Raw genomic sequence first — 461,373 nt, 5'->3', positions numbered from 1 at the left:
CGAAAAAAGCCATTGTATCTGTATTGAATAATAACGGCAGTCCTAATTTTTCCTGATAAAAGGCAGTCGCCCTTTCAATGTTTTTGACGGGTATTCCTATTTGGCCAACTTTTTGGATTGGATTTGAGTGCATGAATTGCCTCCTAGTAATGTTTTTTCAAAAAAATCTTGATATCGTGTTCGATTTTTTCAAGATGGGCAACAGATGGAAAATGTCCCATCTGGTACTTTATCAATTCCAGCCGGTCACCTAAAATTCCTTCTGCTTTTTGGGAAATTTTGTTTCCTGGGAAAAATACGTCCTCTGTTCCCGTTATGGCAAGAGTAGGTGCACTATAGCCTCTTAATTCTTCGACAGTCGTCAGCTTGGGCATGTCTTGTTCCAGGGTTGTGTGTTTAAATATATTGCCAATGATACTTTCATCCAGCTGCTTCATGCTTTTGGAGGACATCACATCAGTGATTTTCCGCAGGCTTCTGGAAGATCCGTTTATTTTATAAGAAATCATCGGAACAAGGATTTCCTTGATCATTTTCATCTTTGAGCCTAGGCTGATACCAGCAGGATTGACAAGGATAGCGCACTGTATCCTTTCTGGCATAAATGCAGCAATCCTAAGGATGATGCCTCCACCATACGAAGGGCCGATGAAGGCGCATTTTTCAATTTTGTAATGGTCCATCAAGTCGGCTGTCCATTGTGCAAAGCTTTTGTCAGAAGCGGAAATTCGCGTCTCGTCACTGTACCCAGGATGTCCAATCGTATCAGGTGCATAGACCGTATACTCCTCCAGCAAGCCTTTGAACCAGGAAAGGGTGACAGGATTGATGCAATTGCCACCCTGGAAAATAAACAGGGGCTTCCTGTCTTCCTTCCCCATTACCAGGACGTGTGTGCGGCCGAATCTTGTTTGGACATAATCCCTCGAGATCAGGGAATCAAACTGAGTGAGATACTCTTCATACTGATTAAGAATTTGCTCTTTTCCATCCAGACTTTTATAAATGGTTTTCATAGATTGATAACCTCATCTTTAATATGACTTAATTCATTAATCAGATGCTGTTCGATCAAGACTGTATCATCCGGATGAAAAAGATGTGCAGATTTCTCCATCCAAATGAATTTTTTCTCATGAGGCGTTTTCAATGTGTTGAGATAATCCTCTGCAAAATAGGAATGGACATGGACATCCTTACTGCCATGAATGAAGGTGACAGGGACATCAACTGATGGAACATCTCTTTGAACATTGATGTTTGGTATATTTCGGATGAATTCGTCAGAATAGATAAGCTTGAACCCGCTGTAAAAGGAGTGGAAAACATCTGCTACTCCATATGTACTTGAGTTGAACATTCCCAAGGACACCTTCATTAGGCCGGGATGCTTGACCTGGTGGTCGTTATACACCATCGTGCTGTATTTCATCTGCCATTTTCTTAAAATCCCCCATTGTTTATAACCTTCGACAAACGGCGGTTCACCAACTGCCTCCAGTTCATTCAATGCTTTATAATCTCCTCGCCTCTTCGCTTCCTCTTTAACCCAGGTGAGGGCTGCACGGTCATTTTCCGTCCAGCTGATGATCTGAGATAGGCCGACATAGGAATGGAATTTTTCAGAGTGCTTTTTCAGCAGGTACATGCCGATCAAGGTACCGAATGAGTGAGCGGCCAGAAAGATCTTTTCCTGATTGAACGTTTCTCTTAAAAAGTCCGTCAGCTCAGCTGCATCGGATACAAGCTGTTCAAAGGTCATGGTTGTGGGTGGAATATCTTTGTGATAGGACTTGCCTGTGCCGCGCTGGTCCCAAAATACAACGGTAAAGTGCTTGACCAGCTCTTTTGTGTTGGTGGCGACAGTATAGTTTTTTCCTCTGGAAGAGACACCAGGCAGGGGCATGGATGGACCGCCGTGCAAAAACAGCAGCACCGGGTTCCTTGGAGAGTAGGTCTGGATGAGAATGGTCTGTTGGATTCCGCCGATTGTGATTGTTACAACTCTATCAATTCCGTCTGCGGGAATTTGGAAATCAGGCTTACGAGAGAAAAAGCCCATTACATCACCTCGTTCGATATACTGTGTTTATACATATATAAATTCCATTTATTACTATATTACTTTAGTCCTAGAAAAATATCTCGAAAACGCTGAAACTTTTTTTGCCTGCATGTGCTCTAAAGAGTGAGAGGAGGTCAGGGAATGAAAGAAGCAAAGCTTGTGAAAAAGGCAGTGAAGGGGAATGCAAGAGCATTCGAAGAGCTGCTGATCATACATAGTGAACGATTATATCGGACCGCATTTTTATATGCCGGAAACAGGGAGGACGCGCTTGATATTGTCCAGGAAACCTCTTGCAAAGCATTCCTGGCGATTGGGCAGCTGAAGAATGAACCATACTTTTTAACCTGGCTGACAAGGATCCTGATCCATTGTGCGTACGATGTCTTGAAAAAAAGGAAAAAGGAAACACCTGTTGAGAAACTTCTCGACCTGTCCTCAAGCAGTGAACAGAAGGTCGCAGAGAACCTTGATTTAATGGAGGCGGTCACTCAATTAAAAGATCAGCACCGGACGGCAATTATCCTGTTTTATTATCAAGACCTGGCAATAGGTGAGATTGCCAGAATGATGGACAAACCGGAAAATACGATAAAAACCTATCTGCAGCGAGGGCGGAAGGAATTGAAAGCTAGATTGGGAGGCGAGAGTTATGGAAAAGAAAATATTTCTTGAATCGGTCGACCAGATTGAAGTTCCAAGAGAAGATGTAGTTAATGCGATAAAGGCTGGTGTAAGGAAGGGAAGCAGGATGAAGCCCAAACGAAGACCGCTTTTTAAAACTGCGGCAGTTTCAGCAGCTGCAGCAATTCTTTTAATAACATCAGGATTTTTGTTCCCTTCAATGGCGGGCGTCATGGCTGAGATTCCTTTCCTGGCAAAGCTTTATGAACATGACAAGGTTGCGGGTAATCTGTCCTCGCAAGAGCTCATCACTGAACTGAACGAAAAGGCCACTTTTGGCGGAATTGATGTGACAGTTACGGATGCTTATTATGATGGAGCAATGATTGGCGTTACTTTTGACATAAAGGGTGAGATAAAAGGTGACGAGGACGAAATTTACGCCTTCTATGAAATCTTCGACCGTGATTCAAACATCGAAGAAACGATGGAATTGGTGAAATTGGTGCCGGATGAAGATGGTTACAAAGGGCATGTCCAGTTAAGCTATCCGAGAGCGGAATTGCCAGCGGAAACCGCTTTGCCATTCAACATCATTGGTATCGGGGAAATCAGTGACAGCTGGAAGGATGAACAGGGTAAATGGAACTTTGACGTCCCGATCAGCCAGCTGCCGTTTGAAACAATTTCGCTTGACCAGGCAACTGAACTTGGTCAGCATAAAATCGCATTCGAAAAGCTAATTAAAGGTACATCATCGACGGCAATCGAGTATACACTGAGCTACCCGGAAGGCAGTCAGAGAGTAAGGTTTGATCTTTCTGATGGCAATGGGGAACAACTCATTGGCGGTACCTCGGATGCAAAGCTGGAAAAGAAAATCGAAAATGGGACAGTGACGGAGAAAAGGCGGATCACCATTCCGTTTATGCCGAGTTCTGAATTTATAGAAGTACGTCCAGAATTGGATTCAGGAGATGAATGGAAGGCTGTTAAAATCGACCTATAAATAGTGGCGCTGGAAATCATCCAGCGCCATTTCTTTTTGATCTGTATGTCAGGGAGGCAATCTGCCCATGGCGTCCGGTACTCGTCAATTCGAAATCTGCAGGCGGTGTACCATCCGGGAACAGCGGGATTCCTTCGCCAATCAATTTAGGTATAATATACAGCTCGAGTTCGTCGATTAGCCTTTTTTCAAGAAATTGCTTCACAAGCTGACCGCCGCCAACAAGCCACACATAACCATCGGAGTGTTCCTTCAGACGCGAAACAAGGGATTCCAGCTCCTCGTCTGTAAACGTGACATAAGGACTGTTTTTCGTAGTCTGGCGAGATATAACATAACAGGTTTTTCCAGCATAAGGGAATTCATCCGTCAGTTTTAAAACCTCTTCATATGTTTTCCGGCCCATAATGACGGATCCTACCTGGCTGTAGAATTCGCTGTACCCATTATCTCCATCGCCTTCCACATCATCCAGCCAATCTACGGCGCCATCCTGCCTCGCAATATAGCCGTCGAGACTCATTGCGATATAAAGTATGACATTGCTCTTTTTCATTTTACATCCTCCAAGCAGGTGTATAATAACGTTATTCTATCAAATATATGGGGGCGTATTCATGTTATCTTTAAACATCCCAGGAAGAGGTCCATTTACTATTCACCACCTTGTTCTGGATTTTAACGGCACGATCGCTTTTAACGGTGAATTGATTCCAGATGTTGCTGAAAGAATCACGCTGTTAAGCAAGAAAATGGGGGTTCATGTCATCACCGCAGATACAAACGGAAGCGTCGTCGGTGAATGCAGCGGGCTGCCGGCTAACGTGCACGTACTGCAATCCGATGACCACACTGCTGAAAAAGGGGAGTTTGTTAGTAACCTTGATGGGGTGATCTGTATGGGTAATGGGGCCAATGATGAAGCTATGTTTGAAGCTGCAGACATTGCGATTGCTATAACCGGAAGAGAAGGCTGCGCCACATCAACACTTTTAAAAAGTGATCTGATAATCGATGATATCAACGATGCCCTGGATCTGCTGCTGAATCCTAATCGATTGATCGCAACACTGCGGAAGTAGCCGGGACACCTGAACTGGAAAAAAACGCCCGGAATTTCCAGTTCGCCAATAAAATCTAATTTTCGCCAATAAGTAAGGTGAAATCGCCAATAAAAAATTTTTTTCGCCAATAAAATAAGAAAATCGCCAATAAAGTTGTGAAAGTCGCCAGAAAAAACTTTTCACTAAATGAAAAGGGCTTGAAAAGTATTGTCTTCGGTATGAAAATGGGTTTCTCTCCTCTAACCAGCTCAATCTTTCAGGAGATTGAGCATGTTTTACTGCAGCGAATCTCCAATTTTTTAAAAAATCCACTCCAAAATTACCTTTCCTCTCACCCTTCATAAAAATATATAATAGATTCACACACCACTTTTACCAATATTAAGAAAATCTTAAGATTTATGCTCAGTGAATATTAAGGTTCACTGTCTAAAATAATCATTATCAAAGCTTGCCTGTATGGGAAGGGGGTTTTCAAGCGTGGAACAATACAATGTGCTAGTCGTTGATGACGAGAAAGAGATACGTGATGCGATAGAGATTTATTTGAAGAACGAAGGGATCAAGGTCATCAAGGCGGCGGATGGAATCGAGGCAATCGAGAAACTGAATGAGCAGCCTGTTCATTTGATCCTGCTCGATGTGATGATGCCCCGCCAGGACGGAATTACGACGACCTTCCGGATTCGTGAAGACAAGAATATCCCAATTATCATTTTGAGCGCTAAAGCGGAGGATACGGATAAAATCCTTGGTCTTCAGGTCGGTGCGGATGACTATGTGACGAAGCCGTTCAATCCGCTCGAACTGATTGCACGGGTAAAATCCCAGCTGAGACGATATGTCACGCTCGGAACATATGAGGGGAAAGCGAAAGTGATCGACCTGAACGGACTGACACTCGACCAATCCTCGAAGAAAGTCACAGCACATGGCGAACCGGTAAAACTGACGCCAATCGAATACAAAATCCTCGAGCTGCTGATGACGAACGCCGGCAGGGTGTTTTCCATTAATGACATCTATGAGCGGGTTTGGAAAGAACCAAGCTACAATGCCGAAAACACGGTGGCGGTCCATATCCGTAAAATCCGCGAGAAGATAGAGATTGATCCGAAGAATCCAAGATATTTGAAGGTGGTGTGGGGGATTGGATATAAAATCGAAAAGTAAGTATCTGTTTGTCATATGGGTGATTCTCATCGCATACGGGCTTAGCGGGCTGTTTTCGGTACTGACTAATGGCAGCCGCTATATGCATGGTGACTATTTTGAATCAGAGGAATATAACTCGCAAATGGATCAGTTTGTTGCCATGCTGAATGTGTATGAACTGTATGGCATGCCCAAAGAAGAAATGAAAAAGCAGATCACCGTTACAGATGAAGAAATTGAAGAACACCGTACACGATACGGCAGTCTTGGTGATCAGATATCCAATATTGGCATGCAATATAATGATCAAATAAAGGCGGCAATCGATTCAGGGAACAAGGCCGCTGAAGACGTTCTGACGAAGGAAAGGGACGAAAAGATTGCGGATATCACTGAGAACTTCAATAGTGATGAATATGTACGCGGAAAAATTGTGAAAGAAAAAGAGAAGAAGATTGATGAATTCTATCGAACTCTCCAAGAATATCGCAGTGAATTCAATCATCTTGGGCAAGCGTACAAATATTACCTGAAGGACAACTCAACAGGGAAAGTCTATACGAACCTTAGTCTATCAAAAACTGAATCAGCCACTGATTATATGAATAAAAAAGATATGTTTTACGTCCAGGATTACGCCGTTTTGCAAAGAAATTATTTGTTCACTGGTTATAGTGAGAAATTCCTTCCTTTTAACGAGGTCGCTGAATCAATCCTGGAAAATCAGAAAGACCGAGATTTGTCCGGTCAAATAGGCTTATCCAAAAGTGCTTCAGGAAAACATATTGCAATCATGAATTATAACGACTATCAGACAGGGAAAAAGCTCTTTTTCGTTTATCTTTTGACAAGCTTTGCTGCATTAATCGCGAGCTACTTCCTGGCAAAACGAAAACCGGCAACAGTGTTCGGCTCGTTTGAACACATGAAGCCTCTCTATGGCAGAATTCCGCTGGATGTAAGAGCGGTGCTGCTATTATTGACCGGAGTCTTCTTACTACTTTCCATGACACTGATTAGTGAACAGTTTGTTTATTATCATTCTAATTTCTTCTCGTCACTTATCGAACTGATCATCAGTTTAATAGCTGCTGCTTCCCTGCTTGCATTTGGCTGGATCCAGCTGAAATTCCTTTTGGAATATCGGAATGACTGGCAGCAGCTGAAGGATGATGCCAGGAATAGCCTGTTGATAAAAAGTTATTACGCAGTACTCGATGCATTTATCGTCAAGAGCATTGGGTTCCAGCTGCTTGTCATCCTCGGTATTGCATTTGCAATGGGCATGTTGTTTGTTGGCGTCCTTGCAGCGGGTGGAGGAGATATTATCGTTATTGCCTTCGCAATTGGGGTAATCAGTCTCCCGATTTTCCTCATCATCATGAGGAAGGCAGGCTACTTGAATAAAGTATTGAAGCATACAGAAGAACTTGCTGCAGGCAATTTAGGTGCCGACATACCGGTAAAAGGAAAATCTGCGATCGCAAAACATGCGGCTAATATAAATGACCTGAGGAATACGGTGAAGGTCTCCCATAAGGAACAGGCAAAAAGTGAGCGTCTTAAAACGGAATTGATCACGAATGTAAGCCATGACCTCAGGACACCGCTGACATCAATCATTACGTATACTGAGCTCCTGAAAACACCAGATTTGGCCCCCGAGGACCGTGACTCGTATCTTGAAATCCTTGACCGAAAATCCAAGCGTCTGAAGGTGTTGATCGATGACCTGTTCGAGGCGACGAAAATGGCGAGCGGCAATATAGAACTGCACAAGGAAAAGGTCGATCTCAACCAGCTGCTGCAACAGGCATTGGCAGAGTATAATGATGCGCTGAGCCAATCGACGCTTCAGTTGCGGATCTCGCAGCCCGAGCATCCTGTTTATGCCTTTGTAGACGGACAAAAGCTCTGGAGGGTGTTCGATAATTTGATCGGCAATATCCTGAAGTATGCTTTGGAGAATACAAGAGTATATGTTTCGGTAAAAGAAGAGCAGGAGAGAGTTGTGCTTACTTTCAAAAACATCACGAAATACGAACTGGGTGAAGACCTGAACGAGCTGTTCGAGCGCTTCAAACGCGGCGACCAGTCACGGCATACAGAAGGATCAGGACTTGGCCTCGCGATCGCCAAATCGATTGTCGACCTGCATGAAGGATCGCTTGATATTGAAGTCGACGGAGACCTGTTCAAGGTGACAGTCATCCTCGAAAAGTTAAATTAAATTAGTATTTCCCCCTTTGCTTTGCAGAGGGGGATTCTACTTTTGTTGGCGTATTTTTATATATAAAGACCTTGAAATAAAAATCATGACTGTATGAAAAATGATATTCCAGTGCTTGCCCAATCGCAGTTTCAACAGGCCGGTCCGTTCAAGCAAGATATCCGCTACTAAGGAGCCTGCGAACATGGTGAGTCTTGGCAGCAGTCCAGGTTGTGAAGAACTTTTTACAAGGAAAAGAGAGCGAAGCAAACTATAGAGCGGAGCGATGATAAAATGCTCGCGCCAAGAGTGGTAGGCCCCTCTTCCAAATCGTACTTTTCTTCCGACGGCAGATATATACAGCAAGGTAACCCCGATCACTTCTGTTGACAGGTATTGTGCGATTACCAGGGCCCACTCTTTTTTTGCGTTCAGCTCTTTGTAAAACCAATCGCTGATATAAAAATAGATATTCATGAAAAAGACCGTGTAGTAAGGCTTCCACCAATACGCTTTATAGATTTTCAAACGCAGGAAATATCGTTCAATACCATAATAAATTAGCGTGCTGCCGAGTTTCCAATTCCGATTCTTTTGGTACAGTGTCAGGAGGGTTGCGGTAATGGGAACATATAATGCCTGGGAAAAAATTGCTCCAAGGATTTGGTCATGGGCTCTTTTCTTAAGGATATATGGTTTATACGAATACCCTTTGAACAGGTTAAGGACTGGATACTCGAATAAATAAGCCATACCAATATTAGAGAGCAAGAGAATCCAGATATTTTTCTGACGGCTTCGCTTGGAGAAAATAACAAAAAGCGATACATGAACGACTGCCAGCAGCAGAAAGGGAATGGAGTTCTTTTTAGCGAGCTTGTTTTTTCTCATGGCACACCCCACCTTTCAAGGTTGTAGTTATAATGTTCACTTATTCCTTGAAATTATTTATAGTGGAGCATCCTGTAAACTTTTATTATGACTAGTGTAAAGACACGTGGTAATATAGAAAAGCACACAATCATCATGTTAAAACTAACAATTTTAGGGAAACTACTTGTATCGTTGCAATGGTGTAGGAGGGTTTTATGAAAAAAATGGAGGAAATTTCAGAAAAGAAGCTGCTTGGGATTGCAGGTCTGGGCTGGATGTTCGATGCGATGGACGTGGGGATATTGTCCTTTATCATCGCCGCATTGCAGGTCGACTGGAATTTGACGGGCAAGGAAATGGGCTGGATCGGCAGCGTGAATTCAATCGGAATGGCTGTCGGTGCCTTTGTTTTTGGTTTGCTGGCTGATCGGATTGGCCGGAAAAATGTCTTTATTATTACATTATTGCTTTTCTCTGTCGGAAGCGGGATTTCCGCAATGGCAACCACTTTGTCCTTCTTTTTATTGCTTAGATTTTTCATTGGAATGGGTCTCGGCGGTGAGCTGCCTGTCGCATCTACACTTGTATCAGAGAGTGTGCCTGCTGAAAAACGGGGGCGTGTCGTTGTCCTGCTCGAAAGCTTCTGGGCTGCAGGCTGGCTTATCGCTGCATTGATCTCCTATTTCGTCATCCCGAAATTCGGCTGGCAAATGGCCCTGATCCTAAGTGCCCTTCCAGCACTATATGCCCTGTACCTTCGTGTGAATCTTCCTGACTCACCAAGGTATCTGGCAGTCGCCAAAAAGGATAGGCTGACAATGAAAGAGAGCATCGCGGAGGTATGGTCAAGAGAACACTTCAAGAGAACGGCGATGCTCTGGATCCTATGGTTCAGTGTGGTCTTCTCCTATTATGGAATGTTCCTCTGGCTGCCGAGTGTGATGGTCATGAAGGGATTCACATTGATCAAGAGCTTCCAGTACGTATTGATCATGACACTCGCCCAGCTTCCGGGGTATTTTACCGCCGCGTGGCTTATTGAAAGAGCCGGCAGGAAATTCGTGCTGGTTGTCTATTTGATCGGAACAGCACTCAGTGCCTATTTCTTTGGCACGGCAGACACGCTTGCACTGCTGATTACGGCAGGAATATTGCTGTCATTCTTCAACCTGGGTGCGTGGGGCGCACTATACGCTTATACGCCAGAACAATACCCAACGACGATCCGCGGCTCAGGAGCAGGGATGGCCGCATCCTTTGGCCGCATAGGCGGGATTATCGGACCACTGATGGTTCCGTATTTATCAGCACAGAATCTATCCATCACTGCCATATTCACGATTTTCTGTATCGCCATTTTGATCGGTGCAGCTGCTGTCTTCTTCTGGGGAACGGAAACGAAACAGAAGGAGCTTGTCTAATAAAAAAGGAAAATCGTCCGCCAGAGTTTTTGGTGGACGATTTTTTTATTACCAATACATGCCATATTACCTGGTAACTAAGTCCCTTTTCGCCGTTTAACGAGGAAAAGTATTTCAAAATATAGTAGTATATTCTCTTATTTCTGAAAATTTAGCATGTTAAGATTTTTATAGTTATTTCGTAGGACGAAAGGAGAAAGAGAATGAAATCGAAAATACTATCAATCTTAACAACAGGAGCTTTGGCCCTTTCTCTGGTTGCACCCGCAGTGGCTGTACCAGAAGCAGATGCTGCGACAACAGCAAAATGGGATATTGAAAGATATGGGGACAGGGTGGACATTGACAGCCGTCTTGACCAGCTTTCCAAGGATGAAGACTTCCTAAAGAAGGCGGAGCAATCCATTAAGGAACAGGCGAAGGGCATCCAGTTCGATGAAAATGCAGGGAGTGAAAGCGGCTCAGCAAATAGTACTTTTAGTTACGATGGGGGAACGAAGAAATTTTTGAACAGGAACTTGAAGTTCAAAGATTTCACGCTTCGCAGTGTCGGTGAAAACGTAGAAATCTGGGTTGCTAATGATTTAGGCTTCAAAGCAGGTGATCCAAGACCGGCACACGTCGTTACACAAGAGCAAGTGGACAAGCTTCGCGCTGAGTTTGACAGCAATATATATCCAAAGGCTACTGAGTTCTTTGGTACACCTGACGTTCACGATGGATCAAATTCTCCTCTTCCAGGCATGGTAGGCCTGCCTGATGGCTACTATGAAGGCAGTGATAAAATCATCATGCTGGTAGACAACATCCAGGATGATAACTATAATGATCCAAACTATCCATTCTTTGTTGCAGGCTTCTACTGGCAGACGCTAGAAAATTACATGGACCGCAATATCATTACAATTGATACAAACAGCTGGGAAACCCGCCTGGAAAGCACGTTCTTTGGTACAACAATCCATGAACTGCAGCACTTGATCCATGCGGATAATGACTCGGCTGAAGAAACATGGATCAATGAAGGAATGTCCACTTTCTCTGAATATCTTGGCGGATACGGACATGATGACCGTTCCATCAACTTCTATCTTGACCACCCGGAGAATTCCCTTGTGAACTGGGATGACCACCGTTCAGCAGCAACTGGGCCAGAAACGATTGCGGATTACGGGCAAGTTTATCTATTCACACTTTATATGAATGACAAATATGGCAAAGAGTTCATCCGTGACCTTGCTACGAGTGATGTTATCGGCATTGACGGCGTGAACAAGACGCTTGCGAAGCATGGTTATACAGAAGACTTCACACAGGTATACCAGAATTTCATTACAGCACTCGCACTAGACAGCAACCAGCCTGGCGAAGGTGTCTATAACTTTGACAGCATCGATCTACGTGACCTTGCTGTAGACAACGAAGGCACGAAGCGTGGCTATACAGTTGATTATGAAGGTGCCCTTCAATTTGAAAAAGACGGCGTTCCAGCTTGGGGCGGTGATTTCAAAGAACTCGAATTCCAGGATAAAATTGATGGCATTTCTTTCGATGGCATCGACTTCCTGCCAACATTTTGGAAATCAGTAGCCGATCCGACAGATGATACGAATAAGGTGCTTTGGGGCAACCAAGGTGATGAGGCGGACAATACATTGATCTTCGAAGCAGATCTATCCAATGTCGCTGACGCTACATTGAACTTTGATCATTACCTTGATATCGAAGAGCATTGGGATTTTGGTGTTGTCCAGGTGTCAACAGATGGAGGACAGACATGGGCAAGCCTTGAGAATGAAAATACTACATCGGATGTAGTCGAAGAGGGCTACCCTAAGATCAAGGAAAACGTACCAGGGTTTACTGGTAATGTAAAAGAATGGTCGAATGAAAGTTTCGATTTAAGCGAATATGCAGGACAAAAGGTACTTGTATCTTTCCGTTATCTGACTGACTGGGGCCATAATGACACTGGCTGGTTCATTGACAATGTTTCCATCCCCGAAATCGGCTTTAGCCAGGACGGTTCATCTACTGAGGCCTTCACTTCAATGAACGAGATTCTGGGCAAATACGTAGAGTATACTGTGACCTTCATCAATGAAAAGCAAGCTGCTGGCAAAAAGCCTGTTTACAAGGTTGTGACGGTTGATCCGTTCAATGTAACCGATGAGGATGCCCTTCAGCTAAGACAGCTGTTCAAGGACGGCAAGAATTACATGATCACAAGCTATGCGGCACCTGCAGATGATAAGAATCCAGTAGACTTCAGCTATGAAGTTCAATTAAGTGAGAAAAAAGGGAAGAAATAAGCTAAAAAGCTGCGGCCAAAATGATGGCCGCAGCTTTTTGTCTTTTTGCAGAAGTTATGCCTTAACATGCTTAAACACATTTACCATAAAGAGAATTCCTCCCAGGACAACAAGCAGTGAGGCAATGATGGCAAAGACGGTAAATATGACACCTCCTATCAAAATGGATAATGCTATGCCGCCCTGCATGACCGGAACCCCGATGTTATGCAGCCAGAAATGGGTGCTGGCAAGCTTGCTGTTCCCGGCTTCAGGATAAAAATGATAAATCATTCCGAAAAGAGCCATGGATACCCATCCAAGCAGGTTTAAGTGGGCATGTACCGAAGTCAGTGTGAAATCATGAGCGATTCCCATAATGATTCCTAAAATAATGGCAATGACAAAATAGACCGCAGCGATTCTGAAAAAACGTATGCTCAAATCTATCCCCTCCTTTCTTAATAGTCCTTTTAGATTATATTAGTTTTCTGAAAATTTATAACATATGTACTAACTAAATAGGTGAAAAAAATTTTTCAGTGAAAAATGATAGTAAAATAATAATTAGTTCAGCATGACACAAAATTATCACCATTGCTTTTGTCATTTTTGCGGAAATTCATGATATAATAGTGCAAACGTTTGTACAACCTCTAAAAGGAGCTAAAAGCTATGAAAAGATTATTTGGAATTGATAGCTGGAAGATCGTTGAAACGGACTTGCATAAAGAAGATTTCCGGCTTGCCGAAAGCATCATGAGCCTGGGAAATGGCCATATGGGCATGCGCGGAAACTTTGAAGAAACATATACTGGAGACTTTCATCGCGGTTCATATATTGCAGGAGTCTGGTTTCCGGACAAAACACGTGTAGGCTGGTGGAAGAATGGCTATCCACACTATTTTGGCAAGGTCATTAACTCGACGAATTTTATTGGCATTAAAGTATTTGTGGATGGAGAGGAACTGGATCTTCACAACGCAGAAGTAAGCGATTACTACCGTGAGCTTGATATGCAGCATGGTGTCTTGACACGCCGTTTTACAGTCAGCCAGGACGGCAAGGAAACAGAAGTGGAAGCTGTAAGATTCCTGTCTGTTGCTGACAAGGAACTGGCTGCGATCAAATATTCAGTGACTGCCAAGAACTATAATGGAAACGTTACCTTTGTTCCTTATCTTGATGGAGATGTTCGTAACGAAGACTCTAACTATGATGAGGACTTCTGGTATGAAGTGAGCAGGGAAGCCTCTGAATACAATGGCAGTCTTGTCATGAAGACGAAGGATAATCCATTTGGGACTCCGACTTTCCAGGTGGCGACAACTATGCAAACGGTTGTCGAAGGCAGTGTGGCTAAAGTTGAAGTCAATGAAAAAGAAGAATATGTAGAAAATGTCATTGAAGTGAAGGCTGAGCAGGGACAATCTGTCACTCTTTACAAGTATGTTGCTGTGACAACAGACCGTGACTATGAAGCTGGCGAGCTTGTTTCCAAAGGTCGCGAAGTGCTTGCGCGTTCGATTGTAAAAGGCTTTGATGAGCTATTGGAAGAACACAGAAACGGCTGGCTGAGCCGCTGGGATATCGCTGATGTTGAGATTGCAGGCGATGATGAAGCACAGCAGGGCATCCGTTTTAACTTGTTCCAGCTATTCTCGACCTATTATGGTGAAGACTCACGCTTGAACATCGGACCTAAAGGTTTTACAGGTGAAAAGTACGGCGGTGCGACATACTGGGATACAGAAGCTTATGCAATCCCGCTATACCTTTCTACTGCAGAATCAGAGGTTGCCCGCAACCTGCTGATCTACCGCCACAACCAGCTGGATGGCGCCTACCATAACGCAAAGCAGCAGGGACTGAAGGGTGCGCTTTACCCAATGGTTACTTTTACAGGCGTCGAGTGTCACAATGAGTGGGAAATCACGTTTGAGGAAATCCACCGAAATGGTGCGATTGCCTACGCGATCTATAACTATGTGAACTACACTGGAGATAAAGATTACCTCCATGAATATGGAATCGATGTGCTTGCCGGCATCTCCCGTTTCTGGGCAGACCGCGTCCACTACAGCAAGTCCAAGAACGTTTACATGATGCATGGCGTAACAGGACCGAATGAATATGAAAACAATGTCAACAACAATTGGTACACAAATCGTATCGCTGTCTGGACATTGCGATACACGCTTGAAGTCATCGAGTTCCTTAAGCAGAATGGCCATGAGAACCGCCTCGCAGGCCTTGAGTTCTCTGACGACGAGCTTGCGAAATGGCAGGATATCATCGAGAAAATGTACTTCCCTTACGATGAAGAAAAAGGTGTTTTCGTCCAGCATGATACATTCCTTGATAAAGACCTGATGACAGTGAATGAGCTTTCAGCTGAAGACCGCCCGATCAACCAGAACTGGTCATGGGATAAAATCCTGCGCAGCTGCTTCATCAAGCAGGCTGACGTCCTGCAGGGTCTATACTTCTTCAACCATGAATTCACAGAAGAAGAGAAGCGCCGCAACTTCGAATTCTATGAGCCAATGACTGTTCATGAGTCATCATTGTCTCCAAGTATCCACGCAGTTCTTGCGGCAGAGCTTGGCATGGAAGAGAAGGCGTACGAAATGTACAACCGCACGGCGCGCCTTGACCTTGATAACTACAATAACGATACAGAAGATGGCCTGCACATCACAAGCATGACAGGTGCATGGCTGGCAATCGTCCAGGGCTTCGCAGGCATGCGCACAGCGGAAGGAACACTGTCATTCGCGCCATTCATCCCGAAAGCATGGAACCAGTACAGCTTCAACATCATCTACCGTGACCACTATATCAAGGTAGAAGTGAATCAGGAAAACGTCATCCTCACGCAGCAAGGACCGGAACTTGCGATGAAGCTTTATGGTGAAGACGTAACAATCCCTGCTGAAGGCGAGCTTTCTGTAAAATTGAAATAATTCATGAAGGAGATCTTTGGGGAAGCCTGAAGGTCTCTCTCATTAGGGTAGACATCTTGGTGTATGAATTACGTAAATGTCCAATAAAGCTATTTAATGGACATTTTGCCGAGGGAAGGCGTTGAAATGTCCAAGAAAAGTGGTTTAATGGACATTTTAGAGAGTGGAAGGTGTTGAAGTGTCTAAGAAAAGTTCTTTAATAGACATTTTGAAGAGTGGAAGGCGTTGAAATGTCTAAGAAAAGTGGTTTAATGGACATTTTAGAGGGTGGAAGGTGTTGAAATGTCTAAGAAACGTTCTTTAATAGACATTTGCGTGTGTGAATGGCAATGAAATGTCCAATAATACTCAGAATCTGCTTCTGAGGCTGCATGATAGATTCAGGAAAGGAGTTTAATTATGACTAGACCACTAAAAGCATTCATTTTCGACCTTGATGGGGTCATTACAGATACAGCGGAATACCACTTTTTGGCGTGGAAAGCCCTGGCAGAGGATTTGGGCATTACTTTTACCCGCGAAGATAACGAGGAGCTGAAAGGTGTGTCCCGGATGGATTCTCTCGAGAAAATCCTTGAGCTTGGCGGCCGTACCGGGGATTTTTCAGCTGTAGAAAAAGAAGCATTGGCTGAGAAGAAGAATGAGCACTACCTGACATTGATCCAAGATATCACGCCTGCTGACTTGCTTCCGGCTATCAAGGAATTGATTGCAGATATTAAGGCAAAAGGTCTTAAGCTGGGCCTTGCGTCAGCTAGCAAAAACGCGTTTACCGTAATGGACTCGCTAGGAATGAAGTCCGAGTTTGATATCATCGTTGATGCAAAAACCGTCGTGAACGGCAAGCCGCATCCGGAAGTATTCCTGCGCGCAGCAGAAATGCTTGGTGTTGAGCCAGAAGCATGCATTGGTGTCGAGGATGCAGCTGCAGGCGTCCAGGCGATCAAATCAGCGGGAATGTTCGCTGTTGCTGTTGGCCCAAAGGAAAGCTTCGAGAATGCTGATCTCGTCTATGCTAGCACTGCTGAGCTTTCGTTTGATAAGATTTTAGAAGTGTATAATGGCTAAGAAATATGGGACCCAGTCGCTTTGGTGGCTGGGTTTTTACTTTTTTTGGATAAATGAGAGAATCTATTCCCTGAGTGAGAGATTACAGTGAGAGAATAATATGTTTCACTGAGAGAATATTGATTTTAACTGAGAGATTATTGCTCTTTTTTGAGAGAATTTCGCCTTCATCTGCAGATTAGTAGTATTGCTTGGGAAATGCAGCAATAAAAAAGCGATCACTCATGGAGTGACCGCTGCAATTCATGGTAAAAAACATCTGGTTCGTCGACGTTCAGGACAATCCGATTTACTTTTCGCTTCATGCCGTAGATTAAATGAACATCCTGGGGCTCATGAAGCAGGATTTCAAACATCGGCTTTTCCTGGATCAAATCAGGCACCCGGGCATCAAGAAGCCCTTTTTGCTCGTTTCTGCTGAATTTTTCAGGCCCTTCGTAATGGTTGATTTCCTTGATATTGCTTAAAGGCAGGTGCATCGAGCTTGAAAACCCTGTCTGCAATAACAGATGATCCTCTGTCAGCAGAAATGGGGTCAGGCGTGTCGCTTGAAGCTCTGCCAGCATGAACAGGATGCCATATATGTTCAAAAACAGAAGGATATAGGAAACAACCGCATTCCAGCTGTGCAGGAAGTAGTGCAGACCAATCGATTCAATCGCAATGGCATGGATGATCATGATGTAGACAGCATTCACGCTTGTTTTTTTATGATAGGTAAAAACCTTGCCGTGATCAATCTTCACTTTCTTTTTCCAGGAGAAGAGAGAGTAATGGAACATGGAAAATTCAGTGACAAGTACTTTGGCGGCAGTGCTGTCCGGTAAGCTTGTTTCAACAGCTTTTCGAATGTTGAAAAGGAAGAACGAATTTCGGCTGGCCAGATTTCTGTACTCTTTAAGCAATCTTGGAAGCCTTGTGATGACGGTGTAGGCTATATAAAGTTCAAACAACAGGAATGCGCCTTCCGATACGATTAAAAGATAGGGAAGGAAAGGGTAATCTGCTAGATGCTGCTGAGGGACGATGAAGTAGGAAGCAGCAAAACCGGCAAAAATGACAACTCCCATATATTTGAGTGAATACCTTTTGCGGATGATCATGAAGTATGTCAGGAGAGGCAATATGATCAACATGTCCAGCAGTGAACCGATGACAGCCCCCTCTGGTACCGGCCCGAACACCGGTGTACGGTAAAGAATGAAATTGGTTGCTAGAATCAGAGAGGCTAAAACTACATAAAGCAGTAATCTTGGTTTTTTCGCGACAGCATTTGTCATTATTATCCACCTCGCTTTCATTATAACTGATTTCATAGTGCTTAAGTAGTATTTTGAGTTGTTCGACAAAACTAGTGTTTATAGGAAAATTGAGAAAACTTCATGGGCATTTTCAATCAGTAATAAACCGGATTACACCACCTTCAAAAAGGGAAACATGCTATTATGACACTTTTAAAAGGCGGTGGATCGGTATGTATGATTGCCTTATAGTAGGAGGCGGAATTGCCGGGCTGCAGGCAGCGATTCAGCTCGGGCGGTATGATCATAATGTGATGGTTCTTGATGCAGGCGATGGACGGTCGGCGATTTGCCAGAGCTATCATAATATCCTTGGTTATCCAGATGGAGTAAGCGGGCCTTATTTAAGAGAAGTCGGCCGTAAGCAGGCTGCTCAATATGGTGTGGAATTCGTGATTGGCAAGGCTGAGAAAGCCCAGAGGATAGAGAATGGGTACGAAGTCCAGGCGGAGAGCGGCAGCACATACAAGGCGAAGACATTGCTGCTGGCCACTGGTGTTATGGATCGGATTCCTCCATTTCCCGAGTTGATGCCAACGCTTGGAATCAGCGTGTATATCTGTCCTGATTGCGATGGCCATGAAGTGAAAGATAAATCCACCATCGTGATGGGTTCGGGCAATCCTGGTGCGAACATGGCACTGACCCTTAATTATTTCACGAATGAACTCATCTATGTCAATCATGAGAACATAGAAGTGGATGAGGAAAAAATGACAGCTATGAAGGAAAAAGGCATTAAGTATGTTGAAGGGCCGATTGAAAAGGTTCTGGCAGACGGGCCTGACTTCAGGGGAGTTGTGCTAGCGAACGGTGAGGAGCTGACTTCGGAACGCGGCTTCATGGCCTTCGGCGGGAATGAAGTGAAATCACAGCTCGCACAACAGCTCGGCGTCGAGCTTCATAAAAATAAGCATGTACTAGTCGACCCGCGGACAAAAATGACAAATGTCGAGAACGTCTGGGCCGCAGGAGACATAGTCGCTCATTCAGAACAGACCACGATTGCCATGGGTGACGGCATGCAGGCCAGCATCTGGATTCATAAGACACTTTTGGCTGATCAAGGATAAAAAAACGAGGTTAGCAGCAAGTCGATGTTGGAACAGGTAATCCCGATTGGGAGAAAGATAATTTGGCCAGAAAAATTTTTGTAGGGGCGAGATAATCTTCGTTTAATGCAAGATAATCCTTGTTGGGGGCGAGATAATCCCCGTTTGGTTCAAGATAATCCCTGTTGGGAGCCAAATAATCCCCGTTGTAATCCCGGTTGAGGAATCCGTTTACCGCTGGACATAATAAAAGCCGCCACTCAGACATGAATGGCGGCTTCGTTTTATTCTAGATCAACTTTTTTCAGCGGCAGTTCGGCAGGGCCTTCAACGACATCTCCTTTGTAGGAGAAACGGGAGCCATGGCATGGGCAGTCCCATGTGCGTTCGCCGTTATTCCAGTTAAGCTCGCAGCCCATGTGGGTACAGGTGGTATCGACTACGTGCAGATGGCCGTTTTCATCTCGATATGCTCCAGCTCGTTTGCCGTTCACTGTTATGACAGCACCTTCTTCATTAACGAGGCTCTCTGGATTGGTCGAAGGCCGGTCCAGTTTCCCTTTGACCAATTCTTTCGCGACCAGCGCATTATCAGCAACGAATGTCGCCACATCTGGTTTTGCATGGAATCTTTGCGGCTCGAATAGGTCTACATACGGATTGTCTTTTCTGAGAACAAGATCGGACATCAGCAGAGCAGCATTGATGCCATTGCTCATCCCCCATTTTCTGTAGCCAGTTGCAACAAAGATGTTATCTGTGCTTGATGAGTATTTGCCGACAAAAGGAATTTTATCCAGGGTAGTCGGATCCTGCGCGCTCCAACGGAATGGAATTTCTTTTACGCCGAAGGTCTGAGCTGCAAATGCCTCGAGTGCCTCATAATACTGGTGCGTATTATCATCCTGTCCGGTGATATGGCTGTCTCCGCCAAACAGTACCAGTTTTTCGCCATTCCAGTCTGTATATCGCAGGGATCGTGACGGTGTCTCTGCATTGATGTACATGCCGCCAGGGAATTCCTTCTCTGTTTTTACGGCAAGCACATAAGAACGATTGACCTGCATCCTTGAAAAATAGAACCCTTTTAAATCGTAGAATGGGAAGTGCGTGCTAATGATGATCTGATTGCAGTGTACCTTGTGACCGTCTCTGGTCGTGACGACAGGCTCAGAGCCTTCTTCCATATCGACTGCGGTTGTATTTTCATATATCTGGCCGCCCATTTCGGTAAAACGCTCTACCAGATGTTTTAAAAATTTTAGCGGGTGGAACTGGGCCTGGTTCCTCATGACGACGGCTGCCAATGCCTCAACTGGAATCGGGACCTCTGATACATACTCACTTCCTGCGACGCCCAACTTCTCATAGGCCTTGAATTCCTTTAAAAGCTTTTCCATTTCCTTGTCTGAATTGGTGTATATATAAGCGTCTTCTTCGGTAAAATCGCAATCAATCTGCTGTTCTTTTACGAGATTTTTAACAAATTGCATCGCATCATAGTTGGCCTGATAGTATAGCCGTGCCTTTTCCTCACCAAAGTGGCTGATCAGCTCGTCATAAATGAGGCCGTGCTGTGCAGTCACCTTGGCTGTTGTATGTCCTGTTGTTCCATTCAATATGCTGCCTGCCTCAATTACGGCCACTTTCACTCCAGCCTTCGCCAATAGGTAGGCAGAAGTCAATCCAGTGATCCCGCCGCCAATGACAGCGACATCGACATTCATATTCTCCTGCAGCTTTGGAAATGAAGGCAACTCAGCGGTTTTTCGCCAGTAAGGTTCAGGAAACCGGGGCAGTTTTGAAGTATAATCGTTCATCAACAATCCTCCTTAAAAATCTTCATAATAACTAATTTTTCCTATATTAGTGAAAATCATGCTATTTTTCCTTTTACCCACTACAAATGTAGATAGACAAGTTTTTGCCAAATAGAGCGAATTTAAGAAGGAGAGAGCCACGACATGATAAAATGAGAGCATCAGAAATGGAGGGCCAATATGGAAATCACAATTTTTGGAACAGGCTATGTTGGCCTTGTTACCGGTGTTTGTTTCGCTGAAGCAGGCTATAATGTCACGTGTTTTGATATAGATGAACGTAAAATCACTGCTCTTTCCCAGGGGAGATGTCCAATTTATGAACCTGGTCTTGAAGAGATGCTCAAAAGGAATCTAGAGAACGGAAGGCTTCAGTTTACATACGATTCTAGATTGGCCAGTAAAAATGCAGATTATATTTTTATCGCTGTCGGGACACCCGAAAATGAGGACGGATCAGCGAACCTTGAATTCCTGGAGGATGCTGTCGATCAGATTGGAAAGTATCTGTCCAGGGATGCAGTCATCATTATAAAAAGTACAGTACCGGTAGGGACTAACCAGAGGATCTATCAGAAGCTTCAGGGAATTGTTCCCGATAATATCCAGGTGAAGGTCGTTTCGAACCCTGAGTTCCTGCGCGAGGGTTCGGGAATTCTTGATACCTTCCATGCAGATCGGATTGTCATCGGGGCAGATGACAATGAGGCGGGCCGTGCGGTGGCTGATTTATATAAACCTTTTGGACGTCCTATCCTGCAGACAGATGTCCGCAGCGCGGAGCTCATCAAGTATGCGTCAAATGCCTTCCTTGCGACGAAAATCAGCTTCATCAATGAAGTGGCCAACTTATGTGAGCACACAGGCGCAAATATTGAAGATGTGGCAAAGGGAATGGGCATGGACGTCCGGATTGGCAGCCAGTTTTTAAGAGCGGGAATTGGCTATGGCGGCTCCTGTTTTCCGAAGGATACGAAGGCACTGGAAAAACTGACGGAAGACTATGAGTATGACTTTAAGATCCTGCGCTCCGTCATCGAAGTGAACAGCAGGCAGAAACAGCAGTTGTTTGAGAAAGCCCGGGAATTGTTTGGAAATCTCCAGGGAAAAAGGGTGGCTGTGTTGGGGCTGGCATTCAAGCCGCACACGGATGACATTCGTGAGGCACCAGCTGTTGAGCTGATAGCCCGGCTGATTGAAGAACAAGCGGACATTTCCGTCTACGATCCGGCTGCTTCCGGCAATGCCGCAGACCTTTTTGGCAGCCGGCTCTATTACGCTGAGAATGTGGATGCTGCGATTAAAGGAGCAGACATCGTCTTCATCGTGACCGAGTGGCCGCAAATCACTCAATATGATTTGGAGCGTTTTTCGCTGCTTATGCGGGAGCCGGTTATTTTTGACGGAAGGAACTGCTATGACTTGGCCAATGCGGAATCAGCTGGCTTAACATATGTTTCTGTTGGCAGGAAAGCTGTTAATGTGAATCGGAATCTCGAGAACTCTAGACTTCGGGGATGAGCCTGTAGAGAACGTGATTGAATCGGCCACCTTCCCTAAGGTAAAATTATCCTAAATACCTTCAACTAAGGAGGAACCAGGATGGCTAAGGTTAAAACAAATGCAATGAGGATACTCGACACGCAGAAGGTGCCGTATGAGATCCTTACTTATGACTCGAAGGATGGCAAGATCGATGGCGTTGCTGTTGCAGGAAAAATTGGCCGCGATGCTTCACAGGTCTACAAGACTCTAGTGGCAGTAGGGGCAAGCAAGAGTTTATATGTGTTCATCATTCCGGTCGAAGCCGAGCTCGATCTGAAAAAGGGAGCGAAGGAAGCTGGCGAAAAGAAAGTGGAAATGCTCCCGGTAAAGGATATCCAGAAATTCACCGGCTATATCCGCGGCGGCTGTTCACCCATCGGCATGAAAAAGAACTATCCAACGTTTTTGGATGAAAGCGCCCAGGAGTTAGACACCATCATCGTCAGTGCAGGGAAGATCGGTTTCCAGGTCGAACTGGCACCAGACCAGTTGATCCAGGTGACCGAAGGGAAGTATGCCGACCTGGTTACGGGTAAAAGAGGGTAACTTTGCCCTGGTGGTTGGGACAGGTCTGAGAGGAAAAGTAGAAGGGCTGTCAAGAAAACCTCAGAATCGTGACAGGTTTGGGTAAGAAAGCGGAAAAGCTGTCAAGAAAACCTCAGAATCGTGACAGGTTTGGGTGTGAAAGCGGAAAAGCTGTCAAGAAAACCTCGTAATCATGACAGGTTTGGGTAAGAAAGCCGAAAAGCTGTCAAGAAAACGCAGTAATCGTGACAGGTTAGACTATAAAAACAGAAAAGCTGTCACGATAATTACTGAACCAGACAGGCCTATAAGGAAAAGCAGTCTAATTGTCCGAAAATCTATCCCTTTAAGAAATAAAACAGCCTCCGCGATAAGCGCAGGCTGTTTTCCTACAATCTATTCTCGCTCAGCTGCGTTGATTTTGATTTCGAGGCTGGCGATTTGTGATTGATACAGGTCTTCGTAGTTCTTGGCTGTGTCATAAGCGATCTCTTTTTCGGAAGCATTAGGCTTCTCTTTTACGACATCGGCCTTAAGGGTGTCGTAAATCTGCTGAGTGAGCAATCTTTCGGTGAAGTAGTTGTTCAGCCGGTTCTGGTATGCATCTGCTGGAAAGTCAGATACTAGCTGTGATGCCGCTTCATTCTGGGCGACTTTTACTTTGAACTCTTCGACCGTCTTGTTCACCTCGGCCGTCTCTACATCCAGTCCTTTTTCTCTGGCAAGCAGGTACATGGTGTGCTGTTCCATCATTTTTGATAGATTCACGTTGAAATTATCATGATACTTGAGCTGCTCATCCCAAAAGGAGAGCTTTTCCTTCAATTCTTCGCCTTCAAGGTTCTTTTCATCTGCAGCGCGATTGAGTTCGATATCGACCTTGTTCATCAACTGGTAAAATTGCAGATCCTCATAGCTGAGCACCTTGCCATTGATGGTGACGATTTTGTCATCGGCCTGAAATCCGTCCTTCGACATTGCCTTTGCGTTCTTCTCACTTGAACTGTCCCCAGCCACAGATTCTTGTTTCTGCTCACTTGAACTGCCATCAGCTTGTTTCTCCTGCTGGCACCCTCCTAGAATCAAAACGGCAGCCAGGAACATGAGCGTCAGTAGTGTTTTAAGTTTCATGCCTGATCATTCCTTTTCCACTTCGAATGTAATCACATGCTCAAAAGCAGATCCGTCTGATTCTCCTTCGATATTGACGATCCATTCTCCGCCCATCGGCAGTTCGACGCTGGATTCATAGATTCCATTTCCTTTATCCTCAAAATTGAGCTCAATGGTACCGTGGTCCATTTTGGCCATTTCAAGATAGGCAACGAAATCCAGTCCCGCAGCGGGCTTTCCATCCTGGAGAACCTCGATTACGACAGGATAAGTTTTGCCGGCCTTATACTTAGGGGCTTCCTTTAAATTGATCTCATAATCCGAACCTGAACTGCAGCCTGCTAAAAGAACCATCAGCAACATGAAGCCTGCGATTAATTTTTTCATTTGTAATCCGCTCCTTTTAAGTGTTCATTCAGGAATTCATCAACGGTATATTTTGTCATTTTGCCATCTTCCAGGAACACGACATGGCTGCAGATTTGCTTGATTTCATCCATATGGTGCGATGCCATCAAAATCGTCTTGCCGGACAGGGACTTCAAGATCTGCAATATTTCCTCACGGCCAAGGGGATCCAGTCCGCTAGTCGGTTCATCGAGGATCAGGACATCTGTATCGTAATAAAGCATGACGCAAAGCCCTAGTCGCTGGAGCATCCCCTTGGAATAGCCTTTCACCTGGTTATGGCGATCCTCCCATAATGAAACCATCTTCAGCTTTTCTTCAATTTTCTTCTCGTCGATCTCACCGGTTCCTAGTGATGCGAAGAAACGCATATTCTCTTCACCAGTCAGATGCGGGTAGAGGTGGAATTTTTCCGGGAGATAGGAAACGATTTTCTTCCAATCTCCTTTCGAATTTGGAAATCCTCCAAGAGTGATCGAGCCCTTTTTAACCGGCTGCAGACCGAGAATGGAACGGATCAGCGTCGACTTCCCGGCACCGTTCCGGCCGACAAGGGCGCAGTATTCATTTCTCTCAATCGTTAAACTAATATCCTTCAAGACTTGTTTGTTTTTATATGATTGTGAGAGATTCTTGATTTCAATCATGATTTTTCCCCCTTGCTGCGGAACAGGATCGAGAGCTCGAAGAACAGGATCATCCAGAAGGCCAGGTCAATCAAGAGAAACTTCCATGGTGCCATCCAGATCATTTTTTCCATCAGGCGTGACATATTGTTCAGCGAGAATAATCCAAGAGATGTCTCCAGGAAAAAGCGCAGAGTGTGCAGTGGGTCCAGGAAGTAGAGCCACGAGAACAGTTTGACATTTTCATAGGAAACAGATGGGACGTATTGTATAAAGGCCAGGTCGATCAGGAAAACGAACAGGAACCATGTAAAAATCGTTGCACCGATCAGCTGCATCTTCGTGTTCGTGATGTTTCCTAAAAACAATCCCAGTTGGTTGAAAATCAACAGCAGTACGACAACCGTCAAGAGAAAGTAAATGAAACTGGTTAATTGGAATTGCAGGAACCATTTCATCGCAATTGCGAGAACGAAGTACCAGCCGACAAAAACGCCGATGACGACGGTCTGGATGGCAATGGTTTTCTTCAGCATCAGGCTGCGGTTTGATTCTTTTTTCGTCAGCAGGATCATCGATGTCTTCAGTTCTTTTTCCTGGAAGATTGAAAAAGAAGAAATGAAGAGTGCAAAGATCGGTACCAGGTAAATATTCATGTCATAGAGCGAGAGAAGAAAGGCGTCAAATCCGAGTTCATCTGGATATGAGCGTGCTTCCATCAACAGGAAGATGGAAGTCAGCATGACCATGGCCAGGCCGAGCCAGAGGCCTTTCCCGCGTGACTGTTCAAGCCATTCCTTCCAAATGTAGTTCATGATAAACGACTCCTTCTCTTTTTGGTAAAAATCCATCCCGCAATTGCAATTGCCGGAATGAAAAGCAGCATCCACGGTGGGGATTCCTTCTCCTTTTCAATCAGCGGGAATTCATCCACGACCATCACTTTCTGGGTGCTTAAGGCTTCATTGATTTTTTCATAGATTTTGATGGCCGGGCTTTTTAAAAATAAATAGGCAAGCTCATTATCCTCTACCAGTTTGTAGAGGGAAGATCTATATTCAACAGGAGAGTCACCAATCTGGTTCTGGTCCAGGTCGAGTACAGAAAGTTCTGTGCCCCAGTAGTTGCCCATCCCGTTTTGATTCCATTGATTATAAGATTCCGCGCCAATCGTCAGGACATTGGCGATGTTTTGCTCAAAATGGTTTTTCGTGAATACCTGTGATGTCGACGTGGTCCATAACTCCACACCGATGTCATTGTGGAAAAACTTGTTTCCCTCAATCTTGTTCTGCGTGGACTGCTCCAGATAAATGCCGCGCTGGTTCAGGTAAAATTCATTGTCCAGTACGGTGTTGCTGGTGCTCGTCTGGATGATGAGCCCAAATGAACGGGACCCCTGGTTAAAGGAAAACTGGTTTTCCTTCAGCACGATGTTCTGGGAGTGCATGATTGCCGCACCGCCAGTGTTCTTATTGAAACGGTTTTTGTAAAAAGTATTATCGTTTGAGTACATATAGTGCAGGCCGTACCGTGTTTCACTTACATAATTGTTGCGAATTTCGTTTTTATCAGCGTATTCGACATAAATGCCGTCACGCGTCTTGGAAATCGTGCAATCTTCAATAAGGTTATTGGACGTGCGCACAAGCTGAATGCCATTTCCCTGGCTGCCCAGCTTTCCGGTGCCTTGCCCGGTGACTTTTACATTTTTTACGAGAGTGTGCTTTGAACTATTAATATAGAGACCATGGTAAACATCGTGGATAACTAGATTAATAAACTGGTTATGCTCTCCCATCGTGCGGATCCCCGAATATTCCTCGTCGGAGCTCCTGTTCAGGCTGCCGTTTTCGATGATTAAGTTCTTCAACGTGACATTGGAGGCTTTGACCAGGACAACATTCCCTTTGCCGTCGCCACGTATTGTTGTAGCTTTTTTGCCGATAATCGTAATCGGTTTCGTAATCTCAATATTGCCATCATATTGCTTGTTCTCTAAAATAAGCTCACCGTTCATTGGAGTTTCATCAATCAGCTGCTGCAGGGATACATCTGCCGAGACAGGCAGGGAGGATAAAATCCAGACGCCTATCCCAACAATTAAAATCAACAGCCTGTTCATTTGCGGCGCTCCAGCCAGAATGGCAGAAGTGTCAGCAGGAAGGCTGCGCCAAGCAGGAATGATCCTGTCGTGAAATAACTGTGTGTGACAAAGTTTGCAAGGATGTTCTCTCCAATAATCGGCGGTACGAATGGTTCTAACTCGATCGGTGCCTTAGGGTCAAGCTCGGTTCCGAATTTCGTAAGCCAGCGGTTCATGTCGTAAATGCCAAGAGCGCCTCCGACTACCAGCAGTCCGACCGGCACAAACAGAAGGCTTTTTCTTCTTAATAAAGCAATGATGATGAAGATGACCGCCAGCCCAATGATCAGGCCGGGAAGGTATTGGAGCTCCGGAAAGCTTTCATTGCTGAATTCAGCCATGCCGATGTAATGATTCAAGCCGTTGACGATATCGATATCGCCGTCAAGCGTGCTTGGATAGACGATGATATCAAGTCCTTCAGGGTATTGCGGTGCGAAAAATTTCATCCCCCACCAGGGGAATTTGATAGAGGCAAAAATCAATGCTGCAGCCCCGATTAGACTAGCCATAGAACCAGCAGATAATTTCTTTGCCATCTTGATCATCTCCTAAAAGAAATGCGCAAACGCCATTGCCAGAATGCAGGCGTTCAAGCTGTACCATTTCTAGATTTAACACTCAAAAAGGGAGAAAGGGTATCGGCTGAAAACTCAATACCCTTTTCCATATTCATTTTTTCAGGTTATTTCGGTTCAACTAACAGATAGCCGCTCATTTCCTGGTGAAGGGCAGAGCAGAAGTTTGTGCAGTAAATTGGGAATGTACCAGCTTTTTCAGCGGTAAATTCGATTGTGCTCGTCTGGCCAGGCTGGACTTCGTAGTTCAGGTCGTGGTCCATGATGCCGAAGCCGTGGGTGATATCCTGGTCAAGGTCGATGTTTGTCAGGTGGATGATGACCTTGTCGCCCTGGTTGACTTTGATTTCATCCGGGCGCTTCGCTTTTGCATCGAAGACGAACTTGGAACGCATGGCGATACCGTATACATGGACTTCATTGCCTTTCCGTTCGATGCGGGTGTCTTCCTGCTTCCAGACGGAGTGCTCACGTTTTTCATCTTTTTCGTAAATCTTGATTGTCTTGATCTTGTCGCGATGAATCGTCTGCGCATAGTGCGGTTCTGGATCAACCGGAGCCGTGTATGTCAGGGACATCTTGTCACCGGAGATATCGATCAATTCCATTGATTCAGGATGTGAAGGTCCAACAGATAAGAAATTGTCCTTCGCGATTTTATTTAAGGAAACAATCCATTTGCCATCTGGAGAAGCAGTGTCACCCTCAGTGGCAGTTGAGTGTCCTGGTGAATAGTGGACAGGTGTACGGTCTAAAATTTCGCCAGTATCGATTTTCCATTTGACAATTTCAGATGAAATGAACATTGTATTGTACGCATTGCCTCTGTCGTCAAATTGAGTGTGAAGCGGCCCTAATGCTCCTGGAGGATCGACTTCACGTTCTACAATCTTGTCATAAGGCAGGACCGGAATTCCGAATTTTTCTGTTTCGAAGTCGCCGGATTTGATTGCTTCAAATGCTTTTTCGAAAGAGAAGACAGTCATTAACGGTGCAAGCTTACCAGACGCGATGAAGCGTGTTCCGTCCGGAGTGACGTCAACGCCGTGCGGTGACTTCGCTACAGGTACTGCATAAATTGATCCCTTGTGTTTGCGAGGGTCAATCATTTTTGCGCCATTGACTTCCTCATATTCACCAGCTGCCACTTTCTTCTCAAGCTCTTTCCAGTTAAGAAGGACGATGTAGTCTCGGTCATTTTGTGATGCATTGATTTCGTTATTGGTCGTCGCGAATTCTGTGTTGTAAGTCGTCATGACAATCCAGTCGCCAGACACCTTTTTACCAGCGTCAGAAAGGTCATAGGACCATGGCGGAAGCATGATTTGGTAAGACATATCGAGCTTCTTTTTTTCCTGGTCGAATGTCACCATGGATACGACACCTTTGTATTTCTCCTCAAATTCATCGAGTGGAGCATACTCTTTTCCAATCGGCACCGAGAAGCGGGTAGGCATGACGATGTATTCCGTATTCTGAGTGACGAAAGTACCTGCGTGCGGTCCGCCCATGTTTGGCATTTCCATGATGTCTGCTGTATGGAAGTTGCTTAAGTCGACAACCCCGATCCGGTTGTTGGCAACGTCATTGGCAAACACGAATTTGCCATCATATTCACCATTTGTCTCAGAAATGGCCGGGTGGTGGAAATCACCCCATGTATAGCCGCCAAGCATTTCTTTCGTCTTCGTGTCAAAGCCATATCCTGTTGCAGGATCTGGAGAGAATACAGGCACAGTACGGATCTTCCTCATTGAAGGCAGTCCGTAAACAAATAGCTGGCCTGAGTGGCCGCCTGATGAAAGCATGTAATACTCGTCTAGCTCGCCATAAGGAACATACACTTTTTCAGCATTAGACTTGTTTGCGTTGTTGTCATTGCTTGCTGTCCCTTTAGGCCCTGTTGAAAAATCAGCAAAAAATACCGTCGCCGCCATGAAGCCGGCTAGCAGCCCGGAAGCTGCGGGAACCCATTTTTTCATTAACACTGCACCACCTTTGGTTTATTTTTCAGACGCTTCCTTCAAAATTTCTACAACTTGCTTTATTTCTTCCTCCGTCAGCGGGTTGCCGCCGATTACGCCGGACATGACTGCTGAGGTAGGTTCTTTAAGGAATTCTTCAACTGGTTTGCCGTGTTTGCCTTCCACATTGGTGAAGGCATCGGAAAGATCTGGACCTGTTGCTCCGCCTGTAAGATTCAAGGCTTCTACAGAGTGGCAGCCAAGGCAGCCTTTTGTTTGAAGGATATTCTCCTCACCAGCGGCAGCGGAAGTAGTATCAGCCGACTCTTTTTCTTCCTTGGCAGGAGCTTCACTACTCGAAGGCTCATTGACAGCTGTGACTTCTTTTTCCTGGCCGTCGCTTGCAGGAATGACATCGAAGGCTATATAACCAATTCCGAGTCCAAGAACAGCACTGATGATGAAATGGATAATAGGTTTATTCACTTTTTTCCCCCCTTGATTGTTTTCCAGGGTTCATTCCGCAAACGGTAAAAAATAAGCATTCTAAGTTCAACCGTATGACGAAGCGAACCTTTCACACTTACATCCTAACTTTTTGGTAAAAACAGAAGTGTGATGTACTGCACACATATTTGTGTTTATTGTGAATGATTTGTGAAAGCACTGTGATGGGATGTGAAGAACATCACTTGCCCGGGAAATAGTTTTCAAATTAGACAAAAATAGAGTGGGACCTGGGCAATCACCCAGAACAAATTCCCTGCATATAGTAGGGAGGAAGCGAAAACTTTCCGTTTTTACGAACGGTTGGAGGGAGTGCGAATCTATGTCAGGGAAAATCCTGAACTTTTTTGCCGGCGGCAACACGGCCCGCGGTTTTTACAGTTTATACGATTCCAGTTTGCAGGACTTGTCCCGGTTATTCATATTGAAGGGCGGACCAGGAACAGGGAAATCATCGCTCATGAAAAAAATCGGCAATGAATGGCGTGAAAAAGGCTATGATGTTCAATTCCTGCATTGTTCATCAGACAATAAATCAATCGATGGTGTGTTAATTCCTAAATTGAATGCCGGAATCGTTGACGGAACGGCTCCACATGTCATCGAACCGAAAGCACCTGGAGCGGTTGAGGAGTACGTTAATCTTGGAGAAGCGTGGAATTCCGCCAAACTCCAGGAGCATAAGGAAACCATCCTGCAGCTCAGTAAAAAAATCAGTGGAGCATTCAATTCTGCTTACAGCCTATTTGCGGAAGCGCTGAGAATTCATGACGAGTGGGAAAAAATCTACATCGAAAATATGGACTTCGATAAGGCGAATGAGCTGACAAACAGATTAATGGATCAGTTCTTCGGAGACAGTACATCTTCAGAAGGAAGCGGCCGGGTTTACGACCGATTCCTGGGTGCGGCCACTCCGGTTGGTGCAGTCGACTTTGTTCCCAACCTGACCGAGACAGTCGGCAAGAGGTACTTTATCAAAGGCCGGCCAGGGTCTGGAAAGTCGACGATGCTGAAAAAATTGGCTGCGGAAGCACAGTCACGCGGATATGATGTTGAAGTCTATCATTGCGGCTTCGATCCGCACAGCCTGGACATGGTCATCGTCCGCGAGCTCGACTTCGCGATTTTTGACAGCACGGCGCCACATGAATATTTCCCGGAAAGAGAATCGGATGAAATCATTGATATGTATACAGAGTTGATCACTCCTGGTACCGATGAAAAATACGAAGCAGAGATCAAGGATGTTGGCGGAAGGTATAAAGCGAAGATGAACGAAGCCATCGCCTCACTGGCCCACGCAAAAGAACTTCGCGACCAGTTGGAGGCCATCTACATCGAAGCCATGGATTTTGCGAAGGTAGACGAAATAACGAGCCAGCTTCAAAAAGAAATCGAAAGTCTGGGTGCCAACTAGCACCGAATTGGGCGTTTTGCATACATTACAGGGAAAACATCTAGAGAGGGGATATGAGTTTGTACTTTAATAACTTCAACCCATATGCACAAAATCAGCAATTTGATAATGATTATGACTTTTACCAGCAGGAAGATATGAGGACATTTGGATTCCCAGGGGGTCCCGGAAGTGCACCAGGCGGAGGCCAGGCAGGAGGGCCGCCAACCACACCGCCGCCGGCTTACGTGCCACAGGAACAGATGACAGCCTTTGCAGTCGATCCTGGCGGAATCAGGAGATGTATGTACCGCTTTACCTACATCTGGCTGATCGATGGCAGAAGCTTCTGGTTCTATCCAATCTTCCTCGGCCGCAACTCAATTGCCGGCTGGAGATGGAGCCGCCGCCGCGGATGGGTTTACTACGGCACGGACCTGAGACAAATCCGGTCATTCCAGTGCTAGAGAAAACAAATGGAGCCCCTTACAACAGGGGCTCCATTTTACGATTATCTTAAAAAATAATATGAGCAACCAAAACGATGATTGGCAATGTAACAAGCGTGCGCTGTAAGAAGATAATGAACAATTCCCCGAAGCTGACAGGGATTTTGGATCCTAGCAGCAAACCGCCAACCTCAGACATATAGATAAGCTGTGTGACGGATACGGACGCAATGATGAATCTTGTCATCGGGCTTGCGATATCCGCACCGATTACCGAAGGAAGGAACATGTCCGCAAAACCGACGATCAATGTCTCGGAAGCAGCCTTAGCCTCAGGTACCTGCATCAGCTCCAACAACGGAATGAAAGGCATACCAAGCCATTGGAAAACCGGTGTGTATTCAGCGACAATCAGCGCCAGTGTACCAAGCGCCATGACGATTGGCGCAACTCCCATCCACATATCAAGGATATTGCGGATTCCGGCAAGGAAGAAATCTTTCAAGCTTTTATTGCTGCTTGCCTTTTCGACAGCCTGTGCCATACCCCAGGAAAAAGGAGTATAGCCATCTGGGATATTTTCCTCATCATAGTCGTTGTTCTGCTCCACATAGTACGTATCCTGTTTCCTGGAAAGAGGCGGGATTCGCGGAAGGATGACGGCTGCAATCACACCAGCCAGTGTCACAGTCAAATAGAAAGGCACAAACATTTTAGCAAGGCCGACCTGTGAGATGACGACAAGGCTGAAAGTGATGGAAACAACAGAGAACGTCGTCCCGATGACAGCCGCTTCTCTCTTCGTGTAGTATCCTTCTTCATATTGCTTGCTTGTCAGGAGAACCCCAATCGTACCATCACCAAGCCATGAAGTGAGAGTATCAATTGAAGAACGGCCAGGCAATGTGAAAATAGGGCGCATGATCTTGGCCATCAAGGTTCCGAATAATTCAAGAAGGCCGAAGTTCAGCAATAATGGCAGGAATAATCCCGCAAACAGAAACACAGAGAAAAGGATTGGCAAAAGGTCATTGAGCAGCAGGCCGCCTGTGTTGGCTGACCAGACTGCTTCCGGTCCTAATTGAAATAAGGTCATTACTGCGAAAATAGCCCCTAAAATCCGGGCAATAAGCCAGATTGTCGGTACATCAAATAATGATTTCAAGAAATGATTGCGATTTAAGATTTCAGGTCTGACTGTTTTAATCAATAAAGTTCCAATTAAAGTAAGGACAATAATGACAGTCATGATTGCAGGAAGAGTGCCGCCAAGCAGCTCCTGGAGCCATCCAGAAAGAACAGCAATCGGTATCGTGATTTCTCCATCATAGGAGATTGGTAACATAAAGAAAAAGATTCCTATTAACGAGGGAATGATAAATGCTAAAAAGTCCCCCGTAGATCTAGTTTTACGCAATGGTTTTTCCAAAATGATTTCACCCTTAGAATACATATTTATAAGCCAAAAATTATTTTAATGCATAACCCCTGTTTTGCCAATACTTTTCTCGGTCCAATTCCTTCCTGAATTATATTCTCCTAAAGCAAGCAAGCTAAACTCCCATCCGTCACCTTAATATAAAATTCAACTTTTTTTGGCAGGATTCCTCCTGTTTAGCTTGAATTCTTAATAGGACTATTACCTCATTTAATCAGGGAGAATCAGAATGAAAGTAAATTTGGAAAAAATCAAACCAGATAAAAAGGAAGTACTTCGTAATCTATATTCACTCTACCTGCATGATTTATCTGCTTATACAGAAGGTTTGCAGATCAATGATTCCGGCAGTTATGAATTCGATTCATTTTCGTTAATTTGGGAAAAAGAAGGGATCACTCCATCCTTCATTAAAGTCGATGAAAAACTGGCAGGCTTTGTTTTGATCCTCGAAGCACCTTTTACGACAAAAGTAGATAAAGTGATCAATGACTTCTTCATCCTCAATCCATTCCGCGGAAAAGGAGTCGCAAAAGCAGCAGTAGCTGAAATATTTAGTCAGAACAAAGGAAGCTATTACATCTCCGAGCTTGTCCAGAACAAAACCGCAGTCCATTTTTGGAAAAAGATCTACCAGCAGCATGGAATCGGATTTGAAGAACACACAGAAGTGCAGGACGGGGAAGAGGTTGTTTATCAGACGTTTGTTGTTAGTTAGAAGAGAAAGAAAAGGGAGTGCCATCAACAGGCACTCCCTCAATATTTACTTCATATACACTCTTGTTTCATATGGCTTCAGGGTGAACAGTGATTCCTGTTCTTCGACCTTATAGTTGTTCAGCAGCAACTGGCTTGATTCAAGCGGGAATCCGTCGAATTCGAATGCTGCCGGTTCGTTCGTAAGGTTAGAGATGATCAGGGCTTGCTTGTCGTCCATTGTTCTTGTGTATGCATAGATTTGTTCATTGTCTTCGAGAACCAAATCATATGTGCCGTATGTGAAGATTTCATTGGCCTTTTTCATCTCGATCATTTTTTTATAAAAATGAAGGATGGAGTCAGGGTCTTGAAGTTGGGCTTCAACATTGACCTCTTTGTAGTTCGGGTTCGTCCCAATCCAAGGCTTGCCTGTTGAGAAACCGGCATTGTCAGCAGCTGACCATTGCATCGGCGTCCGGGAATTGTCACGGCTAGTTGCCCAGATGAAATCCATGATTTCTTCATGCGGCACACCGTTTTCACGGCGGATCTTATACAGGTTCTTGATGGCAACATCATCGTAATCGTCAATTGAAGGGAACTGGACATTGGTCATGCCGATTTCCTGCCCTTGATAGATGAAAGGCGTGCCCTGCATCAGGAAGTACATGGATGCAAGCGCTGTTGCACTTTCGCGCCAATATTTCTTGTCATCGCCCCATGTAGAAACGATACGGGCCTTATCATGGTTTTCAATGAATAAAGCATTCCAGCCGTGGCCTTCAAGGCCTTTTTGCCATCGGGTAAAAGTATTCTTCAATTTTGCCAGGTCGAGTGCTTTCTTTTCAGAGTCCCACAGGTCAAGGTGCTCAAATTGGAATACCATATTGAACTTTCCTTGTTCCTCGCCAACCCAAAGATCGGCTTCCTCGATGCTGACGCCATTAGCCTCGCCAACTGTCATGATGTCATATTTGGAGAAAGTCTCATTCTTCAATTCCTCTAGGAATGTCTGGATTCCATCGACATTCATATGCTTGTCAAAAGAAGAAACATACTGTACTCCTTCAGGGTTAGGCATGTCTTTCAGGCCTTCTTCTTTTTTGATGTGGCTGATCGCGTCGACGCGGAAACCGTCAATGCCCTTATCAAGCCACCAGTTGATCATATTGTATAAAGCAGTACGGACGTCTTTATTTTCCCAGTTCAAATCCGGCTGTTTGCGGGAGAAGATGTGGAGGAAGTACTGATCCGTTTTCTCGTCATACTCCCAGGCGGATCCTCCAAAAATGCTTTCCCAGTTATTCGGCTCAGCGCCGTCCTTGCCGTCGCGCCAGATATACCAGTCGCGTTTCGGGCTGTCTTTGAATTCGCGTGACTCAATGAACCATTGATGCTCATCGCTCGTATGGTTGATGACAAGGTCAATGATCAGCTTCATGCCGCGTTTATGCGTTTCAGCAAGCAGCTGATCGAAGTCTTCCATCGTCCCGAATTCATCCATGATATCCTGGTAATCACTGATATCATAGCCATTATCGTCATTAGGGGATTTGTACATCGGGCAAATCCAGATCACATCGATCCCTAAATCCTTCAAGTAATCAAGTTTTGAAATCATTCCTTGCAAATCGCCGATGCCATCGCCATTGGAATCCATGAAGCTCCTTGGATATACCTGATAGGCAACAGCCTCTTTCCACCATTTGTGTTTCATATGAACCCTCATTTCTTTGTATGATCCTGATGTGTTTCGTTATCTTAGTTTAGACTTTTTGCGCCGCACTTACTTATGAATGGGACTGCATGATTTCCGTTCAATCATCCTTGCAGGGATTGTGACCCTTTTTGGCAAGGCGTCCGGATTTTTGATGATTTCTATTAAACAGTTAGCCGCTTCGAATCCTAACTGGAAGATGTCGATGTTAACAGAAGTCAGCTGCGGCTTCATATGTTCCGCAAGTGGTACATCATTGAAGCTGACAATGGAGATTTCTTCTGGCACCTTGATATTCAATTCCTCCGAATAACTCATCAGCTCGATGGCGGTAAAATCATCTGCCACTACGAGCGCAGTAGGCGGCTCATGAGAGGAAAGGAACCTTGTGATGCCTTCTTTTCCTTCTGATTTTAAGCACTGCTCATGGATTACATACTTTTCGTCATATTGGATGTCAGCTTCATGGAGGGCTTGCTTATACCCCTCCAGCCGGTCAATTGTAAAAACGTGCTCGAGATTGAAACCGATAAAGGCTATTTTTTGATGGCCGAGCTTGATTAGATAATCAGTAACCTGTTTTGTGATGTAAATATTGTCATTGTCGACATAGGTAATCCGCTCAGCGTTCATATTTGGACGGCCGATGACCGTAAACGGAAACTTATGCTCCAGCAAGTAGTTCATGATCTTGTCATCCGTTTTCGAATACAGGAGGATGATGCCATCAACCCTGCCGCCCTGCACCATCGAGACAACCTGCTGGAAGATTTCCTCGTCCGTGATGCCCGTCGTTAAATAAACCCCGAATTGATGTTCATGGGCTTTCATGCTGATGCCCCTGATGACCTCGGGGAAAAACGGATTTTGCAATGCCTGGGTAGCCGAATTTGGCATAACGATACCGATTGTCTCAGTACTCCTTACCACCAGGCTTCGTGCTTGGAAGTTCGGGTGGTACCCGAGTTTCTCCATCACCTTCCGTACACGCTTCTTCGTTCCTTCATTGATATGAGGGTGATCCGCAATCACCCTGGAAACGGTAGATGGTGACACACCGGCTGCCTTCGCTACATCTTTGATTGTGACTGCCATTGGTCGTCTCTCCTATAGTATCGATTATTTTACCGAGCCTTCTGAAACTCCTTTGATGATTTGCTTTTGGAGGAAGAAGTAAATAATGATGACCGGAATGATCGCGATCGTCAGTCCTGCCAGTGCCAGATGCCATTGTTTAGTATATTCCCCAAAGAAGAAGAACATCTTAAGCGGAATTGTTTCCATTCCCGGCTTATTGATGACAAGGGAAGGGAGCAGGTAGTCATTCCAGATCCAGATGATGTTCAGGATGGCTACTGTGACGGACACCGGTTTTAGCATCGGGAAGATGATGTGCCAGAAAATCTGGAACCGGTTCGCACCATCGATCGTTGCTGCTTCATCAAGCGATTTCGGAATCCCGCTCAATGTACCATGGTAAAGGAAAATCGACAAGCTTGCGCCAAAACCAAGGTACATGAAAATCAGTCCGCCCCTGTTGAGCATTTCAAGCTTACCAAAAATGGAAACCAGTGGAATCATGACAGATTGGAATGGGATGAGCATTGCTGCGACAAACAGCATGAAGATAATCCCGCTGGTTTTCCCGCCGCGTCTTGAAAGGGCGTAGGCAGCCATCGATGAGAAAATGATGATGACAGCCACAGCCAGCACCGTAATCAATACAGAGTTGAAAAAGGTTTTTAGAAAATCCAAACGCTCAAAGGCGACTGTGTAATTCTCAAATGAAAGAACATCCGGAAGCTTTAAGGTATCCTCAAACATTTCTCGTTTTGTCTTGAACGAGTTGACGATCATCAGGTAAAACGGGGAAAGCCAGATCAGGGCAAGGATGATGCCGAGAATTTCAAGAATGATTCTGCTCTGCTTCTTCTTTTTCATTACATCTCGACCTCCCGTTTTTTATTGATATAAACCTGTGTTAGTGAAATAGCGGCAACAATCAAGAAGAAAATGACCGCTTTAGCCTGTGCGAATGCCATTGCATTTTCCACAAATGCCGTTTTGAAAATCTCCATCGCAACCATCTGTGTCGAATTGTATGGACCGCCGCCGGTTAAACTCAGGTTCTGGTCGTAAAGCTTGAATGAGTTGGAAAGTGTCAGGAACAAGCTGACGGTGAACGCAGGCATGACCAGCGGGAAGGTGACGTGATAAAAACGCTGGAAGCTGTTCGCTCCGTCAATTTCTGCTGCTTCAAGCAATTCCTGAGGCACACCTTCAAGGAATGAAATATAGATGACCATGATGTAACCAGCCATCTGCCAGCTCATCAAGATCGCCATTGCCCAAAAGCCGGTTGTCTCAGTGGACAGCCATCCTTCCAAAGCTTCAACGCCTATCAGTTCACCGACGCTCGCGAAAACCTTCGTGAAAATGAACTGCCAGATGAAGCCTAAAATCAAGCCGCCAATCAGGTTGGGCATGAAGAAAATCGTTCTCAGGATATTGTTCGTCCTGAATTTTTGTGTGACAAGCAATGCAAGCGAAAGGCCGAAGAAGTTGATCAGGAACACAGAAACAACTGTGAACTTCGTTGTGAACCATAACGCATCTCTGAATTCTTTCTCTGCAAAAAGCGCTTTATAATGTTCAAGGCCTACAAATGAAGGTGTCTTGATCCCGTTCCAGTCAGTAAATGAGTAGTACACACCGAATGCCAGCGGCAAAATGACCACAAGAGCAAGTGCGAGTAGAGCTGGAGCAAGGAAAAGCCAGTACCAGAGGTTCCGGTTACGCATCTGTAAATCCTCCTATCTTTGTGTTATCAGGGGAAGTGAATTTTTTTAGAAAAAGCTGCGTAAAACAGGCTCATGAAAAAAGATAGGAAACAAAACAGCCGCAGCCGTTCTGTTTCCTTCTTTAGTTAAACCTTATCACTTACGAGCTTCAGCCCAAGCTTTGGAAGACTCTTCTACTAATTCGTCCCAAGTCATTTCGCCGCTCACATATTTCTGGATGTTGATTCCAAGCTTTTCTTGTCCCCAACCAGTTGGGTAACCCATGAAAGTCCAAGCCAATGTTTTGCCAGCTGAAGAGTATTCATAGATTTCTTTTGCAAGTGGATCAGAAATCTTGCCAGCATCGTATCCTTCATAAGCAGGAATGAATTTGAAGTCTTCGATTACAGCTGTTTTACCTTCTTCAGAAGTATATAACCAGTCTAAGAATTCCTTAGCTGCTGCAACTTCTTTTTCGTCCTTGTTGCTGTTTACAGCCCAGTACATTGGCACGCCAACCGGGATTGAATCTTCTTTGTAGCCTTCAACCGGGATCGGAAGGATTCCTACGCCGCTGTTAGCAAGCTCTTCGTCGATGCCAGCGATAGAACCTGATACCCAGTTACCTTGTTGGATGATTGCCGCTTTGCCAGTGGAGAATAGCTCTTCAACTTGCTTCGCATAGTCAAGGCTTACAGTAGGCTGGTCAGAGTATTTGTTTTGCAGGTCAAGAATTTTCTTGAATGCATCACCGTGTTCAAAAGTAACTTCCTTTGATTCGAAAGCGTTGATCACGTTCTGGTCGAATTCAGGTGCAAGGAACACGTTTGAAAGGTGAAGTCCAGTTACCCAAGTTTCCTTTGCAGGAAGAGCAAATACAGATGTCAGGCCAAGGTCTTTCTTCTTGCTGTCAAGAGTCTTTACAGCTTCTTCTAATGCACTGTAGCTAGTGATGCTCTTCGGATCGATACCAGCTTTTTCAAAAATGCCTTTGTTATAAATGAAGCCATAGCCTTCCTGGTTGTAAGGAAGTCCAAGTACTTTGTCGTCTTTTGTTACGCCTTCAAGAGTTCCGCTAAGAGCAGCTTTTGCAGCATCTGTGTCAGAAAGATCTGCAAGCTTATCTTCCCAGTCTGCAACGTCCTGCGGTCCGCCTACATTGTAGATAGTAGGTTCATTGCCTGAAGCGAACTTGGATTTAAGTGCCGCGCCGTAATCTTCCCCGCCGCCCACAGTTGTGATGTTGATATCAACGTCTTTATTAGCTTCTTCATAAGCTTTTGCGATGTCTTCGAACTGGTCCTTGAACTCAACCTTGAATTGGAAAATGTCGACGGTTACTTTGTCTCCATCTTTTCCACCTTCGCCAGAAGTCTTGTCATCACTTGATGAACATCCTGCGAGACCTCCGCCGATCAGTAGTCCAAGAGAAAGAACTGCTGGAAATAGCTTTTTTGCTTTCATTTTTGAGATACCCCCAAATATTTATATTTTTTTGCATGCAACCACATGCGTTCCGAAAGCGTTTGCATATATTTGCACAAAACTCTAGCTGGAATTGATTTTATACAACACCTTTAGAACGCTTACATATAGTAGGTGGAAATGACGAAAACCTTGTCATGAAAGGGTTATTCGTATTTCGTCTTTGCTCTCACTTTTATATGCAAACGATTGCAGCTTCGGATTCATAATAGCATATGAATTTTGCGATGACAATATGAAAGTTTTTAAGATATTTAAATTTATAGATTATTATTACCAGGCTGGAGTTGAGGTTAAAAAATTAGTATATACACGTATTATTTGCTGTCGAGAGTTTGAAGGTCTATCATGATTGTTAATACTGAAAAATAATGACTGAAGGTGAAGAAATGATTAAGTGCATAGCAACAGATATGGATGGGACATTATTGACTGCTACCCAGCAGATTACTGCGGAGAACCGCGAAGCGATTTTAAAAGCCAAGGAAAAGGGAGTCGAAGTTGTGGTCGCAACAGGGCGTTCCTACCAGGAAGCAAGATTCGTTTTGGAGGAATCCGGACTTAAGCTGCCGATGATATGTGTGAATGGAGCAGAGGTTCGTTCAGGGGAAGGGGAAATCGTTGCCTCTAGTCCATTGGACAAGGCTTTAGCCCGGCAGGCAGCCCTAAGGCTAGTGGAAAGCGGAGTTTATTTTGAGGTTTACACGAACAAAGGTACATATACCGAAGATGAGGATAAGGCGATCTCCATCATTGTTGATATTTTTTCAACAGCCAACCCAGAAGTGCCGATTGAAAAAATCGCTGAAGCCGCAGAGGAAAGGATGCATAAAGGACTCGTCACGAAAATCGAACATTATGATGAGTTATTTGAGGACGATCAATATGAAATTTACAAGCTGCTCGCTTTTTCACTGGATGACGACAAGTTAGGTGCTGCCAGGAATGACCTGAAGGAAATCACGGGGCTTGCGATCAGTTCATCCGGCCGTGAGAATATCGAAATTACCAGCCTGGACGCTCAAAAAGGGGTTGCTTTGGAAAAATTCGTATCATCAAGAGGGATTACAATGGAGGAAACGATGGCACTCGGTGATAACTTCAATGATGTGTCGATGCTTGAAAGAGTTGGCAGACCGGTCGCGATGGGCAATGCAGCTCAGGAAATCAAAGCTTTATGCGGCGAAGTGACATTGACGAATGAAGAAAGCGGCGTAGGAAAAGCGATCATACAGGTGTTGGAAGCCTGAGTAAAAGAAAGCGGCGTAGGAAAAGCGATCATGCAGGTGTTGGAAAACTGAGAAAAGAAAACGGCATACATGGAAGGCTGAGTGAAAAAAGCGTCTTAAATTGAGGTGAGACAATGAAAGAAAGGACTGGTGTCATGAAAAGTGTCTTGTATGTGTTGCTGGCAATGCTTATGTTAATTGCGGGCTGTTCAGGCGGCGGAAATGAAACTAAGCCTGCAGAAGATGTGGAAGGGAAAGAGGCGGTTGCCCAGGCAGACCAGCTTGAGGTTATTGCTGAAAACCTGGAAGTTCCGTGGTCTATCAATAAAGTCGATGAGACGTTTTACTTGAGCGAACGCCCAGGTTCGATTTTAAAAGTGGAGGGCGGCAGCATAGAGCGACAGAGAGTTTCTTTTAAGAAGGAATTATCCCAGGCAGCTGAAGCTGGTTTTCTAGGCTTTGTGCTCGCTCCCGACTTCGAGCAGTCCAATAAGGCTTTCGCCTACTACACATACGAGAATGGCACCGGGCAGTTCAACCGGATCGTCGAACTGACGCTGAAAAATAATGAATGGGTGGAAGGCAAGCTGCTGCTCGATAACATCCCGAGCGGACGTTTCCATCATGGCGGCAGGCTGAAAATCGGCCCGGACGGAATGCTTTACGCTACAGCAGGCGATGCGGCGACCACACCTGAAATCGCCCAGGATCTTAGTTCGCTAGGAGGAAAAATCCTCCGGCTGAATCTGGATGGATCGGTTCCTGCTGATAATCCATTTGGAGGTTCCTATGTTTACAGCTATGGACACCGCAATCCGCAGGGACTGGCCTGGTCGGAGGATGGGACACTCTATGCCAGCGAGCACGGTCCATCCGCACAGGATGAGATTAACCTGATTGAGGCAGGAAATAACTATGGATGGCCAGAGATCACAGGTGATGACACAAAGCAGGGGATGAAGGCGCCGATTTTCCATTCCGGAAGCGATACATGGGCACCATCCGGGATGGCGGCACATAGCGGAAAGTTATATGTCGCTACACTGAGAGGCAACGCGCTGCGCGTATTCGACACTAAGGCGCAAACGACAAAAGAATTAGTCACTGGATTAGGCCGGATCCGCGATGTCATCATTGAAGGTGACGATTTGTATTTTATCAGCAACAATACCGACGGCCGCGGAACCCCAGCTGAAGGCGATGACAAGCTTTATCGTGTAAATCTGGAGGATATACGGTAAAAGTCGACAAGGAGTACTTGAAATGGTGCTCCTTTTCTTGTGCAAGATAAAGTTATTGGCGAAAATCTGATTTTATTGGCGGAGTTCACAATTTTATTGGCGAAAATCTGATTTTATTGGCGATTTTCATAAGTTTATTGGCGAATTGGAAATTATCCATAACTTTTTCCAATTTCCAAATAAAAAACCGAGCACTCAAGCTCGGTTTATTTTTTGCTGCTGTTTGGACCTGCCAATCCATGCATGATGAATTGTATGGTCCGCTCAGTTTCTGCTTCGTCATCCCAATCTGCTTCTGGCATGATCATATACCTCGCAATTAAATAGCCAAAGATGGAGGAGAAGATCATCCGGAACACACTGTAGGCAGGGATTTGTATGATTTGGTCCTTTTCCTGATAATGTTCAACAAGCTTTTCGAACAGTGCATAAACTTTAAGGGCGATATGTTCCTTGAATAGATCCTTCAATTCAGGGTGGAACGGAATTTCCTGCACCAAAATTTTGACTGTAGCGAGGTTTTTGATCAGGAATTCCCGGCGGTTTTCCAGCATCGCCCTTAGAAAATCTTCAACATTCTCGTAATCCTGGTCCAGGACCTTCTTTAAATCTTTTATGAAAAAAGGTGCCACAAACTTTGCCATCATTGGAGCGACAATTGCTAGCAGCAAATCCTTTTTTGTTTTATAGTGTCTGAAAATCGTACCTTCAGCGACGCCTGCCTTTTTGGCGATTTCGCTGGTTGAAGTGGCGGAAAACCCTTTTTCGGCAAAAGATTCAATCGCCGATATGATGATTTTCCTTTGCTTCTCAGTCAGGTCTTCTCCATCGATCAGTTCATCAATTTTTAAGTCATGATCACTCATGTGCTGCTCCTTTCGCCGCGGTCAAACTGCGCGGTGTTTCCGTAAAGCCAGGATATTAAGGAAGATGAACAGAGCTGAAAATCCAGCCAGCATCAACATATTCCCGTAGATGGCATCCCATCCGTATCCTCTTACCATAATATCACGCAATGCTTCGGCAGCATAATAGAGAGGTGTAATCGGCCCGAGCCAGCTCAGCCAATCGGAAATCGTATCGAGGTTGATCAGTCCTGAGAAAAAGAACTGCGGTACGATAATGATCGGGATGAACTGAATCATCTGAAACTCGTTGTTAGCGAATGCGGACAAAAGTGTACCGAGCGTCAGTGCCGTCATTGACAGCATCAAGGTAATCAATAATACATAGATGAAGGAACCTTCCATCAGCATGCCGAGGACATAGATGGCATACCAGGCAATCAGGGTCGCCTGAAGCATCGTGAAAATCCCAAATCCGATTACATAGCCAATGACAATTTCCCACTTCCTTAGCGGGCTTGAAAGTAGTTTTTCGAGTGTACCGCTTGTTCTTTCCCTTAAAAAAGAAATCCCGGAAATGATAAAGACGAAAAAGAAAGCAAAGAAGCCCAAGAGAACCGGCCCGAAATAATCAAATTGGCCCATATCCTCAGAGCCGTGGAGATAATCGACGGACAGATTTCCCTGTGATGGCGTCAATGGCTTAGTTGCTTGCTGAATCCATTTCATAACTGCACCATTAACTGATGGGTCGCTTCCTTCTAAAACGATTTTATCTATCATAAGGCCATTAAAGGTGATATACCCATCAATTTCTCGGACCAATGCATCCTCTTTTGCCATTTTTACAGAGTCATATTCTGTAACTTTAGCATCCTCGAGGTCCAGCTTCTCCATTACAACAACAGGAGCGTCTACAAAGCCGACCTTGGGAATATAGTTTTCTCCGTTAAAAACAAGATGGAGCATCGTCAGGATCAGGAGCGGGGCGACAAGCATCATTGCAAGGGTTCTTTTATCCCGAAGGAATTGCCTGATGATCCTGATTACTAAAGCACTAATTCTCATGCCGGACACCTCCATATGTTAAAAATGCTTCCTCAATGCTTGCAGAACCGGTCCGTTCCTTCAATTCTTCAGGAGTACCGACCGCAATCAGACGACCATCTCGTATCAGTCCCAATCTGTCGCATTTTTCCGCTTCGTCCATGACATGCGTCGTGACGATCAGTGTTTTCCCCTCTGCCTTCAAACCATAAAAGCCTGACCAAATACTCTGGCGCAGCACAGGGTCGATTCCGACAGTCGGTTCATCAAGGATCAACAGTTCCGGCTCATGCAGCAGTGCGGATGCGAGCGATAAACGGCGTTTCATGCCGCCAGAATAATTGGTTACCAATTTGTTAAGATGATCAGATAAATCGACAAGCTGCATCACTTCTAAAATACGTTTTTTCCGGTGCGTGCCTTTCAGGCCGAACAAGGAAGCAAAGAATTCAAGGTTTTCCTTCGCAGACAATTCAGTGTAAAGCGCGTCCGATTGAGCCATATAGCCGATTCTTTCAATCAGCTTCAGTGAAGGCATCTTTTCGCCGAATAGAAAATTTTCTCCTTCACTTGGCGTTTCTAGACCGACTAGCTGCCGGACTAGAGTCGTTTTTCCTGCTCCTGAGGGGCCAAGCAGTCCAAAGATTTCTCCACTCTTGATCTCTAGATTGATATTTTCTAAAACCTTATGCTTGCCATAGCTTTTACTTACGTTTTCGATTGATACAATCACGGCAATCTTCACCATCCTTTTATAAAAGTGAGTAATCACTCATTTAGAGCATAACTCATAAATTGTAATCTGTATAGTGAGTAATCACTCACAAATAAAGATAAAAACCGACATTGTCACGCAAATGCCTATTTCCTGGTTTATATGCTATCATATGAGGTAGAGATAACTGAAAATTTTTAAAATGGGGGAAGTGATCTCTTGTTTTTAAAAAAGAAGCGTTTGGTGCTGATTCTTTTTCCAGTCTTGTTAATAGCAGGCTTGTATTTCTATGACGCGAATTTGGATGTTTATCTGAATAAATCAGATGGAGTCCTTGTTTATAAAGATAAAGAGTTCCACCGAGGCTACGAAACATATCAGAAGTATTATAATAATGGCGAGAAAACCTTTGAAATCGACCGCTTGATAGGCAAGACCGATAACAGCAAATTCCTTGGATTCAAGGAGTCGGTGTGGAAGATCAAAGGTGAGCCGGAGGATAAGGTCGTGTTCGTGAAAGGCTTGATGATTGAGGGAGTCTATGAACGAAAATGAAAAATCCACCTTATCAGGGTGGATTTTATCATGAAAACTTATAGGTCCAGAAGCGTTCATTATTAAGCCAAGCCATCGTTTTTGGGTCTTTCTCTTTGAGCTTGTCAGCCATTTCTTCCAGCATCAGCTCCGTTTGGGAACGGTGGGCTCGGATTGCATCCAGCTTGATGTCGACGACAGCACTTATATCATGGACGATATCTGGTTCCCCAAGCTCTTCGACACAATTGCGTGAGAATGCGACGCAATGCAGCTTCGGTCTGTCTGCTTCAGGAATCTTTTCAACTGCACTCACCACTGCCGCACCTGTTGCCTCGTGGTCCGGGTGGACAGAGTAGCCAGGATAGAAGGTGATGACAAGTGAAGGATTCAATTCTGTAATCAATGAAGACATGAGGTTGGCCAGCATATTTTCATCCTCGAACTCAACCGTCTTGTCACGGAACCCGAGCATGCGCAAATCATTGATGCCCATCGCGCGTGCTGCATCCTTCAATTCTTTTTTCCGTATAGCAGGAAGGGTTTCCCTGTTCGCAAATGGCGGATTCCCCATATTCCGTCCCATCTGTCCTAGTGTCAGACAGGCATATGTGACAGGCGTACCCATGTTGATATGGGAAGCAATCGTTCCGGAAACACCGAATGCCTCATCATCAGGATGAGGGAAGACGACAAGTACATGCCTTTCTTTTTCCATCGTAAAATCTCTCCTTTCAGCCAGTCCTTACATCTTATTCGAATGGTGTTTCGCTTATTTCAAGGGCGACGGCAAGCTTTCCGTTAAAATCATGGCCAGCAAGCAGCAGCCTTCCTTTATCATCAATTTCGAAGTGGGTGATTCCTTCAGCATATACCCAGCCAAAAGGGATCTTCAATCCTGTCCGAAAAGGACCTTCCCCAGTGATCTTCGCGCGTTCATATATTACCTTCGCATTGCGGATGTACGCACCTGAGGAGAAGAATGACTCGTTGTTATGGGATGCGTAAGCTCCATTGGTTGTTTCTAAATGAATATAGACTTCTTTATCTTTAAAACGATCCAGGGCTTCCTGGACTTCGGATATAATCACCGGATCCATCTATTTTCCTCCTTCCCGGGCTTTGAAGTTTTTCAGTTTATAATAGCCGGATGAATGGCCTTCTATGTTAAAAATCAATAATATCTATATTACTAAAAAATCCTTCTAAAAGCGAAATGTACGCTTAAAAGATTATTTAGCAAACCCTTGGATTATTTAACAAAAGGGATAATTACCTATTTTTATTTGTAAATATACAATAACAGTGAGCATGTAAGCAGGTTTTACATAAAGTGTTTAATCAGGAAGGTTAATGGAAATAGTGAGGAAAAAGGAGGGAGCCTATGAATCACGCAAAGGCACTTTTGATAAAAGGCATCATGACATTTGCTGTTCTTCTTCTATTATTGGGGAGTTTTGCCAGTCTAGGGGATATTCTCGTCATCACTCTAGTACTTGGGGCGATCTCATATCTCGCCGGTGACTTGTTCATTCTCCCGAAAACAAGCAATCTTACGGCTTCTCTATCTGACCTGGCCCTGTCATTTTTCGTGATATGGGGTCTTGGGTTGATGTTATTTGAGCAAACCAACGGCATCGTTTTCGCAGCTCTTTTTGCGTCAGTATTGATCGCCTCTGGTGAATGGTTATTCCATAGTTATATGGCAGATCGCATTCTTCGTATTAATCGGAAGATATAATGTCTATCGGACAAATTCATGATGATGAATTTCCGGAAAAATGTCCGTTCGAAGGGCTCTAATGGACAAAAATATAAGGAACACGCAAAGAAGTGTCCATTAAAATGATTCTATCGGACAAATCATTCAGTAACAGAAAAAGAGGCTGTCGAAAGCTCAAGTGATGAGCTTTAAAGACAGCCTCTTTTTGCTTTATATTTATTCTCCGCGATTGCCGCCTGCGTACTTGTTGTAAGCGAGGTGTGCGGTTGGTCCTACATATTCATTCAGTCTGAAGCCGTGCTTGATTGCTTCGGTGATGAATCCTTTCGCGACTTCCAATGCTTCAGGTACTGTTTTGCCTTTTGCCAGCTGTGCAGTGATCGCGGAAGCGAATGTGCAGCCTGCGCCGTGAGTGAAGCTTGTTTCGACTTTTTCAGATTCGAAAAGGGTGAAGTCTTTTCCATCATAAAGCAGGTCAACTGCTTTTTCGTGGTTCAGCTTGTTTCCGCCCTTGATCATAACGTTCTTCGCGCCTAGATCATGGATTTTTGCCGCCGCTTCTTTCATGTCGTCGATCGTACGGATTGGACCGGTTTGGGCAAGCTGCCATGCTTCGAACAAGTTCGGAGTGACAACTGTTGCTCTTGGAAGGAGCAATTCTCTCATGGCATCTGTGTTTTCAGGCATGAGGACCTCGTCTTCCCCCTTACATACCATTACAGGATCGATGACCACCCTGTCCAATTTATGTTCATCAATTTTGCGTGCAGCAAGCTCGATGATCTCAACCGTTCCAAGCATTCCTGTCTTCATAGCATCTATTCCAACGGAAAGGATCGTTTCAAGCTGCTTTTCGACCAGTTCAACTGGCTGTGGGAAAACTTCATGGTGCCAGTGGTTTTTAGGGTCCATCGTCACAACCGTTGTAAGAGCGGTCATCCCATAAACGCCCAGTTCCTGAAAGGTCTTAAGGTCAGCCTGGATGCCAGCGCCGCCGCTTGTATCAGAACCTGCGATTGTTAACACCTTTTTCAAACTCATCTAAAATACCTCCAATTTAAGAATGGCGGATGCGCTTGTCAGGACAAGGCATTTCACCTTCATCACTTTCTTATGATTATACCAATTCTATAGATTTAGACAAAGGATTGATTTTGACAGCTGGCTATATGGTTAAAATTAACTTTTGACGATTTTGTGGCATTAGGGCATTGACGTGATGAAAGTTACTGAGGGAAAAAATAAATTGATTTACAGTTGACTATGTGAAAATTGACCCACTAAAGATTTTTCGTAAATGAAAAATCTCAATATGAAAGTTTGTTAAAAAATAGACAATTTTCATCTATATTATTGTAACAATTGCAACGGTTACAACCATCTAATTTCCAGTACATTAAAGGTATAGGGGTATTATTACTTTTAGCATAGTGGAATGTTTTTTTAATATAAGGTTCTTATTTTCAAATGAGAGCCGAATAATAGCTTGCAAGATTCATAACAGTCTTTCAAACCATCGCACCGGTGATGGGGAAAGAAGTCGATAGTTGCAGCAGAGCCCGGAGATGAAGTACCAGATAAGGGGTGAAGAACATGATCAAGAAAGGCTGTCCTGAAGAATATCCAATCAGCCTGAAGCTGAATGGATATGAAATTGCAGTATTCCAGCTGACAAATCAGGATTTGGAAGACTGGGTGTATGGCTACCTTTTTTCAGAAGGCTTGATTGATGGTCCTGAAGATGTTGTCAGTGTCCAATTCACTGAAAAGACCGGCACATTGAATGTCGCATTATGCAATTCTTTTGATCCTGAGCAGATGTTTTCGAAAAAGAAGCATTATACAGCCGGCTGCGGCCGGGGAGTGACCTTCTTTTCAATGACGGATGTCAAGAAGTTCAATAAAGTGAATTCCGATGAAACCTATTCGCTGACATATTTATTGAAAAAACGTGCGGAATTTGCGCAAAATTCGCCGCTGTACCTAGAAACAGGCGGCATGCACGGTGCCTGTATCATCCTTGAGGATGGCAGCATCGAGGTCAGGGAAGATATCGGCAGGCATAATGCCGTCGATAAGATTATTGGCCATGCAATTCGAAAGCGTTTGCAGCCTGACCGGCTTGTCCTTTTGACGACCGGCAGGGTTTCATATGAGATGCTCTCAAAAGCTGCAAAATTTGGTTTTGCCGTCATTGGCTCACGCACTGCGGCTACCAAGCAGGCCATCCAGCTAGCCCGCTTCCTCAACATCGAAGTCGTGGGCTATTTGCGGGGGAAAATGGCGACTGTTTATACATCCGCCAGGAGGATTAATGATGATCTGAATCCTCCGGCTGCCTCTGAGGATTTACTTGAAAGGGGGGAAGCCCAGCAAGTACTGAATTGACACCACCTGTGGGACTAGGGATGTTCTAAGCAACTATTGGGAAGGAGAGAGAGAAATGGTTGAAATCAACCTGAATCGCCGGCAGTTCTTGAAGCTGTCAGGTGCCACTGCGGCTACCCTGGCGGTTGTCGAGTTGGGCTTTAACGAAAAAGAGGTCCACGCGAAATCAAAAGAACTCAAGATTGCCAAAGCTACTGTTACACCAACCATTTGTGCATTCTGCGGCGTAGGATGCGGCATTTTGGTACACACAAAGGACAATACTGTGGTCTATACGGAAGGGGATCCGGATAGCCCAGTCAACGAAGGCACACTTTGCAGTAAAGGTACAACAATCAGACAAGTCTACACATCTGAAAAGCGCTTAACAAAGCCATTATACCGTGCTCCAGGCAGCAAGAAATGGGAAGAAAAAAGCTGGGACTGGATGTATGAAACAATTGCAAAACGCACAAAGGAAACACGCGACAAAACATTCATTGAAAAAGAAAATGGCATGTTTGTCAATAAAACCGAAGCCATTGCGAGCTTAGGCGGAGCAGCTCTTGATAATGAAGAGACCTATCTGCTTGCGAAAATGATGAGAGGGCTTGGCGTCGTCTATCTCGAACACCAGGCACGAATATGACACAGTTCTACGGTTGCCGGTCTGGCACCTACAGTAGGGCGTGGAGCAATGACAAACCATTGGAGCGATCTGCAAAATACTGATTGTGCATTGATCATGGGCGGAAATCCTGCCGAGAATCACCCGATCTCCTTCAGATGGTTGACAAAAGCGAAAGAAAAAGGCGGGAAAATCATCTCTGTCGACCCTCGTTTCACGAGGACATCGTCAAAGGCCGATGTCTACGCTTCCCTTCGTTCAGGAACCGATATTGCGTTCATGGGCGGAATGATCAACTATGCGATCGAGAAAAACATGATCCACAAAGAGTATGTTGCTGAATATACAAATGCATCCTTCATTGTAAAAGAAGATTATGATTTTAATGACGGTTTGTTCAGCGGGTACGATAAAGCAACCCGCAAGTATGACAAAACGAAATGGGCTTTTGAATTGGATGAAGAAGGCAATCCGAAAAAGGATAAAACTCTTACCCATCCGCGGTCCGTTTTCCAATTGCTGAAAAAGCATTACTCACGTTATGATGTCGATTCTGTCATCGCAGTAACCGGAACACCGAAGGAAAATTACCTGAAGGTTTGTGAAGAGTTCTGTTCAACTGGCAAACCAGGAAAATCAGGAACGATTATGTATGCAATGGGTACGACCCAACATACAGTTGGTACACAAAACGTCCGAGCTTTCGGTATCATCCAGCTTCTGCTTGGGAATATGGGTCTTCCAGGCGGCGGAATCAACGCGATGCGCGGTGAGTCCAACGTACAGGGATCCACTGACTTTGGCCTTCTTTATCACCTGCTTACAGGATATGTTGGAACACCAACTGCCATTCCTGAGCATGCGACATTGGAAGGCTACAATAAAAAGGAAACACCTGCGGGCGGATACTGGAGCAACAAGCCAAAATTCCTCGTCAGTTTGCTGAAGGCCTGGTATGGCCCGAATGCGACGAAAGAGAATGAATTTGGCTATCAGTTCCTTCCGAAAGGAAACAAGAACTACTCGCATATCAATTTGTTCAACGCTATGTATAAGGGCGAACTCGAAGGTGCGTTCTTATTCGGAACAAACCCAGTAGTCGGAGGACCGAATGCTGGCAAGGAGAAAGAAGCACTGTCCAATCTTAAATGGATGGTCGCGGTTGACCTTTGGGAAACGGAAACATCCGCTTTCTGGCAAGAAGAAGCGGGCAGCGACCCATCGAAGATTGATACAGAGGTATTCCTTCTTCCAGCAGCAGGATCTTACGAGAAAGAGGGCAGCGTGTCCAATTCTTCCCGCTGGATGCAATACCGCTGGAAGGCTATTGATCCTAAAGGAGAATCGCTGGCTGATCTGGAAATCATCCATATGCTGGTCAAGACCATCAAGGCCCTTTATAAAAACGAAGGTTCAGCAGCTGCTAAGCAAATCAATGCACTGGATTGGAATTATGGCGAAGGCCACCATCCGGATATCGACCTGGTTGCCAGGGAAATTAACGGGTATGACCTTAAGACTGGCCAGCTGTTGAAAACATTTGGCGATCTGAAGGATGATGGAACAACTAGCTGTGGTAACTGGATTTATTCCGGTTTTTATCCTGAAGAAGGCAAGAACCGCTCCAAGAACCGTGATAACAACGATACTGGCGGCGGAAACTTCCTGAACTGGGCATATGCATGGCCGGCAAACCGCCGTATTCTTTACAACCGTGCTTCTGCTGATCCAAGCGGAAAGCCATGGAGCAAGGATAAGGCTGTCATTTGGTGGGATGGAAGCCAGAAGAAATGGGTGGGTAATGACATTCCTGACTTCAAGCCGACTGTGGCGCCAACAGATGCAGGCGGAACAAGTCCTTTCATCATGATCAACGGCGGAGTTGGCGGAATTTTCGCTCCAACATTGAATGACGGACCGTTCCCTGAACACTATGAGCCATATGAAAGCCCGGTAAAGAATGCCTTCTCAAGCCAGGAAATAAACCCTGCCATTGCCATCATCGAAGGCGATTTCAACCTGAAGGGTGACAGCAAGAAGTATCCAATCGTCGGTACTACTTACAGGGTATCTGAGCACTGGCAGTCCGGTTCGATGACGCGTAACCAGGAATGGCTGTCCGAACTGGCAGGTCATATGTATATCGAGATGAGTGAAGAACTCGCAAAGGAAAAAGGCATCAAGAACAAAGATAAGATCATTGTCAGCTCGGCCCGTGGTGATGTCACAGCCTATGCAATGGTTACCAAGCGCTTCAAGCCTCACATGATGAACGGCAAGAAGGTGCACCAGGTCGGCATGCCTTGGCACTTTGGCTATAAAGGAATCGCAACAGGGGATACAGCAAACCGCTTGACACCTCATATCGGGGATGCGAATACAACCATTCCTGAATATAAGGCATTCCTCTGTGATATAAGGAGGGCTGACTAATGGCGGAATATATTAAATACGTCGATGTGACCAAGTGTGACGGCTGCCGTGCATGTATGGTCGCCTGCAAAAACTGGAACGACCTTCCGGCTGAACCAGAAGAGTTCCAGGGCAGCGTACAGTCTCATGCAAAGGTAACTGCAAACACATGGAACGTCCTGTCTTTCATTGAACACGAAGATTCAAAAGGCAATCTGGATTACCTTTTCCGCCATTCTTCATGCTTCCATTGCTCAGAAGCTGCTTGCGTCAAGGTTTGCCCGGAAGAAGCCATGCACTACACCGATTTCGGAACTGTCGATGTGAACAGTGATAAATGCGTAGGCTGCGGCTACTGCGTGCAGAACTGCCCATTCGATGTTGTCCAGCTGGCGACATATAAAGACAAGAACGGCAAGGAATACAAGAAGGCACAGAAATGCACAATGTGCGTCGATCGTCTTGAAGAAGGCATGCAGCCTGCTTGTGTGACTACTTGCCATACAGACGCAATGGAATTCGGCACAAAAGAAGAAATGCTCAAGAAGGCTGAAAAGCGCCTGAGCGAAATCAAGGATAAGTATCCAAACGCGATGATTTACAATCCAGAAGGAGTAGGCGGTACGCATACCGTTTATGTACTTGCTGAAAAACCTTCTGTCTATGGCCTGCCTGAAAAGCCAAAGGTTCCAACTTCAGCAGTTGTCTGGAAGGACTATGCACAGCCAATCGGCAAGATGATGCTTGGAGCGACAAGCATGGCGCTTGTAGGTGCTTTCGTGTCCAACAAGTTATTCAATAAAGAAGGCAAAGGCCATGAAGAGGATGGAGGTGGCAGCCATGAGTAATACGCAGTATTCAGGTGTGAAGGTAAAGCGCTTCTCGAAAGGTTTTGTAATCGCACATGCTGTGAACGCACTTTCATTCTTTGCTCTCTATATCACGGCACTGCCAATGTATACAGAGTGGTTTGACTGGCTTTATCCAGTACTGGGCGGTCCAGAAGGAGCACGCCTGCTCCACAGGATTTTCGCCATTGCCTTCATCACACCGACTTTCATATGGCTGATCATGGATCCTAAGGGCTTCCTGCGCTGGGGTAAAGAGCTTATAACATGGAAAAAGAGAGATTTGCAGTTTTTCACTGAGTTCGTCAAGGAACTATTTGGCTTCAAGTTCAAGCACGTTAAACAGACATTCTTTAACGCTGGTGAAAAAATCAACTCAATCATCCAGATCCTGACTGCCATCCTGATCATCGGTTCAGGCTTCCCAATGTGGTTCCCGGATTTATTCCCGAAAGCAGTCGTCCAATGGGCGTATGTAGCCCATAATGTCGGCTTCGGTCTGGCAATTGCAGTAGTAGTCGGCCATATCTATCTGAGTGTCATCCACAAAAACTCAAGACCAGGATACACTGGAGTCATTACAGGTGAGGTTCCTGCAGAGTGGGCGAAGGATCACTATACAGAATGGTATGAAGAAGAAGTCAAGAAGGGCAATTTCCCTGACCTTGATAAAAACAAGAACAAGAAAAAAGGCGCGTAAAACATCAATAGAGGGAATGGCTGCTCAGACAGGGCTCCATTCCCTTCAAAATTTAGAATAATAGAGCGAAAGAGGGGCTGCAACAATGAAAAAGTCCGTTGTTTCAAAAGAGTACCAGAAATTGCAGAAGGATATCATTCAATTGCAGGAGCAATGGAAGACTTCACTGGATCCTGACTGTGTCCGGCCAAACCTTGATAAAGCAGCAATGGAGGCAGGAGTGCCGGTCACTGCGTTAGCGGCTATTGACTTTGATATTTCCCTATTCTTACAGTGGATAGAGGATATAGGAGGACTTTTATCGAAGTATCAACCAGAGATAGAAACTTCAATGAAATCTATAAAAAGCTTATTGGATGAAGAGACAGCTAAAAGATGGATCGATGAAGCATTTGCTTTTAATTATATTTACTTCGCAAGTTTCGCTGAGGAACATGAACTGGATGGCTGGATTCCTCAATTCGTGGCAGAAACAGTGCTTCGTCCTTACCTGCAGCTGACTGCTGCCAAGGTTCAGGGTGAAATCCAGAGTGGTGTTCACGGTGCCGGCTGCCCAGTTTGCGGAGAACCTGTACGCCTCGCACAGCTTGAAGGCGAGGGAAAGAAGGTACTGCATTGCCCACGTTGTTCGGCTCACTGGAATGACCGCCGCGTCGCTTGTTCGCATTGCGGGAATAACGATCATGAAACAGTGAAAATCCTGACAATCGAAGGCGAGTCAGCTGCACAAATCCAGATTTGTGAAGAATGCAAAGGATATACTAAGATAATCGACACAAGGCAATATATCGTGAAGCCAACACCAGCAATGCTCGACCTGAACACCATCCATCTGGACTTTGTTGCCCAGGAGCATGGATACAAATCTGCTGGCGAAACAAAACAGACAAACTAAAAGAAGGTGCTGTGGGATGAAAGCCGGAGCGATTATTTTATCAGGCGGCAAATCTAGCAGGATGGGAAGTAATAAAGCTCTCCTGAAATTTCACGAAAAAACGAATATTGAGAGAATTAAGGATGAGTTACAGCACGTATTTGATGATATAATTCTAGTAACGAATGATCCTGAAACCTATCAATTTTTAAATATTAAAACAGTTCCAGACCAATATCCGGGTTCCGGACCGCTTGCAGGTATCCATGCAGGACTTGAGGCATCAGATTATGAGGAAAATTTCATCGTAGCCTGCGATATGCCATTTGTATCTGCTGAGCTTGCCTCAAGCCTTGTAAAAGCGCTTAAACACCATGATGCGGTCGTGCCGGTAAGTCATGGCAGACAGCATCCGCTCTTTGCAGCCTATCAAAAACGGGTCGCACGAGAGGCCAAGACTTGCATTGAAGACGGGAATCTGAGAATCAGGCAGATGCTTGAAAATCTGAATGTCCGCTTCCTCGATGAGACAGACCTCCAACTTTATTTCGAGGGCAGCCTTGAGCGTGTCTTTTTCAATATGAATCATCCAGAAGAGTATGATCATGCTAGGAAATGGGCGGAGTCCGGAGAATAGTTTTCAGGTGCTAGAAAGGAAGTAAGTCAGCATGCAATTTTTCAAAGTGAAAAGTGTTGAGGAGACCTTTGCTTTAATTGAGGAAAAAATCGGCAAGATTACGGAAACCGAAATCCGTCCGCTTGATGAGGCGCTTCATTACATCCTGGCAGAGGATGTTACTGCAGGAGAACATGTCCCTGGTTTTGACCGCTCGACCGTCGATGGCTATGCCGTCATCGCCCGTGACACTTACGGTTCATCTGAATCGATGCCAGGCTTCTTGAACGTGGCCGGCGAAGTCCATATGGGAGAGGAAGCGAAAAAGCCTGTAGGCAGGGGCGAGGCCATCTACGTACCGACAGGCGGAATGCTTCCTCCAGGCAGTGACAGCGTACTGATGATCGAGCACTGCGAGGAAATCGGCGGACTATTGAATACGTATAAGCAAATCGCCCCAGGTGAGAATGTCATCAGGAAGGGCGAGGACATCAAGGCAGGAGAAGTCCTCTTATCTGAAGGGACAAGAATGCGGCCGCAGGAGCTTGGAGCACTGGCGGCACTTGGTATTTCAGAGGTGAAAGTCTACCGAAAGCTGAAGGCTGCGTACCTTTCTTCAGGGGACGAAATCGTTCCTTTTGAAACAAAAACACTTGAAACTGGCCAAATCCGCGATATCAATTACTTGACCGTTAAGGGCCTGGTCAATGAATGGGGTATCGATCTCATATATGGCGGGATTACACGCGATGATTATGATGAGTTCGCCCGAAAAGCGCGCGAAATGTATGAACAGGCTGACTGCCTTATTTTATCCGGAGGAAGCTCTGTTGGAACCAAGGATTATACAACAGAGGTCATCCAGTCCCTTGGAGATCCGGGCGTTTTTGTCCATGGAATATCCATCAAGCCTGGGAAGCCAACAATTCTGGCTGTCGCCGACGGAAAACCAGTCATCGGACTGCCGGGCCATCCAGCATCCGCAATGATCATTTTTAAGCTTTTTGGCGAAAGGGTTTTCAGGAGGCTTAAGGGTGAAAAAATCGAGCATAAGCCTGAACGGATTTTTGCGCGGATTGTGAAAAATATTGCCTCTTCACCAGGAAGATCTGATTACATCAGGGTAAGATTGGAGGAGAAGGATGGCGAATGGTGGGCCGAGCCGATCATCGGCAAGTCAGGCCTGATTACGACATTGGTAAAGAGCGATGGAATCGTCGAAATTGTTTCCGAGAAAGAAGGAATTTCTCAAGGCGAATACGTTCCAGTCATTTTGACGAGATAGGGGGAGCCACATCATGGATAAAATACGCTATAACCGAAAAATTTATCTTGAAGACAAGCCGCGCGCACAAGCCAGGAATGAAGTGCTGGCCGCGTTCGACCTGCCTCAGGAAAAAGAGTGGATCCCGGCTGCCGCTGCTCTTGGACGAATTACTGCAGAACCTGTTTTCGCCAATGTCTCGATGCCTTTTTACCATGCATCCGCAATGGACGGCATAGCCGTGAATGCTGAGGATACTTACGAAGCGCATGAACAGCGCCCTCTGCATTTGAAAAAGGGCGGACAATTTGCATATGTTGATACCGGGAATGCGATACCGCCACAATATAATGCCGTAATCATGGTGGAGAACATCCAGGTCATCGATGATGAGACGATTGAAATCATCGAGCCGGCAACGCCATGGCAGCATATCCGCCCGATCGGCGAGGATATCGTCCAGGAGGAAATGCTCTTCACACAGGGACATCGACTGCGTCCTGCGGACCTCGGGGCACTCCTTGCGGCCCAGGTTACCGAGGTAGCTGTCGTCAAAAAGCCGCTGGTGACCATCATTCCGACCGGAAATGAGCTTGTCAGCGCAGATGCATCGCTGTCATCAGGCAGGATCATTGAATTCAATGGAACGGTTTTCAGCAACTATGTAGAAGATTGGGGCGGCAATCCCTACCTGCATCCAATCGTGAAGGATGAGCCGGAAAAAATCAGGGAAGCGCTCCTGAATGCGGTGGAGACTTCGGATATCGTCGTCATCAATGCAGGTTCATCCGCTGGTTCAAAGGATTATACAGTCCATATTCTTGAGGAACTTGGCACTGTTTTTACCCATGGTGTCGCAACACGGCCGGGTAAGCCTGTCATCCTCGGGAAAATTAAAGATAAGGTAGTAGTCGGTGTACCAGGCTACCCAGTTTCTGCCTACATGGCGCTAGAGTGGTTTGTAAGGCCGCTCGTTTGCAAATATTTAGGTATACCAGAACCTGAAAGGCCAAAGTTACAGGTAAAGCTTGGCCGCAGGATCGTCTCCACAATGGGGGCGGAGGACTTTGTCCGAATGAATATCGGCTATGTGGATGGACAATTTGTCGCCAATCCGCTGACACGCGCGGCGGGCGTCACGATGTCGCTAGTACGTGCGGACGGCTTGCTCGTCGTACCGCCGGAAGAACTGGGGTACGAACAAGGAGATTTTGTCGAGGTCGAGCTATACAGGCCTGTCGAAGAGATCAAGAATGCGATCGTCTTCAGCGGCAGCCATGACCTGACGATTGACCTGCTGTCCTCCCAGCTCAAAAAGCAGCGTACCGACATGAAAATTGTTTCTTCCCATGTTGGCAGCATGGCCGGTTTAATGGCAATCAGAAAAGGGGAAGCCCATGTAGCGGGCATTCATTTGCTAGACCCGGAGACAAAGGAATATAATGTTACCTACGTAAAGAAATTCCTTGCCGGACAAGACGCAGTCCTTTACCCATTTTTAAAAAGAACCCAGGGCTGGCTGCTTCCAAAAGGAAACCCGCTGGGAATACAGAACGTCAGCGACATTGCAGGTAAGGGCATAGATTATGCCAACAGGCAAAAGGGCGCCGGCACTCGCATATTGTTTGATTTATTATTAAAAGAAGCCGGCTTGTCTGCAGACGATGTGAACGGCTATGACCGCGAGATGTTCTCACACCTGAGCGTCGCCGCAGAGGTGAAGGGAAATGACAACGCAGCCGGACTCGGCATTTTCCCAGCCGCGCGGGCGATGGGCCTAGACTTCATTCCGGTCTCTGATGAAAACTACGATTTACTGATGACAAAGGCATTTTTCGAAAGCGAAAAGGGTATCTGGTTAAGGAACGTAATCCAATCTGAATCCTTCAAAGCCGATGTCGCCAAGATCGGCGGCTACGCAGTCGTTGAGAATCCAGAGCCGGTTTATTTTTAAATATTTGAGCTCGGCTCTAACGGACAAATCGAAGGCAGAATCCTAGAAAAGTGTCCGATAGAAGGGCACTATTGGACAAGTCGGAGGGAGAATTCGAGAAGAGTGTCCATAAAAATTAGGCCCTGTTAAAGCCAAATGTTGTTTTAGAACCCTGTTGATTGTAGTGGAAGGCGCGTAGACTCCTGCGGGATGAGAAAGTCATGGGGAGACCCCGCAGGCGCATAAAGCGCAGAGGAGGCTCCCCGACTTCCCGCGGAAAGCGAAGCGCCTGGAACGAAAATCAACAGCCTAGTTTAACAGGGCTGAAAATTAAAATCCTGACCCACCAAAGTTTATTGAGGTGATTTTGATGAATTATGAAATAGCGAAAGATCCAATTGACATTCAATCTGTCATTGATAAAGTGGTCCAGCGTGAAGCAGGGGCTATCACGACTTTCATTGGCACTGTCCGTGAATTGACAAAGGGCAAAAAAACCCTTTACCTTATATATGAAGCATACGAGCCGATGGCGGTGAAGAAGCTTGAGCAAATCGGCACTGAGATCCAGGAGCGCTGGAATGGTGCCCAGGTGGCGATTACGCACCGCGTCGGTAAGCTCGACATCACGGATATCGCCGTGGTGATTGCAGTATCAACGCCACACCGAAACGATGCCTATGAAGCGAATCGCTATGCAATCGAGCGCATCAAGGAAATCGTCCCTATCTGGAAAAAAGAGCATTGGGAAGACGGGGAAGAATGGATTGGCAACCAACTAGAAACTGTCCCATATCCGACAGGGAAACCGGAGGAGAAGGATCTCAATGAATAAAATATTATTCTTTGCCCACTTAAGAGACGAAGCAGGTCATGAATCAGTGGAAATCGAAGCAGCTGGCAAAACGGTTGCTCAGCTGAAAGAATTGGTAGCTGAAAAGTACGGCATCCAGAAGCTCGATACTTCAATGACAGCCATTAATGAAGAATTTTCATCCAATGATGAAGTGATTAAAGAAGGAGATACAATCGCCTTCATTCCGCCTGTATCTGGCGGTTGATCAGTCATAGCATATTACAGCGCCTCGTTCCGTTGACTTAATGGTCGATGGAATCAGGGCGTTTGCGCTTTTCTTATTTTATAAGTGAAGTTTTAAACTCTGAATAGTGTCTAGCTCCAGCGCCTAGCCCCTCGAGGAGCTTCGGTCCTGTCAATGAAGTCAAAGAACGACTTCACTGCCAGGCCCTCCAGCGCTTGTCGGGTCTGACCAAGGCGCTTGCGCTTTTCTCACAAGGAGGGTTACACCTATGTCAGAAAGATATTCACGCCAGACGCTGTTTCCTCCAATTGGCAAGGCCGGGCAGGAGAAAATCCGCAGCAAGCATGTTCTGATGATTGGTGCCGGCGCGCTTGGCTCAGGCAATGCTGAACTTTTGGTCAGGGCAGGTGTCGGCCGACTGACGATTGTGGACCGTGATTATGTAGAAGCGAGCAATTTGCAACGACAGCAGTTATATACAGAGGAAGATGTTGCCGAGAAGCTTCCAAAGGCTGCGGCTGCGGAAAAAAGGCTGAGAGCCATCAACTCTGACGTCAAAATCAATGCTTATATCGCCGATGCAACTCCTGAAAAATTGGCCGAGCTTGTACATGGAGTGGACCTCATCATCGATGCTACCGATAATTTTGAAACACGGATGGCGATTAACGATATTTCGCAAAAATACCAGATTCCATGGATCTATGGTGCCTGCGTTGGCAGCTTTGGCATGAGCTTTTCGATCATTCCAGGTAAAACGCCATGTCTTAACTGTCTGCTCAAAACCGTTCCGCTTCAGGGAATGACTTGTGATACAGGAGGCATTATCGGACCGGCCGTGCAAATGGTCATTGCCCATCAGGGAGCGGAAGCGCTGAAAATCCTCGTTGAAGAATGGGATGCAGTGCGAACTTCATTTGTCAGCTTTGACTTATGGAGGAACCAATACACAAGCATGAAAATGTCCAAAGCGAAGGATCCGGGATGCCTGAGTTGTGGCGAACATCCTGAGTATCCTTATTTGAACGTCGAGAATATGACTAAGACGACGGTGCTGTGCGGACGGGATACCGTTCAAATCAGGCCGCCGAAACAGCAGCAACTCAACCTGCAGCAAACGGCTGAAAAAATGAGGGATTTAGGTTATGAGGTCAAAGGGAATCCGTATTTAGTGTCCGTCGACATGGTTGACAACAGAATGGTTATTTTCCAGGATGGCCGCGCCCTGATTCATGGTACAAAGGATTTGGCCCAGGCAAGAAGCATCTACCAAAGATTTTTCGGATGATTCTTTCTCCACGCGCAACCCCCCTGCCAAATCGGCAGGGGGTTTCTATATAAACGACCTCTATGGGTCGGTTATGATATTGCGTTCATGGCTGCTTATTTTTCGTCAGAAGCAACTAGCACGAGACGGCCTTTATCCAGTTCCATTTCATACTGCTCAGCCTCTTGTTTTGAAAGGCCAAGAGATTCGAACTTATTGCGAAGCTCGTCTCCACGGGACTTGAACATATTTCCGATAGAATCAAAGAAACCTTGCTCCTTGAATCCCATGCCGCCCGTTTCAGTAGCCTTAGTCAAGTGCTCGCTGCGGTCTTCATCGTGTGCAAATATATAAATGTTTTCTTTACCAAATCCGGCAGCTTCAAAAGAGTTGATCTTTTCTGTAGCTTGGACTCCGTTTTCTACTACTTCTACTTTTAACATTGTATCTTCCTCCTTAAAGTTTTTTACCTATACTAGTTCTGGGAAGCTTTTTTAGTCTTCCGCGTCTACACTATATATATAACCGTTGTAGGCTTTACTAAACCTACTGGGAATTGTTCACATAATCATTTCGAAAACGGGTAGTTTGTTAGAAGTGAAAGGAGTGGGTTACGATCGTACTTTTGAATAAAAGCTGGGAGCCGCTGTTGGCGGAAGAGTTCGAAAAGGCATATTATCTGGATTTAAGAGAATTTTTACTAGAAGAATATCGAACAAGGACAGTCTATCCGGAAAAAGAGGATATTTTTAATGCATTGAGGTTCACCGATTATGATGATGTAAAAGTTGTGATTCTCGGACAGGACCCTTACCATGGACCAGGACAGGCGCATGGACTGAGCTTTTCGGTAAAGCCCGGTGTTAAGATCCCGCCTTCGCTTCGGAATATTTTTAAAGAACTGAATGACGACATTGGCTGTGAGATCCCGGAGCACGGTTACTTGAAAAAATGGGCAGACCAGGGTGTGCTTCTATTAAATACAGTCCTGACAGTAAGAGACGGGGAAGCCAATTCACACAGGGGAAAAGGCTGGGAATATTTTACCGATAAAGTAATCACCCTGGTGAATGAGCGCGAAAAACCAGTGATTTTCATTCTCTGGGGCAAGCCAGCTCAAAGTAAATTAAAATTGATTGACGAAGACAAACATAAAATCATCATGTCCGTCCACCCTAGCCCGCTGTCAGCAAGAAGAGGCTTCTTCGGCAGCAAACCATTTTCCAAAGTGAATGAACTGCTTAGGGAACAGGGGGAGCAGGAGATCGACTGGCAAATCGAAAAATTGAAAGGTTAGGGACTCTGGGGAACCAGAGTTCTTTGTTTTTACACTCTCGCTTTTCCTACATATCGACATGTTTCACGTGGAACTTTCAGGATTTTTAAAACTTGAGAATTAAAGCTTCATTCCTAAAGTCGAAAATACAGATGTTTTGTTGTAGAATGGAACGGTACAACCATTCAATGATGCAAAGGATTTACATATATAACACCCCGTGGAGGTGAGTCGGTGAACATTTCAATGCAAAAATTATTATTGAAAATGGAAGAGGAATTAAAGAGGGCAAAAGCTGCGGAATCAGAGGCCGTGCAGAGGGAAAGAATCCATTCAATCAAAACGCTTTGCGAGCTTGTCCTTGATGAGCCGCCGGAGCATAGCAGAGGGTTTACAGCCCCTGCTAAACAGGCTGTACAGCAATATGTACAACCACAACCAAGCATTCCCCAGCAGCAGATTACGGTGAATCAGCCTTCTCCCATGATTCCACAGCCAAAGAAGCTGAACATGGAAGATGATGCAAACGGAGACTCGCTCTTCGATTTCTAATTTTAAGAGGTGAATATGATGAAATTATTTATATTGATTGGAGCCATCAATGCTTTCCTGGCAGTCGCTCTTGGGGCATTTGGGGCACATGGATTAGAAGGAAAGGTCGAGCCGAAATATTTAGAAACATGGAAAACAGGTGTAACTTATCAGATGTTCCATGCAACCGGATTATTGATCATTGGAGTTCTTTTAGGGAAGCTTCCGGCCAGTGCACTTCTATCCTGGTCCGGCTGGCTGATGCTGATTGGGATCGTATTATTCTCCGGCAGCCTTTACGTTTTAAGCGTCACAAAAATCAGCATCCTTGGCGCAATCACCCCACTTGGAGGAGTATCCTTCCTCGTAGCATGGGTATTGCTGATGATCGCGGCTGTTAAGTACTTATAGTTAACAGTTTTTTGCAAGCAAAGAAAAGGAGCACGCCATCTGAACTGCTCCCCGTCAAGTAGACAGTGGAAATAATAAAAACAATCTAGGCGGCTTTAGCCCTGAATTCTAAGGGGCTAAGGCCGTTTAATCTTTTTTGGTAACGTTCATGATTATAAAAGTATATGTACTCATCAATCGCCGCAGAAAGCTCTTCAAAGGTCTTATATTTCTCCATGTAATATTTCTCGCTTTTCAGTGATCCCCAAAAGGATTCCATTGGACCATTGTCAATACATCTTCCGACTCGGGACATACTTTGAGTCATCTGTGCTTGATCTATTCTTTGTTTAAATCCAAAATGGGTATACTGAAAGCCCCTGTCGCTATGTATAAGTGGGCGGTCACCATTCAGTAGGGCCGTGGCCTGATCCAGCGTATCAAACACCAGTTTATTGTTGTTGGAATGTCCAAATACGTAACTAACGATGGCTCCATCATGTAAGTCTTTAATTGCACTCAAATAAGCCTTTTTTGCTTCTCCATACTTGAACTCAGTCACATCAGTTACCCATTTCTCATTAGGACTTTCGGCTTGGAAATTACGGTCTAACACGTTTTCTGCGACGTGTTGAGGGGTTGACTTTTTATATCGATTTTTCTTTTTCCGAATAACGCTTTGAATGCCGACAATCTTCATCAGCCTATAGATTCGCTTTTCATTGAAGCTCTTGCTCAACCTTCTATTCAAAGTCATCGTAATCCTGCGGTAGCCGTAGATTCCTTTAACCTCCTCATGGAGAGCCTTCATTTCTTCTACAAGTATCACATTCTGACATTCACGCTTGGAAGGTGTTCGCTTCAGCCATTTATAATATGCAGACCTGGCCAACCCCGCAATTTCACAAAGCATAACGAAAGAGAATCCTTCTTCTTCGTGAAGTTCCTTGATAGCGATATATTTCTCCTCAAGGCGTATCTGGCTTATCTTCGCCTCCTTTCGATCTCCTCTAACTTTTTTAGGAATAAGTTCTCTGCGCGTAATCGCTCATTTTCACTCGCAAGCCTCTTCATCTCCAATTTCATCTTCTGTTCTGGGGAGAGTTCAACTTCTTCCTTTTTCCTCCCTCGCTTATCCCGAAGGGCTTCTTCGCCGCCATCCTCATACTTTTTAACCCATTGATATACTTGTTGGTAAGAGACCTTAAAGGTCTCAGCTGCCTTCTGATAATCCTTGCCGTTCTCAAGGCAATAGAGCACAATCTCTTTTCGTTCATTTATGGTAGTGTTTCTTCTAGTCATAGTGTTTGTCCTTCCTTTGGAAGTGTCCTTTAATTCTCTATGACCATTATACTTGTTAATCCATTTCTGGAGGACTCGTCTACATGAGATTTCATACTTTCTGATAACATCATTTTGAGAGTAGTCCCCACTAAGATAGTCCTGTACAGCCGCCAGCTTAAGTTCCTTAGAATACCTCTTCCAGGTAGAAGACTTCTTTAATCCTTCTGCTCCGTATTTTTCATACCTGTAGACCCAATCATAAATTGCATGATCATTTACTTTGTATATAAACTTCAGCTCTGAAATAGAATGGCTACCCTTTTTTAACGCCTCTACGATCTTGATTTTATCTTGGAATGAATATGTCCTTTTTGACATAAAAAATACTCCCCTTTAAGTAAACAGATTTTTATTTTTTAATCTGTCTACCTAAAGGGGAGCATATCAATCGGTGTGCTCCTTTTAGTTTCTTTATCTCGGTGGATAAGCAGTCAAACCTGCTCCGCCGCCGAATGGGTAATCGTATTCGATTTCTTCATCGAAAGTGACATAATCAAGATATATCATCGGCATTAAGATTCGCTTTCCTGTTTGCGGATCACTGAGAATCAGATGATCCCTTCCGGCTGCTTCGATGATACCCTGGAAAATTTTCGCGTTCCATTCCTGGTTATTTTCAAAAGTCGCGTAGACGGTAGCAAGCTTGCCTTTATTCAGGCGAAGGATATTTTCAATATAAGATGCTTCTATTGGCAGCATTCCCGGGACTTGAGCACCTGCTACTGCCCCTGGCATTGCGCCGCCTGCCATACCTGGCATTGCGCCACCGGACTGGGCAGGGAAGCCAGTTGCCTGTGGGAATCCCGCTTGCCCCATCTGTCCCATTTGTCCCATTTGAGCCATCTGTCCCATCTGTCCCTGGGTGGTTTGCTTTTCATCAGTGCCACTATACGGCTGGTACATTTGCGGGTAGGTTCTGTAGTTATAATATGGATTATTGTATTGAGTCATTGTGTAGCCTCCTCAAAGGTATTTTTTCCTTTCCTTCAAATTCACCTTTATTTATGTAAAGGATGAAGTTGAGCGTTTCAGGATGAAGTACAAGTAAAATGAATCCTCACTATTCAATACATATGAAGGAAGCTTGATTTTATGACTCGAACATTTTCGAACGAAAACTCTTTTAATGGCCAATAAGAGATTCCAGAATAAAAAAATCCCCAGGCAGATGCCAGGGGATTGGTTTTTCCTAGTTTTACACGTGCAAGAATGATTGTACTCGGTCTTCTACAAGCAGGTTTCCTACGAAGAATGAACCGAATTCGCCATAGCGCGCGCTGACTTCGTCAAAACGCATTTCGTATACAAGCTTCTTGAATTGAAGGACATCGTCCGCGAACAAGGTCACGCCCCACTCATAGTCGTCGAAGCCTACGGAACCAGTGATGATCTGCTTTACTTTGCCAGCATACTGGCGGCCGATCATGCCGTGGCTGCGCATCATATTGCGGCGGTCTTCCATCGGAAGCATATACCAGTTGTCTTCGCCCTGGCGGCGCTTGTCCATTGGATAGAAGCAAACATGCTTCGCCTTAGGAAGCTCAGGGTAAAGGCGGGCAAGGATTTGGGGGTTCTGGTATGGATCTTCGCCTGCTGGCAGGTAGTTGCTCAGCTCGACAACAGATACATAAGAATGTGCAGGAATCGTGTATTCAGCAAGTCTGGACTTGTTGAATTCTGTCTCGATCTCATTCAATTCTTCCATTGTAGGACGCAGGATCATCATCATGAAATCTGCTTTTTGCCCAACGATCGTATAAAGGGCATGGCTTCCCTGTTTTTCAGCCTGCGTTTTATTCCATTTTTCCACTAGGCCGAGGAATTCCTGTATAATCTCCTGGCGCTCTTCTGCCGGAAGCATCTTCCAGGTTGTCCAATCAACGGTACGGAAGTCATGAAGGGAATACCAGCCATCCAAAGTCTGTGCTGCTTCAGTCATTTTATATCACTCCTATAAATCATCAATATACCAATATCATATCATAGTTTCTCCATTCGTCATGTTTATAAAACCCGTTTGTTTATACTGAGGGGAAAAAGGATATTTTGTTAAAGATTGCAAATAGTAAAAGGGGCAGGAAAACATGCTTGAAAATTTTCAATAAAAAGACTTCGGGGCTGTAAACGGTAACATTCTTGAATTTTAAGGTTGGTAAAGTATGCTATAAGTATAGTTTAAAGGAGGAGTCAGCATGAGTGATTTATTTGAAGGCTTAAAAGCCAAAGTGAGCGGACAGAATTTACGGATCGTGTTTCCGGAAGGACTGGACGAACGGATTCTGGCAGCGGCGGGAAGACTGGCTGCAGACGGAGTATTAACACCAATTTTAGTAGGGAATATTGAACAGATCCAGGCGAAAGCTGCTGACATGGATGTATCGCTGGATGCGGCAGAAATTTATGATCCTGCCAACTTTGCAATGATGGATGAGCTTGTCGCTGCATTTGTGGAAAGACGTAAAGGAAAAGCAACGGAAGAGCAAGCGCGCAAAATTCTGCTTGATGAAAACTACTTCGGCACAATGCTTGTGTATTCAAACAAAGCAGACGGCCTTGTAAGCGGCGCTGCACACTCCACTGCGGACACAGTAAGGCCTGCGTTGCAGATCATCAAGACAAAGGAAGGCGTGCGCAAGACTTCTGGTGTGTTCATCATGGTACGAGAAGATGAGAAGTATGTATTCGCTGATTGTGCGATCAATATCGCGCCTGACAGTCAGGACCTTGCTGAAATCGCAGTGGAAAGTGCGAAGACAGCAAGAATGTTCGACGTCGAGCCGCGCGTGGCCATGCTAAGCTTTTCTACAAAAGGCTCTGCTGTGTCTCCTGAGACAGAAAGAGTATCAAAAGCAGTCGAAGAAGCCAAGCTTCGTGACCCACTATTGATCGTTGATGGCGAGTTCCAGTTCGACGCGGCATTCGTTCCATCCGTTGCTGAAAAGAAAGCTCCGGATTCAGTCATCATGGGAAATGCGAATGTATTCGTATTCCCAAGCCTAGAAGCAGGCAATATCGGCTATAAAATCGCCCAGCGCCTAGGCGGATTCGAAGCAGTAGGACCGATTCTCCAGGGCTTGAACCGTCCCGTAAACGACCTGTCCCGCGGCTGCAGCGAAGAAGACGTGTACAAACTGGCATTGATCACAGCAGCACAGGCACTCAGCAAGTAAAATATAGAATTCAGGCCGGTCGGATTTTTCGATCGGCTTTTTTGCAGTGTTAGCTGTTTCACCTCTATGTGCTATAATATCAACGATAAAGCTACAGATAGAAAAGAGGAAATCACGATGGATGAGGCGCTCAATTTATTGCGTCAGGATAAGTGGAGATTGATCGACCAGTCAGTGCTGGGTGCTCACTTTCATGCCCTTCAGTCGTTCGGGACTGATGATACATTATGCGAATCGGTTGGCACAGGCCTGTCACCGGCTACGGCAAGAGCATGGGTGCACCATGACACAGTCGTCCTCGGAATCCAGGATACGCGTCTCCCACACCTCCAGGAAGGGCTGGATTATCTCAAAGAGCAGGGCTATCAATATATTGTCCGCAATTCAGGGGGACTTGCCGTCGTGCTCGATGAAGGGGTCCTGAATCTATCACTGATCTTGCCTGAGAAGGAAAAAGGGATCGATATCAATCGTGGCTATGATGCTATGTGGTTATTGGTCAGGGAAATGTTTGCTGATTTTAATAAAAATATAGAGGCAAAAGAAATTTCCGCTTCATACTGTCCGGGAAGCTATGATTTAAGCATTAATGGGAAAAAATTTGCCGGAATCTCGCAGCGCCGCCTGAAAAAAGGGGTCGCCGTGCAGATCTATCTTTGCGTGACGGGGAGCGGTAGCCAGAGAGCTGAACTGATTCGTGAATTTTATGCCCGCTCCAAAAAAGGGGAACAGACCAAATTCATCTATCCAGATGTCCAGCCAGAAGTCATGGCATCACTATCCGAATTATTTGGAGTTCCTATGACGATCCAGGATGTGATGATGCGGTTTTTGACATTCCTTAACGCAAACAGCAATGAGCTGGTATCAGGCTATCTGGACAGCCATGAGATTGAGCTTTTTGACCATTACTACAACCGGGTCATCGAGAGGAATGAGAAATTCCTTGGTTAGCTGTCTTAAAGTAAATAAATAAATGCACAAAAGCCGGAAACCAATGTTTTCCGGCTTTTTTAGGCTCCTTTATTTTTTAGAAAAAAGAGCATAAGAGGGGGCTGTTGCCAACTTCCTTCTCCATCTACCATCTATCTATTTAGTAACTAGAATTCTATTCGGCGACTTTTTCGAGATTGCCGTTGCGGTCCATCTTGAACTTCGTTGCTGGACGCTCTTCTTCTTCAAACAAAGCCAGCTTCCGGGCACGGTTCATGATTTTCATCAGAGTTTCGTAATCTTCTTGCATCGTGTTCGTATTTTCCTCAAGCCTATTAATTTTTTGCTGAAGCTCCTCATTATGCTTTCTTAAACTATTGATTTCACGCTTCAATCTTTCATTCTCGCTCTTATAGATATCTACCTGGAGCGATGACCCACTCAGGCTTTGCAGGTAGGCAATGACATGTCCCATTGTCAGGCCTGTTGGCGGAATAGTATGACGGGCAGATGCTGTATGGACTGTCTGGGTTACTCTTGGCTGTGGCTCCTGGACAGGCACTTCGGCCAATTCAGCTGCTGCTTCAGAAGAGAAATCCTTTGGTTCCTGATTCTTATTCACTAAATCTTGCATTTCAGCCATGAGCGCTGCGTCAATTTGCCTGTCATCCTGCTCAAGCATAGACAGGTCGAAGGTGGGTTGAACTTCAAGCTGTTCCGCTTCCGGCAGGGAACCTGTCAAACTTTCATCCAGCGTAGGCACCGGAGGATTGTATAGCAGTTTCTTTTTGCCGCCCTGATCTTTTCCTAGGATTCTCTGTCTCTGTTTTCGCTGCTTCTTCGCAAGCTGCAATGCTTTTTCATAGTTATGCCTGACGACCGCGTTCCAGCGGAATCCGCAGGCGGCTGAAGTGCGGTCGAGCTTGTCGCCCACCTCTTCAAATGCGTTCAATTGTGTGCTGCCTTCTCTCACATGTCTCAGTACGGTTTCAGCTAGCAATAAATCATTCTCTTCCGTCCAGGCATCCTGGCGTGTCTTCATATTCTTCAACTCCCTTTTACTTTGGTCAACTATTGGAACTTATATTTCAATCTTGTCCGGAAATTGGAAAGCTTATACATCGTAAAATGGAAGGATAGTAGATTTTTTGCGTAAAATACGTGTTTTTCAATTAAATAGATAAGCAATTGGACCTGTTCAACAGCTTGCATTCATTTTAAATAAGAGGTAAAATACCCTTTAGTCTAAAACGAAAAGCGGAGGCGCCATATTCAGAGACAGGATTTCCCGATTTTGCAGGGAGATCCAAAGGCTGGTGCTTGAGCTGGACAGTATTTATAGAAAGGGTTGTCCTAAATGGCAAACGAATTCCGTGTTTGCGACGATTGTCAGGCCGTAAACCTTAAAACATTGATTCCGAAGCTGAAACAGCTGGATCCTGAAGCGACTGTCGACATCGGCTGCCAGTCTTATTGCGGACCAGGCAGGAAAAAAACATTCGCATTCGTCAACAACCGGCCAGTTGCTGCATTAACTGAAGAAGAGCTCATGGAAAAAGTCCAAAAGAAACTTAAGTAGTTTTTTATATTTTTCATATAATGGCTTCCGAAAAAGCCTGAATACATCACCTTTAAACAAACGTTTAGAGGTGATTTTTTTTCCAGGGAAACTGGGAAACTACAATCTTGTTTATAAATCCATGAATGTTGGAATTAAAGGTAGTAGGACAGTTAGATATGCAATTTTTGTAAAAATTTGCAGAAAAACGAGATGAATTGACGAACGAAACAGGCTATAATAAAAACAAGCTAATCAGGAAGAAGGGGAACGATGGGATATTCGGAAGAAAAATTACTTGAAGAAAAAGTTTTCAAAGATCCAGTACACCGCTATGTCCATGTCCGTGACCGGGTGATCTGGGATCTGATCGGGACGAAGGAGTTCCAGCGCCTGAGGAGAATCAAGCAGCTCGGCACAACGTACCTGACCTTCCACGGAGCTGAACACAGCCGCTTCAACCATTCATTGGGCGTCTATGAAATCACGCGCCGGATCGTGGACAATGCATTTGCATCCCGTCCTGAATGGAATGAAGGAGAGAGACTGCTCTCACTATGTGCAGCTTTGCTCCATGACCTTGGCCATGGGCCGTTCTCGCATTCATTCGAGAAGGTATTCGACCTTGACCATGAGGATTTTACAAGAGAAATCATCCTTGGCGATACCGAAGTGAATCAGGTGCTGACGAGAGTCGCGCCGGACTTTCCGAAAAAGGTCGCTGAGGTTATTGAAAAAACATATGAAAACAAGCTTGTCATCAGCCTGATTTCGAGCCAGATTGACGCTGACCGGATGGACTACCTGCAAAGGGATGCCTATTTTACCGGTGTCAGCTACGGACATTTTGATATGGAACGGATTTTGCGCGTCATGCGCCCGCGTGAGGACCAGGTCGTCATCAAACAGAGCGGGATGCATGCTGTCGAGGACTACATAATGAGCCGCTACCAGATGTATTGGCAGGTTTATTTCCATCCAGTGACAAGAAGTGCTGAGGTCATCCTGACGAAAATCCTGCACCGTGCCAAACACCTTCATGAGCAAAACTACACTTTTAAACATAAACCGCACCACTTTTACTCAATATTTGAGGATCGTATGACACTGCAAGACTATTTAAAATTGGATGAAGCTGTGTTCCTCTATTATTTCCAGATATGGGAAGAAGAGGAGGACCAAATCCTGAGTGATTTGTGCACCCGCTTCAATAACCGCAATCTATTTAAATATGTCGAGTTTGATCCTGCCAAAGAATACAAGAAGCTGGCGAAGCTTTCGGTGCTATTCGAGCAGGCGGGACTTGATCCTGAATATTATCTGGTGGTCGATTCCTCATCGGACCTGCCGTACGATTTCTACCGTCCTGGCGAGGAGGAGGAACGCTTGCCGATCCACCTGCTGAAGAAGAATGGAGAAATACGTGAGCTGTCGCGCGAGTCTGAGATTGTCGACGCCATCTCCGGAAAAAGGCGGACAGACCATAAACTATATTATCCTTCTGATTTCCTGGAAAAAGGGAAAGCACGCCCTGAGATTGAACAGATTGCACAGATTCTTGAGTTGAACTTAGACAATGGGACCATTTGATACAGGAGTTGACGCGTTTTGTTAAAAGACCACGCTAAAATCATACATGCCATTTCAGTTTCCGGAGAGGTCATCGGCAGGAAGAAGCTGCAGAAAATGATCTATATCGCAAAAAAGATGGAATTCCCTTTCCAGGAACGATTCCAGTTCCATTTCTACGGACCATATTCCGAAGAGCTGACACTGAGGGTGGAAGAGCTTTGCAATATGGGATTCCTGGACGAAGTGAAGGAAAAGAAGGGCGGTTACTACCAGTACCGCTATACCCTGACAGAAGCAGGACAGGAATTCCTCGGCGAAAACAGCATCGAGATGCCATGCCTGGGTGACTGCCTGACCGATATCAACGACCAGAATGCAAGATTCCTTGAACTCGTTTCAACTGTTTTGTATTTTGATAATTTGCAAGAAGCTGAGGTCCGCGAAAAAATTCAGACCGTGAAAAAGAGCCAGAAATACACGGACGAAGAAATCGATGAAGCATACGCATATATCGCCAGTTTGAAAACTAAATCAAGGCAATTGGCGTAGGATAATTGTTTTATGAACCGAGTACTGATCCTTTTAGGGGTTTTGTGCTCGGTTTTTGTTTAGTTAAAGTAGGTTAATTAGGCAGTTTACAGTATGTGCCCGTGCAAAGAAGAAATCGAGGATCACGGTCACAAGAAAGGGAAACATGTGCCCGTGCGAAGGGGAAACCGATAATCACGGTAACACAAAGAAAAAAGCCCAGATTCCTCTGAGCTTCATGTCCATTCTATTCGTCACTCAATCGCTTGCCTGCGACCGCATAGTGGTTCTTTGACATTTCTTCGATGAATACGACGACTTTCTCTTTTGGTGCGCCGGTTGTTTCGCTGACAGCGTCTGTTACTTTTTCAACGAGTGCTTTCTTTTGGTCTTCTGTGCGGCCTTCAATCATTTTAACTGTTACGTATGGCATGTGCATTGCCTCCTTAAAATGTTGGATATGTATATCTAAATTGAGTTTTCCATAATTCGCGGAAATTCGCAAGTCCGGCGGGAGATTGTCTTTTTCACATTCGCATAAATATGAGTTATACTTTAAGGAAAGCGTAAGCGCCTTGGTCAGCCCCGACAAGCGCTGGAGGGCCGACCGGTGAAGTCGCTCTTTGACTTCATTGGGCGGATCGAAGCGACTCGAGGGGCTAGGCGCTGGAGCTGGACAAAGAAAAGACAAAAAAGGGGAATGGAATGTGAGCTTACCCTATTCGTTAGAGGAAATTCCGTTTGTAGCTGCGGCGTTGATGATCGCTTTCGCGATCCATGAGTTCGCGCATGCCTGGGTGGCGTATAAGTTTGGCGACCCGACTGCCCAGAGACAGGGGAGATTGACTCTCAATCCAATCAAGCATTTGGATCCGCTTGGGACCATCTTGATTTTCATCGCTGGGTTCGGCTGGGCAAGACCGGTTCCAGTCAATCGATTCATGTTCAAAAATCCAAGGCTTGCCGGAGTGCTCGTGTCGGTTGCCGGGCCAGTAAGCAATCTTATTCTCGTCTTCCTGGCATTCGCTATCTGGTACATATTTGTCATGCTTGGGCTGGCACCTGGGGTTCCTGAATTTTTCCTGAATTTCCTCAATATCTTTATCGGGCTGAATGCGATGCTGTTCGTCTTCAATTTATTGCCGTTCCCGCCGCTTGATGGCTACCGGATCATCGAGGATCTCGCACCGGCGGATATCCGGGCAAAAATGACCCAGTACGAAGCGTACGGATCGATCATTTTCTTGATCCTGGTCATCACACCCCTTGACCGATATACAATCCAGCCGCTATTCCAATACTTGATTCCGGCTGTGACTGATGGAATATACAATCTATTTTTCTGATTCAATTTAAGGAGGTTTCCAACATGGAAGAAAAAAAGGGCAAAAATATTGGCTTCAATATCATCAAAAATGACCCGATGGACGGCCATAAGGGTTTCGGAAAAGGTGTCCTCACTCTTGATAATGTATCCCCGGTGATCATTGACGTTGACGCCGGCGAGGCTGCCGTTGAAGTAGGGGCAATGCACGCGCGCAGTGCTGTCGAGAAAGGAATCAAATTCCTTCCTGACCGCAATGAGGTGCCTGATGCCAAGCCATACTGGGTTGTTTGGGTAACAATCGACAGGAAGGAAGAGGGACCTTATTACGCTGGTGTCACAGCCTGTGAAATGACCGTCAATCGCGAAATCCGCCGCGGCTATAAATCGCTGCCAGAGCATGTGAACCGACTCGATAAGTCGATTAAGCGTCATATCATCGTCGACCATATGGATGAAAAATCAAAGCATATCCTTGCTGATTTCCTGAAAAAACATGATTCCGGAATGTGGGAACGATCTGAAGAAAAGCTGAAATCCGACTTACTGGCCAATTAATATATTTGGATAATTCTCCTAAAAATTTGTCTAAATTGTGACATTTAACAGCCAATGACAATATCTGGCTTGCTCAAATGGAATAAAAAAAGTAAACTGATAACAGCGTAAAACACATTTTATGCTAGGACGAGAAAAACCCCGGAGGCTTGCTTCCGGGGTTTTTCTTTTTCCTTCTTATTATAGTGAGATAATGATTGTTGCTCTATAAACCAAAAATCCGCTTGTACCACGGTTTCTTTTCCTTTTCTTCCTTCGGTTTTTCTTCCTTATGTTCTTCATGGTCCATATGGTCTGTGCAGTATTCCGTAGGCTCCGTTCCCGCTGCGAATAAAGTCTGCCTTTTTACCGGACAGCCGTCCGAAGCGAGTTTGCCGCTGGCAGGGTCAACAAAGACGGAAACCGTCCCTTTCGCTGCCTTGAATTTTTTTACAGGCTCATCATCGAGTGCTTTTTCCATAAAATCGAGCCAAATATTTTTTGCATAGGATTTTTCGACTGTCAGTTCAATTGGTTTCCCTTTATCGTAACCTGTCCAAACAGCGGATACGAGCTGCGGGCTATAGCCAATCATCCAGCTGTCTGTTTCGGTCGTCCCTGACTTAGCCGCATATGGCCTGGTCATTTTTTTTATCAGCGTGCTTCCTGTGACAGAAGAATATCCATTGAGCTTTTTATCAAAAATGCCTGTCAGCATATGGGTCATTACCGAGGCCAATTCTGGCTTCAAAACCTCTTCCTTTTCTGCTTTATATTCGTATATCACTTCACCTTTATGGTTTTCAACCTTCTTAATCAGTACTGGATCGACTTTTTTGCCGCCATTCGCCAGAATACTATAGGCATTGGCCATATCAATCACCCTGACACCGGAAGTTCCGAGGGCAAGTGAGGGAACTTTGTCCATCTCCGATTTGATTCCAAAACGTTTCGCCGTTTCAATCAGTGTTTCCTCACCCAGGAAAAGATGGGTTTTAACGGCGTAAACATTATCCGACAACGCCAAAGCCTGCGCCATCGTAATGTCGTCTTCCGCGTATTTATTGTTGAAATTATGCGGCGTATACTCTGAACGCCCATCATCGAACATGAACGTCGTCAGCTGGCTTTTCATGGTGGAAGATGGAGTGAATCCATTTTCCAGCGCTGCGTAATACAGGATCGGCTTCATCGTCGACCCTGGCTGCCTGACAGCCTGTACAGCACGGTTGAATGGGCTCTCCTCATAATTCCTGCCGCCTACAAGTGCCACCACATGCCCATTCTTCGGATTCATCGCGACAAAGCCAGTCTGGATTTCTGAATCGGAAGCAATCATTTTATCAATCGACTTTTCCGCGATTTCCTGTTGTTCCAGATTAAGTGTCGTATAAACTCTCAACCCGCCGAGTGAAATGGTCCTGTCATCAAAATTCAGTGAATTCCTGAGCGCATTCTGGACAGCGTCCTGGAAGTACGGAGCCGAACCAATGTGCGAATGCTGATGCTCTCCAATAAGCTTCAATTTTTCAATGCTCGCTTTTTGCGAAGCAAGTTCGGTGATATATCCGTTTGTCTCCATCGTATTTAAAATAGTCCGCTGCCGCTGCTTTGCTTTTTCCATGGAAGCGAAAGGTGAATAAATGCTTGGGCCTTTCGGGATTCCTGCCAGCATGGAAGCTTCCGCCAGGGATAAATCCTTTGCGTCTTTGCCAAAATAATAACGGCTCGCTGCCTGGACACCGTATGCACCATTGCCATAATAAATCGTATTCAGATACCCTTCGAGAATATCATCCTTGGTATAGTTCATCTCAAGACGCAAGGTATAAAGTGCTTCAGTCGCCTTTCGTTTCCACGTCTTGTCATGTTCAAGGTAGAGATTCCTTGCGTACTGCTGTGTGATTGTACTCGCACCCTGAACCTTGGCCATCGCTTTCAAGTCAGCAAGTGCCGCGCCGGCGATTCGCTTATAATCAAACCCATTATGGGAAAAAAAGGTTCTGTCCTCTATAGAAATCGTCGCATTGATCAAATGAGGGGAAATATCTTTGAGCGCCACCCAATAACGCTTCTGGCCAGAGTGACTCTCGCCGATCACCGTTCCATCATCTGAAAAAAACAAGGTCGATTGCGGCACAGCCAGAGGAGGCGGTCCCTGCAGCTTCGCATAGCCAATCAGGGAAAAATAAAGTATTGTCGCCAGTGCAAGACCCGCAAGCCCGAAAAAGATCAAAGCACGCAAATATTTGATTGTCTTGCGAAACCGCTGGTCAGTCATCAGTTCCATACTGCTTTCCCCCTCAAAAAGATAGATAGTATCAGTATGAAAAAAAACAGCAGCTTTTAAACATAGAATGAAAGATAATTAAATTTTGCTTGCATTTTTGCTAGATTCAACTATACTTTTTCTGATGTTTGTATTCGTGATGTTGGGGAAACATAAGAAATAAATGTAAGCGCAATGCTTGGTTCATATAAAAGTTTGGACAGCCAGTAGAGCTGCTCGCCATGAAAATTCGCCGCAACATGACGGAAAATTTTTTTGCCGAAAGGAAGGAAGAAAAAATGGGTCTTTGGTTTACAGAAAAGCAGACAGAAAACTTTGGTATCACAATGAAAGTGAACAAGACGTTACATACAGAACAGACAGAATTCCAGAAGCTTGATATGGTGGAAACAGAAGAGTGGGGCAATATGCTTCTTCTTGACGACATGGTCATGACTTCTGTTAAAGATGAGTTCGTATACCACGAGATGGTTGCGCATATTCCATTGTTCACGCACCCAAACCCTGAGCATGTATTGGTTGTAGGTGGCGGAGACGGAGGCGTAATCCGTGAAGTGCTTAAGCACCCTAGCGTGAAAAAGGCGACGCTTGTGGATATCGATGGAAAGGTAATCGAGTATTCTAAGAAATACCTGCCTGAAATCGCAGGCAAGCTTGATGACCCACGAGTGGATGTCCAGGTTGGCGACGGCTTCATGCATATCGCGGAAAGCGACAACCAGTACGATGTCATCATGGTTGACTCTACTGAGCCAGTCGGTCCGGCAGTGAACCTGTTCACAAAAGGTTTCTACGCAGGAATCTCAAAAGCATTGAAGGAAGACGGAATCTTTGTTGCGCAGTCTGACAACCCATGGTTCAAGGCTGACCTCATTCGCAATGTGCAGAAGGATGTTAAGGAAATCTTCCCGATCACACGCCTTTACATTGCGAACATCCCAACATACCCAAGCGGAATGTGGGCATTCACACTAGGTTCAAAGAAGCATGATCCGCTTGAAGTGAGCGAGGACCGCTTCCATGACATCGAAACAAAGTACTACACGAAAGAGCTTCACAAGGCAGCTTTCGTATTGCCTAAATTCGTTGGCGACCTTGTAAAATAATAAAGATTACGAACCATATCTATACGGCTTCCCGGTCCGCCGGGGGCCATTTTACTGTGAAAAGGGCTTGAGCTAGAAGTGATATAACACTTTGTGATTTAAAAAAACAACTTGAAAGAGGTGCTTAATATGCGTTTTGATGAAGCTTATTCTGGCAATGTTTTTATCGGCAGCCATTCAAATTATAATGAAAGCAAGGCAGTCCTTTACGGTATGCCTATGGACTGGACTGTCAGCTACCGTCCTGGTTCACGTTTCGGCCCGACCCGCATCCGCGAGGTATCGATCGGCCTTGAGGAGTACAGCCCGTACCTTGACCGCGAAATGGCGGACCTGAACTACTTTGATGCAGGAGATATCCCGCTGCCATTCGGCAATGCCCAAAAGAGTCTTGATTTGATCGAGGAATATGTGGACAAGCTTTTGGCTGAAGACAAATTCCCGCTTGGCATGGGAGGAGAACACCTGGTGTCCTGGCCTGTCATGAAGGCTTTTGCAAAAAAATACGAAGACCTTGCCATCATCCACTTTGATGCGCATACGGACCTTCGTGAACATTATGAAGGTGAACCATTGTCGCACTCTACGCCAATCCGCAAGATTGCTGAACACATTGGCCCGAAAAATGTCTACTCATTCGGAATCCGTTCCGGCATGAAGGAAGAATTTCAGTGGGCAAAGGAAGTGGGCATGCATATCTCCAAGTTTGAAGTCCTTGAACCTTTAAAGGAAGTATTGCCGTCGCTTGCTGGCCGTCCGGTATATGTCACGATCGACATTGACGTTCTAGATCCTGCACATGCACCTGGAACAGGAACAGTCGACGCCGGCGGAATCACTTCCAAGGAGCTGCTTGCATCAATCCATGCCATCGCAAACTCTGGCGTGAACGTAGTCGGAGCAGACCTTGTCGAAGTCGCGCCAATCTATGATACATCCGAAATGACCGCAAACACAGCAAGCAAAATCATCCGTGAAATGCTGCTTGGATTTGTAAAATAAGCTTGGCCCCATTTTAATACACACGAAAAAGAGACGTATGAATTGGCATACGTCTTTTTGGTATTGGTTTTACTGACCCCAGGTCGGTTGGGCCCCGGGTTAAGAAACCTGAACGGATAGACGGAAAAGTTCCGCTTAACCTTAAATTTTTATAAAAAAAGGTCTAAATAGCCGGAGAGATTCCGTCTATGCACTTTAAAAAACCAATAATAGAAGGTTTTTCTTTACTTAATCGGAAAATCTCCCCTTATTTACCTCCGAAACGAGTCCCGGTAAGCAATTAAACGGAAAATCTCCGCTTATTGACATATTTTTAAAAGGAATGAAAGCAATCTAAGGTCTTTAAGTCCTGGTTTCTCAGGTCATATTCAGAATAAAATAATGACCAGTTACTAATAGTTGCTTTTATAGGGAGGAATATTCAGAATAATATAGAAAATATAATGATTATGTAAGTAATCACTAAAAGGGAGGTAACAAGGATGAAAACATTGGTTTCTTTTTTCAACCGCATTATGCAGCGGTATCTGCCTGATCCGTTTCTTTTTGTCATCATCTTAACATTTGTTGTATTTGGATTAAGCCTTATTTTTACCGACAGCGGTCCTTATCAGATGGCCCAGCATTGGGGTGGCGGCTTTTGGAGCTTGCTGACATTCTCGATGCAGATGGTGTTTGTGCTTGTGACAGGTCATGTCCTGGCGAGCAGCAATGTTTTTAAAAGGGGACTCGGAGCACTTGCCTCATTGGCGAAATCACCTGGCCAGGCAATTGTGATTGTCACAGTTGTCTCGATGATCGCAAGCTTGATAAACTGGGGATTCGGTCTGGTCATTGGGGCTCTTTTCGCGAAAGAGCTGGCGAAAAAGGTTCAAAATGTAGACTACAGGCTGTTAATTGCAAGCGCTTACGGAGGATTTATTGTCTGGCACGGCGGGATCTCGGGTTCGATTCCGCTGACAATTGCGACGGAAGGACATTTTTCTCAGGATCTGATTGGCATCATTCCGACTGATCAGACTATTTTTGCAGGGTTCAACCTGCTGATTATTTTAATCATGCTTCTCGTATTGCCACTGGTTAACCGCATGATGATGCCATCAAAGGATCAAACGGTGACTGTCGACCCTGCATTGCTTGAAGCGGACTTTCAGGCAGCCACGATCGAGCAGGGAGCGATGACACCTGCGGAGAAACTGGAAAACAGCAAAATCATTTCTTTGATGATTGGTATTTTAGGCCTGGTATTTTTATTTTACTATTTTGCTACAAACGGATTTAAGCTGAATCTGGATATCGTCAACTTCCTTTTCTTGTTCCTCGGAATCCTGTTCCATGGCACGCCGAAACGTTTCCTTGAAGCTGTCGTGAATGCGGTAAAAGGAGCGAGCGGAATCATCATCCAGTTCCCTTTTTACGCGGGAATCATGGGAATGATGACAGCATCCGGCCTTGCAGCGGTCATGTCGGAGGGCTTCGTAGCGATTTCCAATGAATTCACATTCCCGTTCTTCACATTCCTGAGCGCCGGTCTTGTCAACTTCTTTGTACCTTCAGGCGGGGGACAGTGGGCGGTCCAGGCGCCAGTCATGCTGGACGCAGCACAAACACTCGGAGTTTCCATCCCGAAAACGGCAATGGCCGTGGCCTGGGGCGATGCATGGACCAACCTGATCCAGCCATTCTGGGCACTGCCAGCACTGGCGATTGCCGGACTCAAGGCAAAAGACATCATGGGATACTGTGTCCTTATGCTAGTTGTTTCAGGGGTTATCATCTCGGTTGGAATGCTGTTTTTCTAGAGGTTTTTTTAAAGAAGAGGAGCAGATTGCTTCTCTTTTTTATTGAAAAAAACAAATAAAAAACTGGACAGCAGCGCCGTCCAGTTCTGTTTATTACATCTTTTCGAATGTATCACAAATAGTTTCACGTTCATTTACTGCTTGTTTTCCAGAGTTCGCTACTACAAGGATCGAATCAGCGACACATTGATCGCCCTCAGCCCAATATTTACAGTTTTCTACTTCGCACTTAACTTCGATTTTCATGTAGGCCACCTCCTTAAAAGGTTTTGATAATCAATACCCGCTTTGGTGTTGGGCTAATCCTAAAGAATGATTTTCCATGCTAAACCTACTTCCAAGACCCTGCTAACCTTGCACTTTCAAAGGAGAATATTTATACTTATAAAGTTATAATGAAGATAGAAAAGCGACAGCGATTTGGTCAGTACCGGCAAAGCGCTGAAGCTGGATAAGAGAAGGGCGTGTTAACGGTGTCTAGTAAACCCGCTGATCAGATTCCTGTCAAGGTGACGGTTAAAACGGCAATTTACAGTGGCAAAGAGAAGGAAACTTTTGAATTGACCACTTTTGGCCGATACTATAAAAAGGCGAACAGCTCTTACCTCCAATATGATGAAGTGATGGAGGAAGGGGATGTCCATACAACAGTAAAAATATCAGGGGACGAAGTGCTGATCATGCGCAGCGGCGCGATCAAGATGAGGCTTCATTTTCTGCTGAATAAAAAAACTCCGGGTAATTATAAGACCCAATATGGGCTGCTCGAGACCTCGGCGCTCACAAAGCGGCTCGACACGAATTTTAACGAGACAAAGCAGGAGGGCCATGTGGACTTGCTGTATGATATGGCAATCCAGGGCGCGAATGCAGGTACATACCATTTAACGATCAATTATAAGGAGGAAGGCAAATGAATATAGTTGAACAGGTCCAATTGAAGCTGAAGGAAGAAATTAAGCAGGCGATCATCAAAGCTGGTCTTGCTGAGGAAGCCCAAATTCCGGCCGTTATTTTAGAGACGCCTAAGGAAAAAGCACATGGGGATTACTCAACGAATATGGCGATGCAGCTTGCGCGTGTTGCGAAAAAGGCCCCTCGCCAGATTGCAGAGCAGTTGATCGAGAACTTTGATAAAAGCAAGGCATCCATCGAGAAAATCGAAATCGCAGGTCCAGGGTTCATCAATTTTTATATGGATAACAGCTATTTGACTGACTTGATTCCGGCAATCCTTGAAGCAGGAGACAAATATGGTGAATCAAAGGTAGGAAATGGACAGAAGATCCAGGTCGAGTTCGTTTCTGCCAACCCTACCGGTGACCTTCACCTGGGACATGCACGTGGAGCAGCTGTCGGCGATTCATTGTGCAATGTGCTTGCCAAGGCGGGTTATGACGTGTCACGCGAGTACTATATCAATGACGCTGGTAACCAGATCAATAATCTGGCGCTTTCTGTTGAGGCTCGCTACTTCCAGGCGCTTGGCATGGACAAGCCGATGCCTGAGGATGGCTACCATGGTGCAGATATCATCGGAATCGGAAAAACCCTCGCTGAGGAGTTCGGTGATAAGTATGTGAATGTTCCCGACCAGGAACGCTTTGATGCTTTCCGTGAGTACGGCCTGAAATATGAAATGGAAAAGCTTAAGCAGGATCTTGAGAACTTCCGTGTTAAGTTCGATGTTTGGTACTCAGAAACTTCTCTATATCAAAATGGAAAAATCGATGTGGCGCTTGATGCGCTGCGTTCAAATGGCCATATCTATGAAGAGGATGGAGCGACATGGTTCCGTTCGTCAGAGTTGGGCGATGACAAGGACCGGGTGCTGATCAAGCAGGATGGCTCATACACGTACCTCTTGCCGGATATTGCTTACCATAAGGACAAGCTTGAGCGCGGCTTTGAAAAGCTGATCAACATCTGGGGAGCGGACCACCATGGTTATATCCCTCGTATGAAGGCAGCGATCGAGGCGCTTGGCTATGATCGTGAGGCGCTTGAAGTTGAAATCATCCAGCTCGTCCATCTGTACAAGAATGGCGAGAAGATGAAGATGAGCAAGCGTACAGGCAAGGCTGTCACAATGCGCGACCTGATCGATGAAGTAGGTTTGGATGCAGTCCGTTACTTTTTTGCGATGAGAAGCGCTGACACTCATATGGACTTCGACCTTGACTTGGCCGTTTCCCAGTCCAATGAAAACCCAGTGTTCTACGCACAGTATGCACATGCCCGCATCAACAGCATCCTGCGTTCTGCTGCAGAGCAAGGTTTGATTTTTGACATTGAGGCAGACTTCAAGCACATTCAGTCAGAGAAGGAAATCGACCTGCTGAAAAAGCTAGGCGAATTCCCGCTGGCCGTTGCCGAAGCAGCACAGAAGCGCATGCCGCACCGAATCTCCAACTACATTTTCGAACTGGCATCCGTATTCCACAGCTTCTACAACGCAGAAAAAGTACTGGATCTGGAGAATAAAGAAAGAACAGTGGCCCGCCTGTCACTGATCAAGACAGCGCAGATCACATTGAAGAATGCACTTGAATTAATTGGGGTATCTGCTCCGGAGAAGATGTAATATGTAAAATGAAGAGACCCAGCCGCTGATGGCTGGGTCTCATTTTCAGTTGGAAAAAATACAGTGAGATTTCCAATTCGCTATATAAAATCGATTCTCGCTATAAAAACGATTTTTTCGCTATATAAATAAAATTTCCGCTTTAAGATTGATTTTTGTGCTATAAAAAATGGATTTATAGCAGCTATTTAAGTTTTCCACTCCAAAACAGCTCCGCCGATCCGCTTCACTCCGCGGATTTTGGCCAAATCTTCGACCAGCTTTAGCGCTGCTTTGTCTTTTTCCTTTGCTTCAATCATGAAATCAACGTCCTGGCCGATGCCCCGAAGTATTTCAATCAATGGCAGGATAAATTCTGGATCAACATAATCGGCGTGTGATCGATACGCTTTTTCGGATTTAGGGGAGGAGATATGGATCTTAGGCTTCATTCCCGTCCGTTCCCAGGTTGCAAAGCCGGCAGGTAGCAGGTTTTCCAGGGACTCTTCACAGAGATTCGCCATATGGTGATGATAATCGAACATGAAGGCTACATCTTCTTTTATGCAGGCTCCCAGTGTTTCTTCCGAATTATAGGTTTTATCATCATTTTCAAGCGTGGTGATTTTTTTGATATGGGCTGGCAGCTTTGCGAAGTTTTCATGAAAACGCAAAATCGTCTCTTCTTTGTTGCCATATGCCCCGCCAATATGGATGTTGATCAGTGCGTTATTTTCCAGTCCCATCGCTTTGAGCATTCCGTAGTGATATTCCATATCGATGATGGCATTTGCTGTCACTTCCTCTCTCGGTGAAGTGAACAGCGTGTATTGGTTTGGGTGAAAACTGGTGCGTATCCCATGTTTTTTTACCAATGCGCCGATTTCCAGCCATTTGTCGCGGAAGGGCGTGACATAGTCCCACTTGACCTCAGGGTGAGTCGCAAGCGGTGCGATCGAACTTGAGAATCGATACAGGGGAATATCATGGGCGATATTATAATGAATCATTCTTTCTGTGTTCACAAGGTTCTGATAGGTTACCGACAGCAGCTTTTCATGCCGTTCTTCCTTTGGCAGCTGCCCGTAACGAGCAAATGTAAGTGCCTTGGATGGAGATGCATCCCACAGGCTGATGGCGGTGGATACATAGCCCAACCGAATAATCATAGGTACACTCCTTTGTTGCCTTCTCTTTTATAAAAAGTAAGATATTGTACTCGCGGCTTTTTCCTTCAGCAGGGCACGGTTGAAGTCATCTAAGGCAGCCTTCCTTGAGTTCATGATGTCTTCTGTCATGATCCGCTTCACTTTTTTTATAAAATCACCATCATAAATCAGACAGTTCAATTCATAATTTAAGAACATGCTTCTTTTATCGAAATTGGCCGTGCCAATGTCACAAACCTCATCATCCACCATCAGGACCTTTGCATGGTAAAAGCCATTTAAATACTGGTAGACTTCTGCTCCATCTTTGATCAAAGTCCTCAGGTAAGGATATGATGCTTCTTTGACAAGGACATGGTCGGAAACGAGCGGGACGAGAACCGTAACTGAAACACCTCTTGTGATCGCATTTCTCAATAAATTGAATACTCTCTTACTCGGGATGAAGTAGGGTGTCCCGATAAAAATGGAGGCCTTTGCCTTGCTGATCAGATCAGACATCATTTCCTCCAGCAGGATGCCTTCAGTTGGAACGAGCTGTTGACGAATCTTCCCTTTTTCGAGAGCAGGGAAGTAGGCTTTGTTTTGCAGCAAATTGACTTTGGCAGCAGCATGCCAATCCTCGAGGAATTCTGATTGAAGGTCAGCGACCCCTTCTCCGGTCATTTTCAAATGGTAATCTCGCCATGGCGACAGCTTTGGATCCTGATTATTATATTCTTTCCCGATATTGAAGCCGCCGAGATAAGCGATTTGACCGTCAATCACAGTGATCTTCCTGTGGTTACGCACCTGCGAAGAATAAAAAAGGAAAGGCAGTTTGGGCATTTGCGAAAAGGCGAATTCAATTCCAGCAGACTTCAGGGAATTGATCGTTTTACGCTTCAATCCGCTCCCGACCCAGTCGATCAAGAGCCTGACCTCAACCCCGTCCTTAGCTTTTTCTTTTAAAATAGATAAGAATTCCTGGCTGATTTTATCATCCTGGACGATGTAAAACAAAATGTGAATGTGCTGTTTTGCTTTTTTCAATTCGGAAAAAAGGTCGTCGAACAATTTAGGACCTTCAGCAAAAATGGCAAGATTGCTTTCCCTGATTGGCAGCGTATTTGTTTTGGCATTTGCCAGATGCTTTTTCCTGCCAAGCAGGAAGTCCGTATAGATCCATAGGGCAAGCCCGGCTATTATTGCAAGCAAGATCCATCCAAAATTCATAGCAATTCGGCTCCCTTTAAAAGTATTTTCTTTATTTTTGCCGAAATTGCTTCATATATGTTAAGTTTCCTTTAAAAGAGGAAGTATAAACAATTTTCAGAAATGAAAGGAAATGAGTTGACTGAATGCTCATTCATTATATAATGTAGTTAAAGGTATATTCAGAAAATTTATTTGGTTAGAAATTTTCGTCCAAAAATAGCATCGAAAGGGGTAAATGATTTTATGAACGGTTTGCTATGGATTAATCTTATTGCGTTCTTACTTGTAACCGCTTACGCCATCAGCTTGTTTGTTTATGTCGTTAAGACGAGAATCGAGTACATCAAGCTCGGCAAGAAATCTGAGTTTGATGATGATATCAAGGATCGCTGGAGGAGAATTCTTGTCCATGTCTTTGGCCAAAAAAGGCTTTTGAAGGACAAGAAAAGCGGTGCGATTCACGTTATGTTTTTTTATGGCTTCCTTCTTGTCCAGTTTGGGGCAATAGACTTCATCTGGAAGGGGATTAAACCTGGCTCTCATTTGCCGCTAGGACCGCTATATCCAGGCTTCACATTTTTTCAGGAAATCGTTACGCTGACGATTCTTGTAGCAGTAGTTTGGGCTTTTTACCGTCGTTATGTAGAAAAGCTTGTCCGTCTGAAGCGCGGCTTTAAAAATGGGCTTGTCCTCCTGTTCATCGGCGGATTGATGCTTTCCGTATTGCTTGGAAACGGTATGAGCATGATCTGGCACGGCCATGAAGGAACATGGACTGAACCAGTGGCATCCCTCATCGCATCAGCTTTCAGCGGAATTCCAGAAGCAGCTGCCATCACGATTTTCTATATCGCATGGTGGATTCACTTGCTGTTCCTGCTTGCGTTCCTTGTGTACGTACCGCAATCCAAGCATGCTCACTTGATTGCCGGACCAGCCAATGTTTATTTGACAAGGGTTGATTCACCAGGAAAAATTACAAAGATTGACTTTGAAGATGAAACACAGGAAACATTCGGTGCTGGAAAGATTACCGACTTCAATTATGAACAAATGATCGACTTTTACGCATGTGTAGAATGTGGACGCTGTACGAATATGTGTCCGGCAACAGGCACTGGAAAAATGCTGTCGCCAATGGACCTGATCGTCAAGCTGCGTGACCATTTGACACTTACAGGTGCGGCTGTCACTTCCAAACAGCCTTGGGTGCCAACTTTCGCATTCTCTAATACAAAAGGCAACCAGATCGCATTATCAGCTGCCGGCCAGGGTGCAAATGAAGCTGCAGCTGGCCTTGCATACAGCCCAAGCATGATCGGCGATGTCATTACAGAAGAAGAAATCTGGGCATGTACAACTTGCCGTAACTGTGAAGATCAGTGTCCGGTAATGAACGAACACGTGGATAAAATCATCGACCTCCGTCGTTACCTTGTTTTGACTGAAGGGAAGTTGGACGCTGATGCACAGCGCGCGATGACGAATATCGAGCGCCAGGGCAACCCATGGGGCTTGAACCGTAAGGAAAAGGAAAACTGGCGCGAGCTGCGTGACGATGTTGTCATTCCTACGGTAAAAGAAATGAAAAAGGCAGACGAAGAATTCGAATACTTATTCTGGGTTGGCGCGATGGGTTCATTTGATAACCGCAGCCAGAAGATCGCTCTTTCGTTCGCTAAGCTATTGAACGAAGCAGGCATCAAGTTCGCCATCCTTGGAAACAAGGAAAAGAACTCCGGCGATACACCACGCCGCCTTGGCAACGAGTTCTTGTTCCAGGAGCTTGCGACAAAGAATATCGAAGAGTTCGAAAAAAATGAAGTGAAGAAGATCGTGACGATCGACCCTCACGCATACAATATCTTTAAGAACGAGTATCCTGATTTCGGCTTTGAAGGTGAGGTTTACCACCACACTGAGCTTCTAGCGCAACTAGTGAAAGAAGGAAGGCTGACTCCAAAGCATGCAGTGAACGAAACGATCACTTTCCACGATTCCTGCTACCTTGGACGCTATAACGAGGTATATGACGCACCGCGTGACATCCTCAAGGCGATTCCAGGTGTGGACCTGAAGGAAATGGAACGCAACCGCGATACAGCAATGTGCTGTGGTGCTGGCGGCGGCTTGATGTGGATGGAAGAAGAAACAGGACACAGAATCAATGTATCACGTACAGAACAAGCACTTGCAGTAAACCCATCCGTCATCAGTTCCGGATGTCCATACTGCCTGACAATGCTCTCTGACGGAACGAAAGCGAAAGAAGTGGAAGAAAACGTCGATACACTAGACGTAGCAGAACTTCTTGAAAAATCCGTTTTTGGTGAAATCAAACCGCTTGTTTCTTAATGCAAATTAATACTTAAAACATGAATAGTAGAAGTTGACTCACAGTGAAAATTCGACATAAGACAGAATTTTTAGCAAAGTGTTTCAATTTCTACTATTTTTAAAGTAAAATGAATAATATGATAAAGCGCTTACATTAACCTTCGGCAACAAATCACCTTAGAACCTCACCTAAACAAGCATACGCTAATTTTTTTGGACCAGTTTCGAGCGAGCGTTCAGTCACTCATGAAAGCTGGATTGAGTTTTATTTTTTTCATTATCAAAAATTAATAGATTGAAAGGGAGAGATGGCAATGGGCAGAGCAGTCATTTTAGCAGGGGCAAGAACACCAATCGGCAAGATGGGAGGAGCACTCAGCAGCTTTACAGCAAGCCAGCTTGGCGGCATCGCCATTAAAGAAGCCTTGTCCCGTGCGGAAGTAAAACCTGAGGAAGTCGGAGAAGTCATTCTCGGAACCGTCCTTCAGGGAGGCCAGGGACAGCTTCCTTCACGCCAGGCAGCAAAGGCAGCAGGCATTCCATGGGAAGTAAAGACAGAAACCATCAACAAAGTGTGTGCTTCCGGTATGCGCAGCTTGACACTTGGCGACCTGATGATCCGTGCAGGAGAAGAAGAAGTCATTGTAGCGGGCGGAATGGAGTCCATGAGCAATGCACCATATATTTTGCCAAAAGCACGCTGGGGATTGAGGATGGGCGATGGCCAGGTGAAGGACTTGATGGTCCATGACGGACTCACTTGCAGTTTTAAAGGAGTACACATGGGCACATACGGAAATGAAGTCGCGAAAGAATATGAAATCAGCCGCGAGGAACAGGATGAGTGGTCATACCGAAGCCACCAGAGAGCGATCGAAGCAATTGAATCTGGAAAGCTTGCTGAAGAGATCGTCCCGGTTGAAGTACCGCAGCGAAAGGGAGACCCGATCCTTGTACAGCATGATGAAGCGCCGAGGAAGGATACTTCCCTGGAAAAGCTGGCAAAACTCGGTCCTGTATTTAATTCCGATGGGACGATTACGGCCGGAAACGCACCAGGCGTCAATGATGGTGCGGCTGCCCTCGTGTTGATGAGCGAAGAACGTGCTCAGCGTGAAGGCAGGAATCCGCAGGCAGTCATCCTTGCACATGCAGCCATCGCTACTGAAGCAAAGGATTTCCCGAAAACTCCAGGGATTGTCATTAATGAATTGCTGAAGAAAACAGGAAAATCCCTAGAGGAAATCGATCTTTTCGAAATCAATGAAGCATTTGCTGCTGTCGCATTGACAAGCGGCCGTATCGCAAACCTCGATCCGGAAAAAATCAATGTGAACGGCGGTGCGGTCGCCCTTGGACACCCAATCGGAGCAAGCGGGGCGCGCATCATCCTGACTTTGATGCACGAACTGAAGCGCCGTGGCGGCGGGGTCGGCATTGCGGCCATCTGCTCAGGCGGAGGCCAGGGCGACGCAGTGATGATCGAGGTTCCTAAGCAATAAGAGTTTTGAAATAGACAGGAGGGCAGGAATGCTTGCCCTCCGTTGAAATGATCTTATAGGAGGAAAACCAATGAGTGTGAAAACAATTATGGTAATCGGTGCTGGACAAATGGGTTCAGGCATTGCACAAGTATGCGCGCAGGCAGGATATGATGTGTTCTTGAATGACCTTAAGCCAGAGTTTGTTGAACGAGGATTGGCTGGCATCAAGAAGAACCTTAACCGACAGGTGGACAAAGGCAGGATGACCACCGAGCAGCTTGATGAAGTTGTCAGCAGAATCACTTCTTCCACAGACCTTCAGGATGCAAAGAAAGTAGACCTTGTCATTGAAGCTGCTGTCGAGAACATGGATATCAAGGCGAAGATCTTTGCTCAGCTTGATGAAATTGCACCTGAACATGCGATCCTTGCTTCCAATACATCATCATTGCCAATCACTGAAATCGCGGCAGCGACAAAGCGTCCGGAAAAAGTAATCGGCATGCATTTCATGAATCCTGTGCCTGTCATGAAGCTAGTCGAAATCATCCGTGGTCTGGCGACGGCTGATGAAGTCTATCAAACAATCGAAGACATCACTAAGACATTGGAAAAAGTCCCTGTCGAGGTTAATGACTTCCCAGGCTTTGTTTCAAACCGAATCCTGATGCCGATGATCAATGAAGCAATTTACACACTGTATGAGGGTGTCGCCACGAAGGAAGCAATCGACGAAGTCATGAAACTTGGCATGAACCACCCGATGGGACCGCTTACCCTGGCCGATTTCATCGGTCTGGATACTTGCCTTTATATCATGGAAACACTCCACGAAGGCTTTGGCGATGACAAATACCGCCCTTGCCCACTGTTAAGGAAATATGTAAAAGCAGGCTGGTTAGGCAAAAAATCAGGCCGCGGCTTCTATACCTACGAGTAATGATCATTCGTGAATCCGTCCATACATAAATGATTGTCTGGACGTGGGGAGGGTTAAAAATGAATCTAAGATTTACAGAAGAGCAGGAAATGATGCGCAAAATGGTGCGGGACTTCGCGCAAACCGAGATCGCTCCATTTGTTGAAAAAATGGAAGAGGGCGAGTTTCCGAGGGAGATTTTAAGGAAGATGGGCGAGCTAGGCCTGATGGGAATCCCGGTTCCTGAAGAATATGGCGGGTCGGAGATGGATTTCATCTCCTATATCATCGCCATCCACGAAATTTCCAAAGTCAGCGCCACGGTTGGCGTCATCTTGTCCGTTCATACTTCCGTCGGCACGAATCCGATCTTGTATTTTGGCACAGAAGAGCAGAAGAAAAAATATGTGCCTAAGCTTGCTGCAGGCAAGTATCTTGGCGCATTCTGCCTGACAGAGCCAAGCGCCGGTTCGGATGCTGCCAGCCTGAAAACAAGGGCGGTCAAGAAGGATGGACACTATGTGTTGAACGGCTCCAAGGTGTTCATCACAAACGGCGGAGAAGCTGATGTGTATATTGTGTTCGCTTCTACTAATCCAGAAGCTGGACCTAAAGGTGTTTCCGCTTTTATCGTTGAAAAAGATACCCCGGGCTTCATCGTCGGCAAAGATGAGCACAAGATGGGACTTTACGGCTCACGTACTGTCCAATTGACATTCGAAGACATGAAGATACCGGAAGAAAACCTGCTTGGCCAGGAAGGCGAAGGATTCAAGATCGCGATGAGCAACCTTGACTCCGGACGAATCGGTATTGCGGCACAAGCTCTTGGAATTGCAGAGGCTGCACTTGAAGCGGCGACTGCCTATGCAAAAGAAAGAGTCCAGTTCGGCAAGCCAATAGCCGCCCAGCAAGGAGTCGGCTTCAAGCTTGCGGACATGGCAACATCGGTCGAAGCTGCAAAACTATTAATCTATCGCGCTGCGCAATTACGCTCAGAAGGACAAAAATGCGGAAACGAAGCCTCCATGGCAAAGCTGTTCACATCACGCACAGCAGTAGAAGTCACCACAGAAGCCATCCAGGTCTTCGGCGGCTACGGTTACACAAAAGACTACCCAGTCGAACGCTACTTCCGCGACGCCAAAGTAACCGAAATTTACGAAGGCACTAGTGAGATTCAGAAGATTGTTATTAGTAAGCAGTTATAAGTCCGGTATTATGACAGGTTTGGCGGTAAAAGCCGAAATGCTTTCAAGAAAAGCCTGGAATCGTGACAGGTTTGGAAGAGAAAGCCGAAAAGCTGTCAAGAAAAGCCTGGAATCGTGACAGGTTTGGCAGAGAAAGCCGAAAAGCTGTCAAGAAAAGCTCGGAATCGTGACAGGTTTGATAGTGAAATCTGAAAAGCTGTCAAGAAAAGCCTGGAATCGTGACAGGTTTGGCAGTGAAAGCAGAAAAGCTGTCAAGAAAAGCCCGGAATCGTGACAGGTTTGGCGGTAAAAGCCGAAATGCTGTCAAGAAAACTCTGTAATCAGCAAGTTAAATGTAACAGCTACCTATATAAACTAATCCAACAGTAACGGAGGAAACAAAAATGAATTTTCGATTATCCGAAGAACATGAAATGATCCGAAAAATGGTCCGTGATTTTGCGAGGAATGAAGTGGCTCCGACAGCTGCTGAGCGTGACGAAGAGGAACGTTTTGACCGCGAGATTTTTGACAAGATGGCGGAGCTGGGCTTGACTGGTATCCCTTGGCCTGAAGAGTATGGCGGAATTGGCTCTGATTATCTTGCATACTGCATCGCAGTTGAGGAACTTTCCCGTGTTTGTGCGTCCACAGGCGTTATGCTTTCAGCACACACATCTCTAGCTGGCTGGCCGATCTTCAAGTTCGGAAACGAAGAGCAGAAGCAAAAGTACCTGCGTCCAATGGCTGAAGGAAAGAGCATCGGCGCATACGGTTTGACTGAGCCGGGCAGCGGTTCAGATGCAGGTGCGATGAGAACGACGGCAAAAGAAGACGGCGACCACTATGTGCTTAACGGATCAAAAATCTTCATCACAAACGGTGGCGTAGCGGATATCTATGTTGTATTTGCATTGACTGATCCGTCCAGCAAGCATAAGGGAACGACAGCATTCATCGTGGAAAGCAATTTCCCTGGATTCTCTGTCGGCAAGAAGGAGAAAAAGCTCGGCATCCGTTCATCTCCTACAACGGAAATCATTTTTGAAGACTGCCGCGTGCCAAAGGAAAACATCCTTGGCGAAGTGGGCGAAGGCTTCAAAGTCGCGATGATGACACTTGATGGCGGCCGTAACGGTATTGCTGCCCAGGCGGTTGGTATCGCACAGGGAGCGCTTGATGCTGCAGTTGATTACGCGAAAGAGCGCCAGCAATTTGGCAAGCCAATCGCGGCGAACCAGGGAATCGGCTTCAAGTTAGCTGATATGGCTACATCTGTTGAAGCTTCGAGACTACTAACCTACCAGGCTGCATGGCTTGAGTCTGAAGGTCTTCCATACGGCAAGGAGTCCGCAATGTCCAAATTGTTTGCCGGCGACACAGCGATGAAGGTGACGACTGAAGCTGTCCAGGTATTCGGCGGCTACGGCTACACGAAGGATTATCCAGTCGAACGTTTCATGCGCGACGCGAAAATCACGCAAATCTATGAAGGAACACAGGAAATCCAGCGTCTCGTAATCTCAAGGATGCTGACGAAATAATAAGGCGGGTAGATGTTGATGAAAAAGCGAGAAGTGCAGGCGTCGGTAAAAGATGAGCGACTTGTGAAAAAAAGGCGCGACCAGATGATCAAAGGGGCCGTTACCCTTTTCAAGCAGAAGGGCTTCCACCGCACGACTACCAGAGAGATTGCCCGGGCTTCAGGCTTTAGCATCGGCACCCTTTATGAATATATCCGCACGAAGGAAGATGTGCTCTATCTTGTCTGTGACAGCATCTATGACGAGGTTCGCGACCGCCTTCAGGAAAACCTCGACACGAATCAGGGGACGCTCGAGAGCCTGAAGGTCGGGATTGCCAATTACTTCAAGGTCATGGACGATCTGCAGGATGAAGTACTCGTCATGTACCAGGAGGTAAAGTCGCTGACAAAAGATGCCCTTCCTTACGTGCTGAAAAAAGAAATCGAGATGGTGGGGATGTTCGAGGATGTGATCCAGCGCTGCGTCGAAAATGGCGAACTTGACCTGGATGAACAACACGTCAAAATCATCGCCCATGATATTTTCGTCCAGGGGCAGATGTGGGGATTCCGCCGCTGGGCACTGCAAAAGCTTTACACTCTCGAGGAGTATACAGAGCTTCAGACAGAACTGCTTTTCAAGGGAATCAAGGGGTCGGAAATGAAATTAGGAACAGGGGGAACAAAATGAGTATGCAGGAAATGTATCAACCAAAGAACCATATTCGCTTTGTGACAGCTTCAAGTTTGTTTGACGGCCATGATGCCTCAATCAATATTATGCGCAGGATCATCCAGTCAATGGGCGGCGAGGTCATCCATCTTGGCCACAATCGCTCTGTTGAGGAGGTCGTCAATGCCGCAATCCAGGAAGATGCACAGGGAATAGCGATTTCTTCCTATCAGGGCGGGCACGTCGAATATTTCAAGTATATGTATGACTTGCTGAAGGAAAAAGGCGCTTCCCATATCCGCATTTACGGCGGTGGAGGCGGCGTTATCATTCCTCGGGAAATAAAGGAGCTTCATGAATACGGTATCGCCCGGATTTTTTCACCGGAAGACGGCCGGAAGTATGGCCTTAACGGCATGATCCAGCAGATGATCAAGGAGTGTGATTTCCCGACAGTCACTCCAGAAGGCGTCGAGGAAATCGAGAAGCTTGAAACAGGTGACCCGAATGCGGTTGCCAAGCTGATCACACTTGCCGAGCAGCATGTCGGTTCGGAAAAAGAAACAGCCGCCGCTGTGGAAAGCTTGATGGAAAAAGTAAAGACGATGTCCAAAGCGGTTCCTGTCGTCGGTATCACGGGTACAGGCGGTGCCGGAAAAAGCTCTTTGACAGATGAACTGATCAGGAGGTTCATCAATGAAATCCCTGAAAAGCGGGTAGCGATTTTGTCAGTAGATCCGACAAAACAAAAAACAGGCGGCGCACTTCTAGGCGACCGCATCCGCATGAACGCAATTTTCTCTCCACGCGTTTATATGCGCAGCCTTGCGACAAGACAGTCCAGGTCCGAACTGTCGCTGGCAATTAAAGATGCGATTGATGTTGTCAAAGCAGCCGGCTTCGATCTGGTCATCGTCGAAACTAGCGGGATCGGACAGGGCAATGCGGGAATCACCGATGTTTGCGATGTTTCTATGTATGTGATGACAAGCGAATTCGGTGCACCGTCACAGCTTGAGAAAATAGACATGATCGATTATGCAGACCTGATCGTCATCAATAAATTCGAGCGAAAAGGCTCTGAGGACGCCAAGCGCCAGGTCCAGAAGCAGTACCAGCGCAGTCATCTCCTATGGGACAAAGACCTTGATGACATGCCTGTTTACGGCACAATTGCCAGCCAGTTCAATGACCCTGGCACGAATGCGCTGTTTGCTGCGCTTGTCAATACAATCAATGAAAAAGCAGGGACGAATTGGACGACATCTTTTTCTACCAATGCGGTAGTCGAAAAGCAGAATGTCATCATCCCGAACGACCGCCGTTACTACCTACGTGAGATTTCGGAAACGGTACGGAGCTACCATAAGCACGCGGCAGAGCAGGCAGACCTTGCCCGCAGATTATTCCAGATTGAAGGTACAATCGAAGCGGTAAAAGAAAGAGAAACAAACAGCGAAGTAATTTCCTCTCTTCAGGTATTGAAGGGAGAAGTAGAGAAGAAGCTGACTCCTGAATCCAAATATATTCTCGAAAATTGGCAATCCCTCAAGGAGAAGTACAGTGCTGACCAGTTCGTGACGAAGATCCGCGACAAGGAAATTGTCACCGAGCTAAGGACAAAGAGCCTTTCAGGTTTGAGTATCCCTAAAGTGGCATTGCCGAAGTACAAGGATTACGGTGAAATTTTGCGCTGGGTATACCTTGAGAACGTACCGGGAAGCTTCCCGTATACAGCGGGCGTATTCCCGTTCAAGCGTGAAGGTGAGGATCCAAAGCGCCAGTTTGCTGGTGAAGGGACACCTGAACGGACGAACCGCCGATTCCATTACTTGTCGAAGGACGACAATGCGAAGCGATTGAGCACAGCTTTTGACTCCGTTACTTTGTACGGAGAAGACCCTGATTACCGTCCAGATATTTACGGTAAAGTTGGCGAGAGCGGAGTCAGCGTTTGTTCGCTTGAAGATATGAAAAAGCTTTATGCAGGATTTGACCTTTGCCATCCATCAACATCTGTGTCGATGACGATCAACGGACCGGCACCGATCATCCTGGCCATGTTCATGAACACAGCGATTGAACAGCAGGTAGAAAAGAAAGAACAAGAGCTTGGCCGCAAGCTGAATGATGAAGAGTTTGCACAAGTGAGGGAAATGACGCTTCAGACAGTTCGCGGAACAGTGCAGGCAGATATTTTAAAAGAGGACCAGGGACAGAATACTTGTATCTTCTCTACTGAATTCGCTCTGAGAATGATGGGCGACATCCAGCAGTATTTTATCGATGAGAAGGTCCGGAACTACTATTCTGTTTCAATTTCCGGCTATCATATTGCCGAAGCAGGCGCGAACCCGATTTCCCAGCTGGCCTTCACGCTGTCAAATGGCTTCACATATGTTGAATACTATTTGAGCAGAGGCATGAAAATCGATGACTTTGCACCGAACCTGAGCTTCTTCTTCTCAAACGGCCTTGATCCTGAGTATTCCGTGATCGGCCGCGTTGCCCGCCGCATCTGGGCAACTGTCATGAAGAACAAATACGGCGCAAATGAGCGAAGCCAGAAGCTGAAGTATCATATCCAGACATCCGGCCGTTCACTTCACGCACAGGAAATTGACTTCAATGATATCCGTACGACGCTTCAGGCATTGATGGCTTTGCATGATAACTGCAACTCGCTTCATACAAATGCTTATGACGAAGCAATCACCACGCCGACGGAGGAATCAGTCCGACGCGCGATGGCGATCCAGATGATCATCACGAAGGAGCACGGATTGACGAAAAATGAGAATCCGCTGCAAGGTGCGTTCATCATTGAAGAGCTGACTGATCTGGTTGAGGAAGCAGTCCTTCAGGAATTCGAACGGATCAATGACCGTGGAGGCGTACTCGGCGCAATGGAAACACAGTATCAGCGCGGCAAAATCCAGGATGAATCGATGTACTATGAGATGAAGAAGCATTCAGGGGAACTGCCGATCATCGGTGTGAACACCTACCTGAATCCAAACCCTCCATCCGAGGAAGAAATCGACAAGATGGAACTTGCTCGTGCAACGAAAGAGGAAAAAGAAACGCAGATTCAGAACCTTGAAGCCTTCAAGGGTAAAAACAAGGATCAATCCGAAGAAGCGCTCAATCGCCTGAAGGAAACGGCAGTCAGCGGTGGCAATATTTTTGCAGAGCTGATGGAAACGGTGAAGTACGCGAGCCTTGGCCAAATTACCCGCGCACTATATGAAGTAGGCGGCCAGTTCCGCAGGAATATGTAAAGCAAGTTGCAGTATGCTGCTTGTTTAAAATTATAAAAGATGGTGTATAAAAGTAGGGCGTGGCATTAGCACTTTTTGCAATGGACCTGTATTGGGCAAGGTGGCTTATAGGAAAACTATGAGCCACCTTGCATTTTGTTCATTCTTTTTCGTAAACTAGCTTTACCTAGTAACAGGGTCCGGCTTTTCACAAGTGCTTCCGGATTTAAGGCGAATTTGGTTCGAATCATAACTTTTAGAGAATTTTTCATATCTTTTGCCAAATAATCTTATATAATCTAGGTATCAGCTAATACATACGACCTACTTCAGGATGTGAAATTTGTGAGATCAGTGTTGTTAACGGCCGGCGCAGCCATAGCAATTGCAGCCATGTATTATCTCTACCAGCGTCAGCTCGGTGCGGTATCATTTTTCATTCTTTCGATTGTCTTCTTTTTCATGGCCTATACCCAGCTGAAAAAGCGAAAAAGTACTGGCAGCAGGAAAGTGGGCAATGAAAGCGAAAAAAGGCAAGAAAACGACAGATAAAACTGGCATAAAGGTTTAGAATTTGTTTATAATGTAGAATATGCATTCTGGGATATTTTCCTTGTTTTCGGAAGCAGGGCCGGGTAAGGCCTGGAATAGAGAAAGGAAGTGCGGAGATTGAGTTTAAGTCAATACTCAAAAGAAGAGCTTCAAGAAATGTCATTGATTGAAGTTGCCTTCGAAATTTTAAAAGAAAAGAAGCAAGCGATCACGTTCCAAGAGATGATGGCTGAAATTAAGAGCATTCTCGAATTGGACGAGGCTGATGTAAATGAAAAAATGGTTCAGTTCTATACAGATATAAACATAGATGGACGTTTCATGTCCCAGGGAGAAGGACGCTGGGGACTTCGCGTCTGGTATCCTGTAGACCAGATTGAAGAAGATAATGTCACGACAGTCAAGCCTAAGAAGAAGAAGTCGAAGAAGGCAGTGGATGAGGATGATCTCGACCTTGACGAATTCGATGAAATCGATGAGGAAGATCTTGATTTTGATGACATCGACGAATTTGATGAAGACGACGATGATGCCCTGGATGATGACGATGAAGATGATGAAGACTTCGATGAGGATCTTGAAGACACTGACGACTTCGACGATGATGATGAGTTGTTAGAAGATGAAGACGAAGATGAAGATCTTCCACTTGAAGATGAAGAGGACGAGGACAAAGAACTGTAATTAACGGCTTGACTTTTAATAGGACCGGCTGTAGAATACTTTTTGGGCTCCTTAAAAAAGGACGATTATGTAAAACAGCTACAAAACGCTCCCCATACTATGTATGCGGGGCGTTTTTTTATTTTGTCCAGAACCCCCCAGACAAACAGGTTTGCATCTTAAACAGCAGGCCGATGAAATCGTTAAAAATTTTTTTAATAAATCAATTAAACAGGTACATATTGTACAAACTGTTTGATGAGGGGGATTATACAAATGGCAAAGTATATTTTTGTAACAGGCGGCGTAGTTTCGTCATTAGGTAAGGGGATTACGGCGGCATCTCTTGGAAGATTGCTGAAAAACAGGGGCATGAACGTAACAATCCAGAAGTTCGACCCATATATCAACGTGGATCCTGGGACAATGAGTCCTTACCAGCACGGTGAAGTTTTCGTTACGGATGATGGTGCGGAAACGGATTTGGACCTTGGCCACTACGAGCGCTTCATCGACATCAATCTTAATAAGTACTCGAACGTGACGACAGGAAAAATCTATTCGACTGTCTTGAAAAAAGAACGCCGCGGTGACTACCTGGGCGGAACTGTACAGGTTATCCCGCATATCACGAATGAAATCAAGGACAAGGTTTTCCGCGCTGGAAAGGAAACTGGTGCAGATGTAGTCATCACTGAAATCGGGGGAACAGTAGGAGATATCGAATCTCTTCCTTTCCTTGAAGCGATCCGCCAGATCAAGAATGATGTTGGCCGCGACAATGTGATGTATGTTCACTGTACACTAGTTCCTTACATTAAGGCAGCCGGAGAAATGAAGACGAAGCCAACCCAGCATAGCGTAAAAGAACTGCGCAGCCTGGGAATCCAGCCAAACATCATCGTTCTTCGTACCGAAATGCCGATCTCGCAGGACATGAAGGACAAGATTGCCCTATTCTGTGATATCGATAAAGATGCGGTAATCGAAGCTACAGATGCTGAAACACTATATTCAATCCCTCTTGCTCTGCAGGAGCAGAAGATGGACCAGCTGGTATGCGACCACTTCAAGCTGAATTGCGGCGAAGCAGACATGACCGAATGGAATGCACTAGTCGAGAAGGTAACGCATCTTTCTGAAAAAACGAAAATTGCCCTAGTTGGTAAATACGTGGAACTTCAGGATGCATACATCTCTGTGGTAGAGTCGCTGAAGCACGCTGGCTATGCATTTGATAGCGATATTGAAATCAAGTGGGTCAACTCTGAGGAAGTAACAGAAGAAAATGTGGTAGAACTGCTCAATGACGTGGATGGAATCCTTGTTCCAGGCGGATTTGGTGACCGCGGGATCGAAGGAAAGATCCTTGCTACCAAGTATGCGCGTGAAAACAAAGTGCCATTCTTCGGAATCTGCCTTGGCATGCAGCTGGCATCTGTAGAATTTGCCCGCCATGTTCTTGGCCTGAAGGATGCTCATTCTGCAGAAATCATGCCAAGCACGCCATACCCGATCATCGACCTTCTTCCAGAACAGAAGGATATCGAAGATCTGGGCGGAACACTTCGTCTTGGACTATATCCATGTAAGCTTGGTGAAGATACGAAAGCATTCGCAGCTTATGGCGATGATTTGATTTACGAACGTCACCGTCACCGCTACGAGTTCAACAATGAATATCGCCAGGCAATGGAAAAAGAAGGATTCATCTTCTCTGGGACAAGCCCGGATGGCCGACTGGTAGAAATCATTGAATTGAAAGACCATCCATGGTTCCTTGCATCCCAGTTCCATCCTGAATTCACATCAAGACCAACACGCCCGCAGCCATTATTCAGGGACTTCATCGAAGCATCAATCAAGTCACGTAAATAATATCGGGATATAAGCGAAAAGCCGGTGAAATCACCGGCTTTTTTAGCTTTTATTTGGATTGCGGATACGTTTTTCCGTGAAGCTTCGTTTTATACTGTTAAGCCAAATTTCCCTGATTAGTACTCCTCTAATATCTCTTCAATCGTGAATTTCAACCCGAAGTAAATGAATAAGGCAACAATTGACGTAGGGTAACCGACTCTGTTGCCCATTTCGTCAGGCAGGAGTCCTTTTTTTAATTTTAAATCAATGTGTACGTCAGCCAGTGAATCGAGACTTTCAGCTTCTTGATTGTCACGGACAGTGGAGATGGCGACAAATGGGATTCCTTTTTCCTGTAGTTCGCGCGCTGCCTCAACAGCCTCTTGATCGTCTGCGTAGCGGCTTACAATCAGGACGCGGTCAGCCGCCTCGAGTTCAATATTCTCTGTTAAAATTGCTGCGGATTGCAATGGTTCCTCTCCATAGACCGCCTCAAGGGCTACCGCCTGCATCTCTTTCGTACCGAAAATATAAACACTGCCCTCACCAGCTGCAGCTTGTGCCAGCAGTCTCGCTCCATCTTCGATTGAAAACTCTTCTTTTTCCTGAAGCCTGTTGAACAAGCCAGCAAGCTGTGTCGAAAACATTTTTAACATAACAGCACCTCCGTTTTTGCCAATACTGATTATAAAGTACTACAATGAGAATGAAAAAGCATCTGTCGAAAAATAAGTTTGAAAATATGGGAGGAATTTCAAGCTTTTTAACGAATTGTGTAAATGGGGATAAGACGAAATGTTTCCTGGACAAATACATTTAACAACATACTACATTTATTAGGGGGAAGAGGCGGCATGAAAGAAAAAATACTTATTGTAGACGACCAGTTTGGCATCAGAATTCTACTTAATGAAGTGCTGCAAAAAGAAGGTTATCAAACATATCAGGCTGCAAATGGCGTCCAGGCCCTGGATATCGTAAAAAAGCATCCACCTGATCTCGTTCTTTTGGACATGAAGATTCCTGGAATGGATGGAATTGAAATTCTAAAAAGAATGAAGGTAATCGATCCGGACATCCGCGTCATCATCATGACCGCTTACGGCGAGCTCGATATGATCCAGGAAGCAATGGATTTAGGGGCGCTGACCCACTTCGCAAAACCATTCGATATCGACGACATCCGGGCAGCAGTAAAGAAATACTCACAAACCGTATCTTAAGTTTTAATATTGATTACATAGAAAGGCCCTCTAGATTATATTTGGGGGCTTTTCTTTTTAAAAGGCAGAAAAAAACAGAGTTTCCAGACTAGTAAAACTATTGGTAGCGCTTGCTTTATAGCATTTTTATGACACTTGCAAAAACAAGGCTAGAACAATGGCATTTCTGATTTTCTTTTGGTATGATACTTATGAATTCCACAGGATCAATCGTTTTGATGAATGCCATCTCGGGTACATAAACAAAAGCAGAGAAGGAAATCCTTTTAAAGGGTAGCATAGTCAAATGACGATTGATCATAACGAAGGAGGAAATGATATGCCTTTAGTTTCAATGACAGAAATGCTTAAAAAAGCGAATGCAGAAGGCTACGCTGTTGGGCAGTTTAACTTAAATAACCTTGAGTTCACTCAAGCGATCCTTCAAGCTGCAGAAGCTGAGAAGTCACCAGTAATCCTTGGTGTTTCTGAAGGTGCTGCACGCTACATGGGCGGCTTCAAGACAGTTGTCAAAATGGTAGAAGGTTTGATGGAGGACTATAAAACTACAGTTCCTGTTGCAATTCACCTTGACCATGGTTCAAGCTTCGATAAGTGTAAAGAAGCAATCGACGCAGGTTTCACATCTGTTATGATCGATGCTTCACACGGTCCTTTCGAAGAGAACGTTGAAATCACTTCAAAAGTGGTAGAATACGCTCATTCAAAAGGTGTTTCTGTAGAAGCTGAATTGGGAGTAGTCGGCGGACAGGAAGATGATGTCGTTGCAGATGGCGTTATCTATGCTGATCCAAAAGAGTGTGAAGAACTAGTTCAACGCACTGGCATCGACTGCCTGGCTCCAGCACTTGGATCTGTTCACGGACCTTACAAAGGTGAACCGAACCTTGGCTTCAAAGAAATGGAAGAGATCAACAAGACTGCAGGAGTACCATTGGTATTGCACGGCGGAACTGGTATCCCTACAAAAGATATCCAGAAAGCTATCTCTTTCGGAACAGCTAAAGTCAACGTAAATACTGAAAACCAAATTGCTTCAGCTAAAGTTGTTCGTCAGGTATTGGCTGAAAAGCCTAACGAGTACGATCCACGTAAATACCTTGGACCAGCTCGCGACGCAATCAAAGAAACTGTAATCGGCAAAATGCGTGAATTCGGTTCTTCTAATAAAGCGTAATAGCAATAAAAATTTGTTATAATTAAACCGCCTTACAATAAGGCGGTTTTTGTCCATTTATATAAGTTTGAAAATTATGTCGACTGGAGGCGTTTACAAATGAAGTTTTTTATCGATACTGCGAATATGGAAGAAATCCGCGAGGCCTATACACTGGGAATTTTATCAGGGGTTACGACAAACCCGTCACTCGTGGCAAAAGAAAAGAATGTAAAATTTGAAGACCGTCTGAAGGAAATCACAGAGTTAGTCCCTGGTTCAGTCAGTGCAGAAGTTATCGCACTGGATGCTGAAGGCATGATCAGAGAAGGGAAAGAGCTTGCAGCAATCGCTCCAAACATCACAATCAAAGTTCCGATGACCCCAGAAGGTTTGAAAGCCGTTTCCGTATTCTCAAAAGAGGGAATCAAGACGAATGTAACATTGGTCTTCAGTGCAAACCAGGCATTGCTAGCAGCAAGAGCGGGAGCTACATACGTTTCACCATTCCTTGGCCGCCTTGATGACATCGGCCATAACGGACTCGACCTGATTTCAACGATTGCCGAAATCTTCACCATCCATGGAATCGACACAGAAATCATCGCCGCGTCCATCAGACACCCACAACACGTAACAGACGCAGCACTAAGAGGAGCACACATCGCAACCGTACCATACAAAGTCATCCAGCAAATGTTCAGCCACCCACTAACAGACAAAGGCATCGAAGCCTTCCTAAAAGACTGGGAATCACGCGGACAGTAAAATTCTATTTTTTAAAAGAATGGGAAAAGCAAAATAGTGTTTCCAAGTCTAGTTGATTGAAGTGGAAGGCGCGCAGACTCCTGCGGGATCAGCGGGACAGGTGAGACCCCGCAAGCGCTTTAGCGCTGAGGAGGCTCACCTCACGCCCCGCGGAAAGCGAAGCGCCTGGAACGGAAATCAACGACAGATTTCGGAGAGTCACTTTTTAAAATGAGGGGTTTAAGATCTCAGCCGCTCAGCGGATAGTGAAAATTAAAAGATTTATACACAGAGGTGGTTTCGGCCGACTGAAACCACCTCCTGTTAGGAAGTTTTACCCAATTTAAACTTTTTTGCATTTTATTACATGAATTTGGGAATATCGTGTAAACTAAAGAAATAGAAAACTCCCGGAATCTGCGTGTTTTTAATGGAAAAATATACCTTGTTGATTTCGGTAAACAAATCTTAGTAGAGCCTATATCGGTCTTAGCTGTAAAAAGTTTGCTTCTCCAGCTTGACCTTAATACATCACGGCTTAGAAGGGAGTCAAAAATGGAAAAGCTTAAGATTGCAGGCGGCTATCCTTTAAAAGGGACTGTACGGGTCAGCGGCGCGAAAAACAGCGCAGTGGCCTTGATCCCAGCAACGATTCTAGCAGAATCGCCTGTGACCATTGAAGGTTTGCCGGATATATCCGACGTTCATATGCTCAAGGACTTAATGGAGGAGATCGGCGGTTCTGTTGAATTCTCGAACAATGAAATGACGGTAGATCCGTCTTCCATGATTTCCATGCCTTTGCCGAATGGAAAAGTGAAAAAGCTGCGAGCTTCATACTATTTAATGGGTGCGATGCTGGGCCGTTTCAAAAAGGCTGTCATCGGACTGCCGGGCGGCTGCCATTTGGGTCCAAGGCCGATTGACCAGCATATAAAAGGATTCGAAGCGCTTGGTGCAAGCGTGACGAACGAACAGGGCGCAATTTACCTTCGTGCCGAGGAGCTTCGCGGTGCGAGGATTTATCTTGACGTTGTCAGCGTAGGGGCGACTATCAACATCATGCTTGCTGCTGTTAGGGCAAAAGGGCGTACCATCATTGAAAATGCGGCAAAAGAGCCGGAAATCATTGATGTAGCGACTTTGCTTACCAATATGGGAGCGAAAATCAAAGGCGCAGGAACGGATGTCATCCGGATTGATGGCGTAGACGAGCTTCACGGCTGCCGCCATACGATCATTCCTGATCGCATCGAGGCTGGCACATACCTGATCCTCGGCGCTGCCATTGGCGATGGTGTGACAATCGATAATGTCATTCCTCAGCATATTGAGTCACTTGTGGCCAAGCTGAAGGAAATGGGCGCTAAAATTGAAGCTAGTGATGAGCAAATTTATATTGCGCCATCTGATCAGTATAAAGCAGTCGATATCAAAACTCTGGTTTACCCTGGCTTCCCGACAGATCTGCAGCAGCCATTCACAGCGCTTTTAACCAGAGCGGAAGGCTCCAGTGTCGTGACAGATACGATTTACGGGGCACGTTTCAAACATATCGACGAACTAAGAAGAATGAATGCCAATATCAAAGTCGAAGGCAGATCGGCGATCATCAGCGGTCCTGTCAAGCTGCAGGGAGCTAAGGTGAAGGCGAGTGACCTCCGGGCCGGAGCAGCGCTTGTCATTGCCGGACTTATGGCAGAGGGCGTCACCGAAATCACCGGTGTCGACCATATCGATCGCGGCTACAGCCACATTGTTGAAAAGCTCAATGGGCTTGGTGCCACAATTTGGCGTGAAGATATGACATCTGAAGAGCAAGAAGAAGTAAAAAAATCATAAAAAGTATAGTACAATAGAAGTTGTACCATACAAATAGTGGTGCTAATGCTTATCTAAAACGTAAAGTAGTATAACCTATTTGATTTTCGGACCGCCAACTGCGGCTGCATCAAAATTTCGCTTCCTAAGCAGTTTCATAGCATGATCAGCCAACGAGGAGAATGCTGATTATGCCAGGGCTGAATACGAAGAGATTGAGAGGTATACCTTTTGGGTGGGCATTAGCGCCTTTCATGATTAGGGGATGATCATATGGAACGTAGCTTAACGATGGAGCTTGTCCGCGTGACAGAGGCGGCTGCGCTTGCTTCAGCACGCTGGATGGGACGAGGTAAAAAAGACGAGGCTGATGATGCTGCAACGTCAGCGATGAGAGATGTGTTTGACACCATCCCGATGAAAGGCACGGTCGTGATCGGTGAAGGTGAAATGGACGAAGCGCCGATGCTGTATATCGGTGAAAAGCTTGGGACAGGCTATGGCCCGCGTCTGGATGTCGCAGTCGATCCTTTGGAAGGAACGAATATCGTAGCGTCCGGCGGCTGGAATGCCCTTGCTGTCCTCGCGGTAGCAGATAACGGCAACCTGCTTCATGCACCTGACATGTACATGGATAAACTGGCGGTAGGTCCTGAAGCGGTAGGAATGGTCGATATCAATGCTTCTGTTCTTGATAACCTGAAGGCAGTGGCGAAAGCGAAGAACAAGGATATTGAAGATGTTGTAGCGACGGTTTTGAACCGCCCTCGCCATGAACATATCATTGCCCAGCTTCGCGATGCCGGAGCGAGGATTAAATTGATCAATGACGGCGATGTAGCAGGCGCCATAAACACGGCATTTGATTTTACGGGCGTGGATATCCTGTTTGGTTCAGGCGGAGCACCTGAGGGTGTCATCGCTGCAGTAGCGTTGAAAAGCCTAGGCGGTGAAATCCAGGGTAAACTGCTTCCGCAAAATGATGCAGAACTTGAGCGCTGCAAAAAAATGGGCATTGATGTCAATAAAGTCCTCCTTATGGAAGATTTCGTCCGCGGTGAAGATGCCATATTCGCAGCAACAGGCGTAACAGACGGCGAGCTGCTAAAAGGAGTTCAGTTCAAAGGCTCTTACGGCTCAACCCACTCAGTGGTCATGCGTGCAAAATCAGGAACAGTCCGCTTCATCGAAGGACAGCACAGCCTGAAGAAAAAGCCGCATCTAGTCATGAAATAATATTTTTTTATAATGAACCGAAAACCCTTACAAATCAGCTCCCTTTGCCGCATTATGTAGGTAAAGGGAGCTGATAAATAAAAAGATTGATTATTTTTCCTGTTTAAGGGTAAAATGAAAATTGTTTTGATACTAGAAAAACAAACCAGTTGTATACCTTCATTAATTCCTTCTTACAACCTTCAAAGGAACTCATTTCTTCTTTTTCCATCCATACGCTGATATTCTTAATACATTTTTTATGGGGGAAATCGAAATATTTTAAGGCGTGGTGACATAATGGAAGTAAATATTTCAAGCTTAGAAAATATGAAATTGAAAGAGCTTTATGAACTCGCAAAAGAATATAAAGTCTCTTACTACAGCAAATTAACGAAAAAAGAACTTATTTTTGCTATTTTAAAAGCGCGTGCAGAACAACAGGGTTACTTTTTCATGGAAGGTGTCCTGGAAATCATCCAGTCTGAAGGCTTTGGTTTCCTGCGCCCGATCAACTACTCGCCAAGCTCTGAGGATATCTATATTTCGGCTTCGCAGATTCGCCGTTTTGATTTAAGGAACGGGGATAAGGTATCGGGGAAAGTCCGTCCTCCTAAAGAGAATGAACGTTATTTCGGCTTGCTTCAGGTAGAGGCTGTCAATGGTGATGACCCTGAATCGGCGAAGGAAAGGGTCCACTTCCCGGGATTGACGCCGCTGTATCCGGATCGCCAGATGAAACTGGAAACGACGCATAACAAAGTTTCGACAAGGATCATGGATGTCCTCGCTCCAGTCGGTTTTGGACAGCGCGGCTTGATCGTTGCTCCGCCAAAGGCTGGTAAAACGATGCTGATCAAAGAAATTGCAAACAGCATTACGACCAACCATCCTGAAGCAGAACTGATTGTGCTATTGATCGATGAGCGTCCGGAAGAGGTAACCGATATCGAACGTTCCGTTGCCGGAGATGTGGTCAGCTCCACTTTTGACGAAGTGCCTGAAAATCACATCAAGGTGGCTGAACTTGTGCTTGAGCGTGCGATGCGCCTTGTTGAACACAAGCGTGACGTAATCATCCTGATGGATAGCATCACTCGTCTTGCCCGTGCCTATAACCTTGTCATCCCGCCAAGCGGACGTACTTTGTCCGGCGGTATCGATCCTGCGGCATTCCATCGTCCGAAGCGCTTTTTCGGTGCTGCCCGTAATATCGAGGAAGGAGGCAGCTTGACAATACTTGCGACTGCGCTTGTTGATACAGGATCACGCATGGATGATGTGATCTATGAGGAATTCAAGGGAACAGGTAACATGGAGCTTCACCTTGATCGTTCACTTGCTGAAAGAAGGATCTTCCCGGCAATCGATATCCGCAGATCTGGAACGCGTAAAGAAGAGCTTCTTATTCCAAAGGATCATCTGGACAAGCTTTGGGCTATCCGCAAATCAATGTCGGATTCACCGGATTTCGCGGAAAAGTTCCTGCGCAAGCTAAGATTGTCCAAGTCGAACGAAGATTTCTTCGCTGTCCTTGGCGAAGAAATGAAAGGCAATAACAAACGTTCTTAGTTCCAGATTCTGGATGTAAAAACTGACTTGAAATATATAGTTGAACTTGTTATAATGATTGCAGTGTGTTTTTCCAATAACGGTATAACCGTTGATTATAACTCTGTTTCGGATATGATTCAGGGCGGAAGGAGATGAAAAGAATGAAATCAGGAATTCATCCAAACTACAAAACAGTTAAGGTGACTTGCGCATGCGGTAACGAATTCGAAACTGGTTCTGTAAAGAACGAGATTCGCGTTGAAACTTGCTCTGAGTGCCACCCATTCTATACTGGACGTCAGAAGTTTGCTGAAGCTGGCGGACGTGTTGACCGCTTCAACAAGAAATACGGTCTTAAAAACAACCAGTAATAGTATTATTAAGAAACCAAACAGGCAAGAAGCTTTGCGACTTGCCTGTTTTTTATTTTGCCTTTTTTGAAGAAATCGGGTACATAAATTTATTTTTGTGAACTTTATTAATGTGTCTGGATTCAGCACTGATTTTTGTTATAATGGAAAAAGCTGAAAAAAGTGTCGAACTTTTAATCAGGCTTTTTTCGTACCTTTATGGCATGAAAAAGCCGTAATTCTACGAAAGCAGCTTTTTGTTTAAACAGCCCGCTCCAGCGCCAACAGCGCATGAGCGATTCATTTTTTCCACTGAGGAAGGAGAGGCAGACCATGTACGTTATGAAACAAAGCGGTTGGATCGAATTGATCTGCGGCAGCATGTTTTCGGGGAAATCCGAGGAACTAATCCGCCGCGTGCGCAGAACTCAATTCGCCAAGCAAAAGATTGCTGTATTCAAGCCTGCGATTGATAACCGCTACAGCGAAGAATCGGTTGTATCACACAACGGAACTGCAGTTACTGCAAAGCCTATTGCCAACTCTACTGATATTTTCAAGCATATCAACCCTGATATCGATGTCATTGCCATTGATGAAGTGCAATTTTTCGATAATGAAATTCTTCCGGTCGTCCAGCATCTTGCTGACAGCGGCTACCGCGTCATCGTTGCCGGCCTTGACCAGGATTTCCGCGGTGAGCCATTCGGGCTGATGCCTGCGCTGATGGCTGTTGCTGAAAATGTGACCAAGCTACAAGCTGTGTGTGCGGTCTGCGGATCGCCATCAAGCCGTACACAGCGTCTGATCAACGGCAAGCCAGCCTCATATGATGATCCAATCATTCTTGTTGGCGCGTCCGAATCATACGAACCACGATGCAGACACCATCATGAAGTGCCAAAATCACCGAACGAGCTGAAAATCGAGAAAACGACTGAAAGCTTAACATAAAATGTTTGATCCTCCCGGAAGCGGGGGGATTTTTTTATTGTTATTTCCCTGATATTGGATGAAAGTGCAATTACGTCACTTTGCGGTGCAATTATCTCAATTGAACGCGCAATTAATGGTTTTTTTCGTGCAATTAATACTCTTTAACGTGCAATTATAGTCGTTGAGTAAGAGAATAATTTTTCCAGCTGCTCATTTTTCAAAAATTTAGGGCATGCTTAATACCTCCACAGGGCAAGATAACCACGGGAGGTGCCATAATTTGAAAATATTACTCATGTTGCTAGTGTTTGTGGTGGTTATGGTTTCAGGATGTGGCCAGGATAATACCGAATCAGTTTATGACAAGGATCAAGACCAGGCTGGCATGGACCTGAACAGAGAGGGTGACGGTGTCCGCGAAGGTGATGGTCCTAATTTTTCGAGGGATCAGGATGACGGCATGACGATGACCGACCAGAATCCTAACTTATTGAACACCGACAACGAGAACCACCATAGTTTTTCCCAGGATGTCCAAAAGGCAAAGGATGTCATTTCTGACGCTGGATATGAGCCAGGCTCCATCTGGATCAACGGCGGAGAAATGAACGTAACTGCCCAGCTTGAAGGCCACGTGACCAGGAATGACCGTGAAAAAGCCCAAAAGACATTGCAGCAAAAGCTGGCGAAAGCTTTGCCGCGCTATGACATTAACGTTGATATCCAATAGAAATTTCTACTTCAGCAGCATGCTCATAAAAGGGCATGCTTTTTCCATTTTACAGATGACGGAGGTTGCGCTTTTCCAGTCATAATGGCTTTGACTGAGGGGGTCAGCTATACTATAATTAGAATGTTATGCAATGTTGAATTATCAGACCTGTTTCGGAAATACACAGGCAAGAATAAATTTATAATCCAATTTCAAGGCAATTAAAATAGAGGTGAATGTCCGTGTTTGATCGTCTTCAATCAGTTGAGGATCGTTATGAAAGATTGAATGAGCTATTGAGTGACCCGGAAGTTGTCAATGACTCCAAGAAGCTTCGTGAGTATTCAAAAGAGCAGTCCGACATCCAGGAAACCGTCATGGCTTATCGTGAATATAAGGAAGTAAAAGAACAGCTGACAGATGCGAAAGCGATGCTCGAGGAAAAGCTTGATGCAGAGATGCGCGAAATGGTAAAGGAAGAAATTTCAGAGCTTGAACCACGAATCGAGGAGCTTGAAGCTCGCATCAAAGTCCTTCTGATCCCTAAAGATCCTAATGATGACAAGAACGTTATCATGGAAATCCGCGGCGCTGCAGGTGGCGATGAAGCTGCTTTATTTGCCGGTGACCTTTACAGGATGTACAGCCGTTATGCTGAATCACAGGGCTGGAAGACTGAAGTCATCGATGCCAGCACGACTGGCGTAGGCGGTTTTAAAGAGATCATCTTCATGATCAACGGAAATGGCGCTTACTCTAAAATGAAGTTCGAAAATGGTGCGCACCGCGTCCAGCGTGTTCCGGAAACAGAATCTGGCGGCCGTATCCATACTTCAACCGCTACTGTTGCATGTCTTCCAGAAGCAGAAGAGGTGGAAATCGAGCTGCATGACAAAGATATCCGCTTTGATGCATTTGCTTCCAGCGGCGCCGGCGGACAGTCTGTTAACACAACAATGTCAGCTGTACGTCTGACGCATATCCCAACTGGAATCGTCGTATCGTGTCAGGATGAAAAATCACAGCATAAAAACAAAGACAAGGCGATGAAGGTTCTTCGTGCCCGCGTCTATGACAAGTTCCAGCAGGAAGCACAAGCGGAGTATGATCAGGTCCGTAAGTCAGCTGTAGGTACTGGTGACCGCTCTGAGCGAATCCGTACGTACAACTTCCCGCAAAACCGAGTGACTGACCACCGCATCGGACTGACAATCCAGAAGCTTGACCAGATTCTTCAGGGAAAGATGGATGAGATCATTGAAGCGTTAATTATGGAAGACCAGTCTCAAAGACTTGAGAGTGCGAACAATGAGTAATGTAAGAATATTTGAAGCCCTCAATTGGGCTTCTTCTTTTTTAAAAGAACATAATCGCGAGGAGTTCGCCGGTGAGCTTTTGCTGCGGCACTATTCGGGGCTGTCCCGTACATCCATGCTGATGAAGATGCGCGATGAACTGGATGGCGAAGTATGGTCCGAGTTCCAGGCTGTTGTAAAAAGGCATGCCGCTGGCGAGCCGATTCAATATATTATTGGCAGCGAGGAATTTTACGGCCGCCGTTTTGAAGTGAATGAGCATGTGCTGATTCCCCGTCCGGAGACGGAAGAACTAGTATATGGCACACTACAGCGGCTGGACAAGCTATTTCCGGAAAGAGATTCTATTGAACTTGTCGATGTCGGGACCGGCAGCGGGGCGATTTCGGTTACCTTGAAGCTGGAAAAACCAGAATTGAAGGTAACTGCAGTTGACCTTTCTAAAGACGCTATTGAGGTGGCGCGGAAAAATGCAAGCAAGCTTGGTGCGGAAATTGAGTTTTTGCACGGAGACCTCCTGCAGCCGCTCATTTTACAAGGGAAAAAAGTAGATGCTGTCATTTCGAATCCGCCTTATATCCCGGTCGCTGACCAGGAATGGATGTCGGATATCGTCACTGAGCATGAACCGCATATGGCGCTTTTTGCAGGCGAAGATGGCTTGGATCTGTATCGCCGGTTCATGGAGGAACTTCCGCTTGTTTTAAAAGAAAAAGCGCTCATTGGCTTCGAGATCGGTTCTGGACAGGGTGAAGCGGTACGTAGATTACTGGAAAATACCTTCCCGGACGCCAAGGTTGAGATTGTTTTTGATATTAACGGCAAGGACCGGATGGTTTTCGCTGAGTTGGACTCCTGATAAAAAGGGGTCCAATTTTTTTCAAAATTACTAGTTTAAGAATCTATCAAACTGTCCACACTGTTTACTAGTGAAGGGACGGTGCGAGAGATGATGATGAAAAAATCAGCAGCTATTCTATACATACTCTTATTATGTGCAGGTACTATTTTAAGTTTATATACACCAAAAAATGAAGTGACCGCGAAGGAAGCGATGGTCATCCCGAATGAGGCGATCCGCCTGAGGATCCTCGCTGACAGCGACCTGGAGAAAGACCAGAACATCAAACGCTTGATCCGCGACGAAGTGAACAAAGAAATCACGAAATGGGTCCAGGAGCTTACTTCAATCGAAGCAGCGCGAGAAGTTATCAAATCCAAGCTTCCGGAAATCCAGGCAATCGCGGAAGGTGTTGTTGCAGCTGAAGGCGCAAACCAATCTGTAAAAACAGAGTTTGACAAAGTCCAGTTTCCTACTAAATTATATGGGCAGTTTCTCTATCCAGCAGGTGAGTATGAAGCAATCCTGATCACTTTGGGCGAAGGCGAAGGAGCGAACTGGTGGTGCGTCCTCTATCCGCCACTATGCTTCCTTGATTTCTCAAACGGAGAAGCAACAAGCGAAGGCTTCGATGAAAACGACAGCAAGGGCGATGTAAAAGTAGAAACAGAAGACGAGTCCGTTGATGCTGAGCTTGATGATGAGAAAAACGAAGATAAAAAGGATAAGAAAAACGAAGATAAAAAAGACGAGAAAAAAGTATATGAAGGCGGCGAAGAAGAAGTAGAGGTATCATTCTTCCTCGTCGAGATTTGGAACAGGATTTTCGGATAAAATAAGCCCCTGCGCAGGCCGCAGGGGCTATTTTTAACTAATGAGATACCTTGCAGGCAAATATATTGGCGATTTTCCAAATATATCGACCACATTTTGAATTATATCAGCGGATTTTTAAATATATCGACCACATTTTAAATTATATCAGCGGATTTCCGATTTTATCGACCACATTTTCGACTATATCGACCAGGTGGGGATATAACGCTCTTTGTTTGGGCTTTTGCATACATCTTGCTGGCCCTTAAATATTCTGCGCAAATCTCTCATCCGGAATCTTATTGAGCATCACATAAAGCGTGACTGGCTCTGATCCTGTGTTTTTATAGGCGAGTTCTTCAGTCCCGCCCAGGTGGACGGTCTCGTTCGCAGCGGCCACGATCTCTTCGCCATCAACAAGGAATGTGCCTTCTCCCTGCATCGTTAAAATGAATACTTCAGTACCTGGATGCGTGTGTTTCGGCAGTTCTTGTCCTGGCATGAAGTTCAAAAGGAACACGGTGCTGTCGCCTTTTTTGAAAACAATTCTTTTCGTAAAACGTTCTTCGCTGAATTCCTGGTATTGTTTCAATGATTGTTTTTCCATGATTGAATTCCTCCTTAATGTTTGTTGATCATTATCGGTGCGATCTGGCTCAAACGCTCGAACAGCGCTTTGCCGCCCTCGGTGTCAATCAAGCCGGTTTCTGTCAGTGTTTCATGCATCAGCTTCAGCCATGCCTGGGCACGCACCGGTGTGATTTCGAATGGCATATGCCTCACTCTCATATTAGGCGGTCCAAATTCCTCGCTGTACAGTGCGCCGCCCCCGGTCAGCTGGGTGAGGAACATCCATTGCTTCCGCTTGATTTCACTCATATCGCCCTCGAACAACGGACTGAGCTCCTCATTTTCGTATACCTTTGGATAAAAAGTATCGACAATCTTGCGGATTGACTCATCTCCGCCGATCTTCTCGTATATTGTTTTGATTTCCATCCCGTGCCCCCTTGTGAGAAAGGTTTTCATTTGAATACATTTATTATAACCATACAAAATGGGTGACATAGTGACTTAAATCACTCACTTATGAATTTTTCACTATGAGAAGCTAGGAAACTTCAGCTAGCTTCTCTTAAGAAATACTTGGTAAATGAGGAAAAGTGACTGTCAGAATTACCAAAAATATTACATTCTTTAAACAAGCATATTACATTCCCTTGTTACTAGTTTCAGGGTGGGAGAATCCGGATATTCAGTGTAGTGTAACATCAAAACTTAGATTTCAAGGAGGATGAGTAATAATGGCTAAAAACAATAACAATGATAAGATGTCACGTGAAGAACGAGGACGCATGGGCGGCGAAGCTACAAGCCAGAACCATGGCAGCGACTTCTACCAGGAAATCGGCCGTAAAGGCGGCGAAGCAACTTCGAACAATCACGACAAAGATTTCTATCAGGAAATTGGCCGCAAAGGCGGAGAGGCTACTGCTGAAAGCCATGACAGCGAATTCTACCAGGAAATCGGGAAAAAAGGTGGCGAAGCAACCTCTGAAAGCCACGATAAGGACTTCTATCAGGAGATCGGCCGCAAAGGCGGGGAAGCGACTTCTGAAAACCATGACCGAAGCTTCTATGAAGAAATCGGTGAAAAAGGCGGCAATGCCCGCAACAACAATAACAACAATAACTAATCAGTTGGCTTAGAAAGCCAGAAACCAAAGGATACACGGCAGCTTTCATTATAAAAATGGAGGCTGCCGTGTTTCTTTTTATCCTTTTTTAAGTTCTACTTTCTACCTTCTCTCATATCTTTTTACTAGAATCTTATTTTTGAGGTGATAGAGATGACGTGGAAAATCAGAAGTGCGAATAAAGAGGATCTGCCAAAACTGGAGGCTTTTTTAACAGAAGCGGGAGTAAGCCCGGAAGGATTGAGTGACTCCATCGAAAACTTTTCATTGATGGAAAACCAGAGCGGAGAACTGAAGGCATGCCTTGGAGTAGAACCGGTAGATAAGGCAGGACTGCTTCGATCATTTGTTGTATCCCCGAAAATTGGCCAGCCGGATTTGATGCTGCTGTTTAAACGGGCATTCCTGACTGCGAAAAATCAGGAGCTTGGAGAATTATATCTGGTTACCAACAAGATGAGTGCGGTTTCCTTTTTCTCAAGTCTCGGATTTGAAATGGTTAATCAATCGGAGCTTCCTGAATCGCTTCTCGAAAAAAGCCATTTAAAACAAGTTCTAACTGTGGATAACTCCGCAATTATGAAAATAATTCTGTAAATTGTGGATTAATCCACAAAGTTATCCACGGATCCGTTAAAATTATACACAATTTGTGGATAAAAACTTGAGTTCTGCTTATTCTTCTTTTATACTTTCATAGAAATAGACTAGTATAGCGAGAAGTAAAAGGTGGATGTACATGCAAACTCAAATGTGGTCAGTGGATAAGAATGTGGATAATTTAAAAACATATCCACAAATAATAGAAGCTGCACAAAAACTGAAGCAAAATGAAGTAGTCGCTTTTCCGACAGAAACGGTTTACGGCCTCGGCGGCAACGCAAAAAGCGATGAAGCCGTCTTGAAAATATTCGAAGCAAAAGGAAGACCTGGGGATAACCCGTTGATTATCCATATTGCAAATACTGAGCAAATTCATTCCTTTGTAAAGGATATCCCCGATCAGGCAGCGGTGCTGATGGATGCTTTTTGGCCTGGTCCATTGACGATTATCCTGGAAAAAAAGGAAGGTGCGCTTTCTGAAAAAGCAACTGCCGGATTATCCACAGTTGCCGTCAGGATGCCCGACCATCCAGTAGCGCTCGCACTTATCGAAGCGTCAGGCTTGCCGCTTGCTGCCCCAAGCGCAAATCTGTCAGGCAAACCAAGTCCGACAACAGCGGGTCATGTTGCAGATGATTTGACTGGCAGGATTGCCGGGATCGTGAATGGAGGAGCGACCGGTGTCGGCCTCGAATCCACAGTTGTTGATTGTACCGGCGAGATTCCAGCGATTTTAAGGCCGGGCGGCGTAACGAAGGAACAGCTGGAAGAAGTAGTCGGTGAAGTAGCGGTAGACCCGGCTCTGAAGGATTCAGACCAGGCGCCAAAATCACCCGGGATGAAATATCGCCACTATGCCCCGAATGCACCATTCTATCTTGTTGACGGAACAAAAGAAGAAATCCAGCAGCTCGTGAATGAAAAGCGAAGAGATGGCCAGAAAGTCGGTGTGATGACAACAAAGGAAAATAAGGGTTTTTATGACTCCGACACAGTGATCGCCTGCGGTGAAAGAGCGAAACTGGAAACAGTCGCAGAAGCACTATATGACACACTCCGGGCCTTCAATCAAAAAGACCTCGATATCATTTTCGGCGAAATTTTTCCCGAACACGGTGTGGGCCAGGCCATCATGAACCGCCTGTCAAAGGCTTCAGGACTGCCAATCATTAAAAAATAAGTCACTAAGGGAAGCGCTTCGGTTATGGAGCGCTTTTTGTATTGCGAACGGCATAATATCATTTCGGAAACTGAAAATTCCCTGCTTCTAAATCATTTTGGACGTGCATATGCTGAATTAGCAAGTCCGAGGGGGCGAAGACATGGCAGCAATAGCCGGCGAATTATTCACACTGATATTGATGGCATTCGCGTTGGGGATGGATGCATTTTCCGTTGGTCTCGGAATGGGCATGTTCAGACTGACGAAAAGGCATATATTTAAAATTGGCGTCACGATTGGTTTATTCCATGTGTGGATGCCGCTGCTGGGAATGGTGGCAGGGAGATTTTTGTCCGAGCAATTCGGGGCGATCGCGGGGTATATTGGCGGCCTGCTCCTGATCGTGCTGGGTGTCCAGATGATCTGGGCCAGCTTCAAGGAAGATGAGACAAGCATGATCACCCCGGTAGGCAAGGGTTTATTTATTTTTGCCCTCAGCGTAAGCCTTGATAGTTTTTCGGTAGGTCTGACGCTTGGAATCTACGGAGCAAGGACGCTGCTTGTGCTGATCTGTTTTGGTGCAGCGGCAATGGTCCTTACATGGGCAGGCCTCCTGGTCGGAAAAAGAGTGCAAGGATGGCTTGGTACATACAGTGAAGCATTGGGTGGCAGCATTCTGCTCGCATTCGGGCTCAAATTGCTCCTCCCGCTATAAAAATTTTTGCACCTGCTCGTCAGGTGTATTTTTTTTGCCAAAAATGAAAATGCGCAATAATTTATATATAATGAAGAAAAGTTATTCACAGGAGGGACAAGCATGGCGCGCATTTTATTTGTCTGTACCGGAAATACATGCCGCAGCCCAATGGCAGAAGCGATTTTAAAAAGCAAGCAGCTGCCTGGAGTTGAGGTGAAATCGGCCGGAGTATATGCTCCGAATGGTGCGGAAGCTTCGGTCAACGCGAAGACCGTGCTCACGGAAAACAATATCAATCATGATCATCGCTCCTCGACACTGACAAGGGAACAGATTGACTGGGCAACCCTGGTTTTGACGATGACGCAAAGCCATAAGGGTTTGATCATGAACCAGTATCCATTCGCTGCAGATAAAACTTTTACCTTGAAAGAATTCGCGGAGGAAACGGGAAATCTGGATGTGGCAGATCCGTTTGGCGGAAATGAACAAATTTATCGCGAAGCTTTTAAAGAAATTCAAAAAAGTATCGAAAGAATCCTAGATAAAATCCGATAATACCTTTGAGAAATTCTTTTCGGTTCTGGCACGATCGATCCGAAAAGCGCAATGATGTTAAAGCGTCATTCTATTATTTTTTCAGGGGGATTATCAGTGGGGTCTAAACGCAGCTACAAAATGGGGTTAAGAAAGAAAATGGTCATGCTGACGACTGTGTTGGCGATCATCACGTATTCAACGAGCGCAATTTTCATTTATTTCCTGCAGCCTTATGTTCAAAATTTTATCCAAATCAATTCGGTCGTCTATACGTCTGCAATTCTAGCTATGGGAATTTTCTGGTCAGGTCTGCTTGCGTATATGGCTGCGGGGCTGATTGTCAAGCCGCTGCAAAAGCTTGAGCAGTCTGCTTTAAAAGCTGCACAAGGTGAAATTGGCGAGGATGCAGAAGTTTCAAAATCGGATGATGAGATCCGTTCTTTGGGACTGGCCTTCAATAATATGCTCGCAAACCTACGTGAAATGGTGAGCCAGATTGATAGTAACTTTAAAGAAACAAATGAAAAAGTCATCCGGATTTCCGGACAATCTGCTGCAGCCTCTGAGCAGGCGTCCGTCATCTCGACAACCATTAAAGAAATCGCTGCAGGAGCTGATTCTTCAGCATTGTCAACACAGACAACTGCTGAGTCTGTCGATGAAGTCATCCGCATCGCCGAGGATGTCCAGGAAAAAGCACGTGCATCTGAATCCATCTCTGTGGAAATGGTCAAAGACCTGCAGGAATCGAAAAATGCGATCCACTCACTGATTTCAGGCATTGAAACACTTGCAAATGATAACCGTGAATCTCTTGGTACGGTAAAAAGATTGGAAGAGAACGCGGCTAAGGTAGAGCAAATCATCCAGCTTGTTGGCGATATCGCAGCGCAAACGAATTTGCTTGCATTGAACGCTTCGATTGAAGCAGCGCGTGCTGGTGAGCATGGAAAAGGCTTTGCAGTGGTTGCCGAAGAGGTCAGGAAGCTTGCGGACCAGAGTGCGGACGCTGTCCAGGGAATATCAGAACTGATTCAGAACATCCAGTCTGAAGTCCGGAATGTGGTCGGCCAGATCAGCAGACAGGTTGAAACCGCGAATGGCGAAGCGAAAAAAGGTGAGAGAACGAACCAGGTGATCGACGAAATGACATCGACAATCCATGAAATGGCAGAGGTCATCCATGCGATCACAGCGCTTGTCGAGAACCAAATGGAAACTATCCAGCACACTTCAACACAATCGCAGGAAATGGCGGCAATCGCAGAGGAAACCTCAGCTGGAGCACTTAGTGTAGCATCAGCCGCAGAGCAGCAAGCAGAAGTCATCGCGAATGTCGAAGATTTGGCGGTAGACCTGAAGAATCAGGCGGAAAAATTAAAAGGGACGATTACGAAGTTTTCAGTATAATTTTTGGACCACAGCGGGGAATGCTGTGGTTTTTTTGTAAAACTGGAAAAAATCCTTTGGAATTTCCAATTTGCTATATAAATGAAATTCTCGCTATAAAATCGTAAAAGTCGCTATATAAAAACTCGCTATAAATGATAAAGTCGCTATAAAAAATGAAAACTCGCTATAAAACATAATAATTATGATCTACCAGCTAAAATTCGATCGCAAAAACCGGTTTTCTTTATAATTCAGAGCGAATATGAGAAAATAACGATAGATTTGATCGCCCCGCAAGCCGGGAATACATAGGAGGATTTTACAATGAAAGTTGCTATTGCTTCAGACCATGGCGGAGTGAATATCCGCGAAGAAATCAAGAATTTGATGGACGAAATGAATATTCAGTATGAAGATTTTGGCTGCGAATGCGGTACATCTGTTGACTATCCTGACTATGCGCTTCCGGTTGCCGAGAAAGTGGCGAACGGAGAGTTCGATAAAGGAATCCTGATTTGCGGAACAGGGATTGGCATGAGCATTGCCGCGAATAAGGTAAAAGGAATCCGCTGCGCACTTGTGCATGACGTATTCAGCGCAAAGGCAACGCGCCAGCACAATGACAGCAATGTCCTGGCGATGGGTGAACGCGTAATTGGACCTGGACTTGCGCGTGAAATCGCAGCAGTATGGCTTTCAGAAGAATACGAAGGCGGCCGCCACGAAAACCGCGTCGGTAAAATCAAGGAGTATGAAAATAAATAGTCCGGAGTACTCCGAAATTAAAATACCAATGTAATGGAGGTGTTACAACTGTCTATACAACAATGGAAAGCAGAATTGAACTCCATCCTTACTGAATTTAATGAGCAGGTGCAGTTGAAAAAGGGCCAGGTGCTGGTTGTCGGCTGCAGCACGAGCGAGATTATTGGCAAGCGGATTGGCACAGCCGGTACGGATGAGGTAGCGGAAATGGTGTTCGGCCAGCTTCGCGAACTGCAGGATAAAACGGGTATCGAGCTGGCATTCCAATGCTGCGAGCATTTGAACCGTGCGGTCGTCGTCGAGAGGGAAACGGCTGAGAAGAAGCAGCTGGAAGAAGTTACGGTAATTCCGGTGAGGAACGCGGGCGGCGCAATGGCAGCTTACGCCTATAAAAATCTCGAAGATGCTGTGGTTGTCGAGTTCATAAAAGCTGACGCCGGCATTGATATCGGCGATACGCTGATCGGCATGCAAATGAAGCATGTCGCTGTACCAGTGCGTGTTCAGCAGAAAAGCATCGGCCATGCGCATGTGACGCTGGCGAAGACGAGGCCGAAGCTGATCGGAGGCGCCAGGGCGGTTTATGAGCATACAAAAGAAAACGAGTCTTGCTGACAGAATTGGGGAACTAGGTTTTACTGACAGAGGAAAGGCGATGAAGGAAACTGCAGGCCTGATTTTCAGATCTACTTTTACCTTCTGCCTTTCCTTTCATTATAATATCGGCTAAAATAAGAATGAATTTTCTAATAACGGAATAAGGCAATACATAAAGAGGGGGAACTTAAGTGAAGCACTTGTCACAGCAGGACAGCCAGCTATACGCTGCAATGCAGGATGAATTGAAGCGTCAGCGTACGAAAATCGAATTGATTGCATCAGAGAACTTTGTCAGCGAAGCGGTAATGGAGGCGCAGGGCTCTGTACTTACGAATAAGTATGCAGAAGGTTATCCTGGCCGCCGCTATTATGGCGGATGCGAACATGTCGATGTTGTTGAAAATATTGCCCGCGACCGCGCGAAGGAAATTTTCGGCGCAGAGCATGTCAATGTCCAGCCGCACTCAGGCGCGCAGGCCAATATGGCTGTTTATTTCACGATTCTTGAGCAAGGGGACACTGTGCTTGGGATGAATCTTTCACACGGCGGCCACTTGACGCACGGTAGTCCGGTCAACTTCAGCGGCATCCAGTATAACTTCGTTGAGTACGGTGTCGACGAAGATACACATACAATCAACTATGATGTCGTTCTTGAAAAAGCTCGCGAGCACAAGCCGAAGCTGATTGTTGCCGGCGCAAGTGCATACCCGAGAGCGATTGACTTCAAGCGTTTCCGTGAAATCGCTGATGAAGTGGGCGCATACTTGATGGTCGATATGGCGCATATCGCTGGTCTTGTCGCAGCAGGCCTGCACCAGAATCCGGTGCCATATGCTGATTTTGTTACAACAACTACTCATAAAACACTTCGCGGCCCGCGCGGCGGCATGATTCTCTGCAAAGAAGAATTCGCGAAGAAAATCGATAAATCCATCTTCCCTGGCATCCAGGGCGGACCGCTTATGCATGTCATCGCTGCAAAAGCAGTAGCATTCGGCGAAGCGCTACAGGACTCTTTTAAAGAATACGCGCAAAATATCATTACCAATGCGAATCGCCTTGCTGAAGGTTTGAAGAAAGAAGGAATCGACCTTGTATCGGGCGGTACGGATAACCATTTGCTATTGGTTGATTTGCGCTCACTTGGCCTGACTGGGAAAGTGGCGGAAAAGGTGCTTGATGATATCGGCATCACCGTCAATAAGAATACAATTCCATTCGATCCGGAAAGTCCATTCGTCACAAGCGGAGTCCGTATCGGTACAGCTGCCGTCACAAGCCGCGGCTTCGGTCATGAGGAAATGGACGAAATCGCTTCAATCATCGCCTTCACATTGAAAAACCACGAAGACGAAGCGAAGCTGGCAGAAGCAAGCAGACGAGTTGAAGAATTAACAAGCAAGTTCGAACTATATCCTGAGAGATAAGATTTCACCCGGCGGCCCTTGATGTATGAGGGCCGTTTTTTCTGGTAAAAATCATTACGCTGTAGCGGTTGCTTGTACAGAGGTTTTTCTGTAAAATTATACGAAGTGTGATTCAACAGATCTTACATATAACAGACAGGTGTTCACAACTCATTTACCTTTAAAAGGAGCGATACACATGGCAAAAGTATACGTATTTGACCATCCATTGATCCAGCATAAACTTACTTATATCCGCGAAAAAAGCACAGGCACGAAGGAATTCCGCGAGCTTGTAGATGAAGTAGCAACGCTGATGGCGTTCGAAATCACGCGTGACATGCCGCTTGAGGAAATTGAAATTGAAACACCAGTCGAAAAGACAAAATCCAAAGTACTATCAGGCAAAAAGCTTGGCATCATCCCGATCCTTCGCGCAGGTATCGGAATGGTTGACGGCATCCTGAAATTGATCCCGGCAGCGAAGGTCGGCCATATCGGACTTTACCGCGATCCGGAAACATTGATGCCGGTTGAATATTATGTAAAGCTTCCAAGTGACGTAGAAGAGCGCGATTTCATTGTCGTTGATCCAATGCTTGCGACAGGCGGATCTGCAGTAGAAGCAATCAACTCCCTTAAAAAGCGCGGCGCGAAGCACATCAAGTTCATGTGTTTGATTGCAGCTCCTGAAGGGGTAGAAACGGTAAAAGAAGCGCACCCTGACGTTGACATCTACATCGCTGCACTCGATGAAAAACTGAATGACCATGGATATATCGTACCTGGACTAGGCGACGCAGGAGATCGTTTATTCGGGACTAAATAAGGAGTGTTTGCGATGAACAAGCCTATTAAAGTAATGACAATTTTCGGGACACGGCCAGAAGCAATTAAAATGGCACCGCTTGTCCTCGAATTACAGAAACACCCTGAACATTTTGAATCAATCGTAACGGTAACCGCCCAGCACCGCCAAATGCTGGATCAGGTTCTGAACATTTTCAATATCACACCACACCACGACCTCAACATCATGAAGGATCGCCAGACCTTGATCGATGTAACGACCAGAGGTTTAGAAGGCCTGGATAAAGTAATGAGGGAAGTCAAGCCGGATATCGTGCTTGTGCATGGAGATACGACAACTACGTTTGTGGCCAGTCTTGCGGCATACTACAACCAGATTGTTGTCGGACATGTCGAGGCAGGCTTGAGAACGTGGAATAAATATTCTCCGTTCCCTGAGGAAATGAACCGCCAGCTGACAGGAGTAATGGCAGATCTTCACTTCGCCCCTACTTCCAAATCAGCAGCTAACTTGCTGCAGGAAAACAAGCCTGAAGAAAATATCTTCGTAACCGGTAACACTGCCATCGATGCATTGAAGACGACGGTAAAAGAGACCTATCAGCATGAAGTTCTCGATAAGCTAGGCAATGACCGCCTGATCCTGATGACGGCACACCGCCGCGAAAACCTTGGCGAGCCAATGCGCAATATGTTCCGTGCCATCAAAAGAATCGTGGATGAACAGCGTGATGTACAAGTTGTTTACCCTGTTCACTTGAATCCTGTGGTCCGCGAACTGGCTGACGAAGTGCTGGGCAACGACCCGCGCATCCATCTGATCGAGCCTCTTGACGTCATTGATTTCCATAACTTCGCTTCACGCGCGCATCTCATCCTGACTGATTCAGGCGGCGTGCAGGAAGAAGCACCTTCTTTAGGTGTGCCTGTACTCGTTCTTCGTGATACAACCGAGCGTCCGGAAGGCATCGAGGCAGGAACGCTGAAGCTCGCCGGTAACGAAGAACAGCCAATTTACGAAATGGCAACAGAGTTGCTGACAGACCAGGAAGCATATGAAAAAATGGCCAAAGCCTCCAATCCGTATGGAGATGGACGCGCATCAGAACGAATTTGTGAAGCCATTCGTTTCTATTTCAAACGCACTGAAAATCGTCCTGAACAATATAAATAAGCACTTTTTAGACACCTCTTTTTTTAAAAAAAAGGGGTGTTTTTTATGTGTATTGTGGTTGGGGTGAAGGTGAAATACCATTTGGAAGAATTTTAAAATTACCAAAAAGCAATAATTGCACATATATCATTTATAATTGCAGACTCAACTCAAATAATTGTGCGAAAAACAACGACAATTGCACGGACATTCAGGTTAATTGCACAGTCACCCTATTTTTGGAAGTATAATAGCGCACCCCAATTGAAACGCTAAACGGAAAAAGGGGGATTCCGTCTTGATCAAGCGTTCTCTAATCTTTATTTTTCCAATATTGCTGATTCTTGCTGCATTCGAACCGCAAAAGCTGCAGCTTCCGCCGATTCCTCAAGAAGATCCCCAAACGGAAAAAATCGCGATTGTATTAACAAAGCAAAAACCCAATGAACAGGATATCAATAATCAGTTAAAACAACTCAAGAACACAAAGCTCCGCCGCATCTTTACACATGCGATCAATGGTTTCTCTGTTAAAGGGCCGGTGTCTGAGCTTGAGAAGTTAAAAAAATCAACCGACATCCAATTTTTATCCGAAGTAAATACCTACAAGGTGGAAAACTCCGCCCATCTTCCAAACCGTTACAAACCAAGCGATAGCTTTATTGATAACTTCGAATTGATTGGAACGGATGCGGTCCATGGGATTCTTGATGAAAAAGGCAATCGCCTTACAGGAAGGGGTGTAACAATCGGGGTAATTGATACGGGAATTGATTATGACCATCCTGACTTGCGGAGAAGTTTTGCCGGAGGGCATGATTTGGTGGATGGTGATGATGACCCGATGGAAACGAAGGGAGCCGGTTTCCGGAGCACCCTGCACGGCACGCATGTGGCTGGCGTCATCGCCGCAAACGGCAGGATGAGAGGGATCGCTCCCGATGCGAAACTGGTTGCTTACCGGGCGCTAGGGCCGGGAGGAAGCGGTACAACAGAGCAGGTGATCGCTGCTATTGATGAAGCGATAAAGGATAAGGTTGACATCCTGAATCTATCTCTCGGAAACGATGTCAATGGTCCAGACCTGCCCATCAGTCTCGCGCTTAACAAGGCGGTGGACGAAGGAATCGTCGCTGTAACTTCATCTGGGAACTCTGGCCCTAATCGCTGGACGGTTGGATCGCCAGGTACCGCTTCAAAGGCAATCTCGGTTGGTGCGTCAACACCTCCGATGCAAGTGCCTTACCTCGACGCTACAGGCCTATCGAACAAGATTAGGCTTGAACTTTTACAGGGTTCGGACAATTGGAATATTACCCAAAGTGAGAACCTGGTATTTGCAGGTCTCGGAACGAAAGAGGAAATGAAAGATGTTAGGGATAAGCTTGTATTGGTTGAACGGGGTAAGCTAACTTTTACCGAAAAAGCGAAGAACGCATATGAAGCTGGAGCGATCGGGGTAATCATCTATAACAACACGAAGGGAACATTCTTCGGGAACCTGGAAGAAAGCATGCCAATCCCGGTGGCTGCGATCAGCAAAGAAGCAGGATTGGCGCTGAAAAAACAACTCGATAAAAACTCGACGCTGATCCGAATTAATTTAATAGAAGAAAAAGATATTCTCGCCGACTTCAGCTCGCGCGGCCCGGTGACGGTCACATGGGAAATCAAGCCGGATATCGTTGCGCCAGGGGTGGCGATCAACAGTACGATCCCCGGAGGTTACCTCCCGCTTCAAGGCACGAGCATGGCTGCTCCCCATGTTGCAGGAGCAGCAGCATTGATCAAGCAGGCCCATCCAGACTGGACACCAGCTGAGATCAAGGCGGCAATCATGAATACGGCTAAGGATATTACCAATCGAAACGGCAAAAGATATCGGACATTCGAACAAGGAGCAGGAAGGATTCAGTTAGAGGCTGCAATCAATTCAGAAACCCTGGTCAGTCCTGGTTCCCTCCAATTCGGGAAATTTCAGCTTGCCGACAGCATGCATGAGCACAGTGCGAAACTGACAGTTAAAAATACAGGCACATCTACTAGGACCTATTCATTTTCCATTCCAAAAAAAGAACAGGGAATAGACTGGGAGCTTCCAATGAGTTTCACTTTGGAACCGAAAGAAACAAAAGACGTGGAGCTTGCAATGGTCGCCAGCCCTTCCCTGCTAAAGGAAAAGATCCACGATGGCGCATTGATTATAGATGATGGGAAAAATAAAATCAGCATCCCCTATCTATATGTTGTGGAAGAACCGGATTACCCACGGGTGATGGGCTTCGACTTCGCTCCTGCTGATAATGGGGAAGCGTACCGCTATGAAGTCTATTTGCCGGGTGGAGCAGAGGAATTTGGCATCGCACTTTTTGATCCGGACCAATATCGTTTCGTCGGATTCCTTGATTGGGGAAGGAAGCTGGAAAAAGGGATGGTTGGAAAAGAAATACCTCTCAAAAACTTGCCGGAAGAAGGGATGTACCTGGCGAAGGTTTTTGCGAGAAAGCAGGGTAAGGAGAGCACGATCGATACAATGATTTTTATTAGTAAAAATGTAAGGGGAGAAGAGCGCGATTGAAACATTGCTTTATAAAAGAATGCAAGGGAAAGCGAGTTGAACTGTACTTTATGTAAAAACGCTAGGGGCGGAAATCACGATTGATCATTCCTTATGTAAAACTGCTAGGGCCGGAGAAAGATGATTCCTTTCCGGGCCTTTTTTGTGCGCCCGGCATGGGTGCAGTCTATAGGGTGTAAGTCCCGAGCCATGAAGGCAGTAGTAGTGGTTAGCTTAACGCAAGGGTGTCCGCGGTGACGCGGAATCTGAAGGAAGCGAGCGGCAAACCTCCGGTCTGAGGAACACGAACTTCATATAAGGCTAGGTACCATTGGATGAGTTTGCAGAACAAAACAAAGTCCTTACTGCCGAAGGTGGTACAGAGTAAATGAAGCAGATAGATGGAGGGAAAGACTGTACTCTTACCCGGGGAGGTCTGATTGGAAAGCCAAGTACACTTGGTAACCTATCTAGCAATAGATAGCTGAACAATCAGAAGTCAGCAGAGGTCATAGTACTTTACCGGCTCGAGACGGTAAGGGAAGGACTGAACAATTAGGAAGAACGAGAACTAGGCATACAATTCCTGTGTAGAAGCAGACAATCCGAAAGGACTTACTTGAAGGAGGAAGTGGTGAATCCACAGGGGACTTCATGAGGGTGGAGCAGGAATAACATAATTAGATTTCTACGTTCACGTCGAAAGGAAATATCACATGTTAATGAATCTGATTCTATCACGGGAAAACTTAATAGAAGCACTTAAACGTGTGGAGAAGAACAAAGGGAGTCACGGCATAGATGGAATGTCCGTAAAATCCCTACGAAGACATCTCTATGAGAACTGGGACACCCTTTGTGATTCTTTAAGGAAAGGTACCTATCAACCTAACCCAGTACGTCGAGTCGAAATCCCGAAACCGAACGGTGGAGTAAGGTTACTTGGAATACCTACCGTGATAGATCGTTTCATCCAACAGGCAATCGCCCAAGTTTTAACTCCGCTTTTTGACCCAACCTTCTCGGAACATAGTTATGGGTTTAGGCCAAGCCGAAGAGGCCATGACGCTGTACGTAAAGCAAGGGGATATATAAGTGAAGGTTACAGATGGGTGATTGACATGGACTTGGAGAAGTTCTTTGACAAAGTGAATCATGACAAGCTGATGGGGATATTGGCAAGCAGAATCCAAGACCGATTGGTCTTGAAGCTAATTCGAAAATATCTCCAAGCAGGAATCATGATAAATGGTGTAGTCTACGATGCAGAAGAAGGAACACCACAAGGAGGTCCCCTGAGCCCTCTTCTTTCGAATATACTTTTGGATAAGCTTGATAAAGAACTAGAAAGGAGAGGTCACAAGTTTGTCCGATACGCCGATGATTGTAATATTTACATGAAATCGAAGAAAGCTGGAGAACGAGTAATGAACTCCATTACATGCTTCATTGAGCAGAAATTAAAGCTCAAAGTAAACAGAGGGAAATCAGCGGTTGACCGCCCGTGGAAACGAAAATTCCTTGGCTTTAGCTTTACGGTTAATAAGAAACCGAAGGTTCGAATAGCCAACGAAAGTGTTAAAAGGCTAAAAGCTAAAATACGAAAGTTAACATCCCGTTCTAAACCAATCCCCATGGAAGTTAGAATTGAGAAATTGAATCAATTTCTAACGGGATGGTGTGGATATTTTGCATTAGCTGATACACCAAGTAAATTCAAAGAATTTGATGAGTGGATTAGAAGAAGACTCCGTATGATTGAATGGAAACAATGGAAGAACCCGAAGACAAGAGTAAGAAAACTCAAAAGTCTTGGCGTTCCAGACCAAAAGGCATACGAATGGGGAAATTCCAGAAAGAAATTTTGGAGAATTGCCTCAAGTCCAATCTTACACAAAACCCTCGATAACTCTTATTGGAGTCATCGAGGGCTCAAAAGTCTATATCAAAGATATGAATTTCTACGTCACACTTAATTGAACCGCCGTATACCGAACGGTACGTACGGTGGTGTGAGAGGTCGGGGGTTAGTCACCCCCTCCTACTCGATTATTTTTGGCTCTGTTAAAGACCAATGTAGTTTTAAGCCTGTTGATTGTAGTGGAAGGCGCGTAGACTCCTGCGGGAAGAGCAAGTCCTGGGGAGACCCCGCAGGCGCTTGAAGCGCCGAGGAGACTCCCCGACTGCCCGCGGAAAGCGAAGCGCCTGGAACGAAAATCAACAGCCCAGTTTAACAGAGCCTTATTTTTATGAAATTATTTATGGTCTTCAGTGGCCCTAGCTAAGGGCATTTTGAAAGAAATCGAGATGAAAACGCAACCTAAAATTAGTTTTTATAATATAATACTTACATAGGGTTAATGGTATATATTCACAGTGAAAACTTTGTGAATTTTTTCACCCCAATGGATTGACATTGACATTTGCCTATTGTATGCTTACAAAGGGCATAAAATGATAAGGTTTTCAATGTTGATATGCAAGCTTTTTTTTGTGAAAATATTGTTTTTTCGGAAAATGATTTTTCACCCCCTGAAGCTCCCATTCTCAAAAGTGAGGATGCGTTTTTTATGCGCCGAAACAAACGCCACCCTTTTCAAGCGATGGCACTCATGTCCGCTATACTATCTCAATTGGTAGGCTCCATTTTAATTGGCATTTTCTCCGGAAGATGGCTTGACCGTACCCTTGGTACAGAGCCACTTTTCTTAATATTCGGATTGCTGATCGGATTGGCGGCAGGTGTTTATGCCATGCTCCGCCTCATCCAACACTTCTTTTCGGGAGACTAGCCATCTATGGAAATTAAGGACTTGTTTACTCGCCAGCGCAAATACATATTCACCTTGTTGTCTTTATACGTACTCGGGTACGGCTTTACAAGCTATCAATCTGTTTTTGCGGGATTGATCTTTGGTACAAGCCTGAGCCTTTTTAATTTATGGCTGCTTGCGAGGAAAATGAACAACTTCGGGGATTCGGTGGTACAGGGGAAGAAGGTGCGATCGCTCGGCTCGATGTCGAGGCTTGCTACCGGAGCACTTGCTGTAATCGTTGCAATGGAATACCCGGATCACATAAACCTTGTGTTTGCAATTTTGGGATTAATGACAGCTTACATTGTCATTATGATAGATTTTTTTGTCCAGTCTTTTCAATCACGTAAATAGCGGGGAAGAGAGGTGAATAATTGATGCATCATGAAGCTCCTTTAGTTCCATTTTTAGGACTTTATTTTAACCTGGCAAACATGCTGATGATTACAGTAGCTAGTGCTATCGTCTTCATCATTGCAGTACTTTCCACTCGTAAGCTTGCGATGAAACCGACAGGAATCCAGAATTTCATGGAATGGATCATGGATTTCGTAAAAGGAATCATCAACAGCACGATGGACTGGAAGGATGGGGGAAGGTTCCATGTCCTGGGAATCACATTGCTGATGTATGTGTTTGTTTCCAACATGCTGGGACTTCCGTTCTCTGTCGTAGTAGACAATCAACTCTGGTGGAAATCACCAACAGCTGACCCAGTCATCACACTGACTCTTGCAGTCATGGTGGTAGGTCTTTCCCATTATTATGGCGTCAAGCTTAAAGGTACAGCCGAATACGGCAAGGAATTCTTTAAGCCATTTTGGTTCATGTTCCCGATCAAGATCATTGAAGAGTTTGCGAACACGCTCACACTTGGTCTGCGTCTTTACGGTAACATTTACGCAGGTGAGATCCTGTTGGGTCTGCTTGCAGCCGGACTCGCAACAGATGCTGTAACCACATTGGCCGCAGCAGTACCGATGCTTGTATGGCAAGGTTTCTCCGTTTTCGTCGGAGCAATCCAGGCATTTATCTTCACAATGTTAACGATGGTTTATCTCTCCCATAAAGTGAGCCATGACCATTAATATATACCTGTTCATTTAATGGACAAAACTAAAAAAACATTTTTTCATACATTAAAGGAGGAACTTTATAATGGGTCTTTTAGCAGCAGCAATCGCAATCGGTTTAGCAGCACTTGGTGCAGGTATTGGTAACGGTTTGATCGTGTCACGTACAGTAGAAGGTATCGCTCGTCAGCCAGAAGCTCGCGGTATGCTTCAAACTACAATGTTCATCGGGGTTGCATTGGTTGAAGCGATTCCTATCATCGCTGTAGTTATCGCGTTCATGGTTATCGGCGGATAATTAATTAAGTATAAGAAATTAAAATGGCGAAGATCATTCCGCGCGAACCTTCGCCATTCTATTATGTAGGCTTCATGCCGTTTCAATACGGCGGGAGCAGACCTGAATTTGAATGTAAGCAATCGTTTGAAATAAAATCGGGCAAGCCCGGCATTTAGAACGGGCAGCCATAGCGTTGGCTTTTAACTCCTGGCTTATGGCCAGGTGGCGCATGTTGGACCTTTTTTAATCATGGTACAACTCTTGAAGGGAGTGAATCGAGGGTGTTAACAATGAATTTTGTATTGGGAGCGGCTTCCGGCCTTAACACTGGAGATATCTTGTTCCAGCTAGTTATGTTCCTCATCTTGTTAGCATTGCTTAAGAAGTTCGCTTGGGGTCCATTGATGGGCATCATGAAGGAACGTGAAGAGCATATTGCTGGCGAAATCGGAGCGGCTGAAAAGAGCCGTGCTGAAGCACAGAAACTTATGGAAGAACAGCGTGAAATGCTTAAGCAGGCACGCACAGAAGCACAGGGCCTAATTGAAAACGCAAAGAAACAGGGCGATGTACAGCGTGAAGAAATCATTGCACTGGCACGCACTGAATCTGACAGAATCAAAGAATCTGCGAAGCTTGAAATCGAGCAGCAGAAGGAGCAGGCTGTTGCGGCGATCCGCGAACAAGTTGCTTCACTTTCTGTATTGATTGCTTCTAAAGTAATCGAGAAGGAAATCTCTGCAGCTGACCAGGAAAAGCTCATCAATGAATACATTCAAGAGGCGGGTAATGCCCGATGAGCAACTCGACAGTAGCAAAGCGCTATGCCCTGGCACTTTTTCAACTCGCTTCTGAAAAGCAGGCTCTCCCACAGGTTGAGGAAGAGCTTCGCACAGTAAAAGAAGTTGTTGTGAACAATCCGGAATTGACTGCCTTTTTAAAGTCTCCGAAGCTTCCAAACGAGAAGAAGAAAGAGGTTTTGAAAACAGCTTTCGGATCTGTAAGCACGTATGTCCTTAATACACTGATGATCCTGGTTGACCGCCACCGCGAAGACCAGATCGCAGACGTTGCTGACCAGTTCATCGCCCTTGCTAATGACGCAAAAGGCGTGGCTGAAGCAAAGGTTTATAGTGTCCAGCCTTTGACGGCTGAGCAGGCTGAAGCACTTTCAGCTTCGTTCGCTCCGCAGGTTGGCAAACAGGCACTTCAAATTGAAAACATTGTAGATTCCAATTTACTTGGGGGCGTAAAGCTTCGCATTGGAAACCGCATTTTTGACGGAAGCTTGCGTGGCAAGCTAGACCGCTTAGAACGTAAATTGCTAGGCTAAGATTCGTAGATAGGGGTGAAACTCATGAGCATCAAAGCTGAAGAAATCAGTGCGCTGATAAAATCGCAAATCGAAAATTATCAGTCGGAAATTCAAGTGAGTGATGTGGGTACAGTTATCAGTGTTGGTGACGGTATCGCCCGTGCTCATGGCCTCGACAATGTCATGGCTGGAGAACTTGTTGAATTTTCAAACGGCGTTATGGGTATGGCACAAAACCTGGAAGAAAATAACGTCGGTATCATCATCCTTGGACCTTTCACGGACATCCGCGAAGGCGACGAGGTACGCCGTACGGGCCGCATCATGGAGGTTCCTGTTGGGGAACAGCTTATCGGCCGCGTCGTAAACCCTCTTGGACAGCCAGTGGATGGCATGGGTCCAATCAACACAACTAAAACTCGTCCAATCGAGTACGGTGCACCGGGCGTTATGGACCGTAAATCCGTTCATGAGCCATTGCAGACTGGTATCAAGGCGATCGACGCTCTTGTGCCAATCGGCCGCGGACAGCGTGAATTGATCATCGGTGACCGCCAGACTGGTAAAACATCTGTAGCGATCGATACAATCCTTAACCAAAAAGGCCAGGACATGATCTGTATCTACGTTGCAATCGGACAGAAGGAATCAACTGTACGTAACGCAGTTGAAACTCTCCGTAAGCACGGCGCGTTAGAATATTCTATCGTTGTTACAGCATCTGCTTCACAGCCGGCACCACTTTTATACCTAGCTCCTTACGCTGGTGTAACAATGGGTGAAGAATTCATGTACAATGGCAAGCACGTTCTTGTCGTATATGATGACCTTTCAAAACAAGCGGCAGCATACCGTGAACTTTCCTTGCTACTTCGCCGTCCTCCAGGCCGCGAAGCTTACCCAGGGGATGTATTCTACTTGCACTCACGCTTACTAGAGCGTGCTGCTAAGTTGAGCGACGCTAAAGGCGCAGGTTCAATCACAGCACTTCCGTTCATTGAAACACAGGCAGGCGACGTTTCTGCTTACATTCCAACGAACGTTATCTCAATCACAGACGGACAGATCTTCTTGCAGTCTGACCTATTCTTCTCTGGCGTACGTCCAGCGATCAACGCAGGTCTCTCTGTATCCCGTGTAGGTGGATCCGCTCAAATCAAAGCGATGAAGAAGGTATCTGGTACATTGCGTCTTGACCTTGCTTCATACCGTGAATTGGAAGCATTCGCACAGTTCGGTTCTGACCTTGATAAAGCGACTCAGGCTAAACTTAACCGCGGTGCCCGTACGGTAGAAGTACTTAAACAAGATCTTAACAAGCCGCTTGCTGTTGAAAAGCAAGTTGCGATCCTATATGCATTGACACGCGGCTTCCTTGACGATATTCCATTGCAGGATATCCGCCGCTTCGAAGGTGAATTCCTTTCATGGTTAGACCACAACCATACAGAGGTGTTAGATCATATCCGTTCAACGAAGGAACTTCCTTCAGACGACGATATGACTGCTGCAATCAACGCTTTCAAAAAGACGTTTGCAGTTTCTGAGTAATCATGAATAAGTAGCAGCGCCAGTATTCCTTTTTTAAAAGGGACCTGGCTCCTGCTTATACTTGGACTAACAATCTATGTAAAAGGGTGGTGAGAACCGAAATGGCATCTTTACGCGATATTAAAAACCGTATTACTTCGACTAAAAAGACGAGCCAGATTACCAAGGCAATGGAGATGGTATCCGCAGCTAAATGGAACCGTGGAGTAATGAACGCGAAAGCATTCGTTCCTTACATGGAGAAAATCCAGGAAGTGACTGCCTCAATCGCAATGGGCAGTAAGGATTCCAACCACCCAATGCTCAACAGCCGTCCAGTCAAGAAGACGGGATATCTAGTAATCACATCTGACCGTGGACTTGCAGGGGCATATAACAGTAACGTCCTTCGCCAGGTTTACCAGACGATCCAGCAACGCCATAAATCAAATGATGAGTTTGTGATTATCGCGATCGGGCGTGTCGGCCGTGACTTTTTCCAAAGCCGTGGCATGAACGTTGTCCTTGACATCGTCGGCATTGCAGACCAGCCGTCCTTCGCAGAAATCCAGGATATCGCCAGCAACACAGTTGGCATGTTCTCAGATGGATCATTTGATGAATTATATATTTACTACAGTCATTACGTCAGCGCGATCGCTCAAGAAGTAACTGAGAAGAAGCTGCTTCCGTTAACGGACATTGGCGCAGCTTCAACAAAGCTTACTTCTTATGAATTTGAGCCGAACGCTGAGGAGATCCTGGAAGTTCTCTTGCCTCAATACGCAGAAAGCTTGATCTACGGAGCACTGCTTGACAGTAAAGCAAGTGAACACGCTGCTCGTATGACAGCCATGAGAAACGCAACGGATAACGCGAAAGAGCTGATCAATTCCCTCAGCTTGAGCTACAACCGTGCGCGTCAGGCTGCTATTACCCAGGAAATCACCGAAATCGTCGGTGGAGCTGCAGCGCTCGAATAGATTTTTCATTTGAAAATCGGGGATGTGGCTTGATGCCGCATCCCATCATGATGTATATATTTCAACTAGTACGATAGGAGGGAACAAGATGAACAAAGGACGCGTTCTCCAGGTTATGGGTCCGGTTGTTGACGTTAAGTTTGAAAGCGGCAATCTTCCAGAGATCTATAACGCTTTGAAAATTGTAACCAGCGATGCGGATGTGAACATCGAACTAACTCTTGAAGTAGCCCTTCACTTAGGCGATGACACAGTTCGTACAATCGCGATGTCTTCCACAGACGGCCTTAAGCGTGGCGTGGAAGTATTAGATACAGGTGCTCCAATCTCCGTTCCGGTTGGGGACGTAACACTAGGACGTGTATTCAACGTATTGGGTGAGTCAATCGACCTTGACGCTCCAGTTGCTGCTGATGCACGCCGCGATTCAATCCACAGGGAAGCTCCAACATTCGAACAGCTTTCAACTGAGGTTGAAATCCTTGAAACAGGTATCAAGGTAGTTGACCTTCTTGCTCCATATATCAAGGGTGGTAAGATCGGATTGTTCGGTGGTGCCGGTGTAGGTAAAACCGTTCTTATCCAGGAATTGATCAACAACATCGCTCAAGAGCACAGCGGTATCTCCGTATTTGCAGGTGTTGGTGAGCGTACACGTGAAGGAAATGACCTTTACCACGAAATGACTGACTCCGGCGTTATCAAGCAAACAGCGATGGTATTCGGACAGATGAACGAGCCGCCAGGAGCACGTATGCGTGTTGCCCTGACTGGTTTGACAATGGCTGAATATTTCCGTGATGAGCAAGGACAGGACGTTCTTTTCTTCATGGATAACATCTTCCGTTTCACGCAAGCAGGTTCTGAGGTTTCTGCCCTACTTGGCCGTATGCCATCAGCGGTAGGTTACCAGCCGACTCTTGCAACTGAAATGGGTAAATTGCAGGAACGTATCACATCTACTAACGTAGGTTCTGTTACTTCCATCCAGGCGATCTATGTACCTGCCGATGACTACACTGACCCGGCTCCGGCTACAACTTTCGCTCACTTGGATGCAACAACGAACCTTGAGCGTAAGCTTTCTGAAATGGGTATCTACCCTGCGGTGGATCCACTTGCTTCGACTTCACGTGCATTGACACCTGAAATCGTTGGCGAAGACCACTATTCAGTAGCTCGTCGCGTACAGCAAACATTGCAGCGTTACAGAGAACTTCAGGATATCATCGCGATCCTTGGTATGGATGAGCTTTCTGACGAAGATAAGCTGACTGTACACCGCGCTCGCCGTATCCAGTTCTACTTGTCACAAAACTTCCACGTAGCAGAACAGTTCACAGGACAGAAAGGTTCTTACGTGCCAGTTAAAGAAACAGTTAAAGGATTCGCTGAAATCCTTGACGGCAAATATGACCACCTTCCAGAAGATGCATTCCGCCTAGTTGGCCGAATCGAAGAAGTTATCGAGAATGCAAAACGTATGGGTGTAGAGGTCTAATAACGGACCAGGAGGGTAAAAAATGAAGACGATTAAAGTCAGTGTTGTTACTCCCGATGGGCCGGTGTATGAATCAGATGTTGAAATGGTAAGCACAAAAGCTAGCACAGGCGAGCTTGGAATCTTGCCAGGCCACATTCCTATGGTTGCACCGCTACAAATTGGCGCTGTCCGTTTAAAAAATGGCAGCAAAAACGAGTTCATTGCAGTCAGCGGCGGCTTCCTCGAGGTCCGTCCTGAGCAGGTAACCATCCTTGCTCAATCTGCAGAACAATCATCTGAAATCGATCTTGAACGTGCACTTAAAGCAAAAGAACGCGCTGAACAGCGCCTGCGTGAAAGACAGCAGGAGAACGTCGACTTCAAGCGTGCAGAGCTTGCCCTGCAGCGTGCGATCAACCGTATTTCAGTTGCAGAACGCAGAATCTAAGATACTACAACACCCTCCGGCGATGCTGGGGGGTGTTTTTGATGTGCGTGGCATTGCGAATCTGCTGCCAGTAACCTTATAAATCTGGGTGCAGATTCCGTTTCGCCAATAAAGTAGTGAAAATCGCCAATAAAATCAAATTATCGCCAATAAAAAATTTTTTTCGCCAATAAAACGAAATTATCGCCAATAAAATTGTGAAAACCGCCAATAAAACTAAACACCAGCCAATTTACTCTCCAATTTTCAGTAGAATTTCTTAATTCACCCACAAATTTTCGCCAAATCAGAAGATTTCCTCCTTCCAATCAACCAGTTTGGAAGCAGAATTAGCAGAACTCTGCATTCGTTCCTCCTTCAGCCGCAAAAATCACCAAACAAATCGCCAAAAAAACAATTCAAAATCACTCTACCTAACAGATTCCCCAATGTTGACAAACGTCACTGACAACTTAAACCAAATTGGATTAAATATAGAATGTAACCGATTGTCTGCTACGTTTTACCTTTAAAAGCGCATGATCAGGAGGCTGCACCCTCCAAACCGGCAGGCGCCCGAAAAAGCCTGGGCAAAAGAGTAAGAATATATTGCCTTCCAAGCAACTAAGTATGAAAGGGGAGCCGTCTTTTTTCCAGTCCAAATCACCTCAATTCAGAAACTATTTCTCTATTGAAAAGGGCATGGAAGAAGGTTGCCAGATTGTTCAAAGGCTTGTCGACACACTATTGTAACAATGGTATAATTGTTATCGGTTACAAGATTAAAAAGTATGAAAATTTCACAACATTGGAGGGATGGGCATGGAGCAGTTGAATCTATATCAAAATAACTATTTGATAGTCTTTGTGTTCCTATGTCTCGGGGTATTGCTTCCAATCGTAGCTTTGTTTGCGGCTAAGCTTCTGCGGCCGAAATACAAGCAGGACGAGCGGAAATATACCACCTACGAGAGCGGGATGGTACCGTTCAGTGATGCGCGGGTCCAGTTTAATGTCCGTTATTATGTTTTTGCTCTTATGTTCGTTATTTTTGATGTAGAAACAGCGTTTTTGTATCCATGGGCTGTCGCCTATGAGAAGCTGGGAATCTTCGCATTGATCGAGATGCTGATTTTCGTGGTGATGCTTCTGATTGGACTCATCTACGCATGGAAAAAGAAGGTGCTAAAATGGATTTAAAGTTGGATGATTTCTCACCTGAAGAAGTAGCAGAACTCCAAAGAAACGTATTCGTGACAACTCTTGAACAGGTTAAAGGCTGGGCAAGGAGCAACTCCATGTGGCCAATGACTTTCGGCCTTGCGTGCTGTGCAATCGAAATGATGGCATCGAGTTCGGCTCACTATGACCTGGACCGTTTCGGGACATTCTACCGAAACTCGCCTCGTCAGTCCGATGTCATGATTGTTTCAGGCACTGTTACGAAAAAAATGGCTCCGACTGTCCGCAGACTGTATGACCAATTGGCAGAACCTAAATGGGTTATCGCGATGGGATCATGCGCGACAGCAGGCGGTCCATATGTAAAATCATACTCAGTTGTAAAAGGTGTCGATCAGATTGTGCCGGTCGATGTTTACATACCGGGTTGCCCGCCGAATCCTGCAGCATTGATTTACGGGATTAATAAATTGAAAGAGAAAATCCGTTATGAGGCGAAAACCGGGAAGAAGGTGATCTAACCGATGAGCGGGGAAAAGGATTTAGAGCAGATAAAGAGAGAAGCAGCCCAAAAGGCGAAAGAGCTTGCGAAGCAGCGCCAGGCTGCTAAACAGGCAGGGGAAGGAAACGACCCGAAAGAGGTTGCCGACAAAGTCGCAGAACCTGAAGTGAAAGAAACAGACGCTAATGTTGAAGCATCAGCAGGTGACGATGCCGAGCTTGCGAAAAGGAAAGCCGCCGCAGCAGCGAAGGCGAAAGCAGCTGCACTGGCAAAAATGAAAGCAAGTGGCCAGGCTGAAGAAGCATCGGAAGCGAAAGAGGAAGTGTCAGCTCCGGTAGAGGGCCAAGACGCTGAATTAGCCAAGAAAAAAGCAGCCGCAGCGGCAAAAGCGAAAGCAGCCGCTCTTGCTAAAATGAAGGCATCTGGCCAGGCAGAGGAAAGCACTGACGAATCTGCAGCGCCTGAAGCTTCAGCCGGAGACGACGATGACCTCGCGAAAAAGAAAGCCGCAGCCGTAGCGAAAGCAAAGGCAGCAGCGGCAGCAAAAAGAAAAGCCCAAGAGGCAGCTGGAGGGGCAGATGCTCCAGCAGGCGATGATGATGATGATCTTGAGAAAAAGAAAGCCGCAGCCGTAGCGAAGGCAAAGGCAGCAGCGGCAGCAAAAAGGAAAGCTCAAGAGGCAGCTGGAGGAGCAGACGCTTCAGCCGGAGACGATGATGATCTTGCGAAAAAGAAAGCCGCAGCTGTAGCGAAAGCGAAGGCGGCCGCAGCAGCAAAAGCGAAAGCCGCAGCAGCCGGCGGTGGATCAGCTGACGACGAGAAAGCGAAAGCGATTGCCGCAGCCAAAGCAAAAGCCGCAGCTGCAGCAAAGGCTAAGTCAGCAGCTGGTGCAAAAACAGGAGCAGAAGAGCCTGTCGAAGAGAAAAAGCCATCTCCAAACCAGCCTTACTTAGATAAATACGTTAAAGCGATCACCGACAATCTAGGCGATGATATTTTGGAAGATTCGTATATTAATCCTCTTTCAAAAGATGTCCCGACGCTTGTCGCTAAGAGAGAATCATATTACCGATTGGCTGAATTCCTGAAGTACAACGAACTATTAGGGTTTGATTACCTATCAGAGATTCACGGAACAGACTTCCAGACACATATGGAAGTGTATGTTCACTTGTACTCATACAAAAACAGGCAGTCCGTTGCATTAAAGGTCAAGCTTGACCGCGACCAGCCGGTTATTGAGTCACTGGCGAACCTGTGGGCAGGTGCGAACTGGCCGGAATGTGAAGCGTATGACCTGCTTGGCATCAAATTTGAAGGCCATCCAAACCTCCATCGCATCATGCTTGGTGAAGACTGGGTAGGCCACCCATTAAGAAAAGACTATGAACCGTATGATGTGGAGGTGTAGCCCGTGATACGCACAGAAGAAATGCTCTTGAACGTGGGCCCGCAGCACCCTAGTACACACGGTGTATTCCGCCTCGTTCTGAAAATTGATGGTGAGATTATCGTTGAAGCGAAGCCGGTCATCGGTTATTTGCACCGCGGTACTGAAAAACTAGCCGAAGACCTGCAATACACACAGATCATTCCGTATACAGACCGGATGGACTACGTATCGGCAATGACGAATAACTATGTAATCGTCCATGCAGTCGAAACGATGATGGGCTTACAGGTACCTGAACGCGCCGAGTATCTAAGGGTACTGGCGATGGAATTGAACAGGGTTGCCAGCCACCTGCTGTGGTGGGGCACATTCATCCTCGACTTCGGTGCGACAAGCCCATTGCTTTACGCATTCCGTGACCGTGAGATGATCCTCAACCTGCTGAATGAATTGTCTGGTGCTCGTCTGACGTTCAACTACATGCGTGTAGGCGGCGTCAAATGGGATGCTCCGGAAGGCTGGATTGAAAAGGTCGCTGAATTCGTCCCTTATCTAAGAGGACAGTTAAAAGGCTACCACCAGCTGGTATCAGGAAACGAGATCTTCCTCAACCGTACAAAGAACATCGGTACATATACAAAGGAAGATGCAATCAATTACTCATTAAGCGGACCGAACCTGCGCTCAACAGGCGTCAAATGGGATCTGCGCAAGGATGAGCCGTATTCAATCTATGACCGCTTCGATTTTGACGTTGTCACTCGCGATGAAGGCGACGCGCTTGCCCGTTACCATGTAAGGATGGGTGAAATCGAAGAGTCACTGAAAATCATCGAACAGGCTGTGCAGCAATTCCCGAAAGACGGAGAAATCATAGCCAAGGTTCCAAAAATCATCAAGGCTCCAAAAGGGGAAGCGTTTGTCCGGATCGAGGGCTCACGTGGCGAAATCGGCTGCTATATTTCCAGCGATGGCAAAAAAGAGCCGTACCGTCTCAAGTTCAGACGACCGAGCTTCTATAATCTGCAAATCCTCCCTAAACTGCTCGAAGGTGAAAGCATCTCAAATCTGATTGCAATTTTAGGAGCGGTTGATATCGTTCTTGGGGAGGTAGACGGATAATGGTTCAGGAGCTACTCGAATCAAGCGCAGGCCTTATGAATTTCAGCATCTTCTTCGTCCTGGCCGTCGTCCTGTTGTTCGTAATCCTTGGATTCGTAACGATGGCGATTCTGGCAGAGCGGAAAGTGCTTGGTTTCATGCAGGGCCGTTATGGTCCATCCCATGTCGGCGGTAAATGGGGGCTGTTGCAATCCGTTGCCGACGTTGTAAAGCTACTAGTAAAGGAAGACTTAATACCAAAAGCAGCAGATAAGCCGCTGTTCATTATCGCACCGGTCATCGCGTTCGCGCCGTCCTTCATGGTCATGGCGACGATTCCTTTGACTGACGAACTGCAGTTTGCTGACTTGAATGTTGGTTTCCTGTATTATATCGCTATTTCAGGTCTGACAATTGTCGGTATGCTGATGGCAGGATGGGCTTCCAACAATAAGTACTCATTGCTTGGCGGTATGCGTGCCGCGGCCCAGATGATTTCCTACGAAATCCCGCTGGTCATGAGCGTACTTGGAATCGTCCTGCTGACAGGCAGCCTCAATCTTAATGAAATTGTTGCAGCACAAGGTGACAATGGCTGGTTCATTCTGTGGCAGCCAATCGCGTTCATCGTGTTCTTCATCGCAGCTACTGCTGAGTTGAACAGGGTTCCGTTTGACCTTGCTGAAGCGGAAAACGAGCTTGTAGCCGGTTTCCACACAGAGTACTCAGGCTTCCGCTGGGCGATGTTCATGCTTGCTGAATATGTGTATATGTTCGCAATGTCTGCGTTGATCACTGTATTATTCCTTGGAGGCTGGCTTCCGCTGCCGTTCCTTGGCTTCATCCCAGGAGCTGTATGGTTCGCGCTCAAGTTCAGCTTGGTGGTCTATATCCTCATCTGGTTCCGTGCTACGTTCCCGCGTATCCGCGCCGACCAATTGATGGAGTTCGCATGGAAAGTGCTTCTGCCGGTAGCGCTTGCAAACATCTTCCTTACTGCTTTGATTAAAGAATTTTTTCTAAAATAAGAACGGAAGCACCATTGCTTCCTGCATTAAAGGGGTGAATTACGTGCTAGGATGGACTAAAGGATTAGCTTATACCCTTAAACAATTGACTCGCGAAAAGCTGACTTACGATTATCCAAACGAACCGATTCCGCTTCCTGACAGATTCCGCGGAATCCAGAAGTTTTATCCTGAAAAATGCATCGTCTGCAACCAGTGTGCCAATATTTGTCCGACAGATTGCATTAATTTGACTGGTAAAAAGCATCCTGATCCAACGAAAAAAGGCAAAATCATTGATACGTATGATATCAACTTCGAACTTTGCATCCTCTGTGACCTGTGCACAGAAGTTTGCCCGACTGAAGCGATCATCATGACGAACAACTTTGAGCTTGCTGAATACAGCCGGGATGATTTATTCAAGAACCTGGAATGGCTTGACGAAAATGATGAGAATATACGGAAGGTGAATAAAGCATGACGTTAACAGGCGAATTCTTTGCGTTTATGTCACTTGCTTTAGTGGCGGTAATCGGCGGCGTGCTTTTATTGAACCTTACCAAGGTAATCCACATGGTCGTAGCGCTCGTCTTTACATTCGTCAGTATTGCAGGTATTTATGTGCTCTTGTCCGCTGAATTCCTGGCGGTCATCCAAGTCATGATCTATTCCGGCGCCATCACGATCATGATGCTGTTCGGGATCATGCTTACCCGCCACCATGGTGATGAAGCAGAACCAAAGGGCGGAATCCTTCGCAAGCTTGCACTGCTGCTAGGCGTAATTGGCTTTGGAGCAGCTGTGTATTTTGGAATTTACGATTTGAATTTCGAAGCAGTACCAAATACACTGCATGAAAATAACACAGAACAAATCGGGGTATCATTGTTCTCGCATTACATCATCCCGTTTGAGCTGACATCCGTGATCCTGCTTGCTGCGCTTGTCGGCGCAATCGTGCTTGCGCGCAGGGATGACGATAAGGAGGGTGATCAGGAATGAGTTCTGTTCCGGTTTCAGCCTATCTGGCGCTCGCACTTATTCTTTTCTGCATCGGACTTTATGGTGCGCTGACAAAGAAGAACACAGTCATTGTGTTGATTTCCATCGAATTGATGCTGAATGCGGTCAATATCAATCTGGTAACCTTCAGTAAATACGGAGTCAACCCTTCGATTACTGGCCAGGTTTTCGCGCTGTTCTCGATTGCGGTGGCAGCAGCTGAAGTAGCGGTAGGACTGGCGATCCTGATTTCGCTTTACCGCAACCGCAGGACAGTCAATATCGATGAAATGGATCAATTGAAAAATTAGATTCATAGACCATTTGAATTTTTCAAAGGCGGCATTTGCCGTTAAAACCAGAAGATTTCTTGTAGCTGGACTGCCCCGTGAAAGACGGGCCTCAATCTGACGGGCGTATATATGATAGATAGCGCGCGTTCAAAAAAGGGGATTGTGATATTAATGGAGAATGCTTGGCTCATTCCGCTGTTCCCGCTTGTATCCTTTCTATTCCTGCTGCTGTTCGGTAAAAAGCTTAAAGAAGCGAGCGCATTCGTTGGGATTCTTGCGACGCTTGCCTCTCTTGTATACTCCATCCTTGTGCTGATCGAGCGCTTATCGGAGTCTACATTCAAAGCTGAAGCCGTGTGGCTGACAATCGGGAATCTGGAACTTACTGCGGGCTTTGAAGTAAATCAATTAAACGCATTGATGCTGGTGATCGTGTCTCTTGTCAGCTTCCTTGTGCATACCTATTCAAAAGGGTATATGCATGGTGATGAGCGCTTCCCGGTTTTCTATGCTTATCTAGGACTATTTACTTTTGCAATGCTTGGTCTTGTAATCTCGCCGAATCTTTTGCAGACCTATATTTTCTGGGAATTGGTCGGTGTAGGTTCATTCCTGTTGATTGGATTCTATTTTTACAAAGAAAGCGCCAAAGCGGCTGCAAAGAAAGCCTTCATCATGACACGTATCGGGGATGTCGGGCTGCTGATCGGGATGATTCTCTTATTCTGGCAGACTGGCAGCTTCGAATATGATGAAATTTTCGCCGCAGTAGAAGAAGGCGCGATTTCAGGTACGATGATTACCCTTACTGCAATCCTGATCTTCATCGGTGCAGTTGGTAAATCAGGTCAGTTCCCGCTTCATACATGGCTTCCAGACGCGATGGAAGGCCCGACGCCAGTTTCTGCGTTAATCCACGCAGCGACGATGGTAGCGGCCGGTGTTTACTTGGTCGCATCGCTGTTCCCGCTATTCAATGCGAGTGAAACGGCTATGCTGACTGTTGCGATCATCGGTGCCTTCACAGCGATTTTTGCGGCAACAATCGGTCTTGTCCAGACTGACATCAAGCGTGTTCTTGCATTCTCGACTGTCAGCCAGCTTGGCTATATGATGCTTGCATTAGGATCTGCCGGTTATGTTGCTGGAGTATTCCACTTAATGACTCATGCTTTCTTTAAAGCATTGTTATTCCTTGCAGCAGGCAGCGTCATCCATGCTGTACATACTCAGGATATTGAAAAAATGGGCGGGCTTTGGAAAAAGCTTACCTTCACTGGACCTCTGTTCCTGATCGGAACACTGGCAATCAGTGGTGTCCCATTGTTCTCAGGCTTTTTCAGTAAAGATGAAATTTTGATCGCTGCATGGGCACATGGCAATTACACTTTGTTCTGGCTGGCAGTGATCGCAGCGTTCTTCACAGCATTCTACATGTTCCGCCTGTTCTTCATGGTCTTCTCCGGTGAAGCACGAAGCGAAATGAAGAATGTCCATGAATCGCCATCCGTCATGACCCTGCCGATGGTTGTGCTTGCTGTACTGGCAGTCGTTGCTGGTTATGTGAACACACCTTGGTTCGGCGCATTCCTTGGCGACTGGCTTGTTGAAGGAAACGAAGCACTTGGCCACGGTCATATCGAAGGCCCAGGCTGGATCATGATTGTCGCGACAGCTGTATCTTTGCTCGGCATCCTGCTTGCATGGATGATGTACAGCAAGAAATCAGTATCCCGCGACTGGCTATCCAGCAGAGCGCCAATCGCTTATGGCATCGTGAAAAACAAGTACTATATCGATGAAATTTACAATCAAAGCATCGTGTTTGCTGCGAAGGGAATCAGCTTGTTCCTGCGCTTCATCGAGGTCTTCCTTGTTGAGGGACTCGTCAAGCTGACAACAGCAGCTGTCCAGGGACTTGGTAAAACAGGTGCGAAAATCCAGAACGGCCAGGTACAGACATACGGCACGATCGCCTTTGTCGGCCTTGCAGTCCTGATTGTCATCTATGCGTTAACAGGGGGGTATTTATAATGGATTTCAACTATTTTCTTACCTTACTGGTATTCTCCCCTTTACTAGGAATCCTGCTTTTGGCCTTCATGCCAAAGGCGAATGAATCAGGCATCAAAATGCTTGGCGTACTGGCAACACTGCCGTCATTGATCCTTGCATTGATTGCATACTTTTCGTATCGCGGCGGCAATGATCTCGCCAATTTTTCGGAAAAATTCCGCTGGATCCAATTCGGCGGCCAGGGTGCCGAGCAACAGGGCATCTTCACAGTGAACTACGAACTTGGCATTGATGGTTTCGGTTTGGTCATGGTTGTTCTCACAGCGGTGATCGCGACGCTTGCGGCAGTCGCTTCCTTCCATATCAAAAAAGAATGGAAAGGCTACTATATGCTGTTCTTGCTTCTCGAAATCGGGATGCTTGGAGTATTCACATCACAAAACTTGATCCTGTTCTTCCTTTTCTTCGAAATCACATTGATTCCAATGTTCTTCCTGATTGGAAAATGGGGTTATTACGACAAAGAAAAGGCTGCCTACAGCTTCTTGATTTATAACGGACTTGGATCGGCCATCCTGCTGATCGTCATCATGGTGCTGTTCTCAAGAACTGGCACATCCAATATCGAAATGCTGTCAGTCATGATGAACGCAGAAAACGCGCCTTTATTTGCGCCCGTATCTGAGTCATTGAAAATGGGCTTATTGATTGCCTTGCTAGTGGCTTTCGGTGTAAAGCTGCCAATCTTTCCGCTGCACAGCTGGATGCTCCGCGTCCACGTTGAAGCACCGCCATCCATCGTCATGATCCACTCAGGGATCTTGCTGAAGATCGGCGCATTCGGTCTGATTCGCTTCGGGATGGGGATTTTCCCTGAACAATTCGCAGAATTAGCCGTACTGCTCGCAGTACTGGGTGTCATTAACCTGCTTTACGGAGCGTTCCTTGCTTTTATCCAGACAGATTTCAAAATGGTCCTTGCTTACTCTTCTATTTCCCATATGGGGATCGTTTTAATCGGACTTGGAGCATTAAATGAAGCAGGAATTCAAGGTGCTATTTTCCAGGTCGTATCACACGGCTTGATTTCAGCTCTATTGTTCTTCCTTGTTGGAGTTCTTTATGAGCGCACGCATACGACAACACTTGCGAACCTTGGCGGCATGGCAAAAGGAATGCCGCTTGCATCAGGCTTCCTGCTTGCAGGCGCGATGGCATCACTTGGACTGCCTGGCATGTCCGGATTCGTAAGCGAATTCATGGCCTTCCTTGGACTATTCGAGGAAATGCCGATCCTTGCTGCGGTCGGTACAATCGGCATCATCATGACAGCAGTTTACCTGCTGCGTGCAGTCCTCGCCATCACATATGGCAAGGCAGAGCGCGAATTCGTTGGAATTTCAGACATCCGTTCATTTGAATGGGCTCCAGTTTTGGTGCTCATCGGCTTGATCGTTCTGATCGGTGTATATCCAGCTGTTCTTAGTGAACCGCTTCAGGCAACTTTAGAGACTATCTTGATGGGAATAGGGGGGTGATGAAGGATGGATCTAGATACACTTCTATCATTTGATTGGGGGACGATGACTCCGGAATTCATCATCCTTGGTGTCATTGCAATTTTATCAGTCGCTGATTTATTCATGCCAAAGCATGTTGACCGGAAAGTCCTTGGCTGGGCTGGTTTCGCTGGTATCGTACTGGCGCTGGTTTCGCTGGTATCGCTGATTGGTACTGAAACAACATCCATTTTATACGATACATTCAGATTGGATTCGTTTGCGATTGCATTCAAGCTGATCCTTCTACTTGGAGCGGCACTTGTCATGCTATTGGCAATCGATTACAGGACGAATGACGGACTTGAGGAATACAAGGGAGAATTTTTCTATCTGTTCCTGACGGCATTGCTTGGTACGATGTTCATGGCATCAAGCGGCGATTTGATTACCTTGTTTGTCGGACTTGAATTGCTGTCCATTCCGTCCTATGTCCTTGCAGGGATGCGAAAGCGCAACCTGAAATCGAATGAATCAGCTATGAAATACGTCATAAACGGCGGAATTTCTTCGGCAATTACATTGTTCGGTATGAGCTATGTGTACGGAATCGCCGGATCAACAAACTTAAGAGAAATCGCTCAAGTCTTTGGTGGTCTGAGTGACCCTCAGCATATCTACATTCTTGGACTGGCATTCTTCATGATTTTCGTCGGATTGTCATTCAAGCTCGCATCGGCGCCATTCCATATGTGGGCACCGGATGTATACGAAGGAGCTCCGACTCCGGTGACTGCGTTCCTGAGCGTCGTCTCAAAAACAGCTGGATTCGTGATCATCCTTCGAATCCTGTTATCGATTTTTGGATACATTCCTGTCGCACAAGAAGATGGGCAGCCAATTCCATTGCTGTTCGCAGTCCAGGATTACATTGCATTCCTGGCGGGAGCAACGATGATCATTGGTAACGTCATCGCCTTGAGACAGCGCAACATCAAGCGCATGTTCGCCTACTCAAGTATCGCGCATGCGGGTTACATCCTTGTCGCATTGACTGCCATGTCTTTCGTGACATTCGATGCAATCTGGTTCTACATGCTCGCATACGTGTTGATGAACCTTGGTGCATTCGCTGTGATCCAAGTGATCACAATGAAAACTGGCTCAGAAGATATCAGCCACTTCGCCGGCCTCTACCGCCGCTCACCGCTGCTCGCAGTGGGAATGGGAATCTTCATCCTGTCACTCGCAGGAATCCCGGGTACAGCAGGTTTCATCGGTAAGCTGAACATCTTCATGGGCGCATTGATGGTCGACCAGGCACACTACGTCCTAGTATCGATCATGATTGCAACAACAGTCGTATCCTATTTCTACTACTTCGGAATCATGACGCAAATGTTCTTCCGCCCGGCAGCAAGCGACGAAAAAATCCAGCTGCCAGCAGGAACAATTGCCGTCATCCTGATTACAGTAGTCGGAACAATCCTGTTCGGAGTCTTGCCAAACCTGGCAATCGACTTCATGCATAGTAACTTCAATCAGTTTGTGGATTTTATGAGGTAAACGCTTTTTAGTAACAAAAAGCACTAACATGTTTGGGTTTTGGGGAAAATCTATTCATGGAAACAAAGGGGTAAATTCAGCTGGTCTGCAATCATTGCAGGCCAGTTTTTTTACTGTATAGAGAATTACTAAGATCACATGAAACTTTCGAGCTTCTGAAACGTCTAAAATAACAGGTAATCATCTATTTTATGTTAAAATAGACATGGTAAGGGGGGACCGTTTATGATTACAGGTTTTGGCGGCTTTGCGCTGACCAGCATTCTGACACATCTTGTTTTTATCGCCATTTCTTGGTGGGCTCTGCAAGCACTCCAATTCGATAAAATGCTTAGGGCAAACCATGTACTTCAGGCCCGTGTCTTATATATTCTTGCTTCCATCGCACTGGGATCCACAGTAAGTAATTTCTTCCTAGATTACCTCCAATGGTCACAGCAGCTTCCGATGATTTTTCAGTAAGGTTCTTTTTTTTCGTAAACTTTGTGACTTCTCAATCAAAAATAGCTTAGTAACAACCTTTTAGCCCATCTGCTGTTAGTTCTAAACAAATTGGTAAAAAATTAGGTCTTCATACATGTTTCCAAAACGCGAAAACTTGAGTATTATTGTTTTTGTGCTTGTTTTTTGCAAAGGCATGTTTATTTTTTCACAAACAAATGAACACCCGGTTAAGTTGGTACATAGAATGATGTCAAAAAGTGACGAGAATTCCCAAGTATGCGATTTGCTCTCCTGGTAAGAATGGTAATAAGGGGAGAGTGAGAGACATATGAAAAAGATTCCATTTATTTTATCAATTTTTGGCATTATTGGTTTTATTGTGTTCCAAGCTGGGAATAAGACGACTGTAGCTGACGCTGATCATGAAATCAAAACTCTGGCCTCAGTTTTGCAGGACGAAAATATTTTGATCACGGGTTGGTCTTTATATGCAAGGGAAACGTTGGAAGACGAAAGTGTCGAAGGTTTGGTAAAAGAATTGAAGGTCCAGCTTCCGAGTTGGACATGGAAGCACCGAGATGGAGAACTTACAGCTGTTTCGAATTCTTCTGAGATTCAGGAAAAAATTAAAATTGTTTCGACGGACACAAATGGGCTGATACATACGTATGTGATGTATGAGGTCAGAGGTCACTACTGGAATAAAAATACAGAAAGATTTTTAAACAAAAATTTACCAGGCAGAATATTTGACATTTTTCGCGGAAATGCCACAACTTTCTCTTGTATTGAAGGCGAGTTCAGTGATAAGATAAAATCGGCTTTACCTGTTTATAAAACTAAATTGCTAAAGGCTTTTCAAGCTGAGGAAGTCGAAGGAGTAGAAGAGGAATCATTTATATCTACATCCGCTGTTTCGCCTTTGTTCGACAAATCCTTGAGCAATGACCATGAGATGAATATGCAGCTTGGATTACGGAAAACTGATCGATTGGGCGCAAAGACTACCCTTGTAGTTGGCACACCCATCATAACGATTGAATATTAATATAGAGAAATTGGACGCGGAGGGGAATACACTTGGAAAAAATCATCGTCCGCGGCGGACAAAGGCTAAGCGGTTCTGTAAAGGTTGAAGGAGCTAAGAATGCCGTCTTGCCTGTTATCGCTGCAACATTATTAGCAAGTGACGGAAAAAGCGTAATTCGTGATGTGCCAACTCTCTCCGATGTATATACCATCAACGAAGTATTACGTTCTTTAAACGCCGTAGTGGAGTTTGAAAATAACACAATTACAGTAGATGCATCCAGAGAGTTAAAAATAGAAGCACCTTTTGAGTATGTTCGTAAAATGCGTGCTTCTGTATTAGTAATGGGATCCCTGCTTGCCAGGAATGGCCGTGCTCGCGTAGCATTGCCAGGCGGCTGCGCAATCGGTTCCCGTCCTATCGACCAGCACCTTAAAGGCTTTGAAGCGATGGGTGCGACAGTCAAGGTAGGCAACGGTTTTATTGAAGCCGAAGCAGTCAATGGTCTGCATGGAGCTAAAATATACCTTGATTTCCCTAGCGTTGGCGCTACGGAAAACATCATGATGGCGGCTGTCCTTGCAAAAGGCACAACCATCATCGAAAACGTCGCAAAAGAACCAGAAATCGTCGACCTTGCCAACTTCCTGAACAAAATGGGAGCGAAGGTAAGAGGCGCTGGCACTGGCACAATCAAGATCGAGGGTGTGGAAGTACTGTTCGGTGCTGACCACAACATCATTCCTGACCGTATCGAAGCAGGAACCTTCATGGTTGCGTCTGCCATCACTGGCGGCAACGTCCTTGTAAAAGGCGCTGTTCCGGAACACCTTTCTTCATTGGTTGCCAAGATGGAAGAAATGGGCGTTACGATCATTGAAGAAGAAGAGGGCCTTCGTGTCATCGGGCCTGAAAAATTGAAAGCAGTCGACATCAAGACAATGCCGCACCCTGGCTTCCCAACAGATATGCAATCTCAAATGATGGCATTGCTATTGCGTGCTCAGGGAACAAGCATGATCACAGAAACTGTTTTCGAAAACCGCTTCATGCACGTAGAAGAATTCCGCCGCATGAATGCAAACATCAAAATCGACGGACGTTCTGTCATCATGAATGGACCATCCAACCTTCAGGGAGCAGAAGTGGCAGCAACTGACCTGCGTGCCGCAGCATCACTGATCCTGACTGGTCTTGTAGCAGATGGCGTAACTCGCGTGACAGAGCTTTACCACCTGGATCGCGGCTATGTGAACTTCCACAATAAGCTTGCAGCACTTGGTGCAGACATCGAACGCATCAGCGAAGTAGAAGAACAGCCAGTAACAGATCAATTAGTCTCAGACATGAACGCGTAAGATAATTAGTCTCAGACATGAACGATAAAGAATACTACTCAATGAACCGGAGAATTGTGCTTTAATGTATAGTTCTGCGGTTTTTTGATTTATTATCAGGTATATTTTAATCTTAATCTGTTGATTGAAATAGTAATCAACATCTATTTTAAAAATATCTGTCCAATTTCAACCGACTTATTATGTACGTTTTAAAAGAAAATATACAAATGCTGAGCTTTTTTGAAAACTGTCATAAAAGCTTGTCTGCCTCCATATGAATGGAATGAGACGGTTTTCGACCGGAATAATTTCATAATGGAGGCTTTTTCTATGTTAAAATTCAAACCAATCATCGTACTAGCTGCTATCCTATTCGCTGTCACACTCCTGATTCCATCCTTGCTCGTCCTCCCTTTTATGGAAGATAAGGCAGGCGGAAAGCTTGGGGAAGAGTTGCAGAGAGAGGCGAAGGATACGGCTGCTGTCCCGACTGCAGATTCCGCAGTTGAGGTAGCTGTTTACAGGACAGCTCTATCCAAAACAGAAAAGCTTCCGCTTGATGAATACTTGATCGGAGTCGTTGCAGCTGAAATGCCCGCCGAGTTCGAACTGGAGGCGTTGAAGGCACAGGCACTGTCGGCAAGGACTTATTATGTAAGACAAATGCTAATTCCCAATAAAGTAGGCGTACCTGAAGGCGCACAATTGAATGATACGGAAATCCACCAGGTGTTTAAAAATAAGGAAGAATTGAAAAAGCAGTGGGGCGTCGACTACAAATGGAAGATGAAGAAAATCGCCGAGGCAGTGAAGGCAACTGACGGTCAGGTGCTAACATTTGACGGTGCGCCAATCGACGCAACCTTCTTCTCGACATCGAACGGCTTTACCGAGAACTCAGAGGAATACTGGTCTAATTCCTTGCCTTACTTGCGGAGTGTGGAAAGCCCATGGGATTTAGAGTCACCTAAGTTTCGTAACCAAACGGTCATGACTGTGGCAGATGTGGAGGCTAAGCTTGGTGTCAAGCTGCCGAATTCTCCGGAGATAGGTAAAGTCATCTCTAGGACCACTGGGAACCGAGTCGCTAAAATTGATATCGGAGGTAAAGTCCTGACGGGAAAAGAAGTTCGTGATAAACTCGGCCTGCGCTCAAGCGACTTCACTTGGGAACTGAAGGGCAATAACGTCGTCATCACCACCGAAGGCTTCGGCCACGGCGTCGGCATGAGCCAATACGGAGCCAATGGCATGGCCACCGAAGGCAAGAACTATCAAGACATCGTCAAACACTACTACAAAGGCGTCGAGATCAGCGAAGCAGAGAGCATGCTGACGAAGGTTACTGCGAAGAAATAATTACCAGGCCAGGGCAAAAAGCGCCCTGGCTTTTTAGCGCGTTTGGGCTGTGAGCAGGAAACTTTTATTTTTTCGCGGGATTAAAGAATGCTTCGATGTCAGGTGGCATGTGGTAGATGCGGCCTTTTTTGGTTCCTGTGTGGGGGAGGTTCATTGAAAGTAAGATGTTGGTCGCTGCTCTAATCGATAGACAGTTAGATAGTTCCCTGAATTCCTGGTTTGTAATGGAGGGTTTAAAAAGAAGAAAGGAATCTTTAATCTTCTTGTGGTGTGCTGATTTTGATTTGTGATTGCATACTGGACAACTCCAAGTCCATTTATCACGCTGCATTCCATAGGTTAAACATGAGGGGCATTGGATACCTTTTTGTAGATCTGCTTGGGTGAGGGAATATGGTTTTAAAATGTCAGGATGGTGAGGAGTATGTTTCTTTATGAGTAACTTTGATAACTTCTTTAATTCTTTATCATTATAGGTAGGGTTTGAAGTAATTTCATCTATTTGAATCACTCTATTTAATATGGCATCTCCTTTCACAATCAAGTTATTTAAGGAACGGTCACTCACTTTAATTATAGTAGAGGAATTGCTAATCGTAACAAGGTGGTATATGGGAGGGACATTGAGTTTATGGCTCTTTAGCCACCTCTTTAAGTGCCAGGCTTGCATCCGAACCTGGTTAATAGGGTTATCATAAGATTTTTCCTGCCCATCTTTTGTTTGGATGATCTGTTGGGAATCTTTATCAAAGAAAAGGATGCCAGAGTAGTTTTTCGTTTCAATAAGAAGGATATAGCGAAGTGTTAAGATGAGGGTATCAATCTGAAAATACCATTCTTCATCGGCTAGGCGTAAATCCCGTAAGATATGATACCCTTTTTCCGGTAAAAAACTTAACCGGTAATCAGTTTGCAGTTCACCTTTATAACCAGCTCGCCAAGCTCTATAATCTTGCTCGATAATTGGGAATTTAGGGTGGTTTTCTGTCAGATTTTCCATCAATGCTTCATACATGAGAAGCCGAATGGGGTAGGAGCGTTCTTTTTCGATCAAAAGTGTCACTTCCTCAATAGATTTTCATTAAAAATTCTACAATTGAAAGAAAAAACCTGTGTTGTTTAGATAAATTATGTGAAATTTTTAAGAACAATAAAGATAATACCAGTTGGGGGGATTTTAATACCAGTTGCACAAGTTTTAATACCAGTTGGAAGCATTTTAATACCAGTTGAAACGAATATAATACCAGTTGAGCAAAAAACAACGGGATAATGTGACACAAAGCACAAAAAGCCAGCCCCAATACCAAGGCCAGCCCCTTAAAAATCGTAATTAGTAACTATCTAAATACTAAATCCAACTAAATCCTCCGAACTCTCTCTTCAATCCGACGCAAAACTCTCCCCAGCCGCGGGAACTTGCCGCTGAAGTAGGCGTGATGGATAAAGTGCGAGGCCGCTAAAACCCCAATTACGTCTTTTATAAAATCAATCAATGTTGCTGATCGGTACGGGACGAAGCTTTGGTGAATCTCGTCGAGCAGGCCGTACAGGATGGCCACGCCCATGAAGGTAAAACTCATCACCGGTGTGAAGCGCCCGGTAGTTAAAGCAGCCAGGACGAGCAGCACATACAGGATTCCGAACTCTACGAGATGGAGTGATTCTTTTATAAAACGGTCAATTCCCTGATTGGGCAGTTCGACCAAAGCATCTGCAGGATTGCTGGACATGATCCAGATTGCGGCCATGTAGAGCAGCGGCAGAATTCGTAAAAACCATACTAATAACTTTTTCATCTTAATACCTCGCTTTATAATAGTAACTCATTCATTTCAGTAAACAGCAATATAGTATTGACTCATCCATTTCAGTAAACAGCAATATAGTAGTGACTCATTCATTTCAGTAAACAGTAATATAGTAGTAACTCATTCATTAAAAGGAAACAGCAAACACTCATTCATTAAAAGGAAAGAGCAATATAGGTAACTCCATTTATTAAAGGAATCAGCAATATAGCAGGAATCCGTCCAATGGGATGGCGGGGCTAAATTAACCCACTACCCCCCAAAAAAACTTTTTTGCATAATTTCTTCACCTTTGTCGAAAAATAAGCAGTAAAAAATTTTTCAACTCTATGTATATATTTTTTCGCTTCTGTTCAAACTGATTGCTGAGGTGATGGAAATGAGAGAGGAAGAAAAAAGATCTTCTCAAGACAAAAGCAAGAACAGCTTTTTCAAGAAGCGGTGGGTGTATCCAACAGTTTATATTGCTAGTGCCGCAATCATTCTAACTGGTGTCCTATGGTATCAAAACAGCGGAACCGATCAGCTGGATCAGTCGGAATACAAAGCGACTGACATGCCTGGCAAAAAGATGAATGACCAGCCAGCAGTTGAAGTGAACCGCGCGATGGAGAACTTTGTAATGCCAGTGGTGAATGAAGATGATGCAGTCGTCCAAATGGGATTCTATGACAATGACGGCGACGCGGCTGAGCAAGAAGCAGCTCTAGTGTTCTATGATAATACGTACCATCCGAACACTGGTCTGGACATTGCAGCAAAAGAAGGCAAGGAATTTGATGTAATCGCATCACTAAGTGGTACTGTCACAAATGTCATGGAAGATGCAGTGCTTGGAAACGTCATTGAAATCGAGCATGACAAAGGTATTGTAACACAATATCAGTCAGTGAAAGACTACCAAGTTAAGGTTGGCGACCAGGTTGAGCAAGGACAAGTCATTGCGAAATCCGGAACAAGCCTGATCAATGAGAAGGCTGGCAATCACGTACACTTTGAAATCCGCAAGGACGATGTACCAGTCAATCCGCATGAGTACTTCAATAAGCCTCTAAGCGCATTGCAGGATGCAAATGTGACAGAAGAGAAAGCTTCTTCTGATGCAGATGCAGGCAAGTCTGAAGATGCTGCCGAGGAAGATGTAGAAGGAAGCTCGGAGGAAGACGCTGAAGGTACGACTCCATCAGAGGAAGATGCTGAAGGCACAACTCCAGCAGAAGACAAGCCTGCAGAAGGCGGCTCTGATAAAAAAGACGAAGATAAGGATGCAGGAGAAGATAAAGACAAAGACTCTTCAACTGACTCTGATACTTCAACCAACTCTTAATAAAATCTGAAATTTATGGAACCTGCCTTGCTATAAAGGCGGGTTTTTTTATTGGATTAATCAGAAAAGCTCCAAACTTATCTAATTGCCAATTCTATGGTAAAATCAGACAAGAGGAGGGATACATATGAAACGGGCATTGATTATACTCTTGTCGGTCGTAATTGCCGCACTCATTTCCGGCTGCAGCAAGGAACCGACTCCCGAAGAACGGTTTTCCCAGTATGTAAAGCTATGGAATGATCAGAAGTTTGAAGAGATGTATGGATTTTTATCAGAAAAAGCGAAGGATTCCATCTCCAAGGAGGAATTCGTCTCTCGCTATAATAAAATTTACAAAGATTTAGAGATCAATGAGCTGAAGGTGAGCTACAAGCAGCCTAAGGAAGAGCAGGAACATGAAGAAAATGCAGAACTTCCTTTTTTAGCAAAAATGAATAGTGTCGCTGGTCCAATTGCATTCGACCACAATGCTACTCTTGTAAAAGAAGAGCGTGAAAAAGAAACAAATTGGTATGTTGATTGGAACACGACTTATATTTTCCCGGAGCTTGAAGCAGGGGATAAAATCAGCTTCAAGAATGTCCAGGCAGAACGCGGCAGCATCCTTGACCGTGCTGGGAACGGACTTGCGATTAATGGAACAGCTGTCCAGATCGGAGTGGTACCTGGTGAATTGGGTGAACCAAAAGAGCAGACAATCACCAAGCTTGCGGAGCTGCTAGAAATGTCAGAAGAGCAAATCAACAAAGCCATGAACGCAGGGTGGGTAAAACCTGAACTGTTCGTTCCGCTGAAAAAAGTTTCGAAGACAGATAAAGGGCTTCATGAAAAATTATTTGCGCTTGATGGAGTGACAAGCCAAATGGTGGGAGCCCGTGAATATCCATACGGAGAGGCATTGTCCCACTTAATTGGATATGTCGGTCCGATCCTTGCCGATGACCTAGAAGAACTGGAGGGCAAAGGCTACACCGCAACCGACCTCATTGGACGCCGCGGTCTTGAACAGGTCCTCGAAGAACAATTAAAAGGAACAAACGGAGTCAGGATTTCGATTGTTAAAGAGGATGGAACCGTCAAGACGCTTGCCGAAAAGCCGGTGGAAAACGGAAAGGATGTCAAGCTGACAATCGATGTTGTCGCCCAGCAGCAATTATATGACCAGCTAAAAGGAAAAGCGGGTACAGCATCGGCAATCAACCCGAAGACAGGTGAGACGCTGGCATTGGTAAGCGCGCCAGGCTTCGATCCGAATGAAATGGCGCTCGGAATCTCGCAAAACAAACGCAAAATGCTAGAAGATGATCCGTTTAAACCAACGCTTAATAGATTTAAGTTGACCTATGTGCCGGGTTCGGTGATCAAGCCAATCACAGCCGCCATTGGCCTTGAGAGTGGAAAACTCCAGCTGGATACTGCTTTTGATATCAATGAGAAACAGTGGCAAAAAGACGCATCATGGGGCAAGTACAAGGTGACAAGATACTCTGATGTAAAAGGCAGCATCAACCTGGAAAAAGCGCTGATCTATTCAGATAACATTTACTTTGCACGATCTACGCTCGAAATGGGTCAGGATACTTTTACAGAAGGATTGAAGAAGTTCGGCTTTGAAGATCAACCGGAATATCTCTATCCAATCGAGCCGTCCCAAATCGGCAAAATTGACAGCGAAATCAGTCTGGCCGATTCTGCTTATGGCCAGGGACAGGTAGAAATGAATATCCTCCATCTTGCAACCACATATTCACCTTTGGTAAACGAGGGCAACCTTGTTAAACCGATCTTGAACATGGAGGATGAGCAGGGACAGGTATGGAAGGAAGGGATTGTCAGCGCGGAAAATGCAGCAGCTCTTAATGGCATGCTGACAAAAGTCATCACCGATCCAAAAGGAACCGCCCACAATGGACTGATCGCTAACTATCCGCTCGCCGGTAAAACCGGAACAGCGGAAATCAAGGAAAAACAAGGCGAAAAGGGCAAGGAACTCGGCTGGTTCGTCGCCTATAAACCGCAGTCCACCGATATGATCGTCGCGATGATGATCGAGGATTCTGGATCCAAGGAGGTCGTGACACGGGTGAAAGAGTTCTATGAACTAAGATTGCAGAGTGGAATGTAGGAAGTCCGGCCGAATATGGCCGGGCTTTTATAATTGAGATTTCTCTATTTCGAATTTTCAGCTATTTTGATATAATATTTCGTAAGACGAAAATTATTAGGGGGAATCTGAATGTCTTTGCATACATATCCTTATCCTTCCCAGCGGATGGCGGCGGTGGCGCGCAATGGGATGGTCGCTACGTCACAGCCGCTTGCTGCGCAGGCGGGGCTTGATATTTTAAAAAAGGGCGGAAATGCGATTGATGCGGCAATCGCGACAGCGGCTTGCCTGACGGTTGTGGAACCAACATCCAACGGGATTGGCGGTGACGCATTCGCGCTTGTTTGGGTGAAAGATAAGCTGTATGGCTTGAATGCGAGCGGTCCTGCACCACAATCCATTTCAATTGAAAAGGTGAAGGAGCTGGGCCATGAAAAAATGCCTTCACATGGCTGGACTCCGGTCACGGTTCCTGGAGCTCCATCAGCATGGGCGGAGCTATCGAAAAAATTTGGGCGCCTGCCGCTTACTGAAGTGCTGAAGCCAGCGATTGATTATGCGCGCAATGGGTATCCATTGACTCCTATTCTCGCAAAATACTGGAAGGGTGCTTACAATGCCTATAAGAATCGCTTCCAGGGCGAGGAGTACGATGAGTGGTTCCGCGTCTTTGCTCCTGATGGCAAGGTTCCTGAGGCAGGAGAGATGTGGAAATCGGAGGATCATGCGAACACGCTCCAGGAAATCGCTGAAACGAATGGGGAGAGCTTTTACAGGGGGGTGCTTGCTGATAGAATCGCAAAGGCATCCGAAAAAGCGGGTGCTTTCCTGAGTAAGTCCGATCTCGAAAACTATCATCCTGAATGGGTGGAGCCAATTTCTGTGTCCTACCGCGGGCACGAGGTGTGGGAAATCCCGCCGAACGGACAGGGAATCGTTGCCTTGATGGCATTGAATATTTTAAAAGGCTACGAGTTTACTCATCGTGATGACGTACAGGGTGTGCATCTTCAGCTGGAAGCGATGAAGCAGGCGTTCACCGATGGCAAGGAGTATGTGACAGACCCTAGGACGATGCAGACGAAGGTAACAGATCTTCTGTCTGAGAAGTATGGAGAGGATGCTCGCGCGAAAATCTCTGATGAAGCGAGAATGCCGGAACCTGGCCAGCTCCCTAAAGGGGGAACAGTCTACTTGTCTACTGCGGATGGAGAAGGCAATATGGTTTCCTTCATCCAGAGCAACTATATGGGCTTCGGTTCAGGAGTAGTCGTTCCGGGAACAGGAATCGGACTGCAAAACCGCGGGCATGACTTCTCACTAGATCCGAATCATGCGAATGCACTGGCTCCAGGCAAGAAGACATACCATACAATCATTCCTGGCTTCATCACGAAGGATGGCCAGGCAGTAGGACCGTTCGGCGTGATGGGCGGCTATATGCAGCCACAGGGGCATGTTCAGGTGGCGATGAATCTGATTGATTACGGGATGAATCCTCAGGCGGCACTTGACGCACCTCGCTGGCAGTGGATTGAAGGCAAGCAAATCGAAGTCGAGCACCACTTCCCGAATCATATCGTCAAAGAGCTTGCTAGACAAGGGCATCAAATGAAGGTAGCATATGATGGCGGAGGTTTTGGCCGCGGTCAGGTCATCGTCCGCAATCCGGAAACCGGCGTCCTGACCGGCGGAACGGAAATGAGAACCGATGGCGCAATTGCCTGCTGGTAAATAAATTATATTTTAATGAAGGAACACTCAAAGGCGAGTGTTCCTTTTACTATTCTGTAAAATCATTACAGACCCAGCAATTCTATGGAAATAAGCAAAAATTTTTTTTCGACAAACTCGATTGTCATGTAGCCCTCCAAAACCGTACCATTACTGACGGGTTTGGCACGGCCTGTAAAAAATCGACATAGAAAGCGATTACATTTTTTAAAAATAACGTATTGACCTGCCTGGACATTATATGGATAATTAAATTAAATTTTCTAAATATTTAGTTAAATAAATAATTATTCATACATATACAAAATAATTTTTAACAGGAGGAATCAACGTGATCATTCTAATCGGCCTGCTGGTGATTACCGGCATAAGCCTTTTCATGGGCTTAAGAAAAAATAAGTTAGTTTATCTGGCAGTCCCGTTCCTGAGCATATTTCTCTACTTCCTCATCCAGATCATCATGGTCCCGGCTCCTTTCTTTGAAACAGTGAAATTCATCTTCAGCTTAAGTTAAACCACCAAGATTCCATTCTCGAGTTATAAGAAAGTATAAACTTTTAACTTATTTTAGTGTCTAGCTTCAGCGCCTATCCCCTCGAGTCGCTTCGGTCCGCCCAATGAAGTCAAAGAGCGACTTCACTGGTCGGCCCTCCAGCGCTTGTCGGGGCTGACCAAGGCGCTTGCGCTTTTCTAATCGGTATAAACTTTGCCTGGCGCAAGGTTCATATAATTTAAATCCATAAAAAGGGAGTGGGGCAAGCTTTTTGATTCAATGCTGTGTCTGTCATTCATGAAGGATTATACAAAGGGGATTAGCAAAACCAAAGGGGTGTAAATGTGAAGAAAATTGATAAGTCAGTAGCTGACGCGTATTTCCGTGAGAAAACCCGTAATATGATCATTTATTTCATCATCTGGTTCCTTGTCTCGTTCGGTGCGGTGATGATCGCAGAACCGCTGAGCGAGTTTTCAATCGGAGGCTTCCCGTTCCACTATTTCATGGGAGCGCAGGGTGCAGTGTTAACGTTCATCATCCTGTTGTTTGTCAACGCTAAGGTTAGCGATGGCATTGACAAGAAGTATGGTATTGACGAGGAGAAGAACGTCAAGCTGAGCGAAGGTAAGAGCCTGGACCACTAAGCCACGGAGAAAGAATAAAAGAGCGTTTGAATAAGGGGGAGAACTTTGGATACACAATTCTTGGTCTCATTATCTATTATTTTAGCTACATTTGGTTTGTATATCGGAATTGCGATTTACAATACAGCTAAGCAGACGTCTGACTTCTACGTTGCCAGCCGCGGCGTACCGCCAGTTTTCAACGGGATGGCGATTGGCGCTGACTGGATGAGTGCCGCTTCCTTCATCGGAATGGCCGGTACGATCATGCTGCTCGGCTATGACGGCCTTGCGTATATCATGGGCTGGACGGGCGGATATTTGCTTCTGACCTTCCTATTGGCGCCACAGCTAAGGAAGTACGGGCGATACACGGTACCTGAATTTATTGGCGACCGATACAACAGCCATACAGCGCGCGTCATCGCGGCGATTTCAACGATCATCATCAGCTTTACGTATTCAATCGGCCAGCTTTCCGGTTCTGGTGTGGTAATCGGGCGACTGTTCGAAATCGATGCGAAGCTCGGTACGATGATTGGGGTTGTCCTGATTGCATTCTACGCAGCTTTCGGTGGTATGAAAGGGATTACCTGGACACAGGTTGCACAGTATATCATTTTGATCATTGCCTATTTGATCCCTGTCATTTTTATGTCTCTCCAGGTGACAAGCAGCGCGCTTCCGTGGCTTTCCTATGGTGAGCTCGTAGGAAAAATGGGTGAGCTCGATCGTGAGCTCGGTATTTCGGAATACTTCGCGCCATTTACGAACGGCACGAAATGGCAGTTCCTTGCCCTTATGTTTACATTGATGGCTGGTACGGCGGGTCTTCCGCACGTAATCGTCCGCTTCTATACAGTTTCAACGATGAAGGCTGCTCGCTGGTCAGGCGCATGGGCACTTCTTTTTATCGGTTTGCTTTATCTGTCAGCACCTGCTTATGCAGCGTTCTCACGCTTCATCCTGATGACAAAGGTTGCCGGCAGCAAAATCAGTGAGCTTCCTGCCTGGACGAAAACATGGGTCGATACAGGTAAGCTGCAGGTTGCCGATGGTAATGGCGACGGAGTCCTTCAGTGGAGTGAATTGATCATCTCAAACGATATCGTCGTAATGGCGACACCGGAAATCGCTAACCTTGGCGTATTCGTTATCGGGCTTGTAGCGGCAGGCGCTATGGCCGCGGCACTTTCAACTGCCGGCGGCTTGATGATCGCGATTTCTTCGGCTTTTGCGCACGATATATACTACCGTGTCATGAAGCCAAATGCTACGGAAAAAACACGTCTGAATGTAGCGCGTCTGTCAATCGTTATCGCTACATTGTTTGCTGGTCTGATTGCCCTTGACCCTCCTGGAGCGATCACGCAAATAGTTGCCTGGGCCTTTGCACTGGCAAGTGGTACGTTCTTCCCGGCCTTGATTCTTGGCGTATGGTGGAAGCGCTCAAATTCACAGGGTGTTATTGCAGGTATGCTCGTCGGTCTTGCTGTGACATTGGGATACATTTTCGCGGCGAAGTATGGCGGCTTCACGATTCTTGGAATCATCGATACTGGAGCTGGTGTATTCGGCGCTACGGCTGCAATCCTTGCGAACGTCATCGTATCGCTTGCAACTCCAGCACCTTCGCAAAAAATTCAGGAGGAAGTACTCGACCTTCGTTATCCTGAACAGATGACCTATAAGAACGGCGAAGTTTGGATGAATGACGATGCAACAAAATCAGTATAAGGAAATTTGGATGGCTGTGCAGTTCCACCCCCTATTCCAGGGGGTGGATGAACGCACGGCCCTTTCACTTGTCGAGGAATGTGAAGCTCTTACCTTTGGGAAAAGCGAAATGATGCTCAAGGCGGATACACCTCGTCAGGGGCTTTTGTTGATTTTACAGGGAAATGCTGAGGTATTCGTAAAAAATGCAGCCGGGCAGGAAGAAGTTCTTGAAGTCATCAAAAAAGGTGAAATCGTAGGATTTTCAAGTCTGGCAAAATTCCTGGGATTTACGAGTGCCGATAAAATGCAGGCCAATGTAGAGGTGAGGGCTGTAGACGGGGTCCAGGCACTGCTGATCCCTTTTTCCGTACTCGCAAAGAGATGGGATGACCAGGATGTCCATGATTACCTGCTGTCCCAGGTCTCGATCAGGCTGAAGGATGTGTACGGATCGCTTGCAGAGCAGGTGAAAATGGCAAAAGGAATAGGCGAGGGTGAAACAATATTAGCGAGGGTTCAGGATTTAATGAGTGATAAAGTGGCGTCTGTTACTCCTGATACGAACATTCAGGAAGCAGCCCAGAAAATGGTAGAAAGTAAAACTAGTTCCGTGCTCGTGGTCGAGGATGGTGAGCTGAAGGGAATCATAACAGAACGGGATATCGTTGGCCGGGTCGTTTCAAAAGGGATATCCTTTGAAGGTCCATCCAGGCTGGTGATGACCGAAAATCCTGTGACGATATCGAGGTTCGCTTACTATTACGATGCTCTATCTGAAATTTTACTGAACGGGATCAAGCATTTGCCTGTTGTTGATAATGGGGAAATTTCGGGGGTAATCACACTGACCGATTTGCTCCGAAAAAAGAACGACAGTGTAATGAGGACGATCAAGAAGATCGATGAGGCTGATGAAAAGAATTTGCCTGAGGTTAAGGCAGCAATCTATGAAATTACCGAGACGCTGCTGCGAGACCGGGTTCCGGCAATCGCATTGCTGGACATCATTACGAAGCTGTACGATCGATTGATAGGAAGAGCGGTCGAGCTGTCTCTTGCGGCACTTCGCAAGAAAGGGTTCGAGCCGCCTGTTCCATTCGCTTTTTATTTAATGGGCTCTGCCGGACGCGGGGAACAGTTCATGCTGACAGACCAGGATCATTTCCTTGTGTATGGTGACACAAGGGATCACAGCTACTTTGAAAAACTGGGGGCAGAAATCACCGGGTGGCTGGAGTCTGCCGGCTACGCTCGCTGCAAGGGCTTGATGATGTCAAGTGAGGACCAGTGGAGGGGGACCGTACTGCAGTGGCAGGATCGCGTGCGTAAATGGATGCTTCAATCGACGAATGAAAACCTTCTGCTGGCTCATAACTTCTTCTCCTACCGTTTCGTGGCAGGGAGTGAATCGGTAAATGGAGAGTTTGAAGCCAAAATCGCGGAACTTCTCGACCGTTCGAAAATTTTCTTGTATCGGATGGTTCAGGCCGAAAGAGAACAGGAAATCCCGACGCTCGATGAACCGATTCGCGCACTGTTCAAGCTCGGAAGGAAAAGCATCGATATAAAAAAAGAAATCTTGTTTCCCTTCCATCACAGTTTGCAAATTCTATCAATTTATTATGGAGAAATACCAGGGACACCGCTGGAGAAAATAGCTAGCTTAAGAGAGAAGGGAGTTATTACCGAAGGATTCACCGAAGATTTAAAAGAAGCCTTCAACCATATACTGGACCTTTATATCAGTCATAGATGGGGAAATAAAAACGGAAGCTCCATCCTATCATTCGCCACCATGTCCACCAGACAAAAAGACGAACTCATCCTAAGCCTACGAACACTCCGCGAACTACAGGGAATGGTATTTGCCAGATTCTCCGTATAATAGCATTCGACATATTTCGGGTGGTGACAGGCACCTCCCGAAGTTATAGGATTGGTGAAAACCCTCGTGAATGAAGAGTTCGACAAAATTCGGGCGGTGACAGGCACCTTGAAAAAGGCACCGTGAAAGGAGGCTGGCATGTTTTTTCAACGGAGAAGTATTTCCTGCCCGCTTATGTATGAAAAGATTCCTTTATCGACTGGAATCGATGATTTGACATTCATAATTTTCGACACGGAGACGACGGGATTCCAGGTGGCAACCCATGATCGGCTGATTGAAATTGGCGGTGTTCCGGTAAAAGGGTTGAAGGTGATGGAAAATGACCGGTTTCAGACATATGTTAACCCTGAGCGACAAATTTCTCGGGAAATAATCGAGCTGACTTCGATTACGGATGAAAAAGTTGCGGGTGCACCGCTGGCACCTGAGGCGATACAGGCCTTCTTTGACTATGTTGGGTCACATGAGGCGGTATGTCTTGTCGGCCACTATGTCGGCTTTGATCACCTTGTGCTGAAAAGCGAGCTGAAGCGTGAAAAGCTGGCGCTAAAGAAGCTGTTCACCATCGATACACTTGACCTGATTGGCTTTGTTGCCCCGTCCTATGATATGCGTGATTTAGAGCGATATGCAATGGCATTCGGAACAAGAATATATGACCGCCACAGCGCAGTGGGCGATGCATTAACGACAGCTTATCTATTTACTGAACTCTTGCAGCAGTTCAAAGACCGGGGGCATTCCACATGGGGCGAGCTGGTTAAGGCAACTGAAAGCCAGATGAGGTCGATGCAGTTTTAGGATGAAAAGGCATATCTCCCTTCGAAACGGTGGCGATGCTTTTAATAGGCATGACAGTCACCTAAACGGTGTCAATGCCATTAAACAAGGCATCGCCCGGCGATACGAGCTAGAATCAGTCTTGATGATCTCATTAAATGTTGGTAGTGTAAGAATATATTTATAAAGTCAGTTCAAACCTGCTTGTTATGAAAATGGGGGAAATGCATGGATGCCGTGCAAATTGTGTTTTTGGTATTGTTATGGGGCGTGCCGATTTTCCGTTTTATACAGGAATACCGGAAGATGAATGAAGAGGAGCACGCGGAAATCAAAGCCTCTTTAAAGAATCCCCTATATTATCTGGACGATGGATTTAGGTATATAGGTTTTTTATTGATGTTCACAGGGATGATTGCTTCCATTCCCGTAATTCAGCATATCGGGGCAGCTATATTATTCATTGGGTGGTTCTATGGTGGTCTCGATCACCTGGATAAAAGTGTTAAACAAAGTGTCGGATTAATGTTGTTCGCAGTTTTAATGGCCGGTGTTTATTATCTTATATGGGCATAAGAAAAATGCTTAGACTGCTCTAAGCATTTTTTTATTATTGAATATTGATTAATGCACCATTTTTATAAGCAGCAACAACCCGCTGTCCTGCCAGTTCCTCGTACTTACGTGCGGTCTTATAAGAAACCTTCAACGGAATGGCTTTACCGTCCGCCTCAAACTCTACGGTAAAATTATCTGCTGCCCCGTTAACGGTTGCTTCCATGAATTCGATATCGCCTGGAATGAAAAGCTGCTGGCCGATCAGTACCATGTCCTGCTTCAATCCGTTAGCTTTCTTTAATTCTTTCAGGCTGACATCGAATCGCTGGGAGATGTTGAACAGTGTATCACCGGGATTGACAATGTAGGTAGCCTCATTCGTTACGAATCCATGGGTCGGTACTGAAAGGACTTGTCCAACATAAATGGAATCAGTAACCAATTCGTTTTCCTTCTTCAATACTTTAACGGAGACTCCGTATTTTTTGGCCAGGGAAAACAAAGTGTCTCCTTTTTTGACAGTATAAATTCCTGCCTCTGCCTCTACAGGAACTTCAAGTCGCTGCCCAGCCTTAATGAAATCTGAAGATAGTGAATTCACTTCCTTCAACATATCGACCGATGTATCATATTTCTTTGCCAGGCTGTAAAGTGTATCTCCTTTTTTTACGGTATAAAAGGTTCCGACGGCATCTGTTTTCTTTTGTGCAAAGCCCAGCAGCAATCCTGCCGCCACTGAACCGGCTATAGCAGCACCGATCAGTTTTCTGTTTCTTTTCAGGGTTACTTTGCGTTTTTGCTCTCTGATTCTCTGTTTTCTAGTCTGTCTGTAGGTAATCAAGTCTTTTTCTCCCCCAATAAAAATAAACTCCTCAACAGAAATTCGAGCAGAAATAGGTTTTTATGTACATATAATTGGGTATGCAGGAAAGTTTTTCTTATCTAAAATAGTTGAATTTTTCAAAAAACTTAACAATACCTTGTCCCTATTGCTTTTTTCGTGCATATATCCTCAACCAAGCTAATAAAATGTTACAAACCTGACAAAGAGAGTGTTTGAGGTGAGGAATCGTTTGAACAATATGAGGATTCAGCCGGGGACATGATTAATCTTCGTAATATCCAGAAGGATCACCCTTCTGCCGCAACAGAATTTCTGCGGAAAACAGTATTAGCAGACAAAAGCGAGTCTCATTTCACACTTCTCACATCCAATTTAGGGAGGGCGAGTGGTGTGCACGATTACATCAAAGAGAGAACAATCAAGATTGGAAAGTATATCGTGGAGACGAGGAAAACAGTTCGCGTCATAGCGAAGGAGTTTGGCGTATCCAAAAGTACAGTCCATAAAGACCTGACAGAAAGATTGCCTGAGATCAACCCTGACCTTGCCAATGAAGTAAAAGAAATCCTTGATTATCATAAATCGATCCGCCACTTGAGAGGCGGCGAAGCCACGAAAATGAAATACCGTAAAGAGGAAAGGGAAGAAGAGCCGGTAAAGTGAAAAAAGGTTGAAACAAACAGATTGGAGGGACCTTAATTCAGCAGTGTGACTTTTGCCTACAACAAAATGAAAAATGCCCAGCTTAGATTGAGTAAAGCCGGGCATCGCCACAAAAGGCGTGTATGATTCTGCTTTTTTTCATAGCGGAGGCTGCCGCCTTTTTATTATGGCGAATGGGGGACAGGCATGAACGCTTGACGCCATGTCCCGTTTGTCTTATCGCAAGCCGGTATTATTCAGCCTTGCTTCCCTTTCCTTCGCGGCTCTCTCTGCTGCTGCCCGTTCCGCTGCCTCTCTTGCTTCTTCTTCCCTTTTGATTTCATTCGCTGCTGCGACGATATCAGGTCCGATCGAAAAAAGCAGCGTTTGCAGCTCGGAAATCTCCCTGCTGATGCTATTGATCGCGTTATTGATGTACGTCATTTCCTGTGCCTGCCATCCGCTGTTAAGATTCCCTTTGAAGTCCTGCAGCCTGCTTTTGATTTCATTTAATTCCTGGGCGTAATCTCTGATTCTATTTGCCTGAGAATACGCCTGGCCCACATTAATCTTCATTTGAATCACCTGCTCATTTATTTAGATTCTTTGATTATAGTATGCCTTTTGAAAAAATCACAATGAAAACCTTCAAAAATTTGTAAAAAATATTGGAATATTTTAGATGTAATTGGTTTGAGATGGATTTTGTTGGGGTAAAAAGAACTAGTTTTCTGTATGTAAGTTAGTGACTTCGTACATTAACACCATAATATCCTTACTAACTAAAAGTGATAATAGGACTAAAATCCCTATTTTTCCAGTTAAGGGGGTAATTAGTTGAATATAATTCCTAATATTGTAAGATATTTATATATTTAGAGATGCACCTAAGGGTTGATGTAAAATTACACTTTTTGAGATAAAATGGTAAAAAATATAAAGTTTTCACTTTACATACTATAGAAATACAGATATCTAGGGCTGGGGAGGAATTGAGTTGATTCTCACACTTTTTGACCGGAATCGGGTATTCGATCTCGTTTTGCCTGAACGAGTCACAGGAAGGTACATACTGAATACGGAAGATGAAGAAAACAACCCGGTCGATATGCTGGCAGTTGAAGCGGTAGAAGGCCAGTGGTACCTGAAATCCAATAAAAATGCATATTTAAAGGATAACGCCAACGAAATACAATCAAAGGTCCTCATTGAACCATTCAAAACATATAGCATTCACCGCAGCGATCATCAATCCGCTTTAGTCTATGTCGAGCCGCAAACAGCAGACCGTAATGAATTCACTAAACATATTGCAACCACCAATTCCATTAAAATCGGCCGTTCGCAGGAAAGCCAGATTTGTTTTTCGAACAAACTGGTATCGAGTTCCCACTGCGTCATCGAGTACAGCAGCAATGGCAAGGCTGTCATCAAGGATTTCAACAGTTCCAACGGTACATATGTCAATGGAGAAAGAATCAGGGAAAAGGAACTGGCTGTTGGTGACGTCATTTTCATCATGGGTCTTAAAATTATTTTCAACGGCCGTCTATTGTCGCTGAACAATCCGCATAAGTCGGTATTCCTCGACCGGAACGCATTCAATTCATTCATTGCAGAAAAACCTGTGGTCGAAAAAGAACTCAACCTAGATGAAATACATATTGAAGAAGAAAATGATCAACTTTTTTACCGTTCGCCGCGCTTCAAGCGTGATATTGAAGAAACAACCATTAAAATCGATCCGCCGCCGCCGCAGCCAAATATTGATGAAACACCGCTGATGCTTCTGTTGGGACCATCAATCACGATGGGGATGGCTTCCCTGTTCACAGGCCTTTTAGTATTGCAAAACGTAATGAGCACTGACGGGGATATCATGAGGGCGATGCCAACGCTTGTGATGTCAATCAGCATGATGATCGGAACCGTACTCTGGCCGATTTTAACAAAGAAATATGAAAAAAAGCGCCGCATCAAGCTTGAGGGCATCCGCCAGGAAAAATATTCGAAATACCTGGCGGAAATGAAGCAAGTAATTGAGGATGAGTGCAAGCACCAGAGCGAGATCCTGTTTGAAAACCACGTTACCCTTGAAAACTGCCTGACAAGAATCAAGCGTCGCCAGCGCAATCTCTGGGAGCGCGGCATCGGGCAGAATGATTTCCTTAAAGTACGCCTGGGTATTGGAGACCTGCCGCTGAACGCGGAAATCAAGTATCCTGAAAAACGCTTTATGCTTGAGGATGACAATCTTCAGGATGAGCTTTATCAGATCGTAGAGAAGCCGCAGATATTGAAGGATGTGCCGGTCACTGTCGACCTGACGGAGGAACGGATCAGCGGAATCATTGGCAGAAGGGAAGAAGTGAAGAAATTTGTCCAGGGTCTGATATTCCAGCTGACATCATTGCATAGCTATGACGAGTTAAAGCTAGTGTTCATTTACGATGAACATGAGCATGATACATGGAATTTCGTGAAATGGCTGCCGCATGTCTGGGATGATGGCAAGGCAATCCGCTTCGTCGCCACAGATGCCAATGAAATCAAAGAGCTTTCAGCTTATTTTGAAAAAGAAGTCAGTGCACGGCAGGCGCTTGATGAGGAAGACCTTGCGGAAATCGAACAGCATTATGTCGTGTTCTCGATGAGCAAGAGCCTCGCTTCAAAGGCCGAGATGATCAATCAGATTTTAAAAGAAAAGAAGAATATCAGATTCAGCCTGGTCACTCTCTATGACGAGCTGAAAAACCTTCCAAAGGAATGTACGAATGTCATTGAACTCGACAAGAGTTTTTCGAAAATCTATGACAAGGACGATATTTCCGGGAAATATGTAGGTTTCAACGCAGACAGCTATCTGGAGGAGGATGCGGAAGAGCTGGCGGTGAAATTGGCCAATATCCAGCTCAATACCTCACAGAAAGCCTATACCCTGCCTGATATGCTGACATTCCTGGAAATGTTTGGCGTGGGTAAGATTGAACATCTGAATGCACTGACCAAGTGGAAGGAAAACAATCCCGTTCATACGATCCAGACGCAAATCGGTGTCGATACGCAGGGCGATCCATTCATGATCGATCTGCATGAAAAGTACCATGGTCCGCACGGATTGATTGCCGGGATGACCGGTTCGGGTAAAAGTGAATTCATCATGACGTTCATTTTGTCGCTTGCGGTCAATTATCATCCGGACGAAATTGCGTTCATCCTGATTGACTATAAAGGAGGTGGCATGGCGAATGCTTTCGAAGACCTGCCGCATCTGGCTGGGACGATCACGAACCTCGATGGAGCCGCGGTCAACCGTTCATTAATCTCGATCCAGAGTGAGCTGAAGCGCCGGCAGGCCATTTTTAGCGAAACAAGCCGGGTCGTTGACCAGAGTAATATTGATATTTATAAATATCAGAAGTTATATCGCGAAGGCAGGGTAAAAGAGCCGCTCCAGCATTTGTTCATTATTTCCGACGAGTTTGCCGAATTGAAGGCGCAGCAGCCTGAGTTCATGGAGCAGCTTGTCAGTGCCGCGCGTATTGGCCGAAGCCTTGGAGTCCACCTGATCCTGGCGACACAGAAGCCATCAGGTGTCGTCGACGACCAGATCTGGAGCAACAGTAAATTCCGTATTAGCTTAAAGGTGCAAGAAAAAGCAGACAGTATGGAAGTCATCAAACGCCCTGATGCTGCGGAACTTAAGCAAACTGGACGCTTCTATCTCCAGGTCGGCTTCAATGAATTATTCGAACTTGGGCAATCGGCATGGGCTGGCGCACCTTATTATCCATCCGACAGAGTCGAAAAGCATAAAGATGACAGTGTCGTAGTGATCGATGATCTCGGCCGCGTCATTAAAAATGCCCGAATCGATAAGCGTAAATCCAAGGTGAAGAATCCGCCGAAGCAAATCGATGAAATTACGGAATACCTGGCGAGAATGGCAGAGCAGGAGAACATCAAGGTCCGCCAGCTGTGGCTTGAGCCGATTCCTGAACTCATCTACGTTGATAAATTGAAGAAGAAGTATGACGTTATCCAGCAAGGTTTTGCGTTGAACCCGATTATCGGTGAATACGATGATCCGGCGAACCAGAGGCAAATGGTCATGCGCATGCCAATCACTCAGGACGGAAACGCTGTGATCTACGGCATAGCCGGCAGCGGAAAGACAACATTCCTGACAACGATGCTGTACTCACTAATGGAAGAACACACGCCGAACGAAGTGAATTTTTACCTTCTTGACTTCGGTTCCGAAACGCTTGCCTGGTTCCGTGAAGCACCGCATGTCGGCGATGTCATGCTGTCGCATGAAAGCGAGAAGATCCACAATCTGTTTAAGATGCTGACAGGTGAGATTGAGCGGAGGAAGAAGCTGCTTTCGAATTACGGCGGCGATTTTATCACCTACAACGAGATGTCGGGTGAGAGCCTGCCATCGATTGTTGTGGCGATCCACAATTACGCGGCGTTCTCCGAAATGTTCGAGGAGCTGGAGGAAGGCATTTCGTTCTTGACGCGTGAAGGCCTGAAGTATGGCATTTATTTCATCGTCACCGCAATCAATACGGGGGCGATACGCTATAGGCTGCTGCAGAACTTCAAGCAGATGTATGTGCTCCAGCTGAATGACCAGAGTGAATACTCGGGCGTATTGGGCAATACAGACGGAGTGTATCCATCCAAATCGAAGGGGCGCGGCATTTTTAAGAGTGATACGACATATGAATTCCAGACGGCTCATATCACAAGCGATATTGACAATATGTACAGTTTCATCACCGATTATTGCATAGGCCAGCGAGATACATGGACGCAGCCGGCCGCAACGCGAGTGCCGATTCTTCCTGAAAAAGTGGATCTTGACTACTTGCGTGATGAAGCAAGGAATATGAGCAGCAATAAAGTGCCGGTCGGAATCGAGAAAAATTCCTTGAAGACTGCCTACTTCGATTTCCTTGGCAACTATGTGAATGTGGTGACTGCCGCGCAGAATGATCAATGTTCGGATTTCATGCAGGGTGCTGCTGAAGTTTTCAATGCATCTGAAGGCAGGGAGCTGATTGTCATCGACCCTAATGAGCACATCAAGGCGGGCCGCACGCAGGATTATAAGTACATTTCCGAGGCGTCACAACTTGAAGATATCATCGTCTACCTGTTCAACACGCTCGTGCACCGCAACAATACGACGAAGGATGCCATCGAGGCAGGTGAACAGCCGCCAGTGTTCGGAAACATCACCTGTATCATCGATTCCTTCACTGATCTGATGATGTATCTGTCACCGGACGGACAGGATAAACTCAAGGTCTTCCTTGAAAAAGGCAATGGCCTCAACGTGAATCTGATCATTTCCGACAGTGCCGATAAGCTGAGCTCGATTTCCTTTGAAGCCTGGTTCAAACAGCACGTATCGCTTAGCGATTTCATCTGGTCAGGCAATGGCATAACAGATCAGTATGTCATGAAGCTCGGCAAGGTAACAAACGATATGTACCAGGAAATCCCGCCAGGCTTCGGCTATGTCGTCAAAAAAGGAAAACCAACACTCGTGAAGCTGTTATCCTCAGTAGAAAGCATGCAAGAGGAGGTAGCGTACCATGGATAAGGTGCTAGTAGAGGTCTTCATCCCCGCCTCTGAAAAATCATACGACGTCTTCCTGCCGCTCGAAAGCAAACTGCACGAAGTCGTCTACCTGCTCGCCGGCACCATGACCGAACTGTCACAAGGATACTTCTCAGCAACACACGACACCATCCTCTGTGACCGCAAAACCGGCACCATCCTGAACATCAACCAGACTGTCGAAGAAGTTGGGTTGATGAACGGGGCGAAGTTGATGTTGATTTAGGGATATGGTGGACATAGGGAAGGTTATTGTAACTCACATGAAAAAGAACATAACCATGGGGACGGTTTTCAAAACCGAGGACCGTTCCCGTTTTTCAAAACGGAAGGTGTGGAGAACTTGAAGAAGTGGATCAAGCTGACTGCGGCAATTTTATTCGTGATCATGGGAGGTGCGGGGTGTATGAGTTCTGAGAGTAAGGTAGTAGATCATTTAGAGAAGGTTTACGCAGAAGAGTTTGAAGTAGAAAGTACCAAAGAGGGCAGTGACATTTTTCCGGAAATGTACGGAAAAGACAAAGTAATTGCCCATCCTGAGGGTAAGCCTGAATTAGTATTCATTGCGGGTGAAAGCAGAAATGAGGCAGGGGTGTTTTACGATACCTATGTCCTATCCAAGTGGTCAAAAGAGTTGGATGCTAAGTATAGTGACCAGATAAAAAGTGATTTTGGCCAAGAGGTTGAATATAAAACCTTGCTCTTAGCCCAGGGAGATAAATATGATCCAAGCATGATTGACATTCCTTTTTCACAGTATGTCACAGAGAATAAAGAAGTTGATGTTACTGTTAAAATCGCGATTAAAACAGATGGAGAGCCGGATATCTCTAAGTATGCAGAACCTGTTTATAATCTTCTGGAGACCCTGAAAAAAGAAAATACGAAATTTTATGGAGTGTCAGTAGGGTTTGTGGACGAATCTGAGGATATATCAGATTACATTAGGACCTCAAATATTAACAATATTCCATGGTCTAACCTGAAGGCAAATGTCTACGGCACTATAATGGTAGACAATTTAACTGGAATCAATTCTCCAGATGAAATAGCCCAACACTACGATAAGTCTGAAGGGTGATTTTATGTCCATTAATAATCTGACTGAAGAGGAAAAGAATGTTTTATTAATGCTTTCATATTACGATTTGCCGACAGATAAAGAGTTGGATGCCAAGCTGCAGACTGATTCAAAGCGGTTCTCGCGTCTCACTTGAAATTAACATAAGACCATGGGAGCGGTTTTCAAAGAATGGTAAACCATTCCCGTTTTTAAACGGAAGGTGTGGAAAATTTGAAGAAGTGGATCATGTTGACTGCGACAATATTAATTGTAGTTTTGTTTGGAGCGGGATGCATGAGTTCCGAGAGTAAGGTTATCAAGCATTTGGAAAATAAATACGGTGAGAAGTTTAAAGTAGAGGGTGTTGATAAGGCTAGTGCATTATTCCCTTCACTTTCTGGGAAAGACCAAATATTTGCCTACCCCGAAGGAAAACCTGAGCAAATATTTGTAGCTGGTGAAAGCCAGAATACTGAAGGGAAGATATATGACACATATGTTCTAGCTAGATGGGGTGAAGAGCTGGAGAGGGCATTCGAACAAAAAATAAAAGAACACATTCCCGGTGATAGTGAGTTTAAAATTTACCTCCGGATTGCGGATAGTAAATATGATGAAAGCATGAAGGAAATGTCAATTTATGATTATTTTCAAAATGTAAACACTGACGCTGAGGTTGTTCTTAACCTAGCTGTTAAAACTCAAGATACCCCGAATTTAGACAGATATAAAGAGGGTTTATTTAATCTTTACCAACAAATTGGTGAAATCGGAGCTGAAGATTATACGCTGTTAGCTGGATTTGTAGATGAAAAAGAAGATGTTACTGACTATATCAGGACTTCTAATGTTAACAACCTTCCTTGGGAAAATTATGGAGGTAATCTGTATGGGTTCTCAGTGCTTTATAATCGGGCGTCAAAGTTGAATAATCCTGATGATGTAGAAAACTACTATAAAGTTGTTAAAAAGTGAGCGACATTGGGTCGGTTCTTGTGTCTTATAAAGTGTGACGTAGGGACTTATGTACGTCTCGCAGAATTGAACATATAACCTTAGTGGCCGTTTTTCAAAACCGGAGGATCCGTCACTGTTTTTAAGCGAAGGGTGTGGAAAATTTGAAGAAGTGGATCATGTTGACTGCGACAATATTAATTGTAGTTTTGTTGGAGCGGGATGCATGAGTTCCGGGAGTAAGGTTATCAAGCATTTGGAAAATAAATACGGTGAGAAGTTTAAAGTAGAGGGTGTTGATAAGGCTAGTGCATTATTCCCTTCACTTTCTGGGAAAGACCAAATATTTGCCTACCCCGTAGGAAAGCCTGAGCAAATATTTGTAGCGGGTGAAAGCCAGAACAGAGAAGGGGAAATATACGATACCTATATACTGGCCAGATGGGGAGAAGAGCTTGGAAAGACTATGGAACAGGAAGTGAAAAAACAAATTCCTGATGTTGGCGACTTTAAGTTCTATCTGCGTATAGCAGAGAGTAAATACGATGAGAGTATGATTGATACTTCCATATATGATTACATACAGAATTTAAATAAGGAAGTTGAGGTTGTATTGGTTGCTGCCATAAAAACCTCTGGCCAACCAGATATGAAGGCCTACAATGAAGGACTATATAATTTTATATCAAAAGTTAAAAAGCCTAAACACTGATTTTTATACACTCTCAGTTGGGTTTGTAGAAGATTCCTTGAATAGTGACGAGTATATAAGGACCTCCAATGTGAACAATACTCCATGGTCTAATTTAAAGGGAGCATATGGAGCTGTAGTTGTAAACGATAGCTTTCAAATAAGTAAACCTGAGGATATGAACGAATATTATGAGGTTTATGAGGAGTAATAACTAAGCATATAGGGACAAATGATAACTCTCGAGTGCCGATTAGTTAGAATACAGGATCTAGGGGCGGTTTTTAAACCGGACGGTCCCTGTTTTTTAAAACGGAAGGTGTGGAGAACTTGAAGAAGTGGATCAAGCTGAGTGCGGCAATTTTTTTCGTGATCATGGGAGGTGCGGGGTGTATGAGTTCGGAGAGTATAGTTTTAGCTAAATTAGAAGAAAAGTATAACCAAAAGTTCTCAATAGAAGGAGTCAAAGAAGGCAGCAAGGCTTTTGCTCAAATGTATGGTAAGGATAAGCTGACTGTGCATCCGGAAGGGAATCCTGAGGCAGTTTTCCTGGCGCAAGAGGACAAAGATGACAAAGAAGTTGTAAATGATAATTATGTCCTAGCTAAGTGGGCTGAAGAATTAAAAGCAAAGCTTGCGGATCAAATTGAGAAAGAACTCCCTCCTGGAACTCCGTACAAAGTTTTATTAAGAATTGCGCCAGATAAATATGATAAGTCCATGGTTAATATGTCATTTGATGAGTATTTAGAAAAAAGCGATCAAGATTTTTCTGTGGTTTTAAAGGCAGGTATTAAGACGGAGGGAAAACCAGAGGTTAGTCAATTTAACGAAAATATTTATAACTTGTACAACTTGATGAAATCTGTAGGAACAGAGAGATATACAGTTTCAGTAGGGTTCGTTGACAATTCAGAAGATATCTCAGATTACATAAGGACATCACTTGTAAATAATATTGCCTGGTCAAATTTAAAAGCTAAAGTTTATGGTGAAGTTAATGTAGATTACCGTTTTGATCCAGAAAACAATTCGGGAATGGTTGATGAGTCGCTTGTACTAACCGGACCCGAAAGAATTGCTGTTAATTACCAGCCATTCGGGGAGTGATTAGATGTCCTTGAATAAATTGACAGACGAAGAAAAAAGTATTCTTTTGCAGTTATCATATTTGGATTTGCCGCCCGAACTTACTGTTAGTGATAAATCAACTCTTACCATTGATGAGGTGTTAATACAAATATCTGATAACGAAATAGAAGTCGATTCTGATCGATTTGACAATATAAAAAACTTCCTAAGAGATAATCCAAATACCAGCCTTAAAGATATTAAATTAACAGGCTACCAAAATCACAACCCAAACGAGGCGAACAATACAGAGGGTGAATCAAACTCCGGTTTTGTTGGTTACGCAATCAAGGATGGGGATGGCAATGGTGCAGTGTTATTCCGCGGCAGTGAGAATCCCTTTAACTGGGGCCATCTTAAAACAGATTGGGGAGGAAATTTAGCCGCTGGTATGAGTATTGAAACCAAGCAGCATGACGAAGCTCTCACCTTTTATGAAGCGAATATGAAGAACCTGGATGGAGACATCACGATTTATGGTCATTCTAAAGGCGGAAACCTTGGTTCATGGGTTTTTGTGAATAATTATCAAGATTCAAATGTCAATGCCTATATCTTAAATGGGGCTCCGCTTTGGTGGTTTGATTTAGATGAGGGTCAGAAAAATGCGATGAAAGGTGATCGTTTTACCTTCATCACTTTTAATGGAGATATCGTATCCCATCTGGGATTTGCCCCGTATGTAGATAAGATTGTGTCGATCAATAAACAGCATGGAGATTATTGGGATCCGTTTTATCCGCATTATGAGACCAGCGGAGTATACAACAAGGATGGCAGTTTCGCATCAGCTCGAAGTGCGGATACATGGGGAGTAGCCGATATGGCTTTGGATGTGTTCCATTCACTTGGCAGTATGCGGGATTACCTACCAAGGCAGATTGCCAAGGCATGGATAGTAATCGGCGCAGCGACCTTGGACATTATTTATAACACCTGGCAGGGAGTAGTGGCCAAGGCCAATTATGTAAAAGAGCAGGCATTGATGTATATTTCCAAAGTACATCAAGCCGGGCGGGAATTAGTTGGCAAGGTGGGGAAATTCTTTGAAACTGTTGCCATGAGGGCAAAAGGCTTTATAACAAAAGCCATTGATTATGTTAACGGCAACAACTTCCCAATCGAACCCTATATAAAAGTAGATATCCCAAGGCTTATCTACTATGCAAACCGTCTGCGTTCGGTGCAAAGGCGGATCGCACAGCTCAATGACATGATCGACGATCTGTATTGGGAAGCGGGTGTCATGGGACTGGATAATGTCCTGGCAGCGGATATCGCATCATCTTTTGATATCCGGGTACCAGAAAGTATCAACTACCTGAATCGCACGGCAGAACTTTTACAGCAGAATGAAAGGTATCTTGCCGGAAAAGCCGGTTCAATCAGGGGGTAAACAATGGATCCGAAAGTGAGAAGCAAGATTAATAGAATTGCCGCGGAAGCGAATGCGATAGCCCGTGAGCTGGAGGATATCTCGAATGGCCTCAGCCATGAATTTAAGGGGATTGGTACGGTAAAAGCGGCATCAGGATTGCGGCGTTCTGCGGAGAAATACCGCTATGTAAGCTATAAGTTAAGAAGAATATGACTCTATTAGACATCACTTGAAAGGAGGTGAAAAGAATGGCAAGATCGATCACTGTTGAACCAGCAAAGCTTGAAACGACTGCTAACAAGATTGACCAGCAGGCAGCTGACTACGAAAGAAATTACAAAGCTCTTTTCAGTGAAGTCGAAGCGATGGCGGCTGCTTGGCAGGGTGCTGACAACCAGGCGTACACTGCGCAAATCAAAGGCTTCATGGACGACTTCAACAAAATGACTCAGTTGATGAGACAGTACTCAGAGTTCCTTAAAATGAGCGCTAAGACATACCGCGACACGCAAAGCGAAGTCATTAACCAGGCTAAGAGATTGAGCAACTAATCCTTAACATAACGCAGGAGGTGAAATACATTGGCAGGAGATGGAATCAAAATCTCGCTAGGCGAGGTTAGCAAAACGGCGGGCCAAATCCGCAACTTGAACCAGCAATTATCTACTAGATTGGAAGAAATCAAGAAGGACATGAACGCACTATCGTCATCATGGAACTCAGACGCTTCCAACACAATCCGCGGCAACTTCAACTCATTGGCACCGCGATTTGAAGAATATCGCCAGGTTGTCGACAGCTATGCCAAATTTTTAGATAACACTGTCACAAACTACAACACTGCAGAAACAACGATCAACAACAACGCCAGCTCTTTTAAGTAATCACTTTTTACAGAGGGTAGGGGGCAAGCAGCTGATGCAGTTTGCCCTTCTGTAAAAAAACCCCTGTGATGTGGCGGTGAGCATTCAAGGGGATTATCTGTGACACAATGGGGATCTCTATCCACCAAGGTGGAATATTCGTCACCCAACGAGGATTATCCGTGACCTAACGAGGATTATCCGTGACCTAACGAGGATTATCTGTGACCTAACGGGGATTATCCAACATCCAACGGGGATTAAAATCGGTGCAACGGGGATTATCCGCAGGTAAACGAAGATGAAAAGCGTATCAGCAGGAAGTAACCCTGACTCAGCTGGTAGAATGGGTCCCTGCATAGGAAAAAAGGGGTCCAACCGTTGGGAAAAGATAATCAACCGGAGATAAAATGCTCTCAACTGGAGATATAAGCTCTCAACTGGAGATATAAGCTCACCAACTGGAGATATAAGCTCACCAACTGGAGATAAAATCCTCTCAACTGGAGATAAAAGTACTTCAACCGGATATAAAACTATTCCACGGTAAATAAAGTCATTTTTTTTAAAAAAAAGGTTAGGTGGAACCAAACCATACATAAATTCAAAATTGGAGTCGAAGCGCAATGATCAAACAGGTGGAATTGAAACTGGAAAGCTACGGAATCTCGAAATTCCTTTATTATCATGCAGCCAGCAAGGCGGATATCGATGGCGGACAGGTGGAGCTGCTGCGAGCGAGCCGGGTTCCGGGAATCCTGACGTGCAATGCGATTTTAGAGGGGGATAACTGCTTTCTTCGCTATGACATGATTTCCGATAACACGCTTGAGATGCTGAATTCCACGCCGGCGACGAAGGAACGTCTCTTCAACTGCTTCCTGAATATTGCCGAGACGCTGGTGGATGCCCAGGCAAGCGGCCTCGATATCGAGAATTTCGTGTTCAGCCAGCGTGAGATCTTTATTGATAATTTTTCAAACAGATTAGTTTTTATCTATCTTCCTGTAAAAAATAATATTTTTGAAAAGGTATCACTTAAAGACTTTCTGCGTGAATTGCTGCTTTCGGCTCCTTACGAAGAAAATGATGATGCCGCGTTCTTCATCAAACTACATAACTACCTGGTGCAAACGGAGGACGTAACGCCAGAACACCTGCTGGAAAAAATGAATGAGCTGGCTGGTGAGGAAACACTCATACGCCAGCCTTACAAGATGCCAGAAAAACCGAAGCAGGAAGCAGTACCATCTGCACCTGTCCAAACGGATGAAGAAAGCCCGACAGAAGAACCAGAGCTCGAAACACCATTGATTAACCCGAATTTCTACAGCCCTGGCAGCGAGGTTCACACCATGAAAACGAGCGTCGACAATGGCGTGCTGACTTCGGAATATACAAGCCAGAAGAAGGATGTCAAAACAGGCCGCAAGCTCGAAATCGAGGAAGAGGTTAACTACAAACGGATCACCAGGGCTGAGCTTGGTGACAATAACGCTTTGTTAAAAGAGGCGTCGGCACTCGGCAGCGGTACTTCAATCAATATCCAGCCGGCAATTGCCAGCAGCATTGAACAGGAGGACGGAGGCACCACTGTACTTGGTGTAATGGCGGATGAGGATGAAGGGACGACTACTCTTGGACATTCGATCCGCAGGCCGTTTTTACTGGCTGTTTCCAAGAATGAAAAAATCACGATTGCCAAGGACTTTTTCAAAATCGGCCGAGATCCGATGAGAGCGGACTTTGCATCGGAAAACAAAGTGATCGGCCGGGTCCATGCACATGTGATTGTATCGAACGGCGAATATTTCCTGGAAGACAATCATTCTACCAACGGCAGTTTTGTGAATGGAGTCAAGGTTTCGCCAAAGGAGAAAGTCAAAATCAAGCATGAAGATAAAATCAAGCTCGCGAACGAGGAATTCATTTTCAGGCTTTACTGAGATTGATAGGAGGAACAAGGATGGCATTTCAAGTGGCCTATCATACTGACATAGGAATCAAGAAAAAAACGAATCAGGATGGCATGTTGCTGAAAACAGCCCAGACTCTTGAAGGTGAAATCGGCCTGTTTATCATTTGCGATGGCATGGGCGGGCTGTCTCACGGTGAACTGGCAAGCGCCACGGTGATCAGAGGAATGTCCGACTGGTTCGATCAGGAACTGCCCGAATTGCTGGAAGGCGGCATCGCTGAAAACGAAATTCCCGTCAAGCTTGAGGAACGTGTCCGCGAGCTGAACCAGAAAATCCTTGAATATGGCGAGGCTTCGAACATCAAGCTTGGGACCACGATTACAGCTTTGCTCATCCTTCACAAGCAATATTTTATTCTTCAGATTGGTGACAGCAGGGCTTACAGCATCAACGAAAAACTTGTCAAACTGACCGAAGACCAGACGCTCGTCGAACGCGAGCTGCAGCGCGGCAATATTACCGCCGAACAGGCGAGGATTGACCCACGGAGGAATGTGTTGCTCCAATGCGTTGGCGCAACAAAGGATATCAACGTCGTTATCACGTCGGGCGAAGTGGAAAACGAATCAATGTTTATGCTCTGCACCGACGGCTTTTACCATGAAATCAGAGACGAGGAAATGCTCGCACACCTGAACCCGCAGTCTTTTACCGAAGAAAAACTCATGAAAGAAAAGCTCATTGAACTAGTCGAGCTCGCAAAAGAACGCCAGGAAACAGACAATATCTCGATTCTGCTGGCAAAACGGGACGTGAGGTAGTTTCTCACAACCCAAAAAACGGAATGCTATCCCCACGTTTCTGGGAGGAATGAAATTGATACAAATTGGCACGATCATTGATGATAGATATGAAATATTGAAGGAAATCGGGCGCGGCGGCATGAGCGTCGTTTACCTGGCGATGGACAACCGGCTGAACAAGTCGCTCGTCGTCAAGGATATCCGCAAGCGCAGCAACAGCAATAATGAGCTACTGATCAACAGCCTGGTCGTCGAGGCGAACATGCTGAAGAAGCTCGACCACGGTTCGCTGCCGAAGATCTATGACATCATCGAGTCCGAGGGCGATATTTACGTGGTGATGGACTATATCGAGGGCGAGTCACTGAAGGAACGCCTCAAGCGTGACGGCAAAATCCCCGCAAAAAAAGTGATCGAGTGGGCAAAACAGCTGAGCGATGTGCTAGGATACCTGCACACCAGGAAGCCGTACCCGATCATTTACAGAGACATGAAGCCAGATAATGTCATGTTGACGCCAGAGGGGAAAATCAAGCTGATTGACTTCGGGATCGCACGTGAATTCAAGACCGAGAATCTCTCAGACACTACGAATCTCGGAACGAAGGGATATGCGGCTCCTGAACAGATTTCCGGCAGGCAGACGGATGCGAAAACCGATATTTATAGTCTGGGAATCACGCTTTACCATCTCGTCACCGGCAAAAACCTGAGCGAGCCGCCATTTGAAATCAGGCCGATCCGCGAATGGGACCCGACGCTTCCCGAGGGTCTTGAGCATATCATCAAAAAATGCACCCAGTCCGAGCCGGAGAACCGTTACCAGAACTGCGAGGAGCTGAGTTATGACCTCGAGCATATCAACAGGCTGACGAAGGGCTACAAGAACATGCTGATCAAAAAACTGGCGATGTTCCTTGTTCCCGCGGTACTGTTCCTGGCATTCTCAACAACCTCCGTTCTCGGGTACAAAGGAATGAAAAATGAGCAGTTCCAGGATTATATGAATCTGGTCAACCAAGCGAGCATCGCGTTGATGGACGGTGAGCAGACCGAGGCGATCAAGCTGCTCGAGAGCGCAACCCGCGTCGACAACGGGCGTCCGGAGGCTTACATAAATCTGCTTGATTTATATATTAATAGAAACCAGACTGACGAAGGGCTCGCCAAGCTGGAATCATACATACAGGATGAATACGGCGGAGTCCATAAGAATAACGAAGTTCTTTTCAAAATGGGAATGACCTTTTTCGATGTGAAAAGGGACTACAACAATGCGCTGAAATACTTCCAGCAGGTGGATGAAAAAGAACTGCCGGATGCTAAATATTATAAGTCGCTGGCAACGACGATGAGCAGCCTGAATGTCGACTATACGAAGTTTGCCGGAGACCTTCAGGAGTTCCACGAGTACAATGATGGTCTTGCCAATGACAGCAAAAAAATCGATAACTATAACTCTCTAGCAAATATTTATATTTCATATAAGAGCCAGATTCCTGACGCGAATACCCAGGCAATCGAGATTGTCCAGAAGGCGAAGGAAGTGCTGGCAAAGCTTGAAAACGAGCAGCTCCAATTCAAATACGAGATGGAATTCGAACAGAAGCTTGCCCAAGCCTACTACAGCCGCGGCGTGAATTCCGAGGACAAAGCGAGCGCCCGTGACGATTATGAACAGGCAATCGAACATTACAACAACCTCCTTGATTTGAACGTCGCAGACCAGGAAGACGTCTATGTCAAAATTGGCGTCATCTATCAGGAGATGGGTGAATTCTCCCGTGCAGTCGAGCACTTCCGGAACACGGTGCTGAAAAAGTTTCCTGACAGCATCAACGCCAATGTTAAGCTTGGCAATCTACTCCTGGACATCGAACAAACCAAAGAAGAAGGCAAGCGGAACTACGCTGAAGCGAAAAAAGTCTTTGAAAAGGCTGGAAGTCTCCCAGGTGCCAAGGAAGACGAAGGGTACAAAAAGCTCAGCAGGCGCATGGAAAACTTGAATATTCTCTAGGGGAGCAGAGAGAAGCGGAGGGATGTACCTTTTGCTTCCGAAAAAGAAACAAAAAGTACGTCCCCATGCTCCCAAGGAAGGCAGTTGAAGAAAATTGGCATACCAGATTATGTTTTACGGCGGTTTGGCAGGTGCGGTGATCGCGCTAGTGATTGCGGTTCTGACCTACGTGAAACTCAATATTGCCCAGGTCATTACTGATCTGACGGGCTGGAATTTTCCTGGTGCGGGGAGAAAAGCCCGGAAGACGACAGCCAGCAACCAGACCGATGCAATTACAAAGCCGACTACAAAGGAAATCCATGTCCGCAAGAATGTCGATAAGGAAGTGGCAGCTGGTGAGTATGTGGAACCAACGGAAAAGATGGCGAGCGGTCAGATTGACCCAACAGCTCTTTTGAGCCAGGAGAGTTTCCGGAATACAGCCTTGCTAAAACAAGAAGGCTTGGAGCCGACGGCATTGCTATCACCAGATGGACTCGAGCCGACAGCTTTATTAAAAGAAACTCCAATGCGAGAACCAATTGCAGCAGCAGTCCCATCCAGCCGAAGTGTTTCTCATGACTCACCAACCGAGACGACCATCCTGTCCGAGTGGAATGAAACCACCGTCCTGACGGCAGACCATGATGAAACGACTTTACTTGGTGAAACAACACTATTGGATAACTTCGAAGAAACCACCTTGCTGACAGAAGAAGAACCACGCTTTCAGAAACAAGTGGATATCATGATAGTCCACTCAGAATCTATTATTTAAAAAGGAGAATCAGAAATGCTCGAACCTAGGAAAAAGAAAAGGCGGCCCAATAAATGGACAATTGTTATTCCTATCGTCTTGGTGATGATATCCTCAATTTTAATTTTAAATGGAAAAGTTCTTTCAGAGCAGACTGATCCTAAAAGGTATATCTCTTTCGATGATCTTGGTCTTCAATGGGAAATGGAATCCCAGCCTTCAAAGGAAATATGGACTAACAAAGAAAACATTTCTTTTGTAGTTAATTTGGGAGATGATTATGGCAGAGTCAAGGATAAAACTAATATTAATCCAGATGTTGACAAACCAATATCGGTTTCAGCAACACAAGGGGAAACCGTGATTAATAACGTAACGGTTACCCCAGAAGGAACAGGGGAAGCTTTTAAAGGATTATACACTGTTTCCGTACCAGTGGCAGCTGATGGGGAGATAAAGGTAGATGTCGAAGTAGTGGCTCTGGAAAAATGGAATAACCCGGCTTCTGAGGGTTCCTTTACTGTTAATCGTGACACCACCAATCCAACAGCAGAGTTGAATAGCTCAAACGGCCTTGTTAACGATGATTTTTACACTGAAGATGTCATGTTAACTGCAGTGGTCAACGAAGCAAACGTTGTACAGGATTCAATAAAGATTCACAAGAAGAAGAACGACGAAGCGGCAGAAATCTTTACTGCAGAGGTTACAGAGGATGGAAAGTATACAAAAGATCTTCTTTTTAAAGAAAACGGCAATTATGAAGTAATCATAGAAGCAACAGACAAAGCAGGTAACAATGTTTCGGAAACCTTTTATTTGACCGTATCTAAGCCGGGCAATGAACCGGTAGTATCGGTGTTCAACATGAATGATGGCGGAAAAGCCATTAAGGATTTTGCCATAACACAGCAAATCGGCATCAAAGTTGACAGTGAGATCCTGATTGGGGAAGCAAGCTTGGACATTATCAAGGATGGTGAGGAACTTCCCGAGCAGCAAATGGTTCCTGCAAAAAGAACAACAGAAACATTCGAGTATGACCTCACAAAGGGTGGTACTGCTAAACCGGATGGGGTTTATCAAGTCAAAGTAACCGTTAAGGACCATCACAATAAGGGGATTCTCCATGACCCTGTCACATATTCTTTCGTTGTCGACAATACAAGGCCTAAATATACTTACAGTATTGAGAAGGATAAAAATTATAGCTTACAAAAGAATGAGAGTATGGAAGTTGAGATTGAACTGCATGAAACTAACATACAATCATCTAATGTAACGGTGAAAATGCAGAATTCTAACGGTGAAGAAAAGAGCATTTCGACAAGATTTGAAAATGGAAAAACTACTTTCACAGCGTCTGAAGAAGGTGAATATAGCATTCAGGCAACTGCCATCGACAAGGCTGGCAATGAAGTGAATGAAACCACCAAGTTTAAAATCGATAAAGAATCCGGTCCTTTCATCTCGATGAAGGCGGGAAGTCTTGAGAATGAGCAGCTCGAAGGCCAGTATTTTAACAAAGATACTCAAATTGACTTTTTCGTCACAGATTTAACTTTAACTGAAAAGTCGCTAAACATAAAAAAGGATGGAGCAGAAGTTACCCATAATCCATTTACGCAACTCTTATTTACTGCTCATACAGAACATATTTTTAAAGAAGATGGCAAATACAGTGTTGAAGTGACAGCAAATGATTTCTTTAATAACCAGAGCTCTAAAGGTCCATTCAACTTTATAATGGATCAAAAACCTCCAGTTCTTGAAATTCTGGATTTGAATGAAGGTGAAGAATACGGAGGAGTACAGAATTTCACCATCAAAGTGACAGACGAGAACTTTGATTTAGTTAACACAAAAATCTCTGTTTGGCGGGATGGTGAGGAGTTAAAAGATAAACCGGTAATCGAGGAAATAAAGGACGTTGGCCTCAAAGGTGCACTATATAAATATAGCTACGATGTTGATGGAAACTATGAGATTCGTTTTGACATCCAGGACAAAGCAACAAACAAACCTGTGAATGCTTCACCAATCTTTTTTACAATTGACCAGAATAATCCGGAACTGACGATAACAAATCTGCAGCAAAATGGTCACTATCCTGGATTGAAGGATGCTACTTTCACCATCGAGGATTTGACACTTGATCTGAGCAAGTCTGTCCTGAAAGTGACTAAAGAAGACGGTACATTTGTTGAATATGACAAATGGACAAAAGGAAACAAAGGAAGACTGAAGACGGCTTATCAAGTTTTGGATTTTGAAGAAGAAGGAGATTACAAGTTAGAATTCGAAGGATATGACAAAAAGGGAAATAGTTATGCCATTAAGCCAATCCAATTCACGATTGATAAAACGAACCCTGAGCTTACTTTTACCGGTATAAATGAGAAAGACTTTGTAAAAGGCGGAAACTCAATCAACGTCGAAATAGATGAGCATAACCATGAATTTATGAATGTAGATGTCTATTACAAGGTTAATGGCGGAGAGAAACAGGAGCTTGCCTGGACCGATAAGGATGAAAAAACTACAAATGACTATACATTCAAGGGCGAAGGAAACTATGAATTCACCGTCATAGCAATGGATAAGGCTGGAAACCAGTCAACATTGAAAAGGACATTCACGGTTGATGATACACCGCCGACAATTAAAATCACCGGTGCTGATGACAACTCCTTCAGTAACAAAGACCGAGAAATCATCATTCAGGTCAACGAGCGAAACTTTGATAATAATAATGTTGAAATAGAATTTAAATTCGACGGGGAAAAAGTCAAGTACCCTGTTCAGTGGAAAAATGATGATCAAGAAACAACTTTAAAGCATCGTTTTGAAGCGGATGGTGACTATGAAATCACCGTGAAATCAGAGGATGCTGCAGGAAACAGTGCGGATACAAAATCGCTCAATTTCACGATTGACAAAACAGAACCCAAAGTAGAACTTGCAACTGAGATTGAAAATGGTTTCAATTATAGCAAAAACATGCTGGTCAAAATGAAGGTTGAAGACCGGAATATCAATCTGTCAGACACAGTTCTAAGTGTTGAGAAAAATGGCAAGCCATATAATGTGGGTCAATTGAAATTGCTTGCAGATTCAAAAACAGTTGCTGTTAACAGTTATACATTCTTTGAAGAAGGTAACTATGTAATCAACCTAAAGTCGACAGATAAAGCTGGAAATACACAGAAAGAGGAAGAGCTTTCCTTCATCATCGACAAAACCAATCCAGTCGTAAAAATCGATGGAGTAGAAAACAACTCATTCAATCCAGAAAACAAAAATGTGACCATCTCAATTGATGAGTTAAATTATGAAACGAATGATGTAAGCATCAGCGCAACAAAAGATGGTTCTGCATTCTCTATCGGCAGCTGGAAGAATACCGGAAAGCTATCTAAATTAGGATACAATTTTAACAGGGATGGACTTTACACGATCCAGGCAAATGCGAAGGATAAAGCCGGTAACGGTCCAATCGCTGAGAAAAGGACGTTTACAATCGACAAAACCAAGCCGGAAATCGAGATCACAGGTGTCGAAAATAATGCCTATTACAATGTTGATAAACCAGTTAACGTTTCAATCAAAGACGTAAACCTCGATATCAACAAAATTACGGTGACCAGGAATGGAGCAAGATATAATGCCGGCGGTTTCTCGGTGAATGGAAATCTTGCTTCGCTCCGCCATAACTTCAGCGCCGAAGGTGAATACAACATTTTAGTGGAAGCAACCGACAAAGCGGGCAACAGCTTCAGCAAGACAATGAAGTTCACGATCGACAAGACAAAGCCTGTCATCACTCCAAAATTCAAAGGGCAGAATCGCGTCATTAAAGACGGAGAATATATCAATGAAGTATTCACTCCGGAGTTTGCCCTTGCTGAAGCAGAGGATATGATCGTTTCTGCGACTCTGAACAATGGAGCAAACCTTGGTAAAAACGTTCCTGTTGCAGCAAGGGAAATGAAATATATATACAAAGTTCTCGCGCGCGACAAAGCAGGCAATGAATCAACACTGGAAATCAGCTTCACGCTTGATACAACAAAGCCAATGCTGAATATTACCGGCGTACTTGATGGATTCTTCAATAAGGATATCGCACCGAAAGTGACATATTCAGATATCCATCTGGATCGCAGCAAAACATCGGTAACCTTGAACGGCAAGACATTCGAAAACGGCACCAAACTTGAGTACGAACAGGATTATATTTTAAAAGCCGTCATTACAGACCTGGCGAATAATGTATCATCCAGAACAATCGTCTTCACGATTGATAAAACAAAGCCAGTCATTAAGTTTAAAGAGCCTATTTCCAATAACTATTTCAACACCGACCTTCTGCCTCAGCTTTTAATCGAAGACATGAATTCATATGACATTATCGCAATGATGCTTGACGGTAAACCATATGAAGCTGGCGATCCGATCAAAGAAGAAGGAAAGCACGTCATGTTCTTTGAAGTTAAGGATAAGGCAGGTAATATCCAGCAGTTGAGCGTCGAGTTTATCATCGACAAAACCGCGCCAAAGGTAGTTTATGAAGGTGTGAAAAATAAAGAGAAATACTATGACCCAGTTGATATTTCCATCCGTCTGAATAATCCGAATGACAAAATTAAATCTGTCATGATCAACGGTGAAATGTTTGACGGAGATGTAGTAGAAGAGGATGGCTTCCAAGTAATCAAAACCAAGTTGGCTGAAATCAAGCCATACGAAATTAAGGTAACTGCCTATGATGAAGCAGGCAATGAGAAAACAACCGTGATTTCATTTGAGATTGTCGAAAAGGGAGCTTTAGTGAAGTTTTATGAAAATAAACCTTTGCTTGGCGGGACGATTGCTGGTTTGGTAGGACTTCTTGGAGCGGCAGCAACAGTGCTTGTTCGCAGACGCAAGGTGAAAGTGGAAGAAGAATAGTGGAAAAAGAATTCAAAGAGATGATATTTCTCTTTGAATTCTTTTTTTATAGTGGAACCCGTGCCTGAAAATCCATCCCCACTATCTCCATCCCCATCTCCATCATCATCCGAATCATGTTCTTCCTTGCCGATGCTGTCGGGGGCGGAGGACGGGTTGCTTATATCGGGTGCATCACCTCTCTGCGAGGATTTGCGCATATTTTTGATGATTATATAAGTGAAAAACAAAACGATCACTACTGCTGCAATTAATAACTCCATGGAATTCCTCTTTTCTGCATTTTTTCTATATTACCATTTTACAAAAGATCCTGTTAGTCATTGCAAATATGACAAATTTCTGCAAAACTCTTCAAATTTTTTTACAGTTAGTTACTTATTTATTACAAATGTGATAAAATAAACAATTAGGGTAGAATATGGTTCGCAGATTGCGGCAGCGTCTGTGTAATCTCGGACATCGATCTATTTTTACATAGATGAGGAGTTTCGACAGCTGAGATAACGAGGCTAAATCAGCCGCAGCCAGCGCATTTGTCAAGGAGGAAAAAAGAAGAATGTTTGCTAGGGATATCGGGATTGACCTTGGTACAGCCAATGTGTTGATCCATGTTAAGGGCCGTGGAATTGTCTTGAATGAACCGTCTGTTGTGGCGATTGATAAGAATACGAATAAGGTTTTGGCTGTTGGGGAAGAGGCGCGCAAAATGGTTGGGCGTACGCCTGGCAATATCGTAGCGATTCGCCCGTTGAAAGATGGAGTAATCGCAGATTTCGATGTAACGGAATCTATGCTTAAGCATTTCATCAATAAATTGAATGTAAAAGGCTTCCTTTCTAAGCCGCGCATCCTGATTTGCTGTCCAACAAACATCACAAGTGTTGAGCAAAAAGCAATAAAGGAAGCAGCTGAAAAAAGCGGCGGCAAGAAGGTTTATCTTGAAGAAGAGCCAAAGGTTGCAGCAATTGGCGCTGGCATGGATATCTTCCAGCCTAGCGGCAACATGGTTGTGGATATCGGGGGCGGAACGACAGATGTAGCTGTCCTTTCCATGGGAGACATCGTTACGTCTCAATCGATTAAAATGGCTGGCGACAAATTCGACGCTGAAATTTTAAACTACATTAAACGTGAATATAAGCTGTTGATCGGTGAGAGAACAGCTGAAAATATCAAGATTCAAATCGGTACTGTCTTCCCAGGCAGCCGCAGCGAGGAAATGGAAATCCGCGGCCGTGATATGGTGTCAGGACTTCCACGCACAATTTCCGTTCGTTCCGAGGAAATCGAAAAGGCATTGAAGGAATCAGTCGCTGTGATTGTTCAGGCTGCAAAAACAGTGCTGGAGAAAACTCCACCTGAATTGTCCGCTGATATTATCGACCGCGGCGTCATCCTGACTGGCGGCGGTGCATTGCTCCACGGCATCGATCAGTTGATGCAGGAAGAGTTGAAGGTGCCGGTATTGGTAGCTGACAATCCAATGGACTGTGTTGCAATAGGAACTGGTATCATGCTAGATAATATCGACAAGATTGCAGGACGTCGCAGAATCGTATAAAAAAAATCTGGATTTTCCTAGGTGAAACCGCCTCAGGAGTCCAGATTTTTTTGCTTTTTCACCAATATTTCTGGAATAAAACCCAAAATCCTACATTTTCCTGCAAATTTTTAATGTTTCTTGCCGATATATTTCTTATAATAGAGAGTAGTGAAAAAATTTCCTGGTTACTAGGGATTTTTCCAATAGAGGTGGAACTATGTTCAAAGGATTTTACACAGTAGCTTCTGGGATGCTTGCACAGCAGCGCAGGACGGAAATGCTGACGAATAATATGTCTAATGCCAATACGCCAGGTTACAAGGCGGACCAGGCGGGAATGAGGGCTTTTCCGGAAATGCTGCTTCAGCGCTTTGATAAGCAGCATATCCCAACTGAAAAGGGCCTGAATTTGCCGTTCAACAAGGAGATTGGCACAATCAATACAGGTGTATACATGCAAGAAGCAATCCCGAAATTCATCCAGGGTGATTTGCGCGAAACAGGGCGGAAGACGGATGTCGGATTGCTGGATATAAATATGCCTGAAAATGGCTCGGTGTTTTTTACAGTGCGAAACACAGATGGCACGGTTCGGTATACAAGGAATGGGAATTTTACGATAGATGCTCAGGGTTATTTAACAACTGGAAGCGGACACTATGTGCTGGATTCAGCTGGGCAACAAATCCAGCTCTCGAGCGACCGTTTTACAGTAAATGAAGGCGGCATTTTAACCGGAGAGAATGGAGAAACTGCGGCTCTTGGCGTTGCCTATGCGAACAATCCGCTGCGGTTGATAAAAGAAGGTGATGGACTGTTCCGTACAGAAGATGGCGGTCAATTGCCAACTGCTGTAGGAGCTGACGGTGTCCAATTCAGGATGCAGCAAGGTTTCCTCGAACAATCCAACGTCGATATCAGCAGGACGATGACCGACATGATGTCAGCTTACCGGGCATTCGAAGCAAACCAGAAGATTCTCCAGGCTTATGATAAAAGCATGGATAAGGCTGCGAACGAAATCGGAAGGCTATAGTATTCTGGATCAAATTTTAAAAGGAATCGCTCACCTATACAAGGAAGCGTATTGAGGTATAAAATATGAACAGAACAATGATCACCGCAACCAATACATTATCACAGCTGCAAAAGCAAATGGACATGATTAGCCACAATCTCGCCAATATCGATACAGCAGGATACAAGCGCCGTGAAGCGTCTTTTACTGACCTGCTTGTGCAGGAATATCGCAACCAGCCTAATAATGCGCTTGAGCCGCAGAACCGGATGACACCATTTAACATTCGCCAGGGTACGGGTGCGCGTCTTGGCCAAATCCAGATGATCCTTTCACAGGGCAGTTTGAAATCGACCGGACGTGACCTTGATACGGCATTTACGGCAGAAGGGCAATTTTATCGGGTGATGGTCCAGAATGAAGATGGCAGTTCAGCGATGCGTTTGACTAGAAATGGTTCCCTTTATCTGTCGCCGCTGTCTGATACTGAGTCAATGCTTGTCAATAGCGACGGGCATGCTATTCTAGATGAGAACGGCCAGCCAATCACGATAACAGGTAATGTAAAGAACATTAAAATTAATGATAAAGGCCTTTTTATAGCTGAAATGTATGATGGGACAAGCCGAGAAGTGAATCTTGGTGTAATATTGATAAATAAGCCTCAATTTTTAGAGCAAAAAGGGGCGAATTTGCTTGGGTTACCAGACAATCTGGCTGAACTTGGCGTTACCGAGGAAGAGGTCATGACGAACCTGACAGGCCCTTTGAGGAATCAAATCGCCATCCAGCAAGGAGTCCTTGAGCAATCAAATGTAGATATGAGCAAAGAAATGACGGATCTAATCAATGTACAGCGGAGCTATCAGTTCCACTCGAAATCGATTACACTGGCTGATCAAATGCTCGGACTAGTGAACGGAATCCGTTAAGAGGGGAAGAACAATCAGTATGGCTTTGAACAAGAATAATCAAGAAGCAATAACGCGTGAAGCAGTGAAAAAAGAAAAGAAGCAAACACGCGAGAAAAAGAAAAGAATCCGGGTTCGCCTTATTCCGATCTGGCTTCGGATTATTATTGTGATCCTCCTGTTAGCCGCAAGCGTCGTGCTAGGTGCCATGTTCGGTTATGGTGTAATGGGCAGCGGCAAAGCGAAGGATGTTTTTGAGAAGTCAACCTGGACCCATATAATTGATTTAGTAAATAGAGAATAATTTTTCGAAAGGAAGGGAGATTTCCCTTCCTTTTTATTTAGTTTTTTTAGTACAATGGTTAGTAGATATTAGTAGGAGGTACTAAATAAATGATGGACATTACCCAAATCAAAGAAATCATCCCGCACCGCTATCCGTTTTTGCTTGTTGATAAAATTATTGAAATTGAAGAGGGAAAAAGGGCAGTCGGCATCAAGAACGTGACCGCTAATGAGGAGTTCTTCAACGGGCATTTCCCTGATTATCCGGTCATGCCAGGTGTGCTGATCGTGGAAGCATTGGCCCAGGTTGGAGCAGTTGCGGTTTTAAAGCTTGAAGAAAACCGAGGTAAAATCGGATTCTTCGCCGGCATTGATAATTGCCGTTTTAAGAGACAGGTAAAACCGGGTGACCAGCTTCGCCTTGAAGTGGAAATGATCAAGCTCCGCGGCCCGATTGGAAAAGGTAAAGCCGTCGCTACAGTAGATGGCGATTTGGCTTGTGAAGCCGAGATTACCTTTGCGATTAAATAAAATTTTGAGGGAGCCCAACGCAAAGTGTTGGGTTCCTTTTTTACATAATTGGGAAGAATGTGCAATTATGGCGATTGATTGTGCAATTATTGGTGATGTCGGTGCAATTAATCGTGATTTTGGTGCAAATCTGATGGAGAACGGTGCAATTATTACCCTTTACTAAGAGAATAATTTTTCCAGCCAGTAGACCCACTAAAGAGGTATATGTCATCCAGTTTGTCATGGTTTATATGAGACTTATTCTGTACAAAAATACATCTACAGAAAGCTGTATACCTTTTCTTTAATATGTAAAAGCGAGCAGGAAGTGTTAATACTGAAATCTCCATAAGAACCCCCTTTTTATCCCGATTATAACAAACGTAGGAGGAAAATATTAATAAAAACCAAACGGGTTACTAATAGGAATTCATACAACAAGTAAAACCAGGTAGGCTTTGTTTTCAATAAAATCCTCCGAAGTATAAGTTCTCTTTTCGAGGGAAATGAATAAAGTGTTAGTAAATGTACATTATGTACAGAATGTACACACTGTACATTATGGCATAATTTGCTATAATGAGGAGGAAAGGGAGTGATGATAATGCAAGATTTGTTATCCGCTACTCAAGTTCGCGCAGACTTTAGCCGGTTCGTTGATAATGTCGTTCATGTGAAGCCATTTGCAGTTAAGCGCAATCGAGATGTATTTTGGTCAATTTCACAGCAGATTACATTAGAACTTTTAGCAGGCTATAGTATCGCAGTCGAGTATGAGCAAGAAGAAGATGGAAGTTTCTCCGGTTCTTTATTGCCACTGAATGATATCGTTTGTTATGGCGACACATTTGAAGAGATGATTGAAGATGCAGCATTACAGTTAATTGATTACGCTCAAGATTACTACAAAGATTTTGCCCGATACTATAACGCCCCTAATCGAAAAGACCATTTACCTTATGTCCTTAATGTTCTGACTCAAGAGAATTTAGACGGAGTAAAAGGTCTTATACGTGGCTAGTTGGAAAGATCTGAGAAGGTTTTTAGAAAACGATGGCTATGTCCTAGTCAGGCATGGCAGAGATGACATCTATGAAAAAACTATGTCAAATGGGGAAATTAAGCGTGTTAGGGTATCAAAGGGAACTGGGGAGATAGGCAAAGGCTTATTCGCAAGAATCTTGAAGCAGCAACTAGATGTCAACAAAGAATATTTCAATGAGAGACTTAGCAAAAAGAGCAAGTAAGAGACCTTTAGTAGGTCTCTTTTTGTTGTATTAGGAATCAGCAATATGAGGAAGTTTCAGGTATGTAAAATAAATTACATTAATAAAACAGGAAAATCGTTTCTGAATGAACACATTAAATGAATACATTTGCCACTCTATATAATTCGAAGCTTTAGCGCAGGTTGAAGCAGTTGCCGTTTTAAAGGTTGAAGAGAATCGGGGCAAAATCGGCTTCTTCGCCGGCATCGACAACTGCCGTTTTAAAAGACAGGTAAAGCCAGGCGACCAGCTTCGCCTTGAGGTAGAAATGATCAAGCTGCGCGGGCCGATTGGAAAAGGAAAAGCCGTCGCTACAGTAGATGGCGAATTGGCTTGTGAAGCAGAGATTACATATGCGATTAAATAAGTCTTTGGAGGGGCCCAACTTAAATGGTTGGGTTCTTTTTTTACATAATTAGGAAGAATCTGCAATTATGGCTATTGTTTATGCAATTATTGGTGAATTACGTGCAATTAATCCTGATTTTTGTGCAATTAAGATGGGAAATCGTGCAATTATAAATTTTTATTTAGAGAATAATTTTTCCAGCAAGGGTATTTGGCTCTTTTTAAGGCTATTAACCTCTGAACTATAGGTCAGTGTAAACATAATTGCGGAAATAATCGTTTTTTCACTCTAAGTTACGCCTTTTGCGTAGTAAAGAAGTTCGGTTTTGCTTTTGTTTGGAAAACTGTTTTGTACAAACATCGTTTAATCCAGTAAATTATTTCTCAACGCAATTTTTTTACAAAATAATGCAAGTTTTTTTCATTGGTGGGCAATCTAACTGCAGACCCGTGCAACAGGTCTCAAAAATACCTATTAATGAAAGGGGCTTTTACTCATGAAGAAAAAGCTATTAATGTTAATCGGTGGCTCATTGCTATCGGCTATGTTCCTTGCTGGCTGTGCGAATGACCAGGATCCTCCAGCGGAAGAGGATGTGGATATCGAGAATCCGGCTGATGACAACGGCAATGTCGACGATGACGGCATGATCGATGACAACAACGGCAACAATGGTGAAAACAATGACGTCAACACTGAAAATGATGGCGACATGATGGAAGACAACAATGAGCCTGGCGAAGATGCTGTTGAAGACCAACTAGATATGAACGACGAGAATAATAACGATCAATAATGGCAAAAGGGCAGGTGTGCAAATTCCTGCCCATTCTTTTTGCAGATTTCGCCAATAAAAAAACTCCAGCATATCAGCGGGAGTTTCATAACACTTTTTTCGGCTGCAGAATCTGCGGCCTTGTTATGATTTTTTCCTTGAATTCTGCTAGCAGTTCTTCGCCTTTGTAGCCTTTATCCATAAGGTACTCCAGCAATTTTTCCGGATAATCGCTCTTCGGTTTGGTGAGTTTTCCCGTTAGGAGGATGCTGGCATGGCCCTTCAGCTTCTTCACGCAGCATACTTTTGTTAAAAATGCTGCCGGGTCGTTTTCTGGTTTGGTGATGACGACTTGGACGATGATTTCTTTGTCGTTGTCGCAAGCATCCTGGAAATAAGGAATGTATTTATGATCGGCAAAAACCTCGACAAGCCAGGTTCCTTTTTCATCCTCTTTATTGATAATCAGGCCGTCTTCCATTTCGATATCCACTAAAGCATCATCATCAGCAAGCTGCATTGAAATCAACTTAAACGTCTTCATGTCAACCACCTCCCATAATTCTTGTCCAAATTATAACACAGTATGATTCGAAAGCGAAAAAAAGCCCATTTGTCGAAAGAAAAATTCCAGAATTGCTAAAAATCAATTTTGAGGATATCCGGTGTATAGAAAATTCAATTACTAAAGATAAAACTGCTAATGTGACGCAGATTTTGCAGACGAAAATACGATTTTCGACATTTTACGGCAGCTCTAAAAAGGAATATCATCGAGGTATCAAGGAGAAAGGAGATGAAAAGGTGATCAATCAAGTTACACTAGTCGGCAGACTGACTAAGGATCCAGACCTCAGGTACACTCCTGATGGCAAGGCAGTATCAAATATTACGCTTGCTGTAAACCGGCATTACAAAAATGCCAGCGGGGAAATCGAAGCTGATTTTGTCCACTGCATCCTCTGGGGCAAGACGGCCGAGAACACGGTGAATTACTGTAAAAAAGGAGCAGTGCTAGGTGTCACTGGTCGAATCCAGACGAGAAACTATGATAACCAGGAAGGCAAACGTGTCTATGTGACAGAAGTGGTTGCAGAAGGAGTCAGATTTTTGAGCTCAAAACCTGCGGGAACTAGGGAGACGACACAGCAGGCTCCTCAAGCACCACGGCAGCCTCAGCCTGTTCCACAAAGAGAGGAGCTTCCTTTTGCATAATGAAACCGACACAATCGAAAAGCTGCTAGTCAGCCTGATTAAAATGGTTGGGAAAAACAATGAGAAGATCGACGAACTCACCAAGCGTGTCCGCCAGCTCGAAATCGCCTCTAAAGAACAGCAGATCAATCGAGTCTACTCCTTTATTGCCGAACCACCACGACCTAATTCCAATAGAAAAGAATATGTGCGGAAATAAGAATAAACAACACTTGCGAATTTTTCCTCATCATTCCCTCACAAAGGACCTATAAGAGATAAATCCAATAAACCCGATCTCCAATAAACCCTCTAATTTTGATGCCGGCTGATTAAGTCGGTTTTTTTATGTTGAACATCGAATCTCTCAATCAATATTGAATAGAAGAAAGGAGTTTCCTAAACAGAAGTAAAATTTCACTCTGTTTTCAAATTTATGGAAGGTGTTAAACCTATATTATGCGAATATATCATATAGTTATTTCACAGGGGGGCACTGTATGAAAAAAGTAATGTTATTAGGCTTTATAGCAGCCGCAGCAGGATTAATGATCTTTACAGGTTACGAACGGATGTTGGAAGCAAAGGAGCAGGAGAAAGATTTTGTCCATTTGAACTACCTTCCTGTTGTCCGTGTCGGTGAACAAAAGTTAAAACTATATGAATACGGCCAGTGTAAAGAGGTAAGCGAGAAAGAGGAAAAAACAGAAGTTGGCCCGAGTTCATGTGAAAATGTAACTGAGGAAGAAGCGCTTGAAGGAAAAATAGCGGCTGAATTTGATATAGGTTCAAAGCTTACTGTAAAAAAAATCATGCCGTCCGGCGAGCTGGAATTCAAAGAAGGACCTGGAGGGGGAGTAAGAAGGAGTGTATCTGGGGGGTACACAAAAGATGGTCATAGTTTGGGACCTGGAGAAATAAAGCTTATATTTAAAGATTTTAAGAATGAATACCTGGAAACAGTCATATTACCGAAAGAGCCTGGTTATTTTGTGGGAAGAATAGATTTAGGTACGCCTTCAGGGCACAAAAATTATGTTTTTCATTTTTATTATAGGTAGAGGCACAGGGATTGTGAACTGCTCCCTGTGCTTCTTTTTTATGACAAAAACACCAACTCATGCAGTTCATCGGTCGACAGCTCGGTGATCCAGCTGTCGCTCTGGATGATCTGGTCGTTCAGTGACTGCTTCTTCTCGAGCATGGCGTCGATTTTTTCCTCGAGTGTTCCGGTGCTGATCAGCTTGTGCACGTGCACGAAGCGGCTCTGTCCGATGCGGTAGGCTCGGTCGGTTGCCTGATTTTCGACGGCCGGATTCCACCAGCGGTCGTAATGGACAACATGGTTTGCTGCAGTCAGGTTCAACCCGGTGCCGCCGGCCTTCAGAGACAGCAGGAACACAGGGAATTCGCGGTTCTGGAATTTCGTGATCAATTCATCCCGCTTCGTCTTCGGCAGGCTCCCGTTCAGGAACGGAACATCAATGCCGAATTTCTTTTTCAGCGCGGCCTGGATCATCTCGCCCATTCCAATATACTGGGTAAAAATGATGCAGCTTTCTTCCTGTTCGAGGACAGCGCTCACCAGCTCGATCATCTTCTCCATCTTCGCAGAACGGTCGACCAGCTGCTTCGGATTCTCCTCTTTCAAATACAAAGCAGGATGGTTGCACAGCTGCTTCAGCCTGCTCAGCAACTGTAAAATCAAGCCTTTGCGCTCGAAGCTCGATAGCGTTTCAATCTGGGCAAAGGTGTCTTTTACAAGCTGCTCGTATAAAGAAGCCTGCTCCGCAGACAGCGGGCAGTATTCCTTCTGTTCGACCTTGTCAGGGAGGTTCAGCGCCACTTCTTCATCCTTTTTCGTGCGTCTCAAGAGGAAAGGCTTGATCAGAGACTGAAGCTGGCGGATTTTTTCCTTCTTGTCTTCTTTTTCAATCGGCAGGATGAACTGCTTCTGGAACTGCCCCGCGCTGCCAAGATAGCCGCGGTTGGTAAAATCGAAAATCGACCACAGCTCAGACAGGCGGTTTTCCATCGGCGTTCCGGTCAGGGCGATATGGTGCTTGCCCTTCAGCTTCCTCACCGCACGGGACTGCTTCGTATCGGCATTCTTGATATTCTGTGCCTCGTCAATGGCGATGCTGCTCCATTCAATGCTTTCAAGATCCTCGAAATCGAGGTGCGTCAGGCCATAGGAGGTCAGCACGATATCCGAGCCTGTAGCTTCTTCGGTAAAAATGGTGCCCTTCAGGCGGTTCGGCCCGTAATGAAGGTGGACGCGCAAATCAGGCGCGAAACGTTCGATCTCTTTCTGCCAGTTTCCGAGAACAGAAGTCGGGCAGATGATCAACGCGGGATGATCGCTGTTTTCCTGCTCTTTTACCGACAGAATATAAGAAATCAGCTGAATCGTTTTCCCAAGTCCCATGTCATCGGCAAGCAAGGCGCCGAATCCATATTTCCGCAAAAACAGCAGCCAGTTCATCCCGAGCTTCTGATATGGGCGCAGCTCACCATGCAGGCCAGCAGGGACCGGCATATCGGGGATTTCCTTCGTTTCCGACAGTTGCTTCATCATCTGCTTCCAGTGGCGGTTCAATTCAATCTGAATTTTAGCGAATGCCCTTGGGTCCTCGATTCCTTCTCCGTCTTCTTCCTCATCAGATAGCTCCTGCTGAAGCAAATCGCGGATGTGAAGCCCTTCCTTATCCGCTTTTTTCATCAAATCCTGAATCTGGCGGATGAAGCCATGGTCAAGCTTAATCCAGCGGCCTTTTAGATAGACAAGGCGACGCTTTTCATTCACGAGGCGCTGGAAATCATCTTCGCTCAAATCTACACCATTCATCGAAAAACGCCAGTCATAATCAAGCATCGCATTCAATCCGACGAATGAGCGGCGGTAGCCAGTCTGGCCCTTCAGACGCGCCTTCACCTTGAGGTTCGCGTTCTTGATCGCTTCCCACCAGGAAGGAAGTAGGATTTCAATACCGAGCGCAATCAGCGTTTCACTCACCTCGGTCAAAAACATCCAAGCTTCATCCTCGGTGAGAGTCGACTTCAGGCGGCCGTCCTCCTCAATCCACGGAAAAATCGATGCCAGCCGCTTCTCTTCATCCTCAACTTTATCGCTATATAAATCCCAGCCGGCAGGATAGCTTTCATAGTCCCGGGCTTCAATCAGCATCGGTTCATCCTTGCCACGCAAAAATAACCCAAGCTTCCAGTCACCGAGATCATCCATTGGCTCCTCGAGGCGCATCCCAATCGAGAATGGAGCCGGATTGTCCTTCAGGCCAATCCATTCAAGCCAGCGATCTTCGTCAAAATAAGCAGCCAGCTGCGAAGCTGATAGCTGCTTTTTCCGCAACACATCAAGCTTGTCGCCAAGCAAGTACTTCATCGTCTCATTTTCATGGAAGTAGGACTCCAGACTATGATGAAATAGGTCCGCTACGAAATCACGCACCGGCAAATTCTCGTCATTGATTTTCAACGATTCCTCCCAGAATGGCTCATGGAATTCATCTAACACGCTCTCCGGAAGTTTCCATCGGAAATCCTCGCCATCAAGCTGGGTAAAATCAGGATGCCACTCCTTCGCGAGGATCGCATCATAAATCGCATGGGCCGTCGACAGGCAAATATCGCCAAGGTCATCCCATTCCCACTCAACAAGCCGATTGAAGCTCTCCTCGCCAAACAGAGTCACCAGCTGCCAGGCGCTCAGAGTCACTCCCTCGGCAACGCCCCATTTGTCAGACTCCAGCATCGTCCCATAATAACTCTCTTTATGGCGGAAAAAGAGAAGCTTCTTCCACTCCGAGAGCTTAAGGTCAAAACCCTCAAAATCCTCAGCACTCAAAAAATACCGCCCGCCCGTAACCGGCAGCACATCTATATGAATCTGCTTAATCTCAAGCATCAAAAGCACCTCCTTGGGACATGGGGACGGTTCTCTTGTCCCAGTCGTTCTGCTAAATTAAATACTTCCGTCACTCCACCTCAATCAGCGTGCTTTGCGCACATTCTTCATGAAATTGGAGCAGGGGGACGTACCCTGCGCTTCCTTCGTTTCGCTAAACTAAAGGAGCGAAAGGTACGTCCCTATGCTTCTTCCACCTCAATCAGTTTGCTCCGCATACATTCTTCATGGAAAGCCCTCAATCGTTTTGTCCTCACGAGCAGTTTTTCAAAGAAATCTTCCCATTCTGGGACGCGCTTCAGTTTTTTATAGACCGTGCGGAGTTTTTTGAGCAAACGTGCGGCCTGCTTGTAGCTGCTGCGGTTTTTCATTTCAACTAAATCGCCGATCATCTGGTGATACAGCGGGATCAGGACTTCAGGAGCTACTTTTTGTAAAACCTTAATCCGCTCGTTTGAAATCGAATTATATTCAAAGCCAAAGTAGGACTGCAATTCGCCCCATTGTTCGTATTGTTGTTTTTCAAATAAGGAATCTTCATATTCATAAAAACTATATGGCATTGCCTGTGCCAGCGCCCGGTCGTACAGTTCGCCGCGGCCGATCTCACGCGTATAAGTCCCGACAAGCTTCAACGCATAACGGGTGAATTTTTTACAAGCATAATAATCACTCAGGTGCTTCAGATAATTCCGCAGCTGCTGGACGAGGTATTCGATGAATGGTCCCATCCGGTTCCACTCACGCTGCACGCGGAAGCCGTCAAGCCAATAAAACATATATGGAAGCGAACCTACATGAAGAGCAGTGAATCGCTTCAACGCTTCTACGTCTTGCTTGGCTAGAACAAGTTGATGAATCAAAGCAATCTCCTCGACCAGATCCCGCTTGTCATCGCCAAATGCTTCAAGTCGTGCCAGCTCGGCATCACGCCAGCTCCCATTTTTAAAAAGTTTTTCCCATAACAGCCGATACAAATCAATCCGGTCATAGCCAACAGATGCATCAGGCATCGTCAAGCCAATACTCTCATCCTTTAGCTCTTCCAAAAACGTATCAAACGAAAACGGCATTGTCCCATAAGCTAGGCGCTCGACATATTCCTCTGCATCATTGAACAAATCCTCGAACAGCGGCCGGTAATAGCGATCCATTGTCGGCTCTTCTTCGTGTCCGAATTCACGGGCCAAATCAGTGAGCAGATTAAAAGAATGGACCGATGCTGCAATCATATAAAGGTTTTTCCAAACAGCCTCCAGCGGAGCGGATACCTCAACGCGGCGAATATAGGAACGGAACAACCCAGGTACGACATAGGCTTTCGGCTCGCCCTGGCCCTTGACGATGTCCTCGAAGCTCTCCCGAAAGGAAGCGGCCCAGCTATCATAATCATGTCCCGTCCGAGTATCCTTTTTCACCAGATCCTTCGCACGCTGCAGTCCCCATTTTTCCGCGTTCAGCTGTTCCTTGGCAGGCTTGCGCCAGGCTTCGACCCAGTCGGAAACACTGGCCACATCACTATAAGCCTGGAAAAACGCAGCAAGACGGTGGCGGCAAAAGGAATTAGCAGGGCAGGTGCAGCTGCTCTCCTCAGGCTCCGCAACATTTATGTACACACGAACCGGTGTCACGTCCTGGACCGTCGCCCAGATCGACTTCACCATATACTTCAAATGGTGGACGGTCCCCTGGCGATAAAGCATCAGCCCCTTTTGCACAAGACGAGCATCCTCCTCGACCTCCGATTTGAGCATTCTATTCAATTTTTCAGCAGCTTCTTTAAAAATCGGTGCCTGGTGATCAGGTATGACAGCCACAGCCATTCCTCCGTTCATGCAGCTCTATTCGTTCTTTTTCCAAATGTATTCCAAAATTCGACATGTATGTATGACAAGCTTTGTTAAAATCAGAATAAGAAAAAAACATATTCTTCTATTATACCCAAAAAAGGGTCATTCGAGGAGAGGGGAATCTGTTGAAACAAATTCCTGGGACTTATCGTCCAACTTTTACAGAGGCATTGGTTAATATTTCAATTATAGAAATGCTTCCTATAAAATAGAGATAGACAAGCCATAACGATCTGGGGGACTAGAGATGGAGAACAGAATAGAAGTATTCCGCGGACTTTTCAACCATAACCACTATACATATAAGCTAAGAGGTGCTGAAAGATTTCCTGGAGTCTGGAAAAAAACAATCCTGTTCATCCTGTTGAGCGGGCTAATTTTTGGTTTTAGCGCCTATTTAGGCGTGGATTCTGAGTACCTATCGAAAAAACTCACCTCGATCCCTAGAGCAGAGTATGAAATGAACAAATCCCTGTTCCTTGCAGGGCAAATCCTTCAGGGACTGGTATTTGGCGCCATCATGCTGTTCCTGCCGGCGCTGTTCTTCTGGACGGTGACTGACCTGGAGTTCAAAAGATTACTGACCATCCAGTTATTCGTCATGCCGATTTTGTTTCTTGAAAAATTCTTGTTTGTCCCGATGGCCGTTTATCTCGGCCTGACCAAAATATCATCACCGTTCTCTTTCGGGGTAATCGCTCAACACATAACAGGAAATGATTTCGTTATCCATTTTCTTGCTTACATATCAATCTTCAAAATCTGGGCTATTTTCATAGAATATAAGTATTTAAAAGTACTAACAGACAAGAATCCGAAAATCATCTTGCTGCTGATTCTCACGATTCACTTAATCATCTGGCTTTTCGCAGCACTTTTTTCATTCATCCAGATGGATAAAATTCTTTGAGGGAGGGGCATTACATGAAGAAAAAGACAGCCATCCTAATGTCTGCAGGCATTCTATTTGTATCCGGGAACCTTTACTTAGCCCTCAAGGATGACAGCAAAGCCTCACGCTCCTCCTACATCAATAGCTGGGCAAAGGTAGGGAAGGAGACGATGACCGAGACCTTGCATGCAGCAGGTGTCGTCACTCCACAGGAAGAGCACCATATCTATTATGACCTCAAATCCAGCGAGTTCAAGAGCTTTCTTGTAAAAGAAGGTGACGAGGTGGATGTCGGAACTCCGCTTTTTGAATATTCATCCGATAACATCGATCGGGAATTGGCCAGGCTTGAGGCAGAGAAAGACCAGCTGGAAACAGAAGTGACATTGCTTGATGAGCAGATCCAGCAGCTTCTCTATCTGCAGACCGTTTCGGCCTCGACCACTGACAATAGCTTGCCTGTAGCAGGAGGTACGACAGCGAGTTCGTCAAACGACTTGATGAACGTATCGATTGAGAAAGAAATTTATGACAAAGAACTCGAGAAAAGCAGGGCGGAGGCTGAAATCGAAAAATATGATGATATGATCGATTCCTATGATGGAAGCGACCAGCTTGAAATCAGCAGTGAAGTGACAGGTTCTGTGAAAAAAATCAATTATGAATTAAACAACCCAATTGTAACGATTATCTCGGACACTCCGAAAGTAGAGGGGACTTTTTCAGAAAGAGACCTAAAAGATGTCCAGGAAGGCATGGAAGTCTATGTGAAATCCGACCTGTTCAAGGGTACGGTCGGCGGTACTCTTACGAAAATCGCGAAGCACCCTGAAATCGATCCATCTGTAAAAAAAGAAAGCCAATTTCCGTTCGAGATCGAGCTTGAGCTGGAAGAGGAGGAGCAAGAGTTCGTCCATGGAACCCATGTCGATGTCTCCGTCGTCACCAACCAGGTAGTCAATGCCGCTGTTGTTCCTGGTAGGTCGGTGGAAAAGGGGAAGAAAAACAGTTACATCTATGTGCTGAATGAGGTGGGGAAGGTTGAAAAACGTAAAATCACCAAGGGCATAGAGATTGGCGGAAAGACCGAAGTGAAGAAAGGTGCTAAACCTGGAGAACTTGTCGTACGCAAACCGGAAAATGTCCAGGATGTAGACAGCCCATTCTTCAGCAAACTAAAACCTTCCACACTAGCCAAAAAGACATTCAAAGAAGAAGGAAGACGCAACCTGTTCAAACAAGTTATGGTTGGATTCTTTAAATAAAATTAAGGGACCCCCCCTATGTGTAAAAGGGCTTTCCCGATTTTTAGGAGATTGCAATGGCAGTCAAAGAAGATGATTTTTATAAAATTAAAATGGCTGGCTACGGTCGTTTGAGACCTGACAGTGTTCCCGGTTTTTTATGGGGGGCGATTGTATTTGGAGGAGTAGCTTTGATTGTTTCCTTATTCGGAGTAATCAATGGTCTTTATTTGGCGAGCTCTTTACTTCAAACCTCAGTGAAAGTCGCGACAGTTATTTTTGGTGCCCAGTTGCTATTGACGATTTTATTTTCCATCACTCCTGTTGCTTATATGCTGCAAAAATTACAGTTAATTTTTGTGACCCTCGTGGCGTTTAAATTTTCGATTGATTATTACTTGTTTTTTTTTACGGTCGCTGATTTGGAAGATGCACCTCAGTATATATTTAATACTGGTTTTTTCTTAATGGCAGGTGGAATTCTTTTATTGTTCCTGATGACAATCCGGGCTTTCAAAAGGGTTAAGCAAGGGCAGCTAAGAAAAGAAGGCGAAGGCCTCTACAATATTAAAGAAACGAAAAATGTCCTGACCGGTGCCGGGATATTTGGAATAGTGATGATTGCAGGCTCTCTATCCCGAGCCGTATCGAACATGGAGGGAAGTATTGGGATGTTCTTCATTCTTTTCCTCTGCATCATATTGCAGTATTCAATAGCCATTGCATTGCCAGAATTCATCCTGCTGATTTACGGGAAGTTCAAATTTAAAGCGTTTGTTATTTCCCGTCGGAACCCACGCAGCAACAAGAAGCGGAAAGCAGACCACTTTCCCTATACGGGGAGAAAGTAGCAGAGAGATTTTTTTCGTTTAGAGACTAATAAAAAGAGGGAGGCTAAATGATTGCTTAATATTATCAAAGTGGCGGTTCGTGAAATAAAAGAACTTCACTTGCTCGCTAAACAGACATCAATTGTTTTACATAAAGGAAAATACATGTCCCTTTTGTACTTAAATATTTTATTCCTTATCGTATACATCATTCCCATCTTATACTCTATGGTCATCATCGGAGGAACTTTCATATACGGACCTATCGTTCTTCTCGGCCTGCTGTTCACCATCCCCTTTATCCTCTTTGTCCTGTGGATTAGGCTCAAGGCGTATCCGGTTATGAAGAAAAACTACCTGGAGAAGAGTGGTATGTCCCAATAAATCGACAAATTCGCTGAAACCAATGTCTCATTTCCCTCGACTAAGAATGTGTAGACCGTAATAGGGAGGAAAGAAAATGACGGGTGTTTCAAAGCGTTTCTTTATAGGAATGGTTATTTTTATAACGGTAGTGATGGTGTTGCTCGGAACCGGCCAAATCAAGGTTTCGCAATTAATATAATGAGGTATAACAAAACAGGCACCTGTCAAGGTGCCTGTCTTTAAAAAGAACTTAATAAAACCGTTTGAAGCCTTCAAAGTGCTTTTTGTAATATGGGTTGTCCAGGTTGGAAATCTCGACGCCATTATCACCTGCGTGGATGAATTCATTGTTGCCCAGGTAGATACCCATGTGGGAAATACCTGCTTTATAAGTATTTTCGAAGAATACCAGATCGCCAGGCTGCGGATCATTCACATAGTAGGCACGGTTATAATAGCCTTCCGATGAATAACGTCCCATCTTCTTGCCGGCTTTGTTGAAGGCATAGTAGATGAATCCGCTGCAGTCGAAACCTTCAGGTGTGCTGCCGGCCCAGACGTATGGAGTACCGAGAAGGTCCTGGGCAATTGTCAGGACATCAACTTTATCATTTTGCACAGGGTTAGCAGGTGCCGGATTCTTTGCAGGTTCTGCAGGAGCGGAAACGGCAGCTTCCTTGTTAACCAGCAATTTCTGTCCGGCATGGATCAGGTCCGACTTCAGGTTGTTCAGTGTTTTAAGATCCTTCACGGACATGCCAACTTGCTTGCTGATTCCGCTAAGTGTATCACCTGGTTTGATTATGTATGTTGATTGTGCCTGCTTAGCTGGCGCTGCAGGTGCTTTCGGGCTGGATACTGGGGCCGGCTGTGTTGTTGCCGGTGCCGGAGTTGTTGAAGCTGATTCGTTCGATACCTTCAGCTTCTGGCCAGGGTAAATCAAATGGCTGCTCAGGTTATTCCACTTCATAAGATTGCTTAGTGAAATTTTATGCAAGGAAGCGATCTTGCTGAGTGTATCCCCGCTCACGACGACATAAACAGAAGCTGTTTCTGTTTTTGCTGCCTGCACTGAAGAAGCAACATCAGGCTTAGACACCACCTTGGAATCTGGAACAGTTATAGTCTGGTTCACATAAATTAAATCAGAAGATAAATTATTTGCCTTTTTCAAATCAACAACAGTTGTTTTATATGTAATGGCAATGCGGGATAATGTATCCCCTTTTTTCACAATATATGTATCTGCAGAAGCGACACTCGAGAAGGCAGAAGTCAGAACAGCGGCGGTTATGAGAGATGCGGCTTGTTTCTTCAACTTTCGTCAACACTCCAATTCTTATAATTTTTATATATATTTTAGCATATAAAAATAGCATTATATATAAATTTATGACAATTTATAGCAAAATGTACGAAATTTGTTAAAGGTTTATCTGGAAATCTATTTACAAATATATTTGATTCTAATAGAATATTGTCATTGTAGAAAGAAAACAGGAGGATCGTGTAGTGAGATCATCTCAAGAGAACTCAACAGAACTGAATCAGGAACTTGTTTTTGATGTCATCAGGAAGACGTATGAAAAAGCAAAGAACAACGAAGAAATGACGATCCAGAAGCTGATGGAAGATTTAATCATAGACTTAAAAACTTGCTCGGAATAAAACTGGCAGCCTTAATTAAGAAGGCTGTCAGTTTTTTTATGTTCACCCTCGTCCGTCATATTGTGTCGGCGAATACAGTATATTAAGCATATAGAAGATAAGGAAAAGGGGGAGTCAACTTGAAAAAAGTACGCAAAGCAATCATCCCGGCAGCAGGCCTGGGGACCCGCTTCCTTCCGGCAACGAAGGCCATGCCAAAGGAAATGCTGCCGATTGTCGATAAACCGACCATACAGTATATAGTCGAGGAAGCGATTGCCTCCGGAATAGAGGATATTCTCATTGTCACCGGGAAAGGGAAGCGGGCAATAGAGGATCACTTTGATTATTCTCCGGAGCTTGAAAGGAACCTCGAAAATAAGGGGAAGCTGGATTTACTTGATAAGGTGCGCTATTCCACCAATCTGGCAGATATTCATTATATCCGACAGAAGGAACCGAAAGGATTGGGGCATGCTGTTTGGTGTGCACGCACTTTTATCGGAGATGAGCCATTTGCCGTCCTACTTGGCGATGATATCGTCCAGAGTGAAACGCCGTGTTTGAAGCAGCTGCTTGATCAATATGAAAAAACCCGTTCTTCTGTGATCGGCGTCCAGAAGGTCTCCCCTGAAGAGACACATCGATACGGAATCATTGAACCGTCCATTCAGGAGGGACGCCGCTATCTTGTAGAGAATCTTGTCGAGAAGCCGGACCTTGGTAAAGCCCCATCAAACCTTGCAATCATGGGAAGATATATCCTGACTCCTGAAATCTTCATGTTCCTTGACCACATGGAAACAGGGGCCGGAGGAGAGATTCAACTTACCGATGCGATTCAAAAGTTGAATTCGATACAAAGAGTGTTTGCTTATGAATTCGAAGGAAAAAGGCATGATATTGGTGAAAAGCTGGGTTTTGTAAAAACGACCATTGAGTTTGCCTTGCAGAACGAGAACATTCGTCCTGATATCCTGAAGTACATTGGTGAAATTCTCCATCGTGAACGTTTTTAAACATGTATGTTCTCTTTAAAAGTTATCAAATATGATTTTGAATATTTAAATAATATTGACTAGTTCATAAGTCCTGTTTAATATATTAAATAAAAATATATTGAACTTTTGGATGGGGCTAATTGTGAAAATTGAGAGTATTGTATTTAACTTGAATAATTTTATGGAAAAACAGCAATATAGTTATGCAAGGAGTATGATTTTAAAGGAATGGAATCGAATTACAGAGCCTTTAAACTACAAGTTACTCGGTGCACAAGCGAAAGAGTTGGTTAAAGTAATTGCTAAAGAAAAGGAAGATGCTGATTTTATTCAATTGAGTGAAAAAGAAAAACGTTTGCTGAATTTGCTAAATGAAGCAGTCCGGGATTTAAAACTTCCATATGCTAAGAAGCTTTTTTATGAGCACAAGGAATTGTACGATTTATCGTATGCGCAAAAATGGTTGTCTTCTGATACACGCTTTATGTGCTATGCATGGACTAGAACGGAAGTATAGTAAATCGAAAAAAATAAATCATTGCCAATTATCACTGAAGAAGCAAAGGTACATTTTGTTTCACTCGCATTATGAAGGACTTTACCTTTTGAAATTTTGTCAGGAATAGAGTTCCTAGCTGACAAGCCTGCAATTATAAATGGAGATTGGTGTATTAGTAAGAAACGGGGACTTGAAGATTGATAAAAAGTACCTGCCGATTTAACATTACTTTATTTATTAAATGAAGTCACAGTTATTACAGGAATGTCCAATGTTTTTTGATTATTGGGAGGATTAATGAGTTTTTTAATTTTTACATACCAGAACACTCTACTTCTTCATGAGTTTTCTTTTTTGAAATATATATCCAATAACTCTCTGAACTTCATAATATTTCCCCCTAAGCTTGTCTATTTACGGTTCATAATAAAGGTGAAACCTATAAAGATTAAAAGGGTGCAATGACTTCATATCGGCCACCAACATTAGTGTTCTCAGCCACACCGATTTGTTCTGTATTTTGCTGTATATATTTACTTTGTGTATTAATAGGTTCTTTGGGTGTTCCCTCTAGTGCTTCACTTTCTTCGTTCGTTCATTTCCTTTCTTGTTCGGTATGTATTACCGATTTTTCCGCGTCTATCCTCAAGTTTTTCACTACGTTAATGGTGGTCATACAGCTTTTCTTTAGTGAAAAATCCTAGTGTATATTATAATAGAATATTATTTTCTCTAATAGCTGAAAAAAGAGGTGAAGAAAATGGAATGGGATATTAAGGAATCAAGCATTATTAAAGTGGACAGGTTTCAGATTACCATTGATCAGGTTGTTCTCCCCAATAAGGAGGAGAAGAGCTTTTCCTATTTGGATTTCGCTAAGGGGGTTTGTGTCCTTCCTATTACCGAAGATCATAAGGTGGTCTGTATAAAACAATATCGCCATGCGATGAAAAGCTGGGGATGGGAATTGCCTGCAGGAACGATTGACCCTGAGAGTAGTTCCCCGCTTGAAACAGCAAAAAAAGAGCTTGAGGAAGAAACAGGCTATATTGCTGAGCATTGGCTCGATCTAGGGAGCTTCTATCCTTCTCCAGGATCGACGACAGAGGAAATCTCTCTTTTTGCCGCCGCTGGTTTGACAAAGACAGAGCAAAAGCTTGAAAGCAGCGAGCAAATTGAACTGTACACCATTTCAATGGAGGAGTTAAAGAAGCTGATTGTTGAAGGTGAGTTCAAACACGGAGCAGGACTTGCTGCTATTTTACGATATAAATTCATGACAGACTGATAATAAAAACAGGAGGATATTACCCAGATTAATTGAGTATGTCCTCCTGTTTGCGTTAACTTACATTTGATTCTTTCTCTCTCTATACTTTTACTTCTACATGGGGTATCTTTCTATCAATATAAATTATGCGGATTACGGCTTGTCCGACAAAAGCTATGAACTGTAACCGATTTAACTGCTACCCTAAGAATGCACGGGGACGGTTCTCCTGCTCGTTTTTTGGTGTCAAAGTGGTGGAAAGTGAGCACAAGAACCGTCCCTGCGTCTCTTCTTTTGTCATTAAAGAAATTTCTCGACAAATTACTACTCATTTCTAATTATTTTCTCCCTCAAAATCTGTTCGTAAAGACAAAGTTTAGAAATTTCGACATGAATCTTTATATAAAAACCACAATATCTTTCCTCGAAAACGACAAAAATCGGCAGGTATTAAAATTACTGAAAATTAAGACTAGTAGACCCGCTAGTAGTTTAGTATAGTGATAATAGACTGGATTTTATTATATTTCAGTCTCTATTATGTGAAAGGAGGACTATATTCTACTTATCTTTTTTTCTAAAAAATCATTTGGGGAGGAAAAACATGTTTAAAAGGATTTCAACCATTCTACTAGTAGTTCTACTCGTTTTTGCAAACAGCGGTTTTGCATTTACAGGTGGATTCACTCCACTGCAATTAGATGCACAAAAACCAGACCTTCAAAAAACTAACATACTAGCTACCGACCTACAAGATGTTGACCCGAATAAAGAAGTACGTGTAATCATTGAAATAGATGGTGATGCGCCTGTTGAAATAGCGACTAAAAAAGGTGTAAAGTACGATAACCTTTCTAAAGGGGAGCGTAAGCAATTAGAAAATGCTGCTAAGAATAAACAAAAAGCGGCAAAAGATAAGATTAAAGGTAAAAAATTGGATATAGAATACCTCCAGGAATTTAATGCAATTGTTAACGGTTTTAGCGCGAAAGTTAAATACGGTGAAATTGAAAAAATCAAAGAGGTAGCAGAAGTAAAGCAAGTATATCTTGCTACTGAGTATGAACTGCCGACTGAAGAAGCAGAAATGAAGTACAGTAAAGAACTAGTAGAAGCTCAACAAGCTTGGAGAGACTTCGGATACAATGGTGAAGGAATGGTCGTTGGTATCATCGATTCTGGTCTTGACCCAGCTCATAAAGATTTCCTTTTAACAGATGGTTCAAAAGCGAAATTATCCGAAGAACTTGTTAATAGTGTAATTGATGAGCATGAATTACCAGGTCAATACATTAATGAAAAAGTTCCATATGCTTGGAACTATATGGATGGTAATGATATTATCCTTGACAGCAATGCTGACACGAATATGCATGGAATGCATGTAGGTGGAACAGTTGCTGCAAACGGTGACGAAGAAAATGGCGGTATTAAAGGTGTTGCACCAGAAGCACAATTATTAGCTTTACGTGTATTTGGTAATAATGTAGCAACGACATATGGTGATATTTATATTAAAGCCATTGATGATTCACTTAAGTTAGGTGCTGATGTACTTAACATGAGTCTTGGTTCTACTGCTGGTTTCGTAGACGCTGAGTCTCCAGAGCAACAAGCGATTAAACGTGCTGTTGATAACGGAGTAGTAATGTCTATCTCAGCAGGTAACTCCGCTTACTATGGTAACGGTTATTACTATCCATACTCAACAAACCCTGATTACGGAGTAGTTGGTGCTCCAGGTGTTTCTTATGATTCTATTTCTGTAGCGTCATATGAAAACACTTTTATGGATGTAGATGCTGCTGGTGTTTCAATTGATGGTGGTGCAGCAAATAAAGTGATGTTTTTATCTGCTGGTCAAACTGCACCCACTGTGGGAACAAGCTTTGAATTGGTTCATGCTGGGTTAGGATATCCTGAAAATTTTGAAGGTAAAGACCTTACAGGTAAGTTTGCATTAATTCAGCGTGGTGTAATCGGGTTTGTTGATAAAGCTTTAAATGCCCAGAAAGCTGGAGCTGCAGGGGTTATTATTTACAACAATGCAGATGGAACTATTAGTATGGCAACTGATGCTGCTATAAAAATTCCGCAATTGTTCATGCTAAAAAGCGATGGAGATCGCTTTGCTGCTGCACTTGAAGCAGGTCAAAAGGTTACAGTTAGCTTTGGCGGCGAAAAAATGACTATTCCAAACGGAGAATCAGGTAAAATGAGTGAATTCAGTTCATGGGGAATTACACCAAACCTTGATTTCAAACCTGAACTTACTGCTCCTGGAGGACAAATCTACTCTACTCATGATAATAATGAATATGGAGTGAAGAGTGGTACATCAATGGCAGCTCCACATGTTTCCGGTGGTTCAGCACTAGTGTTACAACGTGTTGATGAAGAATTCGGATTTGATGGTGCTGCAAGATCTAAGCTTGCTAAGAAATTCTTATTAAATACTGCTAAGCCAGTAGATTTTGATGGTGCACCAGTTTCTCCGCGTCGTCAAGGTGCAGGTTTAATGCAGCTTCATGCAGCATTGTCAACACCTGTTACAGTGACGGACTCTACTACAGGTGAAGCAAAAGTTGCACTAAAAGAAGTTAATGACAATATTGTCACCTTCTCATTAACAGCTGAAAACCACTCTGATGAAGCGGTAAGTTATGATGTTAGTGCAAGTGCACAAACGGATGCTCCTGTTAACGGAGGCGGTGTGTTTGTATCTGCCCCAAATATGTTTGGAGCATTGGATTTAGGAGAGGTGGCAACAGTTAATGGTGCCCCTGTCAGCACAATCGAAGTACCTGCAAATGGCACAGCAACATTTGAAGTTACTGTTGATGTTAGTAGTTTGGATGAAGAATTAAAATCTTATTTCACAAACGGATACTGGTTAGAAGGTTTTGTTAAGTTAACAGATCCAACTGATACAAATCCAGATTTAGTAGTACCTTACGTTGGATTTAAAGGCGATTGGGATGCTGCTCCAATTTTAGATGCTCCTATGTGGGATTCTGCGTCTTTCTATGGAATGACAGGTGTAGGAACTCATATTGGTGGAGGGGAGTATGATTTCTTAGGTTATGACCTTGCAACTGAAAGTTATAACCCAGAACTTATTGCTATCTCGCCGAATAATGATGATAAGAATGATAGTGCAACTTACATTTTATCTCTCCTTCGTAATGCCAAGGAATTTAAGTTAAATGTATTGAATGTAGACGGAAAAGTAGTTAAAGAAATTGCTTCTGAAGAATTTGTACGGAAGAACTATTATGATGGCGGCAGAGGAGCTATGTACTACCTCTATTCTGACTGGACATGGGATGGTACAATGCATAACGGCAAGATTGCTCCAGAAGGTCAATATTTCTTGCAAGTAGAAGCAACTCTTGACTTCGAAGGCGCTGTAGCTCAAAGCTTTACTTTCCCAGTGAAACTAGATGTAACAGCACCTAAAGTAAAAACAAAACTAGGTAAAGATGCTAAAACAGTATCAGTTGATGCTACAGATAAAACGAGTGGTGTTGCATACTGGTATGTGAAGGTTGATGGAGAACTTGTTACAGAAGAACCATATGTAAACGGTGAAACAGAGCACGTTCTTGCTGAGCCAGTTACAAAGGGTCAAGAAGTTACTATTGTTGCAGTTGATAATGCAGGAAATACATCATCAGAAACTGTAAAAATAGGGAACAACGGTAAAGGAAATAAAAAATAACTATTACAGAAAGGCTAATAATCTACTGGATTATTAGCCTTTTTTTTGAGACATGGGGATGGAGACAGGAGACGGTTCTTGCGTCTCGGAAATTGGAAGTTAATTGAAATTTTTAGCCGGGAAAACTGTAACTGCGTTGTTGCTTGTACTCTTATAAGGCAGAAGGATATTATCGCATTCTAATGGAGTACACTGCTTTTCTTTAGTGGAAAAAGATAGTATATACTACTATAGAATATGATTTCACTAACAGTAGAAAGAAAAGGTGAAGAAAATGGAGTGGGATATTAAGGAATCAAGCATTAATAAAGTGGACAGGTTCAAGATTACCATTGATAAGGTAGTTCTGCCGAATAAGGAGGAGAAGAACTTTTCTTATTTGGACTTTGCTAAGGGGGTTTGTGTCCTTCCAATTACCGAGGATCATAAGGTAGTCTGTATAAAGCAATACCGCCATGCGATGAAAAGCTGGGAATGGGAATTGCCAGCAGGAACGATTGACCCTGAGGGAAGTTCTCCGCTTGAGACAGCCAAAAAAGAGCTTGAGGAAGAAACAGGCTATGTTGCTGAGCATTGGCTCGATTTAGGGAGCTTCTATCCTTCTCCAGGATCGACGACAGAGGAAATCTCCCTCTTTGCCGCCGCTGGTTTGACGAAGACAGAGCAAAACCCTGAAAACAGCGAGCAAATTGAGCTGCACACCATTTCAATGGAGGAGTTAAAGAAACTGATTGTTGAAGGGGAGTTCAAGCACGGAGCAGGTCTTGCTGCTATTTTACGATATAAATTCATGACAGACTGATAATAAAAACAGGAGGATATTACCCAAGTCAATTGAGTATGTCCTCCTGTTTGCGTTAAATTCCTTAATTTTTTCTCTTTCTATCCTTATATTTTTTCTTCAAGGGGCTTCTTTCTACCATTATAAATTATGCGGATTCGGATTGTTGTTTCTTGATTACTCGTTTGCAAACCTCATAGCATTCATCGATATGTGAGTTACCAAGATATTTCATAGCCCCGAAGCTGATTCCAGACAAAAGGTATGAACTTTGTAACCGATTTAACTGCAACCCTTGTCCCTACCTTTTTCAGCTTAATTGAAATCACTAATGCACACAATCCTGCCAAACTATCACTTTAAACTTAGAAAGTATAATTAATATCAGAATAGCCATGAAAACATTTTAAAGAAACATTTCGACAAATTTGAACTATGCGTGTCTTCACAAGACAGATTTTCATTGCATATTGCTATTTTTGGATTATCACGGAATAAATAATAGAATAATATCCAAAAATCGGAAAGAATAGTATGAGTAATATTATCGGAAAATACCGCTGTAGGAAATCCATATATAACAACATTGCAAGATAGCATCAATGAAGTAATAGAAAATAAAGGGTGCTTCGTATTATAGAGTTAACCAGTATTTACTGGTTGGCTCTTTTTTTTATAGGACCTATTATTTCAGTAGCCAGGGTAGAACGTACGGGTGCGTGGGAGTTAGATCTCGTAATATAAACTGTTCGCCCCCTACTTGTAGAATGATGTTTGAGGCTGGTTGGGACAATTTTGATCTCGTATAACAAGCGAAGCTATGGAACTACAGGAAGGTATTGGGGTTACTGGCGAGTAAACAAAGGGAGAGATAATCATTGAATCCAGTAGTTGGCCTGGATGTGGCCAAAGGAGAAAGTGAAGCTCAGGTATTTCTAGATAAAGACAAGCCATTTGGAAAGAGCTTCAGGATAAAACATATCAAGGAGGATTTAGATACCTTCATCTCTTTTTTGAAAGAGATAGAAAGAAAGACTGGCGTTAGACCAGCAGTAATTCTTGAATCTACAGGTCATTACCATACACCAATTATTCAATGTCTGGAGGAGAGTCAATATCTATATATCTTGGTAAACCCCATCATTTCTCATCAGGCCAAGAAAACCAGTCTTAGAAAGGTAAAGACGGATGCCGTGGATGCATATCAACTTTGTGTTTTGTATTACAAGGAAGAATTTGAGCCTTATAAGAAACGAGGACTAAGGCTACTAAATTTAAGAACACTGTCAAGGCAATACGAAGCCGTTTCGAACCTTTACATTCAGGCAAAACTTCAATTCCACACAATTCTTGACCAGGTATTTCCGGAATATAGGGGAGTCTTTGGAGATCTATTTTCAAAAGTTTCTCTACAGATTTTAAAGGAGTTTCCTACATCTGAAGATGTTCTGAGGACTGGTGAAGTAAAGATACTGGAGCGAATTGTGGGAATGCGTATAAAACGGTCTGAAGGTTGGGCCAGGGAGAGGGTAGCTAAATTAATAGCTTCGGCTGAGCGAAATCCTTTCCAACAAGGTGTGTATCAAAGTCAGTTGTTCAGTTTGGATATGTATATCTCTATGCTTCTTCAGTACCAAGAACACCTATCCAATATAGAGGCAGAGATAGATGTCCTGGCAGAAGAAATTGAAGAATGTAAGATAATCCAATCAATTCCCGGTATAGGAGGAAAGATCGCGGCAACGATCATTTCCGAAATCGGAGAAATTGACCGGTTTAATCACCCTAAAAAACTTGTGGCTTACGCTGGAATTGATCCAAGTGTCCATTCATCAGGTAAGTTTACAGCTACTATAAATCATATTACTAAACGAGGTTCAAGCCGTTTACGGCACGCTTTGTATATGGCCGTTTTATGCGGTATAAGAAGCTCCAGGAACAAGAAGCTAAAAGAGTATTATGATCGGAAACGAAATGAAGGAAAGCCTTCAAAAGTAGCACTGATAGCTTGTGTAAACAAGCTTTTACACTGGATTTATGCAATCCTAAAAAGGAATGAGCAGTTCCTAGATATGGCTTAATGAACAAGATAAAACAGTTAATGAAAAACCTTCCAAACAGTATTTGGAGGGTTATTTGGCGTGCCTCCAAAAGTATAACACGGAAGAACAAATATTTTAATAAGAAGTTCTTGACTCCTATTAGCTGGTTTTTATTCATGGTAAGTCAAAAAAGCCTTTCGTCTGTCTTTGTGAAAAAGGAAGTGGAACTAGGTTTAAATCATCCTAAATCTATTAACGGAAATTTCATACCAGTAATAATAAAGGATGATTCCCATTTCATGATCGGACTCATGTATCTTCAAAATTTAGTTAAATATAATTATTCAGTATTCTTCATCAAAATGCGAGTGCTGAAATAGAGCAAATCGTAAAATATATTAAATTCAGATAAATATTCAGAGAGGTGAAACTCCATATACTGAATAGTTCTTATGCTCTAAATGTAACTTTCGGTTCTCCATGTATGTGTTAATGTGCCATTTATGAGGTCATAGAGGTTGGTTTCTGGTACGTATAATCAGAGGTTTTACGCTAAAAAAGGCCTGCCTTGGGTTTATAATGAATGTTTGCCCATAGAAAAACTGCACCCCAAAATGGTGTCTAACAATGGGGGTGCAGTTCACCGACCCTTTGCTTCTTTTTAGTGCATTTAGGGGAGAATTGAATGCTTGCTTATATGACTTAGTCAATCAGATAGACAAACAAAAAAACGGTTGCTAATATTAAGGTGATTAACTACACTTGATGCTCTATATTTTCACTTAGCCTCATAGAAGTTTCTTAATACTTCAATTTAGGAGGAACGAGTCATGAAAAAAATCAAATGGGGAATTTTAAGTACCGCGAACATTGCGCAAACACAGGTCATCCCTGCAATTCAGAGATCGGCTTTGGCAGAGGTTGAGGCGATTGCCAGTTCTAGTGGCAAAGGAGCAGAGGTGGCGGCGAAACTGAACATTCCTTCAATATATAATACATACGAAGAGCTGCTGCAAGACCCGAAAATCGATGCTGTCTATATTCCTTTGCCTAATAGCCTCCACCGAAAATGGGTTCTCGAAGCAGCAAAACACGGAAAGCACATTCTATGTGAAAAGCCGGCGGCGTTAACAGCACAGGAAATGATTGAGATGGACAGGTACTGCAAGGAACAAAATGTCCTATTTATGGAGGCTTTTATGTATCAATTTCATCCTCAGCATGAGCGAGTTAAGGAGATTATCGCGTCTGGAGAAATTGGCGAGGTCAAATTGATGCGAAGCAGCTTCTCCTATTACATGGAGGACCGTGAGACGAACATCCGCATGGATAAAAGCCTTGGCGGGGGCAGCATCTATGATGTTGGCTGTTATTGTATCCATAGCATGCGGTATATTTTAGGAGCTGAACCGGTGAAAGTCCAAGCACTTGGAAGACTTGATCCAGAGACAGGTGTAGATGTTTCGGCTGTGGCCTATTTGGAATTTGACCGTGGGATTCAGGGCGTTTTTGATTGCAGCTTTGAAGCATCCTTCAGACAGGAATATGAGATAGTGGGAACTAAGGGGAGGATTCTGGTACCCAGAGCTTTCCGTCCGGACGTGAACGGCGGTGTTGGAATGGTCACGGTTGAATCTAATGGCCAGCGTCGAACTGAGCAGGTGGAAGGCGATATCTATTTACTACAAGTAGATCATCTTTCCGAAGCAATCCTTGAAAAGAAACCCTTGGTCTATCCGGCAGAAGAGACCATTGCAAATATGCATGTCATTGATGCCTGCTATTCTTCTTTAGAAAAGAAAGATGAAGTTACAATTTAAGCAATTAAAACCAGGGCGTTACTTGAGACAAGAAAACTGTCCCTATGTCCCCTCGCAAGAAAAGTTAGTTTAATCGGTATACAAAGTAGATAGACTTCGTTTATAATTTGAGTAGATCTTAATATGAACATGGAGGTTATCAGTGTGAAAAATTCTAAGCAAAATGAACCTTTGGTTACGCATATTTTTACGGCAGATCCTTCCGCGCATGTTTTTGAAGGGAAGCTTTATATTTATCCTTCGCATGATCTCGATCATGATGAGCCTTCGAATGATAATGGAGACCAGTATAAAATGGAGGATTATCACGTCCTTTCAATGGAAGATGCCGATGCTCCATGTATTGACCATGGGGAAGTGCTTCATCTGAAAGACATCCCTTGGGCAAGCAAGCAGCTATGGGCACCTGATGCTGCTTATAAAAACAACAAATATTATTTATTCTTCCCGGCGAGAGATCAAGAGGGGATTTTCAGAATTGGCGTGGCGACGAGTGAAAGTCCTGCAGGGCCTTTCAAACCCGAGCCAAATTATATCCAGGGCAGCTTCAGCATTGATCCGGCCGTGTTCGTGGACGAGGATAACAGGGCATATATGTATTTCGGAGGACTTTGGGGAGGACAGCTTGAAAAGTGGCAGACAGGCGAGTTCATTCCTGATGCTGAAGGCCCGGCACCGACGGATCCTGCTTTAGGGCCAATCGTTGCTGAATTAACCGATGATATGTTGAACTTTAAAGGGGAACCACAAGAAATTTCCATTGTCGATGAAGATGGCAATCCGATTCTTGCAGGTGATGAGGACCGCAGATATTTTGAGGGGCCATGGGTCCATAAGTACAATGGTCTTTACTATCTTTCTTATTCTACCGGCACGACTCATAAAATTGTTTACGCTGTCAGTGAGAATCCACAGGGGCCATTTGTATATAAAGGCACGATCCTTACACCTGTCAGCGGCTGGACAACCCACCATTCAATTGTTGAATTCAAAGATAAGTGGTATTTGTTCTATCATGACTGCTCGATGTCCGGCGGCGTGAACCATAAACGTTCTGTAAAGTTCACGGAACTAAAGTATAACGAAGATGGAACGATCCAAACGATCGATCCTTATGCTGACCGATAAAATTGTACACAGAAAAACCCGATTCAGAGGCTGAATCGGGTTTTGTTTTATGCTTCTCCTGCTTTTATAAAATGGTCGACGACAAAAGCGGAAACGCCTAGAGCAGTTGAATATTTTCCTAGCTTTGAGAACTGTAGTTGCATCTCCTTTTGGTGGTACGCAAGTGTATGATTTTCAATCGTCGTAAGGATTGGCTCCTCGATCCATTCTCTGATCGAAGCTAATCGGTTTCCGATGATCACCTGTTCAGGATTGAAGGTATTAATGATGTTATTGATTCCGAATCCTAAGTATTGTCCAATCTTTTCAAAAAGCTCGATAGCAGTTTTCTCTCCGTTTTTAGCCTGCTCGATCAAGGACTCCAATGAGTCAATATTTTCTCCGGCCATTTCCAGTAGGGCGTTTTCAGAGGCATAGGCCTCCCAGCATCCCCTGCTTCCGCAGTTACAGCGTTTGCCGTTCAATTCAATAATCATATGGCCCATTTCGCCCGAAAATCCGCTTTTCCCCTGGTACAGTTCTTTGTTTAAAATAATTCCTACACCGATACCGATTCCTGCACTGACATAAAGGATGTTTTCATAGTCCTGGCCTGCCCCAAATTGCTGCTCGCCGACTGCTCCGGCATTTGCTTCATTTTCGATGATGATTGGCACATTAAAGATTCTTTCCAGGTCCTCTTTTAATTGGATATTTGTCCAGCCTAAATTTGGAGCAAGCAGGACAGATCCCTCTTTGTTCACAATTCCAGGAACACCAACTCCAATTCCGACAATGCCATATCTGCTGTTTGGCATCTCATCCATCAGGGATTGGATCATTGTTTGGGCAGTGCTGATAATGGAAGAATAGGAGGTCCGGTTCACATTTTGGCTTTTTTCTACAATAATCTTTCCTTTTAAATCCGTTAACACTGCCAGGACATAGTTGACGCCGATATCAACACCGATCGCATAGCCAGTATTCCTGTTGAAATGAAGGATGACCGGTCGCCGGCCGCCGCTTGAGATTCCCGGGCCAGATTCGTAAATCAGCTCATCCTCTAATAATTCAGTAACTAAAGACGAAACGGTCGTCTTATTCAAGCCTGTTACATTGGCAATGTCTGCTCTGGAAATCGTCTCTTTTTCAATGATCAAACTCAGGACAAGTGCTTTATTATTTTTCTTTACAACATGCTGATTCCACGTTAAGATTCCCACTTATTATAGCTCCTTATTCATTAGTGATTTTATTTTATCATAATCTTAGTTTGCCAAACATACAAACTTCGGGGGACAGGTAAAAAATCGTAGCCGCCAAAACCTGAGTATAAGTACGAGACCTTGATTACTAAACGTTTAAACCGTACTATACCTTAAAATTTTATTTATATTACCTTAGTTTATCAGATAGACAAACTAAGTTTGTGGTGCTATAATTTGATTTGTAGCAGGATAAAAGATATTTTCTAAAACGAATTTTTTGTAAGCATTTACATGAATGATTTCTAAACAAAACCAGGGAGGAATTACGGCATGGCTTATTTTGAATCAGTGAACAAAATCCAATTTGAAGGTCCACGCTCCAACAATCCTTTTGCATTTAAATATTATAATCCAGAAGAAAAAATCAATGGAAAAACAATGGAGGAAATCCTTCGTTTTTCAGTTGCTTACTGGCATACATTCACAGCCGATGGCACAGATCCATTCGGTGTTGGTACGGCAATCCGTTCATGGGACCACTTCCAGGGCATGGATCTGGCAAAAGCACGTGTTGAGGCTGCATTTGAACTTTTTGAAAAATTGAATGTTCCTTTCTTTGCTTTCCACGATGTGGACATCGCTCCTGAGGGCAGCACTTTAAAAGAATCAAACGAAAACCAGGACGAAATTGTTTCCATGATTAAAGATTACATGAAAACTAGCAAGACAAAATTGCTCTGGAACACGGCGAATATGTTCACGAATCCAAGATATACTCATGGTGCCGCGACTTCTCCAAATGCTGACGTTTTTGCATACTCAGCAGCAAAGGTGAAAAAGGGCCTTGAAGTAGCGAAAGAACTAGGTGCAGAAAACTATGTATTCTGGGGCGGCCGTGAAGGCTATGAAACTCTGCTGAATACGGACATGAAGCTTGAGCAGGACAACCTGGCCCGTTTCTTCCATATGGCAGTCGATTATGCAAAAGAAATCGGCCTGAATGTACCATTCCTGATTGAGCCAAAACCAAAAGAGCCTACTAAACACCAATACGACTTTGATGTGGCTACTGGTCTAGGATTCTTGCAAAAATACGATCTGACAGACTACTTCAAGTTCAATATTGAAGCGAACCACGCTACACTTGCCGGCCACACTTTTGAGCACGAACTAAGAACAGCACGCATCAACGGAATGCTTGGTTCAGTGGATGCCAACCAGGGTGATACACTGCTTGGCTGGGATACAGATGAATTCCCAACAGATTTGTATACAAACACACTAGCAATGTATGAGATCCTGAAAAATGGCGGCCTTGGAAGCGGCGGCTTGAACTTTGATGCTAAAGTAAGAAGAGGTTCTTTCGAGCCGGAAGATCTTTTCCACGCACACATTGCAGGAATGGATGCATTTGCAATCGGCCTGAAAGTAGCAAACAAATTAATTGAAGATAAAGTTCTTGATAGCTTCGTTGAAGAGCGCTACAGCAGTTATACAACAGGAATCGGCTTGAAAATCGCAGAAGGCAAGACAAACTTCCGTGAACTTGAAGAGTACGCTCATCAGTTAACCGAAATTAAGAACCAATCTGGCAGAACGGAACGCTTAAAAGCAGTGATCAATCAATACCTGCTGGAAACACTTTAATTCGTAAAAGTATAATACAAACATAAGCATTGGGGTTGTCTAAATAACGAAGTGGTAAATCCTCGCAGTGAGGACCAGCCCTGTTAGACAGCCCCATTTCTATCGAATAGGAGGATCTCGATGAAATACGTCATCGGAGTGGATCTTGGTACTAGTGCTGTTAAGATACTGCTGGTCAATCAAAATGGAGAAGTGTGTAAGGAAGTTTCTAAATCTTATCCCCTTATCATTGAGAAGTCAGGTTACAGTGAACAAAACCCTGAGGAATGGGTTGATAAAACCACTGAGGGCCTTGCTGAACTACTAGAGGAATTTGATGGAGATGCCAATGAAATTGAAGGCATCAGTTTTTCCGGGCAGATGCACGGACTTGTCTTATTGGACGAAAAACATCAGGTATTACGGAATGCGATTTTATGGAATGATACAAGAACAACGAAGCAATGTGAGGAGATTTACAGTGTTGTTGGCAAGGAGAGGCTTTTAGAGGTAACGAAGAATCCTGCATTGGAAGGATTCACTCTGCCAAAGATCCTCTGGGTAAAAGAAAATGAACCGCAAGTATTTGAATGTGCGAGCACTTTTATGCTGCCTAAAGATTATTTGCGCTACCGTATTACCGGGGAGATTCAGATGGAATACTCGGATGCTGCCGGTACTTTGTTGTTGAACGTGGCTGAGCGTCAATGGAGCCAGGAAATCCTCACTGCATTTGGACTTACAACTGACTTCTGTCCTCCATTGGTGGAATCCCATGAATTCGTTGGCACCATTTCATCTGAATTTTCGAAGTCAACCGGATTAACAGAAGGAACAAAAGTGTTTGCAGGCGGAGCAGATAATGCTTGCGGTGCAATTGGCTCCGGGATTTTAACGGAAGGAAAAAGCCTATGCAGCATCGGAACCTCTGGTGTAGTTCTATCTTATGAAGAAAGAAATGACCTCGATTTTGCAGGAAAGGTTCATTATTTTAACCATGGGGAAGAGAATGCTTACTACACAATGGGCGTGACACTGGCAGCAGGTTACAGCTTAAGCTGGTTCAAGGATACCTTTGCAAAAGAGGAAAACTTTGAACAGTTTTTAGCGGGAGTGGATGAAGTGCCAGCCGGCAGCAACGGACTGTTATTTACCCCTTATATCGTCGGGGAGAGAACACCGCATGCCGACTCAGCGATCCGCGGCAGCTTTATTGGCATCGATGCTTCACATGAACGGAAGCACTTTGCACGCGCGGTGCTTGAGGGAATCACTTTCTCATTGAATGAATCCATTGAGATCTTCAGAAGCAGCGGAAAGACGATTGATTCCATCATCTCCATCGGCGGCGGAGCTAAAAACGAAACATGGCTGCAAATGCAGGCAGATATCTTCAATGCGAAAATTGAGAAGCTGGCAAGTGAACAGGGACCTGGAATGGGAGCGGCCATGCTCGCTGCATATGGCTGCGGCTGGTTTTCATCACTGAAGGAGTGCACAAAAGCATTCATTCAAGTCTCTAAAACATATGAGCCAATTCCGGAAAATGTTGAACAATATAAGAAGCTCTTTTCAATCTATCAGGATGTATACACACAGACCAAGACGCTTAATGAACAGTTAAAAGAATTCAGGAAATAACATTCCCCACTTAATGTGGGGCTTTCTTTTAAAAAAGAGAGGAGGATCTGCATGGAAGTCTTGAAAGAAAGATTTGGCCAAATCGGCAGCCTTCCTGTATATTCATTTACTTTGAAAAATGACCACGGGATGGAAGTTAAGGCCATTAATTATGGCTGTATCATCACGAAAATGAATGTTCCCGATCGAGATGGGGAATTTGAAAATATAGTTCTTGGCCATGACACACTTGATGAGTATTTGAACGACCCTTACTTCCTAGGTGCTGTAGTCGGGAGGGTGGCAGGACGCCTAAAAGGCGGCAGTTTTGAACTGGATGGTAAAAGTTTTACTCTGGCCCAAAACGATAACACCAACCATCTCCATGGCGGATTGAAGGGCTTTGACAAGGTGGTATGGGATGCAAAGGTCATTGATGACGGGGTTCTGTTTTCCTATATGAGTAAGGACGGCGACGAAGGCTATCCTGGAAATCTGTACATAGAAATAATTTACAGACTGAATAATGACAATGAATTATCGATCCAGTATCGGGCGCAAACGGACCAAAAGACACTGCTTACTGTCACTAATCATTCGTATTTTAATTTGAGCGGCAATTTGAAACGGGATGTTTTAGAGCATTCTTTACAACTGAAAAGTTCGCGTTTTCTTGAGCTGGACGAGGAATTCCTGCCGACCGGCAGTGTTTTGGATGTCGAAGATACGCCATTTGATTTTACAAAGGGTGGGATTGTAAAAACGGGAGCAGAATCAAATCACCCACAAAATGTTCTCGTGGGGCATGGATATGACCATCCCTTTCTATTAGATAAAAATCATGATCTTGAGATTGTTCTGAAGGACCCAGAAAGCGGGCGTACCCTGACGGTTGAAACGGATGAACCTGCTGTTGTTGTGTACTCGGGCAATTCTCTAAAAGAGGAAGGAAGCTTCAGAGGCGTTCCTTCCAGAAAGCATTTGGGAATCTGTCTCGAAACACAAAACTATCCTGATAGCATACATCATCCTCATTTTCCATCGATGGTTCTCGACAAAGGGGAGATGTACGCGTCTATCACAAAGTATAAATTTGGATTGGAATAAGGAGATGATGAAATGAAGTACCGTGAATTAGGAAATACCGGGATAAAGATCAGTGAAGTGAGTTTTGGGACATGGGCAATCGGTGGGTCGTGGGGCAAGACGAATGATGAAGAAGCGTTAAGATCACTGGAGTACGCGATTGACCAGGGTGTCAATTTCTTCGATACAGCCGATGTTTATGGGGATGGCCATAGTGAAGAGTTGTTGGCGAAGGCCACCAAAGGCAAGGAAGACCAGATTCATATCGCAACAAAGTTCTGCCGTCAGGGTGACATCTTCGATCCGAAAAACTACAGCTATGAAACAGTCAGGTCTTATTGCGAAGATAGTCTCCGCCGTTTGAACAGGGAAGCAATCGATTTGTATCAAATCCATTGCCCGGCTACTGAGATTCTGAGGGATGGCAGTGTGTTTGAAGTGCTCGACCGTCTTCAGGCAGAAGGGAAAATCCGTCACTATGGAGTCAGTGTCGAAACAGTGGAAGAAGGGCTGATCAGCCTCGAAAATCCAAACGTCAAAAGCCTGCAGATCATCTTTAATATGTTCCGCCAAAAGCCGCTGGAAACATTGATCCCACAGGCTTATCAAAAAGAGGTAGGACTGTTGGTGAGATTGCCGCTTGCAAGCGGGCTGCTGACTGGTAAATTTACGGCAGGGCATGTATTTGAAGAGGATGACCACCGCCGCTTCAATGAAAATGGAGAAGCCTTTAATGTCGGAGAAACATTTGCCGGCCTTGGGTTCAAGAAGGGCGTCGAACTGGCCGACGAGCTGAAATGGATTGCAGAAGAACGCCAATCGATGGCAAGTGCAGCGTTGCGCTGGATTCTTGACCAGAAAGAAATTACCTGCATCATTCCAGGATTTAAGAACATCGATCAAGTGAAGGATAATCTCGGAACATTGGAGACAGAACCATTCTCAGAAGAAGAACTGCAGACAATCCAGCGTTTTTATCAGGAGAATGTGAAAGATTTTATCAGAGGGCCTTACTGATAGAGCATGAAGTGTGAAACAATTAAAATAATCAGGCGAACGGTGCCCTTATGAGGAGGAAAAGTGCCGCATAAGGGTCTCTATAGGTAGGAACGGTACCCTTATGAGGAGGGAAAGTGCTGCATAAGGGTCTCTATAGGTTCAAACGGTACCCATATGAGGAGGAAAAGTGCTTCATAAGGGTTTCTATAGGTACGAACGGTGCCCTTATGAGGAGGAAAAGTGCCGCATAAGGGTCTCTATGGGTGCGAACGGTACCCTTATGAGGAGGAAAAGTGTTGCATAAGGGTCACTATGGGTACGAACGGTACCCTTATGAGGAGGAAAAGTGCTGCATAAGGGTCTCTATGGGTACGAACGGTACCCTTATGAGGAGGAAAAGTGCTTCATAAGGGTCTCTATGGGTACGAACGGTACCCTTATGAGGAGGAAAAGTGCTGTATAAGGGTCTCTATGGGCACGAACGGTACCCTTATGTGAGGGAAAGGTTCGCATAAGGGTATCTAAGAGCCAGAATGGAATCTTTCCTAACTAAATAGAAGAGTAGAAGTGTGCTGGAATGAACAATCTGCAGCCCTTTTGGCAATAAATCGCTGCACAAAAATAAATTTGTGCTTTCTTTTGTGATTCTAAGCGGTGGTTGCTTAGTCAAACTGTTTTATAATATTAGCAGGGGTTATTCCGGACAAAACAAGTAATATGGTTTTAGACTTTTTTGCTAAAGGGATATATGAATGGAATGACCTGCTAAGGGTTTGGTTGGAGGGATTGGATGAATACATTATCAAATCGGGCTTTTGCAGCTACGGAATGGATAACGAAATTTGCCTATATAAATCTTTTGTGGATTGGCTTCTCTCTGGCGGGGCTCATTGTCCTGGGGTTTTTCCCGGCGACGATTTCGATGTTCACGATCATTCGAAAGTGGTTGAAAGGGGAAACAGAAATCCCGATTTTTCGGACCTTTTGGACAACCTGGAAATCGGAGTTTTTCCGCAGCAATGGATTAGGATTGCTGGTAGCAGCAGTCGTTGGGCTTATTGTTTTTAACCTGGTTTTCGTTGAACGGTCAGGAACCGGCTTTACAAGTGTCATCCAGATCCCGATCTATCTGTTCATGTTTGCTGCCATCATGACTATACTCTATCTATTTCCGGTATATGTCCATTTTGAGTTGAAGTGGTTCCAGATCGTTAAGAACTCATTCCTGATGATGCTGATCAGCCCGATTGAGAATATCGTGATGATCGCAGGCATCGTCGCAGTGCTATTCGTCGTAAAATTCATTCCTGCATTAGGCTTCTTCTTCGGCGGCAGCCTCATAGCAGCCATCATCATGTCCGCAGCCTATCTCGTTTTCGGGAAGATGGATAGGAAAAGAAGGGTAACAGAGTAAAAAATATTTGTCGTGATAAGGATCCAATGGGAAGGTTTGCAGAGAATTTGTAAACAATCCCGTTGTTTTTTTATGTCTATTGGAGCGTGGAGCAGGTGACTAAAAACAAGCCAATCTAATTGGCTCGAGTGAAGTCTTTTAGTAACATCCAACTACTCATGCACTATATAAGTCTATTTATAGTGAGCTTTCATACTGCTCCGAAAAAAGTTATAAAGTCCTGTTGATTGGAGTGGAAGGCGCGTAGACTCCTGCGGGATCAGCGGGAAGGTGAGACCCCACAGGCGCTAGTAGCGCCGAGGAGGCTCACCGCCCGCCCCGCGGAAAGCGAAGCGCCTGGAACGGAAATCAACAGCCCCATTTTACCTCAAATCAAAATAAAGACTGTAGACAGCTCCATTTCATGGAGTGTGTCTACAGTCTAATTACTTCTTATCAAGAATTCTATTGTTTTCCCATATCAACCCTTAACGGACCCAGCGGCCATACCCTCAACAATCTTGTCACTTAAGAACAAGAAAGCTAAAAGAATTGGTACAATACTGATTACTAGAGTTGCTCCGATTGCTCCCCAATCTGTTAAATACTGTCCTACGAAGTTATTGATCCCAACCGTCAGCGTCTTCCAATTGTCTGAACTGATGAAGGTGTTCACAAATACGAACTCATTCCAGTTGTAGATCATATTGATGATGGCGGTTGTCGATAGAACCGGCACGGTCATCGGCAGGGTGATCTGGAAGAAAATCCTGTGGACGGAGCATCCATCCATGACCGCAGCTTCTTCAATCTCCCGCGGGAAGGTTCTATAAAATCCGAGCAAGATCATTATCGTCAAAGGCAGATTGAATGCTGTATACGATAAGACAATCGATACAGGGCTATCAATTAAGTTAGCGTTGTTGTACATATTAAACAAAGGGATGATCGTCGAATGCAATGGAATCATATAAGCGACCAGGAATAAGCCAAGAACAAGGCCGCTAAGCTTCCAGCTCATTCGTGTCACGGCAAATGTCACGAAGCTGGCCAGGATGATTGTAAGGGCAACGGATAAAACGGTGATCCATACGCTGTTGAAGAAGTAGACCCCGATATTGCCTGACGTCCAGGCCTTTGTATAGTTGCCCCATTGCGGGTCCTGAGGCAGGGAGAAAGGTGACATCCCGAATACTTCTTGATTGGTTTTCAATGAAAAGAATAATAGCCATACCAATGGGTAAATTTGAATGACAGCAAATAACCCTAATATTAGATAAAGAAATCCAAATCCGATTTTGTTCAAGTAAGATTTCTTTGTTTTTTGGGGTGCGGAAAGGGTCGTTGCTGCTGGTTGTGTGCTAACCTCGCTCATTATGTTTCACTCCCTTAAAATTGAACATCGTCTTTAGATTTCGTCAGTTTCGAAATTAACCAAGTCATGAAGAGTGCGATCACTAATAGTCCAAAACCGATGGCACTGCCATAACCGAAATTATTCAATTTAAATGCTTCTTTGTACATATAGGAAGCCATTACTTCACTGGCTCCGTTCGGCCCGCCGCCGGTCATGACATAAATCAAGTCAAAGTATTTCAGTGAACCAACTACTGCGAGCATGATGGTCACTTTAAAAACTCCGGAAATCAGAGGCAGTTTAATTTTATAGGCAATCTGGAAAGAGCTTGCTCCATCAATTTTTGCTGCTTCAATGATTTCGTCCGGTACATTCTTCAATGCCGCATAATAAATCAGAATGTAAAACCCTGCAAACTGCCAGATGATCGGAATGAAAATTGCGTATAGTGCGATTTCTGGATCTGCCAACCAAATTGGTGTATTCTCCACACCGAACATTTCAAGTGATTTATTCGCCATACCGTTCGTTGGATCGAAGATTTTCATCCAGAGCTGGGCGATGGCGACAGAAGATAATAACATTGGAATTAAATAGATTTTCCTTAATAGATCCGCACCTTTAATCTTACTGGCTAAAACCAGGGAAATGGCCAGGTACAGTACAGCAGCAAGCTTGCTGTAGAGAAAATGGCTAAAAGAAAAGAATGATAGGTACTTGTCCAGAACATTTTATCCTGGATGAGGGTGATGTAGTTATCCAGCCCAATAAACGTCATCTCTCCGATTCCATCCCAGTCCATGAAACCGTAATAGCCTGATAATACAATCGGAATATAGATAAGGGTAAGGATGAGAAGTAATGCTGGAAGCGTATAAAGGGCGATTACGTATTTATTCGACATAACATTTTTCATGTTGGTTAGCCGCCTTTCTTATAAAGAAGAGGGCATATTCATCAGCAATATGCCCTCTTTTTAAGCAAGTATTATTTCTCAGCAGCAAGTGCTTCTTCTTGCGTTTTTGCAAACTCTTCAGGAGTTGTTTGTCCGCCGAATAATGCCTGGATCTGGTTCAAGTGAACATCTGCTACGCCGGCAGACATCTGAACATCTGCATATAGAGTCAGGTTCGTTGCGTTTCCTAAGTCATTCAGGATGTCAATGTACATTGGGTGAAGCTCGCCATTGGATGTATCAACGACTGTAGCCGGAATGACTCCAGCGTCAACAACGGAACGCTTGCCCCATTCTTCAACCAGGTAAGAGACAAATTCTTTCGCTTCGTCTTTCACCTTTGATTGTTCCGATACGAACAGACCAACACCAGGTCCACCTACATAGCTGTCAATATCGCCTTTTCCGCCTTCATAGGTAGGGAACTTGAAGTAACCAACTTTGTCCTTGAATTCCTGGGAGACATCAGGAGTTGTTGTATAGTTTGGAAGCTCCCATGTTGCCATCATGTACATAGCAGCCTGTTCATTCATGAAGTAACCTTTTGCTTCATCGTTGGAAAGGCCGTTATAGCCTTTAACGAATGCGTCCATCTTAACCAGCTTTTCAATTTCTTCAGCTGCCTGTACAAGTGCTGGATCTTCAAAGCTTCCAGAACGGTTGATGGCACTATTTAACGCCTCAGGGCCGCCGATACGGTCAGCAAGGTACATATACCACATGGATCCAGTCCAGCGGTCTTTGTTTCCTAAAGTAATCGGAGTCACTCCGTTATCAACAAGTGTTTCTACGACGTTAAGGAATTCGTCATATGTCTTTGGAGCTTCCAGGTTATACTTCTCAAAAATTTCTTTGTTGTAATAAACTGGGGTGATGTTTAATTCAAGAGGTACAGCGTATGGCTTTTCGTCAACTGAGAAAGCATCCAGCGTACCAGCAACGAAATTGTCTTCTTTAGCAATATCATCTAATGGAGCAAACATTTTTCCATCAACGAAAGGCTTCATATATCCTGCTGCCCAGGTGATCCCTACGTCAGGCAGTTCATTTGAAGCGGATAGTACTTTTACTTTCTCTTTGTACTGCTCATTGCCTAGAATTTCAGTCTGGATATCTACATCCGGGTTTTCTTTTTCATAAGCAGTGATAATATCATCAACGATTGTGTACTGTGCATTTGAACTGCCTTCTGGCCATAAATGCATCATCTTCACGACAGTTTTGTCCCCGCTGGACGATTCGCCATTAGAACCAGTAGATGAGGAACAGCCTCCAAGAATCAATCCGCCGGCTAATGCCAAGGTCATTACCGAGGAAAACGCTTTCTTTTTCATTAATCCAAAACCCCCCTAAATGTTTGTTTGTCTATGCCTTACATTTAAAGTCTAACACCAGGGGGCAGACCAAAAAAGGCAACTATGATTAGGAAAAATACTACTATTTTTAGAAAGCCCTTTCATTTCCGGTTTTTCGGTAAGCGCTAGGTGTCATGCCCTCAATTTCCTTGAAGATTTTAATGAAATATTTCGATGTTTTATAGCCGACATCTTCTGCTATTTCGTTAATAGGGAGGGTAGTAGAAAGAACTAATTCCTTTGCGCGCTGGATTCTGCGTCTGGTCACATATTCACTGAAATTCAGATTCACTTGCTCCTTGAACAGCACGCTAAAATAGCTTGGGTTCAAGTGTACTTGAGCAGCAACGTCTTTCAGGGTGATTTCTTCCTTTAAATTCTGGTCAATATAGATCATGGCCTTGCGGATGGTATCCTTGGTCGTGTCCATCTTGTTGCTGGCATCGGCTATTTTTTTGTCCACCACTTTTTCAATCAATCCGGCCCTTACTTGCTTCTCCATGACCATCACTGCATCTTCTACGGCTTCAATCAGCTTCTTCTTCCCAATGGGTTTTAAAAGGTAATTGACGACACCGAGCTTCAACGCTTGCTGTGCATACTCAAATTCGGAGTAAGCAGAAATCACAATCACTACTGGAGCCATTCCTTTTTCCTTCAGTGTCTTCAATAACTGCAATCCTGTCATTTCAGGCATTCGGATATCAGAAAGTAAAATATGAATCTTCTTTTCCTCGACTATCCGCAGGACATCCTCACCGCTTTCCGCAGTGAGGATGGCATAATCGCCGTTGTTCCAGTTTTCAAGTGTCCTTTGCAAGCCTTGTCTCGTTCTCGGCTCATCATCCACAATCAGTATATTTTTAGTCACCATATTAATCGCCTCCCCTAACCGGTAGTTCGAATGTAATCAAAGTTCCCTGGTCTAACTCACTCTCAATCAAAAGGTCTGGATGTGAAATGCCTTGATAGTATAATTTTAAACGCTTATAGACATTTGAAATGGCCATTCCTTTGCCGTTCGCAGAAGTTGTACCTCCAGATTCCATCGATTGGATGATCTTTGAAAGCCTCACTGGATCCATCCCGGATCCATCATCTTTTACAGAAATACGGATTCTTTCTTCATCCTTATTTGTTACTGGCTCAACTGTGACCGATATCTGGCTGTTTCCGGCTTTGTTTCCAGCTCCATGGAGGATTGCATTTTCCACCAATGGCTGTATGATCAGCTTCGGAATCCTGACATGTTCATATTTTGCAGGCACAGAGACATTCCACTGTAACCTGTCACCAAAACGCATTTTCATAATTTCCATATAGTCGCTGATATGCTTGATTTCGTCCTTCAGATACACCCAATCGTCATCGGTTTCTCTCGTGATGGTATATCGGAATAAATCTGACATGGCTATAACAAGTTCGGCCAGCTCGTCCTCATTTTTTTCATCAAGTGACCAATGAAGTGCATCCAGTGTGTTAAAGAGAAAATGAGGATTAATCTGCGCTTGAAGCGCTTACAATTCACTTCGATTACGTAAAATCTCTTTTTGATAAACCATTTGCATTAAATGATTGGTTTCTTTCACCAGCTGATTATAGGTACTATTTAATTCGTTGATTTCATTTACTGAATAAACTTCCGGATTCATTGTTAATGAACCATCTCCGGCCCGCTGCATCGTTTGTGTCAATTTTAATATTGGCCTTGTGATGATGGTTGAAAGAAAAAAGGAACTGATGGAAAATATGATGAAGCCGACAACTCCAGATAAGATGATGCCGTCCCTGATCCAAGACATTCCTTCGGTCAATTTGTTTACAGGGGTTAAAATGAAGACGGTCCAGCCTGTAAGGTCGGATGATTGCTTTGTGACGATATAGTCCCGCTCATTTAGCTGCACTTCGTTTTCAGTGCTTTCAATGATACTCCTCATATCGCCAGGATAATTTTGGATGATCGGCTTTTGATGCTGATCCAAAAGAATCGAGTATTGGTCGTTATCATACTTTTCATTCGCAAAGCGAAAATGATTTCGATTTATGCTGATTAAAAGATAACCGCCACTTCTATATTGCCTTTCCATTAAGTTGACTCTTCGGATGGCCAGGAAATAATTTTTATCATTTGGATCTTCACCAATCCAAACGATTCGCCCTTTTGCCTGATTTGCTTCCTCAATCCACTTTTGGCCGACTCGATTGATCAATCTATCTTCATCAAGAGGTAGGACACGCTGCTTCTTTGCAGAAAAGAGCTGAAAGGAAAAAATTCCATCGGTATTCCCGATAATTCTGTTGATATGCCCCATTAATTGCTGCCGGTCACCGAAGGATACAGGTTTTCCATCATGGACATTCGTTAAGACTCTTTGAACTTGTTCATCGGTTATAACAAGTTTTGAATTCATATTGATCTGCTCGTAGAGAGATTCGATTCGTCCATTGGCTTCAATCGCTACCTGTTGTATTTGCTTTTCAGCGTTATTTGTCAGCAATGCTGAAACTTGTCCTAATGTAAGAAGGCTGACAATCAGTAAAACAATGACCATAACTAGTAAAAAGATAATTAAGATTTGGTTTCGTAATGTATTCCATTTTTTTAGTTGTTTCAGCACTGTTGTCTCGCCTTTCTTTTCTATTAGTATTTGTATTTATTATTATATCTCCTTTCATATTAACTGGTGAGATGTCTATTTCAGGTAAGTTGTATATCAGGATACTTTCCATCTAGTAATATTTTATCATTTTTAGAGAAAACTTTAAATTATTAGTTTATTAAGTGGATAAACTAAGTTTTGTGTTGATATAATCATATCAAGTCAGGTAACAGCTGCATATTTTTTTACACTTCCATGAAAGCCCTTTCTTTTGTTCCTGGCAAGCAAACTGCATAGGGGGGAGAATTCGTTCGATCTGTAAAAAGTGTAAAAACAAATTGAGAAAGAGGGAAATCATAACATGTTAAAAGTATTGCGTAAACCATTTCTTACTGGATTGGCTTTGGCCCTATTTTTACCTGCCGGATTATCCAATGTTGCAGCAGCTGAACCGATTAGTGCATTAGATGTCGAAGTAGAACTTGATGAAAGGTATGCTGATTCATTCGATATTGGTGCAGCTGTCGAGCCTTACATGTTTGAAGGGAAAGATGCTGACGTTCTTAAGCGCCATTTTAACAGCATTGTTGCTGAGAATGTCATGAAACCGATCAATATCCAGCCTGAAGAAGGGAAGTTCACCTTCGAGGAAGCGGATAAAATCGTTAAGTTTGCAAAAGAGAATGATATGGAGCTGCGTTTCCATACGCTGATTTGGCACAGTCAAGTCCCAGAGTGGTTTTTCTTAGATGAAGAAGGAAACAAGATGGTCGATGAAACCGATCCAAAGCAGCGTGAAAAGAACAAAAAGCTGTTGCTTAAACGATTGGAAACTCATGTTAAAACGATCGTCAAGCGCTATAAAAATGATGTTAGCTCCTGGGATGTAGTCAATGAAGTAATTGATGAGTATGCGCCCAACGATAAGGGTTTACGTGAATCCCCATGGTATCAAATCACGGGTACAGATTATATCAAGGTTGCTTTCGAAACCGCGAATCGATTTGCGGCAAAGGACGCTAAGCTTTACATCAATGACTACAATACTGAGGTAGAACCAAAGAGAACCCACTTGTACAACCTGGTGAAGGAATTGGTTGAGGAAGGTGTTCCAATTGATGGAGTTGGACATCAGGCACATATCCAGATCGGCTGGCCATCTCTTCAGGAAATAGAGGATTCTATTAATCTGTTTGCCGGACTCGGTCTTGATAATCAAATTACGGAACTGGATGTTAGTCTTTATGGCTGGCCGCCAAGACCTGCTTACCCAACTTATGACGAAATCCCGGAAAGTGAATTCGAGCGCCAGGCAGTCCGCTATGACCAGCTGTTCGAATTATATGAAGAGCTGGGAGATAAGATCAGCAGTGTGACATTCTGGGGTGTGGCAGATAACCATACTTGGTTGAACGACCGCGCAGAACAGTACAATGACGGTGTTGGAGTAGATGCGCCATTTGTCTTTGATAATAAATACAATGCAAAGCCGGCTTATTGGGCGATTATTGACTAGAACAAAAGCTTAGTAGTGGTTTGTAATTCCTTAGGTTTTTTTGCCTACACTTTGTTGTTTAGAACAACAAAGTGTAGGCAGCCAAAAATAGGAGGGAACGATGCTGATGAAAAAATTAAAAGGACTGTTTATGGCTTTGATCCTATTATTAATTGCTAGTACTCAATACCAGTTGCCAGCCAGCGCTAAACAAACTGAACAGGTGGAAATTCCAGTCCTGCTCTATCATGTCGTGAAACCTGACCCGGACCCGAATAATCCTTATCAATACAGTCTTGAAGAATTCGAAAAGCATATGGCTTATCTCCATGAAAATGGTTACCGCACTTTAACAATGAAGCAATACTTCAACATTCTTGATAAGAAAGCGGCAATGCCAAAGAAGCCTATTCTCCTGACATTTGATGACAATTCGAATGACTTTTATCCTTATGTGTATCCAGTCTTGCAGAAGTATGGAATGGAAGCCACTCAATTCACGGTGTCAGATTGGGTAGATGGCAGCTGGAATATGACTTCAAACGAACTTCTGACCGTAATGGAAAACGGAGTAGACATCCAAAATCATTCAGTAACCCACCCAGCCCTTGCCGATCTAAGCAGGGAGCAGCAATACACAGAAATCAATGAAGCAACAAAAGCCCTTAAAGACCTGACAGGCAGAACAACAAATACCTTTGCCTATCCATATGGAAGCTACAATGCCGATACAATCTCCGTTTTAGAAGAATTAGAATTTAAAGGCGCATTCAAAGTAGGCGGCGGACTCAGCACAGACCAGAGTGACCGATACGAACTGCCACGGATTATGATTTTGCAGAATCATACTTTAGAAGATTTTGTGAGAATGATAGAGACAGGGTATTAGAAGGCTAGTAGGAAATAATTAAAAGGCCGGTCATGGGTGTGATCCTGTAGCCGGTTTTTTATTTGAATTCAACCACACCTTATTTTTCTTTTATATTCTAACAAAAATACATGAGAGGTCGTTATGTTGCTTCTTTTTTGACGGGTAAACATTAGTCTTAGATTCCTTCTTAGAATATAATACAATTATTGGAAAACTCTTTGGTAGTAGCATTAATATCTTAGAATAGGGTGGAAATATGAAGGTAGTAAATTATCGGACCTCGACCATTATCGGCCGTTTGTTGATTTGTGCACTCTTTATCGTTACTGGTGTGGCTCTAATTCTTGCATCTATTTATTTGGAGGCTCCTACGCCAAGGAAAGTCATCTCTGTGACAGTAGGTGTTCTCGGAATTGGCTTTTTTGGAAGGATGTCAGTGATGCTCATTCGCCTGTTATTAAAGAATAACCAAATGTTCCGTTACGATATGGAAAATATTATAGTGAAAAACAAAACAATTAAATTGGATTCTATTAAACATATTGAAGAAGAGAATGATATCCGGACCGAGTACTTAGGAATAAAAACTCCTGCATTTGTACTGATTATTGAAGACGGGAAATCTATTTACATACCAACCTACTATGCAATTTCTAAGAAAGATTATCCAGTAATTCACAAAACATTAAAAGGTATTGTAAGTGACCGGAGAAAAAGATAATAGTAACCTCTCTTGGGACATAAGAACCGTTCGAAGCCACTGAAAAACACTTCCAGTTAAGTGGAAATGATGATTTTGGACAATAAAAAAGAAAACCTTCTTAAATTTGATATAATTGAATCGACCAAGAACCAATTATACAAGAGAAAGAAGGTTTTCTTTTTATGCTTAAAGACAAAGATATGCAGTTAAGCATCTACTCCGTATTATACAATAAAATCCCCGAAAATCATAAGCTGAAATTGCTTAAAGACGTGGTAGATTTTAGTTTCATCAATGACAAACTCGAAAAATCCTATTGTAAGTACTATGGCCGACCTGCAAAAGAGCCGGAGCTTATGGTTAAACTTTTAGTGCTGCAATACCTCTATAATCTATCCGATGAACAGGTAATCGAAGAAGCTTCATTAAACCTGGCTTTCATGTACTTCCTCGGTATTAATCCAGAGGACGATTTGCCCCATCCAAGTCTATTGGCTAAATTTCGCAAGCATAAATTAGAAGGCAATCTTACGATTGATGAGATCATCGTTGAAATCAATAAACAAGGTGTGGAAAAAGGAATCCTAAAATCATCTGGGATAAGCATTGATACAACCCATTCAGAGGCCAACACCTTTAAATGTACCGCAGAAAGAGTTATGAAAAGACTGGCGAAAAAGATCTTTAAGACCGTAGAGGAAGAGTGTGGCGAAGTTCCGAAGGAAATCAATCAAGATATTCCCGACTATAAAGAAATCGAAGATCATAAAGAAGCCAAAGCGACAATGAAATCCTATCTTGAAGAAACCATTTCAAATGTAGAAGAACATCTAGAATCAGAAAACATCCCAAAAACCAAGAGATTACTAGAGAATGCGAAAGAAATCTTACAGGACCCTAAATTTATTGAACAAAAAGGGGTTCGCTCTATTGTGGACCAGGACGCCAGAGTTGGTCATAAGAGTAAGACATCCCATTTCTTTGGATATAAGACTGAATTTATGATCACAACCGAAGACCGTATTATTACAGCTGTACATGTAGGGAATGGCGCCTATGTGGATGGGGAAAAGTTTGATCAGTTATTGGAGCTAACGAAAAAAAGTGGAATGACAATAGACGAAGTCTATGGGGATAAAGCCTATTTCAGAAAGCCAATATTGGACAAAATTAAGGAAGCGGGAGCCAAGCCATACATACCAGTAAGTGAAATGGCTTATAAAATTGACGAGGATTTATATAGCTATAACAAAGATTCTGATGAATGGTTTTGTGTACAGGGCAATCAAACAGTAAGGAAAGTTCACCAAAAGAAAAAAAGCGGTAAGCAATCCTACAAGTATTATTTTGAAAGGGAAAAATGCAGAGTATGTCCACTCCGGGATCAATGCGTCAAAGGAACCAGAGTAGGAAGAATATTGGACGTTGGAATCAACACCCCAGAATTCTATGGATACAGCCAGGAACAAAAGACGGATGAGTTCAAAGTAAAATATAAGAAAAGAGCTTGTCAGGAATGGAAGAACGGGGAAATGAAAAACTTCCACGGGTTAGATCGTGCCAGAGGGTACGGTCTAAAAAGCATGGGCTTACAAGCAAAATTAACCGCATTGGCGGTAAACTTAAAGAGGATAGCGAAAATCCTATCCTCTAATAAGTCTGTTTCCACACGATTTATTGTCATTTATTTCAAAATACCAAATGAAAATCTTCATTTTCTGGAAGCATCCTAGAAATGGAGATTTCCTTTTGGAAAAAAGGGCACTTTTTCAGTGGTCTCGAACCGTTCCTGCGTCCCAAGATTCCTGAATATGTTATACTATACTAATAAATGGAATTCATTGGGAGTATGTACCTTATAATATAGTTTTCTATCCTTGTTGAAGACTGCAGCATAGTGTAATTGGGGGAGAGTATATTGAAGAAAATACTGATCATTATAGGGGTTGTCATCGGTCTGGTTATTGGGTTCGGTTACGGGACATATAAAATATTAGATAACGTTGAAAATTACCAAGAGAACAATACCGATAATGAAGCTCGCTCAGTTGCAGCACCTGAAGAAAATGATGATTCACCTTATGCAAGTAAACAGGAGGAATATCAAGAGCAAACTAAAAATATCGGTGGTCAAATTTTCGAATTGAAGCTGACTGATGCCACGACTGAACGTGAGATCATCGATATCATGCACAAGATGACTCACCAGAAGGTGAAAGCTGAAGACAAATGGGGAGCTATTCCAATGTCAGAACATACTGTTTCACAAGTTCTAGAGTTTCTGGAGAAGTCAAACTTTGCCACAAAGAAAGACTTGATGGACATAGCAAAGAAATGGAAAAGCGGAGATTTTCAAACGGTAGACTATGATCACAATTTTTTCTGGCAATGGCAAGGTGGAACAGTAGGCAGAGCTTACGGCATCATGAGCTCAGCAGAAGAGGAAGAATTCATTAAGAATAATTTTTAAGGAAGACAAGGGAGAGATCCCTTGTCTTCCTTTTTCATTTTTATAGGACAACAGAAGATGTTACCCGCTCTACTGATTATCAGAGCATACCATACCTCTGGTAAGGCTGATAGTGGAAAGGGTGGTCGGATTGTTGAATTTTCCAATGATATTCGGGCTGGACAAGCTAATGCATTTTATAGGTTTTTTAGGAGCATCAACATTGATAGGTATATTCATTCTTATTATTTCAGGTCCTAATAATGTCAAACACAAGCTAAAAGTCGTTTGGTATTCTCTGGTGACGGTTGGAATCATAGAGGAGTATCGACAGTTATTGGATCCTGGCAGAAGCGCAGAGTTTCTTGATGCAGTGTTTAATATTGCAGGGGTTAGTATGGGAATTGGCATTATGCTAGGACTTGCTTATTTGGTTGTTAATAAATATGTGATCTTTTCAAAAGTATTTCGTCTATACCCAATGTTCCTTATGATGCTTTTATTAGGTTTGCTCTATCTAAATGAAAGGCCATTTATAAAAGTGGATCTGTCTTTTCAGGAACGTGTCAGGAGCCTTGCCGCGCTGATTGGCTTTTAGGGGAGAGGATTTCACTAATAAGCTCAAAAAAGCGGAGGATTCATTCCTCCGCTTTTCTTACTCATCTTATAGACTTGGTGAATATGCAGTTTGAGGGATGTTATCATATTCAGCGGCGTCTAGTTCCTCCACCGAACCATCTACCACACCATTGATGATTCCGTATAATCCCGTTTCGACAGCTTTAACCAGTTGGCCTTTCTTCTTTTGCCCTAATGAATGCGATTGGCCTCTAACTTCAAAAAGGACTGTACCGCTGCCATTCAATGCGAAGCTTCCCAGAGCTGTCCCTGGAAGGTCCAGGTTTTGCTGGTATAAGGTGATGTTACTGAAAGGTGAGTTTTCGCCCAGTGATTGCAGCGCATTGTATGCTGCCAGATTCAATTGCTTGGAGAACTCGAAATTGTAGTTGTCCGCATACTGGGCATACTTGGCTCCTTCCGAAGTGTTTGGATCCGGAACGAAGTCAGCTGAAAGGGACATGGTGACAAGGTCATCGGTTCCTTCTACGTAATACTGGCCCTGGTGATGAAGGTCAATGAATACATCTACCTTTCCGAACTCTGTTTGCAGTGACTTGTAAACATCGCGTACAGTTTGAGACTCAGGTGTGATGTACCAGCCCGCCTTGCTTGAATTTCCAGGGAAGTCGGATGCCTGCGGGACATAGTTCAAGTCTGGATTGAAGTCGCGGTTCACATCAAATCCAGGTCTGCCGTTATAGTCTCTGTCCTGGATAATGCGGTTGTTATAGTAATTCCATGCAGGTCCCGCAGCATCAGCCAGCTGAGGGAAGGCTGCGACAACTTCTTCCCATGACATGTCATTTCCTCGTCGATCCAGTTCCGAGGCATCTGGATTCATCTTTGGCAAAGTGACAAGGGTGATTTTCTCACGGATCTTTTGTGCCTCAGGAGAATTGCTGGATCCGAGGTATTGAAGCATGCTAAGCAAGGCCTCAGTTCCGGTATTTTCATTTCCGTGGATCTCGCTTTCAATCAGGACAACCTTTTCACCTGTCCCAACTCTAGCCTGGAAAATATCTCTCCCCTGGTTTGATTGGCCAACGACCTCCAAAGCGACTCGGCCCTGGCTGTTCGCTTCAATTTGCTGAAGTCTTTTAACCATTTCAGCATAGTCCGTATAACCATTTACAGAATAAACCTGATTGTCATTGTAAAGGTTACCGTTAGGTGAGTTGGTAGCTAGTGTAGGTGTCGCAAGAGCTGTGCACAATGCCAGAACACTTAAACCTGTGAGTACTTTATTATTTTTCATAAACTCTTTCACTCCTTAAACTAGTAAAGTAATTTCATAACTATATTAAAATGTTTAAAAGAGAAAACGTTGCTGTAATTTGTCGAATATTTCGTTTTACGAAATAAATGATAGGAATGAACTAGGAACCTTGAGTATATTAGTAGTTTAGATATAAAAAAAGGCGCATTAGCGTTTGTTTCTATTTTCCTGTTTATTGTGATAGGAAGGTCGTAAGGTAAGAGGCTTAGGCAGTGTAAGGGAAGTTTATTGTGCTCGGTGCCATGGGATAGCTCCATTAAGGAGTAAGAGGTAATCCACTAAGAATTCTTATTTACTGACATACAACCTTCGCATAATAAAAAATAAAAAAAGAGTGACCCTTGATGGCTCACTCTGGTGGTTAAGTTAAATTGAAGAATTGGAGCAGGATATTACTCTTTACTTCCTATTAAATCTGCTACTAGAATATATCGTTCTGGAGCGTCACCGATGTAATCAAAGGGGTAGCAGGTACTGACAGTTAGGGTAGGTCTTGGTGTCGGGACGATGACCGTTCTGTCATCTGCATCCACAATCCGCACCTTACGCACTTTGTAGGTAAACGTTCCAGCTTCGGTTGTCACTTCAAGTAAGTCACCTTTTCCTACATCACCAAGTTTCCGGAATACGGTATCACGATGCCCTGAAAGAACTGAATTGTCTCTTTCCCCAGGAAGCACGCTGCCTGCAAAATGACCCACTCCTTTCTCCAGCTCATCCTCATCAGTTCCATGGTAGATTGGCAAATTAGCGTCAATCTTTGGGATGGAAAGGCTGCCCATCATATCACCTATTTTAGGTCGGTCGGGATATAGCTCAGCTTTTTTCTTTTGGGTATCCTTTAGTTCAGGTGTAGCTGTGGAAGTCATTATGGTATTTGCATCTCCTGTCTTAAATAGAAGATATCCTTTCATGAACTTATAGGCATTCGTCCCACTAAACCAAATACCCATAACAATGATGCCAACAGATACGGAAAGAAGAACCAGATTTCTGGTTCTTCTTTTTCTCTTCTTTACATTAGACACGTCTCATCTTCACTTTCCTGAATACGAGTGCTCCAAGCAAGAGTACACCAAGTCCAGCCAGTGAATTTTGAAGATAGTCAGAAGCGGTGTTTGGTAATTTGCCTCCACTAACAGTCTTGACAGGAACCTTCGCAGGAACCTTATCAACTGCTTCCTTTACCTCTTTTGCAGCCTCTTTTGTATCCTTAAGGTTCTTGCCTGTTTCTTCTACAAAGTCTGAGCCAAACATCTCTTTTGTTACAATCATGTCTGCTAAAAACTCGCCCGACTTAGAATAAATTTTTATTAACAAATCTGAGCCATTGATATCTTCCATTTTTATCAAGGTTGCAAACGAGATTGGTGTTGATTTACCGTCTTTTGTTAAATAATATTCAACCTTTGTATCCAGAAGATTAAGTAACTCATCCCAAATATCTATAAACTCAGCAATTTGCTCAGCGGTTAACTCTGAAGCACTTTCAAACTCGGGAAACGCTAGCAAACGGTTGCTGATGTCTTCCAATGATGCCATAAACTGCTCTTCATTAAAATTTGGATCCTCCATTAAGGAGATGAAGTGGTTGGTTAGTTTTTCAGCTTCTTCCTCAGTTAATCCTATAGAATCCATTACTGCAAGAAGCTCTTCCTCAGCATCGGAAAGGTAGTAAGTTGCAATGGCAAATTCAAGATCTTCGATGAATTCATAATTTTCAATGGAGTCATCATACTCATTTAAGAATGACTCAAGCTCTTCGACTGAGTTGAATTCAAATTCTTCAAGGAGGGTCTGAAGGTTTTCATCCGTAATCGGAGTCTGTTCCTCAGGGAAAAGCCAGTTTGTAACATCATAGTAAAGATCACCGACAAATATATATTGCTCTAAGGCTTTTCCGTTCTCTAAAAGCAGTGCGTCTAACTCTTCCTCAGTAAGTTCCAACTCAATTAGTAACTCTTGCAGATTTTCTTCATCTACTAAAGGTCCTAAGTAAGTCTGTAAATCTTCAAGTGTTTCAAATTCCTCAAGTGCAGCCCCATGGACATCGGTTAAATAATCGGTGAACTGACTCTCTGTCATCCCGGTTTCTTTAAGGTAGTTTTGGAACTCTGAACTCATCGAATCGACAGCTGCAAAAGCAGCAAATGGCAAAGTGCCCAGTGACAATGCAATAACCAACAAGATTGATATGACCCTCTTCAAAGTAACGCTTCCTCCTACAATTCAAATAGATTTCTAGAATATTTTAACCACTTTCTATTATTGCGGATAGTGGAATAAAATGGAATACTCTACAGGCTATCATTCTACTAATATTTTTCGACATGGATATGAGGTAAAAATGTAAAAGAGAAGTCCATTAGCATGAAAAGATAATCATAATCTGTTATCTTTCAATATATCTTTCAGTATGAATTCGTGTTAAGTCATCTTTTTTCACCAGATAGTACTCTGCAATCTCTGTTTGGCTAGTCAGCGTAGGGAAGTTCCTTCTTTTAAGATGGCCAAACCTGCGTTTGTTGTATGAACTCCACCAGCTCAAGGCAGCAGCACTTGTGATGACCACAAGGATGGTGATGAGCAGGATTGAGTTGGCATTGGCTAAATTCACTTCAAGAAATTTGAAATCAATGTTACGTTCAAAATGAGAGATGAAGTTGTACAGGAACAAGGTGAGAAATAGCCAGCCGAAAAAGGTGAAGAGCAAATCTATGATTTTTCGCGGCTTCGACTGTTTGCTGTGTATGATCATTTTTTCTCCTTACAGATGGAGTCCGCGGTCCGGGCTCTCCCATGTTGCGAATTGGTTTTTGTTTTTCTTGAGGATTTTTAATCCTCTTGGAAGTGCCCTGATGACAAGCAGGGCATTGATGTGCCAGTAGAGGATTGGGTACCAGATTCCCCAGAGCATGTATTTCAGTATTCCTTTTTCATACTTCCTTTCTATATAAAGGGCGACCAGGAATTGCAGCAGGCAAATAATAGATAGATAGTTTCCGATCCATAATGTCGGCATGATGAATTCCTGCTGGAAAGAGAATTTGTAAAGCATAATGAGCAATGAGACGAACCAGGTGATCGACCAGAGGACGCTAAGTACCTGCTCGAGATAGACGGGGTACAACCTACGCTGTCGCCAGTCCAGAAAGATATCCTTATGGCGCAGGATAACTTCGATGCCGCCCTGGGTCCAACGCAAACGCTGCTTCCAAATTCCCCTCAAAGTTTCCGGAACGAGCATCCAGCAAAGTGCCTTTGGTTCGTACCGGACATCCCAGAATCTCCTTTGCAGCTTCCAGGTGATCCCGATATCGTCGGTGATCAGGTCAGTATCCCACATCCCTGCGTCCAGGAGGGCTTTTTTACGAAAAACGACAAACACCCCGGAAACGGTCATCACTTTTCCAAGCACTCTTTGCGTCCTTTTTATCAGACCGAAAATGCTCGCGTATTCAACGAGCTGTATTTTTGCCAGCAGGCTGGTCCGGTTGCGAATCCTTGGATTGCCTGTAACCGCGCCAACTCTTTCCCCATTGTTTGGTGTGATGAAGTGAGGAACAATATATTTTAAGGCGTCCTTGTCAAGAATGGCGTCACTGTCGATTGTCGCAATCAATTCGCCTTTTGAAGCCAACACACCCTGTTTCAGCGCATTCGCTTTGCCCTTATTGTTCATTACATTGACAACACGCAGTTTCGGATACAGATCCAGCAACGACTTGAGTATAGCCATCGTTCGGTCTTTGCTGCCGTCATTGATAACGATTACTTCATAATTGGGATAATTGAGTTCTGAGGCGTACATTACCGTCTCCTCGATCGTCTGTTCCTCATTGTATGCCGGAATCAGCAAGGAAACAAAGGGGAGATCCTCCATCCTGTGTTCGAGGAAGAGATCCCGTTTCTCTTTTTTTACATAATAAATCAAACTTCCCGTAATCCAAACAATTCCCATGACAAGTGGATAATAAAACAGAAAAAGCACCAAGAAGTTGATCAAATTCGCACCCATCCTATTAAAAATGTGAGTTGTATTAAGAAGATATTACTTCGGTGATGATAGAAATAGCAATCTATTTTTAGTGGTGGATGTGCTGCCAAATTATGGAGTATTTGTTCCCTATAATTAGTAGAAAAAATCTGAACATACTGGGGTCAAATATAGTATTCGTCATTTGGAAAGTGAAGAATTCAATATGGAAAGATTATTATGAATAAAAAAGCCCAGCAACCTCACCAGGTTTGCTGGGCACTATCTTTATTAGTTTGTCACATCGACGATACGGCCTTCAACAACAGGACTTACTGTGTTGTTTTCTTGTTGATTCACATATTCAGTGAAGATTTCCCAGTCGACGAAACCAGGTTCGCTTACACGGCCTTCATTGTAAGCTTTCCCGAACACTTCGTATCCGTCTCCGCCTTTAGCCGTGAAAGTGTTTGTAGCAACTGCGTATGTTTTGTTAGAATCCAGACTTACGTAGTTAACGCCATCTTCTTTTACTTCAACTGACTGGACACGCTGGCCAGCTGGAAGGGAGCTGTCGTACGTGAATTTCAACCCTGAAACTTGCAGGAAACCTCCTGAAGCTGTCGGGGCATCCTTGACGCTATGCTCCAAGGCTTCTTTGATTTCGGCACCTGTTAGCTGCATGATGGCCAATGAGTTCCCGAATGGCATTACTTCAAGTACTTTTGCCATCGTAATGTCTCCAGCATTTACGGATGTACGGATACCACCGCCGTTTTGAACGGCAATGACAGTATCAGGATTGATTGTTTTTGCTTTTGCGAGCATTCCATCGGTGATCAGGTTACCAAGATTTGTTTCACCTGTTCTTGCGGCAGGGTTCCCGCCAATTAAATCGACAGTTGTATTTCCGATTACTGTATTTTTCATCTCATCAACTGCAGGTTTATATTTCTCGTTCAGAATTTGGGCTGTTACTTCATCATCTTCAAAATTTTTAACATCCAGCAACTCACCCGCATATTCGATTACTCTTCCGTTTTTGTTGAATTTTACATCCAGGGTACCAAGAAATTTGCCATACTCATTTGCCTGTACGATGACTGTAGGTTCTTTGCCAGCCTCAATAAATACTGGTTCAGTCAACTTAACATGAGTGTGACCGCCTACGATTACATCAATTCCTTCTACTTCCTCGGCCAATGTCAGATCATTGTCACCGCCGCCATCATTCAAACCAATATGAGTAAGAGCGATGATTTTATTGACTCCTTGTTCCTCAAAGGCTTTAACAGCTTCTTTTGCTTCGTCAATGTAATCTTCGAATTCGACTCCTTCTCCAGGGCTTGAAATGTCAACTGTTTCAGCAGTAGTAAGACCAAAGATTCCAATTTTCTCGCCATTTACCTCTTTTACGACACCACTGTAGACTTCTCCATCATTTGCTTCAGAAGAGAACTCGCTATTTGCAAGCATACTCATATTTTCGTCATTTTCAAAGTTGACGTTCGCGCTGACAAATGGGAATTCCGCTCCTTTAACAAAGTCTGCCAGAGTGGCGGTTCCTTTATCAAATTCGTGGTTTCCAAATGTCATGGCATCATAACCTGCAAGATTCATGAACTCCAAATCTGCCAATCCTTGAAACTCGTTAAAATATAAGGTTCCGGAAAAAACATCTCCGGCATCCAGTAATAATGTGTTAGCGTTTTCCTCACGCACCTGGTTTATTGCTGCGATACGTTTTGCTACTGAGTCTAAGTGCGCATGCGTATCATTTGTGTGCATGATTGTTAATTCAAAAGGCTTACCCGGCTTCATGCCCTTCATATTCGCTGACACTGCAGGAACAGCTATGGAAGTTAAAAGCGCGGCAGATGCAGCCACTGATAGAAGTTTGCGGTAGAACTTATTACGGTAATTCATTAACATTTTCCTCCTTGTATATTAAAGTGATATTGCTATTAAACTAGTTACCATAATCAAACAACTCAATTCTATCAAAGTTCCCTTGCTGAAAAATTAAAAAAACTGAATATTTGTTATTTTGATAGAATAGTCGTGGTAATAAAGAACTAATATGGTCTGATAATAATAAAAATAGATAGGAATAAAGTCTGTGGTTACTACTGTGAAAAATATCATCAATTACAAAGGGTTTTTCAATAATTTAGCGAATTACTCAGGGATATAGATAGATTGTTAGGGGAACATGATGATAATGAGGGGAAAATTAGTAAAGTTAGGGATTTTATTAGTATTGATTCTGAGTGGATGTTCAGATAGGGTTCAAGAAGAAGCGGTGGCCAGAGCAGAGGTTGAAAAGCCGAGAATCGCTACCGAGATAGAAATTCCTGTAACTAAAGACTTTATTCCAAATATGAATTTCGTACCACGAAGCAATATACCAACCCATATCGTTTTGCATTTCATAAGTAATGCCGCAAACAACACTGAAAATCCTTATGTGTATGAAGATGTAAGGAATATCTTCATTGATTACGATGTTTCTCCTCACTATATGATCGATCGTGATGGGGAAATTTATTTCCTGCTGCCGGAAAGCCGGGCTGCCCGTCATGCAGGTAAGGGAAACATGGAAGGATATCCGGAATTCGAGGATCATTTAAATAAATATTCAATCGGCATTGAATTAATGGCCATTGGGACGGAAGAGGAAATGCAGCAAATAATGTCCCCGGAGCATTACAGAAAAATACCCGCAGAACATATCGGCTACACAAAAGCTCAATATCAAGCTCTTAATCTACTAATAGATGATATTTTGGCAAGGAACAAGATGATTAAAAGAGACAGAAACCATATTATCGGTCATGACGAATACGCCCCGGAACGTAAAACTGACCCGGGAAGTCTGTTTGAATGGGAGAAAATCATGTTCGACAGAGATTAGCCTTAATACTATCTTTTGTTGAAGCTTTGCGGATATCAAATTAGAAGATAATCTCTTTGCCAAGTTATTTTTCTGAAGAATTGGGTAAATAGTAACTAACAACCAAACCCAAACAGAAGGCAGGGATTGATAATGAAAAATGACAAAAACTCTAAGTATTATAAAGAAGAAATGAACTTGAATATGTACATGGACGCTGTTCATGATACGGATAATACTGAGCTGATTCTGCTGCGAGAAAAGACAAGGTATACAGATGGGGCAAACAAGATCATTCAAAAAGTCCAGAATGAGTTTTTGGAGAAAAGAAGGAATGAAGAAATCGATCTTGCTCTAGCCAATAAGGACAAAGAAAGATTCATGAAATTGACTTCAGAGAACTGGAAGGATGCTTTGTAAGGTGAAATGGATGAGTGTATTGATTATATAGAAAGCCTGAAACCAAGAATATTAATGGTTTCAGGCTTTATTTTTTTGGAGTAAAAACTTTAAATGAAGAAGGCAATAAACTTATTACCCGATTGGTCAATGGTATTGATTACTCAACAATCTCTAATAATTGCTCCTTAAGTTTTCTTTTAGCACCACTTCGCCACTGTTTGACCGCCGACAAGGAGACTTGTTCTCTTTCGGCAATTTCTTTTATAGACAAGAAATCCACACAAGTATAGATAACCCATTTCGTTTCTTTATCGGTAAGCGTTTCGCAATAACTAAGAAGAAATTCTACCTCTAACGGACTGCCAGGATTTTGGTCAATGACCGTTTCCCAGTAATCTTCTTTTGGATAGACGTTTCTTTCCTCACGTTTATTGCTCCGATTCATTTCATTTAGGATTTGGCCTTTAATATAGCTATAGGCGTAATTTGAGAAATCCCCTTTAACCGGATCAAAAGCTTCAGCTGCTTCCCAAAGTGCTACGAGCCCAACATGGAAATAATCTTTCTGATTTTTAAAGATATGCAGTGTTCGAATAATTTTGTGAATCATAGGTTCATACTGTTTGGCTAATTGATCAAAATTGTCCATTTGCAATCCTTCCTGGATCGCGCGCGACTGACTTATATTCCCGGGTAGCTATAAGATACCTTTGAAAGTGGAAGCAGAGCCATTCTTGAAAAATCAATTTTGAATACAAGAAAGCGCTATAAAGAGACTGTTTAGCACCCAAAAATCAAATATCAGAAATTATTAGACAATTTCATGTAATAAGAGTATAAAAATGATTTTTCCCTTGAATTGTGAATAATGTATGTCTATTGAAGAAAATATTTTTTAGGCTTCACTTAGAGTAGTTATCACTATTGATGGCTATTAAAAAGGGGTGGGAAAGAAGGTTTCCGAGAAAAAAAGCCTTAAATTAAAGCGAATTACAGAAATGAACATATATTATACTGAAAAAATGATTTTTTGACAATATTCCGTAAGATTCATTCTAGCTGAACGTAAAATAAATCAGATTTACTTATAAAAGGAAGAATTTATATAATTATACCTGCAGGGGTTACTTGGGAGGTGAGATATGGACGTTACATAAAAATTAAAATAGCCCTCGGGGAATTGTCGTGGCTGACTCCCGAGGACATCCGTTGGGTATACCAACTATGTTAGTATACCTTTTCTTATCAAATAATCAATAGATTTATGAGGAGGATAAAGAATGGAAGTGCTAACGGATTACATAATCAACGAAGAAACGGTGTTATTGACTGGGGAATATAATGAGAATGGGAAGCTATATGCCAGGGTGATCCATGGTGAGGACACATTCCTGATTGATATGAAACCAATAGAAATCATCAATGAAACGATGATTGGCCTTGGGTCTGATTTTAAAACAGGCCGTAAAAGTGCAAGAAGATTGCTGGGCAATGTCAGTATGTGCCCGATCAAGGTTAACTGTAATTTAGGAATCTGGTTATTCCCCACCAAGTCATACAACGATGACTTCTGCATATGGTTCTCTCTGATGCATGTAAAAAACACAAAAGCCTTGGGAATTCGCAGAACAGAAGTAGAAATGAGTTATGGCCATCATGTTGTCATCCAAATGAAAGAATCCTCCTTTAATCAAAAACGGAAAAAAGCAGAAGACTTGAGAGAAAAGATGATTAAAAATTCAAAAGGACATATAACTTTTTTTGTAGAATCAAAGACAGGGATCGAGATGATTGAGGGTGAAGGGATAAAGCGGTATACGCTTAAATAGAATTTTACAATAGGCATGTTTTTATCATGAGAGGACATCTGTTAAGGATGTCCTTTTTAGCGTTGAAAATTCAAAGTAAAAATGAATAGAGAATGAATACAATTTGACGAAGGCATTACTAATATAGGATATTATAATCAATTACCTTATATTTCTAGTTAGGAGCTATGGATGGCAGGTATAAAGAGTCCTATTGAATTCGTGATAGGTGGTGTTGCCAGCACAATATTTGAAGATGAGATTAAGACTGGGAGAAAAATGTGCTTATGACGATGAGTATCGAGATGTCAGTCAAGGCTGTTAAATAAAATGTGGAGTATATAAGGTGGAATTGAGTATGGATGAATTTCTTTTTTACCTCGACGCTGTTATAGTCATGTGGTTTATTGCTCAGATTTCGTATAGTCTGTTAATTTTAGTACTTGGCAATGTAATGATGGAATATTATGAGTGGGGCACCTATGAGAACCCGGCCACAATCTACCAGCAAACAGTGAATTTTATTATGGGCTTCTTATTAATTGGAGTCGGTCCTTATATTTATAAGAAGTTGTTAAAATATCCATGGTGGAAGAGAAAATTGTATATGCTGGGATCTGTTTTGGCTATGTTCATAGGAAGCATTATATTTTATGAAGTGGTCATGGGTGTCATCAATAAAATCTTTTAATAATGTTTAGAAGCAGCTAGTATAAAACTTTATTTGAACAAATCCATAGTATGGAAAGTGAATTGATGAAACTTACAAGTACGACGGATTGCGTAGAAGCCTGGTATGGAAAAAATCCAAGAATGGGCGAAAAAATTCGAATCCAACACCAAAATTATTGAAAGCGGTTTCTGTGTAATGTATACTGCAATTAAGTTAAATATCGTGATGGAGTCGGGGAGAATCACACAGACAAGTCCTGTTATTGGGCCAGCTTCTGTATGGATTCTCTTTTTTGATTAAGGGGAGGAATCAGCGTTGGAAAAATTCATTTTATCATTGGATCAGGGTACGACAAGCTCGCGGGCTATTCTTTTTAACAAAAAAGGTGAGATCGCCCATGTTGCACAGAAGGAATTTACTCAGCTATTCCCTAAACCTGGGTGGGTTGAGCATAACGCGAATGAAATTTGGGGTTCTATTTTGGCGGTTATTGCGAGTGTTCTCACGGAATCAAATGTAAAACCAGAACAAATAGCCGGAATTGGGATCACTAACCAAAGGGAAACGACGGTTGTCTGGGATAAAGAAACGGGAGTGCCTGTTTATAATGCGATTGTTTGGCAATCCCGGCAGACGAGCCAGATTTGTGATGAGTTAAAGATGGCGGGCCACAATGACCTTTTCCGTGAAAAAACCGGCCTCCTGATCGATGCTTATTTTTCAGGGACGAAAGTGAAATGGATTCTTGATCATGTTGATGGTGCAAGGGAGAAGGCGGAAGCAGGAAAGCTCCTTTTCGGCACGATTGATACATGGCTGATTTGGAAGCTATCTGGAGGTCAAGTGCATGTGACGGATTACAGCAATGCATCGCGCACACTTATGTTCAATATACACGAGCTCAAGTGGGATGAAGATCTTCTCGGAATCCTTGGCATTCCAGCGTCCATGCTGCCGGAGGTTCGGCCTTCGTCTGAGGTCTATGCCAAAACGGTACCTTATCATTTCTTCGGGCAAGAAGTCCCAATCGCTGGGGCCGCAGGTGATCAACAGGCTGCTCTGTTCGGGCAGGCATGCTTTGAGGAAGGAATGGGGAAAAATACGTATGGCACAGGCTGCTTCATGTTGATGAATACAGGCGAAAAAGCGGTGGAATCGGAGCATGGTTTGTTGACGACGATTGCCTGGGGCTTGAATGGCAAGGTGGATTATGCACTCGAAGGCAGTATTTTTGTCGCTGGATCAGCCCTTCAGTGGCTCCGGGATGGTTTAAGGATGCTCAAAAATGCAAGCGATAGCGAGACATATGCTGAAAAAGTCGAATCCACTGATGGAGTTTATGTGGTGCCTGCGTTCGTTGGGCTTGGAACTCCTTATTGGGACAGCGAGGTAAGAGGCGCTGTATTCGGTTTAACCCGGGGAACGAGCAAAGAGCACTTCGTACGTGCCACTCTTGAGTCGCTGGCGTACCAAACAAAGGATGTACTGGCTGCGATGGAGGCAGATTCAGGTATCGAGCTGAAAACACTGCGCGTCGATGGAGGTGCCGTGAAAAACAACTTCCTGATGAATTTCCAGAGCGACATCCTCAACGTTCCTGTAGAAAGGCCAGTTGTCAATGAGACGACCGCTCTTGGTGCCGCTTATCTAGCAGGTCTCGCTGTTGGATATTGGGCCGACCAGCAGGAAATTGCTTCCCAGTGGTCAATTGACCGGAAGTTTGAACCAAAGATGTCTCAAGAAAACCGTGGTCAACTGTACAATGGCTGGAAAAAAGCCGTCAATGCGGCAATGGCGTTTAAATAATAGATTTGGACGCCACTATTTATAATGAGAAGACCAAAGTGCAGGGATTGCTTTTTGGTCTTTTTTGTTTATAGAAATATTTTTACAATGATTCATTGTTGATTTTTCCAAAAAATATGTTGCTTAAAGGCCATTTCCCTAAAAAAAGACTATTGGCTCTTATGGAGGCCAATTAATCAAGGTTAATATATAAAGGTATTTCATTAATGCTTTCATTTGACGAGGACATCAATTATGTAGGATATTATTGTTAATTACCTAATTTTTCTAAAAGGAATTAAAAATGAAGGGGTGCCTCCAGTAGTATGCAGTCAATAAAATTTAAGGGTGGTTTTGTTCAAACGCTTAATCCAGAGGTCAGGCGACTTGCAGCACAGGTCGGACACATGCAGCATGGTGTAGCTCGGGTAAAAGGAGGTCTGGATGGAAGGATCTCATCCCGTCGCGGAATCAGTGCAAATCTTGCTAAAGCAGGGAGTTCCGTGGGAAGGATCGAACGAAGGTTGAATGAGTTGAGCTCATTCGTTAACCAATCTGTTAATTCATATACACTTGCAGAAAATAGTGTGAACAAGAGGGCTGTTTCACTTATTTCTTCATGGAATAAAGGTTTCGGTTTGTCAGCCGGGAACAACCCCGGCGTTAAAGCCATAGAAAAAGCAGTGACAAAAGCAGAGAAGAAAAAATCCACCTTTGATGAAATTCTAAGTTACTTTGGTTCACTTAATGAAAAGATGGGATTGATGGATGCAGCACTTATAGGCTCGCAACTGACTTCAATGGCAACGGCATTTGCTGTTGGCAAAAAGCTGCGTATACATTATTTTGGAGGAAAACCTTCACTTTGGCAAAAATTAAAAGGAGGATATAAATTTTCAGTCGGAGCTGATGCCTCATGGACCAGTAAAGGGAAGTACAGCTCTAAAACCGCTAAATTCCTATATGACTTTGCAAAATCGACTCCAAGCAACCCTGTGACAAAGCAACTGCACAAAATCGTTTCCTCATATAATAATCCTTCAGCTATACTTAAACATGTTGCAGGCTTCCCGAAAAACGCAAACTTCATGAGGGCTGAATATCTAATGAAGTCCGTTCATGAAAGAATTGATATGGGGACCAAAGGGATGTTAAAGTCCGTAGCTGAAGCGAAAGGGTTCGCGAAGGTAGGGAGAGGAATTCCTGTTGTAAGTACGGGGATTACCCTTATTGCCAGTGTAGCTGAATTTAATGACTCATATAATAGTGGTAATAAGGGAGTTTTTGAGAGTGCAGGAAGAGCAGTGAGTGGCCTTGCTTTAGATATGGCTGCCATCGGGGCTGGGGCAAAAGCAGGTGCTGTAATAGGCAGTTTAGGTGGACCGGTCGGGACTGTTATTGGAGGAGCAGTAGGTGGTTTTGTCGGCGGTGTAGTCAGTGTAAAGTGGGGAGACCAAATTAAAGACGTTGGTGGCAGTTTTGCAAAAAAGCTCGACGTTTCTGTAGGTCCAAAAATATCCGAATGGAAAAAGTCTATTACAAGCTGGTTTAATTGATCTAAATTGAACTAAAGGTGGAAAGAGAGAAAATGGAAGAAACAATTTTATTTGTTGAAAAAGCAGTAGTCATTTGGTTTATATTCCAGATTGGCTATTCAATTTCTGTCTTATTAATTGGGAATACTATGATTGAATACTATGAATGGGGAATTTTCGAAAATCCATCAACTTCTTATGAAAAGATTATAAACACATTATTAATGGTAACAGTAGGAGTTGGTCCTTTTGTCTATAAAAAATTAAATAAGTATAACTGGCTAATTAGAAAAATTCTAATGCTGGCCTTTTTGGTATTATTTGTGATTATAGGGGTTATTATTTATCAGATTGTTAGTATTGTATTACGTTCATTACTCCTTTAAAAATTTATATCAAACTATACAATTATTTTTTTGAATAATACCTAGGGAGAAATGGTGTGAGTACTGAAGAAATAATTTATTTTATAGAGAAAACAATAGTTGTTTGGTTCCTTTTCCAAAGCGGCTACGCGATGGCAGTCCTTTTAGTGGGGAGAGTCATGATTGAGTATTATGAGTGGGGGATTTTTGAAAAGCCATCAACACTCTATGAAAAGACCATTAATACCCTGCTTACAGTCACAGCAGGAGTAGGTCCGTTTGTATACAAAAAACTATACAAGGTCAATTGGTTATTCAGAAAGATTCTTATGTTGCTATTTTTAATTCTGTTCGGAATCGTTGGAATCATCATTTACCAGATTGTTAGTATTGCTTTACGTTCATTATTCCTTTAACTGAACTGTTGCGTAACTAACAAGATAAAGGAGAAAGGTTACTGCGTGAGTGCTGAAGAAATAATAATTTTTATAGAGAAAACAATCGCAATGTGGTTTGTCTTTCAAAGCGGCTATGGTGCGGCAGTCTTTATATTAGGTAGAGTTATAATTGAATATTATGAGTGGGGAATCTTTGAGAATCCCTCAACACCCTATGAAAAGACCATTAATTCTCTATTAACCATAACAGTAGGAGTAGGGCCGTTCATTTATAAAAAGTTGTATAGGGTCAACTGGTTTTTTAGAAAGATTTTTATGTTGTTATTTTTAATTCTGTTCGGAATTGCTGGAGTCATCATTTTTAATATTATTAGTATTGCTTTGCGTTCAATCTTTCTATAGCTAAAGCTATTTCCGAGAGAGCGCAAAATCAACAGACTTTTTTAGAGATAATTACTTATTCATTTTATATAAGAAGGATGTGGAAGGGATGAAGCCTCTTTTGGCATGTACAACGGAAGAACTGGCATTACTAGTGACATTTTGCGGTTATCCGGAAGTGGGGAAGGGAATAGCGGAGTCGTCTATGGAAAGCGTGACGCCTGAAAATTGGCAATCTGTAATGCAGGCTACGATCCATCAATTGATGCTGAAGCAAATATGGGACTATGAAAGGGAAGCGAATAACGAAGCTCCAATCAGCGAGGAGATGGAAACCTTCATTGAATCGTATGTAGAATCCCAGTGGATGATCCGCTGCTCGCATGTACCGGAACAGCATATATTAATGATTCATAAAATGGATGAAAACACCTGGCTTTCCCACTTGATCGACCGGGATATCATTCATGAATTTGCATACATAACATCAGAGGAACTGCCATCCCACATAAAAGAATATTATTCTTTTACTAATATTAATTTTGTAGATGGCATGTCATTCCAATTGACTGAGCAGGATTTTGATTTGCTAAGTGATAAAAGCAATCTATCCAAACTCGAAGCTTATGCATATTTGTCATCAGAGGAAAATGAAGCTTTCAACGAATTCATAAACGCGCTGGGTTCGAAGCAATGGTCGTTAAATAATATTTCATTATTTAATCTGCCTACCCTGGAAGCTGACCCAATGCTCACGAATATCATGTTCTTCCTGCCGTCATCAAAAGGAATTTGGGTGGTGGAATACTCAGAAGACTCAGAGAGACCTGTCCATATTTACTTGCGTTCTTATGAAGAATGGGGAGCCATGCTTGATGAGGTAGGGAATATTCAACTATAGGGCGTTAGATGAAGAGAGTTATAAATAGGTTTTAGCCGCTATGGCAGCACAGAATGCTTAATGCACAATTCGAGTCGAGAGGACAACTTCAAAAAAGTTGGACGATTTGAGCTTGAAATTGGGAAAAGCAGCGGACCGGCAACCATAAAAAAGAAAGGAATGCTCCTGGCATCAGATCAGGAGCATTTTTATTGTGGAAATGAAAACCCCGGGCTATGCCTGGGGTTCCAAAAAGCTTTCAGCGTGGTATTAAAAAAACTTCCCCACGGTGCTAAAATATTTTTTGGTTCGCCAACCAAAAATATCTGCACGGAGGAAGTCCTATGTCTAAAGACAATAACAGTTTAGCACACACTACCTGGAATTGTAAGTATCACATCGTATTCGCCCCAAAGTATAGGAGACAGATCATTTATGGGAAAATCAAAAAAGATATTGGAGAAATACTACGCACATTATGTGAAAGAAAAGGTGTAGAAATAATCGAAGCGACAGCTTGTAAGGACCACGTACATATGTTAGTGAGTATACCGCCTAAAATAAGTGTCTCCTCATTTGTCGGTTACTTAAAAGGAAAAAGTAGTTTAATGATATTTGATCGGCACGCAAACCTGAAATACAGATATGGAAATCGAAAATTCTGGTGTACAGGTTATTATGTCGATACCGTTGGAAGAAACAAAAAGGTAATACAAGATTACATTCGAAATCAAATACAAGATGATATAGTCGCAGAGCAATTAACGATGATGGAATACATTGATCCATTCACAGGAGAAGAAGTGAAGAAAAAGAAACGAAGTTAGAAGGGGAGAAGGCCTTTGAGGTCTGGCCAGTAGAAGTAGTACAATTGGCGAACCTTTCAGTAGCCCTTTAGGGTTTGGTCAGTAACAAAGGCTTTCAGCCGCAGAGAAAACCACCCGTTCTCACGGGTGGTTATTATTTTTCGGCTAGATTTAGAATCATATCACGGACTTTTTTTCGGAAAATCAGTAAACACTCCATCCGCTCCAACCTCAACAGCATGTTGAAGCTCTTCATCGGTATTAACAGTGAAAAGATGGACCGCCAACCCATGACGATGAGCTTTTTTAATATAATCTTCATCCACCTTCCCGAAGTTGACTCCGATTCCAGACGCATATTTTTTTAGCGACCTAATCTCAGTGTCTGTCAATCTCGCCTTATCTGAATATTTGTATAGCTGGATTAGTGGAATTCCCGGTTCAAGCTTGTGGATTTTCCTCAGGCTTTTGCTGTGAAATGAATGAATGATGACTTTTGATTTTGACTGGACCAGCGAATATTTCCTCAGCAGCTTGATTAATTTCTCTTCCATCCCTGGTGCTTTGGTTTCGATGTAGTAATTCGCGGCAGTCCCATAACGCTGAAAAATTTCCTCGAGTGTAGGGATCTCGACATTTTCATATGCAGGGTTGGCGAGCTGCGGATACTGCTCATTAAACCACGAACCTGCATTCAGCGCCTTAATTTTATCCAGAGGATGCGCATTTGCCAGGCCCGAGCCATTCGTCGTCCGGTCTACCTCCGAATCATGCAGGGCAATCAATTCCCCGTCTTTTGTCATCTGCAGGTCGATTTCAATATAATCGGCACCCGAGTGCACCGCCAGATCATACGCAGGCAATGTATGTTCAGGCGCGTAAGCCGATGCCCCTCTATGAGCGATAATGATGAAATCTTCCGTTAAAACAAAAGCAGGCCCAGCTCTGTGGCTCTCACAACCGGCAATTACCAGCAAAATCAAACAGAGGAATAAAAGCGATATACTTCTCATGATTCCCTCACTTTATGTGAAATGTGATTTTCTAACATACTAGCAAAATAAAAAACATATACTCTCAATATATATTGCAAAGTCTACAAGTTAATACTTTGTGACGGAGACCAGGAGACCACATCTACTGCCTGAATGGATAGGCATTATTTGTGGTCTCTTTTTTCAGGAACTTGGGATTTAAAGAGAAAGGGTGGCAATCATGAAAAAAGTAGAATTGGTTGGTGTTTCTAAATCATACGATAAAAAAACAGAAGTCATTTCAGATATTACAGTCAGTATTGAGCCTGGAGAGCTCTTCGTCCTCGTCGGTCCTTCCGGCTGCGGGAAAAGTACGATGCTGCGGATGATTGCAGGTTTGGAGGAGATCACGGGCGGAGTCCTGAAGATCGGTGATGCTGAGTCAAACTGGCTTCCTCCCAGCAAAAGGGATATTTCAATGGTCTTCCAAAATTATGCCTTATACCCTCATTTAACAGTCGAAGAGAATATCGTTTTCGGTCTCCATGTAAAAAAAGTCTCGAAAACAGAGCGGAAAAAACGTTGTGAGGATGTCGCGGAAATGCTGGGATTGACACCATACCTGAAAAGGAAGCCCCGAGAGCTGTCCGGCGGCCAGAGGCAGCGGGTCGCGCTGGCACGAGCAATCGTGAACCAGGCCCCGATTTGCCTGATGGATGAGCCATTATCCAATTTGGATGCTAAATTAAGGGCGCATATGCGCTCGGAAATCAGGCAGATCCAAAGGCGGCTAGGCATCACGATGATTTATGTCACCCATGACCAGGTCGAGGCGATGACAATGGGGGACAGGATCATGATCCTTCATGACGGAAAAATCCAGCAGATTGGCAAGCCTATCGATATCTATAATAATCCAGCAAATCCTTTTGTTGCGACATTCATTGGCTCACCGCCGATGAATATTGGCGAAGGGAAGGTCAATCAAGAGAAGAACGAGGTTGTGTTCGGAGAGGACGCAAAATTAGCCATCCCCGAAGAGGATCGTCATCTCTTAAAAACAGACAAAATCATTGTCGGTATCCGTCCCGAACATCTGAAAGCAGCGACAAAGGAGACGAAAGCAGAAGATAAAGTCTATGTAAAAACGACCAATGTAGAGGTCCTTGGAAATGAAACGATCTTCTCCTTCGATATGGGAGGAAGGGAATGGATGGCGAAATGGACCGGCCAATGGCGGATTGATGTCGGGGATATGGTTCCGATTGTCATCAATTACGATTCTCTCTGTTTGTTTGACAGCGAGACGGAAAAAATCATCAAAACTCCATCGGATATCGAGAACCATGTTTTTGATAAAGAGGTGTTCATATGAAGGCAGACGTAGCCAGTACTCCTCCAAAGCAGCTCGGCTTGTGGAGGAAATCGCTTAATGCACGCACTGCTTTTTTGTACCTGTTTCCGTCGATTCTTCTGTTTTCAGTGTTCATCTTTTATCCGATGTTCCGAACGATTTACCTGAGCTTCTTTCTTACTGACCAGCAGGGAGCAGCTGCGCTTTTTGTCGGCTTTGAAAATTATGCCTATTTATTCGAGTCAAGGGAATTCCGCAACAGTATCAAGGCGACGGTGCTGTTTGTTCTCTACACCGTTCCGACAGGGGTCATCATTGCGCTCTATTTGGCGCTGATCGCGAATGAAAAACTGAAAGGAATCGGCTTCTTCCGGACTGTCTATTCTTCAACGATGGGCATTTCGGTCGCTGCTTCCTCTGTCGTCTGGCTGTTCCTGTTCCATCCAAGCATCGGGATGTTCAACCGGCTGCTTAATGTCATGAATTTGCCGGGCGTGCAGTGGCTGCTTGATCCGGATTGGGCGCTCGTGTCAATTTCGATTTCAACGATTTGGATGAATATCGGCTTCTCGTTTCTCATCCTGCTTGGCGGGCTGCAGAATATTGATGAATATTTATATGAAAGCGCCAAGATCGACGGTGCCGGCTACTGGTATCAATTACGCAGGATTACGATTCCGATGCTGTCGCCGACATTGTTTTTCATCATCACGATCTCCTTGATCAATGCGTTCCAGACTTTTGGGCAGGTCGATATTTTAACGAAAGGCGGCCCTTCCCAGGCAACTAATCTGATTGTTTACTCCATTTACCGGGAAGCATTCGTCAACTATCAGTTCGGGACAGCAAGCGCGCAGGCTGTCTTCCTATTCATCTGCATTTTAATCGTGACAATCCTGCAATTTAAGCTCGGAGAAAAGAAGGTGCACTATCAATGATGATGTCGACACCGAAAAAAATCCTGTTTTATATTTTGCTTGTGATATCAGCCTTTTTGGTATTTTTCCCGGTCCTATATGCTTTCATGATCAGCTTCATGTCAGGCGGAGAAATCCTCCAGGGCAAGTTTTTCCCTGAATCTATCCACTTTGATAACTATGTAAAAGTGTTCGACCGGCTGCCGCTGATGAATTACCTGATCAATAGCTTCATAGTGTCGTTTGGCGTCATGCTTGGTCAGCTGGTTGTCTGCAGTCTGGCGGCCTATGCCTTTGTCTTCATCCCGTTTAAGGGAAGAGATTTTATCTTCTTTCTCTTTATTTCGACGATGATGATTCCATGGGAAGCAACGATGATTCCTAACTTTTTTACAATCCAAAAGCTTGATTGGATGAACACATATCAAGGATTGACCGTGCCATTCTTCGCATTGGCCTTCGGTACCTTTCTGCTGCGACAGCACTTCAAGACAATCCCCAAAGAGCTGCATGAAGCAGCGGAAGTCGCCGGGCTCGGGAAGTTCGCTTTCTTTTGGAGAGTGATTCTTCCAGTGTCAAAAACAAGCCTTGTCACTTTGGGTGCTTATGGTTTCCTTACAACATGGAATATGTATTTATGGCCATTGCTCGTAACAAGCACAGACCAGGTGAGGACAGTACAGATCGGCTTGAAGCAGCTGCAGTCCCAGGAAGTCGCGACCGAATGGGGCGTCGTCATGGCGGGAGTGATCGTGGTCATCATCCCGACGCTGCTCTTGCTTTTCGCAGGACAGAAGCAGCTCCAAAAAGGCTTGACCCAGGGAGCGCTAAAGTAGTTCATTTCGGGTTCAACTTCTGGTATCCAGAAGCATTTTAATAAAAGGGGTGTTCAGCAAGATGGTGAAAAAGTTTCGTTGGTTTCTCGTGATCAGTGCGATTTTCAGTCTGTTGGTCATGTCAGCATGTTCGAATGATGCAAGCAAGGGAGATGACAAAGACAAGGAGAAGGATGGCGGAACGAAGCCTGGCGAGAAAACAGAAATCTCATTCTGGCATGCGATGTCCGGGCCGGGCCAGGAAGCACTTGATGGCATTGTCGCTGATTTTAACAATTCACAGGATCAGGTTGTTGTAAATGCAGAGTTCCAGGGTACTTATGAAGAAGCACTGACTAAGTTACGCAGTGTTGGCGGGACCGATAATGCGCCTGCTATCATGCAGGTTTTTGAAGTAGGAACAAAGTACATGATTGAAAGTGGCTTCATTGAACCGATGCAGACATTCATTGATAAGGATGATTATGATCTGTCTCAACTTGAGGAAAATATCCTTAACTACTATAAAGTTGATGGCAAGCTGTATTCGATGCCGTTCAACTCCTCGACACCGGTGATGATTTATAACAAGGATGCCTTTAAGGAAGTAGGTCTTGATCCGGAAAAAGCGCCTCAAACATTCAGTGAAGTAAAAGCAGCTGCTGAAAAATTGACGAAGAAAAACGAGCGCTTTGGCTTCTCGATGCTGACATATGGCTGGTTCTTTGAACAACTTGTAGCGACACAAGGCGGTCTGTATGTCGATAATGATAACGGACGTTCTGATGACGCAACAAAAGCTGTGTTCAATGGGGAAGAAGGACTGCGAGTCTTCAAATTTCTAGACGACATGAATAAAGCAGGAACATTCGGCAACTACGGAACGAACTGGGATGATATCCGCGCTGCCTTCCAGACAGGCAAAGTCGCGATGTACATGGATTCATCAGCAGGTGTGGCAGGAGCGATCAATAACTCTTCCTTTGATGTAGGAGTTGCCTATATCCCATACCCAGATGAAGTCGAGAGACAGGGCGTCGCGATTGGCGGGGCGTCATTATGGATGAGCAAAGGGATCGGCGAAGATAAGCAGCAGGCAGCATGGGAATTCATGAAATTCCTCGCCTCACCGGAAAGCCAGGCAAAATGGCATATCGGCACAGGCTACTTCGCGATCAATCCAGCTGCATATGAAGAAGAAATCGTGAAAAAAGAGTGGGAAAAGTACCCGCAATTCAAGGTGACCGTAGACCAGCTGCAGGATACAAAACCATCATTTGCGACCCAGGGTGCATTGATTTCCGTCTTCCCAGAATCACGCCAGCAAGTCGTAACCGCACTTGAAAACATGTACCAGGGAACACCGCCGCAGGAAGCACTCGACCAGGCAGCTGAAGGAACAGACAGGGCGATTGGAATCGCGAATAAGACGAAGAAGAAGTAAGTGCTATCGAGAGAACGTCACTTTTCACCTCTGCAAATGTGGCGTTCCTTTTTTACTGGGATCTATATTTATCAATATGAAAAAAGCTCCACAATGGGAGCTTTAGATCTGATTAGCAAGTAAAGTTACGGCTGCACTAAGCAATGCAGTAGCTAATAGCAATCCTGCATACAAAATATTTTTTTGTCTCGCTTTTTTCCTCTGCATTTCTTCTGGTGTAATCCAATTGTTTGACATCAAATTTTCTCCTTTTATTTTGATGGTAGCTGGCTGACTTTTCCCGTGGAAGAGGTCCCTATAGCTTTGCGTCATCATTTTTCAATGATTTTGCCCTTTATATAAATATCTCAATTGTAAAAAAATAATCAATAGGTATTTTGTCACAAAATGTCGTATTAAGGCATATAGAATATGGAAAAAACAAAAAAAGTGGCAAAACAGCCACTTTTTTTGTAATTTATATTCTTTTAGCGCCGATAAATCTTGGCTTCCAATATGGGTTATTGATGCTGGCAATTGATACACCTTTAGAAGTTGCTGAGTGGATCATCTGTCCATTTCCTATATAAATCGCTACATGAGTGACTTTTCTTCCACCGCTAGTGGCGAAGAATAATAGGTCACCAGGTTGGTATGAGGTAACTTTGGTGCCGACATTATACATTTCTTCGGCGGTGCGAGGTAAATCAATACCTGCTTTATCGAATGAATAGTTTACTAGACCTGAACAATCAAATCCATTTGGATTATTTCCAGCCCATTTATATTTCACACCAAGATTGCTCTTGGCCACGGATATTGCTTTTGATTTATAATCACCAACAGGAGTAACAGATGCCTTTTTTACGGCTGTTTTCTTTACTGTTGCTTTTTTGGTGGTTTTAGGGGCAATGTATTTTGAACTTACATAACCTGTTTTTCCTTTTGTTGAAACTTTTGCCCAACCTTTTGATTGAGATGAAACAGTTACTAGCTGGTTCTTAGGAAGTTTAGCAACTATTTTTCCGGATGTAGCAGGTTTATTACGCATATTTAATGATCCAGAATTAACTTTCACATAATAAGTCTTTCCAGAGGCAGAGGCTTGATCGATAGACGGTGCGACAGTAGCTACCAAAGCGAAGAGCAACAAGGATGCTAGGATTCTCTTAAACAAGTAGTTTTACCCCCGTTAATTAAAAGTTAAACCTAGTATATAGCGAAAGGGGTTACAAACAAATAACGGTATAATTACATTTATATTACAATTTGCGACATAATTCCCAAAGAAGAAACAGGAAATGTACAGAATGAGTAAAAAATACCCCTTGCTAGAGTGAGAGATTAGCAATCTCTCAGGTGTCAAAAATAAGTGAGTTATCATTTGATGCAAAAAATCTCCACCCGAAATGGGGGAGGCTATCATTCCCTGCTATGAGAAAAGCCTTTCAACGAGCCAGAAGGCTCCAAATAGAATGATCACAATCGATCCATATTTAATGTATTTGCTTGAATCCTTAAGACGATGAAGATAGGTAAGTAAAGGGAGTACCAGCAGTACAATCATAATCTGTACTACTTCAATTCCAATATTGAAGCTTACAAGTGCCAATGCAATGTTTCCCTTTGAAAGGTTCATCTCTTGAAGGATATTCGCGAACCCAAGACCATGGATCAGTCCGAAGACAAAGGTCAATCCCCAGCGATGGTTTACTTCCTTTCTGAAAATATTCTCCATGGCCACATAGATGATGCTCAAGGCAATCACGGACTCCACAAATTTTGAAGGTAAATCCATAATTCCCAAAACAGCAAGGCTCAACGTGATGCTGTGGGCAATAGTAAAGGAAGTCACAATCAGTGCATATTGCTTGAATGTTTGCTTCCTCAGCAATAAGGCGAACAGAAATAAGAGATGATCATAACCAGTTAAAATATGCGACATTCCAAGCTTGAAAAATGACAACCAGGAAGAACTCGCTGTCTTATTTCCGGATGCCCCGTCTGCTGGGCCGGTGCTAGAAGAAGAATCTCCCCCTGCCTGCTGTTCTTGCTGAGGTTCTGTGAGAAGTATGGTCCAGGATCTATTTTCTCCCTGAAGAGCAGCTTGACTGGATTCTCCGAAAATGGTGGCGGATAGCAGGTTCACATAATTTGTATCTACGTCTTTGTAATAGAGACCGTCATTAATGGTAATGGTATCACCTGGCTGATATGCAGGATATTTCAAAGAAAGAGAAAGAAATTCTTTGTTATCCTTTTTATCAATTTTCATAGAGAGCAACTCAGGTTCTTGCTGCTCGTTATTTTTATCAAGAATCACACTATGTGTAAGAAATTCAACAAGGTGGTCTTCCTCGCTATTGATTTCTTTCATCTGAAGAATATTATCTTTATTTTGGTCGATATCTTCTTGGAGTTCAATGATTGAGAGTGTATCTATAGAGAAAGAAACAGTTGTCTCATTTTCATTGAATTGGATGTTTGTAAAGCTTGCACTGTAAGGATGCGCAAAAGTAAGCGCAGGGAAGGTAAAAAGAATTAAACTGACTATTGCCATGAAGCGAAAAACTGTTTTTGATTTAACCTTTCGTTGTCTATCCATCTTCACTTGATGCCCTCCTGATATGTTAAATGGCTATATATTCCTACTTAGTATAATCATATTTTCCTAATTAAGTATAGAACTGTAAGCGGAATGTCGAATTTTAACTTAATTTAAATAATTATATATCTTTAGACCTAAATTAATTATAAAATTGAATTAATTACGGCATTTTAGGGAAGGAGTGCTTATTTAAAAAGATTACATATTAGATAGAAAAAGAGGGAAAGGAAGGTACTTTAATGAACAGGAAAATAAGAAGTTACAGAAAATGGACAAGTTTGTTCATGGCTGCTTTATTGCTTATTAGTACGTTTTTACCAAGTAGCTCGGCAATAAAGGTAAGCGCCTCCATTGCTGAGAATGTTATCATCAGTCAGATTTATGGCGGGGGCGGAAATAGTGGAGCGACATTTTCAAATGATTTCATAGAGTTATATAATCCTACAGATCAGGAAATCTCATTAGAAGGCTGGTCGATCCAGAAGGCCAGCAGTACGGGTACAAGTTGGCAAAAGATTAACCTGGCAGGGGTAATTAAACCTTACAGTTATTATTTAATCCAAGGTAAAGAGGGTTCGTCTGTTAAAGATAAGCCTTTGCCACAATATGATATAAATGATCCGAATTTTGATATGGGATCAAAGACTGGAAAGGTATCACTAGTAAAACATACTGAGGAGTTAACTGGAAAGAATCCTGAAGGTTTAATAGATTTCGTTGGTTTTGGATCTGGTACTGAGGGATATGAAGGATCAGGCCCTACTCCTACTTTATCCAATTCAACCAGTGCTCAACGTCGTCCTTATGCAAACGTTGAACCAGCAGCAGGCTTAGGTAATGCGTGGGATTCGGATGATAATGCTCTAGACTTCGTAGCAGCAACTCCTGTTCCAAAAAACAGTGAAAGTCCTGCTGAACAGCCGATGGAGTCAAATACTAGCTTGCAGCCTGTTGGCAGCAAGGTTCTATTTACACTTCAAGATTCCTCAGTCACAATTAGCGGTCTTGCAGAAGCATCATTTGCAAACTCAATGATTAAAGTCTATGAAACTGGCTCCAAAGGAAACGAGCTTACATCTGCATCATCAGCTGCTGATGGTTCTTTTGAAGTCAGTTTCACGATTGAAAATACATTGAATTCTGTATTCATCACGGCCACTCAGGACGGCAAAGACGAAAGTGAAGCGGTCCAGGTCGATGTAGCGACAGCAAGTGAAAGTGTTGTGGCAGATAAATTAAGCTACAGCATTGATGGAGATGGCAAAGGTACGCTTATAGGGAATGCAGGGGCGGCAATCTCGCGGTCACTCATTAACGTATATCCAAATTCATCAGCTAATTCACAGGAAAGATTGAATGCCGAAGCAGTAGAAGTTTTAGCCACGGGCGGCTTCACAGCGATTTCTTTTGCTGATGCTCCAGATGCTGTATATGTGACACAGCAAACAACAACGAGCAACGGCATCATGCTCGAAAGTGTGTCGGTATCAGTCACGAAGGCAGATACTTCTACAACTACACCTTTAAGTGAAGTGAAACAAACGGATGATAAGGGAATCCTGAAAAATCTGAATCAATTTTTCACGGTTGAAGGGATTGTCACAGTTGATAATGGAGTAATGGGAACCCAGAAAAACAATTTTTATATTCAGGACGAGACAGCCGGGATCAATATATTCGGTTATCTTGATACTGGATTGACAATTAAAAGCGGCGATAAGCTGAAAGTAACAGGTAAACTGATTCAATATAAAGGTTTGTCTGAACTGGATGCAACAGCTATCACTAAAATAAGTGAAGGCAATGAACTGCCGCAACCTAAGGATGTTACAATCCTGGATCTGAATACATTCACTACCGTTGAGCCTCTTGAAGGCAGCCTTGTAAAAGTTACCGGGAAGGTTTCAGCTGTAGCATCTCAAGGATCAAACTGGAATGTAACTTTAGTCGATCAAAATAATAAAGCAACGACAGTCAGGATCATGGAAGCTACCGGAATCAAGGGTGATGAAGTATTCACGGCTGAAAAGAGCTACACTGTCACCGGGATTGTCGGACAATACACCTCAAATGCTACACATGTAAGCGGGTATCAGGTATTTCCGCGAAATGTGAAGGATATAACTGCACAATTAAGCATTGACCACGCACCTTTAACTCAGGTTTATAAAAATACTGATGTTGAATTTGTCGCAAAGGCAAGCGGAGCAGAAAAAGTCACTGTTTTCTACCGTGCAAACAGCACTGTGGATTATACTGCTTTACCGATGGCAGAAGGAAGCGATGGGCGTTATACGGCTGTGCTTGAAGCAGCAAATGTTCCTCAGGACGGCTTTGAATATTATATTGAAGCAGCTGAAGGCAGCAAAACACAAACATCAGGATCAAGTGAACAACCACATCAGGTTACTTTGACAGAGGACAAAGAAGGTCCTCGCCTATATGGTGAAACACCAGTTGGCGGCTCAAAAGTAGAGAGTCCAAAACCGGAAATTTCGGTACTGATGGAAGATCCAAGCGAAGTTGATGAAACAACAGTGAAGGTTTGGCTGGATGGAAAAGCGGTAGAATCTGCATCCATCAGCAAAAGTCAGGTGAAATTCACACCTGCAGAGGGACTGTCCCTTGGAAAGCACACTGTAAAAGTAGTTGCTGAAGATAGCTTAAGCAATGCAAGCGAATTTGAATGGACATTTGAAGTCGTCACTCGTTTTACTGGTGGCGAACACTTCCGTGGCACAACACATAACCATACTAAGATTTCTCATGATGCAACTGGGGAACCTTTAGATGCACTGAAGGCTGGCCAGAGGTATGGATATGACTGGTTCGCTTTCTCCGACCACTCACATGATATCGATCCTGGACAAATGGATACAGTTGAGCGTGAAGGACTGGCCGAGCGGACTGGCGGTTCAGACTGGCAGTTAACGAAGGATCTATCTGATCAATATACGAAGAAAGGAGAATACGTTGTATTCCCAGCGTTCGAAATGACGTCAACTACATGGGGCCACTCGAATGTTTTCGGAACAGAAAACTTCATTGACCGTAATGTTAATGGCAAGATGTATCAGGACTTGAATAATTATTATGCATGGGTAATGACATATGATGATCTTGTCGGGCAGTTTAACCACCCTGATATGTCCAAAAATGCATTCAACAACTTCAAGCCATACGACAAAGACGCTGACAGGCTCTTCACGATGCTTGAGGTTGGAAATGGTTCAGGACACTATGGCTACGCTAATGCAGAGAAAAAATTCTTCTCGGTCCTTGACTTAGGATGGCATGTAGCACCGACATATGGTGAGGACAATCATGAAGGTACATGGGGTCAGACAAGGGCGAGAACAGTGATCGTTGCTGACAGTCTATCGCAGGAATCACTGCTGCACTCGATGCGTAATATGCGTGTGTACATGGTAGAAGACCCTAACTTTACATTGGATGTAACGGCAAACGGATTCTACATGGGTTCCACTGTCGATAGTAAATCACTGAAATTCAACATTTCAGGAAATGATGCAGTAGCGGAAGACAAGTCAATGGCTGATTATAGCTATTTATCCGCTGACTATAAATCGGACGACAGAGTTGAAAAAGTTGAATTGATTTCAAATGGCGGCACTGTAGTAGATTCGATTTCTCCGATGGAAAAAGATTTTACATGGGAGCCTTCTTACACTGTTACTGGAGGCCAGCAATGGTTTGTTGTAAGAGTGACCCAGGCTGATGGCGAGCGCATGTATTCTGCTCCGATCTGGTCTAAAGAAGAAGCTGTTGATGTTAAAGTCAACGGAATTGATGTTGCAGGTGATGTCATTGTTGAGGGCAACCCAGCTACGTTAAAAGCGAATATCAGCAACAACGGAACTCAAGAAATCAAGAATCTTAAGGTTGACCTTTACTATGATGAAGTGAAGGAAGCAAACCAAATTGGTGCACAAACACTCTCTTCGATCTTGTCAAAAGGTGTGGGAACAGCGGAGTTCACATGGAGCAGCCCTGTTAAAGGCAACCATAAGTTGATCGCAGTTGTTACTTCACTGGAAGGTCTTGGTCTGGGTGATTCGAAATTTGAGCTGCAGGTACAGGTCAAAGAACCATTAGGCATTAAAGTGCTGATCGATGCAAAGCACGGTAATGAAAACACAAGCAGTGATGGTGGTTCGTATAAAGACAACCTTAAGGCATTCACTGTCCTTCTTCAAAAAGAGGGATATACAGTTGAGGAAAATACGAAGACGATTACAGACGAAGTATTATCAAATGTGAAACTTTTAGTGCTGACACATCCTAAGACCGATTTGACTCCAGAGGAAAATACTGCTGTTGCCAAATTTGTCAAAGAAGGCGGAAGCTTAATGATGGCAGGAAAGAGCAACTACAGCACAAATCCTGCTATTAACAATGACCTGCTTGCTGAAATTGGAGCAGAAATCCGCATGGGGAATGATGGAGTATTTGATGTAAGTGAAGATGGCAACTTCTGGAGTGATCCAGCAAAGAGCCCATTCGCAGTCAGATTATTCCCAGGTTTGGTACCAAATTATATTACTGACCGCGTATCATTCATTGACTATTACAGCGGAACAAGCTTATCCGGTCCGGACAATACAGCTTTGACTGACAGCGGAAAAGTGACGATACTTGCAAAAGGTAATGAAACAACCTATCAAGGCAATATCAAAGGTGGATTTACCTACGATACTGTATCAGATGAAACTGGCGGTTCAGCAATCCCAATGATTGCATCAGAAGAAATCGGCGAAAAGGGCCGTATCATTGTATCCGGTATGAATATTTTCAACGATAAGCAAATGGATGAATCCTATGAACCAAAAGGTAATGATGAGTTTACGCTGAATGCGGTCAACTGGCTCGTGGATCGTGAAACTACAATCACAAGAATCGGCGATGCAAGAAAGCTTGCTGAAGATACGCACACAGTGATCGAAGGAACAGTCACAACAGGTGCAGGAGTATTCTTTGACGCATTTTACGTCCAGGATGAAACTGGCGGAATCATGGCATTCCAGGAAGTACCTGATGGCTCGCTCAAACCGGGTGATAAGGTCCGTATTTATGGACATATCATCACATTCGATAAAAACAAGGAAATCGAGTTTGCCAAATTCGATCAGGATGTCATCAAGTTTGGCGAGGGAGATCCTATACCGCCAAAACAAGTGGCAACTGGAGAAGCAACATCAGAAGCTAACCAGGGATTGCTTGTTAAAGTCAAAGGTAAAGTTGTCTCCAAATTTGATGATAACTCTTATGTAATTAATGATGGTTCAGGTGATGTACTAGTATTTACTGATGGTTACATTGTGAACCAAAGCGGACCTGTTCCTCTGCTTATGATTGGTGAAACGCTTGAAGCAGTGGGTCTTTCAGGTTCATTTGCACAGGGCGAACGAATCAGGGTGCGTGATACTCAAGAATTGCAAAAGGTAATTGAACTTCCTGGTGGGGGAGGCACAGATCCAGATGATGGTGATACTGACCCAGGAAATGGCGGAGTTAAACCAGGTGACGGTGGAACAAAGCCAGGAGATAGCGGAACGAAACCAGGTGATGGTGGAACGAAGCCAGGCGATGCTGATAACAAACCAGGAAATAACACATCCAAACCAGGAACTGTGGTAACATCAGCCAAGGGAGTAATTACACCAGTTGGAAAGGTTTCTGGAGATAAGAAGTCAATGAGTGTAGTTATCGAGGGAATTAATTTAGAAGATATCGAAAAAGGACAAGTGGTTGAAATCAAACCAAAAGATGCAACTACCACTGAAGTGCTTGAAGTAACATTGGCTTCAGCTGCACTTGAGAATTTAATCGAAAATAATAGTGGAATGAAGATCAATAAGACAGATGCTGAATTAATTATTCCGCCAGCTATGCTTGAAATGATGGTGGAATTGGCTAATGGAAAAGACGTTTCTATTACTTTGAAGAAAATGTCAGCTCCAGGGGCTATTGGCTCGGTATACGACTTTACTATTCTTGCAGGTACTGAAACACTGCATGACTTTAATGGCAAGAAGATCACTATTGCCCTAAATGTCGACCGGGATGCTGTAAAGGGAATTGATCCGGCAAATATTAAAATGTACTACTACAACGAATCCACCAAGAAATGGGAAGTTCTAAAAGATAGCGTGTACGATGCTAAGACAGGAATTGTAACAGCAACGACTACACACTTCAGTACATTTGGTGTCTTCGAAGCGACAGAAGAAACAAAAGGAGCTCCGGTTACAATTGAAGAAGGCAATAAACTGCCAGAGACAGCAACGAATATCTATAATTACTTGATTGCTGGTCTGCTTCTATTAATTGGTGGCACCTTCATTCTTTTCCGCCAGCGCAGAAGAGCATAATATCTAATCAAGGAACCTTATCCTCCATTGAGGGTAAGGTTTTTTGTCTGATCCCGGTTAAATCAATAGCTCAGAACAGGGATCAGACAATTTCATTACAATTAATCATTTTTATGACCTTTCTTATTTTGTCTGCTAATAACTGTTAACAGTAATAACTTTTCTTCGGGACTCAACATGCTCCAGCTTCCTGCTTTTACTTTCATATAAAACACTCCTTTGAAATGTATTTTTTTTACTTTTGTTTCTGTAATCCCTATATACCGCCTTTTTCAAAAAGTGAAACAACAAAAGTTTCTACAAATTACCAGGTAATCCTACAAGCTAGTCCACATCTTTTGTCGAAATGTCATCGTTCAAGGATATAAAATTTTTCCAGTTTGAAGTTATCTCCGCCTCAAGACTTAGAACACAGTACAAACTGAGTCTGTAGAAAAACAGCCTGTTTTGCAGTATTGTATAAGGGAGAAAACATTTTTTTACAGCGAATGAAACATTATGTGCCTCCTATTCGTATAAATAGGAAGATTTTAAACAGGAGTCGATACACATGAATAAATTCCTTTCACGATTCATGCAAACTGGTGCGGCAATTCCTTTTTCGGCGTTCATCTGGCTGCTAGCCTTTGCTGGTTTTGACCAGACGTTCTGGATGTCCTCGCTATATGGGTTAATTGGCGGGGGTGTAATGTATTTTGGACTGGGTTCATACCTGCAGAAGCGCTTTCTGGAAAAAAACAGACTTACGATGAAGGAATACAAATATATAAGTAGAAATCTTAAAGAAGCGAATGTGAAAATCAACAGGATTCAGAAGTCGCTCTTCTCTGTCCGGCATATTCGTTCGCTTAAACAAAGAATGGAGCTTCTACGGCTTGTGAAAAACATTCAGAAGCTAAGCAATCGCGAGCCAAGAAGATTCTTCAAAGCAGAGCAGTTTTATTTTTCACATCTTGACTCAATTATGGAACTAAGCGAAAAGTATGCCTTCCTATCATCACAGCCCGGAAAAAATCGCGAGTTGGAGCGATCTTTATATGATACCCAGGACACTTTAAAGGACCTTACCAAAATCGTTGAGAAGGATTTGAGTTATATGCTGGCTGACGATATTGACAATCTGAATTTTGAAATTGACGTGGCAAAGCATTCAATAAAGAAGAGAACTGAAATTCCTGATGAAACCAGGAGGTTAAAATAATGACTGAAAAAAATCCTGACCTTTTAAAAAATACCGGTAATATCATGGATGATATATTGAAGAACCCATTTGGTGATACACCGGAACTTCAGTTGCAGCCCAGCCCACAACAACACGATAGTAAACCGGTGAAGCTTATTGATGTCATTCCTGAGGAAAATCGGCAAAGGGCCTACCAATTGGCTGAACAGATTGACCCTAAAAACCACCAGGCAATGATTCAATATGGTACCCAGGCACAAGGGAAGCTCCTGACTTTTTCGCATGCGATGCTTGAACATGTCCAGAAAAAGGATGTCGGAGAAGTAGGGGAGATCATCAATGATTTGGTGAAGCACCTGAACAATATGAACCCTGATGAGCTAAGCACCGAAAAGCCGTCATTCTTTGCCCGCATGTTTGGCAAGCTTTCGGGGTCTGTCCAGGAAATCCTCTCCAAGTACCAGAAGACAGGGGCTCAAATCGACCGGATCAGCGTAAAACTAGACCGAAGCAAAAATGTGCTGTTATCAGACATCGGAATGCTTGAGAAATTGTACGAAACGAACAAAGAGTATTTCAATGCGCTCAATATCTACATTGCTGCTGGAGAGTTAAAGCTTGAGGAACTCCATGAAAAAACAATTCCAGAGCTTAAGAAGGCCGCAGAAGCTTCCCAGGACCAGATGAAGTTCCAGGAAGTCAACGACATGCTCCAGTTTGCTGACCGCTTGGATAAGCGTTTATATGACCTGAAATTAAGCAGGGAAATCACCATCCAGAGTGCACCGCAGATTCGCTTGATCCAGAACACGAATCAGGCGTTAGTGGAAAAGATTCAATCATCAATCGTGACGGCCATCCCACTCTGGAAAAATCAGGTGGCCATTGCCTTGACACTGATTAGGCAGCGTCATGCAGTTGAAGCGCAGAAACAAGTTTCCAAAACGACAAATGAACTATTGCTGAAAAATGCTGAAATGCTTAAGACAAACACAATAGAAACGGCCAAAGAGAACGAGCGCGGTATTGTCGATATCGAAACATTGAAGAAGACTCAGGAAAACCTAATCACGACTTTGGAAGAAACTTTAAGGATTCAGGAAGAAGGCAGATCGAAGCGTCGACAGGCTGAAATGGATTTGGCTTCAATGGAAAATGAGTTGAGATTGAAGCTGTTAGAGATAAAGGAAAAATAATTAAAAAACCTGATTAACACTAAAAAAGTGATAATCAGGTTTTTTAATGTCCTTCGTTAAGCCAGTAGTTTTTACTCTATCCAAATTGGAGTTTTTTGTGTCTGTTATTACATCTGAATGCTGTTTAACCATAATAAGATCTTAAATCATAATGAAGTAAGTTAGGTGTTTTTTATTCTTAAACAAATATGTTTATTAAAAAGAAAGTTCTACAGGTAGTACACTCTGAGATATCCTATTAAAACAAAAAGCCAGTTACCATAGGGCAACAAGCATCATCACTAATATAAAAATGTAAAAGTTGGCATATGTCTACTTTTTGGTTAGTTTAAAATTTTCGTCCTGGGTCTGTTGAAAAATTTGATATAGGTACTTCCATTCCCGCATTTGTATACTTTAATTCCAATTAGCTTTAAAGGTGTATAAATCTCTTTCATGTGCAATAGCGGCATAAATATTCCTCCATAGTTATTGTTTCTTTAACTATACCTAAATAAAGAACATTGCGGTATATACTGTTCTCGATAAGAAACGACAGTATTAGATTAAATAAATAGCCGTTATTGACATATCATGTAGAAAAAAGATAGATATTCAGGAATTATAGTCCCACAATATAACCCACTCGTCTTTGTATCTAACCACATAGACTTCTTGAATGAAGCTGAATTTTCCGTACTTACCTGAATAAATTTGGACAACATCAAATTTATACGCTGTTTTAAAAGGCTTTCCGTCAGACGCTGCTTTCCATCCCTTGACCTCTTTTGGTTCACTAATTTCATATTTAAAAGTCTCAGCACCGAAATGTCCAAAAAATACGTGAGCACGATCTTGTATAAAAGATGCTTTTGTGAATTTCTGTTTCATAAATGGATGGAAAAGATCCCAGGAGTCGGAAAAGTTTCCGGTTTGTTCGAAACGGTAAAACTTTTTTACTGTAGTGAGTGCCTGGTTGGAGTCAGGCCTCAGGAGGACAGTGGTCAATACAACTATAAAAGAAACTAATATAAATAACACAAGGTATAATTTAAGAGGGGAAAATCTTTTTCGGTACATGTGTAAAACTCCTTCAGGAATTTGTCCATTCATTATATGAGGAGTACTCGACAGTTATACGGGAGGATATCACAGTGAATTAGTAAACAATAACAAAAAAGGAAATCGCAGAAGATTCCCTTAAACTAAACAATTTATTGTGATCCTTCAAGAAGGTCTATGTCTAATGTGCCCACTTCTTGACCATCGACAAGAAGTTTCCCATCTGAAATAGTAAAGTTCTTGTCTAAATAATAGATACCGCTGCTATAATCTTGCACGTAAGAGAGTTGGTAATCACCATCAGGAAGGCGGAACTGATAGGACCCAGAAATGATATAGCTAGTATACTCAATGTTACTATTTTCATTGATGTGTTTGATGGCAACGTTGCCATCCCAAACAGTTTTCTCGCCATTAAATACCTTGCCTTTTAGTGAAACAGGAGGTATTGAGATTGAGAGATTTGTTGCAAGTTCACCATTTACATATAGTTGACCAGAAATGATGCTGAATTCAATATCCGGATTAAAAATCGTCTGGTCATTTAGGTACACATTAGATATTTTGTAAACTCCGTCCGGTAAACGATGTTGGAAATAGCCTTCCTCATTTACATTAATAGAGTAGTAAACAGGCTCATGTACATTGCTTATCTCCTGTACACTGAGTTGACCTGAAATCAAAATATCCAGTTCTTTAAGGGTTCCTTTTAATGTCACAGGTGGCACAGAAACATCAAGTTGAGCCTGCAGCTTGCCGTTAATATATAACTCACCAGACATAATGCTGAAGGTAATGTCTGGCATGTAAGACGTTCCCTCTTGAAAAAGGTTAACGCTATAAATCTTATAATCTCCATCAGGCAGGCGGGATTGAAATTTGCCGTTTTCATCAGTATAAATATAGTAGTATGAATAGTTATCAAGATCGATACTTTCTATATTGATTGATCCCTCGACAGGATTTCCTGAATCAGTCAGTGTTCCATATAAGGAAACTGGGGGAGCTGGAATTTCTAGGATGTCTTCCGGTTCCCCGTTAACATGCAGCAGGCCCGAGATGATACTGAATTCTATTTCGGGATGGAATATTGTACCATCATCAAGGCTCACCTGACTCAGTTTATATGTTCCGTCAGGTAAACGGGATTGGAACTCTCCGTCTTCATTTGTCCAAGCCCATAAAGAATTTGGATTCACAGGGTCTTTCATATCCAGGATGGTAACACTGCCGCCAACATGACTTCCTAAATCCGTAATGATTCCTTTCAACGTGACAGGCGGAGCAGCAATTTCGAGTAAGTCATGAGGTTCTCCGTTTAAATATAGCTGTCCTGATACTATGCTGAATTCCATTCTTGGACTGAAAATGGAACCGTCATATGTGCTTACTTCGCTAACCATATAATCCCCATCTCTTAAGCGGGATTGGAACTGTCCGTCTTCATTCGTTCCGATACCTACATATAAAGGGTCAGGATTATTCAGTTCCCTGATAGAAATATCCCCGTAGATAGGCTTGCCAGCATCAGTAAGGACTCCCTTTAATGTAATAGGGGGAGCTGATATCTCAAGGTTATTCTGCGGCTGACCGTTTACTTGCAATTGTCCTGAGACAATACTAAAATCAATTCCTGGATCAAAGTAAGATCCATCGTTCAAAAAGACCGTATTTACTTTATAATCCCCATCAGGGAGGCGTACTTTAAAGGTACCTTCATCACTTACCCAAACCATTGATGGATAGGAACTCTCGTAATCGTCTTTTTTATAAAAATTAACTGTACCTCCAACTGGGTTTCCAGAATCAAAAAGGGTACCTGTCAGTGTAGCAGGGGGTACAGATAAATCAAGGTAATCCTGCTCTTGACCATTAACCTGTAATTGCCCGGATACAATCCTGAATTCTGTTCCTGGACTATAGCTTGTATTATCATGCATATAGACATCAGAAACCATATAATCCCCATCTGGCAATCTTGATTCAAATTCACCTTGTTCATTTGTATTTACGGATAAAAATAATGGGTTTTCAGCATTGTTTAGCTCAGCGATATACAGGCTCCCCGCTATAGGATTCCCTGACTCAGAGAGTGTTCCTTTTAATGTAATCGGGGGAAGAGTGATTTCTAATAAATCTTTCTTCTGATCATTAACATATAACTCACCCGAGACAATCCTGAATGTGAGTTCCGGGTGGAGTTCCGACCCGTCATGAAGATATATGTCGGTAACTTTATAATCACCATCAGGAAGTCGGAAATTAAAGATACCCTCTTCACCTGTGTATCCCCAAATTACATTATCTTCATTGTTGAGGTCTCTAATATAGAGGTCACCTGATACTTTTGACCCTGCATCAGACAGAATCCCTTTTAACGTGACAGGCGGAACTGAAACCTCTAGGGTATCGATTAGTTGTTCGTTTACATATGTTTTCCCACCAAGGATGGTAAAAGGAAGATTAGAAACATATCGGGTTCCATCCTCGAAGTAAATATCATCCAGTCTATAATCCCCATCTGCAAGACGCATGGTGAATGTTCCACCATCTTCAAGACTCCTTGAACTGCAAAAATTTTGCTCATCGGAACATACAGTATATGAACCGCTGGTGACGGTGCTGTTTCCTTCGGTAACAAGTCCTTTTAAACTGTATGGAGGTACCTGCAGCTCTAAAAGCTCCTTCTCTTGCCCGTCGACAAAAAGTTCACCATTAATAATTTCAAACCTGCCTGAAAACCAGACATCCTCTTGATCGTCAAATAAGTAACCGCTAATCGCTTCATAGGTCCCGTCATCCAAACGTAAGGAATAAATTCCCTTCTCATCTGTTGTTGTAGTTAACCACAGATGGTCTATATCTTCTGAAACTCCATGAATATCAACTCGTCCTTGTAAAGCTTTTCCGTTATCCATTAACTTTCCAAACAAAGTAAGAGGTGGTAAATCAATGGTGAGAGTTGTGATTTCTTCATCATTTTGAAGCAGGTGTCCGCCTCTTATTTCAAAAGAAACATCTACTGAACTAATTCGCAGTTGTTCATTGATTTCATTGATTTTATACTTTCCATCGTTCAATCGATATTGAAACTCGCCTTTTTCGTTCACCGGCATACTGTACCACTGGCCTTCTCCTTCAAAATACACGTCACCATTTGAAAGAGACTTCTTACCATCCGTCACGATCCCTTTAAGATTAATATCTGGAACAGTTATACTAAGTGATTCAGTCTTTTTGCCATCCAATAAGATTTGCCCGTTTTCAACTTCAAACGCTAAATGTTTCCAAGAGGAATAAGTACTATGATAGACACTCAGAAAATAAGAACCATTCTTTAATGCTCTAAGAGAAAATTCACCCTTCTTGTTCGTAACGACCTCCTGGATAAACTCATCATACTCATTTCCTTGCTTCTCTAAAACAATGTGAGCATCTGACAATGGGGAGCTAGAATCTTGAACTTTTCCTGTTAATGTTTCTATAGGTAGGTTAATAGATAAATGATCACGAGGCTCTCCATCTACAAGAATTTTGCTGTCTTCCACGATAAACCTTAAGTCATATACATATATTCCGCCGTTCATTTCGATACCATTCAGATAATAGCTTCCATCAGGCAAAGAAGCGGAAAAGCTTCCATCTCCTTTGGAGGAAACCGTATAAGCTTCAAAATCATAAGAGGTTTCTTTTAAAAAGATTAAATCAGCCTTTATTCCTTTCTTGCCTTCCTTTATCGTCCCATTTAAGTTATTGGATTGAGCGTTAGCTTTTTTACTATTTTTCTTCGCAGACAGCAAAATTTTCCTGTCTTCAATTTCGCCATCTTTTACAGAAAAGTACTCGTTTGTGGTTTGCCACTCATTGTTTTCACCTTTGAAGCCTTTAATGACATATGAACCGTCTGATAAGTCTAGGTTAATATAGCCTGCAACATCTGTAATGGTTTGATGGACCTTTGATTTTCCTTTTTCCTGATACATAACAAGGGTATTATCCAAGGGAGCACCATTATTACTTAAAGACATACTTACCATATTTTTGTCGGCTAATTCAGAGGGAGACTTTTTAATAGAGTTCTTCTTCTCAGGAAGAACAATCTCACTGTTTTTGGCACCTTTGATTTTTCCTTCTTTGACAATGAAATCTTTTTCTGTTTTCATCCATGCGGATTTATTCGTTTTAATTTCTTTAATAGTGTAAGTACCATCCTTCAAGTTTTCATTAAAGCTTCCAGTCCCATCAGTCATAATCTGAATCCAGTTTGCTAGACCTTTTGAATGAAGTGTAACCAAGGTATTCTTGAGAATGGTATCTCCAAGTAAAACTTTCCCGTGAACCATTTTGGCAGCAGCATCATATTTGCCAGCTTCTTTTGTAATAGAAGCACTTGCATAACCCATGGGTCCACTTATTACCAATAGGGTTAGCAATAACAAAAAAACAATCTTCTTAACCATCTATCTTCCTCCTTGTAATGTAAATAATAGCTTTTGCTAGAAGCTATTGATTCTCCAAGTTAATTATTTCGATAAAAAACAAATTTTTCCTTGGTGATAAAATTCCAATTGAAGATTTTCTTTCGACACAGTCTACAGGACTATCCTCAGCTTCCGAAGGAATAGATTGTTAATAATCCAACTCGTATTCAAGGTTGAAAAACCCATAATTAAAAATAGATTTAGTCATAGTTACATAGTAAATTTATAAGCCTGTTGATTGGGTGGTATGCGCGCAGAATTCTGCAGGATCAGATGGACAGGTGAGACTTACAGACGCCAACCCCGAAAGTATTTGCTTTGAAAAAGCCTGTAGTTGGCATTCTTCATAATTCTCCCCACGAAAAGCTCAGCGGCTGTAAAAGAAATCAACAGCCCTATTTCTCCTAAAAACAAAAGAAAGACTGTAAGCAAACGGGTTAGGATACCTATCACAAAAAGTAAATATACATTACAAAAAGTGGTGTCAATTGTATCGAAAATGACACTATTTTTGTGGATAAAATTGCGTAGCGGTTTGGTCCTTTTGTTTTTCCATGAAGCAATTTAATAAAACATTTTAACTTAGAAGGATTTACAGCCCTTTTTGTTGAAAGTCCTTATTTAACTAAAGTATTTGTCTTCACAAGAGGTTTGGAGGTTTAAAAAATAATGAATCTAAATAGTGTTAGTGGATTAATTTTAAGCCCTTCAGCTACTGAAATAGATATAGAAAAAGTAGAAAAAAGGTTGAATACGATACTTCCTATTTCATATAAAGCACTATTACAAGCTTCTAATGGTGTAGCTACTAATGAGGGAATAATCATTTACGGTACCGATGATATTCCAGAACGTAATGAAACATGGGAAACACAGGATTATGCACCTGGTTTTATCTCTATCGGTGATGATAGTGGTGGGAGAGTTTTTCTGATGTCTCTGTGTGATGAAGAAGAGATATTGATGGTTGATTCTGGAGACATGACTCCTGATCATGCCGAATTAATTTCAACTAATCTAATTCAATGGATTAATAAAGGTTTGAGAATGGATATACATGAAACATCAATTGTTGATTGGTCAGAAAATTGTAAAATAGTTGTAGTAGATGCGCAAGACGGAGCATTAAAAGACTTAATTAAAATTAAAGGGATATTGGGAATAAATATTCCTACTTCTGACTTACTTAAGGGATCGAAAAATTTACCATTTGTACTTACAGAGGAAATTCCTTATGGCAAGGCAAAGAAATTAATTGAGGAATTGGGAGACCTTAAAGTAAAACTAGAATTCCTATGACTATTCAACTCAAGAGGACCGAAAGGAAAATGTATTTGGGACTTTAGAAATATGGAGATGAACTATGGATAAGTTTCTACAATTTTTAGAGAATCATCTTGGTACAATTGAATATGGTTGGACTACTGATGACAAGGGAGAAAGACTTCCTGTTCAAATAGTAAAATACAGTAAAGGACCTTTTCCTGGTACTTGCACTTTCTCGACATTGGGTTTAAATAAGGTTCCTCTGACTTCCTCTGTTTCTGGAAAGCATACTTGGCAAGAGCTAATATTCATTTCATATGCGGATGTCGGAGATTTAAACATATCTGCTTTATTGGACCAAGTAAGTCAAATGGCTCTGACCTACGGTACTGCATATCTAAGAGGAGATGTGATTGGACCATATGGGCCAATCTTTGAAGATTCAACATTAGAAGCACTATATGTCACAATTCCAGGTTATTTTCCAAATTCATTTGATGCTTTTTTGGTAGATGATAAAAAAACAATAGTAATGGCTTGGTTAATACCAATAACATTAAGGGAAGCAGAATTTATTAAAGTATACGGCTGGGAAGAATTTGAAGACAAACTTGAAGAGTTAGATCCTGATTTAATTGATTTTAAACGTGAAAGTATTATTTAGTTTAAGTCCAGATATTTTAACCTATAATTGACAAGCCAATAAAATTTACCGCCTCTTATAAAGCGGCATTTTTCTTATTTACCAAACTTAATAAGAAAAATAAATCTCACTTCTAAAGCTCCTTGGAAAATTTTTCTTACATATTTTTTGCACCCGTATTGAAAACCTGCTTCGATCCTGCAATAGGAAATGGGATTGCTTTTGTTTCAGATAAATACATATGACGAGTTAAAAGAGAGTTTTCCAATGGCTAAAGGTTTTTCGATAGAATTTGTAGAACTAACATGGGTTAAAATTGACCCACCTCTGCCTTATTTTTATGGAATAGATAGTTGTGGAACAGGCATCTAAATAAATTTCTACTGTCGTTCTTATTAGTATTTCTCTTTATATCACTTATATATTTAGTTTCCTATTTTGTATTCTTCATTGTGAAGAGGGAAAGTCACTTGATCAACTGAGGTTAAGTTAATCAAGGCAGGTGTAACGAAAGCTGTTATTTAACCTAAGATGCAGCTTAGTTAAAGAAATATTGATGTGACTTTAGCAAGGTTCGGAGGGGAATTAATGGCCGAGAAAAACATTCATCCAGATTCATATTTTAAAAAATCGCTAACAAAATGGATTGTAAAACCTCTTAGAGAGTATGACTTTTTTAGATATAAAACAGCTTTTGTTGGCCGTGTAACAAATGATTCTATCTTTCAATTTATTAACTTACAGAAGGATGCATATGGAGGAAAAACTTTTACTGTAAATGTTGGAGTAAGGCCATTATTTATACCTCATGATTATCTTTCATTACAGCCTGGACAACGAATTGGATATTTTAAGTATGGTGCGGATAAATGGTGGAGCTTTAAAACTGAAGACAGAGCAGACCATAGTTTTATAGAAGTTAATCATATTATTAATGATTACGTTTTAGAATGGTTTGAGCAGACTAGCGAAACGAATGGGTTAATAAATTTATATACAGATAGCACGCAGGAACGTATTATACCTACTAGTTTAAACTGGCGATTTTTTGACTTAGGACATTTATATGCTAGACAGAAACAGTACGGTAATGCGATTGATGCTATGGAAACTGCACAGAAATATTTTCGATTACAACCTTTTGCCTGGTGTACAGAAGCCAGTGAAAAATGTGGGGAATTCATAGGTATTTTAAATAAGGGTGAATCAGAGGTAGATGATTATTTGAAAAATAGCGAGAGAATAAGCAAAATAAACCTAGGTTTGGACAAATAGATGCCAAAAAGAGTTATACAAACAACAAAACTGCTTGTTTATACACTGTTTTTATTATTCGACGAACGAAGCAGGATTGTTTAATAAAGAAGTGAAAAAATATTGCTGAATTTTACAGAGAAACGAGGCCTTATTTTGGGTATATCAGAAGAAAATAGGATTATTGCCCAAACAGCTCTTAAAGCATTTGGGGACAATCCAAGCGTTCATAAATATTGGGACGATAATCACAAAAGCTCTATTGATATTCTGTCTGTAAAGTCTAGAGAGTTTAACGATGTGGTTTTAAGATCCACTATAGGTTTATCAGATTATTCAATGGGATATGAAGACGTTTTTTTACCATTGCGAATTGAGATTGTTGGTGCGAGTGATTTGAATTGTTTCTCCAATGTATTAGCCACTTGTGCTTTCAACATTATTAACACTAAATTTGAGTGTTCCCTTGGCAGTATTTTCAAAGATGTTATTAATATGTATTTACCAGACAGCCCAATGAGCCATATTTTATTCGTATCTCCTTTTCTTTGGGGAGAGAAATTAAAGACATTAGATTTTAAAAGTAAAAAAGTGGGTTGGTTAATGGCTGTTCCTATATCTGAAGCTGAAAAAAGTTATGCTGATGAACAGGGATTTGAAGCGTTAGAAGACCTTTTTGAACAAGCACAAATAAATGTTTTTGATTTAGAACGGGAATCCATCTTGTGAAATTCTTATTGTGGTAACAAAAGTATGACCGATAACGCACGAAGTAAATCCGTTGCACTAAAAGAATTACAACAGGTAACAGGTTTTGGTATTTTTGCGAATCCATATTTTGAATGTGATGAGGCAATGGCACACGAATTAACTGCATTTGCCGTAGAACACCTAAATGCAATAGGAATGTACATATCGCCTGATGGCAAAAGCCATTTGTTTATGGCAGTTATGTCACATAATGTATCATAAAATTTAAGGAGGGATAGCCCTCCTTTTTACTTACCCAAAAGCAACAATCTTTTACAAAACAGTAGTTAAAGATGAGAGTATTAAAAAAATCGCTTAACAATGACGTTAAGCGATTTTTGATTACGAAATTGGCAGTTAAGATATACGACTTACAAATGTTTCTGTTAGTTTGCGAATTCCTTAACAAAAAATGGATTCTGAGCCGGTAAAAGTTTTTTATTGTTTACCGGCTAATTTAATGTCAGGAAAAGTTAGGGATTTATAATTAAAAATCATTCTCAGGCAGGTGTTCGATATAAGAATCAGACATTTCCATTATCAATTGAACATTATTGGTTTTTTCTTGCCTGTCCTTATCTAATGTGCTTGTTTTTTCTAATGCTCGTGATTGTAAATCATAGATATAATTATTTTCTCTTTTAGAATCAATGGCGAGCATTTCTTCATTAGTAATATATGAGCCAGACACCATATAATATCGCATACCAATCAGGTTATTATCAATGTTGGCAAGGTCACTGCCGAAGTGAATCATGTCATTGATCGGCAGACCCAGTAAGTTGGCGATAGTAGGTAAAACATCGATCTGTCCGCCGGTGGTAGTGATAATTTCGCCTTTCTTTTGTCCTCCGTAATGCGTGACTAAGGGGATATTAAATCTTTCAGTGATGTTATAGTCACTTCCCAGAAGATCCTTCAATAGTGTATTATCTACAGGTTTCTTAAGGGAACCATGAACTCCGGAATGGTCACCATATACAACCACTAGTGAGTTATCCCAAATACCTCTTTCCTTTAACCCCTCAATGAATTGCCCTAAGGCCATATCTGCATAATGAATGGATGTTAAATAATTACCTGTTAAGGTTTCTTCATATTTTTTTGGCAGTTGGAGCTGGATTTTGTCCTCTGGCAGCTCAAAAGGAGTATGACTAGAAAGAGCAATAACGTGAGCATAAAAACTTTGGTTCTTTTCCCTCAATTTACTTAAAACATCAAGCGTTTTGTCATAAAAAACTTCGTCAGATGTTCCCATGCCAACAACATCTTTTCTTCCAATATGACTCTCATCATAGTATTTTTCAAATCCTAGGGAAGGATAGAGTTCAGAACGGTTCCAAAAGTTAATATCGTCAGCATGTAGTGTTAAAGTCTCATAACCCCTTGCCTTTAAAAGGCGAGGAAGGCTGGGATATTTTTTGTTGCCGTACACTTCTGATGTAGCTTGGTTGCCAATTGGATATAAAGAAGTATTTACTATGAATTCAGCATCTGAAGTGTTTCCAGCTCCAATTTGCTGATAAACATTTGGATAGTAAGTGCTTTCCTTTATAAGTTTATTTAGGTTTGGTGTTATTTCCTCGCCATTTACAGCAAGATTAACAACGAAATCCTGGAAAGATTCCAACTGAATCATAACCAAATTTTGTCCTTCTGCTACTTTGTATCCTTTTTTATTGCTTTCTTCTACAATATTAATACCTATTAAGTCTGCTATTTTCTTGTTGTTTATATCAAATTCCTTATCCTGAGGTTTTAGTAATGCTCCCTGGACTTCTAGAGCTTGATAAGTAAAAATGCCGTTGTTATGCGATACAGTAATAGAATCCCAGAGGCGAGTATCTGAATTTATAAAGATTAGCCCAAAGAAAATTGAACATGCTGTTACGAGTACAATTCCAATCTTCCTTTTACTATTTTGCATTAAAGTAATAGACCTATTTTTAAATCGCAAGATTATTATAGTTAGCATGATTAGCAAAATATCAACGTAATAGAGCAAAAACAAAGGATTAAGCAGTACAGCCACGCTATCTTTAACGGCACCTAGCTGATTTGCCTGCAATAAATTATGATAGGTTGGAATGGTACCAAAATAGGCATGAAAAGTCAGAATCCCAACAATGACACTTGAAAGCAAGATGTCTAAGATAATATAGAATACTAGCTTACTTTTTGGGAAAAAAAGTTCTCCAATAGATAAAAGGATAAGAATAAAACTCATTTCAAAAAATAAGGCAGTAAATGGATTAAAGTCATCAAAAATTGCGATTCGTAAACTATAAACTTTTAAAAATGAAATAACAGAAAAAATAAGAAAAGGGTTTCTTATTATATTGTAAAATGATTTTTTTATCATTAGTTCCCCCAGAAAGTTTTACTTCATAATACCATAATATTTACAATATTTTAATGAAAATGTCATATGAGAAATGATATAGACAGTTAACATTTTAATTAATTGCAACAAAAGGGCCGAAAGGGAAACGTACGTATAAATTAATAGTTTAAATGGCCGATAATATAATATGTAAAATACTGTTAAGGGAGAATCACCATGAGAATCATAAGCGGAATTCTGGTCACACTTTCCTTTTTGCTTCTGTTAGCTTCGGAGGGTTATGCAGAAGAAATAAAACCCAAAATCTCAAAGTATAATACCGAAGTCTTATTTGATGAAAATAAAGACTTTGAAAGCAATGAGTTAATTATTAAATTCAAGTCCGAAGCCACATCCGAAGAAAAAGAACTTCTCCTGGAGGCCCTTAAAATGAAAGGGATCTCCCATCTTAAAAGAGGAGACTTCACCTTAGTTGAAGTACCTGGTAAAGCTGAACTAACTTTTGTGGCTGAAAAGCTCTTAAAATACAAAAAAGTTGAATATGTTGAACCAAATTACCAGATTGATTCTAAGTTCACTCCTTCTGATCCAAATTACAGCAAACAATGGTATTTAAAAAAAATACAAATGCCAAAAGCATGGGATGTTAGCAAGGGCTCATCGCTTGTAACGGTAGCAGTTGTTGACGGAGGAGTACAGACAAGTCATCCTGATTTGAAAGGAAAAATCATTTATCCATATGATGTTGTGAGAGGAAGCACATCTATCCTACCGGACGACCATGGAACGCATGTAGCCGGAATTATTGCAGCTACGATTAATAAGACTGGCATTGCAGGCATCGCGCCAAACGTAAAAATAATGCCTGTTAGTGTGTTCAACGGGGATGCTGCCGATATTTTTAATGTTGTTGATGGAATTTATTATGCAGTTGACCATAAAGCGGACATTATCAATTTAAGTCTTGGAAGTATTAATTACAGTTACGCCCTGGATTATGCAATTCATTACGCATATACCAAAGGTGTTACGGTGATAGCGGCTGCTGGAAATGATGATTCATCCACTGATACCTACCCGGCAGCATTGCAATCCGTACTTGGCGTGAGTGCTACAGATGCCAGTGACCAGATCACTCAGTTTTCCAATTATGGTTCGTATATAGATTTCTCAGCTCCTGGGGTGGATATTTACTCAACAGTAGCAGGTAGTTCCTATAGAAATATGAGCGGTACATCAATGGCGGCACCTGTTGTATCTGGTGTAGCAGCATTAGTTTTATCTAAGAATCCATTTTTGACACCTGCACAGGTTGAAAATATCTTAAAAAAGTCATCCGCAGATCTCGGAAATCAAGGGTGGGACTATCTATACGGAAATGGGAGGGTGGATGCTTATAAAGCATTGAGCAGCACACCAAATCCTGTCTATAGTCTTAAGTTGTCAATGCCTGAGTTCACAATGACTGGTCTTAATAAAAATACAATTTCCGTTTATGCTCAAGGTGGGACATCTGTTTCGCTCTATATCCAAAATTCCAAAGGAACGCTTCTTAGGAAGCTTGTTACCAATAAAAAATGGAAGGGCGGAAAAGTAACGGCGGTTTGGGATGGCAAACAGGAAAATGGAGCATTTGTTCCAAATGGAATATATAAAGTAGTGGCAAAGGTTACAAACGGAAAAAAGACTATTTACAAAGCTGCTAATGTTAAAACAATTAACAAGGCTACTCCATCTATCAAAGTAACATCTTCTTCTCAATTTTCACCTGCGGCCAATGGAAAACTAAGGCTTCCTTATGAACTAAACATGGGCTCGAAGGTGACAGCGATTCTTTATGATCGAAATAAAAAGGAAATTAAAAGGTTTATGTACAATAAATCCTTATCATCTGGAAGGAAAATGATTATATGGGAAGGAAAGGATAATAAAGGCAAGAAGGTTCGTGATGGATCCTATACCCTTGTGATGTCAGTGGTTGACTCAAGGAAAGGGAAAGGGGCAACCAGAAAAGTGTCCGTTAAGGTGGACTCCATTAAGCCTGCTGGGAAAATGAGTCTTAGCTCTTCACTATTAAAGATGGATGGCAAAACAAAACCCCTCGCTAAAATCGACCTTAAAGAATCTGCCTATGTAAGTGCCTATATCACAACAGATAATGGAGTGAGGGTCAGAGAAATCAAGTCTGAACAAATTTACCAGCGGGGAATTTCTTCTTTATATTGGGATGGGAAAAATGACAAAGGGCAATTCGCAGCTGAAGGGAAATTTAAGTTCTATGTCGAGTACAGAGATGCTACAGGAAACAAGTCAATTATGAAGAGTAGCGTCTTTACTCTTCAGGACTGGCTAAAGCCAATAGTAAAGTCTTCGCTGAATATTCGTTACCAGTCCAAAACAAATTTGTCCGTATCCTATAACATAAGCAAACAAGGATATGTCACCATCCAGATAGTAAAAGACGGAAAAATTCTCCGAACAGTTCAGTCAGGTTCTTATAAACACAAAGGGTCCCATTCTTTTATCTATGATGGGAAAAACCAATCCGGAACCTATTTAGCCGACGGGCAATATCAATTCAAAATCACTTTTACTGATAAATATAAACAAACAAGCCAGTACGTTGGCAACATTGCAGTCGCCTATGAGTATGTTGAAATCGTTGCCCCATCCATTGTTCAATTGTTTGCCTGGGAAGAAGTCGCGAGTGAGGTGTATTATCACTTGTCCAAGCCAGCAATGGTAACAATAGAGGTTTTGAATTCTTCTAAACAGAAGATAAGAACGATTTCCACTAATTCATCGGCTCTGCAAGGAATAAACACATTTAAATGGGATGGATTCGATGTCAATGGCTGGTATGAGTATGGAGATGTATACTTTTATACGATTAGGGGCAGGCATTCTAATGGAAATGAGAGGGTGGTACAGGGGAAAATGACAAATCGGGAGAATCCGCCATGGCTGCAGTCACAAGAATACTCATTTATTCCCGATAGTGAGAATTCCAGTATTAATAAACAGCTAAACCTTCAAATCGCCGTATCAGATTCAATTAAACTATCTATAAAGGTATATGATTCAATATATATGGGTGAGTTGCTTGACCGAAAAGAATTTGAATTAAAACCTGGAACCAATTATGTAAAATATATTAAGCCTCAAAATGAAGCAAAATATTATGTTTTAGAGTATAAAGACTCGTTAGGGAATGTCTATTCCTTTGATATTGAGGAGTAAAATTAATTGAAAGGCATGATAATTAGGTCATGTCTTTCAGTTGTATAAAATTCTATATATTTACTATTGAGAATATTTTAAAATAAGATTAATAGGCTAATCGTTTCCAGGGGGAGAAGAAGTGTCTTTTATAAAAAAAATATTAATTGCATTGTTGAGTTTATTGGTGTTATTACCATCAGTTCTGCCGGCCCAAATTGCCCAGGCGGCAACAATAAGTGCTTATCAAACCTTCAATAACAATGTATCAAAAGAGTTGAAGCAATACATAAAGAAATCCGGAGGTACTATCACTCTCCATTATAGGGACTTAACGACAGGAGAAGAATTTAAGCTTAATAGTACAAGTGCAAGAAAGGCAGCAAGTACGATTAAATTGCCTTTAGCTCTATATGTAATGGAACTGGCTGCTGCTAAAAAAATCAACCTAAACGAAAAATTGACCTACAAACGCCACCATTACTATGGAGGCAGCGGAGTTATCCAGAAACAAAGGTTCGGAACGAAATACTCAATTAGGGATTTGGTCAAAAAGTCCATGATACATAGCGATAATATTGCGTTTATCATGCTTCGTGAGAGAGTCGGCAAGAACAATTTTATTGCCTATATGAAAAAGGTTGGCGGAAAGAATGCTTATCCAGGTGGACAAAACATAACGTCTTCCACTGACTTAGTCGTGTACGCCAACCGCTTATATACCTTCTCCAGGACAAATCCACTTGGTAAAGAGCTCGTGGATTACCTAAAGAAAACGGATTACAACACAACGATTCCGCGAGGAGTTAAAGGTGTTCCAGTTGCTCATAAAGTTGGAATGATTCCTATGTCCAGAATTTATAATGATATAGGGATTATCTACGATAAAAATCCGTTCGCACTTGCTGTAATGACCAATAACTTATCTTACACAAAGTCGCAAAAGGTGATTGCGGATATCGCTTCAATTGTATTTAAGCATCATAAAATTAAAAATAAGGTTTACTATGTGAAAACTAAACGAACAACGGCTGTTTATCCTATCCCAGCTTCCAATGAAACAAAGATAGGTTCTCTTACCAGAGGAGAATCATTTAAAATTTCTGCTGATAAAGTCGATTGGTATGAAATTCAATTAGGGGGTAAAAAAGGTTACCTTCGAAAAACAGATGTCTATGCATATCTAAATCAGCCGACCAAGGGTTTTACAAATGGGTCTTTAAAGAGTAACGGCCTGGTTGTTGCGAAGGGTTACACCAAGGTTCTAAATAAGCCTGATACTAAAGGAAAAGTACTATTATATGTAAATAAAGGAACTTCAATAAATATATACTCGCAATCCGGAGACTATTATTCTTTATTAATCGGTAATCGGATGGGCTATATTCATAAGAATCTGCTAAATCTTCAGTACACATCTTCAATTAAATATTTTGAAGTCAAACAGGAGAATGCAGAAATCTTTACTTTCAGAAACGGCGTGTATGTCCATATGGGTAAGTTGAAAAAAGGACAAATCTTTATGGCGAAATCAATAGGAGCAGGGCCATTTATTCAAGGAGAAATAGGAACCGGCGTAGCTTACATTAAAAAAACAGCAGCAACTCCGATTTTTAACGCCCGGATCAACAACTCGGCTGCCAAGCTTCCGGTTAAAGGTTCCATTTTATTAGACCAGGAAGAGGCGGTTTACAGCAGCCAAAATGGAAATTCAGCAGATATAATAGGCAAAATATCAAAGAACCAAAAGGTTAGCTATGTAAAATTGGAAAATGGCTATTATGAAATCAATTTTCTTGGACGCAAAGGCTATATTAAGAACAAAGGAAGCAATATTTAAGCAAAAATAATTCCAGGGGGATCATCAAATGAAAAGGTTAATCATTTACTTTATTGCTGTAATCCTGTGCTTCTCGTCCTTTTCTAGTAATTTACTATTCTTATCAAAAGCTAACGCGGAAGGCGCTCCTATCCTGTTAGGTTTTAAACCGAATGATACTGCATTGAATCCAAACCGGCCGATTGTTTATATGACAAAAATCGGAAGCAAAACACTTTATGCAGTTAACTATGAAACTGGTGTAAAAACAACTCTTTCCCTTCCATACCCTGCAGAAAGACTGGACTTGTTCAATGGCAAGCTTTACGTTACACAGCATAAAATGAGCCATGACCGTTATAATTTTGGACCATATTCAGGTGGGATTGCTGAAGTAGATACCGAAACGTTTACTTTATCAAATTTGATAGATGTGGAGATTGACCCCTACGATGTAGTCATTGACAAACAGGGATATATTTTTATATCTCCTGGTTCTGGTCAGCGAGAAAAAATTAAAGTTTATTCAATCTATGATCAAACTGAGAAAACAGCCTCCACTACAAATATCTCTAGTGAATCTTATTTATATTACAATGAGGAAATGTCAAAGGTTTATTCAATATCAACGAAAGTTAGCCCGCGTGATGTCACGGCCCACGAAGTAAGAGACGGGGCAGTGATTAGTCAATATGATTCCCCCTACCATGGAGCATATGACTTAGAGCCTTTTGCCAAGGTCTCTCCTGATGGTGAGAATATGTATAATAATAGCGGAGTTGTTTTTGGACTATCACAAATAAGTTCTGGAGATATGCTTTATAATTTTGAACTTGGCCGGGAATATAAGGACTTTGCCTTCAGTTTGGTTGATGATTTAGCCTTTGGTGCGAATGTGGACGGAGGCATTGATGTTTATAGGTATAACTCTGATGAGTACCTTTATTCGATCAAGACAGATAAAGATATAGAAAATCTTCATTATCATAATGGTGGATTGGTGTCGGTCTTTAATGAATCCGGAAAAATATTATTTAGAGTATATAAACGACTACAGTCCTGAACCTTTTTCTTTAGTTGATGGAGCGAACAAATACCTTGGTGAATATGGAGACTATGAGTGGGAGGAATTTTATCTTGGTGCCACAGATATTCATACAGGTGGAGAATTCAGCCTGCTTTTTAACCATCCTGTTGAAATAGCTGATAAGACCAAAATCAGCATTGTTGGTTCTGAAGGGAAAGTACCAGTCATAATTAACTCATATGATAATGAGGTTACAATTTTCCCGAATAAGCTCAAAGAAAATTCCTCATATACTTTAAGAATCGGGCAAGGTGCCCTAACAGGTTATTTTGGAATGCAGTTAAGCCAGGAAATTCTTATAAATTTCAAAACATTTGTACCACCAGTAGACAGAGTTACCGTTGAGGTAGATACCAGTTTAGCACCGGATAAATATGTCCTGAATGCAAGTGCGAGAGATGGGTTAAATGCTCAATATAAGTTCCTAATTAATGAAAATGGAAGTTGGAAAACACTGCAAGACTATAATTTGAATTATAGCTTTGTTTGGAAACCAACTTCGCCTGGAGGATATTCTTTCAAGGTAATGGCAAGAAGTGAAGGAAGAACAAATCCATTTGACGTGGAAAGAGAATTTTTCGTTCAAGTCATAGACAACAAAGCTCCCGTTGTTACCCTGCTAAAACAAGACATAACTTCTATTACAAATAAGAATATTTCTCTACTGCTGGAAAGCAGCGATAATTTTTCGGTAAAGAGAATAAAGCTTCCAAACGGAGAATATGTATTAGATTCAAAAGCTGCCTATCAAGTATTTGAAAACGGATTATATGAATTTGTGGTGGAAGACACATCAGGAAACACAACCCCTGCCTCTATCAGAGTCACCAACATTGATAAACGTGGACCAGAAATCATGTTAACTCCAAACATCCAGAGCAAGACAAGAAGTAATATTTCAATTTCCATTACATCTTCGGATGAAAATGGTGTAAAACAGATTATTCTACCTAACAATACTGTAATCCTAGGGAATAAAGCGACATTTACAGTAATAAAAAATGGCACATATCATTTCCAGGTAGAAGATAGAGCTGGAAACATCAGTAAAAAATCAATTACAGTAGGAAATATTGATAAAGAGTTGCCAAAGATATCTTTGCTCCCGAGCGTCACGACGCCGACCAGAGGAACGATAAAGATTGCAGTTAGCACTTCAGATAATATTAAAGTAAAGCGCATTAAATTGCCGAATGGATCATATGTTAATGCTCCAACGCGATATTTCCTGTCGCCAACAACGGAACCTACACCTTTGTAGTGGAGGACACTGTTGGAAACACAGCGGTTAAATCAATAAAAATAACGAATATTGACAGAGTGGCGCCTCCAATTCCGACAGCGAACTCCATTTACGACAGCCATACAGTTATCACTGGAAAAACCGTACCAAACGTGACGGTTTATGCTAGAATTGGTTCAAAGGTTTTGGGTTCGTCAAAAACGGGATCAACAGGCAAATTTACAATTAAAATAACCAAACAAACTGCAGGTGCGAAAATTAGTATTGTTTCTAAGGATCCGTCAGGCAACTTTAGTAAAACTCTTTATAAGTCAGTAATCGATAAGACTCCACCGAGACAGCCGGCTGTCAATACTATTACCTACCGCACAACGGTTGTAAAGGGAAAAACGGAAAAATACAGCACTGTCTATATTTTTAAAGGGAAATCTTATGTCGGAAAGTCAATTACAGATTCCAAGGGCTATTTCAAGGTGAAAATCAAGCCGCAAAAAAGAGGAACAACCTTAAGTGTCTATGCTATTGATAAAGCGAGGAACAAGAGTAAGGTAACTTATGTAAAGGTAAAATAAACAAAAGGTGAGACCCCGTATAAATAAGAGGGTCTCACCTTTTTTATTGAGCCTGTTCTGCAGGCAAAGCTTCCAATATCCCAGCTTTCAACTCGGTCAGTCTTTTTTCTGCCAGTGGATATAACTTATATTTTGCAGGGTACGTTTCTTTCAACCTTTTACTCTTCAGTTCCAGTGCTTCGAGTTTAGCTAAATTACTCTTGGCAGTATCAATTTCCCCTTTTGCAACTTGTGCCTGAATTTCTCTGGTTAATGTGTAACGATCCAATTCAAGCTTCGTGTTCTCGGCTGTATTCTTGGCTGGAATGATATATTTATTCTTTGCAAGAGAAATAACATTTTTTCCATACATTTTATTGACCGTTTTTTCCACTGCGCCAGTTTCTTTCAACAGCGCTGCATGCTTACTGAAGGTCACAGCATCAAACTTTCCAGCTGCGAAGATTTTATCATACTCCTGGTTGGTTTTTAATAGCTTATCACCGGCGGTCACTCCATCAATGAAAAGTTTTGAGTGACTTCTGTAAGTGTTGATATTCTTAAAATAACCTGCCAGTCTTGCTTTGTGCTTTGCAGGAAGCTTGGCAGCTTGTCGTTCGAGTGAAGCAGTTTCTTTGTTAATTGTGTCGTATAGAGCTTTAAATCCTCTATCAATTTTCAAATCCTTAGCCTGTTTAATATTTAAATAATAATAGGTTCGTAGTCCTTGGGCCTTCGCTTGAAGCTTGCTTAATTGGCCAGCAAGCTTGTCGGTCTCCTGTTTCATTCGTAAATCATACAGCTTGAAGCTTTCATTGGCAGTATATAAGCCGACTGCCTGGTTTTCCTTCCATGCTCCGCTGAACTCCGAGAGGGGAGGACTTGTTTCATATACAGATCTTGAAATCTCCGGGGTGAAGGCAGGGCGTTTCTTGGTTTGAATGAACCAATCAGTAAATCCACCTCCGGATGGGTTCTTACCAGGATAAACTAAGCGGTATCCCGTCATTTTTCCAATTGTTTTTGCATAGGAAAGATCACGGTAATAATCTGTTTTATTTTGCTTGTAATTCCAGAACAATATTTTCCCGCTACTGTGGTAGGATAAAGCCATTTCAAGGTTTATCGAAGAAACAAAACGAAGAACGGCCTTTGTTTCAGCTGCACTTTCAGGTGCCTTTCCTTTATAGTTCTTATAAGAAGGAGCTGTAGGACTTTTGATAGCCTTCCATCCTGCGTTATATTGCCGGTTTAAGTCTACTCCCTTACCGTTTGCTTTCCAGCGCTTGAAATTTTTGCTTCCTTCATTCATCTTGATCAGGGAACGTTGATACTTTGCCGGAAAAGCCTTTAATCCCTGCTGCTGAAGTGTCACACCATCTGGATTCACCATTGGAATAAACCAAATAGTAGTAGAATTTAAGATGGTCCTCGCGTTATATCCTTTAATCTTTTGATTCCTTTTATAGGCCTGTGCGTATTGGTCTATCATATACATGTTTAATGTAGTTGTTAACCACTCGCGTGCATGGTGGGAACCATTCACAAATAAGGTAGCTTGTCCTTTTCCTATTGATACTGCATACAAGTTTCGTCCGTATTCAGATTTACCGATGATTTTCACCTCAATCAAATCTGGATAGGTTCGTTTAAGTTTATTAATGTCCGATACCATTTGGTTATAAGTGTAAACCTTATAGGGGTTAACAATACCAGTTTCGGCATTTGCCTCTAGTTTGAAAGAAAAGCTAGCAAAGAAGAATACGAATGATAAAAATATTACTTTAAATTTCTGCAAACCTTGTCCCTCCGCGAATGAGTAATATTTACTATAATATATTAAAATACTGGAAAAAGTACCAAAATTATTAAAAACGATAGAAAAAGGATTCTCTAATTTTAAAATTATAGTAAAATCATAAAATTATCTTGTGTTTATGAAAATTTTGCCATAAATTTAAAAGGGGAGGTTGGTAAATTTGACAAAAAAATACATAATTCTATGCTTATCATTTTTTCTTATTCTTTTGATAGGCAATTCTGCATTCGCAGAAGAACCAAATGAAATTGTTGTGAAGGAAATAGGTTCTAACTATATATTAGGAACTTATCTTGGAGAAGATACGATATCGGTTTTTAGTGGCGAATACCTCTTAGGACAAGGAAAGGCTGTAAATAATACTTTAAAAATTAATTTTTCCCAGCAGATTTCAGGAAACAGTAAGCTTACTTTGAAGGCTGAAAGTACAGGGGTGACTACCGACACAGTATACACTCCGGCTGTTTTAAATAAAATTGAAGATAAAAGAAAAGTTGTTTCCGGACAAACAGTTCCAGGAGCAACAATTACAGCGAGTGCGAATGGGAAGGGTCTTTCACTGAAGAGATTCAACAAGGCAGATGGTACATTTGAATTTAAACCGTCACCTTTGCTTAAATATAAAAGCACGGTGAAAGTTGTTGCACTGATTGACGGGATAAAGAATGTAGGGTCGGCACAAGTAATTGCTTCAGCTGCACCGAGCAAGCCAAAAGTAAATACAGTGACAAATAAAACGAATTATATATCCGGCTATGCTGAACCGTATAGTGAAGTAAACATAATGATAGGAAAATCGCGTTATACTGTACGAGCTTATTCTACTGGTTATTTTAAAAGGTATTTACCCAATAAAAAACCATTATCGGCAGGAACCGTGGTATCAGTCTATGCCACAGCAGACCGGTACAAAAGCAAAAGTGGCATCGTGACCGTAAAGGTGGCCGATAAGATTCCGCCCGCAGCCCCTAGGGTTAATAAAAAACCAATAAGTCGTTTGTAATCACGGGAAGTGCAGAAGGCAAATCTACCCTTTACATCTATAAGAATAATAAAAAATTCAAAACGATCAAACTTAACTCGCAGGGAAGGTTCTCGATAAAAGTACCTTTGCAAGCTGCTAACTCTAAACTTTCATTTTACGCAAAGGATTCTGCGGGAAATCAAAGTCCTAAGATTCAGGTGGCAGTGGCCAACCAAAAAAGGCCAGCCAAAAAATTGATGCATGCTCCGCTAATTAAACAGATGCCCGAGCTTCCAAGAGGCTGTGAGGTTACTAGTCTTGCGATGATGCTGAATCAGGCAGGGGTAAAAGCGAACAAAATGACGCTTGCGAAACAAGTAAAGAAGGATCCTACTATTTACAGATATTCAAATGGCAAAAAGTATTTTGGGAATCCAAACTATGGATTTGTAGGCAATATGTATACCTTCAGCAAACCAGGCTTTGGAGTATTTAATAAGCCGGTAGCAGAGTTGGCGAATAAATACATGCCAGGCAGAATCGTAAACCTATCTGGACAGTCATTTGACTCTGTTTTGGACTATGTTGGTGCTGGCCGTCCGGTATGGGTCATCAATACAAGCTGGTTCAGCCATGTACCAAGAAAATACTGGCAGACATGGTATACTCCTCAAGGTCCGATTAGAATAACGATGAAGGAACACTCAGTTCTTATTACAGGTTACGACAGCAAGTATGTTTACTTTAATGATCCGCTTGATGGGATGAAAAATAAAAAAAGATTGAAGAAACAATTCATTGAAGGCTGGACCCAATTTGGAAAGCAGGCCATCAGCTATTATTAACCATAAATATGCTGTGGCTTTATATGCGACGGGGACGCTGGCCAAGTCAGCGTCCTTTACTTCTTTTTAGTACTAGATAACACTGAAGTGTTAATGGATAATGGAAGTTTGAATTACAGATGGTGAAAGTTCATCCCCTAAGAAGACTGATAGCTTGGGAAGACAATCTAGGTCGGTATCGAGAGTTATGGCCTGAAGGAAATGCAAAAGGTCATCCATTTATATATATTCTACTTTCCAATTTTTTTCAGTAATATCCTCTCTTACATCCTCAATCAAACTAATCAAGTCCTTGTAAGATATCTGTCACTCCTCTCTTTTATCAAGAACAATACAAGTTCTTCAGGTTTTTTCGCTTCAGAGAGTTTCCACATCAGTTTAATTTTCCGTTTTATAGTCAAATAAGGTGTTAATTTACTAGTTGTAAATGTAAATAACTTTCGAATAAGAAGGGTTTTTTATGGTACTATTAAAATTGTGTTTGAACGAATAAATATGGAGGATCACCATGGGAAGAGACTTACGTATAGATTATTTAAAGGCAATGGCTATCATCTCAGTAATTTTATTGCACAGCTTTAAAACGGATTATGAAAATTCTATTTTGGGCCCATATCATATTTTACAAGCAGTTCCTGTGTTTCTATTACTCACAGGTTTAAATTTAGTTAACAGTTTTGAACGAAAAAAAATAACTAATCTTATTTATTTTTATTCTTTAGATCAAATTGCAAAACGTTTAAAGCGTTTATTAATCCCATTCACTATTGTATGGATATTTCAATTGTATGTCCTAGTTAGTAGTTCTGGGCATGTATTGAAGATTAAAGAAGTATTTCTGACTTTTATTCAGGGAGGATGGGGGCCTGGAAGTTATTTTATTCCCTTGATTCTACAAGTGGTATTCGGTTTACCGCTGCTATATTTATGGGCAAAACGTAATCCTATGAATATGCTTATTGGCACATTCATTATTAATTTTGCTTTTGAGCTCTATGCCTACTATTCATATATGCCTAATGAAATTTATCGTTTTATATTTTTACGTTATATCTTCATTATTGGGCTTGGAGTATATATGGCATTTAAACCAAATTGGAATAAATGGTTCGAAATTGGCACATTCGTCAGCTTAGTATATATAACAGCTGTTCATTACTATGGTTTTAAACCAGCAGTACAACCCAACTGGTCGAGTCAGAACGTATACGCATATTTCTGGCCATATGCCCTTGTTATTTTTGGACTTAGTCGATTGAAAAATACGGCTAGTTCAATAGCTGCTAAAGTTATGAAAACTATAGGTGAAGCGTCTTACCACATTTTTTTAACTCAGATGGTTTACTTCTGGGCTTTCCAGCCGTTTCCGACAATGCGCATCCTGTATGGATATCCGCCAACTAAATTAGCATTTATAAATATCTTCCTTTGCTTAATCTTTGGTGTTGCATTTTACTATATTGAAAAATTGCTATTTGGAAAAATAAAAATCATATCACTGTTAAAATCTAAGAAAACCGCTTCTTAGACACTATAAGAGCCCGTCTCAATTGAGAGGGGCTCTTATTAATTTAAACAATTAGGAATCCCTATGCCTTAAAAAAGCACGTACGGTCTGATAAGGGGAGCGATGAGAGTGGTTCCCCTATTTTATTCTTCTAAAATAATCATATTTAGTCTTATCGATTAAATGTTTAAGCAAGAAATCGAGTGGATTGGAAATTACATTAAACGGATTAATAACAATATATGGAAGTTAGTTTGGAACTCAATCAATTATTTGGATACCCACAACCTCTATAATGTTTGCGATAAGGTTTTTTATTTGACATCACACTTTTGTTAATTTATCCCATAAATGTAAATAGGGCCTTTATACCCTCAAATTACTTACATACTTGGTTTATAGTGGAAGAGACTTTTCATAATAAGACAAAATTAGACAAAAGGTGGGGAAAAATGAAAGTTGCTTCATTTGGTAAAATACTTCTAAGTTTTCTGGTTCTCTTTTCTCTTATTTTTTCGTTTCAGGCCAACAGCACAGAGGCAGCATACACTTATCAGGCCAAGGTGAATGCTGATGTGCTAAATGTCCGGTCTCAGCCAGGTACAGCCTATTCCATTAAAGGGAAACTATTGAAAAGTCAGGTTGTTACTGTTTTAGGACAGAAAAATGGCTGGTCAAGAATAGTCTATAAAACGACTACCGGCTGGGTTTCTTCTAAATTTTTGACATCAGTAAGGTGGACAGGCTATGTCACCGCAACAAACTTGTATTTACGAAGTGCACCATCAGGGAAAATCCTTGGAACTTTGTCGAAAGCTACATCCCTTACTGTTTATGGCAAGGATGGCAGCTGGTATAAAGTCTATGTGCCTTCTATCCGTAAATATGGCTGGGTACATTCATCATACGTTTCATCCCAGAAGCCAGTCATTGTTAGGACTGCTTCGTATGAAAAACTGGTCATGAAGGTGAACAGCAATCTGCGTAAGGGACCTGGAACAAACTATGCTATCTTATCTACTGAACCTGCAGGCACCTTCGTTGATAAATTGGCAGTGAAAGGTGATTGGATCCAGGTAAGGAAACTCAATGGAACAATTGGGTGGTTACACGCATCACTTGTTCGTGATCCTGCATCAGTCTTAAAGGGAAAAGTCATTGTGCTGGATGCGGGGCATGGCGGATATGATAGTGGTACAAGGGGAAGAAGCTATCTAGAAAAGACTTTGACGCTAACTTCCGCTCTTGAACTGGCTCCTCGTTTGCAAAAAGCTGGGGCAAAGGTTATCTTCACTAGAAAAACAGATGTCTATTTAAGTCTTGCGCAACGAGTAAATATCAGTAATTATTACAACTCAGATGCTTTTATCAGTTTGCATTATAATGCTTACTCTCCAACCAGTACAGGAGTTATGACCTTTTATTATAATGGATACAAAGATGCTCCATTGGCAAGGTCGATTCAAAGCAGTCTTGTATCTTCGACGAAGCTCAGGAACATGGGAGCCAGATATGGCAATTATCATGTCATTCGTGAAAATAGAAGGCCGGCTGCTCTAGTGGAACTTGGCTTCCTTTCAAACCCATACGAGGAAAAGCTAGTTGCTACTTCTACTTATCAACAGAAAGCAGCGACCGGAATATACAATGGATTGTTCATGTATTTCCTGCAAAGATAAATAGTAAAGGATGTTTTTGGACCTCAGGGAATACTGAGGTTTTTTTGTTTGGTAGGAGATCTTTAAATCATAAAAGGCCTGCCAGATCGGCAAGCCTTCTAATCAATATTATTTTAATTCCTGAATGATGTATGAAGCACTTACCCAACCAGTCTTTCCGTCAGCAAGCCTTACATTGTACCAAGTATTTGTGCTATTCATGACAGGATTTCCAGATGCATCAGGCAATAGGTGTACATACTCATTTAACTTGAAAGAGCCAATAGGGGCCAATGCAGTGGAGGCAGTTGGTCGGACATTCAAAGAACTGACGTTCACCCTGCCAAGATTCTTGACTGATATAAATTCCCTGTAGCGGTCAAATTTGATATCGTTCGTCCAGTAATCTTTATTGTCAGCCTTCACTTTGACCCAATAATCATTATGCTTCTCAATTATTTCAAATACAGTATCCTTCTTTAATGTTACAGCCAGGGTTGTGCTTCCTTTCTGGCTGGTCAGCTTCATATCCTTTTTAGCAATGGCCAGGGTGCCGGCAGGGAAGGCGTCCATCCCAGCTGGCCTTGATGGAAATGAGAACATGACGCTGTTTACAGCTGCCTGGTCATAGTCAACCTTATTGTATGGCAGGATATTTTGCATATGGGAGGCAATTTTCTGGCCCCACTTTACATCACTTGCATAATAAAAGTTCATGCCGGTGCTGTTACTATCAATTCTGGCGTTTCCAGCCACACTTCTTGTAGTGAATCCTAAATAGGCTCCTTTGTATTTCCAGTTTTGTAGATTGAGGTAAGTAGCCTTCATTTCCTGTGCGATATAATCAATGTTTTGTTCAACTGATTCGAAGCGGACGGCCCCGATGAAAGGAGTTGCATCAAAAGCTCCGAAGCCGAACAAATTATATTTTCCTAGTGAAATATTGGAGGTTCCAAATCCGCTTTCATGAATGGCATGTGCCGCTAGATAGAGTGCGTTCACACCGTATTTGTTTCCAGCATTGATGAATGCTTGCCCTTTACCAGCAAGTACACTTGAACGGCCCTTTAGATTATTGCTGATATATTGATCAATATGGACAGCCGTTACTTTTGAAGGTTTCCTTAAGTCAATGAATTGATAGCCATCCCGATGCATGGGGTCTCCGGTGATGACTTCTTTTATAAAATCTCCTGAGAGATATCCTGACTTTTCATTATACGAAACTTTATACCATCCATTGGACACCTTATGCGTAGGGAATACAAACGTCGAATTTGGAACAACAGCTAGTATTTCTGAATCAGTTCCTGCTGACTTTCTGAAATTCAAAGCGGAAGTCGTAACATAAGTCTTCCCGCTGATTGTAGTTTCAACCAAATCGGTTTGTGGGTCCTGCTCAGGTGCTGATTGCCCAGGCTCCATTGTTTCAGGACTGTCCACTGGAGAAGCCGGCTGACTAGGTTCTGCTGCTTCAGGCAATTCTGCCGGAGCGGGAGCAGGAGCAGGAGCCGGCTTAGGCGGAGTGTACTTTGATAGATCAGCAGCAAGAATGAATCCTGTTTTTCCGCCATAAGAAACCTTATACCAATTTCCCACTTTTACATTGGAAGAAAGCTTAATATTTTTTGGGATTTTTAATAACTTAGTATAAACATTCCCCATGCCTGATAGTAAGTAAGTTTCCTTGTTTGTGAGAAAATCAGTTTTAGCAAAGGACGATGCAGAAATGACAGCTATATTGCCTGCCGGCAGGTATACCGCTTTTCCTTTATAAGACACACGATACCAAGTTTGTCCTGTACTGTTAATGACCTTTTGGTTTGTATAGAAACCATTGCTGCTTCCAGAGGTAAATAAAGGTTTCTTTTTTGTATCAGGTGAAGGATAGAGTCCAGTTGTCCTCATGGTGTTCAAATACGTTCCTTTAATTGTTTGATATTGATAATACTCTTTTAGATAGCTGCTGGCAGCCCAACCAGACACAGTTACTTTTTTACCCTTGTATGAGTAACTGTATACAACCTTATACCAGCTGCCTTTGCGTTCGGAGGAAGTAACGATTCCTCCCTTAGGCACTGTTTTGACAACCTTGTATTTCAGGCCGTCTCCTGTCCGGATATTCAAGTTGGAAGTTGTTTTATACGTAGTTTTAGCCATCTTTGTGATGCCAACTGCCTGGGCTTGCAATGTCCCTGAATTGGACCCTGAGGTTACAACTTTAAGGTACGAACCAGTGACCCATCCTGTCTTTGTGACCTTCTTTCCTTTATCACTATATGAATATGAGACCTTAAACCAATTCCCGGAGCGTTCTGTTGCCATAACCCTCTGACCCTTTGGTATGGTTAGTAATACTTTAAAATGAGTCCCAGCTCCTGCCCGCATATTGAGATTTGAGATTGTCTGGTAAGTGGTTTTATTAATCCTGTTCACAACAGCCGCTTCCGCATTAATAGCTTCTATTGGAGCAGAGTTCCCCCCTATTAATATACTTGTTGACAAAATCAGCACTTTTCCGAACTTGTTCATTTATTCACTCCCGATCTGATAGTATGTCCGTGGTATGCAACAGGGGAAAGTTAATGGCCTTATACCAATATGTCCATCTATCATTCTTATCGGCTGTTAATCTATCGATGTAAATAGAATTCTTTCTGGAAAAATGCAATGCTTCTTTATGCCTATGTGTATAAATGAAAAATGCATCCAAAATGGATGCATTAAGTAAATTATTTTTTGATGAAATAATTAGAGATAAATTCACTCCACAATTGATGGCCTTCAGCAGTAGGGAGATTGGTGCTGTCCTCTACATATTTTTTTATCTCCTCACTGGAAGTGTCCGGCCACGCATCCCAATGATCGAGATATTCAATTTCCTTTGTCTCGGCAAATTCCCTTAACCCTTCAACCTGTGTTGCGTAATATCTTGGGCCAAAAATTGGATTGGGCGGCTGAAGTATAAACACAGTTTGGGGATTAGCTTCTTTTACGCCATCCATGATTTGTTCTATATAACCAATCGAATCTTCGATTTTAAGCTCATCATTATCTGTCAAAGTAAATGGTTCAAAAAGGATGATATCAGCCTTTGCCTCTGCAAGCTTAGACACCCCTTCTTGAGCAAATTGCTTTGTACTGTCAGGGTAATCAAAGATTTCAACAGATACAAAATCAGAGCCGTAAGCTTCCATAATATTATTCTTTGTTAAAGATGCCCAGCCAATTCCTTCTGGGCCGATTGCTTCAGAACCAATGATCAAAATTTTAAATGGCCTATTGTCTTCTAAAGCGCTTTTGAAGGTTTCTTGAGATTCAGCAGGCCAATTACCGGTGAGTTTTATTAATTCTTCAAAGCCGCTAGACTCGGTTTGTGTTGTTTCTGAGTCAGTATTTGTCGGTTGCTCTAGCCTCTTACTGCCAGACAAAACATTTTTTTCATTCCAGTGCAAATTACCCCATATTACTACAACTGCGCAAAGTACTGCGAGAATGGTTGTTAAAAAAGCTTTCATTCATTCATCCTCCAAAAAAGAGATTCACATACCCAATATTAGTAAAACAAAAACATATAAATATTTCCAATAGCAAAGTTTTTCTTCCAATTACCTGAAAAATATTGTTAAATAATGAAAGGATAAGGAAGAAAAATTACAAGCTTATTAAAATTATGACAATAAACGTCAAATTTTACAACAATATGTGTTATGGTTCTAATTAATTTTTCAGATACAGTGGAGGAGAATATGGAAGAAACAATTAGTTTAAAAGAGTTGTTGCAAACGCTGAGAAAAAGAATGAATCTTATTTTGACTATTACTCTATTGGCCATACTGGTAAGTGGAATCATCAGTTACTTTCTACTAACTCCAATCTACCAGGCTTCAACACAGCTATTGGTAAACCAGTCCAAAAATGAACAAAGTATGTATAACTACAACGAAGTGCAAACGAATCTGCAATTAATTAATACATATAACGTCATTATTAAAAGCCCGGCTATTCTTGATCTAGTGATTAATGAATTAGATCTTAATATGACAACGGCTGAATTAAACGGAAAAATCAATGTTGCAAGTGAAAAGAATTCACAGGTTGTCAATATTTCTGTCCAAGATCCTAATGCTAACCAGGCGGCTGAAATTGCCAACAAAACAGCTGAAATCTTCACCAGGGAAATCTCGAACATTATGAATGTTGACAATGTCAGCATTCTCGCAAAAGCCACTGTAGGAGAAAAGCAATCTCCGATAAAGCCAAAACCGCTGTTAAATATTGCGATTGCTTTAGTCGTCGGCTTAATGGCAGGGGTGGGACTGGCATTTCTATTAGAATACTTTGATAATACAATCAAGACTGAACAGGATATCGAGAAGATCCTGGAACTTCCAGTTTTAGGGGCTATTACAACAATATCTGATACGAGGGATATGGAAAAACGTACAGAAAGAAAAGCGAGAATTTGAGGTGAGGACATGCCAATAAATAAAAAAACAAAGAAAATGATTTTGGACAATAAACGGAAGCTGGTTACCAAGAATGATCCGAAGTCGCCAATTTCAGAACAGTATCGGACAATCAGGACAAATATACAGTTCTCATCTGTCGATCAAGAAGTCAGTACATTAATGGTGACTTCCTCAGGACCTGGTGAAGGAAAATCAACTACCGTGGCCAATCTTGCCGTTGTGTTTGCACAGCAGGGGAAATCCGTACTGCTTGTCGACGCGGATTTAAGAAAGCCAACTGTTCATTATACATTCAATCTTACAAATACAACCGGCCTTACAAGTGTACTTACGAATCAAATGCCGTTATCAGAGGCAGTCAAGCTAACCGATGTGGCAAACCTGTTAGTTCTTCCAAGTGGTCCGATTCCGCCTAACCCTTCTGAATTGTTGGGATCGAGAGCAATGAAGGCATTCCTGGACAATGCCCAGAAAGACTATGATTTCATATTATTTGATACGCCACCTGTCCTAGCGGTAACCGATGCACAAATTTTGGCGAATCAGTGTGAAGGTACTATTTTAGTGGTCGGAAGTGAAACGACAGAAATCGAACAGGCCATGAAATCAAAAGAACTTTTAACATCAGCAAAGGCAAAGCTAATGGGTGTGGTATTGAATAATAAGAAGATCGATAATTCCGCCCAATACTACTATTACGGTGTAAAATAGACATTTATGGTAAAAAATAACATGACAAAACGACGGTATTCGACAAATTCCCCCCGTTTACCGTAGAGGGTAAATATGGTACGATAAGAAAGTCCTATTAATTTAACAATTTACTGGAAGGAGATTGGTCGATGATTGACATACATTGTCACATATTACCCGGAATTGACGATGGATCATCATGTATAAATGACAGCATCGAGATGGCTCGTAAAGCGGTAAATGAAGGAATTCATACCATCATCGCCACTCCTCACCATAAAAATAGCAAATACGACAACAATAGAGATTCAATCATTGAGAGGGTACTAGATTTAAATGGGAAGCTTCAGGATGAAAGAATTCCTTTGGCTATTCTTCCTGGTCAGGAAGTAAGGATTTACGGAGAAATTGTCGAGGATTTAGAGAAAGGTGAAATCCTGCCATTGAACCATTCTCAATACCTATTCATCGAGCTGCCATCCGGACACGTTCCGAGATATACAGAAAAGCTAGTATTCGAATTGCAATTAAAAGGGATCATCCCCATTATTGTACATCCAGAGAGAAACCAGGAAATCATCGAACGCCCCGATGTTTTTTATAACCTTGTGAAAAAAGGCGCATTATCTCAAGTCACGGCTTCCAGCTTAAGTGGTTATTTTGGGAAAAGAATCAAGAACTTTTCCTTTCAGCTAATCGAAGCCAATTTGACACACTTCATCGCTTCAGACGCTCATAATATCGATACACGTGGCTTTAAGATGCAAGAAACCATGGACTTAATACATGCGAAATATGGAGTGGACTTCGTTTACCTTTTCCAGGAAAACGCTGAGCTGCTTATTCATAACCAAAATGTATACAGAGATACTCCCGAGCCAATCAAGAAGAAAAAATTCCTCGGAATATTTTAAGGAGAATAAAACTACCAGGCCACCCAGAGTTAATATACATATTTGTCAGTACTTCTGACCGGCGATGTCTCCTGTCCGTTACCCACGGAGGCACTCGGCCATGCTGTGGGATACAATGATGTACTCCTTAGATACTTCGGTTATCGATAGTGTGGTGTGAGGGTGGGTTGGATGCCCAAAATTTAACTAATTTTTAAAAAACAATTAGATATCTAATGAAAGTGCATGTAAAGACATGTGTGTTTTCATTAGATATTTATTTTTTGGCCATCACGCTTTAGTCGTTAAAAGCGAAATTTAGGAAATCAAAATAGTTATGGGGGAAATTACATGAAAAAGGTAAGAAAAGCCATTATACCCGCCGCTGGACTAGGAACTAGATTTTTACCAGCAACAAAAGCAATGCCAAAGGAAATGCTGCCAATCGTCGACAAGCCGACCATTCAATACATAGTAGAGGAAGCAATTGAATCAGGAATAGAAGACATTATCATTGTCACAGGGAAGGGAAAGCGCGCGATTGAGGACCATTTCGATTTTGCACCTGAACTGGAACAGAATTTACAGGAAAAAGGCAAGCTGGACTTGCTTGAAAGAGTCCGCTACTCTACAAACCTGGCAGATATTCACTACATAAGACAGAAAGAACCAAAAGGACTCGGGCATGCTGTCTGGTGCGCGCGGAATTTTATTGGTGACGAGCCGTTCGCTGTATTGCTGGGCGATGATATCGTTCAAAGCAATACACCAGGATTAAAACAACTAATTAATCAATATGAAGAAACCCTGTCTTCCGTCATTGGTGTACAGACGGTTCCTGATGATGAGACGCACCGTTATGGAATTATTGATCCGTTATCACAAGAAGGGCGCCGTTATCAGGTAAATAACTTCGTAGAGAAGCCTGCACAAGGAACAGCACCATCCAATCTTGCCATCATGGGCCGTTACATTCTGACTCCGGAAATTTTTATGTTCCTGGACAAGCAGGAAAAAGGAGCAGGCGGAGAAATTCAGTTGACCGATGCCATCCAGCAGCTTAACCAGATTCAAAGAGTATTTGCTTATGATTTTGAAGGTAAACGATATGATGTTGGTGAAAAGATTGGCTTTATCAAGACCACGATTGAGTTTGCTTTACAGCATGAAGATCTGCAGCATGATGTAATGGAGTACTTAAAAGAACTAGTTTCCATTTATGACAAAGATCTGGCAAAGCTATAAAGTGAAGGAAGGGTTACTAATGTCCAATTTTATTCAAAAAGAATACTCTTATTCAGAGGATCAATGTGCCGTTAAAGAAGAATCTGTTTTCTATTTATATAGTAAAAGATTAATAGACATTGTTGGCGCATCCACAGGAATACTCATTTTAAGCTTTTTGTTCATAATAGTCGCCGTTTTAATAAAAATAGAAGATCCTAAGGGACCTATATTCTTTACGCAAAAAAGAGTTGGCCTAAACGGGAAAGAATTTAAAATGTTCAAATTCCGGTCAATGGTCTCGGATGCCGAAGAAAAACTAAATGAACTGCTCAAATATAATGAAGTATCTGGAGCAATGTTCAAGATGAAAGAAGACCCACGGGTAACGAAGATTGGGCGCTTCATCAGGAAAACAAGCATTGATGAGCTCCCACAATTATTCAATGTATTGAAAGGTGAAATGAGTCTAGTAGGCCCTAGGCCCCCGCTTCCAAGAGAAGTCGAGATGTATTCAAAATATGATAGACAGCGCTTATTGGTTACACCAGGGTGTACAGGATTATGGCAGGTTAGCGGTCGAAATAGTCTTGGATTTCATCAAATGGTTGAATTAGATATTAAGTATATTGAAAAACGTTCTATATTATTTGATTTAAAAATTCTCTTTAAAACTGTCCTAGTTCTTTTAGGTTCAAAGGATGCATATTAAAAAGATGAAATTGAATAGTTTAATTAATATTTTTCTTCGAGGACTAACTATTGGTTCGAGATTTTTATTAACATTTATTATTGCTCAGTATATTAGCATCGAAGAACTAGGCACCTATTCTTTAGTGAATACTTCAATTATTCTGGGTGTTATTCTAGTTGGATTTGATTTTTATATGTTTGCAAATAGAGTGATATTAAAAGATAAAAAGAATTTAAATGAAATATTATTTAATCAATTTTTATTTTATATTTTTATCTATTTTATTATATTAATTTCTATGCTTTTTATTCATGCTTTATTACATTGGGATCTTAAAATTCTAATTCTATTTACCGTCCTGCTTTTCATAGAACATTTATCTCAGGAGCTATATCGTTTATTCATCATTTTTGGCCGCCCTTTAACAGCTAACTTTCTATTATTTTCTAGAAGTGGGATGTGGGGGATTATTGCAATAATATTCCTAGTGTTTCTAGAGAATGCTAGGAATATTGAATTTGTTTTATACTGTTGGTTAATTGGATCGTCACTATCTTTATTCCTATCATTTTATTTATTCTCGAGAATTTATCGTGATTTTCAAATTCTAAAGTTATCCAGCTTGAATTTTGATTTAATAAAAAAAGGTATAAAGGCTTCTATTCCTTTTTTTATTTCTACTATTTTCTTAAAAATAATAGAATTCTTTGATAGATTTATCATTAACTATTTTTTAGGTAAGGAACAACTAGGGATTTATACTTTCTTTTATAATATTTCTAATATCCTTCCGGTATTTGTGTTTACAAGTGTAGGTATGTTTCTATACCCAAAGGCAGTTGAGTATTTTGCGAATGGAAAAATAAAGGAATATCAAACCTTAATAAAACGAATGTATAAGTTAAGTATCCTATCGATGGTATCGTTGGCCATATTTGCAACTATAGCTATGAAAGTGTCTTTGATTATTATAAAGGATTCCAAACTAGTAGATAGTGAACCGCTGTTTTATTTAATGTTAATACAAATGGTTTTTATTATTTTTGCTCAATTGTCACATTATGAATTATACGCACAAAATAAGGAAAGAAAAATCTTATTTACGACGGTGATAAGTTCAGTAGTCTCTATATTTGGCAATATTATTTTGATTCCTACTATTGGTATAAATGGTGCAACCATATCTGGCATCCTTTCTTTTGCTCTTTTGTTTGGTATTAGAAAGAAATATAGTAAATTGGAGTATTAATATGAAAAAAAATGCATTTGTATGTTGTACCCCATATCACATTATATTAAGTTACCATCTTATTAAAAATCATTATAAAGGGTTCTCTAATGATATATATATTTCTGATCATTTTCCCAACTCTGAAGAGATATATCACAACATAAAAAAAGAGAATCTTTTTGAAAATGTATACTTCATCACGGATAAAAAGCTCTCATATATGAGTTTATATGAACGAAGAAAACATAAGAAGTATAAACAAAAAATAGAAAAGGACTGGGAAGAAAGAATAAATTTTAAGCAGTATAATCGTTTATCATTTTTTACTTTTAGTTACTTTAGTAAATACTTCTTTTCTAGGTCATATAGTTTTAATGAAAAACCTGAAGTGTTTTTCATTGAAGATGGAGTAGGTACCTATATTAATTTTTCCACAAGAAAAGAAAAAATGAGAAATCTTATATCAAAATCACTTCCAAGAAGGAACATACTCTCCGGAGCAAATGTGGATTTTTTTGGATTTTTCTATCCAAAAGGAGCAATTGGAATAAATAAAAAAAATATATTCCAAATGGATAATGTATTTTTTTATGATTACGATATTACCGTGTTAAATAGAATCTTTAATTATACCCCTAGTGAAATTTACAAGAATAAAAAAATGATATTCATTGACCAGCCATTTAAAGATAGAGAGAAAAAAATATTGAAGAAAAAGATTTTTGATATTCTTAAGACTCAATATGAAACACAATATATTATAAAAGTCCACCCAAGAGACATAGAAATTCAAGAATTAAGTAAAAATTATTGTATAGATGCACGAGGAGTTCCGATTGAATTATTAATTCTAAATAACGAAATAAATAAGGATTCGAAGTTAATTGGGATAAATTCTACAGCTTTATTGACACCTAAAATAATGATGGGTTGGAAAAATGAAATTTTATCACTATATAAAATGACTAACTTAAAGGGTGAACTTTATAATATTTTTTTTGAGTCCATTGACTTTAATATAAAGACTCCTACAAAAATGAGTGAATTAAAAGGACTATTAAAGGAGTAATTATGTATTCCCTTTCTAATAACTATAAACCAACCTTTCCAATGCAGTTGGTAACTATTGCTATTGTTTCCATTCCCATATGGTCTTTATTGGGAATAAAAGTATTTATATTCCATGCATTTGCTTTCTATTTTCTGGCTAGAACATTATTTTTATCAAAAGGGAAGAGTGAATTAAGAATTTCGTGGTCTATTATAATGCTCTTCTTTTTTATTGCTACTTATGGGGTATCGTTAATGATAAATTCAATTAACGAGCCTATACAACGAGTAGTAGGTTCATTTTATAATTTTAGTTTTTGGCTAATGGGCTTTTTTATTATTCTAGCAGTTTATAATAGTAATCTTGAAGTGAGTTATTTCCGAAAATTGTCAAAATCAATAAGGAACTTTGGTCTATTTAGCGGATATTTGGGACTTTTTCTAATTATATTATGGTATGCGATAGATCTTAAGGTATACTATATCAATTCATTATTTGGTCAATTTTTCTTGGCGAATGCTCCAAATATTATAAAATCTTCTTCATTAATAAATTTAATAAGAACTGATTATATGTTAGGGTCAACATTCCCGCGGTTGAGTTTATTTAACTTGTATCCAACAGCTTTAGGAATTACCACAAGTTTTATTTTATCCTTTACGTATTATTATCATAAAACTAATAAGAGGAAAAGATTATCAATAAAAATGATTTTTGAGTACGTCATTATATCAATACCATTGGTCTTTTCTTTATCTAGAACAGTAATTATCACAACTTTGATATGCCTATTCTTTTTTTATTTTTTATTTAGCAAAAAAAACAAAAAATTTTTATTAAAAATTGTTCTACTATGCATGGTTTTGCTTGTACCTGTTATACTTTTCAGTAAATTCGAGAATTTATTGAATCAAATTATTCAATCTAGAGAAGGTTCGAGTGATTTAAGAGGATATGTATACGAGAAAGCACTTTCATATTTCTATCAAAACCCTATAATTGGCACTGGAGTAAAATTTGAGGAGCCTGGTATACCAATACCAATTGGCTCACATTCAACTTTTATAGGTGTATTAATGAAAACTGGATCTTTAGGTTTTTTTACACTATTTGCTTTTTTATCGATCACTTTATTTATTTGGTATAAAAAAATTCATATATTTAAGAATGAAAATTTAATAATTTGGAAGGTTGTCGGATTTAATTTTATAAGCTTTACTCTTTGGATGGTTACGGAAGATATAGATGCACCTCAAATAGTAGCTTTTTTATACTTTTTTAATATTTCTTTAATATATAGCAATATATCAAAACACACAAAAGGAGAATTAGAATGAAGATAGCACTTGTTGGATCGAGTGGTGGTCATTTAGCTCAATTATTCTTAATAAAACAAATATGGGAAAAACATGAGAGATTTTGGGTAACTTTTGACAAGGCTGATAGTAGGTCACTATTAAAAGACGAAATAAAGTATTGGTGCTACTTTCCAACTAATAGAAACGCAAAAAATTTACTAAAGAATACATGGTTAGCATGGAGAATTCTAAAAAAAGAAAAACCGGACTTGATTGTCTCGACAGGTGCTGCATCTGCTATACCCTTTTTTTATATTGGTAAATTGCTAAAAATAAAAACAATATACATAGAAGTCTTTGATAGAATAGATAGTCCTACATTAACAGGAAAATTAGTTTACCCAGTTTCTGATCATTTTATTATTCAATGGGAAGAACAGCGTAAATTTTATCCTAAAGGCAAGTTTTTAGGAGGGATATTGTGATTTTTGTTACTGTTGGTACTCATGAACAACAACTAGATAGGTTAGTAAAAACTATAGATGAATTAAAGGGTAATAACATTATTAAGGACGAGGTTTTTATTCAGTCTGGATATTCTACTTATCCAATTAAAAATTGCCAGTATAAACCTATGTTAACATTTGAGGAAATGAAGGATTATAGCGAAAGTTGTAATTTGTTTATTACCCATGGCGGGCCTGGGAGCATAATAATGGGACTTTCTGCAGGGAAATTACCAATAGTGTTTCCTAGGAATCCTGAATATAACGAGCATGTTGATAATCATCAAATTCTTTTTACGAAAAGAATGAGCGAAAAAAAGAAGATTATTCCAGCATACTGTGAAACTGAATTAGAAAAGGTTATTGTTGACTTTAATGAGGTAAGCTCAACTTACTCACGGGGATGGATATCAAATACAGAAGAGTTTAATAATAAGTTAGAAAGATTAATAACTGAGAATTGATATTTTAATAAAAGCATAAACAAAGAATATAAGAGTATCATGAGTAATTGAAATCTAAGTTATGGAGAAAAGCCAGAACTGGAATATATTATGAACAAATTAGAATTTCTCATATACAAATAGAAATGTATTTTTTGACTAAATAGCCCTTAATCATTGATTTTTAGGGGCTTTTAGTGAATTTCAGAGTATAATTATAGAATAGTTTTTCAATGTGTATAAGCAATCCCATTAATATTTCTGTTTAGTCTGCTAACAACTACATATATAAGTTCCCCAATTGTAAAACAAAACATCCGCTAGTAAAATAGGACTTATCATCTCAATTTTATTTTCATTAATAGTAATGATTACTTTTTATATGAAATAAGAATTTTAACGGTCATAAGTGTTGTTCACACTCAAATACCTGAAAAAAATTGAATTATGTGAGACAATGAGCTGGAGTGTATTTCAGAAATATAACGTGGAGGAAACATCGATTGACTGGATTAAGGAATCTGTGTATGTGTACAGAAAAACATTCAGTAACCCACTCGACGAAATGGTGGGAATATTAACAGTATCCTCTATTCCTTTTTAGATAATATTTTATAATGTATTTTTTAGTCATAATTCATTAAAATATGAAGAGTGATGACGAAATATGCAATCTAATTTTGTATTGAAGGTGAATAATGATGAAAATAGCAGTTGCAGGAACGGGATATGTAGGTTTGGTTACAGGAGTCTGCCTGGCGGAAAATGGCCATTCTGTTACTTGTGTAGATATAGATGAAGACAAAGTGGCTCTTATGCGCGATGGAGTCTCCCCTATCTATGAACCAGGCCTTGAAGAGTTGATGAAGAAAAACATGGAGAAGCTTCATTTTACGACGGACTACCAGCAGGCTTATAAAGATGCCGATGTTATCTTTATTGGTGTTGGAACTCCTGAGAAAAAGGATGGTTCTGCTAATTTGTCCTATGTATATGGAGTGGCGGAACAAATTGCGGAAAGCATTGAAAAAGATTGTGTAGTGGTCGTGAAGTCAACTGTACCGATCGGCACAAATGATAAGATTGAAGAAATCATTAAAAGCAGCCTGAAGAATGATGTGAATGTCTATGTTGCTTCCAATCCTGAATTCTTGGCTCAGGGCTCAGCAGTCAAAGACACGCTGCATGCATCAAGGATCGTTGTAGGTGTTGAAGAAGAGTTTGCTGGTAAGGTATTAAGAGAAGTATATAAAGGCTTTGATGCTCCAATCATCGTAACAAACCGAAAGAGTGCCGAAATGATCAAGTATGCCTCAAATGACTTCCTGGCATTGAAAATTTCGTTTATCAATGAAATTGCCAACCTTTGTGAAATCATCGGAGCGGACATTGAAGATGTAGCACTTGGAATGGGATACGATACACGAATAGGAAATCGCTTCCTGAATGCAGGGATCGGTTATGGAGGCTCTTGTTTCCCGAAAGATACAAAAGCGCTTCACTGGCTGGCGAACTTTCATGATTATGAACTAAAGACAGTAAAGGCAGCGATTGATGTCAATGAAAATCAAAAGCTTAAGCTAATTAAAAAATCCCGTAAATACTTTGATAGCTTCAAGGATTTAAATGTTGCCGTTCTTGGTCTTACATTTAAACCAGGAACAGATGATTTAAGGGAAGCACCGACACTGGTGAACATTCCTCTTATGCTGGAAGATGGAGCAAATGTTAAAGCATGGGATCCGGTTGGTGCCAAAAACTTTAAGAAGCTTCATCCTGATGATGTGACCTACTGCGAAACCATCGAGGATACCATCAAGGATGCAGATGTATGCTTTATCTTTACCGAATGGGATGAAGTGAAAAACTTTGATTTAACCAAGTATGCTGAATTGATGAAGACGCCTATTGTGTTGGATGGCAGGAACTGCTACAGGCTTAAAGATGCTGCAAAGGCAAAGGTGATTTATGATTCTGTTGGCCGAGAATCGATTAATGCAGAAGAATATTCAAACTGCTGATTTAGGATAAATGAACCCCCTTCTTTAGAGAAGGGGGTTTTTAACATAGAAATTTTTAAGTCTGATTAGCAGAAGGAAAAACGGTGTATGAAGGCTTACTGGAGCTTTTCGATAAGTGCGTTTTTTATCAAGAGGACCTGGAATCTATTACCCTTAAAGGGAAGGATGGAGCAGAGAAAATCGTAAAGCTTATGAATTATTTCCGGGAAGAAACCTTAAAAGAGATGGCAGGAATTGAAGTAGTAACTGTTGAAGATTATTTAAAAGGTGAAAAGCTTGAAATGGGAACAATAAGCGAAATTGAACTGCCAAAATTCAACGTTCTTAAATATCATTTAGCTGACGGTTCCTGGTTTTGCCTGCGTCCATCAGGTACAGAACCTAAAGCTAAATTCTACTTTGGAGTGAAGGCTGAAACACTTCAAGCCAGTCAAAGTAAACTAGAAGGTTTGAAGAAAACGGTAATGTCGAAGGTGAAAGAAATTTTATCATAAGGAGAAAATATATGATTTTAGTTGTTGGCGGTGCTGGCTACATTGGGAGTCATCTAGTAAAAGAATTAGTAGAAAAACAAGAAGTAGTCGTCTTAGATAATTTATCGACTGGATTCAAGGATTCAGTTGATTCTCGTGCAGTCTTTATCCTGGGTGATCTTGGAGATGAAGAAGATTTAGAAGCGGTGTTTTCTGCGTACCCAATTAAAGCTGTCATGCATTTTGCTGCTAATAGCCTGGTTGGTGAGTCGGTGAAGGACCCGTTAAAATACTATCAAAATAATGTCGCTGCAACATTAACATTGTTAAAGGTAATGCTTAAGTATAATGTAAAGAACTTTATCTTTTCCTCAACTGCTGCCACATATGGCATTCCAAGCGTTGATATCATTGAGGAAAATACTCCGACAAATCCAATCAATCCTTATGGTGAGTCAAAATTAATGGTGGAACGCATTTTAGAGAATTTCTCTTCCGCTTATGGATTGAATTATGTTGTCTTAAGGTACTTCAATGCCGCTGGTGCACATGTATCAGGGAAAATCGGTGAAAAACATGATCCGGAAACTCACTTAATCCCTATCATCCTTCAACATTTGTTAGGGCAGAGGGACCAAATTTCTGTATTTGGTGATGATTACGATACCCCGGACGGAACTTGCATCCGCGATTATATCCACGTCACTGATTTGGCAGAGGCCCATATTCTTGCCCTTACATCATTGCTGGATGGCAAAAATAAAACAGCAACGTATAATCTCGGAAATGGTCAGGGCTATTCCGTTAAAGAAGTCATCGACATGTGCGAAAAGGTTACTGGTAAAAACGCGAATGTCGTCATTAGCGAAAGGCGTCCGGGTGATCCAGCAAGGTTGGTTGCCTCATCTGAAAGGATAAACAAAGAATTGGGATGGAAGGCCAGGCGGAACCTGAAAGAAATTATTAAGACCGCGTGGGAGTTCCATAAACATAACTAGACGTTAATTATGATTTAAATCAAAAAGCCCCAGATGTAAGTTTTCATCTGGGGCAAGTATATTATCTAATCAAATTTATAGCACTTTTAGAAGCAGTTTAATCCAACCAATTATAGAAATCCAAAGCGGTATACTTAGTGAGATCCCCCATGAAAAACCTAATGCAAAGTTTCCCTCACGGTTCATACAATCACTTCCTGACCGTTTTTTTAATTATTATTCCCCTTTTTTAAAAGAATAACCTTCAAAATAACTTCCTTTTTTATCCTCAAATATCTTGAATCTATGACAATAGTAGACAAAACACAGTGATATAAACTGTTAAATTCCCAGTTTTAATACTAAAAATGGAGGAGCTTGTCTTAAAATTATATGTTCTGGTTTACTCAATCATGAATCATTTTTTCTCGTAAACACTATTCGGATGATGTTAACTGGCTGTGTCGGTTGTATCCGAAAGGTAAGTGGTATTTCAGACTTGAAGATTTTAAATAAAGAGTTTTATCTTTCTTTTTAATTTATCTGGCTCCTTCATTTTCTTAGGTGGAGTATTTGATACTCCGTAAAATAGAATGTTTCTGCCCTATAAAAATATAGTCACCCTACTAACATAACCCAAAACTATTCTTAAGCGATGGATAGAAGTTTTATTACAGCGCTATAGGTGGTTACAAGAAGCTAGAACTTTTATGATCTGTCCTAATATTAAGGAAAGGATTATGACATTTTATACCGAATTAGTATCATTGAAAAAACAGATTCGAAGTAGATGGAGATGGTTTGGTGGTGAGAAAAGTGATACTAAGCAGGAAAGGGTTTGATAGTAGTTCTGGAGGGAAACCTAGCCCAATTCTTGGTGATAGGCTTATGTCATTACCGATTCCTCTTGCAGGATCCAATGATTTTTATAGGAATTTAACATTTTCCGAGACTGAAAGCTACTTGAAGATTATGCAGGACTTAGGAATCAAGGGGCATTTGGAAGGACATGTGGATCCGGATATTAGGCGGTCAATTATTGTTCATAGACCATCTGAATGGAGGGGGACATTTGGGCAGAGTGGGACTTCACAGGCAAACTTGAGAAATCAAAACGTAGGTAAAGGTGATATTTTTCTCTTCTTTGGATGGTTTAAAGAAGCCTGGCGAGTCAATGGATCCTGGGTATATAGACAAAATGCTCCAAATATCCATATGATTTATGGATATCTGGAAGTAGAAGAAGTGTATGATCTGAATAGCATCCATACGATCCCTTCCTGGGTGAAGTATCATCCTCATTATAGAGATAGGGCTGATTATGACCAAAAGAGGAATGCTATTTACACCGCAACTGGAAAATTTTCTACCTACAAGGATAAAGCTGGGTGGGGTGTTTTTGATTATGATGAATCGCTGGTACTTACAAAGAAAGGATCAAAAAAGAGGTCCTTATGGGAGCTGCCAGCATGTTTTAAAAGTGAACGAGGTAGCTTTAAATGTGGCTTTTCTCTATGGAATGAAACTAATAAAGGGACCTTAGAAGTCCAGCAAAGAGGAATGGGGGATCAGGAGCTATTTATCAGCGGTAATCCTGAAATTGTTAAGTGGGCAGAAAACCTAATTGCTTCATGTTCATCGGAAGAGTAGGTATTAGAACTTGGAATCATCAGTTCTATTATACAATTGAATATCATTGTCTCTCAGAATATAAAAGTATTCCCCTCAAAGTTAGGTTCTTCGTATATCTTTCTTGAAGGCCTGCTTAAAGGGGATTGGCATCAAAGTCTAGTCGTTTTATATCTTTTTTAAATTATTATAGCTTTCTCCGAATGTTGTTAATTCCTTCTGGAAAAGAGAAGGGTGAACCTGGCTTTTAAGAATGGTATCGAGAATATGGGGTACATCTGATTCTAAGTCTATGGCTTGTTGTTTGACTTTTTCCTGATAGTTGTTTAACTCCTGCTTTTTATTAATTAAATAGGCCAGTTTTTCTTTATGTTTCTCTGTGAATGCCCCCGTTAAGAATCGCAATGTAGGGTGTTTTTTTATAAGAGTATTAGCTTCTTGGAATTTGGATTCTTTAATTGTTTCTTTTTTAGGAAATGCTTGTAGTACTTTGCCAATCAGAATTCCTAAGTGATTAAATACCAAATCACGTTCCTTTTGTGTATAAAGCTGCTTAATGTATTTTGTCAGCTTTTTGCCGCTATAGCCTCCTGCCATACCAAGCATCATGGGCAAAACTACTGTACCTGCAGGGCCAAATAGAGGACCTAAAACTAAACCGATACCTTTTCCTGCCAGAGCACCAGCGCCTCTGGCAGCAGTTTCATTTGCAATATTTAGACCGGCTATTCGTGTACTGATTCCACCTCTGATTACCTTATAACCATTAGTAAGGCTAGAAATTCCCAGAGTAATCATTGGGATATCAAGTTCCGTAAATTCTGCTGCATGTTTAAGAGTCGATCGTGTAATTACTTCTACAGTTTGGTTGGAAACATCTGTCCCATAAACCAGAGGGTGATCAGCAAGTGATGGAATCAATTCGCGATTTACTAATACAGGTAAATCAGGGTAAGCCCGAAAATGTTCATAGACCCCTCCTGGTGTGCCAAGACATTTAACTTGAAATGGTTGTCCATCAACGATTAAATCAAAACCAGCTTGGTTAGAAGCTTCAGGGAAGCTGACGTCATGCCCTTTCCCTTGTAACTCTAAAGCTACTAATTGTTCTGCTGTATAACCTTTTAATCTAGTTAACTCCCCGGCGTTGTCAAAATCAAAACCTGCCGCAAATTGCTGGAAAGTAAAAAAACTGGCTAAATCCTCACTTCTTGCAAAATCAATAGCGTCCATTACAGCTGGGTTAATCATGAAATAATCATATAGAATATCCATAAAGGAGAAACCTGCGATAGTTGCAGAAGAGTTTATTCCTTGTGATCGAAACAGCTTGTCAACAACATTTAAGCCACCCCGTGGCTCACTTTCCAGTTGTACCTCTACAGCTTCCTCATATTTCCCATTCTCCCAAAAATGAACGAATAGTTCCCATTGAGATTTATTCATCCAAAAATGCTTCCCATTTAGCCTCGGCATGTTGGTCTCCCATAACCATGATTTGCATTAATACAACAGGAGCAATTGCTTTTTTCATTTTTACGTTCTGCCAATTGAGTAAGCCTCCACCTCCAATCAGAAGTACAGGTATAATGAACAGTGGGTTGGTCAAAACGGCAACGGCAGAAGTTAAAGTTACATACACGGCAAAGGGGAGAGTTATTCCTACCAGGCCGAATATTCCTGCCACTACAGAGGTTAAGGTAGTGTAAAAAGCAAATCCCGCTACTTGGACAATAACGGCAAAAACGGCTGCTGTCCCGTTTGTTGCAATTAACTGTTGCATTGTTTGACTGGTTATATGATTGATACCAAGTTTGTCTGCAACCTGTTTCTGTTGTTGTTCGGGAAGGTCCGTTAAAAAATCCTCTAAAGAATCGCCAACTTGTTTCATTTGCGCAGCTGTCATTTGCTTTCCGCTAATAGAATCAATTAGGCTATACATTTGAAATGTAATGATTTTTTCTAATTTGGTTTTTTCTGTATGGGCATGCAAAAAAACTGCGAATTTTTTATTGTTTTGCACCATTTGCGAATACATTGCTTGGATAATTCTATCGCATTGCTCTGCAGCATCCTGTCTGGTTTTTAGTCTTCGGTCAGGAATCCCGTAGATATTTGAAAGCTCAAGAATGAGATTACGCCTAACATGGTTAACAGGAGTATAGCGATATTTATCTGCCTCCTTCTTTACCATTTCCATAATCTCAGACTTGCTGCTTCCACTTATTTTTTCTTTTGCGAATGGAAGGAGCATCTTCATGATATTTGAATCATGCAGCAAAGCAAAGTTGAATTTTAACGCTTCACTTTGCATAACTAATAAGGATTCTGCCATCGAATAACCATTCATTATGAACACCACTCTCGTTGTGAAATTTTTGGCTTGATAGTAATGGAATCAACTACTATATATGAAATATCGACATGGATATGAAATATTTTACAGGTTGATGTTTTCCTCTTTATGGAAAAAGAAATGTTACTAATTAAACATAATTAGAGGTGTTAGAAACGAATGAAGAAGAGTAAGTTCAATGCAAAACATTATATATGGGGTGATCATTGTGATGGCTGGTACCTAGTTGAAACGAATGATTTAAGCATCATTCAAGAACGAATGCCACCTAATACTTCTGAAGTAAGGCATTTTCATCAGTCTTCACGTCAGTTCTTCTTTATCCTTTCTGGTGTTGCAACAATAGAAGTGAATGGTGGTCGTGTGCTGCTGCATCCCATGGAAGGCATTCAGATTCCACCTCTTGCTCCTCATCAAATTTTTAATGAAACGGAGCATGATTTAGAATTTAACGTTACCTCTCAACCCAATAGCAAAGGTGATAGGATTTTGGAAAAGTGATACGAAAATTATATAAAATAAAAAATCTCCCTGCTTCATACAAGGAGATAGTTAGTAAACTCGCAAAAACCATCTCGGTTAAGAACCACAAATGGTAGAGCCGATTGTTCTGTTTAGCAAGTTAACAATTGAAAAACTGCTAGATAGGTTTTTAAGGATCTCAAAAAAGAAGCCTTCAGTATCAGCCTATCGAGCAGAGCAAAGACGATGTTAATAAATATGTATAATAAACTGAACGCCAAATACATTCCTTTGAAGCTAAAAAGTATCAAGAAGAAGAAAGGCACGGATATGACTAATGCATGACGGTAAATATAATAATTGTAGCAAGGTCTTTGCTGGGTAATACTGCAGAAAAATAAATGAGTACAACCGCTATAATACTGAAAAGTTTTACTGCATCAATTCTGTAGTTATATGTAGGCAGAATTTCCTCCAGGCTGTAAGTAACTGAATATTAAACTATTTCAAGGCCTACTTTGTGTCAATGATTTTAGAAGTGAGGGCATTTAAGACTTACTAATCATGATCGGTGATTCGCGATATTGTTTACATGCTGGTGCGTAACATTATATAATTAATATTCGATAGCGATATAAATGTTATCAGACGATAATATCAAGCAATGAAGTATTGTGGTGCAAATCCATTAAAAACCGAAGGAATTGAAAAATAAAACGTTCATTTTACCAATATAGGAGGATTTGATATGAGCTTGAAATTTGCATTGATTGGTTGTGGGAGAATTTCTCCCAATCATATCGCAGCTGCTTTAGAAAATAATCTGGAAATCGTAGGATTGTGTGACATAGTAAAAGAGAATATAGAGGATAAAATAAACAAATTCAACCTTCCATCATCTACACCTCAGTATACAGACTATCATGAGCTCTTGAAGAATGAGCAGCCGGATTTGATTGCGATCTGTACTGAGAGCGGAAATCATGGCCAAATTGCATTGGATTGCATTGAAGCGGGAAGCCATTTGATTATTGAGAAACCAATTGCTTTATCACTTAAAGAAGCGGATCAGATTATTGAGCGGGCTAAAGAAAAAAATGTGAAAGTTAGCGCTTGTCATCAAAATCGATTCAATAAATCTATTCAAAAAATTAGAGAAGCTGTCGAAGAAGACCGTTTTGGAAGATTGCTTCACGGAGCTGCCCATATCCGTTGGAACAGGGGAGAAGACTACTACAAGCAAGCCCCTTGGCGTGGAACCTGGGAACAAGACGGCGGAGCGCTCATGAATCAGTGTATTCATAACATTGATTTGCTGAGATGGATGATGGGAAATGAAATAACTGAAGTAGTTGGCATGACTGACAACTTAAAGCATGAGAATATTGAAGCAGAAGACTTAGGGATTGCTTTGATTAAATTTGCGAATGGGAGTTACGGGATTGTTGAAGGAACAACCAATATTTATCCTACCAATCTTGAAGAAACCCTCTATATTTTTGGGGAAAAAGGAACAATCAAGGCAGGGGGTAAGTCAGTCAATCTTATTGAGGAATGGCAGTTTGCTGATCATTTGGACAACCCGGAAGAGGTGAAAGAAAAATATCAGGAAAACCCTCCGAATGTATACGGTTTCGGACATAATCCTCTTTATGCTGACGTAGTTGATGCAATCCAGAATGACAGAGAACCTTATGTAACAGCGGAAGACGGAAAAAGGGCTTTAGAACTTGTTCTAGCGATTTATAAATCTGCCGCAGAAGGTAAAAGTGTCAAGTTCCCTCTTGAAAATTGCAGTACCATGGATTTCAAAGGAAGGTTTAACAGATGACCCATTTTGTTCATCCAAGCAGCTATATCGATGAAAACGTAAAAGTCGGTAACGGAACTAAAGTGTGGCATTTCTGTCATATCCACACAGGAGCAGAGATCGGGGAAAACTGCTCATTGGGTCAGAATGTCAATGTTTCAAATAATGTCAAGATCGGCAATGGCGTAAAAATTCAAAATAACGTGTCTGTCTATGAGGGTGTTGAATTAGAAGATTACGTTTTTTGCGGGCCTTCCATGGTCTTTACAAATGATCTAACACCGCGCAGTAAATATCCAAAAGGACCTGCGGGCTATAAAAGGACACTTGTTAAATATGGTGCTTCAATAGGGGCAAATGCCACAATTGTCTGTGGCAACACAATAGGACGATGGGCGATGATTGCTTCAGGAGCTGTAGTTACCAAGGATGTGGCGGATTATGCTTTAATGGCAGGCATCCCAGCTAAACAAATAGGCTGGGCCTGTGAATGCGGCGAAATCTTAAAAGATAAGCTGGAGTGCAACGAGTGTGGTAGAGAGTACCTTCTGCTTGATGGTGTTTTAAAAGAGAAGTCAAATGCAAAAAACATTTAAGTGACAGGGACTGATTTTATGGAATTTCGAGATTTAAAAGCCCAGTATGAAAAATATAAGCCGGAAATTGATTCAGCCATTTTCAATGTTATTTCTAATGCAAATTTCATTGGCGGTAAAGAGGTAAATCAGCTGGAAGAACAGTTAGCAGATTTTGTCGGTGTGAATCACTGCATAACTTGTGCCAATGGTACAGAGGCCATGACTTTATTGATGATGGCATGGGATATTAAAGGAGGGGACGCAGTTTATGTTCCTGATTTCACCTTCTTTTCTACTGGAGAAGTTGTATCCTTTAGAGGGGCGACTCCTGTCTTTGTGGATGTCGACAGAGAAACCTTCAATATCGATCCATTAAAATTAGAGAAAGCGATTATCAAAACGATTGAAGAAGGAAAATTAACTCCAAAAGTAATTATTCCTGTTGACCTTTTCGGTCTTCCGGCAAATTTCAGCCAGATCGAGAAAATTGCTGAGAAATATAATCTGAAAATATTAGAAGATGGCGCCCAGGGTTTTGGCGGGAATATCAATGGTAAAAGAGCATGCAGTTTTGGGGATGCTGCCACGACCTCGTTCTTCCCGGCTAAGCCTCTGGGATGTTACGGAGATGGCGGAGCAATTTTCACCAATGACGATGAGTTAGCCGGATTGCTAAAATCCTTGAAAATTCATGGCAAAGGTGAAGATAAATACGACAATGTAAGGATTGGGATAAACTCCAGGCTTGATACAATCCAAGCTGCTATATTGAAAGTGAAACTTGAAGCCTTTATTAATCATGAGCTAGAAGGTGTAAACAGGGTATATCGTCTTTATAATGAAAAGCTGTCCGGACTTGTTGAAGTGCCAGTGATCCCAGAAGGATATTATTCAAGTTTTGCCCAATACACCATCAAGCTGAAAAATAAGGAGCAGCGTGATGGATTGCAAGCCCACCTTAAAGAGCAGGGCATTCCTAGCATGATTTATTATGTTAAACCGATGCACAGACAGGGTGCTTTCTCATATTTGCCTTTTGAGGACAAGGACTTTGAAGTAACCAATGAATTATGTGATATCGTTCTTTCCCTTCCTATGCATCCTTATATTACCGACGAGGAAATCCAAGCTGTTTGCGAAGCCATTGAGGGATATTTAAAATGATAAAAATGGAGAGGGAGCGATAAGATCGCTCCCTCTCCATTTTGTATGAGCAAACCCTGGATTTGTAAATAAGAAGGGCAGGAAACAACTGGTTTTCTGACCTTCTTATTTATCTTTTAACAACAATCTTAGTTCCCTTACTTACATTCCCGGAAGGGTCTTTTGCATAAGCATATAAAATCTTGCCTGCTTTCTGTTTAGCTATTTTGATTTTGTATATTCCTGTTCTGCTTGCCTTTGCAGAACCAATCACTTTATTGCCTGATTTAATGAAAATAGTTGCGTAAAGTTCAGTCTTACCGCTAACACTCGTTGAGCGGTAAGTAACTTTATTGACAATTGGATTTTTAGGAGCCGTTTTGTCTTTCACCTTGATATACGCAGGCTTACTTACGTTGCCCGACTTATCCCTGGCACTTACAGTTAATGCAGTACCCGCTTTAAGTGATTTTTTAAACTTTAACGTAAACTTTCCATATTTGTCGGCATTGGCATATCCTAATATATTTTTTCCGGATTTGACAATGATTTTTGAATACGCTTCTGCTTTCCCAGTTATCTTTTTGTCAAAATCCCTTAACTCATTAACTTTTGCCATCGCTGGAGGAGTTTTATCCTTTACTGTTACCTGGATGGGCTTGCTTACGTTACCTGCTTTATCTGCAGCTGTAACTGATAGGATGGTTCCGGCTTTTTGCGCTGCTCTTAATGTGACTGAGAAGTTTCCATATTTACTGGTAATGGCGTATCCTAAAACTTTTTTACCTGATTTGATCGTAATTTTTGAACTAGGTTCTGCCTTGCCAATGATCTTCTTATCATAATCCCTTACTTCATTTACTATTGTATTGACTGGTGCTGTTTTATCTAACACTGTAACGATTGTTGTCCCACTGATATTTCCGGCTTTATCAGCAGCGGTTACAGAGAGTTTAGTCCCGGCTTTTTGCGCTGACTTTAATGTTACAGAATAGTTTCCGTATTGATCTACAGTGGCATTGCCAATAACAACACTTCCGCTTTTTACTGCTATTCTTGAACCGGCCTCTGATTTCCCGTTGATTTTCTTATCATAATCCCTCACTTGGTTGACGATAGGGGCGGCTGGAGCTGTTTTATCCAATACGGTTACTTGTGTTGCTTCACTTATATTGCCTGCTTTATCAACAGAACGGATAGTTAGAATCGTACCTGCTTTCTGGGCAGCCGTTAAACTGGCTGTAAAACTTCCGTCTGTGTTATTTGCAAAAGTATGGCTAACTAGAGAGCTGCCGTTGTATACATGGACGGCAGATCCTGGTTCAGCAGTTCCTTTAACAGCAAGATCCTTATCACTTACCGGATATACGACAGGCACAGCAGGAGGAGTGAGGTCCGTTTCGCCAGTTTCATTTAGGTCGATGAACAAATATGATATATCCGATTCTTTGTCGACAGGGATTGTTAGTTCGTCCTGTGATGAAACGGGTTTAACTACTGCTCCCCCGCCCCGAAGGTTTTTGGATGTGCCGCTGTATAACTTTGGTTTCAGCTGGTTAAATTCAGTAATTCCTTTGAAGCCATGAAGCCCTGAACTTTTTTTTAGCAATAAAGCAGTCCGGAAATTTGTCATGAACTTGCCGAAGGACATAGTTGGGTCAATGTATTTTTTAATCACATTTTCAACTGCCAGATAGTCATTATTCTTGTCTGTTAAAATCTCATTAAAAACTGGATCCCCAATATTCGATTGGATTTTAACATATTGTCCGAACAGATAGGATAAAGCATAGTTTGCCAGGACATCACCATCGTAGTCCCAGTATAATAAAGAATGTCCATTGGCGATTGAGCTTGAATAATTATAGTAATCAATCCGGTCTGATAGAACCCTGCCGGAGTATACCTGTTCTGCAGCCATTGCCAAAGCTTCATCCAGCCAAACGTCCATTTGTTTTTCGCTGCCTTCTATGAATACAGTTTGGTTAAAGTTGACCATGTGCTGAAACTCATGGGCCAGAGTTGTAAATGACTTTGTTACATCTCTTTGGAAATCAGCATCCATCGCAGGGTAGGTATCGATATAGAAAATTTCTGTTTTGTTCGAATATGGAATATCGAATAGGTCCCCTGGATTGAAATACCCCCCTATATATGCTCCTGAATCCTGGTATCCGTCCTGGATATCATAGGTTAGGATATTGATTTTACCATTGCTGTCTACATCTGATTCCGCTGCGAAATTATCCGTGACGGCAGGGTGGATTTTTTGGTCAAATTCCCTTCCGATACTTTCAGCCTCTTGGGAAGTAATCTGATTTTTGTTAACCCAGACATTTGTTTTTGCACCTGAATACATAAGAGTCGCGTTAAGTTGATAATCAGCACCTGTCTCAAAATTGTACACCCAAAAATCTTTGGTTTGTCCAATCTGATAGGTGGACAATTTAGAAAAGGCATTCACTTTTTTATCTTTGTTCATGCTTAAATCAAAGGGCTTTTTTGCATCAACCTTATATGCCTCTTCGCTTAAATTTCTATCAAAGGAAAATTTAAAATTATTCATCTTAAATTGCCCGGTGTATTGTGTCAGATCTCCATCGACCGATTCATTGCTTACCAGCACGAATTTATTTGGATCATCCATACTAGGCTTGTAAAAGGGATTTGCGACTTTAAACAGTAATGTATCTGAGTAATAAGGGTCATCGTAATCAGCAGAGACTCCCAATCTCATAAAAATATATTGCTGGTCTGCAAAAAAATCTTTATTTAGTATTGAAGATAAATGTAAGCCCGTTTCTCCGTATGTATCAAAGTCAACTGCTCCTAAAATGGAAAGGATATTTTCAGTTTGAGTAAAAAATTCAATGGTAAGGAGAGCGTCTTTATATACGGGCTCATCAGATTCATAGGTTAATTGAATCTCCATTTTGCCAGGATCCGTATTCTCAGCAGTTGTCAAATAAGTAATTCTGTGCTCCGCGTTAAATTGATCTTTCAATGTTCCGGCATGGCTTCCTTCGGATACCAGCGGGTAATCAGCGGGATCATAAGAAAATGATTGGCCTTGTCCTTCTTCGAGTTTAGGTGTATTTTCGGCTCTCAATGTATCAACTAATTTCGTTGTATCATTGCTTTGAGATTGTCCTTCCCCGTAAGCGGCAGTTACAGGGAGGAAAAATAGCAATAATGCAATTGTTGTACTCAGCACTCTGTTGTTCTTTTTCATTCATTCCACTCTTCCCTCTAAAAATTAATTTCTATGCATATTATAAGGGTTAATGGTGCAAGTTTATGTCGAATTTTGGAATATTGATAGGTATAAATAACTTATTTATTTGAGGGGAAACATTATTAAAAAAATGGAATAAACAATGCGAAAACTGCCTTAATAAAAACACCCCATACCCGGTTTCTGGGTATGAGGTGTATAAAAAGTTTTCCGTTAATTTAATTCAAGATGTGATTTAAGATCCTGCTGCAATTGCTGCTTTTCATCTTCGGGTACTATGAAATAATAAACTTTATTAATCTTAGTTCCGCTTCCTTTTATCTCCGTTTGAGTAATATCCTTTGCGGCATCTTTATAATTCTTTTGGATATCAACCATTTCATCGAACGTAAGGTTAGTTTTAATATTTTTCCCTAATGCACCAAAAATTTCATCAAACTTCGTAAGAGAAGAGAAACTGGCTCCCTTGTTGATTACTCCTTGAATAATTTGTCGCTGCCTTGATTGGCGTCCGAAGTCGCCGCGCGGATCTTCATACCTCATGCGTGTATATTTAAGCGCCTTTTCACCGCTCAAATGGAGCTCGCCTTTAGGAAAGTGGACACCCTCGTATGTGAAATCAAGTGTATTATTAACGGTTACCCCGCCAACGGCATCCACGATATCTTGAAAGCTTTCCATATTTATTTGCAGATAATAATCAATCGGTATGTCCAGGAAGTTTTCGACAGTATCCATAGCCATCTCAACACCGCCAAAAGCGTAGGCGTGATTTACTTTATCATCAAAGCCTTTACCAATAATCTCTGTCCTTGTATCTCGTGGGATACTTAGCATTTTAGTGGTTTTCGTATTCGGGTTCACTGTAAGAACTATTAAACTATCAGATCGGCCTCTATCACCCTCACGCTCATCCACACCCATCATCAGCACAGAAAAAGGCTCTTTATCTTCTAGAGTGACAGGTTTTTCTCTTTTCTCTGACTTTTTGCGATCAATAGGCTGATGCATAGTATCTATTGCATTCGTTAATGAATTATAGACAGTAAAAGCATATACGCCTAAACCAATGACTAATAATAAAACAATGAAACCGAGAACCCTGAGCCACTTTCTCTTTTTCTTTTTTTCTGATCTCATTTTGTTACCCCCAAATTCTTCAAAAACATTCTGCTCTCTATCATATCAAAAATAAATAAGTAAAAAAATGTTTATTTTTGTTTGAAGTGTGAACTATTTAAAGAGCAGGAGAGGAAGCGGGTTGTAAATAGAATGGAGCAGTTATACTATGGGTGTTACAACCACATCGGCAAACTGAAAAATTGCAATATTAATTTAAAGAGATAGTAAGAAGATATTCATTGTATTACAGTGTCTAAAGAGTAAAATTACATTTAGTGGTCTTTTTGTACCAGATGTTGAAGTTGTTTTATTATGAAATTTATTGCTGCTCGAGCTTTGTCGTATAATGTTTTTATATCAATGGTTAGTTTGATATAATATTTGATGTTATTAATTAGAGCCACAAACACAGGAGATTCAGGTGAAAATATGAATGAGCAACCTTTAGTATCAATTATTACACCAAGTTATAATGCAGAAAATTATATTGAGGAAACAATTAAGACAGTGTTAAATCAATCGTATACAAATTGGGAAATGATTATTTGCGATGATTGTTCCCGGGATCGTACGGTTGAAATTGTTGAACAATATGCTAAACAGGATCCAAGGGTTAAATTAATAAAGCTAACAGAAAATAGTGGGGCAGCTGTAACGAGGAATACGGCGATAAATAATTCGTCTGGAAGGTTTATTGCGTTTTTGGACGCTGATGATCAATGGGTGCCCGATAAACTAACCCGGCAAATTTCATTTATGCTTGAGAAAGACGTGGGATTTTCCTTTACGGGTTATGAAGTGATGGATGATTTGGGAAAATCAACCGAGAAGGTTGTACAGGTTCCTGAGAAAGTCAACTATCAATATCTGTTGAAGAACACGATTATTGGGTGTCTTACCGTTGTATTAGATAGAGAAAAAGTTGGCGAAGTTCAAATGCCTTTATATAGGACAAGACAGGATTTCGCTTTATGGTTATCTATTTTAAAAAAGGGACACATAGCATATGGGTTGAATGAAGTCTTGGCCAGATACCGTAAAACAGCAGGATCCATTTCGAGGAATAAAGTGAAAGCAGCAAAGCAAAATTGGATTATTTACAGAAAGCATGAGAAGTTAAGCTTATTGCCTGCTTTATGGTATTTTGTGAATTACGCATGGAACGGTTATATGAAAAATAGAGATTGAGGTGCGATGAGATGAAAGTGAAAAAAGCGATTATCCCGGCAGCAGGACTGGGTACAAGATTCCTTCCTGCCACAAAGGCTCAGCCAAAAGAGATGCTGCCTATTGTTGACAAGCCCACAATCCAATATATTGTCGAGGAAGCAGTCCATTCAGGTATTGAAGATATAATGGTCGTGACCGGGAGAGGAAAAAGGGCAATTGAAGATCACTTTGACAAATCATATGAGCTTGAAGAAACATTGGCTCAAAAGGAAAAATTTGATCTACTTGAAATGGTTCAGGGCATCTCTAACCTTGTTAATATCCATTATGTCCGCCAAAAGGAACCGAAGGGGCTTGGGCATGCGATTTACTCTGCTCGAAGGTTTATTGGCAATGAACCTTTTGCTGTCCTGCTGGGTGATGACATAGTTGAATCGCAAACACCCTGTTTAAAGCAGTTATTGGATGCTTATGAGGAATATGAAAAAACCATCATTGGGGTTCAAGAAGTCAAGTGGGAAGATACAGATAAATATGGAATTGTGGCTCCTGAAAATACTGCCGGCCCTTCAAAGATCATTGAAGTTGAATCACTTGTGGAAAAGCCTAAAACCAGTGAAGCTCCTTCCAATCTTGCCGTTATGGGAAGATATGTTTTATCCCCTGCTGTATTTGATATATTGGAAACCCTGCCTCCGGGCAAAGGCAATGAAATTCAATTGACAGACGCATTGGAAATCTTAAATACACAAGAAGGTGTCCTTGCCTATTCATTTGACGGAATACGTTATGATGTTGGTGATAAACTAGGTTTTATCAAAGCCACAGTGGATTTTAGCCTGAAGCGTGAGGATTTAAAAGATGACGTAAAACAATTTATTAAGGAATTAGCAGAAAGCTTATAAAACAAATTCTTCTAAAGCTTAACTTTGAATCTGCCGATAAGAATAAATGTGAAAAAATAAAATGAATCAGGTGATGTAATGTTCAAAGATAAAACGATTATGGTCACTGGCGGTACCGGGTCTATCGGAAGCGAAATAGTCCGCCAGCTGCTAAGTTATAATCCAAAGGCTATTCGTATATTCAGCAGGGATGAATCTAAGCAATTTAATATGGAACAGGAACTTAATGAGTATTCCCAAATCCGCTATTTGATTGGTGACATCCGGGATAAAGAGCGGCTTGAATATGCTGCTCAGGGAGTTGATGTTATTTTTCATGCTGCTGCATTAAAGCATGTCCCTTCCTGTGAATATAATCCATTTGAAGCGGTAAAAACAAATGTATTAGGGACCCAGAATGTGATAGAAGTAGCGATCAATAATAATGTGGAAAAAATGGTTTCCATCAGTACAGATAAAGTTGTTAATCCCATGAATACGATGGGTGCAACTAAACTGCTATCAGAGAAACTTATTTCTGCCGCAGGTTATTATAAAGGAAATGCGAGAACAGTTTTCTCTTGTGTTCGTTTTGGCAATGTGATGGGTTCTAGAGGCTCCGTCATCCCCCTTTTCAAAGACCAGATTATGAACGGTAAGCCAATTACACTCACCCACAGGGAAATGACAAGATTTATGATGTCGATTCCGCAGGCTGCCAAACTCGTTGTGAGTGCTGGAGAGCTTTCAAGCGGAGGAGAAACATATGTATTGAAAATGCCTGTTTTGTATATTAAAGATTTGGCAGAGGTCCTGATGGATGATTATCAAGAAAAGTATGGAACCTCTAGCAGTGAGATTGTTGAAGTGGGAATCCGTCCTGGTGAAAAGATATACGAAGAACTTATGACTGCAGAAGAGTCGGAAAGAGCATTTGAAAATGAAAAGATGTATGCCATTTACTCTAACTTTGCGAAAAACTACGAACCGCCTCAAGGTTTTAGAAAAAGCGAACCCAAAGCCTATTCATCTCATAATGCACCAGTCCTGACGAAAACTGAAATTCGTGAGCTTTTGGACAGGGAGAGCCTTTTATTTTAGAAAGGAGAGGTGAAAGGTGAAGACAGTTGCCATCATACCGGCAAGAGGGGGGTCCAAAGGGTTAAAAAGGAAAAATATCCTGCCTTTGTTGAACATTCCTCTTATTGCTTATTCAATAAAAAGTGGAGTTAATAGCAGGAACATTGACATGGTAATGGTTTCAACAGAAGATGAAGAAATTGCAAGAGTTTCAAAGGAGGCAGGGGCAGAGGTCCCTTTCATGAGACCTTTTGAATTGGCCGCTGATGATACTCCTACCTTGGATGTTCTTAAATTTACAATTGAAAAGCTTGAAGAGCATTCACGTGTAAAAATCGACAATATCGTCTTGTTGCAGCCAACATCACCTTTGCGTAATCATCTGCATATCGATGAGGCCTTTAAGATATTTCTAAATAATGGGCGTAAACCGGTTGTCAGTGTAACAGAGGCAAAAACACATCCAAACATGGTGAAGAAAATTGACAATAACCAATTGGTCAATTTTCTTGAAACTTCAGATACTGTAACCCGCAGACAGGACTTAACCAAAGTATACGAGCTGAACGGTGCTATATATATAACAACCAGGGAAAAAATCATGGATGAAAATCGTATTTACGGAGACGAGGTCTATCCCTATCAGATGGAAAAACAGTATTCTGTAGATATTGACGATCGATTTGATTTTTTACTAGCTGAATTGCTGATGAAAGAAATGAGGATGTAATATGTTTAAGATAGGCAGCAAAATCATCAACGCATCTTCTCCTACCTATATTATTGCTGAAGTAGGGGTTAACCATAATGGTGACGTTCAAATGGCCAAAAAGCTAATTGATGTTGCCGCAGATTCGGGAGCCGATGCTGTTAAGTTCCAGACCTTTAAAAGCGAGAAACTGGTGTCGAAAAATGCTGTTAAAGCAGAATACCAGGTTGAAAACACACAAAGCCAAGAGTCTCAGTTGGAAATGCTGAAAAAGCTCGAGCTTCGTTTTGAGGATTTCCGAGAGTTGAAAGAATACTGCGATGGAAAAGGCATTGAATTTCTTTCCACACCTTTTGATGACGAAAGTGCGGCATTTTTAAATGAAATTGGTGTGCATGCATATAAAATCGGTTCGGGAGATTTAACGAATCTGCCTTTCCTTAAAAAGCTTAGCCAATATAATGTCCCGATTCTTTTGTCTACCGGAATGGCAAACCTGGGTGAAATCGAGGATGCACTTGATGTTTTGAAAGAAAATGAGGTTTGTATCCTGCATTGCACTTCGAATTATCCCGCTCCTTATCATGAAGTGAATCTAAATGCAATAAGGACTATTCAAAATGCGTTCGGCAGAATTGTGGGATATTCTGACCATACTGAAGGAAACACAATTTCTTTTGCCGCAGTAGCACTTGGTGCCAAGGTCGTCGAAAAGCATTTCACCCTGGATCGCGACCTCCCTGGTCCAGATCACAAAGCATCCATCATTCCGCAAGAGTTAAAAGAATTGGTGGACGGAATCAGGAATATTGAAGCCTCCATGGGCGACGGTATTAAAAGGTGTATGCCGTCTGAAATCAATACAAAGGAAGTTGCGCGGAAAAGTTTAGTAGCTGCTAAAGATTTGGTTGAAGGGGACGTAATTTCCGAAAACGATATTGTGACTAAGAGGCCAGGCACGGGAATCGAGCCTAAATATCTGCCACTGTTAATCGGAAAGAAAATAAATAGAAATCTATCGGCCGATCAAACACTGACCTGGGAAGATTTGATATGAAAAGAAAAGTATGTGTAGTTACCGGAACAAGAGCTGACTATGGCATATATCTGCCAATACTAAATAAGATTGTGACCCACCCGGCATTGGAGCTGCAATTGCTTGCCACAGGAATGCACTTGTCTCCTTTTTATGGAGAAACTATAAAAGAAATCGAAAAAGACCAGTTTCCCATTTCCGCTAAAGTAGATATCCTTTTGCAAAATGATAATGAAGGAGCTATGGCAAGGTCTATAGGAATCGGAATAATGGGCATGACACAGGCATTTGAAGACTTAAAACCTGATATCGTCTTAGTATTGGGCGATAGAGGGGAAATGCTGGCTGCTTCTATAGCTGCTTCACACTTGAATATTGTTGTAGCGCATATCCATGGTGGAGAAGTTTCTGGCTCTATCGATGAATCTGTTCGTCATGCTATAACCAAGCTATCTCATATTCATTTTCCGTCAACCTTAAACAGCGCTGAACGGATCAAGCGTATGGGAGAAGATAGCTGGAGAGTTTTTCAGGTGGGTGCACCGAGGATTGACACAATCAAGAGTGTAGAATTGCCGACAATCGATCAGGTCTTTGCCAAATATGAAATCCCATTTGAACAAAAGTCCTATTCAATGTTTGTTTTTCACCCTGTATCAACTGAACTTACCGGTGTTCAATCGCAGATAGAAGAATGTATGGAAGCATTGAAGGAATTAAATGAGAAATTCATCGTTATAATGCCGAACTCCGACGCAGGAAATCAGGAAATCACAAATGCTTATAAAAAATATTCCAGAGATCCAAGATTCGTGTTCATAGATAATTTTAGTCCTCTGGATTATCTATCTGTTTTAAAGAATGCAAACTCTTTAGTTGGAAATTCCTCCTCGGGAATTATTGAAGCGGCTTCTTTTCAAATTCCGGTCATGAACATAGGAGATCGCCAGCGAGGACGTGAACAATCCGCTAATGTAATAAATGTATCAGCTGATAAAGAGCAGATTGTCAAAGCTTTTAAAGAAATTACATCTGAAAGCTTCAAATCATCCTTGAATGGCGTTGAGAACATATATGGAGATGGCAGAACGAGTGAACGGATTATTAAGGTTCTAGCTGATTTAGAGTTGAACCAGAAGCTTTTAGAAAAAATTATCTCCTATTAAGGGGTGATGGAAGGTGTATATTCTAATTGGAGCTGGAGGACACAGTAAAGTTGTCCTTGATATATTGCTTTCATCCCACCAGAAAATATTTGGTTTTTTGGACGATAATCGCATGGGGAATTTCGCTTCTTATCCAGTCTTAGGGAGAATAGATGAAATAGACAAGATTATTCAAGAGTTTGTTAATCCTAAGTTTATCGTCACCATTGGAGATAACCATGCAAGAAAACGGATTGTGAAGGGTTTGGAGAGCTTGAACATTAATTTTGGTCAGGCTATCCATCCTTCGGCCATAATAGGATCAAATGTAAGTCTCGGTTCTGGGACTGTGGTTATGGCTAATACGGTTATAAATCATTCAGCTGAAATTGGAAATCATGTTATTATCAATACCGGATCCACAATTGACCATGATTGTGTAGTCGGAAATTATTCACATGTATCGCCTGGCGCGAACTTGGCTGGAAATGTGGCATTATCTGAATTGGTTCATTTTGGAATCGCTGCCTGCGCTATCCAGGGGATAAAAGTGGGCAGAAATTCCATTGTTGGAGCAGGCAGTGTTGTCATCCGTAATTTACCTGCAAAAACTGTCTCAGTGGGGAATCCGGCAAGACCTATAAAAACTTTAAATTAAAGAAGGTAGAATGTAATGGAAAAACGAATATTCCTGTCACCTCCACATATGAGTGGGAAAGAACAACTATATATCCATGAGGCTTTCGAAACAAATTGGATTGCGCCACTAGGACCTAACGTAGATGCATTTGAAAAAGATATTATTGCATATACAGGATCAAAGGGTGCACTAGCTCTAAGTTCAGGTACAGCTGCTATTCATCTTGCGCTTAGACTCCTTGGCATCACTAAAGGAGATCGCGTATTTTGTTCCAGCCTTACATTTATCGCAAGTGCCAATCCGGTCCTATATGAAGGAGCAGATTTAGTTTTTATCGATTCTGAACCAAGGACGTGGAACATGTCTCCTGTTGCCCTGGAAAAAGCTTTGCTGGCAGCAGAAGAAGAAGGCAAATTGCCAAAAGCGGTTATTGTTGTAAATTTATATGGACAAAGTGCTGATATGGACCCAATATCGAAATTATGCCAGAAATACGATGTTCCTTTAATAGAGGATGCGGCTGAATCACTTGGAGCGAAGTATAAAGGACAATCCAGCGGTACATTTGGTAATTATGGAATATTCTCTTTTAATGGTAATAAGATCATTACTACTTCTGGCGGAGGCATGCTTGTATCAGATGATCTAGAAGGATTGGGACAAGCAAGGTTCCTTGCTACCCAGGCTCGTGACAATGCGCTTCATTACCAGCATAGCCAAATGGGATTTAACTATCGCATGAGTAATATATTAGCTGGGGTAGGGAGAGCACAGCTCGAAGCTTTGGATGAAAGAGTTAAAACTAGAAGGGCAATTTTCGAATATTACAAAGCTGAACTTTCTCACTTTGATGGAATTGACTTTATGGAAGAGCCTGAAGGATACTATTCAACCAGATGGTTATCTGTATTGACCATTGATCCGCAACTTTATAATATTACTCCACATCAAATTGTAGAAAAATTAAACACAAAAAATATAGAAACCCGTCCGGTATGGAAGCCGCTTCATATGCAGCCGTTATTTGAAGGTTTACCATTTTACAAAGAAAACGATGATTTCGACTTTTCAAAGCATGTTTTTGAGCGTGGCCTATGTCTGCCTTCGGGTTCAAGCCTGACAAAAACCGAGCAGGATTATGTTATTGAGGCTTTGAGTGACCTATTAATAAAACATAAAAATTAACATTTTCCAATTGTATTATATTTATTTTTGTCAATAAATGTCGTATTATTGTCATGAGAAACTTAGGATATTTGCAATCCTAAGTTTTTGTCTTTTAGTCTTTAGAGATAAGAGGAATTACTTATGAGTCTTTTAAAAAAGCTTTCCGGATCCGTCCTTTTAAAAGCTTCTTTCATTTACACGGGTACCAGAGTCATTAATTCGGCAATCCCTTTTTTAATGATGCCCATATTAACTAGATATCTGACACCGGTGGATTATGGAATCGTCACCATGTTTCAAGTGCTGGTAGGCATCATAGGTCCATTTACAGGCCTGAGTATCAATGGGGCGATCAACAGACAATATTATGAAAGAGATAAAATAAATTTCCCTAAATATGTTGCAAACTCATTTTATTTATTGCTGCTAAGTACTTTTATTGTAGGGTTATTCTTTGTGTTATTCGCTCCGCAGATATCTTCTCTCAGTGCTTTTCCAAAAGAATGGCTCTGGGCTGTGCTGTTAGTTTCATTTTGCCATTTTATTATTGCAGTTGTTCTTCTCCAATGGCAAGTTCAAGTAAAGCCTTTATATTTTGGGATATTCCAAATTACCAATACAATCCTAAATGTTTCGCTATCTTTATGGTTTGTTGTCCTTATGGGATTTGATTGGCAGGGCAGGATTCAAGGACAAGTAATAACCGCAGTCATATTTGCCTTGATTGCTTTTTATGTTCTATGGAAGAATGGCTGGCTTGCAAAGGGGTTAAGCAAGCGGTATATGATGCATGGGGTAAAGTTTGGCGTGCCATTGATCCCTCACTCTCTAGGATCCTTTCTGATTACGATGACAGACCGCTTTTTTATAACAAATATGGTAGGTATTGCGGAAACTGGACTTTACGCCGTCGGTTATCAGTTCGGGAATATAATAGGGATCATACAGGATTCCTTTAATAAAGCATGGGTTCCATGGCTTTATGAAAGGCTGAAAAAAGACGATGATAATGAAAAGATAAGAATTGTTAAGATCACTTATATCTATTTTGTTGGGATTCTTTTACTGGCTCTAGTGTTTTCTTTAATTGCGCCGTGGTTTCTATCTTTCTTTGTAGGAGATAAATTCACCGAATCGGGCAAGTATGTTTTTTGGATTGCTATTGGTTATGCATTTAATGGAATGTATAAAATGGTAACTAATTATATTTTTTACGCAGAAAAAACAAGTTACTTAGCATGGGTTACTTTCCTTACAGCCATGTTAAATGTGGTTTTCACATACCTGTTTATTAAAATGAATGGCCCAATCGGGGCTGCTCAGGGAACAGCTTTAGCATTTTTTATCTCCTTTGTTTTGACATGGTTATTATCTCAAAGGGTTTATAAGATGCCTTGGGGGCTTAAAAAGTGATTGTTTTTCTGGATGATTAAATAAAAAGGGTGTACTGCTATCATGAAACCTTCAATTTATATGGATATTATTAATGAGATTGAGAGACAATACCCAGTTGATGAATGGAGTGTCAATAATGTCCTTATTTGGCCGATAATAAGATTGGATTTGGCTATGAAGCTTCATAATAGTGGGGCCTCATCTGCAGCAGCCCCACAGAAAAAAGAAACAACCGTTAATCAAATGAAAAAGGTCCTTCAATCCTGGAATAGAGATTTCACTGGAAATAAATCCAGTCATGCTGATAATGTTGTTTTTTTAACGCATTCAATGATGAAAACTAAAGTATCCGGGGTTTGGTATGACCGTTTGGTTGATCCCATTGCCGAAAATCTTAATCAATTTGGTATTCATTCAAGGATATTGGAGTACACCCCTAATAATAATTTCAAGTCACCATCTTATCACAATAGCACAAATATCCAGGGATCCTTAGAATACCTGCGTTTTAAGGCTAAGTTTATTAATCTGATTAAAAATAATCAGGTCCTGGCAGAGAAATTTGATGAGGTAAATCTTTTTTTAGGAAAATATAATATCCGTCTTAAGCCGTTGGAATCATATGTGAAATATACTAACCTGATCATCATTCTGGCGGACTTTTTTAAAAAGGAATTAATCAAAAATAATGCGGCTATAGGTGTGTTAATATATTACTATGGCCCGGAGGGTATGGCCTTCAATTTGGCATGCAAACAAATAGCTCTCCCTTCCATTGAAATTCAACATGGGGTGCAAGGCCCGATGCATAGGGCGTATGGTCGGTGGTCTAAGGTGCCTGCCGATGGTTACTCACTATTGCCACAATATTTTTGGTGCTGGGACCAAGATAGCGCAGATGCAATTGAAAAATGGTCAAGTAAGTTGAATATCCATAAGGCCTTTGTTGGAGGTAATCCGTGGGTTGACTTATGGACTAAACAAGACAATGTACTTGCAAACCGCTTAAATCAAGGTCTGCCTGAAATCAATCCGGATAAAAGAGATAAAGTGATACTTGTAACGTTACAAACGGGACGGGAGTTTCCTTCTATAATTTTAGAAGCTATGAAAGACTCATCAGCATCTTGGTTATGGCTCATCAGGCTGCATCCTAATATGCTAGAGGATGAACCGAATATTAGGAAAAAACTAGGTAGTCTCCCTGCTGATGTTAAGTACGAGATTGATCTTTCAACTGAACTTCCATTACCCTATCTGCTAAAACAGATTGATGTCCATGTTACGGAGTGGTCTTCGACTGTTAAAGAAGCGAAAGAGTATAATAAAAAAAGCGTTGTTACACATGAAAATGGCGCTGAACTCTTCAAAGAGGAAATAGAAGAAAATGCAGCTGTCTATATGGAAAACGCGGCTGAGCTAATAAGCTTTATCGATAATGTTTGTGGATATGAGACTGGACCAGCTGGAATCAGTCAGCATGAAGAAGGTTATGATCTTGTTAAGCAGATAATAAAACAGCTGGATTAATTGAGGTGTAGCATGAAGAAATTGTTAATTTTCGCTAACCCTTTTCTGCCTTCAGCAGGAATTGGAACTAAGCGTATTTCTAAATTCGTAAAATATTTACCAGCAAACGGGTGGGAGCCTATTGTGGTGGCACCGAAAATTAAACAGGCCGATGAATTTGATCAGAACCAAGACTATACTATCCACCGGGTTCCTCTTATTGGGCCAGCCTTAGTATACGATTTAGCCAGAAAGTTATTCCCAAGAAAGCGTGGTACTGGAAAGGTATCATCTGCTAATAATAATTCACCAAAGCAAGGTTCACCAAGAAGTAAAGTGTTTAATGATTGGCTGTTTATTCCAGATCAATACATCTTATGGGGCATTTTTGCTGCATTCAAAGCTGCAAAATCGGTGAATAAAGATGAAGTAGAGGCATGTTTTGCTACGGGGCCAAGCTTTAGTTCCTTAATTGCAGGTACTTTGTATAGTAAGTTTACCGGAAAGAAATTATACCTTGATTTTCGTGATCCATGGATTGGCAATGAATTCATTCACCATAAGACAAAGCTGCATTATAAAATAAATGCAATGCTGGAAAAGTTTGTCGTTAAACAAGCTGAAAAAGTAATTTCTGTTGCCCCTGCCCTTCAGGAGCAATTTCAAAATAGGTATCCTCAATATGCTGAAAAATTCATTGTCATTAACAATGGTTACGATCCTGATGATATACCTGAAATAAATTCTTTCAATACAAATAAAGAAGAGTTTACCATTACTCATACAGGCACTTTTTATGGGGAGAAAAATCCCGGCACTTTTTTACAGGCATTACACTTGCTAAAAATAGAGAATCCAGACTTACTGCTTAAAGTTAAATTTGTCGGTGGATTTGATGATTCTTATAAAGAATATGTAGAAAACCATAACCTTGCAGAATGGGTTGAACATGTTGGTTTTGTACCTTATCTGGAAAGCATGCGGCATCAAGCTGAAAGTGATACTCTTTTATTAATACCAGGACCTGGTCTAGGTACAGTAACAGGAAAATTTTATGAGTATTTATCAATGAAAAAACCGATTCTTACTATAGGGTTGAAAAACTCTAATCTTGAGAGATTATTGGATTACACTGATTCAGGCATTGTGGCTGAAGCACATTCTCCGCAAGAAATTAAACAAGTCATTCTTGATTTGGTATCCAGAAGTAAAAGCTTCTCATTTGAGAATATTGAGCAGTTTAGATTTGATTTACTGGCTGAGCAGCTAATCAAGGTTATTGAAAATCAAAAAATCCAAGAGAGACAGGTTTAGGCAGGATAGAAGGGGGTAAAAAATGAAATTACTAGACAATGATAAACTTCCATACCAAATAATTTCTATCCTTTTTCTAACATTGATTAGTGTGGTCTTTTTAAAGTTCAACCTTATTAATTCCTATATTACTTTAACCGCTTTCGCTTCAGGTTATATTCTCTTACTGTTAGTATTCAGAAAATGGTCCGTTTATAATTTCGACTTGGAACGATCATTTTTGTTTCTTGCAATAGGTCTATCATTTTTGCAAGCTGCATTCTTATCAGTTAAAATTGGGTCTATTTCTATATTTCCATACAGACTACTATTTCTAATATTATTTTTATTGATTCTTGTGAGGCTTTTGAGAAATGAATTGAAGGTATATGCTCAAACTATTTCTGTAAACGGATATCTTCTTTTCTTGCTTGCCTGGCTTTTTTATTCTTTAATTTCTCTCTCATGGGTTAAATCGTTTAACAGTGGGGTTAGGTATTTATTCCTGCTAGGTATAGGAGTTTTTATGGTTTATTTCGTCGTACTTCTTTTTCAAAGGGAGGGCGACTATCTAAAATTCTTTTATCTATGGATTGGCATGTTAGTCATGCTAGTTGTTGTGGGGTTGTGGAATAATCTTACTCATCAGCATCTTAGCACATCTTTTATACTAAATGCGCCTCCACATAAAAAGCATATTCCAACTGCTGTGTTTTATAATCAAAATGATTATGCCAGTTATTTGGCGGTCAGTTCGTTTTTCCTTATAGCATTTATTAGATATATTAAAAGTTACCTAATGAAAATACTCGGTTTCATTATCCTTGCTTTAAGTCTGTACCTAATGTATGTAACTGAATCTAGGGCGAGTCTGCTCGCTGTTCTTCTGGCGGTTGCTGGAATGACTTTTGTCATTTTAAAACCTAAAATAAAAATCATATTAGGTATGGTATTGATTGGAGTTGTTACGCTATTTATTAGCACTCAATTGGATACAGCTACAGCATTTTTAAATAATGAAGAAACAACAGATAACTCAGTAAGTATTAGAACTAACCTAATTAAAAATGCACTTTACTTTACAAGTGAATCTTTTGGCTTTGGGGTAGGCAGTGGGAATGTTGAGTATTATATGAAAAATTATTTTATTTACCCTACTCAAAATGTATTGAATGTGCATAATTGGTATTTGGAAATCTTGGTCAACAATGGAGTTATAATCTTTATTGGATATATGCTTTTATATCTATCGATAATCATCAAGATCTTTCACCTTTATAAAAAAGCGGAAAATCCTGTTTCAAAGATGATCAGTGAGGCCTTATTAGGCGCACTGTTCGCTTTTGCTTTCGCAAGTATAAGTCCTAGCTCGGTTTCTAACTTAAACTATCATTGGATGCTCCTGGCGTTTTCGATTGGTTATATAAATTTGTCTAAGATCAATAGAAAAGGGAGCTAGTTGTAATGAAAATCCTTATTATTTCTCACCTATATCCGTCAGTAAAAAGAGAATACTATGGCACGTTTGTACACGAGCAGGTAAAAGAATTAAAGAAGCTGGATATTGAACTCAAAGTTGTCTCACCTGTTAAGTTGTCCCCCTTTCCATTAAATAGAATAAGCGAAAAGTGGAAAGGGTACGCAGAGATTCCTTTTAGTGATGTGTATGATTCTGTCCATGTAACCTATCCCAGGTATTTATCATTACCAAGGAACATTGCATTCGATAAATCAGGCTTATTGATGTACAAATCAATAAGAAAACAAATTCTTAAAATGCATCAACAAGAGAAGTTTGACATGATTCATGCTCATGTGGCACTTCCTGATGGCTTTGCGGCTTATCTGCTCTCAAAAGAAATCGGTATACCTTATGTTTTGACTGTTCATGGACAAGATTTACAAAAAACAGTCAAACTGAGCTCAGAATGTAAAAAACAAGTAGGATTTACACTTGAACATGCTAGCAAAGTTATATATGTTAGTTCTAAACTGAAAAAACTAGAATCTGAAATTTTTCCGGATGTTTTAGTCAATGAAGTAATCATTCCCAATGGAGTTAGTCAGAAATGGCTGAATGTCAAGAAAGATAAAGCGAGGTCCGACGCAAATTTTAATGGGAGTGGACCAAGGTTATTAAGTGTCTCTAATCTTTATTTTGAAAAAGGGATACAAGATAATATAGTAGCTGTTTCAAAGTTGGTTGCAGAATACCCTGATTTGCAATATATAGTTGTTGGTGACGGTCCAGAGAGGGAAAAACTTGAAGGAATGGCGAAAAAATTGGGAATTGAACGAAATGTGGTATTTAAAGGGGCGTTTAAGCCAAATCATGTAATAGAGATTATGAATGAGTGTGATGTTTTTTCGTTACCTAGTTTTAATGAGGCATTTGGTATAGTCTATATAGAAGCCATGGCATGTGCAAAACCGGTGATTGCATGCCGTGGAGAAGGACCGGAAGATTATATAACAAGTGGATTGAATGGGTTTTTAATGAAACCAAGAGATACTGAAGAACTCACAGAAATATTAAGACAACTATTTCTTAACCCAACCCAAAGATCGCAAGTAGCGGAAAATGCAAGAACGCTTATAGAGAATGAGTACAATTGGAACAGTGCGGCAAAAAAAATTAAAGATGTTTACTTAAATACTCTAAATAGGGTGGAAAAATGAGCATAATAAAAAATTTTTTAACAAGTGTTTTTATGAGATTTAAAAAATATTGGTTAATTTTTGTTATGGTACCTGTACTAACAGCAGCTATATCTTTTCTCACACCTAATTTTCAAGAAAAAGCACCATCAGAATATACTGCTTCTTCGGAGATATATTTAGGTAAGTTCGATTCCAAGGAATATAATGACCCTGCCTTAGCGATTGAATTAATGAGAAGCAGTAAGTTTTTAAATGGATTTTTAAAAGCAGGCAAGTATGACCTAGATAAAATCGAACTTCGAGAAGATTTAATCATAACAAAAACTTCCACAAACAGTATTAGGGTAGATGTGAAGCATGAAGACGAAAAAAGAGCACAACAAATTCTTGATGATATAATAAATCAGTTTTTGTTCAAAAGCGAACAAGCCTATGACGCAAAACTAACTTTGTTGAATGAAACTATCCAAGATCTTAATGGAATACCCAAAGATTCAGAAGCTATTGTTGATAAACAAAGGTTTTTGTTTGAATTGGAGACTAAGAAAAATACATGGACGCCACCTGCTCTTACTGATACCCCTGAAATAGTATCTGAAGAAATCGGAAATACAATCAGTCCTGTTAATAGATTGATTCTTGGGTTTCTTATAGGGCTAGTCGCAGCAATTTTATTACTTCTAACCCCTGAAATATTGAGAGAAAAATAATTTTACATAAGGTGGTAATAGTGTGTCTCAGGAAAAATATATACACGTGGTCGTAGCAACGGGATCTTGGGACCAGGATGATTTGCGGTATAGACGGCATCGATTCGCAGAATATTTGAGGCAAAAGGAAGAAACTGAGGAGGTAATCTGGGTTTGTCCAACACCCGTTCGTAATGACCAGCGTTTCAGAAAGTTACCAAATGGAATCATGGAATACCAAATCCCTGATATTTTACCTCCCAGAATTTTTCGATTTGGAAGATATCTAGATCCCTTTTATAAGAATAAATTGAACGAGTTGAAAATCTACTTGAACGAGCGAAACACATTTAAACATGTACTGTGGTTCACGTTCCCAGGCTTCCCGCTACTTGCTGAGTTAACAAAATGGAATAAAATTGTTTATGATTGCAGTGACCTTTGGGCAGCCCCAATAGGTGGAAAACAATCACTTGTCATGAAGTGGAGAGAAAAGAGCATTCATTCAGCCGAAAACAGAATTATTAATGAAAGTAATTCGATATTTTGCACGTCAGATTTTTTGCATGAGACTGTAAAGAAAAACCCTTTTTCTGCCGATAAAGATGTGCATGTATTGGAAAACGGTGTTGAATTTAATAATTTCAATGAAAGTCAAGTTACAGGTGATCATCGTCTTACTTCACTCCCTAAACCGGTTATTGGTTTTCTTGGGGGGATCAAACCGAAGCTTGATTTTGAACTGGTAAAAAAATTGGCAGTGACTTATCCTGATTGGAGTATTGTCTTCATAGGGCCGGATGGAACAAATGGCTCAGAGGAATTCAAGGAATTGTTAAAAGAGCAGAATATTCATTGGTTAGGCAAGGTTGATCCTGCAATTGTTCCGGAATACATGAAAGCCATTGATATCGGCATCCTTCCCTATAAGGAATCTATTTACAACCGTGCAGTTTTTCCGCTGAAATTGTTTGAGTTTCTTGCGGCGGGGAAACCTGTTGTTGGAATGAATTTACCTTCTACAATAAAATATCAAGAACCGGGCGTTTATATTTATTCAGACACAAACGATGATTTTATTTCTAGTCTGACAGATGTTGCTAGTGAGATTGGAAATCCTTTATTAATTGAGAAGAGAATAGAAGCAGCAAAAGAAAAAGATTGGAAAAATATATTTAATCAATTGTATTCCCGTGGGTTAGATAGCAAATTATAGGAAAAAAGTCCTGATTTTAAAGGAAATCAGGACTTTTTTTGCGTTTTTTATAAAAAATTACGGAATATTGCCGAAACATGACAAAGAGTGAACAATTACTTTACAATTAATTACCATTTTTTTAGTCCTGTACATAAATACTAGGTATGGGATAACATGGAATGGGTGGAAAATAAAAAGGAGGTAGAATTTTGAGGAAACATGTCGGCTGGGTAGTGTCTTTTTTTGCTTTAATATTAATACTATCTTCCCCAATAAGTACCAAGGCAAATTCACTGATTTCTGTTAACATTACACAAAATGGGTTATCTAGCAAAAATACTATAAATCTTACAATCTATGGAGATTATATAGTTAGTGCCGATCAACGGGAGTTATCAGGAAATTATCAGGTAAAGATTGTTAATGGTGATTTATATTTATATACCGATAACGGACATCTTATCAAAAATTATGGGTCAACATTTTCTATTTACCCAACTGTATATGGAACTAAACATTATTTATCTTTGAATGGTTATTCCTATTTAGGTGAGATGAGTTTTACAGAAAGTGGAGGAGTTATTAAGCCTCGTAATACTTTGACTATTGAGGACTATTTAAAGGGTGTTGTGCCAAAAGAAATGTCTGCCCTAAAGCCAATGGAAGCTTTGAAAGCTCAGGCAGTTGCTGCCAGAACTTATGTAACAGGATATCTAAATAATACAAACATCAATGATACGATATCCTATCAAGTATATGGCGGATATGCCTGGCATGAAAATTCTACTAAAGCAGTGGAAGATACAAAGGGCATAATCATTACACACAATGGTTCATCTATAAAACAGAATGCATTTTTCTATTCTTCCAATGGAGGAATGATGCTTACTAACCAAAATAGCTGGGGAACGAATGCGCTCGCATATTTCAATTTTGGCAAAGATGACTACGACTTAACAAGCAGTAATCCATATAAAGATTGGAATTACAATGTATACAAAAGCCAGATTGGCCTTGCTGGAAGAGACATGAAGAATCCAGCTGGGTGGTGGGATACTGTCACTGAAAAGGATCTGGCGTTTATGAATAAAGTTAAGTCTTTCTTACAAAGCTCGGACAGATATAAATATGGGGATGCCCCTTACGTTCCAAGTGAGTATGAAATGAAAATTACGACAGTGAAAGATATTAGCTTTACTACAAATTTAACGAGCAGAACCGAAGTATTGACGGGAGAATTGACTGTCCAATATATTTTAAAACGCCGGTCAAATAATACTTTCGTCATGGATGAAAATGGTAATCTTAAAATCCATGAATTAAGTTTTAGAGACCGTTCCTATGACATTAGAAGTCTTGTAGGATCATCAAAAATGAAAAGCCCTTATATAAAATCCGTTAACAAATCCAGAAGCGATTACTTTATTGTTAATGGTGGCGGCTTTGGCCATGGAATTGGAATGAGTCAATATGGGGCATATAAGATGGCTGAAACTAAATCTTATGCAGAAATACTTGCATATTATTTTCCAGGAACAAGGCTCTACTATGATTCTTCTTTAGTATACGTTCCGCCTGTAAAAATGCAGTCTGTAAGTCCTGATGTTTTGTCGCCTCAATCGATTAATAAAACTATTAATATTACTGCTACTGCAACAGGTGGAAGTGAATTGCTTTATAGTTTCCATATGTTCGATGGAAATGAATGGACTACTGTAAAAGAATATTCTGTAGACAATACATTTTCTTGGACTCCGACGAAGCCAGGGAACTATAAGTTCAGTGTCCATGTAAAAGATAGATTTTCATCAAAAACTTATGACTCCTATGGAACACTTGAATACTCGATCCAAGGGGAACCAGTCAAGTTGAATCATGTGACATTATCAAAGACAAGCCCACAAGATGTCGGAACAGCTGTGACTTTCACGGCTGATGCAAGCGGCGGTGTAAACAGGCTGTATAAGTTCTGGATTTTTGATGGTCAGGAATGGAAAGTTCTTTCTGAGTATAGCACAGACAACCAGGCAACCTGGACTCCGACTGAGGCAGGGGACTACAGGTTCAGTGTCCACGTGAAAGACAGCTTGTCTACGAATGAATATGACGATTATGCTGGTTTTGAGTTCACGGCAGTACAGCCTCCTGACATCACGAGCCTGAAGGCGGACAGGCCAAGTCCGCAGGCTGTAGGGAACACGGTTACCATTACAGCTAAGGGAGTCGGGGTACAGGAAGCCCTTTACCGTTTTTACCAATATGACGGAAAAGAATGGACAGTATTGAAGGATTACGGTCCGGAAAATACGATTCAATGGAGCCCTCGCGCCGGAGGGACTTACCGGATCAGTGTCCATATGAAGGATAGCCAGTCCACTAAAGACTATGACACATATAAATGGTTCGACTACAACTTCTATGTAGCGCCAGTCAAGGTGAGCAGCCTGCAGGCAAGCCTCCCAAGCCCGCAGCCGTCAGGAAAGACGATCACCCTGACAGCTAATGCGTCGGGCGGGACAGAGAAGCTGTATAAGTTCCATGCCTATGACGGGAAGGCCTGGAAGGTCTTACGCGATTATCAGGCAAGCAATCAGTATGCCTGGACGCCTATACCAGGAAATTACAAGCTGGTCGTTCACGTGAAAGATAAAAACTCAACAAAGGCATATGATGCATACACATCAGCGGATTACCAGGTGAGTGACAGCCCGGTACAGATGGAAGCTCTAAATACAAGCTATGCAAGTCCCCAGACAGCCGGTACACCAGTCCGTATTACAGCCCAGGCAATAGGGGGAACGGACAGGCGGTATGCCTTCCATGTATATGACGGATCGGCATGGACGGAGCTACAGAGCTATTCGAGTGATAACGAATATACCTGGATTCCTTCAAAACCTGGCTCATATAAATTCAGTGTCCATGTGAAAGACGCGAAGTCGACCAAACGATACGATGATTATGGAACCTTCGAGTACCAGGTGCTAGAAGGCGTCAAAATGGTGAGCGTGGAGACAGATAAAGCAAGTCCACAGGCTGCCAATACGACGATCAATGTCACCGCTACAGGAAAAGGTGGAACGGAAAGACTGTATGCTTTCCATGTATATGACGGCAAGGAATGGAAGTTGGTCCAGGGGTATTCAGCAAACAATCAATACAGCTGGAAACCAACTGCAGCCGGGAATTACAAGTTCAGCATCCATGTGAAGGACAAGAATTCCACTCGTACTTATGACGATTATGGTGTTTTGTTGTATGAGGTTAAATAGATTTAAAATATTTGAGCGGCGGACAATATAAGTCCGCTGCCCTTTTTCTACATAGGAGGTAGGGAATGATAAGCTATTCAACAAAACTAGCAAAAATCTTTCTAGTTACTGTCATAATAATTGCTAGTGTGCTGATGACTACAGGAGAGAAAACGTTAGCTTATGGACCAATTATAGTGCTCGATCCTGGACATGGGGGAGCAGATCCCGGGGCAGCATCAGGTAGTTATGCTGAAAAGAATCTTAATTTAAACTTAGCGAAAAAGATTAAAACGTATTTGGGATCATTCTCTAGCAACGTGTATTTGACTAGAAGTACTGATACTTATCTTTCACTGGCTGAAAGGGCCACTTTCGCAAACAATCTTGGTGCAGATATGTTTTTGAGCATTCACCATGATTCAAGTACTTCCAGTACCGCGAACGGTATAAGTGTCCATTATAGCAGCTATAGACCCAATATAGATAAAAGTGGAATCAATGTAAATTATAATTTTAAAAATTATCCTTATGTAAAAGAGAGCAATAATTATTTCTATTATAAGGATGGTACCGCAACTAAAAGTGTTAGTATTTATAGCTCTACTGCTTATGATTACACCCCTTCACTGCCGGCACAAAACAGCAAAAAACTTTCCTTAATGGTTGCAGATACTATGGCTGCGATGGGTTATAAGAGAATGTATACTTCAACAGGGAGTAAGGATCATAATTTATATGTTACTCGAAATACAAACATGACATCGATCTTGATTGAAAATGGTTTTATGTCAAATCCTACAGAACTGGCAAAAATCACGAATCCTAATGTGGTGGATGAAACCGCGAAAAGAATTGCTAATGCAGTGATTTCTTTCTATAGAGGATTACCTGCAGAATTGACATCTGTATCATTTGATAAAGCTAGTCCAGAGGCTGCAAATTCGACAATTAATCTTATGGCCAGCAGCAATAATAAAAGTGATTTATATAGGTTCTATCTATATGATGGGAAAGCGTGGAAAATGGTCCAGGATTATTCCACTAAAAGTTACTATCAATGGAGGCCAACATTACCTGGGAATTACCGTTTTAGTATCCATGTCAAAAACCCTTATTCAACAAAGGAATATGACGATTACAAGGGCTTGGACTATACTGTATATGCCCCAGTTAAGATGGAAAGTGTAACATCAGATCTTACTAGTCCACAAAATGTTGATAGTGCTATCAACTTAACTGCAAAAGCTACAGGTGGACTCGAACTTCTTTATCAATTCCATGTATATGACGGCGTTGAATGGAAAGCACTTACGAACTACTCAGCGAACAATACAGTTAAATGGGTTCCGGGAAATCCAGGAAACTATAAGTTCAGCGTTCATGTCAAAGATCGATATTCAAGTCAAAAGTATGACTCCTATGGAACATTTGAGTACACTATCCTCGGTGATCCAGTGCAGTTAAATTCGGTGACAACATCAGCTGTAAGCCCGCAAGATGTCGGAACACCTGTGACTTTCACGGCTGATGCAAGCGGCGGCGTAAACAGGCTGTATAAGTTCTGGATTTTTGATGGTCAGGAATGGAAAGTTCTTTCTGAATATAGCACAGATAACCAGGCAACCTGGACTCCGACTGAGGCAGGGGACTACAGGTTCAGTGTCCACGTGAAAGACAGCTTGTCTTCGAATGAATATGACGATTATGCTGGTTTTGAGTTCACGGCAGTACAGCCTCCTGACATCACGAGCCTGAAGGCGGACAGGCCAAGTCCGCAGGCTGTAGGGAACACGGTTACCATTACAGCTAAGGGAGTCGGGGTACAGGAAGCCCTTTACCGTTTTTACCAATATGACGGAAAAGAATGGACAGTATTGAAGGATTACGGTCCGGAAAATACGATTCAGTGGAGCCCTCGTGGAGAAGGGAATTACCGGATCAGTGTCCATATGAAGGATAGCCACTCCACTAAAGACTATGACACATACAAATGGTTCGACTACAACTTCTATGTAGCGCCAGTCAAGGTGAGCAGCCTGCAGGCAAGTCTTCCAAGCCCGCAGCCGTCAGGAAAGACGATCACCCTGACAGCTAATGCGTCGGGCGGGACAGAGAAGCTGTATAAATTCCACGCCTATGACGGGAAGACCTGGAAGGTCTTACGCGATTATCAGGCAAGCAATCAGTATGCCTGGACGCCTATACCAGGAAATTACAAGCTGGTCGTTCACGTGAAAGATAAAAACTCAACAAAGGCATATGATGCTTACACATCAGCGGATTACCAGGTGAGTGACAGCCCGGTACAGATGGAAGCTCTAAATACAAGCTATGCAAGTCCCCAGACAGCCGGTACACCAGTCCGTATTACAGCCCAGGCAATAGGGGGAACGGACAGGCGGTATGCCTTCCATGTATATGACGGATCGGCATGGACGGAATTACAGAGCTATTCTAGTGATAACGAGTATACCTGGATCCCTTCAAAACCAGGCTCATACAAGTTCAGTGTCCATGTGAAAGACGCCAAGTCGACCAAACGATATGATGATTATGGAACCTTCGAGTACCAGGTGGTAGAAGATGTGAAAATGGTGAGCGTGGAGACAGATAAAGCAAGTCCACAAGCTGCCAATACGACGATCAATGTCACCGCTACCGGAAAAGGCGGAACGGAAAGACTGTATGCTTTCCATGTATATGACGGCAAGGAATGGAAGCTGGTCCAGGGGTATTCAGCAAACAATCAATACAGCTGGAAACCTACTGCTGCCGGAAATTACAAGTTCAGCATCCATGTGAAGGACAAGAATTCTACTCGTACCTATGACGATTATGGTGCATTCGAGTATTCAATCGAATAACTTTAACAAGAAAAGGCTTGTGATAATAATTCACAAGCCTTTTCTTGTAAAAAGTGAACTTAAATAATTTAGTGGGAAGAGTAAGATAGCAATAAGTAGTTGAAAATGTTTATATTGCCAAGAATGTTTTTGACGCCATTAATTATCCGAAAGTTGACGGTATTGCCTGTCCAGAATTAGTCGATTATAATGTCCGTATATAATTCGAAACATTTCGACATTTATTCTGGAGAAAGGAAAAGACGTCCCCCATAAATGTATAACTGCGCCAACAGTTATACAGGAGACGTCCCACCAAAAAGTATATGGTTATTGTATCAGATTATCAGCTGATTGAAAACACTCATACTGGAGTTTTTAGTTAGGGGTGCGGGGAGGATTCCTTCCCCATGCTGTGGTAAAGACATGTTGGTTAGAGGTACAAAGAATCGAAAAGCCAAGGATCATACAGGTCAGAGTAAAACATATAACATCCGAAGATTGCAGTGCACCAATTGTCAGACCATCCATCATGAACTTCCAGATTTATTGATTCCTTATAAACGCTATGAGGCTGAATGTATCGAAGACGTTCTTACGAACCCGTCCGCCCATATTGTTGCTGCCGATGATTCCACTCTTTCGAGATGGCACGGCTGGTTTCATCAATTTGTGGATTATTGGATTGGCTGTTTGAATTCCATCATGATCAGGACCAACCAGGGAAATATCCCCCAGGATGTCACGTCCAAATGTTCAGGGACCGCACTTCAAAGGATAGGACGCTTGGCAGGAGATGCCAATGGATGGCTGACAAGAATTGTCCGGCCCATCGTAAATATTAATTTATGGATACATACCCGTTCCGCATTCATTGTCCAATAGCACCTGATTTACACTCGTGATAGACACAGAGAGGAGAGTGTATCATGAGTGATCATAAGAAATCAGAAGAATTGGCAGTGCATCGTTTTCAGCTAATATCCCCTTTATTAGCAGAGGGGCTTGACGCTGGGAAAGTAAAGGAATTAAGAGACCAGATAGCGAAGGCCAGCGGTCTTTCAGAAAGAACCATCAGGCGATATTTGGCTCAATTTCAGGAAGATGGGTTTGGGGGACTAAAGCCACAAGGAAGAAAAGGTGCTCGAAAGTCTGAGGCTATCCCTCCTCATTTATTGGAACAGGCAATCCTTCTGCGTAAGGAAGTGCCGAGCCGGAGCGTGGCTCAAATCATACAGATACTCGAATGGGAAGGGTTGGCTGAACCAGGGCAGATCAAAAGATCAACGCTCCAGGAAAAGCTCGCTGAAAAAGGTTACAGCACCCGGCATATGCGACTCTATTCCCAGACAGGAGTAGCTGCCAGAAGATTTCAGAAGCGACATCGCAACCAACTCTGGCAGTCAGATATCAAGTATGGTCCCTACTTGCCGATTGGTCCGAATGGAATAAAGAAACAAGTGTATCTTGTCGCCTTTATCGATGACGCCACCAGGTTTGTGCTTCACGCAGCTTTCTATCCTACCTTGGATTCAAGGATCATCGAGGATGCCTTCCGCCAGGCTATCCAGAAGTATGGTGTTCCAGAGGCTGTTTATTTTGATAATGGAAAGCAATATCGAACCAAATGGATGTCGCGTACCTGCTCAAAAATAGGCACCCGCCTTACTTACACACGGCCGTACTCAGCTGAATCAAAAGGGAAAATTGAACGCTTCAATAGAATCATAGATTCATTCATTAGTGAGGCTGTCATCGAAAAGCCCAATACACTTGATCGTCTGAATGAGCTTTTCCAAGTGTGGCTCACAGAGTGTTATCAGAATAAGCCTCATTCTGCACTTGGGGAGAAAATCAGCCCGGAAACGGCATTTCGTTCAGATAAAAAAGCGATTAGGTTCATCGATCCTGATACCTTGAGTAATGCATTCCTCCATTGTGAAACAAGGAAAGTCGATAAATCAGGATGCATAAGTTTCATGGATCAAAAATATGAGGTCGGCCTGGCTTTCATTGGACGACAGGTTGAGGTGGTTTATGATCCTGCGAATATCGAGGAGCTTACCATTGAGTTCGAGGATCATACTCCTTGGAAAGCCAAGAAACTTGTCATTGGGGAAAGAGCTGGGAAGCGTCCTGCATTACCTGAGCACCTGCAGGTGCAGGGTGTAGAATCTTCAAGACTATTAAAGGCAGCTGAACGAAAGAACCAGGAACGCCTAACCGAACAGAAACCTGCCGTGACCTTCCGTGCCGTTTGGAAGGAGGAAGATTCCCGTGTTTGAAGCATTCTATGAAATGGACAACACTCCTTTCGCCAGAGATCTTCCGACTGATCAATTGTATGATTCCTCCATGGTGCAAGAAATCCTTGGTAGGCTGAAGTACACAGCTGAAAGACAGCTTTTTGCCGTTCTGAGTGGGGATAGTGGTACTGGAAAGACCACAACCATCCGTAAGTTTGTGGACAAATTGGATAAAGGGAAATTCCATATCCTTTACCTGTCCGACTCTAAGTTAACGCCTCGTCATTTTTACAAAGGTCTTTTGGAACAGTTAGGCTCTGAAGCGAAGTTTTATCGAGGAGATGCAAAACGGCAGCTTCATCGTGAGATTGAATTAATGAAAGGCATACGAGGGCTACAACCTGTAGTGGTAGTGGATGAAGCTCATCTTCTGGACCGGGAAATGCTTGAAGAGGTTCGTTTCCTACTGAACTTCAAAATGGATTCGCAAAGCCCGATGGCGCTTATCCTGGTCGGTCAAAGTGAATTATGGGATCGGCTTCGACTCCAATCATACGCAGCCATACGCCAAAGAATCGATATCCAGTTTCAGCTAGGACATCTCGACCGTGCCCAGGTTGAAGAATATGTTTCTAGGCACCTTCGATATGCCGGTGTTGATCAACCAATATTCTCTGATGGAGCACTTGACGAGATTCATCGCTTCTCTGGTGGTGCCGCAAGGCTCATTAATAAGCTCTGTACACATAGTCTTCTCTATGGTTCACAAAATGGCCGAAGGATCATTGATGATCATATGATCAAGCAAGTCATCCAGGGGGAACTTTCATGAAAACCCGCTGGAAAGAGATGAATTATAATGAAGAATTGGATTGTTGGGTTGTGTTTTGGGGAGAGAACTCCGGCTATAAGATGCGATGTGGTGAATGGTTTGATTTACATCTAGGAAATGGTCGGACCCTTTCCTGCCGCCTGGAGCTGGGCAGAGATTGGTATATTCTTACCGGCCGAAATGACGTTAGATTCTATCTTAAGAAAAATGAGACCTATCAAGTTGATTTGTAAAAACTTTTGGGAAGCATGTGAACTGCTTCCCTTTCAATTTTGGACAGTAGTTCCGTCAGTTTTAGGACAATTAACATCGTCAAGTTCTGGACATTGTAGAACGTCATTAACACCAAGAAGACTAACAGTTGTGATCGATCAGGAAATTAGTCACAATAACTTATTTAATTTCTTTGTTCTAGGGATCTGAAAATTACAAAAAAATTGCAAACATATACATGAAACTAAACAAAGCAGCTTATCGTCAAATAAATTGTGTAAATATAAAATTCTATAAAAATATCAATAAGAATGACTGTATTATTGGAAATTAAAAATAAATGGTACATAATAATAAGTTATGTTAGAATGTCTAAGGGAGTATATTGTGAGATTAATATAATGTTCCTTTCCAGTATATAGTCAGTTTCAATTATCTTGTCTTGTGGAAAATAAAGAATATATGCATCACATAGAAAAGGAGAACATCTAATGGACGTTCTAAATTTAATAATTGCATTTGTTTCGTCATTTGTAACTGTCCTGTTGGTCACTCCGCTAGTCATAAAATTAGCCCATAAGATTGGTGCGACAGATAAACCAAATAAGCGGAAGGTACACGAAAATATTATGCCGCGTTTGGGCGGTTTAGCAATATTTGTTGGTGTTCTAGTCGGATTTTTTGTTTCCGGTTTATATAATGAAAAAATTACTGCAATATCCTTCGGGGCAATCCTAGTTGTTATTTTAGGTATTTTAGACGATATTTACCAACTCTCCGCAAAAGTGAAGTTTATTTCTCAAATCTTTATCGCAAGCATTGTAGTAAGTACCGGTTTGACGATTGAGTTCATTACAATCCCTTTTGTGGTCGAAAAATTCCAATTAGGGATTTGGGCTTATCCGATCACTGTCTTATGGATTGTTGGAATAACTAATGCAATAAACCTGATTGACGGATTAGATGGTCTTGCTGCGGGAATATCTTCTATTGGGATTATTACGGTTGCAATTATGGCAGGGTTAGCCGGTAAAGTTCTCATTTTAACTCTTGCATTAATCGTAGTTGCAAGTACAATCGCATTCTTATTCTACAACTTTTTCCCAGCGAAAATTTTCATGGGAGACACAGGAGCACTATTCCTGGGATACTGCATATCCATTTTGTCACTATTAGGGCTATATAAAAGTGTTACCTTATTCAGCTTTGTTATTCCAATCATTATATTAGGAGTTCCGATCTTTGATACAGCTTATGCTATAATCAGGAGACTTATCAATAAACAGCCTATTTCTGCACCTGATAAATCGCATTTGCATCACAGAATTATGGCCATAGGACTATCCCATAGGAATACAGTTTTGGTTATATATGGACTGGGGATTTTATTCAGTATTGCAGCCATAATATTAACCTCCGCTACTTTGTGGGTATCCCTAATAACGGTGTTTGGCTTACTGCTTGTTGTCCATTTAATTGCTGAAACAATCGGCATGGTTAGCGAAAGAAACAGACCGATTTTGAAATTTTATCGAAAAGTGTTTGGCAAACATTGATGGACTGACCGTTTATGATATAATTCATAAACGGTCTTTATATTATTCGCTAGAAATTATGGCATAATAAGATTGAATGGATAAGGAGCGAAAAATAGGTGAGAATTAGCTGCTTTAAATAATGTCATCTTGAAAAAAGGATGTAATTTTGAATAAAGAACGCACAATTAAAAGCAGTATGCTATGTAGTTCCTAAATAAATTTCTCCTGATAACGTAAAGCAAAGTGTTAGTGGAGAACAAGGTTCTACTGTAGTAGATGAAGTATTTTTAAGCAAATTACCATTGGGTTATTAATGACATGTTAAATTAATGAAAAATTAATGCCGAACTGTCACATGAGGATAATCCCACCTTTATATTCCAGAGAGGAAGTGTAATATTTATGTTAAACGAAACAGCCACGAAATTATTAAACAAAATTGAAACTAAGCAAGCGGTAGTTGGTGTAGTAGGGTTAGGGTATGTTGGTTTACCTCTTGCAGTCGAGAAAGCAAAAGCAGGCTATAAAGTAATTGGTTTTGATATACAGCAAAAACGGGTTGATATGGTAAATGAAGGTATTAATTATATTGGGGATGTTGTTGATGAAGAGTTGGCTTCTACTGTAGCTGGAGGACAATTCGTAGCAACAACAGATTACAGTAAGATAAGTGAAGTTGATGCGGTAGCAATCTGTGTACCTACACCATTGGATAATTATCAACAGCCTGATACATCTTATGTTGAAATGTCAGGTTCTGAAATTGCAAAATACCTCCATGAAGGTATGTTAATCGTTCTTGAAAGTACCACTTATCCTGGAACAACAGAAGAGATTCTTAAACCAATCTTAGAGAAAAGCGGATTTAAAGTGGGTCAAGAAATTTTCTTGAGTTACTCTCCTGAACGTGTTGATCCGGGTAATAAGGTTTATAATACCAAAAATACACCTAAAGTTGTCGGTGGTGTAACGCCAGCCTGTACAGAAATTGCAGGTGTATTATATAAGAATGTTTTAGAAGGGGATATCCATAAAGTATCAAGTCCAGCTGTGGCTGAGATGGAAAAAATATTAGAAAACACTTTTAGGCATATAAATATTGCTCTTGCTAATGAAATGGCCATTTTATGTGACAAAATGGGGATTGATGTGTGGGAAGTGATCGATGCAGCTGCGACTAAACCATATGGATTCATGCCATTCTATCCAGGTCCAGGTTTGGGTGGACATTGCATTCCAATTGATCCATTCTATCTAACGTGGAAGGCGAGAGAATACAATTACCACACAAGACTAATTGAGCTGGCTGGAGAAATCAATAACTCAATGCCTGAATTTGTGGTTAACCGTTGTATGTATCTCTTGAATAACGAGGGAAAAGCTCTTAAAAATTCAAAAGTACTTGTTCTTGGTGTGGCATATAAGAAAGATATAGATGATGTAAGAGAATCCCCGGCCTTGATTGTTCTGGATCTATTAGAAAAAGCAGGAGCGAATTATACAGTTGTCGATTCGTTTGTGAAGCAATTTAAAATGTGTGGGGAAATAGTAGAACCGAAAAAGAGTTTTACTTCTCAAGATCTTGAAGAGGCAGATATAGTACTTATTACCACAAACCATACTGATTTTGATTATGAATTACTGGCAAAAAGTGATGCATTGATATTTGATACTCGAAACTCTTTCAAAGCAACTTCTCAATTGCCTAAGAATTATTATAAATTATAAGTTTTAATAACAATAAAGATGCAGTGAATTGACTTTTTTCAAAACTCACTGTATCTTTTTCTTTTTTCTAAATTAAAAAGGCTAAACCCTTTTTTGGTTTAGCCTTTCGTCACCATTATTCAACAGGGATATTAGACAATTCCAAATGATTCTGTAGTGTTGCCTTAGTTTCGGTTAACGATTCTTCAGCAGGAATGAAGTAGTATACCCCGTCGATATACGAATCTTCTCCTTTTAAAGAAAGGGTTTCAATATTATTGGAATTGAAATTTCGGTACTTTTTCAGGAATGAAATTCCATCCCCGATCTTAAGGTTTGTTTCGATATTATCGCCTACTATTTCGGCAATGTCATCTAATTTAAGCATGTTTGAAGGTTTGGTCAAAGAATCTAGAGATGATTTTATTAATTCTTTTTGGCGGTCATTTCTACCGAAATCACCCCGAGGGTCTCTTTTTCTCATTCGAGCATAAGCTAATGCCTCTTCACCATTTAATTGTTGATTGCCTTCATAAAAATATACTTTTCGTTTGGGATATGTGTCTGTTTCCTCCCAAAAATCAAAAGGTACATCCACTTCTACTCCACCAATTTCATCAATAATTGACTTAAATCCATCAAAATTTACTGTAGCATAATAATCAATTGGAATATCAAGAAGATTCTCTACAGTTTCAACAGTGGCAAGTTGGCCATAGTTAAAAGAGTGATTGATTTTATCCTCATGACCTACATCCTCAATGTAAGTCATAGTGTCTCTAGGCAAGCTCACTAATTTCACAGATTGTGAATCCGGATTAAACGTAGCAACAATTAAAGAGTCGGCTCTTCCGCCGCTTCCTTGACTGGAGTAATCTTCTATGCCCATCAGCAGTACAGAAACTGGGTGCTTACTTAAGTAAACATCTTCTTCCCTTAGCTTTGATTTAGAACCTCTGTCCAAGTCAGTATATGACTCCTTTGCTGCTGAAATAGTTTGAAATGCTAAGTATCCAGATATACTTAGAATAATAATTAGAAACAAGCTTATAACTAAAGCTATTTTACGAAATCTATATTTTTTCCTTTTTTCTCTATTGTGAAATCTTGTTTTATTCTGCATTAAATTTCTCCTTTGAAAAATAAGACGTTCAAAGATAATTTGGAGCAATTGTTGTATCTAAAATCTAACAATTATGTCTTAACGGTGTACCGGTTAATTATAAAGAAAATATTTAAAACCCGCAATGGAATATAGTAACTATATAGATTATGAAGTACTTTCAAATTCTATAAAAACCTGCTCTTGTGCATAAACATTAGCTTTGCCGTTGGATATCTCGGTTACCCAGTCAGTAAAAATATCCATTGCTTCCACAGAAACTAGCACTTGTATTTTTACGATATCAAGATATTGCAAATTTTTGAGTAAAAAGGCTGTACTACGGATTGCATTTTCAAATTTTCCCAGCAGAGTATATTCTAACTCAATAGTAAAGGATTGCATTAATTTCCTTTCCACTATTCCAGTCACTGTCAATCCCTCAGACGTCGCCTTTCCATAAGCGCGAATCAGACCACCTGCGCCAAGCTTGATGCCACCATAATAACGAGTTATAACTACCACAGTATCTTTCAACTGCTTCTTTTTCAGCACTTCAAGAATTGGCACCCCTGCAGTCCCACTTGGCTCTCCATCATCATTCGCCTTTTGGATCTGGTCGTTCTCTCCAATCATATAAGCTGAGCAATTATGAGTCGCGTTCCAGTTTTCCTTTTTAATCTTCTGAATGAACTCCTGTGCCTCTTCCTCTGTTTCTGCTCTTTCTATATATGCTATAAATCGTGATTTTTGAATCTCGATTTCATGTTCTCCGTAACCTTTTACCGTATAGTAGCTTGTCAGCAATTCTTTCTCCCTTCTCTCCCAAAAATTTTCCCAACCCCATCTATTAAATCTTTCGACATCGTTTTTATGTTCTACAGAGGTAATTAGTGCTACAATTCATTATAAGTTGACGGCAATCGGGGGACAATGGTGTCTTATGATTGTAATATAACTTTAATACTGTAAATGTGTTTGAATGTTATAATAGTTAGTGGTCTGACAAGGCCTGATTCATTTTTGGAAAAATGTTTTTATTTTAAAGTTGGAGTTTAACTCCTAAAATAATAGGATATAAGACTTAGAATGAAAAATCAAATCTATGTCTTTGTATCGATTTTCAGCAAAATTGGCATCATTTTCTTGTTGAAAATTAGTAACAAATTAGTTTTCAAGTTAAAATATCTTTAGTGCCGCCCTTGGGGGAGTTTTACATGGCAATTAAAAAATTCGACACGAAAGCCCTTGATTTGATTTTAGAAAAAATGATCGAAACCGTTGGAGACAGCAAAGACGAAATCTTCCGAATAGGGGAACAGTGCCGGACAGATTATGAATCTATCACCAACGAATTAAGAGAGATTAAAAGAAAGGTCGCACAAATCATCAATGATGGCGACAAGCTGGATGCCCAGGTAAGGAGAGCGAGGCTGCGACTATCGGATGTAAGCAAGCATTTTAAGGACTATTCCGAAGCACAGGTTCGTGAGGCATATGAAGCGGCCCACAAGCTTCAGATGGACCTGACAATGAATAGGCAATCGGAAAAGCAGCTACGAGAAAAGCGGGATGACCTTGAGCGAAGGCTGGTTGGTCTGAATGAAACGATTGAACGCGCCGACCATCTGGTTTCCCAGATTAGCGTTGTCATGAACTACATGATGAGTGACATCCGGGAAATGGGAGAAGCGCTTGAGACAGCGAAACAAAAGCAGGATTTCGGGCTGAAAATCATTGAAGCCCAGGAGGATGAGCGAAAAAGGCTGTCCCGAGAAATCCATGATGGGCCTGCCCAAATGATGGCGAATGTAATGATGCGTTCCGATTTGATAGAAAGGGTTTATAAGGAACGAGGGGCGGAGGAGGCGATCCAGGAAATCAGGAGTATGAAAAAGATGGTCCGTTCTGCCTTGTATGAGGTACGAAGAATCATTTATGATTTGAGGCCAATGGCTCTTGACGATCTCGGCCTGGTCCCTACCCTCAAAAAGTATCTACAGACAATCGAAGAGTATCATAGGACTACTAGAATTCAGTTCACTAATCTCGGTGATGACAGAAGATTGCCATCAAATTATGAAGTTGCCTTGTTTCGGATTATTCAGGAGTCAGTACAGAATGCGCTAAAACATGCAGAGGCCATGACGGTCCAAGTGAAGCTTGATATAAAGAGCGAACAGATTATGGCTGTAATAAAGGATGATGGCAAAGGTTTTGATATTAACGAGAGCAAACCAGAATCCTTTGGGCTTCTTGGAATAAGAGAAAGAGTCGAACTGCTGGAAGGTGAGCTGACGATTCACTCAAAAATTGGCACTGGAACGCTGGTCATCATCCAAATTCCGATGAATTTATAAAACAATAAAAAAAGAGAGAAAAATAGAGACAGAAGCCGTAAGGGAGGCGAAGGCTATGACAACAAAGATTGTCATTATTGACGACCATCAACTTTTCAGAGAAGGGGTAAAACGGATCCTTGATTTTGAACCATCGTTCGAAGTGGTTGCAGAAGGTGATGATGGCAGCGAAGCCATCTCGCTAGTAGAACAGCATCAGCCAGACGTAGTCATCATGGACATCAATATGCCTAATACGAATGGTGTTGAGGCAACCAGTGAATTGATTGAGAAGTATCCTGAGGCAAAGGTTATTATCTTATCTATCCACGATGACGAAAACTATGTCACGCACGCCCTAAAAACAGGAGCAACAGGCTATCTATTAAAAGAAATGGATGCTGATGCACTTGTTGAAGCAGTTAAAGTCGTGGCAGATGGTGGATCTTACTTACATCCTCGAGTAACTCATAATCTAGTAAAAGAATATCGTCGATTATCAGCTGATGAGAGCGGATCCGATAAGTACATATCCCCGGTTGAAATTCGCCGTCCGCTACACCTGTTGACACGCCGCGAATGCGAAGTCCTACAGCTATTAGCGGATGGTAAGAGTAACAGAGGCATTGGTGAAGCATTGTTCATCAGTGAAAAGACCGTCAAGAACCACGTAAGCAATATCTTGCAGAAAATGAATGTAAACGACCGCACCCAGGCTGTAGTGGTGGCAATTAAGAATGGCTGGGTTGAAGTAAGATAATCTATAAGAAACCACATTTGTCGAATCGACAGATGTGGTTTTTTGTCGATTGCTGTATGAAAGTGTTGGAATAATACGACAGAAAATCCCCTAGACTTTTACAAAAAAATAATAATTTCAGATATAATTAGGGAAACGAACAAAGAAAGGGTGGTCATAATTTCTTCACTATGGGAACTAACTGACGAAAAATTGATAGAAGCTTATCAAAAGGCTACTCTATTAGAATTGGATGAAACTTTTATTGAAATGCTAATAGAAGAGATAGAGAACAGAGGAATTAAGAGTTTAAGGAATCAATACGTATCTTAAATTTGTAACGCTGCGCAACCGATTGCCAGCGTTTTTTTGGTGTTTATCCTCTTATATGACGGACCAACGCTATTAGATGAAGAGTAGACAATGTGCCAACACGGAGGTGCTAATAAGGGCACAACGAAGAATTTCATTAAGCCTGGAATGGGGGATGGAACACGTAAATGATCAGCTATGGAATTTCTATGTGCCCGAAACGAAGTGGTGAATCAGTAAAAGGTCACATAGGGAAGTTCTATGTGCCCGAAACGGAGTGGTGGACCAGTAAAAGGTCACATAGGGAAGTTCTATGTGACCGAAACGGAGTAGTGGACCAGTAAAAGGAACCAGTTCCCCGGATTCCAAAACTCTTTATTAAAATAGTTTTCCTGAAAGAATGCAATTTACATAAAGTTCATATAAAATGGGATTGTACAAATCGAAGAGAAAAACATAAGGATGGTAATCTAACAATGAAAACGGCAGTTGTCACGGATAGTACTGCGTACATCCCGAAGGAATTGCGAGAGAAATGGAATATCCACATGATTCCGTTAAGCGTGATTTTTGATACTGAAACATATAGGGAAGATATAGATATTACAGCAGAAGAATTTTACGAAGAAGTAAAGCATCGCGAGCTACCGACTACGTCCATGCCGCCAATTGGTGAGTTCGTAAAGCTTTTTGAAAGTTTGGCAAAGGAATACGACTCTGTTATCAGCATTCATTTATCCAGTGGAATAAGCGGTACTTATCAGGGAGCGGTTTCTGCTGGTGAAATGGTGGAGGGTATAAAGGTGTTTGCCTTTGATTCGGAAGTCAGTGCAATGGTTCAGGGTTTTTATGCGCTGGAAGCTGCTGAATTGGCTGAACAAGGTAAAACTCCTGAAGAAATCATTGACCGGCTAGAAGAAGTGAAGAAGACAGCTCGAGCTTATTTCATGGTGGACGACCTAAGCCATTTGCAGCGCGGGGGACGGCTATCCAGTGCCCAGGCATTAATAGGGAGTCTATTGCAGGTTAAACCGTTGCTGCACTTTGTAGATAAGATGATTGTTCCGTTTGAAAAGGTTCGCACTAAGAAAAAAGCTTTAAATCGAGTCGTCGATCTACTTGCTGAAGATGCAGGGAAGGGCGGCGGATATCGTGCGGTCGTCATTCATGCTAATCGCGAGAATGAAGCGCTTGAATGGAAGAGTGAGCTCGAGGCTCAGTTTCCGAATGTTGAATTTATGTTTAGCTACTTCGGACCTGTCATTGGCACACACTTAGGCGAAGGTGCTCTGGGCATGGGCTGGTACAAGAAGTAATTGCGGAGAGGTATTACATCAGTGATTGACGTCATTCCGAGGAATATTTGGAATGGCGTTTTTTATTTTTATCCACAAATTCATCCACTTATCAACAAAAACAGCTAGTTATTAACAATTTAAAATATCTTCTAATATATTTTATCCACAGAAAAAGCGGTATCATTTCATCATTCCTCACTTTAAAAATGTTTATCAACAAAACAACCCACATTATCAACAGGAATAACATATTATCCACAAAATAATCCACAAAGGCTGTGATTAACCGTGAAATTTTTAATGGAAGACAGCAAGATTATCCCCATTATAAAGTTCAATTCTGGTGACAAGTCTCAGGTTATCTCCAAGCTTCCTGATATTCCGTCAGTTCCGAGTAATCCATCATTTAATGTTAATCCCGCTTTACAAAAGATACTTACAGGCAAACAGCTTCTGGTCGGTGATTTACCGTTTTCTTTGGAAGAAATCCACCAACATTATGAAAATGGTTATATAGTTTACCGTAGGGGGCTGGAGATTAGTGATACAAAGTTGAAATGTGAGAGGTGCGGATCAACTGACCCAGCTTCTTTTGCCGAATTTCCTTGTTCACGCTGTGGTGAAACCGATGTGTATTGCAGGAGGTGTTTGATGATGGGCAGGGTGAGTGGATGTACTCCGCTGATTAGTTGGAAGGGGCCAAATCCTGAGTCTACTGTGCACTCATCTCTGCTTAACTGGGATGGCCAGTTATCAGAAGGACAAAAGTTAGCCTCCAATCGAGTGGTGGAGGCCGTTGAAAACCTATCCGAGCTGCTTGTTTGGGCGGTGGCTGGAGCAGGAAAGACTGAAGTATTATTCGCCGGAATAGAGAGGGCGTTATCCACTGGAAAACGAGTTTGCCTGGCGACTCCTCGAACTGATGTTGTTCTGGAACTGGCCCCTCGGTTGGGAAAGGTCTTCCCTCAGGTGAAAATAGCCTCGTTGTATGGTGGCAGTGACGATCGACATGAATATGCGCAACTAACGATCGCAACAACTCACCAGTTACTCCGCTTCTACCAGGCATTCGATGTAATCATAGTAGATGAAGTGGATGCCTTTCCTTACTCCGTTGATGAAACCCTCCAATATGTAGTTGAACAATCGAGAAAACTACAATCCACACTCATTTATCTTACAGCAACACCTAGCCAGAAATGGCAGCGGGAATGCCGTCTTGGAAAAAGAGAGTATGTCACTATACCAGCAAGATTTCACAGAAAACCACTACCAGTACCGAGGTTTGAATGGTCTGGGAACTGGGAGAAAAAGCTTTCGAAAGGCAAACTGTCGGTGAACATCACTAAATGGATTGAAGCTCGCCTTGCGAGTGGTAAGCCAACTTTAGTATTTGTTCCGAAAATCTCCTATATGGAAAAAATTCTTTTTCTTCTCCGACAGCTACATCCCCAAATCGAATCCGTGCATGCTGAAGATCCCGAGCGAAAAGAAAAAGTTCTAAAGATGCGGCAAAAGGAAATTCCTATTCTGGTCACTACAACCATACTCGAACGTGGTGTAACCATCTCGAATATCGATGTCGCCGTGATTGGTTCAGAGGATAGGATCTTTACTGAAAGTGCCCTTGTTCAGATTGCAGGACGTGCTGGAAGGAGCACACAGTTCCCGACAGGTGATGTCATTTTTTTTCACTATGGAAAAACAGAAGCAATGGTCAATGCAAGAAATCAAATCGTCAAGATGAATAAGGAAGGGATCAAGAAGGGGCTGATTGATGTATGAAGACTCTTTGTTTGTTGTGTAATGGAGAAATAGAATCAGAGTTCACCTGGAGAAGTTTGTTTAATAATGAACTGCATAATAGTAGGATCTGTCAAAAATGCCATGAAAAGTTCGAATCCATTAGTGGTGAGACATGCGATATTTGTGGAAGACCCTTCTCTTCATTGGACGCGGAGTACAGGAACGAAGGATTATGCCTGGATTGTAGACGGTGGGAGGAAGATGAGTTCTGGAACGGGAGTTTGGACAAGAACACCTCGCTCTATAGCTATTCGAGTGTTACCAAAGAAGTCATTGCGAGATTTAAATTTCGAGGCGACTATGTGCTGGCAGAAGTTTTTGCCGAGGACTTTTTAAAATCTTCGCAAGCTTGGCAATATGATTACATTGTTCCTATCCCACTAAGTGAAGAACGACTTTATGAACGTGGATTTAACCAGTCAGAGGCAATTATTAGGGCGGCTGGTCTAAAACCAACACAATTATTATCGAGGGTTCATACAGAAAAACAATCAAAAAAATCCAGGTCAGAGAGAATACATCTTGACCAGGTTTTCAGAGCTGATTCAGATCTTGATTTAAGGGGTAAAAAAATCTTGCTTGTTGACGATATATATACTACAGGCTCAACTCTACGACATGCAGCAAGGCTGTTGAAGGAAAATGGAGCAGGCAGGGTGTATTCGTTAACTTTGGCACGTTGAGCAGATATGATAAGATTAGAGGAGGAAGGACATTGGAACTTGTAAATTGTCCTGATTGCGGAGAAATCTTCGTTAAAAATAAATTTAGAGATACATGTGAAAAATGCTGGAAAGCGGAACAGAACGCATATGATACTGTTTCGAAGTTCATGAAAAAACGTGAAAATCGTGCAGCAACTATGCTTCAGGTGGTAGAAACGACTGGTGTTGCTGAAAAAATAATTTTGAAATTCATAAAAAATGGAAAGCTGCAGATTACCCAATTCCCGAATCTTGGCTATCCTTGTGACAAATGCGGAGCAATTATAAGGACAGGAAGACTGTGTGAATCCTGCGCTGGCGCAATCAAATCTGATTTGCAGGTTCATGAGCATGAAGAGCAGCGTAAAAAAGAAATTGCCAACCGCACTGCGACTTTTTTCACTCATAGAGATTAGGCAAAAAGATTTATTAAAAAACTCTTTTTGCTTGCCGATAATACTATTAGAATCGTTCTGAAAGCGAGGGTTAGACATGAAAATAAATAATATAGGCCCATCAGGGATCAATCCATATAAACGCCAGATGAACAAACTAGATGCAGCAGCAAGTACACAGAACAAGAAAGCTGATAAAGTAGAGATTTCTTCAACTGCAAAGGAAATGCAGCAGCTTTCCCAGGTATCCGTTCAACGCCAGCAAAAGGTAGAAGAGCTGAAGCTTCAGGTTGAAAACGGTACTTATAAATTGAATCCTAAAGAAACAGCTAAAAGCATCATTAATTTTTACCATAATAAATAAGGTGAATACTCGTCTGCCTGGCGAGTGTTTCTTTATGCCTAGAAGGAGGGCAGTCCATGTCTGCTGAATCGCTTGTCGTCATCCTGAATAAGATGCTCAAATTACATAAAAGCCTTTACGAACTGACCGTGAAGAAAACGGATATCGTAAAAAAAGGAGACACAGCTGCCCTCGACCAGCTCATGAAGGATGAACAGGCGCATGTAGCGGCAATCAATAAGCTAGAGCACGAGCGGCTGGCAGTTTCTAGTGCAATAATCCCTGCTGCGTCATTAAAAGAAATAGCAGAGGCGAACCCTTCGGAAAAAGATAAGCTTTTACAAATCAAAGAAGATCTGGTGGGAGTCATTTCTGAAATAAAGGCACGAAATGAACTGAACCAGCAGCTAATCCATCAGTCATTGCAGTTCATCAATTTTTCTAAAAGCCTTGTGATGCCGCAGGAAAAGGAAATCAACTACGGACCACCTACTGGTAAGAAAGCAAAGCCTGGTCAATCGCCGGGAATGTTCAACTCAAAAGCATAATATTTGGAGGAACGAAAATGCGTTCAACCTTTATGGGATTAGAAACAGCACGACGCGGAATGTTCACGCAGCAGAGCGCTTTACATACAACCGGACATAATATCTCGAATGCCAATACACCCGGCTACACACGCCAGCGTATTAATTTCGAACAAACAGAACCATATCCAAACGCATCGATCAACCGCCCGCAAATACCAGGACAGGTTGGTACTGGAGTGAAGGCTGGATCAATCCAGCGTATAAGGGAAAGTTTCCTGGATGTACAATATCGCGGTGAGAATAATAAACTAGGTTACTGGGAAACTCGGGCAGAGGCTTACACTAAACTTGAGGAAGTACTGAATGAACCATCCGACTCTGGTCTTGCAAAGACGATGGATTTGTTCTGGCAGTCTTTGCAGGACTTAGCTGTTAACCCTACAAATGCAGGTGCTCGATCGGTTGTTCGTCAGCGAGGAATCGCAGTCGCCGAGACATTTAATCACCTGCATATTTCACTGTCCACAATCAAACAGGATTTAAAAAATGAAATTACTGTAACTGAGAGATCAATCAATTCAATTCTTGAACAGATTAGTAAGATAAATGGCCAAATCGCAGATGTTGAACCCCATCAATACTTACCTAATGACCTTTATGATGAACGTGATAGATTGATTGACCAATTATCATCCATAGTTAATGTAAAAGTTGATTATTCCAGCTCGGGAAAAGGATCGTTGGAAATAGCTGAAGGACAGGCTATTGTTAAGATGATCAGTGATAGTGGTAAAGAGCTAGGTATCCTGGTCAGCGGTGATCGATATAATGAAGTTAAGGCTAATTTTGATGGTGTGGAGAATTCTGTCAAAACCTTCTCGATTGGTCATTCAAGCTTTAATTACAAGGATTTAAATTCGACTGGACAACTTAAGGCTTTAGTAGATTCATATGGAGTAGACATAGAGGGAAAAGTAAATGGTATATATCCAGATGTAATGAAAAGCCTGGATGATCTGGCATATACCTTCGCTAATGAATTTAATGCGCAGCACAGCTTAGGAGTAAGCCCAAATGAAATAGATAATAATCCCCCTGAAGATAGAAACTTTTTTGCCGAAGCTGGAGAAGAAATAGGTATGGATCGTAATGGGTTTGCTGGCAGGATTACTTTAGCCAAGTCAATAGAAGTTAGCCTCGATAACATTGCAACAGCTTCCGGACCTGCTTCAATAGCAACGAAAGGCGATTCAAGCAATGTTTTAGCTCTTGCCAATATCTTCAATCAGGATTTCGATTATCAGAATGGGGCTAAGCCTGAACTAGCAAATTTCCACAATTATTATGAGGGTGTTATTGGAGAATTGGCAGTTCGGTCACAAGAAGCAGTAAGGCTTAATCATAATAGTACGTCTTTAAAAGAAGCTGTTGATAACCGACGAAAATCTGTCAGTTCTGTGTCATTAGATGAAGAAATGACTAATATGATCCAATTCCAACATGCATACAATGCTTCTGCAAGAATGATTACACTTCAGGATGAAATGCTGGATAAAATTATAAATGGAATGGGAACTGTAGGAAGATAGGTGACTTAATATGCGGATTACTCAATCAATGCTTTCCTCAAACTCGCTAAGAAATTTAAGTGAAAGTTATAGGCAAATGGGGCAGTATCAGAACCAGTTGGCTACAGGGAAGAAAATTAATAAACCATCAGACGACCCAGTAGGGGCGGTGAAAGGTATGTTTTACCGCTCTAACTTGACAGAAGTTGAACAATACAAAAGGAACCTCTCTGAATTGTATTTGTGGATGGAGAATTCTGAAGCTGGAATAGAGCAGGCTAATAATGGCTTGCAAAGGGTTCGAGAACTTGTGATACAAGGGAAAAATGGCTCTCTAAGTCCTACAGATAGGGCTGCGGTTGCTCGTGAAATTGAGCAAATAAAAAATGATCTCGTACAGGTAGCAAATACAAAAGTATCAGGAAGATATATTTTTCACGGTACAGATACTGAAAACCCTCCTGCACAACCTGGTAATCCTCCGACGGCAGCGGGCAATTTGGCAAATGCAGAGATTAAAAATTACAATATTGAAGTTTCTCGTGGTGTGACTTTACGGGCGAATGTAGATCCCGGAAAAATGTTTAATGATGAGCTTTTTAAGGCTGTGCATGATGTCCAAGTAGCTTTGGAAAGTGACAATCCTAAGGAACTGGATGGGCTATTAAATACTTTAGATAGCGTTATGGATAGAATTTCTTCAGAAAGGTCCGAATTGGGGGCTCGTTATAACCGGCTTGAAATGATTGATGACCGTATCAGTCAGCAAGAAATTATGGCAAGTAGAGTTTTATCAGATACAGAAGATGCCGATATAGAAAGAGTAATTACTGACCTTAAGACGCAGGAAAGTGTTCACCGTGCAGCCTTGGGAGTTGGAGCCCGAATACTTCAGCCATCTTTATTGGACTTTTTAAGATAAGCTATTCTCAATGGGAATAGCTTTTTTTTTCTAGGAGGGATGAATATGCAAGTCCCACAAATTAGAGTAGAAACAGTAAGGGGTCAGATTGAGATTAAAACCTACAATGCAATATTAGAAATTGAGCAGCCTAATAACGAATTAAGCATTGAACAGCCACCAGCACTATTGGAGATGAAGCGCACACCTTCAAAGTTGAGCATAAATCAGACCAAGGCAAGGGAAGATGTTGATTTAAAAAGTATATCGAGAAGAATAGAAGAAGCGGCAGATCAAGGATATAGAGACGTACTTTCGGGTATTGAAAGGTTATCGCAAGATGGAGACGAGCTAATGATGATTGAAAGAGGAGGTAATGCGATACCAGAGCAAGCGAAGCGTAATAGTGAGTCACCTGTTTTTGAGTTTAACATTGGTTGGGTTCCTTCAGCAGGAAGTGTTAAGATTGATTACAGTCCAGGACGTTTAGTGATAAATTGGAGGGTGAGAAAACCGATTATAAACAGCCAGTATAAAAGTATAGAGAGTACCTATAAGCCTGGTAATGTAGAAATTAATATGAAATCTTACCCGTCAATAAAGATAGATTTTAAAAACCTTAAATACTCAGGATTAAATTTCGAACAATCGATTTAAAGGGTGGTCAATATATGCAAATAAGAACAAAGTATCATGGGGAGATCAGTGTTAATAGGAGCGAAGTATTTGTTTTCAAACAGGGGATTCCAGCGTTCCTAGAAGAAGAAAATTTTGTATTTCTTCCACTTTCAGATGATGGAATATATTTCATTATGCAGTCTGTCAAAACACCTGAATTAGCTTTCTTAGTCATTAGCCCTTTCACCTTTTTCAAAGAGTATGATTTTATGATAGAAGACTCAATAGTCTCTGAACTTAGCATAAATGCTGAAGAGGATATACTTGTGTACTCGATACTAACCGTAGAGGATCCCTTTGAAAAAACAACTGCCAATCTGCAGGCACCTATAGTTGTCAATACTAAGAATCGGACAGGAAAGCAGGTTATATTGCACAATGAAATCTTCGGTACTAAACACAGGATATTCCAATACACAAAATAAGGGGTGAAATTATGCTGGTACTTTCTAGGAAAAATGGAGAGAGTATAAAAATAGGTGAAGATATTGAAATAACAATTATTTCATCTAAAAATGATCAGGTGAAAATTGGTATAAGAGCCCCTAAAAATATTGGTGTTTACAGAAAAGAAGTAATTGAACAAATTCATCAGGAAAATATACTTGCAACAAAGGATTTTTCGAAAATTATTGATTTAATGAAGAATGAAAAAAAATAATTTTTTTAAAAGCTATAAACAAATAGTCGTGTAGGTCGATAAAAATATTGTAAGAGGTAATAAGGGCGGCCGACCTTGTTTCTCAAACAATTAAATCTTGTCCACAAGGAAGTGGGCACTCAAATTCAAGGAGGAAAAACAATGAGAATCAACCATAATATCGCTGCACTTAACACATACCGTCAGCTAAACACAGCTGCTGCTGGTCAATCTAAATCAATGGAAAAGTTATCTTCAGGTCTAAAGATCAATCGCGCTGGTGATGATGCAGCTGGTCTTGCTATTTCAGAAAAAATGCGCGGCCAAATTCGTGGCCTTGATATGGCAGCTAAAAACTCTCAAGATGCAATTTCGTTCATCCAGACTGCAGAAGGTGCACTGAATGAAACTCATTCAATTCTTCAGCGTATGCGTGAACTAGCTGTACAAGGTTCAAATGATACAAACACAGCTGAAGATCGTGGCGAAATTCAAAAAGAAGTTGATCAGCTAGCTGCTGAAATTGACCGTATTGGTAATACTACTGAATTCAACACTCAAAAGTTATTAAGTGGTGGAATCACAGGTAATATTTTCCAGGTTGGAGCAAACGTTTCTCAAACAATTACTTTAGATATTAATGACATGCGTTCAACTGCTCTAGGAGTAGATACTTTAATGATTGACAGCAATGCAAATGCTAATCTTGCAATTTCTGCAATTGATGCAGCAATCAGCAGCGTATCATCAGAGCGTTCTAAACTTGGTGCTTTACAAAATCGCCTTGAACACACAATCAACAACCTTGGAACATCTTCTGAAAACTTGACAGCAGCTGAATCACGTATTCGTGATGTTGATATGGCAAAAGAAATGATGGAGCAAACTAAAAACTCTATCCTTTCTCAAGCTGCACAAGCTATGCTTGCACAAGCAAATCAACAGCCGCAAGGAGTACTTCAGCTACTTCGTTAATTTTTAGTACTTTTGCTATAATAAAAGAAAAAATAGATAGCCATTTAGTGGCTATCTATTTTTTGTAAGTTTAGAGAGGAAGAGATGAATGATATATATCAATGAAGTACCAGTTGCCGGGGACCTAAATCTGGAATTACTGAAGAGAGAAATAAAAGCATATTTGCACAAAGAAAAGCTGGTTTTAATAGACCAATCAGGTAATATACTGAGTGAGAATAAAGTTAATTCCTTATTAGAATCCAGTATAGAAAAAGATCAACTTTTTTTACAAGGTGTAAAAACAAATCTACTTTTAAGAGATTTTAAAGATGAGTTGATATTGTATATAAAGAAGGTAGAAGATTATATAGAAAACGTTAGAGATACAGAGGATTTTTCAACAGTAAAGGATAGCTTTGTCCAAATCATTGAATCCGTATTGGAGTTTACTTCAGTATCAGATTTTTTACAAAAGGATCTAATTGGACAAGATACTGTGAAAGAGCTGGCACAAAAGGCTTTTGCTCAGGCGGAATCTGGAAATGATGTATATATATTAGATCTCATTGAATATGAATTGCTTCCTCTTTTAAATCATTTTTCAGAAGGAATTCAAGAGGAAATGTGAGTATGGAATACAAAATTTATGAAAAGACATCAGATGATAACCAGCTTTTATATGTATATAAGGATATGGACAGAGAAGTACCCCTTAATTCCTTATATTCGCCTAGAAAAGAAGTTGAAAGATTCATTAAAAAGTTAAGCGGAGTTAAAGGGAAACTTTTGATTTTTATTGGCTTTGGAAATGGGTCATTGCTTGAAGTTTTATTGGATGATCAAATATACAAGGAAAATGTGCATTTTCTTTTTATAGAACCTTTTCCAGAGCTGAAAATAAGCCAAAACCACAAAGACATATTCCAAGAAGTACAAAAGCTGTCCTATATTAATATTGAGGACTTTAGTTCATTATTATTTGCCAAATTTATATCTAAGTTTATTTCTGTACCAGTAGAAATTAAGATTCATCCAAACTATTCAAGAGTCAATCAGGCTAAGATAAAAGAGTGCTTGCAAATTATAGAAGAAGGAATCCAAACGAAGCAAATCCTTAATAATACTGAATCGAAATTTGCAGTCGATTGGATTGTTGAACCGTTATTAAATACCCAAAATATTCTGAGGTCAATAAACTTAAAAGAACTTCAGGGGAGATTTGCAGGAGAAAGAGCTATGCTCGTTGCCTCAGGCCCTTCCCTTAAATTTAATATAGATTATATAAAGAAGAATAAAGATTCTTTTCATATCTTTTCAGTAGGTTCAGCATTAAGAGCTTTATCTGAAAATGAAATTCAACCTGATTTCGTTCTAAGTGTAGATGCAAGTGACAGAAACTACGAAACTCATTTTAAGGGGATTGACTATAAAGGGAACTTGATTTATGAGACTATGTCTAATTCTAATATACAAAATAATCATCGAGGCCCCCTTGTAGTTTCAAGATCGCTATCAGATTATGTTAGTCCAAGAACCTTCAAGAATTTATATTCATTCCCTCAAGCTTCTCCATCAGTTGCAATTTATACATTACAAGTGATTGCCTTCCTGGGATTTTCAGAGGTCTACATGGTTGGCCAAGACTTGGCTTTAATTAATGGAGAATATTATTCAAAAGGAATTAAACATCATGAAGGCATGAAGGACTTGAAGGCTGAGCTATATGTTGAAAGCAACAAAGGAGAGTCTATTGGAACGACTAGGTCATTAAAGATCTTTCTAGATTCCTTTGAGGCACTCGTAAAAACTCTTCCTAAAAATATGAAGCTTTATAACTTATCTGAGTCAGGAGCTAAGATTGACGGAGTACCATACATCTCGACAGATAGTATAAGTGTTGGGGCAAAAAATAATATAACTATTGATTGTATTAATCTAATGTCGGCATCCAAAGACACCAATACAATCTTAATTGAATTTATACAAGAATTAGAAATTCTTAAAAGAGAAGTAGAGATTGCTGAAAAAGGCTTAGAAAGAATTCTTAAGCTTGGTGTAGTATCTGCAGACGATATGGGCAAAGTAGTTAAAAGGTTCCGTAATGTATCCAAGCATAAAATATTAGAGGAAATTATCCTATCCCAATTAACGTATATGTTTGATTCAATTATAAATAAATTAGTTTATTTTGAAAAAAAACAGAGATATACAAGTGATGACTTATTAATTTTCGTTAAGGAATTAAACAGCTTTTATAAGCTTGTATCTTCATTTGTAAAAGATCTTCTTATCAATGAGCGATTACTTTAGAGATCTTAAAATAGACAGGTTTCTTGATATGATTCCCTTTAAGTGCACATTCGAAGTAGCCTCTATCGAGGTATGAGTGTGACTTGGAGGTTTTTTTATTACTGAAAGTTCAAGCGGATTAATGCTATAAACAACAATGAAAAATTATAAATAGCCACCCTCAAATTAATCGAGGGTTTCAGTGAAAGTTTAAGAAATACCACAATCGGTTAGTGACATACTGCCTTAAAGTATTCCATTCTAAAGCTGCCTGGACAATGTTCGCAACGTTCTTCACCATCTCAAATCTCGAAATTTAGTTAAAGAACAGTATAGTTCAGAAGAGTTTTTAACCAAACAATTGAAGATTTATCCCCTACTAAATCACAGACCAACTCAAAAAAAATTAAAGAACGCGCGTCGATTAAATATCGACACGCGTTAATTCTATTATATTTGGTTGATAATACCATACGTATTGTCTTTTTCCATTAATAGTAAGTATAGGTTATTGAGGCTTGAGCACCGGCTCTGTCAACTGTTATGTCTACAGGTCCAGGAGCTGAAGCCGCTGGCATTTTAATACGGATCCTGGTTGTTGCAAGGAAAGTATATGGAACTTGTTGGCCGTTAACCGTTACGGTCATTAAGCCATTAAAATTCGTTCCATAAATATATACTAAATTACCTCCGGCAATAGATCCACTAGTGACTGATAGTTTAGTAACTGTTATTGGGAGAGGTTCGTAGTTATATCCATCAGCAAGAGTGGATTCTTGTAAATCTGGGTTAACAACCTTTACTGTAACATTTCCGGTAATTGATGAGACTGGTGTTCTAACCTGAATTTCAGTCGCGCTGACAGAATCGATTGTGGCTGAACGATCGCCAAAGTATACCTTTAAACCACTTTTAAAGTTTTGGCCTGTAATTATAACCGTCTCATTTCCACTAATTAAACCTGAGTTATCTGAAAGAGAAGTGATAATTGGCGCAGGGTCAGGTACCGGTTCAGCATAAATGAATCCTCCTGCAAGGATAGCAGACTGGCCATCGGGATTAACCAGTTTTACATCCGCTGTATAAGGTTGAGTGCTTACTGGAACAGTAATCCTAATCTTACTTGTTGTTACAAAAGAAACTGACGCTTCCTGATTCCCGATAAAAACCTTTGCTGTTGGTGAAATGTTTTTACCAAAGAGATAAACCGTTTTCTGTTCCCCAATCATTGCTGTATTGTCTGAAAGATAGCTGATTTCAGGAGCAGGAGGTGGCGGTGGTGCTAAGTATTCATATGCAGCAGGCAACTCCGACTCAGAAGCATCAGGATTTTGAGCCTTAACGTTAACAAGTCCTGTGGACGTCCCGGCAGGAACGCTGACCCTAATCTTCGTAGGACTCGCATAATAGTTTACAGGTGCTTCCTTATCGCCAAAGTAGACCTTTACGTTTGTATCGAAATTTTCACCAATTAGATAAACTGATTCACCGCCTGTTAACAAACCAGATGTAGCAGATAAGCTTGTTAACTTAATGGTCGGTTTCGGAGCTGGAGTTAAATAATTATATGCATCTGCTTTTTCTACCTCAGTACCATCAGGATTTATCACCTTAACCGATACAAAACCATCTATTGGCGATGCTGGAACTATCCCATAGAGCTTGCTTACAGTAGAAAATTCAGTCTGGGCTTCAATACCATTAATCAGTACTTTGGCACCACTCATGAAATTAGACCCGATAACAGCAATTCTATTTCCTCCATCCATCGGTCCCTCAGCAGGAGTGACATAACTCAAGGTAGGATCAGCATAATAATTAAAATCCCCTAATGCAAATTGTCCATCACTATTCAAGACTTTTACTTTTGCAGTTCCTTGAGCACCAATTGGGGTTGTAACAACTATCTCTGTATTGCTTTCAGACGTAACAGTTGCTTCATAATTACCGAAGTAAACCTTAACACCAGGAAGAAAATTCATTCCTGTTATTGTAACGATTTCCCCACCTGTAGTTAACCCTTTATCAGAGTTAATGATAGATATAACGGGTTTAGGGTTTAATACTTCCATTATAGGGTTTACTGTATTCATTACATAGCTATTCATGTTGTTGTCCACAAATGAGGTATTAGTAGTTCCCAATGAATAACGCCCAGCTTTAGTAGTATCCTTGGCACGTATCTGATACTTCAATGTTAATTGATCTGTTTTTAGTTCAGTGATATTCCATACTAGGGTGTTACCGGTAACTGTTGGCTTTGGAATATTATTATCATATGATCCTGGTACAATTTCAAACTCAGGAGAGATTGTATCGGTAATATTTACATTATAAGCGCTTGCTAATCCAATCTCTTCTACTATTTGTTTATATACATCTGATAGACCGACAGAACCCAGAACAAAATGATGGTGTTCTGCTGAAGTTGACATATCCTTCAATAGCTGATTGGGTGCACTTGAATTAGGATCTTCTGTTGGTCCGAGTAATGCGATAGAGTAAAATATAATTCCTTGATCTTTTGCAGCTTGTGCACTTGCTAATGCATCTGCCTCACTGTTTGCCGCACCATCTGTAAGGATTACAATAGTTGGCTGCGCTTCTGGGCGATGGTTTGCTAGAATGTTGGAGGCGGTCCTTATAGCATCTCCGGTATTAGTGCTTCCGCTAAGTTGTATGCTGTCTACATAAGATTTTGCTGCGGATGCATCAGTAGTTAAAGCGAAAGACCCTGAGTAATCACTAAAGTCAACGATTCCAACACGATGTTTTGTCAGATCCATCAAATCTATAAACTCTTTGGTAGCGGTTTTTGCGGCTTCTAGCCTATTATCCATTTGCATACTTCCTGATTTGTCCACAATCAGAATTACGTCGTTTGGTTTAACAGTTGTGGTGTCTTGGGGTGTACCTTGAATTGTTAATGTAACCTCTGTTGTACTGTTTTCAACCAGGCTATTTGTCTCTACCGTTTTATTTACGGCTACTAGTGAACTTCCAGACATTGTTGTAGCGCTTGCAGAGTAGGGCAACAATGAACCGGTGAGAAAAACAAGCAAAGTCAGAACCTTAAGAAAGAAAGAGTTTTTCATCGGCAAATTTCCATCCTTTGTTATATTTTTTTTATTATAAACAACTGGATCCCCCAACTATTAGAGGTAAGTTGATAGTAATGTAAAAATGAAAAAAGAACCTTAAGGATAAGGTTCATAGGTACATAGTCTATGTTCCTTGAGGTAACCGGCTGCCATCTGTTAAACAGAACAGGCCCATGGCTTTGCGTCCTATAGTTTCCTATAGTTTGCCTTTAACACTTTAGGATATATGTGAGTTTTAGTCTATTATAATAGTTTGCTTATGTTAAATTAATAGGCATTTAGTCCTATTTTGGTAATATTTTCTGATTTTTTTAGAAGAGCAATTTTGTAATGAAAATAAATCTCCAAATGAACTAAATTAATTTGCTTTAATTCCGATAAAACTATAAAGACTGTTAAAACCAGGGGGAGAACAAGATGATTGAACGATTATCATCGAATAATTTTACCTCACAACTTAGAAATGTAGAAAACATCCAGATGCAGGAAGAATTAGTTAAATTACCGGAGGAAGAAAACTTCCAAAAAGAAGGTCAGTCAATTTCAAGGTTAAAAGTAGAAGAAGTTGTAAATAAAATAAACAAGTTTATGGAAAACTCTCCAACATCCTTGAAGTTTGAATTTCATGAAAAACTAAATGAGTATTACGTAAAAATAATAGATGATAAAACTAAGGAAATAGTAAGGGAGATACCGCCTAAGAAAATGCTTGACTTTTATGCAGCGATGACAGAGTTTATTGGGCTAATGATAGATAAAAAGATTTGAGGTGATTATATGTCAGGAATGAGAATAGGTGGATTGGCAAGCGGCATGGACATAGATCAGCTTGTAAGTGACTTGATGAAAGCTGAACGCATACCTTTAGATAAACTGAACCAAAAAAAACAGTATATGGAATGGCAACGAGATGATTATCGGGATTTGAATAAAGCCCTATTAGAATTTGACACTTTAATTTTTGATAGTGTTTTGAAAAAGGCTTCCTACATACAGAAGACCATTTCAAATACTAATCCAGGTGCCGTCTCGATTAACAACATTAATTCTACATCTGATTTCTCAGGTACAATTGAAGTTCATAACTTGGCTTCTGCAGGCAGTATGTATTCGAATTCTCAAGTTACAATTGACCCAACAGTTAAATTAGCGGATCTCGGAATAGGGAGTCAGGCAATAACCATTAGATCAACTGCCAAAGATGGTACCCTTGGAACAGAGAAAACGGTCACTATAGATTCCGCAACTGATACGTTAGATAGCGTTATTGCTAAAATCAACAGCCAGACCGATGTATCAGCATATTATGATAAGACAAAAGGCACATTATCTCTTATTGCTAAGAATACCGGAGATGTTTTAAATTCCTCAGAGATCGTAATTGGAAGTGATGGTAACTTTTGGACACAGATGAATATGGCATCAGACAATGAAACAGCAAAGTTACAGGGAACTGGTGCTTCTGGAGTTAATGCTTCTTTAACGTATAATGGAATGCCTATTGAAAAATCAACTAACACATTTAATATTAATGGTGTTGAATTTAAATTAAACAATACAACTACAGAACCTGTTACCTTCTCATCTTCTACAGATACAGAAGCTGTTTTAAGTACAATTATGAAGTTTGTAGATGGATATAATTCTTTAATAGAAAATATACAAGGAAAGCTGGAAGAAAAAAAATATAGAGACTTTCAGCCTTTGTCAACAGAACAAAAGGATGCAATGAAAGAAAAGGATATTGAACGTTGGGAAGAAAAAGCTAGAAGTGGAACACTTAGAGGAGACTCAATTCTTTCAGGTGCACTAAATAATATGCGCTTGAGCTTATATACAACTGTAACGGGGCTTACTGGAACAGATAAACTTTTTGATATCGGTATTACAACCTCTAGTAATTATCGTGATGGTGGAAAACTAGTCGTAAATACAGAAAAATTAAAAGCGGCTATTACAGAGAATCCAAATGCATTATACGATCTTTTTTCAAAAGAAGGAACTGGTGATGCGCAAGGTCTAGGACGTCGATTAAGGGATACCTTGAAAGCTACCATGGTTAATATTGAAAAACGTGCAGGTAAAACAACAAGTATCAATAACAATTTCACAATTGGACGAACTTTAGATAGTATTGATGACCAAATAGATCGTTTTCAAGAACGCATGATAAATGTGGAAAATCGTTATTGGCGTCAGTTTACAGCTATGGAAAAAGCAATTCAACAATCTAACAGTCAATCTATGTATCTAATGCAGCAATTCGGTGGCGGGTACTAAAATTCCCTTTCTAGAAAAGGAGAGTAAAAAATGGCAATGAATAACCCCTATCATTCTTATAAGCAAAACTCAGTTACCACTGCTTCACCGGGGGAACTGACTTTAATGCTATACAACGGATGTTTAAAGTTTATTAATCTTGCAAAACAAGCTATACAAATCAAAGATATTCAAACAAAGAACACAAATATTTTAAAAGCGCAAAAAATCATACAGGAGCTTATGGTTACGCTTAATATGGATCTTGAGGTTTCCCAAAGCATGATGTCCTTGTATGACTACATGAACCGTAGGCTGATTGAGGCAAATATAAAGAACAATATCGAAATTTTAGATGAGGTGGAAGGTCTTGTCACCGACTTTCGTGATACCTGGAAGCAGGCTATCCAGATTAATCGTCAAAAGCAGCATAACCAGGGCGGAATGGCCTAGTGAGTGCTGTAAAAGAATTTCTTCAATTGACCGATCAACTGATTCAGCTTTTGGAAAGTTCTGAAGGTGACAGGGATAATAAAATAGCTCAAGCGGAACAACTTTTGGAGAAACGGGAACTATTAATGGAAGAGATACTTCCTCCTTATACACCCGAAGAAACGGAACTCGGTAAAAGGCTGGTTCAAATGAACCGTAGAGTGTCACAACTCTTGCTGGCCGAAAAAATTTCAATCCAAAAAGACATTAAGGGCTTGCAGATAAAAAAAGAGTCCAATTCCAAGTATGTGAATACATATCAAAGCCTTGCATCGGACGGCATGTTTTATGATAAGAGGAAATAGGTGGAAGCTTTGAACACCTTAAGTGAAAAAAGGTTTTTTGATCCAACCACTATAATAAAAACTTGGCTTTATTAATTCAATGAACCGCCCAATCCCGGGCGGTTTTTTCATATTCGGACAAGCACCTGCAAATTATCCACTATTCCGACAGTAAAAACAGACATAAAATCGTCAAATCTTCTGACTGTTTTTGAAGGAGTTCTTTGGGGTAAAATAGAATTAGTAATACATAGTCATATCCCAAAGGAGGAGTCCACTATGAACTACAACATTCGTGGAGAAAACATTGAGGTAACGCCAGCAATCAGAGAGTATGTAGAGAAGAAGGTTGCGAAGCTTGACCGGTATTTTACCGAGTCACCCAATGCCAATGTGAACGTTAACTTGAAAGTTTACCAGGATAAAAAATCAAAAGTTGAAATTACAATTCCAATGAAGGACCTTGTGCTTCGCGCAGAGGAGCTTCATGAAGATATGTATGCTGCGATCGATTTGATCACTGATAAGCTTGAGCGTCAAATCCGCAAGCACAAAACAAAGGTCAACCGCAAATTCCGTGAAAAGGAAAGCCTGAAGGATTACGCTCCAATTTTCACTGAAGTTGAGCAGGTTGAAGAAGACGAAGATCTTGAAGTTGTCCGTACTAAGAGTTTCGACCTGAAGCCAATGGACAGCGAAGAAGCGATCCTGCAGATGAACATGCTAGGCCACAGCTTCTACGTGTTCACAAACGCTGAAACTAACCAAACAAATGTTGTTTACAAGCGTAACGACGGCCGCTATGGTTTGATTGAAGCTCAATAATAATCTAACACTCTACCCACAGTCAGAAATTGGCTGTGGGTTTTAATTTGTTCATAGGAAGGAAATTTTATACCGAGTGCCGAAATAATTTTTACAGGAGGCGATACATATGACATTTTCTATCGTAGGTTTTGATCCGCAGGAAAAAGAATGGGGAATTGCGGTACAATCTAAATTTCTTGGAGTAGGGGCAGTAGTTCCTTTTGCGAAGGCGGGAGTGGGTGCTGTGGCTACGCAGTCTTATGCGAATACAGCATATGGGCCTCAGGCGCTTGAGTTGATGGCGCAGGGGAAATCGGCTGAGGAAGTGATGGAGCTGATCACAAAGGATGACCCTGACAAGGAGATGCGCCAGGTTGGCTTGATTGACGCCGAGGGCAACCCAGCAACTTTTACAGGAACTTATTGCTATGACTGGGCAGGCGGAGTGACTGGGAAGCATTTCGCGGCACAGGGTAATATTTTAGTAGATGAAAATACAGTTAAAGCAATGGCTGAAACGTTTGAGTCAACGGAAGGTTCGCTCGCCCACAGGTTGCTACAGGCACTTAACGCTGGCCAGCAAGCGGGTGGCGACAGCAGAGGCCAACAGTCAGCGGCACTTCTTGTTGTCAAGGAGAAGGGCGGCTACGGGGGCTACAATGATCGTTATATCGATCTTCGAGTCGATGACCATCCGGAACCAATCACCGAGTTGATACGCATCTATGGCCTTCAGCAGCTTTATTTTGCCAAGTCAAAGCCGGAGAACGTTGTCGCAATCGAAGGAGAAGTTAAGGAAACAGTCGTCCAGCACCTTAAGCGTTTGGATTACCTTAAGGCAGACCCATCTGACGACGAAGATCTCCACAAAGCGCTCACTTCCTACATCCACACCGAAAACTTTGAAGAAAGAGAACAGGAGAAAAGTAAAATAGATCTGGAAGTTTTGGAGTTTATGAAAAACCAATAATACAAATCATCCCTCTGTCAACTGGCAGAGGGACTTTTTGCGCCACCCCCGATTGGTTGTCACCCCCTGTTGTTAGTGGTAAAATGGTAATTAGAAATAAATCGAATTTTTCTAAAAGGGATTCGGTGCGTTTACAGCGAATCTTTTTTCTTTGGGACATTAAATAGAATTCACTTCGAGAATTGGCCAGCTCCAGCGCCTAGCCCCTCGAGTCGTTTCGGTCCGCCCAATGAAGTCAAAGAACGACTTCACCGGTCGGCCCTCCAACGCTTGTCGGGGCTGGACAAGGCGCTTGCGCTTTTCGAATTCAACGAGATACAATAGATAAAAGGAGCGTCTGTATGGGGATTTTAACGAAAATTTTCGACCAGAATAAACGCGATATCAAGAAATTGACGAAAATGGCGGATCAAATTGATGCGCTTGCAGGTGATATGGAAAAGCTTTCTGACGACCAGCTTAGGGAAAAAACGGAGGAGTTCAAAAGCCGTTACCAGAACGGCGAGTCTACTGATGACTTGCTGACTGAAGCATTTGCTGTTGTACGTGAAGGTGCAAAGCGTGTGCTTGGTCTGTATCCTTATAAAGTCCAGCTGATGGGTGGTATTGCTCTTCATGAGGGGAATATCTCCGAGATGAAGACTGGTGAAGGTAAAACCCTTACAGCGACAATGCCAGTTTATCTGAACGCGATTACTGGGCGCGGTGTGCACGTTATCACGGTCAACGAATACCTCGCAAGCCGTGACGCCGTGGAAATGGGCAAGCTGTATGAGTTCCTTGGCTTGACTGTCGGCTTGAACCTGAACAGCATGACGAAGGAAGAGAAGCAGGAAGCGTACCGTGCTGATATCACTTATGGTACGAACAACGAGTTCGGCTTTGACTATCTGCGTGACAATATGGTGCTTTATAGTGATCAGAAGGTTCAGCGCCCATTACACTTCTGTGTAATCGATGAAGTTGACTCCATCTTGATCGATGAAGCGCGTACACCGTTGATCATTTCCGGCTCTGCGCAAAAATCTGCCGCGCTTTACATTCAGGCGAATGCATTCGTTCGCACTTTGAAGCGTGAAGAGGATTACACTTATGATGAAAAAACGAAGGGTGTCCAGTTGACTGAGGAAGGGATCACGAAGTCCGAGAAGGCTTTTGGTATTGAGAACCTTTTCGACATCAAGCATGTGACATTGCTTCACCATATTAACCAGGCGATGAAAGCCCAGGCGAGCATGCACAAAGATGTGGATTACGTCGTCCAGGATGGCGAAATCGTTATCGTTGACCAGTTCACTGGCCGTCTGATGAAGGGCCGCCGCTACAGCGAAGGCTTGCACCAGGCGATCGAGGCAAAAGAAGGCCTTGAGATCCAGAACGAGAGCATGACGCTTGCGACAATCACATTCCAGAACTACTTCCGTATGTACGAAAAGCTGTCCGGTATGACGGGTACAGCGAAGACTGAGGAAGAGGAATTCCGCAATATTTATAATATGAACGTTGTCGTCATCCCGACAAACCGTCCGATCGCCCGTGACGACCGTCCGGATTTGATTTATGCAAGTATGCAGGGCAAGTTCAAGGCAGTAGCCGATGACATTGCTGAGCGTCACCAGGCCGGCCAGCCGGTTCTTGTTGGTACTGTTGCAATTGAAACGTCGGAAATCATTTCTGCGTTTTTAACGAAAAAAGGCATCAAGCATAATGTCCTGAACGCGAAAAACCATGAGCGTGAAGCGGAAATCATCGCGGAAGCCGGTCATCAGGGATCGGTTACAATCGCGACGAACATGGCAGGCCGTGGTACGGACATCAAGCTTGGCGAGGGCGTTAAAGAGCTTGGCGGCCTTGCGGTCATTGGTACGGAGCGCCACGAGAGCCGTCGTATCGATAACCAGCTTCGTGGACGTTCCGGACGTCAAGGAGACCCTGGTGTGACGCAGTTCTATCTTTCCATGGAAGATGAACTGATGCGCCGCTTCGGTTCTGACAATATGAAAGCGATGATGGAGCGCCTTGGCATGGATGATACCCAGCCGATCCAGAGCAAGATGGTTTCAAGAGCCGTTGAATCTGCACAAAAACGTGTTGAGGGCAACAACTTCGATGCGCGTAAACAATTGCTTCAGTACGACGATGTTCTTCGCCAGCAGCGCGAAATCATCTACAAGCAGCGTGACGAGGTTCTAGAGTCTGAAAATCTTCGCGATATCGTAGAAAGAATGATCAGGTCAGCATTGGAGCGCAATGTCTCTGCCCATACGCCAGCAGGCGAGGATATGGAAAAATGGGATCTGAACAGCATCATTGACTATGTGAACGGAAATCTGCTTCACGAAGGCGACATCACTGCTGAAGACCTTCGCGGCAAAGAGCAGGATGAAATCATCGAAGCCATCATGGCGAAGGTGAAAGAGCGCTATGATGAAAAAGAAGAAATGCTGACAGACGAGCAAATGCGTGAATTCGAAAAAGTTATCGTACTTCGTTCGGTTGACTCAAAGTGGATGGACCATATCGACCAGATGGACCAGCTGCGCCAGGGTATCCACCTGCGTGCGTATGGCCAGATCGATCCACTGCGCGAATATCAGCATGAGGGCTTCGCGATGTTCGAAAACATGGTCCTATCCATCGAAGACGATGTTGCGAAATATATCATGAAAGCTGAAATCCGCAGCAACCTTGAGCGCCAGGAAGTAGCGAAAGGCCACGCGGTGAATCCAAAAGAAGGCGAAGGCGGCAAAGTGAAGAAGAAGCCTGTCGTCAAATCAATGGATGTCGGCCGTAATGACCCATGCATCTGCGGCAGTGGCAAGAAATACAAGAACTGCTGCGGTAAAGCAGAATAACTTAAATAAATTTTTCAATTAAGAGGGCCGGATCTCGGCTCTCTTTTTCCTTGGAACATACAATACGGTATAATGGAAAGTAACTTATTTATGAGGTGAATGATATGGAATTAGCAGATATCAGGAATGAGCTTGAAAAAACAGCTAAGAAATTAGCGGACTTCAGGGGGTCTCTTTGACCTCGAAAATAAAGAAGCGCGGATTGCTGAGCTAGAAGATGGCATGCTTGCGCCGGACTTTTGGGATGACCAGCAGAAGGCACAGGTTGTCATCAACGAAGCAAATGCGCTTAAAGAACAGGTGAATGTTTTTAACGAGCTTAATGAGACATATGAAAATCTTGATTTGACTTATGAGCTTGTAAAAGAGGAAGATGACGCGGACCTTCGGGAAGAACTGGAGAAGGAGCTAATCGAATTCAAAGAGCGCATGAGCGAGTTTGAACTTCAATTGTTGTTGAGTGAAGAGCATGATAAAAATAATGCAATTCTTGAATTGCACCCGGGTGCTGGCGGAACGGAATCCCAGGACTGGGGGTCTATGCTGTTGCGCATGTACACGCGCTGGGCAGAAAAGCGCGGGTTCAAGGTGGAGACTTTGGATTATCTTCCTGGTGATGAAGCTGGAATCAAGAGTGTTACTTTGAAGATAAACGGCCACAATGCATACGGCTATTTGAAGGCGGAAAAAGGCGTACACCGATTGGTGCGTATTTCGCCATTCGACTCTTCAGGACGCCGTCATACTTCATTCGTATCCTGCGAAGTTATGCCAGAATTCAACAACGAAATCGAGATTGAAATCCGTACGGAAGACCTGAAAATCGATACGTACCGTGCAAGCGGCGCCGGCGGTCAGCACATCAACACGACTGACTCTGCCGTCCGGATTACGCACTTGCCGACGGGTGTCGTTGTATCATCCCAGGCAGAACGTTCACAGATCAAGAACCGTGAAACGTCGATGAAGATGCTGAAAGCAAAGCTTTACCAGCGCGAAATCGAGCAGCAGCAAGCCGAGCTGGACGAAATCCGCGGCGAGCAAAAAGAAATCGGCTGGGGCAGCCAGATCCGTTCCTACGTATTCCACCCGTACTCCATGGTCAAGGACCACCGCACCGGAGCCGAATCCGGTAATGTGCAAGGAGTCATGGACGGGGATATTGATATGTTTATTGATGCTTATTTGAGGTCTAAGTTGAGTTTGAGTGAGTAAAGTTGATCCGCATATGAGTTTTAGGAGTCCCCCACCGGGTTGGCGGGGGATTTTTAGTGTTTAAAAGCACTAATTTGGGGTGCTGGAAAAATTATTCTCTTACTAAATAGCGAGAATTGCATAAACTTTATACTGAATTGCGTACAAGTCACGGATAATCGCACAAACAATTATATTAATTGCACGAAAAAAGACCATATTCGCATAATCTACCATATACTAGAAAAACCTCCTCACCCAAAAGGTAGAGGAGGTTCATTCATTTATTAGAATACACTCTATTTTTTGTACCGCCTGTATGCTGCAGATTCATATTTCCCAGCAAGTATGTTGCGACAGTACGTGATGGTATTAGGAGGAATCTTCTTAACTGCTTATTCGTAATCGTCGGCCCTAACAGGAACAAATAATCGAGAATCGCTTGCTCATGAGCACTTGTTGAGGTGGTTTTACATTGTGGACAGAACCATTTTCCTGAGATGCGTTCCATAGGGCCGCGGCTGCAGGCTGGGCAGAGGACACCAGGGAGAATTTCTGAAGGAGAGATATTATATCTATCAATAGTGGCTTTCTTAGGTTCGTGGCTTTTAATCAGCAATTTCGTCAGTTTTTTTATTTCCTTCATTGATAAGATTTCTTTTTGATGTCGCTGTTGATACTCAGCAACCTTAAAGACTAGTTTTCCACCTTTACATACACGATCGTAAATTTCTTGATTTTTGCTGGGATTTTGAAGGATGGAACCGGTATTGCTGTATGTGACGAGGAATTCTAGTGGAAGAGGAGTAAGCTGATGATTTATCAGCCAGTTCCTGAATTGATATATTTGCCTTTTTACCTGTAGTACTGGATCATCGTAAACTTCTGCTTGGTCATTATGTTTTCTCAGCACCTGGTTAAAATCAGGATCGAATTCAATGATTCCTGGCATATTCTTATTTTCAATCAACAGGGCGAATTTAGTCGATAAGAGAAGGAAATCGATTTGGAAGTAGTTGGGGCCAAGCGGAATTCGGAGGTCCTGGAAGATGTAAAAATCCTTGTCGTCTAAAAGACTAATATAATAGTCCATGTCCTGTTCACCTTTGAAACCGGCTCTCTTGATAAGCAAATCTTTAAGGATATCTTGCCTCTTAGGATGGTTTGGAGGAAGTCTGCGAAGTAGTGCTTCATTTACGAGGATTCTTAGTGGAATTGTTCTTTGTTTCACTATCAAATGATTCACTCCTTAAGGTTAATGAGTATGATATTCGACAGCTTTCGTTAAAATCCTTCCTAAAACCGGATGGATATTATTCTTTTAATAATGCACAAACATATACACAGTACCAACGTATAATCACTAGTAAAGAAAAGAGATAATTCAAGATTCAGTCTGCATATAAGTATAAATCTAAAAGGTAACCTTCGACTAAAACATCGGTTTAACCCCAATTACCTACTTTCACAATCCATGTATTAAGAGAGATTACTCAACCAAGATGTAGGGCAGAACCAAGTGTGATTTCTCCATAAATATGTAGATTGAAAAAAGGTAACTTTCAACTCAAACATTGGTTTAACCCTCAATTACCAATTTTCAGCAACCCCATGCATTTAGAGAGAGTACTCAACAAAATGTAGAGCAAAGCCACGTGTGATTTCTCCATAAAAATGTAGATTAAAAAAGGTAACTTAACTAAAACATGGGTTTAACCCATAATTACCTATTTTCAGCGACCCCATGCATTTAGAGAGAGTACTCAACCAAGATGTAAAGCAGAGCCAAGTTTGATTTCTCCAAAATATGCAGATGAAATAAGTGATTTTCACTTAAAATATCGGTTGATCCCTCAATTGCCGAGAAAGAATGCTATATCTAGAATTAGAGATACTCAAAATAAGACAGATATCTATATAATCGGTGAAAAATTAAATGTAAATTGCTGCTGGAAAAATTATTCTCTTAAGAATGAATGATAATTGCGCGAGAATCGTGAATATATGCAGGGAGATTTTAATTAATTGCACATAAAAAATGAATAATTGCACGAAAATCCCCCTTAATTGCACAAACTCCCTAAAAAAGGAAAAGCGGCCATCCGCAGAAGGCCGCTCCCCAAATCAATATTAGATAAACAAATTCAATCCAGAATCCTCAGCGTCACCGAGATAAGCTGCTACGCCGCCGATTTCGACTCCGTCGATGAGTTCTTCTTTTGCGATGCCCATGATGTCCATGCTCATGCCGCAGGCTACTAGCTTGACGCCTGCCTCCATAGCGTTTTTCATCAAGGTTTCAAGACTGTCGACGTTTTTGTAGGCCATGACGGTCTTGATCATCCTGGAGCCCATGCCTCCCATGTTCATCTTGGACAGTGGCAGGTCGTTTGCGCCCTTCGGCATCATCATGCTGAACATTTTTGCCAGCATGTCTTTCTCGGTTGATGGTGCGTCGTTGCGCTTCAGGATGTTCAGTCCCCAGAAGGTAAAGAACAAGGTTACTTCTTTGCCCATCGCCGCCGCGCCGGATGCGATGATGAAGGTTGCAATTGCCTTGTCGAGGTCGCCGCTGAACACAACCATCGTTGCGCCATTTTTAGCAGGAGCCGCAGTTGGTACGCCAGTTGGAACTCCAACAGGAGCTGCCATCGTGTTCATAGTCACAACCACATTGCCCTTCATGATTTGCGCTTTGAACTTCTTATCCTCAAACTTGTTGCTGATCAGCTTGTTGCCTGTCTTCTCACACCATGCTTTGATATCCTTCGCGAAGCCTGGGTCTGTTGCGTGGACTTCCATCACCTCGCCGTCCTGCATGTCGCCAATAGTCTTAAATACCTTCATGATCGGACCAGGGCAAGACAGGCCGCAAGCATCAAGAGTTGTCTTTACAGTCGGCGGTGCAGCTGTCACGGCAGGAGCTGCGGGTGCCTGAGCAACAGGAGCCGCCTCAACAGCCAATCCAACACTAGACTGGGCAGCGCCAGCAGCGATTTCTTCCATCGCAGCATTATGCTGGGCAACGCCATTGTCGCTGATCGGTGTACCACAGTTCTTACTTGCATCTGGCTCATACACGCAAGAGTAAGTCTTGTATCCGCCATCCAAATTACGAACTTTGAATCCCGCCTGCATCAGGATACGTGTAGCTAGGTAACCGCGAAGGCCGACCTGGCAGTAAACGTACACTTCCTTCGTCGGGATTTCACCGAGGCGGTCGCGAAGCTCGCCAAGCGGAATATTCACAGAACCCTCGATCATACCCATATCGCGCTCGATTGGCTCGCGGACGTCAATTAGGTAGCCACCGTCAGCAAGGATGTCATTGATTTCATGCCATTGCACCGTTTCCACGAGGCCTTCCGCAATATTTTTCGCTGCATAGCCCGCCATGTTGACTGGGTCTTTTGCAGAAGAGTATGGAGGTGCGTATGCCAGTTCAAGATCCGGCAGATCGAAAATCGTCATGCCGCCTTTGATGGCAGTTGCCAGAACGTCGATGCGCTTGTCGGCACCATCATAAGATACAGCCTGTGCACCGAAGATTTTTCCTGTCTCGCGGTCAAAGATTAATTTTAGCGCGATTGGGAATGCTCCTGGATAGTATCCAGCGTGAGAGCTTGGGTGAACGTGCACGACATCGTAAGAAATACCAAGACGCTTCAATGTCTTCTCATTATTTCCTGTTGCCGCAACAGTCATGTCGAACACCTTCGCGATCGATGTGCCAAGCGTGCCCTGGTATTTTGAATCGATGCCGTTGATATGGTCAGCGACGATGCGTCCCTGGCGGTTGGCCGGCCATGCAAGCGGGATGTGAGTCGCCTGTCCGTTGATATAATCCTTCACTTCAATTGCGTCGCCAATTGCGTAGATGCTTTCGTCAGCCGTCTGCAGGCGCTCGTTGACACGGATGGCACCACGAAGTCCTAGCTCCAGCCCAGCTTCCTTAGCCAATTTATTTTCAGGAGCAACGCCAATCGCAAGGATAACAAGATCAGTGTCAATTTGCTTGCCGCTGTTCAGGTTGATGGTTTTGCCGTTCTTTTCAAAAGATTTTACGCCGTCTTCAAGAATAAGGTTCACGCCTTTTTCACGGAGGTGCTGGTGTAAAATAGAAGCCATTTCAAAGTCGATTGGCGCCATGATCTGGTCAGCCATCTCTACGAGTGTTACTTCAACACCGCGTTCCCAAAGGTTTTCAGCCATTTCAACACCGATGAAGCCGCCGCCGATGACTGTCGCTTTCTTAGGCTGCTGCTCATCAACATACGCTTTGATTTTATCAGTATCAGGAATGTTGCGAAGCGTGAACAATGCTTCTGATTCATTGATGCCCGGGATCGGAGGCTTAATTGGGCTTGCACCTGGTGATAAAACAAGCACATCATAGTTTTCTTCATAAGTTTCGCTCGTTTTAAGGTTCTTGATTTCAACCACTTTGCGCTCGCGGTCGATACGTGTGACTTCGCTCAAGTTGCGAATATCCATGTTGAATTTCTTTGACATGCCTTCAACTGTCTGTACTAGCAATGCGTCGCGTTCCTGAATCGCACCGCCAATATAATAAGGAAGTCCGCAGTTTGCAAAAGAAATATATTCACCGCGTTCGATCATCACGATTTCTGTCTGTTCATCCAATCTTCTTAAACGAGCAGCCGTTGTAGCTCCGCCAGCAACTCCACCTACGATTACCACTTTTTTAGCCATATTCATTACCCTCTTTCTGAAAAATTTATATAGTTTCGATTTGTTATTGGTCAGTTACTTACAAGCTCTTTATTTACAATCCGCAATCTACAGTCTGGCCAGATGCTGGACCCGGAAATTGTGTAATGGTGAGCATGTGAGGTATTAAAAAAATGTATTTTTCTTTTCTACAGGAAAGACTAATCAATATGACCGCCTCCTTATACGTGAAATATATCACAAAGTACGACTAGGGGTAAGGGTATTTCGTGAAACGTCAAAAATTGTTCATAATATCACAAACTCATCTAATTCCTATAAAATTTTGCTTGCAAAATAAACTAGACGAATTGTTTCTATAATATAGGGTTTGTTTTACAGTAAATAGTGTTAGTGAAAGGATAATATTTGTTTTCACATCAAATAAGCCGCAAATAACGCAACTCCAGGGAAGGTTTCAAAATCAACTTTGCTCCTTTAACACGGCGCACTGCTAGCGTTTACAGAAAATTCGACACGTGCTATACTCACTGACGGCATTAAAGGAAAAAGGAGATAGGACTGTGAAAAAACGGCGAAATCATACGATAAATCCAACTTTAGAAAAGCTGATTGAATATGTATATGTGTTGATTGGTTCTGGAATTGTAGCTGTTTCGTTCAATGTGTTCTTGCTGCCGAACCGGGTTGCTTCCGGCGGGGTCAGCGGGATCAGTACGATTTTGGATGCGACGCTTGGCTGGGAGCCTGCGTATGTGCAGTGGGCTTTTAATATCCCGCTGTTTATCGCAGGGGTTGTTTTACTCGGGAGACAATATGGGTATAAAACTCTTGCAGGGACCATTTTCCTTCCATTTGTCGTGTTCCTGACGAATGACGTAAAGCCATGGACTCTCGATCCTTTGCTTGGATCATTGTTCGGAGGCATCGGTGTCGGTCTCGGCCTTGGCATTGTTTTTAGAGGAAACGCTTCAACTGGCGGTACAGACTTGGCAGCGCAAATTATCCACAAGTACACTGGGCTATCGCTTGGAACCTGCGTGGCGTTGATTGATGGACTGATTGTATTATCTGCAGCGATTGTATTCGATATTGAACGCGGTCTATATGCGTTGATTGGGCTTTATGTGACCAGCAAAACGATTGACCTTGTGCAGGTCGGCATCGGGCGCTCGAAGATGGCAATGGTCATTACAAACCAACAGGATGAAGTTCGTGAAGCGATTTTGAATAAAATAGACCGCGGAGTGACAAAACTATCAGCATACGGCGGCTATACGGATCAGGAACGGCCAATTATCATGTGTGTTGTGGACCAGACGGAGTTCACAAAATTGAAACAATTGGTTCAATCCATTGACCCATCAGCATTTGTCATTGTAATGGATGCTTCTGAGGTATTGGGTGAGGGTTTTAAAAGAGCTTGATATTGGTATAAAATAGTCGTGTATGCAAAATTTTCTTAGGGGGAGTTAAGTTGAAGAAGAAATTATTGGCTCTATTAATGGGAACCTCCTTGGCACTGGCAGCTTGCGGCGGGGGCGGCGACGAAGCTGGCGGCGGGGACACAGCTGGTGCGGATCCAGAAAAGCTCTATAATCAAAAATGCTCTAGCTGCCATGGCGGTAACCTGGAAGGCGGAGTTGGACCTAAGCTAAGCGATGTAGGTTCACGTTTGTCACAAGAAGACATTGAAAGTGTAATCGCTAACGGCCAAGGCTCAATGCCTCCAAAACTGCTTGAAGGCGACGATGCATCAGCAGTGGCTGAATGGCTGGCTAACAAAAAATAAGAGTTTTAAGGAAACGTCCTGATGACAGGGCGTTTTTTTATGCTGTTCTTTCCAATACAACCATAGTGAAATTGCTGTCTTTATACATTTTCGTAAAATCGCCAAATTATTTAGCAATTCAGCAAGCTTCACAAAATGTCCATACAAGTTACGACAAATACTTGTTACATTGCAGTAATAAAACTAAAAATTCTACTAAATGGGAAAGTGGATAATACCAGTATTTTACTAAGTGAATAGCTTGCTTGGGAAGCAGAATTACCGTCAAAACAATAGATAGGATATCCATCACAGGAATTTAGTGGAACAAAATACCTGATTTGAAAAGAAACTGTAATATTTAAAAGGGTTTTTTTACTATAGGGAGATGCTATAATAGGTTTGTTACAAATTGTCGAAGTTTAGCCGTGTGTTTAAGACAAACTATCTAAGGTGATACAAAAATGATAGATATGCAGGATGTGTATAAAACATATTCTAACGGCATCGTTGCCGCTAATGGAATTAATGTTCATATAGATGCAGGTGAATTTTTATACGTAGTAGGGCCCAGCGGTGCTGGAAAATCCACTTTTATAAAAATGATGTACCGGGAGGTCAAGCCTTCCAAAGGTTCCATCATAATAAATGGTGTCAATCTAGCCAAGCTAAAGGACAGCAAAGTACCATTGCTTCGCCGTAATATTGGCGTCGTGTTCCAGGACTTCAAATTGTTGAACACTCTTTCAGTCTATGAAAATGTCGCTTTTGCGATGGAAGTAATCGAGGAACAGCCGCAATATATCAAGAAGCGTGTAATGGAAACCCTGGAACTTGTCGGACTTAAGCACAAGGCAAGAGCGCTTCCTACCGAGCTATCGGGAGGGGAACAGCAGCGTGTTGCCATTGCTCGTTCAATTGTGAACGCACCAAAAGTGGTGATTGCCGATGAGCCAACTGGAAACCTTGACCCCGATACCTCATGGGAAATCATGAACATTTTCGAAGAGATTAACTTAAGGGGAACCACGATCGTCATGGCCACCCACAACAAAGAAATCGTCAACACAATCACGCATCGCGTCATCGCGATTGAGAATGGCAGGATTGCCCGTGACGAAATGAAAGGTGAATACGGATATGAAAGCTAGAACATTTCGCCGCCATGTCCGGGAGAGCTTTAAAAGCTTAGGCAGGAATGGCTGGATGACGTTTGCCTCCGTAAGCGCCGTTACAGTTACCCTGCTTTTGGTCGGTGTCTTTTTCGTCATTATGATGAATTTAAATAAAGTCGCAACCACGATCGAGGAAGATGTAGAAATCCGGGTCCATGTGGATGTAGCAGCGAACGACAAAGATAAAGAGGTATTGGAACAGCGAATCAACCAGGTTTCTGGTATTAAAAATGTGACCTATTCTTCCAAGGAACAAGAACTTAAAAGCCTTATTGAGAGTCTGGGAGATGAAGGAGAAGCTTTCCAGCTGTTTGAACAGGACAATCCTTTGAACGATGTGTTCGTCGTAAAGACGAAAAACCCAACTGACACAATGAAAGTTGCCAAGCAGATTGAGAAATTCGAATATGTCGCTACTGTAAAGTATGGGCAAGGCAAGGTTGAAAAGTTATTCAGTTTTATAAAAGTAAGCCGCAATGTTGGACTTATCCTGATTGTTGGACTGCTTTTTACAGCCATGTTCTTAATTTCAAACACTATCAAAATTACGATTATGGCACGTAAACGAGAAATTGAGATTATGAGACTTGTCGGTGCTACCAATGGTTTTATCAGATGGCCATTCTTCCTTGAAGGCCTTTGGCTGGGAATCCTTGGGGCAATGGTGCCGATCGCGGTAGTCTCTGCAGCCTATTATTACGCTTATGACTTCATTAACGATAAACTGAAAGACCATTTTATCAAATTGCTTGAATTCAATCCGTTTGTATACCAGCTGTCTGCAATCCTGATCATCATGGGTGCGGCAATTGGAATCTGGGGAAGTCTCATGTCCGTCCGTAAATTCTTAAAAGTGTAAGGAAGATAGTAAAGTCTTCCTTAACACTACAAAGCCAATAGACGATAGATAGAAAGACAAAGTTACGAAACTATCATGAGTAAGAGAGGGGAAAGATCTAGTGAAAAAGCAGATACTCTCACTAGCAGTAGTCAGTACTTTAAGCCTGGGTTCTTTATTAAGCCCATTAACAGTTGATCAAGTAAAAGCTGCAAGCATTTCGGACTTGCAAAAGCAAAAGGAAGAATTACAGAATAAACGTTCAGGCATCAACGCTGAAATTAGCCAAAAGAAATCAAAGATTGATGAACTGCAAAGTGAGCAAGAAAAAGTGAATGAACAAATCAAGACTCTTGATTTTGCTGTTGCTGAAGCAGAGGAGAAAATCCAAGTGAAGAATGCTCAAATTGACCAGACAACAGGAGAGATTGAGCAGTTAAAAGTTGAAATTGCGGAATTGATGAAGCGTATAGAACAGCGGAACGAATTACTAAAGGACAAGGCACGTTCCTTCCAGGAAAACGGCGGTACAGTTAACTATATTGATGTATTGCTCGGAGCTAATAGTTTCAGCGACTTCGTTGACCGTGTGAGTGCAGTCACAACAATTGTACAAGCAGACAAAAATATCCTTGAACAGCATAAACAGGATAAACTGGAGCTTGAAACGAAACAACAAGAGGTAGAAACGAAGCTGGAAAACTTGAAAGAGATGAAATCAGAACTTGAGGTTTTAAAGGTTGAACTGAATACACAAATCAAGGAAAAGAATAAATTAATGAGCACTTTAAAACAAGAAGAAGAACAGATGGAAGCTGCGGCACTATCATTAGCAGAAGAAGGGGACCTACTTGCCGCTCAACAAGGGGCTTTGCAGCAGGCGATCGCTCTTGAAAAGAAGCGACAGGCCCAAATTGCTGAGGCTGCTAGAAAGGCAGAACTGGAAAGGCAACGAGCTGCAGCGTCAGCCAAAAAAAGCGGCAGTTCTACGAGTACCGGAGACTCTCAAGCAGTATCGGCACCACCGGCTTCTGGGGGCATGATTCAGATGCCTACAAACGGTAGAATTACGTCGAATGTCGGGGCACGGTGGGGATCTTTCCATGCCGGCCTTGACGTAGCAAATAAAGCTTCAAATGTTCCTATTGTTGCGGCTGCTGATGGTGTTGTAATCCGTTCTTATTATTCTTCAAGTTACGGAAATGTTATTTTTGTGGCACATTCACTGAATGGGCAGACATGGACAACTGTTTATGCCCACATGAGCGACCGCCGTGTAGGTAATAATGAAGTGGTAACCCGTGGCCAAAGAATTGGGACTATGGGAAATACAGGGCAATCTTTCGGTCAGCACTTACATTTTGAGCTTCACAAAGGTTCTTGGAATGCGTCAAAATCAAATGCAGTAAACCCACTTGCCTATATGTAATCACTTGCCTATATATAATCTGGAAGAGACTTTTTTCTCTTCCTTTTTTATTTCCCCGGTATAACTCAATGTGAAACTTGCAATGATTTCCAAGTAGCGAAAGGGTTACGAGAGTTCGTTATTATACTTTTAGTAATTCATCTAATTTTTAGGATTCAGTTTAAGAATGAGGTTTATTGTGAAATGAAAAGAATATGATTCTTTATTTTCTCGAAAGCAGATGTATAAAAGGTACTGTTCAAATTGGATTGTTATGTAGAAAATCCGGGTAAAACGGGTTGTGAGGTTATAAATAATCATGGAGAACAGAATAATGGGAAACATTTACATCCCTTTGTTTGCTGAATAATATTTGAAGGAAATGTTTACGATATGCTATCCTTGTATACATTCAGTCTATTATCTTAGTTTAACAAGCAGGTGATTACATGAAAAAAACACTTTATAATAAATATTTAGGATTCTTCTTTTTAGCGGTTACTCTTCTTTGGATTAAAACATACCTTGCTCAACTGACACAGTTCAGCTTGGGAATTGAAGGTGAGTTGCAAAAGTTTTTGCTATTCCTGAATCCCTTAGGATCTATAATCCTTATATTGTCCCTAGCCTTCTTGTTAAAGGGAAGAAAAAAATACTATGGCGTTATTGGTCTATCCTTTATTATGTCTTTCCTATTGTATGCTAATGTTCTTTACTACCGATTTTTTAATGATTACATTACGTTGCCTACAATCACTCAGGCTCAAAATTTTGGAGATGTCAGCGGCAGTATCGGCTCACTGTTAAGAGGTTATGATATCTTGTTTTTTATGGATTTAGCAGTGCTTTTAGCATTGTTTTTATCCGGAACGATAAAACCTGACAACTCAAAGACTGGTAAAAGGTTACCAGTCGCTGTCGTATCTATTGCGTTAGGCGTATCATTTTTCAATCTTGCCCTAGCGGAAAAGGATCGACCTCAATTATTGACGAGAGGGTTCGACCGTAATTATATAGTGAAGTATTTAGGTATGTATAACTATACGCTATATGATGCTGTCGTTAGCACTAAAGCATCCGCACAACGGGTCCTTGCGGATAGCGATGATCTTACAGAGGTAATCAACTTTACGAAATCGAACCATGCTAGGCCAAACCCTGAATATTTTGGAGCCGGAAAAGGGATGAATGTCATCTACTTTCATCTGGAGTCAATGCAGAATTTTTTGATAGACTACAAGATGAACGGTGAGGAAGTAACGCCGTTCCTAAATTCGTTAAAGCGAGATCCAAATACTCTTTATTTTAATAACTTTTTTCACCAAACGGCACAGGGAAAAACCTCGGATGCAGAATTCATCCTTGAGAATTCGCTTTATGGTTTGCCACAAGGCTCTGCTTTTACAACGAAGAGTTTAAATACGTACCAAGCAGCCCCTGCTATTTTAGGGCAGCAAGGTTATACGTCAGCAGTGTTCCATTCAAATGGCGGAAGCTTTTGGAATAGGAATGAAGTTTATAAATCATTTGGTTACAATAAGTTTTTTGATTCTAGCTATTACGAGATGCAAAATGAAAAAAATCTAACTGATTACGGATTAATGGATAAGCCATTTTATCAGCAATCCATTCCGTTATTGGAGTCGTTGCAGCAACCGTTTTATGCGAAATTCATTCCAGTCACCCATCATTTTCCTTACAAAATTGATGACTCTGAGGCAACGATTCCACCAAACACAACGGGCGATCCAACAGTTGATGGTTATTTCCAAACGGCACGATATGCAGATGAAGCACTAGAGCAGTTCTTTAATTATTTAAAGGAATCGGGTTTATACGATAATTCCATCATCGTTATGTATGGAGATCATTATGGGAATTCAGAGAATCGTAATAAGGCAATGGGCGAGGTAATCGGCAAGGAGATTACTCCTTTTGAAAATGCAGGTTTGCAGCGAGTTCCTCTTTTCATTCGGGTTCCAGGAATTGAAGGTGGGATAAATAGTGAATACGGAGGACAAATCGATCTCCTGCCAACTCTACTTCATTTGCTCGGCAAAGATACCAAAAATTATGTACAGTTTGGTACAGATCTTTTATCGGAGGAACATGATGAACTTGTCCCATTTCGAAATGGAGATTTTGTCAGTCCATCATTAACATTCGTGGATGGAAAAGTATACGATTCTGCCACTGGAGCAGAAGTTGAGGATGATGCTAGCCTGCAATTAGCAAAAAAATATCAGAAAGCGGCAGAAGGTAAACTCCTGTTATCTGACAGCGTCATTAATGGGGATTTGCTCCGATTTTATACACCTGCCGATTTCATTCCGGTAGATCGGTCGCGTTATAATTACGAAAAGATTTATCCGAACGAGTAAATATGAAGGTGTCCCGTAATTTGATCATACAGGGGCACCACTTTTTTTGAATTTATTCTTGTATTGACCGAGTGTAAAGAGAGTCCTTCGGGAATCTTAATAAATGGTTTCGATGGATTATATTAAGCTGTTATTAGATTATTAATCTTTCATATTAGCTTTTAGAAGTCATAAAATATTCAAAACTCTATTTGAATAACAATAGTCTATTTGATAAAATTAAGGCTGTCGGTAAACTCATGAAACCTTTACAGGAGGAGAAATATGGTTCCAAAAAATAATTCATTCTTTAAAATGGCAGTCATTATAACCCTTGTTGTAGTAGTAGCTCTGGCAGCATTAGTTATGATCAATTCGAAGTCAGAAACAAATCCTGACACAACCAGAGACAAATTACCGCCGATCGAAGGGCAGCCTACATTGGGAGTGGCGGATGCACCAGTTACTGTAGTTGAATTCGGTGATTATAAATGCCCAGCATGCAAAGCCTGGGGAGAACAATTCTTTCCCACATTAATTAAAGATTACATTGACCAGGGAAAGGTGAAATTTGTATACATCAATGTGCTGTTTCATGGTGAAGAATCTAAAGTGGGATCAGCTGCTGCAGAAGCTGTCTACAAACAGAGTCCTGAAGGTTATTGGCAATTCCATAAACAGTTATTTAGCGAACAACCAGGTGCCGATCATGACTCTAACTGGCTTACAGAGGAAAAGGCATTAGAAGTTGCTTCCACTGTACCAGGGATTGATTTGGCGGTACTGGAAAAAGATATGCGAAGCCAGGAGATAAAAGATGAGTTGGACAAAGACACTGCACTAGTAGAGGAATTTAAAGTAGAGAAGACTCCAACCATTATGGTGAATGACACGATACTTGAAGATCCTTTTGATTATGAGTTGATCATTTCCTTAATAGAAGAAGGCTTAAAGGAAAAACAATGATGAAAAGCGTAAATGGCGAGCAAATCTACCTTTATTTAGCCTGGGTTGTTTCACTGATGGCAACCTTGGGCAGTCTGTATTTCAGTGAAATAGCAGGCTTTATTCCCTGTGAGTTATGCTGGTACCAACGCATTCTTATGTATCCTTTGGTGTTGCTATTAGGAATTGCGACATTTCAAAATGATACAGCTGTAAAAAAATTCGTATTGCCTTTAGCTGTCATAGGTTGGCTGATATCTCTTAATCACTACCTAGTACAAAAGGTTCCTGGATTTGCACAAGTTAAACCTTGTGTCAGTGGTGTTCCATGTACGGCTCAATATATCAATTGGTTTGGTTTTATAACCATACCATTCTTAGCATTCACAGCATTTACTCTTATTATCATTTTTATGGCTCTATTGATTAAGCGCAAGAACCGATGACATAGCGAGCTGTCCCTTTTCCTAATGGGGCGGCTCTTTTTGTTTTTTGGTCGCTTCATACTGGGGCTGATTATTCGATTTGCTTTTGAGGGATATTAAAAAAAATTATTATCTTTGACATTCAAACACGTTTTTGAATATAATGTATTCAAACGTCCATTTGAATGTTGGTGAAACGGAGGTGATCAATTTGAAGGAAATCGATGTATGTCAAGTGGCATGTGTGGATCAAGAAAGGGTTGATCGGGTAAAAGCCATCCTAAATCCTGATGAAACAAAGGATGTGGCCAAGATATTCAAAGCCCTTTCAGATGAAACAAGGATGAAAATTGCCTACTCCCTTTATTTGGAGGATGAGCTTTGTGTATGTGATGTTGGCAATATTGTAGGGGCTTCAACTGCAACTGCTTCACATCACTTGCGTTTACTTAAAAATATGGGTTTGGCTAAGTATAGAAAGGAAGGGAAATTGGTTTTTTATTCTCTTACGGATGAACATGTAAAACAATTGATTAGTATTGCATTTGAACATCAAAAGGAGTTGAGTACCCTTGACTGAGGCTTTAGAACAGAATCTTAATGCAGAGAAGACGGTTTATCGCATCGAAGGATTTTCTTGAGCGGGCTGCGCTAGAACGTTCGAGAAGAACGTAAAGCACCTGGATGGTGTTTTGGATGCAAGTGTAAACTTCGGTGCCTCAAAAATAACGGTGGTTGGAAACACAACGATTGAAAAGCTGGAAGAGGCTGGAGCTTTTGAAAATTTGAAGATCTATCCTGAAAAGGGTGAGATGAAACCACAGAAAAAAGAACCATTCTGGAAGGAATATTCCACAGTTTTGGCTTCATTACTGTTTGTGGTTTTAGGTTATTTCTCTCAATCTATTAATGGGGAAGAGAGTCTGCCAACGATCGCGGCTTTTCTGGCAGCCATCTTAATTGGAGGATTTTCTTTATTTAAAACGGGTTTGAAAAATCTTTTCCGGTTAGAGTTCGACATGCGAACTCTCATGACGATTGCCATTATCGGTGCTGGTTTTATCGGGGAATGGACTGAGGGTGCAGTAGTTGTTATCTTATTTGCAATCTCTGAGGCGCTTGAGAAATATTCTATGGATAAGGCTCGGGCTTCGATTCGTTCATTAATGGATATCGCGCCAAAAGAAGCACTCATCCGTCGTAATGGTCAGGAACTATTGATTAAAGTGGATGATATTCAAATCGGTGATATCATGGTCGTGAAGCCAGGTCAAAAAATTGCTATGGACGGAACTGTGGTTAAAGGATATTCATCCGTTAACCAGGCAGCAATTACTGGAGAATCCGTACCGCTGGAAAAATCAGTGGATGATGATGTTTTCGCAGGTACATTGAATACAGAAGGCTTACTGGAAGTAAAAGTAACAAAAAGGGTCGATGATACAACCATTGCGAAAATCATCCATCTGGTAGAGGAAGCCCAAGCAGAGAGAGCACCTTCCCAGGCTTTTGTCGATAAGTTTGCAAAGTATTATACACCGGCCATTATTGTGATTGCTGCACTTGTGGCCATAATCCCGCCGCTTCTGTTCCAAGCAGACTGGAGCGAATGGATTTATCAAGGTCTTGCTGTTCTTGTTGTAGGTTGTCCTTGTGCACTTGTCATTTCAACACCGGTTGCCATTGTAACTGCAATAGGAAATGCAGCAAGGAATGGAGTATTAATCAAAGGCGGAGTTTATCTTGAGGAAGCGGGTGCGCTTAACGCCATCGCATTTGATAAAACAGGTACTTTAACAAAAGGCGTACCTGCAGTTACTGATTATGTAATGCTTGATAATGAGCAGAAGGAAAATGAGCTGCTGAGTATCATAGCTGCATTAGAATATAATTCTCAGCATCCTCTTGCATCGGCGATAATAAAAAAAGCAGAGGAAAAAGAAATTTCTTTCAAGGACCTAGTTGTGGAGGATTTTTCATCGATTACGGGAAAAGGGATAAAAGGAACAATAAACGGATTAACCTACTTTATTGGAAATCCAAAGTTATTTGAAGAGTTGTTAAATCAGAGTATTTCATCTGACATTAGTAAAAAAATTAATGAATTACAGCTTCAAGGAAAAACAGTCATGGTTGTGGGCACTACGGATAGTATATCCGCGTTGATTGCAGTAGCAGATGAAGTTAGGGAAAGCAGCCGTTCCACTATCGCCAGACTCCATGAACTTGGAATAAAGAAGACCATCATGTTGACAGGTGACAATAAAGGGACTGGAAATGCAATTGGTGAATTGGTCGGAGTATCTGACATCGAAGCGGAACTTCTTCCAGAGGATAAACTGGCATTTATCAAGAAACTGCGTGATGAACACGGTAAAGTGGCCATGGTTGGAGATGGGGTCAACGATGCACCTGCTCTAGCTTCTGCCACTGTAGGAATCGCCATGGGAGGAGCAGGGACTGATACGGCTCTGGAAACTGCAGACATTGCTTTAATGGGCGATGATCTCAAGAAACTGCCGTTTACTATCAAGTTAAGCAGAAAAGCCTTAACGATCATCAAGCAAAACATTACATTCTCCCTGGCAATCAAGCTTATTGCACTTCTGCTAGTGATACCAGGATGGCTTACCTTATGGATCGCTATATTTGCCGACATGGGGGCTACTCTTATTGTCACTTTAAACGGTTTGCGACTTTTGAGGGTAAAAGAATAATTTAACGAACGGGGTAATCAGATGAATAATAATTGGAATCGATTCATCTATAAAATTTGGTCCCCCATCTACGATTACTTTTTTAATTCCGGACTATTTTTAGAAGCAAGAAAACGAGTTTTTCAAGATATAGAGTTTAAAGCAGGAGAATCCGTACTTTTCGTAGGGGTTGGCACAGGGGCGGATATCGATCAAGTCCCTTATAACAGCCTCAAGGTAACAGCCATAGACTTTTCAGAAGACATGCTAAATCAAGCAAGAAAGAAGTACGAAGGCGAAAAAATTGAATTTATACAAATGGATGCTCAAAGCATGAACCTGCCAGACAATACGTTTGATTATGTCATTGGCAGCTTGATATTAACTGTCGTTCCCGATGGCAAAAAAGCCTTTGATGAAATGGTCCGAGTTACGAAAAGTGGTGGACAGATTGTTGTTTTTGATAAATTTGTTGACGGTAAGAAAGAACTTTCATTATCGAAAAGATTAATTCGACCATTGATTAGACTATTAGGTACAGATATTGGTTTATCCTTTGAGTCCATCGCGAATGAAACGAAGAGTATAAGACTATTAGAGAGAAAAAAATCATTATTCAATGGTATGTACCAAAAAATAGTTTTAATGAAAGTTTAATTTTGGCCAGGGCCCACATTGGAAATGATGAATGTGGGCTTCTTTATGATTAATTTATTTTCATAACGTTTCATAATTTAACCTAAGCCTTAATAGTAAGTATGGAAAGTCATTTGCCTAAAGATATTGATTTATACTCTTAAAATTAGTATTATTTTATATGATTGATTGCTCATATATTCACTGTTAAAGAAAAGCCTTAAGCCTTGGAATAAGGAGTTGATTTAAATGAAATCATTTATAATGATAATATTTGCTTCTGTATTTTTTATATTGGGTGGGTGTGCACAGGAAAGTAACAAGGAATCCCTACCCGAAATGGTTGATGTTGAAATTATTCTGCCTGAAGTAATAAAAAAAGGGGAAACTGTAGCATTGAAAGCCCGAATTACTCAGGGAAAAGAAGATGTGAATGATGCTGACTCTGTACAATTTGAGATTTGGAAAGAAGGCCAGGAAACTCATGAAAAGCTAGACGCCAAAAATACTGAATCTGGAATCTATGCCATACAAAAGTCTTTTTCCGAGGCAGGAAAGTATACCATTATCGCGCATGTAACTGCCAGAGATATGCACAACATGCCCAAAATGGAATTTATAGTTGAATAGGTGGTTTTCGAAAATGAAAAAAATCTGGATGATAGCAATCCTTATTTTCATTAGCTTTAATTCAAAAATAGAGGTCTTCGCCCATTCTTATACCAAAGAATCCAACCCGGCAGAAGGGGAGATTGTAGAGGAACCGCTTGATATGATAGACATCACCTTTGAAACAGAAATTGAAACTATTGGTGAGCTATTTATAACAGATAATGACGAGACATACCAAGTGGAAAATATTACGATTGAGGAAGATAAGTTAATTGCGAAATTCGATAAGCCATTAGAAAACGGGGAGTACAAGGCTACTTGGAAAATAGTCGGAGAAGATGGCCATCCATTGGAAGGAACCATTTCTTTTACCGTTCAAGTACCTGATCAATCTAAAACTGAAACTTCCACCAGAGAAGAAACCGAGAACCAAACTGAAGACTCAGAGCAGGAGGCTCAAGAACCAAGAAAGAAAGAAGACACTGTTCCCCTTAACGAACAAAAAAATCCAAATGGAATTGTAAATTCAAATTTCCAAACGTGGTTTTTGCCTGTAGCAGCCTTGATCATACTACTTATGGCATTCTTTATTTTCAGAAAGGGTAAAAAATGACCTTTTATCTAATAGTATCTGAAACTGTTCTGTACCTCTCCTTTTCTATTTTAGTTGGAGCTATGATTTTTCAGCTCGTTCCTGTAAATTTTAAACCAAAAATTGAAATTCCAAGAGCAGTATATTTTCTATCGATACTGGGAATCATTTTTGCTTCAATAGGGCCAGTAGTTCAAGTGATTTTCTACTTTATAGAAGCTTTAGGTTTTTGGGAAACATTACGTTCAGTTCTATTTGATTTTGAAGTAGGAAAAGCTTGGATGTTTACTTCATGGGTAGGACTGCTTTTATACTTCATGATTTTATTTAATAAATCCAAGTATTTTCAAACTTTTCTAGTTCTATTGTTAATTATTGCCGTTGGATATTCGAGCCATGCTGCAAGTTTGTCCTTTTGGTATGGCGTGACATCCCATACAATACATTTTCTTGGAGTAGTGGTTTGGACAGGTATATTATTGATTGTTTCTTTATTCTCTAAGGACGTGCGTAACTGGAGTAAATTTTTGTCTTGGTTTACACCTACAGCTATTCTTTGTCTGATTTTAATTATTGTCAGTGGTTTCATGACCATGAAACTGGTTGTGGACCCTAAAGATTATGTCTCTTCTTGGATGCTTCCATATGGACAGGCTTTATTAGTTAAACATATACTTATAATTCCTCTATTAGTTTTTGCATTTATCAATGGAATATTGATGAAAAAACAAGCAGAGCATCCAGGTCCCTCAACAATCAAATGGATGAGAGCAGAGGGCATATTTATAACCTTGATATTTATTGTGACTGGTGCACTGGGAATTCAATCTCCACCGCATGATATAGAATCAATGATCAAAACAGAAGGCTATTCACAGTTGTATAAGTGGTTTCATCCCTTTCTAACTAATGATATAGTTCAGTTAAATGTGAATGCCTCCTTTCTTTTTGGAGTATTCTTATCAATCATTCTATTGATTCTAATGGTACTGAGTTTCACTCGTAAAAACATGGTAGCAGGATCCGTGGTATTTGGATTATTTTTCGTATTTATCGCTTATATCGTACTTATGACAGCAGGTCATTAAATCACATTAGAAGGAGTGAGGAAAATGCAATTTGTTCTTGGTTTAAATATTGCTGAACTTTTCCCAACAGTAGCCGCATATTCAATTTTGTCACTTATGGCTATAGGGGTTATCTACTTATTTAAGAAAAAGTCGGATAAAGAACTAAAAGAATTGGAGGAAAAAATGGATTCAAAAGACAGGCTTAAATAGGTTCGATATGGATATGGACATGGCCGATTTTGTGGTATTCAAACAAGCGTTGTTCTACCAATTCTGATATAGCATGACCTTGAATGATTGACAGGTTTGAGTCAACGAAAATGGTTGCATCTACTGCTGTCTGGTTTCCATATAATCTTGGTTTAATATCTTTAGTGAACTTTACGCCTGGGGTATCATTGATTGTATCTTCAAATTCCTTAAGTGTCTGAACCTCAAAGCCATCAGTCAGGTCATGGGCAGCATTTTTGAAGATATCCCAGGCAGTATGACAAATGATCAAACCAACAAAGGCGGCTGTTAGCGGATCAAGCCATCCAAGGCCGAAAAAAGCACCGATGATTCCTACTGCCGTTCCTATGCTGACTAAGGCGTCAGATTTATTATCCTGTGCCGCTGAATACAAGGCTTTGCTTCCGATTTCCTTGGATAGCTTGATATTTATCCGATATACATAAAACATGGCTATAGCACTGAACAAGGCGACGAATGAGGTAAATAGCTCCGGCTGGCCCTCACCTGGTTTGTAGAATTTCTGGAAGGAATCCATTACAACTTGGACCCCTACAAAAAACATGATGAATGAAGCGATGAGGGACGAAATGGTTTCTGCCCTGGAGTGACCATATTTGTGATTTTCGTCAGCTGGCTTTTTTGAAATTTTCAACCCGATTAAAATGGCTACGGAAGCAAATACATCAGTAAAATTATTCAGTCCATCTGCTTTAAGAGCTTCAGAATTCCCCGAATTTGCCATGATCAACTTGAATGCAGCCAAAAAAATATAGGCAGAGATGCTGATCCAGGCCCCTTTTTCACCAGTTTTTACAGTAGAGTTCCCCATTTCCTGCTTCCTTTCTTTAATTTTCTGCTTTGATTTCTATTTCTTTTCAACATGATTATTTACTTAACTACAATAATTATTCACAGGAAAGTGCTTTGAATAACAATAAAATGATAAAGAATAAAAAATTGCAACGGGGGTAAAAATAAATGTCTCAAAAAGGATTGCAATACACCCATCATATGTTAATAATATATATATGAGCACATATTCATAAAAAGGAGGTTCATTATGGGACACGGACACGGACATTCACACGCTCATGGACATAGTCATGCCCATGGAAATGCAAATAATAAAAAAGCACTGTTCCTTTCGTTTATTATTATAACGACGTACATGATTGTGGAAGTGATCGGCGGTATCATTACAAATAGTCTTGCCCTATTATCAGATGCAGGACATATGTTGAGTGACGCTGCAGCATTGGGATTAAGTTTAACGGCCATCAAACTTGGAGAACGAAAGGCGACGATAGGGAAAACATTTGGTTATAAAAGGTTTGAAATTATTGCAGCTGCACTTAACGGTGTCACATTAATATTGATTTCACTCTATATATTTTATGAAGCATATCAAAGGTTTCTTAACCCTCCAGAGGTAAAAAGCCTTGGCATGCTAACAATATCTATCATCGGGTTGATGGTCAATATCATAGCGGCATGGTTATTGATGAAAGGTGATAAGGATGAAAATTTAAATGTAAGAAGTGCTTTTTTACATGTTATAGGGGATATGCTTGGTTCGGTCGGTGCCATTTCGGCTGCATTGCTTATTTACTTTTTCGACTGGGGCATTGCCGACCCGATTGCGAGTGTGATCGTTTCGATATTGATCATCATCAGTGGCTGGAGAGTGACCAAGGATTCTTTCCACATCCTGATGGAAGGTACCCCAAGCCATATCGATTATGAGCAAGTGAAATCATCGCTGCATGCAATTCCCTCTGTTCAAGACGTACATGATTTGCATGTTTGGTCCATTACTTCCGGGGTTCTTGTATTAAGCTGTCATATAACCATCCAGGATAATGGGAATCATGATGTCATTCTTCATGCAGCGCAGACGATTCTCCATGACGAGTTTGGAATTGACCATAGTACCATCCAAACGGAGAAATTGGAATTTGGTTGTCCTAGTCAGCATGGGGCTTGTAACTAAAGGTCATAAAAACAGGAAGACTACCCTAGGGAAAATCCCTGGTAGTCTTCCTGTTTTTTAAATAATATCAGAATTTATAGCATTTCAACTTAGAGAATTGGCCAGCTCCAGCGCCTAGCCGGTTTTCATCCAAGAATGTGCATCCGCGAGTATTTTGCGAGAAGCGTTAGCTTTGAGCAGCTCGAGACGCTTGTCTAGCTGCGGCTCCTAACTCCTCGAGACGCTTGTCTAGTGTCGCCTCCTAGAAACTCCGAAACTTCAACTCCGCCGGCAGGGCCGGAGTCTCCAGTTTCTGCGTTTCTGGACAGTCGGCTATACTTTTCGTTTTTGGTCCTGCCAATGAAGTAAAAGAGCGACTTCACTGTCAGGCCTCCAGCGCTTGTCGGAGTTGGGCAGTCGCCTTCGCTTTTAGAGTTTGGTCCGCCCAATGAAGTCAAAGAACGACTTCACCGGTCGGCCCTCCAACCCTTGTCGGGGCTGACCAAGGCGCTTGCGATTTTCTTATTCTTAGCATGTTTTTCGTCCACGTTCGACCTGAATCGAAATGAAGTCAATACCTTCATCATTATTCTTCAAGATTTGCCTGATTTTATTCCTAATTACTTCTTCCTGTCCATTTTCCAATTTTTCTTGGACGATAAGGTGGGTGGAGAATGCACTCGACTTACCGTCAAGGGACCAATAGTGTAAATTATGAATATCCATAACATATTCTAGATTCAGGAACTGATCCTTCATGTCTTTGAGATTAACTTCCTGAGGGACCGCATCCATCAAGATGACAAGTGTTTTCTTGAGATTTTTAATTACATGGTAAAGTACAAAGAGAGTGATCCCAATGGAAAGAAGAGGGTCTAAGATAGGAATTTCTTTGAATTGCATGATGATACTGACCACTAAGACTGCAATCCACCCGAGTAAATCCTCTAATAAATGCCATGAGAGCATTTTCTGGTTCATTCCACTTTCCCCTTTTTTTATACGATACGCTGCATATCCATTTACCGCTATACCAAGAATCGCAAGCCAAAACATTCCCTGAGAGTTTGGAGACACAGGTTCAAATAGCCTTTTTCCAGCCTCAATCAATACATAGAGGGATCCGAAAATAAGGACTGCTGCATTCAGCAATGACCCCATCAAGGATAATCTCTTATATCCAAAGGTGTATTTATCGCTGGGTTTCCTACTAGCCTTCCGTTCGAGGTACCATGACATCCCAAGGGAGATTGAATCACCCAAATCGTGTATCGCGTCAGAAATGATGGCGATACTTCCTGTCAAGATTCCTCCTATAATTTCTATAATCGTGAATGAAAGATTTAGAAAAAAGGCAACTCCCATACTTTTGTGTTTGTTTTTACCCATAAGCTGTCCTGCTCCTTTTTTTACTTCTCTTTTCCCTCCTTGCCTTCGCTAAAACTGGAAATGCCATTTTAATCAACAAATCAATCAGCATGTCCATTGAAAAATTGAATATACATCTTAAAGAAGTTTTGGCCGGAAGGTGTGAGGATGGATTGCAACCTGCAAGTGTAAGTGCCATATTAGCATGGATCGTTTTCCTGGGCCTCCTGTTTGGGGGATACATGACATTTTTCATTAATAAGAAATGGAATATGAATCATCAATCTATACATTTATTCTGTGGCGGTCTTTTATTAGGCTTAATCACATTCGACTTAATTCCAGAAGCGCTGGTTCGATTAGATCCATTAGGGGTTTTTATAGGGATTTCTTCAGGTGTTTTGCTCATCTTGACAATTGACCGTTTTTTTCGCCAATTCAATCACAAAGCCCAGACGGGGTGGTCAGCCTTCATCCTTTTATTTTTGGCGCTGTATACCCATAGTATACCCACAGGGTTTGCACTTGGTTTAAGCTTCTTAAATGAAGAAGTCGACAATTTTTATTTAACGATAGCCGTAGTGCTTCATCATATTCCAGAAGGAGTAATATTAATGGGAGCCATCCTCCAAAATAAACTAAGGTCCACCATCTTCTGGATTTCCTGTGCCATTTTGTCTTTTGGCGTCGGTTTCACAATCTTTGCAGGTCAAACTATTCCTGTCGTCCCGCTTAAGTTTTATACACTGGTAATAGGAGCGGCAATAGGGACTATAAGTTATATAGCTTTATACGAAATTTTCTGGAAAAGTATTGGGACCGTTTCAATTTCAAGATTGCTATTCATATTAGCTATTGCACTTGGTTCAATAAAGTTGATGATCATGGTGATATCAATCTGGTAGGCAGTTAAATTGACTTCGAATAGCTGGCCATGCTGTGATATAATGAACCTTATAAAACCTTGAGGTGAACGAATTGAAGAAATCAGAACATGAACCAGTTGATATGGTGAATCTTGAAAACACTTTGGATGAAGAGACGCTGTTTATAGTATCGCAAACTTTTAAAGCGTTATCTGACCCTACTAGGATCAAGATCCTGCACCTGTTATCAAAAGGACAAAAATCAGTCAACGAAATTGCTGTACAACTGGAGATGCTCCAATCCACTGTTTCTCATCAGTTACGATTCCTGAAAAATTTAAGATTAGTAAAGTACAGAAGAGAAGGTACTTCCATGATATATTCGTGCGATGATGAACACGTAATGGGTGTCCTGAAACAAATAATTGACCATGCCAGACATCATTAATACTAGAAACTTTAAGCTTGCAGAGCCTCCTGCAAGCTTTTTTGTTTGTGCGCCCGGCATGGGTGCAGTCTATAGGGTGTAAGTCCCGAGCCATGAAGGCAGTAGTAGTGGTTAGCTTAACGCAAGGGTGTCCGCGGTGACGCGGAATCTGAAGGAAGCGAGCGGCAAACCTCCGGTCTGAGGAACACGAACTTCATATAAGGCTAGGTACCATTGGATGAGTTTGCAGAACAAAACAAAGTCCTTACTGCCGAAGGTGGTACAGAGTAAATGAAGCAGATAGATGGAGGGAAAGACTGTACTCTTACCCGGGGAGGTCTGATTGGAAAGCCAAGTACACTTGGTAACCTATCTAGCAATAGATAGCTGAACAATCAGAAGTCAGCAGAGGTCATAGTACTTTACCGGCTCGAGACGGTAAGGGAAGGACTGAACAATTAGGAAGAACGAGAACTAGGCATACAATTCCTGTGTAGAAGCAGACAATCCGAAAGGACTTACTTGAAGGAGGAAGTGGTGAATCCACAGGGGACTTCATGAGGGTGGAGCAGGAATAACATAATTAGATTTCTACGTTCACGTCGAAAGGAAATATCACATGTTAATGAATCTGATTCTATCACGGGAAAACTTAATAGAAGCACTTAAACGTGTGGAGAAGAACAAAGGGAGTCACGGCATAGATGGAATGTCCGTAAAATCCCTACGAAGACATCTCTATGAGAACTGGGACACCCTTTGTGATTCTTTAAGGAAAGGTACCTATCAACCTAACCCAGTACGTCGAGTCGAAATCCCGAAACCGAACGGTGGAGTAAGGTTACTTGGAATACCTACCGTGATAGATCGTTTCATCCAACAGGCAATCGCCCAAGTTTTAACTCCGCTTTTTGACCCAACCTTCTCGGAACATAGTTATGGGTTTAGGCCAAGCCGAAGAGGCCATGACGCTGTACGTAAAGCAAGGGGATATATAAGTGAAGGTTACAGATGGGTGATTGACATGGACTTGGAGAAGTTCTTTGACAAAGTGAATCATGACAAGCTGATGGGGATATTGGCAAGCAGAATCCAAGACCGATTGGTCTTGAAGCTAATTCGAAAATATCTCCAAGCAGGAATCATGATAAATGGTGTAGTCTACGATGCAGAAGAAGGAACACCACAAGGAGGTCCCCTGAGCCCTCTTCTTTCGAATATACTTTTGGATAAGCTTGATAAAGAACTAGAAAGGAGAGGTCACAAGTTTGTCCGATACGCCGATGATTGTAATATTTACATGAAATCGAAGAAAGCTGGAGAACGAGTAATGAACTCCATTACATGCTTCATTGAGCAGAAATTAAAGCTCAAAGTAAACAGAGGGAAATCAGCGGTTGACCGCCCGTGGAAACGAAAATTCCTTGGCTTTAGCTTTACGGTTAATAAGAAACCGAAGGTTCGAATAGCCAACGAAAGTGTTAAAAGGCTAAAAGCTAAAATACGAAAGTTAACATCCCGTTCTAAACCAATCCCCATGGAAGTTAGAATTGAGAAATTGAATCAATTTCTAACGGGATGGTGTGGATATTTTGCATTAGCTGATACACCAAGTAAATTCAAAGAATTTGATGAGTGGATTAGAAGAAGACTCCGTATGATTGAATGGAAACAATGGAAGAACCCGAAGACAAGAGTAAGAAAACTCAAAAGTCTTGGCGTTCCAGACCAAAAGGCATACGAATGGGGAAATTCCAGAAAGAAATTTTGGAGAATTGCCTCAAGTCCAATCTTACACAAAACCCTCGATAACTCTTATTGGAGTCATCGAGGGCTCAAAAGTCTATATCAAAGATATGAATTTCTACGTCACACTTAATTGAACCGCCGTATACCGAACGGTACGTACGGTGGTGTGAGAGGTCGGGGGTTAGTCACCCCCTCCTACTCGATTATAAGAAAGTATAAACTTATTACACTCAGATTAGTGTCTAGCTCCAGCGCCTAGCCAGTTTTCATCCAAGAGTATGCTTCCTCGAGTATCTTGCGAGAAGCGTTAGCTTTGAGCAGCTCGAGACGCTTCGGTCCTGCCAATGAAGTCAAAGAACGACTTCACCGTCAGGCCTGGTCGAGGCGCTTGCGCTTTTCTTATTGCATAGAACTATTTAATAATATCGTAGTGGGTAACAATATGTGTCTCGAGGCAATGTCCAGACTGACTAAGGCATTTGCAATATTCATACTGTATAGCCACGCATACACCTAAATGCTAAAAAACTTTCCTACAATCATTTTGACAATATGAATAAGTGAACATATAATGAAATAAACCAGAAATGTTTCTCTAGGGAAAAACTATGGCTAGGAGGAAAAAAAGATGATACGGACAAACAAGTTGAGTTTGTATGATGGCATAATCGGGGATTTTATAAAAATTTTAAGTCTCAATATCCACGGAACGATGAGGAGAAGGCTACTGGATTTAGGATTTGTACCAGGAGCAATAGTCGAGGTGGTGAGAAGAAGTCCTTTAGGTGACCCTGTTGTTTATCGGGTAAGCGGTGCATCTGTTGCTTTAAGGAAAGAAGAGAGTCTCAATATTATAGGGGAGCTGGTCGAGAAATGATCAATCAAATCAGGATTGCACTAGCAGGAAATCCAAATACCGGAAAAAGTACTTTGTTTAATACCTTGACTGGGCTAAAGCAGCATACGGGCAACTGGGCAGGCAAGACCGTGGATATAAAAGAAGGAGCATTCGTACACAAAGGTAAATCCTACAACATGATTGACCTGCCAGGAACGTATTCCCTCTTTTCTAATTCACTTGATGAGGAGACAGCGCGAAATTTTATAGTGTTTGAGAAACCGGAATTGACGATTGTTGTACCGGATGCTACTGCACTCGAGCGCAATTTAAATCTTGCGTTGCAGGTCCTGGAATTGACTGAGAAAGTCATTGTATGCATCAACTTGATGGATGAGGCTGAGAAAATGGGTATCAGGATTAATGAAAAAATACTGATGAGACGCCTTGGGGTCCCTGTCATTAAAATATCAGCCAGAAATAAAACAGGACTGCCGCTTTTGTTGGATACAATTGAAAGGGTAGTAACAGGTGTCATTCCTTGTTCGCCTGTAAAAGTTCAATATGATGACGAAACTGAACAAAAATTAGAATACCTTTTACCGATGGTCCAAAAGGTATTCGGAAACAATGTACCAGCCAGATGGCTTTCTTTAAGGCTATTGGATGGTGATGAAAAGTTGCTCGAAGAACTGAAGGATAGGCATTTATCAAAGGAGGGATTAAACTGATGGAAAAAGCAGCCTCTGAACAAGTAATGTTCGTTGAACTGCTTGAGCAAGCAGAGAAATTATCATCCTCAAAAACACGCGATAAGATTGTGGAGGCTCTGTATCGGAATAGCAGGGGATGTATTGAGGCGGGAGTTGAATATAGCAAAACAAAACATGACGAAAGAACGGAGCGATTAGACTCGGTGCTTACTTCTCCTGTTTGGGGTTTTCCTATCATGCTTCTAATGCTCGGAGCGGTATTTTACTTAACCATTGCAGGAGCCAATATTCCCTCTTCTATGCTCGCGGATTTTTTTGGCTGGCTTGAGGGACATATTACAGTATTATTTAAGCTTGTAAAAGCTCCAGATTGGCTATACGGTGTATTGGTATTGGGCTTTTATCGGGGAACTTCATGGGTCATCAGTGTGATGCTGCCTCCGATGGCGATATTTTTTCCTACTTTCGCACTTCTCGAGAACTATGGATATCTTCCTAGAGTAGCATTTAACATGGATCGGCTTTTTAAAACTGTTGGAGCACATGGCAAACAATCCCTTACAATGGCGATGGGTTTTGGCTGTAATGCAGCAGCCATGATGTCCACAAGAATAATAGAATCACCGAGGGAACGGATGCTTGCCATCCTGACCAATAATTTTGTTCCTTGCAATGGGAGATGGGGAACGTTAATCTTGCTGGCCTCCTTGTTTATGGCGGCTGGTTTTACGGGGGGAATCAAATCCTTTATAACAACGGCTGTCATAGTGGGAATTGTATTATTTGGGATCATCATAACATTCTCTGTTTCTTGGATTCTATCAAAAACTGTATTAAGTGGTGTCCCAACACACTATACATTGGAACTCCCGCCCTATAGAAAGCCGAAGATATTTGATACTGTCATTCGTTCTTCTTTGAACAATTCTCTAGCAGTACTAAAACGAGCAGTTAAAGTAGCAGCACCCGCGGGGGTCATGACATGGATATTGGCAAATATCCATGTGAACGGCACGAGCATTTTATTGCACATTGTCCAATTTCTTGATCCGCTCGGCCAAATGTTAGGCTTGGATGGGTATATCTTGATGGCATTCATAATCGGACTCCCTGCAAATGAAATTGTGCTGCCTGTCCTTCTTATGGGATATCTATCAACAGGTGAACTGGTTGATGCAGGAGGAATAGAAGATATTAAGCAAATTTTTATTAATCATAATTGGACTTGGCTCACTGCGTTGAATATGATGCTTTTTTCTCTTTTACACTATCCTTGCGGCACAACATTGATTAATATTTATAAAGAAACAAAGAGCAAGAAGTGGACATTTATGGCTTTTATCATTCCAACCGCCATCGCCCTTTGTGTAACGTTTCTTATTGCCCAAACTGTGAGATATTTTGGCTGGATATAAAATGACCTATATACAAGTAAAAAAACTATTAGAGGGTAACCCATCAGGTCACCCTCTTTCTGCCGTTTTGGCCAACTCGGCAACAATTCCCCTGAAAATATGACTACTCGTTCAATAGAATCTTAATATCCTCAATCATTTGTTCGAAGGGAACATCAGAAAGACTTGGATAATCTTTTACGATTACCCCATCTTTATCAACCAGATAAAAGGAAGTGCCATGAATAACTTGATCGTCATTTTCAGGCTTTTTAACAATAGTTTTAAAATTTTTCAAAGCAAAGTCTTCGATTGTTTGCTGAGAGTATCCTGATAAAAAGTGCCACTTATCAGGATTGATATCATACCGCTCCATATAATCTTTTCTTCTATCAGGGGTATCAACATCAGGATCAACACTAAAGGAAACAAATTTAATGTTATTTATTCCTTCCTTTTTCAACTTCTGATTCAGGATATCCATATTAGCCGTCATAGGGGGACAAACCGTTTCACAGCTAGTGAAAATAAAGTCTGCTACCCATACCTCGCCATTTAAATCCTCCATTCCTACTTTCTTGCCATTTTGATTTTCGAAAGTGAAGTCATTTATTTCCCAATTCAAAGGATCCTTTATATCTTGCCCGCAAGCTGTAAGTATTAACGTAACCATTAAAGCAATGGACACACCTATAGTCTTCCGCATTGATTAATCTCCCTTTATTCAAAATTTAAATATAGCATAATTGATTAACAGTCAATATTTTTATTATTACCATTTGTTTGTGATAAAAGTGTGAAGATTCCTAATTTAATTCTTTTGGAGTTAGTAAAAGGAAAAGAATAATACAAAAATGTAAATAAAAACCTTCATAAATTTGTCACAAATAGAAATTTATCAGCTGGATGAGTATGTTAACATTATAACCGTGTTAGAAACTGTTCGTACTTTCTGGAAAACAAGTATGTATATGTGCTCATGTATCGTAAATTTTTTAAAGTAATCTATGTATATGGTGTTCATATATCATTTGTTTGATTTGCAGCTTCATTCTCTTAAGTTAACTTTCATGCTTCCAGATTGTAAAACAATTTATAATGTTATCCTATGTGATGTAATTCACATAAATAAGGCGATATAAATTGGACATGGATTCTAACTACTGTCTCATCAACTAAAGAAAGGGGTAACTCGATGAAAGTGAAATGGGCGATTCTGTCGTTGATTCTGGGTGTTTTCACCTTACTATCGGGATGTGAACCACTTATGGTTCTTGATCCGAAAGGTCCGCAAGCACGTACAACTGCAGATGTAATCATGATTTCAATCTGGACTATGGCGTTCGTTGTCATTGCGGTTTTTGTACTTTTCATCGTCATGTTAGTCAAGTACAGGGCTTCTAGACAAAGTGAAAACTATGAACCGCCACATATTGAAGGGAGCAAGGTGATTGAATCAATCTTTGTAGGGATTCCGATCATAATTGTCATTTTTCTTTCAATAATTACAGTGAAATCCACATATGAGGTAGAGTCGATACCAGAAGGCTATGAAAATCAGAAACCATTAGTGATATATGCTGCTTCCTCAAATTGGAAATGGCATTTCAGCTATCCAGAAGAAAATATTGAAACTGTCAACTATCTTTTTATCCCAACGAACAGACCAATTGAGTTCCGTCTGTATTCATATGGGCCGATTTCTAGTTTTTGGATTCCTCAATTAGGGGGCCAAAAATATGCGATGGCAGATATGGTTAATAAGTTAAATCTAGCTGTAGACGTACCTGGTGAGTACGGCGGAAGGAATGCGAATTTTACAGGTTCTGGTTTCGCAGAGCAAAGCTTTAATGTAACAGCTATGAAGCAGGCTGAATACGAGAAATGGGTAGAAGAGATCAAGAAAACTGCTAAACCATTAACTGAAGAAAAATTCAATGAACTGTTAAAACCCAGCCATCTAGGTCAATTAACTTATACAGGAACACATTTATCCTTCTCTCCACCTCCAGAGGGCCATCACAAAAAAGAAGCGGCAAGCACTCAAAAGGATAATAATGGTGATGAAAAACAAAATCCTGATGGAGAAATGGATCAAAATGATATGGAGGATATGAATCACTAGAAGATTATAAGTAAGGTAGTATAACAACTTAAAACTTCTTGAAAGGAGTTGCAGGAGTATGGAATTTTTTGATCGATTTATTGTCCCGAATCCAAGCCCAACGATTTACGCTTCGATGGTAGCCATTGGTCTTACAATTATAGCTATTTTAGCTGGGCTGACCTATTTTAGAAAATGGGGCTATCTGTGGCAGCAATGGTTAACAACGGTTGACCACAAACGCATTGGCATCATGTATCTCATTTCCGCTTTGCTGATGTTATTCCGAGGCGGGGTCGACGCTTTGATGATGCGCGCTCAAACTGCTATACCTGAGAATACATTACTGAATGCCCAGGAATATAATGAGGTTTTTACGACACACGGAGTAGTGATGATTTTATTCATGGCTATGGCTTTCGTCATGGCTTTAATGAACTTTGTGGTCCCTTTGCAGATTGGAGCACGTGATGTTGCCTTTCCCCGGTTGAACGCTTTAAGTTTCTGGTTATATTTTATGGGAGCGATGTTATTTAACATTTCTTTCGTGGTAGGTGGTTCTCCTGATTCAGGCTGGACATCGTATTTCCCTCTCGCTGGAAATGAATTCAGTCCATCAGTAGGAACAAACTATTATATGCTTGCAATTCAAATTGCAGGCCTTGGTACTTTAATCACAGGTATTAACTTCATTGTTACCATTTTAAAAATGAGAGCGCCAGGTATGAAGTTAATGAAGATGCCGATGTTTACATGGACAGCACTGATTACCAATGTAATAATTGTTTTCGCTTTCCCGGTATTAACAGTGGCATTGGCGATGGGAACAATGGATCGTTTATTTGGGACCAACTTCTTTACGACAACAAATGGCGGCATGGATATGCTGTGGGCCAACTTTTTCTGGGTCTGGGGCCATCCAGAGGTCTATATTTTAATCCTGCCAGCATTCGGGATCTACAGTGAAATCATTCCGACTTTCGCCCGCCGAAATCTATATGGATACAAGTCTATGGTCGTTTCGATTGTGGCGATCTCGGCATTGTCCTTTGTCGTCTGGGTCCATCATTTCTTCACGATGGGACAGGGTGCCCTTGTGAATAGTATTTTTTCGATAACGACTATGGCAATTGCAATTCCTACAGGGGTTAAGATCTTTAACTGGCTTCTTACACTGTGGAAAGGAAAAATCAGGTTTACGGTTCCTATGTTATACTCCCTTGGCTTTATCCCGATTTTTACAATCGGTGGAGTAACAGGCGTCATGCTTGGCATGGCTAGTGCGGATTACCAGTATCATAATACGATGTTCCTTGTGGCCCATTTCCATCTGGTTATCATCCCAGGTGTAGTATTCGCGATGATCGCGGGAATGACATACTGGTGGCCGAAGATTTTTGGTTTCATGTTGAATGAACGCATCGGAAAATGGTCGTTTTGGTTCATCGCGATTAGTGTCTGTTTGACATTTTTCCCGATGTTTATTTCTGGTCTTGACGGACAAGCGCGTCGCATGTATACCTATTCTGAGTCGACAGGATATGGAATTTGGAATGGACTTTCCTTTATTGGAGCAATAGGTCTCGCCATAGGATTTGCTCTGATTGTATACAATATCTATTACAGCACTCGCTATGCACCTCGAAATATCGGATCTGATCCATGGGATGCAAGGTCTCTTGAATGGGCTACTCACAGTCCGGTACCGGAGTACAATTTTGCGATTGTGCCTCATGTGAACTCATCTGAGGCGTTCTGGGATGCAAAGAAAAACGGTCATGACTTGTTCCCGGGTGAGTACAAGAAGATTCATATGCCAAATAACAGTGGGTTGCCTTTTGTTCTGAGTGCTTTCTTCTTTGTATTTGGATTCGCGATGGTATTCAGCATGTGGACACTAGCTATTCTTTCTGTATTAGGGATATTTGGTTGTATGTTATACCGTTCTTTCGAGAAGGACCATGGCCACTACATTTCCGTTAAGGAAATCAAAGAAACTGAAAAGAAATTGGGAGGTATCTGAAAATGAAAATCGATCAATCACTCCCGCTTGAATATAGTACAGAAGAAAATAGGTTGAAAATCTTAGGTTTTTGGATTTTCCTGGGGGCGGAAATAGCCCTGTTTGCAACGCTTTTCGCTGCATACTTTATTTTAGTGGACCGAACCGGAAGCGGCCCAAGCGGGGAAGAAGTGTTTAAAGCTCCGACCCTGATTATTCAAACTCTATTACTTTTGACTAGCAGTTTCACAATTGGCTTAGGAATTCATGCTATGAGGATTGGCAGAGTAAAAGCGATGATCAATTTCTTCATCATTACTCTTATTCTAGGACTGGGATTCATAGGTTTGGAGATTTATGAATTTGTACAATATATCCATGAAGGTCTGACACTGCAGACTAGCGGTTTTTCAGCTGCGTTATTTACTACATTGGGTACACACGGTGCACACGTAACGTTTGGTTTGTTCTGGGGTCTTGCGATCATTATGCAAATCAAGAAACGAGGTCTTACGCCTGAAACAGCCAATAAATCGTTCATATTTTCGTTGTACTGGCACTTCCTAGATGTGGTCTGGATATTTATCTTCAGCTTCGTCTACTTGAAAGGAATGATGTAAACATGAAAGATTTATTTCCTTTAAAACAAGTAATGGGGTTTGTATTTTCTTTAATCCTCACTGCAGTGGCTCTTGCTGTTTATTTCATGGATCTGTCTTATACCATTGGAATGTCCATTCTGCTGGTGACAGCCTTCATCCAGGCGGCGGTGCAGTTGGTTGTGTTTATGCACGCTGGTGAAAGCGAAGATAAACCGTCCATTTACACCAATATTTATTACGCAGTTTTCATTGCTTTAGTTACCATCTTTGGTTCATTGCTTACCCTGATATGGGGTTATGAATAAATGTGTTAATCAACGGGGCGTCTAAAATGGCGCTCTTTTTTTATTCTTATGTTGTGTTTTTTCCAATACCTCTCCTGAAGCAACAAAAAAGATCCCCATCAGGAAGATGAAAACGGCACCCACAATCGTGCCTGCTCCAATTGCTGCCAGAATTTCGCCTTTACTTACGAAAAGACCTGTGAGAAAAGTCGATATTCCAATACAAAGAAGGGTTCCACCCAGCAATTTAACTGTCTGAAGAATTTTTTCATTCGTCATTTCATTTCACCACCTTTGTACATATTATTCAAAATATTCACTAAATTGTCAAATTTGTTCACGAATGCGATTCAAACCAAGCAATTCATTAACTTATAAAGCGGCCGACATACTATGTTTTGTTAGAAGGTCTTGAACATGTACTCTATTAAAAATAGGCCCCTTCAGTAATGAAGGAGCCTTTCTAATCTAATAAACATGGTGATTTTTTTAGGCTAATGTTGCTAGCCTAAACTTCCTAATCCCTAAAAACCAGAGGAAAGCCATGTAAAAGACAATAGGCAGCAGCCAATCTTCTACTGTAAGAAGGATGTATGTATATCCTCCATGAAGTAGTGTGGGTATGATCAGGGACAGGACTATCCACCTAAGGGGCGGGCTACTTGAGAATTTCGCTTTCCCCAAATAGTAGCCCATGATAATTCCAAATATTGCATGACTTGAAACGGGTAATAGTGCACGGCTATATGCGAGTTCCAATCCATTAGCAAACAGGTAAAGGATATTCTCCGCAGAAGCGAACCCAAGAGAAACAGCCGAACTATATATAATACCGTCATAAGGTTTGTCAAATGCCAAGTGGCTGTATACCATGTTGTACAAAATGAACCATTTGAAAAATTCCTCAAGTAAGCCAACGGTAATAAACGATTCAATAATTGAACTGGGTATCAAGTCTTCTGTATCCAAAACGTAATGAATAAACATGATCGGGAAAACTAGCAGGGCACCTGAAAAGAATACTTTAGCCACTACCGATAATGGCTCTTGATCATATCTATCTTTTAAATATAAGTAACATAATAGCGCTAATCCCGGTGCCAGGCCTGCAGCAATAGTAGCGAGCAACAATACATCCTCCCGATATTTTTATAGATTTGAATCATTCAAACGCTTTAAAAAGATCAATAAACAACTTGACCTATAATGATTAGTATAACATAATGCATATATGAGCATATAAGCATTAAAGGTAATTCATTTTCGAATCATCATGCAGTAACTTACATTAACTATTAAACTACTTAGAGGTGTATTTAAATGAAGAAAACACTAGTTGGCATTTCGTTGGCTGCAGGAATAATCAGTTTAAGTGCTTGTTCCACAGGTCCCGCAAACTCCGAGGTGATTGTACAAACAGAAGCCGGAAATATTACTAAGGAAGAATTGTACGAATCCATGAAAGGTAAATATGGAGAACAAGTATTGCAAGACCTTGTCTATAAAAAAGTCCTTGCTAACAAATACAAGGTAAGTGATAAGGAAGTAAGTGGAAAATTGAAGGAAATCAAGGACCAGACGGGTGAAAACTTTGAAATGGTACTAATGCAAAATGGTATAAAGGATGAAAATGAGTTGAAAGAAGTGCTGAAAAGTCAACTCTTAATGGAAAAGGCTCTAATTAAAGATATAAAAGTCACTGATCAGGAAATTAAGAAGAGCTATGATGCCTACAAGCCAGAAATCAAAGCAAGACATATTCTGGTAAAGGATGAGAAGACCGCGAATGAAGTTAAAAGTAAATTGGCAAATGGTGATAAGTTTGAGAAGTTAGCAAAAGAATATTCCACCGACAAGTCTTCAGCAGAAAAAGGAGGGGATCTTGGCTGGTTTGGAATTGGTAAAATGGATCCTGCGTTCGAGAAAGCAGCTTATTCATTAGAAATAAGACAAGTTAGCGATCCCGTTAAGTCCTCATTAGGGTACCACATCATTAAGCTAACTGATAAAAAAGAAAAGAAATCCTTAGATGCGATGGCAAAAGAGTTAGAATATCAATTGAAACTTTCGAAAATTGACCAATCTAAAGCACAGGATATTTTGCAAAAGGAACTAAAAGATGCTGGATTAGTTGTGAAGGACAAAGACTTGAAAGGTATTCTGGCCGATAGTTGATCCGAAACTTGCCATAATCAATCAGCTCCCTGTCCAATCCTAACCGGTTAGGGAGTTTATTGTCGTAATGTGAATGTTTATTACTAGTATGATAGAAGACTGCACATTTTCTATTTTCTTCATAATTTTTATACTAAAATCCAAAAATAGGAAGTTGAGAACTGACTACTGCACTATATCAAAATTAAAATGAAAACTCGAACCTGTTTTGGACAGTAGAAACTGAAGGGGTGATAAAATGATGCAAATGTTTATACTGCTGATTGTCGTGCTTATTACGCTTTCAATTGTTTACGGCATCTTTCTTTATAAAGCATATAAAAAGGGAAAGCGCTAGATTGGATCAGAAACAAAGGGGAATCGAATTGTAATGATGGAACATAACCCGATTAGTGGAATTATTTATGAATGGAATATATTGCTTTTGCTTGGGTGCTTTGCTGTTGGCATTTACTATCAACGGAAACAACAAGCTATTAAAATGGAGTTAACGCAAAAGCAAAAAGGCTCATTCTACACTGGATTAGCCTTATTTGCTATAGCAATGGGGACTCCTGTATATAGTATTGGCCATTATCTTTTTTCTGTCCATATGGTCATCCAATCGATCATTTACCTAGCAGTTCCGCCGTTATTGCTTTATGGTCTTCCAAAAAGAAAACTGGGAGAAGTTTTGAACAGGGTTGGTGTATTACAAAGCTCAATACGATTCTTAACCAAACCCGTAATTGCGGTTTTGCTTTTTAATGGAATTTTTTCTTTTTACCATGTTCCATTTATTTTTGATTATTTAATGACCAACTCCTTTTTCATGGGTTTATCGACATTTGTTTTATTTGTCCTGGCCCTAATTATGTGGTGGCCAGTCGTCTCTCCGGCGGAATTCAAGGGAACGATGAAGCCGTTATATAAAATAGCCTATATATGCGTGATGGGCATCCTGCTCACTCCGGCATGTGCGCTAATCATTTTCTCAAAAGACCTGCTATATACTTCATATATGCAAGCACCGCAATTATTTGGAATTGGCCCATTAGATGACCAGCAAGCAGGTGGCGCATTCATGAAGTTCATCCAGGAAATCATATATGGGACAGTCATTGGCTTCATCTTCTTTGCCTGGTCAAAGGATCAAAAGAATGATGAATTGGAAAACAAACTAGAAGAGTATGAAGAACAATATTTGAATAATTTGAGGGAATTGTGAATAAAAAAATGTAATATATTCGTAATGCCTTGTGCATAATATCTGCAAAATCATATATTATTCTAAAATAGCTAGGACATCAAACCCCCTTTTAATATAAGTCCCTACCCAAGTAAGAAAGGCCGTCGTACTCATACGATGGCCTTTCTTACTCTGTTTTGGTTCTATACTGTAATGGTATATAATTAATGCGTAAAAATATATCACTATAAGCTACTAGGATACAGAGGAGTTTAATTGTTGAGGACGTAATCCTCCAAGATACAGTATTTGTAGAAATGGTTGAGTATTTCAAATTTGCCTTAATACCAAGCTTTTTTTCATTAATTATAAAGAATGGATAGGAGGATGAAAAATGCCAAAAGAGTACCAACCCTTCAGCAGCAAGAAAGTGTTTATTATCATCGGATTGGTTGTTTTCGGGGGGATGTTCCTTACATCCGTTATTGATGGAGAATATTATGCAGGGAAAGGTCAATTGCTTGAGTACAGACTATTTATACTTGGGTCTGCATTTATATATTATGTAATTGGCTATTTTTTGATAAAAAAGGCCAGGGTTAGAGATTAATAATTTAAAGCTAGAACTTTCATGATAAATCCAATATATAACGCAGGATTGTCACCTGAAAAAATCATTGCTAGGAGCCATGCAAGGATAGGTGTCCAGATAAAGTTTACGATGATTGAAGAGTATGTAAACTTGATGTTTTTAAAGATAGGTGTGATATTCTTGTGGTGCTAACTGAATCTTCAGGCTCGTACTAAAAAACGGGCACAAATCACCACTGGATGATACCTCTTTCGAAATCAGCTGCTAAATTTATCCTTCATACCCTGTCCCTGTTCGTCATATAATGGGAATCATAGAAATTTTTACGGCAGAGGAGCAGTAGATGCGGTAAACAGGGAGGAGTTTGGCAATGGAGCGTAAGTGGATTGCCATTTTGATGGCGGGCTCGCTGCTGACTGGTGCAGGAAGTACATACGCCGGCATGCAATGGTACGAAAGCAAGGCAGGTGTGCTGGAACGCCAGATTGTGCCCCTGAAAGATCATGCAGGTGCAGAGGCAGGCGATGCAAGCAGTCTCGAAAAAGTCGAGCAGGCATACAGTTTGATTTTTAACAGTTACGTAGAAAAGGTAGAAGAAGAAAAACTGGTTGAAGGGGCGATCCAGGGGATGCTATCAACCCTGGAGGATCCGTATTCCGTCTACATGGACAAGGAAACGGCCAAACAATTCAATGAGACGCTGGAGTCGTCCTTTGAAGGAATTGGTGCTGAAGTCAGTACGGTCGATGGAAAAATCGTGATTGTTTCTCCTTTTAAAAATTCCCCCGCAGAGAAAGCGGGTTTGAAGCCAAATGACCAGATTTTAACGGTCGATGGCGAGAGTATCGAGGGATTGGATTTATATGAGGCGACTTTGAAAATCCGCGGCAAAAAAGGGACACCTGTAGTGCTGGAAATCGAGCGTAAAGGCTTGAAGGATTCACTGAAGGTTAAAGTGATTCGCGATGAGATTCCGCAGATTACCGTCCATGCTGACATGAAAAAGGTGAACGGAGAGAAGATTGGTTACATGGAGATTACCTCGTTCTCAGAAGATACCTCCAAAGAGTTCAATAAGGAGCTTAAGGCTTTTGAAAAAGAAGGGCTGGATGCGCTGCTGATCGATGTACGCGGCAATCCTGGCGGGCTGCTTTCCAGTGTTGAAGAAATTTTACGAGAGTTGATTTCCAAGGAGAAGCCGCTCTATCAAATCGAAGAACGCAGCGGCGATAAGACTCGCTACTTCTCCAATCTGGAAAAAGCGAAGCAGTATCCTATTGCTGTGCTGACAGATGACGGCAGTGCATCCGCATCGGAAATTTTGGCCGGGGCATTGAAGGAAGCAGGCGGCTATCCAGTCATTGGCGAAAAGACCTTCGGCAAGGGTACAGTCCAGCAGGCTGTGCCGATGGGGGATGGCAGCAATATCAAGCTGACGCTGTTCAAATGGCTGACGCCAGACGGCAACTGGATCCATAAAAAAGGCATCGAGCCAACCGTCGAGGTCAATCAGCCGTCGCTTTATGATACCCATCCTATCCAGGCTGAAAAACCGCTTAAGCTGGACATGAATAACGAGCAGGTCAAAAATGCCCAGGAAATCCTTGCTGGGCTCGGGTTTGAGCCGGGCCGTACGGATGGATACTTCAGCGGCATGACCGAAATCGCCGTCAAAGCATTCCAGCGCAAAAATGACATGACTGTAACAGGTGTCATTGATGCAAAAACAGCCTCCGCACTCGAAGACGCGGCCAGGAAAGCGATGAAACAAGAAGAAAACGACCTTCAGCTGCAGACTGCATTAAGGCTGCTGGCGAATCAATAAACGAAGCTGTATCTCATTTGATTGGTTAAATGGGGTGCAGCTTTTTTTGGCTTGTATTTGGATGAACGTGCAATTAATGTGTCTGAGTGTGCAATTATGGCTAATGTCAGTGCAATTATTAAAGCTGAACGTGCAATTATTGAGTTGAACCTACAGAATAATTTTTCCAGCGACCTTTTTTTAATGAAACCCTCTGGATTCACTTCAAAATTGGGTGAATTTCATACTTGGAAGTACCTTGACTGCCGAAGTGACACTTAGATCTGCCTATAATTATTCAAATTCCTGACCCCATCCCAAGATTCAGCCCTAAAACAGCTCCACAAGAAAAAAATCCCATCAAGTTTCCTCAACTATTGATAGGTTTTACCACCCAGATTTGATAGAATAAGCTTAATATCATGTAATTTATGAAGGCTGGTGACATAGGGGTGGCACAGGATTGGTTCATTGAACTTTTGAAAGGGATGGGCAGGCTTCTGCTTCACCCTGTGTTCTATTATTCTTTTATTATAGCGGGGGTTCTTGGTGTTTCGCGCGTGAAGCGGGAGAGGAAGAACTTCACGGTGAGAGCCGAGGATGCTTATTTTGAGCTTAGGCAGCTATTTCCGCTGGGATTGCTGGTTGGGCTCGTTATCTCCATCGTAATCATAGCAGCGGGAATTGCGATTCCATTCGCAGCTATTGTTTTAGTTGCGTCAGCGACTCTGCTGCTGAGTCTAATAACAAGAGTCAGGCTGCTTACACCTGCATTTACGGTCGGAGCTGCGTTTTTCGCGTTGATTTTCCTGTCGGGCAGGCAAATCGACCTTCCGTTAGCTGGCGACTTATTTTCAAGTCTTGATGAGAAAATCTATCCATCGATTGCGATTTTGTTAGCTTTATTGACGATTGGCGAAGGCTTCCTGATTTTACGAAATGGGAAAAAGGGGACTTCACCAAAATTGAAGAAAAGCAAGCGCGGCCAAACGGTTGGTGTCCACGAGATAAAACGCCTGTGGGTTGTGCCGGCATTCATGCTGGTGCCGGGCAGTGTGCTGACGCTGCCGTTCGAGTGGTGGCCAGTGTTCGCGCTTGGAGACAATACATATTCCTTGATTCTTGTTCCATTTGCGATCGGTTTGCATCAGCAAGTCCAGGGGATGCTGCCTAAAGAAGCGGTCCAACAGCTGGGCAGCCGCGTGGTGGGTCTCGGAATCCAGATTACGCTGATTGCCGCAGCAGGATACTGGTATCCAATCGCTTCGATTGCAGCTGTTGCGATCGCCATGGTCGGTCGTGAAGCCTTGACGCTCATGCAAAGGATGCAGGAAGAGAGCAGGCCGTTCTATTTTTCGAAAAAGAACCATGGCGTGATGATTCTCGGCATCCTGCCTGAATCCCCGGCTGACAAAATGGCCCTCGGTGTAGGCGAGCTTGTCACAAAGGTGAACGGCACGAATGTCCACGATGAACATACCTTCTATGAGGCGCTGTCGCGGAACAGGGCGCATTGCAAGCTGGAGGTACTCGATACAAATGGACAGATCCGCTTCGTCCAGAGGGCGTTATATGAAGGGGATCACCATGAGCTTGGCATCCTTTTTGTCCAGGATGAGAAGAAGTGGGACAGTGCAGTTGTCTAGAATTTTGCGATGATTAGAAGCGCAGTAATCTAGAACTTTAAGAAATACCATAATATTTAGCGGGAGCCATCACATCGGGCTCCCGCTTTTCTGCTTATTCCACCACTCCAGTCCGCAAAATCTCAAACTCGACCTTCACATCGACTTTGCTTTCCGGGTACATGCCATGCCATTTTTCAGTGGTCAAGTTGGCCTGTCTGACACTTTTTCGATAAATCTCACCGAATCCAAACGGATCTGAACCTAATGCACGAGCTTTTTTGATTAAATTATCAATATCGGATGTGATTTTTTCACCGAGCTTCTTTTCAAGCTGCTTAAGGTATTCAGGGTTTTTTAAGTCCAGTGCCTGGTTGATCTCGAGCAGCCTGGTTTTCAATTTGACTTTCAGTTCAAATTGGAGATTTTCCTTGCTGATCAAGTTGATGTCACTTTTGCTGTGGATGGTATCGATCACCACTGCCAGCTTCTCGGGACCTTCAGGAGTCTCTTCCAGATCAAATCCTTGCTTGTCGACCTCCACTTCTATTGCTCCTGCCTTGTAGCGGTCATTGATCAGCTTTAAGTAAAAGGATTCTTTTGCGTCGATTTTACCGACCATTTTATCATTCTTGACCAAGGCCATGCCGGTAATTTTAACTATGCCATCTTCCCCCTTTAAAGTAGGCATGATCGGATCGATTCCCGGTGCATAAAAATCATGCATGACCTCCTGAAGAGTGGAAGATGGAATTTTTTCGCCTCTAATGTTTTGATCTAGCTCCTTATAAATGAGCTGGCTGATATCTGAAAATTGCTCATTCCTTTGGTTAAGGAGTTTGTTCGCATTTCCTTCAACCACCGCCAGATAGGTCAGGTCACTGATGGAGGGATCCCGGGCAAGAGTATCTGCCAGATTGATGAGACCCGAACGGACGACATCTTCACTGAAGAGTGCTACCCGCAGCTGCCCTGACTCCAGCTTTTTAGGACTTTTCAAATCCGCCTCATTTCTCGCTCCTTTACTGGTCGCTGACTTTGCGGCCAGGATGATTGAGCTTTGCGGAGCCTCCGGATCGATTTGAAGAAGTACCATTGTCGACAGGATTTGTTTATCCTCTGTGAGATCATAGCCCACTGTGGTAACCAAACCCATCTTTTCAAGTGTTTTCTGTTCTGCACAGCCAGAAAGGATAATCACAAGCATGACTATTATGAGCTTATGGATTTTTTTGTTCATTGGCCTCATCCTTTTTACGTGAAAGTTTCTTTTTGATCAGGACAGCACCAAAAAGAAATAATGGATAGACGAAAACAATATAGAGAGCGCCCCTGGCGAAGTAGTCATTGAACATATTAATCTGGGCCCTGGTAAGCGGATAAAGCAGTGTCAAGAAAACGAATAGTAAGAGCATCCAGCTGACTTTCTGTTCTTTTTTATTGAAAATCCTTGAAATTCCCCGGGTTGCCGCCCACATATAGAGCATCAGGTTTGGCAGGATCAGCAGGACCCAAAAAGTGATTGCCACGTATTCAAAGCGTTCAATGAAGGGGAAGCGGACAATTTTAAAAAGTGATAGTGTACCCCAAATTGTACGCTCCAGCTGGCCGCCGCTGAAATAGGCTAGGGAGACTACCATTAGCGCAAGGTACAGGAGGGTCGTGAAACCAAGGCCATACTGCATATATTTGTGGACCCGGTCTTTTTCTTTTAAAAAGGGATAGATGACGTAAATAATCTCAAAGCCGATGACCGTGAATGTCATCTGCTTTGCCCCTCTCAGTATTTCAGTGATTTTTGCTTCGAACATGGGAAATAAGTAATCCCAATTAGTGAACTGGAAAGGGTAAGCGAGCAGCAGGATCAGCCATAAGGATAGGACGACACTGAAGAAGCTGACACCGACAACGGTCCGCAGCCCGCCATTCAACCCGTAGTAAACAAGATAAACAAGGGTCAGCGAAAGCAGCCAATTTGGGATTTCTGGGAAGACCCATGCCTGGATGACCTCGATATAATTCCGGACAATGACGTGGAAGCTTCCTAGAAAGTAGACAACAAACACAATATTGATCAGGTTTCCCAGCCATTTTCCCAGGAGGTCATATTGGATGCCATACAGATCTGTATTCTCATACAAACTTAATGTTTTCACCATAAAGAACCCAATGGTGGCCGTGGCTATCCCACTGAGAATGACGGAAACCCAGGCATCATGTCTTGCTTCCATATAGATGATCCGCTGGAAACCCTGGATGCCAACACCCAGCTGCATAGAATGGATCACGAAGAAGAGCAGGAAAGTATTGACCATGTTTTGGGGCTTAGGCTCGATGTGAACTCTCATTGATAACACCACAACTTATTCTTTGGTTTTTGATGCATTGTGTTTCAGCTTGTCTACTGGCCTTGCTTGCTCCGGACGGATGTTGTTCCACTTGATTGGGAGGCGAATGATGCTGTCGCGCCAATCAGCGAATCTCGGTGGATAAAATGGAGCCAAAAATGGAGTCCCGAGACTTGATTGGCGCAGCAGGTGGATCAGCAGGAAACAAAAGCCGAACATCAGCCCGTAAAAACCCCAAAACCCTGCCAAAATGATTAATGGAAAACGCAGGACCCTGATTACGTTGCCCATCATATAGTTGGGTGTCGTAAACGAAGCAAGGGCGCTCACGGCGATGATAATGATCAGGATATTGCTTGTAAATCCCGCTTCTACAGCTGCTGTCCCGACGACAATACCTCCAACGATACCCATCGTCTGACCGACCTTTGTCGGCAGCCGTGCTCCGGCTTCCCGCAACAGCTCAATCATGGTTTCGAGCAGTAAGGCCTCGATAATCGGCGGGAAGGGTACGCGTGATCTTGACTCGCCAAGCGGAATCAGCAGGGTTTGCGGGATAATTTCATAATGGAAAGTCAGAGCTGCAACATAGATCGCCGTGAAAAATATTGAAACTATCATCGAGAACACCCTCAAGACTCTGAGAAAAGTCGCAATTTGCCATCTGACACTTTCATCCTCCATGCTCTGGAAGAATTCGATAAAGGTCTGCGGCGCACCGATTACCTGGACACTGCCATCAACAAGAACCACCATTTTCCCGTTCAACAGCCATGCGCAAGCTCGGTCCGGCCTTTCTGTCATCAGCAGCTGTGGAAAAATGGCCATCGAATTATCTTCGATCAGCTGCACCAACATGGAGCTGTCGAGTATACCATCAACATCGATAGTTTGAATTCTCTCCCGCATCCGGTCCACCATATCTTCATCCGCAATTCCTTTCATATAAAGAAGCGCAATCCCTGATTGCGTTTGTTTTCCTAAAGAAAAACTCTCATTGCAAAGATTGGGGTTTGTGAGATAACGGCGGATCAGGGATATATTGGTCGCCAGACTCTCATTAAAGGCGATTTGCGGACCTAAAACCTGTGATTCATTTTCAGGGCGGGTCAATGATCTGTTTTCCTGCGTACCGACCATTGCGCTGATCACGATAGGGTGGCCTGGTGAATGGACCACGACAGCTCCTTTTAAAACCGCGTCAACCACATCATCGATATATTTATGTTTAGAAGTGCTAGAGACTGTAATGTGCTTAAGCGCTTCGTTTGGAGAAGCATTTGCGTCTTCAAGCCGAGTGAGTACATCTTGATTCAGCATCTTTTTATCTGTCAAAGTATCAAAGAACATTAAGGTGAAGCCATTCTGAAGTTCCTTGGTATTTAAATCAGCGCTATTATGAAGGCTGTCTTTCATTTTTTTGATGAAATCAGCCTGATCTACAGGGATTAATTCCTTATCGTCGAGGTTTTTTTGATTCATGCTTTTGTTTACTATGGTTTTCTTTTTCTTGAAAAACATCAAAAATCCCTCCGATGCAGTCATCTACTCAAAAGGTTTTGCTTTAATGGGAAAAATTATACTGCTGATAGTTTTCATGATTGCATGAAAAAAGAAGCTGACAGTTGTCAGCTTCCTAATTAAATGATACCTAGTGAATCAAGGAATACAATGATGATCACGACTGGGACAACAAATCTCATCACATTGTACCAGAGATTGAAGAGCCAGCTGCCGGCCTTTGATTGCTGCAGCAGCTCCTGCCGCAATACTTCTTTTTTGATTTTTAACGGTACGAAAATCGAAATCAGCAAGACTCCTAGCGGCATCAAAATGTTGCTGACAAGGAAATCGGCTGTGTCGAAGATATTTTTTCCAAAAACAGTCGCTTCCGCCAATGTCCCGAATGACAGGGCTGAAGGGATGCCAAGCAGGAAAATCAAACCGCCGGCAATCCAGGCAAATCTTGTGCGTTTCTTCGGATCGCCTTTCGCGAGTGTGGCAACGACAATTTCAAGCATCGAGAACGCCGAAGTCAGTGTCGCGAACAGGAATAAGGCCAGGAACAGCAGCAGGAACAGTTCGCCCAGGAACATTTTTTCAAAAACAGCTGGAAGGACGACGAACAGCAATCCCGGCCCTTCTGCCGGTTCAAATCCGAGGGAAAAAACCGCAGGGAAGATCGCCAGACCGGCTAGCAGTGCAATGAATAGGTTCATCCCGACAACCGATAGGGCCGGCTGGACAATGCTGCCCTTCTTCGGCAGGTATGAGCTGTAGGTAACCATAACGGATACGCCGACACTCAGGGAGAAAAATGATTGTCCCATCGCGAATAGGATGCTTTCCGATGTGATGCTTGAAAAATCGGGCGCAAGGAAAAATGTCACGCCATCAAGCGCGTTTTCCAGCGTCAGTGAGCGGATGATCAGGATGATGAAAAGCAGGAACAATGCAGGCATCAGGACTTTGCTTGCTTTTTCAATCCCGGATTGAACTCCTTTGGCGACGACAATGATCGTAATCAACAGGAAGGCAGCCTGGGCAGCGAGCACGCTCCATGGACTGCTGATCGTCTGTCCAAACAAGTCCCCATAATTTGTTCCATCTTCAATCACTCCGCCAGCCAGCCCTTTTATAAAATAAAGGCTGATCCAGCCGCCGACTACGCTGTAAAAGCTAAGCAGCACGAAGCTGGTGACAACACCGAGTATCCCGATTAAATACCATTTGCTTTTCGGCGCTATTTCCAGGTAGGCGCGAATCGCTTCCTTACCGGTGCTGCGGCCAATGACAAACTCCGCAAGCAATAAGGGCAACCCGATGAATAAGGAAAATATGATAAACATCAGGAAAAATGCCCCGCCGCCGCTCACTCCCGTTACATATGGCAGCTTCCAGATCGCTCCGATGCCAATCGCTGACCCTGCAGCGGCCAGTATGAATCCGATTTTCGATGACCATTGTTCTCTCTCCATGTTGAATTCTCCCTTTTTCTCTCTATTTCAGCTGATGAGGAATGAGGTTACGGCAAAATAAAAAGCCACGCCTCTATCCATCAATCTGGATAGGGACGTGGCTGAACACGCGGTACCACCCTATTTGGAAGCATGCTGCTTCCCGCTCAAGTTACTGGATAACGGCCAAAACCGTTCCTTTTTTTAGAGCTATTTTCGGTCAACACGAAAAACAGCTATTTTTAAAAGGAAAAGCTCCAAGAACGAAATTCACCAGGCCTTTGTATCAGTTTCCACCAACCACTGATTCTCTATTAACAGGGAGACCGGCTTAATAGACTCTCTTCAACGCTTCAACTTATTAAAATATATTACTTGAAATTATAGTGTGATAATGAAGGGGTGTCAAGGATATAAAATATATTGATTTTAGGCTATCCAAATATGGATATGGCCTTGCCTTGCAATAAATGTTCCTATAGAAAGTAATTGATAAATGTCCAGCCCATGGTGGTGAGTATAATTGTGAATCCAGAAGTATAGCAAAGCATATTCAAGGTCCTTTTTTTCCTGGCTGAGAGGTACTGTCTGTAGTCCAGGGCTCCCTCCGCAAATCGCAGCCCCAACTCATCCGGCTCTACAATAAATTGATTTCCTTCCTCGGTTTGTAGAATAAGATTTTTAATCAATGGAAGACTGCTTATGTCTTGAAGCTGGTCTCTTGAAGAAATCCCCTGATTGTAGTCAAGAAAAGTACCGCCGGTAAAATCAACCCGTACAATGGTGTACACTGGGCTCTTCTGTATTGATTCTAAAAAATGGTATGACTGGAGCTCGATTGCTTTATTTGATCCACACATATATTCGCCTCCCTGCCATCACTTTGCTTTTTATTATATGCTAAAAGTGTTTAGATGCACATCATACCTACTATCAGCTGCAGTTAGACGCTATGGGCAGTGCGAATTGACTGGGATGATGGGCTGAATTCGTTGATAAATTCATGCTTTTGTTAGTAGGGAGTTAATCATAATTAGTATCAATGCTATATCCATTGGTTTATAATGGGCAAAAAGATTTTAGGAGGGGACTTTAATGCTGACGTTAATCAAAAATGGAGACGTTTACGCACCAGATTACCTTGGAAAAAAAGATATATTGCTTGTTGATCGTAAAATTGGATTCATACAGGATGAAATTAGTGTTCCTGATGGGTTTGTGAAAATACAGGTTATAGATGCGACAGGGAAAAAGGTTGTACCTGGCTTCATCGATTCCCATGTCCATCTGATTGGAGGAGGCGGGGAAGGCGGGTTCCGAACGAGGACGCCGGAGATCCAGCTGACACAGGCAACGACTGCCGGGATTACGACGCTTGTCGGTGTGCTCGGCACCGACGGTACGACGCGGACGATGTCAAGCTTGATCGCCAAGGCGCGCGCGCTTGAGGAAGAAGGGATTACCACCTATGTACAGACAGGCTCCTATCAGGTCCCGGTCAAAACGCTGACCGGGAAAATCGAGGACGATATCATTTTAATCGATAAAATCATCGGGGCAGGGGAGATTGCGATTGCCGATCACCGCTCCTCGCAGCCGACTGCCGAAGAATTGGCAAAGATCGCTTCGGCAGCGCGGATTGGCGGGATGCTGGGCGGAAAAGCTGGCATCGTCAATGTCCATGTCGGTGACAGCTTTGACCATTTGAAGCTGATAGAGGAAGTAGTGGAGACTACGGATATCCCAATCAGGCAGTTTTACCCGACCCATATCAATCGTAACCCGCATCTGTTCGAGGCAGGAATCGATTATGCGAAAAAAGGCGGCTGGGTTGATTTTACAACCAGTTCGATCCCGAAGTTCCTGGAGGAGGGCGAAGTGAAGTGCAGCGTTGCGTTGAAACGCATGCTTGATGCCGGAGTAGAGATCGGGCAGATCACCTTCACCTCAGACGGTCAGGCGAGCCTGCCTGATTTTGATGAAAATGGTGAATTGATCGGTCTGCAGACTGGACAGGTTTCCTCTTTGTACGAAGCGGTCAAGGAAGCTATTTTATCCGAGGGGATTCCGCTCGAAGTGGCCATCCGAGTCATTACTGCCAATCCGGCAACAGTTCTAAAGCTATCGCAAAAAGGGCGTATTGAAACAGGTCGTGACGCAGACCTGGTGCTGCTGGATGAGAATCTTGAGGTTGACACTGTCATTGCGATGGGGCAGGTCATGGTGGAGAATAGAGTTCCGTTGGTGAAAGGGACATTTGAATAGACTTGTTAAACTCCAGGCCGATCCTTCATAGGTCGGGAGTTTTTACATTCTATGGATAAATGAGAGATTATTATGCTTTAATGAGAGATTATGATTCCTTTATGAGAGAATAAGGCGTTTTATTGAGAGATTATCCGTTTTGTTCGAGAGAATAATGTGATTCTTTGAGAGATTAATAATCCATAAGCGGATGATTTCCGGCTATTGTATGTGGAGGGTACTTACGACGCTGTAATAAGCGGAGGTATTCCGGTTATCTGGTAAAAATAAGACGAAATCCATATGTTTTGAGTGAATAACCGGAAAAAAGAGGCTGACTCAAAAGGTTGAATAAATTCGACCTGAGAGTCGCCTCTTTTACTTTTTATCCAATTTATGGGTTTGGATTTGAGGATTTATAAGGGAAAGAGGGATATTCCTCCCCTTAGTTACCCTAATTTTTGTTCGCTTTCCTTGTTGGCTGCCCACTTCAAAAGATTGTGTGCAGCGCAAATAAGACCCCAATCCGTGGTATTTTTGGAGAGGCCTCTTAACCCAAATCTTTTAAACCCTCGATTGTGTTTAATCTGCCCAAATACTGGCTCGACATCTATTTTTCTCTGCCTGTATCTTTGGCTTCCTTCTTCCGCAGCCAATCGTTCCCGAACTTCTTTTCGTTGTTGTTGGTTTTTCACTGAGACCTGTACGGTCTTTGTATCTTTGTCTTTGGCACAGGTTGTTTGGAATGGACAGTTCATACAATCGGTACAGCGGTACGTGCGCTTCACGGAATCGTAACCGTTGTCGGACTTTCTTTGACTCTCATACTGGAAAACCAGGCGTTTTCCGTTTGCACAAATCCATTCATCTAGCTCTTCGTCATACTCCATATTTTCAACTCGGCCAATTTGTTCCTTCCATGCCTTTGTCTGTTCCTTGTCAAAAGTATTGTATTTAATGTACGCTTCTATTTCCTGTTCTTCACAATGTGCATAGTTCTCTTCGCTTCCATAACCAGAGTCGGCAATAACGGCCTTTGGCTTCGGGCGGTTATGTTTTTCCAAAAGTTCAAGATGGGGAATCATGCATCCAGGATCTCCAGCCCGTTGATGGAGGCTGAAGTTGGTGATGAACTGATTTTCTGTTCCAATCTGAACATTATATCCAGGCTTTAACTGCCCGTTCATCATGTGGTCCTCTTTCATTCGCATAAAAGTGGCATCGGTATCCGTCTTAGAAAAGCTGTTTCTCTCTCCAAAAGTCTGTTTCTGAAGTTCATACTTCTGCTTTCGAGGTAGAAGGTCTTTTTCCAGTTGGCGCTTTGCCTTCTTTAAAGGTTTGTTTTTTGGATCCTGTTCCAGTCTCTCTTCCAGCTTTTTAATGGTTTCTTCAATTTTTGCAGAAGAGATGGGTGTCTCTTCGAGCTTTTCCTGAAAATCTTGTTCCCTTTCTGCTTCTTCATCTTCTTTGGTGATTTGTTCAATCCCAAAGACAATCTGGCGGAATTTCTCGTCCAACTTTTTATCGTATTTTTCAGTGGACTTCTTCCAAACAAAAGTATACTTGTTGGCGTTTGCCTCCAATTTGGTCCCATCCAGGAAATAGTCTTCTAGCTTCACAAGTCCTTCCTCCCGAAGGAGGTCGACTATGGAAAAGAACGTCTCATAGATGACATCTTTCATGCGTTCGGAACGGAAACGGTTGATGGTACGAAAATCAGGCTTCTGTTCGCCGGAGAGCCACATGAACATAATATTCTCTGTTAGCTGTTTCGCGATTTGTCGAGAGGAATAAATACGGTTGGCATATGCATAAAGAATGACTTTTAACATCATTTGAGGATGGTAAGGCGGCCGTCCTCCACCAGGATAAAGAGAGAGAAAGATATTGGGGTTCATCTGGTCGACGGCAAAATCAATCAATCGAACAAGGTGCTGTTGAGGAATCAAAACTTGAATGTCCATTGGAAGGGTCAATTGGTTTGTGTTATAATTTTTATACAAGAAAATCTCTCCTTTTGTATAGTTGGTTGTGGTGACTTAATTATAACAAAAGAGGTTTTTCTTGTATTTTTTTGCACAAAAAATGAATTTAGAAACCTGAGTTGATTGGAGTGGAAGGCGCGTAGACTCCTGCGGGCGCAGCTGGTCAGGTGAGACCCCGCAAGAGCGAAGCGATGAGGAGGCTCAGCGCCAGCCCCGCGGAAAGCGAAGCGCCTGGAACGGAAATCAACGGACCATTTTTACAAGTAGTCTCAAAAATAAAGAGGGTGCCCAAAAGTTTATACTTTTGGGACACCCTCTTTTCCAATTTAAGCGGATATCTACGCTTATTCAACAACCAGTCAAAAGAGAGTTATACAAATCAAAAAATCAAATACAAAATCCATCCGCCAACAGCTCCGGTGACAACAACAATCCACGGTGCAAGCTTCCAATACACGAGCATGCTGAACAGTACGGCAGCGAACACAAAATCAACAGGCTCAAGGATTGAACTTGTCCAGATCGGGTGGTAGAACGCGGCAATCAGGATTCCGACAACGGCTGCGTTGACGCCCATCAACGCACGGCTGATTTTGCTGTTTCTCCTTAATGCGTCCCAGAATGGCAAAGTTCCTAGAATCAGCAGGAATGCCGGCAAAAAGATTGCAACTGTCGCGAGCAGGCCGCCCTGCCAGCCGTTAATGATTGCGCCGATATAGGCGGCGAATGTAAACAATGGACCAGGAACCGCTTGGGCAGCTCCATATCCTGCCAGGAAGGCTTCTTCGCTCAGCCAGCCTGTCGGAACGAATTCGCGCTCAAGCAATGGCAGGACAACGTGACCGCCGCCAAACACGAGTGAGCCGGATCGGTAAAAGCTGTCGAACATCGCAATCCAGTTCAATGAAGTCGCTTCACGTAAAATCGGCAGGAGGATCAACAAGCCGAAAAACAATGCAAGGCTGATATAGCCCACACTTTTGGAGAGCGAAAAAGTCATCCTATCATCCTCTACGGCGGTGTGGGATTTAAAAAGTATGTATCCTAGTAATCCAGCGACGATAATGACGCCGATTTGCGTGAACGCCGTCTGCCATAGCAGCGTTGCAGCAAGTGCGAATAAAGCAATCGTCTTCCTAGGCAGGTCAGGAGTCAGTTTCTGCGCCATTCCGAGGATTGCATGGGCAACGACGGCAACCGCAACGATTTTCAAGCCATGGATCCAGCCTGCGTCAGCTACATCAAATCCTTGCAAAATGATGGCGAAAATAATCAATGCCAGAACCGAGGGCAAAGTGAATCCGAGGAAAGCGAACAGGCCGCCGAGCAATCCACCGCGCATCAGGCCAACGCCGATTCCGACTTGGCTGCTCGCAGGACCGGGCAGGAACTGGCATAATGCCACCAAATCGGCATAGCTTTTTTCATCCATCCACTTTCTGCGGCGGACATACTCTTCATGGAAGTATCCAAGATGGGCAACAGGTCCGCCGAATGATGTCAGGCCAAGCCTTGTCGAAACCATCAAAATTTCCAGCAGCGACTGGAAGGTAACTCTTTTTTTCTCTGTCATTTCTTATTCTCCTTCATAATTAATTGTAATCTCTCATTGAAAAAAGATTTATAGGCCAGCTGCAAATAGAGAATCACCGTCATTGATACACTTCCGACGATTCCAAGCATGATGGCGATCTGGTATTCTACCGCTACGATTGGCGAAGTCCCAGAGAGAATCTGCCCTGTCATCATCCCGGGCAAAAAGATGATCCCCATGCCGACCATTGAGTTAATCGTCGGCAGCATCGCAGCGTCAAAAGCCTGGTTGACCACTTGCTTTGCCGCCTTCTTCGGTGTTGCCCCGAGCATCAGAGCGCCCTCAATTTGAGCTTTGTTCGCCGCGAAGCCTGAAATCAGACTGTTCACGCCAAGGGACACACCTGTCATAGAGTTGCCGATGATCATCCCAGCAATCGGGATGAAGTAGCGTGGCTCGTACCATGGAGTGACATTGAGGACAACGAGAATGAAAAAGAACAGACTCGTCAAGATGCCGATTGCCATCGCGAAGGCAATATGCTTTTTCATCTCCCCGCCGAGCGGATGCTTCGTCCGCTTGTAGACATTATAAATCGCAAAAATCTGCATGATGGCAATGATCAGCAAGGTATAAAACGGACTCGGGTTATCAAACAGGTAGATCAGCAAATAACCGACGAGAATAAGCTGCAGCGACATCCGGGCAGTAGCCAGCAGGATTTCTTTTTCACGGGGAATCCCCCGGACCCTTACTATTACGATTAAAATCAGGATGAAAATATACGCAGCGGCGAGCTGCCAAAACGCCAGGTCCATTACGTTTTCCATCAGCATAGCCTCCCTTCAGAGTAGGAATTCATCCTTACAATCAGAAGGCGATCAACATAAGTGACTTATTAATCCGCCTTCCCACCGATTGAATAAGGCGACATATATATCGTATTCTCGGCGACCAGCTCTGCCAGCTCTTTCGAATGGGTGATCATGATGACCGATTTGGATTTCCTCCTGACATAATCACGGAATCTCATCAGCACGGTTTTTGCCGTTTCCTCATCCAGCGCAGAAGTCGGTTCGTCCAGCAAAAACACCTCAGGATCAAGCAGCATTGCCCTTGCCCAGGAAAGTCGCTGTTTCTCGCCTCCGGAAAGGTGCTCCGCATCCTCGTCCAGACGTTTATCAAGCAAAAACAGTTCAAGCAGTTCTTTCATTTCCTTGGCACAAGCCGGCTCTTTTTCGGAAAAAGAAAGGCCAATCTGCAGATTGTCTTCAATGCTTCCGTCAAAAATGACGGGAGACTGCGAAACCATGACGACGGATCTCCTGAGTTGAAGGGGATCCAAAGTGCTAATGGATATATTTTTAAAAAGAATTTCTCCCTGATTCGGGCTCGACAGATCGTTCAGTAATCTCAAGAGTGTTGATTTCCCGCTGCCGCTTGGTCCGATGATACAGGTAAATTGATTGGCCGGAATGGTCAACTCATCGATATGAAGTATACCGTCAACTTGTACATCCTTAAGTTCAAACAAACAGCTTCCCCCCCATGAATCCTGATTCACTCAAACTTAATCCTTGATTTCCCTGAACAGTTCATAAGCCTTTTTCCGGGCTTCCTCAAGTACGTTATTGCCTTTATCTGTTGTTCGGTAGTATTTCCGGATTTTCCCTTCAACATTTCTTTCTTCTTTTAAAAGAAGACCGTCCGATTCCATACTGTGGAGAATCGGGTAGAGAGTGCCTGCACTAATGGAATAGCCATGTTCCTTAAGCTCCTGAAGCATCCACAGCCCAAAAATCGGCTCTTCCTTCGCATGGTGCAAAATATGAATCTGAATGAAACCGAGAAAAAGTTTCCTGAGGACTTTATCCTCCATAAAAAATTCCTTCTTTCGTTGATATCGAAATTCAATAACGAAACTCGATATCATTTTATCGTATCTGAGAAATTAATCAACTATTTTACTTTATCTTGTCACTCTGCAAAAACAAAAAGTAAATTTTACTTCAGAGATTTGCAGATTTTATCGATTTCATTAAGTTGTAAAACCTCTCATCGAAATTTTTAACCTTGTGATGAAGTTAACATTTCCAATGGGATTAAACGGATTATCATGACGGTAGATTTCCATAAAGGAGGGCTCATGATGAGTTGTTTAAACGTAAAATTGATGAGTGTTATTGCATCTGTAGGTATTGTTCTGGCGGGGTGCGGAACAGATGCCACTACCAAGGTTGAGGAGAAGCCGGAAGTAAAGGCGGCCAAACAGGAACAAACTTTAGAAAAATTTTATTTTACCGCAAATGAGGGCGGGACAATCAGCAAGATCAATGTAAAAGATAATAAAGTGACTGAAACCATCCAGGCTGATGGAGTTGTTCACAATATCCAGCTGTCGCCTGACGGCAAAGTGGTTGCGGCTACTCTTGTTCCGGAGAGCGGTCACGGACATGGTAGCCACGGAGACGAAGCTTCAGGAAAAGTGCTATTCTATGATGCCAATACAAATGACCTTTTAAAAGAAGTGGAAGTAGGCAATCATCCTGCACATGTTGTGTATACAGGAGATGGAAAGTACGTACTCGTTACGAATAACGAAGATGACACAGTTTCGGTCATTAACGCTAGAACATATGAAGTGGTCAAAACCATTCCAACTGGCAAAGGCCCCCATGGATTCAGAATATCTGCGGACAGCAAATTTGCCTATATCGCTAATATGGGTGAGGATACGGTAAGTGCGATTAATTTGGAAACATTCGCAGAAGAAAGAATAAAAACAGGCAATACACCTGTTACAACAGGAGTAACCAAGGACGGGAAGACCCTGGCGGTAACCCTTTTCTCAGAAAACTCACTGGCCATAGTTGATCTGGAAACAAAGCAAGTGGTCAAGGTAGAAGTTGGTACAGGCCCGGCACAAGTCTATATAGGGCCGGACAGCAAATATGCGTATGTCGCCAACCAGGGCACCGAGGAAACACCATCAAATTCAATGTCCATAGTTAATCTTGAGACGAAGACGGTAGTCGATGAAATCTTGACGGGGAATGGGGCGCATGGTGTGACAGTAAGTGGTGACGGGAAATTTGCCTATGTAACCAATATGTTTGATAACACAGTCAGCATCATTGATCTTGAAAGCAAGCGAGTAGATACAATTGATGTTGGAGAAATACCTAATGGAATCACGGTGATGGACTAACTGTATATTCATTTTCAAAAAATCCACACATTTTCCACTTTTTCAAGGTATGATGGAAATAAATTTACCTCATGACCAGGGTGAAGGAGGATGGAATGTAAGTGGAAGCCACAGAAAAAACAATAAAGCTGGCTGTTAATGGAGGCATCGATTTCGGCTCCAAGCTAAATGCCAGGCAGCTGCTAGTCCTGGCAAAATACCTGGAAGACGACCAGGAACTAGAGCTGACAACGTTTCAGCAGCTGTATATTGAAATACCGGAAAGCCAAAAAGATGAAGCAATCGCAGAATTTGAAATGGCAGGACTCAGCTGTTATCCAGTAGGGAGTTTCGTGAAAAGTCTCCGCACGTGCAATTTTTGCAAAGGAGCGGAGGAGGAAGGGATGCCGGTCGCAATCGAACTCAACAAAAGGATTGCCGGCAAACCTGTTCCTTTTACCCTGAAACCGGCCTATACCGGCTGCCCGGTTGGCTGCGGTGAACCGCTGATCAACGATATCGGCATTATGAAAGTGAAGGAAGGCTACAATCTGTATGCCGGTGGTAAATCGAAGGGCCAGGACGCTGCCGCTGGAACCCTGTTATTTGAACAGCTGACGCCCGATGAACTTTATCAAAAGGTAGATAGACTGATTGAAATCTATAGTGAATACGGGAAAAAGCGAGAGCAAATGCACAAATTTATCAACCGAGTTGGGAAAGAGCAGCTCATGGAACATTTGAGTTAGATTCGTTTAAAATCCAGCATAAGTCTCCCAGGCTTATGCTATTTTTACGCAAAAAAAGCCCCGGTAAAAAACGGAGCTCACATTTATTCAACATTAAACTGTCCCATCATCCCGGCGTCTTCATGCTCAAGGATATGACAGTGGTACATGAATAATCCTTTATGGTCGAATGTCGCGATTGCCCGCACTTTCTCTCCTGGCTCAACCAGAATCGTATCCTTCCAGCCTCGTTCGTTGGCAGGCGGGGGATTGCCGTCCCTGTCGAGAATCAGGAATTGGGTGCCGTGTCCGTGGAATGGATGGGCCATGCCCATGTTATTGCCCATCATTCCCATTCCCTCGTTTGAAATTTCCCAGATCTCTGTATCATGGAGCTTGAGCTGTTCGTCAATCCTGTCCATGTCCATCTGCTTGCCGTTGATGGTGACGTTTCGGCCCATTCCTGACATTACAAACTCCCTCGTCCTCGAGGCCATTGACTCATCGACGTCGGGAATGTCAACCAATTGGGAAGGGATTTCCTCTGGCCCTTTTTCCTCACCGGTCACAACAAACTTCATGAATGGCATACCCTGGTCCTTCAGTTCTACACTTTCACCCTTTTCATAATCGGAAAAATCGACGATCAGTTCCGCGCGCTCAGCAGAACTCAAAACAATGCTTTTCATCTTTACCGGCTCTTCCAAAAGCCCGCCATCTGTCCCAACCTGGTAAAATTCATGTCCGTTGCTCAAAGCGAATTGGTAGATCCGTGCATTCGAGCCATTCAACAGCCGGAAGCGAACCTTGCCTTTCGGAACCTCGACATACGGATTGATGGCTCCGTTGACCATGATGGTGTCACCCTGAAGGCCCATCATTACATCGTGCATACTCAGATCATATTCAAACTGGCCATTTTCATCGAGCTGCTTATCCTGGACTATGAGCGGAATATCATTCACGCCATATTCGTCAGGCAAATCCAGCTTTTCGCTTTCTTCGTCATCGATTAAAAATAAACCGGCTAGGCCTTTGTATACATGTTCACCTGTTTTATGGAGGAGGTGAGGGTGGTACCATAATGTCGCAGCGTTTTGCTCAATCGTAAATTCTGGATTCCATGTAGTATCCGGCTGGATCCCCGTATGCGGCCCGCCATCATTCTCGCCATCCACTTCCAGCCCATGCCAGTGGAGCGTCGTAGCTTCATCCAACTCATTTTTCACCTTAACAGAGACATCATCACCCTTCTTTACCCGAATGACCGGCCCTAAGTAATCTCCATTGTAGCCGAATGTATCTGTTGCTTTACCTTCTAAAAATTCCATTGATCCTTTTTGGGCAACTAGAGTGAATTCTGCTTTGTCAGGGTCGGGGTTCTCATCTTCAAGAATTGGAGGAATCGGCAGAGGTTTAACGCCCTCTTCAATGGAGTCATTCTTCATATCCTCAACAGAATCAGAGCCTCCGCCCATCATTCCGCCATTTCCCATGCCGCCGCCTTTCATCATGCCACCACCCTGGCCGGGCATATTTCCTCCCATACCGCCCATGCTTCTCATGAAAAACCAGCCGCCGGCTACAATTAAAACCAGGATAATAAATGCTGATATGACAATCCTTTTCAATTTTTGCGCCTCCTTTAATGCCTATATTATTTTTCCTGATTTTGATCTAACTATATTCCATATACCTCACCCAGTATTTTTTACACTCTTATGTTGTACCAGCTAAATATGCATTTTTTGTGGAGAAGTGCTGCGTGCTTCACAGCATGAGAACTTAGAATAGTTGGGACTGATTAAACAATATCAACGCCATAAATGAATCCTCGACTGTTTCAAATTAAATGGTTAAGATGCTACACGATGGACAAAGTAAGAGTTGAGAAATTGAATTTTTTCATAAGGATGTTACTATGGCTCTCTCGATTTATATCACGATAACCATTTTGCTGCTCCATTTCGCTTATTATGTGCAGAAACCGCTGAACTTCCTGCAGAATGCACTGATATTCATGGTGATTGCCATCATTACGCGCCAGTGCGTGACGCTTATGGCGCTGGAATGGCATTTTTTTAAAATGACTGAGGATCATGGGCTGTTCATTTGTTTGCTTCTTTGCAGGGATATCCTGACACCGATGGTCACCGTGCTTTTTGTGAATTATTATGTGCGTGCCAAAACGCCATTCTATAAAATGGCAGCTTTCTTGATTTCACTGGGAGTCCTGCTTGCCGCGCATGAGCTGGCTGTGCAATTTCATATCCTGACCTATCTCAAGTGGAATTTTTTCTATACGGCATTATTAAAATGCCGGTTTCCTGCTTTTAGCGGTTGGTGTCTTAAAGCTGGCAACATTTTTACAAACATTGGAGAGTCGCCAAAATGAAAGTGTATGATACTGCGTTCAATGCAAATGAATGGTTTGTGATCATCAGCATGATCGTCATGAACCTGGCTATATGGTTCGTCCCAAAACTCTTCAGCAAGCTGGAGAGCGTCGGTTACTATATTTTCGGCATCTATATCGGCTTGTTTTACGATCATACCCTCTCAATAAAGCCCTGGGACTTTTATGACGTCAACGATAACTCGTCATATCAGTTCATCGATTTCATGAGTTATATCATGTATGGTCCATATGGCTATTTCTTTCTTTATTTTTACGCAAAATGGAACATCAATAAGCTCAGAATCATTCCCTACATCCTAATCTGGTCGGCGATCTCGATGCTGCTGGAGTGGATCGGGCTCAAGGTTGGCCTGTTCCATTTTGACAAAGGCTATAAAATGCACTGGTCTTTCCCGATCTATCTGCTTTCCCAGACGATGATTATTCTCTTCTACCACTTAAGCACCATATATGAAAAAACTGGAAATGAGAAGAGAAGTGAATTATAATTTGAAGGACTAATGTTAGAGGGGATTCGTCATGTTGAAAAGCAGTGCAATGCGCTTCATAACACTTGTTTTGCAGTACATAGCAGGGGTATTTTTGTTCATTGTCATTGGAAGCCTTCCCGTCCTCTTAAGAAATCTGACATTTGACACGGAGGGCTATTTTAACAGTGTGAAGGACTTAACCGTTAAAATTTTCACATTAAGCAATTTGACTTATGATGGCCAGCACGAAATGCTGCCGGCGGTGATGGACCGTTTCTTCTATTCGATGAAGACATTGGGCATGGCTCTGTTTGCGGCTACAGCCATGTCGTTCCTGCTGTCCTATTTAATTGTGCTCTTTTTTGAAAAGAAAAAAGACTATATTTTAAGCTTCATAGAAATTATCCGCTCCATCCCTGATGTGCTTTGGATGTTCCTGCTGCAGGCTGGAGTGATCTGGCTTTTAAAGACCTTCGGAGTCAAATTCATTCAGACAACCTCTCTCGGAAGCGATAACCAGGCAGTCCTGCTTCCGCTTATCAGCCTGAGTTTGCCGATTTTCCTGTTTTTGGCGCAGGTTATCGTCCTGAAGATTTTCGAAGAGCTGGATAAGCCGTACATTATTTTGGCTAAAGCAAAAGGCCTGTCCTATTTTTACATGCTGAATGTCCACGTGGTCCGCAATATCAGACAGGACCTGCTGGGACACTTCAAGACCATCATCTGGATGATGCTCTCCACGCTGGTCATGGTCGAATACATATTTAATCTTGATGGTTTGATGAAATTCAATATCGTGTATGTTTCCGTCGAGCTGTTCGTGTTCAGTTGTATCCTGTTTTTTACGCCGTTCTTCCTGATTTACAGACTAATAGAGTTTAGAAGGTTATCGATATGATCAGATTGCTGAAGACGAAAAAGTTCATATTTGGGGCGGGATTCCTGATTATCCTGCTGTCACTGAGCGTTTTGAACACCGTAGTGAATGACGGGAAAATAAGGCAGATTCCTTACGTTTACAACGAGGATGGCTCTCTGGAAAAAGCCCCACCGTACCCGCCGTTCGATGTCTTTCTGTTTGGCTCGGATATGTATGGCTATGATATGCTTCACACCGTGATCGAAGGAGCGAAATATTCGATAGGCATCGTCCTGGTCGTCGCTTTGTTAAGGATGATCTTATCAATTGTATTGAGTTATTTTCTATTCAGGGTGCCAAACCGGATCTTCAATTGGATAAAAGCAGTCTCTGAACCATTATCCTTTTTCCCGCAGACACTGATTACCTATTTCCTGCTGGCCACGGTCGTCATGTATACAATCCATGGCTTCCATCATCCTTTATGGGTCAGGGTGGTCTATGAGTTTATCATTCTCATCCTTATCGCTCTGCCATCCTTGACCGTCCAGTTGATACAACAGAAACGCAGTGTGTGGAAAGAAGAATTCATTGAATCGGCGATTACTCTTGGGGGAAGCAAGCGCCATATCTATTTCAAGCACGTCCTTCCACAGCTTTACGAGGAATGGGTTCTAATGTTCGGCCAGCAGTTTTTGCAGGTGCTGACGCTGCTTGTGCATCTTGGCGTCATGCTCGTCCTGTTTGGCGGCACGATTACGGGGGAGGGTCCACCATCATCGGTTACCCATGAATGGTCTGGGCTGATCGGCCTCAACAAACGCTTCATGCTTGCTTATGAATGGATTGTTTATGTGCCAATTCTGTTTTTCGCCATGACAGCCCTGAGCGTGGCGATGATCAACAAGGCTTTGAGCGACTTTTTCAAGGATAAGGACATGGTGAGGAAGAATAGAGAGGTTTAATACTTTTGTACTATTGGAGTAAAGTAATCCCCCAGATACTTTACTATAATGTTTTTTTAAATAGTCGAGATGAGAACAGGCTGACTCCAGCCTGTTCTTTTTTTGGGATAATTTTCAATCTATAAACATACCATCATTGGTATTCTTTTGGGGGTGGAGGTATGGTCTAATAAGACAAGTAAAAATTTTATTTTGGATAGAAGGATGGTTGAGGTCTCGATGAAATACTCACCTGAAGATTTACAAATGATCAAAGACCAGCTAGGCAGCCAATCATTAACGACCATTGCCCGAAAGCTGAATCGAAGTATAACGGCCCTTGAAGTGAAAATCACCAGAATGGGTCTCTCCCATACGAAATCTTGCACAGGAATGCTGACCGCTGGCGAACTGGCTAAAATCCTCAAGGTTGACCGAAACACCGTTTTGCAGTGGCTCCTTAACCATGAATTGGGCTATCATCAGCGGATTACCCGGAATAAAAAAAGATTTACGTTTATCAACATAGATGAATTTTGGACATGGGCAGAAAAAAACAGGCATAAAATCGACTTTTCCAAGCTTGAGCCTGATGCGCTGCCGCCTGAACCAGAATGGGTCACAAAAGAACGCACCATAGCACGGCAAACCACGAATTATAAAGCATGGACCACGCATGAAGAGAAGCAGGTCCTGGAATGGTACTGCTGCGGAAAAACACTTTCCGAAATCTCTGAGATGCTTGGACGGACACGAGAGTCCATCCGAAAGAAAATCAAACGCCTCACTGAATAAACTTCTATTAGAAAAGCCTACAATTTATGGTAATTACTATTTACCCTTGTAATACTTGTAAAATAATAGTATATTTTTCCTACAATAATACTGTTTAATATTTACAGATTTGTTCTATGTCCCCGGGAGGATTGTATATGGATATTTATGTTGCCAGGCAGCCTATATTCGATATGAATGAGAAGACTGTTGCTTATGAATTATTATATAGGAACAGCTCGGTCAATAATTATCAGCATACTGATGGGGACCAGGCCACAACAGATGTGATTGTAAATAGTTTTTTGAATATCGGTGTCAAAGACTTATCAAATGGCAAGCCTTGTTTTATTAATTTTACTGAAAAACTATTGAAACTAGGTGTTCCTTCCTATTTTAATCCATTATCGATCGTCGTGGAGATTCTCGAGACAGTAGAACTTAATGAAGATATTCTGGGAATCTGCAAAGAGCTGAAGGCACATGGATATACAATCGCGCTTGACGATTTTTTTGTTTCGCAGTGGAACGAATTGACGGTCCAGCTATTGGATTATATTGATATCATCAAGATTGATTTCCGTTCGACGAACCGAGCGGACAGGCAGGAAATGATTCGTTTTATCAGTGACCGGGACATTAAGTTCCTTGCCGAAAAAGTTGAAACGATTGAAGAATACTTAGAGGCGAAAGAAGACGGCTTTGTCTACTTTCAGGGGTTTTACTTCAGCAAACCAGTCATCCTGAACAGTTATGATATTCCATCATACTATCATTCATATTTTCAGATTTTAAAAGAAATCGACAGTCCTGAGCCCGATCTTGAGAAGATTAAAGATGTGATCGAAAAGGATATCTCACTTTCCTATAAACTGCTGAGACTTATCAATAATCCGGTTTTCAGGCCAAGGAATGAGGTTTCTTCTATAAAACAAGCAATCATTCTATTAGGGCTGAATGAAATCAAAAAATGGATTTATGTTCTGGCAATCCGAGGAGCAGATAAAGGCTCAGGCGGTTCAAAGGAACGGGAAATCATTGAACTGTCACTTAAGCGCGGGAAGCTGGGGGAATTGATCGGCAGGAAGGTCGGCAGAGAAGTGCTGGCATCAAAATACTTCCTTCTCGGAATGTTCTCTTTGATGGATTCCTTATTGCACCATCCGATGGAAGAACTCCTTGAAGACCTGCCTCTGAGCAATGAGATTAAGGCTGGGTTATCGGGTGAAAAGAACGACGAATACATGATGCTTCAATTTTTAAAAGAGATCGAACTCGCTTTTCATGAAGATCTCGACTTGACATTCAATCCTACCAAAATGACAATGGAGGAACTGTTCAGGCTCTATGGTGAGGCGAGTGAGTGGGCTACAAAGGTTTTAAGTGAAGTGAATACTTTACATTGAGCATGCACCTGCATGCTTTTCTTTATGCTGCTATATGAATCGGGTAAAATAGATGGCCGCTTCATATATAATAAAAGCGCGATAAGCCTTAGATGAGGAAGATTCTTGTATCCAGCCGCCAAAAAAGTTATATTTTTAATAGGTTATTTAAAATTATCGCTATTTCTCTGAATGAGGTGTTTAATCCATTGGTGCTGAAATATTTGTCCGCACTGTTACTGCCTGGTTTCATGGTTGTTTTTTTTACCAGGGTTGCCTATAACCACATCCTTGCGCTTGTGCTGACGGTCGCTTTGATTGCGGCTTCTGTTTATAAAGGGTACACAGATTCTTTCCTGCTGATTGTCATCGATGCTTTTTCATTGACGCTGGGCTTTTTTCTGGCAAACCAGATGATGAAGCGCAACAAAAAGTAGTCATAAATTTAAAGTAAGCCTGTCGAATTCTGTTCGGCAGGTTTTTCTTGTTTTACAAGGGGTTAAGCTGATTCATTCAAACGTTTGATTAACGACCATTCGACTTGCTACTACAATTTTGTTAAAAACTAAGATGAAAATTCGAATGTTTGTTCGCTTTTTGTTGGTTTGTTTTACCTTCTTTGTGGTAGAATGAGGATATGACTTTTTGACAGCTATGTAAGGCTTATATAGATGAGATTCTTTTCGAGATAGTTCTTGAATCAATGGAATTCATTAAGTGAATTGTTTACGAAAAGAGCCTAGAAATTTCACATTACAGGAGGCTTTTCTGTGAAGGATCAATTTGAATTAGTCTCGAAATATTCTCCGCAGGGGGACCAGCCTGCGGCCATTAAAGAACTGGTGCAGGGAATACGCAATAACAAGAAGCATCAGACCCTTCTCGGCGCGACTGGAACAGGGAAGACGTTCACGATTTCTAATGTGATCAAGGAAGTGAACAAGCCGACGCTTGTCATCGCCCACAATAAAACTCTTGCAGGCCAGCTCTACAGCGAGTTCAAGGAATTTTTCCCGAACAATGCGGTTGAGTATTTCGTCAGTTACTATGATTATTATCAGCCAGAGGCTTATGTGCCGCAGACGGATACGTTCATTGAGAAGGACGCGAGCATCAATGATGAAATTGACAAGCTGCGTCACTCAGCTACTTCCTCATTATTTGAGCGCAAAGATGTCATCATCATTGCCAGTGTTTCCTGTATCTATGGCCTCGGTAATCCAGATGAATACCGGGACATGGTCGTGTCACTCAGGACAGGTATGGATATTGAGCGGAACAAGCTGCTCCACAAGTTGGTGGATATCCAGTATGAACGGAATGATATTGACTTCAAGCGCGGGACGTTCCGTGTCCGCGGCGATGTTGTCGAGATTTTTCCGGCATCCCGTGATGAACACTGCATGAGGGTCGAGTTTTTTGGCGATGAGATTGACCGGATTCGTGAGGTCGATGCGCTGACTGGCGAGATCATTGGCGAACGTGACCATGTCGCAATCTTCCCGGCGTCTCACTTCGTTACCCGCGAAGAAAAATTGAGGGTAGCCATCGAGAACATTGAAAAAGAATTGGAAGAACGCCTTGAGGTGCTTCGTGCCGAGGAAAAACTTCTTGAGGCCCAAAGGCTCGAGCAGCGGACAAGATATGACCTTGAGATGATGCGTGAGATGGGCTTCTGCTCCGGCATCGAAAACTATTCACGTCACCTGACGTTGAGGCCGGCTGGTGCGACTCCATATACATTACTCGATTACTTCCCTGATGACTTTTTGATTGTCGTCGATGAGTCGCATGTTACATTGCCGCAAATACGGGGAATGTTTAATGGTGACCAGGCACGTAAACAAGTGCTGGTTGATCATGGTTTCCGCCTGCCGTCAGCGATGGATAATCGCCCGCTGACATTTGCTGAATTCGAAAAACATGTCAAACAGGCGGTTTTCGTATCGGCAACTCCAGGTCCGTACGAGCTTGAGCATACGCCGGAAATGGTACAGCAGATCATCCGACCGACAGGACTGCTTGATCCGACGATCGATGTAAGGCCGATCGAGGGCCAGATTGATGACCTGATCGGTGAAATCCAGGAGCGTACGAAGCGGAATGAGCGCGTGCTCGTAACGACCTTGACGAAAAAGATGTCCGAGGATCTGACCGATTACCTGAAGGAAATCGGCATCAAGGTCCAGTACCTGCACTCTGAGATCAAGACGCTCGAGCGCATCGAGATCATCCGCGAGCTGCGACTTGGAAAATATGATGTGCTTATCGGAATCAACCTGTTAAGGGAAGGCCTTGATATACCAGAGGTATCCCTTGTCACCATTCTCGATGCTGATAAGGAAGGCTTCCTTCGTTCCGAAAGGTCGCTGATCCAGACGATCGGCCGTGCAGCGAGGAACTCGAATGGACATGTCATCATGTATGCAGACAAAATGACGGATTCGATGGAAAAGGCGATCAGCGAGACGAAGCGCCGCCGTGCCATCCAGGAAGAATACAATGAAAAGCATGGCATCACGCCGCAGACGATCCAGAAGGCTATCCGCGATGTGATCCGGGCAACGATTGCTGCCGAGGAGCAGGAAGAGTACAGCCCGGCAGAAGGCCTGAAGAAATTGACGAAGAAAGATCGCGAACAAGTGATTTTAAATATGGAAAAAGAAATGAAGGAAGCGGCAAAGGCCCTCAACTTCGAACGGGCAGCCGAGCTGCGTGACCTCATTCTTGAGTTAAAAGCGGAAGGATGACGATAATATGGCTATGGATAAACTGATTGTCAAAGGCGCCAGGGCCCATAATTTAAAAAATATAGATGTCACCATTCCGAGAGACAAGCTTGTTGTTCTGACAGGGCTTTCTGGTTCAGGAAAGTCCTCGCTTGCATTCGACACCATTTATGCTGAGGGACAGCGCCGTTATGTAGAATCTTTGTCTGCCTATGCGCGCCAGTTCCTCGGTCAAATGGACAAGCCGGATGTTGACTCGATCGAAGGATTGTCTCCGGCGATTTCCATCGACCAAAAAACGACGAGCCGTAATCCCCGTTCAACAGTAGGAACGGTGACCGAGATTTACGATTATTTACGACTGCTTTTCGCCAGGGTTGGCCGTCCAACCTGTCCGGTTCACAATATCGAAATCTCATCACAAACAATCGAGCAGATGGTTGACCGCGTGCTCGAATATCCCGAAAGGACAAAGCTGCAGATCCTTGCTCCGCTTGTTTCCGGCAGGAAGGGTACTCATGTCAAAGTCCTTGAAGATGTGAAAAAGCAAGGCTATGTCCGTGTACGTATTGACGGTGAGATGCATGACCTTGGAGACGAAATCGAGCTCGAGAAAAACAAGAAGCATTCAATTGAAGTCGTCATCGACCGGATCGTCGTCAAGGAGGGAATTGCTGCCCGCCTTGCGGATTCTTTGGAAGCTGCACTGAAGCTTGGCGACGGTAATGTCCTGATTGACGTGATCGGCGAGGAAGAATTGATGTTCAGCGAGAACCACGCCTGCCCGATCTGCGGATTCTCGATTGGCGAGCTAGAGCCCCGCATGTTCTCATTCAACAGCCCTTTTGGTGCCTGCCCTGAATGTGACGGGCTCGGTGCGAAGCTGGAGGTTGACGTGGATTTGGTCGTCCCAAACAAGGAGCTTTCATTGAAGCAGCATGCGATTGCTCCATGGGAACCAACAAGCTCACAGTATTACCCACAGCTGCTTGAAGCAGTCTGCAATCATTATGGAATCGATATGAACGTACCGGTGAAAGACCTGCCAGATCATGAGCTGGACAAGATTCTTTACGGTTCAGAAAAAGACCGGATTTATTTCCGTTATGAAAATGACTGGGGCCAGGTCCGTGAGAACTATATTGTTTTTGAGGGCGTCTTGAAAAATATCGAGCGCCGCTATAAGGAAACAGGCTCTGATTATATCCGTGAGCAGATGGAAAAATATATGGGCGAACATGCCTGCCCAACCTGTAAAGGTTACAGGCTCAAGCGTGAAACGCTGGCTGTTCTTGTGGATGGCCGCCATATCGGTGAAGTGACGGCGCTATCGGTCGAGGAAGCGCACCAATTTTTCCAAAGTCTTGAGCTTTCGGAAAAAGAAATGAAGATTGCTAATATGATTTTCCGCGAGATTACGGAACGTCTTGGCTTCTTGATCAATGTCGGTTTGGATTATCTGACGATGAGCAGGTCGGCTGGGACGCTTTCCGGCGGAGAAGCACAGCGTATCAGGCTTGCAACCCAGATTGGCTCTCGACTCACGGGTGTCCTGTATATTCTCGATGAGCCTTCCATCGGTTTGCATCAGCGCGACAATGACAGACTGATCGATACGCTGAAAAACATGCGCGATATCGGCAATACGCTGATTGTCGTCGAGCATGATGAAGACACGATGCTTGCAGCGGACCATCTGATCGATATCGGTCCTGGAGCGGGTGTACATGGCGGTGAAATCATATCGCAGGGAACGCCTGCAGAAGTCATGGATGATCCGAATTCACTGACAGGTAAGTACCTTTCTGGTAAAAAGTTCATCCCGCTGCCGATTGAGCGCCGAAAGCCGGATGGCCGTTTTATCGAAATCAAGGGTGCAAAGGAAAACAACCTTAAAAATGTCAATGTGAAGTTCCCGCTTGGAACCTTCATGGCTGTAACAGGTGTTTCCGGTTCTGGTAAAAGTACGCTGATCAATGAAATCCTGCACAAATCACTGGCGATGCAGCTTCATCGTGCAAAAAGCAAGCCAGGCGAGTTCAGGGAGATCAAAGGTGTCGAGCACCTCGATAAGGTCATCGATATTGACCAGTCGCCAATCGGACGTACGCCAAGATCCAACCCTGCAACCTACACGGGAGTGTTCGATGATATCCGTGATGTCTTTGCTTCGACGAATGAAGCGAAGGTCCGCGGCTATAAGAAAGGCCGCTTCAGCTTCAACGTTAAAGGTGGACGCTGTGAAGCCTGCCGAGGCGACGGTATCATCAAGATCGAAATGCACTTCCTGCCTGATGTGTACGTGCCATGCGAAGTCTGTCACGGCAAACGATACAACCGCGAGACATTGGAAGTGAAATATAAAGGGAAGAATATTTCCGATATCCTTGATATGACCGTTGAAGCAGCGGTGGAATTCTTCGCGAACATTCCGAAGATCGCCCGCAAGCTGCAGACGATTTATGATGTCGGCCTTGGCTATATCACTCTCGGCCAGCCGGCGACGACCCTTTCCGGCGGGGAAGCGCAGCGGGTCAAGCTGGCATCCGAGCTTCACCGACGTTCCACCGGCCGTTCGCTGTATATCCTGGATGAACCGACGACTGGCTTACATGTCGATGACATTTCGCGCCTGCTTATCGTCCTCCAGCGACTCGTTGAAAATGGCGACACCGTGCTGGTGATTGAGCACAATCTCGATGTCATCAAAGCTGCGGACTATATCGTCGACCTCGGACCTGAAGGCGGTGACCGCGGCGGCACAATCGTCGCCACCGGAACACCAGAAAAGATTGCCGAAGTGGAAGAATCCTATACCGGCAAATACCTGAAACCGGTACTGGAACGCGATAGGCTGCGGATGAAAGAACAGATTGAGGAAAAAGAAAAAAGCACAAGCAATGCTTAATAGAATTTTTCGCCCTTCCAATTATGGAAGGGTTTTTTGCTGTATTGGGAAGAATTTGTTTTTTTTCCAAAATTAGGATGTCGGTTCAATTATTCATGATTTCCGTGCAATTATGGCCGGTAAGCATGCAATTATCACCTATCTTTGTGCAATTACGATGATTTTCCGCGCAATTAAGCATGTCGAGTAAGAGAATAATTTTTCCAGTTAAAGAAATAAGCGAAATATCCTGCAAAAACCACTCAAGCAGAACGAAATCTACAAGGAAATCCCCTATAAAAGGCATTCACACAAGTTTCACTAGCCGATATACGTATTTAACAAGGGATAAATCACAATATGTCGAACTATTTTCATAAAGATATGAAACTTCCAGGATTCCGGAGCGTATTAATTTCTAAGGAGATGAAGAGGATGGATACGAAAAGGATTCTGTCTGCTTTGTGCTATTTCAGTGTTATGTTTGCCGGGATTTTGTTTCCGCTTGTAGCTTATTTGGCTTCCGAGGATGAGGATGTAAAGTTTCATGCGAAGAAGGCACTGCTGTCACATCTTATTCCGTTGATTCCGCTGCCGCTTATTTTGATTGCAGCTATAATCGATTTTACAGGAGGGACCGGGGGATTCCCTCTGCTAATGTTCAGCAGCGCTATTTTAATGGTCATACTGAGTCTGATCGTGTTGATCTGGAATCTGGTCAAAGGGATAAAAGTGCTTAATATAAATTGAGGGGGATGGAAATGATGAAGGAAGAACGTAAAAGGATTCTTAAATTAGTTGAGGAAGGGAAAATGACGGTTGATGAAGCTTTATTCCTGATTGAGCAAATGGAGCAGGGTAACGCGCAAAGCCAATCAACTGCATTGTCAACGGATGTAAAATTTGAAGAAAGCCAAAAGGAAGAGTTCAAGAAGGAAGACTTCAATACTTATAAATTCAATTCTGTAAAAGACAAGGTGCTGGACTTTGTCGATTCAGCATTCAAAAAAATAAAGGATTTCGATTTGGATCTAAATTTTGGCCAGTCTGTCGATATCACGCATATTTTCCAGCAGGGCGATGCTTATCTGAATCAGGTGGATATTGATATGGCAAATGGATCTGTAAAGGTTGTGCCATGGGAGCAAAAAGATGTACGTATCGAGTGCAGCGCAAAAGTATACCGAGTCGAAAACCAGGATGAGGCACGCAGGAAGTTTTTAGAGGACGCGATTTTCACGATTGAAAACCAGAAGCTCCGTTTCTCGGTCCAGCAGAAGTGGATGAAGGTAGATGCGGTCATCCATATCCCGAAAGAAGAATATGAAACGGTTCGAATTCGTCTGTTTAATGGCTCCATCGAAGGTGAAAACTTAACAGTAAAGGACTGCCGCGCAAAAACTGCGAACGGCAAAGTCTTGCTTGGGAATCTCGAGTGCGGCAAGCTCGAGACAGAAACTGCAAATGGACAAATCACAGTCGCCAGGAGCGCAATCAAGGAGCTTGAAGTTGAAACGATCAATGGCGCCATCAAAGCGGATGGCTTTTTCGATCAAGTCGATCTCCAATCTTTCAATGGCAATGTCACATGTACAGTGAAAAATCAGGATTGCGAAAGCGTAGAAGTGAAGGCGACTACCGGCAGCATCGATGTATTCCTGCCAGAGAAAACGCCGGCCAGTGGTGAGTTGAAATCGAATCTTGGCGGCTTTACAATTGAAATCGACGGCATCCAGGTCGTTGAAGAGAAAAGCGATATGGTCCAGAAGAACCTGCGTTTCAAGCCTGCCGAAAGCGGACAAAAAGCTGTCAGGCTTTATGCGGATACAAAAACCGGCTCCATTGCAGTGAAAAAATTAATCCAATAGTTTTGTGGAAACAGGAAGGGTGAAAGAAATGAAATTAACCCGCTCACGGAAAAATCGAATGCTGGCAGGAGTGCTCGGAGGCATGGCAGAGTCCTTTGGGATGAGTGCAGCACTCGTACGTATACTGTTTGTAATCTTGACGTTCAGTACTGCGTTTTTTCCCATGGCCATGATTTATCTTGTGCTAGTGTTCGTACTGCCAAACGGGGAAGGGTATTAAAAGATGAGATGGCTGTTAGGAATTGTCATTAACGCTGTTCTCTTCATGGCTCTTGCTGGCTATTTCGAGGATGATATTTATCTTTCAGGCTTTGGTGCCGCTTTGGGAGCAAGCTTCGTTCTATCGATCCTGAATGTTCTCGTTAAGCCAATCTTGATTCTGCTAACGCTCCCTGTAACAGTGCTAAGCCTTGGGCTATTCTTGTTTGTCATCAATGCCATAACGCTGATGCTGACGGATAGTTTGATGGGGAGTTCATTCGAGATCTCCAGCTTCGGCATGGCGCTGCTCACTGCCATCATCATGTCGATCGCCAACTTGATCATCCAGAACACGTTTTTAAGTAAGTCAAAAGAGTAGAGAAAAGGCCGGCACATAAGTGTCGGCCTTTTCTCTATTCTTTGTCAATATAGACATCAAAACCTGCTTTTCTCAATCGCTCAGCAAGCTCTTTGGCGTTTTCCTCATTTTCGAATGCGCCTGCCTGGACTTTAAACAGCCCGTCTTTTTTAGCTGGTGCAGGGGCTTTTGCTGGTGGCGGAGCTGGCGCTGGGGCCGGTGCGGGTGTCGGACCAGGTGCAGGAGCAATAGCCTTGCGCTGCAGCTTGAACTGCTCAGCCAATGCCTTCACGATGCCTTCCGCAATCGTTCTGCGGTAAGTTTCAGAACGCAGTAGTTTAATTTCATCGCGGTTTGTCATGAATCCGCATTCCACAAGCACGGCGTCCATTTTTGTTTCCCTCAGGACATGGAAATCGGCTGTTTTCACACCACGGTTTTCGAGGCCCGTCGAGACGACAAGGGTACGTTGGATTTTCTGGCCCAGCTGATAAGCCACGGGCGGCCTTGATGGATAGATAAATGTTTCAATTCCGCCGACATCGCTCCAGCCGCCGCTGCCAAAAGCATTTGCATGAATTGAAACAAATATATCTACATTCAGGCTGTTTGCCTTATCTGTCCTAGCCTTCAATGATACATCCTGCTGATCAGAATGAGAAAAATACACTGTGACATTCTTATAGTTTGCCAGCAGCTGTCTGGCATAATTGGCCACAGCCCTGTTAAACTCATATTCTCTCATACCATCAGGACTTCGCTTACCCGGGGTGTTGTAGCCATGCCCAGCATCAAGCATGATTCTCAATATTATCACACCTTCCGATAAAAGATTTCCTCATCAGTATATATATGACCAAAGGCCGAAAAAGGACATAGTGACATCAGATAAAGCCGGTTAGAGTGTTAAGAATCTCTTTTTGTAACTACACATTCAAAATTTTAAAAAAGTGAAATCTCAGCCATTATTTATTCAATTCAAAAATGTCCTCAACCCGCTGCGATATAAATTCATGGGCATCCTGGATTCCGATGTTGTAAAAGTGGGGGGCGAGCTTGTCGGCAACGAACTCAAGAATCAGCAAGGCAGCCAGGTCGCCTAGTTCCTCTCCGCGCTCTTCAAGAAAATATCTCTTGATTTCGTCCGTCATCTGATTCTTCGCGTGATCATCAATCTGGAAATTTTTCAGCATCATATCTACTCCTTATACTATGTATTACCCTCATTGTAAGCGAGTCAGACAAATATTTCGACAGAAGGGTTCGATTATTTCCGTGGAAATAAGTATTCCTTTTCGACATTCTGTAAAAATCGGCTTCCATCAAAATAAAAAGAGACCCAAATTGGATCTCCTTAAATGATCAGCCACGCTGCATGGTGTGGACGAATTTGTATCGGTCGGCGCGATAGGCAGATTTGACGAATTCGAATGGTGTGCCATCTTTCAAATGTGAAGTCCTGAGAATCAGGAGGACAGGGGAGCCTTTTTCGATTTCGAGTAGGCGTAATTCCTGTTCCTTTGCAATGGACGCTTCGATTTGCTGGGTGGCTTCGTGGATGGTCAGTGACAATTTTTCTTCGATATACTGATATAGCGACTGGTTGATGATGTCTTCTGTCAATCCTTTGACCAGATTTGCCGGCAGATAGGTGGTCTCAAGGGCCATCGGCACATTGTCTGCAAGCCTGACACGCTTGATTTCATATACCGGAGTATTTTCACTGAGTTTGAGTCGCTCAGCAATTTCCCGTCCGGATGGGATGATTTCAAAGGATACGAGTTTGCTTCCAGGAGTGAAGCCTCGTTCTTTCATGTCTTCTGTGAAACTTGTCAATCCTTGCAGCCGTTGTTCGACCTTCTTTTTGTTCACGAATGTGCCTCTGCCTTTTTGTCGGTACAAATATCCGTCATTTACAAGATTCGTCAATGCCTGCCTGATGGTCATCCTGCTGATCTGGAACATATCTGCATAGACGCGTTCAGAAGGAATCGCTTCATCTGGCTGGAGTTCGCCGCTGTCGATCTGAGTTTTGATATATTCCTCGAGCTGATGGTAAATAGGTATGGGTGAACGTTTATCAATCATAAGTCATTCTCCTGACTGCGTGCATTTATCGGCTGTTTTGCTTGAATTTCTTAAAAGCTTTAAAGCAATGCTGTCGCTTCTTTATCTGCGAATATCGTTACATTTCGATGATTTTGAAGGATGGAAGCAGGGAAGTGCTCGCTGACATCTCCATTCATCAAACGGGCAAGGGCTTCTGCTTTGGAAGTGCCGGAAACTAGCAGGAAGATTTCTTTGCTGTCCATGATCGAGGCGATTCCCATCGTGATGGCTTGCTTAGGTACATCCTCCAATGATTCAAAGAATCTTGAGTTGGCTTTGCGCGTGCTTTCTGCCAGATTGATGATATGCGTCCTGCTATCAAAGGGAGTGCCTGGTTCATTAAAACCAATATGGCCGTTCTGCCCGATTCCGAGGATCTGCAGGTCAATGCCGCCATGCTCTTCAATGAACTGCTCATAGCGCCTGCATTCCTTATCGAGATCCTTCGCTGTGCCATCTGGGATATGTGTCTGGTCAAGTGGGATATCAATGTGCTCAAATAAATGTTCACACATGAAGTAGTGATAGCTATTATGATCTTTTTTTGGAATGCCAATGTACTCGTCCAGATTGAATGTGTTGATATCTTTATAGGAAGTCTGGTTCTGCTTATGGTCCCTGATGAGTTCCTGGTAGAGGCCGGTTGGCGTACTTCCGGTAGCAAGTCCAAGGTTCAGCGATGGATTCCTCTTGATTCGTGAGATGATTTCCTCTGCAGCTTCCTGGCTGAGCTCCTCGTAATTTGAAGTTGAAATCAGTTTCAATGTCATCACTCCTTTCATAACTGTTTTTAACGGTCATAGCTGGCGACACCACGGCAAAAAGTCATGGCAACCTCATGGTTATGGTCCAGGACGACAAGATCAGCGTCTTTGCCTGGAGCGATACTTCCTTTTCGGTCAAAAATATTCAGCTGCCTGGCAGGGTTTTCGCTGGCAAGCTTGACGGCTTCTTCAAGGCTGATCCCCGTGAATTCCATCATGTTTTGCAATGAATCTTTCATTTTTAAAATACTGCCGGCCAGTGTGCCATCAGCTAAAAGCGCTTTTCCGTCCGCGACGCTAACTTCCTGTCCGCCAAGGTCATAGCTGCCATTCTTAAGGCATTTCGCTCTCATTGAGTCGGTGATTAGTATGACACCATCTGTTCCTTTGGCGCGAATCGATAGATCCAGCATTTCGGGAACGACATGGATACCATCTGCAATCATTTCAATCTTCAACTCTTCAAAAAGGAGAGCTGCACCGGCGACACCTGGATCCCGATGGTGCATGCCGCGCATGCCGTTGAACAGGTGCGTCACATGGGTAGCTCCCGCCTTCACGGCTTCAGCCATCTGTGCGTATGTGGCATCCGAGTGGCCAATCGAGGCTATGACACCATTTTCAGCAAGGTAGGCAATAAGATGATTGCCATTTTCTTTTTCAGGAGCGAGTGTCACTAGCCTGATATTGTTTCCGGAAGCCTCCTGCATTTTCGCGAACAGCTCGATATCCGGTGCAATGATGTGCTGTGCAGGCTGGGCTCCTTTGCGAGCTTCATTGATGAAGGGTCCTTCCAAATGGAGACCGAGTACCTCCGCTTTACCTGGATGGTTATGACGGCTGATATAATTGGCGGCATTTTCCAATGCTTTCATTATGGCCATTTGATCCTGGGTGATGGTCGTTGCCAGGAAGCTAGTTGTGCCTTCCTCAGGCAAAACTGACGCCATCGTCGT

Annotated in this window: 414 protein-coding genes, 5 pseudogenes, 2 riboswitches and 1 other annotated feature (2 of these 422 only partly in view); of the genes and pseudogenes, 314 read left to right on the top strand and 105 right to left on the bottom strand. The window is 42.4% G+C overall.

Going from position 1 to position 461,373, the window contains the following annotated elements; translation table 11 throughout:
• The 3 genes in view from RH061_RS22725 to RH061_RS22715 are tightly spaced (at most 10 nt apart) and all read right to left on the bottom strand, a layout consistent with a single transcriptional unit that may run on beyond the window.
• Nucleotides 1–133, bottom strand: the start of a protein-coding gene (locus RH061_RS22725; protein ID WP_311073040.1) for a VOC family protein. It extends 245 nt beyond the left edge of the window; only the first 133 of its 378 coding nucleotides appear in the window; it begins with the start codon at nucleotides 131–133; its stop codon lies beyond the left edge, outside the window.
• A gap of 10 nt (nucleotides 134–143) precedes the next feature.
• Nucleotides 144–1,016 carry an alpha/beta fold hydrolase gene (locus RH061_RS22720; protein WP_311073037.1) on the bottom strand — a complete coding sequence of 291 codons (873 nt, stop codon included), beginning with the start codon at nucleotides 1,014–1,016 and terminating at the stop codon, nucleotides 144–146.
• Entirely contained in the window at nucleotides 1,013–2,062 is a 1,050-nt protein-coding gene (locus RH061_RS22715) for an alpha/beta hydrolase (protein ID WP_311073035.1), read from the bottom strand. The genes RH061_RS22720 and RH061_RS22715 overlap by 4 nt, the downstream gene beginning before the upstream one ends.
• Nucleotides 2,063–2,206: 144 nt before the next feature.
• Between RH061_RS22715 and RH061_RS22710 the strand changes: the two genes are divergently transcribed.
• Together RH061_RS22710 and RH061_RS22705 are read left to right on the top strand one after the other, a co-directional pair.
• Entirely contained in the window at nucleotides 2,207–2,740 is a 534-nt protein-coding gene (locus RH061_RS22710) for a sigma-70 family RNA polymerase sigma factor (RefSeq protein WP_311073034.1), read from the top strand.
• Complete coding sequence (locus tag RH061_RS22705) at nucleotides 2,718–3,698, top strand: DUF4179 domain-containing protein (protein WP_311073032.1); 981 nt, start codon at nucleotides 2,718–2,720, stop codon at nucleotides 3,696–3,698. The genes RH061_RS22710 and RH061_RS22705 overlap by 23 nt, the downstream gene beginning before the upstream one ends.
• 16 nt (nucleotides 3,699–3,714) lie before the next feature.
• Here RH061_RS22705 and RH061_RS22700 read toward each other — a convergent pair whose 3' ends face one another.
• On the bottom strand, nucleotides 3,715–4,254 hold the full coding sequence (locus RH061_RS22700) for a dihydrofolate reductase family protein (RefSeq protein WP_311073031.1): 540 nt from the start codon (nucleotides 4,252–4,254) through the stop codon (nucleotides 3,715–3,717).
• 61 nt (nucleotides 4,255–4,315) lie between these two features.
• Between RH061_RS22700 and RH061_RS22695 the strand changes: the two genes are divergently transcribed.
• The 3 genes from RH061_RS22695 to RH061_RS22685 all read left to right on the top strand — a co-directional run bounded on the left by RH061_RS22695 (nucleotide 4,316) and on the right by RH061_RS22685 (nucleotide 8,147).
• Nucleotides 4,316–4,780, top strand: coding sequence for an HAD family hydrolase (locus RH061_RS22695; RefSeq protein WP_311073030.1), 465 nt, complete (start codon nucleotides 4,316–4,318; stop codon nucleotides 4,778–4,780).
• A 462-nt stretch (nucleotides 4,781–5,242) separates the two neighbouring features.
• Entirely contained in the window at nucleotides 5,243–5,935 is a 693-nt protein-coding gene (locus RH061_RS22690) for a response regulator transcription factor (protein ID WP_311073029.1), read from the top strand.
• On the top strand, nucleotides 5,913–8,147 hold the full coding sequence (locus tag RH061_RS22685; protein ID WP_311073028.1) for a sensor histidine kinase: 2,235 nt from the start codon (nucleotides 5,913–5,915) through the stop codon (nucleotides 8,145–8,147). Before RH061_RS22690 ends, RH061_RS22685 begins: the two co-directional genes overlap by 23 nt.
• Before the next feature lie 36 nt (nucleotides 8,148–8,183).
• Here the strand turns inward: RH061_RS22685 and RH061_RS22680 are convergent, their stop codons facing one another.
• Nucleotides 8,184–9,017, bottom strand: coding sequence for a hypothetical protein (locus RH061_RS22680; RefSeq protein WP_311073027.1), 834 nt, complete (start codon nucleotides 9,015–9,017; stop codon nucleotides 8,184–8,186).
• A gap of 197 nt (nucleotides 9,018–9,214) precedes the next feature.
• Here RH061_RS22680 and RH061_RS22675 point away from each other — a divergent pair, with 197 nt between their 5' ends.
• Together RH061_RS22675 and RH061_RS22670 are read left to right on the top strand one after the other, a co-directional pair.
• Complete coding sequence (locus RH061_RS22675; RefSeq protein ID WP_311073026.1) at nucleotides 9,215–10,420, top strand: MFS transporter; 1,206 nt, start codon at nucleotides 9,215–9,217, stop codon at nucleotides 10,418–10,420.
• Nucleotides 10,421–10,623: 203 nt separating this feature from the next.
• Nucleotides 10,624–12,732: a choice-of-anchor J domain-containing protein gene (locus tag RH061_RS22670; protein WP_311073025.1), complete on the top strand. Its 2,109-nt coding sequence runs from the start codon at nucleotides 10,624–10,626 to the stop codon at nucleotides 12,730–12,732.
• Between the two features lie 54 nt (nucleotides 12,733–12,786).
• On the opposite strand, the gene RH061_RS22665 is transcribed toward RH061_RS22670, so the two are convergent.
• Entirely contained in the window at nucleotides 12,787–13,155 is a 369-nt protein-coding gene (locus RH061_RS22665) for a cytochrome-c oxidase (RefSeq protein WP_311073024.1), read from the bottom strand.
• A gap of 231 nt (nucleotides 13,156–13,386) precedes the next feature.
• Here RH061_RS22665 and RH061_RS22660 point away from each other — a divergent pair, with 231 nt between their 5' ends.
• Nucleotides 13,387–15,678 carry a glycoside hydrolase family 65 protein gene (locus tag RH061_RS22660; protein WP_311073023.1) on the top strand — a complete coding sequence of 764 codons (2,292 nt, stop codon included), beginning with the start codon at nucleotides 13,387–13,389 and terminating at the stop codon, nucleotides 15,676–15,678.
• A 399-nt stretch (nucleotides 15,679–16,077) separates the two neighbouring features.
• Nucleotides 16,078–16,746: a beta-phosphoglucomutase gene (pgmB, locus tag RH061_RS22655; RefSeq protein ID WP_311073022.1), complete on the top strand. Its 669-nt coding sequence runs from the start codon at nucleotides 16,078–16,080 to the stop codon at nucleotides 16,744–16,746.
• 218 nt (nucleotides 16,747–16,964) lie between these two features.
• Here pgmB and RH061_RS22650 read toward each other — a convergent pair whose 3' ends face one another.
• Nucleotides 16,965–18,026, bottom strand: coding sequence for a hypothetical protein (locus RH061_RS22650; protein ID WP_311073021.1), 1,062 nt, complete (start codon nucleotides 18,024–18,026; stop codon nucleotides 16,965–16,967).
• A 194-nt stretch (nucleotides 18,027–18,220) separates the two neighbouring features.
• Here RH061_RS22650 and RH061_RS22645 point away from each other — a divergent pair, with 194 nt between their 5' ends.
• On the top strand, nucleotides 18,221–19,120 hold the full coding sequence (locus RH061_RS22645; protein ID WP_311073020.1) for an NAD(P)/FAD-dependent oxidoreductase: 900 nt from the start codon (nucleotides 18,221–18,223) through the stop codon (nucleotides 19,118–19,120).
• 263 nt (nucleotides 19,121–19,383) lie between these two features.
• Here RH061_RS22645 and RH061_RS22640 read toward each other — a convergent pair whose 3' ends face one another.
• Entirely contained in the window at nucleotides 19,384–20,919 is a 1,536-nt protein-coding gene (locus tag RH061_RS22640; RefSeq protein WP_311073019.1) for an FAD-dependent oxidoreductase, read from the bottom strand.
• Between the two features lie 180 nt (nucleotides 20,920–21,099).
• Here RH061_RS22640 and RH061_RS22635 point away from each other — a divergent pair, with 180 nt between their 5' ends.
• Nucleotides 21,100–22,440, top strand: coding sequence for a UDP-glucose dehydrogenase family protein (locus tag RH061_RS22635; protein WP_311073018.1), 1,341 nt, complete (start codon nucleotides 21,100–21,102; stop codon nucleotides 22,438–22,440).
• Nucleotides 22,441–22,521: 81 nt separating this feature from the next.
• Nucleotides 22,522–23,010, top strand: a complete 489-nt coding sequence (ybaK, locus tag RH061_RS22630; protein WP_311073017.1) for a Cys-tRNA(Pro) deacylase — start codon at nucleotides 22,522–22,524, stop codon at nucleotides 23,008–23,010.
• A gap of 375 nt (nucleotides 23,011–23,385) precedes the next feature.
• On the opposite strand, the gene RH061_RS22625 is transcribed toward ybaK, so the two are convergent.
• The 8 genes from RH061_RS22625 to RH061_RS22590 all read right to left on the bottom strand — a co-directional run bounded on the left by RH061_RS22625 (nucleotide 23,386) and on the right by RH061_RS22590 (nucleotide 30,310).
• Nucleotides 23,386–24,120, bottom strand: coding sequence for a hypothetical protein (locus RH061_RS22625; RefSeq protein WP_311073016.1), 735 nt, complete (start codon nucleotides 24,118–24,120; stop codon nucleotides 23,386–23,388).
• 6 nt (nucleotides 24,121–24,126) lie between these two features.
• Complete coding sequence (locus RH061_RS22620; protein ID WP_311073015.1) at nucleotides 24,127–24,489, bottom strand: FixH family protein; 363 nt, start codon at nucleotides 24,487–24,489, stop codon at nucleotides 24,127–24,129.
• Nucleotides 24,486–25,157 carry an ABC transporter ATP-binding protein gene (locus RH061_RS22615; protein WP_311073014.1) on the bottom strand — a complete coding sequence of 224 codons (672 nt, stop codon included), beginning with the start codon at nucleotides 25,155–25,157 and terminating at the stop codon, nucleotides 24,486–24,488. The genes RH061_RS22620 and RH061_RS22615 overlap by 4 nt, the downstream gene beginning before the upstream one ends.
• On the bottom strand, nucleotides 25,154–25,951 hold the full coding sequence (locus tag RH061_RS22610) for an ABC transporter permease subunit (protein WP_311073013.1): 798 nt from the start codon (nucleotides 25,949–25,951) through the stop codon (nucleotides 25,154–25,156). Before RH061_RS22610 ends, RH061_RS22615 begins: the two co-directional genes overlap by 4 nt.
• Nucleotides 25,948–27,261 carry a nitrous oxide reductase family maturation protein NosD gene (gene nosD / locus RH061_RS22605; RefSeq protein ID WP_311073012.1) on the bottom strand — a complete coding sequence of 438 codons (1,314 nt, stop codon included), beginning with the start codon at nucleotides 27,259–27,261 and terminating at the stop codon, nucleotides 25,948–25,950. Before nosD ends, RH061_RS22610 begins: the two co-directional genes overlap by 4 nt.
• Nucleotides 27,258–27,821: a hypothetical protein gene (locus tag RH061_RS22600; RefSeq protein ID WP_311073011.1), complete on the bottom strand. Its 564-nt coding sequence runs from the start codon at nucleotides 27,819–27,821 to the stop codon at nucleotides 27,258–27,260. The genes nosD and RH061_RS22600 overlap by 4 nt, the downstream gene beginning before the upstream one ends.
• A gap of 146 nt (nucleotides 27,822–27,967) precedes the next feature.
• On the bottom strand, nucleotides 27,968–29,842 hold the full coding sequence (gene nosZ / locus RH061_RS22595) for a Sec-dependent nitrous-oxide reductase (RefSeq protein WP_311073010.1): 1,875 nt from the start codon (nucleotides 29,840–29,842) through the stop codon (nucleotides 27,968–27,970).
• 21 nt (nucleotides 29,843–29,863) lie between these two features.
• Nucleotides 29,864–30,310, bottom strand: coding sequence for a c-type cytochrome (locus RH061_RS22590; RefSeq protein ID WP_311073009.1), 447 nt, complete (start codon nucleotides 30,308–30,310; stop codon nucleotides 29,864–29,866).
• 343 nt (nucleotides 30,311–30,653) lie between these two features.
• Here RH061_RS22590 and RH061_RS22585 point away from each other — a divergent pair, with 343 nt between their 5' ends.
• Together RH061_RS22585 and RH061_RS22580 are read left to right on the top strand one after the other, a co-directional pair.
• Entirely contained in the window at nucleotides 30,654–31,751 is a 1,098-nt protein-coding gene (locus tag RH061_RS22585; RefSeq protein ID WP_311073008.1) for a PRK06851 family protein, read from the top strand.
• A gap of 53 nt (nucleotides 31,752–31,804) precedes the next feature.
• A complete protein-coding gene (locus RH061_RS22580) occupies nucleotides 31,805–32,197 on the top strand; it encodes a collagen-like protein (RefSeq protein ID WP_311073007.1) in 393 nt (130 codons plus the stop codon).
• 49 nt (nucleotides 32,198–32,246) lie between these two features.
• Here the strand turns inward: RH061_RS22580 and RH061_RS22575 are convergent, their stop codons facing one another.
• A complete protein-coding gene (locus tag RH061_RS22575) occupies nucleotides 32,247–33,608 on the bottom strand; it encodes a YjiH family protein (RefSeq protein WP_311073006.1) in 1,362 nt (453 codons plus the stop codon).
• A 238-nt stretch (nucleotides 33,609–33,846) separates the two neighbouring features.
• Here RH061_RS22575 and RH061_RS22570 point away from each other — a divergent pair, with 238 nt between their 5' ends.
• Nucleotides 33,847–34,335: a GNAT family N-acetyltransferase gene (locus tag RH061_RS22570; RefSeq protein WP_311073005.1), complete on the top strand. Its 489-nt coding sequence runs from the start codon at nucleotides 33,847–33,849 to the stop codon at nucleotides 34,333–34,335.
• Nucleotides 34,336–34,380: 45 nt separating this feature from the next.
• Here the strand turns inward: RH061_RS22570 and RH061_RS22565 are convergent, their stop codons facing one another.
• The 5 genes from RH061_RS22565 to RH061_RS22545 form a co-directional block, all read right to left on the bottom strand.
• Entirely contained in the window at nucleotides 34,381–36,033 is a 1,653-nt protein-coding gene (locus RH061_RS22565) for a glycoside hydrolase family 13 protein (RefSeq protein ID WP_311073004.1), read from the bottom strand.
• Between the two features lie 69 nt (nucleotides 36,034–36,102).
• Nucleotides 36,103–37,128 (bottom strand): LacI family DNA-binding transcriptional regulator, encoded by a 1,026-nt coding sequence (locus tag RH061_RS22560; RefSeq protein ID WP_311073003.1) that lies wholly within the window; start codon nucleotides 37,126–37,128, stop codon nucleotides 36,103–36,105.
• A gap of 24 nt (nucleotides 37,129–37,152) precedes the next feature.
• Nucleotides 37,153–37,974, bottom strand: a complete 822-nt coding sequence (locus RH061_RS22555) for a carbohydrate ABC transporter permease (protein WP_311073002.1) — start codon at nucleotides 37,972–37,974, stop codon at nucleotides 37,153–37,155.
• Nucleotides 37,974–38,834, bottom strand: a complete 861-nt coding sequence (locus tag RH061_RS22550; protein ID WP_311073001.1) for a carbohydrate ABC transporter permease — start codon at nucleotides 38,832–38,834, stop codon at nucleotides 37,974–37,976. Before RH061_RS22550 ends, RH061_RS22555 begins: the two co-directional genes overlap by 1 nt.
• A 135-nt stretch (nucleotides 38,835–38,969) precedes the next feature.
• Entirely contained in the window at nucleotides 38,970–40,277 is a 1,308-nt protein-coding gene (locus RH061_RS22545; RefSeq protein WP_311073000.1) for an ABC transporter substrate-binding protein, read from the bottom strand.
• Nucleotides 40,278–40,687: 410 nt separating this feature from the next.
• Between RH061_RS22545 and RH061_RS22540 the strand changes: the two genes are divergently transcribed.
• Nucleotides 40,688–41,548, top strand: a complete 861-nt coding sequence (locus tag RH061_RS22540) for a Cof-type HAD-IIB family hydrolase (RefSeq protein ID WP_311072998.1) — start codon at nucleotides 40,688–40,690, stop codon at nucleotides 41,546–41,548.
• A gap of 134 nt (nucleotides 41,549–41,682) precedes the next feature.
• Nucleotides 41,683–42,768: a PQQ-dependent sugar dehydrogenase gene (locus RH061_RS22535; RefSeq protein ID WP_311076513.1), complete on the top strand. Its 1,086-nt coding sequence runs from the start codon at nucleotides 41,683–41,685 to the stop codon at nucleotides 42,766–42,768.
• A gap of 206 nt (nucleotides 42,769–42,974) precedes the next feature.
• Here RH061_RS22535 and RH061_RS22530 read toward each other — a convergent pair whose 3' ends face one another.
• From RH061_RS22530 to RH061_RS22520, 3 genes are read right to left on the bottom strand one after another with little or no spacing between them, the layout of a single operon-like run.
• Nucleotides 42,975–43,634: a TetR/AcrR family transcriptional regulator gene (locus RH061_RS22530; RefSeq protein ID WP_311072997.1), complete on the bottom strand. Its 660-nt coding sequence runs from the start codon at nucleotides 43,632–43,634 to the stop codon at nucleotides 42,975–42,977.
• Nucleotides 43,635–43,655: 21 nt separating this feature from the next.
• On the bottom strand, nucleotides 43,656–44,681 hold the full coding sequence (locus RH061_RS22525; RefSeq protein ID WP_311072996.1) for an ABC transporter permease: 1,026 nt from the start codon (nucleotides 44,679–44,681) through the stop codon (nucleotides 43,656–43,658).
• Complete coding sequence (locus RH061_RS22520; protein ID WP_311076512.1) at nucleotides 44,671–45,408, bottom strand: ABC transporter ATP-binding protein; 738 nt, start codon at nucleotides 45,406–45,408, stop codon at nucleotides 44,671–44,673. The genes RH061_RS22525 and RH061_RS22520 overlap by 11 nt, the downstream gene beginning before the upstream one ends.
• 186 nt (nucleotides 45,409–45,594) lie before the next feature.
• On the opposite strand from RH061_RS22520, the gene RH061_RS22515 reads away from it, so the two are divergent.
• A complete protein-coding gene (locus tag RH061_RS22515; RefSeq protein WP_311072995.1) occupies nucleotides 45,595–45,930 on the top strand; it encodes a hypothetical protein in 336 nt (111 codons plus the stop codon).
• Nucleotides 45,931–45,958: 28 nt separating this feature from the next.
• Here the strand turns inward: RH061_RS22515 and bshB2 are convergent, their stop codons facing one another.
• Nucleotides 45,959–46,627, bottom strand: a complete 669-nt coding sequence (gene bshB2 / locus RH061_RS22510) for a bacillithiol biosynthesis deacetylase BshB2 (RefSeq protein WP_311072994.1) — start codon at nucleotides 46,625–46,627, stop codon at nucleotides 45,959–45,961.
• A gap of 34 nt (nucleotides 46,628–46,661) precedes the next feature.
• Entirely contained in the window at nucleotides 46,662–47,009 is a 348-nt protein-coding gene (locus RH061_RS22505; RefSeq protein ID WP_311072993.1) for a YojF family protein, read from the bottom strand.
• 284 nt (nucleotides 47,010–47,293) lie between these two features.
• Between RH061_RS22505 and RH061_RS22500 the strand changes: the two genes are divergently transcribed.
• A complete protein-coding gene (locus tag RH061_RS22500) occupies nucleotides 47,294–47,650 on the top strand; it encodes a DUF2512 family protein (protein ID WP_311072992.1) in 357 nt (118 codons plus the stop codon).
• A 198-nt stretch (nucleotides 47,651–47,848) separates the two neighbouring features.
• Here the strand turns inward: RH061_RS22500 and pdxK are convergent, their stop codons facing one another.
• Nucleotides 47,849–48,673 (bottom strand): pyridoxine/pyridoxal/pyridoxamine kinase, encoded by an 825-nt coding sequence (pdxK, locus tag RH061_RS22495; RefSeq protein WP_311072990.1) that lies wholly within the window; start codon nucleotides 48,671–48,673, stop codon nucleotides 47,849–47,851.
• A 552-nt stretch (nucleotides 48,674–49,225) separates the two neighbouring features.
• Here pdxK and fdhD point away from each other — a divergent pair.
• The 11 genes from fdhD to RH061_RS22440 all read left to right on the top strand — a co-directional run bounded on the left by fdhD (nucleotide 49,226) and on the right by RH061_RS22440 (nucleotide 61,602).
• Nucleotides 49,226–50,020, top strand: coding sequence for a formate dehydrogenase accessory sulfurtransferase FdhD (fdhD, locus tag RH061_RS22490; protein ID WP_311072988.1), 795 nt, complete (start codon nucleotides 49,226–49,228; stop codon nucleotides 50,018–50,020).
• Between the two features lie 64 nt (nucleotides 50,021–50,084).
• The gene (fdnG, locus tag RH061_RS22485; protein ID WP_311076510.1) at nucleotides 50,085–53,060 is read left to right on the top strand and encodes a formate dehydrogenase-N subunit alpha; all 2,976 of its coding nucleotides are present in this window, start codon (nucleotides 50,085–50,087) and stop codon (nucleotides 53,058–53,060) included.
• Nucleotides 53,060–53,887 (top strand): 4Fe-4S dicluster domain-containing protein, encoded by an 828-nt coding sequence (locus RH061_RS22480; RefSeq protein ID WP_311072987.1) that lies wholly within the window; start codon nucleotides 53,060–53,062, stop codon nucleotides 53,885–53,887. Before fdnG ends, RH061_RS22480 begins: the two co-directional genes overlap by 1 nt.
• Nucleotides 53,880–54,587: a formate dehydrogenase subunit gamma gene (locus RH061_RS22475; protein WP_311072986.1), complete on the top strand. Its 708-nt coding sequence runs from the start codon at nucleotides 53,880–53,882 to the stop codon at nucleotides 54,585–54,587. The genes RH061_RS22480 and RH061_RS22475 overlap by 8 nt, the downstream gene beginning before the upstream one ends.
• 85 nt (nucleotides 54,588–54,672) lie before the next feature.
• Nucleotides 54,673–55,482: a formate dehydrogenase accessory protein FdhE gene (locus tag RH061_RS22470; protein ID WP_311072985.1), complete on the top strand. Its 810-nt coding sequence runs from the start codon at nucleotides 54,673–54,675 to the stop codon at nucleotides 55,480–55,482.
• A gap of 16 nt (nucleotides 55,483–55,498) precedes the next feature.
• Entirely contained in the window at nucleotides 55,499–56,098 is a 600-nt protein-coding gene (gene mobA, locus RH061_RS22465) for a molybdenum cofactor guanylyltransferase (RefSeq protein WP_311072984.1), read from the top strand.
• Nucleotides 56,099–56,129: 31 nt separating this feature from the next.
• On the top strand, nucleotides 56,130–57,362 hold the full coding sequence (locus tag RH061_RS22460) for a molybdopterin molybdotransferase MoeA (RefSeq protein WP_311072983.1): 1,233 nt from the start codon (nucleotides 56,130–56,132) through the stop codon (nucleotides 57,360–57,362).
• Between the two features lie 13 nt (nucleotides 57,363–57,375).
• Complete coding sequence (locus tag RH061_RS22455; protein WP_311072981.1) at nucleotides 57,376–59,295, top strand: molybdopterin biosynthesis protein; 1,920 nt, start codon at nucleotides 57,376–57,378, stop codon at nucleotides 59,293–59,295.
• 349 nt (nucleotides 59,296–59,644) lie between these two features.
• Entirely contained in the window at nucleotides 59,645–60,109 is a 465-nt protein-coding gene (locus RH061_RS22450) for a molybdenum cofactor biosynthesis protein MoaE (RefSeq protein WP_311072980.1), read from the top strand.
• A complete protein-coding gene (gene moaD, locus RH061_RS22445; RefSeq protein WP_311072979.1) occupies nucleotides 60,102–60,335 on the top strand; it encodes a molybdopterin converting factor subunit 1 in 234 nt (77 codons plus the stop codon). The genes RH061_RS22450 and moaD overlap by 8 nt, the downstream gene beginning before the upstream one ends.
• A 247-nt stretch (nucleotides 60,336–60,582) precedes the next feature.
• Nucleotides 60,583–61,602 carry a thiazole biosynthesis adenylyltransferase ThiF gene (locus tag RH061_RS22440; RefSeq protein ID WP_311072976.1) on the top strand — a complete coding sequence of 340 codons (1,020 nt, stop codon included), beginning with the start codon at nucleotides 60,583–60,585 and terminating at the stop codon, nucleotides 61,600–61,602.
• A gap of 95 nt (nucleotides 61,603–61,697) precedes the next feature.
• On the opposite strand, the gene RH061_RS22435 is transcribed toward RH061_RS22440, so the two are convergent.
• Nucleotides 61,698–62,024 (bottom strand): YflT domain-containing protein, encoded by a 327-nt coding sequence (locus tag RH061_RS22435; protein ID WP_311072974.1) that lies wholly within the window; start codon nucleotides 62,022–62,024, stop codon nucleotides 61,698–61,700.
• Nucleotides 62,025–62,197: 173 nt separating this feature from the next.
• Here RH061_RS22435 and RH061_RS22430 point away from each other — a divergent pair, with 173 nt between their 5' ends.
• The 3 genes from RH061_RS22430 to RH061_RS22420 all read left to right on the top strand — a co-directional run bounded on the left by RH061_RS22430 (nucleotide 62,198) and on the right by RH061_RS22420 (nucleotide 63,799).
• Nucleotides 62,198–62,878: a uracil-DNA glycosylase gene (locus RH061_RS22430; RefSeq protein ID WP_311076509.1), complete on the top strand. Its 681-nt coding sequence runs from the start codon at nucleotides 62,198–62,200 to the stop codon at nucleotides 62,876–62,878.
• Nucleotides 62,879–63,091: 213 nt separating this feature from the next.
• The gene (locus RH061_RS22425; RefSeq protein ID WP_311072972.1) at nucleotides 63,092–63,409 is read left to right on the top strand and encodes a YwdI family protein; all 318 of its coding nucleotides are present in this window, start codon (nucleotides 63,092–63,094) and stop codon (nucleotides 63,407–63,409) included.
• 18 nt (nucleotides 63,410–63,427) lie between these two features.
• The gene (locus RH061_RS22420; protein ID WP_311076507.1) at nucleotides 63,428–63,799 is read left to right on the top strand and encodes a DUF423 domain-containing protein; all 372 of its coding nucleotides are present in this window, start codon (nucleotides 63,428–63,430) and stop codon (nucleotides 63,797–63,799) included.
• Between the two features lie 85 nt (nucleotides 63,800–63,884).
• Here the strand turns inward: RH061_RS22420 and RH061_RS22415 are convergent.
• The 3 genes from RH061_RS22415 to hemQ all read right to left on the bottom strand — a co-directional run bounded on the left by RH061_RS22415 (nucleotide 63,885) and on the right by hemQ (nucleotide 67,061).
• Nucleotides 63,885–65,440 (bottom strand): IS3 family transposase gene (locus RH061_RS22415; protein ID WP_311072970.1). Its coding sequence is split into 2 segments (ribosomal slippage): nucleotides 63,885–64,801 and nucleotides 64,801–65,440, totalling 1,557 coding nucleotides; the frame shifts between segments, so codons are not numbered across the junction.
• Between the two features lie 93 nt (nucleotides 65,441–65,533).
• Nucleotides 65,534–66,073, bottom strand: coding sequence for a spore coat protein GerQ (gerQ, locus tag RH061_RS22410; RefSeq protein ID WP_311072969.1), 540 nt, complete (start codon nucleotides 66,071–66,073; stop codon nucleotides 65,534–65,536).
• Between the two features lie 244 nt (nucleotides 66,074–66,317).
• The gene (gene hemQ / locus RH061_RS22405) at nucleotides 66,318–67,061 is read right to left on the bottom strand and encodes a hydrogen peroxide-dependent heme synthase (protein WP_311072967.1); all 744 of its coding nucleotides are present in this window, start codon (nucleotides 67,059–67,061) and stop codon (nucleotides 66,318–66,320) included.
• 253 nt (nucleotides 67,062–67,314) lie between these two features.
• On the opposite strand from hemQ, the gene pta reads away from it, so the two are divergent.
• Nucleotides 67,315–68,292, top strand: coding sequence for a phosphate acetyltransferase (gene pta, locus RH061_RS22400; protein WP_311072965.1), 978 nt, complete (start codon nucleotides 67,315–67,317; stop codon nucleotides 68,290–68,292).
• Nucleotides 68,293–68,409: 117 nt separating this feature from the next.
• On the top strand, nucleotides 68,410–69,246 hold the full coding sequence (lipL, locus tag RH061_RS22395; protein WP_311076505.1) for an octanoyl-[GcvH]:protein N-octanoyltransferase: 837 nt from the start codon (nucleotides 68,410–68,412) through the stop codon (nucleotides 69,244–69,246).
• Nucleotides 69,247–69,400: 154 nt separating this feature from the next.
• Here lipL and RH061_RS22390 read toward each other — a convergent pair whose 3' ends face one another.
• Entirely contained in the window at nucleotides 69,401–70,267 is an 867-nt protein-coding gene (locus RH061_RS22390; protein ID WP_311072963.1) for an RsfA family transcriptional regulator, read from the bottom strand.
• Between the two features lie 315 nt (nucleotides 70,268–70,582).
• On the opposite strand from RH061_RS22390, the gene RH061_RS22385 reads away from it, so the two are divergent.
• The 3 genes from RH061_RS22385 (at nucleotide 70,583) to RH061_RS22375 (ending at nucleotide 72,904) form a co-directional block, all read left to right on the top strand.
• On the top strand, nucleotides 70,583–70,804 hold the full coding sequence (locus RH061_RS22385) for a YuzB family protein (RefSeq protein WP_082904432.1): 222 nt from the start codon (nucleotides 70,583–70,585) through the stop codon (nucleotides 70,802–70,804).
• Between the two features lie 252 nt (nucleotides 70,805–71,056).
• The gene (locus RH061_RS22380; protein WP_311072960.1) at nucleotides 71,057–72,373 is read left to right on the top strand and encodes an HD domain-containing protein; all 1,317 of its coding nucleotides are present in this window, start codon (nucleotides 71,057–71,059) and stop codon (nucleotides 72,371–72,373) included.
• An 18-nt stretch (nucleotides 72,374–72,391) separates the two neighbouring features.
• Nucleotides 72,392–72,904 (top strand): YwgA family protein, encoded by a 513-nt coding sequence (locus RH061_RS22375; RefSeq protein WP_311072959.1) that lies wholly within the window; start codon nucleotides 72,392–72,394, stop codon nucleotides 72,902–72,904.
• Nucleotides 72,905–73,130: 226 nt separating this feature from the next.
• Here the strand turns inward: RH061_RS22375 and RH061_RS22370 are convergent, their stop codons facing one another.
• Nucleotides 73,131–73,316: a 2-hydroxymuconate tautomerase gene (locus tag RH061_RS22370; RefSeq protein ID WP_044392785.1), complete on the bottom strand. Its 186-nt coding sequence runs from the start codon at nucleotides 73,314–73,316 to the stop codon at nucleotides 73,131–73,133.
• A gap of 325 nt (nucleotides 73,317–73,641) precedes the next feature.
• On the opposite strand from RH061_RS22370, the gene RH061_RS22365 reads away from it, so the two are divergent.
• Nucleotides 73,642–74,229 carry a site-2 protease family protein gene (locus RH061_RS22365; RefSeq protein WP_311076504.1) on the top strand — a complete coding sequence of 196 codons (588 nt, stop codon included), beginning with the start codon at nucleotides 73,642–73,644 and terminating at the stop codon, nucleotides 74,227–74,229.
• A gap of 23 nt (nucleotides 74,230–74,252) precedes the next feature.
• Nucleotides 74,253–74,765: a YwhD family protein gene (locus RH061_RS22360; RefSeq protein ID WP_311072956.1), complete on the top strand. Its 513-nt coding sequence runs from the start codon at nucleotides 74,253–74,255 to the stop codon at nucleotides 74,763–74,765.
• 205 nt (nucleotides 74,766–74,970) lie between these two features.
• Here RH061_RS22360 and RH061_RS22355 read toward each other — a convergent pair whose 3' ends face one another.
• The gene (locus RH061_RS22355; RefSeq protein WP_311072954.1) at nucleotides 74,971–77,034 is read right to left on the bottom strand and encodes a transglycosylase domain-containing protein; all 2,064 of its coding nucleotides are present in this window, start codon (nucleotides 77,032–77,034) and stop codon (nucleotides 74,971–74,973) included.
• A gap of 278 nt (nucleotides 77,035–77,312) precedes the next feature.
• Here RH061_RS22355 and speE point away from each other — a divergent pair, with 278 nt between their 5' ends.
• From speE to RH061_RS22340, 3 genes are all read left to right on the top strand, one after another.
• The gene (speE, locus tag RH061_RS22350; protein ID WP_102264622.1) at nucleotides 77,313–78,140 is read left to right on the top strand and encodes a spermidine synthase; all 828 of its coding nucleotides are present in this window, start codon (nucleotides 77,313–77,315) and stop codon (nucleotides 78,138–78,140) included.
• Nucleotides 78,141–78,269: 129 nt separating this feature from the next.
• Nucleotides 78,270–79,142 carry an agmatinase gene (gene speB, locus RH061_RS22345; RefSeq protein ID WP_311072953.1) on the top strand — a complete coding sequence of 291 codons (873 nt, stop codon included), beginning with the start codon at nucleotides 78,270–78,272 and terminating at the stop codon, nucleotides 79,140–79,142.
• Between the two features lie 482 nt (nucleotides 79,143–79,624).
• Nucleotides 79,625–80,944 (top strand): short-chain fatty acid transporter, encoded by a 1,320-nt coding sequence (locus RH061_RS22340; protein WP_311072951.1) that lies wholly within the window; start codon nucleotides 79,625–79,627, stop codon nucleotides 80,942–80,944.
• Between the two features lie 93 nt (nucleotides 80,945–81,037).
• On the opposite strand, the gene RH061_RS22335 is transcribed toward RH061_RS22340, so the two are convergent.
• Nucleotides 81,038–81,190, bottom strand: a complete 153-nt coding sequence (locus RH061_RS22335; protein WP_084135371.1) for a DUF1540 domain-containing protein — start codon at nucleotides 81,188–81,190, stop codon at nucleotides 81,038–81,040.
• 227 nt (nucleotides 81,191–81,417) lie between these two features.
• Between RH061_RS22335 and RH061_RS22330 the strand changes: the two genes are divergently transcribed.
• Together RH061_RS22330 and argS are read left to right on the top strand one after the other, a co-directional pair.
• Nucleotides 81,418–81,861 (top strand): YwiB family protein, encoded by a 444-nt coding sequence (locus RH061_RS22330; RefSeq protein WP_311072949.1) that lies wholly within the window; start codon nucleotides 81,418–81,420, stop codon nucleotides 81,859–81,861.
• On the top strand, nucleotides 81,858–83,528 hold the full coding sequence (gene argS / locus RH061_RS22325; protein WP_311072946.1) for an arginine--tRNA ligase: 1,671 nt from the start codon (nucleotides 81,858–81,860) through the stop codon (nucleotides 83,526–83,528). The genes RH061_RS22330 and argS overlap by 4 nt, the downstream gene beginning before the upstream one ends.
• 188 nt (nucleotides 83,529–83,716) lie before the next feature.
• On the opposite strand, the gene uvsE is transcribed toward argS, so the two are convergent.
• Together uvsE and cls are read right to left on the bottom strand one after the other, a co-directional pair.
• On the bottom strand, nucleotides 83,717–84,676 hold the full coding sequence (uvsE, locus tag RH061_RS22320; protein WP_311072944.1) for a UV DNA damage repair endonuclease UvsE: 960 nt from the start codon (nucleotides 84,674–84,676) through the stop codon (nucleotides 83,717–83,719).
• 27 nt (nucleotides 84,677–84,703) lie between these two features.
• Nucleotides 84,704–85,891, bottom strand: a complete 1,188-nt coding sequence (cls, locus tag RH061_RS22315; RefSeq protein WP_311072943.1) for a cardiolipin synthase — start codon at nucleotides 85,889–85,891, stop codon at nucleotides 84,704–84,706.
• Between the two features lie 225 nt (nucleotides 85,892–86,116).
• On the opposite strand from cls, the gene RH061_RS22310 reads away from it, so the two are divergent.
• The 10 genes from RH061_RS22310 (at nucleotide 86,117) to RH061_RS22265 (ending at nucleotide 100,354) form a co-directional block, all read left to right on the top strand.
• Nucleotides 86,117–88,228 carry a (Fe-S)-binding protein gene (locus RH061_RS22310; RefSeq protein ID WP_311072941.1) on the top strand — a complete coding sequence of 704 codons (2,112 nt, stop codon included), beginning with the start codon at nucleotides 86,117–86,119 and terminating at the stop codon, nucleotides 88,226–88,228.
• A gap of 296 nt (nucleotides 88,229–88,524) precedes the next feature.
• Entirely contained in the window at nucleotides 88,525–89,712 is a 1,188-nt protein-coding gene (locus tag RH061_RS22305) for an acetyl-CoA C-acetyltransferase (protein ID WP_311072940.1), read from the top strand.
• A gap of 70 nt (nucleotides 89,713–89,782) precedes the next feature.
• Complete coding sequence (locus RH061_RS22300; protein WP_311072939.1) at nucleotides 89,783–90,634, top strand: 3-hydroxybutyryl-CoA dehydrogenase; 852 nt, start codon at nucleotides 89,783–89,785, stop codon at nucleotides 90,632–90,634.
• Between the two features lie 59 nt (nucleotides 90,635–90,693).
• Nucleotides 90,694–91,824, top strand: a complete 1,131-nt coding sequence (locus RH061_RS22295) for an acyl-CoA dehydrogenase (protein WP_311072938.1) — start codon at nucleotides 90,694–90,696, stop codon at nucleotides 91,822–91,824.
• A 383-nt stretch (nucleotides 91,825–92,207) separates the two neighbouring features.
• Nucleotides 92,208–93,347 (top strand): acyl-CoA dehydrogenase, encoded by a 1,140-nt coding sequence (locus RH061_RS22290; protein ID WP_311072936.1) that lies wholly within the window; start codon nucleotides 92,208–92,210, stop codon nucleotides 93,345–93,347.
• 18 nt (nucleotides 93,348–93,365) lie between these two features.
• Nucleotides 93,366–94,019 (top strand): TetR/AcrR family transcriptional regulator, encoded by a 654-nt coding sequence (locus RH061_RS22285; protein WP_311072934.1) that lies wholly within the window; start codon nucleotides 93,366–93,368, stop codon nucleotides 94,017–94,019.
• A 2-nt stretch (nucleotides 94,020–94,021) separates the two neighbouring features.
• Nucleotides 94,022–97,282: a fused isobutyryl-CoA mutase/GTPase IcmF gene (icmF, locus tag RH061_RS22280; protein WP_311076503.1), complete on the top strand. Its 3,261-nt coding sequence runs from the start codon at nucleotides 94,022–94,024 to the stop codon at nucleotides 97,280–97,282.
• A gap of 324 nt (nucleotides 97,283–97,606) precedes the next feature.
• Complete coding sequence (locus RH061_RS22275) at nucleotides 97,607–97,813, top strand: hypothetical protein (protein ID WP_311072933.1); 207 nt, start codon at nucleotides 97,607–97,609, stop codon at nucleotides 97,811–97,813.
• 117 nt (nucleotides 97,814–97,930) lie between these two features.
• Nucleotides 97,931–98,497, top strand: coding sequence for a DNA-directed RNA polymerase subunit delta (rpoE, locus tag RH061_RS22270; RefSeq protein ID WP_311072931.1), 567 nt, complete (start codon nucleotides 97,931–97,933; stop codon nucleotides 98,495–98,497).
• Nucleotides 98,498–98,752: 255 nt separating this feature from the next.
• Complete coding sequence (locus RH061_RS22265; RefSeq protein WP_311072930.1) at nucleotides 98,753–100,354, top strand: CTP synthase; 1,602 nt, start codon at nucleotides 98,753–98,755, stop codon at nucleotides 100,352–100,354.
• Nucleotides 100,355–100,470: 116 nt separating this feature from the next.
• Here RH061_RS22265 and RH061_RS22260 read toward each other — a convergent pair whose 3' ends face one another.
• Nucleotides 100,471–100,992 (bottom strand): DUF2529 domain-containing protein, encoded by a 522-nt coding sequence (locus RH061_RS22260; RefSeq protein WP_311072929.1) that lies wholly within the window; start codon nucleotides 100,990–100,992, stop codon nucleotides 100,471–100,473.
• A 198-nt stretch (nucleotides 100,993–101,190) separates the two neighbouring features.
• Here RH061_RS22260 and RH061_RS22255 point away from each other — a divergent pair, with 198 nt between their 5' ends.
• From RH061_RS22255 to spoIIR, 12 genes are all read left to right on the top strand, one after another.
• Entirely contained in the window at nucleotides 101,191–101,559 is a 369-nt protein-coding gene (locus RH061_RS22255) for a response regulator (protein ID WP_041964634.1), read from the top strand.
• 319 nt (nucleotides 101,560–101,878) lie between these two features.
• Entirely contained in the window at nucleotides 101,879–102,736 is an 858-nt protein-coding gene (locus RH061_RS22250) for a class II fructose-bisphosphate aldolase (RefSeq protein WP_102264606.1), read from the top strand.
• A 99-nt stretch (nucleotides 102,737–102,835) separates the two neighbouring features.
• Nucleotides 102,836–103,483: a fructose-6-phosphate aldolase gene (gene fsa, locus RH061_RS22245; RefSeq protein WP_311072926.1), complete on the top strand. Its 648-nt coding sequence runs from the start codon at nucleotides 102,836–102,838 to the stop codon at nucleotides 103,481–103,483.
• A 534-nt stretch (nucleotides 103,484–104,017) separates the two neighbouring features.
• Nucleotides 104,018–105,304 carry a UDP-N-acetylglucosamine 1-carboxyvinyltransferase gene (locus RH061_RS22240; RefSeq protein ID WP_311072925.1) on the top strand — a complete coding sequence of 429 codons (1,287 nt, stop codon included), beginning with the start codon at nucleotides 104,018–104,020 and terminating at the stop codon, nucleotides 105,302–105,304.
• Nucleotides 105,305–105,556: 252 nt separating this feature from the next.
• On the top strand, nucleotides 105,557–106,519 hold the full coding sequence (gene glpX, locus RH061_RS22235) for a class II fructose-bisphosphatase (protein ID WP_311072924.1): 963 nt from the start codon (nucleotides 105,557–105,559) through the stop codon (nucleotides 106,517–106,519).
• 279 nt (nucleotides 106,520–106,798) lie between these two features.
• Nucleotides 106,799–108,070 (top strand): transcription termination factor Rho, encoded by a 1,272-nt coding sequence (gene rho / locus RH061_RS22230; protein ID WP_311072923.1) that lies wholly within the window; start codon nucleotides 106,799–106,801, stop codon nucleotides 108,068–108,070.
• Nucleotides 108,071–108,213: 143 nt separating this feature from the next.
• Entirely contained in the window at nucleotides 108,214–108,423 is a 210-nt protein-coding gene (gene rpmE / locus RH061_RS22225; RefSeq protein WP_041964628.1) for a 50S ribosomal protein L31, read from the top strand.
• Between the two features lie 312 nt (nucleotides 108,424–108,735).
• The gene (locus tag RH061_RS22220) at nucleotides 108,736–109,356 is read left to right on the top strand and encodes a thymidine kinase (protein WP_192471835.1); all 621 of its coding nucleotides are present in this window, start codon (nucleotides 108,736–108,738) and stop codon (nucleotides 109,354–109,356) included.
• A 262-nt stretch (nucleotides 109,357–109,618) separates the two neighbouring features.
• Nucleotides 109,619–110,068, top strand: coding sequence for a hypothetical protein (locus RH061_RS22215; protein WP_311072922.1), 450 nt, complete (start codon nucleotides 109,619–109,621; stop codon nucleotides 110,066–110,068).
• A 224-nt stretch (nucleotides 110,069–110,292) separates the two neighbouring features.
• A complete protein-coding gene (gene prfA, locus RH061_RS22210; RefSeq protein WP_311072921.1) occupies nucleotides 110,293–111,366 on the top strand; it encodes a peptide chain release factor 1 in 1,074 nt (357 codons plus the stop codon).
• A complete protein-coding gene (gene prmC / locus RH061_RS22205; RefSeq protein ID WP_311072920.1) occupies nucleotides 111,359–112,225 on the top strand; it encodes a peptide chain release factor N(5)-glutamine methyltransferase in 867 nt (288 codons plus the stop codon). The genes prfA and prmC overlap by 8 nt, the downstream gene beginning before the upstream one ends.
• Nucleotides 112,226–112,318: 93 nt before the next feature.
• On the top strand, nucleotides 112,319–113,041 hold the full coding sequence (gene spoIIR / locus RH061_RS22200; RefSeq protein ID WP_311076501.1) for a stage II sporulation protein R: 723 nt from the start codon (nucleotides 112,319–112,321) through the stop codon (nucleotides 113,039–113,041).
• Between the two features lie 247 nt (nucleotides 113,042–113,288).
• Here spoIIR and RH061_RS22195 read toward each other — a convergent pair whose 3' ends face one another.
• Together RH061_RS22195 and RH061_RS22190 are read right to left on the bottom strand one after the other, a co-directional pair.
• Nucleotides 113,289–113,630 (bottom strand): cupin domain-containing protein, encoded by a 342-nt coding sequence (locus RH061_RS22195; RefSeq protein ID WP_311072919.1) that lies wholly within the window; start codon nucleotides 113,628–113,630, stop codon nucleotides 113,289–113,291.
• Between the two features lie 14 nt (nucleotides 113,631–113,644).
• Nucleotides 113,645–114,022, bottom strand: a complete 378-nt coding sequence (locus tag RH061_RS22190) for a globin domain-containing protein (protein WP_311072918.1) — start codon at nucleotides 114,020–114,022, stop codon at nucleotides 113,645–113,647.
• 305 nt (nucleotides 114,023–114,327) lie between these two features.
• Here RH061_RS22190 and RH061_RS22185 point away from each other — a divergent pair, with 305 nt between their 5' ends.
• The 38 genes from RH061_RS22185 (at nucleotide 114,328) to spoIID (ending at nucleotide 152,052) form a co-directional block, all read left to right on the top strand.
• On the top strand, nucleotides 114,328–114,720 hold the full coding sequence (locus RH061_RS22185; RefSeq protein ID WP_311072917.1) for a KGG domain-containing protein: 393 nt from the start codon (nucleotides 114,328–114,330) through the stop codon (nucleotides 114,718–114,720).
• A gap of 153 nt (nucleotides 114,721–114,873) precedes the next feature.
• Nucleotides 114,874–115,317 carry a GNAT family N-acetyltransferase gene (locus RH061_RS22180; protein WP_311072916.1) on the top strand — a complete coding sequence of 148 codons (444 nt, stop codon included), beginning with the start codon at nucleotides 114,874–114,876 and terminating at the stop codon, nucleotides 115,315–115,317.
• A gap of 142 nt (nucleotides 115,318–115,459) precedes the next feature.
• Entirely contained in the window at nucleotides 115,460–116,503 is a 1,044-nt protein-coding gene (locus RH061_RS22175) for an L-threonylcarbamoyladenylate synthase (RefSeq protein ID WP_311072915.1), read from the top strand.
• 142 nt (nucleotides 116,504–116,645) lie between these two features.
• Nucleotides 116,646–117,200: a manganese efflux pump MntP gene (locus RH061_RS22170; RefSeq protein ID WP_311072914.1), complete on the top strand. Its 555-nt coding sequence runs from the start codon at nucleotides 116,646–116,648 to the stop codon at nucleotides 117,198–117,200.
• Nucleotides 117,201–117,302: 102 nt separating this feature from the next.
• Nucleotides 117,303–117,740 (top strand): low molecular weight protein arginine phosphatase, encoded by a 438-nt coding sequence (locus tag RH061_RS22165; protein ID WP_311072913.1) that lies wholly within the window; start codon nucleotides 117,303–117,305, stop codon nucleotides 117,738–117,740.
• Between the two features lie 96 nt (nucleotides 117,741–117,836).
• Nucleotides 117,837–119,132: a methyl-accepting chemotaxis protein gene (locus RH061_RS22160; protein WP_311072912.1), complete on the top strand. Its 1,296-nt coding sequence runs from the start codon at nucleotides 117,837–117,839 to the stop codon at nucleotides 119,130–119,132.
• A 306-nt stretch (nucleotides 119,133–119,438) separates the two neighbouring features.
• Nucleotides 119,439–119,879, top strand: a complete 441-nt coding sequence (rpiB, locus tag RH061_RS22155; protein WP_167831099.1) for a ribose 5-phosphate isomerase B — start codon at nucleotides 119,439–119,441, stop codon at nucleotides 119,877–119,879.
• A gap of 33 nt (nucleotides 119,880–119,912) precedes the next feature.
• Nucleotides 119,913–120,494 carry a TIGR01440 family protein gene (locus tag RH061_RS22150; protein WP_311072911.1) on the top strand — a complete coding sequence of 194 codons (582 nt, stop codon included), beginning with the start codon at nucleotides 119,913–119,915 and terminating at the stop codon, nucleotides 120,492–120,494.
• A gap of 173 nt (nucleotides 120,495–120,667) precedes the next feature.
• Nucleotides 120,668–121,909, top strand: a complete 1,242-nt coding sequence (locus RH061_RS22145; RefSeq protein ID WP_311072910.1) for a serine hydroxymethyltransferase — start codon at nucleotides 120,668–120,670, stop codon at nucleotides 121,907–121,909.
• Between the two features lie 178 nt (nucleotides 121,910–122,087).
• Nucleotides 122,088–122,717, top strand: a complete 630-nt coding sequence (upp, locus tag RH061_RS22140; RefSeq protein WP_079506306.1) for a uracil phosphoribosyltransferase — start codon at nucleotides 122,088–122,090, stop codon at nucleotides 122,715–122,717.
• Between the two features lie 12 nt (nucleotides 122,718–122,729).
• Complete coding sequence (gene wecB / locus RH061_RS22135; RefSeq protein ID WP_311072909.1) at nucleotides 122,730–123,872, top strand: non-hydrolyzing UDP-N-acetylglucosamine 2-epimerase; 1,143 nt, start codon at nucleotides 122,730–122,732, stop codon at nucleotides 123,870–123,872.
• Between the two features lie 280 nt (nucleotides 123,873–124,152).
• Nucleotides 124,153–126,429 carry a S8 family serine peptidase gene (locus RH061_RS22130; RefSeq protein WP_311076500.1) on the top strand — a complete coding sequence of 759 codons (2,277 nt, stop codon included), beginning with the start codon at nucleotides 124,153–124,155 and terminating at the stop codon, nucleotides 126,427–126,429.
• A gap of 695 nt (nucleotides 126,430–127,124) precedes the next feature.
• Nucleotides 127,125–128,384: a group II intron reverse transcriptase/maturase gene (ltrA, locus tag RH061_RS22125; RefSeq protein WP_311070432.1), complete on the top strand. Its 1,260-nt coding sequence runs from the start codon at nucleotides 127,125–127,127 to the stop codon at nucleotides 128,382–128,384.
• Nucleotides 128,385–128,978: 594 nt separating this feature from the next.
• On the top strand, nucleotides 128,979–129,200 hold the full coding sequence (locus RH061_RS22120; protein ID WP_311072908.1) for an AtpZ/AtpI family protein: 222 nt from the start codon (nucleotides 128,979–128,981) through the stop codon (nucleotides 129,198–129,200).
• Between the two features lie 6 nt (nucleotides 129,201–129,206).
• On the top strand, nucleotides 129,207–129,578 hold the full coding sequence (locus RH061_RS22115; protein ID WP_311072907.1) for an ATP synthase subunit I: 372 nt from the start codon (nucleotides 129,207–129,209) through the stop codon (nucleotides 129,576–129,578).
• 23 nt (nucleotides 129,579–129,601) lie between these two features.
• Nucleotides 129,602–130,312, top strand: coding sequence for a F0F1 ATP synthase subunit A (gene atpB / locus RH061_RS22110; protein WP_311072906.1), 711 nt, complete (start codon nucleotides 129,602–129,604; stop codon nucleotides 130,310–130,312).
• Between the two features lie 70 nt (nucleotides 130,313–130,382).
• Nucleotides 130,383–130,595, top strand: a complete 213-nt coding sequence (atpE, locus tag RH061_RS22105) for a F0F1 ATP synthase subunit C (protein WP_023613579.1) — start codon at nucleotides 130,383–130,385, stop codon at nucleotides 130,593–130,595.
• Nucleotides 130,596–130,858: 263 nt separating this feature from the next.
• Nucleotides 130,859–131,377: a F0F1 ATP synthase subunit B gene (locus RH061_RS22100; RefSeq protein WP_311072905.1), complete on the top strand. Its 519-nt coding sequence runs from the start codon at nucleotides 130,859–130,861 to the stop codon at nucleotides 131,375–131,377.
• The gene (locus tag RH061_RS22095; protein ID WP_226642828.1) at nucleotides 131,374–131,910 is read left to right on the top strand and encodes a F0F1 ATP synthase subunit delta; all 537 of its coding nucleotides are present in this window, start codon (nucleotides 131,374–131,376) and stop codon (nucleotides 131,908–131,910) included. The genes RH061_RS22100 and RH061_RS22095 overlap by 4 nt, the downstream gene beginning before the upstream one ends.
• A gap of 24 nt (nucleotides 131,911–131,934) precedes the next feature.
• Nucleotides 131,935–133,443, top strand: coding sequence for a F0F1 ATP synthase subunit alpha (atpA, locus tag RH061_RS22090; protein WP_311072904.1), 1,509 nt, complete (start codon nucleotides 131,935–131,937; stop codon nucleotides 133,441–133,443).
• A 101-nt stretch (nucleotides 133,444–133,544) separates the two neighbouring features.
• A complete protein-coding gene (locus tag RH061_RS22085) occupies nucleotides 133,545–134,405 on the top strand; it encodes a F0F1 ATP synthase subunit gamma (protein WP_311072903.1) in 861 nt (286 codons plus the stop codon).
• Nucleotides 134,406–134,493: 88 nt separating this feature from the next.
• On the top strand, nucleotides 134,494–135,906 hold the full coding sequence (gene atpD / locus RH061_RS22080; RefSeq protein WP_167831110.1) for a F0F1 ATP synthase subunit beta: 1,413 nt from the start codon (nucleotides 134,494–134,496) through the stop codon (nucleotides 135,904–135,906).
• Between the two features lie 22 nt (nucleotides 135,907–135,928).
• The gene (locus RH061_RS22075) at nucleotides 135,929–136,336 is read left to right on the top strand and encodes a F0F1 ATP synthase subunit epsilon (protein WP_311072902.1); all 408 of its coding nucleotides are present in this window, start codon (nucleotides 135,929–135,931) and stop codon (nucleotides 136,334–136,336) included.
• 801 nt (nucleotides 136,337–137,137) lie between these two features.
• On the top strand, nucleotides 137,138–137,515 hold the full coding sequence (locus tag RH061_RS22070; RefSeq protein WP_167831111.1) for an NADH-quinone oxidoreductase subunit A: 378 nt from the start codon (nucleotides 137,138–137,140) through the stop codon (nucleotides 137,513–137,515).
• Entirely contained in the window at nucleotides 137,506–138,018 is a 513-nt protein-coding gene (locus tag RH061_RS22065) for a NuoB/complex I 20 kDa subunit family protein (protein WP_023613587.1), read from the top strand. Before RH061_RS22070 ends, RH061_RS22065 begins: the two co-directional genes overlap by 10 nt.
• A gap of 3 nt (nucleotides 138,019–138,021) precedes the next feature.
• Entirely contained in the window at nucleotides 138,022–139,410 is a 1,389-nt protein-coding gene (locus RH061_RS22060) for an NADH-quinone oxidoreductase subunit C (RefSeq protein ID WP_311072901.1), read from the top strand.
• A 3-nt stretch (nucleotides 139,411–139,413) separates the two neighbouring features.
• Nucleotides 139,414–140,514: an NADH-quinone oxidoreductase subunit D gene (locus RH061_RS22055; RefSeq protein WP_226679123.1), complete on the top strand. Its 1,101-nt coding sequence runs from the start codon at nucleotides 139,414–139,416 to the stop codon at nucleotides 140,512–140,514.
• On the top strand, nucleotides 140,514–141,521 hold the full coding sequence (gene nuoH / locus RH061_RS22050) for an NADH-quinone oxidoreductase subunit NuoH (RefSeq protein WP_311072900.1): 1,008 nt from the start codon (nucleotides 140,514–140,516) through the stop codon (nucleotides 141,519–141,521). Before RH061_RS22055 ends, nuoH begins: the two co-directional genes overlap by 1 nt.
• Nucleotides 141,522–141,564: 43 nt before the next feature.
• Nucleotides 141,565–141,984, top strand: a complete 420-nt coding sequence (gene nuoI / locus RH061_RS22045) for an NADH-quinone oxidoreductase subunit NuoI (protein ID WP_023613591.1) — start codon at nucleotides 141,565–141,567, stop codon at nucleotides 141,982–141,984.
• A complete protein-coding gene (locus tag RH061_RS22040; protein ID WP_311072899.1) occupies nucleotides 141,981–142,505 on the top strand; it encodes an NADH-quinone oxidoreductase subunit J in 525 nt (174 codons plus the stop codon). Before nuoI ends, RH061_RS22040 begins: the two co-directional genes overlap by 4 nt.
• The gene (nuoK, locus tag RH061_RS22035) at nucleotides 142,502–142,816 is read left to right on the top strand and encodes an NADH-quinone oxidoreductase subunit NuoK (RefSeq protein ID WP_311072898.1); all 315 of its coding nucleotides are present in this window, start codon (nucleotides 142,502–142,504) and stop codon (nucleotides 142,814–142,816) included. The genes RH061_RS22040 and nuoK overlap by 4 nt, the downstream gene beginning before the upstream one ends.
• A 153-nt stretch (nucleotides 142,817–142,969) precedes the next feature.
• A complete protein-coding gene (nuoL, locus tag RH061_RS22030) occupies nucleotides 142,970–144,832 on the top strand; it encodes an NADH-quinone oxidoreductase subunit L (protein WP_311072897.1) in 1,863 nt (620 codons plus the stop codon).
• A complete protein-coding gene (locus tag RH061_RS22025; RefSeq protein WP_311072896.1) occupies nucleotides 144,832–146,352 on the top strand; it encodes an NADH-quinone oxidoreductase subunit M in 1,521 nt (506 codons plus the stop codon). Before nuoL ends, RH061_RS22025 begins: the two co-directional genes overlap by 1 nt.
• A 6-nt stretch (nucleotides 146,353–146,358) precedes the next feature.
• On the top strand, nucleotides 146,359–147,879 hold the full coding sequence (gene nuoN, locus RH061_RS22020) for an NADH-quinone oxidoreductase subunit NuoN (RefSeq protein WP_311072895.1): 1,521 nt from the start codon (nucleotides 146,359–146,361) through the stop codon (nucleotides 147,877–147,879).
• A 225-nt stretch (nucleotides 147,880–148,104) separates the two neighbouring features.
• Nucleotides 148,105–148,341: a DUF1146 family protein gene (locus tag RH061_RS22015; RefSeq protein WP_311072894.1), complete on the top strand. Its 237-nt coding sequence runs from the start codon at nucleotides 148,105–148,107 to the stop codon at nucleotides 148,339–148,341.
• Between the two features lie 310 nt (nucleotides 148,342–148,651).
• Nucleotides 148,652–149,371, top strand: coding sequence for a YwmB family TATA-box binding protein (locus RH061_RS22010; protein ID WP_311072893.1), 720 nt, complete (start codon nucleotides 148,652–148,654; stop codon nucleotides 149,369–149,371).
• 32 nt (nucleotides 149,372–149,403) lie between these two features.
• On the top strand, nucleotides 149,404–150,711 hold the full coding sequence (murA, locus tag RH061_RS22005) for a UDP-N-acetylglucosamine 1-carboxyvinyltransferase (RefSeq protein ID WP_311072892.1): 1,308 nt from the start codon (nucleotides 149,404–149,406) through the stop codon (nucleotides 150,709–150,711).
• Nucleotides 150,712–151,023: 312 nt separating this feature from the next.
• Nucleotides 151,024–152,052 (top strand): stage II sporulation protein D, encoded by a 1,029-nt coding sequence (gene spoIID / locus RH061_RS22000; RefSeq protein ID WP_311072891.1) that lies wholly within the window; start codon nucleotides 151,024–151,026, stop codon nucleotides 152,050–152,052.
• A 64-nt stretch (nucleotides 152,053–152,116) separates the two neighbouring features.
• Here the strand turns inward: spoIID and RH061_RS21995 are convergent, their stop codons facing one another.
• Together RH061_RS21995 and RH061_RS21990 are read right to left on the bottom strand one after the other, a co-directional pair.
• Nucleotides 152,117–153,106, bottom strand: coding sequence for a nuclease-related domain-containing protein (locus RH061_RS21995; protein ID WP_311072890.1), 990 nt, complete (start codon nucleotides 153,104–153,106; stop codon nucleotides 152,117–152,119).
• A 307-nt stretch (nucleotides 153,107–153,413) separates the two neighbouring features.
• Nucleotides 153,414–153,851: a VanZ family protein gene (locus RH061_RS21990; protein WP_311072889.1), complete on the bottom strand. Its 438-nt coding sequence runs from the start codon at nucleotides 153,849–153,851 to the stop codon at nucleotides 153,414–153,416.
• 391 nt (nucleotides 153,852–154,242) lie between these two features.
• Between RH061_RS21990 and RH061_RS21985 the strand changes: the two genes are divergently transcribed.
• From RH061_RS21985 to RH061_RS21945, 9 genes are all read left to right on the top strand, one after another.
• Nucleotides 154,243–155,190 (top strand): stage II sporulation protein SpoIIQ, encoded by a 948-nt coding sequence (locus RH061_RS21985; protein WP_311072888.1) that lies wholly within the window; start codon nucleotides 154,243–154,245, stop codon nucleotides 155,188–155,190.
• A gap of 127 nt (nucleotides 155,191–155,317) precedes the next feature.
• The gene (locus tag RH061_RS21980; RefSeq protein WP_311072887.1) at nucleotides 155,318–157,318 is read left to right on the top strand and encodes a penicillin-binding transpeptidase domain-containing protein; all 2,001 of its coding nucleotides are present in this window, start codon (nucleotides 155,318–155,320) and stop codon (nucleotides 157,316–157,318) included.
• Between the two features lie 111 nt (nucleotides 157,319–157,429).
• A complete protein-coding gene (gene ggt / locus RH061_RS21975; protein ID WP_311072886.1) occupies nucleotides 157,430–159,034 on the top strand; it encodes a gamma-glutamyltransferase in 1,605 nt (534 codons plus the stop codon).
• Between the two features lie 331 nt (nucleotides 159,035–159,365).
• Nucleotides 159,366–159,548, top strand: a complete 183-nt coding sequence (locus RH061_RS21970) for a hypothetical protein (RefSeq protein ID WP_311072885.1) — start codon at nucleotides 159,366–159,368, stop codon at nucleotides 159,546–159,548.
• Nucleotides 159,549–159,871: 323 nt separating this feature from the next.
• Nucleotides 159,872–160,174 (top strand): DUF4212 domain-containing protein, encoded by a 303-nt coding sequence (locus tag RH061_RS21965; protein ID WP_311072884.1) that lies wholly within the window; start codon nucleotides 159,872–159,874, stop codon nucleotides 160,172–160,174.
• A gap of 45 nt (nucleotides 160,175–160,219) precedes the next feature.
• Nucleotides 160,220–161,890, top strand: a complete 1,671-nt coding sequence (locus tag RH061_RS21960; protein WP_311072883.1) for a sodium:solute symporter family protein — start codon at nucleotides 160,220–160,222, stop codon at nucleotides 161,888–161,890.
• Nucleotides 161,871–163,757: a DUF294 nucleotidyltransferase-like domain-containing protein gene (locus tag RH061_RS21955; protein WP_311072882.1), complete on the top strand. Its 1,887-nt coding sequence runs from the start codon at nucleotides 161,871–161,873 to the stop codon at nucleotides 163,755–163,757. Before RH061_RS21960 ends, RH061_RS21955 begins: the two co-directional genes overlap by 20 nt.
• A 138-nt stretch (nucleotides 163,758–163,895) precedes the next feature.
• Nucleotides 163,896–164,561 (top strand): 3'-5' exonuclease, encoded by a 666-nt coding sequence (locus tag RH061_RS21950; protein WP_311072881.1) that lies wholly within the window; start codon nucleotides 163,896–163,898, stop codon nucleotides 164,559–164,561.
• Nucleotides 164,562–164,768: 207 nt separating this feature from the next.
• A complete protein-coding gene (locus tag RH061_RS21945) occupies nucleotides 164,769–165,116 on the top strand; it encodes a hypothetical protein (RefSeq protein WP_311072880.1) in 348 nt (115 codons plus the stop codon).
• Nucleotides 165,117–165,150: 34 nt separating this feature from the next.
• Here the strand turns inward: RH061_RS21945 and RH061_RS21940 are convergent, their stop codons facing one another.
• Nucleotides 165,151–165,939, bottom strand: a complete 789-nt coding sequence (locus tag RH061_RS21940) for a LysM peptidoglycan-binding domain-containing protein (RefSeq protein WP_311072879.1) — start codon at nucleotides 165,937–165,939, stop codon at nucleotides 165,151–165,153.
• A gap of 393 nt (nucleotides 165,940–166,332) precedes the next feature.
• Between RH061_RS21940 and spoIIID the strand changes: the two genes are divergently transcribed.
• A complete protein-coding gene (spoIIID, locus tag RH061_RS21935) occupies nucleotides 166,333–166,605 on the top strand; it encodes a sporulation transcriptional regulator SpoIIID (protein WP_031307660.1) in 273 nt (90 codons plus the stop codon).
• 216 nt (nucleotides 166,606–166,821) lie between these two features.
• On the opposite strand, the gene RH061_RS21930 is transcribed toward spoIIID, so the two are convergent.
• The gene (locus tag RH061_RS21930) at nucleotides 166,822–167,160 is read right to left on the bottom strand and encodes a WXG100 family type VII secretion target (RefSeq protein ID WP_311072878.1); all 339 of its coding nucleotides are present in this window, start codon (nucleotides 167,158–167,160) and stop codon (nucleotides 166,822–166,824) included.
• Nucleotides 167,161–167,581: 421 nt separating this feature from the next.
• On the opposite strand from RH061_RS21930, the gene essC reads away from it, so the two are divergent.
• From essC to RH061_RS21800, 26 genes and pseudogenes are all read left to right on the top strand, one after another.
• Nucleotides 167,582–172,201, top strand: a complete 4,620-nt coding sequence (essC, locus tag RH061_RS21925; RefSeq protein WP_311072877.1) for a type VII secretion protein EssC — start codon at nucleotides 167,582–167,584, stop codon at nucleotides 172,199–172,201.
• Nucleotides 172,194–172,445, top strand: a complete 252-nt coding sequence (locus tag RH061_RS21920; RefSeq protein ID WP_311072876.1) for a methyltransferase — start codon at nucleotides 172,194–172,196, stop codon at nucleotides 172,443–172,445. Before essC ends, RH061_RS21920 begins: the two co-directional genes overlap by 8 nt.
• Before the next feature lie 117 nt (nucleotides 172,446–172,562).
• Nucleotides 172,563–173,300 carry a hypothetical protein gene (locus tag RH061_RS21915; RefSeq protein ID WP_311072875.1) on the top strand — a complete coding sequence of 246 codons (738 nt, stop codon included), beginning with the start codon at nucleotides 172,563–172,565 and terminating at the stop codon, nucleotides 173,298–173,300.
• A gap of 4 nt (nucleotides 173,301–173,304) precedes the next feature.
• Nucleotides 173,305–173,436 carry a hypothetical protein gene (locus RH061_RS21910; RefSeq protein WP_311072874.1) on the top strand — a complete coding sequence of 44 codons (132 nt, stop codon included), beginning with the start codon at nucleotides 173,305–173,307 and terminating at the stop codon, nucleotides 173,434–173,436.
• 77 nt (nucleotides 173,437–173,513) lie between these two features.
• Nucleotides 173,514–174,257, top strand: a complete 744-nt coding sequence (locus RH061_RS21905) for a hypothetical protein (protein ID WP_311072873.1) — start codon at nucleotides 173,514–173,516, stop codon at nucleotides 174,255–174,257.
• 205 nt (nucleotides 174,258–174,462) lie between these two features.
• Nucleotides 174,463–174,948, top strand: a complete 486-nt coding sequence (locus RH061_RS21900; RefSeq protein ID WP_311072872.1) for a hypothetical protein — start codon at nucleotides 174,463–174,465, stop codon at nucleotides 174,946–174,948.
• A 309-nt stretch (nucleotides 174,949–175,257) separates the two neighbouring features.
• The gene (locus tag RH061_RS21895) at nucleotides 175,258–176,037 is read left to right on the top strand and encodes a hypothetical protein (RefSeq protein ID WP_311072871.1); all 780 of its coding nucleotides are present in this window, start codon (nucleotides 175,258–175,260) and stop codon (nucleotides 176,035–176,037) included.
• A gap of 4 nt (nucleotides 176,038–176,041) precedes the next feature.
• A complete protein-coding gene (locus RH061_RS21890) occupies nucleotides 176,042–177,454 on the top strand; it encodes a Tle-like phospholipase domain-containing protein (protein WP_311072870.1) in 1,413 nt (470 codons plus the stop codon).
• Nucleotides 177,455–177,457: 3 nt separating this feature from the next.
• A complete protein-coding gene (locus RH061_RS21885) occupies nucleotides 177,458–177,649 on the top strand; it encodes a hypothetical protein (RefSeq protein WP_311072869.1) in 192 nt (63 codons plus the stop codon).
• 35 nt (nucleotides 177,650–177,684) lie between these two features.
• A complete protein-coding gene (locus tag RH061_RS21880) occupies nucleotides 177,685–177,987 on the top strand; it encodes a WXG100 family type VII secretion target (RefSeq protein ID WP_041964574.1) in 303 nt (100 codons plus the stop codon).
• 30 nt (nucleotides 177,988–178,017) lie between these two features.
• Nucleotides 178,018–178,320, top strand: coding sequence for a pore-forming ESAT-6 family protein (locus RH061_RS21875; RefSeq protein ID WP_311072868.1), 303 nt, complete (start codon nucleotides 178,018–178,020; stop codon nucleotides 178,318–178,320).
• A 605-nt stretch (nucleotides 178,321–178,925) separates the two neighbouring features.
• Complete coding sequence (locus tag RH061_RS21870; RefSeq protein WP_311072867.1) at nucleotides 178,926–180,245, top strand: DUF6382 and FHA domain-containing protein; 1,320 nt, start codon at nucleotides 178,926–178,928, stop codon at nucleotides 180,243–180,245.
• Between the two features lie 20 nt (nucleotides 180,246–180,265).
• The gene (locus RH061_RS21865) at nucleotides 180,266–181,039 is read left to right on the top strand and encodes a PP2C family protein-serine/threonine phosphatase (protein ID WP_311072866.1); all 774 of its coding nucleotides are present in this window, start codon (nucleotides 180,266–180,268) and stop codon (nucleotides 181,037–181,039) included.
• Nucleotides 181,040–181,088: 49 nt separating this feature from the next.
• Nucleotides 181,089–183,038: a protein kinase domain-containing protein gene (locus RH061_RS21860; protein ID WP_311072865.1), complete on the top strand. Its 1,950-nt coding sequence runs from the start codon at nucleotides 181,089–181,091 to the stop codon at nucleotides 183,036–183,038.
• Between the two features lie 94 nt (nucleotides 183,039–183,132).
• On the top strand, nucleotides 183,133–183,798 hold the full coding sequence (locus RH061_RS21855) for a hypothetical protein (RefSeq protein ID WP_311072864.1): 666 nt from the start codon (nucleotides 183,133–183,135) through the stop codon (nucleotides 183,796–183,798).
• A gap of 15 nt (nucleotides 183,799–183,813) precedes the next feature.
• Nucleotides 183,814–188,727, top strand: a complete 4,914-nt coding sequence (locus RH061_RS21850) for an Ig-like domain-containing protein (RefSeq protein WP_311072863.1) — start codon at nucleotides 183,814–183,816, stop codon at nucleotides 188,725–188,727.
• Nucleotides 188,728–189,286: 559 nt separating this feature from the next.
• On the top strand, nucleotides 189,287–190,291 hold the full coding sequence (mreB, locus tag RH061_RS21845) for a rod shape-determining protein (RefSeq protein ID WP_311072862.1): 1,005 nt from the start codon (nucleotides 189,287–189,289) through the stop codon (nucleotides 190,289–190,291).
• A gap of 199 nt (nucleotides 190,292–190,490) precedes the next feature.
• Nucleotides 190,491–191,309: a flagellar hook-basal body protein gene (locus RH061_RS21840; protein WP_311072861.1), complete on the top strand. Its 819-nt coding sequence runs from the start codon at nucleotides 190,491–190,493 to the stop codon at nucleotides 191,307–191,309.
• 65 nt (nucleotides 191,310–191,374) lie between these two features.
• Nucleotides 191,375–192,223 carry a flagellar hook-basal body protein gene (locus tag RH061_RS21835; protein ID WP_311072860.1) on the top strand — a complete coding sequence of 283 codons (849 nt, stop codon included), beginning with the start codon at nucleotides 191,375–191,377 and terminating at the stop codon, nucleotides 192,221–192,223.
• 19 nt (nucleotides 192,224–192,242) lie between these two features.
• A complete protein-coding gene (locus RH061_RS21830) occupies nucleotides 192,243–192,506 on the top strand; it encodes a DNA-directed RNA polymerase subunit beta (protein ID WP_311072859.1) in 264 nt (87 codons plus the stop codon).
• Between the two features lie 89 nt (nucleotides 192,507–192,595).
• A complete protein-coding gene (gene fabZ, locus RH061_RS21825; protein ID WP_311072858.1) occupies nucleotides 192,596–193,018 on the top strand; it encodes a 3-hydroxyacyl-ACP dehydratase FabZ in 423 nt (140 codons plus the stop codon).
• Between the two features lie 580 nt (nucleotides 193,019–193,598).
• On the top strand, nucleotides 193,599–194,021 hold the full coding sequence (locus RH061_RS21820) for a hypothetical protein (protein ID WP_311076498.1): 423 nt from the start codon (nucleotides 193,599–193,601) through the stop codon (nucleotides 194,019–194,021).
• Nucleotides 194,014–194,247 (top strand): type II toxin-antitoxin system HicA family toxin, encoded by a 234-nt coding sequence (locus RH061_RS21815; RefSeq protein ID WP_311072857.1) that lies wholly within the window; start codon nucleotides 194,014–194,016, stop codon nucleotides 194,245–194,247. Before RH061_RS21820 ends, RH061_RS21815 begins: the two co-directional genes overlap by 8 nt.
• 148 nt (nucleotides 194,248–194,395) lie before the next feature.
• Nucleotides 194,396–194,635, top strand: a pseudogene (locus RH061_RS21810) (hotdog domain-containing protein); the annotation flags it as partial.
• A gap of 67 nt (nucleotides 194,636–194,702) precedes the next feature.
• Nucleotides 194,703–194,864, top strand: coding sequence for a hypothetical protein (locus tag RH061_RS21805; protein ID WP_311072856.1), 162 nt, complete (start codon nucleotides 194,703–194,705; stop codon nucleotides 194,862–194,864).
• 249 nt (nucleotides 194,865–195,113) lie between these two features.
• Entirely contained in the window at nucleotides 195,114–195,413 is a 300-nt protein-coding gene (locus RH061_RS21800; protein ID WP_311072855.1) for a hypothetical protein, read from the top strand.
• A gap of 85 nt (nucleotides 195,414–195,498) precedes the next feature.
• Here RH061_RS21800 and RH061_RS21795 read toward each other — a convergent pair whose 3' ends face one another.
• A complete protein-coding gene (locus tag RH061_RS21795; RefSeq protein WP_311072854.1) occupies nucleotides 195,499–195,936 on the bottom strand; it encodes a YwpF-like family protein in 438 nt (145 codons plus the stop codon).
• A gap of 260 nt (nucleotides 195,937–196,196) precedes the next feature.
• Here RH061_RS21795 and ssb point away from each other — a divergent pair, with 260 nt between their 5' ends.
• The 3 genes from ssb to RH061_RS21780 all read left to right on the top strand — a co-directional run bounded on the left by ssb (nucleotide 196,197) and on the right by RH061_RS21780 (nucleotide 197,647).
• Nucleotides 196,197–196,607, top strand: a complete 411-nt coding sequence (ssb, locus tag RH061_RS21790) for a single-stranded DNA-binding protein (RefSeq protein WP_311072853.1) — start codon at nucleotides 196,197–196,199, stop codon at nucleotides 196,605–196,607.
• Nucleotides 196,600–196,806, top strand: coding sequence for a hypothetical protein (locus tag RH061_RS21785; protein ID WP_311072852.1), 207 nt, complete (start codon nucleotides 196,600–196,602; stop codon nucleotides 196,804–196,806). The genes ssb and RH061_RS21785 overlap by 8 nt, the downstream gene beginning before the upstream one ends.
• Nucleotides 196,807–197,086: 280 nt before the next feature.
• Nucleotides 197,087–197,647 (top strand): hypothetical protein, encoded by a 561-nt coding sequence (locus tag RH061_RS21780; RefSeq protein ID WP_311072851.1) that lies wholly within the window; start codon nucleotides 197,087–197,089, stop codon nucleotides 197,645–197,647.
• Nucleotides 197,648–197,685: 38 nt separating this feature from the next.
• Here RH061_RS21780 and RH061_RS21775 read toward each other — a convergent pair whose 3' ends face one another.
• Nucleotides 197,686–200,511, bottom strand: a complete 2,826-nt coding sequence (locus tag RH061_RS21775; protein WP_311072850.1) for a DEAD/DEAH box helicase — start codon at nucleotides 200,509–200,511, stop codon at nucleotides 197,686–197,688.
• Between the two features lie 182 nt (nucleotides 200,512–200,693).
• Entirely contained in the window at nucleotides 200,694–202,328 is a 1,635-nt protein-coding gene (locus RH061_RS21770) for an SWIM zinc finger family protein (RefSeq protein ID WP_311072849.1), read from the bottom strand.
• Nucleotides 202,329–202,608: 280 nt separating this feature from the next.
• On the opposite strand from RH061_RS21770, the gene RH061_RS21765 reads away from it, so the two are divergent.
• The 4 genes from RH061_RS21765 to RH061_RS21750 are packed head-to-tail and all read left to right on the top strand — an operon-like array spanning nucleotide 202,609 to nucleotide 205,711.
• A complete protein-coding gene (locus RH061_RS21765) occupies nucleotides 202,609–203,271 on the top strand; it encodes a hypothetical protein (protein WP_311072848.1) in 663 nt (220 codons plus the stop codon).
• A 14-nt stretch (nucleotides 203,272–203,285) separates the two neighbouring features.
• Nucleotides 203,286–204,518 carry an efflux RND transporter periplasmic adaptor subunit gene (locus RH061_RS21760; RefSeq protein WP_311072847.1) on the top strand — a complete coding sequence of 411 codons (1,233 nt, stop codon included), beginning with the start codon at nucleotides 203,286–203,288 and terminating at the stop codon, nucleotides 204,516–204,518.
• A 56-nt stretch (nucleotides 204,519–204,574) separates the two neighbouring features.
• Nucleotides 204,575–205,348 (top strand): hypothetical protein, encoded by a 774-nt coding sequence (locus RH061_RS21755; protein WP_311072846.1) that lies wholly within the window; start codon nucleotides 204,575–204,577, stop codon nucleotides 205,346–205,348.
• Nucleotides 205,349–205,399: 51 nt separating this feature from the next.
• The gene (locus tag RH061_RS21750) at nucleotides 205,400–205,711 is read left to right on the top strand and encodes a hypothetical protein (RefSeq protein WP_311072845.1); all 312 of its coding nucleotides are present in this window, start codon (nucleotides 205,400–205,402) and stop codon (nucleotides 205,709–205,711) included.
• Nucleotides 205,712–205,943: 232 nt separating this feature from the next.
• Here RH061_RS21750 and RH061_RS21745 read toward each other — a convergent pair whose 3' ends face one another.
• Nucleotides 205,944–207,011 (bottom strand): C40 family peptidase, encoded by a 1,068-nt coding sequence (locus tag RH061_RS21745; protein WP_311072844.1) that lies wholly within the window; start codon nucleotides 207,009–207,011, stop codon nucleotides 205,944–205,946.
• Between the two features lie 194 nt (nucleotides 207,012–207,205).
• On the opposite strand from RH061_RS21745, the gene RH061_RS21740 reads away from it, so the two are divergent.
• The 9 genes from RH061_RS21740 to RH061_RS21700 all read left to right on the top strand — a co-directional run bounded on the left by RH061_RS21740 (nucleotide 207,206) and on the right by RH061_RS21700 (nucleotide 219,602).
• Entirely contained in the window at nucleotides 207,206–207,361 is a 156-nt protein-coding gene (locus RH061_RS21740; protein WP_311072843.1) for a YwzD family small protein, read from the top strand.
• 119 nt (nucleotides 207,362–207,480) lie between these two features.
• On the top strand, nucleotides 207,481–208,359 hold the full coding sequence (gene galU / locus RH061_RS21735; protein WP_311072842.1) for a UTP--glucose-1-phosphate uridylyltransferase GalU: 879 nt from the start codon (nucleotides 207,481–207,483) through the stop codon (nucleotides 208,357–208,359).
• A 124-nt stretch (nucleotides 208,360–208,483) separates the two neighbouring features.
• A complete protein-coding gene (locus RH061_RS21730) occupies nucleotides 208,484–208,858 on the top strand; it encodes a hypothetical protein (protein WP_311072841.1) in 375 nt (124 codons plus the stop codon).
• Nucleotides 208,859–209,600: 742 nt separating this feature from the next.
• Nucleotides 209,601–210,128, top strand: coding sequence for an NUDIX hydrolase (locus tag RH061_RS21725; RefSeq protein ID WP_311072840.1), 528 nt, complete (start codon nucleotides 209,601–209,603; stop codon nucleotides 210,126–210,128).
• Between the two features lie 586 nt (nucleotides 210,129–210,714).
• Nucleotides 210,715–213,831, top strand: coding sequence for a S8 family serine peptidase (locus RH061_RS21720; RefSeq protein WP_311072839.1), 3,117 nt, complete (start codon nucleotides 210,715–210,717; stop codon nucleotides 213,829–213,831).
• 274 nt (nucleotides 213,832–214,105) lie between these two features.
• Nucleotides 214,106–214,633 (top strand): NUDIX hydrolase, encoded by a 528-nt coding sequence (locus RH061_RS21715; protein WP_311072838.1) that lies wholly within the window; start codon nucleotides 214,106–214,108, stop codon nucleotides 214,631–214,633.
• Nucleotides 214,634–215,490: 857 nt separating this feature from the next.
• A complete protein-coding gene (locus RH061_RS21710; protein WP_311072837.1) occupies nucleotides 215,491–216,693 on the top strand; it encodes an IS110 family RNA-guided transposase in 1,203 nt (400 codons plus the stop codon).
• A 791-nt stretch (nucleotides 216,694–217,484) separates the two neighbouring features.
• The gene (locus RH061_RS21705) at nucleotides 217,485–218,474 is read left to right on the top strand and encodes a Gfo/Idh/MocA family protein (protein ID WP_311072836.1); all 990 of its coding nucleotides are present in this window, start codon (nucleotides 217,485–217,487) and stop codon (nucleotides 218,472–218,474) included.
• Between the two features lie 144 nt (nucleotides 218,475–218,618).
• Entirely contained in the window at nucleotides 218,619–219,602 is a 984-nt protein-coding gene (locus RH061_RS21700) for a glycoside hydrolase family 43 protein (RefSeq protein WP_311072835.1), read from the top strand.
• 47 nt (nucleotides 219,603–219,649) lie between these two features.
• Here RH061_RS21700 and RH061_RS21695 read toward each other — a convergent pair whose 3' ends face one another.
• Nucleotides 219,650–220,804 (bottom strand): ROK family transcriptional regulator, encoded by a 1,155-nt coding sequence (locus tag RH061_RS21695; RefSeq protein ID WP_311072834.1) that lies wholly within the window; start codon nucleotides 220,802–220,804, stop codon nucleotides 219,650–219,652.
• Between the two features lie 315 nt (nucleotides 220,805–221,119).
• Between RH061_RS21695 and xylA the strand changes: the two genes are divergently transcribed.
• The 5 genes from xylA (at nucleotide 221,120) to RH061_RS21670 (ending at nucleotide 227,534) form a co-directional block, all read left to right on the top strand.
• Entirely contained in the window at nucleotides 221,120–222,436 is a 1,317-nt protein-coding gene (gene xylA / locus RH061_RS21690; RefSeq protein WP_311072833.1) for a xylose isomerase, read from the top strand.
• Nucleotides 222,437–222,556: 120 nt separating this feature from the next.
• The gene (gene xylB, locus RH061_RS21685) at nucleotides 222,557–224,056 is read left to right on the top strand and encodes a xylulokinase (RefSeq protein WP_311072832.1); all 1,500 of its coding nucleotides are present in this window, start codon (nucleotides 222,557–222,559) and stop codon (nucleotides 224,054–224,056) included.
• Nucleotides 224,057–224,107: 51 nt separating this feature from the next.
• Nucleotides 224,108–225,142, top strand: coding sequence for an aldose epimerase family protein (locus RH061_RS21680; RefSeq protein WP_311072831.1), 1,035 nt, complete (start codon nucleotides 224,108–224,110; stop codon nucleotides 225,140–225,142).
• Nucleotides 225,143–225,154: 12 nt separating this feature from the next.
• Nucleotides 225,155–226,138, top strand: a complete 984-nt coding sequence (locus tag RH061_RS21675) for an aldo/keto reductase (RefSeq protein WP_311072830.1) — start codon at nucleotides 225,155–225,157, stop codon at nucleotides 226,136–226,138.
• A 772-nt stretch (nucleotides 226,139–226,910) separates the two neighbouring features.
• Nucleotides 226,911–227,534 (top strand): YesL family protein, encoded by a 624-nt coding sequence (locus RH061_RS21670; protein ID WP_311072829.1) that lies wholly within the window; start codon nucleotides 226,911–226,913, stop codon nucleotides 227,532–227,534.
• Between the two features lie 460 nt (nucleotides 227,535–227,994).
• Here RH061_RS21670 and RH061_RS21665 read toward each other — a convergent pair whose 3' ends face one another.
• From RH061_RS21665 to RH061_RS21635, 7 genes and pseudogenes are all read right to left on the bottom strand, one after another.
• The gene (locus tag RH061_RS21665) at nucleotides 227,995–228,888 is read right to left on the bottom strand and encodes a carbohydrate ABC transporter permease (RefSeq protein ID WP_167834332.1); all 894 of its coding nucleotides are present in this window, start codon (nucleotides 228,886–228,888) and stop codon (nucleotides 227,995–227,997) included.
• Nucleotides 228,889–228,902: 14 nt separating this feature from the next.
• A pseudogene (locus RH061_RS21660) lies at nucleotides 228,903–229,786 on the bottom strand (carbohydrate ABC transporter permease).
• Nucleotides 229,787–229,857: 71 nt separating this feature from the next.
• Nucleotides 229,858–231,159 carry an extracellular solute-binding protein gene (locus tag RH061_RS21655; RefSeq protein WP_311072828.1) on the bottom strand — a complete coding sequence of 434 codons (1,302 nt, stop codon included), beginning with the start codon at nucleotides 231,157–231,159 and terminating at the stop codon, nucleotides 229,858–229,860.
• A 109-nt stretch (nucleotides 231,160–231,268) separates the two neighbouring features.
• Nucleotides 231,269–232,054, bottom strand: a complete 786-nt coding sequence (locus RH061_RS21650; protein WP_311072827.1) for a response regulator transcription factor — start codon at nucleotides 232,052–232,054, stop codon at nucleotides 231,269–231,271.
• Between the two features lies 1 nt (nucleotide 232,055).
• Entirely contained in the window at nucleotides 232,056–232,484 is a 429-nt protein-coding gene (locus RH061_RS21645; RefSeq protein WP_311076496.1) for a sensor histidine kinase, read from the bottom strand.
• Nucleotides 232,476–232,685, bottom strand: a pseudogene (locus RH061_RS21640) (histidine kinase); the annotation flags it as partial. The gene RH061_RS21645 and the pseudogene RH061_RS21640, both read right to left, overlap by 9 nt.
• 12 nt (nucleotides 232,686–232,697) lie before the next feature.
• Nucleotides 232,698–233,798, bottom strand: a complete 1,101-nt coding sequence (locus RH061_RS21635; protein WP_311072826.1) for a sensor histidine kinase — start codon at nucleotides 233,796–233,798, stop codon at nucleotides 232,698–232,700.
• Nucleotides 233,799–234,141: 343 nt separating this feature from the next.
• Here RH061_RS21635 and RH061_RS21630 point away from each other — a divergent pair, with 343 nt between their 5' ends.
• The 6 genes from RH061_RS21630 (at nucleotide 234,142) to RH061_RS21605 (ending at nucleotide 239,896) form a co-directional block, all read left to right on the top strand.
• Nucleotides 234,142–235,296 (top strand): endo-1,4-beta-xylanase, encoded by a 1,155-nt coding sequence (locus RH061_RS21630; protein ID WP_311072825.1) that lies wholly within the window; start codon nucleotides 234,142–234,144, stop codon nucleotides 235,294–235,296.
• Between the two features lie 106 nt (nucleotides 235,297–235,402).
• Nucleotides 235,403–236,164: a polysaccharide deacetylase family protein gene (locus RH061_RS21625; RefSeq protein WP_311072824.1), complete on the top strand. Its 762-nt coding sequence runs from the start codon at nucleotides 235,403–235,405 to the stop codon at nucleotides 236,162–236,164.
• Nucleotides 236,165–236,402: 238 nt separating this feature from the next.
• Nucleotides 236,403–236,867, top strand: coding sequence for a DUF5381 family protein (locus RH061_RS21620; protein WP_311072823.1), 465 nt, complete (start codon nucleotides 236,403–236,405; stop codon nucleotides 236,865–236,867).
• A gap of 164 nt (nucleotides 236,868–237,031) precedes the next feature.
• The gene (locus RH061_RS21615; RefSeq protein WP_311072822.1) at nucleotides 237,032–238,582 is read left to right on the top strand and encodes an IS1182 family transposase; all 1,551 of its coding nucleotides are present in this window, start codon (nucleotides 237,032–237,034) and stop codon (nucleotides 238,580–238,582) included.
• A 185-nt stretch (nucleotides 238,583–238,767) separates the two neighbouring features.
• Nucleotides 238,768–239,319: a DUF6241 domain-containing protein gene (locus RH061_RS21610; RefSeq protein WP_311072821.1), complete on the top strand. Its 552-nt coding sequence runs from the start codon at nucleotides 238,768–238,770 to the stop codon at nucleotides 239,317–239,319.
• Nucleotides 239,320–239,452: 133 nt separating this feature from the next.
• Complete coding sequence (locus tag RH061_RS21605) at nucleotides 239,453–239,896, top strand: VanZ family protein (RefSeq protein ID WP_311072820.1); 444 nt, start codon at nucleotides 239,453–239,455, stop codon at nucleotides 239,894–239,896.
• A gap of 66 nt (nucleotides 239,897–239,962) precedes the next feature.
• Here RH061_RS21605 and RH061_RS21600 read toward each other — a convergent pair whose 3' ends face one another.
• The 6 genes from RH061_RS21600 to RH061_RS21575 form a co-directional block, all read right to left on the bottom strand.
• Complete coding sequence (locus tag RH061_RS21600; protein WP_311072819.1) at nucleotides 239,963–241,174, bottom strand: M14 family zinc carboxypeptidase; 1,212 nt, start codon at nucleotides 241,172–241,174, stop codon at nucleotides 239,963–239,965.
• 413 nt (nucleotides 241,175–241,587) lie between these two features.
• Entirely contained in the window at nucleotides 241,588–242,148 is a 561-nt protein-coding gene (locus tag RH061_RS21595) for a class D sortase (RefSeq protein WP_396654906.1), read from the bottom strand.
• Nucleotides 242,149–242,215: 67 nt separating this feature from the next.
• Nucleotides 242,216–243,403, bottom strand: coding sequence for a processed acidic surface protein (locus RH061_RS21590; RefSeq protein WP_311072817.1), 1,188 nt, complete (start codon nucleotides 243,401–243,403; stop codon nucleotides 242,216–242,218).
• 184 nt (nucleotides 243,404–243,587) lie between these two features.
• The gene (pgaD, locus tag RH061_RS21585; protein ID WP_311072816.1) at nucleotides 243,588–243,953 is read right to left on the bottom strand and encodes a poly-beta-1,6-N-acetyl-D-glucosamine biosynthesis protein PgaD; all 366 of its coding nucleotides are present in this window, start codon (nucleotides 243,951–243,953) and stop codon (nucleotides 243,588–243,590) included.
• Nucleotides 243,954–243,962: 9 nt separating this feature from the next.
• Nucleotides 243,963–245,201, bottom strand: a complete 1,239-nt coding sequence (pgaC, locus tag RH061_RS21580) for a poly-beta-1,6-N-acetyl-D-glucosamine synthase (protein ID WP_311072815.1) — start codon at nucleotides 245,199–245,201, stop codon at nucleotides 243,963–243,965.
• 261 nt (nucleotides 245,202–245,462) lie between these two features.
• Entirely contained in the window at nucleotides 245,463–247,097 is a 1,635-nt protein-coding gene (locus RH061_RS21575; protein ID WP_311072814.1) for a bifunctional metallophosphatase/5'-nucleotidase, read from the bottom strand.
• Between the two features lie 295 nt (nucleotides 247,098–247,392).
• On the opposite strand from RH061_RS21575, the gene RH061_RS21570 reads away from it, so the two are divergent.
• Both RH061_RS21570 and RH061_RS21565 read left to right on the top strand, forming a co-directional pair.
• On the top strand, nucleotides 247,393–248,085 hold the full coding sequence (locus RH061_RS21570) for an N-acetylmuramoyl-L-alanine amidase (protein ID WP_311072813.1): 693 nt from the start codon (nucleotides 247,393–247,395) through the stop codon (nucleotides 248,083–248,085).
• A gap of 132 nt (nucleotides 248,086–248,217) precedes the next feature.
• A complete protein-coding gene (locus RH061_RS21565) occupies nucleotides 248,218–248,484 on the top strand; it encodes an IDEAL domain-containing protein (RefSeq protein WP_311072812.1) in 267 nt (88 codons plus the stop codon).
• Between the two features lie 139 nt (nucleotides 248,485–248,623).
• Here the strand turns inward: RH061_RS21565 and RH061_RS21560 are convergent, their stop codons facing one another.
• Nucleotides 248,624–249,115, bottom strand: coding sequence for a sigma-70 family RNA polymerase sigma factor (locus RH061_RS21560; protein ID WP_311072811.1), 492 nt, complete (start codon nucleotides 249,113–249,115; stop codon nucleotides 248,624–248,626).
• Between the two features lie 631 nt (nucleotides 249,116–249,746).
• Between RH061_RS21560 and RH061_RS21555 the strand changes: the two genes are divergently transcribed.
• The 9 genes from RH061_RS21555 (at nucleotide 249,747) to tnpA (ending at nucleotide 257,118) form a co-directional block, all read left to right on the top strand.
• Entirely contained in the window at nucleotides 249,747–250,295 is a 549-nt protein-coding gene (locus RH061_RS21555) for a competence protein ComK (protein ID WP_311072810.1), read from the top strand.
• Between the two features lie 337 nt (nucleotides 250,296–250,632).
• On the top strand, nucleotides 250,633–250,965 hold the full coding sequence (locus RH061_RS21550; protein WP_311072809.1) for a hypothetical protein: 333 nt from the start codon (nucleotides 250,633–250,635) through the stop codon (nucleotides 250,963–250,965).
• 297 nt (nucleotides 250,966–251,262) lie between these two features.
• On the top strand, nucleotides 251,263–252,753 hold the full coding sequence (gene glpK, locus RH061_RS21545; protein WP_311072808.1) for a glycerol kinase GlpK: 1,491 nt from the start codon (nucleotides 251,263–251,265) through the stop codon (nucleotides 252,751–252,753).
• Nucleotides 252,754–253,058: 305 nt separating this feature from the next.
• Nucleotides 253,059–254,288, top strand: coding sequence for a hypothetical protein (locus RH061_RS21540; protein ID WP_311072807.1), 1,230 nt, complete (start codon nucleotides 253,059–253,061; stop codon nucleotides 254,286–254,288).
• A gap of 32 nt (nucleotides 254,289–254,320) precedes the next feature.
• Nucleotides 254,321–254,653, top strand: a complete 333-nt coding sequence (locus RH061_RS21535; RefSeq protein WP_311072806.1) for a hypothetical protein — start codon at nucleotides 254,321–254,323, stop codon at nucleotides 254,651–254,653.
• A gap of 56 nt (nucleotides 254,654–254,709) precedes the next feature.
• On the top strand, nucleotides 254,710–255,048 hold the full coding sequence (locus tag RH061_RS21530; RefSeq protein ID WP_311072805.1) for a hypothetical protein: 339 nt from the start codon (nucleotides 254,710–254,712) through the stop codon (nucleotides 255,046–255,048).
• Between the two features lie 45 nt (nucleotides 255,049–255,093).
• Complete coding sequence (locus tag RH061_RS21525; RefSeq protein ID WP_311072804.1) at nucleotides 255,094–255,432, top strand: hypothetical protein; 339 nt, start codon at nucleotides 255,094–255,096, stop codon at nucleotides 255,430–255,432.
• 88 nt (nucleotides 255,433–255,520) lie between these two features.
• Nucleotides 255,521–256,312: a hypothetical protein gene (locus RH061_RS21520; protein ID WP_311072803.1), complete on the top strand. Its 792-nt coding sequence runs from the start codon at nucleotides 255,521–255,523 to the stop codon at nucleotides 256,310–256,312.
• 323 nt (nucleotides 256,313–256,635) lie between these two features.
• Nucleotides 256,636–257,118, top strand: coding sequence for an IS200/IS605 family transposase (gene tnpA / locus RH061_RS21515; protein WP_311072802.1), 483 nt, complete (start codon nucleotides 256,636–256,638; stop codon nucleotides 257,116–257,118).
• A 161-nt stretch (nucleotides 257,119–257,279) separates the two neighbouring features.
• Here the strand turns inward: tnpA and RH061_RS21510 are convergent, their stop codons facing one another.
• On the bottom strand, nucleotides 257,280–258,110 hold the full coding sequence (locus RH061_RS21510; protein WP_311072801.1) for a glycerophosphodiester phosphodiesterase: 831 nt from the start codon (nucleotides 258,108–258,110) through the stop codon (nucleotides 257,280–257,282).
• A 202-nt stretch (nucleotides 258,111–258,312) separates the two neighbouring features.
• Between RH061_RS21510 and RH061_RS21505 the strand changes: the two genes are divergently transcribed.
• The 4 genes from RH061_RS21505 to RH061_RS21490 all read left to right on the top strand — a co-directional run bounded on the left by RH061_RS21505 (nucleotide 258,313) and on the right by RH061_RS21490 (nucleotide 262,601).
• Nucleotides 258,313–259,446: an ABC transporter ATP-binding protein gene (locus RH061_RS21505; RefSeq protein ID WP_311072800.1), complete on the top strand. Its 1,134-nt coding sequence runs from the start codon at nucleotides 258,313–258,315 to the stop codon at nucleotides 259,444–259,446.
• Entirely contained in the window at nucleotides 259,443–260,363 is a 921-nt protein-coding gene (locus tag RH061_RS21500; protein WP_311072799.1) for a carbohydrate ABC transporter permease, read from the top strand. The genes RH061_RS21505 and RH061_RS21500 overlap by 4 nt, the downstream gene beginning before the upstream one ends.
• Nucleotides 260,364–260,365: 2 nt before the next feature.
• Entirely contained in the window at nucleotides 260,366–261,178 is an 813-nt protein-coding gene (locus tag RH061_RS21495; protein WP_311076494.1) for a carbohydrate ABC transporter permease, read from the top strand.
• A 61-nt stretch (nucleotides 261,179–261,239) separates the two neighbouring features.
• Nucleotides 261,240–262,601 carry an ABC transporter substrate-binding protein gene (locus RH061_RS21490; protein WP_311072798.1) on the top strand — a complete coding sequence of 454 codons (1,362 nt, stop codon included), beginning with the start codon at nucleotides 261,240–261,242 and terminating at the stop codon, nucleotides 262,599–262,601.
• A gap of 102 nt (nucleotides 262,602–262,703) precedes the next feature.
• Here RH061_RS21490 and RH061_RS21485 read toward each other — a convergent pair whose 3' ends face one another.
• From RH061_RS21485 to RH061_RS21475, 3 genes are all read right to left on the bottom strand, one after another.
• The gene (locus tag RH061_RS21485) at nucleotides 262,704–262,838 is read right to left on the bottom strand and encodes a hypothetical protein (RefSeq protein WP_311072797.1); all 135 of its coding nucleotides are present in this window, start codon (nucleotides 262,836–262,838) and stop codon (nucleotides 262,704–262,706) included.
• 21 nt (nucleotides 262,839–262,859) lie between these two features.
• A riboswitch (cyclic di-GMP riboswitch) is annotated at nucleotides 262,860–262,943 on the bottom strand.
• 115 nt (nucleotides 262,944–263,058) lie between these two features.
• Nucleotides 263,059–263,757, bottom strand: coding sequence for a C40 family peptidase (locus RH061_RS21480; protein WP_311072796.1), 699 nt, complete (start codon nucleotides 263,755–263,757; stop codon nucleotides 263,059–263,061).
• A 255-nt stretch (nucleotides 263,758–264,012) separates the two neighbouring features.
• Nucleotides 264,013–265,185 (bottom strand): HupE/UreJ family protein, encoded by a 1,173-nt coding sequence (locus RH061_RS21475; RefSeq protein WP_311076493.1) that lies wholly within the window; start codon nucleotides 265,183–265,185, stop codon nucleotides 264,013–264,015.
• Nucleotides 265,186–265,427: 242 nt separating this feature from the next.
• Here RH061_RS21475 and RH061_RS21470 point away from each other — a divergent pair, with 242 nt between their 5' ends.
• The 3 genes from RH061_RS21470 (at nucleotide 265,428) to RH061_RS21460 (ending at nucleotide 273,959) form a co-directional block, all read left to right on the top strand.
• The gene (locus RH061_RS21470; RefSeq protein ID WP_311072795.1) at nucleotides 265,428–271,580 is read left to right on the top strand and encodes a DUF4350 domain-containing protein; all 6,153 of its coding nucleotides are present in this window, start codon (nucleotides 265,428–265,430) and stop codon (nucleotides 271,578–271,580) included.
• Nucleotides 271,581–272,130: 550 nt separating this feature from the next.
• On the top strand, nucleotides 272,131–272,781 hold the full coding sequence (locus RH061_RS21465) for a 5-bromo-4-chloroindolyl phosphate hydrolysis family protein (RefSeq protein WP_311072794.1): 651 nt from the start codon (nucleotides 272,131–272,133) through the stop codon (nucleotides 272,779–272,781).
• Nucleotides 272,781–273,959, top strand: a complete 1,179-nt coding sequence (locus tag RH061_RS21460; RefSeq protein ID WP_311072793.1) for a toxic anion resistance protein — start codon at nucleotides 272,781–272,783, stop codon at nucleotides 273,957–273,959. Before RH061_RS21465 ends, RH061_RS21460 begins: the two co-directional genes overlap by 1 nt.
• 594 nt (nucleotides 273,960–274,553) lie before the next feature.
• Here RH061_RS21460 and RH061_RS21455 read toward each other — a convergent pair.
• Nucleotides 274,554–275,018: a hypothetical protein gene (locus tag RH061_RS21455; protein ID WP_311072792.1), complete on the bottom strand. Its 465-nt coding sequence runs from the start codon at nucleotides 275,016–275,018 to the stop codon at nucleotides 274,554–274,556.
• 134 nt (nucleotides 275,019–275,152) lie between these two features.
• Nucleotides 275,153–279,460, bottom strand: coding sequence for a carboxypeptidase regulatory-like domain-containing protein (locus tag RH061_RS21450; RefSeq protein ID WP_311072791.1), 4,308 nt, complete (start codon nucleotides 279,458–279,460; stop codon nucleotides 275,153–275,155).
• Nucleotides 279,461–280,150: 690 nt separating this feature from the next.
• Between RH061_RS21450 and RH061_RS21445 the strand changes: the two genes are divergently transcribed.
• The 5 genes from RH061_RS21445 (at nucleotide 280,151) to RH061_RS21425 (ending at nucleotide 283,616) form a co-directional block, all read left to right on the top strand.
• Complete coding sequence (locus RH061_RS21445; protein ID WP_311072790.1) at nucleotides 280,151–280,780, top strand: SMI1/KNR4 family protein; 630 nt, start codon at nucleotides 280,151–280,153, stop codon at nucleotides 280,778–280,780.
• Nucleotides 280,781–280,844: 64 nt separating this feature from the next.
• Nucleotides 280,845–281,411: a suppressor of fused domain protein gene (locus tag RH061_RS21440; protein ID WP_311072789.1), complete on the top strand. Its 567-nt coding sequence runs from the start codon at nucleotides 280,845–280,847 to the stop codon at nucleotides 281,409–281,411.
• A 567-nt stretch (nucleotides 281,412–281,978) separates the two neighbouring features.
• A complete protein-coding gene (locus RH061_RS21435; protein ID WP_311072788.1) occupies nucleotides 281,979–282,665 on the top strand; it encodes a DUF4304 domain-containing protein in 687 nt (228 codons plus the stop codon).
• Between the two features lie 135 nt (nucleotides 282,666–282,800).
• On the top strand, nucleotides 282,801–283,373 hold the full coding sequence (locus RH061_RS21430) for a suppressor of fused domain protein (RefSeq protein ID WP_311072787.1): 573 nt from the start codon (nucleotides 282,801–282,803) through the stop codon (nucleotides 283,371–283,373).
• A gap of 24 nt (nucleotides 283,374–283,397) precedes the next feature.
• Complete coding sequence (locus RH061_RS21425; RefSeq protein ID WP_311072786.1) at nucleotides 283,398–283,616, top strand: DUF6882 domain-containing protein; 219 nt, start codon at nucleotides 283,398–283,400, stop codon at nucleotides 283,614–283,616.
• A gap of 265 nt (nucleotides 283,617–283,881) precedes the next feature.
• Here the strand turns inward: RH061_RS21425 and RH061_RS21420 are convergent, their stop codons facing one another.
• Nucleotides 283,882–285,756 carry an LTA synthase family protein gene (locus RH061_RS21420; RefSeq protein ID WP_311072785.1) on the bottom strand — a complete coding sequence of 625 codons (1,875 nt, stop codon included), beginning with the start codon at nucleotides 285,754–285,756 and terminating at the stop codon, nucleotides 283,882–283,884.
• 198 nt (nucleotides 285,757–285,954) lie between these two features.
• Between RH061_RS21420 and RH061_RS21415 the strand changes: the two genes are divergently transcribed.
• The 5 genes from RH061_RS21415 to RH061_RS21395 all read left to right on the top strand — a co-directional run bounded on the left by RH061_RS21415 (nucleotide 285,955) and on the right by RH061_RS21395 (nucleotide 293,678).
• Nucleotides 285,955–288,978, top strand: coding sequence for a S8 family serine peptidase (locus RH061_RS21415; RefSeq protein ID WP_311072784.1), 3,024 nt, complete (start codon nucleotides 285,955–285,957; stop codon nucleotides 288,976–288,978).
• A gap of 121 nt (nucleotides 288,979–289,099) precedes the next feature.
• Complete coding sequence (locus RH061_RS21410; protein ID WP_311072783.1) at nucleotides 289,100–290,797, top strand: serine hydrolase; 1,698 nt, start codon at nucleotides 289,100–289,102, stop codon at nucleotides 290,795–290,797.
• A 28-nt stretch (nucleotides 290,798–290,825) separates the two neighbouring features.
• Nucleotides 290,826–291,839 (top strand): YncE family protein, encoded by a 1,014-nt coding sequence (locus RH061_RS21405; RefSeq protein WP_311072782.1) that lies wholly within the window; start codon nucleotides 290,826–290,828, stop codon nucleotides 291,837–291,839.
• Nucleotides 291,790–293,124, top strand: coding sequence for an Ig-like domain-containing domain (locus RH061_RS21400; RefSeq protein WP_311072781.1), 1,335 nt, complete (start codon nucleotides 291,790–291,792; stop codon nucleotides 293,122–293,124). The genes RH061_RS21405 and RH061_RS21400 overlap by 50 nt, the downstream gene beginning before the upstream one ends.
• Before the next feature lie 59 nt (nucleotides 293,125–293,183).
• Entirely contained in the window at nucleotides 293,184–293,678 is a 495-nt protein-coding gene (locus RH061_RS21395) for an Ig-like domain-containing protein (RefSeq protein ID WP_311072780.1), read from the top strand.
• A 43-nt stretch (nucleotides 293,679–293,721) separates the two neighbouring features.
• Here RH061_RS21395 and RH061_RS21390 read toward each other — a convergent pair whose 3' ends face one another.
• A complete protein-coding gene (locus tag RH061_RS21390) occupies nucleotides 293,722–295,455 on the bottom strand; it encodes a M14 family zinc carboxypeptidase (RefSeq protein ID WP_311072779.1) in 1,734 nt (577 codons plus the stop codon).
• Nucleotides 295,456–295,636: 181 nt separating this feature from the next.
• On the opposite strand from RH061_RS21390, the gene RH061_RS21385 reads away from it, so the two are divergent.
• From RH061_RS21385 to RH061_RS21370, 5 genes and pseudogenes are all read left to right on the top strand, one after another.
• A complete protein-coding gene (locus tag RH061_RS21385) occupies nucleotides 295,637–296,479 on the top strand; it encodes an Ig-like domain-containing protein (RefSeq protein WP_311072778.1) in 843 nt (280 codons plus the stop codon).
• Nucleotides 296,479–296,610: pseudogene (locus tag RH061_RS23120) on the top strand (hypothetical protein); the annotation flags it as partial. The gene RH061_RS21385 and the pseudogene RH061_RS23120, both read left to right, overlap by 1 nt.
• Before the next feature lie 54 nt (nucleotides 296,611–296,664).
• Nucleotides 296,665–297,285: a C39 family peptidase gene (locus RH061_RS21380; protein WP_396654836.1), complete on the top strand. Its 621-nt coding sequence runs from the start codon at nucleotides 296,665–296,667 to the stop codon at nucleotides 297,283–297,285.
• 508 nt (nucleotides 297,286–297,793) lie between these two features.
• Entirely contained in the window at nucleotides 297,794–298,813 is a 1,020-nt protein-coding gene (locus tag RH061_RS21375) for an acyltransferase family protein (protein WP_311072777.1), read from the top strand.
• Nucleotides 298,814–299,244: 431 nt separating this feature from the next.
• Complete coding sequence (locus RH061_RS21370; protein ID WP_311072776.1) at nucleotides 299,245–300,471, top strand: N-acetylmuramoyl-L-alanine amidase family protein; 1,227 nt, start codon at nucleotides 299,245–299,247, stop codon at nucleotides 300,469–300,471.
• 108 nt (nucleotides 300,472–300,579) lie between these two features.
• Here the strand turns inward: RH061_RS21370 and RH061_RS21365 are convergent, their stop codons facing one another.
• The gene (locus RH061_RS21365) at nucleotides 300,580–302,982 is read right to left on the bottom strand and encodes an SH3 domain-containing protein (RefSeq protein ID WP_311072775.1); all 2,403 of its coding nucleotides are present in this window, start codon (nucleotides 302,980–302,982) and stop codon (nucleotides 300,580–300,582) included.
• 200 nt (nucleotides 302,983–303,182) lie between these two features.
• Nucleotides 303,183–303,968, bottom strand: a complete 786-nt coding sequence (locus RH061_RS21360; protein WP_311072774.1) for an SGNH/GDSL hydrolase family protein — start codon at nucleotides 303,966–303,968, stop codon at nucleotides 303,183–303,185.
• Between the two features lie 231 nt (nucleotides 303,969–304,199).
• On the opposite strand from RH061_RS21360, the gene RH061_RS21355 reads away from it, so the two are divergent.
• From RH061_RS21355 to RH061_RS21290, 14 genes are all read left to right on the top strand, one after another.
• On the top strand, nucleotides 304,200–304,919 hold the full coding sequence (locus tag RH061_RS21355) for a YveK family protein (RefSeq protein ID WP_311072773.1): 720 nt from the start codon (nucleotides 304,200–304,202) through the stop codon (nucleotides 304,917–304,919).
• A gap of 9 nt (nucleotides 304,920–304,928) precedes the next feature.
• A complete protein-coding gene (locus tag RH061_RS21350; RefSeq protein ID WP_311072772.1) occupies nucleotides 304,929–305,633 on the top strand; it encodes a CpsD/CapB family tyrosine-protein kinase in 705 nt (234 codons plus the stop codon).
• Between the two features lie 131 nt (nucleotides 305,634–305,764).
• A complete protein-coding gene (locus RH061_RS21345) occupies nucleotides 305,765–306,529 on the top strand; it encodes a tyrosine-protein phosphatase (protein WP_311072771.1) in 765 nt (254 codons plus the stop codon).
• 330 nt (nucleotides 306,530–306,859) lie between these two features.
• Nucleotides 306,860–307,753, top strand: coding sequence for a UTP--glucose-1-phosphate uridylyltransferase GalU (gene galU, locus RH061_RS21340; protein ID WP_311072770.1), 894 nt, complete (start codon nucleotides 306,860–306,862; stop codon nucleotides 307,751–307,753).
• Between the two features lie 19 nt (nucleotides 307,754–307,772).
• Entirely contained in the window at nucleotides 307,773–308,444 is a 672-nt protein-coding gene (locus tag RH061_RS21335) for a sugar transferase (RefSeq protein ID WP_311072769.1), read from the top strand.
• Nucleotides 308,445–308,448: 4 nt separating this feature from the next.
• Nucleotides 308,449–309,675 (top strand): oligosaccharide flippase family protein, encoded by a 1,227-nt coding sequence (locus tag RH061_RS21330; RefSeq protein ID WP_311072768.1) that lies wholly within the window; start codon nucleotides 308,449–308,451, stop codon nucleotides 309,673–309,675.
• Between the two features lies 1 nt (nucleotide 309,676).
• Nucleotides 309,677–310,726, top strand: a complete 1,050-nt coding sequence (locus tag RH061_RS21325; RefSeq protein WP_311072767.1) for a polysialyltransferase family glycosyltransferase — start codon at nucleotides 309,677–309,679, stop codon at nucleotides 310,724–310,726.
• Between the two features lie 2 nt (nucleotides 310,727–310,728).
• On the top strand, nucleotides 310,729–312,045 hold the full coding sequence (locus RH061_RS21320) for an O-antigen ligase family protein (RefSeq protein ID WP_311072766.1): 1,317 nt from the start codon (nucleotides 310,729–310,731) through the stop codon (nucleotides 312,043–312,045).
• Nucleotides 312,042–312,491 carry a PssD/Cps14F family polysaccharide biosynthesis glycosyltransferase gene (gene pssD, locus RH061_RS21315; protein ID WP_311072765.1) on the top strand — a complete coding sequence of 150 codons (450 nt, stop codon included), beginning with the start codon at nucleotides 312,042–312,044 and terminating at the stop codon, nucleotides 312,489–312,491. The genes RH061_RS21320 and pssD overlap by 4 nt, the downstream gene beginning before the upstream one ends.
• The gene (locus RH061_RS21310; RefSeq protein WP_311072764.1) at nucleotides 312,488–312,976 is read left to right on the top strand and encodes a glycosyltransferase; all 489 of its coding nucleotides are present in this window, start codon (nucleotides 312,488–312,490) and stop codon (nucleotides 312,974–312,976) included. The genes pssD and RH061_RS21310 overlap by 4 nt, the downstream gene beginning before the upstream one ends.
• 677 nt (nucleotides 312,977–313,653) lie before the next feature.
• The gene (locus RH061_RS21305) at nucleotides 313,654–314,976 is read left to right on the top strand and encodes a UDP-glucose dehydrogenase family protein (RefSeq protein ID WP_311072763.1); all 1,323 of its coding nucleotides are present in this window, start codon (nucleotides 313,654–313,656) and stop codon (nucleotides 314,974–314,976) included.
• A gap of 83 nt (nucleotides 314,977–315,059) precedes the next feature.
• The gene (locus RH061_RS21300) at nucleotides 315,060–315,470 is read left to right on the top strand and encodes a hypothetical protein (RefSeq protein ID WP_311072762.1); all 411 of its coding nucleotides are present in this window, start codon (nucleotides 315,060–315,062) and stop codon (nucleotides 315,468–315,470) included.
• A gap of 11 nt (nucleotides 315,471–315,481) precedes the next feature.
• The gene (galE, locus tag RH061_RS21295; protein WP_311072761.1) at nucleotides 315,482–316,447 is read left to right on the top strand and encodes a UDP-glucose 4-epimerase GalE; all 966 of its coding nucleotides are present in this window, start codon (nucleotides 315,482–315,484) and stop codon (nucleotides 316,445–316,447) included.
• Between the two features lie 783 nt (nucleotides 316,448–317,230).
• Nucleotides 317,231–318,076 carry an Nmad3 family putative nucleotide modification protein gene (locus RH061_RS21290; RefSeq protein ID WP_311072760.1) on the top strand — a complete coding sequence of 282 codons (846 nt, stop codon included), beginning with the start codon at nucleotides 317,231–317,233 and terminating at the stop codon, nucleotides 318,074–318,076.
• A gap of 147 nt (nucleotides 318,077–318,223) precedes the next feature.
• Here RH061_RS21290 and RH061_RS21285 read toward each other — a convergent pair whose 3' ends face one another.
• Both RH061_RS21285 and RH061_RS21280 read right to left on the bottom strand, forming a co-directional pair.
• Nucleotides 318,224–319,501: a PDDEXK-like family protein gene (locus RH061_RS21285; RefSeq protein ID WP_311072759.1), complete on the bottom strand. Its 1,278-nt coding sequence runs from the start codon at nucleotides 319,499–319,501 to the stop codon at nucleotides 318,224–318,226.
• Nucleotides 319,494–320,405: a hypothetical protein gene (locus tag RH061_RS21280; protein WP_311072758.1), complete on the bottom strand. Its 912-nt coding sequence runs from the start codon at nucleotides 320,403–320,405 to the stop codon at nucleotides 319,494–319,496. Before RH061_RS21280 ends, RH061_RS21285 begins: the two co-directional genes overlap by 8 nt.
• A 165-nt stretch (nucleotides 320,406–320,570) precedes the next feature.
• On the opposite strand from RH061_RS21280, the gene RH061_RS21275 reads away from it, so the two are divergent.
• From RH061_RS21275 to RH061_RS21260, 4 genes are all read left to right on the top strand, one after another.
• Nucleotides 320,571–320,912, top strand: coding sequence for a cupin domain-containing protein (locus RH061_RS21275; protein WP_311072757.1), 342 nt, complete (start codon nucleotides 320,571–320,573; stop codon nucleotides 320,910–320,912).
• Nucleotides 320,913–321,621: 709 nt separating this feature from the next.
• On the top strand, nucleotides 321,622–322,704 hold the full coding sequence (locus tag RH061_RS21270) for a Gfo/Idh/MocA family protein (protein WP_311072756.1): 1,083 nt from the start codon (nucleotides 321,622–321,624) through the stop codon (nucleotides 322,702–322,704).
• Nucleotides 322,701–323,279 (top strand): N-acetyltransferase, encoded by a 579-nt coding sequence (locus RH061_RS21265; RefSeq protein WP_311072755.1) that lies wholly within the window; start codon nucleotides 322,701–322,703, stop codon nucleotides 323,277–323,279. The genes RH061_RS21270 and RH061_RS21265 overlap by 4 nt, the downstream gene beginning before the upstream one ends.
• A gap of 18 nt (nucleotides 323,280–323,297) precedes the next feature.
• Complete coding sequence (locus RH061_RS21260) at nucleotides 323,298–324,425, top strand: DegT/DnrJ/EryC1/StrS family aminotransferase (RefSeq protein ID WP_311072754.1); 1,128 nt, start codon at nucleotides 323,298–323,300, stop codon at nucleotides 324,423–324,425.
• Nucleotides 324,426–324,534: 109 nt separating this feature from the next.
• Here the strand turns inward: RH061_RS21260 and RH061_RS21255 are convergent, their stop codons facing one another.
• Complete coding sequence (locus RH061_RS21255; protein ID WP_311072753.1) at nucleotides 324,535–327,636, bottom strand: Ig-like domain-containing protein; 3,102 nt, start codon at nucleotides 327,634–327,636, stop codon at nucleotides 324,535–324,537.
• 216 nt (nucleotides 327,637–327,852) lie between these two features.
• Nucleotides 327,853–328,779 carry a polyisoprenyl-teichoic acid--peptidoglycan teichoic acid transferase TagU gene (gene tagU / locus RH061_RS21250; protein WP_311072752.1) on the bottom strand — a complete coding sequence of 309 codons (927 nt, stop codon included), beginning with the start codon at nucleotides 328,777–328,779 and terminating at the stop codon, nucleotides 327,853–327,855.
• Between the two features lie 411 nt (nucleotides 328,780–329,190).
• On the opposite strand from tagU, the gene RH061_RS21245 reads away from it, so the two are divergent.
• The 23 genes from RH061_RS21245 (at nucleotide 329,191) to RH061_RS21135 (ending at nucleotide 357,991) form a co-directional block, all read left to right on the top strand.
• Nucleotides 329,191–329,949 carry a glycosyltransferase family 2 protein gene (locus RH061_RS21245; protein WP_311072751.1) on the top strand — a complete coding sequence of 253 codons (759 nt, stop codon included), beginning with the start codon at nucleotides 329,191–329,193 and terminating at the stop codon, nucleotides 329,947–329,949.
• Between the two features lie 11 nt (nucleotides 329,950–329,960).
• Nucleotides 329,961–330,836 carry a UTP--glucose-1-phosphate uridylyltransferase GalU gene (galU, locus tag RH061_RS21240; protein WP_311072750.1) on the top strand — a complete coding sequence of 292 codons (876 nt, stop codon included), beginning with the start codon at nucleotides 329,961–329,963 and terminating at the stop codon, nucleotides 330,834–330,836.
• 78 nt (nucleotides 330,837–330,914) lie between these two features.
• Entirely contained in the window at nucleotides 330,915–331,916 is a 1,002-nt protein-coding gene (locus RH061_RS21235; protein ID WP_311072749.1) for a UDP-N-acetylglucosamine 4,6-dehydratase family protein, read from the top strand.
• Between the two features lie 16 nt (nucleotides 331,917–331,932).
• On the top strand, nucleotides 331,933–332,625 hold the full coding sequence (locus tag RH061_RS21230) for an acylneuraminate cytidylyltransferase family protein (RefSeq protein WP_311072748.1): 693 nt from the start codon (nucleotides 331,933–331,935) through the stop codon (nucleotides 332,623–332,625).
• A 1-nt stretch (nucleotide 332,626) separates the two neighbouring features.
• A complete protein-coding gene (gene neuB / locus RH061_RS21225) occupies nucleotides 332,627–333,661 on the top strand; it encodes an N-acetylneuraminate synthase (protein WP_311072747.1) in 1,035 nt (344 codons plus the stop codon).
• Entirely contained in the window at nucleotides 333,658–334,806 is a 1,149-nt protein-coding gene (neuC, locus tag RH061_RS21220; RefSeq protein WP_311072746.1) for a UDP-N-acetylglucosamine 2-epimerase, read from the top strand. The genes neuB and neuC overlap by 4 nt, the downstream gene beginning before the upstream one ends.
• 13 nt (nucleotides 334,807–334,819) lie before the next feature.
• Nucleotides 334,820–335,443: an acetyltransferase gene (locus RH061_RS21215; protein ID WP_311072745.1), complete on the top strand. Its 624-nt coding sequence runs from the start codon at nucleotides 334,820–334,822 to the stop codon at nucleotides 335,441–335,443.
• A gap of 15 nt (nucleotides 335,444–335,458) precedes the next feature.
• Nucleotides 335,459–336,610, top strand: coding sequence for a DegT/DnrJ/EryC1/StrS family aminotransferase (locus RH061_RS21210; protein ID WP_311072744.1), 1,152 nt, complete (start codon nucleotides 335,459–335,461; stop codon nucleotides 336,608–336,610).
• 123 nt (nucleotides 336,611–336,733) lie between these two features.
• Entirely contained in the window at nucleotides 336,734–338,005 is a 1,272-nt protein-coding gene (locus RH061_RS21205; protein WP_311072743.1) for a lipopolysaccharide biosynthesis protein, read from the top strand.
• A 42-nt stretch (nucleotides 338,006–338,047) separates the two neighbouring features.
• A complete protein-coding gene (locus RH061_RS21200) occupies nucleotides 338,048–339,517 on the top strand; it encodes a hypothetical protein (protein WP_311072742.1) in 1,470 nt (489 codons plus the stop codon).
• Nucleotides 339,518–339,529: 12 nt separating this feature from the next.
• Nucleotides 339,530–340,810 (top strand): glycosyltransferase, encoded by a 1,281-nt coding sequence (locus tag RH061_RS21195; RefSeq protein WP_311072741.1) that lies wholly within the window; start codon nucleotides 339,530–339,532, stop codon nucleotides 340,808–340,810.
• Between the two features lie 22 nt (nucleotides 340,811–340,832).
• On the top strand, nucleotides 340,833–342,248 hold the full coding sequence (locus tag RH061_RS21190; protein ID WP_311072740.1) for an O-antigen ligase family protein: 1,416 nt from the start codon (nucleotides 340,833–340,835) through the stop codon (nucleotides 342,246–342,248).
• Between the two features lie 5 nt (nucleotides 342,249–342,253).
• Nucleotides 342,254–343,468, top strand: a complete 1,215-nt coding sequence (locus RH061_RS21185; RefSeq protein ID WP_311072739.1) for a glycosyltransferase — start codon at nucleotides 342,254–342,256, stop codon at nucleotides 343,466–343,468.
• Nucleotides 343,465–344,160 (top strand): GumC domain-containing protein, encoded by a 696-nt coding sequence (locus RH061_RS21180; protein WP_311072738.1) that lies wholly within the window; start codon nucleotides 343,465–343,467, stop codon nucleotides 344,158–344,160. The genes RH061_RS21185 and RH061_RS21180 overlap by 4 nt, the downstream gene beginning before the upstream one ends.
• A 22-nt stretch (nucleotides 344,161–344,182) precedes the next feature.
• Nucleotides 344,183–345,355: a glycosyltransferase gene (locus tag RH061_RS21175; protein ID WP_311072737.1), complete on the top strand. Its 1,173-nt coding sequence runs from the start codon at nucleotides 344,183–344,185 to the stop codon at nucleotides 345,353–345,355.
• A 191-nt stretch (nucleotides 345,356–345,546) separates the two neighbouring features.
• Nucleotides 345,547–348,609, top strand: coding sequence for a SpoIID/LytB domain-containing protein (locus RH061_RS21170; protein WP_311072736.1), 3,063 nt, complete (start codon nucleotides 345,547–345,549; stop codon nucleotides 348,607–348,609).
• A 65-nt stretch (nucleotides 348,610–348,674) separates the two neighbouring features.
• The gene (locus RH061_RS21165) at nucleotides 348,675–351,455 is read left to right on the top strand and encodes a triple tyrosine motif-containing protein (protein WP_311072735.1); all 2,781 of its coding nucleotides are present in this window, start codon (nucleotides 348,675–348,677) and stop codon (nucleotides 351,453–351,455) included.
• 333 nt (nucleotides 351,456–351,788) lie between these two features.
• On the top strand, nucleotides 351,789–352,319 hold the full coding sequence (locus RH061_RS21160; protein WP_311070903.1) for a DUF6431 domain-containing protein: 531 nt from the start codon (nucleotides 351,789–351,791) through the stop codon (nucleotides 352,317–352,319).
• Nucleotides 352,320–352,363: 44 nt separating this feature from the next.
• Nucleotides 352,364–353,719: a DDE-type integrase/transposase/recombinase gene (locus tag RH061_RS21155; RefSeq protein WP_311070902.1), complete on the top strand. Its 1,356-nt coding sequence runs from the start codon at nucleotides 352,364–352,366 to the stop codon at nucleotides 353,717–353,719.
• Entirely contained in the window at nucleotides 353,712–354,512 is an 801-nt protein-coding gene (locus tag RH061_RS21150) for an ExeA family protein (RefSeq protein WP_311070901.1), read from the top strand. Before RH061_RS21155 ends, RH061_RS21150 begins: the two co-directional genes overlap by 8 nt.
• Nucleotides 354,509–354,745 (top strand): DUF5348 domain-containing protein, encoded by a 237-nt coding sequence (locus RH061_RS21145; RefSeq protein WP_311070899.1) that lies wholly within the window; start codon nucleotides 354,509–354,511, stop codon nucleotides 354,743–354,745. Before RH061_RS21150 ends, RH061_RS21145 begins: the two co-directional genes overlap by 4 nt.
• Before the next feature lie 471 nt (nucleotides 354,746–355,216).
• Nucleotides 355,217–356,281 (top strand): glycosyltransferase family 4 protein, encoded by a 1,065-nt coding sequence (locus RH061_RS21140; RefSeq protein WP_311072734.1) that lies wholly within the window; start codon nucleotides 355,217–355,219, stop codon nucleotides 356,279–356,281.
• 384 nt (nucleotides 356,282–356,665) lie between these two features.
• Nucleotides 356,666–357,991 carry a nucleotide sugar dehydrogenase gene (locus RH061_RS21135; RefSeq protein ID WP_311072733.1) on the top strand — a complete coding sequence of 442 codons (1,326 nt, stop codon included), beginning with the start codon at nucleotides 356,666–356,668 and terminating at the stop codon, nucleotides 357,989–357,991.
• A gap of 115 nt (nucleotides 357,992–358,106) precedes the next feature.
• On the opposite strand, the gene RH061_RS21130 is transcribed toward RH061_RS21135, so the two are convergent.
• Both RH061_RS21130 and RH061_RS21125 read right to left on the bottom strand, forming a co-directional pair.
• On the bottom strand, nucleotides 358,107–359,093 hold the full coding sequence (locus RH061_RS21130; protein ID WP_311072732.1) for an LCP family protein: 987 nt from the start codon (nucleotides 359,091–359,093) through the stop codon (nucleotides 358,107–358,109).
• A 147-nt stretch (nucleotides 359,094–359,240) separates the two neighbouring features.
• Nucleotides 359,241–359,879 (bottom strand): YigZ family protein, encoded by a 639-nt coding sequence (locus RH061_RS21125; protein WP_311072731.1) that lies wholly within the window; start codon nucleotides 359,877–359,879, stop codon nucleotides 359,241–359,243.
• Nucleotides 359,880–360,289: 410 nt separating this feature from the next.
• Here RH061_RS21125 and RH061_RS21120 point away from each other — a divergent pair, with 410 nt between their 5' ends.
• The 17 genes from RH061_RS21120 (at nucleotide 360,290) to RH061_RS21045 (ending at nucleotide 374,592) form a co-directional block, all read left to right on the top strand.
• Nucleotides 360,290–361,432, top strand: a complete 1,143-nt coding sequence (locus RH061_RS21120) for a sensor histidine kinase (protein WP_311072730.1) — start codon at nucleotides 360,290–360,292, stop codon at nucleotides 361,430–361,432.
• A 55-nt stretch (nucleotides 361,433–361,487) separates the two neighbouring features.
• Entirely contained in the window at nucleotides 361,488–362,171 is a 684-nt protein-coding gene (locus tag RH061_RS21115) for a response regulator (RefSeq protein ID WP_311072729.1), read from the top strand.
• A gap of 150 nt (nucleotides 362,172–362,321) precedes the next feature.
• Entirely contained in the window at nucleotides 362,322–362,483 is a 162-nt protein-coding gene (gene sda / locus RH061_RS23115) for a sporulation histidine kinase inhibitor Sda (protein WP_396654835.1), read from the top strand.
• Nucleotides 362,484–362,938: 455 nt separating this feature from the next.
• Nucleotides 362,939–363,778 carry a DegV family protein gene (locus RH061_RS21110; protein ID WP_311072728.1) on the top strand — a complete coding sequence of 280 codons (840 nt, stop codon included), beginning with the start codon at nucleotides 362,939–362,941 and terminating at the stop codon, nucleotides 363,776–363,778.
• Between the two features lie 270 nt (nucleotides 363,779–364,048).
• On the top strand, nucleotides 364,049–365,545 hold the full coding sequence (locus RH061_RS21105) for an ATP-dependent helicase ComFA (protein ID WP_396654834.1): 1,497 nt from the start codon (nucleotides 364,049–364,051) through the stop codon (nucleotides 365,543–365,545).
• Nucleotides 365,542–366,249, top strand: coding sequence for a ComFC family protein (locus RH061_RS21100; RefSeq protein ID WP_311072727.1), 708 nt, complete (start codon nucleotides 365,542–365,544; stop codon nucleotides 366,247–366,249). The genes RH061_RS21105 and RH061_RS21100 overlap by 4 nt, the downstream gene beginning before the upstream one ends.
• A 32-nt stretch (nucleotides 366,250–366,281) precedes the next feature.
• Nucleotides 366,282–366,686: a TIGR03826 family flagellar region protein gene (locus RH061_RS21095; protein ID WP_311072726.1), complete on the top strand. Its 405-nt coding sequence runs from the start codon at nucleotides 366,282–366,284 to the stop codon at nucleotides 366,684–366,686.
• A 76-nt stretch (nucleotides 366,687–366,762) separates the two neighbouring features.
• Complete coding sequence (gene flgM / locus RH061_RS21090; protein ID WP_311072725.1) at nucleotides 366,763–367,029, top strand: flagellar biosynthesis anti-sigma factor FlgM; 267 nt, start codon at nucleotides 366,763–366,765, stop codon at nucleotides 367,027–367,029.
• A gap of 56 nt (nucleotides 367,030–367,085) precedes the next feature.
• Complete coding sequence (locus tag RH061_RS21085; protein WP_311072724.1) at nucleotides 367,086–367,556, top strand: flagellar protein FlgN; 471 nt, start codon at nucleotides 367,086–367,088, stop codon at nucleotides 367,554–367,556.
• 17 nt (nucleotides 367,557–367,573) lie between these two features.
• Nucleotides 367,574–369,127, top strand: a complete 1,554-nt coding sequence (gene flgK, locus RH061_RS21080; protein WP_311072723.1) for a flagellar hook-associated protein FlgK — start codon at nucleotides 367,574–367,576, stop codon at nucleotides 369,125–369,127.
• Between the two features lie 10 nt (nucleotides 369,128–369,137).
• On the top strand, nucleotides 369,138–370,028 hold the full coding sequence (gene flgL, locus RH061_RS21075) for a flagellar hook-associated protein FlgL (protein WP_311072722.1): 891 nt from the start codon (nucleotides 369,138–369,140) through the stop codon (nucleotides 370,026–370,028).
• Between the two features lie 45 nt (nucleotides 370,029–370,073).
• Entirely contained in the window at nucleotides 370,074–370,664 is a 591-nt protein-coding gene (locus tag RH061_RS21070) for a DUF6470 family protein (RefSeq protein WP_311072721.1), read from the top strand.
• 14 nt (nucleotides 370,665–370,678) lie between these two features.
• Nucleotides 370,679–371,110 carry a flagellar assembly protein FliW gene (gene fliW, locus RH061_RS21065; protein ID WP_311072720.1) on the top strand — a complete coding sequence of 144 codons (432 nt, stop codon included), beginning with the start codon at nucleotides 370,679–370,681 and terminating at the stop codon, nucleotides 371,108–371,110.
• Between the two features lie 11 nt (nucleotides 371,111–371,121).
• A complete protein-coding gene (csrA, locus tag RH061_RS21060) occupies nucleotides 371,122–371,346 on the top strand; it encodes a carbon storage regulator CsrA (protein WP_311072719.1) in 225 nt (74 codons plus the stop codon).
• Nucleotides 371,347–371,487: 141 nt separating this feature from the next.
• Nucleotides 371,488–372,300, top strand: coding sequence for a flagellin N-terminal helical domain-containing protein (locus RH061_RS21055; RefSeq protein WP_311072718.1), 813 nt, complete (start codon nucleotides 371,488–371,490; stop codon nucleotides 372,298–372,300).
• 88 nt (nucleotides 372,301–372,388) lie between these two features.
• Nucleotides 372,389–372,910, top strand: coding sequence for a hypothetical protein (locus RH061_RS21050; protein WP_311072717.1), 522 nt, complete (start codon nucleotides 372,389–372,391; stop codon nucleotides 372,908–372,910).
• A gap of 2 nt (nucleotides 372,911–372,912) precedes the next feature.
• Nucleotides 372,913–374,592, top strand: coding sequence for a motility associated factor glycosyltransferase family protein (locus RH061_RS21045; RefSeq protein WP_311072716.1), 1,680 nt, complete (start codon nucleotides 372,913–372,915; stop codon nucleotides 374,590–374,592).
• A 470-nt stretch (nucleotides 374,593–375,062) separates the two neighbouring features.
• Here the strand turns inward: RH061_RS21045 and RH061_RS21040 are convergent, their stop codons facing one another.
• Nucleotides 375,063–377,666, bottom strand: a complete 2,604-nt coding sequence (locus RH061_RS21040; protein ID WP_311072715.1) for an IPT/TIG domain-containing protein — start codon at nucleotides 377,664–377,666, stop codon at nucleotides 375,063–375,065.
• Nucleotides 377,667–377,806: 140 nt separating this feature from the next.
• Nucleotides 377,807–377,890: riboswitch (cyclic di-GMP riboswitch) on the bottom strand.
• 199 nt (nucleotides 377,891–378,089) lie between these two features.
• Here RH061_RS21040 and flaG point away from each other — a divergent pair.
• The 8 genes from flaG to prfB all read left to right on the top strand — a co-directional run bounded on the left by flaG (nucleotide 378,090) and on the right by prfB (nucleotide 386,554).
• Nucleotides 378,090–378,440 (top strand): flagellar protein FlaG, encoded by a 351-nt coding sequence (flaG, locus tag RH061_RS21035; protein ID WP_311072714.1) that lies wholly within the window; start codon nucleotides 378,090–378,092, stop codon nucleotides 378,438–378,440.
• 9 nt (nucleotides 378,441–378,449) lie between these two features.
• Nucleotides 378,450–379,952 carry a flagellar hook-associated protein 2 gene (locus RH061_RS21030; protein WP_311072713.1) on the top strand — a complete coding sequence of 501 codons (1,503 nt, stop codon included), beginning with the start codon at nucleotides 378,450–378,452 and terminating at the stop codon, nucleotides 379,950–379,952.
• Between the two features lie 30 nt (nucleotides 379,953–379,982).
• The gene (gene fliS / locus RH061_RS21025) at nucleotides 379,983–380,384 is read left to right on the top strand and encodes a flagellar export chaperone FliS (protein WP_311072712.1); all 402 of its coding nucleotides are present in this window, start codon (nucleotides 379,983–379,985) and stop codon (nucleotides 380,382–380,384) included.
• A complete protein-coding gene (locus tag RH061_RS21020; protein ID WP_311072711.1) occupies nucleotides 380,384–380,728 on the top strand; it encodes a flagellar protein FliT in 345 nt (114 codons plus the stop codon). The genes fliS and RH061_RS21020 overlap by 1 nt, the downstream gene beginning before the upstream one ends.
• Nucleotides 380,729–380,986: 258 nt before the next feature.
• Nucleotides 380,987–381,532 carry a ribosome hibernation-promoting factor, HPF/YfiA family gene (hpf, locus tag RH061_RS21015; protein WP_311072710.1) on the top strand — a complete coding sequence of 182 codons (546 nt, stop codon included), beginning with the start codon at nucleotides 380,987–380,989 and terminating at the stop codon, nucleotides 381,530–381,532.
• A 109-nt stretch (nucleotides 381,533–381,641) separates the two neighbouring features.
• The gene (locus tag RH061_RS21010) at nucleotides 381,642–382,484 is read left to right on the top strand and encodes a DUF1028 domain-containing protein (RefSeq protein ID WP_311072709.1); all 843 of its coding nucleotides are present in this window, start codon (nucleotides 381,642–381,644) and stop codon (nucleotides 382,482–382,484) included.
• 341 nt (nucleotides 382,485–382,825) lie between these two features.
• Nucleotides 382,826–385,339 carry a preprotein translocase subunit SecA gene (secA, locus tag RH061_RS21005; protein ID WP_311072708.1) on the top strand — a complete coding sequence of 838 codons (2,514 nt, stop codon included), beginning with the start codon at nucleotides 382,826–382,828 and terminating at the stop codon, nucleotides 385,337–385,339.
• A 104-nt stretch (nucleotides 385,340–385,443) separates the two neighbouring features.
• Nucleotides 385,444–386,554, top strand: a protein-coding gene (gene prfB, locus RH061_RS21000) for a peptide chain release factor 2 (RefSeq protein WP_311072707.1) whose coding sequence is annotated in 2 segments (ribosomal slippage) — nucleotides 385,444–385,515 and nucleotides 385,517–386,554 — 1,110 coding nt in all. Because the reading frame shifts where the segments join, the coding sequence is not laid out codon by codon here.
• 259 nt (nucleotides 386,555–386,813) lie between these two features.
• Here the strand turns inward: prfB and RH061_RS20995 are convergent.
• Entirely contained in the window at nucleotides 386,814–387,764 is a 951-nt protein-coding gene (locus tag RH061_RS20995) for a nuclease-related domain-containing protein (RefSeq protein ID WP_311076486.1), read from the bottom strand.
• A gap of 899 nt (nucleotides 387,765–388,663) precedes the next feature.
• Nucleotides 388,664–391,246, bottom strand: coding sequence for a CoA-disulfide reductase (locus tag RH061_RS20990; RefSeq protein WP_311072706.1), 2,583 nt, complete (start codon nucleotides 391,244–391,246; stop codon nucleotides 388,664–388,666).
• 542 nt (nucleotides 391,247–391,788) lie between these two features.
• Here RH061_RS20990 and RH061_RS20985 point away from each other — a divergent pair.
• The 15 genes from RH061_RS20985 (at nucleotide 391,789) to RH061_RS20915 (ending at nucleotide 405,963) form a co-directional block, all read left to right on the top strand.
• Nucleotides 391,789–392,652 carry a YitT family protein gene (locus tag RH061_RS20985; protein WP_311072705.1) on the top strand — a complete coding sequence of 288 codons (864 nt, stop codon included), beginning with the start codon at nucleotides 391,789–391,791 and terminating at the stop codon, nucleotides 392,650–392,652.
• Between the two features lie 50 nt (nucleotides 392,653–392,702).
• Nucleotides 392,703–393,017, top strand: coding sequence for a cytochrome c551 (gene cccB / locus RH061_RS20980; RefSeq protein WP_023613784.1), 315 nt, complete (start codon nucleotides 392,703–392,705; stop codon nucleotides 393,015–393,017).
• A 443-nt stretch (nucleotides 393,018–393,460) separates the two neighbouring features.
• Nucleotides 393,461–394,147, top strand: coding sequence for a cell division ATP-binding protein FtsE (ftsE, locus tag RH061_RS20975; protein WP_192469973.1), 687 nt, complete (start codon nucleotides 393,461–393,463; stop codon nucleotides 394,145–394,147).
• Complete coding sequence (gene ftsX / locus RH061_RS20970) at nucleotides 394,137–395,030, top strand: permease-like cell division protein FtsX (RefSeq protein WP_192469974.1); 894 nt, start codon at nucleotides 394,137–394,139, stop codon at nucleotides 395,028–395,030. Before ftsE ends, ftsX begins: the two co-directional genes overlap by 11 nt.
• Nucleotides 395,031–395,130: 100 nt before the next feature.
• Nucleotides 395,131–396,438: a murein hydrolase activator EnvC family protein gene (locus RH061_RS20965; protein ID WP_192469975.1), complete on the top strand. Its 1,308-nt coding sequence runs from the start codon at nucleotides 395,131–395,133 to the stop codon at nucleotides 396,436–396,438.
• 428 nt (nucleotides 396,439–396,866) lie between these two features.
• Nucleotides 396,867–398,798: a lipoteichoic acid synthase gene (gene ltaS / locus RH061_RS20960; RefSeq protein WP_192469976.1), complete on the top strand. Its 1,932-nt coding sequence runs from the start codon at nucleotides 396,867–396,869 to the stop codon at nucleotides 398,796–398,798.
• A 264-nt stretch (nucleotides 398,799–399,062) separates the two neighbouring features.
• Nucleotides 399,063–399,743 (top strand): DsbA family protein, encoded by a 681-nt coding sequence (locus RH061_RS20955; protein WP_311072704.1) that lies wholly within the window; start codon nucleotides 399,063–399,065, stop codon nucleotides 399,741–399,743.
• Complete coding sequence (locus tag RH061_RS20950; protein ID WP_192470176.1) at nucleotides 399,743–400,168, top strand: disulfide oxidoreductase; 426 nt, start codon at nucleotides 399,743–399,745, stop codon at nucleotides 400,166–400,168. The genes RH061_RS20955 and RH061_RS20950 overlap by 1 nt, the downstream gene beginning before the upstream one ends.
• A 190-nt stretch (nucleotides 400,169–400,358) precedes the next feature.
• Nucleotides 400,359–400,727 carry an ArsR/SmtB family transcription factor gene (locus RH061_RS20945; protein WP_311072703.1) on the top strand — a complete coding sequence of 123 codons (369 nt, stop codon included), beginning with the start codon at nucleotides 400,359–400,361 and terminating at the stop codon, nucleotides 400,725–400,727.
• Nucleotides 400,720–402,864, top strand: coding sequence for a heavy metal translocating P-type ATPase (locus RH061_RS20940; protein WP_311072702.1), 2,145 nt, complete (start codon nucleotides 400,720–400,722; stop codon nucleotides 402,862–402,864). The genes RH061_RS20945 and RH061_RS20940 overlap by 8 nt, the downstream gene beginning before the upstream one ends.
• Before the next feature lie 21 nt (nucleotides 402,865–402,885).
• On the top strand, nucleotides 402,886–403,500 hold the full coding sequence (locus tag RH061_RS20935) for a class I SAM-dependent methyltransferase (protein ID WP_311072701.1): 615 nt from the start codon (nucleotides 402,886–402,888) through the stop codon (nucleotides 403,498–403,500).
• Nucleotides 403,501–403,728: 228 nt separating this feature from the next.
• Nucleotides 403,729–404,109, top strand: a complete 381-nt coding sequence (locus RH061_RS20930) for a FixH family protein (protein ID WP_311072700.1) — start codon at nucleotides 403,729–403,731, stop codon at nucleotides 404,107–404,109.
• A 13-nt stretch (nucleotides 404,110–404,122) separates the two neighbouring features.
• The gene (locus RH061_RS20925; protein WP_311072699.1) at nucleotides 404,123–404,704 is read left to right on the top strand and encodes a copper resistance CopC family protein; all 582 of its coding nucleotides are present in this window, start codon (nucleotides 404,123–404,125) and stop codon (nucleotides 404,702–404,704) included.
• Entirely contained in the window at nucleotides 404,701–405,771 is a 1,071-nt protein-coding gene (locus RH061_RS20920; protein WP_311072698.1) for a copper resistance D family protein, read from the top strand. The genes RH061_RS20925 and RH061_RS20920 overlap by 4 nt, the downstream gene beginning before the upstream one ends.
• A 24-nt stretch (nucleotides 405,772–405,795) precedes the next feature.
• Nucleotides 405,796–405,963 carry a hypothetical protein gene (locus tag RH061_RS20915; protein ID WP_311072697.1) on the top strand — a complete coding sequence of 56 codons (168 nt, stop codon included), beginning with the start codon at nucleotides 405,796–405,798 and terminating at the stop codon, nucleotides 405,961–405,963.
• On the opposite strand, the gene RH061_RS20910 is transcribed toward RH061_RS20915, so the two are convergent.
• On the bottom strand, nucleotides 405,956–406,816 hold the full coding sequence (locus RH061_RS20910; RefSeq protein ID WP_311072696.1) for a cation diffusion facilitator family transporter: 861 nt from the start codon (nucleotides 406,814–406,816) through the stop codon (nucleotides 405,956–405,958). The two genes, RH061_RS20915 and RH061_RS20910, sit on opposite strands and share 8 nt — an antisense overlap.
• A gap of 231 nt (nucleotides 406,817–407,047) precedes the next feature.
• On the opposite strand from RH061_RS20910, the gene RH061_RS20905 reads away from it, so the two are divergent.
• Entirely contained in the window at nucleotides 407,048–407,977 is a 930-nt protein-coding gene (locus tag RH061_RS20905) for a cation diffusion facilitator family transporter (RefSeq protein WP_311072695.1), read from the top strand.
• A gap of 507 nt (nucleotides 407,978–408,484) precedes the next feature.
• Here the strand turns inward: RH061_RS20905 and RH061_RS20900 are convergent.
• Nucleotides 408,485–409,345 (bottom strand): cation diffusion facilitator family transporter, encoded by an 861-nt coding sequence (locus RH061_RS20900; RefSeq protein WP_192469987.1) that lies wholly within the window; start codon nucleotides 409,343–409,345, stop codon nucleotides 408,485–408,487.
• Nucleotides 409,346–409,566: 221 nt separating this feature from the next.
• Here RH061_RS20900 and RH061_RS20895 point away from each other — a divergent pair, with 221 nt between their 5' ends.
• The 6 genes from RH061_RS20895 to RH061_RS20870 all read left to right on the top strand — a co-directional run bounded on the left by RH061_RS20895 (nucleotide 409,567) and on the right by RH061_RS20870 (nucleotide 415,332).
• Nucleotides 409,567–410,229, top strand: a complete 663-nt coding sequence (locus RH061_RS20895; RefSeq protein ID WP_192469988.1) for a ZIP family metal transporter — start codon at nucleotides 409,567–409,569, stop codon at nucleotides 410,227–410,229.
• A 103-nt stretch (nucleotides 410,230–410,332) separates the two neighbouring features.
• On the top strand, nucleotides 410,333–410,638 hold the full coding sequence (locus RH061_RS20890) for an ArsR/SmtB family transcription factor (RefSeq protein WP_192470177.1): 306 nt from the start codon (nucleotides 410,333–410,335) through the stop codon (nucleotides 410,636–410,638).
• A gap of 598 nt (nucleotides 410,639–411,236) precedes the next feature.
• Nucleotides 411,237–412,496 carry a group II intron reverse transcriptase/maturase gene (gene ltrA, locus RH061_RS20885; protein WP_311070432.1) on the top strand — a complete coding sequence of 420 codons (1,260 nt, stop codon included), beginning with the start codon at nucleotides 411,237–411,239 and terminating at the stop codon, nucleotides 412,494–412,496.
• Between the two features lie 498 nt (nucleotides 412,497–412,994).
• Complete coding sequence (locus tag RH061_RS20880) at nucleotides 412,995–413,243, top strand: FeoA family protein (RefSeq protein ID WP_192469989.1); 249 nt, start codon at nucleotides 412,995–412,997, stop codon at nucleotides 413,241–413,243.
• A complete protein-coding gene (locus tag RH061_RS20875; RefSeq protein ID WP_192470178.1) occupies nucleotides 413,243–413,935 on the top strand; it encodes a FeoB small GTPase domain-containing protein in 693 nt (230 codons plus the stop codon). Before RH061_RS20880 ends, RH061_RS20875 begins: the two co-directional genes overlap by 1 nt.
• Nucleotides 413,935–415,332, top strand: coding sequence for a ferrous iron transporter B (locus tag RH061_RS20870; protein WP_192469990.1), 1,398 nt, complete (start codon nucleotides 413,935–413,937; stop codon nucleotides 415,330–415,332). The genes RH061_RS20875 and RH061_RS20870 overlap by 1 nt, the downstream gene beginning before the upstream one ends.
• 103 nt (nucleotides 415,333–415,435) lie before the next feature.
• On the opposite strand, the gene RH061_RS20865 is transcribed toward RH061_RS20870, so the two are convergent.
• On the bottom strand, nucleotides 415,436–416,017 hold the full coding sequence (locus RH061_RS20865) for an SCO family protein (protein ID WP_192469991.1): 582 nt from the start codon (nucleotides 416,015–416,017) through the stop codon (nucleotides 415,436–415,438).
• A gap of 489 nt (nucleotides 416,018–416,506) precedes the next feature.
• Here RH061_RS20865 and qoxA point away from each other — a divergent pair, with 489 nt between their 5' ends.
• The 4 genes from qoxA to qoxD are packed head-to-tail and all read left to right on the top strand — an operon-like array spanning nucleotide 416,507 to nucleotide 420,324.
• On the top strand, nucleotides 416,507–417,436 hold the full coding sequence (gene qoxA, locus RH061_RS20860; RefSeq protein WP_192469992.1) for a cytochrome aa3 quinol oxidase subunit II: 930 nt from the start codon (nucleotides 416,507–416,509) through the stop codon (nucleotides 417,434–417,436).
• A 58-nt stretch (nucleotides 417,437–417,494) separates the two neighbouring features.
• Nucleotides 417,495–419,438 (top strand): cytochrome aa3 quinol oxidase subunit I, encoded by a 1,944-nt coding sequence (gene qoxB, locus RH061_RS20855; protein ID WP_192469993.1) that lies wholly within the window; start codon nucleotides 417,495–417,497, stop codon nucleotides 419,436–419,438.
• 2 nt (nucleotides 419,439–419,440) lie between these two features.
• Nucleotides 419,441–420,037, top strand: a complete 597-nt coding sequence (gene qoxC / locus RH061_RS20850; protein WP_192469994.1) for a cytochrome aa3 quinol oxidase subunit III — start codon at nucleotides 419,441–419,443, stop codon at nucleotides 420,035–420,037.
• A gap of 2 nt (nucleotides 420,038–420,039) precedes the next feature.
• Nucleotides 420,040–420,324 (top strand): cytochrome aa3 quinol oxidase subunit IV, encoded by a 285-nt coding sequence (gene qoxD / locus RH061_RS20845; RefSeq protein ID WP_192469995.1) that lies wholly within the window; start codon nucleotides 420,040–420,042, stop codon nucleotides 420,322–420,324.
• Between the two features lie 21 nt (nucleotides 420,325–420,345).
• On the opposite strand, the gene RH061_RS20840 is transcribed toward qoxD, so the two are convergent.
• Nucleotides 420,346–420,582, bottom strand: a complete 237-nt coding sequence (locus RH061_RS20840) for a hypothetical protein (RefSeq protein ID WP_192469996.1) — start codon at nucleotides 420,580–420,582, stop codon at nucleotides 420,346–420,348.
• A gap of 210 nt (nucleotides 420,583–420,792) precedes the next feature.
• Nucleotides 420,793–421,431, bottom strand: a complete 639-nt coding sequence (gene prsW, locus RH061_RS20835) for a glutamic-type intramembrane protease PrsW (RefSeq protein WP_311072694.1) — start codon at nucleotides 421,429–421,431, stop codon at nucleotides 420,793–420,795.
• Nucleotides 421,432–421,623: 192 nt separating this feature from the next.
• Between prsW and RH061_RS20830 the strand changes: the two genes are divergently transcribed.
• The 3 genes from RH061_RS20830 (at nucleotide 421,624) to RH061_RS20820 (ending at nucleotide 424,256) form a co-directional block, all read left to right on the top strand.
• Nucleotides 421,624–422,478: a peptidylprolyl isomerase gene (locus RH061_RS20830; RefSeq protein WP_311072693.1), complete on the top strand. Its 855-nt coding sequence runs from the start codon at nucleotides 421,624–421,626 to the stop codon at nucleotides 422,476–422,478.
• A gap of 370 nt (nucleotides 422,479–422,848) precedes the next feature.
• A complete protein-coding gene (locus RH061_RS20825) occupies nucleotides 422,849–423,685 on the top strand; it encodes a cytochrome c oxidase assembly protein (RefSeq protein WP_251615156.1) in 837 nt (278 codons plus the stop codon).
• 355 nt (nucleotides 423,686–424,040) lie between these two features.
• Nucleotides 424,041–424,256, top strand: a complete 216-nt coding sequence (locus RH061_RS20820) for a hypothetical protein (RefSeq protein WP_311072692.1) — start codon at nucleotides 424,041–424,043, stop codon at nucleotides 424,254–424,256.
• A gap of 20 nt (nucleotides 424,257–424,276) precedes the next feature.
• Here RH061_RS20820 and RH061_RS20815 read toward each other — a convergent pair.
• Nucleotides 424,277–424,408, bottom strand: a pseudogene (locus RH061_RS20815) (arsenic resistance protein); the annotation flags it as partial.
• 200 nt (nucleotides 424,409–424,608) lie between these two features.
• Here RH061_RS20815 and RH061_RS20810 point away from each other — a divergent pair.
• A complete protein-coding gene (locus RH061_RS20810) occupies nucleotides 424,609–426,063 on the top strand; it encodes a S41 family peptidase (protein WP_251615154.1) in 1,455 nt (484 codons plus the stop codon).
• A gap of 431 nt (nucleotides 426,064–426,494) precedes the next feature.
• Nucleotides 426,495–427,688 (top strand): PDZ domain-containing protein, encoded by a 1,194-nt coding sequence (locus RH061_RS20805; RefSeq protein ID WP_311072691.1) that lies wholly within the window; start codon nucleotides 426,495–426,497, stop codon nucleotides 427,686–427,688.
• 94 nt (nucleotides 427,689–427,782) lie between these two features.
• Here the strand turns inward: RH061_RS20805 and RH061_RS20800 are convergent, their stop codons facing one another.
• The 5 genes from RH061_RS20800 to RH061_RS20780 form a co-directional block, all read right to left on the bottom strand.
• Nucleotides 427,783–428,907: a Ger(x)C family spore germination protein gene (locus RH061_RS20800; protein WP_311072690.1), complete on the bottom strand. Its 1,125-nt coding sequence runs from the start codon at nucleotides 428,905–428,907 to the stop codon at nucleotides 427,783–427,785.
• Complete coding sequence (locus RH061_RS20795; RefSeq protein WP_311072689.1) at nucleotides 428,888–430,015, bottom strand: GerAB/ArcD/ProY family transporter; 1,128 nt, start codon at nucleotides 430,013–430,015, stop codon at nucleotides 428,888–428,890. The genes RH061_RS20800 and RH061_RS20795 overlap by 20 nt, the downstream gene beginning before the upstream one ends.
• 15 nt (nucleotides 430,016–430,030) lie before the next feature.
• Entirely contained in the window at nucleotides 430,031–431,536 is a 1,506-nt protein-coding gene (locus tag RH061_RS20790; protein WP_311072688.1) for a spore germination protein, read from the bottom strand.
• A gap of 119 nt (nucleotides 431,537–431,655) precedes the next feature.
• Nucleotides 431,656–432,993 (bottom strand): sodium-dependent transporter, encoded by a 1,338-nt coding sequence (locus RH061_RS20785; protein WP_311072687.1) that lies wholly within the window; start codon nucleotides 432,991–432,993, stop codon nucleotides 431,656–431,658.
• 88 nt (nucleotides 432,994–433,081) lie between these two features.
• Nucleotides 433,082–433,330, bottom strand: a binding site (T-box leader).
• 118 nt (nucleotides 433,331–433,448) lie between these two features.
• Nucleotides 433,449–433,832, bottom strand: coding sequence for a hypothetical protein (locus tag RH061_RS20780; RefSeq protein WP_311072686.1), 384 nt, complete (start codon nucleotides 433,830–433,832; stop codon nucleotides 433,449–433,451).
• A 235-nt stretch (nucleotides 433,833–434,067) separates the two neighbouring features.
• Here RH061_RS20780 and iadA point away from each other — a divergent pair, with 235 nt between their 5' ends.
• Entirely contained in the window at nucleotides 434,068–435,237 is a 1,170-nt protein-coding gene (iadA, locus tag RH061_RS20775; protein ID WP_311072685.1) for a beta-aspartyl-peptidase, read from the top strand.
• A 428-nt stretch (nucleotides 435,238–435,665) separates the two neighbouring features.
• On the opposite strand, the gene RH061_RS20770 is transcribed toward iadA, so the two are convergent.
• From RH061_RS20770 to RH061_RS20750, 5 genes are all read right to left on the bottom strand, one after another.
• Nucleotides 435,666–437,219: an IS1182 family transposase gene (locus RH061_RS20770; RefSeq protein ID WP_311071405.1), complete on the bottom strand. Its 1,554-nt coding sequence runs from the start codon at nucleotides 437,217–437,219 to the stop codon at nucleotides 435,666–435,668.
• Between the two features lie 361 nt (nucleotides 437,220–437,580).
• Nucleotides 437,581–438,774: a chromate efflux transporter gene (chrA, locus tag RH061_RS20765; RefSeq protein WP_311072684.1), complete on the bottom strand. Its 1,194-nt coding sequence runs from the start codon at nucleotides 438,772–438,774 to the stop codon at nucleotides 437,581–437,583.
• The gene (locus RH061_RS20760) at nucleotides 438,771–439,565 is read right to left on the bottom strand and encodes an ABC transporter permease (protein ID WP_311072683.1); all 795 of its coding nucleotides are present in this window, start codon (nucleotides 439,563–439,565) and stop codon (nucleotides 438,771–438,773) included. The genes chrA and RH061_RS20760 overlap by 4 nt, the downstream gene beginning before the upstream one ends.
• Before the next feature lie 68 nt (nucleotides 439,566–439,633).
• Nucleotides 439,634–440,269: an ABC transporter ATP-binding protein gene (locus tag RH061_RS20755; RefSeq protein WP_311072682.1), complete on the bottom strand. Its 636-nt coding sequence runs from the start codon at nucleotides 440,267–440,269 to the stop codon at nucleotides 439,634–439,636.
• A 36-nt stretch (nucleotides 440,270–440,305) separates the two neighbouring features.
• Nucleotides 440,306–440,614 carry a PadR family transcriptional regulator gene (locus tag RH061_RS20750; protein ID WP_311072681.1) on the bottom strand — a complete coding sequence of 103 codons (309 nt, stop codon included), beginning with the start codon at nucleotides 440,612–440,614 and terminating at the stop codon, nucleotides 440,306–440,308.
• 270 nt (nucleotides 440,615–440,884) lie between these two features.
• Here RH061_RS20750 and RH061_RS20745 point away from each other — a divergent pair, with 270 nt between their 5' ends.
• Nucleotides 440,885–441,943, top strand: a complete 1,059-nt coding sequence (locus tag RH061_RS20745) for a YncE family protein (protein WP_396654904.1) — start codon at nucleotides 440,885–440,887, stop codon at nucleotides 441,941–441,943.
• 101 nt (nucleotides 441,944–442,044) lie between these two features.
• On the top strand, nucleotides 442,045–442,671 hold the full coding sequence (locus tag RH061_RS20740; RefSeq protein WP_311072679.1) for a nitrite reductase: 627 nt from the start codon (nucleotides 442,045–442,047) through the stop codon (nucleotides 442,669–442,671).
• A gap of 83 nt (nucleotides 442,672–442,754) precedes the next feature.
• Here RH061_RS20740 and RH061_RS20735 read toward each other — a convergent pair whose 3' ends face one another.
• Nucleotides 442,755–444,281 (bottom strand): multicopper oxidase family protein, encoded by a 1,527-nt coding sequence (locus RH061_RS20735; RefSeq protein WP_311072678.1) that lies wholly within the window; start codon nucleotides 444,279–444,281, stop codon nucleotides 442,755–442,757.
• 290 nt (nucleotides 444,282–444,571) lie between these two features.
• Between RH061_RS20735 and RH061_RS20730 the strand changes: the two genes are divergently transcribed.
• The 13 genes from RH061_RS20730 (at nucleotide 444,572) to RH061_RS20670 (ending at nucleotide 457,565) form a co-directional block, all read left to right on the top strand.
• Complete coding sequence (locus RH061_RS20730; protein ID WP_311072677.1) at nucleotides 444,572–445,045, top strand: hypothetical protein; 474 nt, start codon at nucleotides 444,572–444,574, stop codon at nucleotides 445,043–445,045.
• Nucleotides 445,042–445,557: a hypothetical protein gene (locus RH061_RS20725; protein ID WP_311072676.1), complete on the top strand. Its 516-nt coding sequence runs from the start codon at nucleotides 445,042–445,044 to the stop codon at nucleotides 445,555–445,557. The genes RH061_RS20730 and RH061_RS20725 overlap by 4 nt, the downstream gene beginning before the upstream one ends.
• Nucleotides 445,558–445,588: 31 nt before the next feature.
• Nucleotides 445,589–446,437 (top strand): ABC transporter permease subunit, encoded by an 849-nt coding sequence (locus RH061_RS20720; RefSeq protein WP_311072675.1) that lies wholly within the window; start codon nucleotides 445,589–445,591, stop codon nucleotides 446,435–446,437.
• Nucleotides 446,434–447,363, top strand: coding sequence for a peptide ABC transporter permease (locus RH061_RS20715; protein WP_311072674.1), 930 nt, complete (start codon nucleotides 446,434–446,436; stop codon nucleotides 447,361–447,363). Before RH061_RS20720 ends, RH061_RS20715 begins: the two co-directional genes overlap by 4 nt.
• Nucleotides 447,364–447,582: 219 nt before the next feature.
• Nucleotides 447,583–448,137, top strand: coding sequence for a helix-turn-helix domain-containing protein (locus tag RH061_RS20710; RefSeq protein ID WP_311072673.1), 555 nt, complete (start codon nucleotides 447,583–447,585; stop codon nucleotides 448,135–448,137).
• Between the two features lie 137 nt (nucleotides 448,138–448,274).
• The gene (locus RH061_RS20705) at nucleotides 448,275–449,522 is read left to right on the top strand and encodes an EAL and HDOD domain-containing protein (RefSeq protein ID WP_311072672.1); all 1,248 of its coding nucleotides are present in this window, start codon (nucleotides 448,275–448,277) and stop codon (nucleotides 449,520–449,522) included.
• 188 nt (nucleotides 449,523–449,710) lie between these two features.
• Nucleotides 449,711–449,938: a CsbA family protein gene (locus RH061_RS20700; protein ID WP_311072671.1), complete on the top strand. Its 228-nt coding sequence runs from the start codon at nucleotides 449,711–449,713 to the stop codon at nucleotides 449,936–449,938.
• A gap of 333 nt (nucleotides 449,939–450,271) precedes the next feature.
• On the top strand, nucleotides 450,272–452,251 hold the full coding sequence (uvrB, locus tag RH061_RS20695; protein ID WP_311072670.1) for an excinuclease ABC subunit UvrB: 1,980 nt from the start codon (nucleotides 450,272–450,274) through the stop codon (nucleotides 452,249–452,251).
• Nucleotides 452,252–452,258: 7 nt separating this feature from the next.
• Nucleotides 452,259–455,138 carry an excinuclease ABC subunit UvrA gene (gene uvrA, locus RH061_RS20690; RefSeq protein ID WP_311072669.1) on the top strand — a complete coding sequence of 960 codons (2,880 nt, stop codon included), beginning with the start codon at nucleotides 452,259–452,261 and terminating at the stop codon, nucleotides 455,136–455,138.
• A 414-nt stretch (nucleotides 455,139–455,552) separates the two neighbouring features.
• Nucleotides 455,553–455,867: a magnetosome magnetite crystal formation protein family gene (locus tag RH061_RS20685; RefSeq protein WP_311072668.1), complete on the top strand. Its 315-nt coding sequence runs from the start codon at nucleotides 455,553–455,555 to the stop codon at nucleotides 455,865–455,867.
• An 11-nt stretch (nucleotides 455,868–455,878) separates the two neighbouring features.
• On the top strand, nucleotides 455,879–456,985 hold the full coding sequence (locus RH061_RS20680; RefSeq protein WP_311072667.1) for a DUF4097 family beta strand repeat-containing protein: 1,107 nt from the start codon (nucleotides 455,879–455,881) through the stop codon (nucleotides 456,983–456,985).
• Nucleotides 456,986–457,013: 28 nt separating this feature from the next.
• Nucleotides 457,014–457,205: a PspC domain-containing protein gene (locus RH061_RS20675; protein WP_311072666.1), complete on the top strand. Its 192-nt coding sequence runs from the start codon at nucleotides 457,014–457,016 to the stop codon at nucleotides 457,203–457,205.
• 3 nt (nucleotides 457,206–457,208) lie between these two features.
• Nucleotides 457,209–457,565 carry a phage holin family protein gene (locus RH061_RS20670; RefSeq protein ID WP_311072665.1) on the top strand — a complete coding sequence of 119 codons (357 nt, stop codon included), beginning with the start codon at nucleotides 457,209–457,211 and terminating at the stop codon, nucleotides 457,563–457,565.
• Nucleotides 457,566–457,599: 34 nt separating this feature from the next.
• Here RH061_RS20670 and RH061_RS20665 read toward each other — a convergent pair whose 3' ends face one another.
• From RH061_RS20665 to nagA, 5 genes are all read right to left on the bottom strand, one after another.
• Nucleotides 457,600–458,343, bottom strand: coding sequence for an N-acetylmuramoyl-L-alanine amidase (locus tag RH061_RS20665; RefSeq protein ID WP_311076485.1), 744 nt, complete (start codon nucleotides 458,341–458,343; stop codon nucleotides 457,600–457,602).
• A 166-nt stretch (nucleotides 458,344–458,509) separates the two neighbouring features.
• Nucleotides 458,510–458,740 carry a DUF2164 domain-containing protein gene (locus RH061_RS20660; RefSeq protein ID WP_311072664.1) on the bottom strand — a complete coding sequence of 77 codons (231 nt, stop codon included), beginning with the start codon at nucleotides 458,738–458,740 and terminating at the stop codon, nucleotides 458,510–458,512.
• A 166-nt stretch (nucleotides 458,741–458,906) separates the two neighbouring features.
• Nucleotides 458,907–459,632, bottom strand: coding sequence for a GntR family transcriptional regulator (locus tag RH061_RS20655; protein WP_311072663.1), 726 nt, complete (start codon nucleotides 459,630–459,632; stop codon nucleotides 458,907–458,909).
• Between the two features lie 59 nt (nucleotides 459,633–459,691).
• Complete coding sequence (gene nagB / locus RH061_RS20650) at nucleotides 459,692–460,417, bottom strand: glucosamine-6-phosphate deaminase (protein WP_396654833.1); 726 nt, start codon at nucleotides 460,415–460,417, stop codon at nucleotides 459,692–459,694.
• Between the two features lie 26 nt (nucleotides 460,418–460,443).
• On the bottom strand, nucleotides 460,444–461,373 hold the 3' portion of the coding sequence (gene nagA / locus RH061_RS20645) for an N-acetylglucosamine-6-phosphate deacetylase (RefSeq protein ID WP_311072661.1). Its footprint extends 240 nt past the window's final position; 930 of the gene's 1,170 nt are visible here — the last part of the coding sequence; its start codon lies beyond the right edge, outside the window; the stop codon is at nucleotides 460,444–460,446.

It is taken from the genome of Mesobacillus jeotgali, assembly GCF_031759225.1.
GTDB lineage: Bacteria > Bacillota > Bacilli > Bacillales > Cytobacillaceae > Mesobacillus > Mesobacillus jeotgali_B.
This window is presented reverse-complemented; position numbering and strand designations above follow the sequence as displayed.

What these genes read in the sequence shown, in the direction of transcription:
- RH061_RS20715 (WP_311072674.1), top strand. Translation starts at nt 446,434, where the DNA reads ATGATCAGATTGCTGAAGACGAAAAAGTTCATATTTGGGGCGGGATTC.
- rpmE (WP_041964628.1), top strand. Translation starts at nt 108,214, where the DNA reads ATGAAATCAGGAATTCATCCAAACTACAAAACAGTTAAGGTGACTTGC.
- RH061_RS22505 (WP_311072993.1), bottom strand. Translation starts at nt 47,009, where the DNA reads ATGGATCCGGTGATTATATCCGAAGTCCAGGAAGCCCTGGATCGTTTT.
- RH061_RS22335 (WP_084135371.1), bottom strand. Translation starts at nt 81,190, where the DNA reads ATGAAAATCGAAGTTAAGTGCGAAGTAGAAAACTGTAAATATTGGGCT.
- RH061_RS21840 (WP_311072861.1), top strand. Translation starts at nt 190,491, where the DNA reads ATGTTCAAAGGATTTTACACAGTAGCTTCTGGGATGCTTGCACAGCAG.
- RH061_RS21820 (WP_311076498.1), top strand. Translation starts at nt 193,599, where the DNA reads ATGATAATGCAAGATTTGTTATCCGCTACTCAAGTTCGCGCAGACTTT.
- RH061_RS21055 (WP_311072718.1), top strand. Translation starts at nt 371,488, where the DNA reads ATGAGAATCAACCATAATATCGCTGCACTTAACACATACCGTCAGCTA.
- pta (WP_311072965.1), top strand. Translation starts at nt 67,315, where the DNA reads ATGAGTGATTTATTTGAAGGCTTAAAAGCCAAAGTGAGCGGACAGAAT.
- RH061_RS21370 (WP_311072776.1), top strand. Translation starts at nt 299,245, where the DNA reads ATGAAAGTTGCTTCATTTGGTAAAATACTTCTAAGTTTTCTGGTTCTC.
- RH061_RS20785 (WP_311072687.1), bottom strand. Translation starts at nt 432,993, where the DNA reads ATGGAGAGAGAACAATGGTCATCGAAAATCGGATTCATACTGGCCGCT.
- flaG (WP_311072714.1), top strand. Translation starts at nt 378,090, where the DNA reads ATGATTGAACGATTATCATCGAATAATTTTACCTCACAACTTAGAAAT.
- RH061_RS22120 (WP_311072908.1), top strand. Translation starts at nt 128,979, where the DNA reads ATGCGCCGAAACAAACGCCACCCTTTTCAAGCGATGGCACTCATGTCC.
- RH061_RS21560 (WP_311072811.1), bottom strand. Translation starts at nt 249,115, where the DNA reads ATGGACAATTTTGATCAATTAGCCAAACAGTATGAACCTATGATTCAC.
- RH061_RS21375 (WP_311072777.1), top strand. Translation starts at nt 297,794, where the DNA reads ATGGGAAGAGACTTACGTATAGATTATTTAAAGGCAATGGCTATCATC.
- nuoL (WP_311072897.1), top strand. Translation starts at nt 142,970, where the DNA reads ATGGAGAATGCTTGGCTCATTCCGCTGTTCCCGCTTGTATCCTTTCTA.
- RH061_RS22660 (WP_311073023.1), top strand. Translation starts at nt 13,387, where the DNA reads ATGAAAAGATTATTTGGAATTGATAGCTGGAAGATCGTTGAAACGGAC.
- RH061_RS22535 (WP_311076513.1), top strand. Translation starts at nt 41,683, where the DNA reads ATGAAAAGTGTCTTGTATGTGTTGCTGGCAATGCTTATGTTAATTGCG.
- RH061_RS20795 (WP_311072689.1), bottom strand. Translation starts at nt 430,015, where the DNA reads ATGAGAGTTCACATCGAGCCTAAGCCCCAAAACATGGTCAATACTTTC.
- RH061_RS22310 (WP_311072941.1), top strand. Translation starts at nt 86,117, where the DNA reads ATGAACGGTTTGCTATGGATTAATCTTATTGCGTTCTTACTTGTAACC.
- RH061_RS22075 (WP_311072902.1), top strand. Translation starts at nt 135,929, where the DNA reads ATGAAGACGATTAAAGTCAGTGTTGTTACTCCCGATGGGCCGGTGTAT.
- nuoN (WP_311072895.1), top strand. Translation starts at nt 146,359, where the DNA reads ATGGATCTAGATACACTTCTATCATTTGATTGGGGGACGATGACTCCG.
- RH061_RS22250 (WP_102264606.1), top strand. Translation starts at nt 101,879, where the DNA reads ATGCCTTTAGTTTCAATGACAGAAATGCTTAAAAAAGCGAATGCAGAA.
- RH061_RS22565 (WP_311073004.1), bottom strand. Translation starts at nt 36,033, where the DNA reads ATGAAACACAAATGGTGGAAAGAGGCTGTTGCCTATCAGGTATATCCA.
- RH061_RS21765 (WP_311072848.1), top strand. Translation starts at nt 202,609, where the DNA reads ATGGAGAACAGAATAGAAGTATTCCGCGGACTTTTCAACCATAACCAC.
- RH061_RS21120 (WP_311072730.1), top strand. Translation starts at nt 360,290, where the DNA reads ATGGCAATTAAAAAATTCGACACGAAAGCCCTTGATTTGATTTTAGAA.
- RH061_RS21540 (WP_311072807.1), top strand. Translation starts at nt 253,059, where the DNA reads ATGCAGTCAATAAAATTTAAGGGTGGTTTTGTTCAAACGCTTAATCCA.
- RH061_RS22710 (WP_311073034.1), top strand. Translation starts at nt 2,207, where the DNA reads ATGAAAGAAGCAAAGCTTGTGAAAAAGGCAGTGAAGGGGAATGCAAGA.
- RH061_RS21615 (WP_311072822.1), top strand. Translation starts at nt 237,032, where the DNA reads ATGCTTAAAGACAAAGATATGCAGTTAAGCATCTACTCCGTATTATAC.
- mobA (WP_311072984.1), top strand. Translation starts at nt 55,499, where the DNA reads ATGAAAGCCGGAGCGATTATTTTATCAGGCGGCAAATCTAGCAGGATG.
- RH061_RS21360 (WP_311072774.1), bottom strand. Translation starts at nt 303,968, where the DNA reads ATGAAAGCTTTTTTAACAACCATTCTCGCAGTACTTTGCGCAGTTGTA.
- wecB (WP_311072909.1), top strand. Translation starts at nt 122,730, where the DNA reads ATGAACAAGCCTATTAAAGTAATGACAATTTTCGGGACACGGCCAGAA.
- glpX (WP_311072924.1), top strand. Translation starts at nt 105,557, where the DNA reads ATGGAACGTAGCTTAACGATGGAGCTTGTCCGCGTGACAGAGGCGGCT.
- RH061_RS20725 (WP_311072676.1), top strand. Translation starts at nt 445,042, where the DNA reads ATGAAAGTGTATGATACTGCGTTCAATGCAAATGAATGGTTTGTGATC.
- RH061_RS21675 (WP_311072830.1), top strand. Translation starts at nt 225,155, where the DNA reads ATGAAGTACCGTGAATTAGGAAATACCGGGATAAAGATCAGTGAAGTG.
- RH061_RS21655 (WP_311072828.1), bottom strand. Translation starts at nt 231,159, where the DNA reads ATGAAAAAGAAAGCGTTTTCCTCGGTAATGACCTTGGCATTAGCCGGC.
- RH061_RS21835 (WP_311072860.1), top strand. Translation starts at nt 191,375, where the DNA reads ATGAACAGAACAATGATCACCGCAACCAATACATTATCACAGCTGCAA.
- RH061_RS21670 (WP_311072829.1), top strand. Translation starts at nt 226,911, where the DNA reads ATGAATACATTATCAAATCGGGCTTTTGCAGCTACGGAATGGATAACG.
- RH061_RS21665 (WP_167834332.1), bottom strand. Translation starts at nt 228,888, where the DNA reads ATGAGCGAGGTTAGCACACAACCAGCAGCAACGACCCTTTCCGCACCC.
- RH061_RS22570 (WP_311073005.1), top strand. Translation starts at nt 33,847, where the DNA reads ATGAAAGTAAATTTGGAAAAAATCAAACCAGATAAAAAGGAAGTACTT.
- RH061_RS21265 (WP_311072755.1), top strand. Translation starts at nt 322,701, where the DNA reads ATGACCCATTTTGTTCATCCAAGCAGCTATATCGATGAAAACGTAAAA.
- RH061_RS21490 (WP_311072798.1), top strand. Translation starts at nt 261,240, where the DNA reads ATGGTGAAAAAGTTTCGTTGGTTTCTCGTGATCAGTGCGATTTTCAGT.
- RH061_RS20675 (WP_311072666.1), top strand. Translation starts at nt 457,014, where the DNA reads ATGAAATTAACCCGCTCACGGAAAAATCGAATGCTGGCAGGAGTGCTC.
- RH061_RS20680 (WP_311072667.1), top strand. Translation starts at nt 455,879, where the DNA reads ATGATGAAGGAAGAACGTAAAAGGATTCTTAAATTAGTTGAGGAAGGG.
- RH061_RS20825 (WP_251615156.1), top strand. Translation starts at nt 422,849, where the DNA reads ATGATGGAACATAACCCGATTAGTGGAATTATTTATGAATGGAATATA.
- RH061_RS21420 (WP_311072785.1), bottom strand. Translation starts at nt 285,756, where the DNA reads ATGATAAAAAAATCATTTTACAATATAATAAGAAACCCTTTTCTTATT.
- RH061_RS21030 (WP_311072713.1), top strand. Translation starts at nt 378,450, where the DNA reads ATGTCAGGAATGAGAATAGGTGGATTGGCAAGCGGCATGGACATAGAT.
- RH061_RS21045 (WP_311072716.1), top strand. Translation starts at nt 372,913, where the DNA reads ATGGAATACAAAATTTATGAAAAGACATCAGATGATAACCAGCTTTTA.
- galU (WP_311072750.1), top strand. Translation starts at nt 329,961, where the DNA reads ATGAAAGTGAAAAAAGCGATTATCCCGGCAGCAGGACTGGGTACAAGA.
- RH061_RS21405 (WP_311072782.1), top strand. Translation starts at nt 290,826, where the DNA reads ATGAAAAGGTTAATCATTTACTTTATTGCTGTAATCCTGTGCTTCTCG.
- RH061_RS21760 (WP_311072847.1), top strand. Translation starts at nt 203,286, where the DNA reads ATGAAGAAAAAGACAGCCATCCTAATGTCTGCAGGCATTCTATTTGTA.
- RH061_RS22475 (WP_311072986.1), top strand. Translation starts at nt 53,880, where the DNA reads ATGAGTAATACGCAGTATTCAGGTGTGAAGGTAAAGCGCTTCTCGAAA.
- RH061_RS21930 (WP_311072878.1), bottom strand. Translation starts at nt 167,160, where the DNA reads ATGAAGATTAATGTGGGCCAGGCGTATTCTCAGGCAAATAGAATCAGA.
- RH061_RS20790 (WP_311072688.1), bottom strand. Translation starts at nt 431,536, where the DNA reads ATGTTTTTCAAGAAAAAGAAAACCATAGTAAACAAAAGCATGAATCAA.
- RH061_RS20890 (WP_192470177.1), top strand. Translation starts at nt 410,333, where the DNA reads ATGGTGAATCTTGAAAACACTTTGGATGAAGAGACGCTGTTTATAGTA.
- RH061_RS22520 (WP_311076512.1), bottom strand. Translation starts at nt 45,408, where the DNA reads ATGGTGAAGATTGCCGTGATTGTATCAATCGAAAACGTAAGTAAAAGC.
- RH061_RS22095 (WP_226642828.1), top strand. Translation starts at nt 131,374, where the DNA reads ATGAGCAACTCGACAGTAGCAAAGCGCTATGCCCTGGCACTTTTTCAA.
- tnpA (WP_311072802.1), top strand. Translation starts at nt 256,636, where the DNA reads ATGTCTAAAGACAATAACAGTTTAGCACACACTACCTGGAATTGTAAG.
- xylA (WP_311072833.1), top strand. Translation starts at nt 221,120, where the DNA reads ATGGCTTATTTTGAATCAGTGAACAAAATCCAATTTGAAGGTCCACGC.
- RH061_RS21115 (WP_311072729.1), top strand. Translation starts at nt 361,488, where the DNA reads ATGACAACAAAGATTGTCATTATTGACGACCATCAACTTTTCAGAGAA.
- atpB (WP_311072906.1), top strand. Translation starts at nt 129,602, where the DNA reads ATGCATCATGAAGCTCCTTTAGTTCCATTTTTAGGACTTTATTTTAAC.
- RH061_RS22220 (WP_192471835.1), top strand. Translation starts at nt 108,736, where the DNA reads ATGTACGTTATGAAACAAAGCGGTTGGATCGAATTGATCTGCGGCAGC.
- RH061_RS21100 (WP_311072727.1), top strand. Translation starts at nt 365,542, where the DNA reads ATGAAGACTCTTTGTTTGTTGTGTAATGGAGAAATAGAATCAGAGTTC.
- flgL (WP_311072722.1), top strand. Translation starts at nt 369,138, where the DNA reads ATGCGGATTACTCAATCAATGCTTTCCTCAAACTCGCTAAGAAATTTA.
- RH061_RS21455 (WP_311072792.1), bottom strand. Translation starts at nt 275,018, where the DNA reads ATGTACCGAAAAAGATTTTCCCCTCTTAAATTATACCTTGTGTTATTT.
- RH061_RS21510 (WP_311072801.1), bottom strand. Translation starts at nt 258,110, where the DNA reads ATGAGAAGTATATCGCTTTTATTCCTCTGTTTGATTTTGCTGGTAATT.
- RH061_RS20930 (WP_311072700.1), top strand. Translation starts at nt 403,729, where the DNA reads ATGAAATCATTTATAATGATAATATTTGCTTCTGTATTTTTTATATTG.
- xylB (WP_311072832.1), top strand. Translation starts at nt 222,557, where the DNA reads ATGAAATACGTCATCGGAGTGGATCTTGGTACTAGTGCTGTTAAGATA.
- RH061_RS21435 (WP_311072788.1), top strand. Translation starts at nt 281,979, where the DNA reads ATGGCCGAGAAAAACATTCATCCAGATTCATATTTTAAAAAATCGCTA.
- RH061_RS21830 (WP_311072859.1), top strand. Translation starts at nt 192,243, where the DNA reads ATGGCTTTGAACAAGAATAATCAAGAAGCAATAACGCGTGAAGCAGTG.
- RH061_RS21625 (WP_311072824.1), top strand. Translation starts at nt 235,403, where the DNA reads ATGAAAAAATTAAAAGGACTGTTTATGGCTTTGATCCTATTATTAATT.
- RH061_RS21520 (WP_311072803.1), top strand. Translation starts at nt 255,521, where the DNA reads ATGAAGCCTCTTTTGGCATGTACAACGGAAGAACTGGCATTACTAGTG.
- RH061_RS22340 (WP_311072951.1), top strand. Translation starts at nt 79,625, where the DNA reads ATGAAAACATTGGTTTCTTTTTTCAACCGCATTATGCAGCGGTATCTG.
- RH061_RS22715 (WP_311073035.1), bottom strand. Translation starts at nt 2,062, where the DNA reads ATGGGCTTTTTCTCTCGTAAGCCTGATTTCCAAATTCCCGCAGACGGA.
- RH061_RS21135 (WP_311072733.1), top strand. Translation starts at nt 356,666, where the DNA reads ATGTTAAACGAAACAGCCACGAAATTATTAAACAAAATTGAAACTAAG.
- neuC (WP_311072746.1), top strand. Translation starts at nt 333,658, where the DNA reads ATGAAAAGAAAAGTATGTGTAGTTACCGGAACAAGAGCTGACTATGGC.
- RH061_RS21570 (WP_311072813.1), top strand. Translation starts at nt 247,393, where the DNA reads ATGAGGGGAAAATTAGTAAAGTTAGGGATTTTATTAGTATTGATTCTG.
- RH061_RS22300 (WP_311072939.1), top strand. Translation starts at nt 89,783, where the DNA reads ATGAGTGTGAAAACAATTATGGTAATCGGTGCTGGACAAATGGGTTCA.
- RH061_RS22065 (WP_023613587.1), top strand. Translation starts at nt 137,506, where the DNA reads ATGGATTTAAAGTTGGATGATTTCTCACCTGAAGAAGTAGCAGAACTC.
- RH061_RS22295 (WP_311072938.1), top strand. Translation starts at nt 90,694, where the DNA reads ATGAATCTAAGATTTACAGAAGAGCAGGAAATGATGCGCAAAATGGTG.
- RH061_RS21350 (WP_311072772.1), top strand. Translation starts at nt 304,929, where the DNA reads ATGCCAATAAATAAAAAAACAAAGAAAATGATTTTGGACAATAAACGG.
- moaD (WP_311072979.1), top strand. Translation starts at nt 60,102, where the DNA reads ATGAATAAAATATTATTCTTTGCCCACTTAAGAGACGAAGCAGGTCAT.
- nuoH (WP_311072900.1), top strand. Translation starts at nt 140,514, where the DNA reads ATGGTTCAGGAGCTACTCGAATCAAGCGCAGGCCTTATGAATTTCAGC.
- RH061_RS21070 (WP_311072721.1), top strand. Translation starts at nt 370,074, where the DNA reads ATGCAAGTCCCACAAATTAGAGTAGAAACAGTAAGGGGTCAGATTGAG.
- RH061_RS20730 (WP_311072677.1), top strand. Translation starts at nt 444,572, where the DNA reads ATGGCTCTCTCGATTTATATCACGATAACCATTTTGCTGCTCCATTTC.
- RH061_RS22470 (WP_311072985.1), top strand. Translation starts at nt 54,673, where the DNA reads ATGAAAAAGTCCGTTGTTTCAAAAGAGTACCAGAAATTGCAGAAGGAT.
- RH061_RS22480 (WP_311072987.1), top strand. Translation starts at nt 53,060, where the DNA reads ATGGCGGAATATATTAAATACGTCGATGTGACCAAGTGTGACGGCTGC.
- RH061_RS22150 (WP_311072911.1), top strand. Translation starts at nt 119,913, where the DNA reads ATGGAGGTGTTACAACTGTCTATACAACAATGGAAAGCAGAATTGAAC.
- RH061_RS21900 (WP_311072872.1), top strand. Translation starts at nt 174,463, where the DNA reads ATGAGTTCCGGGAGTAAGGTTATCAAGCATTTGGAAAATAAATACGGT.
- RH061_RS22260 (WP_311072929.1), bottom strand. Translation starts at nt 100,992, where the DNA reads ATGTTAAAAATGTTTTCGACACAGCTTGCTGGCTTGTTCAACAGGCTT.
- RH061_RS21780 (WP_311072851.1), top strand. Translation starts at nt 197,087, where the DNA reads ATGAAAAAAGTAATGTTATTAGGCTTTATAGCAGCCGCAGCAGGATTA.
- rho (WP_311072923.1), top strand. Translation starts at nt 106,799, where the DNA reads ATGGAAGTAAATATTTCAAGCTTAGAAAATATGAAATTGAAAGAGCTT.
- RH061_RS21680 (WP_311072831.1), top strand. Translation starts at nt 224,108, where the DNA reads ATGGAAGTCTTGAAAGAAAGATTTGGCCAAATCGGCAGCCTTCCTGTA.
- ltrA (WP_311070432.1), top strand. Translation starts at nt 411,237, where the DNA reads ATGTTAATGAATCTGATTCTATCACGGGAAAACTTAATAGAAGCACTT.
- RH061_RS22070 (WP_167831111.1), top strand. Translation starts at nt 137,138, where the DNA reads ATGGAGCAGTTGAATCTATATCAAAATAACTATTTGATAGTCTTTGTG.
- RH061_RS22370 (WP_044392785.1), bottom strand. Translation starts at nt 73,316, where the DNA reads ATGCCATACGTAACAGTTAAAATGATTGAAGGCCGCACAGAAGACCAA.
- RH061_RS21505 (WP_311072800.1), top strand. Translation starts at nt 258,313, where the DNA reads ATGAAAAAAGTAGAATTGGTTGGTGTTTCTAAATCATACGATAAAAAA.
- RH061_RS22195 (WP_311072919.1), bottom strand. Translation starts at nt 113,630, where the DNA reads ATGGAAAAACAATCATTGAAACAATACCAGGAATTCAGCGAAGAACGT.
- chrA (WP_311072684.1), bottom strand. Translation starts at nt 438,774, where the DNA reads ATGACAGAGAAAAAAAGAGTTACCTTCCAGTCGCTGCTGGAAATTTTG.
- RH061_RS20880 (WP_192469989.1), top strand. Translation starts at nt 412,995, where the DNA reads ATGATACGGACAAACAAGTTGAGTTTGTATGATGGCATAATCGGGGAT.
- RH061_RS22185 (WP_311072917.1), top strand. Translation starts at nt 114,328, where the DNA reads ATGGCTAAAAACAATAACAATGATAAGATGTCACGTGAAGAACGAGGA.
- RH061_RS20655 (WP_311072663.1), bottom strand. Translation starts at nt 459,632, where the DNA reads ATGATTGATAAACGTTCACCCATACCTATTTACCATCAGCTCGAGGAA.
- RH061_RS20810 (WP_251615154.1), top strand. Translation starts at nt 424,609, where the DNA reads ATGGAGCGTAAGTGGATTGCCATTTTGATGGCGGGCTCGCTGCTGACT.
- fliS (WP_311072712.1), top strand. Translation starts at nt 379,983, where the DNA reads ATGGCAATGAATAACCCCTATCATTCTTATAAGCAAAACTCAGTTACC.
- RH061_RS20990 (WP_311072706.1), bottom strand. Translation starts at nt 391,246, where the DNA reads ATGGCTAAAAAAGTGGTAATCGTAGGTGGAGTTGCTGGCGGAGCTACA.
- RH061_RS21775 (WP_311072850.1), bottom strand. Translation starts at nt 200,511, where the DNA reads ATGCTTGAGATTAAGCAGATTCATATAGATGTGCTGCCGGTTACGGGC.
- RH061_RS21140 (WP_311072734.1), top strand. Translation starts at nt 355,217, where the DNA reads ATGGACGTTCTAAATTTAATAATTGCATTTGTTTCGTCATTTGTAACT.
- RH061_RS21870 (WP_311072867.1), top strand. Translation starts at nt 178,926, where the DNA reads ATGATCAAACAGGTGGAATTGAAACTGGAAAGCTACGGAATCTCGAAA.
- RH061_RS20820 (WP_311072692.1), top strand. Translation starts at nt 424,041, where the DNA reads ATGCCAAAAGAGTACCAACCCTTCAGCAGCAAGAAAGTGTTTATTATC.
- RH061_RS22720 (WP_311073037.1), bottom strand. Translation starts at nt 1,016, where the DNA reads ATGAAAACCATTTATAAAAGTCTGGATGGAAAAGAGCAAATTCTTAAT.
- RH061_RS21725 (WP_311072840.1), top strand. Translation starts at nt 209,601, where the DNA reads ATGGAATGGGATATTAAGGAATCAAGCATTATTAAAGTGGACAGGTTT.
- secA (WP_311072708.1), top strand. Translation starts at nt 382,826, where the DNA reads ATGGGGATTTTAACGAAAATTTTCGACCAGAATAAACGCGATATCAAG.
- RH061_RS21985 (WP_311072888.1), top strand. Translation starts at nt 154,243, where the DNA reads ATGAGAGAGGAAGAAAAAAGATCTTCTCAAGACAAAAGCAAGAACAGC.
- ftsX (WP_192469974.1), top strand. Translation starts at nt 394,137, where the DNA reads ATGAAAGCTAGAACATTTCGCCGCCATGTCCGGGAGAGCTTTAAAAGC.
- RH061_RS21085 (WP_311072724.1), top strand. Translation starts at nt 367,086, where the DNA reads ATGTCTGCTGAATCGCTTGTCGTCATCCTGAATAAGATGCTCAAATTA.
- RH061_RS22290 (WP_311072936.1), top strand. Translation starts at nt 92,208, where the DNA reads ATGAATTTTCGATTATCCGAAGAACATGAAATGATCCGAAAAATGGTC.
- RH061_RS22180 (WP_311072916.1), top strand. Translation starts at nt 114,874, where the DNA reads ATGACGTGGAAAATCAGAAGTGCGAATAAAGAGGATCTGCCAAAACTG.
- RH061_RS21980 (WP_311072887.1), top strand. Translation starts at nt 155,318, where the DNA reads ATGAAACGGGCATTGATTATACTCTTGTCGGTCGTAATTGCCGCACTC.
- RH061_RS22010 (WP_311072893.1), top strand. Translation starts at nt 148,652, where the DNA reads ATGAAAAAGATTCCATTTATTTTATCAATTTTTGGCATTATTGGTTTT.
- ybaK (WP_311073017.1), top strand. Translation starts at nt 22,522, where the DNA reads ATGGCTAAGGTTAAAACAAATGCAATGAGGATACTCGACACGCAGAAG.
- RH061_RS22365 (WP_311076504.1), top strand. Translation starts at nt 73,642, where the DNA reads ATGATCGCTTTCGCGATCCATGAGTTCGCGCATGCCTGGGTGGCGTAT.
- RH061_RS21470 (WP_311072795.1), top strand. Translation starts at nt 265,428, where the DNA reads ATGAACAGGAAAATAAGAAGTTACAGAAAATGGACAAGTTTGTTCATG.
- mreB (WP_311072862.1), top strand. Translation starts at nt 189,287, where the DNA reads ATGTTTGCTAGGGATATCGGGATTGACCTTGGTACAGCCAATGTGTTG.
- RH061_RS22635 (WP_311073018.1), top strand. Translation starts at nt 21,100, where the DNA reads ATGGAAATCACAATTTTTGGAACAGGCTATGTTGGCCTTGTTACCGGT.
- RH061_RS21795 (WP_311072854.1), bottom strand. Translation starts at nt 195,936, where the DNA reads ATGAAGACGTTTAAGTTGATTTCAATGCAGCTTGCTGATGATGATGCT.
- RH061_RS22170 (WP_311072914.1), top strand. Translation starts at nt 116,646, where the DNA reads ATGGCAGCAATAGCCGGCGAATTATTCACACTGATATTGATGGCATTC.
- spoIID (WP_311072891.1), top strand. Translation starts at nt 151,024, where the DNA reads ATGTTAAAATTCAAACCAATCATCGTACTAGCTGCTATCCTATTCGCT.
- argS (WP_311072946.1), top strand. Translation starts at nt 81,858, where the DNA reads ATGAATATAGTTGAACAGGTCCAATTGAAGCTGAAGGAAGAAATTAAG.
- atpD (WP_167831110.1), top strand. Translation starts at nt 134,494, where the DNA reads ATGAACAAAGGACGCGTTCTCCAGGTTATGGGTCCGGTTGTTGACGTT.
- RH061_RS21805 (WP_311072856.1), top strand. Translation starts at nt 194,703, where the DNA reads ATGGCTATTGTTTATGCAATTATTGGTGAATTACGTGCAATTAATCCT.
- pdxK (WP_311072990.1), bottom strand. Translation starts at nt 48,673, where the DNA reads ATGAGTTTGAAAAAGGTGTTAACAATCGCAGGTTCTGATACAAGCGGC.
- RH061_RS20800 (WP_311072690.1), bottom strand. Translation starts at nt 428,907, where the DNA reads ATGAACAAAAAAATCCATAAGCTCATAATAGTCATGCTTGTGATTATC.
- RH061_RS21305 (WP_311072763.1), top strand. Translation starts at nt 313,654, where the DNA reads ATGATGAAAATAGCAGTTGCAGGAACGGGATATGTAGGTTTGGTTACA.
- RH061_RS22540 (WP_311072998.1), top strand. Translation starts at nt 40,688, where the DNA reads ATGATTAAGTGCATAGCAACAGATATGGATGGGACATTATTGACTGCT.
- RH061_RS20720 (WP_311072675.1), top strand. Translation starts at nt 445,589, where the DNA reads ATGTTGAAAAGCAGTGCAATGCGCTTCATAACACTTGTTTTGCAGTAC.
- RH061_RS21910 (WP_311072874.1), top strand. Translation starts at nt 173,305, where the DNA reads ATGTCCATTAATAATCTGACTGAAGAGGAAAAGAATGTTTTATTAATG.
- RH061_RS20705 (WP_311072672.1), top strand. Translation starts at nt 448,275, where the DNA reads ATGGATATTTATGTTGCCAGGCAGCCTATATTCGATATGAATGAGAAG.
- RH061_RS22550 (WP_311073001.1), bottom strand. Translation starts at nt 38,834, where the DNA reads ATGCGTAACCGGAACCTCTGGTACTGGCTTTTCCTTGCTCCAGCTCTA.
- RH061_RS22585 (WP_311073008.1), top strand. Translation starts at nt 30,654, where the DNA reads ATGTCAGGGAAAATCCTGAACTTTTTTGCCGGCGGCAACACGGCCCGC.
- RH061_RS22600 (WP_311073011.1), bottom strand. Translation starts at nt 27,821, where the DNA reads ATGGCAAAGAAATTATCTGCTGGTTCTATGGCTAGTCTAATCGGGGCT.
- qoxB (WP_192469993.1), top strand. Translation starts at nt 417,495, where the DNA reads ATGGAATTTTTTGATCGATTTATTGTCCCGAATCCAAGCCCAACGATT.
- iadA (WP_311072685.1), top strand. Translation starts at nt 434,068, where the DNA reads ATGCTGACGTTAATCAAAAATGGAGACGTTTACGCACCAGATTACCTT.
- ltrA (WP_311070432.1), top strand. Translation starts at nt 127,125, where the DNA reads ATGTTAATGAATCTGATTCTATCACGGGAAAACTTAATAGAAGCACTT.
- RH061_RS20665 (WP_311076485.1), bottom strand. Translation starts at nt 458,343, where the DNA reads ATGCTTGATGCTGGGCATGGCTACAACACCCCGGGTAAGCGAAGTCCT.
- RH061_RS21650 (WP_311072827.1), bottom strand. Translation starts at nt 232,054, where the DNA reads ATGGTGACTAAAAATATACTGATTGTGGATGATGAGCCGAGAACGAGA.
- nosZ (WP_311073010.1), bottom strand. Translation starts at nt 29,842, where the DNA reads ATGAAAAAATGGGTTCCCGCAGCTTCCGGGCTGCTAGCCGGCTTCATG.
- RH061_RS22385 (WP_082904432.1), top strand. Translation starts at nt 70,583, where the DNA reads ATGGCAAACGAATTCCGTGTTTGCGACGATTGTCAGGCCGTAAACCTT.
- ftsE (WP_192469973.1), top strand. Translation starts at nt 393,461, where the DNA reads ATGATAGATATGCAGGATGTGTATAAAACATATTCTAACGGCATCGTT.
- RH061_RS22015 (WP_311072894.1), top strand. Translation starts at nt 148,105, where the DNA reads ATGATTACAGGTTTTGGCGGCTTTGCGCTGACCAGCATTCTGACACAT.
- RH061_RS21800 (WP_311072855.1), top strand. Translation starts at nt 195,114, where the DNA reads ATGAAGAAAAAGCTATTAATGTTAATCGGTGGCTCATTGCTATCGGCT.
- speB (WP_311072953.1), top strand. Translation starts at nt 78,270, where the DNA reads ATGCGTTTTGATGAAGCTTATTCTGGCAATGTTTTTATCGGCAGCCAT.
- RH061_RS22455 (WP_311072981.1), top strand. Translation starts at nt 57,376, where the DNA reads ATGGATAAAATACGCTATAACCGAAAAATTTATCTTGAAGACAAGCCG.
- RH061_RS21600 (WP_311072819.1), bottom strand. Translation starts at nt 241,174, where the DNA reads ATGAAAAATAATAAAGTACTCACAGGTTTAAGTGTTCTGGCATTGTGC.
- RH061_RS21495 (WP_311076494.1), top strand. Translation starts at nt 260,366, where the DNA reads ATGTCGACACCGAAAAAAATCCTGTTTTATATTTTGCTTGTGATATCA.
- RH061_RS22525 (WP_311072996.1), bottom strand. Translation starts at nt 44,681, where the DNA reads ATGAGAATTAGTGCTTTAGTAATCAGGATCATCAGGCAATTCCTTCGG.
- RH061_RS21550 (WP_311072809.1), top strand. Translation starts at nt 250,633, where the DNA reads ATGGATGAATTTCTTTTTTACCTCGACGCTGTTATAGTCATGTGGTTT.
- RH061_RS21565 (WP_311072812.1), top strand. Translation starts at nt 248,218, where the DNA reads ATGAAAAATGACAAAAACTCTAAGTATTATAAAGAAGAAATGAACTTG.
- RH061_RS20750 (WP_311072681.1), bottom strand. Translation starts at nt 440,614, where the DNA reads ATGGAGGATAAAGTCCTCAGGAAACTTTTTCTCGGTTTCATTCAGATT.
- RH061_RS22420 (WP_311076507.1), top strand. Translation starts at nt 63,428, where the DNA reads ATGAAATTATTTATATTGATTGGAGCCATCAATGCTTTCCTGGCAGTC.
- RH061_RS21365 (WP_311072775.1), bottom strand. Translation starts at nt 302,982, where the DNA reads ATGAACAAGTTCGGAAAAGTGCTGATTTTGTCAACAAGTATATTAATA.
- RH061_RS22500 (WP_311072992.1), top strand. Translation starts at nt 47,294, where the DNA reads ATGAATCACGCAAAGGCACTTTTGATAAAAGGCATCATGACATTTGCT.
- RH061_RS21400 (WP_311072781.1), top strand. Translation starts at nt 291,790, where the DNA reads ATGAATCCGGAAAAATATTATTTAGAGTATATAAACGACTACAGTCCT.
- RH061_RS21320 (WP_311072766.1), top strand. Translation starts at nt 310,729, where the DNA reads ATGTATTCCCTTTCTAATAACTATAAACCAACCTTTCCAATGCAGTTG.
- RH061_RS22025 (WP_311072896.1), top strand. Translation starts at nt 144,832, where the DNA reads ATGGATTTCAACTATTTTCTTACCTTACTGGTATTCTCCCCTTTACTA.
- RH061_RS21425 (WP_311072786.1), top strand. Translation starts at nt 283,398, where the DNA reads ATGACCGATAACGCACGAAGTAAATCCGTTGCACTAAAAGAATTACAA.
- RH061_RS22435 (WP_311072974.1), bottom strand. Translation starts at nt 62,024, where the DNA reads ATGTTAAAAGTAGAAGTAGTAGAAAACGGAGTCCAAGCTACAGAAAAG.
- RH061_RS21050 (WP_311072717.1), top strand. Translation starts at nt 372,389, where the DNA reads ATGATATATATCAATGAAGTACCAGTTGCCGGGGACCTAAATCTGGAA.
- RH061_RS21200 (WP_311072742.1), top strand. Translation starts at nt 338,048, where the DNA reads ATGAAACCTTCAATTTATATGGATATTATTAATGAGATTGAGAGACAA.
- speE (WP_102264622.1), top strand. Translation starts at nt 77,313, where the DNA reads ATGGGTCTTTGGTTTACAGAAAAGCAGACAGAAAACTTTGGTATCACA.
- RH061_RS22620 (WP_311073015.1), bottom strand. Translation starts at nt 24,489, where the DNA reads ATGAAAAAATTAATCGCAGGCTTCATGTTGCTGATGGTTCTTTTAGCA.
- RH061_RS20950 (WP_192470176.1), top strand. Translation starts at nt 399,743, where the DNA reads ATGAAAAGCGTAAATGGCGAGCAAATCTACCTTTATTTAGCCTGGGTT.
- RH061_RS21595 (WP_396654906.1), bottom strand. Translation starts at nt 242,148, where the DNA reads ATGGGTATTTGGTTTAGTGGGACGAATGCCTATAAGTTCATGAAAGGA.
- RH061_RS21440 (WP_311072789.1), top strand. Translation starts at nt 280,845, where the DNA reads ATGGATAAGTTTCTACAATTTTTAGAGAATCATCTTGGTACAATTGAA.
- fsa (WP_311072926.1), top strand. Translation starts at nt 102,836, where the DNA reads ATGAAGTTTTTTATCGATACTGCGAATATGGAAGAAATCCGCGAGGCC.
- tagU (WP_311072752.1), bottom strand. Translation starts at nt 328,779, where the DNA reads ATGAGATCAGAAAAAAAGAAAAAGAGAAAGTGGCTCAGGGTTCTCGGT.
- bshB2 (WP_311072994.1), bottom strand. Translation starts at nt 46,627, where the DNA reads ATGGAAAAAGAAAGGCATGTACTTGTCGTCTTCCCTCATCCTGATGAT.
- upp (WP_079506306.1), top strand. Translation starts at nt 122,088, where the DNA reads ATGGCAAAAGTATACGTATTTGACCATCCATTGATCCAGCATAAACTT.
- RH061_RS20870 (WP_192469990.1), top strand. Translation starts at nt 413,935, where the DNA reads ATGGAAAAAGCAGCCTCTGAACAAGTAATGTTCGTTGAACTGCTTGAG.
- RH061_RS22580 (WP_311073007.1), top strand. Translation starts at nt 31,805, where the DNA reads ATGAGTTTGTACTTTAATAACTTCAACCCATATGCACAAAATCAGCAA.
- RH061_RS20900 (WP_192469987.1), bottom strand. Translation starts at nt 409,345, where the DNA reads ATGGGTAAAAACAAACACAAAAGTATGGGAGTTGCCTTTTTTCTAAAT.
- RH061_RS21535 (WP_311072806.1), top strand. Translation starts at nt 254,321, where the DNA reads ATGGAAGAAACAATTTTATTTGTTGAAAAAGCAGTAGTCATTTGGTTT.
- RH061_RS22680 (WP_311073027.1), bottom strand. Translation starts at nt 9,017, where the DNA reads ATGAGAAAAAACAAGCTCGCTAAAAAGAACTCCATTCCCTTTCTGCTG.
- RH061_RS20955 (WP_311072704.1), top strand. Translation starts at nt 399,063, where the DNA reads ATGGTTCCAAAAAATAATTCATTCTTTAAAATGGCAGTCATTATAACC.
- RH061_RS21445 (WP_311072790.1), top strand. Translation starts at nt 280,151, where the DNA reads ATGAATCTAAATAGTGTTAGTGGATTAATTTTAAGCCCTTCAGCTACT.
- RH061_RS21415 (WP_311072784.1), top strand. Translation starts at nt 285,955, where the DNA reads ATGAGAATCATAAGCGGAATTCTGGTCACACTTTCCTTTTTGCTTCTG.
- RH061_RS21630 (WP_311072825.1), top strand. Translation starts at nt 234,142, where the DNA reads ATGTTAAAAGTATTGCGTAAACCATTTCTTACTGGATTGGCTTTGGCC.
- RH061_RS21720 (WP_311072839.1), top strand. Translation starts at nt 210,715, where the DNA reads ATGTTTAAAAGGATTTCAACCATTCTACTAGTAGTTCTACTCGTTTTT.
- RH061_RS20925 (WP_311072699.1), top strand. Translation starts at nt 404,123, where the DNA reads ATGAAAAAAATCTGGATGATAGCAATCCTTATTTTCATTAGCTTTAAT.
- flgM (WP_311072725.1), top strand. Translation starts at nt 366,763, where the DNA reads ATGAAAATAAATAATATAGGCCCATCAGGGATCAATCCATATAAACGC.
- RH061_RS21575 (WP_311072814.1), bottom strand. Translation starts at nt 247,097, where the DNA reads ATGAATTACCGTAATAAGTTCTACCGCAAACTTCTATCAGTGGCTGCA.
- RH061_RS20760 (WP_311072683.1), bottom strand. Translation starts at nt 439,565, where the DNA reads ATGGAAAACGTAATGGACCTGGCGTTTTGGCAGCTCGCCGCTGCGTAT.
- RH061_RS21860 (WP_311072865.1), top strand. Translation starts at nt 181,089, where the DNA reads ATGAAATTGATACAAATTGGCACGATCATTGATGATAGATATGAAATA.
- qoxC (WP_192469994.1), top strand. Translation starts at nt 419,441, where the DNA reads ATGAAAATCGATCAATCACTCCCGCTTGAATATAGTACAGAAGAAAAT.
- RH061_RS21645 (WP_311076496.1), bottom strand. Translation starts at nt 232,484, where the DNA reads ATGCGTTTTGGTGACAGGTTACAGTGGAATGTCTCTGTGCCTGCAAAA.
- RH061_RS21555 (WP_311072810.1), top strand. Translation starts at nt 249,747, where the DNA reads ATGGAAGTGCTAACGGATTACATAATCAACGAAGAAACGGTGTTATTG.
- RH061_RS21335 (WP_311072769.1), top strand. Translation starts at nt 307,773, where the DNA reads ATGTCCAATTTTATTCAAAAAGAATACTCTTATTCAGAGGATCAATGT.
- RH061_RS22115 (WP_311072907.1), top strand. Translation starts at nt 129,207, where the DNA reads ATGGAAATTAAGGACTTGTTTACTCGCCAGCGCAAATACATATTCACC.
- gerQ (WP_311072969.1), bottom strand. Translation starts at nt 66,073, where the DNA reads ATGACTCAATACAATAATCCATATTATAACTACAGAACCTACCCGCAA.
- uvsE (WP_311072944.1), bottom strand. Translation starts at nt 84,676, where the DNA reads ATGATTATTCGGTTGGGCTATGTATCCACCGCCATCAGCCTGTGGGAT.
- RH061_RS22650 (WP_311073021.1), bottom strand. Translation starts at nt 18,026, where the DNA reads ATGACAAATGCTGTCGCGAAAAAACCAAGATTACTGCTTTATGTAGTT.
- RH061_RS21850 (WP_311072863.1), top strand. Translation starts at nt 183,814, where the DNA reads ATGCTCGAACCTAGGAAAAAGAAAAGGCGGCCCAATAAATGGACAATT.
- nosD (WP_311073012.1), bottom strand. Translation starts at nt 27,261, where the DNA reads ATGAACAGGCTGTTGATTTTAATTGTTGGGATAGGCGTCTGGATTTTA.
- RH061_RS22615 (WP_311073014.1), bottom strand. Translation starts at nt 25,157, where the DNA reads ATGATTGAAATCAAGAATCTCTCACAATCATATAAAAACAAACAAGTC.
- RH061_RS20745 (WP_396654904.1), top strand. Translation starts at nt 440,885, where the DNA reads ATGAGTTGTTTAAACGTAAAATTGATGAGTGTTATTGCATCTGTAGGT.
- RH061_RS22390 (WP_311072963.1), bottom strand. Translation starts at nt 70,267, where the DNA reads ATGAAGACACGCCAGGATGCCTGGACGGAAGAGAATGATTTATTGCTA.
- RH061_RS21885 (WP_311072869.1), top strand. Translation starts at nt 177,458, where the DNA reads ATGGATCCGAAAGTGAGAAGCAAGATTAATAGAATTGCCGCGGAAGCG.
- RH061_RS22545 (WP_311073000.1), bottom strand. Translation starts at nt 40,277, where the DNA reads ATGAAAGCAAAAAAGCTATTTCCAGCAGTTCTTTCTCTTGGACTACTG.
- RH061_RS22670 (WP_311073025.1), top strand. Translation starts at nt 10,624, where the DNA reads ATGAAATCGAAAATACTATCAATCTTAACAACAGGAGCTTTGGCCCTT.
- RH061_RS21275 (WP_311072757.1), top strand. Translation starts at nt 320,571, where the DNA reads ATGAAGAAGAGTAAGTTCAATGCAAAACATTATATATGGGGTGATCAT.
- fdhD (WP_311072988.1), top strand. Translation starts at nt 49,226, where the DNA reads ATGATCAAGAAAGGCTGTCCTGAAGAATATCCAATCAGCCTGAAGCTG.
- RH061_RS21705 (WP_311072836.1), top strand. Translation starts at nt 217,485, where the DNA reads ATGAAAAAAATCAAATGGGGAATTTTAAGTACCGCGAACATTGCGCAA.
- hemQ (WP_311072967.1), bottom strand. Translation starts at nt 67,061, where the DNA reads ATGACTGAAGCAGCACAGACTTTGGATGGCTGGTATTCCCTTCATGAC.
- RH061_RS22240 (WP_311072925.1), top strand. Translation starts at nt 104,018, where the DNA reads ATGGAAAAGCTTAAGATTGCAGGCGGCTATCCTTTAAAAGGGACTGTA.
- ltaS (WP_192469976.1), top strand. Translation starts at nt 396,867, where the DNA reads ATGAAAAAAACACTTTATAATAAATATTTAGGATTCTTCTTTTTAGCG.
- RH061_RS21755 (WP_311072846.1), top strand. Translation starts at nt 204,575, where the DNA reads ATGGCAGTCAAAGAAGATGATTTTTATAAAATTAAAATGGCTGGCTAC.
- RH061_RS22355 (WP_311072954.1), bottom strand. Translation starts at nt 77,034, where the DNA reads ATGGAACTGATGACTGACCAGCGGTTTCGCAAGACAATCAAATATTTG.
- RH061_RS20685 (WP_311072668.1), top strand. Translation starts at nt 455,553, where the DNA reads ATGGATACGAAAAGGATTCTGTCTGCTTTGTGCTATTTCAGTGTTATG.
- RH061_RS21450 (WP_311072791.1), bottom strand. Translation starts at nt 279,460, where the DNA reads ATGGTTAAGAAGATTGTTTTTTTGTTATTGCTAACCCTATTGGTAATA.
- RH061_RS21880 (WP_041964574.1), top strand. Translation starts at nt 177,685, where the DNA reads ATGGCAAGATCGATCACTGTTGAACCAGCAAAGCTTGAAACGACTGCT.
- RH061_RS22285 (WP_311072934.1), top strand. Translation starts at nt 93,366, where the DNA reads ATGAAAAAGCGAGAAGTGCAGGCGTCGGTAAAAGATGAGCGACTTGTG.
- RH061_RS21185 (WP_311072739.1), top strand. Translation starts at nt 342,254, where the DNA reads ATGAAAATCCTTATTATTTCTCACCTATATCCGTCAGTAAAAAGAGAA.
- prmC (WP_311072920.1), top strand. Translation starts at nt 111,359, where the DNA reads ATGAGTAATGTAAGAATATTTGAAGCCCTCAATTGGGCTTCTTCTTTT.
- RH061_RS21255 (WP_311072753.1), bottom strand. Translation starts at nt 327,636, where the DNA reads ATGAAAAAGAACAACAGAGTGCTGAGTACAACAATTGCATTATTGCTA.
- RH061_RS21355 (WP_311072773.1), top strand. Translation starts at nt 304,200, where the DNA reads ATGGAAGAAACAATTAGTTTAAAAGAGTTGTTGCAAACGCTGAGAAAA.
- fabZ (WP_311072858.1), top strand. Translation starts at nt 192,596, where the DNA reads ATGATGGACATTACCCAAATCAAAGAAATCATCCCGCACCGCTATCCG.
- RH061_RS22640 (WP_311073019.1), bottom strand. Translation starts at nt 20,919, where the DNA reads ATGAACGATTATACTTCAAAACTGCCCCGGTTTCCTGAACCTTACTGG.
- RH061_RS21950 (WP_311072881.1), top strand. Translation starts at nt 163,896, where the DNA reads ATGTTTTTTCAACGGAGAAGTATTTCCTGCCCGCTTATGTATGAAAAG.
- RH061_RS20935 (WP_311072701.1), top strand. Translation starts at nt 402,886, where the DNA reads ATGAATAATAATTGGAATCGATTCATCTATAAAATTTGGTCCCCCATC.
- RH061_RS21260 (WP_311072754.1), top strand. Translation starts at nt 323,298, where the DNA reads ATGGAATTTCGAGATTTAAAAGCCCAGTATGAAAAATATAAGCCGGAA.
- RH061_RS22625 (WP_311073016.1), bottom strand. Translation starts at nt 24,120, where the DNA reads ATGAAACTTAAAACACTACTGACGCTCATGTTCCTGGCTGCCGTTTTG.
- RH061_RS22460 (WP_311072983.1), top strand. Translation starts at nt 56,130, where the DNA reads ATGCAATTTTTCAAAGTGAAAAGTGTTGAGGAGACCTTTGCTTTAATT.
- RH061_RS22255 (WP_041964634.1), top strand. Translation starts at nt 101,191, where the DNA reads ATGAAAGAAAAAATACTTATTGTAGACGACCAGTTTGGCATCAGAATT.
- galU (WP_311072770.1), top strand. Translation starts at nt 306,860, where the DNA reads ATGAAAAAGGTAAGAAAAGCCATTATACCCGCCGCTGGACTAGGAACT.
- RH061_RS21205 (WP_311072743.1), top strand. Translation starts at nt 336,734, where the DNA reads ATGAGTCTTTTAAAAAAGCTTTCCGGATCCGTCCTTTTAAAAGCTTCT.
- atpE (WP_023613579.1), top strand. Translation starts at nt 130,383, where the DNA reads ATGGGTCTTTTAGCAGCAGCAATCGCAATCGGTTTAGCAGCACTTGGT.
- fliW (WP_311072720.1), top strand. Translation starts at nt 370,679, where the DNA reads ATGCAAATAAGAACAAAGTATCATGGGGAGATCAGTGTTAATAGGAGC.
- atpA (WP_311072904.1), top strand. Translation starts at nt 131,935, where the DNA reads ATGAGCATCAAAGCTGAAGAAATCAGTGCGCTGATAAAATCGCAAATC.
- spoIIR (WP_311076501.1), top strand. Translation starts at nt 112,319, where the DNA reads ATGATGAAAAAATCAGCAGCTATTCTATACATACTCTTATTATGTGCA.
- RH061_RS22305 (WP_311072940.1), top strand. Translation starts at nt 88,525, where the DNA reads ATGGGCAGAGCAGTCATTTTAGCAGGGGCAAGAACACCAATCGGCAAG.
- RH061_RS20920 (WP_311072698.1), top strand. Translation starts at nt 404,701, where the DNA reads ATGACCTTTTATCTAATAGTATCTGAAACTGTTCTGTACCTCTCCTTT.
- RH061_RS22060 (WP_311072901.1), top strand. Translation starts at nt 138,022, where the DNA reads ATGAGCGGGGAAAAGGATTTAGAGCAGATAAAGAGAGAAGCAGCCCAA.
- RH061_RS21890 (WP_311072870.1), top strand. Translation starts at nt 176,042, where the DNA reads ATGTCCTTGAATAAATTGACAGACGAAGAAAAAAGTATTCTTTTGCAG.
- RH061_RS22265 (WP_311072930.1), top strand. Translation starts at nt 98,753, where the DNA reads ATGGCAAAGTATATTTTTGTAACAGGCGGCGTAGTTTCGTCATTAGGT.
- RH061_RS21110 (WP_311072728.1), top strand. Translation starts at nt 362,939, where the DNA reads ATGAAAACGGCAGTTGTCACGGATAGTACTGCGTACATCCCGAAGGAA.
- pgmB (WP_311073022.1), top strand. Translation starts at nt 16,078, where the DNA reads ATGACTAGACCACTAAAAGCATTCATTTTCGACCTTGATGGGGTCATT.
- RH061_RS21500 (WP_311072799.1), top strand. Translation starts at nt 259,443, where the DNA reads ATGAAGGCAGACGTAGCCAGTACTCCTCCAAAGCAGCTCGGCTTGTGG.
- neuB (WP_311072747.1), top strand. Translation starts at nt 332,627, where the DNA reads ATGTTTAAGATAGGCAGCAAAATCATCAACGCATCTTCTCCTACCTAT.
- RH061_RS22645 (WP_311073020.1), top strand. Translation starts at nt 18,221, where the DNA reads ATGTATGATTGCCTTATAGTAGGAGGCGGAATTGCCGGGCTGCAGGCA.
- RH061_RS21130 (WP_311072732.1), bottom strand. Translation starts at nt 359,093, where the DNA reads ATGCAGAATAAAACAAGATTTCACAATAGAGAAAAAAGGAAAAAATAT.
- RH061_RS21620 (WP_311072823.1), top strand. Translation starts at nt 236,403, where the DNA reads ATGAAGGTAGTAAATTATCGGACCTCGACCATTATCGGCCGTTTGTTG.
- RH061_RS20710 (WP_311072673.1), top strand. Translation starts at nt 447,583, where the DNA reads ATGAAATACTCACCTGAAGATTTACAAATGATCAAAGACCAGCTAGGC.
- RH061_RS21235 (WP_311072749.1), top strand. Translation starts at nt 330,915, where the DNA reads ATGTTCAAAGATAAAACGATTATGGTCACTGGCGGTACCGGGTCTATC.
- cls (WP_311072943.1), bottom strand. Translation starts at nt 85,891, where the DNA reads ATGAATTTTGGATGGATCTTGCTTGCAATAATAGCCGGGCTTGCCCTA.
- RH061_RS22560 (WP_311073003.1), bottom strand. Translation starts at nt 37,128, where the DNA reads ATGGCAGTCACAATCAAAGATGTAGCGAAGGCAGCCGGTGTGTCACCA.
- RH061_RS22165 (WP_311072913.1), top strand. Translation starts at nt 117,303, where the DNA reads ATGGCGCGCATTTTATTTGTCTGTACCGGAAATACATGCCGCAGCCCA.
- RH061_RS20780 (WP_311072686.1), bottom strand. Translation starts at nt 433,832, where the DNA reads ATGTGTGGATCAAATAAAGCAATCGAGCTCCAGTCATACCATTTTTTA.
- lipL (WP_311076505.1), top strand. Translation starts at nt 68,410, where the DNA reads ATGGATGAGGCGCTCAATTTATTGCGTCAGGATAAGTGGAGATTGATC.
- icmF (WP_311076503.1), top strand. Translation starts at nt 94,022, where the DNA reads ATGCAGGAAATGTATCAACCAAAGAACCATATTCGCTTTGTGACAGCT.
- csrA (WP_311072719.1), top strand. Translation starts at nt 371,122, where the DNA reads ATGCTGGTACTTTCTAGGAAAAATGGAGAGAGTATAAAAATAGGTGAA.
- RH061_RS20670 (WP_311072665.1), top strand. Translation starts at nt 457,209, where the DNA reads ATGAGATGGCTGTTAGGAATTGTCATTAACGCTGTTCTCTTCATGGCT.
- RH061_RS20840 (WP_192469996.1), bottom strand. Translation starts at nt 420,582, where the DNA reads ATGACGAATGAAAAAATTCTTCAGACAGTTAAATTGCTGGGTGGAACC.
- ggt (WP_311072886.1), top strand. Translation starts at nt 157,430, where the DNA reads ATGTCTTTGCATACATATCCTTATCCTTCCCAGCGGATGGCGGCGGTG.
- RH061_RS22175 (WP_311072915.1), top strand. Translation starts at nt 115,460, where the DNA reads ATGCAAACTCAAATGTGGTCAGTGGATAAGAATGTGGATAATTTAAAA.
- RH061_RS21330 (WP_311072768.1), top strand. Translation starts at nt 308,449, where the DNA reads ATGAAATTGAATAGTTTAATTAATATTTTTCTTCGAGGACTAACTATT.
- RH061_RS22380 (WP_311072960.1), top strand. Translation starts at nt 71,057, where the DNA reads ATGGGATATTCGGAAGAAAAATTACTTGAAGAAAAAGTTTTCAAAGAT.
- pssD (WP_311072765.1), top strand. Translation starts at nt 312,042, where the DNA reads ATGAAGATAGCACTTGTTGGATCGAGTGGTGGTCATTTAGCTCAATTA.
- RH061_RS22360 (WP_311072956.1), top strand. Translation starts at nt 74,253, where the DNA reads ATGGAAGAAAAAAAGGGCAAAAATATTGGCTTCAATATCATCAAAAAT.
- RH061_RS21990 (WP_311072889.1), bottom strand. Translation starts at nt 153,851, where the DNA reads ATGAAAAAGTTATTAGTATGGTTTTTACGAATTCTGCCGCTGCTCTAC.
- RH061_RS21245 (WP_311072751.1), top strand. Translation starts at nt 329,191, where the DNA reads ATGAATGAGCAACCTTTAGTATCAATTATTACACCAAGTTATAATGCA.
- RH061_RS21155 (WP_311070902.1), top strand. Translation starts at nt 352,364, where the DNA reads ATGAGTGATCATAAGAAATCAGAAGAATTGGCAGTGCATCGTTTTCAG.
- RH061_RS21040 (WP_311072715.1), bottom strand. Translation starts at nt 377,666, where the DNA reads ATGAAAAACTCTTTCTTTCTTAAGGTTCTGACTTTGCTTGTTTTTCTC.
- RH061_RS21285 (WP_311072759.1), bottom strand. Translation starts at nt 319,501, where the DNA reads ATGAATAAATCTCAATGGGAACTATTCGTTCATTTTTGGGAGAATGGG.
- RH061_RS22040 (WP_311072899.1), top strand. Translation starts at nt 141,981, where the DNA reads ATGACGTTAACAGGCGAATTCTTTGCGTTTATGTCACTTGCTTTAGTG.
- rpiB (WP_167831099.1), top strand. Translation starts at nt 119,439, where the DNA reads ATGAAAGTTGCTATTGCTTCAGACCATGGCGGAGTGAATATCCGCGAA.
- RH061_RS22695 (WP_311073030.1), top strand. Translation starts at nt 4,316, where the DNA reads ATGTTATCTTTAAACATCCCAGGAAGAGGTCCATTTACTATTCACCAC.
- RH061_RS21945 (WP_311072880.1), top strand. Translation starts at nt 164,769, where the DNA reads ATGGATGCCGTGCAAATTGTGTTTTTGGTATTGTTATGGGGCGTGCCG.
- RH061_RS21010 (WP_311072709.1), top strand. Translation starts at nt 381,642, where the DNA reads ATGACATTTTCTATCGTAGGTTTTGATCCGCAGGAAAAAGAATGGGGA.
- RH061_RS22675 (WP_311073026.1), top strand. Translation starts at nt 9,215, where the DNA reads ATGAAAAAAATGGAGGAAATTTCAGAAAAGAAGCTGCTTGGGATTGCA.
- RH061_RS21180 (WP_311072738.1), top strand. Translation starts at nt 343,465, where the DNA reads ATGAGCATAATAAAAAATTTTTTAACAAGTGTTTTTATGAGATTTAAA.
- qoxA (WP_192469992.1), top strand. Translation starts at nt 416,507, where the DNA reads ATGAAAGTGAAATGGGCGATTCTGTCGTTGATTCTGGGTGTTTTCACC.
- RH061_RS22190 (WP_311072918.1), bottom strand. Translation starts at nt 114,022, where the DNA reads ATGGAAATCAAAACAATATACGAGAAGATCGGCGGAGATGAGTCAATC.
- RH061_RS21145 (WP_311070899.1), top strand. Translation starts at nt 354,509, where the DNA reads ATGAAAACCCGCTGGAAAGAGATGAATTATAATGAAGAATTGGATTGT.
- RH061_RS21270 (WP_311072756.1), top strand. Translation starts at nt 321,622, where the DNA reads ATGAGCTTGAAATTTGCATTGATTGGTTGTGGGAGAATTTCTCCCAAT.
- RH061_RS21475 (WP_311076493.1), bottom strand. Translation starts at nt 265,185, where the DNA reads ATGGATAGACAACGAAAGGTTAAATCAAAAACAGTTTTTCGCTTCATG.
- RH061_RS20905 (WP_311072695.1), top strand. Translation starts at nt 407,048, where the DNA reads ATGGGACACGGACACGGACATTCACACGCTCATGGACATAGTCATGCC.
- RH061_RS21920 (WP_311072876.1), top strand. Translation starts at nt 172,194, where the DNA reads ATGGATAAGGTGCTAGTAGAGGTCTTCATCCCCGCCTCTGAAAAATCA.
- RH061_RS22705 (WP_311073032.1), top strand. Translation starts at nt 2,718, where the DNA reads ATGGAAAAGAAAATATTTCTTGAATCGGTCGACCAGATTGAAGTTCCA.
- RH061_RS20830 (WP_311072693.1), top strand. Translation starts at nt 421,624, where the DNA reads ATGAAGAAAACACTAGTTGGCATTTCGTTGGCTGCAGGAATAATCAGT.
- RH061_RS20660 (WP_311072664.1), bottom strand. Translation starts at nt 458,740, where the DNA reads ATGATGCTGAAAAATTTCCAGATTGATGATCACGCGAAGAATCAGATG.
- uvrA (WP_311072669.1), top strand. Translation starts at nt 452,259, where the DNA reads ATGGCTATGGATAAACTGATTGTCAAAGGCGCCAGGGCCCATAATTTA.
- RH061_RS22085 (WP_311072903.1), top strand. Translation starts at nt 133,545, where the DNA reads ATGGCATCTTTACGCGATATTAAAAACCGTATTACTTCGACTAAAAAG.
- RH061_RS22610 (WP_311073013.1), bottom strand. Translation starts at nt 25,951, where the DNA reads ATGAACTACATTTGGAAGGAATGGCTTGAACAGTCACGCGGGAAAGGC.
- nuoK (WP_311072898.1), top strand. Translation starts at nt 142,502, where the DNA reads ATGAGTTCTGTTCCGGTTTCAGCCTATCTGGCGCTCGCACTTATTCTT.
- RH061_RS21165 (WP_311072735.1), top strand. Translation starts at nt 348,675, where the DNA reads ATGATAAGCTATTCAACAAAACTAGCAAAAATCTTTCTAGTTACTGTC.
- RH061_RS22440 (WP_311072976.1), top strand. Translation starts at nt 60,583, where the DNA reads ATGTCAGAAAGATATTCACGCCAGACGCTGTTTCCTCCAATTGGCAAG.
- RH061_RS22450 (WP_311072980.1), top strand. Translation starts at nt 59,645, where the DNA reads ATGAATTATGAAATAGCGAAAGATCCAATTGACATTCAATCTGTCATT.
- RH061_RS20915 (WP_311072697.1), top strand. Translation starts at nt 405,796, where the DNA reads ATGCAATTTGTTCTTGGTTTAAATATTGCTGAACTTTTCCCAACAGTA.
- RH061_RS20895 (WP_192469988.1), top strand. Translation starts at nt 409,567, where the DNA reads ATGACATTTTTCATTAATAAGAAATGGAATATGAATCATCAATCTATA.
- RH061_RS21325 (WP_311072767.1), top strand. Translation starts at nt 309,677, where the DNA reads ATGAAAAAAAATGCATTTGTATGTTGTACCCCATATCACATTATATTA.
- hpf (WP_311072710.1), top strand. Translation starts at nt 380,987, where the DNA reads ATGAACTACAACATTCGTGGAGAAAACATTGAGGTAACGCCAGCAATC.
- RH061_RS22700 (WP_311073031.1), bottom strand. Translation starts at nt 4,254, where the DNA reads ATGAAAAAGAGCAATGTCATACTTTATATCGCAATGAGTCTCGACGGC.
- RH061_RS21465 (WP_311072794.1), top strand. Translation starts at nt 272,131, where the DNA reads ATGAATAAATTCCTTTCACGATTCATGCAAACTGGTGCGGCAATTCCT.
- RH061_RS21485 (WP_311072797.1), bottom strand. Translation starts at nt 262,838, where the DNA reads ATGTCAAACAATTGGATTACACCAGAAGAAATGCAGAGGAAAAAAGCG.
- RH061_RS21210 (WP_311072744.1), top strand. Translation starts at nt 335,459, where the DNA reads ATGGAAAAACGAATATTCCTGTCACCTCCACATATGAGTGGGAAAGAA.
- RH061_RS21195 (WP_311072741.1), top strand. Translation starts at nt 339,530, where the DNA reads ATGAAGAAATTGTTAATTTTCGCTAACCCTTTTCTGCCTTCAGCAGGA.
- RH061_RS21345 (WP_311072771.1), top strand. Translation starts at nt 305,765, where the DNA reads ATGATTGACATACATTGTCACATATTACCCGGAATTGACGATGGATCA.
- RH061_RS20910 (WP_311072696.1), bottom strand. Translation starts at nt 406,816, where the DNA reads ATGGGGAACTCTACTGTAAAAACTGGTGAAAAAGGGGCCTGGATCAGC.
- RH061_RS20865 (WP_192469991.1), bottom strand. Translation starts at nt 416,017, where the DNA reads ATGCGGAAGACTATAGGTGTGTCCATTGCTTTAATGGTTACGTTAATA.
- RH061_RS21865 (WP_311072866.1), top strand. Translation starts at nt 180,266, where the DNA reads ATGGCATTTCAAGTGGCCTATCATACTGACATAGGAATCAAGAAAAAA.
- flgK (WP_311072723.1), top strand. Translation starts at nt 367,574, where the DNA reads ATGCGTTCAACCTTTATGGGATTAGAAACAGCACGACGCGGAATGTTC.
- RH061_RS21955 (WP_311072882.1), top strand. Translation starts at nt 161,871, where the DNA reads ATGCAACAAAATCAGTATAAGGAAATTTGGATGGCTGTGCAGTTCCAC.
- galE (WP_311072761.1), top strand. Translation starts at nt 315,482, where the DNA reads ATGATTTTAGTTGTTGGCGGTGCTGGCTACATTGGGAGTCATCTAGTA.
- RH061_RS21190 (WP_311072740.1), top strand. Translation starts at nt 340,833, where the DNA reads ATGAAATTACTAGACAATGATAAACTTCCATACCAAATAATTTCTATC.
- RH061_RS21280 (WP_311072758.1), bottom strand. Translation starts at nt 320,405, where the DNA reads ATGAATGGTTATTCGATGGCAGAATCCTTATTAGTTATGCAAAGTGAA.
- RH061_RS22530 (WP_311072997.1), bottom strand. Translation starts at nt 43,634, where the DNA reads ATGAGTGATCATGACTTAAAAATTGATGAACTGATCGATGGAGAAGAC.
- pgaD (WP_311072816.1), bottom strand. Translation starts at nt 243,953, where the DNA reads ATGATCATACACAGCAAACAGTCGAAGCCGCGAAAAATCATAGATTTG.
- RH061_RS21460 (WP_311072793.1), top strand. Translation starts at nt 272,781, where the DNA reads ATGACTGAAAAAAATCCTGACCTTTTAAAAAATACCGGTAATATCATG.
- qoxD (WP_192469995.1), top strand. Translation starts at nt 420,040, where the DNA reads ATGAAAGATTTATTTCCTTTAAAACAAGTAATGGGGTTTGTATTTTCT.
- RH061_RS22555 (WP_311073002.1), bottom strand. Translation starts at nt 37,974, where the DNA reads ATGAAAAAGAAGAAGCAGAGCAGAATCATTCTTGAAATTCTCGGCATC.
- RH061_RS21715 (WP_311072838.1), top strand. Translation starts at nt 214,106, where the DNA reads ATGGAGTGGGATATTAAGGAATCAAGCATTAATAAAGTGGACAGGTTC.